Here is a 461373-nt window from a genome sequence, read left to right on the forward strand (position 1 = left end):
GTTACAGGAAGGCTACGATGTTTTTCTTTCGTTTTAAATATGCTGGGATGCAGGGATATTGATTTTTGCTATGCAGGTTGAGGAATGATTTGCCGCGTAGCGGCTTTCTTGAACAATTGGCTTATGGCCGACCCCAAAAAGCTGGCCACGTCTTTCATAACTTCAGCGCCCGTTACTATTAGCTTTTTAGGTCGGCATGGCCATGTGTTAAGTCCAAAATATTAGGTATTAGCGATGAAAACTGAAAAAGATAAAATGTTGAAGGGGGAATTATATGATGCTTCTGATACTATTCTTTTAGATGAGCGAAAGAAAGCTCGTGAATTGATTCACAGGCTCAACTACACTGAATATGGAAATGATTCTACATATCGAAGTATTCTAAACACTCTTTTACCAAACTCAGCGACAGACATAATTATTGAGCCTCCATTTTATTGTGACTACGGGTACAATATTTATTCTGGTAGCAAAGTCTTTTTCAATTTTAATTGTGTTTTACTGGATGTAATGCCAATTGAGATAGGATCAAATGTTCTATTTGGTCCAAATGTGCAAGTTTATACAGCAACCCATCCTGTTGATGCTATTAGGCGACGTGAAGGATTTGAATCTGCAAAACCAGTTACAATTGGTGATGATTGCTGGATTGGAGGTAACGCCGTAATATTGCCAGGAGTTACGATTGGCAAACGATGCGTAATTGGCTCGGGGGCCGTTGTTACCAAAAGTATTCCGTCGGATGTTACTGTGGCAGGGAATCCTGCCAAGCAAATTCATAACAACAATGCTTAATATGGCCCTGAACTCGGACATTTATCGTGTCGCCTCGCGCCACGATAAATACCGGTTAGCTTGGCGTTCTGTGCCAATAACACATAATAATCAATAAATGGAAACCGGTAATATATGAGCAGAAGTATTCATAAAACGGTAAAGGGTGTGTTTCGTAACAAATCGAAAGCTCAGGTTAACAAAATGATCTCTGAAGACGATCCCGATGTTTTGGAATTGGCCCAAAAATACTCTTACAAGAGTACTGAGCGGTCAAAAAGGCAAATTGATAAGTTTCTTCGTGATCATCTCGAAGACTAAAATGGAAACAGGGGACAGGTTCTCTATACTCTCTTTGTTTCCGACGCCCATGCACCTTCCATGGGCGACGTCGTTTCCAACCCCTTACCCCCACCTTTTTATCTTTTGAGTCGTTTTTTCAATCCCCCTTCGAAACCAAAAAGTGACAGGCAGATCCGTTGATCGGTTGTCGCCAGTTTTTGGCCCGGGCCTTTGGTCGGTTCGCGGTCTTCAGAAGCTGTTCTCGTTACGTTTGTCCGGCTTTTTTTCAAGTCAGGCTTTTCTTTGATAGATAGAGCGTTGTGCGAATACATAAAAAATCAAGTGGTTTACCAGTTGGTTTTGACGAAAATGATTTTGACCCACGGGTCAGTTTTGTGGTAAACATCGTTAATCAAATGTATCGATGTTTGGCTCCGGTGGGAACGCCGTCCGGGGCGGAAAACCGGCCGGTCAATGGCAACACGCTAACGACGTCGCCGGGATTCACCGCACGGCGGTGCCGGATCATTTGGCCCGGATATTCCGTGAGAAAACGATCAGTCTATAGGACGGTATTACAGCTGGTTACGCTGAAAAAACAGGCATGTCAAAAAGGCAACATGGAATGTACTGTTTTTTGATCGATTTTCTCTCCATTGATGACATATCCGGCTTGGGTATCGAAGATGCCACCCTTGCATCGGTGGCCACGGACAGACTGTTTATCCATATCAGGGAGGTATGATGAAAAAACATGCATGGTTCATGGCCTTTTTACTTTTCGCCGCAGCGGTCCTTGCAGGATGCCGCGAAGACACTGCCGTTATCTCCACCACCAACCTGCCCCTGGGGGGCACCCAGGGCAAGACCCTTCTTCTCAACACCAACGACCCCGACAACGTTGAGCCGGTTGTCCTGGATACCCCGGGGTGTGCCATGGTTTCGGTGCGCTCTGCCGATGGGAAAAAAGTCTTTATCGCCCAGCGTCGCACAGGAAACGCTGTGATCAGCGTGGTGGACGCTGACACCAAAATCGCAACGGAGCTGGCCATTGAGACACACACCCTTCAGGTGCGCCACATCTGGGACATGGTCCTTTCCGGCGACGGCGCCAAGCTTCTGGTGGGCACGCGCAACTCTGCCTTTACCAGCTGTGAGGTGGAAATCTACGACGCAGCATCTCTGTCCCGTCTGGCAAGTTTTTCCCTGAAGCGGTTCTGGGCCGACTATTACCGCATCGGCTTGAAACTGGCGGTAAACCCCGTGAGAGACGAGCTCTATGCCATGGTCAAAGGCGATGAGATCCAGGATGTCCGCATCCGGGCCCTGGGGTTTGACGGCGCATTTCTCGGCCAAGACCTGACCATGAACGCAGACCACTGGGATTACAACTACGGCTTCGGCGTCTCTTCAAACGGCAGGCTGCTCATCGGGGTGTCCGACAAGATCTATCCCTTTGAGGCAACCGACGAAGGCCTCGTTCCTCTTCCGCCCATCGCCGGAGACGAAGATGAAGATTTCTCTTACCACGGCAAGGTCAAGGTCCTCTTTGCAGAGGATTTCAGCGTGGTTTACATCACCTCCTCCGGGGTCTATCTTCCCGGGACAACCAACCTGGGCGGTGTCTGCTCCGTGCTCAACGTCGGCAAGATCCTGGCCGGTGATCCCGATCCCTTTATCCACAGCACCGTGGACTTTATCTACGACGATTTCATCACCTGGGTGGCCGGCAACCTCAGCAGCACCGTGGGAGATATCCTGGATCCCCTCCAGCTCTACGGAATCGCCGACGCCTGCATGGTGGGCAACACCTGCTACATGGTCATCGCTTCCGTGGCCGGTCTCGGCACGGACATGGCCGACATCACCGACGGCAAGTACATCCTCTCCGCCTTTGAAACCATGCCCCTGGGGAGCCAGGTATGGCTCGGGGGCAAGGTGCTGACCCGTTACCCTTCAAGCCTTTCCGTCAACGGCGCAGGTGACACCCTGGTTATCACCTATCCCTGGAACAAAGCCGCGGATATCCTGAAAAAGAAGGGCTCCTGGCTTACTCCCGAGTCTACCCCCGTGGATCTGGACGCCCTGGAAGCCCTCGGCAATGAAACCTACCCGAAAACCGTGGACATGACGGCTGTGGAGCGGGATTAGGTAAATAAAGCCAACAAGAAACGCCTTCGATGGCCAACGTGGAGCAAAAAGCAAGCCTTCGGCGGGCAGGGGAGAGGGCACTCTCTGATATCAGGATACCTTTCGTTCCCAGGCTCAGTCTGGGAACGAGAAAAAGAATAAAAGCGATGCCTCCATCGGCAAGGTGCTCTACCTTGACATCAGATTACCGTTGGGGTTTGGCCCTCGCTCCTCAGGGCCAACCCCAGCGTTTTCTTCCTCCAACCGAACCGGATTCGTTTCGCACACGAGGGTGGGAAAGCCATCCTTTACAACACACTTCGGAAGCCGTGTGCGCCATCGATTTTCGGTGAATAACGATGCGCATGTCCGCCTTTCCTTTCCCCTTTTATTCCATCACAATACCCACCGGAGAAGCAATGCTGCGACCCCCCTTGTCCATGACATGGGGGGCATTTTCGTGGTTTTGACGTCGCTGTGACCCATGAGCTCCTGAACAACACGGATAATCACGCTGTTTTCAAGACGGTGGGCTGCAAAGGAGTGCCTGAACGTATGCGGTTAGCCTTGTTGAAATAGTCGGTTTTTATGGCAGAACAACAAGTTGTGTCTCAGGGAATATTTTTTTGTGTGCTCCAAGCTGATTTTGAGGAGTCCACATAGAAAGACAGTTCCAAGTGGACACCAATCGGCGAACCGCCCGATGGTCGATAGGGGGGCATGGGCTATTCGATCACTTCGATCCTGACGTTGATCACACCCGAAGCGGTGTTGCCGATATTGCTGAATGCAGAACGGGACAAGTCAATGATGCGCCCTTTGACAAAAGGCCCTCTGTCGTTGATTTTGACGATAACGCTTTTGCCGTTTTTTACGTTTGTCACTTTGACCTTTGAGCCGAATGGAAGCCTTTTATGGGCGGCTGTCTTGGATAACTGGTTGAACCGTTCACCACTTGCTGTTTTTCTGAATTGGTACTTCATGGCATAAAAGGACGCCTTGCCGCGTTCGGTATAGCCAATCCAGTTCGAAGGGCTTTTTCTGGGAAGGCTCGTGCAACCTACGGTGAAAGCCACGATCATACAAAAAACGAATTTATTACCTGCTTTCAAAAAAACTCTCCTTTCAGGCTGTGTCGTTTATATCTCCAATAATATCAAGCGATGCGCTTGCGGTAGATCACAATAGGAGTTCCCTTATCTATCACACTGTCCATCTCTCCACCATGAAAAGGTGTGTGTGCTCACTCAGGTGATCAGCCCGTCTTTCGCCTGGTCGTCTCGAAAAGGGACGGGCTGGAAAGGCTCTTTTTATCCCATAAATCTTATCCATATCCCCCAAATGGGTGATGCTTTAGCGTCGTGGGTTGAACTATAATCTGCCTTGTCAAAATGAATCTAAAAATGATGAGGAGAACCAATTAATGGATTACTTTCAGATGACAGCACCCTGTGGCCTTGATTGTTTTAATTGCCATTTCTATTTAGCCCGCGAAAACGAGGAGGTAAGAGCCGCTGTAGAAAAAATGTCCGAAGAATACAATGTGCCTGTTGAGATCATGCTGTGCAAAGGGTGCCGACATCACGATGGCAAGATACCATTGCAAAAGCATCTCTTCGGCGATTCGCATCGCTGTGCCGCATATGAATGCTCTAAAATCAAGGAAGTTGATTTTTGTGGAGATTGTGACGAATTTCCATGCGATAACCTGCACCCTTATGCTGACAGGGCTGCTGAGTTACCGCACAATATGAAAGTCTTTAATTTGTGCCTGATAAACAGGATGGGGTTGGAAAACTGGGCTAAATCAAAGGCTCTTAACGTTCGTGAAACCTACTTTACTAAACCGTGGACTCTCTCTGAAAGATAATCATATATTCGGCAATATGACCTGCTGTTGTGTCCTTAAGGTTACGTTGTGCCTTAATGATACGAGGAGATCTCATGATGGAGAACCCCGGATTGAAAGAGGCTTACAGGAACACGTTTAATGCTATTTCTGCTGGGTATGGGCATTCGGCAATGCGGTTTTTTTCTGAGGCCCCTGATGAAGTCTCCTCTTTATTGAATATGAGGGGAGATGAGCATGTCATTGATGTGGCCACGGGCACTGGGTATGTGGCGTTTGCCCTTGCCAGGGATTTGCCGGATGGACATGTGACGGGCATAGATTTTTCAGAAGGTATGCTCGCACAGGCCATAGAAAACAAAAATAAACTGGGGATACCGAATGTTACATTTGTTGAAATGGATATGCAGGCGATTGATTACAAGGATAATCATTTCGATGTTGCGGTGAGTTCTTTCAGTATTTTTTTTGTTGAGGATATGGCAAAACAGCTGATCCATGTAGCCAGTAAAGTTAAACCCGGAGGTGCGGTGCTTATAACAACATTTTCGGATAATGCCTTTACACCTCTTGTAAATGTGTTTCTCAATCGTCTTGCAAAGTACGGTATTGAAGTGTCAAGCATGGCCTGGAAAGGCGTTTCAACTGAAAAACAATGCACCACTCTTTTTAAGACCGCAGGATTGCAAAATATACACTGTGAGCAGAAAGAGTGCGGGTATTATTTAAGAGATGCCTCGGATTGGTGGTACATCATATGGAACGGGGGATTTCGCGGGTTGGTAAGTCAACTTTCCGAAAAAGATTTTTTACAATTTAAAAAAGAGCACATGGCTGAAGCAGCAGATCTTGCTTCAGATAAAGGGATCTGGCTCGACATGGGCGTGTTATACACCTCGGGTGAAAAAGGGCACAGCAACACAAGGTAACCCGGGTGCATAGTTCCCTGTGTTTCTTTAGCACCGATTGTCTGCGAGGTTCGCTCCTTCATGGTCATGAAAGCGCTGTCCACGTAAGGATCTATCGTTTTTCTTGCGTTCTATTCTTGATGGTATGCGTGTGGTGGAAGAAACAGAACCCCTTGGAGTGTTTTGCAAGCGTTTTGGTGTTCCTTTCATTGATGGGGCAACAGCTAAGGACATACGAAATGACAACAATCATCAAAAGCCTGTGGCCCACCCTCTGACCAAATCCCCCGACGAACAAACGATTCCGCAACATCCGTCCTATCCGGTTCTTTTAATCCCTTGACACGTTCTGTGGTGTTCGCAGCTTTCTCAAGTCGACCTGCTGCTTTTTCCCAGGCCTGGAATATGGTTCAAAAAATAATTTGACATCTAACTATCAGTCGTCTAATTAAGTTCTCCGTGATGTTTAAGCGACCCTGAAGGCAATGCTTGAACACTGATCTAATGGCCCTTTATCATACATTATGTCTTCGGGATTGGTTGGTGAAGGGCCTGGTTGAAGAGCACAACACAGATCGATTACAGGTGGTTCAACACAAGGGGGCAACTCTTTGGCTGCAACCGTCATTTAGGTGCCGCCCATTGATTTCGAAAGGCCCGAACACCCTTTCGGAGGATAAATCTCCAGCTCAAGCAGGAAGGGCATTGTCAATGCCCTTCCTGCTTTGAACTACAGGGGCAGGTTATGCTTCTTTTTCGAGGTGTTAGAATGAAAACCCAGTGCCTTGCAAGGCACCTGAACCCATATGAGGAGTTTAAACCATGCCAGTTCCATTTATGGAGATCCCCTTTTGCGGCCTTTACTTTCCCCCGCTTCTTCCCATTGTCACCGGTGGTCTTGCCGGGGCGATGGTAACACGCCGTGTCTTAGAGGCATGCAACCTGATGCAGCGATTCTGCCATCCGATGCTTGTGGTAACGGCCCTGGCAGCAGGATACAGCGCTTTGTTGACCCTTATCACCACAACACCGTAAGGAAAGAGTGCATGAAGTTACAAAAAAACAGCGTTCATCGGCTGCTCGCAACCGGTGGATTGATTCTTGTGTCAGGGTTTCTCATGCTGACGGCGTATCGCAGATATGAGCTTCGACCATGGACCCGCCATGGTCTTGTGGAAGCAGATATCGTAGCCTTGGCGCCCCAGGTCAACGGCAAGATTTCTGAAGTAAAGGTTACCGACAACGCAAAGGTCCGTAATGGCGACGTACTCTTTCGAATTGACGCAAGGCCATATGTCCTGGCCCGGGACAGTGCTGCATCCGCCCTTCGGAAGGCACGGCAGGAGGTGGCAACCCTGAGGGCCACAGTGGACATTGCCACGGCCCGGGTTAAATCGGCCGAGGCAACATACGTTAATACCAAACGGAACAAGGAGCGGTACGAGTTTCTCTTGAAGCATAACAGCATCAGTCAGAAGAGCCTGGATGATGCGGTGATGGCCTTTGACGAATCTTCCTCTGCACTTGATGCCTCACGGGCCGCACTGAAGGAAGCAAAAATGCGGCTTGGGGCCACAGGGGAGGACAACGTGCTCATCGAAAGCGCTCGCCTTCGCCTTGAGAGGGCTGAATTAGACCTCTCTTATACAGAAGTCCGCTCTCCGGTGAACGGGCATGTTGTCAACGTAAGGATCAACCCCGGGGACTACGCGGTGACAGGTCAGCCTGTGATGGCGGTTGTGGATGACCAGAGTATCCATGTGATGGCAGCATTTAAAGAAACCCAGCTGGAATCCATCCGCATGGGGAGTCCTGCTACGGTGTCTCTTATGACCATGCCCGATACCCCGTTACAGGGCCAGGTCAAGAGCATTGGCTGTGCCATCTCACCAAGTGAGTTTTCTGCCTCAGCAGGACTCGTTCCCAGCCTTCCTGCTGTATTTGACTGGGTCCGCCTGGCCCAGAGGGTGCCCGTGGAGATAACTTTTTCATCAACAATCAAGGACCTGAGGGTTATTCCCGGTACCACGGCATCTGTGGCCATCAGCAGCGGATCCTGATACAGGGCAAGGAGAGCAACATGCAGATAAGGCAGGCGGGGTATGCGTTCCGTACGGGGCTTGCTGTGGCGGGGGCTCTGTATGCCTCGCTGTGGCTCGGACTGGAAAACCCCTATTGGGCTCCCACAACAATTCTTGTGGTTGAGGGGATGAATTATGGTGCCGTCTCAGACAAACTTTTTAAGCGCCTCGCAGGAAATATCGCGGGAACACTTGCAGGGCTTTTTCTCGTTGGTCTTCTCTCTCAGACTGGCCTGGTGTACGCTCTGGCCTGCGGCTCTCTGGCCATGTTGGGGACCTACGCCATGCTCGAAACACGGCACCCTCAGTTTTGGCGATGGGCCGTTGTGGCCGCCGGGTTGGTAACCCTCACCCATGTCAACGCACCGATCCTTGCGTTTTATCTGGCCGTGGACCGTGTCTGCGGTGTGTCCATCGGCCTTGTGGCCGCAGCTCTCTCCCACCAGCTTGTTCTTCCGAGATATGCCGGCGAGGACTACCGGAACAACCTTTGTCGTCTCATTGAAAAGCTCTCCGCGTTGTCCGGTCAACGGGCCGACCAGGTTGTCCAGGGTAGCGTTTCGCCTTTGCTTCAACCGGGAGAGCTTTGCGGCGGGGTTGCCCTGCTGCGGGATGAGTTGCGCCATGCCTGCCGTGACACGAATGCTTTCCGTAGAAAACGTCTGAGTCATGAACGCGTTCTTGCCATTTTGGACGACCTGGCCGCTCATCTTACCCTGATTTGCACCGAGCCTCCCTCAGCCTCCTTTGACGTGACGTCCCGAAGCCTTTCCGCATGCTACCTTCGCTCCCTTGCAAACAGGCTGCATACCCTCCGATCGGAATTTCCCTGTCGTGGTGACGCATCATGCCAGCGTCATGACGACAACGATGCCGGGCCTGTTCCATCTAAACCCTTCCAAGGGCCCTGGTGTGAACTCATTTCATTGGCCCATGAGTGCATGGACCGCCTTGAATATGAAACCAGGCGATGCTTCCTTACTGAGGACACCACAGCCGACTGCATGCAGAAGGCTTATCACCCCATGCGGGAGGATCCTTACGGCGGCCCCTTTCACAGTGCATGGAAAGCACTCCTTGCAGGAGGAGCAACAACCCTTGGTATGGTTTTGTGGCGGTTTACAGGCTGGCCCGGAGGGTCGGCCATTCCTCTTCTTGCCACGCTTCAGATTATTTTCTGTACAGCAGGGCCGGCTCTGACACTGCCCTTTGTTGTTGTTATCCAATTCGCTGCAATGGTTTTAAGCGCATTGCTTCTTTTTTTTGTTCTCCCGGTCATCCACAGTACCGAGTTCTTCTTTCTCGTGATCGCATCGATTTTTACGTTCTGGGGTTGGCTCATGCACGCTCCCAATCCACGCGTTCGGGGTTTGGGGATGCTGGTGGGGGTGCTGATGAACAGTTGTGCCTACAGTTATGCCGCGACCATGGCTTCATTCGCAGTCGTCACAAGTTATGCCTGGTGTATGGCTGGAGGTACCTTGGTTTCCGGTCTTCTCATTGCCCTTTTTTATCCCTCGTCCCCCAAGCGGCGGTTTCAGCGGCACGCGTCCTGTTGCTTTGAGCAGATCAGGCTGGCCCTTGCTACGCCATTGCCCCATGAATCCATGGAAAAACTTGGCATCGCCCGGCAACATGCTCAACTCATGTCGGCATGGGCCGGGCCTGCCAGCCGTGGGGTGTGTCCCACCCTGGCAAACCATGCTGCCATGGCGGCGTTGGCTGCGGAGTGCCTTTCAAGGTCTTTGGCCCATGGATTGGCTTTTGACAAAGGGGCACTCAATCGCGACGGAGCCATGGATGGTGCGTCTATGCAGGCCTCAACCGAACTGCACAGGATTTATCGTGATCATGCAGGTCAGCTTGCCTTGACGCATATGCCGTCATAACCTCCGTAATCTGAATCGCTGTACGCCTGTACCCAGGGACCGGCAGGGAGGCCGGGACATCTTTCGTTGACACCGCTCGTTAAGATTTTTACATATAGACGCCCCAAGGCGAAGCTTCAAAAAACTGTAAAAGGCGGACGGCAACATGAAAAAAAAAGAGATGCTCCAAGCACAACTTTCTTATGTGCGTGAACAGCAAGACATTGATGACTCCCTTTTTGAAACGACCATGAATTGGTTTTTGGAAGTGGAGAAACTTCATGAGATGCTGAGGCTGCTGACGGAAACCATCAGCGGTCAACCCAAGGGGCGTTTTGATATGCTCAGGGGGCTTTATCTTCATCCGGAAGGAATCATGAGGCCCGCTGACCTTGCAATCGTGGCCGAGATGACCCGGGCGTCCTCTTCCCACAATCTTGATGTGTTGGAACGGGACGGCCTTGTTCATCGAAAAACCGACCCCAACGATCGACGCTCTGCCATGGTCAGTCTGACGCCAAAAGGGCACAAGCTCATGTCCGAAATCCTGCCCAGTTACCTGAAAACCATCCAGGCCGTTGCTCAAACGACGTCTTCTCCCCTGACCGACGCTTCAATTTTAAGGATAAAAGGTTATAACGCCCATATTGAGGCCCTGGTCCAGTCCATTAAGGATTCCCAAAATAAATAGTCACATCGGACGTTGGCATTACCGGGAACATGTGATCTTAGATATGAATCAGGCATAGCCCGGATATTTCACGAGTCGCGCGTACCCATATTCAATGTACCAGAGCCGTAGATGTAGTGATTTACCTCAACGTTCTGGCAACGCAGGAGATGGGTATACTCGACTCGCCCGAGGGGTGAGAAACTCGATCAGAAAACGGTGAATTACAATTTGCAGTTTTGAAGCATGGCGATTTTTTCTCCATAGCCAGGCGTAATGACATTTATCTTTTTTAAGATCGTCTTTTCTCATGAAATGAAAGTGATAGGCTCTTTTTTGAGTATTCACTCAGGATATGAAGAGCCTGTCCCTTTTATTTTTTCCTTTGATAAATCTGATTTCCTGTGAGTTCAATTCTTGTTTGATAGTGCAAAGGCGTAATAGAAAGAAACAACATAGACTTGACCTCTCTTTCTCCTTGTGAAATGCTTCTCTTTCGCAAAGAAGAATAAATAGCTAGCATGAAGTCAAAATCTTTAGAGTCCCCCCCTTTTTCAACCTGCTTACGCCACGCGGAACAGAAATAGTTTCGCTACTGGCCGATTACAAAGACCGCTGAGACGCTGAATGTCTCTGAATGTAGCGTCAAGATACATCTGAAAATATATGTAAAAAGTCGAGACTGACAGCCGCATCGATGCGTTGAACAGAGAGCGGGCGTTGAGCCTGCGTATCGTAACCTGAAGGGCCTTGATTTATCAGTGGCCGCTGCGGCTTTCCTCGTTCATATGACCAGAAAATGTTTTTCCCAGAAATGTGACGGCTTCCCCGAAATGGGGGCAGGGCGTTTCGCAAAATACCCCATTCGGGGAATTTTCATGGCAGTTCAATGCTGTCTCTGTTGGCTGCAATTATCTGCTGCACATAGCCGTTGAGCATATCCATGGAGTGGCGATGCAAAGGCGTTTCATTGCATTGGTTTTGGTGGGTGTCGGCCGTGAAGCAGGTGTGGGCAGTCACTGGTGCCGGTGGCCGTACCGGCGATAATAAAAATCCATAATACGGGAGATCGATTCATGTTCGGACGTAAGTTGACAGGTTGGCTGACAGGTACCCTGCTGCTGTTCTTGTTTTGCTTTGCCTCTGCTGAGGCATGCACCGGGGTACGATTGGTGGCGGAAGACGGATCGTGCGTCTATGGGCGCTCCATGGAGTGGGGTGCCTTTGATTTGAACTCAAGGGTCGCCATTGTTCCCCGCGGGTATGCATTCAGGGGACTGACTCCGGATGGTAACAACGGCAAGGCCTGGGAATCGGTATACGGGGTTGTTGCCCTGGATATGCTCAAAAAGGATACGCTCTCAGACGGCATGAATGAAAAGGGGCTCACGGCAGGGCTGTTCTATCACCCCGGCACTGCCGAGTACATGGCTTACGACCCCGTCAATGCAAAGGATACAATCACCGCAGTGGATGTGGTCGCCTATATCCTTACGCAATACGCCACTGTGGACGAGGTCAAAAAAGGGATGGACGGGGTGCGCCTTGTGGCAGTGGTGGAAGAGGCCCTGGAAATGCCGGTGGATGCCCATTGGATTGTCACCGAACCCTCGGGTAAGTCCGTTGTTATCGAGTGCTTGAAAGGGAAGATCCGCTTTTTCGACAACCCCCTGGGCGTGATTACCAACTCGCCTTCCTATGACTGGCACATGACCAACCTGAGGAATTATGTGAAGCTTACTTCCGAAGAGGCCCCGAGCAAGGATATTGAAGGGGTCGCATTGAACCCCACAGGTGGAGCAAGCGGAATGGTCGGGCTGCCCGGTGATTTTACGCCGCCCTCCCGTTTTGTCCGGGCCGTTGCCTGGACCCAGACCGCTCGCCCGACCAAGCATTCGAGCGAAACCGTCTACGAAGTGTTTCGGATTCTCGATAACTTTAACCTCCCCCTGGGAACTGGCGAAGGTTCCGATGGTATAAAGGGCGACCTGAAAGGGATGAGGAGTACAACACTCTGGACCACGGCCTGGGATCAGCATGAGCACAAGCTGTATTTCCATACGCAGCACAACCGGCGGGTGAGAAAAGTTGATTTGGACCGCATCGACTTTACCAAGAATATGATCTGGCACATCACCCTGGATTCGAAAAAAGAGCAGGATGTCTGGGATATAACCCCCTCTGTATAGAGGCTGCCCGCTTTATGCGTAAAACGCCCCGGTCCATCACCCGTGATGGCCTGGGGCGTTTTTTTGAAAAAAAGGTAACTATTCAGCTTATGCCTCCGGCGGCCCTGCCGGGGGCAAAACGTTTAAAAAGTTTAATAAACAGGTTTTAAGAAATCTTTTTGAGTGAATTTTTACTTTAAAGGCGGATGTGATTTGACCCGAGGAACGAGGGGCAAAACACATCTGCTATCTGCTTTCAAGGTGGCACACCTTGCCGCCGGAGGCTGGTTTTTTTGAGCTGAATAGTAACAAAAAAAGCTTCTCAAAAAATTGTCATGGAATAAAAAGTAAAAAGGGACAGTCTCTTTATCCATCAAGCTGCTTTCTTATTTTTTGCAGCAGGTTCCCCATCATGATCGGCTTTTGGATGTAATCTGCGATACCGGATTCCTGCAAATATTCAACAGACAGTGGCTCGATGTCACCGGAACACAAAATGACAGGGAGCTTCGGTCGACAGCGGAGGATTTCCCGGGTAAGCGCAGACCCCCTCATACCGGGCATGGTCATGTCTGTGAGGACCAGGTCCACAGTGTCCGGCTCTTCCTGAAAAAACGCCAATGCTTTTGCTGCATCGGTAAACGCCTTGACCGTATAGCCATGCCGCGACAAAATTTGCGACAGGCTGTCTGCGATTTTGCTCTCATCATCGACGACAAGTATCGTCTCGTTTCCGCCGATGATCTTCCCACGATGGGTCTCTCCCGAGACGGCGCTGGTGTTGTCCTTTAAAACCGGCAGATATACGTTAAAGGTGGTTCCTTCTCCTTGGATGCTTTGGGCATGGATATGGCCCATGTGCTCCTTTACGATCCCGTGGACAAGGGACAGCCCCAAGCCCGTTCCTTTTCCCCTCTGCTTTGTCGTGAAATAAGGATCGAAAATTTTTTCTATGATGTCCGGATCAATACCACTGCCGGTGTCGCTCACTTCAAGAAGGGTGTAGTCGCCTGGGGTTGAGGGACATTGTGCCAGATCCGTTTCGTCCTCTCGGATTCGTATATCCGTCAGGGCAACGCGCAGGGTGCCTCCGGTTTCCTCCATGGCATGGTACGCATTGGTGCAGAGATTCATGATGATCTGGTGAATCTGAGTGGGGTCTGCATGGATGGTGCTTTTTGATGTAAGGGTGCTTTCGATTTTAATGGTTGAAGGAAGGGCCGGCCTCAGCAGTGCGATGGTTTCCTTGACAATATGAAGGGGCTGGAGCGTCTGCTGTTTTGTTTCTGATTTCCGGCTGAACGTAAGGATCTGCCCTATTAGCTCTTTGGCCCTGAGTCCCCCTTGTGAGATTTGGTCCAAAGCGTTTTTTATCTTTTCGGGCTTGTCGATGTAAAGCCTTGCCAGATCGGTATATCCAAAGATGATGGTAAGGATGTTGTTGAAGTCGTGGGCAATCCCTCCAGCCAGGGTCCCGATGGCTTCAATTTTCTGGGAGTGGGAAAGGCTGGCTTCCAGTTGGCGGCGCTGGGTGATGTCCGTGCCGATGCATAAAATTTCATGGAAATGACCGTCATGGTCGTTTATGGCTCGATTGCTCCACTGAATGGCTACGGTTCTGCCGTCTTTGCAGATGTTTTCATTTTCCATGAATTCATAATTTTCCGGCAGCTTGAAGGTCTTCTTGTCCGCAGTGATGAAACGGTATGATTGAGCCGTTTCCGGGGAGAGAATCATGTCCAGTACGTTTCGCCCATAAATTTCGTCTCTGGTATATCCAAAGAGGTCCAGGCCGAACCGGTTGAGGAAAAGGACACGGCCGTTTTTATCCATTCTGAGGATAATGCTGTTGGCATTTTCTACCAGGTCTTTGTACTGTTTCTTTTGAGAACGTAGTTCCCGGGTCTTTTTTTTCACCTTGTTGTTAAGCGCCCGGCTGAGGGCCGCCAAAAGGGCTGAAATAATGACAATGGCCCCCACGGTATTGATGAGCCAGCGTGGGATGATGGTTTTTTCATATGCAGCATTTGCCCCCATCCAGTAGAAGAGCCGCTCGTGGTAGTAGGAGTTGTAAACTTGTTTCCACCGATGCAGGTATGAATCAATGACAGCGAGCTTGTCGCCATGGAGCCCTTTTTTTGAAGCAAAAAAGAGAGAAAAAGGGGAAAATTGAATTGAGCTTGCAATTAACTCGAAATCTCGAGCATGCCTGAGACCGAAGTGTTGCGAGGTCACTCCGGCTGCAACTGTACCTTTCTGGACCGCACGGAAGACATCTTCACGGGTGGGCATGATCACAATGTCGCAGTGGATTCCCATGGATTCGGTGGTTTTGACGAAGTTATGTCCATTGATGTCATTCTCTTCAACGGCGACACGCAACCCTTCCAGGTCCTGGATGCTTTCAATGGAATTGCCCGGTTTTAAGAAGATCTGCCCCCACTCATCAAAGATGGATTCATGGTTGAAATCCATGGTCCGCTGACGTTCCTCTGAAAAGCCGATATGAGCGATGAGATCTATCTCTTCCCGCTGCAACTGCTCTAACCCCTCGGACCAGCTGCTGGAAATAAATGTTGTTTTCCAGTGCTCCTTTGACGCAATTTTGTTTATCAGATCCGGATAGATACCCAGGGCCTTGCCGTCAGGTCCGGTAAAGCAGAAAGGGGGGGTGTAGCAAATTCCAACGCGGAGGGGGGGAGAGGGCTCGATGCCACTTACTGCCTGAAAACTGGCAACATAGAGGATCAAAATGGCGCAGATAATTGAGTATGTGTATTTCATGCTTTTTGCTTTGTGTTCATCTGTGATGGTCGCGGGGATGTCGGGTTTGTGGCTCTCTGCGTGAATGTATCGAATAAATATCGCTGACGTTCATTTCTGATTTCGACAGAGCGTTTTTTTCGGTAAGTTTGTTTCTATCACGATCGATCTTGCACCCCTATCAATCAAGGCGGATGACAATATACCCTGTGCGGTACCAAGTCAATGCCTGCCGGTGCAAAATGTGAGCCCCGTAAAACGGGCATGGCACGAAAACGGTGTGTCCAGTTATCCGTTTTTTTCACTGTCTTTTAACTGCATGGTTATAACGGCCAACGGGTAACACCAATGCATATCACGTAATCACCATGAAACAGGCTCTTTGGGGTGCCCCGGGTTGCCTTTTTTGATATGTTTTCTCGGATCAATTTCATTTCAACGCAGTGAACCATTTTCAGTGACGCATTACCCATGTGGCACAATCGGTACACCATGAAATTTCCGGGATAGAAGAGGGCGCCCGAACGGCTCCGTGTGCTGGCTTCCAAAAGAGCCTGTCCCCCTTAATTTTTTTCTTCTGATTTCAGAACCCGCTGGGTGGCGAACAGGGTTGTGAATGTCTGCAGGTCCTCGGGGATTGTCAGGCCGAGTGATTTCGCCCGTCCCAGGTTGATGCACCGTTCACCCCGGCGAGGGGTGGTGACGGCAAATTCATTTGGCGGCTGGCCCTCTAATATATAAGCGGCCAGTGTGCCTGCGTGGTAGCCCTGCTGAAACCCGGAGATTGCCTCGGAGAGCAACAGGCCGTCCTCAACGGCCCATTTCCAGAAGCCCACTTCCGGCAGGCGGTTGTTTTCCAATGTCCAGCGCAGAACCTTTTCCGGGGCGATTTCATTGCCTCTGTCGTCTTTCACCACATGGTAGGTGAGCACAACCAGCGCATCAGCGTTTTCCTGCATGTCTCGAACAAAGTGTTGCCATTCATGAAAGGTTGTTGCCGCCTTGATACCTGCTACGGTGACATGGGCCTCATTGGCCTGTGCCGTGATGCGCTCCAGGATAGGGCGCGAGGTGGGGCCGTTGTCGCTGATGACGGCAATGCGCGATGCGTCGGGGAGGACGCGTTTCAGAAGGCGCATGGAGCCCTTGAAGCGTTCCCGTTCCATGCACCCTGTGACGTTGTGCCCAGGATCCATAAGGCTGTCGATGCATTCATACTCTGTCGGGTCGGCGTTGATCCCTGTAAACACGATGGGCCAATGGGTGTCTGTGAGTTGAGTGACCACGTAGCGAAGGGCATTGTCGTCGCTTGCAATGATAACATCCGGTTCCAGCCTGTTGATGAGGGCCATGGCCTTCTGGCTTTGTTGCTGCTTCCAGTCATTGTCCGTATGGCGCTTGGTGTCCATGTAGAAGGTGGTGAGATCCATGTTGTGTCCTTGTATGAATCGCTCTTCTTCCAAGGCTTCCTGTATCCCTTGGCTTACGTCCCTTACCCAGGGGTATTCCGCATGGTAACTCTGGAGGATCAGCACTCGCTTCGAATGGGTAGAAGCCGTTGCCCAGGCAGTAAGACACAGTGTGGCAACCAGAGCATAAAACAGACTTTTTATTCTCATCATTGAGTCTCCGGAAAACCGGCGGGCAAGGCCCACCGGCTGGGTTCATGAGCGTTATGAGGGGCTGCTACCGGTTGTTTTTACTCCTCAGCCGCTTAATGGCCACACTGATACTGTCCCGCATGCGGCTGATGGCTTCGGCCAATTCCCCGATCTCATCGCGTGAGTCCACATGGACAGGAATTGTCAGGTCCCCCAGGCTGATACGATCGGCGACCTCGGAAAGGTGTATGATCCGTCGTGTGGTGCGGCGACCGTAAAAGATGAAGATAGACGCAGCCAAAAGGGCCCCGAGTCCCATGGCCAGAAGGGTTCCCTGCAGGGCTTCTGTGGTGATCTGCCGGGCCTGCTTTCGGAGCAGGCTGACGTTTTCTTCTATCTCTTCGGCCTTGAACGCAGTTCCCGTCACATAAGGGGTTCCGCGAACTTTGGTGACGATCAGGTACCATCTGCTGGTCTGCCCTTTGTCTTGCCACAGGTAAAATCCTTCTGCGGAGGGTTTCGTCTCGACTGCTGTGAGGATGCTCCAGAAGGCGTTGAAATCAGGCTGGTCTGCCTTCAGCTCAGACAGGTCTTTTCCTACGATGTTCGGGTTGATGTGGGCCCAGCTGCGCCAGATCCCGCCGGGGCGCGGCCGTTCGTAGAGAAAGGTGTAGCCGGAGGTCCCGATTTTTTTGATGGCGATTTTTTTAAAGTAGATGTCACGGTTAAAGTTGCGGTTGATAAGGTCCGGGTGTCTGAAGAGATATTGGCGGACCTGACGTGCGTTGGAACGGCTCTGTTCTCGGAGGTGCCTTTGTTCGATGTTCCATATCGCATCGGACATGGTTTCCGTGACCTGGGTGTCCATGCGTGGCATGACCAGCTGTGTGAAGTACCAGAGACTGCCTGCGCAGACGAGCAGAAAGGGAAGGATGGAGAACAGAATAAATTTGCCTGTGAGCCCAATGCCTTTTCCGGGAAGTTTATCCTCAGGGCTGGACTGAGAAATCCGGCCCTGCATGGGCGCCGGCGGCTCGGTGTCGAAAGACGGCGTCTCTGGCTCGGTGCCGGGAGACAGGTCCCCTGACAGCATTTGATTTTCTTCATGCGTGAGGGGTGCTGTTGCGGTGGCAAGCGGCTCCTTTTGTTTGTTGATGACGAACCAGTTGCCACAGGCCAGGCATCTGGCTTTGGAGCGGTCGGATTGCAGTGTTTGTGCTTTTATGCTGTACGTTTTGCCGCAGTGAGTGCATGAAATGATCATGGGGGCATTTCCTTTTTGATGGCAGCATTTGAATAAGCCGTGAACATTTTCTTAGGACCATGCCAAGTATAAATTACACATGACGGAATCACCCCATACGCCCTCAGCATGTTTTTTTGATCGTTGCGTCGAGACGTAACGTATTTGAGGTGAAATATCGTTATGTATTATTTTGGGGCATAGCCCTTAAGCGTGGCATGGGGCCAATGGCGTATCAGTCCGGCGGGGATGAGACAGGGGATCGAGCCGTCATGGCGGGAAACAGCTTGGCTGTTTTGGTCAGGTGGGCAGGAATCGCAAGGCCGAGTTCATCGGCGCGTGCCTGGTTGATGCAAGGTTGGCCGGTTCGGGGGGCGGATACGGGAAAGTCCCCGGGGGACTGACCGCCAAGGATATAAGAGGTGATGGTACCCACATAGTACCCCTGGTCATAGCCGGAGATGGCATCTGAGCAGAGGAGGCCCTGGGAGACGGCCCAGGGCCAGAATCCCATGTCGGGAAGTTTGCTGTGGGAGGTTGTCCAGGCCAGGACCTTGTCAGCAGGCACATGGGTACCGTTGTCATCCTTCACGGTGTGGTAGACGACGACAGCCAAGGCATCGGCCCGGGTTTGGATTTTGGTGACAAAGTCTTTCCAGGCGGTGAAGTCGTCGGTCTCCAGGGAATCGACAACCGTCACCCCGTGGGTGGGGGCCAGGGCTTTGATGCGTTGAACCACAGGGGCCCCTGTGGGGGATGCATCGGAGATAATGGCCAGGCGTTTGATGCCTGGAACGATGCGTCTCATAAAGGCCAGGCTTTCAGGGAACCGTTCCCTTTCCAGGGCCCCTGTGATGTTGCCCCCCGGGTTCTCCCGGTTGGTGATGATTCCGTATTCCTCCGGGTCCCGGTTGACCCCGGCAAAGACAAACGCACAACCTGACGTGTTCATCCGCCGAACAACGTATTCCTGGCAGTTGTCGTCCAGGGCGATGACCACTGCCGGTCGAAGGCGGCCGATGGCTTCACGGGCCATTTTACCAGCATCCTCTTTCCACTCACGGGAAGTGCGTCGCTTGGTGTCCATGTAGAAGGACTCAAAGGCGAGATTTTCGTCCGGGATATAGTACTCATCCGCCAGGGCGTCCAGGACTCCCTGTTCAACAGACATATCCCACGGGTTGGAGGTGTGGTAGCTGTGAAGGAGAAGGACTTTTGGGCGTGTTTCTGATGTTGTAGGGGGTGGCGAAAGTGCTAAACAACATAAAATCAGAGGAGTAAAGATGATGGTGATGCATGTGAAACGGTGCATTCGTGTCTCCCTGTGCGCGGTGAACCGGTGCCTGAGCGGATTCATATCAAAAAGGTGTTGTCTTTGTTGGTGGTGACGTTTTTTTGTTCTGAAAAATAGCAAGATTGATGCCATGGGAGTGCGGAAGGAGGAAGGGAGATTCCGAAGGCTTACCGATAGAGGCTATCCTTGAAAGTTTCAATGATAATAAGTTGTCTTCGTGTTGAAAAATAGATGATTTTTTCGTTCTCCGATTCCTAAAAATCGAACTTTTATCATTGTCTGCTTGGTTCGGCTGGTGGGTTAATGCGTCGTTTGGGGTTTTGGACGGGTCCGTTATACCGGATAGTAAAAAGTAGGGTGGAGAAAAGTGTGAGGTGGCTTATACAATGGTAGTGCATATACAGTGGGCTACCAATATTCCTCTGATTATTGTGAATGCTGGATAGATTATGACATGGTATCAGGTGTAGATAAAAACAATGCCCGCACGAAAGTGCGGACATTGTGCGATCTATTCCTGATATGCGCCAGCGGAGTAGGTCAGTTCGTAGCTGTGGGAATAGATTTCAATGAGATTGCCGAAGGGGTCTTCGCAGTACACCATGCGGTAGGGTTTGTCGCCCGGGTAGTATTCTCGCACGGGCATTCGCTGCTTTCCGCCATTTTCTACGATTTTGGCGGCCAACCCCTCGACGTCCGGGTCTTGTACACAAAAGTGGAAGACGCCCGTTTTCCAATATTCAAAGTTGTTTTCCCGCTGCTCAGAGTTTCGAAATTCGAAAATTTCGACGCCGATCTTGTCACCTGTGGCAAGGTGCGCAATACGAAAACTGCCCCAGCCTTGGCCAAAGACATCGTTACACATCACGCCTATGGCAGAATCATCAGCCTTGATTTCTGTGGGGGGCATGATCACATACCATCCAAGGACGTTCGTGTAGAAATCAACAGCCTGTTCCAGGTTTGTCACGGATAGCCCTATATGTGAAAAAGTTCTTGGGTATGTCATAATTGTACTCCTGTATATAATGGTTTGTGTTTGGTGGTGCCCTCTATAACAATATGTAAAATAAGGCGGTTGGAGTGGGTTCGCAAGAAGGCACTTTTCCGTTCGACACGAACCAAACGGTTCGGATTGCCGTCAGATGGGCGGATAACAGGCACATTTTTTTTGGGGGGCTCAGAAATGATTAAATGGAACGGCCGGGAATATCGTTGCCCGGTTGAAGTCACGATGGAGGTGCTCAGCGGCAAATGGAAATGCCTTATGTTGTGGCACCTTCATGATGGGGACAAGCGCTACAAGGAATTGGAACGAGTTGTTCCTGGGGTTAGCCAGAAGATGCTGACTCAGCAGCTGAAAGAATTGGAACGGGACGGATTGATAATACGAACCGTTCATCCGGAAGTCCCGCCTCGTGTGGAATACACTCTGACTGATCTGGGTAAAAGTGTGTTCCCGATCCTTGAAATGATGCACATATGGGGTGTCAACCAACTGGGGCTCGTGGAACGGGAAGAGTAAGTTCTCGATCAAAAATTAAAAAAACAGGCAGTTACAGGTAGAGGGACAGAGGGCAGGATCTTTATGATGGGCAAAAAGAGCCTGTCCCTCCTTACTATTCCTTTTGGATATCAGGCCCATACATAAGGCCGGGTGTGATGACGTGTGTTTTTAGCATGGTCGTTTCGGACGCCTGGTTGCAGATCAAGGGCTGAGCGTTTTACACATAAAACGGCCTTGGCCATCGATTTCATATATGAGCCAGGCCCTGAAATTCAAATATCTGTTTTGAGTTTTAATAATGGTGGCCATTAGGTTGCAGGACATGCCTTTGCTTGCAACCTAATGGCTTTAAGGACGCTATTCGTCGCAAGGAGTATCAACCTGGCCTTGTCGCCAGTTGGAATTTATGCCATCCAAAAAGGATATCGTCTTCTCATCTGTGGTGCAGAGGTGGTTGAACTCAAGCATGAGGTGTGAAAGGTTTTTAAGTTTTGTGATACTCGACGGAATAATGCCTTTAAGCTCATTGCTGTCTAACTGGAGAGAGTAAAGGTCCGTGAGCTCTCCGATGCTTTGGGGGATGGGTCCGGACAGTTGGTTTCCGCCAAGGAGGAGGTCTCTCAACTGGCTCATGTGGCCGATATTTTCAGGCAGAGTTCCCGTCAGCTGGTTCCATGAGAGGTCAAGGGACGTGAGGTTGCTGAGCTGGCTGAGGGAGGCCGGGAGCATGCCTTGGAGGTTGTTGTTCGACAAGTTGAGCGAAAAGGTCGACGTATACATGTCGTATTGGACGCCGTACCAATTGTAAAGATCGTCATCGGTTCCCCACCCACCGTTGTTTGTCCATTGCGCGCCATTGGTGGTTTGGTAGAGTTCCGTGAGAATATCACGAATGGGCAGGCAGGGGGTATCCATCTGGCCTTGTCGCCAGTTTGGATTTATGCCATCCAAAAAGGATATCGTCTCCTCATCTGTGGTGCAGAGGTGGTTGAACATAAGCATGAGGTGTGAAAGGTTTTTAAGTTTTGTGATACTTGAAGGGATAATGCCTTTAAGCTCATTGCTGTCTAACTGGAGAGAGTAAAGGTCAGTGAGCTCTCCGATGCTTTGGGGGATGGGTCCGGATAGTTGGTTTCCGCCAAGGTGGAGGTCTCTCAACTGGCTCATGTTGCCGATATTTTCAGGCAGAGTTCCCGTCAGCTGGTTCCATGATAGGTTAAGGGACGTGAGGTTGCTGAGCTGGCTTAGGGAGGCCGGGAGCATGCCTTGGAGGTTGTTATTCTGCAAGTTGAGGGAAAAGGTTGATGTATGCATGTCGTATTGGACGCCGTACCAATTACGAAGATCGTCATCGGTGCCCCAGCCGTCGTTGTTTGTCCATTGCGGGCCATTGGTGGTTTGATAGAGTTCCGTGAGAATATCACGAATGGGCAGGCAGGGGGTATCCATCTGGCCTTGTCGCCAGCTTGGATTTATGCCATCCAAAAAGGATATCGTCTCCTCATCTGTGGTGCAGAGGTGGTTGAACATAAGCATGAGGTGTGAAAGGTTTTTAAGTTTTGTGATACTTGAAGGGATAATGCCTTTAAGCTCATTGCTGTCTAACTGGAGAGAGTAAAGGTCAGTGAGCTCTCCGATGCTTTGGGGGATGGGTCCGGATAGTTGGTTTCCGCCAAGGTGGAGGTCTCTCAACTGGCTCATGTTGCCGATATTTTCAGGCAGAGTTCCCGTCAGCTGGTTCCATGATAGGTTAAGGGACGTGAGGTTGCTGAGCTGGCTTAGGGAGGCCGGGAGCATGCCTTGGAGGTTGTTATTCTGCAAGTTGAGGGAAAAGGTCGACGTATACATGTCGTATTGGACGCCGTACCAATTGTAAAGATCGTCATCGGTTCCCCACCCACCGTTGTTTGTCCATTGCGAGCCATTGGTTGCATCGTAAAGATCCATCAATGCATCTCTGATGGGGTGGCAGGGCGTGTCGATTTGTGCATGTCCCCAATCCGGATTGATTGAGTCGAGAAATGCTATAGTGTTAGCATTGTCTGAACAAAGATGGTTGTGGCTTAGGTTAATGCTGGAGAGTTTTTTTAGATTTACAATGGTTGAAGGTATTGTTCCTCTGAGTCGGTTGTAACTTAAATCAATGGATTCAAGACGTGTGATAGATCCGATGGAATCCGGAATGGCTCCCAATAAGTTGTTTTGGCTTAAATTAATGGATACCAATTCGGAAAAAGTTGAAATTGTTTGAGGTATGCTTCCTGTTAGTCCGTTGTTGGAAAGGTCTATTCCAATAAGGGGAGAACTTGAGGTTGTATCAAACTCTATTCCATACCAGTTTTCCTCAGATCCACGTTTTGAGAAACCGTCTGATTCGAGAGGAGGTTCTTTCCATCCCGCGTTATTGCTCCATGAATCACCATCTGTGCTGTTGTATAGATCAATAAGCGCAGGTCGAATATCAATTTTTGCTGAAAAGTTAATATTGCTTATCTCTTGTTCTGTTGTGAACTTTACTTGTTTTTTCTCTGGAGTGAAAATATATCCATCCAATTCAGGCGTTATTGTGAAATGTTGACCTGTGGCGTCCTCTTTTTTGAATTCAAAAGAATAATTCCCGTCCATGTTGGTAATCGTCTTGCGCGATAATCCATCAGATAATATAATCTTAACACCCTTGAGGGGCTCGTTGTTATGTGAAACTTTTCCTGATATTTTGCAACTTAATAGTAATAGGGCTGATAGCGTCAATACTATAAATCTGGTCTTCATTACATTCTCCTGTATGAGATAAATATCAATGTGATTTGACAGTGGTCTGTAATGGAATGTGCTCTAACAGGCTAAGATAACGAAGATGTATACCTGTGAGAAATGTTGAGTGCAAGTAAAAAATGAATGTTTAGGTGGCGTTCTGATAAGATAAAGCTTTTTTTTTGTTTTGGGGTTTTGTAGCGAACTTGGATTTTTTAGAACCGCGATATCGAGAGTAATCACTATTTGAAGGTGGGTGTAGTTTCGTTGAAGGAAATTAAAGATGAACCGATACGAGGATGCATTTATATTAGAGTAACAATGCTGCGAATCAGGTGGACCGGTAATAAAGTTACATAACAATTTTCATATGGACATAGATAATTAATAGTCCCGTCAGGACTTTGGTTCTGTGCTTTCGTTCAATTGGCATTATCGTTATCAAGAGGATCATCATATGTCGCCTGTAACCATCAAGGAATTTGTCCCCCAGGACCGCCCCGAAGAAAAAAGCAAGTTACTGCCGGTGTTCCTTGAGATCTGGAATGCCCCGGAAAACCTGATGTATTTATCCCCGACCCTGCTCCCGTTTGAGCCGGACGTCGTTGAGTCATGGCTTCAACACCACAAAGAGCATGGGGGGCGATATTTCTGCGCATTGGACGATCTGGGCGAGATCCTGGGCGTGTTGGTCGTTAAGGTGAATTCGCTGGATGGGTTTGAAATTTATGGTGTCGGCGTGCTGCCGCATCGAAAAGGAGAGGGGCTCGGGCGGCTTTTGGTGAAGCACGCCGTGGAGGTTGCGATCTTTCTCGGCTTTAAGGATGTTCGCGCCCTGGTGTTCGCGGACAACGCGGCCATGCTGTGCCTTTTGGTCAGGTTGGGCTTTATATCCACCGCCATGCAGTACCATATGCGATCCGACGGTGCCGATGCCGTTGTTCTTAAAACGTATCTTTAGTGGGGATGGTCCACGGGCAGAGTACGTTCAGCTGTTTATCCATTGCTTTTGGGGGGCGAGTCCTTCTTTAAAGCATGCCCCGGCATTATTCCCAAGGAGGCTTGACATGTCACAAGAACTGATCATTGTCGCCAGAATCGAGGCAAAAAGTGAACAAATCGGTTTGGTCAAAGGAGAGCTGCTAAAGCTTCTTGTCCCGACCCGGAAGGAGGAGGGCTGCCTTCAGTATGATCTCCACCAGGACAACGAAAACCCGGCGGTCTTCCTGTTCTACGAACGATGGGAGAGCCGCGAATTATGGCAGGTGCATATGAACAGCGCCCATCTTGCCGAGTACCTGAAGGCAACGGAAGATGCGGTTGCGCTGTTTGCCGTGAACGAAATGTCAAAGGTGTAGCCGGGGGCGATACACTTCAAGACATCAGAGCTGCAGTTGGTGAGGGGTGGCTGATCGCTTTGAAAAACGCAACCCCTCTGGCCTGGAAGGTGGCATCCATCGGCAGGCTTGGACCAGGAGCATCGATGTTGCCACCTGAAGGTGGCGTCATTTTTCCATCTGTCATGCTGGCCACCGGCCGGGATGGCATAAGAAGAAAGGACTTGTGTGCATGAAACGCGTGTATGTGCTTGTGTTTGACGGGTATGCGGATTGGGAGCTGGGCAACGTCCTTGCCGAAGTTCGGCGGTTGGGCAAGGCTGAGGTGGTAAGCGTGGGGTTTACCGAAGACATTGTCGTTTCCATGGGAGGGTTGCGCGTGATCCCGGATATGCCCCTCTCCCGGGTTGAGCCGGACGATATCTCCCTGTTTATCCTGCCCGGGGGCTACCTGTGGGAAAAGGGGTACCCAAGGGATGAGCTGGAGCCTTTCCTCAAAAGCCTGGAAGCGTCCGGTACTCCCATTGCCGCCATCTGCGCGGCCACCACGGTCCTGGCCCGGGCCGGGATCCTCAAGGGCAGGGAGCATACCAGCAACTCGCCCGTCTATCTGGAAAAAATGGCCTCCGGCCACACCGATCCGAAGCTCTATGTGGATGCCCTTGCCGTCAGGGACAGGCAGGTGATTACCGCAAGCGGGCTGGGCGCCGTGGATTTTACGGTGCAGGTGCTGGAAGAGCTGGCTTTGTCCACATCGGAGACGAGGCAGATCTGGTATGACGCATTCAAAAAGGGGGAGTACCCTGACGATTTTGATCATGAGGGCTAAGAGGCTGGCAAGGAATACAGAGCCGGTTGCCGTATTTTCAGCGCATATGTCTTGAATATGGGTGCTCTGGATGCGTGAACTATCCGGGGCAACCCTCGCAGGCCCGTTCAGGCCATGAAAACAGACGATTTTTTCTGGGGAAAGTGCGTGGCCTTAACCGGTGTGGCGGGATGCAACATCCTGCATTTTGTGATGAAAAAATGTTGACATTCCCAAAAGAGGAACTTATGGTGATCGGTAATAACTAGTTATTGCATGTGTGTGGAGCGACCCGACAGGATGTTGGCCCATCCTGCCAGGCCTAACCAGAACAACCTTATACGGAGGTCGTCATGGCTAAGCGGTTTTTTACACCACCCCCCAATCCATTTCAAGTCGTATTTTACTTACCCCATTCCACGTTAACCCCTTTCAACACACCGTGTTGCCGCGCTTTGTGGCCCGTGGGTGCGCCTGTGCCTGACTAACAGGCGGGAAGACGCATCTTCGGAATTCGGTGCCATGTCTCAAAGCCCTGTCGTCAGGGTTTTTCCTCTCCTGATCTCACCGAAGGTGCGTTTGCCTCTCGCCGATATGCCGGGGCTGTCTCATTTCCCTTGAGCCGTGTCATACGCACAGAAAAATCGCCGGATTTGCTTATGTGATTTTTTGGGCGATGGATCGTGGGCGCTACGCCACGGGTGTCCCCATGGCCACGGATCCGTAAAGACGGCGAAAGGATGCGCGTTGCCCGGGCATTTAGCAGAAAAACGGCACGGCGGTGGTGCGTTTGCTCCTGCAGGATGAGCGCCTTCAGCCGTTGTTGTGTGCCGCTTCCGTCACACCGCACTCACAAAAAAGGAGGGTCGCCATGACCTTGCCCGAGATCCAACCCATCCCCGGAATGTTTTCCGGTTCCGACGTATCCGAGCTTTGCGACGCCATCAAGGATGTCCACCGTCTGCTGGTCTCCGTGGGCGGGTTTTACTCCGAACTTGACGGGGCCGAAGATCCCGGCGGCAACGGCCTGCAGATCGATTTCAAGAAGTGGGGCATCCGGACCATCACCGAAGACCTTCTCTCCCGGCAGTTTGGGATGATCGACCGGATTGTCTCATTTTACAGGGAGGAACAGGAGAGGATGAAGACATCCGCCCGGCGGGCATAGTCCTCATGAATTGATTCCGTTGGAGGAGGTCCTACTCAATGCAGACGCTTGTGACCTCTGAAAGGGTGGTTCTACCGACCAGTACTTTTCGTATACCGTCCATTTTAAGGGTTCGCGTTCCCTCGGAAATGGCTTTCTCCTTTATTATCTCGGCACTGCTTTGGGTGTGGATCAATGCTTTGATGGCGGGTGTGGCAACAAGGAGTTCGTGGATACCCGTCCTGCCCCGGAATCCGTTGCCGTTGCATCGGGTGCAGCCCGTGGGTTTGTAGAGGGTTATCTCAGCGCCCTCTGCCAGGCCTGCCTCGTCTGCGTGTGCTTTGCCGTACGCTTCCCTGAGGGTTGCGACCTCCTCGGGACCCGCTGTGTAGGCCTCCTTGCAATCGTCGCAGAGAAGGCGTACGAGGCGTTGTGCCAAGACCCCGATGAGGCTGTCGGCCACATTCAGAGCGCCGATGCCCATTTCCGTCAGGCGGGTGATGGTTTCAGCCGCTGAGTTGGTGTGCAGAGTGCTCATGACCAGGTGACCGGTGAGGGAGGCTTCCACGGCTATTTTCGCGGTTTCCAGGTCCCGCATTTCTCCGATCATGATGATATCCGGGTCGGCGCGAAGCAGAGAGCGCATGGCCCGCGCAAAATCCAGGGGGTCTTGCTTTATGCTGCGGTTTACCTGCACCTGGCGCAGGCCCTTTTGGGTTATCTCCACGGGGTCTTCAACGGTCCAGATTTTCTTTTCCGGGGCATTTAAAAGATGGATCAGGGCGTGGAGGGTTGTGGTTTTCCCGGAGCCCGTAGGGCCCACGGCCAGAAAAATGCCGTAGGGCCTTGCAATGATTTTTTGCAACTCAGTCCGGTTGGCCTCCGAAAAATCGAGATCATCCAGGGACAAAAATCCACCGCCGGAGAGCAGCCGGAGGACGGCGTCTTCCTTACCCCCCACCGTGGGGGTAACCTCCACGCGCAATTCAATGGTTTCCTGCCCGCTTTTCAGGCGGATTTTTCCGGACTGGGGAAGCCGGTGTTCATCGAGCTTCAGGCCTGCCAGCAGCTTGATCCGGTTGAGAACGGACTGGGACAGGGTGGGGACAATATCGGTGTAGGGAAAGCATGCCCCATCGGCCCTGAACCGGATCAGGGTGTTCTCTTTGCCGATTCCCGGCTCAATGTGGATATCCGAGACCGATTTTTCGCAGGCATCCAGGATCATTTTGTTCACCACCTGGATGACCAGGGGGGCATTCTCGTTGAGGATATCCTCAAACTCATCTCCCGGCCCCTCGACCTGTGGCTCTTCGGAAGAGATTAACGGAGGGGAGGCCCCGTCTTCGCGAGGTTCCCACAGGCCCTGTAACCGGTCGATGAAGTGAAGGATATCCCGCCTGAACCCCACGTACAATTTGAGCTCTCTGGCCAGCATCGTTGTCTTGATCTCATTGATGACGTGGTAGTTCAGTGGATCGTCGATGAGGATGGAGAGGGTTTCTCCGTCCATGGAAATGGGGAGGGCAAAGTTGGTGCGAAAATAGACAGGGTTGAACCCTGTCAGAAGCTTGGGGGACAGAACCCGTGTGTCGGTATAGGGCAGGAAATCGGTGAGGTAATACCGTGAAAGGGCTGCGGCCATTTTATTTTCCGGCACGTTGAAGGACTCCAGGAGGACGCTCACTACATCTCCCTTCAGGGGATCGCCTTCCTGTTCTCGCGCTGCGCGGGTCGCCTGGTTCAGCTCATCCTTGCTGATCACATCTTTTTCAATGAGCAGATCGAATTTTCCGGTGGGGCGCTTCAGCGTGCCGTGATGAAAAAGGGCCGCAGCTACGATTTTTCCAAGATGGCTCAGGAAGTGCGCGACCTTGGTGGACCGGAAGGCTCCGTCCCTGGTGTTAATGAGCTGAATGATGCCGATGAGCTCCTTTTTTTTGAGTAAGAGAGGGACCGAGAGAATGGAGCGGACCTCAACCCCTGTTTTCTCCTCATAACGGGCATCGTAGGACATGCCGGGGTAGTGTGAAAGTTCAAGGGGATCCCTCACATCGCTGACGCTTACCACCTGTTTGCTCAGTGCCGTGTAACCGGCCAGGGTGTCTTTGGATACGGGAAATCTCAGCCCTGTGTAGACATCGTGGAACTTGAACTTTGTGTGGAGCTCGTTGGTTTTTGGGTTGTAAGCAAAGAGGCGAACCTTTTCGGCCTTGAACAGGGTGGTGATCTTTTCCGCCAGCTCGGTGAGGAGGTGGTCGATATCCGTGGCCTGGCTCAGTGAGAATGCCAGTTCCAGAATGTCATCGGCTTCCGGGTGGTTGATGGAGATCATGGGGGCCTGTCTTTTCCTGCTTGGCAAGCGGGTTTCGTGGGCATGTAAATAAAACGGGGTCGCCATGTGTACCGAAGATCGGGTATGCTGGTCCGACGAGCCCGCAGTATCCATGCAGAGCGTTAGTCCAGAAGAGCGCTTTTGAGAAAGGTGGCTTTGTCTTCCCCCTCCATGTAACGCAGGGTTTTTCCGTTGACGGTTATGGCAAGCGTATACAGGTTTCCTTCAGACCCGTATTCGATGAAGTCCTTTGAATCCATTGCGTTGGGCAGTTCCGGGGGGAGGCTCTCGCCCTGGTTGCGCAACGAGTCCAGATAATCGGCTGCGGAGATGATCTCCAGCCGGGTGGCGTGTTCGACCTGTCTGGCATCGGGGTGGTGGAAGGGTTGGAACATCTGGTCGTAATGCAGGACAAAGGACGCGATGAAGACGACGGCGGACACCGTCAGGGCCCACAGGGGCAGGCCCGTTCGTCTTGGGCCCTGTTCGTAAGCGGGCTTTATCTGGTGTGTCTTCATCACCTGCTCCTGGGCGGCTTCCACAAGGCTGTCAATGGAATTTTCTTCCATAGGCTTGGCCTTTTGGGTGTCTTTTTTCATGTCGGCCATGGTGTCTCCTCTTCGGTTACATAAGTTTTATCCGTGCCCAGCTGTGGCCCATGTAGAAGACAAATTTATCTTGCCCCACAATGTGCTGGAGAGCTATCAGGAGGTCGTCGGCCTTGCCCCATTCGTGGGACCCTATGATCAGGTAGGGCTCGTTTTTTTCGTACAGACCGCGTTGCCATCGCCAGACCGATGGGACAGCCGTTGAGAGCTCCAGTTGAATGGTTTCGGGGCCATTGAATATCTCGTCTGTCAGAAGGCTGTTGAGGGCGTTGGGGACCTTACCGGACACAGCCTTTTCAAAGTTCGGGTATGCGTCGTTTTCAGCATAGCTGACCGCAAGGGCTGTTTTGATCATTTCCATTTTTCCCACCAGCTCAACAGCCCGGGCCTTGAGTACGTACTGGCGGTAGTTCGGCATGGCGACTGTGGCCAGGATGCCGATGATGGCAACGACCGTCATCAGTTCAATGAGCGTGAATCCGCTCTGACCTGCTTTGTGGGGCGTCGTTTTCATGGTTCCTCCCGTGGGGTAACACTGGGTAAATGGTGTGTCCGGGATCGTATGGCGATGAGGGGGCTGCGTGGCTCTGTGGCTGTGGAGGGTCCCGTGACAAGGAGTTGGCTTCGAGGCGTTTAACGGCCTTGCGGCGTTGTTGATATATGGGGAAAAGTTTCGTTTTAGGATATGGTTTTTTGGCGTTTCAATGTCTTGAATTTATTTATTTTATAATGTTGCTACGGCAATCGCAATCATAATGTCCGACGCTGTGGGGTTCACCGGTAAACGGGAGGCCTTCTGGGGGCGGGCACACTGCCATACGCTTTGACCGGGAGATCGTGGATCTTCTGCTCAGGCTGGCGTGGTGGGACCTTGGCGAAGAGACCCTGAAGCCCATGATCCCCATACTCATGGGGGGAAACAGGGCAGCCCTTGAAAGGCTTGTGGCCCAGATGGCCTGTCCATGAGCGGCGGGGCGGGATGCAGGGTGGGAAAAAACTGAGACCAGGCGGAAACATTCATGACAGAAATCGTGCCCTATTCAGAGATGTACCTTTCCGGGATCGTGGAGATGATCCTGTCCATTCAACGCGAGGAATTCCAGATCGATATTACCCTTGCCGATCAACCCGATCTGCTGGAGATCCCGTCCTTTTATCAACAAGGAAACGGCAACTTCTGGGTGGCCGTAAGCGAAGAAGAGGTTGTGGGCACCGTGTCGCTGCTGGATATCGGCGGCGGGAAAGCGGCCTTGCGAAAAATGTTCGTCAGGAAAGCCTTCCGGGGGGCGACGCACGGGGTGGCGGAACGCCTGCTCACAACCCTTCTGGCATGGGGGGCCTCAACGGGAATCGACGGTATCTACCTTGGGACCACGTCGGCATTTAAGGCAGCCCATCGGTTTTACGAAAAAAACGGGTTTCTTGAAATCCCGGCATCTGCGCTGCCCCCTTCGTTCCCGAAGATGGCCGTGGACACGAAATTCTACACACAGACGATTGCTGCGGAAGCTGCCGTAACACCAATTGGGGGAGACCAAAGACAGTTATGGACGCACTGACCGATTTTTTGCTGGAACTCGATGCCCTGAAGCTCGTAAACCGAAGAACCTACATTGCCGGCGGCAAGCGCCTTGAAAATTCTGCGGAGCACTCCTGGCACCTGGCCATGGCCTGCTGGCTGATGGCCAATCATCTGAAGCGAGACGTCTCCATGGAAAAACTCATCAAGCTTGCCCTCGTCCATGACCTGGGGGAGATTGACCCCGGGGATACCTTTCTCTACGACAGCGCGCGAAATGCAGCGCCGGACCTGGAGAGGAAATGCGTGGCAAGGCTTGCGGCCCATGGCGGAAACACCATCAGCGATCTTGCCGAGCTGTGGGACGAGCAGGAACTCGGGAACTCCAGGGAAGCCGCCTTGTTGAAGGTGGTGGACCGGTTGCTCCCTTTTCTGCATAACCTGGCAAGCCATGGACAGGCATGGAAGGACCACGGGATCACAAAAAGCCAGGTTATGGAAGCCCATGCCTTCATAAAAGACGTAGAACCGGATATCTACGCCTGGTTTCTCCAGAATCTGGAAACCGCCGTCAATAATGGCTGGTTGCTGAAAAACTAACCTCGGATCCCGGTGGGGCGTTCAATGCGGTTGGATTTTGAACGCTGTTTTTTATTGCTTAAGTTTTTTGGATTGAGTAAAAAAGGCGATTCAATCATGCCCTTGTCTGGAAGGGTTGATCCTCCTTTATTACGTATGGAAACCTCAAAGGCGTTTTGGTTATGTCCTCTCCCCGGAATTCGAAACAGTTCACGGAGCCCTGGTACACCGCTTACTACTTTCTTCAACAGGATATCGACATCCGGTGCCCGGAATGCGACGGGCACGCCATCTCCAGAGGCAAATCCGAGTATTTGCTCCCCTGGTGCCCCACAGGCACGCGGGTGGTCTGCACCCGGTGTTCGTACACCAGGACGTGTGAGAATTTTTCCTGGTCGGGGCCCGTCAAAGGCTTCGGCCGTCGTCCCTGCAGCGCGTGCGGTCACAAGTGGGTGAACGCTCGGGTGAATTGTGAATCGACCCCGCAAAGGCCCTTCAACACGGTTGAGGCTCCCTGCCCGGAGTGTGGTGCCGTCAATGTTGTGGACATCTCGTGGTCCATTGATTTTTTCAGCGGCAGACCCCTTGACCCGTATAACGGGGAGCGGCTCTGGTATGTTGATGACGTCAGGGGCAATGAGATATGGGCATACAATACGGCGCATCTGACGTATCTCAGAGAGTATATCTCTTCTTCCCTGAGGGAACGGGGAGATCATGCCGGAAAATACTCCATCATCACGAATCTCCCCGCGTGGATGAAGAGTAAAAAGAACCGGGACGATGTGATAAAAACGCTGGACAGATTGATGAAGATGTAGAGACAGGCACTTATGCATCTCTTTAGCTCAAAATTGTCTCCGGCGGATCGTGGGTCAAACGGTATCCACTGGTAGTAAAATGACCCTTGCGTTGCCGGGACGAAATGGGTAGTATAGCGACGTTTTGTTGAACATTGTTTTGCGAGTGCGAACAGGGTATCTGTATTCGTCTTTCCAAGGAGCGTACGATGGAACCGGTTTTTCTCAATGAGTGCGGCACCCCATGATCGGCAGGTTTGCTGAAAGCAGGACCCGTGTCCTGCTCCTTGCGCTGATGGGGTACTCGCTGGCCATGCTCCCGCTCTCTCTTTGGTTCGGCCTGGGCACGGGGGATATCTACAAGGGCTACCTTCAAAAGCCCAACTGGTTTCTCTTTCCCCTGTTCTGGCTTCCTGTCGTGTACCTGTACCGGTCGACCTGGGATCAGTTCATCGCGTCATGGAAAGACCTGTTTGCCAACGGGTGTGTCGTGAACAGCGGCGATGGCGGGGCGCCCGCGTGCAGGGACGCCTTTGTAAATCATATCGACCGCTACCGGAAATATATCCTCATTCTCTCCTTCCTGCTGGCCGTGGTTATCATGGCCCTGGACACGGCAGAGCTGGCGGGGCTCTATCTTGATCCGCCAGACCATGTGTACCAGCTGAAAGGGAAAGAGGGCAGCGGCCAGTCCACAGACGCCTGGTTTCTGGCCGAACCACAGGGCTGGCGCGAGGTATCGGGCAGGACAATCCCCCTGCCGGAGGTAACCCGCAGGGTTGAGGACGCCTCCTGGACGGAGGCCTGGTTGTTCAGACGCCATCCGGGAGAAAAGGGCCCGGGCAAGTGGCGCAACCTGATTTTTGTGTGCCTGGCCTATGCCCAGCAATACATCATGATTGTCGTGGGGGTGGCGTCTCTGTTTCATATATGGGCCCATCTGGCCATGTTTGTGTGGTTCGACAACATGGCATTTGCCCGGCGGCACGGGGTCGTTCTCAGGCTCGATCCCTACTCATCCATCCGTGAGTTCGGTCTGGAACGCTGGAACCAGGCGTTGAACATGATCTACTGGGCCCTGTCCCCCGCCCTGGTCATTCCCATTGTCTCCAAGGCTTCCCAGAGTGCAAGCGGAGCCTCGGACATGGGTCAGAAGATGATCCAATGGCTTGTGCCGCTTTTGTTTCTTTCGCCCATGCTCTTTACCATCATCGCCAGGCAGAAAAAGGTCATGGCGCTCTGGTCTGTGATCCGTCAGGAAGAGGACAGGGACAAAATCGAGGCGTACCACAAGCAGCTGCTTTGGCCTTTGGACAGGAACTGGGCGTCCAAGCTCGGTATCATTATCGCGTTTTCCCTGCTGGTCTTTCTGGTGGGAGACATGTTGACGGAGATCGGTGTCGACAAACTCATCAAGTAGCCATAGCCCGGATCGACCCGCTCCCATCCGCTGAATTCGTGTTTTCATTTGAGTCTGTATCTTGTTACCGCTGAGCAAAGGAGATGGTATGGAAGAACTAGTCTATCCGCGCGAGCGCGTTCTGGGAACACTTACCCTTGTCCTGGGGATTACGGTGTGGGGTCTTTTGATCCTTGGTACTGTCGGGGTCGCGCTGGTCGTGTTGCTTGTGGGGTTTGTGTTTTATCTTTTTGCCCAATCCGCCCTCATCGCCCATATCAAGGGCAACGGCATCGAGCTGTCCCAGGAGCAGTTCCCCGACCTTTACGCCCAGTTTGTCTACTGCAGCAATCTTCTGAAATTCCAGGAGGCTCCGAAAGCCTACATTTTAAACGGCGACGGCGGTTTCAATGCCTTTGCCACCCGGTTTCTCGGAACCCATTTCGTGGTGCTTTTTTCCGATGTGGTGGATGCCATGGCAGCCCATGACGACGGGGTGAAATTTTACATCGGCCATGAACTCGGGCACATCAGGATGAAACACCTCACCGGGACCATGCTTCGCTGGCCGGTTCTCTGGCTTCCCCTCCTCGGGGCGGCCTATTCCCGGGCGCGGGAGACCACGTGTGATCGTCACGGCCTGGCCTGCTGCAAGACGCCGGAAGGGGCGGGACGGGCCCTGGCCGCTCTGTCCGCGGGGGCTGAGCGATGGAAAGACATGGACCTCAAGGCTTATCTGCTCCAGAGTCGGCAGACGTCGGGGTTCTGGATGTCTTTTCATGAGCTGATCTCCGGTTACCCCTGGGTCTCCAAGCGTGTGGCCCGGGTGGTGGCACCCGAAGCCAAGGAACCATCGCGCCATGGGCTCGCCTATGTATTTGCCGCCTTCCTGCCCTACGCCGGTCGTCTCGGGTCCGGGACCGGCCTGATTATCCTGATTTATATTGTGTTCGCGACTATTGCCGTGAGCGTCCCGCAATTTTCCACCTACAAGGTCAAGGCCCATACCACCGCGGTGATGCACGAGACCCGGCCGGTGCGCGAAGCCATGGCAGCCTATTACAAGATGACGGAAGAGATCCCCACCCTGGAGGACATCGGGGTACTGGATGCGTTGCCGGACGGCAGCCATCTGTCGGTGGACGCGTCCAACATGACCCTCACCGTGGACATGGAAGAGGGAGAGCTTCTGTTCGTTCCCTCCATGGACGACGAGGGGCATATCTTCTGGGAATGCAACGCGGGGGAGGGGTTGTTCCCCAGCCAGGTGCCTTCGTATTGCCCGTAACCGTGTATTCAAGGGGTAGGTTCTGCGTCATATAGCCTCCGGTATGTCGTTCGTGGAAGGCGTGATGATCCTTCAATGTCTGCGCGGTTTCTGTTGGATATAGGAGAACGTTCATGCGTATTTTTTTACGTCAGGCCAAAGAGGCCAAAGGGACGGTGGCGACCCATACCGGCGGCAGTGTGCCCCCGGCCCGGGGAGGAACATCTGCCCTCAGGGTGCAGCGGGCCGTGGGGAACCACGGGATGCAGCAATGGATGGCGCGGGGAGGCGAACACACTGCATCCGGCCCACGGGGCCTTTCCTCTTTGCCCTCGGTGACCGTCGGCGGCGCCGGTGGGGAGAGGGCCGAGGAAGAAGCCCACCGGGTGGCCCGGCAGGTGACGGCCATGCCGTCACCGGAGGGTGTTGAAACGGCCCTTGCCGGGCCGAGGGATGCCTGTTTTACAGGCCCGTTGGGGCTGAGGTCCTCCGGGGTTCCCCTGGACACCGGGACCCGGGCCTATATGGAACCACGCTTCGGTCGGGATTTTTCCGGCGTCCGGGTCCACAAGGGGGATGAGGCCGCCGAGCTGGCCGCGTCCCTTCATGCCCGGGCCTTTGCCATGGGGACTCATATCGTGCTGGGCAAGGGGTTGCCGCCGTCGGACTCGTCTGCAGGGCGGCAGGTGATGGCCCATGAACTGACCCACGTGGTTCAGCAGCGGGGCTCCGCTTCGATGGTGGCCCGGCTCAGTCCCAAAGACTGCTCTAAGGACTGTGCAAAGCCGGATCCTGTAAAGCATCCTGCCACGGGTAAGTTTTCCATCACCGTGTACGCGGACAAAGAGGGGACCTTTCTCCTGCTTCCGTTAACCCACAAGGTGGGCCACTCCTGGGTGAGGCTGGAGGACGACAAGGGGACCTCCTGGACCTACGGGTTCTGGCCCCAGTGGGGCTATGACGGCTCCAACATCACCAAAGATGTCAAAGGATGCGTGCATCACCCGGATACGCGCCATACGCCCACAGCCTCCCAGCGTTTTGTCCTCACCGCCGCTCAGTTTGCGGCGGCCATGAAGGAAGCGCGGAAAACCTGTCGGTCCAAACCCAACTACAATCTTTTTGGCTTGCAGTGCACCACCTTTGTCAAGCGTGTGCTGGCCGCCGCCGGACAGTCTTTCGGCGGCTTCGGCCTGGTCTGGGACAGCCCCAACGCCCTCGACTCCTGGATGCGGACCCACGCTCTGCAGCTCGGCACCAGCGTCACGGGCGGGACCTCGGCTCCGGGCAAGGCAGGGGCAGGGACCTTCGGTCTGGATCTCTCCTATCGGCATCAGTTTTATTCGCTCCTGGGTGCCAAGCTTCGACTTTACGGCCTGGGCCGGGCCGAGGTGAGCGATCCGGTGACCTCCCTTACGGCCGGTGCCGGCGTGGAGTTTAACCCGAAAAAAGTCTGGCTCCCGAAGCCCTTTCTGGAGGGTGGGGGCATCATCGGCGACCTCAACCCGGAGCCGGGGCTTTCCGAGTTTGGCGCGGGGGCCACGGGATCGGCCGGGCTGCGCTTCAACCTGGATGAGGTGGGGTACGTGGGCGTGGAGTACAATCTGGTCAAGGATTTTGCCCGGGACGATCCCGTCCTGCATCGGTTCATGATCACCGCCGGGTTCCGTCTTTTTTAACCCGTGTTTGCCTTTTGTGGCCCAAGGGTTTAAACCGTTTGAGGCAACTGAATTGTTACACGGTTTTTTTCTGCGAGGTCAGCATGGGATACTCCATCGAGCTTTACTTTGATCCGGACTTTGAGGCCGCCATCCGGCGAGTGTGGGATGTCCTCGCCGCATCCGGGGTGCCGTCCGTTCTCCAGCAGATCGGAGGGCGGCCCCACCTGAGCCTTGCGGTCCTTTCCTCCATTGATGAGGCGGTGATCCTTGGGCTGGCCAAGGCGTACGCGAAGGAGTGTTTTCGATTCCCCATTACCTTTCCCGCCATCTCCCTGATTCCCGGGGAGCAGCACACCGTGATCCTTTCTCCGGTTCCGAACCGGCCCCTTCTGGACATGCAGCAACGCCTATACAGCCTTCTGGATGGCTGCGCCCACCCTCCCTTCCATCGGTACATCCCCGGACGATGGCTTCCCCACTGCACCCTTTCCAAGGAACTCTCCGGCCCGGATGCCATGAAGACCATGGAGCTGTGCCGCCAAAGCGCCGTAACCGGGGCTGCTGAGGTCCGTGAGGTGGGGGTGATCGAGTTCAGGCCGCGGCGAGAACTTGGTCTCTTTTCTCTCCTGAATCCGTGACAGAATAGGTTTTTTTGCGTCACGGGTTGTGGGGGATGCCCGCGGGGCGTTTTACGGACTTGACAATATAAGGCATCACCCGGTATCAGCGGTTGACTTTTTTATGTCAAGACCTGTAAACCCAAGTGAGGAAATGGGCCGGGACGACGCGTATTTTTCTGCCTGCGTCGTCGCGGCATTCTCAAGATGGGGTGATGTGTGTATCGGCACGGGGCCTGTGGGGTCCGGTCGTGTGCTGGTGTGAGTGTTTTACGTAGGGGCTGTGGGCGCCTGTTATTTGGTTTTTGGAGTACACATGTTTCGTTTTTCAGATATGCGGATCCGGTTCAAGCTTATCCTGCTCTTTATTATTTCCGGTGCCGTTCCCCTGGTCGTCATCGGCTATTTCGGGGCCCGGCTGTCCACGGACTCCCTTCTGGACAAGTCCTTCGATCAGCTCAGCACGGTGCAGGTGATCCGAAAAGGGCAGATTGAGGAGTATTTCGCGGATCGTCATGCCGGCATCGCCTTTATGGCCGAGTCCAAGCGGACCCGTGAGCTGCTGGCGGTTCTCAAGTCCCAAAGGGCCCTGTCCCGTAAAGGCGCGGCCGTGGGGCTGGACAGCCGGTCCGCCGATTACTGGCGTCAGGTGGAACCCTACAGCAAGATGATGGACGTCTATGCCCGCAACTACGGGTACCACGATATCTTTGTGGTGGATGCCGACGAGGGGGACGTCCTCTTTTCCGTTGCTGGCGAAGACGACCTCGGCACCAACCTGCGCCACGGTGCCTACAAAGAGACCGGCCTGGCCTCGGTATGGCGGGAAGTTGTGGCCACCGGCAAGACCGCTGTGTCTGATTTTGCCGCCTTTAAGCCCAGCGGGGGCCTTCAGTCCCTGTTCATGGGGCACCCCATCCGATACGACAGCGACGCCGTCAAAGGGGTCTTGATTTTTCAGTTTTCACCGGAGCAGGTGACGCATATTGTGGATGCCCGCCAGGGGATGGGTAGTACCGGTGAATCCTATCTTCTCGGGATCAATGTGAAAACGGATCGTTTTGAGCTGCGGAGCAATGTGAAGACCATCGGTAGCGGGAAATTCGTGGTGGGGTCTACCCTCAAGGACCCGCCTGAGTATTGGGATGACGCAGTCCGGGGGGGGATAGAAGGCGGCCACGATACCTACATGGACAGCATCGGCCAGGCCGTTTTGGTTGCTTACCATCAGCTGGATATCCCCGGCCTTGACTGGTACCTCATCTCCAAAATCGACAGGCACGAGGTCACCGCACCGGTGAGGGGTATCTATCGGATGATCGGCCTGGTGGCCGGACTGCTCCTTGCCTGCATCGGTATCGGGGCGTTGTTTTTTTCCCGCGCCATCACCCGGCCCCTCATTGCGGACATCCGGTTTGCCGAGGCCATCGCCAACGGGGAACTCAATGCCTCCCTCAAGCTCAACCAGAGGGATGAGCTGGGGGCCCTGGCCAGGGCGCTGAACAACATGGCGCGGAAACTCCAGAACCTGGACTGGCTTAAATCAGGTAAAGAGGGGCTGGACGACAAGTTGCGCGGAGAACACGACAGCGGCCAGCTGGCCCGTCGCTTCACGTCTTTCATGGCCCGGCACATGGATGCCCAGCTCGGGGCCCTGTACCTCATGACCGACAAGGGCCTTGAACTCAAGGCGAGTTATGCCTTCACGGACCGCAGCGGCAATTTCAACTGCTTCGCCCTCGGGGAGGGCATGGTGGGCCAGGCAGCCATGGAAAACGAGATCCTGGCATTCAGCGACATGCAGAGCGGAGCCCCAGCCGTGAACTTCGGGGCGGGGGAGACCATCCCGTCCAACTTCATCGCGGCACCCGTCTCCTTTGAAGGCGCGGTGGTGGGTGTGCTGCTTCTGGGGTCGGTGAGCGGTTTTTCCGAACTCCAGCGCCGGTTCATCGAGCAGAATATGGAAAACGCGGCCATTTTGTTCAACGCCGCCAAGTCCCGCCAGACAATCCACGATCTCCTGGAAAAGGCCCAGGAGCAGCAGGAGGCCCTGCGGGTGTCCAACGAAGAGCTGGAGGAGCAGGCCAAGGCCCTGAAAGAGTCCGAGTCAGAGCTCCAGGCTCAGCAGGAGGAGCTGCGGGTCACCAACGAGGAGCTGGAAGAGCAGACCAAGGCCCTGAAGGAGTCCGAGTCCGAACTCCAGGCCCAGCAGGAGGAGCTGCGGGTCACCAACGAAGAGCTGGAGGAGCGGACCCGGGCCCTGGAGGAGCAGAAAGAGGCCATCTCATGCAAGAACACCGACCTGGAGGCTGCCCAGGAGGTGGTCAAGCAGAAGGCCCGGGACCTTGAGATCGCCAGCAAGTACAAGTCCGAGTTCCTGGCCAACATGTCCCATGAGCTTCGGACCCCCCTGAACAGCATTCTGATTCTTTCCCAGATGCTCTCCAAGAACAAGGACGGCAACCTCTCGGAGCGTCAGGTGGAGTCAGCCAAGGCTGTCCACGCTTCCGGTGCCGACCTTCTGGCCCTCATCAACGAGATCCTGGATCTCTCCAAGATCGAAGCGGGCAAGGTGGAGCTGGTTATCGAGGACGTGACCATGGACGGGCTCATGGGCGATACCCGGCGGCTGTTCAAGGATGTGGCCGAAGACAAACAGATTTCCCTGGATTTAAGCGTTGCCCCGGGCGTGCCGGAGATGGTCCGTACAGATTCCCAGAGGCTCCAGCAGATCCTGCGGAACCTTTTGACCAATGCCTTCAAGTTCACCGATCGGGGCTCGGTGGCCCTCACCGTGTCCCGCCCCGGCCCCGATCTCCTCGCCAGGGCGGAGATGGAGCCCGAAGGTGTTCTCGCCTTTGCCGTCACCGATGACGGCATCGGTATCGCCAAAGAGAAGCAGGTGGCTATCTTCCAGGCCTTTCAGCAGGCAGACGGCAGCACGAGCCGCAAGTACGGCGGCACCGGCCTGGGCCTGTCCATCTCCCGGGAGCTGGCCAAGCTGCTGGGCGGCACGATTTTGCTGGACAGCGAAGAGGGCAAGGGCAGCACCTTTACCGTGCTTCTCCCCGAGGCCTATCAGGGCACGACCCCGTCCGCCACGGCCGAAGCGTCTCCGACCCCGGAGCCCGCACCCGCCCGTCAGGAGAGCGCGCCGGTCTCTTCGCCTGCGCCGGTGCCTCCGTCAGTCGACTGCAGCGTTCCGGACTGCCCCCTGGCAGCCCCTGCCTCTCCTCCTTGCGAGAGCGATTACGTGGAGGATGACCGCAAATCACTGACCCCGGAGGCAAAGAGCCTTCTCATCATCGAGGATGATCTCAACTCCGCCAGGATCATGCGGGATTTTGCCCGGGAGCGGGGGTTCAAGTGCGTGGTGGCCGAAGACGGGGAGACCGGGCTGCATTTTGCCGATTACTACAAGCCCAGTGCCATCATCCTGGACATCGGCCTGCCGGGCATCGACGGCTGGACCGTCATGGAACGCCTCAAGGGAAACTCCGAACTCCGGCACATTCCGGTGCACTTCATGTCCGCCAACGACAGTTGCCTGGATGCCATGCGCATGGGGGCGGTGGGCTACCTCACCAAGCCGGTGAGCATGGAGAAGGTGGAAGACGCCCTGAGTAAACTGGAGGACATCGCCTCCAAGCCCGTGAGCCGGCTTCTGCTGGTGGAAGACGACAAGATCCACCGGGAGAGCATCGAGACCCTCATCGGCACCGGGGATGTGGAGACCACCGCGGTGAGCTCGGGCAGGGAAGCCCTGGCAGAGCTGGACAGGGGAGGGTACGACTGCATGGTCCTGGACCTCGGCCTGGAAGACATGACGGGCTTTGAACTGCTGGAGAAGATCCGCCTGAGCCCCACCTCCACCCGGGTGCCCATCATCATCTACACGGGACGGGACCTGACACGGGATGAGGAAAAAGAGCTCAACCGCTACGCCGAGAGCATCATCGTCAAGGGGGTCAAATCTCCGGAGCGGCTCCTGGACGAGTCCGCCCTGTTCCTCCATCGCGTGGAAGCCAACCTGCCGGAGGAGAAACGCAACATGCTCAAGATGGTCCACGACAAGGAGGCGGTGCTGAGCGGCAAGACCATCCTGCTGGTGGACGACGACATGCGCAACGTTTTTGCGCTCTCCAGTGTTTTAGAGGAACGTAACATGGACGTGGTCATTGCCAGGAACGGCATCGAATGCCTGGACAAGCTCAAGGCCATGGAAAAGGTGGACGCGGTCCTCATGGACATCATGATGCCGGTAATGGACGGCTACGAAGCCATGACGGAGATCCGCAAGAAAAAGGCCTTCTCCAGGCTGCCCATCATCGCCCTGACGGCCAAGGCCATGAAAGGGGACAGGAGCAAGTGCATCGAGGCCGGTGCCAGCGACTACCTGGCCAAACCCGTGAACGCGGAAAAACTTCTATCCATGCTGAGGGTCTGGTTGTACTGATATGAATGAATCCGAACGCATCGAAAACGAACGCCTTGAGATCCAGATGCTCCTTGAGGCCATCTACCGGAAATACGGCTACGATTTCCGAAGCTACGCCTTTACCCATACCAAGCGGCGCCTGGAGCACCGCCGGTCCCTGGAGGGCCTGGACACGTTCTCGGACATGCAGCACCGGGCCATCCATGACGAGGCCTTTTTCAACACCCTGCTCCTGGACCTCTCCATCAACGTCACGGAGATGTTTCGGGACCCGTGGTTCTACAAGCGGGTGAGGGAGGTGGTCTTTCCACATCTTCGCACCTACCCCTTTGCCAAGGTGTGGCATGCCGGGTGTTCGGCGGGCCAGGAGGTCTATTCCATGTGCATCCTTTTGGAAGAGGAGGGCATGGGCGACCGCGTGCAGGTGTACGCCACGGATTTCAACGAGCTGATCCTGCAAAAGGCCAAGGAGGGGATCTACCCCATGGACCTGGTGCGTGAGTACACGGCCAATTACCAGAAGGCTGGCGGAGACAGCTCTTTTTCGGATTACTACACCGCTGATTATGATAACGTGATCATGAAACGGTCCCTCAAGGAGCACGTGCTCTTTTCTTCCCACAACCTGGTCACCGACGGGGTGTTCGGGGAGATGAACCTGATCTTTTGCAGGAACGTTCTTATTTATTTTAACCGGGAGTTGCAGAACCGGGTGTTGAACCTTTTTTACGACAGCCTGTGTCCCGGCGGGTTTCTCTGCCTTGGCTCCAAGGAGAGTATCCGGTTTTCAAACGTGGCCGACCGGTTCGAGGTCGTGTCCGAGCGAGAAAAGATATACCGAAAAAAGCGTGGCCCGTCCGCCCTGTGAGAACCCGGCAGACAGGCCATGGCAAAGGATGAAACGCATGAAGTCATTTGAAGCTGTTGTCATCGGCGTTTCAGCCGGAGGCCTCGCCGCTCTGGAGGCGATCCTGCCGGTTTTGGACGAATCATTCGGGTTGCCGGTGCTTGTGGTTCAGCACCTCAGCCCGGACACGGAGAGCTATCTGCCGAAGCACCTGGACATCCGGTGTGCGCTGCACGCCAAGGAGGCCGAAGACAAAGAGCCCCTGAAGCCGGGGACTGTCTATGTGGCGCCTCCCAACTATCACCTTATGGTGGAGGCGGACAGGACCATTGCCCTGTCCACCGAGGAGCGGGTAAACTTCTCGCGGCCGTCGGTGGATGTGCTGTTTGAGACGGCGGCCGAGGTGTTCTGCCAGGGGCTGGTGGGGGTGGTCCTCACCGGCGCCAACTCCGACGGCGCGGCCGGTGTTGCGAGAGTCAAGGCACTGGGCGGCCTGGTGGTGGTGCAGGACCCCGAGACCGCCGCGGCAGATGCCATGCCCAGGGCCGCCATCAAGGCGGTGACCCCGGACCATGTGCTTCCCTTGGAGCGCATCGGTCCTTTTTTGAAAACACTGGCCTGACAGAAGATGAAGCATCCCGTCGTGGTGTGCGGGGGCTTTCTGAATAGGGCTGTTGATCGTTTATGTTCCATCAATACCACAAAGGTTTGTCATGGGAATTGCCAAGATACTGATCGTTGATGATCGTCCGGAGAACCTCCTGACCCTGGAAAGCCTTCTGGATGAGCCGGATATCGAGCTTGTCCGGGCCACCTCCGGCATGGAGGCCCTGGGGCTAACCCTGGACCACGATTTTGCTCTGGTTCTCCTCGACGTCCAGATGCCCGGCATGGACGGCTATGAAGTGGCGGAGCTGATGCGCGGAAACAAAAAGACAAAGCACATCCCCATCATCTTCATCACTGCGGCGTTTCGGGCGGATGCCCAGGTGTTCAAAGGGTACGAAAGCGGGGCCGTGGATTACCTGTTTAAACCCCTGGACGAGCGGGTCTTCAAGAGCAAGGTGGGGGTCTTCATCGAACTGTTCCGCCACAAGGATGCCCTGAGCAAAAAGACCCGGGAACTCGACCGAAAGCTGGTGGAGCTTGAAGAACTGCAACAGCAGCTTGAAGAGACCAACGAGCAGCTTCGCCTGCTCTCCACCACGGACGGCCTCACCGGGCTCCTCAACAAACGGGAGTTTGAGGTTATCTTCGAACGGGAGTGGATCCGGGGGATCAGGACCCAGGCGCCCCTCTCCCTGGTGATGCTGGATATCGATTTTTTTAAAGCCTACAACGACACCTGCGGGCATGCCCAGGGGGACGACTGCCTGAAAAAAGTGGCCATGGCCATCTCCGATGCGGCCAGGAGGCATACGGACAAGGTGGCGCGGGTCGGCGGTGAGGAGTTCGCCGTGCTTTTGCCCGAGACCGAGGCAGAAGGGGCCGTGCATGTGGCCGAGCGGCTTCTCGGGGCCGTGTCCGACCTTGCCATTCCCCACAAGCGCTCCTCTGTCGCAGGGTATGTCACCACAAGCATCGGCGTGGCCACCATGGTTCCCCATCAAAAGGGGATCCAGCGGGACCTTTTCGAGGCCGCCGACGACGGCCTGTACCGGGCCAAGGAGAAGGGCCGGAACCGCTGGTGCATGGGTTCGTCGGTCCTGAACGTGGCATGACCGTCCGCGGTCGTTGCTGATTCAATGCAATAAGGAAGCAAACATGAAAAATATCTGTGTGTTCTGCGGGGCAAGCCCCGGCTCCAATCCCGCCTACCTCGAAGGGGCGCGGGAACTTGGAAAAACCATGGCCGCCAACGACATCCGCCTGGTGTACGGAGGCGGCAGCCTGGGCATGATGGGGACCCTCGCAAAGACCGTCAAGGAGTACGGCGGCAAGGTCACCGGGGTCATCACCCGTCACCTGGTGGACATGGAAGTGGCCCTCACCGATCTGGATGACCTGCGGGTGGTGGATACCATGCATGAACGCAAGGGCCTCATGGCCGAGCTTTCCGACGGGTTCATCGCGCTTCCCGGCGGGTTCGGTACCATGGAGGAGATCTTCGAGATCATCACCTGGTCCCAGCTGGGCATCCACAAAAAGCCCTGCGGTTTTCTCAATGTGGATACCTACTACGACAAGCTCATGGCCTTTTTCAACCACATGGCCGACCAGTCGTTCATCGAAGCCGACTACAGCAACATCGTCCTCATGGATGAAAAGCCCGATGGCCTCATCTCACGGCTGAGGGCCTTTACCCCGGTTGAGTCGGACAAAGGCAAGTGGGCCAAGGAGCTCACCGCAAACAGCCACGCCTGATGCCTTGTCTGTGAGCCAACCCACGCCTTGCAAAGGAGCACCTTGCCATGGCCATGGTCTACAGACCGGAACGCATCCCGGGCCTCAAGGTGCTCTCCTGCACCGACCCCTTTGAGTTCCGGCCCCATATCCACGACCGGTATGTGGTGTGGCTGAACACGGCCGGGGGCGAGCACTACAGCCTGGGCGGCTCCACGGACATCCTGGCCCCGGGCAGCATAAGCGTTATTGAGCCCGGGGCGGTTCATGGCAACCGCCCCTGCTCGGAGACGGCCCGGCACCTGCGCAGCTTTTACGTGGAGGCCGGGGTGTTTCAGTCCATGGGTGAACAGCTCGGTCTCTCCGGTGCCGAGGGGCTTGGCCTGGCCCGGGGACCCATAACCGACAGGTCCCTCTGGACAGACCTGGCTCGGCTCCATGAGATGATGCTCGGCGATGTGCCCGGTTTGGAGCTCTCCACCCGTGTCACACGGGTTTTCGGCGACCTCTTAAGGCGCCACGGCCGGCTGGGGGCTTTGCCGAAGGCACCGGAGAAACGAGATGTCCGTATCGACCGGGTCCTGGACTGCCTCCGGGAGAATCTTGATACGCCCCTGACCTTGGAGACCCTTGCCGGGCATGCCGGGTGCACCCCCTACCATCTGATCCGTCTTTTCCGGAAAACCCTGGGCATGACGCCCCATGCCTACCTGACCCAGCTTCGCCTGGAAAACGCCCGCCGCATGCTGGAACAGGGAGAGTCCATCGCCAACAGCGCCCTGGCCTCCGGCTTTTCCGATCAGAGCCACCTCACCCGTGCCTTCCGGTCCCGGTACGGTCTCCCTCCCGGTGCCTACCAGCGCTCATCCTGATTCCCCCATCCCCCTGCCTTCGCCTTTAGCCCTTAGCCTTTAACCCTTCGCCCCCCTTATCTCATGTCAATTTTGTTCAAGATAGCCGCACCCCGTTGGGCTACCCTCGTCTCCCATGGATGATACCGGTTCGAACCGGTTCAGATGAAAACCTTTTAAAGGCGCGCACGCCGCGTCCGGGAGTGTGGTTGTGGTTCCTTATCTGTACGCCCTTGGGGCGATTTTATGCTGGGCGAGTCTTCCGGCTGCCGTGGGGGCGGGCCTTGACGGCCTGCCCACCGAGTCTCTTCTGTTCTACAGCTTTACGTCGGCGGCTCTCTATCTCTATGTTCAGGATGTGGTGAGGACCCGCTCTGTGCGGCTTTACCTGCCGGGGCTTACCGCCAGCCTCTGGGGCGTGGCCGGGATCTTCGGCTACCATTGGGTTTACTACATGGCCATGGACAACGCCCCGCTGGCCGAAGCCGCCATCCTGGCCACCACATGGTCCTTCTGGATCGTGGTCTTCTCCTCGGTACTGGTCTTTAAGAAACTCAAAGGGAGCATTTTTGCCACGGCACTCATGGGCATGGTGGGGGCAGGGCTTGTGATCTCTTCCAACGCGGCCCTTTCCTTTGATACCGCTTACATGAAAGGCTACCTCCAGGCCCTGCTCTGCGGGTTGATCTGGAGCAGTTTTTCCGTGGCCCTGCCCCGGCTGAATACCCGGGAGAATCCCATGACCGCCTTTACGGTGTATGCAGCCGTGATCTCTGCGGCTTTTTTTCTCGTTACCGGCCCTCATCCGTTTCCGGGTGGCCGTGCCCTGGCCTCCGCGGTTTACCTGGGCCTTGTGCCTTTAGGGCTCTCCTTTTTCCTGTGGAACCGGGCCGTGGCAACGGGGAATCTTTCCGTGATTGGGTTTTTAAGCTACCTTACGCCGCCCCTGGCTGTGTTTCTGGTGGCGTTTATCCACGGGCAGAGGGTGTCGGGGCAGGTGCTTCTGGGCATGGGGGTGATCATCGCGGCGTCCGTGCTTGGGAAGGCGGCTTTGGGGAAGGACTCGGGCAAGGCATAGGTGGCACGACAGAGCAGGGATGGTGACGTCAGGAAAAAAACAAAAGCCCGTCCATGGTTTCCAGAAACCACTGGGCGGGCTTTTCAGCTTCATTCTTCAGGGCCGTCTCATTTGCTGACGGGCTGTGCCCGTGAGCAACGGTGTGTTTTTAGCCAAATGCCTTCTGTATCGAAAGGATTTCATGGCTAAAAGCCAACCGTGAAAGCAGCGGAACAGATGCCGCTTTTCTTGGATTCGTTACGGCAACCAGCTCTTGACCCGATCCGGGTGGGCGGCGACCCATTTTTTTGCGTTTTCATAGACGTCGGAGCCGTCCACGGTGTTCATGGCCATCACCTCTCCGATCTCGGCGGCGGTCCAGGAGAAGGCGTCCAGCACGTGGTAGACCTTGGGGTGGTCGGCCTTGAGCCCCTTGCGGGCAAAGGTGTTGATGGTTTCGGCCTCGCCGTAGACCTTGTCCGGGTCTTCAAGGAACTTGAGGTCGAACTTGGCAAACTTCCAGTGGGGCACCCAGCCGGTGACGGCGATCCATTTTTTCTGGCGGTACCGGTTGGCCAGGGTGGCGGTCATGCCCGCGCCGCTGGAGGAGACCAGCTCGATCTTGTCCAGGCCGTAGTGGTCCATGGCCTCTTCGGTCTTGAGCATCACCCCGGCACCGGGGTCGATGCCGATGATCTCTCCGTCAAAGGCCTTGGCGTTGGTGTTGAGCTCGGCAACCGTGTCGATGGTCACGTAGGTGGGGACAATGAGGCCGATGCGGGCTCCGTGGAAGTTGGGGCCGAGGTCTTCGATTTTCCCTTGATAGCGTTTGACCATGTCACCGTGGGTTACGGGGAGCCACGAGGTGGTCAGGGCGTCCTGGTCTCCTGAGGCCAGGGCCGCGTACATGGCCGGGGCCGAGACGGGGGTGAGTTCCACGTCGTAGCCCAGGTTCTCTTCGATGACGGCTTTCATGACGTTGGAGCTGGCCGTGGCACAGGCCCACTCCACGTAAACGATTTTGATTTTTTCCTTGGCCGCGGCCGGGGTTGCGATGAGAGCGGCAACAGCCAGGGCGAGACAAAGGGACGCGATACGGCGAATCATGCATTTCCTCCTTCAGGTTTTCCATTCTTGGCTCCCAGCTGCTGAAGTATGCGGTCCAGGAGCATGGCAACGATGACAATTCCGATTCCGGCTTCAAAGCCCTTGCCGGGCTGGAGCCGCTGGATGGCTTTCCATACCTCGCCCCCCAAGCCCTTGGCCCCGATCATGGCGGCCACAACCACCATGGAGAGGGCCAGCATCACCGTCTGGTTCACCCCGGCCATGATGGTGGGGGTGGCCAGGGGGAGCTGGATCTTGAAGAGCTTCTGGCGCGGTGAGGAGCCAAAGGCGTCCGCTGCTTCGATGAGCTCTGCCGGTACCTGGCGGATGCCGAGGCAGGTGAGGCGGATGGCCGGTGGCACCGAGAAGATCACGGTGGAGAAGATGGCCGACACCTTGCCCAGCCCGAAAAAGGGGATGGCTGGGATCAGGTAGACGAAGGCCGGCATGGTCTGCATAAAGTCCAGAACGGGCATGACCATGCGATAGGCGGTGCGGTTCAAGGCCGCCAGGATGCCCGTTGGGATGGCGATGAGGATGGAGACCAGGGTGGCGATGAGCACCAGGGCCAGGGTGCTCACCGTGGCCTTCCACAGGCCCATATTCACGATGAGGAACAGCCCCAGGATGGCCAGGGCCGACACCGATGCCTTGCGTGTGATGGCAAAGGCCAGGGCCCCGATTCCCAGGATAAAGAGCCATGGGGGTAAAAAGAGCATGCCGTCCACCATGAAGTCGATGAACGCCTCCATGATATCCGAGAAAACGTTGGTGGCACCGGAGCAATGGGCCACGAGAAAATCGATGACAGCTTCGATGGCCTTTCCGATGGGGAGCCTCGGGATGTCCAGGTCAAGCACTTCGTCCTCCTTCGGCCAGGGCGGCCAGCAGGGTCCCGCGGACAATGACGCCCTCCAGTTTCCGGGTCTCCGTGACCACGGCCAGGGGGTAGGGGAGATCCTTGAGGATCTCGAACAGCTCGGAGGCCGGGGTCTCCGGGGGGACTGTGGTGACGTCCCGCTGCAAAATGGTCTCCAGGTTGTCGTCGCCTCGCTCTGCGGCTTCTTTGGCGTCGGCCGCCGAGATGATCCCCAGAAGGGAGTGGTCCCGCTTGGTGACGAAGAGGCTGGAAATCCCTTCGTTTTTCATCTTGCGCAGGGCTGCTCTGGGCCCGTCGTTGCGCACATGGCCTACGGCAAAGGGGCGCTTCATCACGGATTCGGCCGTGAGGACCTTGGAGATGTCCACGTCTTCCACGAATTTTTCCACGTAACGGGTGGCCGGTTCCATGAGGATTTCGTCCGGTGTGCCCACCTGGACCACCTTGCCGTCTTTCATGAGCACGATGCGATCGCCGATTTTCAAGGCTTCGTCCAAGTCGTGGCTGATGAAGACGATGGTCTTCTGGAGCCGGTCCTGAAGGTCCAGGAGCTCGTCCTGCATGTCCCTTCGGATGAGGGGGTCCAGAGCGCTGAAGGCTTCGTCCATGAGCAGGATATCCGGGTCCACGGCCAGGGCGCGGGCAAGGCCCACCCGCTGCTGCATGCCGCCGGAGAGCTGGTCCGGGTAGCTCTGCTCCCAGCCGGACAGGCCCACCTGGCCCAGGACTTCGTGGGCCTTCTCCAGTCTGGCCTCCCGTTCCACTCCCTGGATTTCAAGCCCGAAGGCGGCGTTTTCCGCCACGGTGCGGTGGGGAAACAGAGCAAAGTTCTGGAAGACCATGCCGAATTTTTTCTGCCGGATATCCAGGAGTTCCCCGTGGCTTACCATGGCGATGTCGACCCCGTCCACGAGGATGGACCCCGCCGTGGGCTCGATGAGCCGGTTCAGGCAGCGCACCAGGGTGGACTTTCCGCTCCCTGAAAGACCCATGATGACGATGATCTCTCCGGCCTTGACGTCGAAGGTCACCCCGCCCACGCCGACACCGTGGCCGGTTTTTTCCAATATCTCTTCTTTATCTGACCCGTCCCGGAGCATGGACAATGCCCGTCGCGGGGAGGGGCCGAAAATTTTGACCAGGTCCCTCACTTCAATTTTTGTCATGTGGTTCACCCTCGATTGTGTTCAAAACGATGCCTACCATAGAGGCGACAACTGCATGTGTCAAATTGCTTCAACGGTTTTTGTAAGAGCAATGGTGCGTGGCTCAGGTGTGATTAAAAGATATTTTGAGTTGTTATAATTTTTTCCGTATGTTCCCAAAAAAAGACAATGATCATCTTTTAAATCGATTTTTATTTCAATTTATTATTGATGGTTCCGGGGTTGGTCGGAATTGGAGAAGGTCTGGAAATTAGTTTGTGTCATGGGGTATTTTGGCAGATTTTTCCGATGCCGCAGCATAGTGTGTTGGGAGGTTCATGATGTCTAATGTTCGGGTGGTATGGCGTGTAAAATATTGCTGACAACCTGGTGGGGGCGGGGTGTTTCGCGGCAGGGAAAGGGCCCCGGGCTGCATGGAGAAGGGGCAACCCGGGGCAAGGGAGGCGGGGCTTTCTATCTGATTTTTTTCCCTTCCGCAAACACCTCGGAAGGAACCGCTCCTAAATGGAAGGGGTGCTTTTCCCAGACCAGGAGGCTGGCGAGTTTCCCCTCTTCGATGGTGCCGAGCTGGTCGTCGATGCCCAGAACGGCCGCGCTTTTTCCGGTGATAAGGCTGATGGCCTCGGCTTCGTCCATGCCGTGCATCAGGAAAAACTTCAGCCCGTCCCGGAGGGAGGCTGAAAGGGTCACCGGGTGGTCGCTCATGAGGGTGTAAAAGGCTTCGGAGGCCATGAGTTTGGCCGTGTTTTTGTAAACGGCGTGCTTGAGCTCCACCTTGTAGCCCACGGAGCCGATGGGGCCGTAAACCACGGGGATCTCCCGTTCGGCGAGCTTGTTGAAGATCTCGGTGTGGAAGACATCGCAGGCATGATCGCAGGTGACGGAGAGACCGTATTTTTCCACGAGCTTGATGAGGTAGAGAATGTCGTCTTCCTTGTGCACGTGGACTTTTGCGATTTTTTCGCCGCTGAGAAGCTCCAGCAGGGCGCTGTCTTCGGGATCGAAGGAGAGGAGGTATTCGCGTTCGATGACATCGGCCTCAAAGGCGTGGTCGGTCTCGTTGATCTCGCCCTTGGCCTGCTTGTCCGAGAGTTCGTTGAGTTTTTTCTCCTTTGCAAGGGCGGCCTTCTCCTTTTTAAGGAGCACCTCGTCAAAGCGCTTTTCGAGCATGGCGTAGATCCCCATGCGGGTGGTGGGGCGATCCCCTTTCCAGGCTGTGGTGGAGCGGGGGTTGTAGCCCAGGGCCATCTTGTAGCCGTAGTCTTTGATCACGGCCTCGTCCCGGTAGCGGGCAAAGTTTCGGATCACCCTGGCCTTGCCGCCGATGAGGTTGCCGCTTCCAGGCACCACGCAGCTGTAGAGGACCCCGAAGTCCACGGCATCGGAGAAAGCGCGGTCGTCGAAGTAGAGGCTGTCCACCGGGTCCACCAGGGGCAGGATCTGGCCGATCTCGTCGTTGGCCTCTCCCTCCCGGGAGGGTTCCCCTTCCCGCTCCATGCCGATGTGGGAGTGGGGATCGATGAAGGCCGGGGTCACGATGCCTTCGGAGTCCCAGCGGGGGGCGGTTTCAGAGATGCTTGCGATGCGGTCGTTTTCAATGGTGATGTACCGGTCGGTGGAGGCGCCTCCGTTGCCGTCAAAGAGGAGGGTGGCCTTGATGATATGCGTCATGGTCTCTTTTTTCCATTTGGTGTGTTGGGTTTTCTGCCAGGCCGAAGGCGGGCTGAACAGTGATGGCTGCCATGGCCCGTCCGGGCAGGTCGTGCCGAATTATACATCCGTTGAGGGACGATTGAAACGAATGAGCCCATTGCAACATGATTTTATCACCCGATTGTAATATAAACCTCACCATGGGAGCCCATGCTGATCCATGCAGATACCGGTCCGTTCATGCGGGCCTTGACCCCGAACAGAGGATACCTTCCCATGGAAAACGGAACACTTTTTTACGTTACCGGCGCGTCGGGCGCCGGAAAAGATACCCTGTGCACCGAGGCACGCTCTCAACTCAACGGCTCGGCACCGGTGCTGTTTGCCCACCGGTACATCACCCGCCCTGCGGATGCGGGGGGCGAGAATCATGTGGCCCTGTCCCGTGAAGAGTTCTGCCAGAGACAAGAGCTCGGGCTGTTTGCCATGTCCTGGGAGAGCCACGGCAACGGCTACGGTATCGGCGCTGAAATCGACGGCTGGCTTCATCGTGGCGTGAGTGTGGTGGTTAATGGCTCCCGGGGCTACCTTGGAGAGGCTGCCCGACGCTATCCCGAGATGGTGGTGATCCACATCGAGGCGGATCGCGAGATCCTCAAAAAAAGGCTCCTGCGCAGAAACCGGGAGACCGAAGCCCAGATCGAAGCCAGGCTCAGCCACTCGGACACCCTTGCCCCGGTGCGGCATCCCAACCTGTGCACCCTCTGCAACAACGACTCCTTAGAGACCTCGGTCTCACACTTCATCGATCTCCTCACCCACTTTGTGCCCGGATGCCGTCATCAGATAAGGGCATAGCCTTTTGTAACGCTTCAGCTTGCCTCCGGCAGGATCGCCGGAGGCAATGTTGAGCTGAACAGTGACAGCTTTTTTTCCGACCCCCACCTTGATAGATCCCCACGTCCCCACGGCGATATTCCGTTTAACACAGTGCTAACCGTTTCGCGGTCATTTCCCAACATTTCCCCTCTATCTTCCTTATGACAGTTGAAGACGAACGGCCGGATGCGGCGGGGCGCTGACCTCTTCCGCCCGTCCTGCCGGAAACGGAGATCACAACAGGAGCAGATTATGGACAGCACGATATGCCTCACCGGTGGTGCGGTGTTTGACGGAGAGCGCCTGCTGGAGCGTGGGTCGGTTCTTTTCAGCGAAAAAGGGGTGCTCGAGGTGACCGAAGGGGATCAGCCTCCCCGGGGGACCGTGACCCTGGACGCCGGAGGACGGCTGATCATGCCGGGCCTGGTGGACCTCCACTCCGACGCCCTGGAGCAGAGCATCGAGATGCGCCCCGGGGTCTATTTTGATTTTGAGTTTGCCCTGCGCAACCTGGACCGGCGCATCGCCTCCTGCGGCATCACCACCTACTGCCATGCCCTCAGCTTTGCAGACAACGAGCTGGGCTTAAGGTCCCCGGGGGAGGTTGAGCGCATCATTCGCCTGGTCAAAGCCTTTGACCGTTCCTCCGGGGCCATGGTCCGTCATCTGGTCCATGCCAGGTACGAGGTGGGGGCCGAAGAGGGATGCCGAGTCCTTACCCGGCTTCTGGACGAGGGCCTCATCGACATGGTCTCGGTCATGGACCACACCCCGGGCCAGGGACAGTTCACCACCCTGGGCGCCTTTGTGGATTACTACGCCGGAGCCGGTGGGGACGCCTATGAGGAGATCGTGGGCATGGCCCATCGCAAAACAGCGTGCCGGGAGGCCGGGTGGAATGCCCTCTCCTCCTTTGCCCGGCGGGTTGCGGCCGAAGGGCTTCCCTTTTTGAGCCACGACGACGACACCCCCGAGAAGGTCGGTCTGGTCAAGGCCCTGGGCGCAACGGCCAGTGAGTTTCCCCTCTCCGTGGATGCGGCAAAACGGGCCGTGAAAGAGGGAATGCGGGTGTTCATGGGGGCCCCAAACCTGGTGAGGGGTCGCTCCTCCGGCGGACACCTCAAGGCGGCGGAGACCGTCTCCCGAGGGCTCTGCCACGGCCTGCTCAGCGACTACTACCCCGAGTGCATGCTCCAGGCCCCCTTTACGGCCATGAAGACCCTGGACACCTCCCCGGACTATGCCCTCTCCCTTGTGACCTCCGGGCCGGGGCGCTTTATCCGTAAGGGGCTTGGAACCCTGGCCCCCGGGGAAAAGGCGGATCTGCTGGTTGTGGATCGCAGCGAACCCTGGGCGCGGATCACCCAGAGCTGGGTGGGGGGCCGCATGGTGCACTACGCAGCCCCGGGCACAGGGGACGGGCAGGGAACCCCCGCCTGCGTCACGGAAACCGCCAAAGGAGGGCAGCGCCATGAGCGACACCATCCGGCCGCTTGACCCAACCCTGGCCCACACCGTGCTGGAGACCCGGAACCTGGGCAAGGTGTACCCCAACGGCACCGAAGCGATACAGGGGATCTCCCTTGCCGTGCGAAAGGACGATTTTATCGTCATCATCGGCTCCTCTGGAGCAGGAAAGTCAACCCTTCTGAGGTGCCTCAACCGCCTGGTGAACCCCTCCTGCGGCGACATGTTCCTGAACGGGGAGGAGATCACCCGGGCCACCGGGCGCCAGCTTCGCCGGGTCCGCCAGCAGGTGGGCATGATCTTTCAGCAGTTCAACCTGGTCCGGCGGCTCACGGTCCTGGAAAACGTGTTGGTGGGGCGGCTCCGGTTCTGCACCACGCTGCTCTCCCACACAGGGTCACTGCTGAGGCTCTTCTCCGAGGCGGAGCAGGAGCTGGCCTTCAGCCTCCTCAATCAGGTGGGCATCGGAAATCTGGCCTACCAGCGCGCCGATTCCCTCTCCGGCGGCCAGCAGCAACGGGTGGCCATCGCCCGGACCCTGGCCCAGAACCCGGCCCTCTTCCTTGCCGACGAACCCATCGCCAGCCTCGACCCCAAAAGCTCGGAGGTCATCATGGGGCTGCTTCGGCGAATCCATGAGGAGCAGGGCATCCCCGTGGTGGTGAATCTTCATCACATCGACTTTGCCAGGCGCTACGCCAAACGCATCATCGGCATCTCCGCAGGGGGCGTGGTCTTTGACGGCCCGCCGGAGGCCCTCACCGAGGCGATCATCCGGGACGTCTACGGCCCGCGCTCCAATGATCCCACCCTGGCGGCCTGCGCCTGAATTGAAAAAGGCAGCCTCCGGCGGTCCTTTCCGGGGGCAATGGCATCGATACGATTTTTCCGTAACATAACGAACAGCACAAAGGAGATCCCATGTTTGACAACGCAAGACGATTGACCGCGGTGTGTGTGATGTGTATCGGCCTGATCCTTTCGGGGACGGCGTCGGCTTCCCAGGCCCAGTGGCCCCAAAAGATCCGTATCGGTTTTATCCCCACGGAAGGGGGCTCGGCCGTGGAGTCGCGGTTTCAGCCCCTGGCCGACCACGTGAAGAAGAGCCTGGGCGTGGAGGTGGAGATCATCAGCGCCAGCGATTACTCCGGCGTGATCACGGCCATGGCACACAAACACCTCGATTTTGCCTACTTCGGTCCCAAGAGTTACGTGGAGGCCGCCAAGAAGGCCGATGCCCAGGCCATTGCCCTGGAGCTCAACAAAGCGGGGGAACCCGGGTACTACGGGGTGATCATTACCCGCAAGGACTCGCCCATCAAGACCCTTTCCCAGATCAAGGGAAAGGTGTTTGCCTTTACCGACCCCAACTCCACCTCCGGCTACCTGGTGCCCAACATCCTCTTTGCCCGGGACCTGAAAGTGAAGCCCGAAGCCTACTTTCGCCAGGTGAAGTTCTCCGGGTCCCACGGGGCCTCGATTCTCTCGGTGAAAAACGGAACCGTGGAGGTGGCCGCCACCAACAACATCGACCTGGACCGGATGATCCAGAAGGGCCAGGCCACCCTGGATGATTTTCGGGTCCTCTGGACCTCGGAGCTGATCCCCGGGGCCCCTATGGCCGCCCGCAAGGACCTGCCTGAAAGCCTGAAAGCCGCCTTTGCCGGAGCCCTTCTCTCCTTCAACGGGGACACAGAGGGCATGGCCCATCTCCAGAACGGTGGGTACGGGTTTGCCGACGACAGCACCTACGACACCATTCGCTACCTGAAATACCTCAAAAAGAAGATGGCGGCCAAATGAGCGGAACCCAGGTCATCACACGACTCAGCCTGAAGCCGGTCAAGACGCCTTTTCAGCAGGTGACCCGGGGGCTTTTCGCCCTTGTGGCGGCGGTGGTGCTCATCAGCTCCTACCGGTTCGTGGGCATCGACCCCATGGCCTTCATCGAGAAACGGGAGAACGCCGCCACTTACCTTTTCGGCCGTGAACTCACCGAGTTCGACCGAAAGGACGCCAGGATTCAGGCGGAGAACCTGCTGAAGATCGTGGCCACGGAAGAGGCCGGAGAGGAACTGAAAAAACGGCTGGCCCGTTCAGGAAAGGAGATGCCCCTGGGCATGGCCATGCACAAGGAGACCGAGGCCCTGGCCGACGAACTTCTTTCCAGGAAACCCGAAGCCGAGCGAGAGGCCTTTGTGGAGCGGGAATACCGCCAGATCCTCCGGGACAAAAAGGGGGGCTTTTTCCCGCCGGAGACCTCCCCTTCGGCCCTTTCGGAGTACGGCCACGGCCTGGTGGAGACCATCGCCATGGCTGTGTGGGGAACCCTCCTTGCCGTGGTGCTGGCCATTCCGGCGGCCATGTGCGCCGCCGAAAACACCCTGGCCCTTCTGGTCCAGGGGGAGGGGCGGCGGCACCGGGTCCTTCGCTGGCTCTGTCACGTCGGTGTGCGGCGCTTCCTGGACTTCTGCCGGGGCTTTAACGAGTTTGTCATGGCCCTGATCTTTGTGGCGGTCATCGGCCTGGGCCCTTTTGCCGGGGTCCTGGCCCTTGCCGTGCACACCTTCGGTATCCTGGGCAAGGTGGTGAGCGAGGCCATTGAGGCCATCGAGCCCGGGCAGATGGAGGCCCTGGTGGCCAGTGGGGCCGGGAACATGCAGGTGATCTCCTTTGCCGTACTGCCCCAGGTGATGCCCCTGGTGGTGAGCTACAGCCTCCTGCGGTTCGAGTCCAACGTGCGCAGCGCAACCATCCTGGGGTTCTGCGGGGCAGGGGGTATCGGGTTTCTTATGTTCGATAAAATCAACGGGTTTGAGTACCGGGAGGTGGCCACCATGATGATTATGGTCATCGTCAGCGTCAGCCTCCTGGACTACGCCTGCGGCAAGCTGAGGAGCAGATTTATCTGATGACGCAGAACACACGCAAGCAGCAAGAACGGCAGCAGTGGATGGGGATCCTTGCCCGGGCTCCCCTGGCGTCCCTGGAGGCGGTCTGGCAGGAGGTGCCGGGCAAACCGGCATACACCTTCCTGCGTCCCCCGGAGACGGCCATGGTAATGGTCCGGGCCCGTACCGGGGGGCAGGGGCGCCCCTTCAACTTCGGCGAGGTGCCCGTCACCCGATGTGCGGTGCAGACCGAGACCGGGTTCAGCGGGTGTGCCTACGTCAGGGGCACCCGGGGTCGCCACGCCGAGCTCGCTGCGGTTTTCGACGCCCTGCTTCAGGACAGCAGGGCCCATGGCGAGGTGATGGCCAGGGTGGTGGAACCCCTGGCCTGTGAGCTGGCAGAGGAGAGGCGGCGCGCGTCGGAAAAGACGGACGCCACCCGTGTCGATTTTTTCACCATGGTAAGGGGAGAATAGATGCAGACAGCCATGAATTTGAACGAGATCGCCGAAGGGTTTGCCAACCCGGCCCTCGGCACCCAGAAGGTCTTCCGGCAGGTTTTGGATGCCATGGCCCATCCGGGCCGCATCATCGAGCTGGACGAGTGGGTTCCCGTGGAGGGGCTGGACGAAGCCACCACGGCCCTGGCCCTGACCCTGCTGGATTTTGAAACCTCGTTGTGGACGGATCTTCCCAGGGGGGCGTCGGCCCTTCAGTGGGTGACCTTTCACTGCGGGTCTCCCATGGGCAGCTCGGTCTCCGAGGCTGACTTTGCCCTTGTCACCCGGCCGGAGTCCATGCCCCGGCTGGAGAGCTTCTGCCTGGGCAGCGAGGGGAGCCCGCATCAGTCCACCACCCTGATCCTCCAGGTGGAGCACCTGGAAGCGCGCCTGGGCAGACGGCTCATGGGGCCGGGCATCGACGGGTCCTGCGATCTGGACGCCGGGGGGCTGCCCGACCATTTCTGGAGCAGTCGGAAAAACGCCCGGGCCCTGTTTCCCATGGGGGTGGATATTCTTTTTGCCTGCAACAACCGTATCGCGGCCATGCCGCGGACAACAGACTGGGAAGAGACGCCATGTATGTAGCGGTAAAAGGAGGGGAGAAGGCCATCGAACAAGCCCACGCCCTGTTGGCCGAGGAGCGCAGGGGCGATGTGTCGGTACCGGAGTTGACCGTCGAGCAGATCGAAGAACAGATGGGCCTTGCCGTGGACCGGGTGATGAACGAAGGATCGCTCTGCGACAGGCGCCTGGCAGCCATTGCCGTTAAACAGGCGCAAGGGGATCTGGCCGAGGCCGTGTTTCTGTTGAGAGCGTACCGGACCACCTTGCCGCGCATCGGCTTTACCCAGCCCCTGGACACATCGGCCATGCACATGAGGCGGCGGATCTCGGCCACCTTCAAGGACCTGCCCGGGGGCCAGATGCTGGGGCCCACCTACGATTACACCCACCGGCTGCTGGATTTTTCCCTGGAGCGGCCCCGCCAGGGAGCCAAGTCCCTCCGGGTGGCCCAGGCGCCCCCGGAGCCTGCCGTGGGGGACGCTTCATGCCCCCGGGTGGCAGACCTTCTGGCCGCCGAAGGGCTCATGGCCGGTGACGAGGACGGAGACGAAGAGCCCGGGGACATGACCCGCCAGCCCCTGGCGTTCCCTGCGGAACGGTCCGTGCGGCTCCAGGCCCTGAGTAGGGGAGACGAAGGCTTTCTGCTCTCCATGGCCTACTCAGCCCAGCGGGGCTTCGGCTCCTCGGACCACCCCTTTGCAGGGGAGATCCGCATGGGGGAGGTGGCCCTGGAGATGGTGCCCGAAGAGCTTGGGTTTCCCGTGGTGATCGGGGAGATCACCGTCACCGAGTGCGTGATGATCACCCCGCCCGGACCCTCGACGAAAGGGGAGGCCCCGGCCCTTACCCAGGGCTACGGCCTGGCCTTCGGAAGGTCTGAGCGCAAAGCCATGGCCATGGCCATTGTGGACAGGACCCTCTGCAGCCGGGAGCTGGGAGAGAAGGTGGCATACCCCGCCCAGGACGAGGAGTTTGTCCTCGGCCACTGCGACAGCCTGGAAGCCTCGGGGTTTGTGCAGCACCTCAAACTGCCCCATTACGTCGATTTTCAATCCGAGCTGGTGCTCTTGCGAGACCTCCGGAAAGACCACAGAGAAGGACACAGAATCCACGATGCAATCCCCAACTGAGACCACGGCAACGGAGCCGGACCGAAGCAGCCCCCTGGAGGGCTACAATTTTGCGTTTCTGGATGAGCAGACCAAGCGGATGATCCGCAGGAGCCTCCTGAAAGCGGTGGCTATCCCGGGCTTTCAGGTGCCCTTCGGGAGCCGCGAGATCCCCCTGCCTTACGGGTGGGGCACTGGCGGCATTCAGATTACCGCCTCCATCATCGGCCCGAACGACACCCTGAAGGTCATCGACCAGGGCGCAGACGACACCACCAACGCGGTGAGTATCCGCTCCTTTTTTTCCAAAACCGCCGGGGCGGCCACCACCACCCGGACCGACGAGGCCACGGTGATCCAGACGCGCCACCGCATCCCGGAGACGCCCCTTGCCGAAGGCCAGATCATGGTGTACCAGGTGCCCCTGCCCGAGCCCCTGGTCTTCATCGAGCCGAGCCGCACCGAAACCGAAAAGATGCACGCCCTTATGGAGTACGGCGCCATGCAGGTGAAGCTCTACGAGGACATCGCCAAGCACGACCGCATCATGACGGGCTTTGACTACCCCGTTCAGGTGGCGGGCCGGTATGTCATGAGCCCGTCCCCCATCCCCAAGTTCGACAACCCCAAGATGGACCGCATGCCCGCCCTCCAGCTCTTCGGAGCCGGGCGGGAGAAGCGGATCTACGCCGTGCCACCGTACACCGAGGTTCGGAGCCTGGACTTTGAGGACTATCCCTTTGAGGTGGAGTCCTGGGAGATGAGCTGCGCCCTGTGCGGGGCAACGGAAAGCTATCTGGATGAGATCATTACCGACGATAAGGGAGGGGCCATGCATGTCTGCTCGGACACCGATTACTGCCGGCAACGCAGGGAAGGGGGGCAAGATGGGCGATGAGGCACTGCTGACCGTCACGAACCTGTGCAAGACCTACGGGCCGCAGCTGGGGTGCGAGGGCGTCGGCTTTGCCATGCACCCCGGGGAGGTCCTGGGCATCGTGGGGGAGTCGGGCTCGGGCAAGTCGACCCTTTTGGGGTGCCTGTCCGGCCAGCTTCGGGCCACCTCCGGCACCGTGGTCTACCAGGCCGCCTGCGGGGCGGTGGACATGAACCGCTCCCCGGAGCAGCTGGTGCGCCGGGTAAGCCGTACGGAGATGGGCATCGTGCACCAGAACCCCCGGGACGGCCTGCGCATGCATGTCAGCGCCGGGGGCAACATCGGCGAGCGCCTCATGGCCAACGGCGAGCGTCACTACGGCGGGATCCGCCGCAAGGCCATGGCGTGGCTGGAGCGGGTGGAGATCGGCGCGGACCGCGTGGACGATATCCCCGCCCACTTTTCCGGGGGCATGCAGCAGCGCCTCCAGATCGCCCGGAACCTCATCACCAACCCGCGCCTCATCTTCATGGACGAGCCCACAAGCGGCCTGGACGTCTCGGTGCAGGCCAGGGTCCTGGACATCATGCGGCACCTCGTGACCCAGCTCTCGCTCTCCATGGTCATCGTGACCCACGACCTGGCCGTGGCAAGGCTCCTGGCCCATCGCCTCCTGGTGATGCGGGCCGGGCGCGTGGTGGAAGAGGGGCTCACGGACCAGATCCTGGACGACCCCCAGCACCCCTACACCCAGCTGCTGGTCTCTTCGGTTTTGGCCCATTGAGTTGCCTTTAAGACCTCTACCATTTTTCGGCGGTGCGCAAGCGCACCCTCGGTGCCTTTTATGGCTAAAATGGGTGAAAAGCGTGCCTCCGGCGGCGAGGTGAGCCACCTCGAAAGCTGATTGCCCTTGCGCTTTTCCCTTCGTTCCTCAGGGCAAAGCGCAAGGGCCTTTGCCTCCGGCGGGTCGCATTTTTGTAAAAAAGCTCATCAAAAAACGAAGTTTTGGTGCGAACGTGTCTGAATTGTTTCAGCGGAGCCTCGACATGATGTCTTAAAACCTGTTTGTCAAACCCAAAGCATCTAATTGGCAAAAGTTTGGCCCCCGGCAGGGCCGCCGGAGGCATCGTTGACCGGTCTGTGTCCGCTACCCATGGTGCGCAGGCGCACGCTGCAGGAAATATTACAGGGAGTTTATCTATGGAATGGGTTGTCAATATAGAGAAAATCAGGAAGACCTTTTGCCTGCACACCCAGGGGAACGTGACGATCCCGGTCCTCGATGAGGTGAGTCTTTCCCTTGCGGCCGGGGAATCCGTGGTCCTTGAGGGGCCCTCAGGGGCAGGCAAGAGCACGTTGTTGAAGCTGGTCTACGGAAACTATCGCATGGAGACCGGGCGGGTGTGGGTTCGTCACCAGGGGCAGGTCGTAGAGATGGGAGGGCTTACCCCCATGGAGGTGGTGGCGGTGCGCAACACCACCATCGGGTATGTAAGCCAGTTTCTTCGGGTGATTCCACGGGTCTCGGCCCTGGACGTGGTGATGGAGCCCATGCTGGGGCGGGGCATGCCGTCAGATCTTGCCGGGCAGAAGGCCCGGACTCTGCTGGAGCGGCTTAGGATCCCGGGGCGGCTCTGGGACCTGTCCCCCACCACCTTTTCCGGGGGCGAGCAGCAGCGCATCAACATCGCCCGCGGGTTTGCCGTGCCCTATCCGGTGATGCTTCTGGACGAGCCCACCGCCTCCCTGGACCCGGCCAACACACGCACCGTCTGTGACCTCATGGAAGAGGCCAGGAAGAGCGGCACCGCGTTTCTGGGTATTTTTCACGACCAGGGCGTCCGGCAGCAGGTGGCCACACGGAGCCTGTCCATGGCTCCGGGCAGCCAGGTTAAAGACGCCTCCGGCGGCCCTGCCGGGGGCCAAGTTTTTGAAAAGTTTGACAAACATAGTTCAAGGCGCTTGATGGGTCATCCCATGGAAGCCACTTAGGCCAAAAATCCCCTGGCCGCCGGAGGTAGGCTTTTCCATGCACTTTAACCATAGAAGGCAGTGCGGTTAAATCGGCAATGGGCAAGTAGCGACAACGTATCCTGTGACGTCGAAGCTTGTGAGGCAGCCCGCACAAACCACTAGCGTTCATGTCGGGCGAAGCCCGAGCCGAAGGCCATTGCGCTTTGCCCTGAGGAACGAAGGGCAAAGCGCAATGGCAATAAGCTTTCGAGGTGGCTCACCTCGCCGCCGGAGGCTGTTTTGACGCTACGCCGCCTTTTCCCGGTTCTGGATGCAGGAGTTGCCGTCCAGGGTGAAGCACTGGCCGCAGGAGGTGCAGCGGGGCTTGACGGTTTTGTCGGCCTGCCATTTGTTGATGAGGTCGGGCTCGCAGAGCAGGGGCCGGGAGAAGGAGAAGGCGGCGATGTCGGTGTCGGCCAGGAGCTGTTCCATGGTGGCTGTCGACCGGTTGCCGCCCACGAGGATCACCGGGGTGTCCACGGCCTCGGCAATGACCCGTGCGTAGTCGCTGAAATAGGAATCTTTTGCGGAAAGAGTCACCTCATAGGTGGTCTCTTTTTCTGTTTTGGGGGCACGGAAAACGGGGCCGCCGCTGATCTCGATGCCGTCGATTCCCATGGCGTCCAGCTTTTTGCACAGGGCCAGGCACTCTTCAAAGGTGAACCCTTTGGTGCCCATGAAGTCCGAGCAGTTGAGCTTGATGAGCACGGGGAAATCCGGGGTGGTTTTCTTGCGGATGTTTTCGAAGACATCGAAGATGACCCGAGCCCTTTTTTCGCTGCTTCCGCCGAAGACATCCTCCCGCTGGTTGAAGAAGGGGGAGAGGAACTGGTTGAGGAGGTAGCCGTGCCCGGCGTGGATCTCCACCCCGTCGAAGCCGCTGTCCATGGCGCGCCTGGCAGCGTCGCCAAAGGCTTCGATGAGGGTCTGGATGTCCAGGGGCGTCATCTCCTTGGGGGTGACACCGGAGATTTTGTTGGTCACGGCGGACGGTCCCCAGATCTCTCTGTTTTCCGTTTCGAACCAGGTGAAGGAGCCGCCGTAGACAAGCTGGAGGAAGATCTTGCTGCCGTTGTCGTGCACCATGTCGGTGAGGGGCTTGTAGGTGTCCACGAAGGTGTCGTCGTAGGCCCCGAACATCTTGGGGTTGGGCTGCTCGTCTTTCAGCACAAAGGCGTAGCCGGTGATGATGGCGGATGCGCCTCCCTTGGCGAGGTCTCGGTAGAGGTCCATGACCTTGTCGTTGATGTGCCCGGTTTCGTCGGCGATGCCCTCCCAGGTGGCGGCACGGATGCATCGGTTTTTCAGTTCAAGGTTGCCAAGGCGAATGGTGTCGAACAGTTCCTTCATGGTTCCTCCTGACATGCATTGGGTGGCCCCGCCGGTTTCACCTGAGGTGCTGCGAGGCACGTGGGATGATCCTTATTTATTATGGTATCGCTATGTTCCGGGTGTCTTCTCCCGGCGATTGGCTATATACTGGAATCCATGGTGGCTATAGCGCCTTGGAATAATTATTTCAAGGTTTACTGAATTTTTCCTTGGTGGGAGGCATGGTATGGGCGAGCCAATCCTTGAAGGGGATGCAGATGTGGAGGTCATCCTGAAGTGGGTCAGCGACGACGCCTGTCACACGGAGCGCCTGTTTATTCCGGCGGTGAATGTGTGGCGGGACATCATCCCGGCGGCTCTGCGTCGCGGCATGAAGGGCTGGCAGGTGGGGGAGACCCTTCGCCATGGCTTTGAACCCGGCGAGTTGCTTCCGTTGAGATCAGGGGAGCTGGTGAGGACCGTCCCACGCCGTCAGGTCTCGCCTCCTTCCCAGGGGCTGCCCTTCGGGCTTGTTCCGGGCTTTTTCCTGCCCCGGGGTGTGGCGTCCGGGGCCCTGGGCGTCTTTCCCCAGGACATACGCCCCATGCAGGTGCTGGAGGTTACCGAAACGCGGGTGACCCTGGATTTGAACCACCCCCTGGCAGGGCTTCCTCTGGACCTGGGCATTCGCCTTCACCGCGTCGAGGAGTCGAACCGGTCCATGGCCGGGCGTTGCCGTGAGATAGCAGAAGCCGCCACAGGTGACGGGCCCGGTATGCAGGCGCTGTTTCAAGCTCCCGACCTTTGCGTGGACGGAACCCCGCTGCAACGGCCGGAGGGGCCGGATGATGCAGTGTTTTATGCTTCGCCCCGTCTCGTTCAGCATCTGGACGCCGAGGCCGAAGGGCAGGTGCGGGCCCTTTACGGCTGTCTGCTCAGCGACGGTTCGGACGTTCTGGACCTCATGGCCTCCTGGGACTCGCATTTGCCGGACGCTTTAGGGGCCTGTCGGGTCACGGGGCTGGGGATGAACGGCGAAGAGCTTGACCGCAATGCCATGCTGGGGGTTCGTACCGTCCATGACCTCAATGCCCGTCCCGTGCTTCCCTATGATGATGCGTCCTTCGATGCCGTGGTGTGCACCGCTTCTGTGGAGTATGCGGTCCATCCCGTGGCGCTTTTCAAAGAGGTGGCGCGGGTGCTCCGGCCCGGCGGGCTATTTGCCCTGACGTTTTCCGATCGCTGGTTTCCCCCCAAGGCCACCCAGCCGTGGCCCGAGATTCATCCCTTTGAGCGCATGGGGCTCGTCCTTGAGTATTTTCGGGCCGCAGAGGCCTTCGCCGACTACCACACCGAAAGTCGCCGGGGCTGGCCAAGGCCGGTTTCGGATCCCTATTTTCCGCAAAAGCGGGAGGCAGATCCCCTGCAGGCTGTGTGGGGACGGCGACGGGCCGGGTAGCCCGGCTTGTCCGAAGGGTGAGAAAATCAAACAGCAAACCCTGATTTACATTTTGCATTTCCAAAATGCCTGACATGTTTGTTGTCGCATTTTGAAATCATATAGCTTTCATCTTGGCTGTTTGTTTTTTCATGAAATATCCGGGTAGGGGGCATGGCCCTTCACCTTGAGGTGGGCTGAACAAAAATTTGAAAAAGTAGTATTGTTGATGACATCTACATGGTGGTTCATTAAACCCAGGGGCGCGTGTAAAGTCGGCTCTGTTTATGCCTTGATGTGTTTCCGTATGAGGAATTGTGTCAATCTGCTTGCAGAAAGTAAATGGGGCGGTGTATAGTAGGAAAAACAGTGTTTTTTGGTGCCCTCAATGAGGAGACCCGGTCCCCCCCTTCAGTGGGATAGATGGAAAAAATCGTACAGTCGTAAAAAAATAGTGGGCCAGGACCCTTCGAACGGTGGCCCTGCATGTCATTGAATACACGTCATATCAGCAAACGCAGCATATGTTCTGCGAGTCATTAACCCGGATATTTCACGAGTCACGTGCATTCCTGTTCAAGGCGTCGGAACTGCAGGGGTGGTTGTTTACCGCAACGTTCCGATAGCGCAGAGGGTGAGGGCGCACGATTCGCCCGAAGGGTGAGAAAATCGAGCAGGAAACGATGAATTACATGTTGTATTTGAGAAATGTCTGAACGCTACTATGGTAACTACCTTTAATGACTGCTTATTGTCTTGATGTTTAAAGTCTGGGCTCTGCTTGAATGAGCCGTCGTATCCATATCATGAGCATGTTTTTTCGCCGGGGCAGATGCGCGAACTCCGGATATATAGCCCGGATATTTCATGAGAAAATCGAACAGCAAACGATGATTTACATTTTGCATTTTCAAAACAGCTGACATTTTTATTGCATCCGTCCGAAATCATATTGTTTTCCATTTTGAATGGTTGTTTTCTCATGAAATATTCGGGATAGTCGTATACACTTGAACACCATGTGCGAAAGGGAGCCATGAAGGAGTCCTCACTATTCAAGTCCGTTTTCAATGCCACCCCGATCATCATCGGAATCCTCTCCTGTGACGGTACCTTTCTCGAATACAACGAGTCTTTGAAAAAGGTCTCCGGCTACGCGGACGACGAACTCAGGAACCTTACCATCCGGGATATCATTGCCCCGGACGACTATGAGGAGGTGACGAAGAACTTTACTTCACTGGTTTGCGGCGAATTGACCTCCCTTCGGATGACCCGTCGATTCATCTGCAAGGATGGCGATGTGTTCTGGGCGGATGTCTCTTCGTCGCCCATCTGCGGGTCCGACGGCAAGGTGAGGGCGGTGACGTGCACCGCCTTTGACATGACCCGGCAGAACAACATGGGGGTCGCCTTGAGGCGGCGCACCGAGTCTCTGGAGGCACACTTTGAGAAGCAGGGCGAGGCGGTGGTGGTCCTGGATGAGGAGATGCGGATCCTCAGGGTCAACCGGATTTTCGAGGAGGCCTCCGGGTACAGCGAAGCCGAGGCGGCCGGAGCGGGTGGCCTTGCGCAGTTTATCCACCGGGAGGACATGGAAACCCTGAAGCGGTATCACAGGATGCGCCGTGAGCAGCAGGGCGGTGTGCCGGAGGCGTACCCGTGCCGTCTCATCGACAGCAAAGGGGCGGTTCGTGAGCGCACCGTCAAGGTCTCCATGATTCCCGGTACGGGCAGGAGCCTTGTGGCCATCAAGGGCTGCATGCCCGAGGCGCCCGCCACCCCTCCGGCACGGAACATGGGCGAAATTTTTCGCTTGATCGCCGAGAACTCCACGGATGTCGTCTTTATCACCGACCTGGACCTTGCCGTGACCTATGTGAGCCCTTCGGTGAAACGGGTCACGGGGTACACCCAGGAGGAGTTCAAGCTGTTGAAGCTGCAGGAGTTTTTCTCTGAGGAATCCTATCTCCGTGCAAAGCAGATGCTCAAGGACGGGCTCCTCGGCGAGTACAACGCCCACGTGCCCCTGACCACCGAGTACCAATGCCTGCACAAGGATGGCACCAGCCGGTGGATCGAAACCATCACCAAGCTGATCCTGACGGAATACGGGCATCCTGTGGGGATTACCGGCGCCTCCAGGGACATCACGGAGAGAAAACAGGCCGAGGAGGCCCTGCGTCGCAGCGAGATCAAATACCGCATGCTCACCGAGGAGATCAAGGATGTGGTCTTCGGCCTGACACCGGACCTGCGGATCGACTACATCAGTCCGGTGGTCTCGGAGTTCAGCGGGTATTCGCCGGAGGAGATGACCCATACCCATATCTCCCAATACCTGGACAGTTCCCAGGAGCTAGACACCGCCCTGGTGCTTCTGGAGCAGGCCTTCTGCGGCAACTCTACTTCAACCGTCTACGATTTTCGGTTCCGGGCCAAGGATCGACCCGATTTTTACGTGGAGGTCTCCTGCAACCCCATCTATGAGGGGGGAAAGGTCATTCTCCTTCAGTGTGTCGCCCGGGACGTCACCCAGCGAAAGCAGGCCGAGGCTGCCTTGAAGGAGAGGGAGCAGCAGCTGAGTGTGGAGAACATCTACCTGAAGCGGTCCATCCAGAAAAGCGAGCGGTTCGGCAACATCATCGGCAAGAGCGAAGCCATGCAGCGGGTCTACGAGTTGATCATCCAGGCGGCGTCGTCCCCTGCCAACGTGGTGATCTCAGGGGAGTCGGGCACGGGAAAGGAGCTGGCTGCCCGGGCGATCCACGACATGAGCCCCAGGGCGGACAAGCCCTTTGTGCCGGTGAACTGCGGGGCCATACCGGAGAGCATCATTGAAAGCGAGTTTTTCGGGTACAAGAAGGGGGCCTTTACCGGGGCCATGTGCGACAAGGCGGGGTTTTTGGACCTGGCCGACGGAGGGACCCTTTTTCTTGATGAGGTGGGGGAGATCGGGCTCAACATGCAGGTCAAGCTGTTGAGGGCCCTTGAAGGGGGCGGCTACACGCCCATCGGCAGCAACCGGGTGAAGCACGCCTCCTTTTCCATTGTGGCCGCCACCAACCGGGACCTGACAGAGCTGGTGCGCATCCGGAAAATGAGGGAAGATTTCTTTTTTCGCATCCATGTTATTCCCATCCGGCTGCCTCCGTTGCGCCACCGGGCCGAGGACATCCCCCTTCTCATCGACCATTTTTTCATGAAGGCGGGGACGGACAAGCCCCTGCCCCGGATCTCCTCCAAGGTCAGGCGGTCGTTCATGGCCTACACCTGGCCGGGGAACGTGCGGGAACTCCAGAATGTCCTCAATCGATTTCTTGCACTGAACAAGGTCGACTTTACCGGGATGCCCGGCGGCGAGACATCCATCCCCCCCGGAAGGGCCAGGATCGACACCGCGCCGGGGGGCGATTCCTGTACCCTGGCATCCCAGGTGGAGCGGTTTGAAAAAGAGATCATCCAGAGTCACCTGAACCGGTACCAGTGGAACCGGAGCCGGGTGGCCCAGGTTCTGAAGATCGATCGGAAAACCCTGGCGTCCAAGATCAAGAAATTCAAGATAGCTCCTGTGGATGAGGAATAGTTCCCCAATTTACGGAATATCTCCTCTTTTGGGTGTAAAATAAATAAATTTAAGTGGTTGCGAATTTGTTGAGGAAGGGTGGGGAATTTTTCCCCGCCCTTTTTTTTGTTTGAATGCGAACAATGTTTTCCCTCTTTCCTTGCTTGCCGCCGATTAAGTCTTCAGGTGTGATTGATGGCATACTATGTGCAGTAATCCAAGCAGTGTTCGGAATACGAAACCCGTCATGCGTATCGCCCGAGAAAGAGGGTGCCGAACCGATGTTTTTCTATCCCTTGATACAGCTTGACCAGAACAGCCGGGGCCCATGTGTTCAGTGTCAATGTCTCCGGTCTCTTCGTTACGAATCGTCTTTCTTTATAAGGAATATCAACCCAATACACCGTGAATCCCAAGGAGGAATGCATGAAGAAGAATGTCCTGTGGCACCTGGCGCTGGCTCTGTCCGTTTTTTTGGTATCGCCGGTTTTCGCCGACGATACCGGGACCGAGGCCGTTCAGGAGTGCCTGGAATCCCTGAGCAAGGTGGCCTCGCCCGCCAATGTGGTGGCCAGTGCCGGGCGGTTTGAAAACAGGGTGCGGATCCAGTGGGACCCCGTGGCTCGAGCCACCGGGTACAGCGTGTTCAGGGCCCGTAACGTGGCCGGGCCCTATTATCCCATCAGCCCTGTGTTGAAGGAAGCCACCTTTGACGACACAAAGGCCGACGTGGGGAAATACTACTGGTACAAAATCATCGCCTGGCGGTACATCTTCCACAGCCCGGCCAGTGAACCGGCCAACGGGTGGGCCGCCCTCTTCATGCCCAGCGGGGAGGAGACCACCGTGGAGCTGCTTACCCGGGTGATCATGGACATTCCTCACTTCATGCGCATCAAAAAAGCAGCCTCCAAGGTGGAGGAGACCCTGCCCGAGCCCATCGACACCGACGCCTACCTTCCCACAGGGGATGAGATTTTCTCCTATGTGGAGCAGGTGTGTGCCACCGAGCATCGCAGGATCGGCTCCCCGGAGGCCAGGATCGCCGAAGAGTACATCATCGGCGAAATGTCGGCGATTCTGGGGGCCGCCAATGTGGGGGTCGAAGAGGTTGAGTGCGATGTCTACAAGGCCGAGTCCTGGAATCTCCAGGTGGAAGACGACGGTGTGATGACGGAGTTCCCCGCCTTCTATACGGTGAACACGGGCATGGTCTACGGGGAGAAACCCAACGGCGGTTCCGTGACGGGATCCATGGTCTGGGCCGGGGAGGGCACCCGGGAAGAGTTCGACAAGCTGGGGAATATCCAGGGCAAGATCGTGGTGGCCCAGTGCCCCTTTCCCTCCTTTCCCGTGGGGCTCATCCAGATGCTCTACGACGACGGATACTACACCTCGGATCCCACCGGGTCCTTCAACCTGCTGACCACCCAGGACCTGACCTTTGTGCGAAGCAACTTTCCGGCGGAGTATACCGAGGAGAACAATTCCAATTCGGTCTACTGGCTCGCCAGCGACCGGGGGGCCGCAGGCCTCGTGCTGGTACTCAAGGACCATCCCTTTGACATCAATACCCATTGGGGGCCCTATGCAGGCAAGATGAAGGCCATGCCCTGCATGTACGTCTCCCATTACAAGAACGACCGCATCAAGGCCCTTGCCCAGGCCGGAGGGGACGCCACCCTGACCATCACCGGAACCCTGGAGCCGGGCCACGGCCGCAATATCTACGGGATCCTGCCGGGACAATCCGAGGAGACCATCATCATCAGCACCCACCACGACTCCGCCTTCAAAGGGGCCACCGAGGACGGCACCGGCGTGGGCATGGTCCTTGCCATGGCAGAGACCTGGGCCCAGGTCCCCTTGGAGCAGCGTGAAAAGACCCTGCTCTTTATCACCACCACAGGCCATTTTTACGGGGGCAAGGGCTCCCGGACCTTTGCCCATACCCATGCGGAGGATCTGCTGAAAAATGCTGTCCTGGACATCAACCTGGAGCACCTGGCGGCCCGGAACTACGTGGACGACGGGCAGGGCAACGGGATCTTTGACGGAGAGCAGGCCCTCTCCATCGTCTTTGTCAACGAGAACTACGAAGCCATTGCCACGGCATCACGGATGATGAAGCGCACCGAGCCGGAGCGGACCCTGCTGATTCCCTCCACCCTCCTGGGCCCCGTGCCCCCGGGCGAGGCCGGGCATTACCATATGTATACGGGGGTCGATTTTATTCACTGGATCGGCCAGCCCTATTACCTCCTCACCTCCGACGACACCCTGGACAAGGTTGATGTGTCCCAGCTCCGCCCCCTTGCCAAGGGGATTTCAGGCATGATCGGCACGTACATGAAGATGGATTGATGGGGGCAACGGGTCGCCGGAACCGTTTTCGGGGCGGCGGCCCTTTTGCCCGGAGAACCCTGGTGCGGGGCGCTGTCCCGCATCTTCAGCCATTCCCCTGCAGCACCCTTCGGTCCGGACAGCGGGGTGCTGCGCAGCCTTCATTCAAATCACAGGAGACCGATACCATGACAGAATCCGAAGAGTTTTCACTGTACCTGAAACCCACCTTTTTCATTGACTCTGACTGTGTCGAGATTGCGGACTACGCCCGGGAAGCATGCCGGGGGGCCTATACCGACCAAGAGAAGGCGATTCGTCTGTTTTACGCTGTCCGGGACGATATCAAGTACGACCTGTTTGGCTACGAGATCAATCCCTTGTACATGAAGGCCAGCAATATCCTGAAAAAAGCGAGCGGGTACTGCGTGTCCAAGGGACTGGTCCTGTGCGCTGCAGCCCGGTCCGTGGGGATTCCCGCCCGCATGGGGTTTGCCGACCTCATCAACCACCAGACCCCCGCGAAAATCACCGAACTGCTCCAGACCGACGTGTTTGCTTTTCACGGGTTTGCCGAGATCTTTCTGGAGGGCAAATGGGTCAAGGCCACGCCCTCCTTTGACTTAGGGCTTTGCGAAAAATCCGGGTACTACATTCCGGAGTTTGACGGCATCCATGACACGACCTACCCGGCTTACACCCTCTCCGGAGAGAAGCACATGGAGTACATCCATTATTACGGCAGCTTCCCCGATCTCCCCGTGTACGATCTTCTCGACTCCGTGAAAAAGCATTATCCCCATTTTTTCGACAACGGGATGGAGGTGACCGTGGACAGCCTGGTGGAGGGCCTGGGCCTTGATATCCGTGACGTGGCACCTGAAAAGAAGCTTCTCTGTATCCCGCCGAGGGCCGCATGACAGGCCTGGACGGACCGCGTGCCTGTGCGGGGCGGGGCTGAACAGCTCCACCCCGCACGGGCACACACCTGAAACGTTCTGTGATACCTGAATTCGAGGTCTTTATGCTTTTAACGGAAGAAGAGAGAAAGATGCTGGGGGGCGAGTTCGGCCCCGGAGTCCAGAAGGCCCTGGCGTTTCTGGTTGAATACGGGGAGGCCTTTGATGCCCAGCGACTGGTTCGGGTGGACAGCGCCCACATTCTGCCGGATCCCGTGCACATGCTTCAGGAGCTCATTGAAGGGGTGGAGGTTGTGCCGACCCTGTCCACCATTCACTCCCTGTCTCCCCTTGCCGCCCGGTGGGTGACGGAACTCGGGCTTCGGGAAGACTCGGCGGGCCCGGTGATCCAGGACACGGTAAAGGCCGTGGAGCTCTACAAAGGGCTGGGGTGCTTCAAGACCTTGAGCTGTGCGCCCTACCTCATGGGCAACATGCTGAAAAAGGACAATGTCTTTTCCTGGGCAGGGTCTTCGGGCATCATCATCAACAACTCCCTGTTCGGGGCCCGTGGAAACCGGGACTCGGGCATCGCCATGACCTGTTCGGCCATCACCGGCCGAACCCCCGAGTTCGGGCGCATCCGAAAGGACGAGCGGTACGCCGAGGTGGTGGTGAAGTTCCAGAAAGTGGATACGGCAAAGCTCTCGGAAGCCGAGCTCGGGGCCATCGGCTACCACGTCGGCGCACTGGCCGAGACAAGGAATGTGGTGGTGGACGGGCTGCCGCCCACCGTTCCCTTTGAAAAACTGAAATACCTGCTCTCTCCCATGCCTGTGTCCGGGGCGGTGAGCCTCTGTCATCTGACCGGGATCACGCCGGAGGCCCCGAGCCTTGAGGCGACCCTGGGCAACCGCAAGCCCGAGATGACCGTGAGTCTTTCCCCCTTTGAGCTGAAAGATGCGGCGGCCAAGCTGTGCCGTTACACGGCTTCGGATGTGGAGGTGGTGGCCCTGGGATGCCCCCATCTGACCATGCGCGAAATCAGGGGTATCGCTATGCGACTGGACGGGAAACGGGTGTCCGACGGGGTGCGGCTGGTCCTGGCCACCAACGAGGGGGTGCTGGAGCTGTGTCGCCGCATGGGGTATGTGGACACCATCGAAAAGGCCGGAGGCCTCATCATCACCGACTCGTGCATTGCTGTGTTTCCCTTTGCCCACATGAAGGAGCCCGTGTCCCGCGTGGCAACCAACTCAGCCCGTTGTGCCCATTATCTGCTTCGCGGGGGGGCCGGCGAGGTGGCCGGGGGAAAGGTGATGGATACGTACTACGGCAGCACCGGTCAATGCATCGATGCGGCCCTTACCGGAACATGGGAGGAACGATGAATATCAAAGGCCACACCATCAAAGAGGGATGCGTGGAAGGAGAGGCGCTGGTCCTGAGCATGCCCTTCTCCTTTCTGGGGGACTTCGACCTTACCACCGGCAGGCTCAACGACCTGCATGACCAGGCCGGAGCCAATATTTCCGGTAAGATCCTTGTGTTTCCATCGGGGAGGGGCTCCACCACAGGAGCCCTTATCGGGTTTTACGCCTGCCTGTTCAAAACAGGGCCCCTGGGGATGATCGTGCGGGAAGCAGAGCCCGTTGTGGCCATCAACGCCGTCATGAACAATATCCCCATGATGGATCGCCTGGACATCGACCCCATTGCCGTGATCCGCACCGGGGACTGGGTCTGTCTGGACGCCACCAACCGGGTGGTGAGGGTGGAGAAGAACATGGCGTTGAGGGAGGCGGGGTAAAGGGCAGGAAATAGTGAATAGTGAATAGGGGATAGGGGATAGGGAATAGGGGGTAGGTAATAGTGAATAGTGAATAGGGAATGGGGAATAGGGAATGGGGCATGGAGGGCCTTGGGCATCGTTTCGGTTATCAGGGTGTTCTTGATGACGCCGTTTCAAGGGTCGATAGCGCGGTAGGGTGCACTCTGTGCACCGTATTCGGGCTACCCAAGGTTTCGATTTTACCGAGGTATTCGGGGTATGGCGGTTTTTTTGCCTTGCCGCCGGGTGTCGTTTCTCATGGCTTCAGAAGGCGCCAGGCTATGGCCTGGGCCAGCACGGCTACGGCCAGGGAGAGGAGAAAGGCCTCAGCCATGGGAAGACCCGGGAGCGTTCGGTTCAGGGCCATGCAGAAGGCGGTAAAGGAGTAGAGACCGAACACCATGCCCCGAAGGAGTTTCACCACGTACCCCGTGCCCTGCTTTCGGTGAGAGAAGACGGCCAGGATGGAACCCATCACCGGAAAGGTGGCGGCAATGCCGCTTGCCCGGGGACCGATGGTGGCTGAGGCCCAGGTGACGGCCAGTACCAGGATCACGGCGGCCATCATCCTGTAGACGAGCTCATGGGGGTGGGAGACCGAGGACGGTGCCCCGGGGGATGTGGCCGGAAACAGCCTCGGGGAAAACCACAGAACAGCCAGGATAAGGGGCAGGCCCATGCCAAGGGGAGGGAACCAGGCCAGCAGGAGAAGGGCCGACAAGGTGTAGGCAAGAAGGGCCAGGCCCAGGGCGACCGGCCAGTTGAACCGCATGGCGCTCCAGGCGTAGGCCAGGTAAAAGGCGATAAAGGCCAGGACTCCGGACAGGGTTCCCGTGGCGGCGTTTCCTGCAAAGGCCGGGCCGTGCTCCAGGGCAAGAAAGAACAGGATGGGGCCGGAGATCACCGGGAAGGCGGAGAGCCAGCCGGCAACCAGGGCACCCCAGCGTTTTCCAGCATAGGTAACGGCTGCGATGATACCGGGGGTGAGGATAAGCTTGAGAGCGAGGGTGGGTTGCATGGGCAATACCTGCATGGGGAAAGGGAACATACCGGCCCGCACGGTACCATTGGCTGGTCCGGCCTGAAGGAGGACATGGCGATGCCCTCCTCCATGCGGGCGTTCATGACGAGGATTTACGACACTTCGACGGCTGGGTCAAGGGGCGTCGTGACGAAAAAATACGATGCTGTTCCGGGGGGATGGGCCAGGGAACATACCCGTCTGTTGTGCCTGGGCATGGAGAGGAGGGGGGGCTGTATCATGATGTGTTTGATAACGATGTTTTGTAAAGAGTACAATATCTCTTGACGCGATCGGATTTATCGGCTTACGTTAACGTGAAGTTTAGCTTTGGCCAACGGGTTGGGTTTTGAGTGAACAGACCGGATTTCCGAAAGGATAGAGACCATGAGCAAGGTGACGCGAGTCGGGATTGTGGGAGCTGGGATGATGGGGGCTGAGATCGCTTTGTGCTGTGCGCAAAGCGGCATGGATGTCATTTTAAAAGAGGTGAGCCAGGACCTGGCGGACAGGGGCAAGGGGACCGCAGACAAGGTCCTGGCCCGCAGGGTGGAGAAGGGCAGGATGGATGGGACGGAAAAAGAGAACATCCTTTCCCGCATCGAAGCCACGGATATGTATGATGGGTTTGACGAGGTGGATCTCGTCATCGAGGCGATCCTTGAAGTGACCAAGACCAAGCGGGCTCTCTTTGAAGAGCTGGACGTTCTGTGCAAGCCGGAATGCGTTTTTGCCTCCAACACCTCATCCATTTCCATTACAAAGCTGGCTGCCGCGGCCCGCCCCGATCGGTTCGTGGGGCTCCACTTCTTTTCTCCGGCATCGGTGATGAAGCTGGTGGAGGTGATCCCCGGCCTCCTCACCTCCACGGCCACCGCAGAATTTGCCATGGCGTTCTGCCGGGCCATCGGCAAGGAACCGGTGATGGTGAAAAATGTGGAGGGGTTTGTGGTGAACCGTATTCTCCTGGCCCTGATGAACGAGGCCTACCGGCTCCTGGATGAGGGGGTCGCCACCAAAGAGGATATCGACACCGCATGCCGTCTCGGCCTTGGCCACCCCGTGGGCCCTTTCCGCCTGAGCGACAACATCAGCCTGGACCTTCTCGACAAGGTCCATACCATTCTTACCGATGCCTACGGAGACCGGTTCAAGACCCCCGGGATTTTTCGCGAACACCTCGACGCAGGGCGCGTGGGGCGCAAGGCCGGCAAGGGGTGGTATGACTATTGACCCCCGGACCCGGACCCGCCGATGTTCCTGCCTCCGGTTTCCTTGCATGCGGTATTGACACGCTTTTTAAAATCAAGAAGAATACCGTGTGAAACCGTTACCAGTGTAGCCCGGATATTTCACGAGTCGAGTGCACCCATATTCAAGGCGTCAGAGCTGCAGATGTAGTGGTTTACCTCAAAGCTCTGATAACGCAGAAGATGGGTGCACTCGGCTCGCCCGAAGGGTGAGAAAATCAAACAGCAAACGTTGATTTACATTTTGCATTTTCAAAATAGCTGACATTTTTACTGTAGCTATCTGAAATCATATTGCTTTCCTTTCGAGTGGTTGTTTTCTCATGAAATATCCGGGGTAGGAGACACATGAATACATATACCATACGATTCCTCTCTCCGCCTCCTCCGCAGACAGCCTGAAGTATGTTGGCTTTCTCTGTAGAGTGAGTGGCGATGGCTCCTGATCGGCCCGGTATCCGGGTGCGATTAAGAGAACGGGGGGCGTGCGTGAAATCGCATCCCCCGGCCGTCCGTCCGCTCTGAGTGTGGATTTTCCGCTGATATGTCGGCGGATAAGGAGGATGGTATGGCTCGATTTCAATCGGCTGTTTCGTTGAATGTCTCTGTGTTTTTTCTGATGGTGGGCGTCGGGCTCACCGTATCATTGCTTCCCGCCAGAATGGCAGCCCTGTCCGGATCGTTTTCCGACGTGGGGTGCCTTGCCTCGTGTTTTGCCCTTCCCTTTGTACTGCTTCAGCTCCCCATGGGAACCCTTGCCGACCGTTATGGTTGCACATGGTTTCTGGCGGCAGGGTACGCGGTCTGCGGTCTTGCGGCCCTGGCCTACGGCCTGGCCGAAACCCCGAATTTTCTTTATCTGGGACGGTTTCTCCAGGGGGTGGGCGAGGTGCCTGTCTGGGCCCTGGCCCCGGCGCTGCTCTCCATGGACTGGTCCGAGGGCAGAGGAAAGATCCTGGGCCTGTACAACGCGTCCATGCACCTGGGGTTGACGGCAGGCGGGCTCCTGGGGCTTCTTTTTTGTGAACGCTGGGGGGGAAGCGGCCCCTTCTGGCTGCTTGCGGCAACCGGGTTTTCGGGAGGGCTCCTGGTGTTGTGGGGCGTGGGGGATAAGGCTGGGGCCCGGGCTCCCCGAAGCGGGGGCTGGCACCTGAGATCGGCGTGGGCCCTTGTGGTCACCCGGGAGACGCGGGCTGTTTTCTCCGGCGTTGTCCTCTACGGATGCGGTTACGGCGTGTTTCTCACGGTGATTCCCATGTCCCTTGTTGCGGGCCGTGGGGGAGGGGAGAATGCTGTGTCGCTTTTTTTCGTCCTGTTCTATGTTGCCGTGGGCCTTGCCCAGCTTATGGGCGGTGCCTTGTCCGACAAAGCCGGGCGTGTGGTCACCATGAGCCTGGGGCTCATTCTGGCGGGGGGCTGCCTGCCCCTTGCAGCCTGGGCAAGCGGTCCTGCCCTTTTGGGCTTTCTTGCCATGGCCGGGTTTGGGTTGGGGGTTTTCTGCGTATCGGCCATGGCCGCTTTGAGTGAGTCGGTTCCGGTTTCCCGCAGGGGCACCATCTCCGGTGCGTTTTACCTGGCCTGGGGAACGGGATTTTTTACGGGTCCGATGCTGCTGGGCACGGCTTCGGACCATGGCGGGTTTGGCCCCGGCCTGCTCGTTTTTTCCGCGCTGATCCTGTGCAATGCCGGTGTACTGGCTGCCTGTTTCGGACGGGGTCGGGTTGTGGCCTGACCTTTTTTTATAGGCAATCTGGCCCTTTGGCGCCGTGGTGACCCATCACCACGGCCCATGGATCTATACAGTGATAAAGGAGACAAGATGAAACCACAGGCATTATCTACCTGTTTCTGCACGCCGGATGTTGACGCATGCCGCGCGTTTTACCGAAAACACTTTGCCGCTTCCATCGCCTTTGATTGCGGCTGGTACCTGAGCCTTCGCTTTGGAACGGAGGGGCCCACGGTTCAGTTCATGGAACCCCGGGACGACAGGCCTGTCTTTGGCGGAGCCGGGGTGGTCCTGAACTTCATGGTGGAGGATGTGGACGCCGAGCATGCGCGATTGACAGGGGAGGGCCTTGCCGTCCTGAGCCCCCTGGAAGATCACCCCTGGGGCGACCGCGGGTTTTCCGTGGCCGACCCCATCGGAAACGTTCTTTACCTCTACAAGGAGATCGAGCCCACGGAAGAGTACAAGGCGTATTACAGGGAGTAGGTGCCGAACTCCGTTGAAATTATGGCCCCAGGCGGTAGAACCGGCCTGGGGTCATGGCTCCGGCCAGCTCGTCCAGGCGCCCTTTAAGGGCCTTGATCTCGTCGAAGTCCTGGGTGCGGAGGAAGGCGTAGGCCATGGCGGCCCGAAACCCGGAGACGCAGAAGGTGATGATGAACTTGTCCCGGGGGAGTTCGTCTACACGGTCCGGGAGTTCATGCAAGGGGATGTGCCGGGCAAAGGAGAAAGCCAGGTGGTCTTTCTCCTCCCGGGTTCGCACATCCAGAAATAGGAAGTGGTCGTTTCCGATGAAATTTGCGGCGTCGTCCACGGTGATGCCGTACTCTCCTGCAACGAGAAATTCAATGTCCATTTCCCGGAGTACATCGGCAAGGGTGGGGGCGGCGAACAGGTCGTCTGGAGCCATGGTCACCTCTTTGTGTGAAAATTAGCCCGGATATTTCATGAGAAAACAAATAGCCAAGATGAAAGCTGCATGATTTTAGAATGCTACAACGAAAATGTCAGCCATTTTGAAAATACAAAATGTAAATCAGGGGTTGCTGTTTGATTTTCTCACCCTTCGGGCGAGCCGGGTCAGGCTAAATTTTGTACCACTTGATGGAGTTGAGCATGATGGGGCTCTCCTCCAGGGCGTCGATGATATCGTAGGAGCGCTTGTCCACGTTTCCCCTGGATGAAAGCTGGAGCCCCAGGGTGAGGCGGGTTACGCCCGTGTCGTAGTCTTTCAGGAGTTCCGTGGAGATGATTCGGAGCCCGTTTTCCTTCATCACTTCAATGGCCCGCTCCGGTTTTTCCCCTTCGGGAAGGGAGAGGGTCAGGTTGCGGTAGACGTCCTTTTTATAGAACTGCTCCACGTAATTGAGTACCGACAGGGAGAAGAGGGCGATGATCGTGGTGGCCACGGAGAGGATATACAGCCCGGCCCCTGCGGCCATACCGATGGCGCAGGTGATCCAGAGGCAGGCCGCTGTGGTGAGCCCCCGCACGGAGAGACCGTCCTTGATGATGGCCCCGGCCCCCAGAAAGCCGATGCCCGTGACGATCTGCGCGGCGATGCGCCCGGGGTCTGTGACCCCTTGGAAGGCCTCGGGCTTGAGGACGCCGAAGGTGGAGACCGCCGTGGAGAGTGTCATGAACACCGCGGACCCGGCGCAGACCAGCAGGTGGGTCCGAAGGCCCGCCTCCCGTCCGTGGATGTCCCGTTCCAGCCCGAGCAGCCCGCCCAGGGCGGCGGCCGTCAGGATGCGAATGATATACGGCAATGATTCGTTCCACATGTCCAGCATCGATGTTCCTCGTTGTCTATGTCTGTTTTTAGTGCGAAAACTTTTATTGTATTCCATTTTTCTAATTGAGGGTATGCCTTTTTTGCATGTGTCAGTAAAATAGGCCGTGAGCGTGCCTGGGAGGCGGCCATGCCAAGGGCAAGGCGGGGCGTTGCATGGAGGTGCTGCTTCGGGTGCCCGTGGGGCTGAAATCGTGAATAAGCGTAAGGTTGCCTGTTGTTAAGCCCTCGGGGCAGGGCCAGGTGCCGGTCTGTTCAGCAAGGAAGGAACCTTGGCTAAGGCTTGATTTGGCGAGGGATTTCCATCGTTTTTACGTGATTGCAATTTAGGGTGAATCGTACTATATTCCGGGCCGAAATTATGAACGTATGAATGAGCGGGAACGGCATTACCCACACACATACACGCACGAACGGGGCGGCTTGGACGTCAAGGCCCGGGCTCGTGCGTTTTTTTTGTTTGTCCATGCCATCGACGGGAAGCCGGTCCCTGTTAAACTCACAAGGAGCAACGCGTGTTAAACACTATCATCAACAACCTGAACGGCTTGATCTGGGGCTCTGTCCTCATTTATCTTCTGATCGGCGTGGGGATTTACTTCACCCTTCGCCTGGGATTCATCCAGTTTCGCCACTTCGGGCACATGTTCTCCGTGCTGAAAAAGAGCCGTCAGGCGGACAGCGCCGGGATTTCATCTTTTCAGGCCCTGTGTACCAGTCTGGCCGCCCGTGTCGGCACCGGCAACCTGGCCGGCGTGGCCGTGGCCCTGACCCTTGGGGGACCCGGCGCCATCTTCTGGATGTGGCTGGTGGCCCTGGTGGGCATGTCCAGCGCCTTTGCCGAGAGCACCCTGGCACAGCTTTACAAGACCCGTGACGACGCCGGCAACTACCGCGGCGGCCCCGCCTACTACATGGAGAAAGGCCTGGGCATGCGCTGGATGGGTGTGCTCTTCTCCATTTTTCTCATCATCTCCTTCGGTCTGGTGTTCAACGCGGTGCAGGCCAACTCCATTGCCCAGGCCATGGACGTGGCCTTCGGGGTCTCTCCTGCGGTCATGGGGGGAATCCTCGTGGTCCTCTCCGGCATAGTGATCTTCGGCGGCCTTCGCACCATCGCGCGGGTGGCTGAGCTCATCGTGCCCTTCATGGCCCTTGCCTATTTGATCCTCGCCCTGTATGTGGTGGGCTCCCAGATCGAAAAGCTTCCCGAAGTGATCTCGCTTATCATCAACAGCGCCTTTGGATGGGACAAGGCCGTTTCCGGGGCCCTGGGGTACACCGTGGCCCAGGCCATGATGAACGGCATCAAGCGGGGCCTGTTTTCCAACGAAGCGGGCCTGGGGTCCGCCCCCAACGCCGCGGCCTCGGCCACGCCTTATCCTCCCCACCCCGCTTCCCAGGGGTATGTTCAGATGCTGGGCGTGTTTGCCGACACCCTGGTGATCTGTACTGCCACGGCCGCCGTGATCCTCGTCTCCGGCGCCCTGGAGGCCAACTCCGGCATGAGCGGCATCGAACTGACCCAGAAAGCCCTCTCTTCGGGAGTGGGCAGCTGGGGCAACGCCTTTGTGGCCGTGGCAATCTTTTTCTTTGCCTTTACCTCGGTCATCGCCAACTATTCCTATGCTGAGACCAACCTCATCTTCCTTGAACGAAACCATCCCGGTGGCCTGACGGTGTTCCGTTTCCTCGTTCTGGGTATGGTGATGTTCGGCGCCGTGGCCGAGCTGCCCATCGTCTGGTCCATGGCGGATCTTTCCATGGGCTTCATGGCCCTGACCAACCTGGTGGCCATCGTGCTTCTCTCCGGTGTGGTGGTGAAGCTGGCCAGGGATTACAACAAGCAGCTCAAAGAGGGCAAGCTGCCCACCTTTGACGCCAACGACTACCCCGAGCTTCGTGATCAGCTGGAGCCGGGGATCTGGGACAGCCGCAGCGACAAGTAATTGAGTCACCGGTCCTTCCGTTGCGACATGGGAAGGGCCGTGGCTGATACATCCGGCGATACCCGGGCTTCCGCCAGGCAAGGGGCCGCGGGTTTCGCAGGGTGTGCGTTTCCGATTTTTTTCTTCCCTTCTTGTTCTTTTCCTCCCCCTGATGTGCATATGTTTTTCCATGGCCGCGTGAATCCACCGTGAAATGAAGGTTGCATTTTTACCTTTGAGTAGGTAGAAATTAATATGATATACTTCTTTCCTATGTAAGCAAAGCCTGTCCATTGTTCGCTGAAATCCTGAATCGATGATACCCCGACATGAGCTGCGGGACCTGTTCCATCTCATGTCACGTGCTTCTTCGCGTTACCCGAGAGATTACCTGCTGAACGCATAAAACCAGTACGCAATTTCTTTTCCGGGGATACATTGTTCTGTGGAATCTGCGGCGGCTGCACGGCGGGTTTCGACTTTATCGGGTGACATGACAGGCCGTTGCCACACCACCCCAACCCCCTGAGCGGAGGCCCATGGAAACCGAGAAGCCTGAGAATTTATCCGATCGCATCGCCACCTACCTTACGGAGAAGATCGTGCGCCTGGATCTGCCGCCGGGGGAGTGGGTCCGTGAACAGGCCATCGCAGGTGAATTTGGGGTGAGCCGTTCCCCCATCCGGGAGGCCATTCGTATTCTGGAAAAAAGGGGGCTGGTGGAGATCGTGCCCCGGTGCGGGGCGCGGGTGACCCGGGTGACCGAGGCGGTGATCGAAGGGCACGCCGATGTCCTTCAGGTCCTCTACGGCCTGGTGGTGCGCCGCTGAATCGAGCGGTGCGGTGAGTCTCACCGCATGCGATTGATCCATGCCTACGAACAGATGGCGGCCGCGGCTGAAAAAGGGGACGCCGGCGGCGTCTATGATGCGATCTTCAGTTTTGCCGACGTCGGTCTGGAGACCGTTGAAAATCCCGTTCTTGCAGGCATCCTCCAGGGTTTGATGCCCAACGCCCAGCGCTTGCAATACCTTTCCCTCGTGGTGAACCGCAAAAGATACCTTGCAAAGCTGTCCTATTTCAAAACCATTGTCGAGAGCCTTGAAGCGCGGGATGTGGAGAGGGGCGTCCAGGCCATGGAGGCCTATGTGGCGTCGGAAAAGATCTACGCCCTGGCATCCTTCGGGCGTCACCGGCTGCACGGTTGAGATGATGTGAAAAGTTCGCGCCTTCCCGGCAGGCGGAGGGGAGGGCGGGCATGGCATTGGGGAGGGGCCTGGCGGTTCTCGGTGGCCCCGGATCCCTTAAATATGACCATAAAATGAACATAGTTGATGCGTGTTGACAGGTGTCCTGTCGCTATGTATCAATGACGGTTGTGGATTGTCGACAATTTTAACAGGGAGGCGTTATGGAAACCATGAAGACACAGGCCGATGTGATTGTCGTGGGAACCGGGCCGGGTGGGGCCACCGTCGCCAGGGAACTGACAGCACAGGGAAAGGATGTGCTGATTCTGGAATGGGGTGATTACAAACCCGTCAAGGGGACCTTTTCTCAACTGGTGAAAAATGCGGGGATTCCCGGCAGGAATATTCTGTTCAGCAACAAATCCCTCCTCGGCATGGTCCGGGGCATCTGCACCGGCGGGAGTTCCATGTTTTACTGCGCCACCGCCTTTGATCCGCCCTTTGAGATGCTTGACTCCTACGGGATTGATATCCGCGGGGAAGTGGACGCGCTGAAGCGGGAGCTCCCCATCGCTCCACTAAAAGACGAGCTCATGGGACCCGGTGCCCTGCGATTGATGGAGAGCGCCCGCAACCTGGGCTATGAGTGGAACAAATTCAATAAGCTCATCGATCAGGATCTCTGTCGCCCCGACTGCCTCAAGTGCACCTACGGCTGCCCCCACGGCGCCAAATGGACTGCCCGGGATTACGTGGAAGAGGCCGTGGATCAGGGTGCAACCCTGGTCAACGGGGCCAAGGTGGAGAAGGTCATTTTTGAAGGGGACGCCGCCATCGGGGTGATCTACAAAAAGGGCTTTCAAACCCTTTCAGCTTACGCCGACAAGGTGGTCCTCTCCGCAGGGGGCATCGGATCTGCGCATATCCTTCGCCACAGCGGTCTCTACAGCGCCGGGTACGACTTTTTCTTTGATCCGCTGGTGATGGTTTTCGGCTCCGTGGACGGCCTGGGAAGCAAAGGCGAGACCCAGATGTCTGCAGGGATCCATATGGAAGACGAGGGGTACCTCATGGTGGACCTTCATTTTCCGACCCCGGTCTTTGCCGCCCAGATTGCGCCGAAATTGAAATTCCACCGCATGCTTTCCCGTCCCGACACCCTCATGGTGATGATCAAGATCAAAGATGAGCTTGGAGGGCGGCTCACATGGAAAGGGGGACTCCGGAAGAGCATAGGCCCCGGTGACCGCCTGAAGATGAAGACGGGGGTGTCCCGGGCAAAGGCCATTTTAAGGCAGGCCGGAGCCAAGGGGGTCTATACCGGCTGGAAAGTGGCCGCCCACCCCGGAGGGACCGTCAAGATCAATCACATGGTGGACTCCGACCTGAAGACGGAGAAGGAAAACCTCTACGTTTGTGACTGCTCCGTGGTGCCGGAGGCCTGGGGACTCCCCCCGACCCTCACCCTCCTTGGCCTGGGAAGACGCCTGGCAGCTCACCTGGCCTGATTGTCACCTTCCCCCCCCCTCTGCCTTCCTGTATCCCAAACGGCGCTGACCGGAACGCTAATCGCCTCCGTGCTGCCGTCGCATCCCGGTTTTTTCACGGGTTCTCCCCCCCCCTCTCTTGAACAGTGGCTGTCACGGCCCCGGTGATCTGCCTCCCAGGAAGATATTGACAGGCACGGAAGCTTCATAGTAGGTGAGGTTGAACGTTTAACCTATCGGGGAAATCACCATGGCAGCAACCATCAAAGAGATCGCCAAACGGGTCGGGGTGTCCATTGCCTCGGTCTCCCTTTACCTGAACAACAAAGAGACGACGCGGGTCAGTGCCTCCACCAAGGAGCGTATCGACAAGGTGGTCGATGAGCTCAATTACCGCAAAAACATCTTTGCCAGCAGCCTGGGACGACACGAATCCAAGATCACCGGCGTGATTATCCCCACTTCGCTTCCCCTGTTCGTCAATGAGTTTACCAACGCCATCCTGGCGGGCATTCAGCAGGTCCTCTCGGAAAGGGGATACAGCATGCTCTTTTTGCCCGTCAACGGAGCCTCCTCTGAAGAGATCGTCAAGGACCAGCTGCAAAACAGCGCGGGGTGCGACGGGTATTTTCTTTTCAGCACGGGCTTTTGCTCCACCGAGCAGGTGCACCGTAACATCGCTACCCTCCAAAGCAGCGGCAAGCCCTTTGTGACCATCAACATCCCGGAGCTGGACCTGCCCGTTCACCAGGTCATCCTCCAGGATCTGGACAAAGCCTCGGGGGCTTCTTTTCTCATAGATCAGGGGCACCGGGAGATCGTTCTGCTCCTGGGCCGCGAGAACGACGTCAACGCCTTGGGAGTCATCGACGCCTACAACGCGTGCTGCCGCGAGGCGGACATCGAGGTGCGCGGGGAGAATATCTGCTACGGGGATTACCAGGCCGAATCAGCCTACCTGGCGATAAAAGAGCGATTGGCCACCGGGCCCGAGCCCACGGCCATCTGCTGCATGTCGGACCAGATGGCCCTGGGAGCCTATGCCGCCATCCAGGAGGCCGGGCTCCGCATCCCCGAGGATATCTCTGTCATCGGGCGCAACAACGTCACCTTCTCACCTTTTCTCTACCCGGCCCTGACCACCGTGGACCTGCACATGGCCGACGCCGGAAAGAGCGCCGCCGAGCTCCTGCTCAACGTGGCCGCAGGGGAGGTGACCTCCACCTGCCACAAGGTGATGATCCGCAGTACCCTGGCAGAGCGGGCGTCTGTGCGGGCTTTGGTTTAGGTATCCGTCAAGTTGCAGTACGCTTAACCCGGATATTTCATGAGAAAACGATTGGGCCAAATCAATAAGCTATTATTACGTCTGATTACTTGGAAATATTTAGATATTTCGTAACTGTTCAGTTGCCTCCGGCGGGTTGCTTTTTTGAAATAAAGCTCCGCAAAAAACGTTTCTAATGCATCCGTGCTTCGTTTTGATCGCCCCGAAGGGCCATCAAAACGAAGCACGGGTGCGAAAATGTTGGAATTGTTTCGGCGAAGCCTGACCTGTTTATCAAACTTTTTAAAAGTTTGGCCCCCGGCAGGGCCGCCGGAGGCTTTTTTGCTCGAATTTCTAACCCTTCGGGCGAGCCGAGTGCGCCCATCTTCTACGTTATCAGAGCTTTTATAAAACCACGACTTCTGCAGCTCTGATGCCTTGAATATAGGTGCACTCGACTCGTGAAATATCCGGGTTAAATCGATAATGGACAAGCGGCGGCATCGTATCCTGTCACTTCGAAGCTTGTGAGCCAGCCTGCATAAGCCATCAGAGTTAATGTCGGGCGGAGCCCGAGTCGAAGGCCCTTGCGCTTTGCCCTGAGGAACGAAGGGCAAAGCGCAAGGGCAATAAGCTTACGAGGTGGCTCACCTCGCCGCCGGAGGCTTGTTTTTTTGAAAAACCATATGAGGTGTATCCAGAGCGGCCCTGCCGAGAGGGATTCGGCGCCAAGGGGCCGTTTTTTGATTTGTTTTACGTGACAGTTTTTTTGTTTGAAAAGGGGACAGTGAGGATGGATGGACAAGGAGTAGGCCAAGGGCGGCTCAGCGCCTTTTTTAAGTGTTCCGACTTCGGGACTGATCTGAAAACAGAACTCATCGCAGGGTTTACCACCTTTGCGACCATGGCGTACATCATCGCGGTGGTGCCCGGCATGCTCAGCTCGGGCGGGGTGCCCAAGGGGGAGGCCTTTACAGTCACCGTGGTGATGACGGTGCTGGCGTCCCTTGTCATGGGGCTCTATACGAACCGGCCCTTTATGCTGGGGCCGGGGCTGGGCAGCGTGGCCATTTTCTCTTTTACCCTGCTCAAAGGGGGCGTCCCTTTGAGCATCGCATCGGGCATCGTCTTTATCAGCGGGGTGATCTTTATCCTGGTCTCGGTGTTCGGGGTCCGGGAGTTTATCGTGACGGTGATTCCCCCAAGCGTGAAGGTAGCTGTGGGGGCAGGGATCGGCTTGTTCATCGCGCTTCTTGGGTTCAAGCACGCGGGGATTATCGTTGCCAATCCGGGCAAGAACGTGCTGGTTTTCGGGGACCTCACCTCGGCCAAGGCCCTCCTGTCCATTTTGGGCTTTTTCCTGGTGCTTTTCTTTACTGCCCGCAAGGTCAAGGGGGGCATCATCTTTGCCGTGCTCCTCACCACGCTGGCGGGCATTCCCTTTGGGGTGACCCGGCTTCCTGGGAGCCTGGTGTCCATGCCGTCGGGCATCGATTCCATGATGTTCAACCTCGACATCACAGGAGCCCTGAGCCCGAAGTACCTTCCCTATCTCCTGGCGTTCTTCATTCCCGATTTCTTCTCCACCCTGGGGACCCTCCTTGCCGTGGGGGCACAGGCCGGGTACCTGGATGAGAAGGGTGATATGCCGGGCATCGACAAGTGCTTTTATGTGGACTCCGGCGCCACCGCCTTCGGGTCCTTTTTCTCCTGCCCGGTTCTCACCACCTACCTGGAGTCCTCCGCCGGGGTAGAGGCCGGGGGCCGAACCGGCCTGACCACCGTGGTCGCCTCCTTCTTTTTCCTGCTGACCCTCTTTTTCTCGCCCATTGCCCTGATGATTCCGTCCTGCGCCACCTCGCCGGTGCTGATGTACATCGGTATCTCCATGCTGGGCTCCATGCGCAAAATCGACTACAGCGACATGACGGAATACATCCCCGCCTTTGTCTGCGTGACGGTGACCATCTTCTCCTTTAACGCGGGCAACGGCATTGCAGCGGCCCTGGTGGTGTATGCCTTTTTGAAGCTTGTCACAGGAGCGGCCCGGGATGCCCACTGGTCGGTTTACGCCATCGCCCTTCTCATGATCTACTATTTCAGGATCATCGCAACTCACTGATATGAAAATGATGTAACCCTTCAGCGCGCCTCCGGCGGATCCTTGAAATGATGGCCTAAGGACTGTTTGTTCAACTTTTCAAAAGGTTGGCCCCCGGCAGGACCGCCGGAGGCATGTGGGGCTGAATAGTTACAAAATGATACGAAAAAGGAGGCGGACACCATGGTTGTGGATGCCCTGTTAAAAGATGCCCTGGTGTTCAACGTCTTTCTCAAGCGGTGGGACCGCTGCGACGTGGTGATTCACCGGGGGCGTTTTTTGTATGTCGGCAAGGTGGAGGGCATGGGCTTTGAGCCCGAAGAGACCCGGGACTGCGGGGGAAAACCTCTGATTCCGGGGCTCATCGATATCCACCTGCACATAGAAAGCACCTTGTGCACCCCGGTGCCCTTTGCCCGGGCCGTTGCAGAGCGAGGGGTGACCACTGTGGTCTCCGAACCCCATGAGATCGCCAACGTCTTCGGGCTCCGGGGCATTCAGGAGATGATCCGGGCCTCTGAAGGGGCGGCGGCGGATGTCTACTACGGTGTTCCCAGCTCCGTGCCCGCCACCTCATCTGACCTGGAGACCTCAGGGGGCGCGGTGGGCCTGGAGGAGCTGAATCGGCTCTTTCGGGAAGAACCGAAGGTTATCTGCCTGGGGGAGGTGATGAACTGCCCGGAACTCATTGACATGGGCCTGTCCCGTGCCGCCGGGTTCATCGACTACATGCGAAACGAACAGCCCTTTGCTGCCGTGGAGGGGCATTGTCCTTCCTACAAGGGGCTGGACCTTGCCAAGGTGCTCTTCATGGGCGTGGATTCGGACCACTGCCTCCAGGACCCCGAAGGGCTGGAGCAGCGCCTGGCAAACGGCATGTTCGTGGAACTCCAGGAAAAAGCCGTGACCCCGGAGATCGTCGACTGCCTTCTGGCCCACGATACCGACGGTCTCTTCTGCTTTGTCACCGATGATGTGCCACCCAACGTTCTGGTGGCGAAGGGGCACCTCGACCATGTGGTGAGAAAGGCCCTTGAGGCGGGTATGCCCTTGGAGAAAGCTGTCATCGCCGCCACCTGGTCACCGGCTCGCCGCATGGGATTTCGGGACAGGGGGGCCATTGCACCGGGCAAGGTCGCCGATGCCGTGCTCCTGGCCGACCGGTCAGCAGATTTTACCGTGGAGGAGGTCTTTAAAGGCGGGATCCCCGTATCCCGGTGCCAAACGGCGGAGGAAGGCTTTGGCGCATCCTTTCCCGAGGATTTCTACCAAAGCATTCGCCTGCCCGGGGAACTCCCGGACACCCTGTTTGAGCTGGAGGCCCCGGAGGGCGCCGGGGTGGTCTGCTGCCGCACCATGGAGAAGAACAATCTCACCACCTACACCCGTGAAGGGCGACTCACCCTGCCGGTGGAAGAGGGCAGGGTGTCCTGGGAGGAGGCGCCCTGCAACCTGGCCCTTGTCATCGAGCGCCACACCGGAAAGGCCGGGGCAGGCAAGGGGATCATGACCGGGTGCATCTTTCAAGGGGGCGCCGTGGCCACCTCCTATGCCCACGACAGCCACAACCTGCTGGTGGCAGGGGGCCGGGCCTCGGACATGAAGATGGCTGCAGGCTGGGTGGTCCGCAACCAGGGCGGGATCTGCGTGGTGCGAAAAGGGGAGGTGGTGGCCTCACTGGCTTTGCCCGTGGCTGGCCTCCTCTCCGAAGACCCCATGCCCGAGATTGCCGCACAGGTCGCCCGGATCCAGCAGGCCATGGAAGAACTCGGCTTTGTCCACCCCAACCCGCTCATGTCCTTTGCCACCCTTACCCTACCGGTGAGCCCGGCCCTGAAGCTCACGGACAAGGGCCTCGTGGATGTCCGGAGCAGCACCCTGGTGGAACTGTTTGCGTAACGCACTCAAAACAACAGCCTTCTATGGTTAAAGTGAGCGGAAAAAGCAGGCCTCCGGCGGCGAGGTGAGCCACCTCGAAAGCTTATTGCCATTGCACTTTGCCCTTCGTTCCTCAGGGCAAAGTGCAATGGCCTTCGGCTCGGGCTTCGCCCGACAGAAACGCTAATAGTTTGTGCGGGCAGGCTCACACGCTACGAAGTCACAGGATACGTTGTTGCCACGTGTCCATTATCGATGTAAGCGCACTGTCTCCGACGGCCAGGTGGGGGCACCTGGAAACCCTAATGCGAATGCGCTTTCCCCCTCGTTCCTCGGGGAAAATCACATTCGCCTTTCATTGGCCTGATTTTGTTTTTTAAATGTTTAGCTCTCGGTCGTGCAGCCGGAGGCAATTGAATCGTTATCCAAAAAAAAGGCGGTATCCGAATCATCGGATACCGCCTTTTTTATGTCGTATGGGTGGCGTCTGCCTCAGCCGTGCGAGGGACTTAGGCCACGGGAACGATCCAGTTCAGGGGGTCTTCGGAACGACCGAACTGGATGTCCATGAGGTCGTTGAAGATGCCGGAGGAGATGGGGCCTGCGCCGCCGTCGCCCACGGTGATCTCGCGGTCGCCGTACTTGATCTTGTTGACCGGGGAGATGACCGCTGCGGTACCGGAGCCGAAGACCTCCTGAAGGCGGCCTTCTTCGTGGGCCTTGAACACCTCGTCAATGGAGATGCGTTTTTCCGCGACTTTTTTGCCCTGGTGGCGGGCCAGCTTGAGAACGGAGTCCCGGGTGATACCTGCCAGGATGCTGCCGTTGAGCTCGGGGGTGACGATCTCGTCGTCGATGACAAAGAAGATGTTCATGGAGCCCACTTCTTCAACATACTTGCGCTCCACGCCGTCAAGCCAGAGAACCTGGGTGTAGCCTTCGGCCTGGGCGATCTCGGTGGCGTAGAGGCTGGCCGCGTAGTTGGCGGCGGTTTTGGCTGCGCCGAGGCCGCCGCGGACGGCACGGACGTGTTCCGGGGAGACCCAGATCTTCACCGGATTGAACCCTTCGGGGTAGTAGGCGCCCACCGGGGAGAGGATGATCATGAACCGGTGGGTGGGGGAGGACTTCAGGCCGATGTAGGGGTCCATGGCGATGATGAAGGGCCGGACATACAGCGAGGTGCCGGGGGCAGAAGGGATCCAGCCCTTTTCCATGCAGAGGAGGGCCTGGAGGGCCTCCAGGCAGTCGTCCACGTTGATCTCGGGGATGCAGAGGGCGTGGGCGGAGCGGTTGAGGCGCTCGAAGTTGTCGCGGGGGCGGAAGAGCTGGGCGGATCCGTCTTCCTTCTTGTAGACCTTCAGGCCCTCGAAGATGGTCTGTCCGTAGTGGAGGACCATGGTGGCGGGGCTCACCTCAAAGGGACCGTAGGGAACAATGCGGGCGTCGTGCCACCCGATGCCTTCGGTGTAGTCCATGCAGAACATGTGGTCGGTGAAGATGGTCCCGAATCCCAGATTGGATTCATCGGGGTGTGCCTTGGGCGTGTCGATTCTGTTGATGGTGATATCCATGGAAGACCTCAAAAAGTCGTGGCAATGGCTGTGACATGCGCGGCCATTGAAGGTTGATATATCAGTATGGCGAAACGCCATGCAGAGTGAACCGTGTGTCGGGGGCAGGGCAAGGGTTGCAGTGACAGGTAAGCCGTATCGGCTTTTGGATTATGTCCTTGAAAATTGATGATTTTCAGGGGCGGCTCGTCACGCAATGTCTTTGCCGGGTGCCTCAATATGTTTCGGATGCGCAGAACGGACAGGCTCTGGCCATGGGCCGGGGTAGAGGACCAAACGGCTGGGTGTCGAATCGGTCTCGGCATGGTGACGCCTTGAGCGGCAAGTGCGCACAGGTTTTAAAATTTAGATAGCGGTATCCGAGGGGTAAATCAAGAAGAATGTGGCCAATGTCCTTGAAAAACGCATATTAACAAAGTTTTCCGTCTGTGACGGAGCAACTTGTGCAAAGGGGCTTGACAAGGGAATTTGGTTTGCGATATTGCTTCTTGATTGATCTTGACGTTAACGTCAAGTGAAAGGCAGCCCAAGCAATGTGAAAGGATACGGCAGCTCCCTGATTCGGCACGTTTTTCCGAGGGTAGACGGAAGGACGGCGCAGGTGGTATCGTATCCCCCTGGCCCGGAATGATTCCGGGTCGGATATCTTTGGATATTCTGCACCTTCCCGGGCGCTATTCGGGCAGGTGCCAGGCATGATCAAGGCACATCAACGTGCTGAAAGTGGTGAAACATGAGACAGGACATCATTGAAATCCGTTGGCACGGCCGGGGAGGTCAGGGTGCCATCACAGCCGCCAAGGTTGTGGCCAACGCCGTGTTCAAGGCTGGCTACAAAGGTGTGGTTATGGCCCCCACCTTCGGAACGGAGCGTAGGGGAGCCCCCGTTTTCACGTCCCTGAAGATCTCCCGGGAGAAAATCTACGATCTCTCTCCCATTGAAACCCCGGATATGGTTGTGGTTCTGGACCACACCCTCCTTGAGGAAGTGGACGTCACCCATGGCCTGAAGGACGGGGGGCAGATTATCCTCAACACCCCGAAAGCCATAGACACCTACGACTTCGGCGCCCACAAACTCTCCATCTCCGATGTGACGTCCCATGCCCTGGAGGCCGGCCTGGCCCCCGGCATCGTCAACACCGGGATCATCGGTGCCTTTGCCAAGGCCACCGGTCTGGTGAGCCGTGACCTTTTGAGGGAAGCCATCCTCAACGAGTTTTCCGTCATGAAGCCCGAGGAGAACGCCCGGGCGGCCGCCCTTACTTATGATCGCACAGTCATCGGAGGTGCCTGATGTCCAAAGACGCATTCTGCAACATGATCTCTGTCAGTGAACCGGGCCCCGGGGACGGGGGCAACACCGGATCCTGGCGGGTGGTTCGTCCCGTCATCGATACGGAGAAGTGTATTCCCGCCAAAACCGGGAAGCCGTCGTGTTTCAACTGCTGGCTCTACTGCCCCGACGCGGTGGTCACCAAGACCATTCCGCCCACCATTGATTATACCTATTGCAAGGGGTGCGGCATCTGCGCCGAGGAGTGTCCCGCCGGGGCCATCTCCATGGTGCCCGAGGCGAGCTTTACCAAGGAGGAGAAATAGACCATGCATGTGATTGAATCAGGCAACGTGGCTGCCGCAACTGGGGTCAAACTGGCGAGGACCCAGGTAATCGCCGCCTACCCCATCACGCCGCAGACCCCTCTGACGGAAAAATTGTCCGAGTTCGTCGAGTCCGGTGACCTCCCTGCCGAATACATCCCCGTGGAGAGCGAGCACAGCGCCATGGCCGTGTGCATCGCCTCCTCCACCGCCGGGGCCCGCTCCTTTACCGCCACCAGCGCCAACGGCCTGCTCTACATGAACGAGCAGCTCCACTGGGCGGCAGGGGCCCGTCTTCCCATCGTCATGTGTGTGGCCAACCGCGGCGTGGGCGCGCCCTGGACCGTCTGGAACGACCATCAGGATACGGTGAGCCAGCGGGACCTGGGGTGGATTCAGCTTTACTGTGCCGACCATCAGCAGATTCACGACACGGTGCTCAAGGCCTTCAAACTTGCCGAAACCGTGAGCATCCCCGTTATGGTGTGCTACGACGGCTACCTTCTGTCCCACACCTACATGCCCTTTGACGTGCCCGAGCAGGAGAAGGTGGACGCCTTTCTGCCCGGCTTTGAGCCCACCCATTTCCTGAACCCGGAAAAGCCTCGGAATTTCAACACCGTGACCCTGCCGGACGTGCGACCCGACCTTCACGGCAACACGGCCCCCGGTTACATGGAGATCCGCAAGACCCTGCACACGGACCTGCGCGCGGCCCTTTCCGAGATTGAAAAGATCGACGGGGAGTTCGGCGAAATTTTCGGCCGTGGCGGAGAGCCCTTCCTGGAGCCCTACTGCTGTGACGACGCCGACTACGTGGCTTTCTGCATGGGCTCTCTCTCCTACCAGCTCCGCGACGTGGTGGATGCCATGCGGGAAGAGGGGATCAAGGTGGGTGTCATGGGCCTGAAGGTCTACCGGCCCTTTCCCGACGCCGCCGTGCGCGAGGCCCTTTCCGCGTTCAAGGGCGTCATCGTGCTTGAAAAGGCGCTCTCTTACGGCAACCAGGGGGCTCTCTATGCAGACGTCAAGTCCGCGCTCTACAGCGCCGAGACCCGGCCGTTCGTGCACAACTACATCGTGGGCCTTGGGGGCCGGGAGATCAAGACCCAGCACCTGTACGACGCCCTGACCGAATCCATCAACAAAGAAGCCGCCGTCGGGGATGAACCCCGGTGGATCGGCCTGAAGCTGTAGAGGGTGGCTGCCATGGATAACGAGAAAAAAACAACGATTTTGAGCCTGACGGATGAAGAGATCATGAATCCGGGCAACCGCGCCTGCTCCGGCTGCGGCCTGGGCATCGTGTACCGCACCGCCCTGAAAGCCCTGGGCAAGGATACGGTTCTGGCCGTTCCCCCCAGCTGCCTGACTGTTCTCCAGGGGCTCTACCCCGTGGCCTCCACCAAGCTCCCTTGCGTGAACGTCACCTTTGCCTCCACGGCCGCGGCCGCCACCGGCGTACGGGCCGCCCTGCGCGCCACCGGGCGGGATCACTTGAATGTCGTGGCCTTTGCCGGCGACGGCGGCACCGGGGACATCGGCATCCAGGCCCTCTCCGGCGCCTGCGAGCGCGGTGAGGACATCATCTACATCTGCTACGACAACGAAGCCTACATGAACACCGGTGTGCAGCGTTCCGGCACCACCCCCAAGGGCGTCATGACCACCACCACCCCCATCAAGGGCAAGCTCCAGCACAAAAAGGACGTGCCGAGCATCATCGCCGCCCATGGGATCGATTACGTGGCAACGGCTTCAGCAGCCTACCCCCTGGATCTCTACGACAAGGTGAAGAAGGCCGCCTCCATGAAGGGCGGGACGCGCTACATCCACGTCCACACCCCGTGCCCCTCGGGCTGGGGTTTTCCCACCCGCAACACCGTGAAGATCGGCAAGCTGGGGGTCACCACCGGCCTGTTCGACCTCTACGAGATCGTCAAGGGCGAGTTCTCCCTTACCGGTGAGTCTGCCAAGCGCGTGGGCAAAGAGCGCACCCCCGTCACCGAGTACTTCCAGACCCAGCGTCGCTTCAGTTCCCTCTCCGATGCGGTGATCGAAGAGATGCAGGGCATGATCGATTCGAAGTGGGCCAATTATACGGCATAGAACCACTCGAACGACTGTGAAACAAATAAACGGGTACCCTTCGGGGTGCCCGTTTTTTATTTGGGGGAGAGGGTGCCGGGGATTTGCGCGGCGTGGGCGGTGCGGGGGCCGCACGGATCGGGTGCCCGGGTTGCTGCAGGGGAATGGTTGGGGGCGCCGTGCGTATCGATTGACGAAAACGCAGCCTCCGGCGGCCAGGTGGGGGCACCTGGAAACCCTATGGCGAATGCATGGAGGCAGCCATTATGCCCTCGTTCTCGGGGCATTCGCGTGATGTATGACATGGGGCAGCCGTCTTTGCAGGCGAAGGCGGATTAAACGTTTGGCCTCCGGCAGGGCCGCCGGAGGCCAAATTTTTATACCACTCCTTAGTTTTTCAGGCTGTGGATGGGCGCCGGAATGCGACCCCCGTGGAGGACGAAGTCGTTGCGGCCCTGGCAGTTTTTCACGTCGATGATGGTGGCGTGGCCCAGGAGGCCCCCGTAGTGGGCGCTCTCTCCGGCCACTTTGCCGGGCACGGGGATGAGGCGGCAGGCGGTGGTCTTGTTGTTGATCATGCCGATGGCCATCTCGTCGGCGATGATCCCTGCGATGGTCTCCTCGGAGGTGGCACCGGGGATGGCCACCATGTCCAGGCCCACGGAGCAGACGCAGGTCATGGCTTCCAGCTTTTCGATGTTGAGGAAGCCCTTCTGGCAGGCCTCTTCAATGTTCAGGTCCTCGCTCACAGGGATAAAGGCGCCGGAGAGGCCGCCCACGTGGGAGCTTGCAAAGGCGCCGCCTTTTTTCACGGCGTCGTTGAGCATGGCAAGGGCTGCGGTGCTGCCCGGTGCGCCGATGCTGATGAGGCCCAGGCTCTGGAAAATTTCGCCCACGCTGTCGCCCACGGTGGGGGTGGGGGCCAGGGAGAGGTCCACCACGCCGAAGGGGATGTCGAGGGTCTGGGCCACTTCGCGGCCGATGAGCTCGCCCACCCGGGTGACCTTGCAGGCCGTGCGTTTGATGATTTCGGCGATGTCGCCGAGGCCCAGGTTGGGCTTGGCTTCCACGGCGCGGTCAATGGCACGCTTCACCACGCCGGGGCCGCTGACCCCCACGTTGATGACGGCGTCGGCTTCGCCGGTGCCGAGGTAGGCCCCGGCCATGAAGGGCACGTCCTGGGGGATGTTGCAGAAGACGCAGAGTTTGGCCACGGCAAGGCCGTCCTTGTCGGCGGTGAGGGCAGCCCCGCGCTTGATGGCCTGGGCCATGAGGAGCACCGCGTCCATGTTGATACCTGCCCGGGTGGAGCCCACGTTCACCGAGGCGCAGATGCGCTCGGTCTGGGTGAGGGCTTCGGGGATGGCTTCGATGAGGGCCCGGTCTCCGTTGGCCATGCCTTTTTCCACCAGGGCGGAGAAGCCGCCGATGAAGTCCACGCCCACTTCCACGGCAATGTCGTTCAAGGTTTTGGCGATCTCAACCATCTGGTCGGCGTTGAAGGGGGCGGCCACCACGGCGATGGGGCTGATGGAGATACGTTTGTTCACCACCTCGATGCCGTATTTGTCTCCGATGGCGTTGCAGGTGGCCACAAGGGGACCTGCAAGGCGGGTGATTTTTTTGCGCAGGTTGGACTTGAAGGTCTCCAGGTCGTGGCTGGCGCAGTCAAAGAGGTTGATCCCGAGGGTCACGGTACGGACGTCGAGGTGCTCGTATTTGAGCATCTCCACGGTGGATATCAGTTCGTTATCGCTAAGCATGGTCTGTTCCTGACATGTTTTTTTGCTTCATTGGTAAAGACGGCGGTGGCGCACATCAAATGCGGTTCACCGTGTCGAAGATGTTCTTGTGCTGGAAGGTGAGGGCCAGGTTGAGGCTGGCTGCCTTCTCTTTGAGGGTGGCAGAGAGAATGTGCCGGTCCACGGTATCAGGGACCAGGATCTCGTAGACCATGATGTTTCGCTCCGGGTTGTCTCCGCCTTCGAACACGGCCGTCAGGTTGATGATGTTGACGCCCGCTTCGGCGATGACATTGGAGATGTCGTACACCAGTCCCTTGCTGTCCGGCCCGATGGTGGTGATGATAAAGTGCTCGCCTTCACACTCGACCTGGGGTGCGTTAACGTCCAGAGGGCTGATGTGGATCTGGAGGCCATCTTCCTGAAAGGCGCCGTTGAATGCCTCGGTGACCGTTTCCAGATCAGTACCCGCCGGCATGGAGACAATGTAAAGACCCGCAAATTCGGACTGAAGGATGGTCTGGCTGACATTTTCTATGTTGCAGTCCAGCTGCAGAAGAACCCGGGCCACCGATGAGACGATGCCGGGCCGGTCTTTTCCGATTACCGTGATGATGATCTTGCTCATGTGTACAACCTGACTCTGTGATGTTGGTGTGGCCGCCCGAAGGGTCGGTCACCGTAATAAAATGGGCTGTCGGGAACGTCTCGTTCCGTGCCTTTCGGCAAGATATGGGTTTGTGATTGCGTAAATCAGAAGCCCGATCCGTGATTTCAGCCTTGAAATATCAATCGCGTCGTTCCCTTCGGGTTGACACGATGTGTGTTATGTACCATGAACGCATCGGCATGAACACCATTATTATTACCAAATAGCGGCTTTCGGGGGTGGGGGGGAGGGGTGGCGCAGAGGGGCTGGCCTGTGGCGTTGCGGAAAACCTCAATGGGTGGGTTGTGATTCGATGCTACCTGCTGTTTCAAGGGGCAAATACCGCTTTAAACGGAGACCGTACCCTTGGCTGGAGTGCTACATAAAAAGTAGGCTGCGTATTTGCGCAGTGGAAATCGGGCGGATGCCGGGTCGGGCGGAATCCACGATTCTTATGGCAGAGCTGTTTCCACGGGCTTTCCTTTTTTGTGGGGGAAATGTTGGGGAAGGGGTTGAAAAATCCGTGATCCTTTTTACAATATGCTTGATACAGTGGGTATAACTTTCATGGATCCATGGGGGAGGCCGGATGCACAGCAAGGCCTTAAGGGAGATTCATAAAGGGCTCTGCTGTCGGTACGATATGGACGAAACCTAAAGGAAACCATTCAATCCGACCTCTAAAGACTGGAGAGTTGTGGCACAGGAGATACCATGCAGATCGTGACGACCCACAAGGGGACCGACTTTGACGGGTTGGCCTCCCTTATTGCCGCCACCATGATTTACCCGGATGCGGTTCCGGTTCTTCCCAAAAGCGTCAACGCCAATGTTCGGGCCTTCATGGCCATTCACAAGGATCTGTTCGAGATCCTCCACCCGCGAGAGATCAATCTGGATGAGGTGACCCAGCTCATTGTGGTGGACACCAACAGCTGGAAGCGCCTGGACGGGTTTGCCCCGTTGCAGGAGCGGGACGATCTCACCATTCATATCTGGGACCATCACCACGGCGGTGACATCAAGGCAGACATGGTTCGAAACGAGGGTTATGGCTCTGCCGTCACCCACCTCATTCTCGAACTGGAAGCCCGGCGCATGGTCCTTACCCCCATTTTGGCGACCCTGTTTCTTATCGGCATTTATGAGGACACCGGAAGCCTCACCTACCCTTCCACCACCCCCGAAGACGCCCGGGCCGTTGCCTGGCTTCTGGATCGAAAGGCCGATCTCTCCGTTTTAAGCGGGTTTCTCAAGCAGGTGTACGGTGAAAAACAGAAGTCCGTGCTCTTTGAGATGATGAAGAACCCGGAGAGGCGCAAGGTCAACGGTTACACCCTCTCCTTTGCGGCGGTGCCCATCGAGGGCCATGTGGCCAACCTCTCCGTGGTTGTGAACATGTTCCTTGACCTGGAAAACAGCGACGCGGCCTTCGGCGTCTTCTACGACGGGGAGGGCAGCAAGTGTATGATCATCGGCCGCAGCACGGCCGAAAATCTGGACATGGGAAAACTTATGCGCACCCTGGGGGGCGGCGGCCATCCCGGGGCAGGGGCAGCCCAGTTCAAGTCCGATTTCCACAATCCCGATGCCGTCTTTACGATGCTTTGCAACCTCGTGGAGAACGACCAGGTGGCTTCGGTTCAGCTGGGGGATATCATGAGCTTTCCCGTGGTCTCCGTGGAGGCCACCACCCCCATGGAAACCCTGGGCGAGCTCCTTCGGGAGCGGGGCTGCACCGGAGTGCCGGTCACCGACAACGGCAAGGTGGTGGGAGTGATTTCCCGGCGCGACTTCAAAAAAATCCGCAAGGAGAAGCAGCTTAAATCCCCGGTCAAAGCCTACATGACCCCGTCCGTGGTGGAGATCGAAGCCGAAAAGAGCCCTCTGGAGGCGGCACGTCTCATGATCAAACATGATATCGGCCGGGTGCCCGTGGTGGAGGATGGCAGGATGATCGGTATTGTTACCCGCACCGACGTGATGCGCTACTACTACGACCTCATCCCCGATTAAAAAAATTTTCATGAAAAATATTGGCCCACAGATTAAGGTGTTTCCCTGAATTCTATCCATTTTGATGTGGGCCAATATTTTCCACCCTCCCGGCGTGAAAATTCGTCGCGGGGTTGGTGAGCTTTTACCTTTTCTTTTTATAATGTGTTGTTACCTGTTTTTTCATATCTATGCCCTATATCGGCCTTTTCCTCCATCGTATGAACCCCAATCCCCCTGTATCTGCGAAGCGTAGGGTGCGGCCCCCGCACCGCAAAACGGTACGCGAGGCCATCGGCTTTGGCTACAGCCAACGCCATTTTACGACGCCGTAACCCATCCGTTTTCTTCGGTAATTGACGGTGCGCACGGCGCACCCTACGGGACACCGGCCTTTTGCCGCCATGGTGAAAACGATTCCCTGTCCCCACGGAACTCCCGGTCCCGCCGGGGCTGCGAAGCGTAGGGTGCGGCCCCTGCACCACAAACGTAACGCGAGACCATCGGCTTTGGCCACAGCCAACGCCATTTTACGACGCCGTAACCCATCCGTTTTCTCCGGTAATTGACGGTGCGCACGGCGCACCCTACGGGACGCCGGCCTTTTGCCGCCATGGCGAAAACGATTCCCTGTCCCCACGGAACTCCCGGTCCCGCTTGGGCTGCGAAGCGTAGGGTGCGGCCCCCGCACCGCAAACGTAACGTGAGGCCAGAAGCTTTAGAAATCAACCCCCGGCTGGGGCTCGATGCCTTTTCTGTAGGCGTGCTTGATTTCGCGGACTTCGCTTGCGGTGTCGGCTCTGTCGATGATTTCGGGGTGGGCGTCCCTGCCGGTGAGGACCAGGTGGAGGGGGGCCGGGCGTTTGTGCAGGAGGGCATGGACCTGATCAAGGTCCACGAGGTTGAGGTGAAGGGCGTTGTTGATTTCATCGAGGATAAGGAGGTCAAAGCGGCCCGAGGCTATTTTGTCGTGGGCCAGGGCCACGGCATCCTGGGCGTTTTTCCGGTGTTCGGCGTGGGAGTATGGGTTGCCTTCGATGCCGCAGAAGCCTTTGCCGGTGGCGGTGAGCTCCACCAGGCCGCCGAGCTTTTTAACTCCGTCCCACTCCCCGGAGTAGAGATCCCCTTTCATAAACTGGATAATGCAGGTCTTCATGCCGTGGCCTGCGGCCCGCAGGGCCATGCCCATGGCGCTGGTGGTCTTGCCTTTGCCGTAGCCGGTGATGACCACCACAAGGCCGCATCTCTCCTTGGGTTCGAATGTTCTGATCTCCATGGCAGTGTCCTGATGGCATGCATGACATCCAAGGGGGGGCGTATTTTGTGCTTCCCCAGCGGAGATACCCCGGGCAATGCCGTTAACACGATGTCGGCTTGCCCGGGGAATCCGTTTTTGTGGCGATGGCCTTACAGCAGAAGTCGTTTGACGCCTGCAACGATCTCTTCGGTGGAATCGGGACCCTTGGGAATGTAGTCATCGGCCTCCATGGCCCGCCCGTCGTAATGGGAGTAGCGGGTTGAGCCCACGTGGTCGGCCACGGCGGTGAGCATGAGGATGGGAATTCCCTCGTACTTTTCGTCGTTTTTCAGCTGGTCGCAGACCGCGTAGCCATCCATCTCCGGCATCATGACGTCAAGGACAATGGCGTCCGGGGGGTTGGCCTCCACCTTGGCGATGGCCTCGCTGCCGTTGTAGGCCACCTCGGTGAGGAACCCCTCTCTTTCGAGCCTTTTTTTGATGACGAGGGTCATATCAGGTTCGTCATCCACCACAAGAACACGCTTTTTTTCTGTCATGGCAACCTCCTTGATCGGCATGGGTTGATGGCTCAGGTGCGGTCCGGCATCCGTGGTGTCCAACCGGGTCCGGTCGCGCCTTTCCGGGCGGTTTCCCGCCCGGCCAGGGTGTGGGGTATGGGGGGCAAGGGCAGGTCCTTGCGGTCATGCTCCGGGGGTGTTTCAGTAGTGATGTCAAAGGTTCAGGGGGCCGCTGCTGAAGCGGGCATCGGCGTGGCTTCTTCCAGCTCCGGCCTGGGGTAGAGCCCGGCCCGCTTAACGATTTCGGGGACCTTCTCCTCCCACTCGATGGCCATAACGTGGAATCCGCAGACCCCCTCCACCTCCTTGAGGCGTTCGATGGTCTCCAGGCAGATGGCGATGCCTTCGTCTGCCTGTTTCTCTTTGGGGGTGTCGCTCATGCGTTTGACCAGCTCTTCGGGAACATCGATGCCCGGGACGCGGCTGCGCATGTATTTGGCCATGCCCGCGGTCTTGAAGGGGGTGACCCCTGCAAGGATGTAGGTCTGCTCGTGGAGGCCCCGGTCCCGGACTCCTTGCATCCACGCCTCGAATTTATCAACGTTGTAGATGCACTGGGTCTGGATGAACTCGGCCCCGGCGGCGATCTTCTTGGCCAGGCGTGGGACCCGGATCTCAAAGGGATCGGCAAAGGGGTTGGCCGCCGCTCCGATGAACATCTCCGGCGGGCGGCTGATGGCGTCTCCACCGATGAAGGTGCCGTCGTCACGCATCTGCCGAACCACCTGGAGGAGCTGCATGGAGTCCAGGTCGTGGACGTTCTGACCGGTCTTGCAGTCCCCGAAGCTCTGGTGGTCGCCGGTGAGGCAGAGGATGTTGTTGATGTCAAAGGAGGCTGCCCCCAGGATATCGCTTTGCAGGGCGATGCGGTTTTTGTCCCGGGTGACCATCTGGAGAACAGGCTCCAGCCCTGCCTGTTTCAGCCGGATGGAGGCGGCCAGGCTGCAGAGCCGGGTCATGGAGGTCTGATTGTCCGTGACGTTCACCACGTCGACGTAACCTTTGAGCATGGCGCCCTTGGTCTCCAGTACGTTGCCGTCTGTTCCCCTGGGGGGGCCGCATTCGGAGGTGACGGCCAGATGACCCTGGGCCAGGACGTGTTCCAGGCGGCTTGCGGTGCGCGGGGTACGTTTGGGTCTCATTGTTTCAAATCCTCCTGTTCCAGGGTTCTCGGACCGCCGGCCCGGTCCGTGGACCAGTCCTGGATGGGGGAGAGCTCTTCGTAGCGGTCCATCTGGTTGAGCTCCCTGAGGCGGTCCACGATGAGCTGCCAGGCACACGGGGTGTTTTTGTTGATCTCGCAGCGTCCGTCCACCGAGCCGCCGCAGGGGCCGTTTAAGACCCGCTTGGCGCAGCGCGAAATGGGGCAGATGCCGCCGGTGCGTCCGAGGACACAGCTTCCGCAGGCCTGACATCGTTCGGAGAAGACCCCTTCGGTCTCCACTCCCCCTAAAAAGGTGGTGTTCAGGGCCGGAAAGACCGGCTTGTCCTTCCAGAAGGCGGCGATGAACTGCACGCCGATGCCGCAGGCCGTGGAGAGCACCGCGTCGGCCCCGGCAATGGCCCCATGCACAGGGGCAAAAAACTCCTCTTCGCATTGCCGCTCCACGCCACCTTCGGTGATCTCCATGGTGACGCCTTCCTTGCTTGCCTTCATGCGGAGCAGGGAGGCGATGATCCCGGCCTCTTTGCTTCCCCCCTCATGGCAGACCGCCACACAGGTGTTGCAGCCCAGCACGAGCAGGCGTTTCTGGTCTTTGACCATCTCCCAGATCTCTTCCAACGGTTTCTGCTGTCCGACGATCATCGCTTGTCTCCTTGATGGGGTTCTCCGAAGGGCGATGGCCCGAGTTCTCGCACGGTTTCCGTAAATTCACGGCAGATCTCCGCCCACCTCGGTCCCATGGCGGCGGAGAGGTTGAACATTTCAAGGCGCTCCGGCTCCAGGCCCACCTGGGCGATGAGTTGCTTAAGACGGGTGACGCGCTTGGCTGCGTTTGTATTTCCTTCCAGGAAATGACATTGGCCCTGGAGTCAACCCGCCACGAAGATGCCGTCAAATCCCCGTTCAAAGGCCTTGAGCACATAGCCGTGGTCCAGCTTGCCCGTGCAGGGCAGCCGGATGGTTTTGACGTTGGTGGGGTAGGAAAGACGCATCACCCCGGCCAGATCGGCCGCTGCAAAGGCACAGTAGTGACAGGCAAAGGCAAGGATCTTGGGCTGCCATGCCGGTGCCGCGCCATGCGCTTCGGTCTCCATTTTTGTTACCAAATCAGCCATGGGTCCTCCATGTGTTTGGATATCCGTTGGAAACGGGTTGTGACGGATTACTGCTCGCCATTGGCTACTTTCCCCGGCGCCGCGGCCTCGATCATGGCCGCGATCTGATCGTCTTTAAAGCTGTTGACCTGGAAGGCCTTGGCCGGGCAGACCCCGGCGCAGATGCCGCAGCCCACGCACTTGACCTCGTTGTGGCTCACCTTGCCGTCGGTGTCGATGAAGGGGGCGCCGTAGGGGCAGTTGCGGACACAGGCCAGGCAGCTCATGCAGAGGTCCCGGTTGTGCTTGGCCACGGCCCCGGAGACGGCCAGCTCTTTTTTGGAGAGGAGCACCCCGGCCCGGCCTGCGGCGGAGAGGGCCTGACTGATGGTTTCGTCGATGTTTTTCGGGGCGTGGGCCAGGCCTGCCACGTAGTAGCCTTCGCTGGGAAAGTCCACGGGCCTGAGCTTGACGTGGGCTTCCAGGAGAAAGCCGTCGCTGTTGGTGGTGAGTTTGTACCTTTCGGCCATCTCCCCGGTGGCGGGGTGAGGGTTCAGCCCTGCGGCCAGCACAAGGCGTTGAACCACGAAGCGGATGGGAAATCCGGCCATCTCGTCGTTGAGGCGGACCTCAATGCCGTCGGTTGACGGGGTGAGTTCCGGCATGTTGTCCAGGCTGTAGCGCACGAAAAGGACTCCTAAGTCCCGGGCCTCGGCGTAGAGCATTTCCCGCATGCCGTAGGTGCGCATTTCGCGGTAGAGGATGGTGACGTTGGCCTTGGGGTTGGCTTTTTTGATGGCCACGGCGTGTTTGACGGACTCCTGGCAGCAGATGCGGGAACAGTAGTTGCGGGGCTCGCACCGGGACTCTGCGCACTGGATAAACAGAACGTGCTCCCGGTCCTTCGGGGGGGCCTGCTCAAGGGAGGCCTCAAGGTCTCGAAGGATCATGACCCGGCGGTCTTCTCCGTAGAGAAAGGAGGTAGGCTCGTGCCAGGTGCCGCCGGTGGCCATGATCACGGCGCCGTGCTCTACGGTGGCCCCGTCGGTGAGGGTGGTGGTGAAGTTGCCCACGTAGCCTTCGCTGGTCTCCACTTCGGCTGCGGCGTGAACGGTAATCCGTTCATGGGTTGCCACGCGCTCCAGGCTTTGCCTGAGGCACTGGGCCACATCGCCTCCGTCCCAGCTTGTGGAGACTCCGGCCAGGAGTCCGCCGGGCTGGGTCTCTTTTTCCACCAGGTCCACCCCGTACCCCTGATCGGCAAGGGAGAGGGCGCAGGTGAGCCCTGCGATGCCCCCGCCCACCACCAGGGCCCGGGGGGTGACGGGCACGGTGGCGGTGGCCACGGGCATGAGGCGCAGGGCCTTTTCAATGCTCATGGAGACGAGTTCTTTGGCTTTTTGGGTGGCTTCTTCCCCTTGCCCCATGTGGCACCAGGAGCACTGCTCCCGGATGTCGGCCAGTTCAAAGAGGTAGGGGTTGAGGCCTGCGGCCCGGATGGTCTCCCGGAAGAGGGGCTCGTGGGTCCGGGGGGTGCAGGAGGCCACCACCACACGGTTGAGGCCTTTGTCGGTGATGCGTTGCCGGATGATCTCCTGGCTGTCCTGGGCACAGGCGTAGACCAGGTCTTCGGCGTGGACCACTCCCTTGATGCCCGAAGCGATCTCGGCCACGGACTTGACGTCCACGGTCTGGGCGATGTTGACCCCGCAGTGGCAGACAAAGACCCCGGCGCGGGGCTCGTCCTCTGCGGTTACGGTTTCCGGAGGGAGGGTTCGCGTGGTGATCTCCGTGCCCCTGGCCTCGCTGAGAAGGGCCATGGCAGCCCCTGCCACGGCGCTGCCCTGGGCCACGGTTTCCGGGATGTCCTTGGGACTCTGATAGCAGCCGGTGACGTACACCCCGGGCCGTGAAGAGGCAACGGGAGAAAAGGCACCGGTTGTGGGGAACAGGTGGGCGTCGGTGTCGATGCCAAAGGTTTCGGCAAAGGCAGCGGCGTCTTTTCTGGGCTCCAGGCCCACGGAGAGGACCACCATGTCAAAGGACTCGGAGATAAGGGTTCCGTCGGGACGCTCGTAGCGAAGGGTGAGGTTGCCGTCTTCGGCTGTCTCCCGGACATCGGAGATCATGGCACGGATGTAGCGCACTCCGTAATCGGTTTTGGCCCGTTCGATGTAGCGGTCGAAATCTTTGCCGTGGGCCCGCATGTCCATGTAGAAGATGGTGGGCTCCACGGCGCTGTCGTGTTCTTTGGCGATGACGGCCTGCTTGGTGGTGTACATGCAGCAGACCGATGAGCACCATGGGTTGCCGTTGTGGGGATCCCGGGACCCCACACAGTGGAGCCAGGCGATTTTTTTCGGATGGGTGCCGTCGGCGGGCCGGGTGATGTGGCCCTGGAAGGGGCCGGAGGCCGAGAGAATGCGTTCAAACTGCAGGGAGGTGACCACATTGGGCCACCTGCCGTAGCCCAGTTCCTGGTGGATGGTGGGGTCGTGGCGGGTAAGGCCCGGGGCAAGGATCACGGCACCTGCTCTCAGGGTGAACTCCTTGTCCGTGTCGTCAAAGCGGATGGCCCCGGCCGTGCAGACCTTTTCACAGGCCCGGCACTTGCCCTTGGTGAGGTAGATGCACTGGGAGGCGTCAATGACCCGGGTGGAGGGAACGGCCTGGGAGAAGAGGGCGTGGATGGCCTTGCGGGGGGCCAGGCCCTGCTCAAATTCCGAGGGCACTTTTTTGGGGCACTTCTCTTCACAGCTTCCGCAGCCTGTGCACTTGGCGGGATCTACGTACAGGGCCTTCTGGTGGATGACGGCGGTGAAGTCCCCCGGGGCGCCGTCCAGCCGGGCCACCTCGGAAAGGGGGTGGATCTCGATGTTGGGGTGGCGGCCCACCTCCACCATTTTGGGGGAGATCATGCACATGGAGCAGTCCCCGGTGGGGAAGGTTTTGTCCAGCATGACCATGGTGCCGCCGATGGAGGATTCCCGCTGGATCATGTGGACCTTGAAACCGCTGTCGGCCAGGTCAAGGGCCGCCTGCATGCCGCCGATGCCCCCGCCCACCACCAGTACGGAGCCGCTTGTGTTCGTCATGGATGCCTCCCTGTCATGGGGAACCCGGTGTGTGTGAGGTCAGGTGCCGGGTCCGTGCGAAGTCTGAAGGTGTTGTTGTCGAAGTCCTTCGAGTGGTCGTGATCCGGAGCCGCGTAGAAGGCGTGTGTGCCTGTGTCTGCTTCGGATGTCGAGGTGTCAGGCTGTTCGGGTCTCTTCCAGGATGCCGGTTTCCTTGATCAGGCCGGTGACGTCGATGAAGTGCTGTTTCATGTTGAGGGAGTCCATGGGGAGCCCCAGTGCCAGCCCGGCGAGTTCGGTGATGAAGTAGACGGGCAGCCTTTCGTAGATGCCGTGGGCATTGCAGAACCGTTCTTGATAGGCGTCCAGGTTGAGCTGGCACATGGGGCAGGTGGTGACGATGCAGTTGGCCTTGCGGGCCAGGGCGTCACGCATGATCTTTGCCATGAGGGTCATGGCCGTGTCCGGGTCGTTGATGGCGGCGGACGCGCCGCAGCAGGCGGTTTTGTAGCTCCAGTCCATGGTCTCCCCGCCAAAGAACTCCACCAGGGTTTCCATCCCCCTGGGATTTTCCACATCATCGGAGACGGGCACGTCGTAGGCAAACCGGGTCATGCAGCCGTAGTAGCAGGCTGCCTTGATGCCGTTTAAGGGGTGGATCACCTGTTCTTTGACCCCGGGCTTTGCCGTGGCCTTGAGCAGGACATCCAGAATGGTGAGCAGCTTGAGGGAGCCGTCCACCTTGCTGGTGAGCTCCCGGTTGATCTCCGAGAGCAGGGCGGGGTTCTCCTTTAACCGGACCTGGCTCATGAGCAGGCTGGAGTAACAGCCTGAACAGGGGACCACCATCTCGTCGAAGCCCGAGGCTTCGGCAATGCCCAGGTTCCGGGCGGGAAGGGCCACGGCGAGGAAATCATCGAACTTGCCTGCGGAGGTTGCCCCGCAGCAGCTCCAGTCGGAGATCTCGGTGAGTTCGATGCCCAGGGTGGAGAAGACAAGGCGCGTCTGGTGGTCGTAGAACTGCGACGACTGGTGCAGGGAACATCCGGGGTAGTAAGCCAGCTCCATGGGGTCCTCCGATTGAAGGTTGTTGGATATCCGTGTCGGGTGGGTATCCCGGGCCGCCCGAAATGGCTCCTGCCATTACCGGGGCTGCGGGGCGCTTTTGCTCTTCTTTTTCTTTTCCATGGCTTGTTTATAAAAGGAACGGACTTCGTTGCGGCCTTTTGCCGTCTGGAGCTTGAGATGGAGACGGCGTTGCTTCAGCATGGCACCCATGAGGAGGGTCTGCTGGCGAATCTCTTTCCAGACGGCGCCGAACTTGAAGCTGACGAGGTTTTTGGCCATGTGTTTCATCTCGTAGGATCCCATGAACTGCACTTCATTGACCCGTCCCCACCGGGTGCATCCGGTGACGAAGGAGTCGTGGAAGTAGGCGATGGTGGGGCTCATGGGAACGAGGTTGTCTTCGCGGCTCATTTTCTTCAGGGTTTCGGTGACCCGGCCGGCCTGGATGTCGTTGGGGCAGCGGGTGCCGCAGGTGTAGCAGGAGACGCACTGCCAGACCAGGGCGTTTTCCAGGGCGGCTTTGCGGTTTCCCGTGATTACCATGCGGATAAGCCGGTCCGGGGTGAAGCCGATCTCTTCACCCACGGTGCACCCGGATGCGCAGCGTCGGCACTGATAGCAGGCGAAGATATTCTGGTTGGAGCGTTCCATCACCTCAACGGCGAAGTTCCGTGCCTCTTCCGGGTCGTAGGTCCAGACATCCATGAATGCCTCCTTGGATGGGCGGCCAGCGTGGGTTGGTATTCCTGAAATCAGGTGAAGGAACCACCTGGGTCATGTGCCGTGTGCGTCGGTGCGGTGTGGGTGTGTCGTCATTGCCCGTGGCGTCGCGCGGCAGCTTGAAGAAGAGGTGCGTCAGACTCTGCTCAGGAGGCGTTGGAGGTGAGGTGCATCAGAAGGCTGTGAATCGTGTTCTTTGCTACAAACAGTAATGTAATAACCTGAGGAAGTCAAATATTTTTTGAATGATTATTCCTTGAGAGGTAAAACTATATTGATGAGTTCACCCAGGCCCGCTGCGATCGTCCCGAGTGGATCGGGGCATCGACAACTTGGGATTTCGGGCTCATTTTCTTGAAATCACACAGTCCTTGGGGTAGAGTGACCCCATGAGTGCAACCACGGATCACGACGAGAGACGGTGTGCCCGCCACCCTGAGCGGGAAGGGCGCTATTACTGCAGCAAGTACGGTCGCTATCTTTGCGATGAGTGTGCTACCTGTGCGGACCCGAAGCTTTATTGCAAGTTCCGGACCCAGTGCATCATCTGGGAACTGGAGCGTTACGGAGGATCGGGGAGCGTTGCCCGGTAATTTCCGGCGGCTTTAAAAACGGCCTTCGTTGCGCTTTGGACCGTTCGTCTCGGCCCTGCCCATTGAACATACCTGAAAGGAGCAATACCATGTGCGAATCCAATGTGTACCTGAAGCACGGCGACCAGGAAGAGCTGGTCATGGAGAACGTGGCCGCCATCACGCCGGCCGATAACGGGGTGTACGTGCTCCGCGGCCTCCTGGGTGAGGTCAAAGAGGTCAAGGGGGTCCTTGCGGACATCAACCTCATGGCCCATCGCATCGTCTTTACGCATGCTTCCTGATCAGGTTGCGTGCTTGCTCCCGTGCCGTTACCTTAAAAAAATGGCCGAGGCCAACGGCCTGGGGCGGGTGCGGTTCGCCGCCCATGAAGCAATGCTTTTCGGCACGCAAAAGAGCTGGTGGGGCACCGGCAAGCAGCGTCCGCTGCCCCATGAGGGGGTGGACCTTTGCCGGTACTATACCGAAGGGGGGGAGCCTCGAACCCTGAGCCCGGGAACGTCTGTCCCCGCAGCATTTGACGGAGAGGTCTGGGAGGTCTCCGACGACGATTTCATCGGGACCTCCCTTTTTCTTCGCCATGGGGGGCCCAAGGGGCCTTTTTTTACTGCCTATGCCCATGTGACCCCGAGAAAGGGCCTGGCCCGGGGCGATGTGATTGGTCGGGGAGAGCCCCTCGCCGTGCTGGCAGATCCTTTACGGCGGCATCTTCGCATTGCCAGCCATCTTCATTTTTCACTGATGACTTTTCCGGACGACCTTTCCCGCAAGGCCCTTCGCTGGGCCACCATGGGAGCAGAAGGGGCGGTGTGTTTCCACGACCCGGCGCCTCTGCTGGGGGAGGAACTCCTCCTGTGCGGGGAGGCCGGGGACGCCTCCTTTTGGGCGTCGGGATAAGTCTTTCTGCTTTATGACGACGTTGATTCACCACACCGATGAGAGACGTCCCATGGGGACGAAAACCATTTAACCGGGGTTGACCAGATGACACGACACGACCATGGGTTGGGGTGGGTGAGGCCGGTTCGACTTTCCATGCCTTCCCTTTCAGATAACAGCGCGGATATGGACCGGTTGCTTCGGGCGCTCTCCGGCACGGGCACCCGCCCGGCTGTGGACTATTCTCTTTTTCAGCGGGTGAGTCGCCTGTTAAGGCAGTGGGATTTTTCCGCGAGGTGCGTTCTGTTTCAGGGGGGCGGGCAGCTTGAGCTCCTGGATATCCTCGATCCCCGGGGAGAGTCCAGGGCCCTGGGGGTGGCCGTGGACCTGGGCACCACCCGCATCGTCATGCGCCTTGTGGATCTGGAGAGCCGGGAGACCCTCTCCGAGACGGTGATGGATAACCCCCAGATCAGCCTGGGCAGCGATATCCTGACCCGGATTCACCATGCGGCCACGGACGAAGGGGCCGAAGAGTTGAAAACCCTGGTATGCAGGGGGGTGGATGACGGTTTGGAGACCCTCTGCCTCCAGGCCGGGGTCTCGGTTCAGGAGGTTTACATCGTGGCGATTTCGGGGAACACCGCCATGACCCATCTGTTCATGGGGCTCCCTGCGGAGCATATCATCCGTGAGCCTTACATTCCGGTGACCAACACCCCGGGGACCCACAGAGCGTCCCTGTTCCTGGAACACACCAACCCGGAGGGGCGCGTCTTTTTCTTTCCCAACATCGGCAGTTACTTTGGGGGGGATTTGATCTCCGGGATTCTTTTTTCCGGTATTCACAGGCAAAAGGAGACGTCGCTCCTTGTGGATGTGGGGACCAACGCGGAGGTGGTCCTGGGCAACCGGGACTGGCTGGTGGGATGTGCCGGGGCCGCTGGCCCTGCTTTGGAGGGGGGCGTCTCTTCCATGGGCATGACCGCCGGGGACGGGGTCATTGACCGGGTGCGCAGGGACGGTGACGATTTTACCGTGGGCACCATCGGTCATTTGCCGCCGCTGGGGGTCTGCGGGTCGGGATTTATCGACCTGGCGGCTGTCCTTTTTTTAACGGGCATGATCGATGCCAAGGGAAAACTCGTGGAGTCGGCCTGCAAGGGGCGCTACACCATGGAGCACGGCCTGCCGGCCCTCATTGTTGTGCCGGAGGAGACATCGGGTACCGGCGGCGCCATCACCGTCTCCCAGGCCAGCCTGGACAGCCTGATCCGTTCCAAGGCGGCCATGTACACCATTTTGGAGACCATTGTCATGAAGGTGGGGGTGGGGTTCGGAGACCTGGAAAAAATCCATGTGGCCGGGACCTTCGGGGCCTACATCGATCCCGAATCCGCCATCTCCATCGGCATGATTCCGGACCTTGACCGCAACCGGTATGAAAAGATCGGGAACAGCTCCCTGGAAGGGGCAACCCTGATGCTTTACGGGGATCGCTACATGGACGAGGCCGACGCCATCAGGGACCGGATCACTTATGTGGAACTCAACGTCGATCAGGATTTCATGATCCGCTTCAGCGGGGCCAAGTTCATCCCCCACACCGACCCCGATCTTTTTCCCACGGTGACGAAGAAATAAGGGGGGAATCGTCCAAAAGCATGCCTCTGGCGGCCAGCTGGGCGCAACGTCACGCTATGGAAAACACCTCGAATGTTGGTTGCCGCCGGGCCTTAACCCTTGTGGTTAAAGCCCAGCGGTATTTTTTTGTTCGAGCCCTGAAAACACTGTGCATTTCGTGCCTGTAAGGGTACGCGCCCTTAGCCCTTAGCCCTTAGCCCTTAGCCCTTAGCCCTTAGCCCTTAGCCCTTAGCCCTTAGCCCTTAGCCCTTAGCCCTCAGCCCCTTCAATATCTCAACCCAAACCGATCCAACGCTCCTGAAAGCTCTTGCCTGAAGGTGTCGGAACGGACAATGCGGCGCAGTTCAATGCTCTCCACCTCAAGGACCCTGTGCAGGTCTTCCTGGGAGAGATTCAGGAGCTTTTTCACGCCAAAGAGGGTCTCGGCCGGTACCTCGGCAATGGACCGTGCCATGTTCACCGTCTCCTGTTCCAGGCGATCGGGGGGGACGATACGATCCACGATCTTGATGCCCAGGGCCTCCTTGGCGGTGATGTCGTCTTTTCTCAAGAGAAACTTCGAGGCCGCGGCGGAGCCGATCATGCGGGGGAGGAAATAGGCGAGGCCTCCCTTGGGAACCAGGCCGATGTTGTGGTAGGGGTTCTGGTAGACGCTTCCCGTGGCCAGGATGCGGTAGTCGCATGCCAGGGCCATGCTGAGAAAGATGGTGTCGATCTGGCCGCGATCGGCGTGGATGACGTATTTGTTGACGGTGGCAAGCTTGAGGATAAATTGATTCAGGGCACAGTAGAGGCGTTCCAGCTTGTCGTAACTCATGCTGCCGCAGGCCACCTTTCGGTAGAAATCGATGTACTCATCTCTTCCTTTTTTCCCCTTGGCCCCCATGAGTATAATCACTTTGACCGACGCGTCGGATGTAAAGCGTTTGAAGTAGTCGAACATCAGCTCCTTGATGTCAATCTCGCTGATGGTGTTCACCAGGTCGTTCTTCAGTTGCAACAGGACAATGGCGCCTGATCGGTAACATGAAAAAATCGGTGTGTCGCCGCTGCGGTTTTCAAACATGGCTGCCTCCGATGGTTGACCAGGGGTTGTTAGGACTGGAATCATTTTTTGCACCTCATCATCGTCAATCATTGCAGAAGGTGTCTACATACTCTCGGGCCTCGCGTATGGCCTCTTCTGCGGCCTCTCCCCTCATGCTCTCCATTTTTCCCGTTTCCGGGTTGTAAGTCATGACGCCCTGTTTCAGGTAATCGTCGATCATTTTTTTGTACCGCGCGCATGTGGGGTTGTCGTCGGTTGTGGCCGAAATCGGTACTGAGGCGTTAGGGTCGTCGGCGTTTTTCTTGAAGGCGTTGATTTTCTCCAGCAGGGTGACGGGGTCGGTCTGCAGGGCGCTTTGGGAAACACAGACACCTTCAAGGAGAACATAGGTGTCGTCACAGGTGCCTTCCACCGGCATCTTCATGGCGGCTCCGTCCGAGGCCATGGCCGGGCAGGGAGCGAACACCAGAACCGCCAGGAGGAAGCATGCAAGTCCGGGTAGATTGAGTCGTGATGTCATGGGGGGGGTCTCATCTGTTTTGTCCCCGGGTAAAAAACGGGGATGCGGTTGGGGTATGTATGGTGATGACCTGTTTGTCCGATACAATCAGTATGTTGCCGAGGTTCAGCGGGGTGCTGATGTATCGTTTTAAATGCGGCCGGTACCCATCCTATGGACGAGTATTGCTTGATAAGATCATAGTTTATGTAGTAAATCAAGTTTATTCGATGGCTTGGCTTATATTTCGAACGATACCGGATCCGGACAGGCGCGAGGCCATCATAACCCCGAGACTGGAGTTGCACCATGCTGAACGAGTACACCCGATACGATGGCCTGGGCCTTGCGGAGCTTGTACGCAAAGGAGAGGTTCATCCCCGTGAATTACTGGAGAGTGCCATTTCAAGGGCGGAGCGGATGAACCCGGAGTTGAACGCCATCGTTCACACCTTTTCTGAGCGGGCCAGGGCCCAGGCGGCGGGGCCCCTGCCCGACGGCCCCTTTACGGGCGTGCCCTTCCTTTTAAAGGACCTCATGGACAATTACGAGGGAGAGCCTTTGTGCAAGGGGAGCCGGGGAATCCGAGCGGTCCCTGGGGAGAACAGTGAGCTGGTCAACCGGTTCATGGCCGCTGGCGTGGTGCCCTTCGGAAAGACCAATACCCCTGAGTTCGGCCTCACCATCACCACGGAACCCAAATCGTCGGGGCCTGCCCACAACCCATGGAAGCGGGGTGTCAGCACCGGGGGCTCTTCGGGCGGGTCGGCCGCTGCGGTGGCAGCAGGCATTGTGCCCATGGCGTCGGCCAACGACGGTGGGGGATCCATCCGGTTTCCCTCGGCCTGTTGCGGTGTCTTTGGTCTGAAGCCCTCCCGGGGCCTGAATCCCCTGGGGCCGGAATCGGGCGAGGCCTGGGACGGTGCCGTGGCCGGGCATGTCATCACCCGGAGTGTTCGGGACAGCGCCGCCATGCTTGATGCCACGGCCGGACCGGAGGTGGGAGCGCCCTACCGGGTTGCCCGGGGACATGGAACCTACCTTGACGCCTGCCAAGCCGATCCGGGCCAGTTGACCATTGCTTTTTCCAGTCGCCCCCTGACCGATGCCACCCTGCACCCGGAGGCGTTGCGGGGCCTGGAAGCCACCGTCAAGCATCTGGAAGGCCTCGGCTACCGGGTGGAAGAGGCCGATCCCCCCATCAACACCGACGCGTTGTGGCGTGACTTTTTTATGGTGGTCTGTGCCCATGTGGCAGCGGAAGTTGCGTTTACCGGAAAAGAGTACGGAAAAAAGGCTGTCGCCGCCCTGGAGCCTTCCACCCTCAACATGGCCATGATCGGCCGGTCTTTTTCCGCCTGCGATCTGGTGATGGCAAAAAAAGGATGGCATGAGGTGCAACTTGCCATGGGGCGGTTCCTCACCCGGCACGACCTGTTTCTTACTCCCACCCTTATCGGCCCTCCCGATCCCCTCGGGGTGCTGCCTCCCTCAAAGTTCGAGGACCTTCTGCTGAAAATGGGCAGCCCCGTTAAAACAGGGCGCCTCCTTATGAAGCTGGGGCTTGTGAAGCATTTTGCCGGACCCACGTTGAGCCGCATGGCCTTTACGGTCCTCGGCAACGTCTCCGGCCTTCCCAGTGTCTCGATTCCCCTGCATTGGACCGAGGACGGGCTGCCACTGGGCATGCTCTTTACCGGGCGGATGTGCGATGAAATGACCTTGTTCAAGCTGTCCGGTCAATTGGAGCGGGCGTTTCCCTGGGCTGGTCGATACCACGCACTGGATTGAAGAACAGGCGTTGCCGGCATGCGTGGTGAAAGAAAAACGCCTGCCCGTGCGTAACGGGCTTTCCATGGGGCGCGGACCGGTGTATGGTCTTTTTCGTTTTTTATTGTTTGTGTCTTTCCAAGGAACGCCGGGTCCCATGGGTCTTGTCTGTGTTCCGGTAAAAAAATGGAGATGGATGTATCATGTACACGTACGAGCCTTCGGGTGTCTGCGCCAAAAAAATAGATTTTGATATTAAGAACAACACCATAAAAAATCTCGTGTTTACCGGGGGATGCCCTGGAAACCTCCTGGGGATCGGGCGCCTTGTGGAAGGCATGTCCGTGGATGAGGTGATTGCCCGCCTCAAGGGGGTTACCTGCGGAAAAAAGGCCACTTCGTGCCCGGACCAGCTTGCCCTGGCCCTTGAAGAGTGGAAAGCGGGGAGGCTTGAGGCGGATAGTCTGTCGGCCTTCCTGAAGATCGTGGCGAGCTGACGGTCGCCTTCATAAGGTCTTTGGATACGAAACAACAGGTGTTTTACGAACAGGCCATGATCTGGTGAGATCATGGCCTGTTTTTGTTTATGGCGATAGGAATTTGGTATTGTCGAACAGCTTTCGATTGCTGCGACCTGTGTTCTAGAGCTTTTTGTCGCATGAGCCATTGATAAGGGCGATACAGTCAGCGTTTTGAGTGTTTTTTGTCTATGGCGTAAGGTGTGGTGGCAAAATGTAAAATACTTTTCAGGGGGGCGCTGTGTGATGGGTGGATTGGCGTTTAAAAGTCCCCTGTGTATGGTTGCTCATGTGTGTAACTCGCCGGAATATCGAAGATTGAAACGGGTGATTTCAGGGGCGCGTCCGGGGCAATATATGCACGTATTTTATTTTATTCTACTTTGAGAGTAATTATTTGTTGAATAATGACGTAAAGTGTCATATGAAAATTATTCACGCACGATGAAGAGTTAATTGCGATGCGATATGATCATTAAAAAATAGTAAAATTATAACGGTTTTTACTTAAAAATATAACTGAAGTAACGGCTGGGCATGATGAAATAGACATGCACCGAAATGATGGGGCAGAAGCACCCATTATGACGACAGGCGGGTGTCGCCATCGCCAAAAGGCGGCGATCGGCAGTGTTGTAAAATACGAAAGTCCTGTCGTCTGCTTTGTGCGGCCCGGCAAAGGGGGCAGCGAGGACGCCGCCCATTGCCCTTGACCGGGCTGATGCCTTTCATGCCGCTTTCTTCCTTCACACTCCCGGTGATGTACCTCCGGATGACGAGCGGAGCCCACGGTGATGGGCTCCGACGGGCAACCATGGTGCCACCGGACGACCCATGACCATTCGTACCCTCCAGTCATGCACTTCAAGGCCACGTAGCGTATTACCCCGATCTTTAAATAAAGGGGCCTGGCCTGAAAAGATAAACAGACAATCGAATGTTTCGGCCGACCCGACCGGTTCCCGGGCCTGGTCTCCGTCGTGTCCCTGGCAGGCTCGCCACACGAGAGACGAGGCTGCGATGAACCGCGACAGGCCGAGTTGCGATACCCTGGGATATCCCTGCCTTTTTTTGATGTGTGAACCCTATCTGGTTAAGGAGTTAGGAAGTGAAAAAGACTTTTTTTGTCGTGCTGTCCCTTTTGGCCTGGTCCGTATGCGGGTGCGGATTTTCTCCCGTATCACCACCGGAGTGGAAACTTGAACAAGAAGGCATCGTCCTTCACTTCGAAGCAGACAACCAGCTCAACCAACGGCATGGGAAAGCCTACACCCTGTACGTTGTCCTCTACCAGCTCAACGACCCCAACTCCTTCAACCAGCTCTGCCAGGATGAAGACGGGCTCGCCAAGTTGTTGGAGTGCAAGGTGTACGACGAGAGCGTGACTTCCGTAAAGAGTATCTATATCTACCCGGGGAGTGACGTGACCCATCGAATGGAGCGCGCGGAAGGAACGCGATACCTGGGAATTGTGGCGGGATACGGCATGTTGACCCAGGAGCGCATGGTTCGGTTGCTTGAGATCCCCGTGTTTATTGAGCGAGAGAGTGCGCTCAGCTTCAACAAGAAACTGGTTCCCGGGAAGTTGCAGGCGGATTTCGTGCTGGGCCCCGATCAGATTGTCGACGTCGGCGCAGAGGCAGAGGAAGAATAGGCATGGAAAAACCACTTTTCTGGCACCAGGGGCTTTTTCTCCAGCCGCAGCACCTGCAATTGAACCACAGCTATCACGAATCCGCGTTGACACCCTACAACCGGCATATCCAACCCCATCTCACAGGGGTGGGCAACGTCTCCATCCGGAGCTCCGCCGTGTCCGGCTCGTCCATCCACATCGACGCCGGATCATTCTGGTTCCGGGACGGCACCTATGCCGTCATCGGGGAAAACGCCCTCATGGAGCCGAGGCGGTTCCAGAAGTCCTGGGTGGACGGCGGCAAGCCCCTGACGGTGTATGTCGGCGTTCGCAAGATGAACCGGTACCAGGGCAACGTCACCACCCTGGGGCCCGGCGTGCTTCCCGCGGAGGTCACCACCCGCTACCTGGCCCGTGAGGAGCCCGAAAATGTGAGGGACCTGCACCAGGACGGCCCGCCTGCTCAGCTGAAAACCCTGACCCTGTTGCTCAAGGTTTTTTTCCACTCCGAGCTGGACCAGCTGGGGGGCTATGAGTTGATTCCCATCGCCATGCTGGAGAGAAACAGTGACGACATCGCCCTGTCCACCCGGTTTATTCCCCCTGTGTACGCCTTGAGCGGGTCCAGGGTGCTCTGGGGCCTGGTTCAGGATATCTACGACCAGTTGTCCTACAAAGGGCACGAGCTGGAGAGCTACAAGAAAAAACGGGGCGTCCACAACGCGGAGTTCGGCTCCAGGGACATGGTGTTCCTCCTGGCCCTGAGGACCCTTAACCGCTATATCCCCAAAATAGCCCACCTTATTGAGCATAAAGAGGCGCACCCGTGGGACCTGTACGTGGTGTTGCGACAGGTCATCGGAGAGCTCTCCTCCTTTTCTGAGCGCATCAATGTCCTGGGCCAGAGCGAAGAGGGAGGAGCGGGGCTTCCGACTTACGACCACGACAACCTGTGGCACTGCTATTCCCAGGCAGGGGTGATCCTTTCCGCCCTGCTGGATGAGATCACCTCCGGGCCCGAGTACATCATCGAGTTCCAGCGGGAAGACCCCTACCTCAACGCCGTGCTGCTGCCTCCCCACCTGGAGGCCAACAGCCAGTACTACCTCGTGGTGACGGGGCCCGAGGAGGCGGATCATATCCTCGAAGCGGTCAAGATCGGGGTCAAGCTGGGGTCCAAGGCATCGGTACCCGCGTTTGTGGAGCGCTCCCTGCCGGGCATTGGCCTGGAGCACCTGGCTTCTCCCCCACAGGAACTCCCGCGACGCGGCAATTCGTCCTACTTTCGCATCGACAGCCAGGACGATCGCTGGCATCGCGTGGAACGTGAAAAGCACATCTCCCTTTACTGGGAAGGGCTTGCTCCGGATATGAAGGTGGAGATCATGATTGTCAGGAGGAAATAGCATGCATTTGAGCGACTGTTTTATCCCGTTGATGGCCTGTGTGGCTTACGCCCTGCCCGAGGCCGAGCGTAACCAGACGCCTTACGAAGAGCTTCGCGCATCCATCATGGTTCATGTGGATGCGTGTGGGCGCCACCCGGCACGCAGTGAGTTTTCCGAAGAGGATTTCGAGGGGGCCCGGTTTGCCGTGTTCTGCTGGGTCGATGACCGGGTCATGCAGTCGGGCTGGAACGGGAAGGCCCAGTGGCAGAAGGAGTCCCTGCAGCGGATTCACTTCAAGACCTCCCAGGGCGGAGCCGAGTTTTTCACCCGGCTCAAGGAGACGGACCCGTCCCGGCGGGAGGTGTTTGAGGTGTTCTATCTCTGCCTCATGGCCGGATTTCGGGGACGATACGGCATGGAAGAGGACGAGCAGACCTTAGAGGACCTGAAGGCGGGCCTCTGCAGGCGGCTGGTGAACGATGACGAGCGGTTGACGTCCGACGGGCGGGAGAAATGGTTTCCTGCGCCGTACAAGGGGGAGATGCCCGTGGGGATGGAGCCCCGGGTCAAAAGCGGCTCGTCGCTGGTGAGCTTCCTGCTTGTGCTGTCCCCTGCGGTGCTGTGCGGCATCTTGTTCGTGATCTATGGGTTTATTTTAAACAGCGAAGTTCTGACAGGACTGGTGCGATAAATGCGAACATTTCTGAAAGCGGTTCTGATTCTCTGCCTGTTGATGACACTTATCCTGGTGCCCCCCGTGGTGGCCATGTTGCTTGGGTATTCGGTCTGGTCGGGGGCGATGGTGTCTGCAGGAGCCCTGGGGCTGCTCCTGTTTTTTTTCCTGATGCGGTTTCTCTGGAGTCGGTACCGTGAGCGTAAATTCGTCAACGGGCTGGTGTCCAAGGGCGCATCTGCCGAGGACAAGGCCATCGCAAGCGAGCAGCGTAAGCAGTGGAAGATGTCCGTTGCCGAACTCAAGAAATCCCATCTCCGTGTGAAGGGGGACCCCTTGTATGTCCTGCCCTGGTACATGGTCATGGGGGAGTCGGGCACGGGCAAGTCCACGGCCATCGAAAACTCGGGCCTTGTGACCAACCTCGCTCAGCCGCCCCGTGTTTCCGGGGTTTCCGGGACGCGCAATTGCGAATGGTGGTTTTTCAACGAGGCCATTGTGCTGGATACGGCAGGGCGCTACGCAACCCATCAGGACGAGTCCCAGGACAAGCGGGAGTGGCACTCTTTTCTCAAGCAGCTGGCCAGGTATCGGAAGAAAGAGCCCCTGAACGGGCTTGTGGTTACGGTCTCGGCCAAAACACTCCTGACGGGAACCCGGGATGAGATCGAAGAAGAAGGGCGCAAGATCCGGGATCGCATCAATGAGCTGATGAAAGTAATCGGGGCGCGGTTCCCCATCTATCTTCTGGTGACCAAGTGCGACCTGATTCAGGGCATGACCGAGTTCTGCGAGCAGCTTCCCGACGCCGTGTACGAGCAGGTTTTCGGGTCCATCAACGGCGACATGCAGTGCGATGCGTCGTTTTATCTCTCCTCTTCGTTTGCCCAGGTAACGAAAAAACTCCGAAACTACCGCCTGCAGGTGGCACGTTCGCTGGGGGCTGAGAGCGCCCAGGCCCGGGTCCTTTTTTTCCCTGAGGAGTTCCAGGGCATCGAAAGCCGGCTCAAAACCTTTGCAGACGCCGCCTTCAGCAGCAACGTTTATCAGGAACCGCCGTTTTTGAGGGGTCTCTTTTTTTCCAGTGCCCGGCAGTCCGGCCATCCTTTTTCCAAGTTTCCCGAGGCGGCGCGTTTGCTTAAGGGGAAGGGGGGAGACGGGGAGCAGGATGCCGCGGACACCAGCTATTTCCTCCACGACCTCTTTTCCAAAATCCTTCCGACGGATCGGAATATCCATGTGCCCACACGGCGCCTCATTGAAGGCAAAAGGCGTCTCAAGGTCATGGCCTTCTCCAGTCTGGCCCTGGCCAGCCTTACCCTGGGCGTGCTTCTGAGCTACTCGTTTTCCCAGAACCTTTCCATGGTCCGGGAGGTGCAGCGGGAGTACGCCATGGTTCCCTCCCTGCGGGGTGAGCTGGCTGAGGATGTCGACACCCTGGAGCGGCTTCGGTTGCTTATTCGAAACGTGGAAGAGAAAAACGAGAGCCGCCTGCTCCCCGATTTCGGGCTGGACCATTGCAGCGCCCTGGAGCGGGACCTCAAGGTTCGGTACTGCGACCGGTTCCAGGGGGTTTTCCTGGCGTTTTACGACACCAAGATGGGCGATGCCGTGGTGAACTTTTCCGGGGAAACCTCCGAGGGGGAATTGGCAGGCGTGTTTCCCCATTATATCCGCCGCATCAACCTCATTGCCGCCAGGAACCAGGGGGCGGATCCGGAAGCGTTGAACGCCTTGCCCCAGCCAGATTTCAAGAGCCTCTTGATTCCCGATGGGCACTGGGACAACCCCTCCGTCCTGGAATCGGTGTCTGCCCAGTACCTGGACTACCTTGCCTGGGCAAGCCCGAAGATGCTGGCCGGGGAAAAGGCCATGCTGGCCTCCTGGCTCTCCTACGGCATGAAAAACGAGGAGCTCTCCCTTTCGTGGGTCGTGACATGGTGCAACGGCTTGGGAGGGATCCCTTCGTTGACCCTGGCGGAATTCTGGGAGGGGAGTCACCACCTTTCCGATGAGCCTTTTGTGGGGCCTGCCTTTACCCTCAAGGGGCGGGAGCAGGTGTTCGGGATGCTCACGGAGCTGGAGCAGGCCCTGGAGAGCCCCCTGGAGATCGCCCAGAAAAAATCGACCTTCCTCGCATGGTATCACGAGGCCTATGCCCAGTCCTGGCACCGTTTTGCCACCTATTTCCCCAAGGGGCAGGAGACGGTGACAGGAAAAGAGGAGAGCATCTCCACCCTGGTGAGGATGGGCACCCAGGACAACCCCTACTTTGCCTTGTTGAGCGAGATGGCCCTGGAGCTTTCCTTTTTCCCGTCCGAGGTTGAGGAATCCCCCCTGTGGATGGAGCCGATCTTTGAGTTCGAGGCCATTCGGCAGCATGCTCTTTTGTCCACTCAGAAGAAAAAGGGGGTGCCCAACGTGAGGGTCCCCGGCAAGGGGGCGAAGTTTCTCTACAGGATCAAGAAGGTCGCCGGTCCGGTGGGCAAGGAGGACCAGGTGCCCGAGGCCGTTGCTGCCGGGGCCGATGCCTTCAACCGCTATGCCGAGGGGCTTTCCGGTATGTCCACGGCGGCCCTGTCTCCGGCCGGTGCCTTTGCCCTGGCCGGGACCGCCTTTACCGAAGACCCGGTCTCCGGCGGTTCGGCCGTGCGCACGGCCATGCACGGCGAAGAGTCCCTGAAGATCGTCATGGAGACCCACCGGACGCCCCGGGCCCTGTTCCGTACCCTTCTTCGCGGGCCCTTTGACTACCTCTGGGCCGATACCTGCAACACCGCCGGCCGATACCTTCAGGACGTGTGGGATGAGACGGTGCTCTCAGAGATCCAGGGGGTCTACAACAAGAAGAGCATCAGTGGGTTGCTCTTCGGAAAAGGCGGGGCCGTCAAGCGCTTTGTCGCAGGGCCCGCCAAACCGTTCATCGGGAAGAAGAGCAAAAAAGGGTACTACGCCAAAGAGGTGGCGGGCCGGAGCATTCCCTTCACCGACTCTCTGTTTACCTATGTGACCCGCGGCACCTATTCGGTGAAGTCCGAGAAGGCCGTTTTTAAAGTCACCATTGAAGGGCTTCCCACGGACATCAACCCGGAGGCCACCATTCAGCCCCACATCACCACCCTGGAACTTGAGAGCGTGGACAAAACCCAGGTGCTGACCAACCGGAATTACCGGGCCCAGGAGGTGTTTGACTGGTCGCCCAAGGAGGGCGGGGCCGTGACCCTTACCATCGGGGTCGGTGACCTGGTCCTTGAGAAAAAATACATCGGCGGCTGGGCCTTTGCAAAGTTCATCAAGGATTTCTCCAACGGCCGCCACGAGTTTCGGATCCGGGATTTTCCCGAAGAGCGCGCATCCCTGAAACGAAAAGGCGTCCGTTATATCCGGGTCAAATACAAGATGACCGGGACCAAGCCCATTCTCCGGATGATGAACAATGTGGCGGGAAAGCCTCCGGAGGTGATTGTCGCGTGGCTGGACTGATCTGGAGACAGAAGTGGAGCTGGTATCTTGCCGGCAAACACCCCAGCGCCGGCGACTACCTGTGCCTGGGCAAGGCGACGCCCCTGCTCAAAGGGTTCTCCGGGTGGATGGAAAAGGGCTACGGGGGCGTGGATCCCAAGCCCGCCCCCGGCCTTTCCGTGGCATGGCGGTTCTGGGCCTTGGGGCCCAACGGGGAGCTTGTCTGCGGCACGATCAAGGATAGCCGGGACAACCACGGGCGGCGCTACCCCCTGATGATTGTGGGGGCCGGGGCCGTGGCCGAGAGGAATCGCCACTGGGACCTTTTGCCCTATGCCTGTCGGGAGTCGTGGGAAGCACTGGAGGCCCTGGGGGGACGGACCATCACCCGCATTCACGAACTCAAGCGCAGGGTGGCGGGGATCAGGTTTCCTGAGCCGCGCTGGGACAAGCTCTATCGAAGGCGGGAAACGGAAAAGGATACGTTGATATTGCATGAGGGACACCAGAAAACGTCGGGATTCATGGACAAGATGAACAACATCGAGGGGCTGGCGCGGAAGGACCATTTTCTTGTGCCCCTGGATGTCTGTGAGATGAAAGAGGCCCTGGCGCCTGCCGCCAAACTGCTTCGGCTCCTTAAAAAACGCTCGCCCCTGGAACCGGCCATGGTCTTCATCGGGGGCACGGAGGCGGATCGTTACCTGATGTGCCTGAAGCGACCCCTTGTGCTGGAAGATTTTTATACGCTGTGGGGCTCTTCCATGGAGCCGTCGTGATGGAACAGGTTGCCCTGCTCGGCAAAGAGCCCATCAGCGAGGCCGCCCCCGCCGGAGAAGACGTTCGGTATGAGGAACGGTTCGAAGCGCTCCAGGAAGAGATCGACAAGCTCAGCTCTCCCACCTCCCGGGACAGCTTCTCCTGGGAGACCGTGTCAAAGCTGGCCACCGGGATCCTTGCCGAGGACTCCAAGGATCTTCTGGTGGCAAGTTATCTGTGCGCGGCCCTTGTCCACCTTGAGGGTTGGCCGGGCCTTGGGGTCGCAACAGGGGTGTTCGCGGACCTTTTGGAGACCTTCTGGGAGTCCATGTATCCCCCGATGCGGCGTATGGGCGGCAGGCTTTCGGCTGTTCAATGGTGGATGGAAAAGACCGACGAGGCCCTTGCCGGTCCCATGAAGGGGACAGCGGACGCCGAAGCCGTGGGGCGGGTCCGGGGGAACCTGGACAGGATCGATGGCTTTTTGGACGACCACACGGATTTTGACCTGACCTTCGGCCCCCTGGCGGCAACCGTGGAGCGCGTGGCTCCTGCCCAGGAAGCCCCCGCGGAGACCGCGGCGGCGCCTCCCGAAGTAACCAAACCCGTGGTTGAAGCGTCACTTCCCACCGAAGAGGTGACCCTGGACGCGGGAAACCTCCTGCGGAGCATGGCCCCCCTGTTCAAGACGGTCAAGCAGGCCTCCAAAATGGTTCGTGAAGGGGAGATGCAGAGTCCGCAGTCCTATCGCTGGTTGCGGTTTGCCCTCTGGGAGCCCATCAAGGATTTGCCCCTTGCCGACGGAGGCGTTACGAGGATTCCGCCCCCCAAGCGGCAGGTGACGGAGTACCTGGAAAAGCTCAAGGATGAGGAGGCGTGGGAGGAGCTGGTTTCCAGGTCGGAGAGCCAGCTTTACAACCCCCAGCACACCTTTTTGCTGACCTTGAACTACTTTTCCGCCGACGCCCTGTCGCACCTTGGGAAGCGGTATGAGCGGGCCCATGACATGGTGTGTCGCGAGACCCTGCTGCTGCTCCGGCGCCTGGACGGCATCGAGGGGCTCCGGTTTTCCGACGGCACGCCCTTTGCCTCGGACGAGGCCCTGGCCTGGATGGTCGGGCTCCAGGGCTTTCTGGACGGGCAGGCGGAGGGCGACAATGAAAGCCGGAAAGAGGGGGGCGACGGCGGGGATACGGTGGCGGATGAAATCCAGCGCGCCCGGGTCCTGGCGCGGGAGGATGGCAAGCTCCAGGAGGCTGTGGAGGGGCTGGATCGGCACCTTCGGTCGTGCGGATCGGGCAGGGACGCCCTGGCGTTTCGCCTTGGCCTGATCCGCCTTCTGGCAGAGCACCGCCAGGAAAAGATGGCCGTGGCACACCTGGAGCGGGCCTGTGCGGACATCACGGGCTCCGGGCTGATGCAGTGGGACCCGTTACACGCCCTGGCCGGGCTGAAGGTGATCTACACCGTCATGAAAAAACTTCCCGGAAAAGAACACGCGGCGCGGGCCGCTGAGATCCTGTCCATGATCGCGGAGATCAGCACGGTGGACGCGATGAACCTGCAGAGCAAGCGAAAATAACTTCAAACAATACCTTATTAAACATGAAATGGGGGTAGGACATGGCAAAAGACGCATCCGTTGCACCCAAAGAGCGCGTGAACATCGTGTACAAGACCTCGGTGGGCGACGCAGAAGAAGCGGTGGAGCTGCCCATGAAGCAGCTGGTGCTGGGGCATTTTTCCGAATCGGGCCGGGAAAAACGCATCGAAGACCGGGATTCCATCGCCATCGACAAGGATAATTTCAACGAGGTGCTGGGTGCCCAGAACGTGTCGGTGGACCTGAGCGTTCCCAACAAGCTCTCGGAGGACCCGGACGCGGAGATGAGCGTCAGCCTCGATTTTAAGAACATGAAGGACTTCGGCCCGGAAGCCGTGGCCGAGAAGGTGCCGGAGCTTCAGAAACTCATGAAGCTGCGGGAAGCGCTCCAGGCCCTTAAAGGGCCCTTGAGCAACATTCCGGAGTTTCGCAACACCATCCAGGAACTCATCAGCGATGAGACCCAGCGCGAGAAGCTCCTGAAAGAACTCGGACTCAATGAAGAGTAAGTTTTGCACGCATGTTTAAAGGAGGATCATCATGAGTGAGGTACGGGAATCTGTAGAAACCCCTGAGGCGGAGGCCACCCTGGAGGGAGCGTCCCTTCTGGACGATATCATCGAGTCCACCCATATCAAGCCCGAGGACGATGCCTACGCCCTGACCATGCAGGGGCTCCATGCGCTTATCGCGAAAATTGCCTCCCCCGACGCAGGCATCGAGAAGGTGACCAAATCGGTGGTGGACGACATGATCGCGGAGCTGGATCGCCAGATCAGCCTCCAACTCGATGAGATCATTCATCACGAGGCGTTCCAGAAGGTGGAGTCCCTCTGGCGGTCCCTGAAGTTCCTCGTGGACCGGACGGACTTCCGGGAGAACAACAAGCTTGAGATCCTCAACGTGACCAAAGAAGAGCTCCTCGACGATTTCGAGGACTCGCCGGAGGTGATTAAGTCCGGGCTGTACAAAAGGGTCTACACCGAGGAGTACGGGCAGTTCGGTGGTGAGCCTTACGCCACCATGATCGGCAACTACGAGTTCGGGTCCTCGGCCCGGGACATCAAGCTGCTGGGCTACCTGGGCAGCGTGGCCGCCATGGCCCATGCTCCCTTTATCGGAGCTGTGGCGCCGTCCATGTTCGGTTTGGATTCCTTTGCAGGACTCTCCCAGATCAAGGACCTCCGGTCCCTGTTCGAAGGCCCCCAGTACGCACGGTGGAAGTCTCTGAGGGAGTCCGAGGACGCCCGTTACATCGGACTGGTGATGCCCCGGTTCCTTCTGAGGCTTCCCTACGGCAAGGATACCGAGCCGGTGAAATCCTTCGACTACGAAGAGGATGTCTCCCTGGACAACGAAAGTTATCTCTGGGGAAACGTCGCCTTTGCCTTTGCCACCAAGTTTTCCGAAAGCTTTGCCCGGTACCGGTGGTGCACCAACATCATCGGCCCCAAGGGGGGCGGCGCCGTAGAAGATCTTCCCCTTCACTACTTCGAAGACATGGGGGCCATCCAGAACAAGATTCCCACCGAGGTGCTGCTCTCCGAACGACGGGAGTTCGAGCTGGCAGAAGAGGGCTTTATCGGCCTCTCCATGAGAAAAGGCAGCGACAACGCCGCATTTTTCTCTGCCAACTCCATCCAGAAGGCCAAGAAATTTCCCAACACCGCTGAAGGCAAAGCCTCCGAGACCAATTTCCGCCTGGGGACCCAGCTGCCCTACATGCTGGTGATCAACCGGCTGGCCCATTACCTGAAGGTGATCCAGCGGGAGAACATCGGGGTCTGGAAGGAGCGCGTGGACCTGCAGCGTGAGCTCAACGACTGGATCCGGCAGTACGTGGTGGACATGGACAACCCCCTTCCCGGCGTTCGGAGCAGGCGCCCCTTGCGCAAGGCCGAGATCACCGTTGATGACGTTCCGGGTGAGCCCGGATGGTACAAAGTCGGTTTGAAGGTGTGCCCTCATTTCAAGTACATGGGCGCATCATTTACTTTGTCCCTGGTTGGCAAACTGGACAAAGAATAATCCTTAAACAACGGAGGAAATGCTTATGCCAATGACATCGCACATGGAAGTGACCGGAAATACGCAAGGGAAGATTGACGGCTCTTGCGATATGGAAGGTCGCGAGAACACGATGCTGGTTTATGCCTTTGATCACAAAGTGCATATTCCAAGGGATCCCCAGTCCGGGCTCCCGAGCGGAAAACGTATCCATGGTCCCCTGACCGTGGTCAAGGAGATCGACAAGTCCTCTCCCAAGCTGTATCAGGCCCTTTGCACCGGAGAGCAGTTGTCCAACGTTGTCCTCAAGAAGTTTCGCATCGATCCCACCGGGGCCGAGGAGCATTACTTCTCCATCGTCCTGGAAGACGCCATCATCGTAGAGATGAAGCCCTACATGCCCATGGCCTTCCTTGCGGAGAACGAGCCCTTCCGTCACATGGAGGAACTCAAGTTCACCTACTCCAAGATCAAGTGGACCTGGGAAGTGGACGGGATCGAGTCCGAAGATTCATGGAAGATTCCGGTCTAACGTGAGGGGGCGATGTGAGTGATTTGAGACTTCTTGAACGCCTTCGGCAATGGCAGAACGCTCCCGGAGAGCGTGCGAGGGACCATGTCGGAACACGGGTAAAATCCGTGGTGAAGCATCTCCAGCTTTTGCTTAACTCAAGGGTTGGCACGACGCTCATGGACGGCCAGTTCGGTTTGCCCGACCTGTCGGATTTGAAGGTCACCTATCCCGACTCCGTCCAGGACATGGAAAAGACCATCTCACGAACCATCGAAACCTATGAACCACGGCTTTCCCAGGTGGACGTCAACTTTGTGTTCCAGGATGACCGGACACTTCGCCTTTTTTTTCGGATCGACGCTCGGTTGAATATGGGAGAAGGGGATCAGGATATTATCCTGGAAAGTTCGGTGGATACCTACGGAAAGATGACCGTTCGGACGTGAGGTCTGCCTCCCGGGCCTGTCGACGCCGCGGGTGCGCCAAGGGGCGGGGTGACCGCAATCACCCGGCTCTATGCGGCGCATCCGAACGAAGCGGCGAACACAGTCCCGGGGACAGACTGAACCGAGCCTGCCGCCGATGTCGGTGGCAGGCTCTCCACCAAGAGTAATTACCCTGAAACAGGGGAGGAAATCAAGGGTGAACCATCACATGGTTCCGTTGATAGATGGTTTACGCAACGAGTGAACGCTTGACGACCTGCCTTTCCGGGTACATTTGAAAAACAGGGCAGGCAGGGAGAACGGGAACGTGCCGCAGATTGGCCTTTATCTTGTTTGGTTGGGTATTGGCGGGCGGCATCAGTGAAAAGAGTATTCAAGGGATATTGAGACACGTGAATGGTGAGGATGTGCCTTAGGTTATTTTTATGAGATGAGGAATTTTTTTGTTTAATTACTATTTTCAAAATGAGCTGAGCCACCTGAAGGAGATCGGGACGGCCTTTGCCCGGGAAAACCCGGCCATTGCCCCCATGCTGGGCGAGCCGTCGGCGGATCCTGATGTGGATCGCCTCCTGGAGGGGGTCGCCTTTCTCACCGGGTCCATTCGGCAGAAGATCGACGATGAGTTCCCGGAGATCATCCACAACGTCATCCGTCAGGTATGGCCCCATTACCTTCGACCCATTCCGGCCACCACCATGATGGTCTTTTCACCCGGGGAAGGGACGGATGCGGTGGCCTCGGTTTCCTCCGGTGCGGAGGTGGACTCCGTGGCCGTGGACGGTACCGCCTGCCGTTTTCGCACCTGCACCGATGTGGTGTTGCCTCCGGTGAGCGTGGTTCGGGCGGGGTATGAGGAGACGGCGGACGGCACGGCAGGTATCCGGGTGACCCTTTCCGCCACGGGCCGCGATGACTGGAAAGCCGACAGCCTGCGGTTTTATATCGGCGGAGGGTACGCCGAGGCGTCGGATCTTTACTGCCTGCTGCTCACTGGTTTGCGTCGGGTGGTGGTGGGTGACGGTTCCCTCCCTGATGGCGTTGTCCTTGGGCCCGAGAGCCTGAGGCCAAAGGGCTTTTCCGAGGAGGAGTCCCTGATTCCCTGGCCGTCCACCTCCTTTGACGGGTACCGCCTTCTTCAAGAGTTCTTTGTGCTTCCTGAAAAATTTCTTTTTGTTGAGTTGACGGGGCTCTCGGATTGGAGGGCGCCCAAGGACGACGGAGAGGTGGATATCTGGTTCGAGTTGGAGGCGGCCCCGGAGGTTCCCCTGCGGGTGGACGCCTCCCGGTTTATGCTCTCGGTGGCCCCGGCGGTCAATGTGTTCTCCCACGATGCGGACCCGGTGCTGCTCAGGGCTGAAAAAAACGAATACCGCGTAAGGCCCACAGCCCCGGATCTTTCCCACTACCAAGTGTACTCCCTTGTGGGGGTGTCCGCGTACATGGCGGGCAGTGGCGAGGTGCGTCCCATGAAGCCCTTTCACAGCCTGGCCATCGACGAGACGGACGTGGTGTACAGCGAAATTCTCACCACCTCTCCGGTGAGGCAGGCCATGGACGTGAGCATCTCCATCGCCACCCCCGGGGGCAGGGAGATGCCGGAGTTCAAGTCCCTCTCCTTTGACGTGCTCTGCACCAACGGTTTTCTCCCGGAGCAACTCCTGGCAGGGGACATCAGTGTGGCAACCACCAGGTCGCCCGAAGGGGTTGCGTTTCGCAACCTTCGAAAGCCCACCTCTGCTGTGCTGCCTCCCCTGGGGACCAACGCTCTGTGGCCGCTCATCTCCATGATGAATCTCAACCAGTTCTGCCTGAGCCGCCTTGAGAACTTCAAAGCCATGCTGGGCCTGTTTTTGCTGGACGGCCACGGCGGAAGGCGGGTGTTTGCGGCAAGTGAAAAACGCATCGACGGCATCGTGGGGCTGGAGACCGAGAACACCCGTCGCCTGTTTCGGGGGGTGATGGTCAGCGGGGTTCTGTATCGGGTGGCCATGCGAAGGGATCATTTTGCCGGCATGGGGGACCTGTACCTGTTTTCTACGGTTCTGGACCGGTTTCTGGGGCTCTCTGCGGCCTTGAATACATTCACACAGCTCGTGGTCACCGAAGTCGGGACCGGGGAGGTCTTTACATGGCAGGAACGAATGGGGGAGGAGGCCCTGGGATAAGGGCGGCGCTCCTCTCCCGGGGGCGCTCGTTCTCATTTTTCCAGGCCGTGCGACACTTAAAGAACCTCACCGCCGAAGAGGGGGGCGACCGCATCAACGGGTCAAGGCCCGTGGATGTCTTTCGGGTCAGGCCCAGTCTCTCCCTCTCCTTTGCCGGGCCGGGAATTGAGCGAATTGAAGAGACCTCCGCAGGTCAGTGGCTTCTGACGGCCAATATTTTAGGTCTTTACGGCACCGGATCGCCCCTGCCGGTTTTTTACACCGAAGACCTCCTTGAGGGACGGGAGTGGGACCACGACGCTGCGCGGGATTTTCTGGACATCATCAACCAGCGCCTCTACGAGCTGCTCTACGACGGGTGGGCCAGGTCCCAGGCCATGATGAAGGTGATGGAAGAGGACGATGTCCCTTACGCAGACCGGTTTTTCAGTCTCTCCGGCCTGGGACGCAAAGCCCTGAGGGCCGGGTTGGATACGCCCTGGGGCCTGGTGCGCTACAGCGGGCTCCTTTCCCAGAAGAACAGGTCGGCTTCAGGATTGAAGACCCTCCTCACCGATGCCCTGGGCGGGCTTCCGGTGAAGGTGGTCCAGGCCCTGAAACAGAAGGTGCCCATCGGTGCGGACCAGCAATGTGTACTGGGGCTCTCCGGCAATATCCTGGGGGAGACGAGCTACCTGGGGACGGAGTTTGACGACGGCACGGGCGCCATCCTCATTCGTATCGGACCCATTTCGGAAGCGGCATACCGAGGATTTCTCCCTGGAACGGACGGCTACCGGTTGGTAGTGGACCTCACCCGGTTTTACCTCTCTTCCCCGGTGACCTTTGTCCTGGATGTGGTGATGAAAGACGACGCAAAAAAAGAGACCGCCCGGCCCGGTCATACGCGGTGGGCAAGCCTGGGGCTGGATACCTGGCTGTTTTCAGGGGAGAGCGCCGGGGAGCTTGTCACCCGGTTTTACCCGTAACGATTCAATGGCAACCATGGGAATAGATAATGATCACCGTTGACATGAAGTCCTTGTTGAACCGGCTGAACCCATGCTGCAGGAAGGCCCTTGAGGCTGCTGCGGGCGTGTGTGTGTCCCGAACCCATTACGAGGTGACGGTGGAGCACCTTTTGTGGCAGCTTCTGGACGAGCCTTTGTCCGATATCTCCCGGATTCTGACACAAAGCGGGGTAGGGGTGGATGAATTGCGAAGGAACCTGGATCAAACCCTGGAGGAATTTTCCACGGGAAACGGAGCCAAACCGGTGTTTTCTCCCCGGTTGATGGACTGGTTCCAGGAGGCCCAGCTCATCGGTTCGGTGGAGATGGGCGAGTCCCGGATTCGTTCAGGGGTGCTCCTGCTCGCCTTTTTGAACCGGCCCACGCAGTTTTCCACCGTGGAGATTGGGGATTTGCTGCTTAAGGTCAACCGAGAAGAGCTTGCCAAGGGGTTTGCCTCATTGACCAAAGGCTCGGTGGAGGCTGGGAAGGGCGCGCCTTCCGATGCCGCCGACACCCCCAAGGGCGGTGCCCTGTCCAAGTACTGCGAGGATTTTACCGCCAAGGCCCGGGCCGGAAAGATCGATCCGGTGTTCGGCCGTGATGTGGAGATTCGCCAGGTGGTGGACATCTTTGCCCGAAGGCGGAAAAACAACCCCATCGTGGTGGGGGAGGCCGGTGTGGGCAAGACCGCCATTGTCGAAGGACTGGCCCTGCGCATCGTGGAAGGGGATGTGCCTGATTTTCTGAAAAACGTCACCCTCATGGGCCTTGATATGGGGCTCCTCCAGGCCGGGGCCGGTGTTAAAGGGGAGTTTGAAAATCGCCTCAAGCAGGTGATCGAGGAGGTCAAGGCTTCTGAAACCCCCATCATCCTCTTCATCGACGAGGCCCACACCATGATCGGGGCCGGGGGCTCCGCCGGGGGAAGCGATGCCGCCAACCTGTTGAAACCTGCACTGGCAAGGGGGGAGCTGCGGACCGTGGCCGCCACCACCTGGTCCGAGTACAAGAAATACTTTGAAAAAGACGCGGCCCTGGCCCGGCGGTTTCAGTTGGTGTATCTGGACGAGCCGTCGGAGGAGACCGCCACCCTGATCTTAAGGGGCCTCAAGGCCAACTATGAAAAGAGCCACGGGGTGGTGATCCGGGATGATGCGGTCAAGGCCGCTGCCGAGCTTTCCGCCCGGTACATTTCAGGGCGCTATCTTCCGGACAAGGCCATTGATCTCCTCGACACAAGCGCAGCCCGGGTCAAGGTACTGCTCACGGCAAAGCCGGGGGCCGTGGAGGATATCGAACGAACGCTCCAGGCCGCGCAGCGCGAAAAAGAGGCCCTGGGTCGGGACGGAGTCTACGGGTCTGACCCGGATACCGAACGGCTTGCGGCCGTGGAGATTGAGATCGAAGCCCTGGAGACCCGGCTCACCGAGGTGACGGCCCGCTGGGCCATGGAGCAGGCCCTGGCCGCGGAGCTCATCGACCTGAGGACGCAATACTGGGAGAGGGTAACGGCACTGGATGCGCAAGTGGCCCAGGGAACACCGGTACTCGAAACGGAAGTGCTTGAGACAGAAGGGGCTGAGCCGGAAGGGACTGTCACAGACCAGACCGATGCAGCCATGGACGCCTCGCCTTTACCCGTCGAGCCAGCCCAGGGAGAAACTTCAGGCGATGAGCCCGAGGTCGCCCTGTCCGTGGAGGCGCTGCAGGCGCTCTTGGACACGAAGGCATCTGAGCTTGCCGCCATCCAGGGCACCGATCCCCTGGTGCGCACCGAGGTGGATCCCGGCATCGTCTCCGAGGTCGTCTCGGACTGGACCGGTATTCCCGCGGGCAAGGTGATGCACGACGAGGCCAGGACCATCATTCACATGGAAGAGGACTTAAAGGCCCGCATCAAGGGCCAGGATGAGGCCATCAAGGCCATCTCCCGGGTAATCAAGGCCTCCAAGGCCGGTCTGGGAGACCCGGAGCAGCCCCTGGGCGTGTTTCTCCTCACCGGGCCCAGTGGCGTGGGCAAAACCGAGACGGGCCTGGCCGTGGCCGACCTTCTGTTTGGGGGCGAGCGCTCCACCATCTCCGTCAACATGAGCGAGTTCCAGGAAAAACACACGGTGAGCCGTCTCATCGGCTCGCCTCCGGGCTACGTGGGCTACGGAGAGGGGGGAATTCTCACCGAAGCTGTCCGCCAGAGACCCTATTCCGTGGTGCTTTTAGACGAAGCGGAAAAAGCCAATGACGAGGTGATGAACCTCTTCTACCAGGTCTTTGACAAAGGGGCTCTCTCCGACGGCGAGGGGCGCCTCATCAACTTCAGCAACACCGTGATTTTCCTCACCAGCAACCTGGCTTCAGAGCTCATCTCCGGCGCCGCAGAGTCCGGGGCTCTTCCTGAGGCCGAGGAGCTGATCACCGCCATTCGGCCGACCCTGAGCCAGCATTTCAAACCGGCCCTTCTGGCCCGCATGAGCATCGTCCCGTTCTTGCCCCTGCCCGCGGATGTGATGCAGGAGGTGGTGGGCATCAAGCTCAACAAGGTCGCGGACCGCCTGCGGGAGACCCACGACATCGCCCTGACCGTGGCGCCCTCTGTCATCGACCAGATCGCGGCCCGGTGCGTGGAGGTGGAGACCGGTGCCCGCAATATCGACCACATCATGAACGGCACGGTGCTGCCCCTGATTTCCCGGGAACTCCTGGAGCGTATGAGCGAAGGAGAGCTGCCCGCAGAGATGATCCTGGACACGGACGCGGATGGCACTTTTGTGTGTCTGCCTTCTTTGGTTAAAGCGGATGGAAAAAGGAAGTCTCCGGCGGCCAGGGGTTGAGTCCCTGGACCCCAGGTTGCGGATGCTTTCCCCTCGTTCCTCGGGGAAAAACATCCGTGAAGAGGTTCATAAAATCACCCCAAACCTGTTTGTCAAATGTTCTTGTCGCGCCGTAGCCCTTGGGCGAAGGCGGATCAAAAGGTTGGCCCCCGGCAGGGCCGCCGGAGGCATTCACCATGCACGGGAGGAAAACGATGATCTCACCGGTAGAGATATTCGAAACCATGCGGCAGTTCGACTGCACACTGAACGGGACGAAGCTGGACGTGTACACGCTCTCTGCGGCTGAGGCCGTTTCCGATCATTTCTCGGTGCAGGCCACGGTGGTCTCGGAAAAACGTCGGCTCAGCTCTGATTTTACAGGGCATGAGGGGCTTGTTACCCTCATCGGTCGAAAGCAGGAGCGGTATGTCCACGGGGTGGTCAGCCGTTTTGAAGAGCTGGAGAAAAGGGGGCGCTTCTATCTCTACGGGGTAACCCTTGTTCCCCGGGCCTGGGAGCAGACCCTTATCTCGGATATCCGGATTTTTCAGGAAAAAACCGTGCCCGAGATTGTTGCGGAGGTCCTCCAGACAGGCGGCATGCAGGCCAACACCTTTGAGTTCAGGACCCACCGCACCTATTCTCCCAGGGAGTACTGCGTTCAGTACCGGGAGACCAACTGGGATTTTGTGGCAAGGCTCCTGGCCGAGGAGGGGATTTTCTTTTACTACGAATTCACCGAGGCCGACCATGTGCTGGTGTTCGGAGATACCCCGGCGTGCCACAAGCCCATCGCCGGAAAGGCCGAGGTGCTCTTTACCCCGCCGGGACAGCTGGTGGACCAGATGGAGTACGTCAACGAGTTTCTTGTGGCCGAAAACGTGGTTTCGGGAAAACACGTGCTCAAGGATTATGCGTTTAAGACCCCCTCTTACAGGCCGTCTGCGGAGAAACCGGCAGAGAGCTATGAGAATCTGGAACTCTACGATTACCCCGGTCTTCTTACCGACGAAGCCACAGGGACCCGCCTGGCCGCCGTGGGCCTTGAAAGGGCGCGGCTGAACAAAAACGAATACACGGGCAAGAGCCTTTGCAGAGGCTTTGCCGTGGGCCACCTCTTTTCCCTGGCTCATTACCCCTACGATGAGAGCAACCGGGAGTACCTTCTCACCCGCATCACCCATCGTGGCACCCAGCCCCAGTCCCTTCAGGAGCTGGCCCCCAACGGCAAGGGCAACACCTACGCCAATACCTTTTCCTGCATCCCCTCCGAGATCCCCTTTCGACCGGCCCCCATCACCAAGCCCACGGTGAGCGGGGTCCAGACCGCCGTGGTCACCGGCCCCGAAGGCAAGGAGATCTATACCGACTCCTACGGTCGCATCAAGGTGCAGTACCACTGGGATCGCCTTGGCAACCGGGACGCCCGGAGCAGCTGCTGGATGCGCGTGGCCCAGTCCCTGAGCGGCCCGGGTTGGGGAGCGGTGTTCATCCCCCGCATCGGCCAGGAGGTCATCGTCAGCTTCATCGATGGCGACCCGGACCGTCCCATCGTCACCGGTGCCGTCTACAACGGGGCCAACATGCCCCCGTATCCCCTCCCTGCCGAGAAGACCAAAAGCACCATCAAGACCCGCTCCACCCCCAACGGTGACGGGTTCAACGAGCTGCGGTTTGAGGACTTAAAGGGCGAGGAGGAGATCTACATCCACGGCGAAAAAGACTGGAACATCGAGATCAAAAACGACAAAGGCCAGCACATCGGCCACGATGAGACCCTTGCCGTAGACAACGACCGCCGCAAAACCGTGGGCAACGACCAGCAGGAATCCATCGGCAACAACAAGGACATCAGCGTTGCCAAGAACCACACGGAATCCGTGGGGGAGAACATGGCGGTGTCCGTGGGCAAGAACCTGGATGAGAGCACGGTGGAGAACAAAACCGTATCCGTCGGGAAAAACAGCCAGGAAAGCGTGGGAGAAAACGAAACGGTTAACATTGGAGCAGACAGGACCCTGAGCATAGGGAGCAACGGCGTTACGGACGTCGGGAAGAATATGACGGAAACCATCGGACAGAAATTGACCCTTGATGTGGGGGACAAAACCGGTGTGAGTGTCGGCGCGGATCTCTCCGTGATGGTGGGGAAAAAGACCGTGTTGACCACGGAAGACCAGATCACCTTTGTCTGCGGAAGTTCGAGTATCACCATGAAAAAAGACGGCACCGTATTGATCAGCGGCGGGGATATCAAGATCAATGCAAGCGGAAAACTGGTGACCAAAGGCCAGAACATCACCGGGAATTAATGCATGACAACGGATTTAAACCTTAGCCTGTATGCGGAGCATCTCGAGGAGTCGTCCATGCTCTATGAGCAGTGGCATCGCCTTGTGTCTCGCCAGTGGGGGGCCTGGAGACGCGTTGTTGCGTTTGAGCGGCGCTTGGAGGCGCATCTGGATGCTTTGGTTATCGGAGGGGAGAGTGCCCTGGCGTTATGTCGTGAGAAGGCCCGGCAAGGCGATGCAGGGGAATGTTACGCTGCTTCAAGGGTTTTGGTTCGGCATGGGCTTCACGGAGATGTCTGTGAACTGGTCGGTGATGTGGACGAATCGGACCTATCCCGTCTTCAAGCCATTTCCGACGCCTTGTGCGTTGATCTTGGAAAAAGCGACGAAGAGGATTGTCTCGAGCGGCTGTTGAAAAGTGGTCCCGTTAACGCTTCCCGAGCACGGGTTGCATCGCGACTTGCGGGTTATCGCAGGTGCGAGGGGTGGGCAGGCGAACTTTGCGGATTGCTGGGCAGCGAAAGCCTTGATGAGGAAACCAAGGCAATTATTCTCAAGGAGTTTGTGCCCCTTAAGCCCCCACGGCATCTTTTGAACGCGGACTGCTTTGGACAGGGTGGAGAAGGGGCATACCGATTCCCTGTGTCCCTTATCCGAGCTCGTTCCGGGCAGGAAGTTGATGAAGCGATGCTGTCTGGAGTGCCCATGTGTTGTGGGCTTTGCGGGGACAAGCAGGCCCTGGACCTGCTGAAGACAATGCCGGTTGACCAAGATGTTCTTTTTGCCATGGGCCTGTTGGGTGATGTCACAGCGATTCCACTTCTGATCCGAGCCCTTGAGCATGAAGACCATGCCGAGGCGGCATCCCTTTCTCTTTATCTTGTGACAGGGGCCCCGTTGTACGAAACGGTCTTTGTCCCGGAAGCCGTTGATGAAGATCTTCTGTTTGACGATGAAAAAGAGAAACTTGCACGGGGGGAGGTGCTCTGGCCTCCCGGCAAAGAGCCGGGGGAGACGGTGACGAGGCTGTCCAGGCAGGCCACAGATTGGCGTTCCTGGGTGCAGGAACACGGGGAGCGGTTTGATTCGTCCAGACGGTATCGAAACGGCAGGCTGTTCTCCCCTGAATGCCTGATCGAAAACCTTGGCTCTGAGTCGGTTCCTGCAAGGGTTCGCGAGGCAGCCTATGAAGAGCTCGCTATTCGTTACGCGGTGGACTTTTCCTTTGATCTCCGCATGCCTGTCGAAGCCCAGTTGAATGCACTGGAAAAATACGAAGCGTGGAACCAGGCAGTCACCGACAGGTTCGAACCGGGTGAATGGTATGCCGGGGGAAACATCATGGAACCATGCCATGCGCGATAAAGAGGGCTGTCATGACTAAGACATCCGGGCAGAACAAGAACATAGCGGACGAGGGGACCCTTGCTCTGCTCCATCCCAGGACGGGGCGGATTGAATCCTCGAAAAACCCGGGTGAGATTCTTGTAACCTATGACGGGGAGGGGCCGTATCCGGCGAGGTTGCTTTCAGGGATCAGTCGCTTGGAGCTTTCGTCGGACTCCTTCGTGGGGCGAGAAGTGCTTCTGGTGTTTGACGGTGGCAGGGCAGACAAGCCCATTGTGGTCGGCGTCCTTGAAAACGTCTTGGAAACCCTTGTCTGCCTGGATGGGGAGGCGGATAGCCGGCCCTCCTCCATGGAAGATCGCTCCTGCAATGGGCGTAAGGTGGTCGAAGCCGACAAGGAGATGGTGCTGAGATGCGGAGAGGGCAGCATTTCCATAAAAAAAGAGGGCCGCATCGTGATTCGCGGCAGGGAGATTGTTTCCAGGGCCTCGGGTACCAATAAAATCAAAGGTGGCAGTGTTGAGTTGAACTAAAGGTTCAGGAGTAACGATTCAGCTTGCCTTCTATGGTTAAAGTGCAAGGAAAAGCCTGCCTCCGGCGGCGAGGGTGGCGAATCCACATTATCGAAAACACCTCGAAAGCTGACTGCCGTTGCAATGTGTCCCTCGTTCCTCGGGCCACATTGCAACGGCCTTTCGGCTCGGGCTTCGACCGAAACATATGCTGGTGTTTTTTACGAGCGATGCGACAAGCCTTCAAGGGCTAAGATTCGTTATCGTAACTCCTTGACTATTTAGCTTAAACCGGACTGTCTCCAAAGGTGTTGGGAAATTTTAAAACCTGTTTGTCAAGCTTTTCAAAAGCTTGGCCCCCGGCGGGGCCGCCGGAGGCAATGTTGAACACTCCGTTTTGAGACCTGACGTTGACCATAAAAGGCTTGTTTTTCCATGCATCTCTTACACAACAAAACGCCCTATGCTGCAGAAACCTTTGTCCTTCGTGATCAGCACGGAACCCGCCAGGCGGTTGCCATCATCAAGGGGACTTTTCTGTATGACGAACAGGGCTTTGTGCAGGATGCTCCCGACCAGCTTCCCTTGTGCTATGCCGATGAGTATTACGGAAAACCGGGGCTCAGCAGCCTTCGGTACGCCTCAGATCTTGTCCCGGAAAAAAAAGGTACGGATATTGTGCTGAACGGGCATGCCTATGCACCCGGGAAAAAAGCGGTCCGCAAGCTTGATACCGCTTTGATGGTTGGACCGCATCAAAAACGTGTGCGCGTGTACGGAGATCGTGCCTGGCGATATCGGCTCGGAGTCGTCACCAAAACCTCCCCTTTGCCTTTCATTAAAATGCCCCTTGTCTATGAGAGAGCCTTCGGTGGTGCCGACACGTCGCACAAGAAGACAAAAAAGCAGGGGCATTGCCTGGAAAATCCCGTTGGGACGGGGTTTCGAATGGCAAGGACAAAAAAAACACTGGACGGTCATCCGTTGCCGAACCTTGAGTGGGCGAATCGTTCGATACAGGCATGGAAAGACAAACCGTCCCCTGCAGGATACGGGTTTGTGTCACCCCACTGGGAGCCCAGGGGATCCCGGTGCGGAACCTATGACGATGAATGGGAACGGCGGCGTATGCCCCTTTTGCCTGAGGACTTTGACCCCGGGTTTTACAACACAGGCTCCTCCGATCTCGCACTTGACGAGTGGATCGCCGGGGATGAGGTCGTGACCCTTGTTAATCTTCACCCGGATAACGAAAAAATTCAGTTTAACCTTCCTGGAATCAATCTCACATCGGCATTTATCCTCCGTGACCAGACATACAAACCCGATGTGCGGCTCGATACCCTTTTGATCGAGCCGGACGCAAACAGGTTTTCCATTGTATGGCGATCTGTTTATCCCAAGCCGGATCGCCTTGACGAGTTGAAACAGGTGACAGTCAGCCATGACGGATAGCAGCTCCAATTCCATAGCCATTACGGGGCTTGGCATGGTCACCTCGGTGGGCCATGACGTCAAGACCGCCTGCGCGTCCATCCGAGCGGGCCTGAAACGCCCTGTAAAACTTCAGAATTTTTATGCTGATTCACCCGGAGGTTATGACGACTGGGAAGACGGACTGGTGACGGGGCACCCGGTCTTTGATGGGGATGTGGATGAGACCGAAGGCCGAATTTGCAGGCTGCTGGGTGATGCATTGGAAGATATCGCGGATAACACAGGGCTTTTCGAATCAGATGCCGTTCCTTTGTTCCTCGCCCTTCCCGGAAAAGAGAGGGATCTGTTCCCCGACGAGACCATGGACGATTTTTTCGCGAGAAACAAAGAACGCTTTCCCTATGTGGGAGAGGTTACTTTATTCCCATTTGGCAACGCCGCGGGCCTGATGGCGTTGGAGCGTGCAGCAGAAATAATTGAGACTGGCCAGTGTGAACAGGCCCTTGTGGCCGGAGCAGATTCTCTTCTTGGTTTTCCCAACCTGTCCAGGTTGAACCGGATGAAGCGGCTGAAGACCGAGGTCAATTCGGATGGATTGATCCCTGGAGAGGCCTCAGCGGTCGTACTTCTGGAAGGGCTTAGCCGGGCCGAGAATCGACAGGCGGCGATCCAGGGGATTTTAGACGGTGTGGGCGTCGGGTTTGAGTCAGACCATTGCCTTGAAGGGAGACACGCTGGTTCTGGACTGTCAGATACCGTTTTCACTCTGTTGCCGCAGGATGATGACGGGCCCGTGGATGTCAGGGCGATCATTACCGATTTGAACGGAGAACCTTACCGTTTTGATGAAATGTCCATGATGCATGCACGGGTTTTCAGCCGGATGGCCGGGGAGAAAGAGATCCTCTGCCCCGCTCGGAATATCGGAGACACAGGAGCCGCTTCAGCCCTGGTTTCCATGTGCCTTGCTTCACGCACCATGGCCCGGGGCGGGTTTGGCAACACCGATTGCCGGTGTCTGGTTCTCTCTTCATCGGATTCCGGTGAGAGGGGGGCTCTTTTCATGACATTCAACATGGGGGATTGACGATGGGCGTTACGGTAGGTGCAAATGGTCGAACGGTGGTTCATAAGGGCAGCGGCGGCACATCGGTTGCTTCGCCGGACATATGCCGCACACAGATCGGTCCGGTGGTGGTGCCCATTCCATACGTAAACACAGCCATGTCGTCTGATCTTGACGGCGGTGCTCAAACTGTCAAAGCAGACGGCAACCCCTTGGGACACGCTAAGTCAAATTTCAAAAAAAGCATCGGCGACGAAGCTGGAGACAAGAAAGGAACGGCATCCGGCACCATCCAGAAGCAGGCGGAGTTCACCAGCTCTTCATTCGATGTCCAGGTGGAAGGAAACGGTGTGGCACGAGCCTTTGACACCATGATTCACAACAACAAAAACACCCCTCCTGCCCCGTTGATGCAGGCTCCCCTTGTGCAGGAGATTATGGATGAGACACCGGTGATACCGGAACAGGGGAAGGTGGAAATGCGTTTTCTCGACCCCTTTGGGGAACCCATGGAAGGACTTGAGCTTGATGTGGAGATTGACGGCGAAAAAGGTGTTTTGGTGACTCAGTCTATAGGGCAGATAGTTCACCTTTCAGAAAAGGAAACCGTGAAGCTGTTTGTAAAAAATCCCAACATGGATTTGAAAGAAAAAGAATAATAGGTCACATGTTGTAGGGGGACTAAGGAATGGCTATAGAAAAAAATGTAAATATTAAAAATAATCAGAAGTATATAGTTTCTCATGAGCCCTGTGATGCAAAAATATTATATCCGTCCTTGGGGTGTCCTTCCTTAGTTAAGATTGAAGGAGATAATGCATGGGTTGAGATGGTCGTAGCATGTAAAAATAATGGGTTATGTTTGGCTGAAGTAGCATTTCATCTTCGATATGTGGAATGGGGAATGCTTCATGGGGATAAGAAGCAAAATTCAACTATTGGAGATAGGTCGAGGTATAAAATGCTCGATCTATACAAAAAATATTTTTTGAGTCTGCAAGATTCAAAGAACAGTACCAGTTTAATACGAATATCCGAAGCATATTTTAATGCTGATAATCGAATTAATGTAGAAAATATTGAAAGTGATAACTTTCAAATTCAATTAGCGCACATGAATGCCTTCCCCTGGGTCCTGGAAATGTACAAAAAGGAAGGGTATACGTATCTTTATAAAATAGCAGTTAATCTAAAGTATGAACCGGGTTGCTGCACGGTGGGGAACACCGGAAAACTTTTGAATTTCATTTGGCTCGAAAAAGAACTTTATGAAAAGTCTAAGGGTAAACCCAGTTTGATGGAAATTGAAACTGGATGGTATAAAGACCTTCTTAAAAAAGAAAAAAAAGAAGTTAAAACCAGACTTTCAGAATTTGGAGGTGATGTGGCGGAAGCACAGGATGTACTAGTTAAGCTATATCACCCAGTATATATTTCAAAGAAAAATCGACTTTCTATAGGCCACATTACCGATATTCATCTCGATACTCGAATGGAACTCTATAGCAAGTCTGTCGCAAGTGTTATTGAGGTCAAAGAGAACTGCCAGGTTAGAATTAAAGATGATAAGCGGGTTGTGGAAAATGATGAACTTTATCAGCCAATAAAAAATCTTGTGGCGAATTTTAACCAGTCGTTTACGAGTATCAGTGGCAAGCTACTAAGCAAGGCTGATGCCTTAGTCGTAACAGGCGACTTGATTGATTTTAATAAGGGCATCCACACAGATCAAACTTTCTCAGATAAGGATAAAACACCATCTAAAGTTTGGGAAGAACTGAAGGCTGAATGGTTTTCCTTAGATAACGAGAATCATTTGGAAGATCGGAATTGGTTTCTTTTTTACAAGCTTCTTGTTGAACTTTATACCAAACATGGAAAACCGATATTTACAATGTTGGGTAACCATGACTACGTGAAGCATGCGATGGCTCCATGGCCGGTTTTCGGTCTTACTTGGAATGGGGTGTATGATATGAACCTAACCCGATATGAAAATGCCCTTTGCTTCGGGAAAGGATATAATGGCAATAAAGAATTTGTATTTAATAGTAAAACATCATCAAAATGTGTTGAGTGGTATACGTTCTTTATTAACCCATTCCCAGACTATGTAATCGACTACGGAGATCAAAGCATGTTTATGGTTGACTGGGGGGAGGGAGCAAATATTTCACGTATTGGGGGTATTGACGATGTGACTAAAAATTTGGTCGGTAAAAAAGTCCCTTTAAGGCATCCAGGCTCACTTCATCACGCAGCCAATTTGTTTCGAGAAAAAAATGAGTATGAAAAGCCCCTACAATATAAAGACAAACAGGGTAATGTCATAACGGTAAAAATCGAGGATGAAGATGGAAATGAAGTTGAACTGACAGACCCTTATAGAAAAAAGAAAATGCCTTTTCTTGTTAAGAATTTTACTATTTACAAATCATGGATTAATCGTCCCGCAGCGGTAAGGATGTTATTTACTCATGCTACAGTAATATGTCCTAAAGACAATGTGACGGTAGGAGAGATCAATAATGATTATTCGTGGAAAGAACCTGAACTGTGCTACGGAACGTTCGATTACCGTCGAGATGAAGTGATAAAAGATGTTGAAAATGGCAAGCTTCATATCGCTGTAGGAGGGCATAGTCACAGAAATTTAGTGATGAAAGTTGGTGAAAAGAAAAAGGACCATGCAACTGTACTTGCTGCAGGAGAAAGGATCAGAACAGAGTTTATCGAACCGGAACATATTGCTATGGTGACCTCCAGCGGTGGTCCGTTTCCTAAATACCTACCGGGTGCCCCCATGATTTGTGCTTGCTTTAAGGAAAATAAGTACAACACAGGGTTCTACTGTGAACGGGATTTTTCTCTAAAAGAGTTACACACAAAGCAGCTTTATTCTGGGCAAGATGATTCTAAAAAAGAAGCAATAAACTCAAATGAGTGTCCTCATTGTCATATGCAAGCAGGTGATATGGTCAGAAAACCTGCCAAGAGACATAGGCCTGGTGGAAACCTACTAATTTTTGATGATACTGGAAAACTGAAAATCCAATCTGTTGTGACTGATGATAAAAAAAACAAACCCAGAAAAGCAGTGATGTGTGAGGAACAGAAGATATTTATCGATGATATGAAACTGGAAGATATCAATAGCTATGAAGAATTTAGTGATTGGGATGAGACAGAAAAACCCATTCAGATTATTAGTACAGAACCCTTTACTTATTATGGATATATGGAATTTCCATCAAGGGTAAAGTATATCACCTTCAAAACAGGTGTTTTGCCCGGTGATAGTGCGGTTCAACTTGTTTCAAAAGAATATTCAAATAAGTTTTTTAAATTCGTTCAGGAAAGTGTTTTTGATAATATTTATGAAAAAAGGGTTGTTCAGGAAATTGGAAAGAAATGTTTTAGAAAATTGAAAAATGCTGCAACACATGAAAGCGATTTTGCATTTGTAAGATATTCATTCAATGAGTTAGATTTTTGGGATCGTGAGATCAATATTGGGAAACAGAGATTTGAAGATGTCAAAGAATATGCAAAAATAAAAACAAATAATGCTTTTGAAGCATCGAAAGAATGGTTGGCAGAAAAGTTTGAGAAAACCTATAATCCGCAATATCAGGAGTATATAAAAGATGATTTTAGGGGCATGCTATTGGAATTTAGGATCATTCCTGATTTTGAGAAAAGGAAGGATAACGATGTCTGTGGATATTAAAAAAGAACTAATTCTTATAGTTTTAATGCTTTTTTTGACCGTTTCGTGCACCCGAGGAGAGAATATGGATAACGATGCTTTAAAAATATTAAGGGTAAGTGAGAAAAAATTCAATGAGACCTATAAAGGTGAAGAGGTTGATCTTTCTTATTCAGATTTAAGAGGAATGATAATAAAAGAAGCAATCTTGACAGGAGCTAATCTTAAAGGTTCAAATTTAACGAAAACTGTTTTTAAAAAATGCAATTTGGAGAAAGCGGACCTTTCCGGCGCGACATTGGACCATACTTTTTTTAATGCCTGTCAAATGAGCGAGGTTAAGATTATAAAATCTCGATTTAGTACCGTTTTTTTTGAGGATTGTAAGATGAAGCACGCTGATCTTCATGAATCAATATTCAATAAAATTCAATTTGAAAAAACCACACTGGGTAGATCGAATTTAATCGGAATAATGATTGACGATGGTGTTTTTATTAAATCGGAAGTTCAGGATTGTAAAATCATGAACAGTAAAATTCTGAATATTGTAATCAACGACACCAATTTTATCGGATCAGATTTAACGGATTCAATTGTCCAGGGTTCTATAGTCGAGAGTTCATCTTTTAGTGATTCAACTCTTATCCGAACAAATTTTTCAGGCTCAAAATTTAAGGGGAGGCTTTTCAGCGATCCTGATTTTTTGGATGCGAAAGCAAAAGATATAAATTTCAGTAATTGTAATATGTACGGAGTTTCTATGCTTGATGCTGACTTGGAAAACGCTGATTTTTCAAATTCGAATATTGAACTTCTTGATGCACAGAGTGCTTATTTAAAAGGTGCTAATTTTTCTAATTCCAATTTGAGTGGATTGAATTTAGGTCATTGTGATTTGACAGAAGCAGATTTCTCAAATTCCGTAATTATACGGAAGATAATTTTGAAAGATACAAAATTAGATGGCACATCATTCAAGAAGCTAACGTTTATGGATAATCCTACAATAATACTTGATGATACAATATACGAGGGTAAATCTCTCCCAATTGAGTAAGTAATTATGGAGTGCTTTTGTTTTGGAATGCTTTTTGCCTTGTGAAAAAAGTGACATTTACATTTCTGTGTCAGGGTAATTGTCGTCTCATAAGAATAGTGCAGGCTGAAGTGCTTTGGCAACTAATGCTCAATATGCCCCGCCTGGCAGCCGGGGCATTGCATTTTACTGCTTGAGACGTCTTACCACATCCAGGACAAACTCCTGGCAGTAGATGCCTGCTTTGGGATCGAACCCTTCGTCGTGGAGTTCGGAGTTGGAGAGGATTCGGATGCCAAGGAAGGGGACGCCGTAGGCTTCGGCGACCTGGGCTGCGGAAGCGGTTTCCATCTCTTCCGCGGAGGTGTTGTAGGTGGCATGGATCCAGGCGATGCGGTCGAGCTCGCGGTTCCACTGGTCGGCGGAGCCGATAACGCCTGTGACGACCTTGCCGTGTTTATAGGCTGCAGAGGTTTTTTCGGCGACCTCCAACAGGTGGGCATCCCCCTTGAAATCGGTGAACTCTTTTGCTTCTCCCTTCACATTGACGGTGATGGTCATGGGGAGCCATTTTTCGGGCTTCACGCCCTTTCCGGCGTCCCCGTGTTCCGTCCTGAAGTTTCCGAAGTTCACGGCTGTTTTTCCTAAGACAATGTCGTAGCGGTGTAACCCAGGGGCGTGGCCGCCGGAGGTGCCCTGGTTGATGATGGCAGACGGGTTGAATCGCTCAATGGCGAGCACAGTGGATGCCGCAGCGTTGGTCATGCCGACCTCGGTCTTGGCAACGACCACAGGGCGGCCTTCGAGGGCTCCCTTGAAAAACCGCCATCCGCCGATGGTGATCTCCTCAACATCGGTGAGCTTCTCGATCATAAACTGTGTTTCAACATCCATGGCGCCCTGGATGACAATGGGGCGCATCTCGGAGGCGGCACATGGGTGATTGCCCCCGATGACAAAAATGGCCAGCAGGATGGCGGCCAGCAGCGCGGATACTCGTTTGGTCATGACGTACTTCTTTCGTGTTTTAGCCCGGATATTTCACGAGTCGAGTGCACCCATATTCAAGGCATCAGAGCTGCAGATGTCGTGGTTTTATAAAGGCTTTGATGACGCAGAAGGTGGGCGCACTCATCTCGCCCAAAGGGTGAGAGAGTTGAGCAGAAAATCTTGAATGATATGTTGCGGTTTTGAAGTGTCTTAGTTTTTTGCGATACCTCCCACCTCATAATGATAGTCTATTTCTTCGCTTTGGCCGTTTTCTCATGAAATATCCGGGTTAGCGTTCTTGTGGCGAGTGCCGTGGGAGGCGTTGCTTCCGTTTGGAACGGGTTGGTTCAAAGCGTATAGCAGTCATACTCCTTTCGGCACCTGAAGAAAACAGTCCGCAGCGGGTTTTTCCCTATGGCACATGACGCGTGCTACGTCCAGTGGAAATCATCTTAACGGGTAAACTCAGTTCTTTGTTTGATCAGGTCGCGTGGCTGGAGGCGAGGTGTTGGTGTTACTTATTTCAACCCATGGGAGACCGAGGGGGTGTCAATGACGGCGTATGACCATGTCGGCTATGGACTGCTTCTGTTTGGTATGCACGTTGGTTTATCGTGGGTCCTCTTTTATCTCTACGGCATGTGCCTGGCCAGGTGGGTCGGCTACTGGTTCCCGTCATGGTGCAAGAGGCTTCTCTTTGTCGTGTTTGGGGCCTTTGTCCTGCAGGCCGTGGCTCTGAAATCAGGAACAGCCTGCTGGGAATCTGTGACTGTGGTTTCTGCGACAAGCTATTGCTCGACGTGGGCATATATATTTCTGAAGACAGAGGTCGCGTACAGGTTCAAAGGCGGGACGTACAAATACGCAGGCATCAAAAGGGCCATGCTGAAGAATCTTCTTGAGTATGTGTGTGCCGTGGGGCTGGGAGTGGGGACAGCCCTGTGGGTGAGGGGTGAGAACCCGCTGGACGGGGTTACGCATTTTGCAGGGGCCAACCCTGTATCCTCGTTTTTTCTGGTGAGTGCCTATGGGGTGTCAGCCATCTACGTTTTTTGCGGTGCGTTTTACATTGTTGTGTCAAGCAGGTCCGATCTTCTCCTGGCAGGTGTCGGGGTTCTCATGGGGATATGTGCCATCGTGTATGGGCTTGCTTTGGGGGCGGTTCTGATGTTTTGTTCTCCTCCAGTTGCCGGGCTCCTTGTCTGCCTCAGCGGGCTTTTGCTTTTTATGTTGCTGGAAAACAGCAAGGGCACGAATTCATCGCTTCCCATGGTCATCCCCGTGTTTGTGATCCTGTCCGTTTTTTCCGGCCTCGGGCTGATGGTGGCGGGGTAGATGCCACCTTTCTTCTTCAGGTCGTGAGCTGGCTTTGGCTTATCCCTGGCAGGTGAGCACAGCAACCAGGGTTGCACTATAGGTCTTGTGGGGATGATTGAGGCAAGCCGGTCTCAGAGGCCCATGCCGACTTGCCCGTTATTTGAAGATTCCCTTTATTTGTATCCGATGTCCCGGTTATAGGTGTTCATGCACCGGTTGCACCAGGCGTCACTTTTTTCTACCGGGCTTTTCAGAAGGGAAAATTCACCGCCTCCCCGGCCGAAAAATTCGGCGACAACGTCTTCTGTCCCTGTGCGGGTGACGGCCCCGGAAAACATGGGGAACATGGTGGTTATCTGGTAGGCACCGGTTACCCAGGTGACGTTGGAAAGAAGGCTCGCAAAATTGTCCCCAATGTCCACATAGGCCGTTACAGTGTACTCCTCGTTGATCCCGATAATCGTGGAGTCAAGGGGCCTGCACTGAAACACCTCAGGGCTCCAGGCCCAGGATGCATGGTGCCAGCCGAGCTCCCCGAGGTCTGCCCGGAATCTTACGCTTTTAGGCGTTCCGTTATCCAGAAAGTCCACATCCAGGTAATCGAGGTCCTCGGTGCCGTGGTGATAGGTCTGGAAGCCGAACTGGACCTTGTTTTTCAGGTCAGACATGAAGAAGAAGTCCCAGCCGCCCAGGGCAAAGGCCCACCTGCCGAATGAATTTTCCCGATAGCCGTGTCCGTCTATTTCCATGCGCTCGCCGGTGGTCAGGTCCCTGATCCAGCCGTCGACTTTGGTGGATGGCCAGTTCATGTTGACGGTCCAGTGCTCCGTTCGCTCAAGTGCAAGGTGGAGGTCATTTCCCACTTCCCAGGTTTTGTCCTTGAGCGCGTGGTAATCGGGATAGGAGAATCCTTCCGGCGCCTTTTCCCCTGCCCAGATCTGGCTGACTTCAAGTTCCCACTCAAAGTGTTCGGTTTTGCCCGAAAGGATCAACCTGTCCGGCTTGCCGTCTCCCTTTCGCATGGGAACCATTTTTCCGAATATCTCTTCCCCAGGCTTTTCCGCGAAAAATGATCGCTCCGAGGTGCCCGCTTCGAAATTAAGACCGAAGTTGACATAATCGGCATACCGGGCACCGGTTTTTCCCACTTTGCCGAAGCATGCCATGTTTGCCCCCGAAGGCATGAGGTTGGGCTCAAAGACATAGTCCGGATCGCCCAGGTGGCCTTCCGGGTCGGCCACAAGATAGGCCACGACACCGGTAAATTTCCCGTCTTTATCGTGGATGCTGAAATAGTCCCATTCAAGGGAGAGCCCGTCCAGCACATGGGGTTGCCGGTAATCTTCGGATAGCACGTTCCAGCCGCAGAGCCCGTCCTCTAATGTCGCGGCGTTTTTTTGGGCGTATCGGTCCTGCCATGTGGTGAGCGAACCCATGGAAAAGGCGCTTTGAGCCATAAACAAACACATACAAAACACAACAATTACGTGACGCATACACTTACTCTCCTTTGGTTGATGGTGTCAGACCTGTCCTTGATTCGGGTATTTCTACGGTTTACGGGCGAAAACACCCGGGGTATGCTGCTGGGGCTATGGCAAAACCAATAAAGCCCGTCTCTTCAGCTTGACGCAAAAGTCGGTATTGCATGTTGATCCAAAGACGTGTTGGGGGGCTTATCAAGGGGGGGCATACATGGCCAAGGTCCTGGCCCACGATACAAAAGCAGTGCCTTGGTCAATTTTTACTCGGTTGGGGGGGGGAGAGGGGGGGGCTTTGCGTTTACACGTTTTGTGTAGCAATTAATTGTTTGTCAGTTTTTTCGTGTTTGTTGTGATGTTTTAAATTACTTAATATTGCTGTCTTGATAGGCCTTTATAGATACAGCAACAGCAATTTGTCAAGGCAGTAAGTTTTGTCCTGCGGTGGTAACGTAAGGTATTCATGGTGTGGTGTGTTTTGTACTGACATTTTATGAGATAATGGGCGATTAGGGGGGCGAGACGCTTTTATGATCGGTTACTTCGAAAATGCAAAAGCCATTCATCATTATTCATATAAAACACCCGCTCTAAGTAAGGACTTGACGCCGGTGTGTAAAGGGAATACCTCCTCTTTATGCAGATTGGATGAGAACCTGCCGGTTTTTTCAAAGGCCAACCACTATCAGGAGACACAGTGAATTACGGCGAAACAACGTGCGAGCTTTTTCAGGCAGATGAGGCGACAACGTTGCTCTCTCGTGCATGGCTTCCCGACTCAGAGGTGACGGCGATTTTTATCGGGATCCACGGCGGTATGGCCCATGGAGGAGACTGGGTCACGCCGGCGGAGTACTTCAAAGCGAAAGGGGTTGCCACCTACGCCCCGGACCTGAGGTTTCACGGAACCTACCCGAAGCACAATCCCGGGGGCAGAAACTTTTTTCATATTGATTCATACGATACCTATGCGCGGGATATCCATGGTTACATCGGCTGGGTGAAAGAGCGCCATCCCGGTGTGCCTGTGTTTATCCTCTCCCATTCAAACGGGGCCCTTATCGCATTGTATTACGGGCTGACCCTGGGGAAAGAAGCGGACATCAAGGGATATATCCTCTCGTCACCGTGGTTGAAGAACAAGGTGGCCGTGCCGAAAGTGCTGTACCATGCCTCCAGGCTTGTCGCCAGGGTGCATCCGACGTTTTCGGTTACGCCCCCTGCATTGACGCATCTTCTGACCCACGATGAAAAGATCACAAAGCGCCATGTTGACGACGAGAAACGTGGTTTAAGGAGCACAAAGGTTTCGGCCAGCCTGGGCGTGGAATCAGAGAAGACCCAGCAGTGGGTGGTGGCCCGCATGAAAACCTGGGAGAGGGTTCCCATTTTTTGCGTGATTGCAGGAGACGACAGGCTGGCGGATCCGGCGGTGAGTCAACAGGCCATGGCCGATGTTCCGCCAGGACTTGCCGACGTCACCACATACGAGACGAATTACCATGAGAACTTCAATGAGATGAATCGAGACGAACTATTCGGCCGTATTCTGGATTGGGCGGTCAGGCACATTTTCTAAGGGAAGGCATAAAAACAATCATGGGTAAAAAAAGAAAACTGTTGGTGATCAGTGTTTCCATAGGGTCTGGCCATGTTCGTGCGGCCGAAGCGATTCGTAAGACCGCTTTGCTCCATTGTCCGGAGCTGGAGGTCGTTCATCTGGATGCCATGGAGTATGTGTCGGGAGCATTCAGGAAGGCGTACAAGGAGAGCTATTTAAAAATCATCGAACGTCACCCCTCCCTGTGGGGATACATGTTTTCCAAAAGCGATCGCGCCGAGAATGACGACTCAAAGATGAAAAATGTACGGCTTGCCTTTGAGCGGCTCAGTGCACGGGCATTGATGGATGAAATCGAGCGGATCAATCCCGACGGGATCCTCTGCACCCATTTTCTTCCCGCCGGACTGATCTCACGAAAAATCAGAAAAGGCCGGATGAAGGTTCCGTGCTGGATTCAAGTGACGGATTTCGATGTTCACGGGCTTTGGTTCCAGAACCGGATGGATGGTTATTTCGTGGCCTGTGAGGAAGCGTCGTGGAAACTTGCGGCGTTTGGTATTCAGCCGTCGAACATACACATGACGGGTATTCCCATCGTCCCTTCGTTTACCATGGCCCATGACACAGAGGCCTGGGCGGCTGAGTTGGGTGTGGACCTCGACAAACCAACCGTTCTCATGATGTCCGGTGGTGAGGGGTTAGGGGATATGCTCACCTTGACCGAGCGCATGTTAGAGACGGACCCCTTGTGCCAGGTCATCGCCCTTGCAGGTAAAAATGAAGACCTTTTCCTCTCCCTTACCCGGCTATCTGAATCCCATGGGGGACGACTGATCCCCATGGGCTTTACCAACACCATAGAGCGGGTGATGGCCGTGAGCGATATTGCCGTGACCAAACCCGGAGGCTTGACCAGTGCCGAATGCCTGGCCATGGGGCTGCCCATGATCATCATCTCTCCGATCCCGGGCCAGGAAGAGCGAAATGCCGATTATCTTCTTGAGCACGGCGCCGCACTCAAAGCGCTGGATGCGACGTCCTTGGAACATAAAATCAAGCGGCTTATGGCTCGTCCTGACAAAATAGGTGAGATGAAGGAAAAAGCCGCACAGATTGCACGGCCCGATGCGGCAGCACACGTTCTGGATATCATATGCGAGGCATTGGAACGGAACGCGGTCCATTCCTGAAAACCCGGACGATATGGGGGCTCATCTCTCGTACGCAGAATGTTTGTAAGGTCTCCGAGCCCCCTTTGCCAACGTCCTGACCCGTCTTTTCATCACTCCTGGCAAAAGTTGATCAGGTACTCCCTGGCCTCTTCAATGGAGGTCCCTTCGGCCTGGCTCATGGCCTTTTCCATTTCGGCAGTTTCGGGGTTGTATGTCGCGACCTTGGATTTCGAGTGCTCTTCGATCATTTTTCTGTACCTGGCGCACAAGGGGTCTTCATTGACAGACTCGGTGGCCGCTTCCGGTTCGGGCTCTGCGGGTTCATTGGCATGGGCCAGTTTAAAGGCCTTGATCTGTTCCATGATGGTGGCGGGCTGGCCCTGCATGAAAGCCGGGATGGCGCAGACCCCTTCAAAGAGGATATAAGGCTCTTCGCAGGCACCGTCCACGGGCATTTTCATCATGGGTTGCTCTTCGTTTGCTGCGGCAAGGCCGGGGGTGAATACAAGGATCGCCAGGACAAGGGCGAGACGTCGCGGCATGGACAGGAGTGCTCTCATGTGGGGCCTCTCTCGTGTGTGTGATGTTGGAAAAAAGAACGGGTGCATGGGGCGATGAACCTCATGCACCCGTTTGTTTTTAATCGTCATTGAGATGTGACGATAACATCACGGTTTCGGCAGGAAATCAAGGGCAACTGTTCAATGGCTTTTCAAGACCGGAGTGCGGCCTGGCTGCTCATTGGTTACTCATGGGCCTGGCTCAGCTCGGCCTGGGGTGTTTCTTCAAGGGCCTGCACCGCGCCCAGGATGTCAGCCCCTTTTGCCTCGGAGAGGGTAAACCCGAGTCTCTGGTCGGTGGCGGTGCCGTGCATGGGGGCGTCTCCGAACAGCTTAAGGGTGTAGGGGCGGTCCGTTGTCAGGACAACGGAAAGGGCAGGGGTCTCATCTTTTTTCTCTTCCATCAGCCAGGTGTCGCATGAAAGGCGGCACAGGGAGGCGATGAGTTTGTCCACTTTTTCGGCTGACAGGGTGTTGCCGTTTTGGTCTTTCCAGATGGTTTTGGGGGCCGCGCCTTCCTCGCCCGGCTCCGTGGCCCTGGTGAGGGCAAGGTCGGTCTCTCCCATGGTGACGGCAAGGGCGTTCACCTCGGAGGCAACGAGATTAAAGACCGTCTTGTCGATGAATCGGTTCGAATCCGTTGTGAACTGGGAGGCAAAGTTGCCCTTGGCGTGGTAGACTTTTTTGTCGCCTTCAATGGTTACAAAGGTGTGGCCCATGGAGGGGGCGGCCTTGCCCACGGTGACGTCCCGCAGCACGGTCTCCCCTTTGTAGAGGCGGACGTTTTTTGCGGTCCCCGGGTCCAGGTCGTAGCGGTTGTAGCTTTCGGCCTCGGAGACCATGGCCGTGAGGGTCATCTCCCCTGCGGTCTCCACAAGCTTTGTGACCTGCTCCTGTTTGGCGGGAAACCCCTCTAAATCAACGGTCCACTCATCTCCCTCTTTTTCAAAGAGCAGGGTCTCTGCTTGTGTCTTAATCTCCATGCGGTCCACATCCCCTGCGGACACGGTGTCGAGAACCGGCAGCTCATAGCTGGTGCCGTCGGTGTCCCGAAGGAAGAGGTAGGCGCTCAGGGCCACGATGAGGGCAAGGAGAATGATGGTTTCTTTTTTCACGTCAGGTGTCCTCCTGTGGTGGTGGTGTTATTGAAACATGGCCCGGATGGTTTTTCGTCGGGACTGGCGTTTGAAGTAAACCGCCATGCCGAAGAGGGCGACGATCAGGGGCAGGCCCACGATGTTGAAGGCCTTCACTGGCGTCTTGACGCTGTCCGGCACCTTGTCGATGGGGTTGAACCGCTGTTTTTTGCTTCGCATGACAGCAATGCCTTCGCGGCCGTTGAGCCCGTCCATGAGGTTCATGACAAAGGTGGCGTTGGCGCTTTCTCCCTGCTCGTCAAAGAGGCTGTTGGTGAGCATGTCCAGGGAGCCCACCACGATGAGGCGGGCCGGTTTGCCGTGCTCGATCACGGCGCCTGCCTGGGAGATGGCCGCGGCCTTGTTTTCAGGCTGTTTGGCCTCTTCTCCCTCGGGGGTGGCGGGGGCCGGTTTTTCCGGGATGGGCTTTCCCTTGAAGTAGCTGGTAAAGGATCCCTCCACCATGGCGGCCACGGGACGGCTGGCAAAGGAGGCCGCGTCTGTGGGCGGCTTGAGGAACATGGGGTTCAGGGAGATGTTTCTCTCCTTGAGCCAGGAGCGCTCGGAGGTGGAAAAGAGGGTGGCGGCCGAAAGGTTCTGTTCGGTGACGGTCTTCTCGTCCACGATGACCGGTGCGGCCTTTAAGGTGACGAGCCCCTTGATGTTGTTCATGAAGGGGATGTCGTGGTTGATGGTGTCGTTTTCGATGATGGGGGCAAAGTAGACGTTCTGCTGACCGCCCCCCATGCGCCTGGGCAGGTTTTGCTTGTAGCAGTTCTCGTCCATGATGTAGGCGCTTTGAACGCGAACCCCGTAGTGGGCCAGGAGTTTGTCGAGGCCCGTGCGAACCGGGGTGTAGGTGGAGGGCTGCATGAAGGCCATCTGGGGGTTGGGATTCTGCATCTCTTTGAAGGCGTCCACGAACACGGCCACGTTTTTCCCCGCCATGAGGGCCTGATCAATGCGGAAGAGGTCGTAGTCCGTGAAGGTCTCCTTGGCCCCGGCGATGATGAGGCTGTTGATGTCCTCGGGGATACCGTCTGCCTTGAGGTCCACATCGGACACCGCGTAATTGCGGGAGAGGGTGGCGCTGAAGTTGTTCAGGGCGCTCGTGCCGGGGGCCATGGGGTTCGCGGGGTTGCGATCGAAGCGCGGCGCCGTGCCGTTGCTTGTGAGGTACCCCACCTTTTCATTGATGTCGATGAGGGACTCCACGGCTCCGCCCACGGCCTCTTCCATCTCCTGATCGGTCATGAGCTTGTACTGGGTACCGAACAGGGGAATGCGGTTCACCTCAAGGATGGGGATGGTGACGGATTTGTCTCCGTATCGCATCACCATGCCGATGATGCCGGAGCCCGCCTTGATCTTGCCGCCCGAGAGATCCGGCCAGCCAAGCTGGAGCACCCCGTAGCGCTCGGCCAGGGTCTGCTTTTCTTCGGTGGTTTGCGGATCAAAGCGGTTGAAGGTGAGGCGGTCGTAGCTGCGTCGGCTGATTTTGGTGACGGCAGCCTCCACGCGGTTTGGCAGGTCATGGAGGTCCTTCAGGCCCATGAGGGGGGCCACCTCCGCCATGGAGCGGGAGAGGTAGAGGTCGGCTTCGATTTTTCCGTCAAGGGAAAGCAGGGTGCTGATCTTGTTGCCCAGCTTCATCATGGCCATGGTGAGCTTGTACTCCAGCCCTTCGGTGGAGGTGATGGCCGGAATGCGCTCGATGAGGTCCCCGTGGATCACCACAAGCCCCATGTACGCGGTCTTGACCTTTACCTCATCGCTCTCCACCATTTGGATGCTCACCGGTCGGATGCCGTAGCTGCCCGCCAGCTCCGCGTTGCGCTTGCTCGTGGGGTTGGTCTCTATGTCGCCGCCGATGGGGTAGAACCGGAAGTTGAAGTAGCGGTTGGCGTTTAATGCATACTCCTCCAGCAGGTCGGCGAGGTACTTTTCGGTGGTGTTGTGGGGGGCCGGAAGGTCCTCGGAGAAGAAAACATTGATGGTCAGCGGCTCCGAAAGGTTCTTCACCGCCTCGATGCTGGCGTCGGAAAGGGAGTAGACCTTGTTTTTCGTGAGGTCCGCCCGAAAGAAAAGGGTGGCGCCCGCCACATTCAAAAGCACCACCACCACAATGTAGATCAGTCCTTTGAGATATTTTTCTTTTTTCATGGTTGCCTTATCTATGGTTATGCCTCCGGCGGCCCTGCCGGGGGCCAAACTTTTGAAAAGTTTGATAAACAGTTTTTTTGAATCGTGTGCCCCACGGGCAAAGCCCGTCAGCGAATGTGAAGGGGTGAGGAACGAACCCCGGAGCATTCGCGAACCTGGGGTCCAGGGGAGCATCCCCTGGCCGCCGGAGGCGCTTTTAGTTTTTCTCCGTCACGGAGATGGAGGCCCCGTAGAGGAAGAGAAAAATCACCCCGCCGAAGTAGAGGAGGTCCCTGGAGTCCACCACGCCTCGGGCGATGTTCCGGAAGTGGTAGTCGGCTCCGATCTGGCTGAAAAAGCCAAGGATAGCCGTGGGAAAAAAGACCAGGAGCTTGTCCACCAGGGTGAGGGCAAAGCAGATGAGGGTCCCCAGGATAAAGGCGATGATCTGGTTGCGGGTCAGGGACGAGGCAAAGAGCCCGATGGCGGCAAAGGCCCCGCCCAGAAGGATGGCCCCTGCGTACCCGCCGATGACCGGTCCCCAGTCCAGATCGCCGAAGAGGGCCACGGTGACGGCATAGGCAAAGGTGGGAGTGAGCATGGCGCAGACAAAGACCAGGGCTGAGAGGAATTTGCCCACCACGATGTCCCGGGGGGTGACCGGCAGGGTCATGACCACCTCAAAGGAGCCCATGGCCAGCTCTTCGGCAAAAAGGCGCATGGTCACCGCCGGGATCACAAAGGAGAAGATCAGGGGCAAGAGCGCGAAAAAGTCCCGCAGGCTTGCCTGGCCGTTTAAGAAAAAGGTGAGGAAGAAGAACCAGCCCGTCACCAGGAGAAAGATGGCGATGACGATGTAGGCGATGGGCGAGGTGAAGAAATCTTTCAGCTCTTTTTTCATGATGTGAAGGGTCTGCATGGGCTTTTAGTTCTCCTTCGTCAGGGTTCGGAAGATGGACTCAAGGGTGTTGGCTTCCATGGCGAAGTTCATGAGCACCCAGTCGGTCCCCTTGACGGCGTTGTACACGGCTTCCCGGCCGTCCTGCCCCTTTTTAAAGGTAACGGCAAGCTCGCAGCGGTTCTCTTTGCTCTGGGATGCCTCCACCTTTGCCACGCTGCCGATGCCCTGGAACAGGACCCTGGCCTCGTCGGCCGGGGCCCCTTTTACGTCCATCTTCAGGCGGGGGCCGCTGCCGTTGCCGCCGGTGCGGATCTCATCGGTGGTGCCGTCGGCCACGATTTTCCCCTTGTGGACAATGGCGATGCGATCGCAGGTGGCCTCGGCTTCGCTCAGGATATGGGTGGAGAAGATGATGGTGCGGGTTTCCCCGATGTCCCGGATGATTTTTCGGATTTCTACGATCTGGTTGGGGTCAAGGCCCGAGGTGGGTTCGTCCAGTACGAGGATCTCCGGGTCGCTGATCATGGCATAGGCCAGGCCCACCCGCTGCTTGAGGCCCTTGGAGAGAGCCCCGATGGGCTTGTCCATGATATCCGTGAGGCTGCACAGGGCGGACATCTCCTTGATGCGGGCAAGGCGGCTTGCCTTGGGGATGCCTCGCACATCCGCCGTGTAGCAAAGGAAGTCATACACCAGCATGTTGGGGTAGAGGGGAGCCGACTCCGGCAGGTAGCCGATGCGTTTTTTGAGCTCCAGGGGCTGGTTGGATACGGGCGTATCGTTGTAGTAGATCTCTCCGCTGGTGGGGCGGAAGTAGCCGGTGAGCATTTTAAGGGTGGTGGTCTTTCCTGCGCCGTTGGGGCCCAGAAGTCCTAAGATTTCCCCTTTGCGAATCTCCAGGCTGATGCCGTCCACCGCGCGAAACGCGCCGTAGTCTTTGGTGACATCGTCAACCCTGATCATGCGTTCCTCCTTGGGCAAAGATGGTTTGTATGTGAAAGAGATCTTTGTTTTTCATTTTCATGGATTGCGTTGAAAATGGGTTGAAACCGGGCGCTTGCCCTGTCTGTGTGGTGATTCAGCTCTGCCTCCCGGTGGGTCCGGGGCGTGAACCGGAGCATGGGCCGGAATCGTCGGTGTGAAGAAGGATACCGAGGGCCGCCGGCAGAAGATGGTGCGTCCGATAAGACCGGTTGGCGGGGGTGTGAATCAATTCAACCACAGGATTTTTTGCACAGGAATGAGGAAAATGCAAGGGGGAAAGTGAGTGCTTGGGAGAGTATTACAGGGTTTTAATGGAAAGGAGGGAATGGCCAAAGAAGAAAGGCAAAGGGCGAAAGAGAAAATGCGAAGCCCGGGCCTGGTGATTCAGGTTGCCTACGGCGGGTCGTTTTTTTGAAAAAAAGGGTTCGGACTGACTCGTTACGGCGGAAGCCAAAAACCCCGTCCCCATTTCATGGGGGCGGGGTTTATCGTGTCAGACGATGGATTTGTTTACTGGTGGTTTTATGCCTTTTCCACGGTCACTGCGCACACCTTGAACTCGGGGATCTTGGAGTCCGGGTCCAGGGCGGCGTTGGTGAGCCGGTTGGCGGCTGCTTCGGCAAAGTGGAAGGGCAGAAAGACCGTCCCTTTTTCCATGCGGTCGGAGAGGTTCACTCGGGCCTTGATCTTTCCGCGTCGGGAGAAGATCAAAGCCATCTCACCGTGGGCAAGGTTTCTCTCCTGGGCGTCTTCCCGGCTCATTTCCACAAAGCATTCACTCACCTGATCGTTGAGGCCTTCTGATTTTCGGGTCATGGTGCCGGTGTGGTAGTGATAGAGCACCCGTCCGGTGGTGAGGACAAGGGGGTAGTCGGCATCCGGGGTCTCGGCTGCCGGGGTAAAGGTCACGGGAAAGAAGATGCCTTTGCCCCTGGCAAAGCGCTCCACGTGGAGGCGTGGGGTGCCGGGGTGATCTGCCGTGGGGCAGGGCCAGGGGATACCTGCGCCGTCAAGGCGGCCGTAGTTCAGTCCGGCAAAGGCGGGGGTGACCGAGGCGAGCTCGTCAAAGATGGCTTCGGCCGATGGGTAGCTCATATCGGCCCCCATGCGCCGTGCGATCTCGCAGGTGATCTCCCAGTCCGAGGGCACGCCCTCGGGGCCGTCCACGGCTTTGCGCACGCGCTGCACGCGGCGTTCGGTGTTGGTGAAGGTGCCGTCTTTTTCCGCAAAGCAGAGGGCGGGAAGCACCACGTCTGCGGCCTGGGCGGTTTCTGTGAGGAAGATATCCTGGACCACGAGAAACTCCAGGTTACCGAAGCCTTTTTCCGTGTGGTTGAGGTCCGCCTCGGAGACCAGGGGGTTTTCCCCGATCACATAAAGGGCCTTTAAGCTTCCATTGATGGCCGCGTCCACCATTTCTGTTGCGGTGAGGCCCGGCGTGCGGGAGAGGCCGGTGACGCCCCAGGCTTTTTCCATGGCAAGGGCGTGGGCTTCGTCGTGGACCTTTCGGTAGCCGGGGTAGACGTCGGGCAGGCCTCCCATGTCGCAGGCGCCCTGGACGTTGTTCTGTCCGCGCAGGGGGTTGACCCCGCCGCCTTCGATGCCGACGTTGCCGCATACCATGGCCAGGTTGGCCAGGGCCTTTACGTTGTCCGTGCCCGTGGTGTGCTGGGTGATGCCCATGCAGTAGAGGATGCTCCCCTTTTCAAGCCCGGCGTAGACCAGGGCCGCCTGGACAAGCTGCTCTGCGGGGATCCCGGTGAGTTCTTCGACGTGTTCCGGGGTATAGGGGGCCACGGCCTCCCGTAAGGCGTCGATGCCTTCGGTACGCTTTTCGATGTAAGCCGCGTCTTCGAGCCCCTCTTCAAGGATCACGCGGATCATGCCGTTGATCCAGGCCAGGTCACTGCCCGGGGCAGGGGCCAGGGAGAGGTGGGCGTGCTTTTTAAGCTCGATCCTCCTGGGATCTGCAACAATGAGCTTGGTTCCCCCGAATTTCACCGCGCGTTTTACGGCCGCAGCGATGACGGGGTGGGTCTCCGTGGTGTTGGAGCCCGCAACAAGGATGACATCCGCCTTCTCGATATCCGAGATGGGGTTTGTCATGGCACCGCTTCCGAATGCGGCGGCCAGACCGGCCACCGTAGAGGAATGTCATAATCGTGCGCAGTGATCTAAGTTGTTTGTTTTCAACACGGTGCGGGCAAATTTCTGTGCCACGTAGTTCTCTTCGTTGGTGATACGGGCCGAGGTGAGGACCCCTGCGGCATCGCCGTGGGCCTCGGAGATCTCTTTGAGGCGCCTGGCCGTGAGATCCAGGGCTTCGGTCCAGGTGGCTTCCCGGAATGTTCCGTTTTCTTTAATGAGGGGCGTGGTGAGGCGCTCATCCGAGCCGATGAAGTCAAAGCCGTAGCGGCCCTTGACGCAGAGGCTCCCATAGTTGGGCGCGCTCTCTTCGGCCCCGGTGATGCGGGTGATTTTTCCGGCTTTGGCGTGGACGTCGATCTGGCATCCCACCCCGCAGTAACCGCAGGTTGTTCGCGTTTTTGCTTCGTCCCAGGGTTTTCCTCTGTAGACCACATTCTTTTCGGTCAAGGCGCCCACGGGGCAGGCCTGGACGCAGGACCCGCAGAAGACGCAGGACGAGTCCTTCAGGGGCTGGTCGATGCCCGCCACGATTTTGGCCTCAATGCCCCTGAAGCCCAGGTCGATGGCTTCGTTGACCTGGACGTCGTTGCAGGCCTGGACGCAGGAGCCGCAGAGAATGCACTTGTTGAAGTCCCGAATGATGAAGGGGTTGACTTCCTCAATGCCGTGGGGGGATTTGTGGGCCGAAAAAGTTTCTTTTAGGGGCTCTTTGGGCATGAATCGTGTCTTGTCGGCTTCCATGTCCGTGGCGTAGCGCCTCAGGTCGCATCCCGACACATCCTGGCAGCCGCATTCGAGGCAGCGTCCGGTTTCGGCCAGGAGGTTCTCTTCGGTGAAGCCCAGCTCCACCTCGGTGAAGCTCTCCGCCCGGGTCTCGGGGTCGGCCTTTTCGATGTGGCGGCGGGGAAGGAGAGGTTTTCCCTTCAGGTCGTCGGCGGAAAGGGCACCGAAGTCTTCCTTTTTTACGTGAAAGCCCAGGCGGTCTTCGGCCTTGGCTACTCGCCCGGAGAGGAGGCGGTCCATGGCAAAGGCGGCTTTGCGGCCGTGGGCCACCGCCTCGATGATGACGCTGGGCCCGGTGACGGCATCGCCCCCGGCGTAGACCCCTTCCATGTTCGTGGAGAAGAGGGCACCGTCCGCGTCGATGGAGTTCCAGCGGGTGAGGCCGATGCCGCCAAGGAAGTCCGTGACCACCTTCTGGCCGATGGCTTCGATGACATGGTCGGCGTGTTCGGTGTACTCGCTGTCTTCCATGACAACGGGGCGTCGCCTGCCGCTGGCGTCGGGTTCGCCGAGTTCCATCTTCACGAAGGTGACCCCGGTAAGGCGTCCGTGTTCCCCTTTGTACGCCACGGGGTTGGTGAGGATGCGGATTTCGATTTTTTCTTCTTTGGCGTCCTCGATCTCCTCGATGGCTGCGGGCATCTCTTTTTCGGTTCTGCGGTAGATGATGGTCACCTTGTCCGCGCCGTAGCGCAGGGCGGTTCTGGCCGCGTCGATGGCGGTGTTGCCGCCGCCTACCACAAAGACGCTTCCGCTGAGCTTTTTGGCCGTGCCCAGGTTGACCTCCCGGAGAAAGTCCACACCCTGCATGACTCCGGAAAGGTCGCCGCCGGTGGTTCCCATGGACGAGCCCACCTGGGCCCCGTGGCCGATGAAGACGGCGTCGAAATCTTCCCGCAGCTCGGCAAGGGTGAAGTCGCGGCCCAGGGCCACGTTGTAGCGCACCTCCACGCCCATGGCGAAGATGGCGTCGATTTCCGCTCGAAGGTCTTTTTTGGGGAGGCGGTACTCGGGGATGCCGTAGCGCATCATGCCGCCGGGTTCGGGCATGGCTTCGAACATGACCACCCGGTGTCCGGCAAGGCGCAGGAAGTAGGCAGCGGAGAGCCCGGCAGGGCCGGAGCCGATGATGGCCACGGAGCGGCCCGTGGCCTTGCCCGGTTCGGGGACGTAGATGTCGCCTAAGGCCAGCTCACGGTCGGCCACAAACCGTTTGATGTTTTTGATGTCCACGGGCTCGTCCATGAGGTTCCGGCGGCAGGCGCTTTCGCAGGGCTTGGCGCACACCCTGCCGCAGACGATGGGCAGGGGGTTGGTCTCCTTCATGAGCTTGACCGCCTCTTTGTAGAGGCCGCGCTTGGCAAGGGCCACATAGCCCTGGATGTCCACGTTGGCCGGGCAGGCCAGGCGGCAGGGGGCGTAGCAGTCGGCCGTGTGGCGACCGAGGAGGAGCTCCAGGTTGGTCTTCCGGGATCGTTTGACCGCATCGGTTTCGGTGCGGACCACCATGCCGTCGGCAACGGGGGTGGCGCAGGTGCGTCGAAGGGCGGGGGCGCCTTCCACTTCGGCCACGCAGAGGGAGCAGGCCCCGAAGGGAGCAGTCTTCTCCACATGGCAAAGGGTTGGGATATCGGCAATGCGGTGCTCTCGGATTACATCGAGCAGGGTCTTGGACTCATCGGCTTCTACGTGGACGCCGTTGATGGTTAACTTGGCCATACATCACTCCGTGCCGGAAGGTCTCGGACCGGCGGAAACATTCAGATAACAAATGGGTATATAAACAAATGGGCGTCATCCGCAAGGGGTGACGCCCCGGTCTGTCGTTTGGTGCGATGGGCTTCCACAAGGGGCACGCAGCCCCGGGCACGGAATCATCTGTTGAATCCCTGAACCGGGGTTTCGGGGCCGAACAGCGGCCACCTGTGAACACCAGATCGCTTCTATTTTCTGTGTTGAAGACCCACAGCCTACATGAAACCGCCTCCTGCGGCAAGGCGCAGGAGGTCGGATTATGAAGGTCATGGGTTGAGGGGCATGGGTCTTCGGTTTTTTCTGCCTATTGCCTGCAAGGTCTCAGGCTTCTCCCGGGCCTCCGGGAGCCGGGGCGATGCGCACTGCGCACACCTTGAACTCCGGGATCTTGGAAACCGGATCCAGCTTGGCGTTGGTCAGCCGGTTGGCGGCAGCCTCGGCAAAGTGGAAGGGGATAAAGACCGTCCCTTTGCCCATGCGGCGGCTGACCTTGACCTTGGCGGTGATCTCTCCCCGTCGGGAAGTGATGGTGGCCATGGTGCCGTCGGCAAGGCCGAGGGACTTGGCGTCGGTGCCCTCCATCTCCACGAAGCACTCTGGTGAGCGTTCGTTGAGCCCCTTGGATTTTCGGGTCATGGTGCCGGTGTGGTAGTGGTAGAGGACCCGGCCGGTGGTCAGGGCCAGGGGATACTCCTCGTCCGTGACCTCGGCAGGCGGTGTCCACGCGATGGGGTGGAAGGTGCCTTTGCCCTTGGCAAAGGTCCCGACGTGGAGGCGGGGCGTGCCCGGATGGTCTGCCGTGGGGCAAGGCCAGGGGATGCCCTCCTTTTCGATGCGGGGGTAGGAGAGGCCGGAGAAGATCGGGGTCACGGCGGCCAGCTCGCTGAAAATGGCTTCGGCGGACCCAAATCCCATCTCCTCTCCCATGCGCCGGGCGATGTTGCAGATGATCTGCCAGTCTGTGGGGACCCCTTTGGGGCCGTCCACGGCTTTGCGCACCCGCTGGACACGGCGCTCCGTGTTGGTGAAGGTCCCCTCCTTTTCGGCAAAGCACAGGGCGGGCAGGACCACGTCGGCGGCCCGGGCGGTTTCGGACATGAAGATGTCCTGAACCACGAGGAACTCCAGGTTGCCGAATCCTTTTTCCGTGTGGGTGAGGTCGGCCTCGGAGACCAGGGGGTTTTCACCGATGACGTACAGGGCCTTGAGGTCGCCCTTGATGGCCGCGTCCACCATCTCCGTGGCGGTGAGGCCGGGGGTGCGGGAGAGGCCGGTGACGCCCCAGGCTTTCTCCATGGTCTGGGCGTGGGGCTCTTCATGGACTTTTCTGTAGCCGGGGTAGACGTCGGGCAGGCCTCCCATGTCACAGGCTCCCTGGACGTTGTTCTGGCCGCGCAACGGGTTGACCCCGCCGCCTTCAATGCCCACGTTGCCGCAGAGCATGGCCAGGTTGGCCAGGGCTTTTACGGCATCGGTGCCGTTGACGTGCTGGGTGATGCCCATGCAATAGAGGATGGAGCCCTTTTCCGCGCCGGCGTAGAGACGTGCCGCGGCAACCAGGGTCTCTTTGGGGATGCCGGTGATGGTTTCCACGTAGTCGGGGGTGAAGGGGGCCACGGATTTGGCCATGGCGTCGAAGCCCTCGGTGCGCTCCAGGATATAGCGCTTGTCCTGAAGTCCTTCCTCAAGGATCACGTGGATCATGCCGTTGATCCAGGCAATATCACCGCCGGGCCTGGGGGCCATGGAGAGGTGGGCGTGTTGTTTCAGGGTGATCTCGCGGGGGTCTGCCACGATGAGCTTTTTCCCGCCGAATTTGGCGGCCCGTTTGACGGCCGCCGCGATGACGGGGTGGGTCTCCGTGGTGTTGGACCCCGTCACGAGGATCACATCGGCCTTCTCGATGTCCGAGATGGGGTTTGTCATGGCACCGCTGCCTAAGGAGGCGGCCAGACCGGCCACCGTGGAGCTGTGTCATAATCGTGCGCAGTGATCGATGTTGTTCGTTTTCAGCACCGTGCGGGTGAACTTCTGTGCCACGTAGTTCTCTTCATTGGTGATGCGGGCGGATGTGAGGACCCCCACGGCATCGGCGTGGGCACCGGCGATCTCTTTGAGGCGCCTGGCCGTAAGGTCCAAAGCCTCGTCCCAGGAGGCCTCCCGGAACGCTCCGTCCTCTTTGATAAGGGGGGCGGTGAGGCGACGATCCGAGGCGATGAAGTCAAATCCGTAACGACCCTTGACGCAGAGGCTCCCGAAGTTGGGAGCGGCCTCTTCGCAGCCGGAGACGTGCCAGACCCGGTTGTTTTTCACATGCAGGTTCACCTGGCAGCCCACCCCGCAGTAGGAGCAGGTGGTCCGGACGGCATCGGTCTCGGAGAGGCGCGGCACCATGCGGGCGTCCCTGGGCACCAGGGCCGCCACCGGGCAGGCCTGGACGCACTCCCCGCAGAAAACGCAGTCCGAATCCTTCAGGGGCAGGTCACCCTTGGTGATGATTTTGGTGCGGGCACCCCGGTAGCCGAAGTCGATGGCCTCGTTGACCTGGACCTCGTTGCAGGCCTGGACGCAGCGCCCGCAGAGGATGCATTTGGAAAAATCCCTCAGGATAAAGGGGTTCACCGCTTCCATGGGGTAGGTGACCCCGGTGTCTTTAAAAGCGGTCCCCTTGACCTTGTAACGGAAGGCGAGCTCCTGGAGGCGGCAGGCGCCGGATGAGGGGCATACCAGGCAGTCGTCATGGCGGCCCGAGGAGAGCATCAGCTCAATGGTCATGCGCCGTGAGCGGATGATCTCGGGGGTCTCGGTGCGCACCGTCATGCCGTCTTCCACCGGAACGGTGCAGGCGGTCAGGAGGGTGCGGGCGCCTTTGACCTCCACCATGCAGATGCGGCAGGCCCCGGTGGGTGTGCTCCCCTTGAGGTGGCAGAGGGTGGGGATATCAATGTGGTTGCGTCGGGCAACGTCAAGGATGGTCTCTCCCTCGGAAAAGGGAAGGGGTGTGTCGTCAATGACGACTCTCTTCTCTTTGTGTTCCATCTCCAAAAATCTCACCTTCTGTTATGCATTAGTCGATGGCGTCAAAGGGGCATTTGTCGTAGCAGCTCATGCACTGCACGCATTTGTCCGTGTCGATGACGGCCACCTCTTTTTTCTGCCAGGCAATGGCATCTGCCGGGCAGGCCTTGTAACAGAGACCGCATTTCTTGCATTTGTCGGGGTCCACGGTGAACTTGAGGAGAGCCTGGCAGGTTTTTGCCGGGCAGCGCTTTTCGAAGATGTGGGCCTTGTACTCGTCCATGAAGAAACGCATGGTGGAGAGCACGGGGTTGGCGGCGGTCTGGCCGAGACCGCAGAGGGCAGAATTGCTGGCCACTTCGCTGAGTTCTTCCAGGGCTTTGAGGTCGCTCTCCTCTCCCTTACCTTCGCAGATTTTTTCCAGTATCTCAAGGATCCTGCGGGTGCCCTCACGGCAGGGGGTGCATTTGCCGCAGGACTCCTCCTGGATGAAATCCATGAAGAAGCGGGCCATGTCCACCATGCAGGTGCGGTCGTCCATGACGATGGCGCCGCCCGAGCCCATGATGGCTCCCACCTTGGCGATCTCTTCATAGTCGATGGGGGTGTCCAGGTGCTGCTCCGGAACGCAGCCGCCGGAGGGGCCGCCCAGCTGGACCGCCTTGAATTTGCGCTTGTTGGGGATGCCGCCGCCGATGTCGTAGACCAGGGTGCGGATGGGAAGGCCCATGGGCACTTCCACGAGGCCGATGTTGTTGACATCGCCGGAGAGGGCGAACACCTTGGTGCCCTTGCTTTTTTCCGTGCCCACCGAGGCATACCATTCGCCCCCTTTCAGGATGATCTGGGGCACGTTGGCAAAGGTCTCCACGTTGTTCAAAATGGTGGGTTTGTCCCAGAGACCCTTTTGGGCGGGGAAGGGGGGACGGGGGCGGGGCATGCCGCGCTTGCCCTCGATGGAGCGCATCAGGGCGGTCTCTTCGCCGCAGACAAAGGCGCCTGCACCCTGGTAAATCTCGATGTCGAAGTTGAAGCCGGATCCCAGGATGTCCTCGCCAAGCAGGCCGTATTCTTTGGCCTGGGCAATGGCGATCTCCAGGCGGTGGATGGCAAGCTGGTACTCGGTACGGCAGTAGATGTAGCCCTTGGTAGCGCCGATGGCCTTGGCCGCGATGGTCATCCCCTCCAGGACCACGTGGGGGTCGGATTCCAGGATACTTCGGTCCATGAAGGCACCCGGGTCCCCTTCGTCGGCGTTGCAGAGGACGTATTTTTCATCCCCGATGCTGGAATGGGCGAATTTCCACTTGAGGCCTGTGGGGAAACCCGCGCCTCCGCGGCCCCTGAGGCCGGAGGTGAGCATCTCCTCGATGATCTCCTCGGATTTCATTTCGTTCAGGGCCTTGGCCGAGCCGAAGTAGCCCTCCCGTGCGATGTATTCGTCGATGACCTCCGGGTCGATGGCCCCTTTGTTTTTCATGGCCCGGTAGACCTGATTGGAGAAGAAGGGGATGTCGTCGATATGGGGAATCTTCTCCTTGCTCATGTGCTCTTTGAAGAAGAGACGGGGGACGGGGCGGCCTTTGAGGAAATGCTCCTCCACCAACTCGGGGACGTCGTCCACGGACAGTTTCTGGTAGAAAATCCCTTCGGGTTGAACCAGCATCACGGGACCCACGGCGCAGAAGCCGTTGCAGCCGGTCTCCACTACTTTTATTTCGTCTGCGAGCCCGCGGTTGATCAGCTCGGCGTTGAGCGCTTCCTGGAAAGGCTTGCTGCCGGTGGCGTGGCATCCCGTGCCGCCGCACAGCATCAGCTGCATTCTTGTTTTACTCATCTCTTTCTCCTGGGTTGGAATCGCTTGTGAAGGCCCTGGGGCCCTTGCGGCCATATGCCTTCACGGTATGGATGACATGGGCGTCATGCAGTTTGTGTTCACTGGCCTGTCCGCGGCAGGGGCTGCCCGGCCAGGCCGTCCGACGCGATACGGTTACTTGTATTCCTCCAAGATTCCCGTGACATCTTTGGGGTCAACGTTGCCGTGAATGTCCTCATTGACGATCATGACAGGGGCCAGGCCGCAGGCACCCAGGCAGCGGACACCCTCCAGGGTGAAACGGCGGTCTTCCATGGTCTCTCCTTCGGAGACGCCGTATTTGTTGCCGATATGGTTCATGACCTCCTTGATGCCTTTGACATAACATGCTGTGCCGGTGCAGGCTTTGATGATGTTTCGCCCTTTGGGTTTCAGGGAGAAAAGAGAGTAAAACGTGGCCACACCGAAAACCTGGCTTGATGCCAGGCCCAGGCCCTGGGCAATGTAATCAAGAAGGATGGGTGGAAGGTAGCCTACGGTGTCCTGGCAGAGGCGCAGGACGGTGATAAGCGAACCGGGAACGGGGCTGTTCTCATCAAGGATGGTGTCGATGCGGGTCCACATCTCAGCGGTGATATCCGGATGCTCGGGATGGTGATCCATAGCCATGGGCAAGTCTCCAAGCCGAAGAACCGTGCTCTTCGATTACGTGTGATTTAGTAAGGTTGTCGTATGGTGACTGTGGTTTACGGCATGAACGCTGTTTAGGGCGTCCAATGTCATTTATTATGTATCATTAAAGATGAATAATTGCTTGTCGAGGAGAATGCAAGGGAAAATTGGAATTGGCATTAGAAATTGAATACCTTCCGGGGAATTACTTTCCATTGACAGTGGTAGGTCAATGAAATATAGGATGAAAGGTCATTCTTCCGGACCTCTTGCGCCTGACCGTCCTTCTTTTTTGTTCTGTTTGTGAATGATCCGATTGAGATGCCGGGGGGCCTCTTGTCTTCCCTCTGCCTGCCTGGACTTGACTGCTGTTTCAAGATGAAACGGCGTTTAACATGGACATCCCGGTTTATCGGGGTGTCGCCCAAGACAGATCAACCGGGGTCGAACAATGAAACTTGCCGATATCGTCGATGTGCTGGATGCGACACTGCTTTCGGGCGAGCAGCATCTGGACAGGGAGTTTGAGATTTGCCGGGGCAGTGACCTCATGAGCGACATCCTGGCCTATTTTGCGGACGGGGGCGTCGTGCTGACGGGCCTGCCCACGAAGCAGGCCGTGCGCACCGCCGCCGTGTCCGGCGTGGGGGGACTCGTGTTCGTGCGGGGAAAGCAGCCCGCAGGAGATGTGGTGGCCCTGGCGCGCAAAGAGGAGATCCCTTTGATGATCACCCGGCTTTCCATGTTTGTGGCCTGCGGCAGGCTCTACTCAAGCGGCATGGCGGGGCACAACGGGGAACGATAGGTCTGCGCCGGATATTTCAAACGCCTGAATTTTTCCGGGTAACAGCTTGTAATGATCTCGTATTGACTTGATAGGGTCGTGTTCTCATGAAATATTCGGGCTACAGTGTTTGCAACAGGGGCCGGGCCTGCCTGGGAAAGGCGGGATGGGCCGTCCCCGCATGTGTTTTCGAGGGTGTGTCATAGATGAAGGCTTTTTTGGAGTTATGCAACTATGAATCGACTCAGACGGACCTATGCGGTGCGGTACGGGGATTTCAACCACGCCGGTGAAGCGTCCATCCATGTGAAGAACACGTTGAAGTCTCTGAATTTCCGCCCGGAGCTGGTCAGGCGGGTCTCCATCTGCGGGTATGAGGCGGAGATGAACCTGGTGATGCACGGGGGAGACGGGGTGCTGAAGGTTGTGATTTCGCCCCAGGAGATCCGGCTGGATGTGGAAGACTCGGGGCCGGGGATCGAAAATACCGAGCTGGCCATGCAGGAGGGATACTCCACGGCCAGCGACGCCTTTCGCGAAATGGGATTTGGCGCCGGCATGGGGTTGCCCAACATGAAGCGAAACTCCGACGACATTGTGGTGGACTCCGTGCCCGGCCGGGGGACGGCCGTGACCATGCGGTTCACCGTCGGCGGAGGAGAACCATGAGCACCGAACATGCCGGGGCCGCGGGTTGCTACGTCAGCTTTGATGCGACGTTGTGCGACGGGTGCACGCGGTGCGTCAGGGGCTGCCCCACCAAGGCCCTGCGCGTCCGGAACGGCAAGGTCGTGCACAAGCAGGAGGCGTGCATCGGGTGCGGCAACTGCCTGAGGATCTGCCCCATGGGCGCCGTCCGTGCCGCCACCACCGAGCTGGCGAGACTGAAAAAGAGCCACATCTCCGTGGCCCTTGTGACACCCATCCTCTACGCCCAGTTTCCCGGCGTCCTCCCCAAAGATATCTTAAAGGGCCTCAAGCGCCTCGGGTTTCACCACACCGTGGACATGTCCTATTTTTTCGAGATGTTCCAGTTCGCCACCGAAGAGTTTGTCCGCCAGAACCGGCGCACCGGCGAGGCTCCCTGGCCCCTGATTTCGCCTGTCTGCCCCGTGGTGCTGCGCCTGATCCACGCCCGCTTTCCGAGCCTGATCCCCCACATCCATCCCATCAAGCGCCCCGTGGCCATCATGGCCAAAAAGGTGACCCGCATCCTGAGCAAGCACTACGGGGTCAACGAGGGATTCATCAACATGGTCTACATCAACCCCTGCCCCACGAAAAAGGGGGACGACCCCGCGTTGCCGGATCAGAGCTTTACCAATGACGGCCCATACGCTATGGGTATCTGTGATATCTATTCCCGACTGGCAAAAGAGGTGGAACATGTGCGAAACATCGAGGCCATCCCCATGGCCTTTGCCAGTTACGAATTCGAGCAGTGCACCTCCGGCGACGGCCTTCTCTGGGGCATGAGCGGGGGGGAGACCGTGGCCTCGGATATCGAAAAATCCCTGTCTGTCTCCGGGCTGGAAGAGACTGTGAGCATGCTTGAGAAAATTGAGATGGGCCTGTTTCGCGACACGGAGTACATCGAGCTTCGCGCCTGCACCGAAGGGTGCATCGGCGGTGCACTGACAGCCATCGACAAATACCTGGCCAAGAGCGCCAGCCTCCGGATGATTAACCTTCTGGGTACGGGCAAGCGCCTCAACCGGGATCGCATCAACAGGCTCTACGAAAAAGAGTGGTTTTTTTCCAAGCGTTCGGAGCAGAAGGGGAGCGAAGGGGACGGGTTTACCGGTACCCCCTTTACCATTGAGGAGATGCGAAAGATCGACGGGTTGATCCAGCTGATCAACGGCCGGGACTGCGCTGCCTGCGGCGCCCCGGACTGCCGCACCTTTGCCGAGGACGTGGTGCGTGGTGAAGTGCCCGTGGATGCCTGCCTGCTGCTTCGGGCCAGGGGCATGACAGGCGAGCAGGTGATGACATTTATCAACAGCAAGGAGTGCGGGCATGCGTGTCAGGGACTTGGTTGAACGATACGGCCTGGAAGTTGCAGCCGGAGAAAAAGGGTTGGACCGGGAGGTTCGGTTCGGATATTGCGGCGACCTGTTAAGTGAAGTGATCGCCCACGCTGGCCAGGCTTCGGTCTGGATCACCGTGCAGGGGCACCAGAACATCGTGGCCGTGGCTGTTCTCCGTGAGTTTGCGGCGGTGGTCATCGCCTCGGGAAATGCTCCCGACAAAGAGACCTGTGCCAAGGCCGAAGCCGAAGGCATCCCGCTTCTCACCTGGAAGGGCAATGCCTACGAGCTTGCCGGACAACTTTACAGCGAAGGGCTCGGCTGCCCATGAGGCGCGTAACCGCCGACCTGCATATCCACACCTGCCTGTCGCCCTGCGGCGATCTCTCCATGGATCCCAAGCGGGTGGTGGACAGGGCATTACGGGCGGGGCTCGACCTCATCGCCATCTGCGATCACAACAGCACGGGCAATTGCGCCGCCGTGATGGAGGCTGCCCGGGGAAAAAAACTCTGCGTGCTTCCCGGCTGCGAGATCTGCACGGCCGAAGAGGTTCATGTGGTGGCTTTGTTTGAAGGCCTTGAAGAGGCCTGCGGGTTCCAGGGGTATCTGGATGCCCACCTGTCGGGGACCAACACCCCGGAGGTGTTCGGGTATCAGATCGAAGCCGACGCCGAGGGCCGGTTTATCGGCGAGTGCACCGATTTACTCATGGGCGCCCTGGACCAGGGGGTAAGCGAGGTGGCGGAAGCGGTAAGACATTCAGGCGGCCTGGTGATCTGTGCCCACATCGATCGGCCCAGTTTTTCTGTTATTTCCCAGTTGGGGTTCATGCCCCCCGACCTTGCCCCGGACGCCGTGGAGGTGACCCTGCCCGGCATTCACGGGGGCTTTGACCTTGCCCAGGCCGCCGGGTTTCCTGTGGTGACGGCCTCAGATGCCCACTACCCCGAGGATGTGGGACGCTGGACCACCCTGCTGGACGTGGAAGCACCGGCCTTTGCCGAGCTTTCCATGGCCCTTCGCGGGGAGGCCGGGCGGGCCGTGCAGGGCTTTGAAGGGCTGCAAGGTGTGGCGTCATCGTGGAGGTCTGCGTGAGAGAGATCTCCCTGCACATCCTGGACGTTGTGGAAAACGGCATCGCCGCAGGGGGCAGCCTGATGACCCTTGTGGTGGATGAGGACGTTGAAAACAACTGGCTGTCCATCACCATCTCGGACAACGGCAAAGGTCTTTCGCCCGAGCAGCAGGCAAAGGTGGCGGATCCCTTTTTTACCTCCCGCACCACCCGGCGCGTGGGCATGGGGCTCTCCCTGCTCCAGGCCGCGGCCGAACGGTGTGACGGGCGTTTTTCCTTTGCCTCCGAGGAGGGAAAAGGCTCCCGTGTTTTCTGCTCCTTTGTGTATGATCATATCGACCGGGCCCCCCTGGGGGATATGGCCATGACCATGGAAGTTCTCATGGCCGGGTACCCGGAGGTGGATTTTCTCTATCGTCACCTGTACAATGGGCGCGAATTTCTGTTTGACACGCGAACCATTCGGCAGGAGCTGGAAGGGATCCCCTTAAATGAACCCGCCGTGCTCAGGCACTTGAAAGCAGGTATCGAAGAGGAACTTGAAATCCTCAGAACTGAACGGGCAGATGATAGATGACGGGCCATGGCCAGGACGCATGGTTCCCTGGCCCCAATGATCTATGACCTGAACCCTATGACCTACATTACCTACGATTATCCTATTGGGAAGGAGACGTTGATATGGCAAAGCTCTCTGTTGCAGACCTCAAAGCACTCAAAGAAAAAGTATCCAAGGATATTTCACTTCGTGAAGGAAAGGCCAGGGTGCTTGTGACGGTGCACATGGGGACCTGCGGCATCGCTTCCGGTGCCCGGGCCGTCATGGATGCCCTGATGGAAGAGATGGACGCGTGCGATCGAAGCGACATCCGCGTGATGGCCGCAGGCTGCCTGGGCATGTGCAGCAGCGAGCCCAACGTCACGGTGGAGATCGACGGGGAACAGCCCGTGGCGTATCAGTTCATGGACGCCAACAAGATGAGGCAGGTGTTTAAGCGCCACGTGATCCTGGGAGAGGTGCAGTCCGATTTTGCCATGGCGACAATGTAGCCGCCGGCAAGGGCTTTTCAACGAGAGTTTGCCTCCGGCGGCCCTGCCGGAGACAAACGGACTCGTGACAAGTGACAAGAGAATCCGTCGATGAGGCGGCATGGCTTCAGTGTGGCCGTGCCGCCTTTTTTGTGGGATGAAGCGACGCAAAGGGCCATTGCCCTTAACACGCCTTCTCCATCATGACCTTACCCACCGGGAGGTTGCCCTGGCGGCCATGCCGTGCCCGTGGTCGAAGATGATCCCTTCCACGGCTGCCTTGCCCTGTTTCCCGAGATCGGTCACACGGCCTTCTCCTTTGAGGGTGCCTGTGTTGAAGAGGGGAGAGGGAAAGACAACGCGCATGTTGCTCATGGTAAAGCCCGGCCCGAGATACACCCGGGCCGTCCGGTTCATCAATTCGTCCAGTACGGCTACAAGGAGACCGCTTGTGATCAGTTTGCCGTGGCCGCACATGGCTTCCGGTATCTGGGCGACTGCGACCACGACCGACTCTCCTGCGCAGGAGAGCAGGCGGAACCCGCATGGGCCGTGGGCCATGTGGGGCCGATGATTTACCTCGCCGCTGGACGTGTCAAAGGGTTGCATCGTTTTGACTCCCCTTATTAATAAGGCATGTGAGGCGCATGGTTGCGTCCGCTTTTTTTTGACGGGGTGCAGCAATCAGCTTATGCCTCCGGCGGCCCTGCCGGGGGGCAAACTTTTGAAAAGTTTGACAAACAGGTCTTGATAGCTTTGGCATGAATTCCAGCGATTTTGACCGTTCTAATTTTTCTGCTCACTCTCTTCGTTTTTTGCGGAGCTTTTTTTCAAAAAAGCGACCCGCCGGAGGCAAGCTGAATGGTTACCACCTGTTTTTATTTCATCCTGTAGGTGTAAGCGATCATCATCTGGTTCCTGTCCTCCATCTGCAGGGCGGCCTCCAGCCCGGCGCAGTCAAGGTTGGCATTGATGGCCTCCTTGGTCATGCGGACCCCCATGGGGTTTTTTTCAGTCATGGCAACGGCCAGCTCCATGGCGGTGTCGATCATCTCCCCTTTGGGGACCACACGGGAGGCAAAGCCCAGGGAGAGGGCGGTGGGGGCATCCATCCAGTTTCCGGTCAAAAGGTACTCGTAGGCCCTTCCCGACCCGATGAGCCGGGGTAAAAAGTAGCTGGAAGCCATATCTGCTCCACCCAGGCCGATATTGATGTAGGCGGCGGAAAACCGTGCGTTTTCCGCAAGGATTCGGATGTCTGAGGCCATGGCCAGGGAAAACCCGATGCCAGCGGCTGCTCCGTGGACACAGGCGATAACGGGCTGGGGAATACGGCGCATGGCAAGGAACAAACGGCTCATGCGGGCCTGGGCGTCGTAGGCCTTCACCGGGGTCATTTTGAAGATCTCCGGGGCATAGGCTTCGGTGTCCAGGCCCGCGCAAAAACCCTTGGATTCGCCTCCGTCCAGAACAAGGACTGTGGTCTCTTCGTCGTGCCGTCGCTCGGCAAGGAAGGCCTCAAAGGCCTCCACTGTCTCTAAGTCAAAGGCGTTGTATTTTTCAGGCCGGTTAAAGGTCAGGCGGCCGATTTTTCCTTCTTTTTGATAAACAAACGGTTCCATGTGGTTCTCCTTCGATTGTTGCGATACGGGGTGGGGACCCTTTATCAGTCTGTAAAGCAGGCCGTCTCTGTTTCGAGGGAGACGGGTGGCCGGGTGAGGGTGACGGACAACGGCCCTGTTTTCGGCAGTTCGTGGGTGAAGTAGTAGCGGCCCACCGCCAGTTTGCCCTGGTAAAAGAGGCGGTCCGACGTGCGGATTTTCTGTTCAGAGAGTTTTTGGGAAGCCACGGTCATCTGGGCCAGCCACTGCCATGCCACGGCGACGTACCCGAAGAGTTCGAGGTAGACGGTGGCGTTGGCAAGGAAGGCCTCGGGCCCCTTTTCCATGGCCACGCTGCCCAGGCCCATGGTGGTGGTGGCCAGGGCCTTTTTGGCGTCGGAGAGGGCCTGGACATGGTCGAGGAGTTCCGGGCAGGCCTTGGCCTGTTCCATGGTGGCTTCCATCTCCCGATCCAGCAGTTGAAGGGCTTTTCCGTTTTTCATCATCACCTTCCTGCCCAAAAGGTCCATGCCCTGGATGCCGGTGGTGCCTTCGTGGATGGCGTGGATGCGCATGTCTCGAAAGTGCTGCTCCACGGGAAAGTCTTCGCAGTACCCGTACCCTCCGAAGCACTGAATGCTGGCACTGGTGGAGTGGATCCCCAGTTCAGAGGGGAAGGTCTTGGCCACCGGGGTGAGCAGCTCCAAAAGCAGCTTGTGGTCTGCTCTCTCTTCTTCAGGCCCGGTGTGCATGCGTTCCTCGTATCTGCTGCACTGAAGGATGAGGCAGAGGGCACCTTCGGAGATGGCCCGCTGGAACAAGAGCATGCGCTTGACATCCTGATGCTCGATGATGGGGACCGGCGCCCCACCGGGGCCGTCGGTGATTCGGCGGCCCTGTTTTCGATTTTTGGCGTAGTCCAGGGCTGCGTGGTAGGCTGCCGTGGCAATGGCTGTGGCCCCCATGCCCACCTCCAGGCGGGCGCCGTTCATCATCTGGAACATATAGGAGAGGCCCCGGTTGGGCTCGCCCACCAGGTAGCCCGTGCAGTCGTCCCGGTCGCCCAAGGCAAGGGCGGTGATGGGAGCCCCCCGGTACCCCATTTTGTGGAAGACCTGGGTGACGGTGACGTCGTTGGACGTGAGTTCCCCGTCCCTGTTTTGTCTCAGCTTGGGCACGGCAAACAGGGAGATCCCTTTGACCCCTGCCGGAGCCCCGTCCATGCGGGCCAGCATGAGGTGCACCACATTGTCCACCGCGTCGTGGTCCCCTGCGGAGATAAAGATTTTCTCCCCCTTGATTCGATAGGTGCCGTCGGACATGGGAGTGGCGCTGGTGGTGAGGTCCCCCAGGGAAGAGCCGGCTTCAGGCTCGGTGAGGGCCATGGTGCCCTGCCATTTTCCCTCCAGCATGGGGGGAAGAAACTGGTTGCGCAGCTCATCCGAGCCAAAGGTGAGGATCAGGTTGGCGGCCCCCATGGTGAGCCCGGAGTAGACGGATGCCGAGTAGTTTGCAGACGCAAAGATGAAGTACACGGCGTGCAAAAGGCTTGCTGGCATGTCCTCTCCGCCCCACTTCTGGGGAAAGGTCGCTGAAATCCAGCCGTCTTTCCCAAGGGTCTCCAATATGGCGCGGACATCCCGGTGCACGGCCACGGTGCCGTCCACAAGCTCCGGCGGGTTCCTGTCCATCTCCTCGAAGATGGGGTGCAGGGCCTTCTTGGCAAAGTCAAAGGCCGCATCCAGGACCATGTCCATGGATTTTCGGGTGTGACCGTTTGCTGAGGTCCCCGTGGCCGGGGCGTCGGTGCCCACAACCTCGTGGAGGGTGAATTTCAGGTTGCGCATACTCACGAATTTGTTCGCCATGATCATCCTTTCAGCTCATAAAAAACAGCCTTCTATGGTCAACGTAGCAAGAAGATGGTGCTTTTGTGATCAGCAACTTGCATGCCATTTCAGCGAGGCCCTCTTTCCGGGCCCCTTGCGATTGTTTCTGGTGAATATCCGCGATATGTAGTAGTTCTTTTCGGTGGTATTTAGACTATCCACTGTATTTCGCGGGAGAGCCCATGACACAGGACGAGAGCAGGCTGGTACGGGACATCACCCAGTGCCTCTACAGCAGCCTTGAGATCGACAAGTCGCTCCATGAAACCCTTCTTTTACTCAAAGAGTTTTTGCCCCTGGATCTGGTCCATGTCTTTGTACTGGACACCTCGGCCCAGACCATGCGGTACCTCGCCGAAGCCACGGTGAAGCGCGGCAGGCTCATCGACGAGCACATCCAGCTCTCCTGGGATCACTTCAAGGAGATCAGGGACCAGGCCCACGGGGTGGTTCGGATCTTGGAGAGTGCGGACAGCCCTATGCTCAGGAGCATCCACGCCCATTTCCTCAGTCATGTGGAAAAGCCTCTCTATTCGCGTAAGAATGATTTTTCCGTGGTGACCATGGGGTTTGATATCGTGCCGCCCCTGGTGGGTGGGTTTGGTATGGTGGTGGGTGGTGACCATGCCTACGGGGCAAGGGACGTCGCCCTGATGAAGCTTATCCGGCGTCCCCTTATCGGTGCGGTGCTGAACCTTCTGCACCACAGGGACCTGGTGTGCGAGAACGAGCGTCTCTCATCGGAAAAAAAGCAGCTGGAGCATCGCCTGGGGCATAACGGGGACGGCCAGGTGATCGGGGTGGACTCCGGGCTCCGGGAGGTTTCGGCCATGGTGAACCAGGTGGCGGCCCTGGACAGCCCGGTGCTGATCCTGGGGGAGACCGGTACCGGAAAAGAGGTGGTGGCCAACGCCATCCACCGGGCCTCCGGGCGCAGCAGGGGCCCCATGGTCCGGGTGAACTGCGGGGCCATTGCCGAAGGCCTTCTGGACAGCGAACTCTTTGGCCATGAAAAAGGGGCCTTTACCGGTGCCACCCGCCTGAAGCGGGGCTATTTTGAGCAGGCCGACGGCGGCACCATTTTTTTAGATGAGATCGGCGAGCTTCCTCCCGCCGCCCAGGTCAAGCTCCTGAGGGTGCTCCAGACCCTGGAGTTCAACCGGGTGGGGGGCAGCTGGCCCGTCTCCGTGGATGTGCGCGTGGTGGTGGCCACCAATCGGGACCTTTTTGCCATGGTCAAGGAGAAGAGATTCCGTGAGGACCTCTGGTTCCGCCTCAACGTCTTTCCCATCCGGGTGCCGCCATTGAGGGCCAGGAAACAGGATATCCCCGAGCTGGCCACCTGCTTTGTTGCCCGCAAGTCCCGGGAGCTGAACATGGAACCAGCGCCCGGGCTTACCGAATCGGCGGTTCGCCAGCTCACCGCCTACGACTGGCCCGGCAATATTCGTGAGCTCCAGAACGTCATCGAGAGGGCCCTCATCGTCGGCAGGGGCCGCCATCTCTCCTTTGACAACCTTGTCTGGGAGCCAAGGGCTTCCTTGTCCGAGACCCGTCTGCCGGACAACGCCGTGGAAGGGTTTCCGTCCATGGATGAGGCCGTGAGAAATCACATCCACGCGGCCCTGTCCCTTTCCCGGTGCAAGGTGGAAGGACCGGGGGGCGCCGCCGAGCTTTTGGGGATGAACCCGTCCACCCTGAGGAGTCGCATGAAGAAACTGGGGGTGGGGGTGAGGAAGAAGATTGATAAGGCAGGGGAAACAGGGAAAACAGGTGATAGGGGAAATAGGGGAAATAGGGGAAAAAGGTGATAGGGAACAAAAGGTCATGGGGGAGAGGGATCAGGTGGTAGAGGAAATGATGGACGTGGAAGCCGGGAAGGTGCCTGCACCGGTGTGGCAGAGTCAGCGTGTGTTTATCCTGGGGTATGTGGGGGTGGTTTTGATCCCCCTTTTTTTTCTTGTGGTGTATGCCTGCTACGACAAAGGCCGTTGCCGGGGTGAAGGGCCGGTGACCATCACCTTGACCATGTCGCTGTATGAACCGGGAAGGCCCGGGGGAAGCGGGGGGACCCGGTTTTCCACCATGGCGTCTCCCTCCCGGCAGTCGTATACCGTGTGGGGGACCACCGAGACCGGCCAGCTGTGCTTTATCGATGTGGATTCGTATCTGGATTATACGGGGTATACCCGGGGGAAAAGGGTTGAAACCTCCTATACTGTTCACAAGGACCGCGGGGACTGGCGATGGACCGTGGAGGCTGATTTCTGGGTGACGGTCTGGTGCCTGGCCCTTGGGCTCATGGGGCTGCGCGTGGCCGTTACCGCCCGTGGTAAGGGGGCCGGATGATCGTTTTGAAAAAATATGTGCTGTTCAGCATGGTGATGCTGTGGGCCGCGGGCGTGGCCCACGCAAACGGGATCGAGGAGAAATTTATCCGTGCAGGTCTTGTGGACGTGCATCAAATGGATGAGACCATCCAGGTGGACCTGGTGAACTCGGACCCCCGCAAAAACTATTTAAACGTTTAGCCCCCGGCAGGGCCGCCGGAGGCATAAGCTGAATAGTTACTCTCGGTCTTGATCCTCGTTTTACCCTCAGCCCAGCCGTACGCCCCCTCCTGAGGTGGCTCATCTCATGCCCCGTTTTACCCAATCTTTTTTTTAAGGGCTTTTGCGGCCTTTTGTGGATCGTCTGCGGCCACGATGGCAGAGACCACGGCGATGCCGTCGGCCCCTGCCATCATCACCTCGGCTGCGTTGGCAAGGCCGATGCCCCCGATGCCGACAACGGGGATGCCCACCGCAGAACGGATTTTCCTCACCCCGTCAAGGCCCAGGGGCAGGGCGGTGTCGGTTTTCGTAGGGGTGGCAAACACAGGGCTGACGCCAATGTAGTCTGCTCCCCCGCGCTCTGCGGCCAGGGCATCCTCCAGGGATTCCGCGGAGATCCCGATGAGGGCCTCCGGGGGCAGAAGTCGCCTGGCATCGCGGATGTGCATGTCGCTCTGTCCCAGGTGGACACCGGCGGCGCCCACGGCCAGGGCCACATCCACCCTGTCGTTGATGATCAGGGGGATCCCTTTATCATCCAGCAATACCTTGATGGCGCGGGCCTCCTCAATGAAGGTTCGGGTGGAGGCCTCTTTTTCCCGCAGCTGGACGCAGGTGACGCCCCCGGAGACAGCACTGCGTACGACCTCCAGGGTGCTGCGTCCTCTGGAGAGGCTTCGGTCCGTCACCAGGTACAGGGTGTAGTCCACGGTTGAAGGGCGGCTCATGGGCGCTGTTCCTTTGGGCCAGAGCCAATGACATCCATGGCGCATCCGGTGTGCAGCTCCTCGGGGGTGAGGGTGTAGAGGGCGTCCAGAAGGGCGATCATAAAGCTTCCCGGTGCCGAGGTGTTTTCGGCGGCTTTTTGCCCGGCCATTCCGAAGAAGGCCAGGGCAGAGCAGGCCGCGGTAAAGGGGTCGGGGTCCACGGCCGCAAAGGCCCCGGTAATGGCCGTAGCCGTGCAGCCCGTTCCCGTGACCCGTGCCATGAGGGGGTGGCCGCCCCGGATCTTTGCCGTGCGTGCGCCGTCGGTGACGATGTCCTCCGGACCGGTGATGGCGATGGTGGCACCCAGCTCCGTTGCCAGGGCCGAGGCCATGGCTGCGGCCTCTTCAACGGTGTCCACGGCATCCACGCCGCGGGTCCGGGAGCCTGCCTGCTGCAGGGAGAGGATCTCCGAGGCGTTGCCACGGATAAGGGTGACCCCCGCTTCCCAGATGAGGCGGGTGGCGGTGCGGGTCCTCAAGGCGGTGGCTCCGGAGCCCACGGGGTCTAAAATCACCGGCGTGCCCAGGGATCGGGCCCTGGCACCGGCAGAGACCATCGCCCGGATCCACGGGTCACTCAAGGTGCCGATGTTGAGGACCAGGGCTCCGGCAAAGGAGGCCATCTCCTCCACCTCGTTTTCCGCATGGGCCATCACCGGCGAGGCACCCAGGGAAAGGAGGGCGTTGGCCGTGTAGTTCATCACCACGTAGTTGGTGATGTTGTGGACAAGGGGGTTGGATTCCCTGATTTTTGATAGGTTCTCAGCTGCTTTTAGGGCAAGGTCGTTCACAATCCTAAATCCTTATGCATTGGTTGAAAAACGGCTGAGGAGGGCTTGAAAGGGGGGCGATTGCCCCCAAAAAAAAGATCGATGCGCTTCGCAATTCCCTTCGCCGGCATGATCCGGATCAGGTTCAACGGGTATGATCTCAGGCCTTAAGCCACCCCTGCGTGTACGGCTTGTGGAAAGCCGCATCGTGTGATGCAGTTTGTATAGGGTGGTCAGGCAAGGTTGTCAACACATTCGCCCTTATCTCACAGGGTCAACGCATTTAAAAAATCAGTTGCCTCCGGCGGGGCGCTTTTTGAAAAAAGCTCTGCAAAAACGTTGCGGTAATTAAATAAAGAAGGGGGGCTGTGCTCTGTTGTGACGCATCTTCAAAAAACAAAACCTGTTTGTCAAACCTTTCAAACGTTTTGCCCCCGGCAGGGCCGCCGGAGGCAAAAATCTAAATGCGTTCACCCTGCCTTATCTCATGGCAGGCAGTGCGGTGCGGCTTGCCGTGACCCAGTTTTCAGCGGGGGCATTCTCTTTCAGCACCTCTGCCAGGGGAATCCCTTCAGCGCCCGAGGGGGCCTTGATTTCAAGGATACTCGCAAGGGTCGGGGCGATATCGTACGGGGTGACGGGCCGCGTGATGCGTTGTGCGGGGATGCCCCAGCCTGCGAAAAAGAGGGGAACATAGGTGTCGTCCCCCTGGGGCAAAGCGGAGGGCGTTTTGCCGGTAACGTAAGTGGATGGCGCAGCGATGACGTGGATGTTGCCGGAGCGACCGGCATGGAAACTGTCGAGGATCGCCATGTTGGTCGGGGTAGGGGCCACGGTCCCTTTAAGAAGGTCTGTGCGGGTCAGAGCTCCGGCAATGCCCGGGATGCTCACGATCTCTTCGGCGGCCGTTGCCTCCACCCGGGCAAGGCTGACTCCGGTTTTTGCGATCTCCTTTTCGTTGAGATAGACGTACGGGTGGTCGTAGAGCCGGACGACTGATTCGGGGACATCCAACCGCCTGTTCAGGGCCTTGGCCAGGGTATCCCGGAGCACGGAACCGGAGGGCAGACATCCCACGTCAAAGCCGAGGCTTGCCAGGTGCTGGGGTGTCTCGCACATGCCGTGGTTGGATGAGAGGACAACGAGTGTCCGGTCCAGGCCGATTTCCTTGTCAACGTATCGGAACAGGTCGGCCAGCAGCTTGTCGACCCGGAGGATGGTGTCTTCCACCTCAAGGCTGGAGGCGCCGAAGAGGCGCCCGATGCTATCGGTGGCTGAAAAGCCCACGGCCAGAAAGTCGGTGCGGGGCCCTTTTCCCAGTTTTTCTTCCCTGATCAGGGCTTTGGCAAACTCCGCTGTCAGCTCGTCCCCGAAGGGGGTGGCGGCCAGGGTGGCGTAGAAAAGCGTGGGATCTGCGTTGACCGGGTGCGGAAAGGTCGTGCCCAGGCCGAACATGTCCACTTCAAAGGGGCGCCTGTCATTTGCACCGAAGAGGTAGGTGGATGGGGCGTGAAGAAGCTGCCACGATCTGCTTTTGTAGGTGTCGGCGTGTTTTTTCGCGTTCCATTGCGCAACCCAGTCAGGGTACTGCGTGAAGTAGTAGCTGCTACTCACAAAGGAACCGTCGGTTGTGGAATACCAGAACGCCTTGCCGGTGTGGCCCCCCGGGAGGATGGCGCCCTGATCCTTGAGGGAGACGCTGAACATTCTGGTTCCGCCGTTTGTGGCCATTGACAGCTCATCACCGACGGTGGCCGCGAGCATCTGCGTGGGGGCCCGGCCTTCGCCTTCAACCGGCGCCTTTCCGATGAGGGGATACCTGTCATCCTCGCAACTGGTGATGACGCGGTCTTTGTCCCGGTCGAACCAGCTTCCGGCCACAATGCCGTTGCGGGAAGGGGAGGTGCCTGTGAACAGGGCTGCATGGCCCACGGTGGGCTCGGTTCCGGCATGGGGAAAGCTGGCGTTCGTGTAATGGGTCCCCTGCTGCATCAGGTAGCGCAGCCCCCCTTTGCCCAGGCGTTCCTTGTATCGCATGGGAAAATCGCCGCGCATGTCATGGACGGTGATTTGAAGCACCAGGGCTGGCTTTTCCCGGAGCGGCTTTGCATGGGTCCAGGTGGCTGCGGCAAGCATCAGGAGCGGCAACATCCAATAGACTGGTCGGTATGCTTTCATGGGTGTGTCCTCTTTTCGGTTGGCAGGGGCCGGTGATGGGTTAAAAGAGCCGTGGTGTCGGGTTTTTGCACGGTCTGCAATGATTTATTGATTTGTATAGAGAACAATGTTGTGGTTTGCGATGGGTGTATTCGTATCAGGGCCGTCGGCTTCTGTCAACGGATGGGCTTCGGCTTCCATGGACGGGTCGAGGACCGCAACTTGATTCTCCAATTGGCATCGGGTAAGATGTAAGTCTGTTCAACCAAAGGGGTTATGGTTGCGCCTGCACGGTGCGCTTCCCCGACATCGCGTGCCCTCTGTTCGTTTCTCTCCATCATTCTGCCTGCGTTTGTCCCCGGCAGGGCACGCTCCCATATCCACCGGGGCATCATGCTCCATCACCGACGCCTCATTGCGGCGCTTTTTCCAATACATGTGCCGCCCTTCCCGGGCGAGTTCCATGGCCTTAAGGGACGGGACGGCTCCTGTTCGATCACCACCAAATCTAAGGAGATGACGCATGGATACGTCCACCTCGTACCTGGGAATGTCGATCAAGAACCCTATTGTCGTGGGAAGCTCCGGATTGTCCGGAACGGTGGAAGGGGTCAGGCGCCTTGCGGAGAACGGGGCAGGGGCCGTGGTGTTGAAATCCCTTTTCCAGGAGGAGATCAACCTTGAAAGCGACAAGGTGATCCGGGACACCAAGGCAGCGGACGCCTCGGTAAAGTATTTTGACTATGACGGCAGGAAAAACCCCATTGAGTTCTACGGGTACAAGGTCCGGGAAGACAACCTCAACCGCTACACCACCCTGATACGCGAGTCCAAGGCCTCGGTGGACATACCCGTCATCGCCAGCATCAACTGTTATTCCGATTCACTGGAGTGGATCGCCTTTGCCCGGGAGCTGGAAAGGGCAGGGGCCGACGCCCTGGAGCTCAACATGTTCTTTTCCCCGACCCAGTTCAGCCAGGGCCGCAAGGACAAGGAGGAGCTCTATTTTAAGATCATCGAAAAGATTCTGGGGGTCGTCTCCATCCCTGTGGTGCTGAAGATCTCCCACTACTTCACAGACCTCGGGCCCATGATTCAGAAGCTTTCACAGACCGGCATCCACGGGCTTGTGCTTTTTAACCGGTTCTTCAGCCCCGATGTCGATATCAAGAAAATCGAGGTGGTGCCTTCGTACCTCTTCAGCACGCCTGCGGAGATGGCCCTGTCCCTTCGCTGGGTCGCCATCATGGCTGAAAAGGTGGACTGCGCCCTGGTGGCCTCCACCGGCGTCCATGACGGTGCCGGGGTGGTCAAGCAGATCCTGGCCGGTGCGGACGTGGTGCAGGTGGTCTCGACCCTCTACAAGAACGGGGTCAAGCACCTGGGGGTGATGATCGAGGAGCTGGAGACGTGGATGGGCAGCAAGGGGATCCAGACCATTGCCGACTTCAGGGGCCGCCTCTCCCAGGAGAAGAGCAGCGATCCGTCGGTTTACGAGCGGGCTCAGTTTATGAAGTACTATGCGGACAAAAAAAGACTGACCGTGAAATAAAAGGGCTGAACGTCACGAAAAAACAAGGAAAGGGTGTCCGGCAGGCTCCCATTTGGTTTGGCACGATTTTAGATTTCTACATATTCCCCGTGGTTGCGGCAACCTGCTCCCATCAGAGGCCTTTTTCCTTGACCCCTTTGCGCTGTTTGGCATACGCCATTTCTAAGATCAGAATTTTCGTATTGAAAAAATACGCAATACGAAATTCTGACGCATAGTTTTGATGCGTTCGTTTATTCATCAAGCAGGAAGATGCGATATGCCAGACATTTTAGAGGTCGTAAAGAGCAGAGATCCCCACGAACCCGAGTTCCACCAGGCCGTCACCGAGGTGGTGGAGTCGGTGGCCCCCGTTCTGGAGCAGAATCCCGAATACCGCAGGCACAATGTCCTGGAGCGGATCGTGGAGCCCGAACGGGTCATCATGTTCCGTGTACCCTGGGTGGACGACGACGGGCAGGTCCAGGTCAACCGTGCCTTTCGTGTTCAGATGAACAGCGCCATCGGGCCGTACAAGGGCGGGTGCCGGTTTCATCCCTCGGTGAACCTCGGGATACTGAAGTTCCTGGCCTTTGAGCAGGTGTTTAAAAATGCCCTGACCACCCTGCCCATGGGCGGAGGCAAGGCCGGATCCGACTTTGACCCCAAAGGAAAATCGGACAACGAGGTGATGCGGTTCTGCCAGAGCTTCATGGCCGAGCTTTTTCGCCACATCGGCCCCAACACCGACGTGCCGGCAGGGGATGTCGGCGTGGGCGCCCGGGAGGTCGGCTACCTGTTCGGCATGTACAAGAAGCTGACCAATGAATTTACCGGCGTGCTCACCGGCAAGGCCCTCAACTGGGGCGGCAGCCTGGTCCGGCCCGAGGCCACGGGATACGGCGCCGTCTATTTCCTTGAAGAGATGCTCAAGCTCACAAACGAGACCATGGAAGGCAAGACCGTTGCCATCTCAGGATACGGTAACGTCGGGACCTATGCCATCGAGAAGGTCAATGAACTGGGCGGTAAGGTGGTGACAATCGCTGACGAGGACGGCTACGTCCATGATCCCGAGGGGATCAAGGGTGAAAAACTCGCCTACATGGCCGACCTGTGGACCGTTTATAGGCGGCCCGCCAAGGATTACGCCGACAGGTTCGGCTGTGAGTGGGTCCCGGATAGGCGCCCCTGGGAGGTTCCCTGTGACGTGGCCATGCCCACGGCCCTGGAAAACGAGCTGGACCGCGCGGACGCCGAAACCCTGGTGAAAAACGGGTGTCGTGCCGTGGTGGAGGTGGCCAACATGCCCTGCACCCTGGAGGCGGTCCACTATTTCAAAGACAACAACATCCTCTTTGCCCCTGCCAAGGCGGCCAACGCGGGCGGGGTGGCCACCTCGGGCCTTGAGATGAGCCAGAACAGCATGCGTCTCTCCTGGAGCCGTGAGGAGGTGGACCGGCGACTCAAGGGGATCATGCAGAACATCCATGCCACTTGCCTGAATGCGGCCGAACAGTACGGCATGCCCGGTAACTATGTGGCCGGGGCCAACATCGCCGGTTTTATCAAGGTGGTGGATGCCATGATAGACCAGGGGGTTGTGTAGCCCCTTGCCAAGCGGACGCCCGTTGGGCCGCGGCCTGCGGCCGAGGGCGGGCATCCGTTTCATCGATACACCTCTGACATGATGGCGGATGGTGCGGACGTCGGCGACCAAGGGAAGCCTGCCGGTTTTTTCGCACCATGCGCTACCCCCTGTCCTGTCTTCCTGTTGTTCGTTTCACCGCACCCCGCCCGTTGACCGTGTCTGTCTCTTCGGCGGTCCGTACCCCCGTTCATCCCCCCTTGTGTTGCCAGGTGGCCGCAGGGGGACCGCGCATCCCGTGGCCGGGATGCTTCTTCACATGCCGTGGGACCCCGGTTCCCAACAGAGGTGTGTATGCCCTTTCACCGCATCAAGACCATCTCGCGTCGCCTTAAAGGTTCCCTGGCTGCAAAGCAGCTGTTTTACATCCTTGTCTTCAGCTTCCTGATTACCTTTATAGGGACCAGTTTCAACCTGTTCCTGGAGTACAGAAAAGACCTGAGCGCCGTGGACGACCAGTTCACGCAGGTGAGGGAAGGGCACCTGGAGAGCCTCTCGGGGAGCCTGTGGCAGCTCGATGACCTCCAGATTACCACCCATCTCAATGACATGCTCACCATGCGGGACCTCATCTACCTGGAGATTCGCGAGAATGGGGAGGCGCTCTTTACGGCGGGCCGGTTGAAGGAGGGCGAGCAGTGGGTGCGCAGGGGGTTCGACATGTTTTTCACCCACGGCAGCGGGCAGCGTCATATCGGTGTTCTGGACGTCTATGCATCCCTTGAAGGGGTTCATCGGCGCCTTTACGAGCGCCTCTTTGTTATTCTGGTGACCCAGGCCCTGAAAACGCTGCTGGTCTCCATGGCGATCCTGGCGGTGCTTCACCGCCTGGTGACGCGGCATATCACGGCCATTGCAGGGTATGCCACGTCCATACGGCCCCAGGAGCTGGGCACGCGCCTGGAGCTGCTCAACAGGAAGGCGGACCCCGAGTGCCCGGACGAGATCGACGAGCTGGTATCGTCGTTGAACCAGATGCGACAGCGCCTGTATCACGACATGGAGCGCCGCAAGGCAGTGGAACATCAGCTGGCACGGAACCGGGCCCTTCTGGACGAAACCCAGAGACTGAGCAACATCGGGGGCTGGGAATTCCATGTGGACGATGAGCTGTTTCTCTGGACCAACCAGCTTTATGAAATCCACGGGTTGGAGGTGGACCCGACGCTGGACCATTTCACGGAGTCCATGTCCTGTTACTGCAAAGCAGACGGTGAGGCGGTGTCCAAGGCGTTTTCCCAGTGTGTCGAGCTGGGCCGCCCCTATGACCTGGATTGTGAGATCACCACCCACAAAGGGGAGAAGAAGTGGATCCGAACCACGGGACGCCCGGTTTTCGACGGGGAGAAGGTGGTCCGCGTGGTGGGCAACATGATGGATATCACCGAGTCCGTCAAGGCAGAGGAGGCCCAGAGACGGTCCCTCAAGACCTTGAAGACCGTTTTGGACAGCGTGGACGCCATCATCTGCGTATCGGATACGAAGACCTTTAAGATTTTGTTCATGAACAAGGCCATGATTGAGAGCTTCGGAGAGGGGCTCACCGGGCAGGAGTACCATGCCCTCTTTATGGCCGGACGGGAAAGGGAAGGCCCTCCGGGGAGCTCCCCCCGGGGAGGGATCCCGGACAGCGCCGGGGCGCTGGTGTGGGAGAGCCGCAACCAGGCCGGGGCGTTTTACATCAACTACGAGCGGAGCATCCAGTGGGTGGACGGACGACAGGTTCGGTTCCATCACGGGGTGGACATCACCCAGATTAAAAAGATGGAGGAGGAGCTTCGCCAGACCCACAAGATGGAAGCCATCGGAGGGCTCGCAGGGGGGATCGCTCATGATTTCAACAATATTCTTTCGTCGGTCCTGGGCTATACCGAGCTTGCCCTGGACGATGTGACCCCGGACACGCGGCTGGAAGGCTATCTGCAGGAGATTTACCTGGCCGGGACCCGGGCCGTAACGCTGGTTCGGCAGATCCTCACCTTTGCCCGCCAGGGTGACGAGGCCACCGTGCCCATTCGGGTGAAGCCCGTTGTGGAAGAGGCCCTTAAGCTCATCCGCTCCTCCATCCCGAGCACGGTGGAGATTACCCGTGATATTGAAAGCGAATCCAATATTCTGGGCAACGAGACCCAGGTGCACCAGATCCTCATGAACCTGTGCACCAACGCGGCCAGTGCCATGGAGGAAGAGGGCGGGGTCCTGGATGTGAAGCTCTTTGATACGGCCCTGGGGTACGGGGGGACACCGGTGCCGGTTTCGCTCCTTCCGGGCAACTACCTGACCCTGAGGGTTGCCGACACCGGGTGCGGCATCCCGGCTGAGGTGAAGTCCTCTATTTTCGAGCCTTTTTTTACCACCAAGGGCCCCGGGGAAGGCACGGGCATGGGCCTTGCCATGGTCCATGGCATTGTCAAGAAGTGGGGGGGAGAGATCAAGGTGGAGGACAACATCCCGCGCGGTGCGGTGTTTACCGTTTACCTGCCCGTCACCGAGGAACATCGTGAGGAGCCTGAACCACCACCGGACGACGGCATTCTGCCCACGGGCGGTGAGCGGATCCTGGTGGTGGACGACGAACCGCCCATCGCCAGGATGATCGGCAAGATCCTGGGGCGCCTTGGGTACACCGCGGTCATCAGGACGGACAGTGTCGAGGCCCTGGAGCTGTTTCAGTCCGGGCCGGAACACTTTGACCTGGTGATGACGGACATGACCATGCCGGGCATGACAGGGGAGCTCCTGGCCGAGGAGCTGCTCCGTATCCGCCCGGACCTTCCGGTTATTCTCTGCACCGGGTACAGCACCAGGCTGAGCGAAGAGGCCCTCGAGGAGATGGGTGTCAAGGCCTTTATGATCAAGCCCATTGTCAAAAAAGAGTTGGCACGGGTTGTCCGAAGGCTTCTGGATGAGACGGGAAAGGGGATCGAAAAGGGATGACAGGTGCTGTATGCCCTCTTTTTTTTACATGCAAAATTATCGGTGACCGAATGGGGCGTCTGAACTTGATGCTGGTGCTGGTCGTGGGCTTGATTCTTTCGGACGGGCTGGCACAGGCTGCGGAGCCTGCCAAGGCGGTTCCTGTTCACCAGGTGCTGGTCCTGAACTCATACCATCCCGGGTATGTGTGGGCGGATTCTGTCACCGAGGGGCTTCGGTCGGTGTTCGACACCCGGGGGAGTTCCCTGCGGGTCAGTTTTGAATACATGGATACCAAGCGGTATCGCCCGGAGGAGATTTTCGGCACCTTAAAAGAGGTGTATCGCCTGAAATACGGGGCGGTGCGCTTTGATGTGATCGTGGCCGCCGACAACAACGCCCTCAACTTCCTCCTGCTTCACCGCAATGAACTGTTTCCCGGGACCCCGGTTGTCTTCTGCGGTATCAACGGGTTTGACGAGGCCATGATCGCCGGGCACGCGGGGTACACAGGCGTGGCCGAAGATTACGACCTGGCGGGCACCCTGGACCTGGCCCTTGCCATGCACCCGGAGGCGCGCTACGTCGCCTATGTCAGCGGGGCTTCCACCTCCAGCCGCATCAATCGGGAGCGGCTCCTTAAGCTCATCCCGGCCTATGAAGAGCGCGTGACCTTCCTGGACCTGTCCATGAAGCCCATCGATGACCTGAAGGCATCCCTTTCCTCCCTTCCCGACAAGACCCTGGTCCTTTACCTCTCCTATTACCTGACCCCCGACGGAGTGAGGCTCACCGTGCAGGAGAGCACGTCCCTTGTCTTTACCCACTCCGGGTGCCCGGTCTATTCCCCCTGGGAGTATACCCTGGGCAGCGGGGTGCTGGGCGGGCTGATGCTCAGCGGCCGCAGGCAGGCCGAAGAGGCCGCGCGCATTGCCCTGCGTATCCTGAACGGAGAAGCCCCCGGAAAGATTCCCGTCCTGCGCCACACCGCCATCGAGCCCATCTTCGATTACCGGATCCTTCGGCATTTTTCCATTCCCCACAACCGGCTTCCCAGGGGAAGCGTGATCCGATACGAGCCGGTGACGGTCTATTATCAGTACAAATACATCATCTGGGCCACCCTTGGCTTTCTGGCCTATCAGTCGGTGACCATTGTGGTGCTCATGCGGATCATTGCGCGGCGCAAGCGGGCCGAGGCCCGGGAGAAAAAACTGGAAGCACAGCTCCGCCAGTCCCATAAGATGGAGGCCATCGGCACCTTTGCCGGGGGCATTGCCCATGATTTTAATAATATCCTGGGGGGAATCACCACCTGCACCGAACTGGCCTTGGAGGAGGTGGGGGAAGAGGGGACCGCCCGGGAGGACCTTTCCCATGTGCTCAAGGCCGCCCGTCGGGGCAAGAGCCTGGTTCGGCAGATCCTTGCCTTCAGCCGGGACAAGCAGCAGGAGAAGCAGCCGGTGCAGATGACCCGGCTGCTGACGGAGTGCCGCCAGCTTTTGAAGAGTTCCATCCCGGCCACCATCGATGTCCGCCTGGACCTTAAGGCCCGGTCCGGCCTTGTGCTTGCCGACCCCACCCAGATCCACCAGGTGATCATGAACCTGTGCACCAACGCCGCCCATGCCGTGGAAAACCAGAAGGGGTTCATCGAGATCACCCTGGACGCCGTGGACCTGGACAACAAGGCAGCCCTGGTCCATCCGGACCTGAGCCCGGGGCGCTACTCCCGCCTCAGGGTGAGGGACAACGGAAAGGGGATCCCCCCCGAAGACATGGAGCGGATCTTCGATCCCTTTTTCAGTACCAGAAAAGAGCAGGGCGGTACGGGCCTCGGGCTTTCCATGTCCCACGGCATCGTCAAGCGACACCAGGGCGCCATTACCGTGGCCAGCCACCCGGGGCGGGGGACCATTTTTACCGTGTACCTGCCCTGTGCCCACGCCGCAGAGCCCGCCAGGGACGGGGGGGAGGCACCGCCGATTCCAAAGGGCAAGGAGCGGGTTCTCCTGGTGGATGACGACGAGCAGATGATTTACGGCACCGAGAAGATGCTGTGTCGCATGGGGTACGAGGTGGTGGCCCATACCGAGAGCCTGGCGGCCTTAAAAGCGGTCCGCACGGATCCCCGCGGGTTTGATCTGGTGATGACCGATCACATGATGCCCTACCTTAACGGCATGGAGCTGGCCAACGAGATCAGGGCCCTGTGCCCTGAGATGCCCATCATCCTGTACAGCGGCTATCAGGACGGCACCGGGAGCCCCCCGGCAGGAGACCTTGAAGATCACGGCATCCGCGCTTTTATGAAAAAGCCCTTTAATCGGGCAGAGCTCGCCAGGACCCTCCGAAAGGTCTTGAATCCGGAGGAAACGAAGAAACGGTAACGTGAAGGGACGTGGGGGATCAGCTTCCTGTCCCCCGGGAAAGATTCCTGTCCGGCAAGAAAAAACCCCGCTTTGGAGAAAGCGGGGTTTTTGCGTTTTTGTGTGCAATACCTTGGAACGGCAGGGGATATGAAAAAATATACTTTTTGGTACGGGGGCTGCAATACATCCGATCACACGAACCATTCGCACCATGACGGTGCGGGATGAACCGAAGGGGAAGGATACAGGATGGATTACAATGCTGAGAGTTTAGCGCTTCACGCCAAAAGCGTGGGCAAAATCGAAGTGGTCTCCAAGGTCGCCATCGGGACCCGGGATGACCTGAGCCTTGCGTACACCCCGGGGGTGGCCCAGCCGTGCCGGGAGATCAGCGATGAGCGGGACGAGGTGTACCGGTACACGGCCAAGGGCAACCTTGTGGCTGTGGTCACCGACGGAACCGCGGTCCTGGGCCTGGGGGACATCGGGCCCGAAGCGGCCATGCCCGTGATGGAGGGCAAGGCCATTTTATTTAAAGAGTTTGCCGATGTGGATGCCTTCCCCATCTGCCTTGCCACCTGCGATGTGGATGAGATCGTTCAGTCGGTCAAGATGATCGCCCCCACCTTCGGGGGGATCAATCTGGAGGACATCTCGGCCCCACGCTGCGTGGAGATCGAAGAGCGGCTCAAGGCGGAGCTGGATATTCCGGTTTTTCATGACGACCAGCACGGCACGGCCATTGTGGTGGCCGCGGCCCTGATCAACGCCTTGAAGGTTGTGGGCAAAGAGCTCTCCGATGTCCGGGTGGTGGTCAACGGGGCCGGAGCCGCCGGAGGGGCCATCATCAAGATGCTCCTGGACCTGGGCGTGACAGACATTCTCGCCTGCGACAAAAGTGGCCTTCTCCGGGAAGGGGATCCCCAGAACCCGCCCCACCTTGAGGCCCTGGCCCGCAGGACCAACCGGGACAAACGCACGGGCGACCTTGCCGATGCCATGGTGGGCTCCGACGTCTTCATCGGGGTTTCTGCCGGGAACGTGGTGAGCCGCGAGATGGTTGCTTCCATGAACGAAGGGGCCGTGGTGTTTGCCATGGCCAACCCCACCCCGGAGATCATGCCCGACGACGCGCGCGCCGCAGGGGCTGCCGTGGTGGGCTCCGGGCGATCCGACTTTCCCAACCAGGTGAACAACGTCCTGGCCTTTCCCGGGATTTTCCGGGGCGCCCTGGACGCCCGCGCAGGGGAGATCAACCCCTCCATGGCCCTGGCCGCGGCCTACGCCATCGCCGGGATCATCACAGACGATGAACTCACCGCCGAGTATGTGATCCCCGATGCCCTGGACCGGCGCGTGGGCAGGCAGGTGGCCGATGCCGTCAAGCAGGCGGCGTATGAATCCGGTGCAGCCATCAGGAAATAACGTTTTATTTTAGGAGAGATGAAGATGTCTACAGCAACGACCGCCGTCATGCCCGCACAGGGCCTTCGCGACTACAAGATCATGGGGATTCCCCTTCCGTTTTTTCTCGTGTTAACCGGCGTGGTGTTTCTCACCACCTACCTCCAGGTCCTGCCCAAGGGCATGGTGGGGGCCTTGCCCCTGATGATGGCCCTGGGCGCCATTTTCAATGAAATCGGTGACCGCACCCCCGGCATCAAGGATTACTTGGGGGGCGGGCCCATCCTGATTATCTTCGGCTCAGCGGCCCTGGTCACCTACGGGGTCCTTCCCCAGCCCTCGGTGAAGATCATGACCAGCTTCATGAAGAGCGAGAGCTTTCTGAGCTTCTACATCGCGGCCCTTATCACGGGCAGTATCCTGGGCATGGATCGCAAGCTCCTGATCCGCGCCTCGGTGAGGTACCTGCCGGTGATCCTGGGGGGCGTGCTCGTCTCCATTCTCATGACCGGTACCGTGGGCATGCTCATGGGCTACGGGTTTAAAGAGGCCATTCTCTACATCGCCATTCCCATCATGGGCGGCGGCATGGGCGCAGGGGCGGTTCCCCTGTCCCAGATCTTCGGCAGCACCCTGAACCTCGACCCTGCGGCCATGATGTCCCGCATGGTTCCTGCCCTGGCCCTGGGCAACGCCTTTGCCATCGTGGCCGCCGGTATCCTGGACAGGATCGGCAAATCTTCTCCCTCCCTCACGGGCAACGGCACCCTCATGAAAAATCAGGACGCCGTGGCCGAGGAGACCGAGGAAGAGACCTCCATCGACTATCAGCTCATGGGCATCGGCCTGCTTATGGCCACCACCTTCTTCGTCTTCGGCAAACTCCTCGGCAGCTTTATTCCCCTGCACTCCTATGCCCTGATGATTATCAGCGTGGCCGTGGTCAAGGCCCTGGGGATTCTTCCCCGTAAATACGAACTGGGAGCCTTCCAGTGGTTCCGTTTTGTCATGGTCAGCATGACTCCGGCCCTTCTGGTGGGCATCGGTGTGGCCTACACCAACCTGAACCAGGTCATCGACGCCTTCTCCATCCAGTATGTGGTCCTGGTGGCCGTCACCGTGGTGGGCTCCATCATCGGATCCGGCTTTGTGGGCCGTCTCTTCGGGTTCTACCCCATCGAAGCCGCCATCACCGGCGGGCTCTGCATGGCCAACATGGGCGGCACCGGCGACGTGGCGGTTCTTTCCGCCTCCAAGCGCATGGATCTCATGCCCTTTGCCCAGATCTCCTCACGAATCGGCGGGGCCTTTATGCTGATCCTGGCAACCGCCCTGCTGAAGATGATTATGTAAGGTAACCTCCCGGGCTATCCCCCCGACCAAAACACCCTCCGGCAATGATGCCGGGGGGTGTTTTGTCGTTGGGGGTATTTCGCTTAAAGTCAAGCGAGTTCAACGTGCCTTGAATCGTGTTTCCAGACGAATGAAACGGGCCTCTCCGGCAAAAGCGGTTGCCTTATGTCACACATCACGCGAATGCCCCGAAAACGATCGCATAATGGCAGTCTCCAGGCATTCTCCACAGGGTTTCAAGGTGCCCCCACCTTGCCGCCGGAGGCAAGCTGAATCGTTACACGTTTTTTTTATGGCGGCGGGCTGTGCCGGGGAGTGACAAAAAACGCTGTGATCTCACAGGTCTCTTTCATGGATGGCCTGCGGGGTTATGGTAACACCCCGGGCCGGATCAAATAAGGGCGGGACATGGCACCCACCTTGAGGTAAAGAGAGACCCGAATCCATGGATTCGGACAGTTTGTTCTATCAATGATCGCAATGACTCCGGTCCCATGATGAGCACTTCGGAGCGGAACCGACCGGAGGGGAAGGAAACTGAAAATGGATTACAACGCGGCGAGCTTAGCGCTTCACGAGAAGAGTGTGGGTAAAATCGAGGTGGTCTCCAAGGTGGCCGTCGAGAACCGGGATGACTTGAGTCTGGCGTACACCCCCGGGGTGGCCCAGCCATGCCGGGAGATCAGCGGCACCAAAGACGAGGTGTACCGCTACACGGCCAAGGGGAATCTTGTGGCTGTTGTTACCGACGGCACCGCTGTCCTGGGCCTGGGGGACATCGGGCCCGAGGCCGCCATGCCGGTGATGGAGGGCAAGGCCATTCTCTTCAAGGAGTTTGCCGATGTGGATGCCTTTCCCATCTGCCTTGCCAGCACCGACGTGGAAGAGATCGTCCAGTCCGTAAAGATGATCGCCCCAACCTTCGGCGGCATCAACCTTGAGGACATCTCCGCACCCCGCTGTATGGAGATCGAAGAGCGGCTCAAAGCCGAACTGGAGATTCCGGTTTTCCATGACGACCAGCACGGCACGGCCATTGTGGTGGCCGCCGCCCTCATCAACGCCTTGAAGGTGGTGAAGAAAAACCTTTCCGAGGTGCGTGTGGTGGTCAACGGGGCCGGTGCCGCCGGGGGAGCCATCATCAAGCTTCTCCTGGAGCTGGGCGTCACAGACATCCTGGCCTGTGACAAGAGCGGGATCCTCTGCCGGGAGTGCGGGGACAACCCGCCCCACCTGGAGGCCCTGGCGTGCCTGACCAACAAGGCCAAATGCACGGGTGACCTTGCCGACGCCATGGCAGGCGCCGATGTGTTCATCGGTGTCTCTGCAGGCAACGTGGTGAGCAAGGAGATGGTCTCCTCCATGAACGAAGGCGCCGTAGTCTTTGCCATGGCCAACCCCACCCCCGAGATCATGCCCGACGACGCCCGGGCCGCAGGGGCCGCCGTGGTGGGATCCGGTCGTTCCGATTTTCCCAACCAGGTGAACAACGTCCTGGCCTTTCCCGGTATTTTCCGCGGCGCCCTGGACGCCCGGGCCCGGGAGATCAACAGCGCCATGACCCTTGCCACCGCCTACGCCATCGCAGGCATCATCGGCGACGACGAACTCACCGCCGAGTATGTGATCCCCGATGCCCTGGACCGGCGCGTGGGCAAATGCGTGGCCGAAGCCGTGAAACAGGCGGCATTTGAGTCGGGCGCCGCCACGCAGAAATCATAAAAAAAAGCCTCCGGCAGTGCTGTCGGGGGCCAAACTTTTGAAACGTTTGATAAACAGTTTTCTTGATTGGTGCCGACCTGAATCACCGGGCCTGATCGAAGCAAGCCCCATACCCAGGCAATTGAATTGCCTGGGTATGTTTGTTTCGGCTTTCATGCACCGTGCCTGCCACGTTTTATCTCCACGAACTTCACTCGAATGCCATTGCGATTTGCCCTGAGGAACGAAGGGCGAAGCGCAATGGCAACCAGCTTTCGAGGTGACACACCTCGCCGCCGGAGGCAGCCAGGTTAAAGACGCCTCCGGCGGCCCTGCCGGGGGCCAAACTTTTGAAAAGTTTGACAAACAGGTTTTGCTCAATATTCACGAAAATCTTCGCGGAAGCTCTTCCCCTGAGGAACGAAGGGGGAGGGCTTTCGCAATCTGGGGTCCAGGGGATCATCCCCTGGCCGCCGGAGGCACGCTTTTTGAGCCGACTTTAACCATAGAAGGCATGGTTTACGCAAAGGGCTCACCTGAGCCGATGGTTACCTTTTTCAGATTCCCCATGGCTTTGAGCATAAACAGGAGAAAGGCCCCGGATCCGATGATGATCATGACATCGGGCACCATGCGGGTGTTGCCGAGGAGCTGGATGATGTCCCTGGACCAGAAGGCGTTGGAGCGGGCGTGCCAGAAACCGTGGTTGATGTTGTCCAGCACCTGGAGGATTCCCGTGGGCAGGAGGGTGGCGGTGAACATGACAAAGAGCCCGATGTTGATGCTCCAGAAGCTGAGCTTGAGCAGGGTGGGGCTCCATCCCTTGTCTTCCACCAGGCCGCGCATGGAAAACAGGGCGAGACCGATACCCAGGATTCCGTAGGTCCCGAACAGGGCGGTGTGGCCGTGATTGACGGTGAGGTAGGTGGCGTGCTCGTAGTAGTTGACCACCGGGGTGGTGATGGAAAGTCCCATGACTCCGGCCCCCACAAACTCCCAGCAGATGGCGGCCATGAGGAACATCAGGGGGTATTTGTAAGGGAAGTCGCTGCCCCCCTTTACCAGGGCGCTCTGGCCGTGCCACACCTCGGAGAGGAGAAGGAGGATGGGCACCGGCTCCAGGGCGGAGATGGTGGATCCCAGGGCGAGCCAGAGGGAGGGTTCACCGAACCAGTAGTAGTGGTGCCCCACCCCGATGATGCCCGCAAAAAGGGCAAGGCCCACGGTGAAGTAGACGGCCCGGAGACCGGCCTCCAGGCGTACCAGCCCGAGGTTGACCATGACAAAGGCAACGGCCGCGGCCGCAAAGAACTCAAAGGCTCCCTCCACCCAGGTGTGGACCACCCACCAGCGCCAGAAGTCGGCGATGGTGATGTGGGTCTGGGGATCGTAGGTGAGGCCGAAGCTGAAAAAAACCACCACAGCCACCCCGGAGTAAGCCAGGAAATTGGGAAGCCCCCACTTGTCTTGGCCTGCCTTGAAGTGATCCTTCAGTGCCCTTACCACCAGAAAGAGCCAGAGGATGAGGCCGATGAAGAGAAGGATCTGCCAGAGTCGTCCCAGCTCCAGGTATTCCCACCCCTGGTGTCCCAGCCAGAACCAGTAGTCTGCCAGTTTTCCCTTGATGCCCAGGACTTCCCCTGTGAGGCTGCCAACGGCAACGATCAGAACCGCAATAAAGAGAAAATCCACGAGGAATCCTTGCCCTTTGGGCTCCCGGTTGCCCACCATGGGAGCCACGAACAGGGTCATGCCGATCCATGAGACGGCAATCCAGAAGATCGCCAGTTGCAGGTGCCAGGATTTGACCCAGTTGTAGGGGATAAAGGCGGCGATGGCCTTGAGGCCGTAAAAGGAGTCCGGGCTCACCGTGTAGTGGGCCATGAGCCCCCCGACGTTGACCTGCACAAAGAAGAGGGCCGCCACCACCAGGAAGAACTTGGCGGCCTTTTTCTGGCTGGCCGAGATGGGGGCACCGGCCAGGGCCATGGCAGGCTCCGGCTTATAGCCCTGGGCGCCTTTGTTGAACCCGTATTTGTGGTAAATATAGATCATGCCTCCCAGGCAGAGCCCGAAGGCAACCAGGGAGATGGCCGACCAGACAAGGGACTTGCCCGAGACCATGTTGCCCACGCTGGGGTCGTGGGGCCAGTTGTTGGTGTAGGTGTGGGTGTCTCCCGGGCGGGTTGTCCCTGCGCACCAGGCCGTCCAGAAGAAGAAGTCGGCCAGGTTTCGGAGCTGGGTGGGGTCGGTGATGGTTCCGGGGTTGATGGGGCCGTTTTCGTCTCCTTCGGTGAAGAGCCTGTGGTAGAAATCGCGGTTTTTGAACAGGGCCGCCACCTGAAGGGACGTAAGGGTCAGGATGTCGCTCTCCTTGTCGTAGCGGTTGGTCTTGATCTGGCTGATAACCACTGCGTCCACCGCCCCTTTTTCTTCTGTCAGGAGGCCGTCATAGCTGGTTCGAAAGCGCTGAAGGGCCATGACCTCCCGCATGGTGACGCCCATGTTGTGCAGGGCCTGGGCCGTGAAGTCCGGTCCCCGGTAGGTGCCGTGGCCCCAGACGCTGCCCAGGTCCATGAGACCGAACCGTTGCCATACCTGCTGGCCCGCCATGATGGCGCTTTTGCTTGAAAGGGTCTGGCCGTACATGGATTTGACGGCGCCGGGGTAGGGGGGGAGGTCTTTTTTTGTGTACACGAAGCCGACCAATGCGATGGCGATGGAGCTGACAATGGCCAGGAGAAAATAGAGTTTCATCCGTTGGCTGAGCATGGCACACCTCTTGTGTAAGTGGAAACCTGCGTTGTTGGAAGGGCGATCGACCTTGGGGCATCTGTCGGCAGGGGGAGGGGCTCCGGGGTGGTTGCCGACGGTTCAATGCGTAGGAATGTTGAAAGGATCGTACTCTTTCTGGATGGACGCGTCAACGATTGACCTGGACGCAGGAGGGAGCAAAGGGAGGAGAAAACCCAAAAAAAAAGCCCCGCGGCCAGGGGGCCCGGGGCATCGGCTTGCTATACGGACGGGCCCCAAAGGGTCAGGGGCCCGGTTCGGATCAGTGGCAACCGCCTCCGCATCCGCTGCAATCGCTGGGAGAACATCCTCCCGCGGGCTGCTGGGTGGCCTCTTTGCTGATACCCACCACTTCAATCTCAAAGGTGAGGGTCTTGCCGGCCAGGGGGTGGTTCAGGTCCACGGTGACCTTCTCATCGTCCACGTGGGTGATGACCGCCGGTACCTGCTGGCCCTGGGGGGTGGACAGGGCGATGGCCTGGCCCACCTGGGGGTTCATTTCCGGGGGAACGTCGGAAGCGGGAAAGTCCATGGTGTGATCATCGGAACGTTCGCCGTATGCATCTTCAGGCCCTAAGGTGAAGGTTTTTTTATCACCCACCGAAAGGTCCATCAGGGCCGCTTCAAACCCGGGGATCAACTGGCCGGTTCCCATCTGTACTTCAAGGGGATCGCGTCCTTCACTGCTGTCAAAGACTTCGCCGTCGGCAAGGGTTCCTTTATATGCGACCTGAACGAACAATCCGTTTTCTACTTTTTCCATGGGGTCTCCTTTTTGGAAGACTTGCGATGGCCCGGGAACAACCAGACCGGGTGACGGCGGGGGTCCGGGGCATCCATAGGTATCCAACCCTTGCACCGCGACCCCTGGATAAGGGGCTCGTCGGCAGAAGAATTGATGAGTCCCGGGACGGCAATGTTCCGCAGGACATGAACTTCAGTTAAAGATAGGGGTGATTGGTCAATTGTCAAGGCCGGGTTGTGAAGAGGTGCTCCTCCCTACATATCTCCGAACAGGTACTGCACGATGGAAAGGGCAGCCAGGGGGGCTGTCTCTGCCCGGAGGATGCGCGTGCCGAGTCCGGCAATGAGGCAGCCGGCTCCCTTGGCCAGCTCGGCTTCTTCCGGGGTAAAGCCTCCCTCGGGGCCGATGATCAGGGTGATGTCGGTGATGCCGGTCGTGTCCATGGCGCCCAGCTCTTTAAAGGAGACCTGGGCCTCTTCCCAGAAGAAGAGCTTCAGGGTGTGGGGACCGGAGGGCAGCCCTTCAAGCAGGGTTTTCAGTTCGGTGGTGCGGCAGATGGAAGGGGCCGTGGTGCGGCCGCATTGCTTGACGGCCTCCCCGGCGATCTTTTCCCAGCGGGCTTCGCGCTTCTCCAGTTTGTCCCCTTTGGGCCGGGCCACCACGCGGCTGGAGAAGAAGGGCTGAAAGGCGGCCATGCCGAGTTCGGTCAGGTGGCGTACCAGGTCGTCCATCTTTTTCTCTTTTAAAAAGGCCTGGCAAAGGGTGATGGACGGCATTGAGGAGGGGGTCTCCTGCCGGGAGGCGGAGAGGGTAACGGAGACGCTTTGTTCCTGAATTTCGTCGATGACGGCATCGTACTCTCCTCCCTGGCCGTCAAGGAGGATGACGGTGTTCCCGGGCTTCAGCCGGAGTACCCGCGTCATGTGACGCGCTTCGTCTCCTGTGATGGTGCCGTGGGTGTCCGTGATGTCCTCTTTGTTGATGAAAAAGCGTCTCATGGGCTCGTTATGTTCCTTTTTTCTCGGGAAAATGATGGGCGCGATCCGCAGGGGTCAGCGGCCGGATATGCGCATTGTTACTGTCTGTAGTAACTGTTCGCCGGGGCCGGGAAGCACCCCCGGCCGGTATCTTTCGGTAAATAACATCTTGACAACCTCATTTCCATAGATTAATTCTTCACGAAGTTTTATCGCTAAAAGTGACGGAAGGCGACACCCGCCTTTCGCATGTGAAACGTACAGATAATCGGCAAAGAGAAAAAAAATGATTCGATTTTTCAGCGCATTTTATTATTTTTATTACTGGTATCACATCGGTGTACCCAGGCATGCGCTGAACCACACACACTTGTAAGCGTAAAACAGCCGTGGGTAGACCAACACAAGGTCCCACGGCACTCCAGATCAGCAAAAAAGAAGCATCCAGGCCGTGGAAGATACCTTTCACGGCCTTTTTTTATGCTTCAAACCCTCGGGCGCCTCTGATGAGAGGGCCCATTCTCTGGAGGAGAACATCATGAGCAGCATCGGCAAGATGATTCGTTTTGAACGGATTTTCAACAGAACCACCGGCCGCACCATCATCGTCCCCATGGATCATGGGACCACCGTGGGCCCCATTAAAGGGGTCATCGACATGAAATCCACCATTCAAAAGGTCGCCAACGGAGGCGCCAACGCCATTGTGGAGCACAAGGGCCTTGTGGCCGAAGGGCTCCGGGGTACCGGTCCCGACATCGGCCTGATTATCCACCTCTCCGCCTCCACCTGTCTTTCCCCCTTTCCCAACGCAAAAACCCTGGTCTGCAGTGTTGAAGAAGCCATCAAGCTCGGAGCCGACGCCGTGTCTCTTCACCTGAACCTGGGGGACGCCGACGAAAAGGAGATGCTCCACGACTTCGGCCGGGTCAGCGCGGATTGCCGCACCTGGGGATTGCCCCTCCTGGCCATGTGCTACGCACGCGGCGAAAAGATCACCAACAGCTACGATGTCAATTTCGTCAAGCATGCGGCCCGGGTGGGCGGCGAGCTGGGGGCGGACATCGTCAAGGTAAACTACACGGGAAGCCCGGAGAGTTTCCGTGAGGTTACCGAGGGGTGCAACGTGCCCGTGGTCATCGCCGGGGGCGAAACCATGGATTCCGACCGGGAGATCCTGGAGATGGTCAAGGGCTCCATTGATGCAGGCGGTGCCGGTATCTCCATCGGCCGCAACGTGTTCCAGCATCGCGACCCGGAAAACCTCGTTAAGGCCATGCACATGATCATCCATCAGGATCTCTCCGTGGATGAGGCCCTGGATCACCTGGAGTCCATGGCTTAAGGGCGGTGGCTGCGGGAGGTCCCGTTGCCCACGCGCATTTCGCAGGGTTTTCCTGCAAGGGTATTGATATTTTTATCTTCCTGAAACGGAATGTATGCATTTAAACATGAAGGACGGTTTGATGATGAGAAAAATATGGGTAAAAGCAGACCCCTGGGACAAAGAACTGGTGCTCACGGCCCTGGAGTCCGGGGCCGACGGGATCATGGTCCCCGACGGCTGCTCGGAAAAGATCAAGGAGCTGGGGCGCGTCACCACCATCTGTGCCGACGGCGACCTGGTACCGGGCAAGGACGTGGAGATCTTCACCATCACCAGCGGCGACGACGAGGAGGCCATCTGCCGCCTTGCCGCCCAGAAATTGGTGATTCTGGAATGCACGGACTGGACCATCATTCCTTTGGAGAACCTCATCGCCAAGGGCGCGGACGTGGCGGCCCTGGTGCACTCCTTTGACGAAGCCCAGCTGGCCTTCGGTATCCTGGAAAAAGGGGTAAAGCAGGTGATGCTCGACACCCGGGACCCAGGGGAACTGAAAAAGACCCTGGAGCTTCTCAAGGGTGAGGCCGGGAGCCTTTCCCTGGTGGAGGCCGAGGTCATCGACGTGAAGAACATCGGCATGGGCGATCGCGTCTGTGTGGATACCTGCCGGAACATGGAGAAAGGCCAGGGCATGCTGGTGGGCAACTCAAGCAGCGCCCTGTTTCTGGTCCATGCAGAGACTGTCTCCAATCCCTACGTGGCGCCGAGGCCCTTCAGGATTAACGCGGGCGCCGTTCACGCCTACACCCGGGTCCCCGGCGGGCGTACCCGGTACCTGAGCGAGCTGGAGGCCGGCGACGAGGTGGAGATCGTCAACCACGACGGCTCCGTTTCAAGCGCTGTGGTGGGACGCCTGAAAATCGAGAAACGTCCCATGCTCCTCATCAAGGCGCGCATCGGGGACAAGGGTGTTGCCACCATCGTCCAGAACGCCGAGACCATTCGCCTGACCTCACCCGAGGGCGAGCCTGTATCCGTTGTGTCCCTTGCACCGGGGGATCGCGTGTTGGCCTACCACGAAGAGGGCGGTCGCCATTTCGGTCACAAGGTCGACGAAACCATTACGGAGAAGTAACCACCATGGAAAAGCCTCACCCCGATGGGGACTCCTTTGAAAAAGAGCTGGCCGGTCTGCGGGAGAAAATCGACGGCATCGACACCCAGATCGTGGCCCTCATCAACCAGCGGCTGGGCGTGAGCGCGGCCGTGGGGGAGCTGAAGCGCCGTTACGACAGCAAGGTCCTGGACCGATCCCGGGAATCCCTGATCATGGACCGTATCTGCCGCCTCAACGAGGGGCCGGTGGACGACACCGTGCTTCAATACATTTTCAGCGTCATCATGGCGGCGTCCAGGGAGCTCCAGAAACCCCTGACCATCGCGTACCTGGGGCCGGAGGCCACCCACAGCCACCTGGCAGCCCTCAACCACTTTCGCCACTCGGGGCGCTTTGCCCCCTACCGCAACATCGCCGAAATCTTTGCGGAGGTGGAGCGCGGCGGCTGCCAGTACGGGGTGGTGCCCGTTGAAAACTCCATCGAAGGGGCGGTGACTCACACCCTGGATCTTCTCTTTGAGTCGGAGGTCACCATCACGGCGGAGTACTACCAGACCATCAGCCACGACCTTCTTTCTCTCTGGGGCAACCTTGACGAAGTAGAGGTGATCTACTCCCATCCCCAGCCCTTTGCCCAGTGTCGGAGCTGGCTTCAGCGGAACCTGCCCGACGTGGTGCTGGAGGAGTGCAGCAGCACGGCCCAGGCCGCCTTAAAGGCCGCGGCCAACCCCAAATCCGCTGCCATCGCCAGCTCCAAGGCCGCACAGGTCTACGGCCTGAGGGTGGTGGAGTCCAAGATCGAGGACTCTTCCAGGAACGAAACCCGGTTCCTCGTCCTGGGCAAGGAGGAGCAGGCCCCCACAGGGGACGACAAAACCTCGGTGATGTTCGTGACCTCCCACATCCCCGGCGCCCTGTTTACCACCCTGGAGCCGGTGGCCGACGCCGGGCTCAACATGGTGAAGCTGGAGTCCAGGCCCACCAAGCGGGAAAACTGGAGCTACTTTTTTATCATGGACATCGAAGGCCACAAAGACGATGCCCGGGTGAAGCGGGTGCTGGCCACCATGAAGGGGCTTTGCCTCTACCTCAAGGTCCTTGGCTCCTATCCCAAGGGGTTCCACGGCGGGTACCGCAGCGCCGATGAAAGCTCCCGGGAGGTGTGACGGCCATGGGAATCGATGCAAAAACACAGCTTTTCGGGGTGTTCGGGAACCCTGTTACCCACAGCCTGGGCCCGGCCATGCACAACGCCGCGTTTCGCGCCCTGGGGGTGAACGCCGTCTACCTTGCCTTTGGTCTGGATGAGGCCAAAGGGGCGGCTTTAGCCATGCGTCACCTGAACATGGGCGGGGCAAGCGTCACCATTCCGCATAAGACCGAGGTGATGGCCCATCTGGACGAGGTGAACGACACCGCCCGGAAGATCGGCGCGGTGAACACCCTCGTCAATCGCGACGGCAGGCTTGTGGGGTACAACACGGACGCGGAAGGGGCCATGCGGGCCCTGGAGACCAGGGGGACCATTGCCGGTAAAAAGGTGGCCCTCATCGGCGCCGGAGGCGCTGCCCGTGCCGTGGGATACGGCATCGTGCAGAGGGGCGGTTCCCTTGTGATCGCCAACCGCAGTGAAGAAAAAGGCAGGGCCCTGGCCCGGGACCTGAGCGCCGGGTTTACCTCCCTTGACGACCTGGACCTGGGCGGAGTGGATATCCTGATCAACGCCACCTCCGTGGGCATGGTGCCCCGCATTGATGCAATGCCCGTGTCCGTGGAGGGGCTGACCTCCCGGACCCTGGTCATGGACATCGTGTACAACCCCCTGGAGACAGCCCTTCTGGCTGCGGCCCGGGCCAAAGGGTGCCCTACGGTGGACGGTACGGCCATGTTTGTCTTCCAGGCCGTGGCCCAGTGTGAACTCTGGACAGGCCAAACAGCCCCGGTGGAGCTGATGCGGCGGACTGTGCTGGAGGCATTGAATGGTGAATAGTGAGTAGTGAATGGCAACGCCGTGGCATGAGCGCCCTTCGGATTTTCTGAGGGATGTTGTAAAAAATATCAGCGCAGCCCGTCAGCGAATGTGACAACCCGAGGCCTAAGGGTTGGAGCATTCGCGAACCTGGGGTCCAGGGGATTATCCCCTGGTCGCCGGAGGCATTTTTATAATCGATTTTCTCAGATTGCAGATGAGGCAGACCATGAGAGAGATTACGCCCGGCATGGGCAGAGATAAGGTTGAGGTGACCCTTCCGGGGTCCAAGAGTTACTCCCACCGGCTGCTCATTGCAGCGGCCCTGGCTGAAGGGGAAAGCCGGATCACAGGTCTTTTGCGAAGCGAAGACACCCTGTTGACCCGTGACGCCTTAAGGGCCTTCGGCGCGGTGATCGAAGACGACGGGGAGGCCATGGTGGTGACGGGCACCGGCGGCAGGTTGAAGGCCTGTGCCGAGCCCATTTACCTGGCCAACTCCGGCACCTCCATGCGGCTGCTCACAGGCATTGCCGCCCTGGGTGAGGGGGAGACGGTGCTCACCGGCACCAAGCGCATGGGGGAACGGCCCATTGAGGATCTTTTGGTGGCCATGCGTCAGGCCGGGGTCCCGGCCCGGTGCGTAAACCCCACCGACTGCCCGCCCGTCAAGGTGACGGGGGGACACTTTGAGGGCGGCAAGGTGACCCTGGACTGCCGCATCAGCAGCCAGTTCCTCTCCTCTTTGCTCCTGGCCGGGCCCTATGCCCCGAAGGGGATCGAGGTGACGGTGGCAGGCGAGCTGGTCTCCAGGCCCTATGTGGAGATCACCTTGGACATCATGGGCCGTTTTGGCGTCGAGGTGACCCACGACGACTTCAAGGTGTTCAAGGTGGCGCCCAACCAGAGCTACCGTCCCGGTGCCTACCACTGCGAGCCCGACGGATCCAACGCCAGCTACTTCTGGGCGGCTGCGGCCGTGACCGGCAAGAGCGTCAAGGTGATGAACGTCACCAAGAAGTCCCGCCAGGGGGACGTGGCCCTTGTGGACGTCCTGGAGAAGATGGGCTGCACCGTCACCCACGAGGAGGACGGCACCACGGTCACCGGGGGCGAGCTCTCCGCCGTGACCGTGGACATGGCCCTGATGCCCGACGTGGTACCCACCCTGGCTGTGGTGGCGGCCCACGCCAAAGGCACCACCGTCATCGAGAACGTGGCCCACCTGCGTGAGAAAGAGTGCGACCGCCTGGGCTGTGTGGCCACCGAACTCCGTAAAATGGGCATCGACGCCGTGGCAAAGGAGAGCAGTCTGGAGATTACCGGCGGCACCCTGACAGGCTCCGACGTGGAGACCTACGACGACCACCGCATGGCCATGAGCTTTTCCGTGGCAGGGCTTACCACCCCGGGGGTTCGTGTCCTGGATCCCGGTTGCGTAAAGAAGTCGTTTCCCACCTATTGGGATGTGTTCGAGACCTTGCAGTAAACATTGGTGCCAAGAGACAGCGGGGCAATACGCCATGGGAAACAACATCTACCTGACAGGGTATCGCTGCACGGGAAAGACCACCGTGGGCAGGATTCTGGCCGAGCGCATGCACCGGCATGTCGTGGATACCGACGGGTTTATCGTCGGCTATGCCGGGGCCAGCGTGGATGAGATTGTCAAACGGGACGGCTGGGAGGGCTTTCGAAAGCTGGAACGGTTTGCCTTACGGCAGGTGGCGGGCGGGGACAAGGCGGTGGTGGCCACCGGGGGCGGGATTGTTTTAAGCCCTGAAAACCGGCGCCTCATGCGCGAGTCCGGTGTGGTGATCTGGCTCAAAGCCCGGGTCCGCACCCTGGCCCGGCGCATCACCGCCGATGAGGCCACGGCCTCGCAGCGGCCCTCCCTCACCGGAGGGCAGGTGGCAGATGAGGTCGCCTCGGTCCTTGCGGAACGGGAACCCCTGTACCGGGAGGCCGCCCACATCATCATCGATACCGACGGCATGTCCCCGGACGAGGTGGCCGAAGAGATCCTGCGGCAGGTGAAAGACGCTTAAGGCAAGCATCCGGCGGCGAGGTGTGCCACCTCGAAAGCCGTTCGTATCTATTTTGATCTGTAACTGTTCAGTTGCCTCCGGCGGGTCGCTTTTTCGAAAAAAAGCTCCGCAAAAAACGTTTCTAAGAAAATGTCGGAATTGTTTCGGCGGAGCCTATGAATGATCACTTGAGACCTGTTTATCAAACTTTTTAAACGTTTGGCCCCCGGCAGGGCCGCCGGAGGCTTTTTTGATTTGAATAGCTACTTTGATTTTTGACCCGGGCGATGCCCGACGCGAGTGGGAATCCATTCGCATACAAGGGAGAGAGATATATGGCAGGCAACACCCTTGGCGGTTTGTTTCGCATAACCACATGGGGAGAATCCCATGGAGAGGCCGTGGGCGTGGTCATCGACGGCGCCCCGGCAGGCATTCCCTTTACCGAGGAGCATGTCCAGGCGTGGCTCGATCGGCGAAAGCCCGGAGGGGCCAAGACCAGCACCTCCCGAAAGGAGCCGGACAGGGCGAGGATCCTTTCCGGTGTCTTCGAAGGCAAAACCACGGGCACCCCGGTCTCCATCATGGTGGCCAACAAGGATGCACGGTCAAGTTCTTACGCCGACATCATGGATCTCTACCGACCCGGCCACGGGGACATCACCTACGACGCAAAATACGGAATCCGGGATTACCGGGGCGGTGGACGGGCCTCGGCCCGGGAGACCGTGGGCCGGGTTGCAGCAGCTGCCCTGGCAGGTGAGATCCTGGCCGCCGCAGGGATATCCGTACGTGCCGCCACCATTGAACTGGGCGGGGTGCGGGCCCTGAAGCGCGACTACGGGACCATGGCGGAAAACCCTTACCTCTGTCCCGATGCCGAGGCTGCCGAGGCCATGGACGCCCGGGTGGACGAGGTGAGGCGGAAGGGCGATTCCCTGGGAGGGGTGGTGGAGATCATCGCCGACGGGGTTCCGGCAGGCCTGGGAGAACCGGTGTTTGAAAAACTCGATGCGGCCCTGGCCGGGGCCCTCATGGGCATCGGCGCCGTCAAGGGGGTGGAGATCGGAGACGGTTTTGAGGCGGCCCGGCTTACGGGCTCTGAGAACAACGATCCCATCACCCCGGACGGGTTTGCCTCCAACCACGCCGGGGGCATTCTTGCAGGGATTTCCAGCGGGGCGCCTTTGGTGATGCGCGTGGCGGTGAAGCCCATTCCGTCCATTACGCGGGAGCAGGAGACCATCAACACCCGTGGGGAGGCCACCACCATCCGCACACGCGGTCGCCACGATGTGGCAGCCGTTCCCCGGGTGAACGTGGTGTGCGAAGCCATGGTGGCCCTGGTTCTGGTGGATCATTTTTTAAGGCAGAGGGCGGTGTCATGGAACAGGTAACCCTTGGGATTGTCGGCGGCAAGGGAGGCATGGGACGGCTCTTTGACGCCTGGTTTGTGAGGCGGGGTCACCGGGTGCTCCTGGCCGATGTGGACACGACCACCACGGCCGAAGAGCTGGCGAGGCGATGTGATCTCATCATGATCGCCACCCCCATGGACGTGGCCCCTGCCGTGGCCGAATCGCTGGGACCACGCATGTCCAGGGAGCAGGGCCTTTTCGACATCTGTTCCCTCAAAGAAGAGATCACCGGTGCCATGCTTTCGGCCACCTCCTGCGAGGTGGTGGGGACCCACCCCATGTTCGGTCCCCATACAGACGGGGTCGTCGGGCAGAATATCATCCTTACACCGGGGCGAGGGGAGCGGTGGCTCGCGTTTCTTGAACGTGAGTTTTCAGCGGGCGGGGCCCAGGTGTCGCGTATGGCCGCCGAAGACCATGATCGGGCTATGGCCCTGGCCCAGGGGCTGACCCACGTGGTGACCATTGCCATGGGACGGACCCTTCAGAAGCTGGGGGTTACCCCGGATGACGCCCAGCCCTATGCCACGCCCATTTTTAAGCTGAAAAACGACCTCATCGGGCGTCTTTTTGCCCAGGACCCGGATCTGTATGCGGCCATGGTGGGAGACAATCCTTACGTGGGCGAGATGGTGGAGACCTTCGGGGGCGCCCTGGCCGAGACCGCACGGGAGATGGTGGGAGCCGAGCGGGGCGGTGCCCTGGACTATATGGCGGAGATCCGGTCCTTTTTAGGACCCTGTTGCGAGGCGGGCCTTGAGGAATCCAATAAAATCCTGAAATCCATGGTCTGATCCGTTCACCTCCTTTGCGGGTACACATGAGACAGCTGCATTTTTCCTCGTTGTTTTGGGGTGATGCAGCTGTTTTGCGATGGGGGTGCAGGGCTTATAAATGGAAGGCAATTGAGGAATTGGGTTGATAATGTTCCCATGAGAGGCTAACATAAGTTTGCTTCTATAAACCGCGTTTCGACCTGCTCAACCCACTTTCCATGGAGGACCCATGACCGAGACCACCTATCAGGATAAACCGTGGCTCAGCAGTTACGGGGAGGGTGTCCCCTTCCAGGTGAACTATGAAGAGATCTTCCTTACCGATTTTCTGGAGCGCTCCGTAAAGGAGTTTCCGGACAATCCGGCCCTCAATTTCCAAGGATTCAGGCTCTCTTACCGGGAGACGGATCGGATGGTCAAATCCGTGGCCGCGTGGTTGAAGTCCATCGGCGTTGAGAAGGGTGATCGCGTTGCGATTCTGCTCCCCAACGTTATTCCCTGTCTGGTTGCCTACTACGCCATTATGCGGGTGGGGGCCATCTGTGTGATGAACAATCCCCTGTACACCGACCGGGAGCTGCTCCACCAGTTCAATGATTCCGGGGCGCGGGTCCTCTTTACCCTGGATCTCCTGGCCGATCGCATGACGGCCTTGCGCAGCAAGACCTCCATCAAGGAGATCGTCTACACCTCCATCGGCGATTACCTTCCCTTCCCCAAGAACCTTCTCTTTCCCCTGGTGGGAAAACGCAAAAAACTGGCTGCGGACGTGGCGCCGGCCCCGGACGTGATAAAGTGGAAAGAGATGGTGGCGGCCAACGCCCCCACGGAATTTCGCGAGGCGTTGGACCTGGACGATGTGGCCATGTTTCAGTACACGGGGGGGACCACCGGCGCGGCCAAGGGGGTCATGCTCACCCACCGAAACCTCTCGTTTCAGATCCAGCAGGCCAGCGTCTGGTTCTCCGAGTTTGAAAGGGGAGGGGAGTGCTGCATCGCCGCCCTGCCGTGGTTTCATATCTTCGGGCTTACCTGTGCCATGAACTACCCTGTCTCCATGGGATGGGAGATGGTGATGGTACCCAAGCCCCAGGGGCCACAGCTTCTGGAGACCATACGTAAATTCAGGCCCACCTATGCGCCCCTTGTTCCCACCATGTACATCGGCATGCTCAACGATCCGGCCATTGATCGCACCGATTTAAGCTCCATCAAGGGCTGCTTTTCCGGCAGCGCGCCCCTTCCTTTGGAGGTGACCAAGGAGTTCGAGAGGCGTTCCGGTTCGGTGATCGTGGAGGGCTTCGGCATGACCGAATCCAGCCCGGTGACCCACATGAACCCCTTCAGCGGCGGCAAGCGGAAGGTGGGCAGTGTCGGCATTCCCGCGCCGGACACCGAAGCCCGGGTGGTGGACCTTGCCGATGGAGAGACCGACATGCCCGTTGGCGAGATCGGTGAGCTGTTCGTGCGGGGACCCCAGGTGATGAAGGGCTACCACAACCGGCCCGACGCCACGGCCGAGTCCCTCACCGACGGCTGGCTGCACACCGGCGACATCGCCCGCATGGACGAGGAGGGGTATTTTTATATTGTGGACCGCAAAAAAGACATGATCCTCTCTGGCGGCTACAACGTCTACCCCAGGGACATCGACGAGGTCCTCTACGAACATCCCAAGGTGCAGGAAGCCTGTTCCATCGGGATTCCCCACAATCATCGGGGGGAGGCCGTGAAAGCCTTTGTGGTGCTCAAGGCAGGGGAGACCGCCACCGAGCAGGAGATGATCGAATTTTGCAGCGACAAGCTGGCCAAGTACAAATGGCCGGTGTCCGTGGAGTTCCGGGACTCCCTTCCCAAGTCCACGGTGGGCAAGATTTTGAGAAAGGATCTCCGGGAGGAAGAAGTGGCAAAAAGTGCTGAGGCAAAGGGAGCTTGATCCATTTTTCTCGCTGGTAACGCCGGTGATCCTGAAAGGGATCCATCAGGTTTCATGGGGCGTTAGGGGTCGTGAAAAATGTTTAATAAAAATAACTTGATAATGTGAATCTACAGATCGAATCCTGTTGACAGCGCTTCGCCACTCCCTTAATTCATACGCCTTGCGATGATGATTTTAACCCCAAGTGAGAAGAGTGGAGGACAGGGCGTGACCAGCAAGGTGACTTACCAGGGCAAACCGTGGTTGAGCAGCTACGAGACAGGCGTTCCCGAATTCATTGATTTTGAAGATATCTTTATTGCTGACTTTCTGGAACGCTCGGTGCGAAGGTTTCCGGACAACACCGCGTTGATTTTCCAGGGATTCAAGGTCTCGTACCGTGAACTCGACACCATGGTGCGGTCCATGGTGGCCTGCCTCCGGGGCATGGGGGTTAAAAAAGGGGACAGCGTGGCGATTCTTCTGCCCAACGTGATCCCCTGTGTGGTGGCCTATTATGCCATCATGCGCCTGGGGGCCGTGGCCGTCATGAACAACCCGTTGTACACGGATCGGGAGCTGACCCATCAGTTCAACGATTCCGGGGCCGTGCTCCTCATCACCCTGGACCTGCTGGCCGACCGCATGGTCTCCCTGCGGGAGCACACCGGCATCAAAAAGATCATCTACACCTCCATTGGCGACTACCTGCCGTTTCCCAAAAATATTCTTTTTCCCCTGGTGGGCAAGCGAAAGAAGATGGCTGCCTCCGTTGCCCCGGCCCCGGATGTGTACCGATGGAAAGAGGTGCTGGCCACCCATGCACCGTCTGATTTCCGTGAAGAGCTCCACCTGGACGACGTGGCCATGTATCAGTACACCGGAGGCACCACCGGTGTTTCCAAGGGGGTCATGCTGACCCACCGAAACCTGAGTTACCAGGTACAGCAGCTCACGTCATGGTTCTGCGGGCTGACCCACGGGGAAGAGCTCTTTATCGGCGGACTTCCCCTCTTCCATATCTTCGGGTTGACCACCGCCCTGAACTTTCCCGTGACCATGGGGGCGGGTATTGTTCTGGTTCCCAAACCCCAGGGTGCTCAGCTCCTCGAAGCCATTCGAAAGTTTCGTCCCACTTTTTCTCCCCTGGTTCCCACCATGTACATCAGCATGATGCATGATCCAGCCATTGAGAAGACCGACCTTTCCTGCATCAAGGGCCTTTTCTCCGGCAGCGCCCCCCTTCCCGTGGAGGTGATCCGTGAGTTTGAAACGCGGTCCGGGGCCGTCATTGCCGAAGGCTTCGGCATGACCGAGTCCAGCCCGGTGACCCATATCAACCCCTTTGACGGCGGACCCCGGAAAGCCGGCAGCATCGGGATTCCCATCAGCAACACCGACGCCCGTATCGTGGATCTTGCCGACGGGGTGACCGAGGTGCCGGTGGGGCAGGTGGGTGAGCTTGTGGTCCGGGGGCCCCAGGTGATGAAAGGGTACCTGAACAACCCAGAGGCCACTGCCGAGGCGCTGGCAGAAGAGTGGCTCCACACAGGGGATATTGCCAGGATGGACGAGGACGGCTACTTTTCCATCGTGGACCGCAAGAAGGACATGATCATCTCCGGCGGCTACAATGTCTACCCCCGGGATATCGACGAGGTACTCTACGAACACCCCAAGGTTCAGGACGCCTGCTCCATCGGGGTTCCCCATGCGCACCGGGGTGAGGCCGTGAAGGCCTTTGTGGTGCTCAAAGAGGGGGAGACCGCCACCGAACAGGAGCTGATTGATTTTTGCAGCGGCAAGCTGGCCAAGTACAAGTGGCCCGTGGCCGTGGAATTTCGTGACGAACTCCCGCGGTCCACGGTGGGGAAAATCCTGCGAAAAGACCTTCGCCAGGAGGTTATGGGCCAGACTCCTTCAGCCGGGGGGAATTGATCTTTGCCGAGGGCGAACCCATGGTCGCGACGATGAAAATGCCCTGTTTAATCGGTTGTTAATGCGCGTAAAAAATGTTTAATAAAAATAACTTGATAATGTGAACCGTCAGGTTCGAATCCTGTTGACAGCGCATCGTCACTCCCTTAATTCATACACTCTGAGAAATGAGTTTCAACGCCAGTATGAAAATCAGATGGAGGACAGACGCGTGACCGACAAAGTGACTTACCAGAGCAAGCCGTGGCTGAGCAGCTACGAAGCAGGGGTTCCGGAGTTTCTTGATTTTGAAAAGCTTTTTATTTCGGACTTCCTGGACCGTTCGGTGGGTCGATTCCCTGAAAACACCGCATTGAACTTTCAGGGGTACAAGGTCTCGTACCGGGAGCTGGACCGCATGGTGCGCTCCATGGTGGCCTGCTTTCAGGCCATGGGGGTCAAGAAAGGGGACAGCGTTGCCATCCTCCTGCCCAACATGATTCCCTGTGTGGTGGCCTATTACGCCATCATGCGCATGGGGGCCGTGGCCGTCATGAACAACCCTCTGTATACCGATCGGGAGCTGAGCCATCAGTTTAACGATTCAGGTGCCGTGCTGCTCATCACCCTGGATCTGCTCGCGGACCGCATGGTGGCCCTGCGAAGCAAGACAGGCATCAAAAAAATCATTTACACCTCCATCGGCGATTACCTCCCCTTCCCGAAAAACCTGCTTTTTCCCCTGGTGGGCAAGCGCAAAAAAATGGCCGCTTCCGTTGCCCCGGCCCCTGATCTCTACAAATGGAAGGAGATGGTCGCCTCCCACGCGCCGTCCGACTTCCGCGCGGAGCTGGACTGGGATGATGTGGCCATGTACCAGTACACCGGGGGGACCACCGGTGTCTCCAAAGGGGTGATGCTTACCCACCGGAACCTGAGCTGCCAGGCCCAGCAGGCCACGGCATGGTTTCCGGGCCTGAAAGAGGGGGAAGAGAGCTTTGTGGGGGCCCTTCCGTTTTTCCATATCTTCGGCCTCACCACGGCCATGAACCTGCCGATCTCCATGGGGTGGGGCATTGTTCTGGTGCCCAAGCCCCAGGGCCCGCAGCTTCTGGAGGCGATTCAGAAGTACCGCCCCACCTTTGCGCCTCTGGTACCCACCATGTACATCAGCATGGTCCATGACCCCGCCATTGAGAAGACCGACCTCTCCTGCCTCAAAGGCTGCTTTTCCGGCAGCGCGCCCCTGCCCGTGGAGGTGATCCGCGAGTTTGAGAAGCGGTCCGGCTCGGTGATCGCCGAAGGCTTCGGCATGACCGAATCCTCGCCGGTGACCCACGTCAACCCCTTCCACGGCGGCCCCCGGAAAGTGGGCAGCATCGGGGTGCCCATCAGCAACACCGAAGCCCGTATCGTGGACATTGCCGATGGGGTGACCGAGGTGCCCCAGGGAGAGATCGGAGAGCTCGTTGTCCGTGGGCCCCAGGTGATGAAGGGCTACCTGAACCGTCCGGATGCCACCGCCGAGACCCTGTGTGACGGCTGGCTCCATACCGGAGACATCGCCAGGATGGACGAAGACGGCTATTTCTACATTGTGGACCGGAAAAAGGACATGATCATCTCCGGGGGCTACAATGTCTACCCCAGGGACATCGACGAGGTGCTCTACGAGAACCCCAAGGTCCAGGAGGCGTGCACCATCGGCATTCCCCATGCCCATCGGGGCGAGGCGGCCAAGGCTTTTGTTGTCCTTAAGGAGGGGGAGACCGCAACGGAAAAGGAACTCATCGACTACTGCGCGGGCAAGCTTGCCAAGTACAAATGGCCCGTGGCCGTTGCTTTTCGAGCGGACCTGCCCAAGTCCACGGTGGGAAAAATCCTGCGCAAGGACCTGAGGGACGAAGAGATGTCCAGGAAAACGGATTCTGAACGTTAACGGGTGCCCCTCAAGGGTCCTGTCTGTGCGGATGGGGCGTGAAACCGGTCTGTTGCGTACGGTGTCATGTCTGCGGAGGCGGTTGGCTGGCTGCGCGCCTTTGGCGGAGCGCAGTGGTCGCCCGGTGAAATGGTAGGTAAGGGGGGCGTGAAAACGCCTCCCTTTTTTGTTCTTTTAAGGCTTTCAACGCATCTGAATACAGGGTGTAAAATGACTTTTTTGTTTTGAAAATTAAGGGATTCGAGAAGGCCCGAAAACGAAAATACCTTGCAAAATAAGGCCTGATCGTATATTTCCCATACGTTTCAGATTAAACCACTACACCTTAAGGAGAATGTTATGAAGAGAGCGGTTGTTTTCCTGATTTGTCTGTTTGCCATGTCGACCATGGCCTTTGCAGGAGACGGGTCCCTGGATCGCGTCAAGAAAGAAGGCAAGCTTGTGCTCGGCCTGGATGACTCGTTCCCTCCCATGGGATACAAAATTGCCGACGGCACCATTGTCGGGTTTGACATCGACGCCGCCAACGAGGTCTGCAAGCGCCTCGGCATCGAGCTGGCCCTGCAGCCCACAGCATGGAAAGGTGTGATCAACTCCCTGTATGCAGGCAAGTTCGACTGCATCTGGAACGGCATGACCATCACCAAGGAGCGTGTCGCCCGCGTCAACTTCACCAAGCCTTACATCCTCGACGGCCAGGTTGTGGTGGTTCGTTTCACTGAAAAACGCTTTACCGATTACAAAGACCTCGGTGGCATGGTCGTCGGCTGCCAGGAAGGCTCCCCTGCCGTTACCGCAGCCAAGAAGCTTCCCAACGCCCCCAAGGCCATCAACGAGTACGAAGACAACCCCAAGGCCCTGCTGGACCTCAAAGCCGGTCGTCTTGACGCTGTTGTCATCGACAACGTCACCGGCCGCGACGCCATCGCCAAGCAGGTGGGTTCCTTCAAGACCCTTCCCGGTTTTATCAGCAAAGAGCCCTTTGGCGTAGCCTTCCGTAAAGAGGACAATGCCCTTCGCGCTGCTGTCCAGAAAACCCTCGATGAAATGGTTGCCGACGGCACCATGGCCAAGATTTCCGAAAAATGGTTCGGCGAGGACATCACCGACCCCACCAAGTGGTAGTGGATACCCGACCATAGTCAGATCCCGGGGAGAGGGCGGCGATGCCGTCCTCTCCTGTTTGGTGGGAACGGCACCACCATGGGGACCTGTGTTGTTTGATGCCGTTTTTCCACGTTACAGCCGTCCAACGAAGGCGAGACATATCCATGAAACCCACGATACGCAGAGGCTTTCTGCTTTTCATATGGCTGGTTCTGCTGGCCCTGCCGACTGCGGCCCTTGCCGCAGGCGACATCAACCCGGACAAGGTGTTCAGGGAGGCAAGCAACCTCATTGCCTCCGGTGACTACCAGACTGCCCTGGAGGTGCTGGATCGAATCCCCGCACCGGAGGGCCCCGACAACGCCGGGGATTTTGTCAAGAGCCGCATCCAGAAGGCTCAACTCTACCATGCCCTCGGCATGGCGGATGATGCGGAGGCATCCTGCAAGGAGGTGCTGGCCCTTTTCCCTGATCACGTGGAAGCCACCAACATGCTGGCCTCCCTTGCCAAGGCCAAAAAGCCCAAGTGGGTTCTTTTCATCGACGACATGAGGATGTTTCTGCCGTCCCTGATCCAGGGGGCGGGCATCACCCTGTTCCTTGTGCTCATCACCATGGTCATCTCGCCCCTGGGGGGGCTTCTCATCGCCCTCGGGCGTATCAGCGGGGTGCCGCCCATTCGGTGGGTCTGCTGGTTTATCATCTGGTTTTTCCGGGGAACACCGCTTCTTCTTCAGCTCTTTTTCATCTACTACGGGCTGCCGTCCCTGGGGATAACGCTCTCCCCGACCACCTCAGCCATCATCGGCCTGGGGGTCAACTACTCGGCCTATCTGGCGGAGATTATCCGCGCCGGCATCGAAAGCATCGACGGCGGCCAGATGGAGGCGGCCAAGGCCATCGGCATGACCTATACCCAGGCCATGCGGCGGGTCATCGTCCCCCAGACCTACAAGCGCCTCATGCCCCCTGTGGGCAACGAATTCATCGCCCTGATCAAGGACACCGCCCTGGTCTCCACCATCGCCATGGTGGAGCTGATGCGCTCTGCAAACCAGATGTTCAATACCTATTTCAACGTGAACGTGCTGATTATTGCGGCGATGATCTACCTGCTTTTTACCACCGTGTTTACGGTGACCTTCGAGAAAATTGAAAAACGAGTCGGAGCCTATGAAAACAGATAACCAATCAAACCCGACCCCGGGGGATGCGCCCATCATCCGCCTGTCGAAGATCACCAAGCGATTTGGAAAGACAACGGCCGTGGACGCCGTGAACCTGGCCGTCATGCCCGGGGAGAAGGTGGTGATCATCGGGCCCTCCGGCTCCGGAAAATCCACCCTGCTTCGGTCGGTGAATATTCTGGAGGAGATCGACGACGGGGATATTGTCTTTGAGGGCCGCTCCGTGGGCTACGTGGAGAAGAAGGGCAAGCGGGTCCTGGACACCCAGAAGAACATCTGCGCCTTACGGGCCGAGATCGGCATGGTGTTTCAGCACTTTCACCTGTTTCCCCACATGACCGTCCTTGAAAACATCATGGAGGGACCCGTAACGGTCCAGGGCAAGAGCCGTGAAGAGGCTCACATCCTGGCCGAGGACATGCTGGAGAAGGTGGGCCTGTCCGAGAAGTCCGGGGTCTACCCGGCGACCCTCTCCGGCGGGCAGAAGCAGCGTGTGGCCATTGCCCGCGCCCTTGCCATGAAGCCCAAGATCATGCTCTTTGACGAACCCACCAGCGCCCTGGACCCCGAGCTTGTGGGGGAGGTGTTCAACACCATCAAGGGCCTGGCCGATGAAGGCATGACCATGATCATCGTTACCCACCAGATGGGCTTTGCCCGTGAGATCGCCGATCGCGTGATCTTCATGGAAAAAGGACAGTTTGTCACCGAGGCACCTCCCGATGAGTTTTTCGGGGCCTGCATGACCCACTCCCGTGTGGCGAGCTTTGTGGACTCCATTCTATAAAGCATTCCCAGAGATATTTCGTTTACTGAAAACCCCGTCGCTTTTTTTAAAGCGGCGGGGTTTTTTTGTGGCCGCCGAAGAAGCCCGGGAAAAACAGGCAGGGCGTTTTCAGGCGGGGTTCCGGGTCTGATTCCGGATAGTTGATGACGGATTGCGAAGTTCACAGATGACAGGGTTTGTGCAATAATGACTCATCGGGTTGAAATGAAGAGAAGGTGCCTTACTTTTTATCAAGCGGTGATCGATACCGGGGCAGGGCACCCCTTAAGGAAAGCCCGACTCCCGTCAATCCATTTTACGGTCCCGCTGAATCGTTGCATCATTTCCTTACGCAGACAACCGATGCTTATTCGTGAAAGGAGCCTGACCATGGAAAAGGATGAGCCTATTACTCCTGAAGTCGTATCCGAGAACGAGGATGACCAGATCTCCAGCCTTGCCATTCCTCACCAGATCATGCCCGACAACCTGGTGGTCCTGCCGGTGACCGGACGGCCCTTCCTGCCGTTTCAGGCCCAGCCCCTTATCATCAACCAGGAGAAGTGGCAGCCCACCATTGAAAAAGCCATCAACGACAGCAACGGGCTGGTCGGGCTTGTGCTGGTAAGGCCCGATGCCGGAGAGGTCTTGGGCCCCGACAGTTTTTTCCGCATGGGGTGCGTGGCGCAGATTCACAACGTCATGGCCGACGGAGAAAAACTCCAGGTGGTGGCCCAGGGCGTCCGGCGATTTGCCATTGAAGACTTTTTATCCAAGGAGGCCCCGTTCCATGTCCGGGTGACGTATCCCGTGGAGATCAAGGGGGACACGGAAAAGCTCCGGGCCTACTCGGTTGCGGTGATCAAGGGCATCCGGGAGATCATTCCCCTGAACCCCCTGTATGGTGAGGAAGTCAAGAACTTCGTCACCCGCTTCAGCCCCAACGATGCCTCTCCCCTGGCCGATTTCGGGGCGTCCATCACCACGGCTCCGGGAAAGGAGATCCAGGATATCCTGGAGACCACGTCCCTGATGGATCGCATGAAAAAGGTGCTGGTCCTCCTGAAAAAAGAGCATGAGGCGTTAAAGCTCCAGAGCGAGATCAGCCAGGAGGTCAACAAGAGCCTCAACGAGAATCAGCGCAAATTTTTTCTGCGGGAGCAGCTGAAGGTGATTCAGGAAGAGCTGGGCATCGCCAAGGACGATCGCACGGCCGACATCGACCAGTTCCGCGAGCGTCTGGAAAAGCTGGACCCGCCGGAACACGTCCTGGAGCGAGTGGAGAGCGAGATCGACAAGATGCAGGTCCTTGAAAAAGGGTCGCCGGAGTATGCGGTATGCCGCAACTACCTTGACTGGATCACCTCCGTGCCCTGGGGGGTCTCTTCCGAAGACAAGCTGGACATCAAGGCCGCGCGGAAAATCCTCGACCGCGATCACTCCGGGCTTGGCGATGTCAAGGATCGCATCATCGAGTTTCTGGCCGTGGGGGTCTACAAAAAGCAGGTTTCGGGCTCCATCATGCTCCTGGTGGGCCCCCCGGGGGTGGGCAAAACCTCCATCGGCAAGTCCATTGCAGAGGCCCTGGGACGGAAATTTTACCGCTTCAGCGTCGGTGGCATGCGCGATGAGGCTGAGATCAAGGGCCACCGGCGGACCTACATCGGCGCCCTGCCGGGTAAATTCGTGCATGCGCTCAAAGAGACCGGTGTCTCCAACCCGGTGATCATGCTCGATGAGATCGACAAGGTGGGCGCCTCTTACCAGGGGGACCCGGCCTCGGCCCTTCTGGAGGCCCTGGACCCTGAGCAGAACAGCGAGTTCCTCGACCACTACTTCGACCTGAGGCTGGATCTGTCCAAGGTGCTGTTCATCTGCACGGCCAACCAGCTGGACACCATTCCCCAGCCCCTTTTGGACCGCATGGACATGACAAGGCTCTCGGGTTACATCACCGCAGAAAAGGTGGAGATTGCACGCAAGCACCTCTGGCCGCGGCTCATGGAGCGAAGCGGGATTCCCAAAAAGCAGCTGAAAATAACCGATGCGGCCATTCGGACCATTGCCGACGGATACGCCCGGGAGGCAGGGGTCAGGAACCTGGAAAAGCAGATGAACCGTATTGTCCGCAAGGCGGTGGTGGGGTTTCTGTCAAACGGGGACAAGCCGATATCCGTGGGGGTCAAGGACATCCCCGAGTATCTGGGGCCACCCATTTTCAGGAAGGAGCGCCCCATGGATGGGGTGGGCATTGTCACGGGCCTTGCCTGGACAGCCATGGGGGGGGCCACCTTGTCGGTGGAGGCCACCAAGATCCACGATCTCGCCAAGGGGTTCAAACAGACCGGACAGCTTGGGGACGTCATGAGGGAGTCGGCGGAGCTCGCCTACAGCTTTGTCTCCTCCCGCACCGAGAAGTTCGGTGTGGACAAGGCGTATTTTGATACGGCCTTTGTGCACCTCCATGTGCCGGAAGGGGCCACGCCCAAGGACGGCCCCAGCGCCGGAGTCACCATGACCACGGCACTGATCTCCCTTGCCACGGGGCGTAAGATCGACCGCCCCCTGGCCATGACGGGGGAGATCACCCTTACGGGAAAAGTCCTTCCCGTGGGGGGCATCCGTGAAAAGGTCATCGCTGCGCGTCGTATCGGGATCCGGGAGCTGATCCTTCCCGACGAGAACCAACGGGACGTGGATGAGCTGCCCGATTATATCAGCTCGGGCATGACCTTTCATTTTGCCAAGGCTTACAAGGATGTCTACAAGGTGGTGTTCGGCCGGACAACGTAAGATAGTGTGCCCTGGGGCCCGGGGCGAAGCGCTTTACCCCGGGCTCCGGCGGCATGTCTTTCCCTAACGACGAGAATGGAGGGTGGACCGGTGAACGAGGCGGCGACGCAATTTGCTTCTGCAGAGAGGCTGGGGCCTTTGGAGATCAGAGCCCAGAGCGAGCTTTTCACCAGTTTTGAGATGCGTGAATTGTCCGAAGCCCTTCCCGTGGTCTTTCTGGTGCTCAACCGCTGTCGGCAGATTGTTTGTGCCAATCAGCGGTTTGCCGAGGTTGTTGGGCTCGCGGAGCCGGAGCAGGTGTACGGAAAGCGGCCCGGGGAGGCCCTGGGTTGCGTCAACGCCCTCTCCTCGGGCGCTGGCTGCGGCACCACCGAGTTTTGCAGTGTCTGCGGTGCCGTCAAGTCGATCCTTGCGTCCCAGAACGAACAGCCGTCGGTAATGGAGTGCGTCATCACGGCCCAGGGGGGCGAGGTGCTGGAGCTGCGGGTCCGGACCTCACCCATCTGGCGGGACGGGGAGTTGTTTACCGTTTTCTCTGCCGTGGATATCTCCGACGAGAACCGGAGGAAAAGCCTGGAGCGTACCTTTTTCCATGATATCTCCAATACGGCGGCGGCCATCTCCGGTACGGCCGAGTTGCTCATGGAGAGTTCCGGCCCCGGAGGGGAGACCGAGGAAATGGAGACGGTGTTTTACGCCTCCCAGTGGCTCCTGGATGAGATCCGTTCCCACAAAAAACTCCTGGAGGCCGAAGCCGGAGATCTCCAGCCCCAGCTCATGCCAGTCTCCGCCCTGGAGACCCTCAGCCAGTGCCTGGGCCTCTACACCCGCAACAAATCCACCCACTCCCGCAGGCTGCTCCTCTCTCCCCTGGCAGAGGATGCCGTGGTTGAGACCGACCCGGTCCTTCTGCGGCGCATCCTCATCAACATGTTCAAAAACGCCCTTGAAGCCACCCCCGAAGGGGGACGGGTGGATGCCGGCTGCACGCCATGCGGCGACGCCGTGCATTTTTCCGTGTCCAACCCCGGCTATATTCCCCGCGAGGTGCAGCTTGGGATTTTCCAGCGCTCCTTTTCCACCAAGGGCAGCGGCCGCGGGGTGGGGACCTACTCCATGAAACTCTTTGCCGAACGATACCTCGGGGGCACAGTCAGTTTCACCACTTCGCCGGATTCCGGCACCACCTTTTCCCTTTTTCTCCCCTGTCGCGACGCGTCGTGACGAATGCCTTGATTCCTCAGGTGCATGGTGTATGATTCCTTTAGCCTTTAGCCTTTAGCCTTTAGCCTTTAGCCTTTAGCCTTTAGCCTATGGATGGCTGGGCCGGTGTGGCTTGTCCGGGTAGTGATCGTTTTTTTGATGTAGTATTTCTCTCGATTTTCCAATGGGTTGTTTTTAATATAAATCGCACGGTAAAGGAGCGGAGATGTCTCAGAAGAAGCGAATCGTGATCACCGGAGGAGGCTCCGGGCTGGGAAGGGCGCTGGCCCTGGTCTATGCGCGAAAAGGATGGCGGGTCTGCATCGCGGATATGGATCCGCGAACCCTGGAAGAGACGGGACGACTGATTGACGAAAGGGGCGGCGAAGCGCTGACCCGGCAGTGCGATGTCACCGCCCAAGGGGCTTTCAAAGAGCTGGCCCAAACGGTTGAGGAGTGCTGGGGAGGCCTGGATGTCCTGGTCAACAATGCCGGGGTGGGAGCCGCCGGGACCCTGGATGCCATCCCCGAAGACCGGTGGGAGTGGATCATGGATGTGAACCTCAAGGCGGTGATTCGGGGCTGTCGTCGTTTTACTCCCCTCATGGAGGCCCAGGGAAGCGGGCACATCGTCAATGTTGCCTCCAGCGCCGGTATTGTCTCCTTTCCCGAAATGAGCAGTTACAACGTCACCAAGGCCGGTGTGATCTCCCTGTCCGAGACCCTCTATTCCGAGCTTGCGTCCAAGGGCATCGGGGTGACCGTTGCGGCTCCCACCTTCTTCAAGACAAATCTCATGGAGAGGTTTCACTCAACGGACGACCAGCAGCGCAAGGTGGCCGAGGGCTTTTTTGCCAAGACCCGGTATACCGCAGAGGATGTGGCCCGGGATATCGAAAAGGCCGTGCGGAGAAAAAGGCTTTATGTTATCCCCCAATGGGACGGAAAGGTCATGTGGTGGATGAAACGGCTCAGTCCCGAGCTTTTCCACCGGGGCATGGCCGTGTTTACGAAAAAACGGGGCTTTGAGCGGATGTTCTGCTGAAGCCCGGACGGGCCGAGGGGTCCGGGGCCGTGTTGTCGGCCTTGGGTCCCCGGAACCTTTGACTCGAAGGTGGGTATGGATCTGATCAGTTCCCGGTTGCTCTTTCGCCCCATGGAGGAGCGGGACCGGCGGTTTATGCGGCGTTTTTTAAGCGATGGGGAGCTGACGCGCTGGCTTCCCGTGGATTACCCCTGTCCCATGGAGCAGGTTCATCTCCATGTGGACCGGCGGCTCGAGCACTGGGACAAGCACGGTTTCGGGACCTTTGTGCTGGAGGAGAGGGAAGGGGAGGGGCCCGTGGGATACTGCGGCCTTGAGCATGTGACGGAGACCCCCTTTATCGACCTGCGCTACGGCCTGGTTCAGTCGGCCCAGGGGCGAGGGCTTGCCTTTGAGGCGGCAATGCGGGTTGTGACTTACGGTTTTCACGGGTTGCAGCTGCCCCGGATTTTCGGTGCAGCCATGCCGGATAACAAGGCCTCGGTGGCCGTACTCACCAAGGTGGGCATGCGCCCGGATAAACGGTTTGATTGTTACGGCTCCAACCTGTTTACCGCCTCCGTGGATCGGGTCGCCTTTGACCTGAAGGCGCAACCGGTGACCCATACGGGCATCTACGGTGCCCATGGGTGAGGGCTTCTGCCATAAGAACGTTTGAAAAAACCGCTTCGATAGCATCGAAGCGGTTTTTTTGTGCCATGACTTTGGGACTCAGCCGCGGCGGGCCGCTTCGGCCATCTCCCGCTGCTCTTCGGCAAGATGCTTGAGCAGGGTACCCAAGGGCCAGGTTTCGCTGGTCTCCGTAAGGGTGGCCCACAGCGTGCGCGGGAACGCGTGTTCCCGCCAGCTTTTCATCAGCTGCTGAAGCTGGTTGCCTGTGATGCCGGCCATGATCACGGCCACTCCGCCCAGGTCCTCCCGATTGTTCGGGTGGTCTTCAAAAAGGGAGCCAACAGACGTCTTCAAGTCCTTTCGTCCTGCAAAGGAAACGGGGACATCGCTCCACCCAAGGGTACCGACAAGGACCACAAGGGCGTCAGCCGCTTTGGTATCAAGGCCGCAGACCAGCAGGCCCTTGGGACCGTAAATCGGGGTGTCGTCGATATCCATGGGTCGCATGGTGCCGTCTGTCATGGGGTTCTCCTTTCAAGGGTCAGTTAAAATAGGCGACGATTTTTTTTGACAGGGCCCCGGCGAGGCTGCGGGTGGCCTTGACGCCGGCTTCCTGATAGGTGAGGTGGCCTTCACGCTTGTTCTCGTTGAAGTTGCCCACCATGGTGCCCGTCACGGGATCGATGATGGCCACATCCGCCGTGGCCCGCATGAATTTGAAGTTGGGGTTGTTAAGCTCCACCCGGGACAGGGACAGGGCGATGCGCAGGGTGACATCCCCGCCGTGCCCGTTGGCAGACACCAGGTACCCGGCCTCGGTGAGCTTTCTGGCCAGCCTGGAGGTGAGGTCCTGACCGCTCGGGGCATTGATCTCCAGGTTGATCCGGAAGTCTGTCTTGACCTCCTGGAGCCGGGAGACAAGGGCTTCAAACTCTTTGTGCCCGGCCCCATGTGCAGGCCTGTTGATGACCCGGAGGCGGCTGACCAGGGCTTCCCGCTGGATGAACAGGTCCATGGCCTCGTTGAGGTGTTTCAGCTGCATCAGCTTTCCGGGGCTTGCTGCGGCGGCTTTTTCTTCCACCGCGATGCGGGCGTTGAGCCGGTTGATGTCACGCTGCCATTTTTCTGCGGCACGGGCCCTGTCCAGGCCCGCCACGGCCACATATTCCCGCCCCTCTTTGGTGACGGGGCCTACCTCCACCCCTTCCAGCTCAACCGACGAGGCCACACGGATTTTGGACTGCACGTTTTTGTACAGGGTGTCCCCCGCGCCGGAGTCGGTGACAGACCGGGTCACAGAGGAGATGTCGCTTTCAATGCGGGATTCAAAGATGTTGGAGAGCTCTGCCTTGGCCCGCCTTACGGCTTCGGGGCGGGACTGGCCGTAGCCTGTGGCCATGAGGTGGGTTGCCTCGGAGACCTGGGGGGCAGGAGCTGTTGCGGGGGCGGCTTCCACCGGTTTCGTCTCGGGCCGGGGTGCAGGGGCCGGTGCGGACGTCGCGGTCTGGGCCGGAGGCCGTCCGTCGAGTTCGTCGAAGGCTTGCCGGGCCCGTTCGCGCTGGGCATCGGCGCTGCTGCCGCTGCGAGCCTTGGTGGGCGAGGAAGCCACGCAACCGGAAAGGGCCAGAGAGGCGGCGAGTATCAGGGGTATCAGTTGTTTCATGGGTTCATGTATCTCCCTTGCCCGGATATTTCATGAGAAAACCACCAGGCTATAATTAAGTAAGATGTCATTGCCGCTGGGTAGTGAGAAGAAAGAAGACATGTCAAAAATACAACTCAGCGTTTTCGACCCGTGAAATCTCCGGGCATGGTTAACGGCATCAAGGCTCGCCCGGAACCCCGGAGTCGGGGCCCGGGCGAAGCCGCGGTTAGTGCATGGTGTGGTTGAAGACAAAAACGGTTTGCCCTGCCTTGACGTTGATGGTCTCAAGGTAGGTGTCGACCACGGAACAGTTGCCGGCAAAGGCCTTGTATTCGCCGGGCTCCACAAACCGGCTGGTCAGGAAGATCTGACCGGGCAGCGTGCGCCAGGATCGGGTGTCGGCCTTTTCCGTTGCGCTGGCAGCCACCTGACCGGCGAGCTGGGCCAGCATACCGGCAAACTCGCCCTGCTCCTTTTCGATCTCTTTGGCCGCGGCATGGACCGCCACCTGTTTGGCCACGGCGCGGGCAATGGTCTTGGTCCAGATACGGGTTTTCCTGTCGTCCAGGTTCTTGACGGCGATGGCGGTGATGTCTTCGGCCACGGTGGCCGGCGACGTCAGGGTGTTGCCCTTGTCGTCTTTCAGGGTCAGGCTGCTGTCCGTGCAGCCCCTAGGAAAGGTGACATACCGGGGAAAGGCAATGGAGATGGGTCCCGTGGGAGCCATGTGGGTGATCTTGTCCTCCACCTTCTTCGGGGCCTTTCCGTTGAGTTGGACATAGATGACACGCCCTTTTTTCCGCGCGGACCGGTAGGAGGGGGTGGTGCCGGTGAAGCCCTTTGTCAGCTTTTTGGCCTCACTGAGCCGGTCTGCGGGAACCGCCACGCGAAGCAGGTCTGCGTACAGAGAGGGCGGGGTGGGGGTGCCGTAGGCTGTGTTGTAGTCTTTGTAGGCCCTGAGGGCTTCGTAGTAGTAGATGTAGGCTTCACTGTATTCGCCGTCTATCTCGCTCAGGATACCGCTGATGTAGCGGCCCAGGGCGTCCTCCTTGTAGACGTTTTTCTTTTCGTACTGGTCGTTGTACTCCGTCAAAAGGGTGTTGAGTTTTCGGCACTCCACAAGGGCGCTTTCATAGTTGCCGTCCCGGATGTAGGTGAAGGCGGCCATCAGGTTGATGAGGGCCCGCTCAAAATCTTCGCCGGGGTAGTCGATGACCAGGTCGTTGACCAGGTAGGAGGCGGCCCCTGCGCTGAGGCTTTTGGTCCAGAGGGCCTGGGCCATCTCATCGGCCTCACTGAACTCAGCGGCGGCATTTTTCAGGTCGCCGCACTCATAGTAGATCATGGCGCAGTCGAGGTGGTAGAGCAGCTGGGCGTGGCTGCCGTAGTCGGATTGTCTGGTTTTGATCATCTCTTTGGAGGCGACGCAGTCACCTGCCTTGAGAAGGCTGTCAAGGTTGGCGTAGTCAAATTTCGGGGCACAGCCGGTTGTGGCGATGAGCAGCGCCACAAGGAGAACAAGTCGTTTCATGGGGGTCACACCTTCCTCATGAGAGCATTACACGGAGCGTCTGAACGGGCAGCCGGTACGGCCGTAGACCGACCAGGCGAAGTGCCGCCCGATCTCCACTGGAGGGTCGGGCGGCGTGTCGTCAATGGAATGTCGGAGCAGCAGGCAGATCAGAACTTGAAACGGCTCTGCTTGATCACTTTTTTGATCTGCTTTTCCCCGATCCACACTTTTTTGTTCTTCTCCAGGTCGATGAGGGTCATGTCCACCTGGTAGAAACGAACTGATTTTCCCCCGTCCTTGTTGACGATGCTGTTGAGCTCCCCCTTGAGCATGAAATCCGCCCCGATCTCCTGGCCGGCCGACTTGGCGGTCTCTTCCGAGGCGTGGGAGGCCTGGTCCAGGCGCTCGTCGCGGATTTCATCGCGCTCGCCGCGGCTTGCGACAAACTCCACCTGGCCGGAGTTGAGCAGGGCCCGCTCCAGGTTGCGGACAAAGGTTTTGACGTTGATGTGCTCATGGCTCTTGTTTTTAACCGAGCCGATGATGACCACGGGGTTCTCGCCGTTGTTTTCTTTGTAGAAGCGGTTGAGCCAGGGTCGGGAGAGTACGTCGTCGATCATCTCATCGGCAACGAGGCGGGAGTCTGTGTCGTTCCATTTGTCCCCCACATCCGTGACGCTGTCGGTCTCGACCCGCTGGGTGGACATGGTCTGGCATGCCGTCGTAAGGGCAAGCAGGGCAAAGGCAACAAGAAGGGCGCTCTTTTTCATAATCTTTAAGGTTCCTTGGGTTTTGGTCTGGATGTTGGGGCGCGGAAAATGAGGGAGACGACACCAAACCCATGGCTTGTTCTGAGGGGCAGGAGGCAAGGTGCCTGCCGTTGCGGTGTTCATGGGTCTCTCCTTTTCTGTGCCGGACATGACGGCTTCGCAAAAAATCACTCGATCAGGTCGCCTGAACTCCGGTTGCGCAGGGTATGGCAGTCTTGAATCACGGGCACCCCGGGGACCTGACCGGGGTACGATTTTTTACGGTTGCATGAAAACAAGTCGCCGGGGACGTCCCGGGACGCATGGTGCAGGCCGAAGGGAAGATGACGACGTGTGTCGGATAACCATCGGTTTTCACTCTGTACCGAAGGGGACTTCCCATTGCAATCTTGCGGTTTCTCCGCCTGCAAACTTAGAAATTATAGGAAGCGGAATCAAGTGATGTCAACATGAAAAATGGTTTCCTGGAAAGTCGTCTGCATGACGTGAATGTTGTGTGAATTTCGAGTGATATAGATCACACGATGTTTTATCGCGTGGGGGGATTTCCCCTTGGGAAGGGCGTGGTCGATATATGCTTTGAAAGCGACAGGATGGAGGGGGAAGATTGACCCTTTGCTTGGTGTGTTGAGCAAAGGGTGTGCGAATTGTCCGATTGTAAAATTTTTGGAGACGTCTATAATGGGGCGGCGTTTCGCACCGGGCCTTAAGGGCGTTGGCCGGTGTGGCGTGGGATCCACGGCCCGGGACCACGACTGGAACGGGAGGCGTGCAAAGGGGTCGTGAAGACAAATGTTTAGCTATTGGTCCAGGTGTTCCTTACGTGGTGTTTCTGTTATGAATATGAAATTCTTTCTTGTTTTGAAGGCATTTCCGAATTGGCTACGAAGAAATCAAAAGTTGAGTTTTATAGTTACTTGACATCAGAAGTCAATTTGCGTATTGAAAGTATCACGTGTCTGATAGGTGTGCTTGAGGCTGAACGGTGTACGCGAATGGCGGGCCCGGCGTCGCTCGTTGCGATTCAGGACACGATCCGTGCATTTTCTCTCTCTCTATGTTTTTCCCTTTGACGACACCTGGTTGTGATGGCTGGAAGGGGTGCTTCCTCCCATCATCTTATGATCATCCATATCTGCGAGGAGTGTGACAATCCCATGGATAAAATGAGAACACGATCTTGCGTACCGTCGCTTTTCATTCTCGCCGTGCTGGCCCTGTTTACCGTGGCGTCGTCTGCCGGGGCCCAGGAGGCGGCAACCAAGCAGAGGCCCGCGGTCTCCTTTCCCCATGAGATGCATTTCGATGTGGCCGATGACTGCCTCTCCTGCCATCACGATTATCAGGACGGGGAGAATGTCCTTGACGAGGACCTGCTCATGGAGACGGAGCCCGAGGAGACCATGGAACTCAACAGCATGGACCGGGAAGAGCTCAGCGCTGTCTCTTGCATCGCCTGCCACAACGACGATGCGAAAACAGGGCCCATGGACGCCTATCACAACCAGTGCATCTCCTGCCATGAGGCGGAAAAAGCCGGGCCGGTCATGTGCGGCGAGTGCCATGTGAGGCCAAAAGGGCTTGAATAACGGACGATGCCGACGGGAAGGATCTTTCGTCGGTATGTGGATCACGCCAGATGACAGCCCCATCCCAAGGTGGGGTTGAGACAACTTATAATTGGGAGGGAACCGTGGTTAAAGCCAAGAGAAAACCGTTGGAAGAGATCGCAGATGCCATATCCCCGTACGGCAAGGTGTTGACCGTGGGGTGCGGCGGTTGCGTATCGGTGTGTCTGGCCGGAGGGCAGCGGGAAGTTTACGAACTCAATGCCGAGCTTGAGCTGACGCTCAAGGAGAGCGGCACCTCCAAACAGTTGGGCAACTACACGGTGGAACGTCAGTGCAACATGGATCTGATGCAGGAACTCGACGACATTGCCGACGGCTACGACTGCATACTCTCCATGGCCTGCGGGGCCGGGGTGCAGCTCATGGCCGAGCGCTACCCGGACAAGCCGGTTTTCCCGGCGGTCAACACCATGTTCATCGGGGTGGACCGGAGCCTGGGCATGTACGAAGAGAAGTGCCGGGCCTGCGGTGAGTGCGTGCTGGCCTACACCGGCGGTATCTGCCCGGTGACCCGATGCGCCAAGGGGCTGTTCAACGGGCCCTGCGGGGGCACCAACAACGGCATGTGCGAGGTGAGCCAGGAGATTCCCTGTGCATGGCTGGACATCTATGAGCGGCTCAAGGCCCAGGACCGTCTGGACGATATCCTGAAGCTCCAGCAGGTGATGCAGTGGCAGAACCAGATGCAGCGCACCGTGGTCCAGCCCAAATACGAGAAACGTTATTACAAGTGATGCCTTGTTGCACGGGGCCTTTACCCGATGCGTGTCATCGGCTCCGGGCACCGGTGAAAAGGGCGTCCCTTTTCACGCAGACGTCAACCCATTGAAAAGGAAAGTGGGGCTCTCATGTATGATTTTATAAGGGGTCCGATGGTCTGGATTTCCATTGCGATCTTCTTCGCTGGCATCATCTGGCAGGTGGTTCGGTTTCTCTCCCTCTCCCGCTCGGTCGAGGACCCGAAGCTGAAGCGTCCGGCCGGCCTGGCGGCCGAGGTGCCGCCTGCCGGGGCAGGGGGATTTTTCCATGCCCTGAAGCTCTCCATTTTTAAGACGAGCCCGGGAATGATCATCGTCACCACGGTGTTTCACTTCTGTCTTGTGGCTGTGCCGCTGACCCTTCTGGGGCACAATATCCTCATCGAGCGGGCCATCGGGTTCTCCCTGTTCTCCCTCAGCGAGAGAACATCGGATATTCTCACTGTGGTCTTCCTGCTCTGCGGCGTCTTTTTTCTTTACCGCAGGCTCTTTCTTCCCCGGGTGCGGATCATCACCAGCGGCACCGATTACCTGATGCTGCTTCTGGCCACGGCGCCCTTTATTACGGGGTTTCTCGCCTACCACCAGGTACTTGATTACAAGCTGATGATCATTTTGCATATCCTGGCCGGTGAGGCCATGCTGATCCTGGCGCCCTTTACGAAATTTGTCCACATGGTCTACTTCTTTGCGGTGCGCTTCACCGTCAGGAGTGAGTGGGCACTGGGCAGCGGCAACAGAAACTGGTAGCCCCCACAGGGCTCCCTTCCATACGGAGAGTCGACATGTTCAAAAAAAACACAGCCGGGGTCGATACCGACCTGATCAAGAAACGGCTCGACAGCAGAAAGGCGAAGATGAAGCTTTCCCTGGCCGCTTGTGCCCATTGCACCCTCTGCGCCGAGAGCTGCTTTCTCTTCAACGCCAGGGACAAGGATCCCACCTACATGCCCTCCTACAAGTTCATCAACTCCATCGGGCTGCTGTACAAGAAAAAGGGGATGGTGGACCGGGCTACCCTGCAGGATATCCGCGATGTGGTGTGGGAACGGTGTGTGCTCTGCACGCGCTGCTACTGTCCCTTCGGCATCGACATCCCGGAAATGCTCGCCTTTGCCCGCACCATCTGTCGCGAGCAGGGCGTCTTTCCAGATTTTGAGAAAGAGCAGAAACACGCGGGTTAACAGACACGTCGATATGGCTTGATCTATTCTTGTGCGAGGCCATGGAAACGTAACACACAGCGAAGGAATGTGCCGATATGAAATCAGGAAGCAATCTTGAAAAAATTCTCGCAGCAGGACACTTTGCATTCACCGGCGAGCTGGGTCCCCCACGCGGTTCCAATGTCGAGCATGTCAAGGAGAAAGCCCAGCACCTGGTCGGCCATGTGGATTCCGTGAACATCACCGACAACCAGACCGCCATGGTGCGTATGTCCAGCTGGGCCGCCGCGCTGCTGGTCAACGAGATGGGTCTGGAGCCCAACTACCAGATGGTCTGTCGCGACCGTAACCGCCTGGCCATCCAGGCCGATGTCTTAGGGGCGTCGGCCATGGGAATCCGCAACATGCTCTGCCTCACCGGCGACCACCAGATGTTCGGGGACCACCCCAACGCCAAGGGGGTCTTTGATATCGATTCCATCCAGCTCATCAACACGGTGAAGACCATGCGCGATGAAGGCACCTTCCTCTCCGGCGAGGAGATCGACGTGCCCCCGAAGATGTTCATCGGCGCCGCGGCCAACCCCTTTGCCGACCCCTTTGAGTGGCGGGTCCACCGCCTGGCCAAGAAGGTGGAGGCCGGGGTCGACTTTGTCCAGACCCAGTGCGTCTACAACATGGACAAGATGCGGGAGTGGGTGAAGCAGGCCGTGGACATGGGCCTCACCGAAAAGGTGCACATCCTGGCCGGTATTACCCCCATGAAGAGCGTGGGTATGGCCAAATACATGAAGAACAAGGTGCCCGGCATCGAAGTCCCCGACGAGCTGATCAAACGGCTTCAGGGGGCGGGCAAGGGCAAGGTGGCCGAAGAGGGCATCAAGATTGCCTGCGAACAGATCGAGGAGTTCAAGGAGATGAAGGGCGTGGATGGCGTGCATCTCATGGCCATCGAGTGGGAACACAGGGTGCCGGAGATTGCCGAGCGCGCCGGTGTGCTTCCCAGGCCTGTCGTCGAATAGCGGGTGTGTGCATGATGTGAGTGTTCAGATAACCACCGGAATAAATGATAAGGCCGCGATGCAATAGGAAGACCGTTGTACGCGGCCTTTTTTTTGATGGAGCCGACTCACTGTGTATCCGGACAAACGAGATGGAACCATACGGGCCATTGAGGAGAAGAAGCGAAACCTCATGCTGGTTTCGCAGGATCTTCGGGTGATCGCCACCAACTTCAGGCCGGGCCTCCGCCGCATGGGGCGCCAGTGCCTGGGCCGCACCTGCCATGAGCTTCTCTACCGGCGGGACCTGCCCTGCAGTCCCTGCCTTGCCGTGGAGGTGTTCCGCACGGGCATGCGCGCGGTTCGGAAGGTGGATGCGGTGGACGGCAAGGCGGTCCATGAGGCCTGCCACTATGCCTACCCCCTCTACAGCGGGGATGAAGTGGCCTATGTGGTGCTCCTGGACTACGACGTCTCCTCCTTTGAGGAGATGGAAGAGGACCTCATGCGTTCCAACGCGTTCTTGAAGAACCTCATCAACAGCGCCGTGGACGGGGTCATCGCCGCCGACATGCAGGGACACATCGTGATCTTCAATGATGCGGCTTCGGACATCTGCGGGTTTCCCGTTTCCGAAGCCCTGGGCGGCATGAACATCCGCAAGGTCTACCCGCCGGGTGTGGCCGAGGAGATCATGAAGAAGATGCGCGGCACGGAATACGGCGGGCCGGGCATGGTCAAGGCCCTTCCGGTGGACGGGATGAACAAGGACGGTGCGCGCGTGCCCATTAACCTGGACGCGGCCATAGTCTACGAAGAGGGCAGGGAGGTGGCCACCATCGGGTTTTTCCGGGACATGCGCGAGGTGTTGCGCATGGAGGCCGAACTCAAGGGGACCCAGCTCCAGCTGCTCCAGGCCGAAAAGATGGCCTCCCTGGGGAAGCTGGCCGCAGGGGTCGCCCACCAGATCAACAATCCTTTGGGTGGGATCCTGCTCTTTGCCCGGCTTCTCCTGGAAGAGTATGATCTTCCCGAGGAAGCCCGGCAGGATGTGAACCGGATCCTGCGCGACGCAGGCCGGTGTCGGGACACCGTGCGGGAACTCCTCGAATTTGCCCGGCAGACCCGGCGGGAGATGTCCTCCCTGGATATCAACCGGGCCATCAGGCGGACCCTCTACCTCCTGGAGAGCCAGACCATTTTCCAGAACATCGAGATCGTTTCGGAGCTGGACCCCTCCCTTCCCCAGGTGCTGGCCGACGGCCAGCAGATGAATCACCTGTTCATGAACATTATTTTAAATGCCGCCGATGCCATGGACAACGAAGGCACCTTGACGGTGAAAAGCGGTGTCACTGAAGGCGGCCGCGTGTTTGCCGAGGTGTCCGACACGGGTTCCGGCATTCCCGGGGATCTCCTCGAACGGATTTTTGAGCCCTTTTTCACCACCAAAGCGGCCGGAGAGGGCACGGGCCTGGGGTTGAGCCTGGCATACGGGATCGTGGAGAGCCATGGGGGGACCATCACCGCGTCCAACAACGAAGGGAACGGGGCAACCTTCCATGTGGAGATTCCCTGCAGCCCGCCACAAGGGGAGCCATGAAGCCCATGGATGAGGATGCCGTCAAGGTCTTGATCATCGACGATGAGGAGGACATCCGGGAAGGGTGTCGGCGTTCGCTTGCCAAGGTGGGGTGCGAGGTGCTCACGGCGGCGGACGGTGGTAAAGGCCTTGAGGTCCTGAGCGCGGAGGCCCCCCGGGTGGTCTTCCTGGACCTGAAGATGCCGGGCATGGACGGCATGGAGGTGCTGGCCATGATCCGGGAGACGGCTCCGGCCTGCCTGGTGATCATCATGACCGGGTTTGCCACGGTGGAGTCTGCCATCATGGCCATGAAGAGCGGGGCCTACGACTTTATCGCCAAGCCCTTCGAGCCCGAACAGCTGCGCCTGGTGGCCGGTCGTGCCCTGGCCCATATCCGGGTGGTACGGCGGGCCGAAGAGCTTAAACGGCAGCGGGAACGCACCCTGGCGGACCTGGGGACGGAGCAGAGCAGGGTGGCGGCGATTCTGGAGTCTCTGCCCAACGGCGTGGTGGTGACCAATGCCTACGGCATGGTGGTGTTGATGAATTCGGTGTTCCAGCGTCTCTTTGCCGGAGGGGCGCCCTTGAGGTCCCCGGATCACATCTCACGCTATATCGAGGAGGCTGATTTCTGCCTCTGGATCAACAGCATCTCCACCGGGGTGTTCATGACCGACGGCAAGATTCCCTCCTGCGAACTCCAGGTGGTGGACAAAGGGTTCTTTCTTGCCCGGGGCCAGCATGTGCTCTCGGCCGAGGGGGAGTGCCTGGGGGCCGTGGTGACCCTCACAGACATCACCGACCTCAAGACCTTTGACCAGATGAAGTCCGAGTTTGTCTCCAAGGTATCCCATGAGCTGCGTTCTCCCCTGACGGCCATCTGCGAGCAGCTCAGCATGGTGGACGAGGAAGCCGGGGCAGACCTAAACGAGGAAAACCGGGGCATGGTGCGCAGGGCACGGGACAAGGCCGGGGCCTTGATCTCCCTCATCGGTGACCTCCTGGACCTTCAGCGCATCGAAGGGGGGGCGGAGTTCACCCACCCCCGTGAGGTGGAACCCGCGGGTCTTCTCACCGCCATGGTGGACTTTTTAAGGGCCCGCGCCCGGGCGCAGGGGGTGTCCCTTTCCCTTGACCTCCCCGAAGGCGAGCTGCCCGTGCTTTTTGCCGACCCCACGGCCCTTGAGAGTATTTACGGCAACCTCATCACCAACGCCATCAAGTACACGGGCAGCGGGGGCCACGTGACGGTGTCCGTGTCCGTGCCGGAGGGCGGAGGGGTTCGCGTGGCCGTCACCGACGATGGCTTCGGTATCGAAGAAAAGCACCTGGAAAAGATTTTTGACAAGTTTTACCGCATCAAAGATGATAAAAGGCGGTTTATCGTGGGGACGGGGCTCGGGCTCTCCATTGTCCGCCAGCTGGTGGACGGACTTGCCGGGGCCGTTGAGGTGACGAGCCGGCCGGGAGTGGGCAGCACCTTTACCGTCACACTTCCAGACAAAAACCAGGTTGCTGCCGAGGATGCATGAACCCTAAAAATCCCTTTAGAAACGAAAACGTCGAGGGCTATGTCACCGAGTTGGGGCGGGCCGCCACCCGCATGGAGCGACTCATGCGAGAGCTTCCCACCACAGACCCCGTGGTACTCGGGGAGCTGCACAGCCTCTCCATGAAAATTGAGCGGATGGTGGTGGAGGAGCCCGGCAGGGAACGCCGCTCCATGTTTTTGGACCAGGTCAGGCGAAAAGCGATGTATCAGAGGCAGCGTTACATGAAAATGGCCCATGCGGGCTCTCTCCGGAATCCCTGAGACGTCCGTCTCACGGCCAGCGCTTTCCGAAATGCGGGATGGACTTTTCAGGGCAAGTCGGGTATATCCATTTTTTGCCGCCTGTAAAAAAAGACAGGCGGTCGGTGAACAAAGTTCTGTGTATTTATGTAAGTATTTTGTGACCATTGGTCGTTTCGGAGGGAATTATGATTAAGGAAAGAGTCGAAGACGGAATTGTCATTATCACCCTGTCCCATGGTGCCACCAACTCCATTACCCTTGACACCCTGCGCCAGATGGATGCCATCGTAAAAAAGGTGAACGAAGATGACGCCCTGAAGGGCATTGTCCTTACCGGGGATGGCCGCTTTTTCTCCAGCGGCTTTCACCTCCCCGATTTCATCGGGTTCCAGTCCCACGAAGAGGCCGTGGCCTGGTTCGAGGAGGAGGAAGAGCTCCTCACCAACTTTTTTACCTGCGAAAAACCCGTGGTCTCCGCCATCAACGGTCACTGCGCCGCCGCCGGCCTTATCTGGTCCTTTGCCGCCGACTACCGCCTGGTCAAGAACCATCCCAAGATCCGCATGGGCATGAGCGAGATCAAGATCGGCCTGCCCCTGTCCATTGCCCAGTACCACGTGGTCCGCTTTGGTCTCAACGACGACCGCACCTACCGCAACGTCATGTTCTTCGGTGAGATGGTGGGCGTGGAGAAGGCCCTTGAGATCGGCATGGTGGACGAGATCGTGGAAGAGGATCAGCTGGTGGAACGCGCCAAGCAGATCGTTACCTCCTGGATTGACACCCCCAACCGGCCCTTCCTCGTCATGAAGAAGATGATGCGCCAGGACACCGCCGACAGCATCCGCAGCCGCCTGGCCAGCGAACCCTGGCGAGCCGGTTTCGACATCTTCACCAAGCCGGAAGTGCGCGGCACCCTTGAATTTGTTCAGTCCATGATGGACGGCAAGAATTGATGCATGGGGACGGCGGGGAAAACATGGGCACCCCTTGGGGGCGCCGTGATTTTTCCGCTGCCCTCTGCCACACGGATTGGAATAGACAAGATTGACTCAAGGCGAGGGCTTCGAAGCCCTCGCCATGCCGGGCAACGGGTCGCTGTCACCTGCCTTTGGCATGGCGCCATGGCCTTCACAGAGGCTGGCCGCCCATTGCCTGACCGACCGGTTTTTCCCGGGGCCGACATCAAGGTGCGAGATGCGTGAGGTTGAACCCGGAAAGGCGTTTGTGCTGCGTGACCACGCAAGGCTCATAGCGCGTAAGTATGTGTCGGCTGTGCTCACGGTGACCGTCATCGTGATGCTCAGCACCATGATGGGGTTTGGTGAGGGGTTTGCCACCAATTTCATCATCGGGCAGTGCGTGGGGACCTGTGCCTTCGCCTTTACCTTCACCGCCCTGGTGTGCCTCCGGTGGAAGGGCCCCCTGGCCCAGATGACCGGGGCTGCCCTTGCCATGGCGGCCGGTGCCTGCACCGGCATCATCCTGGGGGCGTTTTTTTCGGGAAAGGATCTGTTTTTCTATCTCCCGGAGAGGAGCGAACTCATCGTCCAGGTGGTGATCTTAACCGTCATGGGCGGCTCCCTGTTCCGGTTTATCCTCAACTCCCAGGAGAAAATCAGGCAGGCAGGAGAGCGGATCCAGCGGGAGAAGATCAAGCGCCTCACCATCGAGAAAAAGGTGGTGGAGACCAACCTGCGCATGCTCCAGGCCCAGATCGAACCCCACTTTCTCTTCAACACCCTCTCCAATATATTGAGTCTTCTGGACACCGATGTGGACCGGGGCAAGGTGATGATCAGCGATCTCATTGCCTACCTGCGCATCTCCCTGTGCACGAGCCGGGAGGAGATGGCCACCATCGGCCAGGAGATGGAGATGATCCGGGCGTACCTGGATATCTTCAAGATCAGGATGGGGGAACGGCTCTCCTACGAGATTGACGTCCCCGATTCCCTGAGGTGCATCCCCTTTCCCCCCATGCTGATTCAGCCCCTTGTGGAAAACGCCGTCCGGCACGGGCTGGAGCCACGCATCGAAGGGGGGGATATCCGTGTCACCGCCTCGCATCGCCCGGGGTCCCTGCGCATCGACGTGGCCGATTCCGGCCTGGGGTTCCACGAAGGCAGCCACTGGGGAGTGGGGCTTACCAATATCAAGGAACGGCTCGACACCCTCTACGACGGCAAGGCCAGCCTTCGCCTGGGGGGAAACAGGCCCAACGGATTTCTGGCCACCATTGAGGTGCCCCATGGGACAGGTTAAAGCCATCATCGCAGACGACGAGGAGCAGCTCGTCATCTATCTGGAATCCATGCTTTCCCGGATCTGGCCGGAGCTGAAGATCTGCGGCAGAGCCGGAAACGGTCGGGATGCCCTTGCGCTCATCGAAGCCCACGCCCCGGATGTTGCCTTTCTCGACATCAAGATGCCCGGCCTCACCGGCATGGAGGTGGCGGCGCGGTGCGGTGGCTCCACCCGGGTGGTGTTCATCACGGCCTTCAATCAGTATGCGGTGGATGCCTTTGAAAACGGGGCCATGGATTACCTGTTAAAGCCCGTCACCAATGCCCGCCTGGAAAAAACCGTTACCCGCCTGAAAAAACGGGTGGCCAAGACGCCGCCCCCTGCCGAACTCACGGCGGCCATCGAAGAGGTGATCCGGGCCGTGGGCCGGTCGGCCCCCGCCCCCTGCCTGAAGTGGATCAAGGCCCAGCACCGGGACAGCATCCGCCTGATTTATGTCAATGACGTGATCTACTTCAAGTCCAGCGCCAAATACACCTCCGTGCTCACCGCCGAAGGGGAGTCCCTTATCAAAAAGCCCATCAAGGAGCTGAGCGAGGAGCTGGACCCCGAGACCTTCTGGCGCATTCATCGCGGCACGATCATCAATGCGGGGTGCATCGACAAGATCAGCCACTCCCTCACCGGCCGCCTCGCCGTTAAGCTGAAGGGTTCCTCAGAAATTCTCACCGTCAGCCGCAGCTATTCCCATTTATTCAAGCAGATGTAGATGAACGTCGCCTGATCCGGCGGAGCTTCTGAAAAGGTGCTGTGTCTCTGGATCAGGGCCCATTTATTTCCTCCCCGAGACACAGCCGAAACTGTTTCGTTTTCTCGGGTGAATATTGGTGAATATAAATTCATTTTGATCGCATAAAAAACATCGTTTGTCATAATATACAGTCGGTCGTCAGAGCATACGTCCATTCGTCGCTTTCCATTTCCCAGCCCCTTCCTTCCCTCCGTAGGATCCAAAAACCGTGTGAACTGTTTTTACGCGCCTATCATGATTGTCAACACAATATACACGTAGGAGGGATTTATGGTTAGAAAGATCAGTAAAGCTGCGGTTATCGGTTCTGGTATCATGGGCGGCGGAATTGCCGCGCTCCTCGCCGGTGCCGGGGTGAAGGTCCTGCTCCTGGACATCGTTCCCTTTGACCTCTCGGATGAAGAGAAAAACGATCCCGCGGCGCGTAACCGCATTGTCAAGGCGGGTATGGACGGTGCCCTGGCGGCTCAGCCCCCGCTTTTTTACAACAAGAAAGACGCAGGGCTCATCGAGATCGGCAACCTTACCGACGACTTTGACAAGCTGGCTGATTGCGACTGGATCTGTGAAGTGGTTGTGGAGAACCTGAAGATCAAGCAGGAGCTTTTCAAGCGTATCGAGGGCATCCGAAAGCCCTCCTGCATCGTGAGTTCCAACACCTCGGGCATTCCCTTAAAGGCCATGAGCGAGGGCCTGAGCCCCGAGTTCAAGACCCACTTCCTCGGAACCCACTTTTTCAACCCCGTTCGCTGGATGCATCTCCTGGAGCTGATCCCCGGGGAAGAGACCGCCCCCGAGGTGCTCCGCTTCATGGAGCGTTTCGGTGAGATCAACCTCGGCAAAGGCATTGTCTGGGCCAAGGATACCCCCAATTTCATCGGCAACCGCATCGGCATCCAGGGCATGGGCAAGATCATGCAGGAGGTGGTGAAGCAGGGGCTGACCCTTGCCGAGGTGGACGCCCTGTTCGGCCCGGCCATGGGCCGTCCGTCCAGCGCCATCTTCGGCACCGCCGATCTGGTGGGCCTGGATACCATGGCCCATGTTATGGAAAACTCCTATGACCTCTGCCCCGACGATGAGGAGCGTGAGACCCACGTGCTCCCCGAGTTCGTCACCACCATGGTGGAGAAGGGCTGGCTGGGGAACAAGACCAGGGGCGGCTTCTTTAAGAAAGAGAAGAACGCCGACGGCAAAAAGGTCAAGCTGATGCTCGACCCCGCCACCTGCGAGTACGTAGAATTCGTCAAGGCGGATTTTCCCTGCCTCACCGCGGCCAAGGCAGCGTCCACACCCGCAGAAAAGATCAAGGCCGTTGTTTACGGCGACGACAAGGGCGCCAAGTTTGCCTGGGACTGCTCGGCCAACGGCTTGATTTACGCCGCCAACCGGATCCCGGAGATTGCCGCCTCCGTGGTGGAGATCGACAACGCCATGAAGTGGGGCTACGCCGTTGAAACCGGCCCCTTTGAGACCTGGGACCTGGTGGGTGTCAAAGAGTCCGTGGCCCGCATGGAAGCTGACGGCCTGTCTGTTCCCGAGAAAGTCAAGGCCATGCTGGCCGCCGGAAACGACTCCTTCTACAAGGTGGAAAACGGGCGTCAGTATTTCTACGATTTTGCCACCGAGAGCTACCAGCCCGTGAAGCTCAGCGAAACGGCCCTTTCCCTTGCCACCTGCAAGGCCGACGGCAAGGTGGTCAAGAGCTGTCCGTCCGTCTCCCTGGTGGACATCGGCGACGACGTCTTCTGTGTGGAGTTCACCACCAAGATGAACGCCCTGAACCGCGAGATTATTGAGTTCATGGGCGAAATCAAGGAGTTTGCCCTGGAGAACGCGGCGGGCATCGTCATCGGAAACCAGGCAGGGGGCATGCCCGGGGCTTTTTCCGCCGGTGCCGACCTCGACTATGTTCTGGGGCTGTGCAAAGGCAGGAAATTCGCAGAAATGGACGAGTTTCTCTCCCTGGCCCAGAACGGCATCAAGGAGATCCGGTACGCCAACGTTCCGGTGGTGGCCGCTCCCTACGGCATGACCCTGGGCGGCGGGTGCGAGGTGTGCATCGGCGCGGCCGACAAGATCGTAGGGGCCGCCGACCTCATGATGGGCCTCGTGGAGATGGGGGTCGGGCTCCTGCCTGCAGGTGGCGGATGCACCAACCTCTGGAAGAAGTTTGTCTTTGCCTTGCCCGATCCCGTTCAGAAAGACACGGATCTGTCCAAGCTCTTCGTGCCGGTCTTCATGGCCATCGGCATGGCCAAGTACTCCATGAGCGCCAAGCAGTCCTTCAGCCTCGGCCATATGCATCCCTGGGCAGACCGCATCGTCATGAACCGTGACCTGCTCATCGGCGAGGCCAAAAAAGAGGTCCTGGCCATGGTGGATGCCGGGTACGCACCGCCCGTCAAGAAACCCGTGCCCGTCATGGGTGAGGCCGGTACCGGCATGATCCACGCCCAGATCTACAACATGCTCAAGGGCGGATTCCTGAGCGAGCACGACGCCCTCATCGCCACCCGTATCGCAACGGTCATCTCCGGCGGCTCCGTCAAGGAGGGCACGGCCATCGACGAAGACGTCATGTACAAACTCGAGCGGGAAGCCTTTATCGATTTTGCCCAGGAAGAAAAAACCATCGCCCGTATCGAGCACATGCTTAAGAAAGGCGCTCCCCTGCGTAACTAAGGGGACCCTTGGCGTGCGCGTTAAGCGCAGTCTGCGTGAAGCGACCACGTTGATGAAATAAAACGACACCAGGTAAGGAGTGACATATGCGCGAAGTTTATATCGTAGAATCCGTACGAACCCCCGGATGCAAGAACAAGAGAGGGCAGTTCAAGGAGACCCGTCCCGAAGACCTCCTCTCCTTTATCATGAAGGCCTGTGTGGAGAGGGCCGGCGTCGACCCCAAGGAGATCGACGACGTCATGTGCGGGTGCGCCTTCCCGGAAGCGGAGCAGGGGCTCAATATCGGCCGGGTGGCCAACCAGATGGCCGGGTTCCCTGAGTCGGTCTCCGGGGCCACCGTGAACCGATTCTGTTCCTCGGGCATCGAGGCCATCGCCCTGGCCCATTTACGCATCGCCGCCGGGTGGTCCGAGGTGACCCTGGGCGCCGGTATCGAGTCCATGACCTACGTCCCCATGGGGGGCAACAAACCGCGCCCCCACGCTGAGTTTGCTGCCACCAACCCCGAGATGTACATCTCCATGGGCGTGACGGCCGAGAACGTGGCCGATCGCTATGGCATCACCCGGCAGGAGTGCGACGAGTTTGCCGTCCGGTCCGTGGCCAAGGCTGCCAAGGCCCAGGAGGAAGGGTGGTTCACTGAGATCGTCCCCACCCCGGCCTACAACTTTGTGGTGGGCGAAAACGGGACCTATGAGAAGAAAGAGTTCATTGTGGACAAGGACGACGGCATCCGCGCAGGCACCACCGTGGAGGGCATCGCCCGTTTGAACAGCCCCTTCAAGGCCGGTGGCGTGGCCACGGCCGCCAACTCCTCCCAGACCACCGACGGCGCTGCCGCCACCCTCCTTGCCAGCAAGGAGGCCTGCGAAAAGTTCGGCCTGAAACCCCTGGCCAGGCTCGTGGGCTACGCCGTTGCCGGGTGCAAGTCCGATGAGATGGGGGTCGGTCCCAAGTACGCCATTCCCAAGGTCCTGGAGCAGACCGGCTTTACCCTGGACGACATCGACGTCATTGAGCTTAACGAGGCCTTTGCCACCCAGTCCCTTCACTGCATCAAGGAGCTGGGCCTCGACGAGTCCAAGATCAACCTCAACGGCGGCGCCATCGCCCTGGGCCACCCCCTGGGCTGCACCGGCGCCAAGCTCACCGCCACCCTGCTGGCCAACATGAAGCGGGTGGGGGCCAAGCGCGGCATCGTCTCCATGTGCATCGGAGGCGGCATGGGCGCTGCCGGTGTGTTTGAACTTGTCTAGACCGCTGTGCCTGCCTTGCCCGGATATTTCACACATGTCCGGGCTCGGCGGTCATGAAAGGGCTTCTTCGAAGATGCGGAAAGGGGCCGGACACCTCTTTCCGCATTTTTCGGTGTATTAAGACAGGAGTCTGGTCTGGCAAGGGGCCGCAACGCCATGGACGGGAAACATCACGGATTCCTTCCACGCATATATCCAAAAGCCTGATTCCCTTCTGTGTGTATGTGGATTTTTCCTGTCCGGCGTTTCGGTCCGTTTTGTGCCCAAGGGTCTACCCTGCCTCGGGTTTGGAGAGGGCTTCAGCTTATGCCAACGCATGCGCTTTACTCGTAAACCAATGCGATTGAGGTGATGAGGCGTTGTTTTTACTTGTCGAATGCTCTTTTTTTTGATTGTATATTACGCATGTGTAATAAAATGGGCTAAGGGCTTAAGGAGAGAGAGATGGGCGAGTGGAAGAAGACGGGGTGTGTGTTGTGTGCGCAAAACTGCGGGCTTGAGGTGCAGACCGAGGGGCATCGCATCGTGAAGGTCCGGGCCGACAAGGAGAACGTGAGGAGTCGGGGGTACATGTGCCGGAAGGGTGCCAACGTGGCCTTTCACCAGAACCACGAGGGGCGGTTGACCCAGCCTCTGAAGCGCACAGAAAACGGGTTTCAGGAGATCTCCTGGGAGCAGGCGTTTTCCGAGATCGGCTCCAGGCTCCGGGGGATCGTGGACGAGCATGGGCCGAAGTCTTACGCGTACATGGGGGGAGGGGGGCAGGGCTGCCACTTTGAGGCGGCCTTCGGCATGACCCTCATGAAGGCCGTGGGCTCCAAGTTTTCCTACAACGCCCTGGGCCAGGAACTCACCGGGTACTTCTGGGCCTGCGGGCGCATGATGGGGCGCCAGAATCGGTTTGCCATTCCCGACGAGCATCATGCCGAGATGATCCTGGGCATTGGCTGGAACGGCATGGAGAGCCATCAGATGCCCAGGGCCCCTCTGGTCCTGAAGGAATTTTCTAAGAACCCGGACAAGTTTTTAGCCATTATCGACCCCCGGAAATCCGAGACAGCCCGGGTGGCCAACCTGCACATCCCGGTTCGGCCCGGCACCGATGCCCTGCTGGCCCGGGCTATGATCGCCGTGATCCTGGAGAAGGGGTGGGAAAAACGGGATTATCTCCATGCGCACTGCACCGGGTTTGCCGACATCGAGCCCTGGTTCCGCGGATTCGATATCAAAGGGGCCCTTGCCGTGTGTGAGGTCTCCTATGAAGATGTCCTTGCCCTGTGCGAAAAACTGGTGACCCTGAAGTGGTGCATGCACTTTGACCTGGGCATCTACATGAACCGCCACAGCACCCTCACCAGCTACCTCTACATGCTCCTGGCGGCGGTGTGCGGGCGATGCGGGGTGGCGGGGGGCAACGTCATTCCGGGCACCATCGTGCCCTTGGGCAGCCACACCGACGAACGGGACGAGAAGAACTGGCGCACCGTGGAGACAGGGTTCCCCGCCTTGAACGGGGCCTATCCTCCCAACGTCATGCCCGAAGAGATCCTCTCGGATCATCCCGAGCGCCTCCGGGCGGTGCTCTGCTCCGGGTCTAATCCCCTGCGGAGTTACGCGGACACCACGGCCTACGAGGAGGCCTTTAAAAAGCTCGACCTGCTGGTGGTCTCGGAGCTTGCCATGACGGAGACGGCCGAGCTAGCCCATTACGTGCTTCCGGCCAAGAGCGGGTATGAGTCCTACGACGGCACCTTCTTTCCCTGGAACTACCCCGAGGTCTACTTCCAGATGCGCCATCCCGTTACCACGGTCAAGGGAGACCCCAAGGAGGTGGGGGAAATCTACACCGGCATTGCCGAGGCCGCCGGGTACATCCCCGAGATCCCTGCCTATGTGTACAAGGCGGCCAAAAAAGACCGGAAAACCTTTGCCGCGGCCCTGTTCAGTTTTGCTTCCAAAAACAAGAAAGCCATGAAGGTGCTCCCATTTGTGCTGGCCAAAACCTTGGGAAAAGAGCTTGGTTCGGCCAACCTGGCCGCCCTCTGGGGTATCACCCTGGCCATGCCCAAGGCCAACCGGAAAAACGCGGCCCGGGCCGGGTTTGCCCTTCCCAAAGCGTGGCAGACCGCCTTGAACCCTGTCAATTTCGCAAAGGCCCTGACAGGCATGGTGCGGTATCGTGCCCTTGCCCCTGTGGCTCTTCTGACCCCGCAGATTGCCCAGAGCGAGGCCGTGTTCCAGGCCATTGTCGATCAGCCCGGTGGCCTGTGGGTGGGCAAAATGGCGTTGGACGGGAACCTGGCCGAGATCCGGCACCCCGACGGAAAGATGCATCTCCATGTGCCTGAAATGGATTCGTGGGTGAAAACCGTCACCCCCGAAGCCGAGGCCGCAGCCCTTGAAAGGACAAAGGAGGCCCCCCTTGTCCTCATGGCCGGGCGGCACACCTCGAACAACAGCAACACCCTCATGCGTGATCCCGCCTGGAACGAGGGGAGGCGTCCCTGCACGCTGGCCATGCACCCGGCGGATGCCGAGCGGTTCAACCTGACGGACGGCCAGATGGTGAAGATCACCACCGAGGCGGCCTCTGAAGTTATCGAACTGGAGGTTACCGACCACATGCGTGAAGGCCAGGTGGCCATTCCCCATGGGTTCGGCCTGGTGCACAACGGGGAGGCCTTTGGCGTGAACGTCAACCGCCTCACCAAAAACACCCACAGGGATTCCTTTGCTGCAACGCCCCTGCACCGCTACGTGCCTTGCAGGGTGGAGGCGGTGTAGGAAAAAATCCGGCCTTGACCCGGATATTTCATGAGAAAACAGCCGTTCAAGAGGAAAATTGCATGATTTTAGATGGCTATAGTGAAAATGCCGGTTATTTAGAAAATGCAAAATGTAAATCACTGTTTGCTGTTTGATTTTCTCATCCTTCGGGCGAGCCGGGTGCGCTCAACTGCTGCGTTATCAGGGTCTTGAGGTAAAAAACTACATCTGCAGTTCTGATGCCTTGCATATGAGAGCACCCGACTCGTAAAATATCCGGGTTGAGTCTGCACGAGGTAGGTAGTATACAAAAGATGCTTTTTTTGTGTCTCTGTCCTCCCTTGGTGACTCTGTGGATGAGTCTAATTCCTGTTCTGATGAGAGGTTTTTTATGACAATTCGTGGGTATTCGTTTGACGGGTATGTGGATGAGGTGAAAGCATTTCACGGTCATGTGGCCCCGGGGATGGTGGCCGGCGGCTTTATGGTGGAGCTGGCCCTGTCCAGCCTGCCGCAAGGGGGGCTCTACGATGCGGTGAGCGAGACCCGGGCCTGTATTCCGGACGCGGTTCAGCTCCTCACCCCCTGCACCATCGGCAACGGATGGCTCAAGATTGTCCCCACCGGGCGTTTCGCCCTTTCGCTTTACGACAAGCATACCGGCAAGGGGGTGCGGGTGGCTCCTGATTACGATATCCTGGATCAATGGCCCCAGTTCAAGGCCTGGCTGCTGAAGCTGGTGCCCAAAAAAGAGCAGGACACCCCTGCGCTGATGAATGAGATCAGGGATGGGGGCGTTTCCCTGTTTACCTGTGAGCCTGTTGCCCTGGATCCGTCGTTTCTGGGCGGCAAGAAAAAGCATGTCAGCCATATCCATCGCTGCTCCCTTTGCGGGGAGGGGTTCCGCTCCGTTGACCGGGCCGAGATCTGTCCGGCCTGCTCCGGGGAAGCGACCCTTTACGTCCGCGGTTCCGAAGACGAGGTGACACTGACCTCCACCCCCCTGGAAGAGGCCGTGGGCGGCCACGCCCTCCACGACATGACCCTCATCGTGCCCCGCAGGCAAAAAGGGCCTGCCATCGTCAAGGGGCAGCGCATCACCGATGCCGACGTGGAGGTGTTAAAGCGTATGGGAAAAAACAGGGTCTACCTGGAAGAGCAGAACCACCGGGAGAGCCTGGTCCACGAAGACGATGTGGCCATTGCCTTCGGCGACACCCTGGGCGGGGAGGGCGCGGTGGTTGCCGGGCCGCCCAAAGAGGGAAAAGTGGAGTTCCGGGCAGCCCATGACGGCCTGTTCTATGTGGATACTCAGCGGGTCAACAGGCTCAACACCATGGCCAACGTGATTTTGTCCACACTCCCTTCATGCACGCCGGTTGCCGGGGGGCAGCTCCTTGCCGGGACCCGGGCCGTGCCCCTGTTTTTGTCTCGCCCTGAGTTTGCCCGGTGCATGGCTCTTGCCCATACGCCGCTATTTCATGTGGCCCCCTACATCATCCGTGAGGCAGGGGTCATCGTTACAGGCACCGAGGTCTACGAAGGCCGCATAACGGACGGGTTCCTTCCCTACGTGGAATCCATCCTCGGAACCTACGGGGCCGGTGTCGCCACGTCCGCCTTTGTGCCCGATGAGCCTGCCCGGCTCGCCGCCGAGGTGACCCGCATGGCGGGGGAGGGGATCAAGCTCATCATCACCACCGGCGGTCTTTCCGTTGACCCCGACGATGTCACCCAGCGTGGCCTTGAGAAGGCGGGTGTTACCGTCACCTCGTCACGGTCTCCTGTCCTCCCCGGGGCCATGACACTCCTTGGGGAACTGGGGGACACCGCCGTGGTGGGAGTCCCCGCAGGGGCGCTGGCCTCGGAAAAAACCGCATTTGACCTGCTGCTGCCGCGGCTCCTGGCCGGGATGGAGGTCACGCCCGAGGATGTTTACGCCATGGGGGTCGGTGGGCTGCTTGTGGGGGCATAAACTCTCACCGGTAAAGCTTATCCCGAATCGGCCTCAAACCGACCCGTGCCATGGGCCGTCTCCATGTATGGAAGACGCAAGGGATGAACGCCTTCTTTATTTGATGCCCTGAGCTTATTGACATGAACATGACCTGGACCCATCACCCCATGCCCGGCGACGTCACCATAGAGGCCGCATGGAGTCCCTGCAGCACCCCGCAGCCCAAAGGATGTGTGGTGCTCTGGCCCTGCATGGGAGGCGATTGCCGCATGTATGCCATGCCCGTGGAGACCTTTACATCGGCGGGCTGGCATGTGCTCTTCTATAACCCGCGAGGCCATGGCGGGTCCACGGGGTACCTTTCCGTTGAAACGGCAGGGGAGGACTTGAAGCGCCTTTTGGACCGCTTTGACCTTTCCGGGCTGCCCCTCACCGCCATTGGGCACTCCGGAGCCTGTGCCGCCTGGCTCAAGGCCTCGGCTGCCGGGCTTTCGGTGACGGACTTTTTTTTTATCGCTCCGGTCCTCAATTCCCGCAGGTCGCTGTTCTATATGTATGAGACCGGGACCATCGGGGAGTTTGTTTTTGTGACCTCCCGCCTTGCTGCCGACCCTGCCCACTTCAAGCGCACCCTTGCCGACACTGCCTGGCTGGACCCGGCGTATTGGCATGCACACAACCTGGAGCATGTCTTAAACGGGGGCAACGGCTCTTTTCCCATGGGCAGTTTCCTCCGTGAGCTTTTTATCCCCGGGGTCGATGCCATGCCGGAGCTGGGCTTCCGGGAAGCTGACGTGACGATTTTTTTCCCGACCCGGGACAACTGGTATCCTCACAGTGAAACCCTCGGTGAGTGTTCGGAGAAGCTGACAACGCTGGAGGTCCCTGACGCCGGGGATCATTACTTCTCCGGTGCGTGGCCGGCCGTGTGGTCACAAACAGCTCACCGGATGGCTATTGCGGCGTCCGGTTGCCGGTAAACAGACATAAGGGATTTAGATTTGTAACTATTCAGCTTATGCCTCCGGCGGCCCTTCCGGGGGCCAAATTTTTGAAAAATTTGACAAACAGGTCTTGATAGCCTTTGCATGAATTCCAGCGATTTTGACTGGTTTAATTTTTCTGCTCACTCTCTTCGTTTTCTGTCCCCCAGGGGCAGAAAACGAAGAGAGTGAGCAACCGGAACGTTTTTTGCGGAGCTTTTTTTCAAAAAAGCGACCCGCCGGAGGCAACGGAATTTTTAAATGCGTTGGCCCTGGGTAAACAGGTTTTATTGCTTGAATAATGGCGACGTATTGCGTATATTTACAGAGTATTAGTAATGGTTGGATTAATCCGTTTTGCCCCTGTTATTGCCCGCGGGGTTCCGTGTATTATATCCGCGGGCAGGTTTCCATCAAGCCGCCATGGATTTCCTCACCATCTGGTGGGATGACCGGCAACGCCTTTCAGGCCCTGTCCATTCCATTGTCCGATTCCTCTTTCTGTAGCCATTTCCATGGCTGGGTCGTATCCCTGCGATCAGCACGAATGTATTCCCGATAAATCACCGACAATGCGTTGGGCCCCATTTGTTTTGAGGGTGCCGGTTCAGGCGGACCGTGTCCGATTGCATGGCAATACCGATTGGTCGGTGTGCTTGAGATGCTGCTCATGGGATGCTCTGCTCCTCGGCCAATACGCGAGATTATTTTATTGAATCCATCATTTCCTCAGAGGTGACGCTATGAAAATTATGGGATGGCTTTGGGTGAGTATTGGGTTGTTGTTTCTTTCGGCACAGGCAGCCTTTGGCGGTGGAGTCTGGCTTTATGAGGCCGGGACACCGGATATGGGCACGGCCCAGGCAGGTCGCGCGGCCCTGGCAAATGATGCCTCCACGGCTAGTTTCAACCCGGCCGGTATGTCTCGCCTCGATCGGTCCCAGCTCATGCTCGCCCTGGTGGGACTTGAGGTTAAAGCCAAGTTCTCCTCGTATGAGTCGAGCAAGGGCGGGGGGGACGGCGGCGATGCCGGGGGCTTTGTTCCGATTTTTGGTTTTCATTACGTTCACAAGCTCAACGACGATGTCAGCCTGGGCATTTCCACCGGGTCCTACTTCGGCCTGGGGCTGGATTACGGTGCCAATTGGGCCGGGCGCTACTTTATCCAGGAAGCTGAGCTCATCACTTACTCGGTTAACCCGGGAATCTCCTACCGAATCAGTGATATGCTCTCCGTGGGGTTTGGCGTCAGTCTGGTCTACGGAGAACTGGACCAGAAGGTGGCCCTGGCCAATCTGGAGCCAGGAGCGGATGGCCAGCTCAGCATTGAGGAGGACGATACCGAATTTGGCTTTAACCTGGGTGTTCTCGTGGAGCCCATGGAAAGGCTTCGCCTCGGCCTGACCTACCGTTCGGAGGTGGAGATGGAGTTCAAGGACTCTGCGTCCTTGACCAATGTGGGACCGGGGTTGCAGGCGCTTCTGAACAGCCTGGGGCTCACCGGGAGCACCGTGGACCTGGGGTTGAATATTCCCCAGGCGATCATGGCCAGCGGTGTGTTTGAGCTTACGGACCAGTGGTCAATTCTGGCCAATGTCGGCTGGCAGGACTGGAGCGCCTTCGGACAGCAGACCCTGACATTTCGTTCGAACACCGCCACAAGCCTGACCCAGGACCATGATTATGACGACACCTGGCACTTTGCCCTGGGCGCCCAGTATCGCTTCGACGATCCCTGGCTCTGGTCCTTTGGCATGGCCTACGACACCTCACCCATGGACAGGAGCACACGAACACCGGATGCCCCGCTGGATCGCCAGGTACGGATCGGTACCGGGATTCAGTATGATATCAACGCAGACATGACCGTGGGGGCGGCCTATGAGTTCATTGATGCGGGGGCGGCCAATATGGACCTTGAGAGCGAGCCCCTGCGCGGCACCCTTCGGGGTGATTATTCCACCAATGAGATCCATGCCTTTGCCGTGAATTTTAATTACAAGTTTTAAAAAGAGACCGGTCCTCGACAGAGGCGTCGGGGACCGGTTGGTTTGGGCAGCCCAGAGGCGGGAAGAGGGGCGGGAAAAGAGGCGGGATCAGAGCCGCGCTTCGGATGGCATCTGGGGGGCGTTGCCATGGGCCGAAAAGGTGTCCATGGCAAACAGGGCCCTTTCCGATGGTGTTCGCTGGGTGTGGCGTTCGCCATCAATGCAGGTGATCCTGGGCTGGATGCCGGTGCCGTTGGCAATCTGAATGGCAAGGCCGGGTCTGGCGTTCAATTCCAGGATCATGGGGCCCTTGGTGCTGTCCAGGACGATGTCCACACCGAGGTACCCCAGGTCGGTGATGTCGTAACACCGCGCTGCCAGCTCTGCAAACTTGGGCCAGTCCGGCACGACAAAGGTGGCGAGGTTCTTGCCCGTGTCCGGGTGGTGGGTGAGGGGGCGGCCGAATTGAACCGCTTTCAGGGCCTTGCCTGTTCCGATATCAATGCCCACCCCCACGGCCCCTTGGTGGAGGTTGGCCTTGCCGTCCGAGGCTGTGGTGGAGAGGCGGGTCATGGCCATCACCGGGTATCCTTTGTACACAATGACACGAATGTCGGGGACCCCCTGGTAGGAGAACCCGTCAAAGGCCGTGGAGAACTCCACCATCTCTTCGATCATGGCCACATCATTGCTGCCGCCCAGGCTGAAAAGGCCGCTCAAGGTGTTGGATGCATGACGTTTGACCTCGCCAATGGAGACGAGACCGCCGCCGGGTTTGAGAAAATCCCGCCCCTGGCGTCCGCTGATGACGAGGATTCCTTTCCCGCCGCTTCCCCTGGCCGGTTTGATCACAAAGGCCGGGCATCCTTCCAGAAAATCTTCCAGTTCCCTCACATTACCCTGAGTTTTGATGACGCCAAGGAGCTTCGGGGCGGAAATACCCGCCTTTTCCAGGATGATCTTGGTTCGGAGCTTGTCGTCCACAAGGGGGTAGAGCCGCCTGGGGTTGTTCCGGGCGATCATCACCACGTTGCGGCGATTCATGCCCACGACGCCTGCCTTTTTCAGCTTTGAAGGAGAGGTGAAGAACATGGTCATTTCCCTCCGGCAAGGGGTTCAAACCGGCGCAGTTCGGTGAGCCGGTACCCTGAGTAGCTCCCGATCATGATGATCACGGCCAGAACCACCAGCAGCAGCTCCGGAAAGGAGTAGGCCAGGTGGCCGACGAATTTGCTCTGCATGGCAAGGAAGATAAGGGAGGCGGAAAAGAGACTGCCCCCACCCTGGACCAGGACATCCCGCGGGCCTTCTTCCTCCCACAGCACCGACATGCGCTCGATGGTCCATGAGATGATGATCATGGGGAAAAAGGTGACCCTGAGCCCCGCTTCGAATCCCATTTTGATACTGATGACGCTGATGGCCACATAGATGATGATGACAAAGACCAGCACCGCTGAAATCCTGGGCACAAGCAGGAGGTTGAGGCTGCTGAGGTAGGAGCGGAGAAACAGGCCGACCCCGACGATGAGCAGAAACAGGGCCAGTCCTGCCAGGAGGTTGACTTCGAGAAAGACCATGGCAATGAGGATGGGCATGAAGGTGCCTGATGTCTGGATTCCCACGAGGTTGCGAAGGATCACCACGATGAGCGCCCCGATGGGGATGAGCAGCAGGAGCTTGAAGGTGTTCTGTTGTGAGACGGGGAGGCTGTAGATGGAAAAATCGATGAGCATGTGCTTGTTGAATTTGCCGTGCGTGACCGCGGCTCTTTGTGCGGAGACGGTCCTTTCCAGGGTGGAAAAGGTGATCTTTCCGCCCGTGCCCCCGGTGATATCGAGGATGGCGTCGTTTCCGTACCGCCAGAGGAGAAATTCGTTGCGTTTTTCAACCTTGACGGTTCTCGGGTCGATGAGCTTCAACCTGTCACCGTCAAGAAACTCGATGTAACTTTTGAGGGTCTGTTTTTTCCTGCTTTCCGAGAGCTTGAGCCCTTTGACTTTCCTTGCCTTGACGCCCGCCATGTTGATAAGGCCGCTGGCAAGGATGTATTTCCCGCCGTGCTCCTCCGCATGGGAGAGGAGCAATGCGGCGTCGTCGTTGAGGGGATCATTGAGGGCATTGAGGATGGTATCGGCGAGATCCACCGGCTGGTCCTCTGTTTTTTTTGCTTCCGAGACGATGTTGGTGGCAGCGGCCTGCTGCGGGCCGGTAAAGGAAAGGGGCGGTGTTGTCTCCATGGCGGCGGGCTTCAGCCTGACGTCCTTTGCATGGCGGTATGCCGTGGTGCGGAAAAAGATCTTCTGCTCACCGTCTGCCCTGTCGGTGGTCCAGACGCCATGGCCTTTCATCCGTTCGAATGTATAGCCCCTGGTCACGGATTGCCTGCCCGTGATGGAAAGCGAGTCCGTTTTGGGCATGTTCACCGAGACCTCTGCTGGGCCTCCGAGGGCCGTGAACGTGATGGTCGCCTCAATGGTCCAGACCGTTTCTTTCTGTTCCGGAAAAAAAGGAAAGCCGAGCTTGATGTGTTTGTATGCGGCAGCCCCTGCACCGAGGGCAATGAGTATGACGATGATGACGATGATCTGGATACGTTGTTTCATGTGTTACTCCTCACCCATGGGGGTCGTGACGTTTTTGAGGGTCACATCGACAATGAATTCACCCTCCAGGAAATTGCGGCCGATGAGCACCTGGTAGGTAAATTCCGAACGATCCGTGAGGGTAAACTCCTTGTAGAGGGAAACGCCCCCGAGCATGGCCTTCATTTTGACCACAGGCCGCCTCTGGCTCTCCTCGCCGTGTCTGGTGATTTTTACGGTTCGGGACAGCTTTTTTTCAAGCTCATGCGTGTCGCCGGTTTTTTTGTCGGTGAGGGTAAAACGGACCCATTTTTTGCCGTCGCGCTCGAAGCGCTCGATGTTCGTGGCGTCCAGGGAGCAGCTGGTGGCACCCGTGTCGATACGGGCTGGCAGGGTGATACCCGCATCGACAAGGGTCACGGGCTCCACCTCACCGATGACCCGTCTGTCTGCCGGGATGTCCGGGTGCGAACGTGACCCTGCGCAGGAGACGCACATAATGGCAACGGATGAGGCGACGAAGAGACGGGTGAACACAAGGGCTGTCTTTTTCATGGGGGCACGCTGTCCTTTTTTTGGGTGAAGAGACTTCTCTCATGGACAAATGGGCCAAACATGCTGGGTGGTGCGTTGTGGCGTCAGGCCCGGAAGGCGCAGAAAAAGGGGGGATGCCTGGAGGCAGGGGCAGCGGCCGGGCCGAGCGGTGGGCTTGGATGTTTTTTATTCGTCGGAGTCACACCGTGAGGCGATTCTGTTGACACGGCGCGGAATGGCTGGCTTGTTTCAACTGCTCTGTTTGATTAAGAAAAAGATACGCGATATGGCCCGCCTGTTCAATGAAAAAACGATGGACCCATCGCACTGAAAGCGGGTGGGGGAACAGGAACCGGGCGGCATCGGAGCAACGGTTGATATGGGTATCGCCACGCTACGGAGCGGGTGGGGCCTCTTCTATCGGGGCCTGGTCAGGGGGCTGGAGGGCCGGCGCCTCAGGCTGATCGTCGGTGATCAATTCGTCATCATCTTTCATGGCCATCTCGGCGATGGTGTCCAGAACAGCTTCCCAGGACCTGCCGCTTCCGGTGGACAGGAGAAAGGAACGCACTTTTTTTACCCCCGGGGTGTGGCGGGCGTGATACTCGGCGGCCTGCACGGCCTTGTCCGAGCCGACCACCCCCAGGAGCACGGCATGACACTGCACGGATTTGACGTACACGTTGGTGGAGAAGACCGCGCTGTCAGAAACCAGCCTGGCGTTGAGCTCCGTGGTGATGCGCAGGTCGTCGGTGATGGTGCAGAACCGCTCGTCTCCTTTTTTCAGGATGTAGGGCACCGGGGGCTTGCCCGTGACCTGTCGGGCGATGGTCACAAGGCGCTCAGCCTCTTCCAGGGTGTCGCACTGTCCCACGATAAAGGGGTAGCCGTAGTAGCACTTGGCCGAGGCATCCAGGACCATGGTGATATCATCGGCCAGGATTTTTTCCATGAGCAGGGCGGTGAGTTTTTTGTCGTTTAAGATGTGCTTGAGGCTTCGCTCGTCCACGGCGGTTTTGTAGACGGTCCGGGCCCCGCTCCGTATGGCCGACCCCACGCTGCAGGAGGTCATCAGCAAAAGAATCAGGACCGTGGCTGTTATATATTGTTTCATGCATCCACCGCAAAAATGGGGTCGCTGTCGGGTCATCATTCAGCTTGTCTCCGGCGGGGGGCTTTTTTTAAGAAACCCCGTAAAAAAATGTAGCGCAGGTGCAAACATGTCGACACTGCGTCAAAGGCGTATGAAACGGCTTGCTCAGCTTTGTAAATGGTTGTCCGCCGGAGGCAACCCTGGGTTGAACAGCTAAGGTAAGGACCTGCTCAAAACCCTCAAGCCGAGTTTTTCCGTGGCAACGCCCCTTCGTCATCAGACAAGAGACCCACGGCCTCATCAAGGGCCTGGCGGGCTTCTTCGATCATTCGCCGGATGAGTTCATCAACGCCGGGAATGTCCTCAATGAGTCCTACGGACTGACCGATGGTGAGCATGGCCTCTTCTGCGTTGCCCTCTTTCCAGACAGCCTTGGCGCGTTCGCCGGAGATGAGGGGGAGAAGGTCGGTGAGGTCCCCGCCTTTCTGTTCCACCTCCGCCACCTGGCGCATGACGGTGTTGGACAGGGCCCGAACCTGTAGGCCGAAGGCGCTCAGAAGGGACTGGAGGTTCAGGGAGGTGTCGTTCTCTTTTTTTTCCATGAGCACCTTGTGGATGTTGGCGTGTACACCGCTCTCCCGGGTGGCAAGGAAGCGGGTGGCCATCATGATGCCGTCGGCACCTAACGACAGGGCCGCGGCCAGGCTGCGGCCATTGGCCATGCCCCCTGCGGCCAGGACGGGGATGTCCACCTCGGAGACCACCCGGGGGACCAGCACCAGAGTGGAGACATTGTCCATATGGGGGAAGCCCCCCTCCTCGAACCCAGCGATGGTGACGGCGTCGTAGCCCACCTTCTGGGCATGCACCGCGTGTTTGACCGTGCCCACCTTGTGCAGCACCTTGACCCCTGCCTCTTTGGCCATGGGGATGAACTCGGGCCCCAGGAACCGGTCCACGGGGGCCCCGGCAATTTCCAGGGCGGTGACCTTTTTTTCACAGCAGACCCGGAAAAAGTCCTGGAGCAGCTCCACGGGAAGGCGGATGGAGGGCATGGTGGTGATGTTCACGATAAAGGGCTTGTCCGTGAGGCGCCTGGTGTCATCGATGGCGGCCCGCAGGTCGTCTGCGCTGTTGTAGTTTCCCGAAGTGAGGTTCCCCAGGGCGCCTGCGTTGCTGATGGCCGCAGCCAGGGAAGGTTCGGCGATCCAGAGCATACCGCCGCATTGAATGGGGTACCTGCATCCGAAGAGATCCGTCATGCGTGTCTTCATGGGGTGTCCTTTGCGGGTTGAGCGGGTTTGGGATGTGGGGACGTGCTGCGTAAGATCTGTTGAGATGACTATACGTTAGCACAGGCTTGGAAATGGGGTCAACGGCAGGTCATATCCCGTGGACCACGGCGTGGTGCCGGGGCCGCATGGCCTGGAAATATTCATTTTTCCGGTGGGGAAGGCCTGTGGCTCCCTTCATTCAGGGGGCGTCATCGGCCCTTTACAGAGCCGGTGTTTCCTTGCTTCGGGGGCCCGGGTGTCCCTTGCATTTTTTCCCCGTTGCAGGCTCAAACCCCGGACACCCCGTCATTGGGCTTTCTACAGGATTTTGACAGCAACGCACCTCGGACGGGGGCAAAGAATCTTCTTTGCAGTTGCCTCCCACCTATGGTAATCCCGAAACGTTGTGGCAATAGATAACCCGTTCACCACCCCTTAACCCGGTTCCGGGCTGAGTTTAGATGTCGTCTTGTAAAGTCGATGAGACGACCGCACCGTCCAGGCAGTGCCTTGTGGCGGGGCGGCCATCATGCAGTGTTCCGTTGCGGCGGGGTCCTGCGTTTTTTGGGACCATCGTGCCAACCCCCTGAAAGAGTCGTTTGAATGATACATGCCGGTATTGCGGCACGGCTTTGCTGTGTCTAAAGAATTCCTGCGTGCTCGTCACGGCTTGTGAACCGATCCCTTGAGGTTTTGATTATGAGTGCAAATCAGATTTTTGATAATGAGAAGTACCTGCGGGAGCAGGCCGGTGAGATCCGGAAGCGTATTGAACGATTCGACAACAAGCTCTACCTGGAGTTCGGCGGCAAGCTGATGTTCGACTACCATGCCGCCCGCGTGCTTCCGGGCTATGATCCAAACATTAAAATACGCCTCCTGCAGAAGCTCAAAGACCAGGCCGAGGTACTGATCTGCATTTACGCCGGGGACATCGAACGTAAGAAGGTCCGCGCCGACTTCGGGATCACCTACGAGACCGACATCCTCAAGATCATCGACGACCTTTCCGAGTGGGGCATCGAGGTGAGGGGCGTCATCATCACCCGTTTTGAAAACCAGCCTGCGGCGGTCCTCTTTAAAACCAAGCTGGAGAGGCGCGGGATCAACGTCTACACCCACTACTTCACCAAGGGCTACCCCACGGACGTGGATACCATCGTCAGCGACGAGGGCTACGGGGTCAACGACTACGTAAAGACCGAAAAACCCCTGGTTATCGTCACCGGCCCGGGTCCCGGCAGCGGCAAGATGGCCACCTGTCTCTCCCAGCTCTACCACGATCACCAGCACGGCATCCAGGCAGGCTACGCCAAGTTCGAGACCTTTCCCGTCTGGAACCTGCCCCTGAAACACCCGGTGAACATCGCCTATGAAGCGGCCACGGCTGATCTGGCCGACGTTAACATGATCGACCCCTTTCACCTGGAAGCCTACGACACCAAGTCCGTGAACTACAACCGCGACGTCGATGTCTTCCCCGTGCTCAAGAGGATCCTCCAGAAGATCACCGGGGATGAGTCCTTCTACCTCTCTCCCACGGACATGGGCGTAAACCGCGTGGGCTTTGCCATCGCCGACGACGAAGGGGCCCAGGAGGCCTCCAGGCAGGAGCTGATCCGTCGCTACCTGCGCTATCGCTGCGAGTATGTTCTGGGCATGGTGGACAAAGACACGGTCCAGCGCGCAGAGCTCCTGATGAAGGAGTTCGACCTCACTGAAGAGGATCGCTCCGTGGTGGGTCCTGCACGCAGGGCCGCGGAAGAGGCCAAGGCCGACCCCCGTCTGGGCAACGAAGGGCTCCATTGCGGGGCCGCCATCAAGCTGAAAGACGGCACCATCATCACCGGCTCCAACTCTCCCCGCATGCACGCCGCAGCCAGCGCCATTGTCCGCGCCCTGAAATACCTGGCGGAGATTCCCGGCAAGATCCAGCTTCTCCCCCAGGCCACCGTGGACTCGGTGAACAACCTCAAGACCGATGTGCTGGGAGAAAAGAACCTCTCACTGGACCTTCAGGAGACCCTCATCACCCTGGCCATCAGCGCCACCAGCAACCATGCGGTTCAGCTGGCCATGGAAGGGCTCAAGGAGTTCAAAGGCTGTGAGATGCACATGACCCACATGCCCACCCCCGGCGACGAGGCGGGCCTGAGGCGGCTGGGAGTTTACCTCACCACCGATCCCCTCTTTTCCTCCAACAACCTGTATACGGCATAAGACACAGATTTACAGGGAACAGGGCAGGGGAGAAACAGGATTTCCCGGGCGGCAGGCTCGGGTGATGCGCTGCCTTGAACCTTCGAAAAGAATACCACAAAGAAACGCACCGGAGCACCTTATGTTCCTGTGCGTTTTTTTGTGGCCGCGAGACGGGCTCCATGGCCAGTGCAGCCACCCTTTTCATAACGACTGGAACAAAGAACACCTTTTGTCTTTTTTGTTAGCTGTGATACGAGTGTGTTCTGGCATGCCGTGTTATCTGGACGGATTGCCAAAGGGCCAGGATGGTTCAGGAAGGCACAACCCTTCAGCGTTCGTAACCCACGTCGGCCGAGGCATTGCTTTTATTCTTATATTAAGGAGACCCTGTAATGAACAGTTCGAGTTCTCGGCACGTGTCCGCCGGTCTGTTTATCCGGTTTTTACTGGACCGGCCCCGCGCCCTTGGGGTGGGGCTTATGCTGGCGGTTTGTCCCATCCTTATCCTTGGTATGCTCAGCTGGCTCATCACCTCCATGGACGGCAAGGGGCCGGACTTTGATTCTATTCTTAAAACGGGCAGTCCGGTCACCGCCACGGTGGTGGATGTCAAGCCCGTGACACGCATCACCATCGAGAATCGCAACCCGGTGCGCATCACCTACAGCTATCAGAATAACGGTGTTTCCATCATGGATGCTGTCCAGACCATGGCCGAAGCAGGTTACGCCCTCAAGCCCGGCCAGGCCGTGACAGCCCTCGCTTCCGGCAGCGACTCCATTCTTCCCGATTTTCCTCCGGTGCTCTTTCCCCGGTGGGCCATTGCTGTCATCGGCGGAATCTTTGCCATGATGGGCCTCCCGTTTCTGGCTTTCACCTGGGCGGGCGCGGCTGCCAAAGGACGGCTCTACCGTCGGGGTGATTTGATTAACGGCACCGTGGACTCCTTTTCTTCCGCCTACTGTGTGCCCTTTACCGCCACCCGGATACAGGTGGCCTTTACCGGCATCACTGAAGAGGGCAGGGCCGTAAAGGGATCCACCGTGGTGGTGGCAGACGAAAGCTGGCGCGGGAAGAAAAGGGGCAGCGCGGTACGGGTGCTTGTGGACCCCTTGTTGCCTGAACGGGCCTGTGTGGTGGAAGACGCGGTGATGGGGCGTTGTTTGGGAGGGAAGGCTAAAGGCTAAAGGCGAAGGGCGAGGGTGTAAGGCGAAGGGCGGCATCGCTATGTTGCGTTGTTGTGCCTGCGTTAACACGGGAACATTCTTTTGGAGGTCAAGTGATGAAACATGGCGTGGCCTGTCTTGTCAGTGTCTTTATTATCCTTTCCACGGCATCCGTTCTTCTGGCGGATACAGCCCCGACCAGACCCAGCGGCGTGGTCCTGCTCCACGGCCTGGCGCGGTCCGCATCATCCATGAAAAAGATGGAAAAAGCTCTTCAGGCCGCAGGCTATCCGACTCTCAACATCGATTATCCTTCCACGGATTACCCGGTGGAGGTCCTCTGCCGGGACCACGTGGCGCCTATGGTGAATACCTTTTCCCAAACCACCGGCGGTTCCATCGCCTTTGTCACCCATTCCATGGGCGGGATTGTCCTTCGGTACCTGGTAAAAGAGGGGCTTATCAAGCCCCCCCATCGTGCCGTCATGCTCAGTCCTCCCAACCAGGGCAGCGAAGTGGTGGACAAACTTGGGCGGCTCCGCCTCTTTAAACTTATAAACGGCCCCGCAGGCAACCAGCTCGGCACGGGCCTTGATCAACTCCCTGCCACCCTCGGCCCCGTGACCTTCCCCGTGGGCGTCCTCACCGGCACCCGCACCATCAATTTTATCCTCTCCGCCCTGATCCCCGGTCCCGATGATGGCAAAGTGGCCGTGGACAAGGCCCCTGTATCCGGCATGGCCGATTTCCTCGCCATTCCCGCCACTCATCCCTTTATCATGAAAAACAAAACAGCCATCCACGAGACGTTGAGGTTTCTGGAAACCGGTCATTTTGGTGAATAGGGGGTAAGTCCCCAGGCTCGCAAATCTGACGTCCCTTCGGTTTCAAACCAGGTGTTGTCGTTCACCGGAATCATGCGTGTTGTTTGTTTTGATTGGTGTATTGGTATGTTAATTAAATGGTTTGGGGTTTTGTGGCGATGTGGTACGTTAGTCGATAAATGCAAGGTTCGTTTTTGCGAGCCACTCAACCCTTGGAACCACCTCCACCCTTCTACGTGCAGTTTCGCATCTGTTGAATCGTGAAATCTTCATCATTCCTTGCTCCGTTCTTCTTGCCCCGGTTTTTGCCGGGCTGTCTTTTTGGCGTATTGAAATTTCAATATGGTATTGGCTTGTTTGGCTGAAGCGCGGGTTCTCCGTGCCACTCTTTTTGCTTCCCTTCGCGGTGCCACACTTCACGGTTGCTCAATAAAAAAGGTAACTATTCAGCTTACCTCCGGCGGGTCGCTTTTTTGAAAAAAAGCTCCGCAAAAAACTTTTGTAATGCACCCGCGCTTCGTTTCGATCGCCCTGAGGGGCCATCGAAACGAAACAGTGGAAATTATTTCGGCGGAGCCTGGAAAGGCTTGCTTAAGACCTGTTTGTCAAACCCGACTCATAAAATCGGGCAAAAGTTTGGCCCCCGGCAGGGCCGCCGGAGGCAAAGATGGGCTGAACAGTTGCTAAAAAAGGAACATTCACATGAAGAAGACAACAGTCATGGTGGTTGCGCTGCTTATGGTGACGGTGGTTGGATCGATTTCGTGGGCAGAAACGTTACCGCCGGAGAAAACATTTGACCAGACTGACGGGGTACTGGCTAGAGCGCGTGCGGTAGAGGATATTGAATACAAGATCATGGTCCAACGCGCCACTCAAGGGGCAATCTACTACATGCCTGCCGTTGTGATGGTGGACTTTGTGAGGGCAATCCGACGTGATTTGGGTGGAGATCTCAACGATGTGGCGTATCTGAATGCACCGCTGGGATCTGACGATGGCTTCCTGACGGCAAACGACGTTACGGCCTATGCCTGGGCATCCCTGTCTTCCAAGCGTGGCCCCATTATCGTCGAAGTGCCTCCGGCAACGGACAAGGTGAGTTATTTTGGCTCGATTCTGAATGCATGGTCGCAGCCCATTGAAGATGTCGGGCCTGCTGGCAGAGATAAAGGCAAAGGAGGGAAATATTTGCTGCTGCCTCCCGGGTATGATGGTGAGAAATCAAAAGCCGATCTCGAGAAGGATGGCTATTTTGTCTATGCAACAGACACGTATGAGTATGGTTTTTCCTTTAGACCGCGCCTTTATAACAAGGCGACGGACAAAGATGCCGGGGACTACGCGAAGAGGGTTAAAATCTACTACCTGTCTGAAGCAGCCAATCCGCCACCGACTGTTATGGATTTATATTCCCGACAAATTGTCGGTTGGAATATTGGAGCAAGAATGACAAAGCGCCTGGTGCTTGATGCCCTTGATATGGCTTGGTGGAGACGGCAGCCTGCTCCTGGCTTGCTCCACCACTCAGACAGAGGATCACAATATGCCTGCAAAAAATATCAAGAAAGGCTCGATAAATATCAAATGACATGCAGCATGAGCCGAAAGGGTAATTGTTGGGATAACGCCCCTGTAGAGCGCTTCTTCCGAAGCCTCAAGTCAGAAAGGCTCAGCTTTTGCCGTTTTGAAACACGGGACCAGGCAAGATTGGAAGTACTCGACTACATAGCTTGGTATAATTCAAGCCGTTTACATTCAACATTGGGTTACGTAAGCCCAATGGAGTTTGAAGCAGAGCCCTTAAAAATTGCAGCTTAACCTGAGTGTCCGTTTTTTGTTGACCACAATACTTGCATTGTAAGGCCCACGGAACCCCTATCCTGGAAAGCTTGGCGTGATTGAAAAAGGGGCATTGGCCGATATTCTTCTGATAAACGGGAATTCCTTGGAAAATATAAGCATTTTGACAAATCCCGAAGAACACCTCGCCTTGATCATGAAAGACGGAAAGATCTACAAGAATACAATCGACTAAGCTCTCAGGCTCAGAAGGACACTCCGGCTATGGAACTCACTAAGAGAAATAAGCTGACATTGCGCACACTGCTTGCCCTGCAAGTTATCTACGGGGTGGCGGCACTTTTTTTGAGAGTGTATGACCCTCGGCACAGCATGTGTCAGGGGTAAATGGAGATAGGCAAAGGCATATCTCTGGTTGTTGACTTAATCATCTGGGCAGTGTAACGGTATATGACTATACCCCTGTCGTGCTAATGTTGTTGGAATCTGTTTGTCAAACTCCATACTTAACTGAAGTTTCGGGAAATCGCGATAAAGAGGATTTTGCGAATTTTTCGTTTCGTCGTACTTCTAAAATCTGTAGCGTCGAATTGCGTTGGACCACCGTTTATGGTGAAAATGACGAAGTCCCCAGGGAGAGATTATCATGAGAAGACGTGTTGCCTGGATGTTCTGTTTGCTACTGGTTGGAATGACGGTCGGGTGTGTTAACCCACAAGGTGCCAAAATGAAGCCGATGTCGGCCGATACCGACTTTGATATCGTTATACTCAATGGCCGGGTGATGGACCCGGAAACCAAGTTTGACGCCATACGCAATGTGGGGGTCAAAGATGGGGTTATCGGATTGATCACGCCCAGAGAGATCAAGGGAAAGGAGACAATCGATGCCACAGGGCTGGTTGTGGCCCCAGGGTTTATCGATGGCCACCAGCACTGTCTGGAACCCTATGCCTATCGCCTGATGGTGCGCGACGGCCGTACGACCATCATGGATCTCGAAGTGGGGGCGCCAGGTAATCAGGTGGCTGATTTTTACAGTAGAATCGAGGGAAACACACCGTTGAACCTTGGTGTTTCCGTTGCCCATGAATTTGCGCGTGCAGAGGTCCTGGACGGATTTAAGGACTGGAAATACCTGCACACACCCGATGCCGTCGCGTCCCGCGTGAAACAGGGGTGGTCAGAAACACGTCCCACCCTGGCACAGGGGAACGAAATCCTGGCCATTATCGATGAAGGACTGCGTCAGGGGGGAATCGGTATCGGCTCTACCGTAGGCTACATGCGGGATGGCGTCTCCTCGCGCGAGATCTTCGAGTTGCAGCGGCTCGGGGGCTATTATGGGCGTCAGATCGGGATGCATTTCAGGTTCACGCCGGGAAATGATGTTGAAGAAGTGCTCGGCATTCAGGAGATGCTTGCCAACTCAGCAGCTCTGGGGTCACCGGGCATTGCCTTTCACTTTAACAACCCCGGTTACGCCATGGTTCACGAACTGATGCTCCGTATGCGTGAAAAAGGGTACAATGTCTGGGGTGAGGTTTATCCCTATCACGCAGGCTCCACGGCCTTGAATGCCGTCTTTCTTGAACCGGAGGTGTGGGTTGAAACGCTTGGCAACACATATGAAGAAACCCTGATGGATGTGGCGACCGGTGAGTTTTACACCCGGGAAAGCCGCGAAGAGATGTTGAAGAAAGAGCCTACCCGCCTTGTGGTGATATTCAAGATGCCCGAAAAAGCCATCCTGGACTGGATCAAGATGCCGGGTGTTGCCATCGGCAGCGACGGCATGCCCATGATTCCCGATGAGGGCCTGACATGGGAGACACCTTACGAAGAGCTGCCCAATGTCCACCCACGATTTTCAGGTTCTTTTGCCAAGGTTTTTCGCATGGTCCGGGAAAACAACATTCCCCTGATGCAGGCCGTGTCCATGTCCAGCTACAACTATGCCAAACCCCTCGGCGACATGGGGCTGAAAGCCATGCAGCTCAGGGGTCGTATGCAGGAGGGCATGGTTGCCGACATCACCATGTTCAATCCCGAAACCATCACCGACAATGCCACCTACGAGACGGGAACGCTCCCCTCGTCGGGGATTCCGCATGTCATTGTCAACGGCATCCTTGTTATGAAAGATGAGGTGCCGCTGAAGCGTTTTGACGCCGGGCAGGCAATTCGCTTTGAGCCGCTGGAACAAGGCAAGTTTCAGCCGCTCGATGCCGACCACTGGACCAGGGCGTTTTACGTACTGCCCAAGGATATCGGCGGCTCAAGCAACCTGGGATGCTGTGATTTTGAAAAGCCGCGTGAACAGAAGCATTAAGAAAACCCATTCGTGCTTTTTAGCCCATGTCGGTTCAGCGTTCATTCATTGGGGGCAGAGTTTTTTTGCGTTTACTTTCGACGAGGTGTCACAGATAGGGCGGTCAAGTCTGTGCATAATTAGTCTACCCCATGAAAAGATGATATCTCCATAGAGTATGGTTGTTATGAAATGTCAGGAGAAAGAAATGGAGCCCACCTCGTGATCACGAGGTGGGCTTTTTTCAAGAGGCGAGGGCATCAAGCATGCGTTCAAGAAGCTTTCCTTACAGGGAGGTGCAGGGAATGGTGATGGATATCGTCTCAGACCATGATGACCATGTGAAACCTTCGTCCCTGTATCTCACGCGCGCGCCGTAGGTGCCGGGTGAAAGGTCTGTTATCCGATAAGCCGTTATGTCTACCCCTTCCTGACTGTTTTCTCCCATCCAGATATTTTCCGCGCGGGTGCGGTTGCCCCACATGTCGATGATTTTATCTCCTGATTCTGCAAGAAGCTGCCAGTGGGACTCCAGGTGAGAATCCCCATCCGGGTCGTTAAAGGCTGTCCCGTTAAGGAGAAGGTCGCCCGCATGTTCGGTTGCCGTGATCACCGGCGTCTCAGGAGCCTGGTTGTCGCGGCGGATCGTGAAGGCATCGCTGATGGTGTCATCGGTGTAGTGAAACCACTGGATTCCGTTTCCTCCGGACCTGCGCACCACCTGCACGGAGGGGCGGTACCCGGCCTGGATGGTGATGAGGCAGTAACCGAATTCATCCACCGATTTTTGGATCTCATCGTAATCGCTCATGTCGTATTCGCCCCAATAGTCGATATCACCTGCCGTGGGGGCCACATTGAGCCAGACATGGGGCATGTCCCGACTCTGGCCCCGTGAGTAAGCGTGGGTGTGGCCGAAAAGATGAACGCTCGGCTTGCCGGTGTCTGCGGTGAATCGTTCGAGCATGGCAACGAAGCGGCATGACCTTTCGGCTTCACCCGGAGGCCAGAGTTCGGATTTGCAGGGGTGGTGGAACTGGGCGAGGACAAAGTCCGTTGCCGGGTCATCCTGGGCATCGTACAGGTGGTCCAGGAGCCATTCTCGCTGGAGGAGTCCCCCTGCATCCGGGAGTCCCTCGATCTGGATCAGGTCATTGCTGTTGAGGGTGAGTACCATGGTGTTCAGCAGGTTGTAGCGGGACAGCTTCAGACAGCTTTCAAGGCTGCCGTCGGGAAGCATGTCAAAGTAACAGGCATAGAAAAAGGGTGTCATATCGTGGTTGCCCAGGGCCGGGATCAGGGGAACCCTGGAGGCAAGGGGCTGGAGGTTCGCGAAAAATTCATCGGTCCACTGGCTTTTGCGGTCGCCGTTTGTCACCAGGTCTCCGGTTATGAGAAGGGCGGAGAGGGTTTCAGCACAGGCGTCTGCGCTGCCATTTCCTTCCACGGCGATGATGCCGTTGGTGACAACATCGGCAAGGCGTTCCGGGTGATCACCCTGGCTGTCGCTGATGGCGACGAGTTTGGCAACGGTGGTGTCCCCTGCGGCCTCAGGCCACGTATGGAAGCGGTAAACAGGGCTTCTGCGAAAGATTGTTTCCACACGGTAGAGATAGGTTGTGTCCGGTTTGAGTCCGGTGAGCCGTGCCTTATAAAGGGTGGGCAGGACCGGCGTGATTCTGGTGTCCACGCGGTCCCATGAGAAGGTACCCGCCTCCTGAACAAGGAGGGTGGGCGAGAGGCAGAACGCTTCAAACATGACCGTCATGGTCTCGGGACCGGGTTTGATCAGGTATGGAGCCACAATGAAATCCAGATTGGCTTTTCGGCCGAAGTCAGCAAATGCCGGGGGCCGTGTTGTCAGTACCAGAATCGTTGAAAAAATGAGAATCGCCCATGCGGCACGTGGTGTAAGGTGGTTTTGCATCGTAACCTCCTGTGGGGGTAGGGGCCGTTTCATGATGGGGGAGCACACTGTCGATTGCCGTTGCCGGGGGGGCTGTCCGGGGAAATATGGTCAGCGCCTTGTGAGGTGATGATGTGTGCGGGGATAGGATTTAATGAGGTGACACCAGAAATGACACCATTTTCTTGGGATGCGGGGCGTATGTTGCCGAGTTTTAATACGTTTTTAGGTTTTCTGTCTTCGTTGTTGTGTGGTAAAGGGGTAGGGAATGCCGTCGCGTGTTGTCTCTGTATTGAACCGGCACAGGTGTTTTGCCCATGGGATGACCATAACGACTTGTTATGAAAGGGTTCGGGTTTGGTGTTATGCATGTTGAACAAAGACTTCCTACGGTTGAAGAGTACAAAGGGCTGAGACTGTCCGTGGGCTGGGACATCCCGGATGATAAGGCTCTAGGCCGCACCCTGGCAAACTCTCTGTATTCTGTTGTCGCCGAGCACAACGGCTCCCTGGTGGGCCTTGGCCGCGTTGTGGGGGGCGGAGGCTCCTTCCCGTTCTTTTGTCGGGCTCATGGCGGCAAAGGGCCTGGAGGCCTTTTATGCTGCATTTGGCTTTGTGGCTCGGGAGGCGCACGCACCAGGAATGTTTCAGATCATGCCTTGACCATATCGATATCACCCAACAGGGGTGGGGAAGGCTCATTGGCATAGCCCGGATATTTCATGAGAAAACAAATAGCCAAGATGAAAGCTCCATGATTTCAAAATACTACAGCGAAAATGTCAGCTTTTTTGTAAGTGCAAAATGTAAATCAGGGTTTGCTGTTTGTTTTTCTCACCCTTCGGGCGAGCCGGGATAGGGAACTTAAATTTCTGAAACACGTGTGGTGAGTATTAAGGCATGTTTGCTTCCTTCATGCCAGTATTAAAACACAGCACGGGCTGGGCTGCAACGCAACGACTCGCCCTCAGGGGGGAAGGAGTGTTTCTTGCTTGATAGTACTTGTCCGTTGCAAAATCCGTATGGATTTTCCATAATGGTTCGGCATTGCACGTCTCATATGTTCAGCGGTGCTGAGCAAATCCAGTTTATACTCGCCCGGCACGTTGTCTGTTTGAATTGGTGAGGTCACCCATCGTTGAGGTAGACTGAGGGAAGCATTTTGTTTACATGCCTGTTTCTTGCAGGGTAACCCTGGCTTTGGTTTCAGGGTGGTTTCGTCCTTCAACTCCATATATTTTTTACAGATAGGGATACGGTATGAGTAACTCTTTGCTGTATAAAAAAACCATAAAAAATGGTTTTTCTCCGTCACACGTCGCAGAAGTCGGTGTATGGCATCCGGATACGTCAAATATTCTTCGTTATATAGAAAGCGGCATCAAAGCAACCCTTGTTGAACCCGATCCTGATTCGATTAATCTGATCAAAAAGACATTCACCCTGGGAAACGTTACGTTACACGAGGTTGCTGTCTGTGATTTTGATGGTGAAGTAGAGCTTTGCAAACGGGAAAGCTCCACCTTTGTGAGTTTTCTTCCTGACAGCCCGGCAATTACGAACGATAACTGCATTGTTCAGGAAACGGAAAAGTTTACCGTAAAGGCCGTAAGATTCAACAGTATTGATGACGGCTCCATAGATCTGTTGTCGGTGGACACAGAAGGCAGTGAGTGGTTTATCATAAAAAACTTAATCAGCAGGCCTGCCATCGTCTCTATAGAAACCCATGGTGGAATTTATACGAACCCTTATATCGACCAATTAACACACTGGTTCAAAACCAATAATTATAGCTTGTGGTACCTGGACGATTGCGATTCTGTTTATGTAAATAATGGGAAAGTAACCGTTACACTCTTGGATAGAATGAAGCTGGTGTGTTCCAAGGTTCGGTTGAAAATGAAATTCACTAGAAAAGTTGTAAGTAAAAAAATTAAACGATCGGTATTCGCAAACGGAGGGTGCCAGCCCGGTGCGACCATTGACTCAGATTCTAACCCCAGTGAAGGGTAACTTGTTAATTTACCGCCATAACAAACCCGATTGCTAAATTTATAAGGCGCGCAACACGCGTCGTCATCCGTCCTTGATCCTGTTACGAGTATTTTCCAGTTTGATTCCCATGGTCCCGTCATGCTTTGGCTTTACCACAGGCTCTCTCCGGCAGCCGGTTTTCGGATGCCGGTCCATACCCACTCGAAGGAGGGTCCCATGAAGGTTCTGGCAGTCAACGGCAGTCCGAGGAAAAAATGGAACACGGCGACTTTGCTTGAAAAAGCCCTGGAAGGGGCCGCTTCGAAAGGGGCGGAAACGGAGCTGGTGCATCTTTACGATCTGGATTACAAGGGGTGCCGAAGCTGTTTTGCCTGCAAGCAGAAAGACAGCAAAAGCTACGGTGCCTGTGCGGTGAAAGACGGACTGGCGCCTGTGCTGAAAGGTATCCGGGATATTGATGCCCTGGTCCTCGGGTCACCCATCTACTTCGGGCGGGTCACCGGAGAGATGAGGTCCTTTATGGAGCGGCTTCTGTTTCCCTACCTGGAGTATGGGGATCCCTGGCGGGCACTTTTTCCCCGCACCATTGCCACCGGCTTCATCTACACCATGAACATCACGGAAGAAGAGATGACCGAGATGCGCCTGCGATATGCCCTTGAATCCACCGAGATGACCCTGTCCATGATATTCGGTGCCTCGGAGGCTCTGTACTGTTACGATACCCTCCAGTTTGAAGACCATGACAACGTTGTGTGCGACAGGGTGGATGTGGACGCCAAGATGCGGCGAAGGCGGGATGTGTTTCCCGTAGATTGCGAAAAAGCGTATGCCCTGGGAGTCAGGATGACCCGGGACGTTGCCGGAGACTGACCCGTATCACCCGCCCCCCCCATTTTCAGCGGAGACACCCAATTGAATGGAGCGCAAGATGAAAAAAGAACGGGATATTGAAAAGGCTTACAGCACCTCCGAGTTTGTGGCCAAGCTCAGGCGGCTTGCCGATGCGTTGGAAACCGGGAAAAAATTTGAGATTCAGATCGCCGGAGAGAGGATTTACGTTCCGGTGCGGGCCACATTTACGGTGGAGCATGAACGGGAAGGTGCCGAGGAAGAGATCGAGTTTCAAGTCCGGTGGCGAAACGATTAGCAAACGTGGGCACGGCTCAGTTCCTTTTACCTGGTGCGGTGAGGCCATATTTCCCATGCGCCCGCGGTTGTCTGTGATGCGAACGCTCGGCGATTTTTTTCGCGCCCGAATCGCCTGTTTTTGAGAAATCCTTTCGCGGGATGACGCCGCTATGATCATGGAGCGTGACAAGGTGCTTATATCTTTGGTAGAATTCAAGTGATGCTTGACGCCTGTCAAGGTGTCAGGTTTTCCCTCTTTTCGCAGAGCGTTCCTTTATTCGTGGGTGACGACGCACCGTGATGCGCCTTATCTACGGGTCCTTTCATTTCAAGGTGAACGATGAGCCCCCCATACGTAACCTCTTGCCATGGCTGTGATTTGCTTGTGGAGGCAGGGGAGGTCCTGCCGGGCAGTACCGCCTTTTGCCCGAGGTGCGGTTCAAAAGTCCATACCCCCAAAACGGATTCGCTCAACCGCACGCTTGCCTTTACGTTTATCGTCCTTCTCGTGTACGTCCCTGCTGTCTTTACGCCGCTCATGACCCTGAACGCCCTGGGTATGGAGACCAGTGGGAGTATTCTGGACAACAGCATCTTCATGTACCGGCAGGGCTATATTGCCGTGGCTTCCATGGTCTTTCTCACGGCGATTCTGCTCCCATTTTTAAACCCGGCCCTGCTTTTTCTGCTTGCCGCTCTGGCCAAGACAAAACGCCTGCCCCGTTTTCAGGCCTGGCTCCTGAGAACCTTTCAGTCCCTCGAGGAGTGGGGGATGGGCGAGGTGTACCTCATCGGCGTCCTGGTGACCATCATCAAGGTGTACTCCATGGCAAGTATCACCTTTAATATTGGATTTTTCTGTTTTCTGGTGATGGTTGTCATGAACCTCTGCGCATTGTCCGTCCTGGATAAATCCAGCCTCTGGATTCAGATAGACGAACAGCTGGGGTTTGAAGACCATGGAGGCATTTCCGGTCCCATAGCTGAGATGCAGACCGCCATGGAGGCGGGGCTGATGTGCTGCCATGAGTGCGGAAAATTGACAAAGGGCGATGATGTCGCCACAGAGGATGAGCCTGAGTGCCCGCGCTGCGGAGCAGCCCTGCACTATCGCAAGCCCGACAGCCTCAGCAGGACCTGGGCCCTGGTGGCGGCTTCCGCCATATTGTTTGTGCCTGCCAATGTGTTGCCCATCATGCGGGTGGATTTTCTCGGGGCCTCTCAATACTCCACCATCATGGACGGGATAATCTATTTTATGCACTCCGGGGAATACGGGATAGCCGTTGTTATTTTTACCGCTTCTGTGCTCGTGCCCGTCTATAAGATCATCGGCCTTGCCCTGGCGCTTTTATCCGTGCAGCTGGGGTGGCAGGGAAGGCGGCGTCAGAAAACATTGATGTTTCGATTTATCGAGTTTATCGGGCGCTGGTCCATGCTCGATATCTTTGTCATTGCGCTGATGGCTGTGCTCGTGAATTTCGGGGAGTTCTCCTCCACCCATGCAGCCATCGGAGCCCCGTTTTTTGCCGGGGTGGTGACCTTCACCATGCTTGCGGCCCTGACCTTTGACGCACGTCTCCTTTGGGACGGGCGTTGTGACAAGTCATGAACTAAAGGTGCGGGCAGGGCGTTTTTGTGGGGCGCATCTCTACAGACATCTTTCAGTCAAGGAATGGACACCATGAACAAAGCCGTCGTGAAGACCAGGAAAAGTATCTCTCCCGTGTGGATCCTTCCCATCATCGCGTTGATGATCGGAGGCTGGCTGGTGCTCAAGAGTGTTCGTGAGGCCGGGTACGAGATTGTTGTGCGCATGGAAGACGCCGTGGGAATCACCCCGGGGAAAACCCAGGTGCTTTTCAAGGGCCTTCCCGTGGGCATGGTCAAGAGGTTGACTGTCTCCCGGGACCTTCTTTACGTGGATGCCATCATTGAAATGAGAAAGGCGTCCAGGGAGCATATTGTTGAGGATACCTTGTTCTGGGTGGTTCGCCCGGAGGTGTCCGTCAATCAGATTTCGGGCCTCGATACCCTGGTGTCCGGCAGCTACATCGGGGTGTTGCCGGGGGAAGAGACGGCTCTTTCATCCTTCTTTGTTGTGGAAAAGGAGCCGCCGGCCCTGATGGAAAGCGCGCCGGGGCTTCGCTTGATCCTCCAGACCAAAGCGTCCAGTATGCATGACCAGGGGGCCCCGGTTCTTTTTAAGAAAATCCAGGTGGGTGAGGTCCTTAAGTCATGGCTCTCAGAGGACGCGACGATCCTTGTGGAGATCCTTGTGTACGAGCAATACTCACACCTTGTGACCACCACGTCGTATTTCTGGGATGTCAGTGGCATCAAGTTGAAAGCCAGTCTGCCCAACATCAACCTGAAGATCGGAACCTTCAAGTCAATTTTTGCAGGAGGAATCGAGTTTGAAACCCCTGCAGGCGGCAAAGCGGTGACCCCCGATCAATCGTTCCCGCTCTATGAGGATATTGACGATGCCCGACATGCGGACAACATCGAGGTGACCCTCTACATGCCTCAGCACCATGGCGTCAACCCGGGCGCGAAGATCACCTATCGCAATGTCACCATCGGAACGGTCACCGATGTGTTCCTGGCCAAAGACATGCAGGGGTTGGTGGCCACTGCCAGTATTACAAAAAAATCAGCAGCCCTTTTGCGCAAAGGCTCTTACATCTGGGTGGTGACCCCGGAGATATCCGTATCGGGAATCCGCAATGTCGGCAGTATCATCAAAGGGGCTTACCTGAAGATGGAGCCGGGGCGTGGAAAACCCGCGCGTAAGTTCAGGGTGTATGAGCAGCCCCCCGTCCGCATGCATGAGCCGGCCGGATTGAATCTCGTTCTGGAGAGCGAGACTTTAGGCTCTTTGAAAAAAAATCGCCCGGTGACCTACAGGCAGGTCAAGGTGGGGCATGTCACCGGGTCGGAGCTGTCGGAAAAAAGAGATAAGGTTTACGTGTACATCAACATTTACGAACAGTTCGCCGATCTTGTAAGCGCCGATACGCGGTTCTGGAATGTCAGCGGCATCCGTATCCAGGGCGGCCTGATGACGAAGATGAAGATCTCCTCGGAATCCTTCGAGACCTTGATTGCAGGCGGCATCGCCTTTGCCACCCCCGAAACGGAGGCACAGGGAAAGCGGGTGAAAAAGGACCATCACTTTGTCCTGCACAGGGAGATGGACGAGAAGTGGCGGGACTGGCTGGCCTGGGATTCCGATGTTGTAGTCACCCTTGAAGAAAAGAATGCCGCACCATGAGCTTATGATTTTGTAACTATTCAGCTTGCCTCCGGCGGGTCGTTTTTTTGAAAAAAAGCTCCGCAAAAAATTTTTCTAATGTGAAAAAGTGGAAATTATTTCGGCGGAGCCTGGAAAGGCTTGCTTAAGACCTGTTTGTCAAACCCGGTTTTATAAATCAGGCTAAAAGGTTGGCCCCCGGCAGGGCCACCGGAGGCTTGTTTGAGCTGAATAGTTACATGATTTTTTCATAGCGCTCGAATCCTGCAACGTACGAAACAAAGGGGGCCTTTATGGCCCCCTTTGTTCTTGTGGGGTTTTGACCCGGATGTTTTGCGGAATTCAGGGGTGTCAGGGGCGGGGGATGGTGGCGGTCATGTAAACGGCATCCGCGCCGTAACCTGCCAGGGAATTTTCAAGGGGTGTGGGGGCAAACCCATGGCGTTCCCAAAAAGGGTCGCTGCCCTGGACCGAGGTGAGGGCCATGCGGGTCATGCCTGCCTCGGCAGCACAGGAAGCAAGGGCGCGAACCAGAATGGAGGCGGCTCCGGAGCCCCTGGCGGATTTGGCAACGGCAAGGTCATGGATGTAGAGAAGCTCCGGGCAGATGCCCTCATCAAGGGGCCTATCCAGGGCCGGAGCGTGGCCCTGTGCCCAGGGATGGGACAAGGCGTACCCAAGGATGCCCGAAGGGCCTTCGGCCACAAGACATGTGGTCGGGGAGGCGACCCATCGGCTTTTGAGGGCTTCCAGGCTCTCGATGAACGATGGAGAGTAATTTTCTCGTTGAATGTCGAGGATACGGGGCCAGTCGGCTGCCGAGATGGGTCTGTACGTGAGCATGGGGGGACATTCCGTATGTGGGGCCGTGGTTCTGGTACCCGCCCCTTATCAAGGGGCGGGGCAGGCAGTGGGGCCTGAAAAATGCGTGGTGGCTGGCATCCTGCGGCAGGGGGCCGCGAGGTGTTCGGGCGGCATCGGTCATGGCCTGATGGCAAACCGTCCGCGCTGGCTATTTGCCGCTTTTTTAAGGCCCTGAACTCTTAGATGTCTGAATGAGCGTTTTTTTTGAGCTTTTTCTCGTGCTTTGCCTGTCTCTTTTCTTTAAGGGTTTTTTGGGGCTTCTTTTTGACGTTTCGTTTTGAATCAACTGATTTCGACATATGTCCTCGGCGTATTGATGGAAGTCTTCCTCTTTCAATCGGCTCCGGCGGTGGCGGTCTGCGTCATCGTTGGTGTCCCCGTTTTGGGTGTCGTCCTTGCAAGAGGTGGAGGCGACAAGCTCACCTTGCTCCCGGAACCCGGGGCTTGTCAAGCCCTGGGGCTTTTTTTCAAGGGATGTGACTCCTGGGCTGTCCATGGCGCGGCCAGGGGGGAGGCGTGGGGACGGCAGGTAAAAACGGGCCCAACGCCGGTAACGTCTTCTCTCCGGATCTTGCCTGTGTTACTGTGCCGGACTCGTGCGTGACGCTGGCGGGGCTCATGGACGGGCATGGAAGTGGATTTGAAATAAGGCAGGTCGACGTGTGGGGTGCATGGCTGGATCGGTGGCGAAGCTACCGATTTGAAGAAGAGTGGGGCGTTGAAGCGCCTGTGAAAACCGTCTGGGACGAGATGCTTCACGTGGAGGCGTGGCCCGGATGGTGGCAGGGATTGGAGTCTTCCGAGTCCTCTGATACGCTTCCTCCCGACATGGCGGGCAAGCAGTACACCACACGCTGGAGAGGTTCCTTGCCCTATGGACTGGATATCCGGGCTGTGCTTCGGGAAGTCACCGACCAGGCATTTATCTCTGCCGATATCCATGGTGATATCGAAGGGTATTGCTCCTGCTGTATTGAGAAGAGCCGCCGGGGCACCCGGGGGCAGTTCTCGCTTCAGGTGCGGACAGCCCGGCCCTGGATGAGCCTTTTGTCTCCCTTTTTAAAAGACTATTTCACGAAAAATCACAAGTGCCTCATGGTCGAGGGCATGCGCGGGTTTTCCCGGTATGTGAGCGAAGGAGTCGCCCCATGATCCGACGCGTCACATCCTTTTTGTTGCTTCTGGCCTGTCTGGCCGTGGTGCCGCCCGTGTGGGGGGAAGAGCGGCCTCTCCTGGACCGGATGCTGGAGCGCTTCGATGCCCTGGACCACTACACAACCCTGTTGGACTCGGAAGGGGAAGACGACCGCAATCGCATCATCTATACCTACAAGAAACCGGGTTTTATCCGCATGGACTTTATCCACCCCCACAAGGGCGCCCGCCTGATCTACAATCCCCATGAGGAGCAGGTGTCCCTTCGCCCCTTTGCCACCCGCCTGCCGGCCTTTACCCTGTCACCGGACAACCCGTTGATTACCGATCCCAAGGGGCACACCGTGGACCGCTCCGATATCGGGGCCCTCATCCGTTCGGTGCGGCGATATGCCCGGGAAGGGACGGTGACGCGTCTTGCGCCCGAATCGGTGCAGTCTCATCTGTGTCCCCGGCTTTTGGTGGAGGGCAGCGAGGTCACCTATCTGCTGTGGGTTCACCCGGAGCTTCTGCTCCCCGTCAAGGTGGTCAAGCTTTACGCAGACAGCTCCCAGGAGACCGTGTTTCTCCGGGACCTGAAGGTGGACGGACCCCTGGATGACGCCGTGTTCGAACCATAAGATTCGAACGGTCGGTTTTTTTAAATCCGCGGGACGTCCGCGCCCGATTTTCCTTGTCCGGCCAAAACCCCCAGTATATCCTGCCCTTAGCCCTTAGCCCTTAGCCCTTAGCCCTTAGCCCTTAGCCCTTAGCCCTTAGCCCTTAGCCCTTAGCCCTTAGCCCTTAGCCTCTGCCTCCCATCTACCCATTCACAATCTCACCCACGGCCTGTGTCAGCTTTTGTACGGCCTTTTCATTGGATTCCAGAATGGGAAAAAGTTCCATGAGTTCCCTGGTGGCATGGTGTTTCAATGAGGTCAGGTAATCTTCAATCTGTACGTCGAGTCCCTTTGCCAAAATCCCTTCATCGGCCTCAAGACCCTGAACGGCTTCAATGATCTGGTTCAATGCCGTTTCAAGCTCTGAGTGCTCATGGGTCAACTCAGCAATGAGGCCGTGAAATTTTGCGGGAAGGTGGATAAGTCCGGTTTTGAAGAGCAGTTTTTCCTCAATATAAAAATGGGTGGACAGCTCTTTCTGCATCAGGTCAAGGACGGTTTCGAGCTCCATGGAGCTGGATCCGGTCTTGGCATCGGCCAGGATGCCCTGGATGACCATCACGTACTGGGTGATGATTTTGTGCTCGGAGGCGATGCGCTGGACAACGTTGTCCATGGCGGAGCGGTTGGTCTGCTGCTGTGCCTCCAGGTTATCGATGAAAGAGAGGAAGGGGACCATGCCGGCCGTGCTGATCTTCAGCACCAGAACACCGGAGAGGGCGGGGCCGGCATCTGGTTGTACGCTGTGGATGCACCGGCCTTTGAAGTGGACGGGGGTGTCGTCAATCCGTATGGACAGGTCCAGGGATTCCCCCTCGGGGATGGTTTCATCGGATTCAAGGAGAAAACCGGTTTTGCTCAGATTGCGGGTTGTTCCCTTTTTGTACTCGGTGCTTGATGTCAAGCGGTAGGAAATGGTCTGGCGCGCCTCGTAGCGCTCATGGTCTCGTTTTTCCGGGTGATTCGTCATGTGAGCCAACCTTGGTTTCGGGTGAGTTTTTCTCTTATCATATGCGAGCCTCGTGTGGATGAAAAGCCATAAGGGGCCCGTAGCAAATAATTATTCAATTCAGTAGTCCCCGGAATTCAGAGCGCAGGCACAGGCGCCCTTGCAAAGGTGTGCGGCGATTCGGGTCGACGAAGGCCGGGGGACCCGCATGGGAAAAGAGGAGGGGCCAGAGGCCGGAAGAGGATAGGGCAGCACGTTTTTTTTGCATGAAATGCGCTCCGAAATCCACGGTTGGGAAGGGGTTCCCCTATAGGGGAAGGGCTAAAGCAATAAACGGACCAACTATGAACATTGTTTGTAAAATAAAATTATTCACTAAGGTCTCTTGTCAATGTGAGTTTATCTGTGTTAAAGATTCTCAAAAATTGGAGTAGGGCGGCACAATGGCGTGCTGCTGAAGAGAGTCGATGAAGCTTGCTACCGGGAGAGGAATACCCAGTTGCAAGTTTTTTTTTGGCCAAAATTATCGGGTGATTGCACAACAAGAGGATAATTTTTGGTCGCACCTTTGATATCCGTCCAGACGCTATTGGGCGGAGCAGGCAGGCGATCCACCACAGACTTTTGTAGAATTTAGGAGTTTTGTCATGGGCAATATTGGTCAGTTTATTATTTACATTATTATGATCTGCGCTGTGCTGGGCGCATTTTCATACATCAAGGACGATGAGAGCCCCCTCGGTCAGGAGTTCCTCGAAGGCCTCCACAGCATCGGACCCATCTTCATCCCCACCGCCGGTATCCTTGCCGCCAGCCCCTACCTGTCTGCTTTTGTAAAAAGCGTATGCGGTCCCATGTTCGGTGCCATCGGTGCTGACCCTGCCATCGCGGCAACCACCATCATCGCTGTTGATATGGGCGGCTACCAGCTTGCCGATGTTCTGGCCCTCTCCCGTGAAGGCTGGATCATGGCCATGGTTGTTGGTTACATGTCCGGTGCCACCATCGTCTTCTCTATCCCCGTGGGTCTGACCATGCTGGATAAAAAAGACCACAAATACATGGCACTTGGTGTTATGGCCGGTCTCCTGAGTATTCCCATCGGCGTATTCATCTCCTGCAGCATGCTCTCCATCTCCGACATGATGGTTCGTGGCATGATCTCTGTAAACGCAGAGTCTGCCTTCGCACTGGGTCTGACGTTCAAGATGATCTTCCTGAACCTCATGCCCCTGACCATCTTCTGTGTGACCCTGGCCATCGGCCTGAAGATGGTTCCCAACACCATGATCAAAGGCTTCCTCTTCTTCGGTCGCAGCATGAACATTGCCCTGACCCTGGTGCTTGTCTTCTCCATCGTTGAATACTTCACCGGCTTCTTCGCAAGTGTCTTCGGCTCCTGGGGTTTTGATCCCATCATCGCAGACGAGGCGGACAACTTCCGTGCCCTGGAGGTTGCCGGTTTCATCGGTATCATGCTCTGCGGTGCCTTCCCCATGGTTTACCTGATCAAGAAGTACGCTGCCGGTCCCATGGACAAGATTGGTCGCATGGTGGGTCTCGAGAGCGAAGGCGCTGCGGGTATCCTCGCTGCTGCCGCCAACATTCTGGCCATGTTCCGCCTCATCGCCGACATGCGTCCCAAGGACAAGGTTCTTTGTGTGGCCTTCTCCGTATGCGCCGCCTTCACCTTTGGCGACCACCTCTCCTTCACCGCCAACTTCCAGCCCAACCTGATCCTTCCCGTTATGGCAGGCAAACTCCTCGGTGGGGCTTCCGGTTTTGGTCTGGCTTACCTCCTCTCTGTTCCCGCGGCCCTGGCCCTGGAGAAAGAGGAGCAGGAAAATGGCGTTGCTTCCGAAGAGGTTTGCGCTGCAGCCTGATCCCGGCTTAAAGCACGGCATGTGTCCTGAAAAAGTGGCGAGAGTCTCGCCATGGCGTAACATCTGTTCGCAAACCATGGACACTGCATTGTAAGGTCAAGAAAGGCCGCGCACGAAGAACGTGCGCGGCCTTTTTTTGTGGTGTGGGGCTGCGTTGGTGTTCAGCCATCGGGAACATGTCTGGCCCGTATGGCGAAAAAGAAAATATAGTGAATTGTTGGCATGTGAATTGCTTATGCTTATTGTCAGCTAACTCCCTGATGTCACATCGGATGATCTCGGCAGCCCGCGGGTTGCCCCATGGGGGGTGTGGCTGATTTTTTTTGCTGAAATACATACGGTCCTGTTACGGGTTAGTTAATGACTGTGGCGGGAAAATAATTCGTAAATTCAGGTGGGTACGCCCATGGTTTTTGGCCCGTATCACGGGTTGGACATCAGGGCGAGACGTCTGTGTTGAAAAAAAGGCTTGTCAATATTTATGTGGTTATGGTACGCACTAAGCAACTTATTTTGTTACACAACGGCGTGTAATGTCAGCGATGATGCTTGTATCGGGGTTGGAAGTTCCAGATTCCCGTTACAGGCTTTTTTTGTTTTTGGGGGATGAAGTGATAGTTGACGCAAGCGAACAGAAGCAACGGGTCATTCAAGAATATGTGCCGGGTAAACAGGTTACCCTGGCCCATGTAATTGCCAGCCCCCACAAAAGCATTTACATGAAGCTCGGGCTGGACGACGAGGCGGGCGACGCCATCGGGATCCTGACCATTACACCGAGCGAAGGGGTGATCATTGCCGCAGACATCGCCACCAAGGCTGCCGGGGTCGAGATCGGCTTTCTCGATCGGTTCGGCGGGTCCTTGGTTCTGGTGGGAGATGTGGCCAGCGTGGAGTCGGCCCTTAAGGGGGTCCTTGACTACTTTGACGAGGTGCTGCATTACGCATCCGTGGAAATGACAAGGTCCTGATCCATGGCAGATGAAACGAAACAGAAAAAGATGATGCTCATCGGGGAGTCCGGGGTGGGGAAGACCACCTTGATTCAAGTGCTCTCCGGCGAAGGCTTTTCATCGAAGAAGACCCAGGCCGTGGAGTTTTGCGGCCGGTTCATCGACACCCCCGGTGAGTTCCTTGAAAACAGGCGTTTTTATCCCGCCCTGATCACTTCGTCGGCAGATTGCGACGTGGTGGCCATGGTGCAGGACGCCACGCGGATCAGCAGCCTGTTTCCGCCGCAGTTTTCTTCCATCTTCACCCGAAAGGTCATCGGTATCGTGACCAAGGTGGATGTCGAGGGATGCAACGTGGAGAGGGCAGAGCGATTCCTGGCAAACGCCGGGGTAAAAGAGATTATCCGGTCCAGTTCAAAGACGAACGTCGGCCTTGATATTTTGCACGAGCTGCTGGCCTGATTTCAGGGCATCTCTCCTTTTTTTGAGTTTACGGCAGCACACGAGACACGCAGGAGTTAGAACGCATGGGGTACAGAATTGTCATAGCGGATGACGAGCCCATTACACGCATGGACATTCGGGAAATTCTCGAAGGGGCCGGCTACGAAGTACTGGGTGAAGCGTCCGACGGCTTCGACGCCGTGGAAATGTGCCGCAAGCACAAGCCGGATCTTGTGTTGATGGACATCAAGATGCCGCTTTTGGACGGCCTCAAGGCGTCCCGGATGATCCGGGATGAAAGCACCGCAGGGGGAATCCTCCTGCTGACGGCCTACAGCGGCAAAGAGTTTGTGGAGCAGGCCAAGGATGTCGGCGTCATGGGGTATGTGGTAAAGCCCGTGAAAGAAGAGTCCCTGTTGCCCATGGTGGAAATTGCCGTGGCCAAGGGCGCCGAGATCGCCAAGATGGAAAGCGACATGCAGAAGGCCCAGGGCCAGCTGGAAGGCCGCAAGATGGTGGAACGGGCCAAGGGCATCCTGATGAAGACGTATAACATCAGTGAGGACGTCGCCTATAACCGAATTCGTAAGCTGAGCATGGACAAGCGGTGCTCCATGAAGGAGATCGCCAAGGTCATCGTTCTGAACGGTTGACCGGTGGACGGGAGTCGATGGGGATTCACATGATCGAAGAACTTTGCTGCAAACACAACGACCTGACCGCCAAGGACATCGCCAAGCTGAAGTCCGTGGCGGAAAACCTCGGTATGATAGCCGATTGCACGGGTGCCGATATTTTTATCGACTGCATCACGCGTGATCCGGACGAGGCCGTTGTGGTGGCCCAGGCCAAACCCAACAGCCAGGAGTCCCTGTACAAGGGATCGGTTGTGGGGGAGCTTGCCTATCGCAGCAAGGAACCGGCGGTCTTAAGGACCCTGGACGTGGGCATGCCCACCTCCGACATGTGGGCCGTGACCCAGGAGAACAAGAACGTCCGCCAGAACGTCTCCCCCATCAAGAACGATGAGGGGCGCGTCATCGGGGTGCTTATTGCGGAGAAGGACATCACCGACCATGTGAAGACCAAGAACAACCTCTCGGTCCTCTCCCGCACCACGGAACAGCTCATGGAAGCCCTGATGACCTCGCGCCACCGGGACCACAACCTGCCGTATCACGACAGCGACGGCATTGTGATGTTCAACGAAACAGGGATCTCCACCTATGTGAACCCCGTTGCCGAGACCATCTATCGCAAGCTGGGGTATCTGGACAAGCTGGAAGGGATCCATTTTTCCAACATGGCCCTGGACCAGGTTGTGTTTCAGGATGTCCTTGAAAAGAGGCAACTGAGCCACAACGAAGTGAAGGTGGGCAGCCTGGTGTTGAACCTGAAGTATGCCGTGATGAAGAACAGGGATTTCAAAGTCTCCGGAGTGGTGATGCTGATGAGGGATGAGACGGACGCTAAGGCCAAAGAGAAGGAACTGATTCTCAAGTCCGTGGCCATCAGGGAGATTCACCATCGGGTGAAGAACAACCTGCAGACCATTGCCAGCCTGCTTCGGCTCCAGTCCCGCAGGGTGGACAATGTCTCGGCAAAGACCGCCTTCAGCGAGAGCATCAGTCGCGTGCTGAGCATCGCAGCCACCCACGAGATCCTTGCCCAGAACGGCGTGGACGACGTGGACCTTCTTACCATGCTCCAGCGCATCAAGAGCAGCATCGTGGACTACTCGGTGGTGGGCGGCAAGGAGGTGAGGATTCTCATTCAGGGGGACACCTTCATGTGCAACTCCGATACGGCCACCTCCATAGCCCTGGTCACCAACGAGGTGATCCAGAACAGTTTAAAGCACGCCTTCAAGGGGCGGGAAAAGGGCAACATCTGCGTGGAGATCTGCAAGGCGTCCACCTACGGCAACATCGTCATCACCGACGACGGGGTGGGCTTTGACGTGGGGCAGGTCCGGGAAGGCGCCCTTGGCACACGGATCGTCAACAGCATTGTAAAAGACAAGCTCCACGGGACCCTCACCACGGAATCGGGTGAGGGGGGCACCAAGGTGCTCTTTGATTTTCCCCTGGACGAGGCCACCAGCCAGGAACGGCCGGAGTACCCCTCGATTCCGCAAACCAGCTGAACACAATCGGGGCCGGCAAGACCGGCACAACCCGACGAGCATACAAGTTGAAGCTTCCACAATGGGGTGGGGGCGCCTGAAAGGCGATGAAGCCTGGAGAACCCGCGGATGTGGTGCGGAGATCTTCAGGCTTTTTTTGTTTTAGGACCGCAGGAACGGGTCAGGATCGTAGAAAAGGACGGAGTTTATTCATGAAAGAGAGCATCTTAAGCGTCGGTATCGACATCGGTACCTCCACCACACAGCTGGTTTTCAGCCGGATTACCATTGAAAACACAGCCTCCATGATATCCGTCCCCCGTATCACCATTGCCGACAAAGAGGTGGTCTACAGAAGCGACATCCACTTTACCCCCCTGAAGTCAAATACCGAAATCGATGGGGAGAAAGTACGCCTCATCGTCAAGCACGAGTATGAAAAGGCCGGGGTCGTCCCCGAGCAGGTCCAGACCGGGGCCGTGATCATCACCGGTGAAACCGCCCGGAAAGAGAACGCCGCCGAGGTGCAAAAAGCCCTCTCCCATTTTGCCGGGGAGTTTGTGGTGGCCACGGCAGGGCCTGCCCTTGAGGGCATCATCGCGGGCAAGGGGGCCAACGCCTCGGGTGAGTCCAAGAAACGGGGGGCCGTGGTGGCCAACCTCGATATCGGCGGGGGCACCACCAACATCGCCGTCTTCGACAACGGGGAGGTCATCGACACCAGCTGCCTGGACATCGGCGGCCGACTCATCAAGGTGGACGGCGGTAAGATCGCCTACATCTCCGACAAGATGCAGAAACTTGCCGAGGCCAACCATGTGCCCATTGCCGTGGGGCAGCCCGTGGACCGGGGTTTTCTCACCAAAATCGTCATCCGCATGAGCGAGCTCCTGGAAGAGGTGGTGGGCATCCGGCCCCCCACGGACGATCTGGCCCTCATCTGCACGGACAAGGACCTGCGCCGGGACTACACCATCGATTACGTGACCATCTCAGGGGGCGTGGCCGACTGCCTGAAAGACGAAATCACCTGCGACTCCTTTTTGTACGGGGACATCGGCCTTCTGCTGGGCCAGGCCATCGCACACTCTCTCATCGGCAAAAAGATCCCCGTGCTTATCCCGGCCGAGACCATCGGCGCCACGGTGGTGGGGGCCGGTTCCCATACCACGGATATCAGCGGAAGCACCATCTCCGTGAGCTGCGAGAGCCTTCCCATCCAGAACATTCCGGTGCTCAAGCTTTCACGTGAGGACGAGGCCCTTCCCTTCGAGTCCTGGGGCGCGATCATCCGGGACAAGGTGGCCTGGTTCAGGCTCCAGGAAGGGGAGAAGCAGATGCCCGCCCTGGCCTTCAAAGGCCCCAGGGACATCGGGTTTCAGCAGATCCACTGCCTGGCCGAGAGCATTCTGGAGGGCATGGACGCGGTGCTGCAGGAGGAGGCTCCCCTCACCGTGGTGGTGGAAAACGACCTGGCCAAGGCCCTGGGGCAGACCCTTCAGGTCAAGCTGGGGGACCGCAAGGAAGTGATCTGTATCGATACGGTGAAGGTGGAAAACGGAGACTACATCGACATCGGTCGCAAGCTTGCCGGGGGCAACGTGGTCCCCGTCATCGTCAAGACACTGTTGTTCAGCTATTAACACGGCGATGCAACCACACAGGAACCACCCGGAGGCGGCGAGGCCCTTAGGCAGGGTACGCCGCCCCGTCAAACGAGACAAGGAGGGCGATAGAAGAGACGAGACAGAGCGGACGGTTTTATTGATGAAGTCGACGAGATGATTTTTTCAAGAATACTGTTTTTCAAGGAGGCGTTATGTCAGGCAAGAGTGCTGTAAAAGTTCAAGACGATTATTACGCGCAGAGGGAATTGAAAAAAGGAGCGGCCGGTTGGGTCCTTCTCTCCTTTCTGGGCGTCGCGTACGTAATTTCCGGCGACTTCGCCGGGTGGAACTTTGGTATCGAAAAAGCAGGGTGGGGCGGTCTTCTCATCGCCACGGTCCTCATGGCGGTCATGTACACCAGCATGGTTCTCTCCGAGGCCGAGCTGGCAACCATCATGCCCTCTGCGGGCGGTGGGTCTGAGTTTGCCAAGCGGGCCTTCGGTCCCCTGGGCGGCTACATCACAGGCACGGCCATTCTTCTGGAATACGCCATCGCACCTGCGGCCATTGCATGTTTCATTGCCGGGTACTGCGGCTCGCTCTTCGGAGCCGGAGGCTCTCTTCTCGGGATGGTCCCCGAGGCCATGCAGGGAGGGGTCTCCATGCTGCTGGGCGGCACCTGGATGACCAAGGCCCTTTTTTACGGCATTTTTGTAGGGGTGCACCTTTACGGTGTGGGCGAGGCCCTGACCCTGATCATGGTGGTCACCGTCATCGCCGTGGCAGCCCTTGTGGCCTTCATCGTTTCGATGATCCCCCATTTCAACATGGCCAACCTCTTTGACATGAAGCCCGCTGCCGATGTGGCAGGTGCCACCACCTTTCTGCCCAACGGCTGGCTCGGTGTGTGGGCGGCGCTTCCCTTCGGGATGTGGTTCTTCCTCGGCGTGGAAGGGGTGCCCCTGGCAGCTGAAGAGTGCGAGGATCCCACCAAGGATATGCCGAAAGCCATTATCGTCTCCATGACCACGCTTCTGATCTTTGCCGCCCTGATTCTCTTTTTCGGGCCCGGCGGCTCCTCGGCTTTCCTGATCCGCGATGCTGCAGACCCCCTCATCGGGGCCATCCAGTCTCCCAACGCGTACGGCGGGCCGACCTTTGTCAGCCGCATGATCAACGTGGTGGGCCTTGCAGGCCTCGTGGCCAGTTTCTTCTCGCTCATCTACGGTGCGTCCCGGCAGTTTTTCGCCATGAGCCGTGCGGGCATGCTGCCCACGTTTTTGTCCCTCACCGGGACGCGCAAGACCCCGTATGTCTCGCTCATCGTCATCGGGTCCATCGGGTTTGCCCTCTCCCTTGTGGTGGACGGCGACAGCCTGCTGGTGGTGGCGGTATTCGGTGCCTCCATCTCCTACATCATGATGACGGCATCCCACTATGTGCTGCGCGTCAAGGAACCCGATCTCTACCGTCCCTACAGAACCCCGGGCGGCAGGATCACCTCCGGCGTGAGCACGGTCCTCGGCTGTTTCGCTTTTGTGGCCTGCTACCTGGCCAACGCCAAGATGACCATGATCGCAGCCCTCGTCTTCGTGCTGCTGATCGTCTACTACCTGGTCTACAGTCGGCACCACCTCATCGACTACGACCCGTCCGAAGACGACTTGAATTAGGTTTTACATCATCGGCCGGCCCCGGATTGTCACAACCGGGGCCGACCGGTGAAGCAACATATGATGACATGGCGGCCCCGCCTCTGGCGGGGACGCCCAAAGCGGATTCCCTTACAAAGGCGTTCGGGAGAAGTGCACCACGGTGGAAGGACGGGCCCATGTCCGCGCCCCCGCCGAGCTCGGAAGGAGCGCACGCGTTCGACTCAATGGCGACTCGACACGCAGGCGACCCGCAGCATCGCAAGATGCGCCGGGCTGATGAAGCGCCATGCAGCGCAGGTGTTTTGCCGTTTCTGCGTCATGTAAGGGAACAGGCCGACCTTGAACGGGTGGGGCCTGCAAACTCCAATTTGCCCGATGACTTTGGCCGCATTACCGGAAGAGGTGTGTGCCTTGTTTCCTTACTCCAACGAAACACCCTGCTCATGGGAGACTTCCATGTCCGTCAGGCATGATCCCGCACTCTGTGCACTCGTCATTGGTTGAGGCGTGCGCAGGAAATAAAGACGCAGCGTTTTACTCTACTTAAGATAAGGACGTACACATGAGATTGAAAACAACCCTTTTCGGGGCCGTCTATGAGTTCAAGGATCTCTATGATGTCATGGCCAAGGCCAATGAGGAGAAGTCCGGTGACCGCCTTGCCGGCCTTGCCGCTGCTTCCGTCACGGAGATGGTCGCCGCCAAAGAGGTCCTGAGCAATATCACCCTGGCCGATATCCGAAACAATCCCGCAGTGCCCTACGAAGAGGACGAAGTTACCCGGATCATCCAGGACGACCTCAACGAGAAGATCTACGGCGCCATGAAAAATTGGACCGTGGCCGAGCTTCGCGAGTGGATCCTTGCAAGCGAGACCACCGGTGCCGATCTGCTCCGTGCCTCCCGCGGCCTGACCTCTGAGATGATCTCGGCCGTCACCAAGCTCATGAGCAACATGGACCTGGTATACGGCGCCAAGAAGATCACCGTCACCGCCAAGTGCAACACCACCATCGGTATGCCCGGCACCCTGGCCTGGCGCCTTCAGCCCAACCACACCACCGACGATCCCGACGGAATCCGCATCTCCACCCTGGAGGGCCTCTCCTACGGTTCCGGTGACGCGGTGATCGGCCTGAACCCGGTGAACGACACCACGGATTCCTGCCTGAACATTCTCACCATGTTCCGCGAGATCATGGATGAGTATGAGATCCCCACCCAGAACTGCGTGCTGGCCCACGTCACCACCCAGATGGACGCCATCCGTAAAGGCGCCCCCTGCGACATGATCTTCCAGTCCATCGCAGGCTCCCAGAAGGGCAACGAAGACTTCGGCGTCTCCGCCGCGCTTCTCTCCGAAGCCCATGACCTGATGCTGAAAGAGGGTACCTCCGTAGGCCCCAACGTCATGTACTTTGAAACCGGCCAGGGCTCCGAGCTCTCCTCCGACGCCCACCACGGCGTGGATCAGCTCACCATGGAAGCCCGTTGCTACGGGTTTGCCCGTCACTACAACCCCTTCATGGTCAACACCGTGGTCGGGTTCATCGGTCCCGAGTACCTCTACGACGCCAAGCAGGTGACCCGTGCAGGCCTTGAAGACCACTTCATGGGCAAGCTCTCCGGCATCTCCATGGGTGTGGACGCCTGCTACACCAACCACATGAAGGCCGACCAGAACGACATCGAAAACCTCGGCATGCTCCTCTGCGCAGCGGGCGTGAACTACCTCATCTCCGTACCCCAGGGCGACGACATCATGCTGATGTATCAGTGCCCCGGCTACCACGAGACCCCCGCCCTGCGTGAGATTATGGGCCTGCGTCCTGTTCCCGAGTTCGAAGCCTGGCTCGAGAAGATGGGCCTCATGGAAAACGGTAAAATGACCCGCCGCGCAGGCGACGCGTCCCTTTTCATTCGATAGCAGGGAGGATCGACGTGATTTCAGAAAACACACTTAAAAATATCATCGCCGAGGTGCTGACCACCATGGACAGCGCTGATGCGGCTCCGGCTGCTTCAGACGAGCCTCGTGCCGCAGCCTCCTGCGAAGTGGGCGAGGACCTGGCTGCTGTCGACCTTCGCAAGCAGCTTCTGGTTCCCGAGCCCAACAACCGTGAGGCCTACCTCAAGATGAAGGCCACCACCCCGGCCCGTATCGGGATCTGGCGCACAGGGGCCCGGTACTTGACCGGAAGCTCCCTTCGTTTCCGCGCCGACCACGCTGTGGCCCAGGACGCGGTCTTCAACAACGTCTGCTCTGAGTTCATCAAGGACTGGGGCCTGCTGGAGCTGAAAACCCAGTGCGCCGACAAGGACGAGTACCTCACCCGTCCCGACCTGGGCCGCAAGCTCGATGCCGACAGCATCGCCAAGGCCAAGGCCGAGTGCAAGATGAACCCCACGGTTCAGTTTGTGGTCATCGACGGCCTGAGCTCCACCGCCATCGAGACCAACGCCAAGGACACCATGGCAGCAGCCCTCCAGGGCCTGAAGAACCTCGGCATCGAGTGCGGTACGCCCTTTTTTGTCCGCTACGCCCGCGTGCCCTCCATGGACAGCGCCTCTGAAGTGACCCAGCCCCAGGTAACCGTCGCCCTCGTGGGCGAGCGCCCGGGCCTGGCCACCGGCGAGTCCATGAGCGCCTACATGGTGTACCAGTGCCGCGAAGGGATCTCCGAATCCAAGCGCACCATTATCTCCAACATCCACAAGGGCGGGACCCCCGCCGTTGAGGCCGGTGCACAGATTGCGGATATCGTTAAAAAGATGCTCGAGCAGAAAGCAAGCGGCATCGATCTTCAAATTTAGGAAGACCAAGGAGACACGAACACATGAAAGGTGATGCACTTCGCACGACCGTTTTGAGCGTCAAGATGATCCCCAACGTGGATTCGGATATGATCAAGCGCCTGGAGCTCCCCGAGGGGCACCGAAGCATCGGCATGATCACCACCGACTGCGACGACGTGGGATACACCGCCATTGACGAAGCCACCAAGAAGGCCGACGTCAAGGTGGCTTACGCCAAGAGTTTTTACGGTGGGGCCGACAACGCCAGCACCAAGCTCGCCGGTGAATTCATCGGTATCCTCTCCGGGCCCAACCCGGCCGAGGTCAAGAGCGGGGTCAACGCGGCCATCGAGTTCATCGAAAACGACGCCTGTTTCTACAGCGCCAACGATGACGACTCCATCCCCTATTACGCCCACTGCGTCTCCCGTACCGGCTCTTTTCTGTCCGACCTGGGCGGCATCCCCGAAGGCGAGGCCATGGCGTATCTCATCGCCCCTCCCATCGAGGCGATCTACGCCCTGGATGCGGCCCTGAAAGCCGCCGACGTGGAGATGGTGGAATTTTTCGGTCCCCCTTCAGAGACCAACTTCGGCGGGGGCCTGCTCACCGGGAGCCAGTCCGCCTGCAAGGCAGCCTGTGACGCCTTTGCCGACGCCGTGATCCATGTGGCCGACAATCCCCTGAAATACTAATCACGGGAGGTCCTTATGAACGGCAAGGCATTAGGAATCATTGAGACCGTGGGACTTGTTCCCGCCGTGGAGGCCGGTGACGTGGCGGTGAAGACCGCCGATGTCACCATCATGGGCTCTCAGGCGGTGGGCGGGGGCCTGGTCTCCATCCTGATGAAAGGCGATGTGTCCGCCGTCAAGGCATCTGTTGATGCCGGCAGCACGGCGGCCGCCCGCCTGGGTGAGGTTCTCTCCGTGACCGTCATCGCCCGGACCGCCGAAGGCCTTGAAGGCATCTTGATCGAAGAGGGAAAACGCCCCAAGTGTGTTCCCGAGCCCAAGGCCCCCTGCAATGCCCCGTCTGAACCCACCGCCCGCCCTGGGGCGGAGCCAGGCGACGGCCCTGTCCAGGTTGCCGAGCCTGTCCGGGAAGCTTCCGAGGCGAAGGAAGCGGCACCGGCTCCCGATGCGGACGATGCACCGGGATTCGACATGGCGGACCTGAAAAAAATGAAAGTGACCAAACTGAGGCGCCTCGCCCGGCAGCTTCCCTCCTTTTCCATTGCGAGGGGGGAGATCAAGTATGCCAAGAAGAAAGATCTTCTTGAGGCGTTTGTGCAATACATGAAGACATTAGAGAAGTAAGAGAGGACGTGAAGATGGTAGATAAGGATTTGCTCTCAATTCAGGAAACTCGAGCCCTGGTCCGTGCGGCACGCGCTGCACAGCCCACGCTCCCCCAGGCTGGTCAGGAGCGTGTGGACGCTCTGATTGAGGCCATTGCCAAGGTGGGCTCCGAGATGGCTGAAGAGCTGGCCAAGATGGCCAGCGAAGAGACCGGCTACGGCAAGTGGCAGGACAAGAAACAGAAGAACATCCTCGCTTCCGAAAAACTGGTCAGCTACTACCGAGGCACCAAAACCATCGGTATCATCAACGAGGACAAGGAGAAGAAGATCGTCGAGATTGCCGCTCCCATGGGCGTCATCGCCGGCCTCATTCCCTCCACCAACCCCACGAGCACCACGCTCTACAAGTCCATCATCGCCCTGATGAGCGGGAACGGCATCGTGTTTTCCCCTCACCCCACCGCGGTGAAGTGCATCTCGGCCACCGTGAACATGATCCGCGGCGTCCTCAAGGCCATGGACTTCCCCGAGGACCTCGTGGGCGTCATCAGCGTTCCCACCATGCAGGGCACCGATGAGCTCATGAAGATCACCGACATGATCCTGGCCACCGGCGGCAACGCCATGGTCAAGGCGGCTTACAGCTCCGGTACCCCCGCCCTGGGCGTGGGCTCCGGCAACGTGCCCGCCTTCATCGAGCGCAGCGCCGATGTGGACGTGGCCGTGCAGAAGATCCTCTCCTCCAAGACCTTTGACAACGGCACCGTGTGCGCCTCCGAGCAGTCCATCGTCACCGAAGCCTGCATCGCCGACAAGGTCAAGGCCAGCGTCATCGCCCAGGGCGGCTTCTTCCTGGAAGGGGAGAATCTTGTCAAGGTCAAGGCCGTCATGGAGCGTGCCAACGGTTCCATGAACCCCGCCATCGTAGGTCGCTGCGCAGCGGACATCGCAAAGGTTGCCGGTATCGACATCCCCGCAGGCACCACCATGCTGCTCTGCGACGAGCCCGGTGTGGGACCCAAATTCCCCTTCTCCAAGGAGAAGCTCACCGCTCTGCTCGGTTTCTACGTGGTCAACGACTGGCAGGAAGCTTGCGAGCTCTGCTTTAAACTCCTCCAGAACGGCGGCATGGGGCACTCCATCGGCATCCACTCCAACAACGAGACCGTGATCCGTGAATTTGCCCTGAAAAAGCCCGTTTCCCGTTGCCTGGTCAACACCCCCACCACCCAGGGCGCCGTGGGCATCTCCACCAACATGGCTCCTTCCCTTACCCTCGGGTGCGGGACCGTGGGCGGCAGCGCCACCTCCGAGAACGTTGGGCCCCAGCAGCTCTTCAACATCCGTCGCATGGCCTACGGCCTGGACGACGCAGCCACCACCAGCTGCTCTGCCCCTGCTGAGAGCATCGACGTGCAGGCGGTGACCAACATGATCATGGAGCAGCTCAAGAAGATGAGCGGCACCGTTTAATCACGGCATGACACACCCCTTGCGGGGTTTTTGAAACCTGCCGCTTCAGGCCGGTTTCCCAAGGACGCTGGCAAGCAAATTGCTTTGCTCAGTGGCAGGTTTTTAAAACGAACGATTTTCATACGATAACACGAGGAGAAAACAACATGAGTTCACAGAACGCTCTTGGAATGATCGAAACCCGAGGTCTTGTAGGCGCAGTAGAAGCAGCAGATGCCATGGTAAAGGCTGCCAACGTTACCCTCATCGGCCGCAGCCAGGTGGGTGCCGGTCTCGTCACCGTCATGGTTCGTGGTGACGTGGGCGCCGTCAAGGCAGCCACCGACGCCGGAGCCGCAGCCGCCGACCGCGTGGGCGAGCTCATCAGCGTACACGTCATTCCCCGTCCCCACGGCGAGGTTGAACTGATCCTTCCCAAGATCGAAGGATAATAAGCCATGAAAGTCATATCGGAATCCTATCTGAGAGATCTCTTCAGAAAGGACGTTCCTGAGACTTTCAGGCTGGAGGAGGGTCAGATCCTGACCCCCTCCGCATCCCAGCTTCTCGGTGAGAAGGGGGTCAAGGTCGTCAGGGGCGCTGAAGAGCCAAGCCCTTCACAGCCCGGGGCCGCCCCGAAGAAAACAGAGGCGGAAGGGAAGACAGAAGAACCCAAAGCGGCCGGTCCCCGATACGTATCGGCCGTGGACGGCGGTCAGTTTGAGACAAAGCCCGAGCACATGACCCAGCTCACGGGCAACCGGCTGGTCCCCAAGGACCACCCCCGGATTGTCTTCAGGGGCCGCCTCGACACCTGCCAGGGGGAGATCCTCCTTCTGCAGGCCAAAGCCCATGATGCCGGGAAAAAGGCATTGGTGGAGGATCTCGCAGAGCTCCTCGAGTGGACCCGCGACATCATGCGTCGCGATGTCCTGGACACCCCCATCCCGGACAAGCCCATCATCGGCCTGACCGATGCGGAACTCCGGGCCCACTCCCACAACCCGAAAAAATACTTCGGGGTAGGGCACCTGCTCCCTTCATACGACATGGGGGAGATGATTCTGAGGCTCAACCGCCTGCGAGCCCAGATTCGGGAAATGGAAGTATCGGCCGTCAGTGCGCTGAAAGAGACCTTTCACCTGGACAAGCCCGATGTGGTCCAGGCACTGAACCGAATGAGCAGCGCCGTTTACATCATGATGCTCAAAGACAAAGGCGGCATGTACACGTAGGAGATCAGATGGAACAGACAATCGTAGAAGATATTATCAAGAAGGTCATGGCCCAGGTGGGCAGCACCGGTACCCAGGGGGCCCCCGCAGCCGGGGATTCCATTCCGGTGGAGCTCTCCGGCCGCCATGTCCATCTGTGTGAAGAGGACGTCAAAGAGCTGTTCGGCGGATCCCTGACCCATGTCAAGGAGCTTTCACAGCCGGGACAGTACCTCTGCAAGGAGCGGGTTCGTCTCATCGGGCCCAGCGGTGTCATCGACAACGTGGCCGTCCTGGGACCCGCCCGCTCCAAGAGTCAGGTGGAGCTTTCCCTCACCGACGCTCGTATCCTCGGGATCAAGGCCCCGGTTCGTCAGTCCGGCGACGTGGCCGGTACCCCGGGTATTGTCCTCACCTCCGGCACTGGCCTTGCCGGGTTGGACGAGGGCGTGATCGTGGCTGCCCGTCATATCCACATGTCCCCTGCGGACGCGGCCCGTTTCGGCGTGTCCGACAACCAGAAGGTGGATGTCCATATGGACGGAAGCCGTCCGGCCGTGTTCAAGGATGTCATCGTTCGGGTGAACAAGGATTTTCGCCTGGCCATGCACATCGACTTTGATGAAGCCAACAGCTGCGGCCTGGGCAAAAATGCCACCGGCCGTATCGTGGGCGTAACCCAGGAGGCGTAACCTTGGACTTTTCATCCGTTGATCGGACCATTGCCGATCTTGAAACGTGTCTCAAAACCACTCGGGAGGTGTCTCCCACCGAAGAGCTCCTGGTGGGGGTGGACTTAGGTACCGCCTTCATCGTGCTGGTCGTCATGAACAGCAAAAAAGAGCCCGTGGCCTGTGCCATGGAGTTTGCCCAGGTCATCAAAGACGGCCTGGTGGTGGACTACATCGGCGCCATGACGGTGGTGAAACGCCTGAAAGCCCAGCTGGAGGAACGCCTCGGACGGGAACTGGAGAGGGCGGCCATTGCCGTGCCCCCCGGTACCGGTGAGTCCGATTGCAAGACCCACGGCTATGTGGTGGAAGGCGCGGGGATGGAAGTGACCAACCTGCTGGACGAGCCCACGGCGGCCAACGCCGTCCTGGGGGTCGAAGACGGTGTCATCGTGGACATCGGCGGCGGAACCACCGGCCTCTCCATTCTGGAGAAGGGCAAGGTAGTCTACGTAGCCGACGAAGCCACGGGCGGAACCCATCTCTCCCTGGTCCTTTCCGGTGCTTACAAAGTGAGCTTCGAAGAGGCCGAGGAGATCAAACGGGATTACGGACGGCACAAGGAGATCTTTGCCGCGGTCCGTCCCGTGATTCAGAAGATGGCCACCATCGTGAAGGGGCACATCAAGGGGCGGAACATAAAATCCGTCTATCTTGTGGGCGGCACCTGCTGCCTCACCGGCATGGAGACCGTGTTCGAAAAAGAACTCGGGATCCCGGTGCACAAACCGGCCAACCCCTTTCTCGTGACCCCCATGGGCATTGCCCTGAGCTCCGTGAGCACGGGCGAACAGGAGACAGACCATGGATGTTGAAGCACTGGTGAAAGCCATTACCGTCGAAGTTCTCAAGCAGATCGGCGGGGGGGACGAAGCCTCCAGGGTGCTCATCATCGGGGACAGAAGCTGCCCCAAATGCCAGGCCGCTGAAAAGCGTCTGGGCAAGGGGAACACCTTTCTCTACCCGGATGAGGATCCCGGGCCCAACGAGCCCGTCAGGCGCATCGTGCCCTACCTCTCCATCCGCCACATGGCGGACATGGCCGCAGGACGGGCCGAAGGACCGCTCATGGAGCTGGCCTTCCGCGCTCTTCTGGCCGGTCAGACCGTGGAGGTGGTGGAGTTTGAATACAAACGCCATGCCGACACCGCCCCGGAAGGCCTCATGCGGCTCTTTGAGGGCCAGGAAGCGGCCCTTGCCGGATACGGCCTTGTGGCCATGGATGTGACAAAGCGCGACACCGTCCGGATCAGGAAACCCCTGGTGACGGACGCGGATGTGGCTGAGGCAGGGCAGCGGGGTGCCAAGGAACTTAGGCTCCCCGCCGACGCCCAGGTCACTCCCCTGGCAGTGGAGAGCGCCAAAGAACTCGGCATCACCCTTTCCCGGGGATAACAACGGAGAGGCCATGACCACCCGGCCTTTCCATCAGCATACGAGGCGACCAGGATGATAATTGGCAAAGTGATCGGCAATGTGTGGGCCACAAGAAAGGAAGAGGGCCTGAGCGGCATGAAACTCATGGTGGTCAGGCGGCTGGACGCCTGCACCAACGAAGAACTCGACACCCTAGTGGCCGTCGACTTCATCGGTGCGGGCATCGGCGAGAGGGTTCTCGTGGCCACGGGCAGCTCGGCGCGTAACGCCGGGGCCATTACCGATGCACCTGTGGACGCCACCATCGTCGGGATCATCGATGAGGTCGAGGTCCAGGAAGGACTGTAGGACATGGATTCCCTGGGACTCATAGAAAGCCGGAGTATCGCCGCAGGCGCTGTCCTTGCCGACATCATGGTCAAGGCCGCCGAGGTGACCCTCCTCAAGGCCGGGACCATCTGCTCCGGCCGGTACCTGATCCATGTGGGCGGTGACCGTCAGGCTGTGGACACCTCGGTGAAAGCAGCCAAAGCAGCCGGTTACTCCCTTGCGGGGAGCTACACCATCGGAGGCGTCTCCCGGGAGGTCCTCGATGCCCTGAAGCACAGCCCCGTCGTTACCCACTGCGGCGCCATCGGCGTGGTGGAGTGCCGCACCGCCTCTTCGGGGGTGGTGGCTGCCGATCAGGCCGTCAAGCGGTCCACGGCCTGTCTGGCGCGGATCGTCACGGGCAACGGCATCAACGGCAAGTCGTATTTTGTGATGACAGGTGATGTGGCCTCCGTGGAAGAGTCGGTTGCGGCGGCAAGAGAGACCCTTGGAAAAGACCTTGTGGAGGCGGTGGTGATGCCGTCGCCCGACTCCTCGGTCGTCAATGCGTTGGTGAGGCGCCCGTAGCCCGTTTGCGGGGGCCTTGCACAAATAACGAGGTGAATTATGGCAAAGAAACTTGTGAGTGAAAAGGGTGTGGAGGAGATCATCGTGGACGGTACCGTCTACATGGACGGCTCCATGATCCTGACTCCCGGCGCCAAAGATGTTTTACGCAACAAAGGCGTCACCATCGTCTACGGCCCCAGGCCCGAGACGTGTGAAGAAGACCGGCTTGCAGCCATGGTCGCCGACCTGCTGAAAAAAGAGTACGGCATCACCGACGATGCCCAGGTCAAGGCGGTGTGCTGCAAAGTGGTCGAGGCAATCAAGAACAACGCTTAGGTGTTGAGGGCGTGATGCCCGAGACAGGGCGCCTTGGGCACGTGGGTGCACAGGGTGCGGAAACGCCTTCGGGCAGACAACCCAATCTTTACATAAGAGGAGAGAATAATGAAAGCACTTGGAATGGTTGAAACCAAAGGTCTTGTGGGAGCCATCGAAGCAGCGGACGCCATGGTCAAAGCAGCCAACGTCGAGCTGGTGGGGCGTGAGCAGGTAGGCTCCGGCCTTGTTACTGCCATGGTCCGCGGGGACGTAGGCGCCGTCAAGGCCGCCACCGACGCCGGTGCCGCAGCTGCCGATCGTGTGGGCGAGCTCGTGAGTGTTCACGTGATTCCCCGTCCCCACTCTGAGGTGGAGCTGATCCTCCCCCAGAAGCGCGAAGCATAGGGATGTGTGCCGGCGGCCCCTTTCGGGGTGCCGCCGGCAGCCCTCGCGTGCCTGGGCAAGGGGAGGACCTGCCGGTTATCCCTTTCCCCAGTCACGCGATGGCAGAGACGCCATGTACTGCCATCTTGAATGCATGCCAACCGAAAGTGGACGGATGTCCGCTTTGTATGAACCGACGCGGCGGGAGGCGGCATGACCCGTGACCTTGGCCATGAGCGCATGGAAGGTCACCGGCCGTTGTCATCACCCCGAACCATCGCACCGGAAAAGGAGTTTCACATGGGTATCAATGAAAAAGTCCTTGAAGAGCTGATTAGAAAAGTGGTTTCCGAGCAGCTGGGCGGCGCCAAGTCCCCGGCCTTTACCAAAGTCGTGGACGAGAAGAGCGGTGTCCTCTGCGTGAAGACCGATACCGTCAAGCCCGAGCCCTTTGACACGGGCAAGGCCGGAGACAAAGTCTTTCTCACCGACATCGTGACCCTGGACGAGAGCCCCCGCCTCGGCTGCGGCATCATGGAGATGGAGACCACCTCCTTTGACTGGACCCTTAAGTACGACGAGGTGGACTACATCATCGACGGTACCCTGGAGATCGTCATCGACGGCCGCAAGGTAGTGGGCAACAAAGGGGACATCATCTTCATCCCCAAAAACACCTCCATCGCCTTCAGCGTTCCCGAGTCCGCACGCTTCATGTACGTCACCTATCCCGCCGACTGGGAATCTCAGTAACCGGAGGGCGCAGCCTTGACTCAATTTAACGGACGCACCCAGATCTGCTACGGCGAAAACGCCATCAACGCCCTTGAAAAACTCGAGGGCAGGCACGCCTTTATCGTCACCGACGCCTTCATGGTGAAGATCGGCTTTGCCGACCGCATCATCAGTGGCCTGGAGCGTGCCAACATCACCAGCTGCGTGTACGACAAGGTGGAGCCCGATCCCTCCCTGGAGACCGTGCGTGAGGGCACGGTGAAACTCCTGGCCGACGGCGCGGATATGATCATCGCCTTAGGGGGCGGCTCCTCCATCGACGCGGCCAAGGCCATCATGTACTTCGCCTACAAGGCGGACCCGGCCAAGGGCAAGCCCCAGCTGGTAGTGATTCCCACCACCAGCGGCACCGGCTCCGAGGTAACGGCGGTCACCGTGGTCACCGATACCGAGCAGCAGATGAAGATTCCCCTCATGGATCCCCTGCTGGTCCCGGACATGGCCGTGCTGGACGCCCGGTTCACTCGGTCGGTTCCCCCGTCGGTGACGGCCACCACGGGCATGGACGTGCTCACCCACGCCCTGGAGGCCTTTGTCTCCACCCCGGCCAACGCCTTCACCGATCTGTACGCGGTGCACGCCATCAAGTACGTGTTCCGTTACCTGCTGCGCTGCTACCGCAACGGGGACGACATGGAGGCGCGGCAGAACATGCTCCTGGCCTCATGCATGGCGGGCATGGCCTTTAACAACAGCGGCCTGGGCGTGGCCCACAGCATCGCCCATACCTTAGGGGGCCTGTTCCACATCCCCCACGGCAAGGCCAACGCCGTGCTGCTCCCTTACGTCATCCGCTTCAACAGCTTTGACGTCCGGGACCGCTACCGCACCATCGCCAAGAAACTCGAACTCCCCTGCGAGACCGTGGAGCAGGGCAACGAGAGCCTCATCGAGGCGGTGCGCTGGCTCAACAGCCAGATGGGCATCCCCAACCGCATCCGGGACCTGGGCATCGACGAAAACGAGTTCCAGACCTCCCTTGAGACCATGGCCCGCCATGCCATGGAGGATGCCTGCACGCCCACCAACCCGAGGCGCCCCTCCCTGAGGGACATCCGGCAGTTGCTGCGCAAAGCGTACTAACAAAAATGGAATGTCATATGAGAGATCAGATTGTAGAGAAGGTAAAGAACGCCGGCGTGGTAGGCGCTGGTGGCGCCGGGTTCCCGACGCATGTGAAGATCAACGCGACGGTGGATACGGTCCTTGTGAACGGCGCCTCCTGCGAGCCCCTTCTGATGAGCGACCCCTACATCATGGAGCATGAGCTCGACATCATGATCGAGGGCTTGAACGCGGTGCTGGACGCCACGGGCGCCTCCCGCGGGGTCATCTGCATCAAGGGCAAGCACGCCAAGGCCCTTCAGACCATCAAGGATGCTGTGGCCAAGGACACCACCGGACGCCTGGAAGCCTTTGAGCTGAAGGATTTCTATCCGGCAGGCGACGAGCAGGTTCTGGTCCGTGAGGTCACCGGCCGCACCGTACCCGAAGCGGGGATTCCCCTTCAGGTGGGCGTGGTGGTGAGCAACACCGAGTCCCTGTACAACATCGCCAACGCCATGAAGGATATTCCGCTTACCGAGCGCTACGTCACCGTCACCGGTGAAGTGGGCCGCGACATGGTGGTGAAGGTGCCCGTGGGTACCATCGTCTCCGACCTCCTGGAGTTTGCGGGCGGTTCCAAAATTTCCGACTACCGCGTGGTGGACGGCGGGCCCATGATGGGTCGCGTCCTGCCCGACACGGATCAGCCCGTCACCAAGGTGACCAGCGGCCTCATCGTCCTGGACCCCGAGCACAACGTGGTCAAGGGCAAGGTCATGGATCCCGCGGCCATCAAGCGCATCACCGGGACAGTCTGCTGCCAGTGCACACACTGCACCGAGCTCTGCCCCCGAAACCTTCTGGGCCACTCCATCCATCCCCACAAGCTCATGCGCTCCCTGTCGGCCCTGGTTCAGGATCCCCAGGCCCGCATGGAAGCGCTCCTCTGCTGTGAGTGCGGCATCTGCGAGAAGTTTGCCTGCCCCATGGGCATCTCCCCCCGGGAGGTGAACATGCTCATCAAAAAAGAGCTGATGAAAGAGGGGATCCGCTGGCCCGCCACCGGAGAGGAGCCCGTGAACAACCCCATGCGCGACGTGCGCTACGTGCCCACCAAGCGGCTGATGCAGCGCCTGGACGTGCTGAAGTACGACACCCACCCCGGCATGCCCGAAGAGCGTTTCGTGCCTGAGCGCGTGGCCATTCCCCTTGCCCAGCACATCGGCGCTCCGGCGCAGTGCCTGGTCAAAGAGGGTGACCGCGTGGCCAAAGGCGACCTCATCGGTGAGATTCCGGAAGGGGCCCTTGGGGCACGGATCCATGCCAGCATCGACGGCGTGGTCACCTCCGTCGAGGGCGGTGTGGTGAGGATTTCCAGAGGGTAGGGTGCACCGTGTGCACTGCCATAGATCCGCAGCAAAAAAACGACACGTCACGCCCGAGCGCTCGGCGTCGTGAAGAACAATGAGGTAAATGTATGAACTACAGAACAATCGGTGTTGTCGAGCTGAACAGCATCGCCCTGGGCATTGAGACCGCAGACGAAATGAGCAAGGCCGCCACCGTGGACCTGGTGATGGCACGCCCCACCTGTCCCGGACGGTACCTGGTGATGGTGGCCGGGGACACCGGCTCCGTCAAGAGCTCCGTGGCTGCGGGCCGTGAGATGGGAGGGGACCTGGTCATCGACTGGTTCGTGATTCCCAGCGTCCACGCCATGGTGCTTCCCGCCCTGTCCGGTGCCACCATTGTGCCCCGCATCAACGCCCTTGGGGTCATCGAGACCTACACCGTGGCCGCCTGTATCCTGGCCGCCGACGCCGCAGCCAAGTCCGGCCAGGTGGATCTCATCGAGATCCGCTTTGCCGCAGGCCTTGCCGGCAAGTCCTTTGTCACCATGACCGGTGACGTGGGCTCAGTGAAGGCCTCTGTGGCCGCCGGTGTGGAAGGGGTGGGAGACTCCGGTCCCGTCTACAACCATGTGGTCATTCCTTCCCCCAGCGACGATTTGAAAGCCCAGCTGATGTAAGGCCCAAAGGATTGGTCTCTTCCCTGGACCGGTCCGCCTCACGGGGGGACCCATACGCCTCCCCCCGTGAACCTGAGCCCCGATGCCCGCAGTGGTATCGGGGCTCAGGTTCACTGCAATACCAAGACTCTTTGAAAAAACGAACGCTGATTCTGATGTGCATGCGGCCGTATTCGACGGGTGCATGCCTGCTGTTATATTCAATCGTAAAGGAGTTCGACGTATGATGTTCAAGAAACACATGGCATGGATGGTGGGGACACTGTTCGTGTGCGGATCACTGCTCACCGGTTGCGGCGTCAAGGCCGATGTGAAGACTGCCCCTGCAAAGCCCGTGGTCAAGCTGGATGAAGGTCACTGGAATCCGGCGGTCAAGGCAAAACTGGAAACCCTCATCGCCGAAGGGGCCTTCCAGGGAAAGAAAGCTGTTTTCGATTTTGACAACACCACCATCTGCCGGGACATCGGCGAGGCCACCTTTGCCGCCATGGTGGAGGCCGGTCAGCTGACCCTGGACGGGATCTCCCGGGACATCACCCCCTCCTTTGTCCTTGGGGACAAGAAGGTCTCCCTTGAGACCGTGAAAAACCTTCCCGAGTTCTACGAAGATTTTCTCTCCGCCACCAAGCACCAGAAAGGCGAAAAAACTCCGTATTCCAACAGCTACGCCTGGGTGGTCCAGATCCTGGCCGGCATGACCCCCGACCAGATCCTCCCTTACAGCGAAAAGGCCTTTGGCAACAACGTCGCCAAGCAGGATTCCGGCGCTGCCGACCTCAAAGAGACCAAGATCAACGGCTACCGCATGCCCTTCTTCTATCCCGAGATGGTGGACCTCTACGGCAACCTCCTGAAAAACGGGTACGAGGTTTACGTCTGCTCTGCGTCCAACGTCTGGACCGTGCGCTGGATGGTGGCCGCCAACTTGAACAAGCTTCTTGAAGCCAAGTTCGGTAAAGGGGTGGCCATTGCCCCGGACCATGTCATCGGCGTCAACGTTTTGCTCAAAGACAAGCGTGACGGCAAACTCTACAAGGATCGTCTCCTTGTGAAGAACAACCCGAAATACGCTGCCCTGGACCGTGAGGAGCTTTCCAACTACGAGCTCACCACCCAGGTGGTCTACCCCATCACCGGGTACTTCGGCAAGGTGGCCAACATCATCAAGTATGTCACCAAAGAGCGTCCCTATCTCATCGGCGGGGACAGCTCCAACGACCTGCCCATGCTGGACCGCGCAGAGAACCGCCTCTGGATCACCCGCCTTGAAAAAATGGGGTACCAGAAGGGGCTCGTTGAGCAGATGGGAGACTCCCTTCCCGGCAACTGGATGATCCAGCCCGTGCTCTACAAAAAATCCCCCGGCTTTGTCTCCACCCGCGGAGACCTGGACGCGCGCTTGGCCCCCAAACCCTCCGCCATTGAAAAGACGGCGAAGGTGGCAGGCTTCCTCGAAGAGAACGGCGCACTGAAGGCATTCTAAAGCGCGCTGAAAAAAAGAGATAAACATGGCCCGGGGTGCCTCCCGGGCCATGGGTGTTGGATGCAACCCGAAGGCCCGCTGTCACAGGCCGGGCCTTCGGCATCACATAAGGGCCCTTGCGTGCAGTGGGTCCGGTGAAGGGCGCGTCAACGGGGACGGGCCTGCCAATCAGTCACTTAATGGAGGAGTGCGTGTGAATTTACGAAGCCAGATCGGTGAGAAGGTGTTTACCTTCACATCGGTCCGAGATGTTCTGGCAAAAGCAAACAACGAGAAGTCCGGCGACGCCCTGGCCGGCATATCGGCAGAGTCCGCCACCGAGCGCGTGGCCGCCAAGCTCTGCCTGGCCAACCTGCAGCTCAAAGACATCTATGAAAACCCGGTGATCCCCTACGATGACGACGAGGTGACCCGGACCATCTACGACGGCCTCAACACCACCATCTACGAGAAGATCAAGAACTGGAGCGTGGCCGAGCTCCGGGAGACCATTCTCAAGACCCGCCGCCAGGGGGACCTGCTTCACATCAGCCGGGGCCTCACCAGCGAGATGATCGCTGCCGCGGCCAAGCTCATGTCCACCATGGACCTTGTGTACGCCAGCAAGAAGATCAAGGTCTCCGCCCACTGCCACACCACCATCGGCCTTCCCGGTACCCTGTCGTTCCGCTGCCAGCCCAACCACCCCACAGACGCCATTGAAGGGATTCTCGCCTCCCTGAAGGAGGGCCTCTCCTTCGGATGCGGCGACGCCTGCTTCGGCGTGAACCCCGTGGAAGACAACGTGGAAGGCTTTTCCCGGGTCATGCGCGCCATCACCGATTTCAGGGACCTCTACGAGGTGCCCACCCAGTGCGTTGTCCTGGCCCATGTGACCACCCAGATGCAGGCCATGGAGAAAGGCGTGCCCGTGGATCTCCTGTTCCAGAGCATCGCTGGGTCCCAGAGCGCCAACGACGCCTTCGGTATCTCCGTCTCCATGTTGGACGAGGCCCGGGATCTGGCCCTTCACAGGGGGGCCTCCACCGGGCCCAACGTGATGTATTTTGAAACCGGCCAGGGCTCGGAGATCTCCCTGGACTGCCACCACGGCGTGGACGAGATGACCCTGGAGGCCCGCACCTACGGCCTGGCAAGACGCTACGCTCCCTTTATGCTCAATAACGTCTCCGGCTTCATCGGCCCTGAGACCATCTACACGGGCAAAGAGGTGATCCGGGCCGACCTGGAGGATCTCTTCATGGGCAAGATGCACGGCCTGCCCATGGGCATTGCCCCCTGCTACACCAACCACATGAAAGCCGACCAGGACGATCAGGAGATCGGCACCATGCTCTGCGCCATGGCCGGGGCCAACTTTTTCATGGGGGTCTCCGGAGGAGACGACTGCATGCTCAACTATCAGGACACCAGCTTCCATGATGACGCGTCCGCCCGGGAGATTTTAGGGCTCAGGCCGGCGCCCGAGTTTGAAACCTGGCTGGAGAGCCGGGGCATCATGGAAGAGGGCTGCCTCACCGAGGCGGCCGGTGACCCGTCCATTTTCGATAAATAAGGAGAGCAGGCCCCATGAACGAGAAAGCACTGATTGAAGGCATCATCAAAAAGCTGGTGGAAGAGGGCGCCCTTGACTCATCCCGGGCACCGGCCGCCGAAGCGTCGCCCGTCACCCTGCCTCCCCTGGACGAGGTGACGGTGGACAATCCCCACAACATGGCAGCCCTTGAGGCCATGCGAAAGACCACCCCCGCCCGTATCCTCATGGGACGGTGCGGCGCGCGCCAGAAGACCCATTCCCTTCTCCATTTTCAGGCCGATCACGCCGCTGCCGTGGATGCCGTGTTTATGGACGTTTCAGAGGATTGCCTGGCCGAGAACCGCCTTTTTGGGGTCCAGACCGTGGTCAGGGACAAGGACGAGTTCCTCATGAAACCGGAGCTGGGCAAAAAGCTCAGTGAGGAGGGGAAAAAGACCATCCTTGACACATGCGAGAAGGGTTGTAATGTGCAGATTATCGTGGTGGACGGCTTAAGCTCCACGGCCATCGAGGCCAACATCGCCGACACCCTTCCTGCCATGGTCCAGGGCCTGAAAGCCGAAGGCCTCTCCGTGGGCACGCCCTTTTTTGTGAAGTACGGACGGGTGGGCGTCATGGACGAAGTGGGTTCCCTGCTGGGCTGCGATGTGGTGGTGGAACTCATTGGAGAGCGCCCGGGCCTTATCACCGCCGAGTCCATGAGCTCTTACATGGTGTACAAGGCCGGGAAAGAGACCGTGGAAGCCGACCGCACCATTGTCTCCAACATCCACAAAGGGGGCACGCCCCCGGCAGAGGCCGGGGCCCACATGGCCACCGTGGTCAAGCAGATGCTCGCCCACAAAGCCAGCGGCGTGGCCCTTTCCGAAGCCATGAAAGGCAAGGGCCTCTAAGGTTGCGGGTGTTTTGGGGAGACCCGGAAAGTTGCCTCCGGCGGGTGTGAAAACGTCGAAGTTATTTCGGCGGAGCCCGAAACGTCGTGTAGAAGACCTGTTTGTCTAACTTTTTAGCGGTTTGGCCCCGCCAGGGCCGCCGGAGGCTTTTTATAACAAAAACGATTCCATGGGAGGGAGCCGTTCATTTTATGCCCGACAGCCCCAAACTAGCGTCTTTGTATGCAGCCCATCTTGGCGGCGGGGAGGTGTCCGGTGCCGCCGAGGTGGTGACCAGCGTCGGCATCGACATCGGCACCACCACCACCCAGTGCGTCATCAGCCGCCTGACGGTGAAGAACACGGCGCCGGGGACCCTGGTGCCGCGCATGGAGATCACCGACAAGGAAGTGGTCTACCGCAGCGCCATTCACTTTACCCCCATCACCCACGGCAACCTGGTGGACACGGAGGAGGTGTTTCGCCTGGTGGAGGGCGAGTTTGCCCGTGCCGGGGTGTCGCCTTCGTCCATTGACACCGGTGCGGTGATCATCACCGGAGAGACCGCCAAAAAGGAGAACGCTCGCCGGATCTCCGGTGAGCTGGCCGGGTATGCCGGAGACTTTGTGGTGGCTACGGCCGGCGGAAACCTGGAGTCGGTCATCGCCGGGCGCGGGTCCGGGGCCTCGGATTACTCCCGCAACCGCTTTAAGACCGTGGCCAACATCGACATCGGCGGAGGCACGGCCAATATCGGCATCTACCGAAACGGAAAGGCCATCGACAGCTGCTGCATCAATGTGGGCGGCCGGTTGATGCGGGTGGACGCCGCAGAAGGACGAATCCTCCATGTGGCGGAGCCCATGGAGCGGATTCTGGAGGACCTGGGGGTAAGGGCACGTCCCGGCGATCCGGCAGAGCCCATGGTCATCGACATCATCTGCCGCCGCATGGCCGAGGTGGTGGCGTCGGTCCTCCGGGACCCCGAGCCCCGGGGGCTGGCGTCAGACCTTCTTATGACCGCTCCCCTCCGGCTCGACTACACGGTGGACTGCGTCATGATCTCAGGGGGCGTGGCCGACTCCGCCTACACCTCTTCCCCGTGCGACACCCTCTCCGAGATTGCCCGTTACGGGGACATCGGCCCCATGCTGGGGAGGCAGGTGCGCCGGGTCTTCGACGCCGCAGGGGTGGAACTCGTGCGGCCTGCCGAGACGATCCGGGCCACGGTCATCGGTGCCGGGTCCCGCACCGTGGATGTGAGCGGCAGTACCATTTCGGCAGACGACACCTTGCTGCCGCTAAGGAACATTCCGGTGGTGGTCCCGTTTGCAGAAGGGATCCCGGAACAGGCCGACGAGGTCGCCGAGGCGGTCTTTCAAAGCGCAAATCAGTACGAAGAAGAAGAGGCCCCGGAACAGATCGCCGTGGGGATCCGGGGACAAACCTATCTCAATTACCCGACGGTGCAGTTGCTCGCAAAGGGGATCCTGGGTGGCCTGGCACGGTCAGTGCGGGCCGGACTGCCCGTTATTGTTGTGCTGGAGCAGGACAGCGCCAAAGTACTTGGTCAAAGCCTGCGGGCCCTGAACCCGTCCGCCCGTGTGATCTGCGTGGATCAGCTGGAGGTGGGGGAGGGGGATTACATCGACATCGGCCGCCCCCTTGCCGGGGGCACGGTGGTCCCCGTGGTGATCAAGACTCTGGTGTTTGAAACGCGTCAGGCATAACCCGGGTACTTCATGGGAGCTGTCCATAATGAGGGCTTGTTGACTCTGGCGGCTTGTTTTCCTGTTACGTATCCGTGATAGAAATGTGGTTTGAGTTTATTTGAAGGAGACTGATGATGTTTGGAAAAATGGGTCTGCGCGGCAAAATGCTGCTTAGTATTTGTGGGGTGGTGTTGCTCTCCTACTCCGTGAGTATCTCGTACATTACTTACAATGCCTCGAAGATGGCCCGTGCTGAGGCGGAGGAGAAGACCCTTGAGATCGCCTCCAACCACGGCCAGATGATCAAGTCGGAGCTGGACCGGGCCATGGATGTGGTCCGAACCGTGGCCCACTCCCTTGAAGGCATCAAAAAAGGCGACACCGATCCGGATCGGGAGCAGATCAACGCCATGCTCAAGAACGTGCTTCGCCAGAATCCCGACTTCATCGCCATCGACACCTGCTGGGAGCCCAACGCCCTGGACGGACGCGACGCTGAGTTCATCGGTGTGCCGGGCCATGACGACACGGGCCGCTTCGTGCCCTACTGGAACCGCGGCAGCGGGAACATCGAGGTGGAACCCCTGGTGAACTTCGATACCGAGGCCTGGTACCAGGACCCCAAGAGGAGTGGAAGGGAGATTATTACCGAGCCTTATGTCTACCCCGTGGGAGGCAAGGATGTGCTCATGGCCACGGTGGTGGCCCCCATCATGGTGGAAGGGCGGTTTTTAGGCATTGTGGCCGTGGACATCGCCCTGGATACCTTCGGAAAGATGATGGAAAAAGTGAAACCCTTCGGCACGGGATACGGCTACCTGGTTTCCAGCGGTGGCTACATCGTGGCGCACCCCGCAGACGAGTTTGTTGGGAAAAACGTGAGAGAGCTCGTCACGGGCAAGGTCCAGACATCGTTGCTGAGTGCCCTGGAAGAGGGGCAGGTCTTTGCCGTGGAGCGTGAAACGGTCAAGGATGGCCAGATGACCTTCCAGGTGCTGGCGCCCATTACCGTGGGCAAGACCGATACTCCCTGGGCCATCGGCATCGTCGTTCCCCTCTCCAAAGTCATGGAAGGGGCCGTTAAACTCAGGAACACAAGCATCGTCATCGGCCTGGCCGGGTTTCTCATGCTGGTGGCCGTGGTGTGGTTTATCGCCATTGTGCTGGTGGTGAAACCCATCAACGGGGTTGTGGACGGTCTTCGCGATATCGCCGAAGGGGAGGGCGATCTCACCCTTCGCCTGCCCATCAACACCCAGGACGAAATCGGGGAACTGTCTACCTGGTTCAACAGCTTCATTGAAAAACTCCAGCGTATCGTGGGGGACCTGGCCGGTCAGGCAGGCGCCATGGAAGGGGCGTCCGGGGCCCTGCTGGATGTGGCGGGGGATCTTTCCACCCGTGCGGACAACACCTCCGAGCGCGCCACCTCCGTGTCCGGTGCCGCCGAAGAGATGACCTCCAATATCAACGGAGTGGCCGCCTCCATGGAGCAGGCCTCGGCCAACAGCGACATGGTGGCCACCGCCGCCGAGGAGATGACCGCCACCATCGGCGAAGTGGCGAAACAGTCGGAGACGGCGCGACATATCTCGGAGAAAGCCGTTCAACAGGCCGGGGGCGCCTCCACGAAAATGGCCCGTCTCGGCGAAGCGGCCGCCGCCATCGGAAGCGTCACCGAAGCCATCAGCGAGATCTCCGAGCAGACCAACCTGCTGGCCTTGAACGCCACCATCGAGGCGGCCAGGGCAGGGGAAGCGGGCAAGGGATTTGCCGTGGTGGCCGGGGAGATTAAAGCCCTGGCCAACCAGACTGCCGACGCCACCCGGGACATCAAGGCCCAGGTGGACGGTATCCAGGGTATCACCGGCGAGAGCGTCGCAGACATCGAAGAGGTGACCCGGGTGATATCCGAGGTAAATGATATCGTGGGGACCATCGCAACGGCCGTGGAAGAGCAGTCTGTTGCCACACGCGAAATCGCCGCGAATATCTCCCAGGCATCCCAGGGGATCCAGGAGGTCAACGGCATGGTGGCCCAGAGTTCCGGGGTCATCACCGAGATTACCCGGGAGATCTCCGAGGTGAACACCAACGCCGCAGACATCTCCGGGGGGAGCCGCAGCGTCCACGGGAACGCAGAAGAGTTGTCCCAGATGGCCCTTGCCCTGAAGCAGGTGGTGGAAACCTTTAAAATTTAAAACCGTGATGCGTTGCCGCGGCCGCGGCAAGGTATGTTGAAATGATCCGGGAATGCCCAGAGGTCTGGGCGTTCCCGGTTAATTGCGTGATACGTTGATCATGACTTCCGTGACGAACTTGGAGCTCTTTCGGGTGGTCCAGTAATCGGTCACATACCGTTCGTATGATTTTTTTCCCAGCACGTAATTGTGCATTCGGGCCCATTTGCAGATCTTTTCGTAGGTTTCGTTGATGTTTTTGTGGGACCCGATGTGGTAACAGGTGATCATCATCTGCCCGCCGAAGGACATTTTCTCGTGTTCTTTGCACTGCTTCAGTGTTTTCTGCATGATCCGCACGGGCTGGTGCCTGTTCTGGAGCCTGTCTTCAAGCGATGAAAAATTGATCATCACCGGTCCGGTGATTTCGTTGTTCACCTTTTCCACGTAATTGGTGAACTCGATGTTGATGATGGATGCCTCGATGTTGTTGGTGAAGATCTGCTCATGGAACAGATAGTCCGAGGCCTCCACATACTTGACGGCCACTTCCTGAATATTGTTGTCGATGACCATTTCGGCTTCTAAGATCAGGTCATGCCAGTCCTTGACAGACTCGTACTGCCTTCGGATTTCCTCCTGGGCTTTTTTCAACTCTTCGATCTTTGCGTTGAAGGAGCGCTTGATGGAGGCGTAGATCCTGCCGCGGGTGTCCACGGTTCCCTCGATGAAATCTTTCATTTCGTCGAGCTTGAACCCCATCTGCTTGTAGTATTTGATGACAGGGACCGCCAGTAAGGATTCGTTGGAATAATACCGGTAGTTGTTGTTGCAGGAGCGCTCGGACTTGATGAGTCCGATTTTGTCATAGTGCCTGAGCGCCTTTTTGGACACATTGCAGATCTGGCTGACTTCGCCAATGGAATATCTGTCTTTGTACTTCATGAACCATCCTTCTGGCTTGATGACGGCCCGGGGGATGAACCCTCCCATAAGCCCTGACCCGGATCAGCGTATCCTGTCATCGGAAACCGATCCTTCCCTTGCATACCCCGCCCAGCACGGCAGCCTACCCAAAAAAAACGGCGATGTTCCTTTTAAAGGCATACAATGCTGCTATAATCCTGTATACGTCTCCGATGGCACAGGTTACCTGTGTCGGACCGGCGCTGTCCTGAAGGTTCCGAACTCCAACAAAAAATCAGATACCTTCATATGACGGGGGACGCTTTTTGTAGAAAATGATGAAAAAGATGATACCCATGTATCCCTTTTCAGTCAACTGATTGCCGATTTTTAGTACAAAAAAGGTGGATGTTCCCCAGGGGAGGTCCGGCGTGCCCGGAATGGGTCCTTTTTCTTATCAAAAAAGCCTGTGTCCGGGGTTAAAGGCTGTGGAAACCCGTGCTTGTGGTGGGCCGCCGCACCCTTGACGCCGGGAACAACCGAGGGGGGCGTTGCATGCGAAGAGGTCCCAAGGAACTGGGGAAAGGCACCTGCATGCCGGGGCAATGAGCAATTTTTTGGGGAAACATCACAAAAAAAATGCGGTGACATGTCGGGCTGCAGTGCCTCTGTCATGGAGATTCTCTTTATTATACTAGGGTGTCCCGAAGAGATATTTGCCACTTTCGGACCCCATGGAACGGCTCAATTTTCTGGTAAAAAAGGTTTTGACATTCCCCTTAGGGGCACAGTTATAGTCCTTGAAAAGCTGAAATCCGTGTTGATCATGCAGCAGACGTATGTTTTGCGTGTCCGGGTTTATCCAAAAAAGTTTTGGTTTTTTAGGGAGGAAAGTTCATTCATGTTTGAAGCATCAGGTTCACAGAATTTGGCCGCGATGGAGGCCAAAAACAAGATGGCAGCCGATTTTAAGAGAAAGGGCGTGTTGATTGCTCTCTTCTCCGGCTTATGTTACGGATTTTATACTGCTTTTATGACTCTTGGCATGTCCAAGGGGCCCTGGATTGACTGGTACGGCGCAAACACAGCAGGCCTGTCCGCTTTCGCCATCACCTATCTTCTCGGTGCCCTTGGCGCAGCTGTGACAGACTCTTGCAGCGCCTGTTGGTCCATTTTGATCGCCATTATCAGAGGCAAGCTCGGCGACTTTTTCCGTTGCCTGAAAACCAAGCCCGGTGTGGTGATGATGGTAGGCGCCATTATCGGTGGCCCCTTTGCAAGTACCTGTTATGTTATCGGTCTTCAGAAGGCCGGTTCCATCGTGGTTCCCATCAGCGCCCTGTGCCCCGCCATCGGCGCCATTCTGGCCCGATTCTGGTTCAAGCAGGAGCTTAATGCCCGCATGATGCTGGGTATCGCCATCTGCTTCGGCGCCAGCGTCATGATCGCCTACCCCACCCTCGGTGGCGACGCCCCCGAAGGCATGGCCCTTGGTATCTTCTTCGGTTTCCTTGCCGCTTTCGGCTGGGGTTTTGAAGGGTGTGTCTGCGGTTACGGCACGGCCCTCATCGATTCCGAAGTGGGTATCACCATCCGTCAGGTCACCTCCGGCCTCTCCAACTTCATCATCCTCGTTCCCCTTTTCGGTATGATTTCCGGTGGCGGCAACACCGCCGCGCTGGTGACTGAAGCTGTCACCGACGGATCCATTGTCTGGTTTGCCTGCGCCGGTCTTGCTGCTTACGGCGCCTTCATGTTCTGGTACAAAGGCAACAGCATGTGCGGTGCCGCCCTCGGAATGTCCTGCAACGGCACCTTCTCCTTCTGGGGTCCCTTCTGCTGCTGGGTTGTCCTCGGCATGATCTTCGGTCTCGATGGCTGGGCCATGGCTCCCATCTCCTGGATCGCAGCTGTTGTTATGGTTGCCGGTATCTTTACCATTGCCCTGAACCCCCTGGACCTGCTCAAAGGCAAGGAGGATAAATAAGATGAAACCCCTTAACTACGCGATTCTTAAGTTTTTCACCACGGTTGAAGAGGCGTGTGCCGACGATGTCATGGCCGCTCTCAAGGGTGAATACAGCAACTTCAAGGCCTTCAATAAGCCCGACATGATCTCGGCCATCATGACCGCCGAGGCCAACGGCCTCCTTGAGGAGACCCGTTACGAGATGGACGCCAACAACGAGCTGCGCGTCTACTATCGTGCCCACCAGGAAGGGGCGGAGACCATCAACCACTACATCAAGGATTGATGACGCTCTGACGCGTCGGTGGCCTTGGTTCCATCGTCGCGTCGCCGATAGAAGGCTTGAGTTTTCAGCCGGCCCTTAAGGGCCCTGTTCCCATACCATGGGGGCAGGGCCCTTTTTTTATGGCGCCGCAGCCTGCTGCGCATGGCTTTTTTTACGCGGATTGAACAGGGGGCTGCGGCGGGTTTGATGTTACTGCCCCGGGGGGTGCAGGTTTGTTGTGGTGAGGCTGTCCCTTGAGGTAACGCTGGGGGCGACACAAGGGGGCTTTATTGAAATCAAAAAATCAGGCTTTCAGGCAAACATAGCAGCTTTTGTCTCACGAACCGTGAAATGTCTTCTGCGTTATGCTTCATAAAATCAGGGTGTTGTCTGCGCTGATGCGTGGGTTTGAAACTGGCCGGACCAATTTGCGTTTTAGCCTAAAAAACCATTGACTTTCCCCTATGGGGGAAGGGTTAAGGTACTGCCAGCATAGGGCTGAATCGTTCAAAATTAAGGACCAAATCAGGGAAGGGATTTTAATGCGATATTACGGAGAAGAGGCGTTAGGACTCATCGAAACCACGGGCATGGTTCCGGCCATCTACGGCGCCGATCAGATGCTCAAAGCTGCCAATGTTGAATTGATTTCATACGAGAACATCGGCTCCACGCTGGTGACGATTTTTGTGAAGGGCGACGTCGCCGCCGTGAAGGCCTCGGTGGAAGCCGGTGCAGCCGCGGCAAAGGAGATCGGACCCCTGACCGCGCACAACGTCATGCCGCGTCCCATCAGCGCTGTCGGCGACATTGTCTCCGTACACGATGTGGATGCCCAGATCGATGACGCCGAAGACCTTCCCCGGTCCAAGGCCCTGGGCATGGTGGAGACCTTCGGTATCGTGTTTGCCCTTGAAGCGGCGGATGCCATGGTAAAGGCCGCGGATGTGGACCTGCTCGGTTATGAGAACACCGCGTCGGGTTACATCTCCATTCTGGTTTCAGGTGATGTGGGTGCGGTTAAGGCTGCCGTTGAGGCAGGCGAGTCCGCCGTCAAAGAGATGGGCGTCGACCCCCACAGCTCCTGCGTGATCCCCACGCCCCATCCTGCGCTGACAAAAATTACCAGCCAGTACGCCCTCGACAAGCTGCTGCCCTGATTTTGACGGGCTCGGCAGAGGGGACTTTTACGAAAGACGACCATGAAGCAAAGGAGAGGGAGAGACAGCATGACGATCATCGACAATGATTTACTCTCCATCCAGGAAGCACGGATTCTTGCAGAGAATGCGTTTGAAGCACAGAAGAAACTCGCCACCTTTTCCCAGGAGAAGCTGGACGAGATCGTCGAGTGCATGGCGGACGCCGCCCAGGAGCACGCTGAAACGCTTGCCGTGTTGTCCCATGAAGAAACAGATTACGGTTCATGGCAGGACAAAGCCGTCAAGAACCGGTTTGTGTGCGGGTACGCACGCAAGCATTTGAGGGGCATGCGCTGCGTGGGCGTCATCGGTGAAGACCCTCAGAACCGCATGATGGACATCGGTGTTCCCGTCGGTGTCGTGGTGGCGCTGAGTCCTGCGACCAGCCCGGTTTCAACCACCATCTACACGGCGCTCATTGCCGTAAAGTCCGGCAACGCCGTTGTGTTTTCGCCCCATCCCAGGGCGCGCAAGACCATGGGCAAGGTCCTGGATATCCTCATTGAGGCCGCAGAGTCCAAGGGGTTGCCCGAAGGTTGCCTGACCTACCTGGGCACGGTGACAGCTTCCGGCACCCGGGAGCTCATGGGGCACAAGGGCACGTCCCTGATCATGAACACCGGGGTTCCGGCCATGCTCAAGACAGCCTACAAGGCCGGGAAACCCGTGATCTACGGGGGCACGGGCAACGGGCCTGCCTTTATCGAACGCACCGCCGACATCACCCGGGCCGTTGCCGACATCATCGCCAGCAAGACCTTTGACAACGGCATTGTGCCGTCTGCCGAACAGTCCATTGTGGTGGACAGCTGCATTGACCGGGACGTCAAGGCAGCCCTCCGGGCAAAGGGCGCTTATTTCATGACCGAAGAGGAGACCCGGACCTTTGCCGCTCTCTTTTTCCGTCCCGACGGCAAGCTTAACCCCGGGATGGTTGGGGTCTCAGCCAAAACCCTGGCCCATAGGGCAGGGTTTGAGGTACCGGACGATGTTTCCGTGCTCATGGCGGAGCGCAAATACGTCTCCGACACCGACCCCTTTGCCAGAGAGATGCTGTGTCCCGTGCTGGCCTACTACGTGGAAGACGACTGGATGCACGCCTGTGAAAAGTGCATCGAGCTCCTGGTGACCGAACGAAACGGCCACACCCTTGTCATCCACTCCAACGATCAGGATGTCATCTGCCAGTTTGCCCTGAAAAAACCCGTGGGCCGGCTGCTTGTGAATACACCGGCTGCCTTCGGCGGCCTGGGGGCCACCACGAACCTGGTCCCCTCCATGACCCTGGGCAGCGGCTCGGCAGGGGATGGCATTACCTCGGACAACGTCTCCCCCTTAAACCTGATCTACACCCGCAAGGTGGGCTACGGGGTCAGGCGCATGGAAGAGATCGACACCGACATGAAGCACGACGATCATCCCACCCCGGGCACCGTTGCTCATGGGGCAGAGGACAATTTAGTGAATATGCAGACCTTCCAGAAGCTACTGGACGAGGCCATCCGAACCATCGGTGGCGCAAAGTAGATACCATTGGAAGAGGATCAGTTATAAGGGAGGAATACTTTTGGATCTTCATGAATTTTCAAGCAAGCTTGCAGAAGCGACTAAGAACCTGACCCCTCAAGAGCGCGCATCGCTCAAAAAGATGTTTGAGGGCATCTCTTCTGAGATCACCAAGGCAGCCCCTGGCGTTGCAGGTATCGCTACAACCCACGGCCCCGGGATTCCCGACGGCCCCACCGAGCGTCACGCCCAGCTGAGGGAGAATTTCCTCAAGCAGGTGCCCTCCATTACCATTCACCGCGCCAAGGTGATGACCCAGATCGCCAAGGAGAACCCCGGTCTTCCCAAGGCCATCCTCCGTGGCATGAGCTTCAAGCGCTGCTGTGAGACCGCGCCCCTGGTCATCCAGGACAACGAACTCATCGTGGGCTCCCCTTGCGGCTCTCCCCGAAGCGGTGCCTTCTCTCCCGACATCGCCTGGCGCTGGGTCCGCGACGAGCTGGACACCATTGGTACCCGTGCCCAGGACCCCTTCTTTATTTCCGAAGAGGACAAAAAGGTTCTGAAAGATGAGATCTTCCCCTTCTGGGAAGGCCAGTCCGTGGACGAATATTGCGAACAGCAGTACCGCGAAGCCGGCATGTGGGAGATCTCCGGTGAGTCTTATGTCACCGACTGCTCCTACCACGCCGTGAACGGCGGGGGTGACTCCAACCCCGGCTACGACGTAATCCTCATGAAAAAGGGGATGCTCGACATCATCAAGGATGCCGAGGAGAAGCTGACCGAGCTGGACTACGAGAACCCCGAAGACTTTGACAAGATCTACTTCTACAAGTCACTGATCCTCACCGCCGAAGGCGTGATGATCTACGCCAAGCGTATCTCCGATTACGCCGCAGAGCTGGCCGCCAGGGAGACCAACCCCCAGCGCAAGGCCGAGCTGCTGAAGATCTCCGAGGTCAACGCCCGCGTCCCCGCCCACAAGCCCGAGACCTTCTGGGAAGCCATCCAGGCGGTCTGGACCATCGAGTCCCTCCTGGTGGTGGAAGAGAACCAGACCGGTATGTCCATCGGCCGTGTGGACCAGTACATGTACCCCTTCTTCAAGGCGGACATCGACGCCGGTCGCATGACCGAGTACGAAGCCTTTGACCTGGCCGGTTGTATGCTCATCAAGATGTCCGAGATGATGTGGCTCACCAGCGAAGACGCCTCCAAGTTCTTTGCCGGGTACCAGCCCTTCGTCAACATGTGTGTGGGCGGCGTGACCCGTGACGGCATCGACGCCACCAACGACCTTACCTACCTGCTCATGGATGCTGTGCGTCACGTGCGTGTGTACCAGCCCTCCCTGGCCACCCGTGTCCACAACAGGTCCCCCCACAAGTACCTGAAAAAGATTGTGGACGTTATCCGTTCCGGCATGGGTTTTCCCGCCATCCATTTCGACGACACCCACATCAAGATGATGCTGGCCAAGGGATGCTCCATCGAAGACTCCCGCGACTACTGCCTCATGGGTTGTGTTGAGCCCCAGAAAGCAGGGCGTCTCTACCAGTGGACCTCCACCGCGTACACCCAGTGGCCCATCTGCATTGAGATGGTCCTCAACCACGGTGTGCCCCTCTGGTATGAGAAGCAGGTGTGCCCCGACTACGGCCCCCTGAGCCAGTACGACACCTACGAGAAGTTCGACGCGGCCGTCAAAGAGATGATCAAGCACGTCACCAAGTGGTCCAGCGTGGGCACCGTTATCTCCCAGCGCATCCATCGTGACCTGGCACCCAAGCCCCTCATGTCCATGATGTACGAGGGTTGCATGGATTCCGGCAAGGACGTCTCCGCAGGCGGCGCCATGTACAACTTCGGCCCCGGCGTTATCTGGAGCGGCCTGGCCACCCACGCCGACTCCATGGCCGCCATCAAGAAGCTGGTCTTTGACGACAAGAAGTACACCCTGGAGCAGATGAACGAAGCCCTCAAGGCCGAGTTCAAGGGCTACGACCAGGTGAAGGCCGATTGTCTTGCCGCTCCCAAGTTCGGCAACGACGACGACTACGCCGACCTCATCGCCGCCGACCTCGTCAGCTTCACCGAGCAGGAGCACCGCAAGTACAAGACCCTGTACTCTGTATTGAGCCACGGGACCCTGTCTATCTCCAACAACACGCCCTTCGGCCAGCTCCTGGGAGCTTCCGCCAACGGCCGTGATGCGTGGATGCCCCTTTCAGACGGCATCAGCCCCACCCAGGGCGCCGACTTCAAGGGCCCCACCGCCATCATCAAGTCCGTGTCCAAGATGTCCAACGACAGCATGAACATCGGCATGGTGCACAACTTCAAGCTGATGAGCGGCCTGCTGGACACCCCCGAAGGGGAGAACGGCGTCATCACCCTGATCCGTACCGCCTGCATGCTGGGCAACGGGGAGATGCAGTTCAACTACCTCGACAACGAGACCCTGCTGGAAGCCCAGAAGACGCCTGAGAAGTACCGCGACCTCGTGGTTCGCGTGGCTGGCTACAGCGCCTTCTTCGTGGAACTCTGCAAGGATGTTCAGGACGAGATCATCAGCAGGACCATGTTGCACGAGATCTAAGGGGATCATACCGAGACAGACAGACGCATAGGGATTTAAAGCACCATGAGCAGCACAGGCGGAACCATGATTGAACGAAAAGCACTGATATTCAACATCCAGAAATACAACATGTATGACGGGCCCGGCGTAAGGACCATTGTGTTCTTCAAGGGGTGTCCCCTGCGCTGCAAGTGGTGCTCAAATCCTGAAAGTCAAAAGAAAAAGCACCAGGTTCTCTTCAAAGAGAGCCTGTGTGTGAACTGCGGGGCCTGCGTCTCGGTATGCCCCGCAGGCGTCCACAGGCTCTCCCCGGACACCGGTGCCCACGAGTTCGTCAAGGGCAGCGAGTGCATCGGGTGCCGCAAGTGTGAAGAGGCCTGCCTTCAGTCCGCCCTCTCCGTTGTCGGGGATGTGAAAACGATTTCGGAGCTGCTGGAGATCGTGGAGGAGGACCGCTCCTTTTACGAGATGTCCGGAGGCGGCCTGACCTTAGGGGGAGGCGAGGCCCTGATGCAGCCGGATGCCGCGGCCAACCTGATGATGGTCTGCAAGCAGGTGGGCATCAACACCGCCATTGAGACCTGCGGCTACGCCAAGCCCGAGGCCCTCATGAAGGTGGCCGAATTCACGGACCTTTTTCTCTTTGACATGAAGCACATGGACTCCGACCGCCACCATGAACTGACCGGGGTCCGCAACGAGATGATTTTAAGCAACCTGAAAACCCTGCTGGACAACCGGCACAACGTCCAGATCCGGATGCCGCTGCTTAAGGGCGTCAACGACAGCGAAGGGGAGATCCGTGCCCTCATCGATTTTCTGATGCCGTACCGGGATTACAAGAACTTCAAAGGCATCGACCTGCTCCCCTACCACAAGATGGGGGTCAACAAATACAAGCAGCTGGGTTGGGAGTATCCCATCCAGGGAGATCCGAGCCTCTCCGACGCAGATCTGGACCGTATTGAATCGTGGATTAAGAACTCAGATTTTCCGGTGACCGTGGTGAGACACTGAAAAACGGTCCCATGGATGGATATTTTATACAAGGTTGGTAACAGGAACGTGCGCAAATACATGAAAGGGTTGAAAAACACATGAAAAAATTGATTTGTGCGGATGATATCGAAAAGCTGGTGAAGCAGGGGGAGACCACCCTTTGCGTCGAACCGGGGATGATTTTGACCCCGTCGGCAAAAGACGCCGCAAAAGCCGCCAAGCTGACGCTGTGCGAGGGCAAGACCGAAGCCGAGTGCGTCGCGTGCAAGGCCCAGGCACCCGAGTGCTCCGCCGCAGGTGACGCCGCTGCTCCGGAAGAAGAGGGCGAGATCAGCTGTGAAACAATCTACGGGGCCCTTAAAGCCATGATGAACAAGGGGCTTTTGAACGGCATCATGACCGACGGCGCCGCCGCCTCCGAACCCTACTGCGCCGAAACCGGCGGCGGGGTCAAGCTGGTCCGCGGCAAGTCCGTGGCCATGGAAGTCCTCGACACCGGAACGCCCGATGCCAAGGCCTGCTTCCGCGAGGTCGTCGGCGGTGACGACGGCTCCCATATGGGTGCCGGGTTCCTTGAGATCGACTCATCCCGCTTTGAGTGGGTGATGGAAGGGTACGAAGAGATCGACTACGTCATCGAAGGGACCCTCACCGTGAGCATCGACAACCGGACCTTCACCGCCAAGGCCGGGGATGTGTTCTTTGTCCCCTCCGGCGCCAAGGTCGTCTGGGGCTCCCCCGACAAGGCCAAGGTCTTTTTTGCCACCTACGTCGTAGAGTAGAGGGGGTAAGCCATGAAGGCACACGGAGTCATGAAGCTAAACGGCAGGGCATTGGGGATCATCGAGACCGTGGGTCTTGTCCCCGCCATCGAGGCCGGTGACGTGGCGGTGAAGACCGCCGATGTCTCCATCCTCGGTTCCCAGGCCGTGGGTGGGGGCCTTGTCTCCATCCTGATGACCGGTGACGTCTCTGCCGTCAAGGCGTCGGTGGACGCCGGAAGCACGGCGGCCGCGCGTCTTGGGGAGGTTCTCTCCATTACCGTGATCGCCCGCACCGCAGAAGGCCTGGACGGTATTTTGATTGAAGAGGCCAAGCGGCCCACCTGCGTTCCCGAGCGCAAGGCCCCCGAGGCCGAGGAACCGGAGATCCTCCTTGAACCCGAGGTTGAACCGGAACCGGAGCCCGCGGCACTGCCCGATGCGGCGACACCCGACCTCACCGACAGCCCCAGCCCTGCAGATGAGGGCGGAGCCGAGGATGCCCTGACCGTTGACATGGCAGACCTGAAAAAACTGAAAGTGACCAAACTGCGGCGCCTCGCCCGGCAGATCCCCACCTTTTCCATCCCGAGGGGTGAGATCAAGTATGCCAAGAAGAAAGATCTTCTTGAGGCGTTTGTTCAATACATGAAGACATTAGAGAAGTAAGAGAGGACGTAAGATGGTAGATAAGGATTTGCTCTCAATTCAGGAGACCCGAGCCCTGGTCCGTGCGGCACGCGCTGCGCAGCCCGTTCTTGAACGGGCCGGTCAGGAACGCGTGGACGCCCTTGTGGAGGCCATTGCCAAAGTGGGTGCCGAGATGGCTGAAGAGCTGGGCAAGATGGCCAGCGAAGAGACCGGTTTCGGTAAGTGGCAGGACAAGAAGCAGAAGAACATCCTCGCCTCCGAAAAGCTGGTGAGCTACTACCGCGGCGTCAAGACCGTGGGGATCATCAACGAGGACACCGAGAACAAGATCGTTGAGATCGCTGCTCCCATGGGTGTGATCGCCGGCCTCATCCCCTCCACCAACCCCACGAGCACCACGCTCTACAAGGCCATCATCTCCCTTAAGAGCGCCAACGGCATCGTGTTCTCTCCCCACCCCAGCGCGGTGAAGTGCATCACGGCCACCGTCAACATGATCCGCGGCGTCCTCAAGGCCATGGATCTCCCCGAGGACCTCGTGGGCGTCATCAGCGTTCCCACCCTCCAGGGCACCGATGAGCTGATGAAGATCTCCGACATGATCCTGGCCACCGGCGGCAACGCCATGGTCAAGGCCGCTTACAGCTCCGGCACCCCCGCCCTGGGCGTGGGCTCCGGCAACGTGCCCGCCTTCATCGAGCGCAGCGCCGACGTGGACGTGGCCGTCCAGAAGATCTTTGCCTCCAAGACCTTTGACAACGGCACCGTATGCGCCTCCGAGCAGGCCATCGTCACCGAAGCCTGCATCGCAGACAAGGTAAAAGCCAGCGTCATCGCCCAGGGCGGCTACTTCCTGGAAGGGGAGAATCTGGCCAAGGTCAAGCGCGTCATGGAACGCCCCAACGGCTCCATGAACCCCGCCATCGTGGGCCGCTGCGCAGCCGACATCGCCAAGGTGGCCGGTATCGACGTGCCCGCCGGCACCACCATGCTGCTCTGCGACGAGCCCGGCGTGGGACCCAAATTCCCCTTCTCCAAGGAGAAGCTCACCGCCCTTCTCGGTTTCTACGTGGTCAACGACTGGCAGGAAGCCTGCGAGCTCTGCTACAAGCTCCTCCACAACGGCGGCCTGGGCCACTCCATGGGCATCCACTCTAACAACGAGACCGTGATTCGCGAGTTCGCGCTGAAAAAGCCCGTCTCCCGTTTCCTGGTGAACACCCCCACCACCCAGGGCGCCGTGGGCATCTCCACCAACATGGCTCCCTCCTTCACCCTCGGGTGCGGGACCGTGGGCGGCAGCGCCACCTCCGAGAACGTCGGTCCCCAGCAGCTCTTCAACATCCGTCGCATGGCCTACGGCCTGGACGACGCCGCTGCAACCACCTGCAACGCCTCCACCGAGAGCGTGGACGTTCAGGCCGTGACCAACATGATCATGGAGCAGCTCAAAAAGATGAGCGGCACTGTTTAATTGTAAGACAAGGCCGCCTTTTCTGGCGGCCTGAACCAAACACGATGTTGCACCGGGGCTCTTCAGGTTTTTTACGCGGGCCCCGGCGACAGATAGTCACAGATACTTTATTTTTAGGAGAAAAGAATCATGAGTTCACAGAATGCACTTGGAATGATCGAAACCCGAGGTCTCGTAGGCGCAGTAGAAGCAGCAGATGCCATGGTAAAAGCTGCCAACGTTACCCTCATCGGCCGCAGCCAGGTGGGTGCCGGTCTCGTGACCGTGATGGTCCGAGGTGACGTCGGTGCCGTCAAGGCCGCCACCGACGCCGGTGCAGCAGCCGCCGACCGCGTGGGCGAGCTCGTCAGCGTACACGTCATTCCCCGTCCCCACGGTGAAGTGGAGCTGATTCTCCCCAAAATTGAAGGATAATAAGCCATGAAAGTCATATCGGAAACCTATCTGAGGGAGATCTTCAGAAAGGACGTTCCTGAGACTTTCAAGCTGGAGGAGGGTCAGATCCTGACCCCCTCCGCATCCCAGCTTCTCGGTGAGAAGGGGGTCAAGGTCGTCAGGGGGGAAGAAGCGTCATGCGCCTCGCAGCCCGAGGCCGCCCCGGAGAAAACAGAGGCGGAAGGGAAAACCGGCCCGACATACGTGTCGGCCGTTGACGGCAGCTTCTACGACACAAAGCCCGAGCACATGACCCAGCTCACGGGCAACCGCCTGGTCCCCAAGGACCATCCGCGTATTGTGTTCAGGGGCCGTCTCGATACCTGCCAGGGGGAGATTCTCCTGCTGCAGGCCAAAGCCCACGATGCCGGTAAAAAGGCATTGGTGGCGGATCTTTCTGAGATCCTTGAGTGGACCCGCGACATCATGCGCCGCGATGTCCTGGACACCCCCATGCCGGACAAGCCCATCCTTGGGCTTACCGACGGGGAGCTCCGGGCCCACTCCCATAACCCCAAAAAATACTACGGGGTGGGTCACCTTCTCCCCACGTACGACATGGGGGAGATGATTCTGAAGCTCAACCGCCTGCGAGCCCTGGTTCGTGAGTTGGAGGTGTCGGCCGTCAGCGTGCTCAAAGAGTCCTTTCAGCTGGGCACACCCGACATGGTCCAGGCCCTGAACCGCATGAGCAGCGCCATTTACATCATGATGCTCAAAGACAAGGGCGGCATGTACACCTAGGAGATCCGATGCAACAGACTATCGTAGAAGACATTATCAAGAAGGTCATGGACCAGATGGGAGAGACCCCGGCGGAAAAGGCGGCGGCGTCCTGCGACGCAGCCATCCCCGTGGAGCTCTCCGGTCGCCATGTCCATCTGTGTGAAGAAGATATCAAAGAGCTGTTCGGCGGCCCCCTGACCCACGTCAAGGAGCTCTCCCAGCCGGGTCAGTATCTCTGCAAGGAGCGGGTCCGCCTTATCGGTCCCAGCGGCGTCATCGACAACGTGGCGGTCTTAGGGCCCGCCCGACCCAAGAGCCAGGTGGAGCTTTCCCTCACCGACGCTCGTATTCTCGGGATCAAGGCCCCGGTTCGCCAGTCCGGCGACGTGGCCGGTACCCCGGGCGTCGTCCTCACCTCCGGCAGCGGCCTTGCCGGGTTGGAAGAGGGGGTGATCGTTGCAGCCCGTCACATCCACATGTCCCCTGGGGACGCGGCCCGTTTCGGCGTGTCCGACAACCAGAAGGTGGATGTCCACATGGACGGCTCCCGCCCTGCGGTGTTCAAGGATGTCATCGTGCGGGTGAACAAGGACTTCCGACTGGCCATGCACATCGACTTTGACGAAGCCAACAGCTGCGGCCTGGGCAAAAACGCCCGGGGCAGGATCGTGGGCGTCACCCAGGAGGCGTAATGCTGGACTTTTCATCCGTGGATCGGCTCATCGCCGATCTGGAAACGTGCCTCGACACCACACGGGAGGTCTCTCCCACCGAAGAGCTCCTGGTGGGGGTGGACTTGGGTACCGCCTTCATCGTGCTGGTCGTCATGAACAGCAAGAGGGAGCCGGTGGCCTGTGCCATGGAGTTTGCCCAGGTCATCAAAGACGGCCTGGTGGTGGACTACATGGGCGCCATGACCGTGGTCAGGCGTCTCAAGGCCCAGCTTGAGGAACGCCTCGGACGGGAACTGGAGAAGGCGGCCATTGCCGTGCCTCCCGGGACCGGCGAGTCGGACTGCAAGACCCACGGCTATGTGGTGGAAGGCGCGGGGATGGAAGTGACCAACCTGCTGGACGAGCCCACGGCGGCCAACGCCGTGTTGGGGGTTGAAGACGGTGTCATCGTGGACATTGGCGGCGGCACCACCGGCCTCTCCATCCTGGAGAAGGGCAAGGTGGTCTACGTGGCCGACGAAGCCACGGGCGGAACCCATCTCTCCCTGGTCCTCTCCGGCGCTTACAAGGTGAGCTTCGAAGAGGCCGAGGAGATCAAACGGGACTACGGGCGGCACAAGGAGATCTTTGCTGCGGTCCGTCCCGTGATCCAGAAGATGGCCACCATCGTGAAAGGGCACATCGAGGGGCGGAACATAAAATCCGTTTACCTTGTGGGCGGCACCTGCTGCCTTACGGACATGGAGACCGTGTTTGAAAAAGAGCTTGGGATCCCTGTGTACAAACCTGCCAACCCCTTTCTCGTGACCCCCATGGGCATTGCCCTGAGCTCGGTACCACAGGGCGAATAGGAGAGACACCATGGATGTGGAAGCACTGGTAAAAGCCATCGCCGCCGAGGTCCTCAAGCAGATCGACGGCCGTGACGAGGCACCCAGGGTTCTCATCATCGGGGAGAAGACCTGTCCCAAGTGCCAGGCCGCTGAAAAGCAGCTGGGTGACGGGCACGCCTTTCTCTACCCGGATGAAGACCCGGGCCCCAAGGAGAGCCTGCGGCGTATCGTGCCGTATCTTTCCATCCGCCACATGGCGGACATGGCCGCGGGCAAGGCCGAGGGACCCCTGATGGAAAAGGTCCTCACCGCTCTTCTGGCCGGTCACCCGGTGGAGGTGATGGAGTTTGAATACAAGCGGTATGCCGATACCGCCCCCGAAGGCCTCATGCGGCTTTTCGAGGGACAGGAGGCGGCACTGGCCTCCTTCGGCCTGTCCGCCATGGATATGACGAAACGCGACACCGTCCGGATCAGGAAACCCCTGGTGACCGAATCGGACGTGGCAGAGGCTGGCCGCAGGGGTGCAACGGAGCTTTGGCTTCCCGCAGACGCCCAGGTCACCCCCCTTGCCGTGGAGAGCGCCAAGGAACTCGGCATCACCCTTACCCGGGGATAACAACCAACGGGCCATGGCCACTGGGCCGGACCCAACCTTTACGAGGCGACCAGGATGATCGTTGGAAAAGTGATCGGCAATGTGTGGGCCACACGAAAAGAAGACGGCTTAAGCGGCATGAAACTCATGGTGGTCAGGCGCCTGGACGCCTGCACCAACGAAGAGCTCGACTCCCTGGTGGCCGTTGACTTCATCGGCGCGGGCATCGGAGACCGGGTCCTCGTGACCACCGGCAGCTCCGCCCGTAACGCAGGCTCCATTTCTGATGCGCCCGTGGATGCCACCATCGTCGGCATCATCGACGAGGTCGAGGTTCAGGAGGGGATGTAAGGACCATGGATTCCCTGGGCATCATAGAGAGCCGAAGCATCGCCGCCGGTGCGGTCCTTGCCGATATCATGGTCAAGGCCGCGGAGGTGACCCTCCTCAAGGCGGGCACCATCTGCTCCGGCCGCTACATGATCCATGTGGGCGGAGACCGGGCGGCAGTGGCCGCCTCGGTGACGGCCGCCGAAGCCGCTGGCTATGCCCTGGCCGGAAGCTACACCATCGGGGGCGTTTCGCCCCAGGTGCTCCAGGCCCTCAAAAGGGGCCTGGCCGTGCAGGGACAGGGTGCCATCGGCGTGGTGGAATGCCGCACCGCTTCATCGGGCATCGCCGCAGCCGATGAGGCCGTAAAGCGATCTGCCGTGGAGCTGGCCCGCATCGTCACCGGGCAGGGCATCAACGGGAAGTCCTACTTTGTCCTGACGGGCGATGTGGCGTCGGTCCGGGAAGCCGTGGACGCGGCGCGGGAGTCCCTGGGCAAGGCCCTTGTGGAGACGGTGGTGATTCCGTCCCCCGACACCTCGGTGGTCAACGCCCTGGTGAAGCGCCCGTAACGGGCCAATCGTTTGATTTTTTAAAACCATGTAACCATCGCTCGGGGCGCGCTTGAAGCCCTCGGGCGGTACCAAGTGATCAACTTGAAACCACCGTCGCTGCTCTTTTGATTTCCGGTACGGCATCACAGGCAACGCTCAGCCAACGGCGGTATGTTGCAAGCGGATCTATATAATAAGGTAGAACGCAACATTTTTTAAAAGCAGGATACCTACTTTTTTAAAAAAGGAGATACGCACAATGAAAGCATTGGGAATGGTAGAAACCAAAGGTCTTGTGGGCGCCATCGAAGCAGCGGACGCCATGGTTAAAGCAGCCAACGTAGAGCTGGTAGGTCGTGAGCAGGTTGGTTCCGGTCTTGTCACCGCCCTGGTACGCGGAGACGTAGGCGCCGTCAAGGCAGCCACCGACGCCGGTGCAGCCGCCGCCGACCGTGTGGGCGAGCTCGTGAGTGTTCACGTGATTCCCCGTCCCCACTCAGAGGTGGAGCTCATCCTCCCCAAGAAGCAGGAAGCATAAATCGCCCGTGACCGGCGGTGTGGGGAACTCCCATGCCGCCGGCCGCAGGGTCCCGATTCGTGGCTTTTCGTTCCACAAGGGGCGCGTGCGCCTTTGATGGGACGACGAACCAGGCACCGGGACACCCACGACCTGAGTTATCCTATACACCACACCGAAGAAAAAGGAGTCCGAGCATGGATATCAATGAAAAAGTCCTTGAAGAGCTGATCCGAAAAGTGGTCACCGAGCAGATGGGTGGCGCCAAGGCACCGGCCTTTCAAAAAGTCGTGGACAAAGAAAGCGGTGTGCTCTGCGTGAAGACCGAAACCGTCAAGCCCGAGCCCTTTGACACGGGCAAGGCCGGAGACAAAGTCTTTCTCACCGACATCGTGACCCTGGATGAGAGCCCCCGCCTCGGCTGCGGCATCATGGAGATGGAGGCCACCTCCTTTGACTGGACCCTCAAGTACGATGAGGTGGACTACATCATCGACGGCACCCTGGAGATCGTCATCGACGGCCGCAAGGTAGTGGGCAACAAAGGGGACATCATTTTCATCCCCAAAAACACCTCCATCGCCTTCAGCGTTCCCGAGTCCGCACGCTTCATGTACGTTACCTATCCCGCCGACTGGGAATCGCAGTAACCGGAGGACGCAGCATTGACACAATTTAACGGACGCACCCAGATCTGCTACGGCGAAAACGCCATCAACACCCTGGAAAAGCTCAAGGGCAAACATGCCTTTATCGTCACCGACGCCTTCATGGTGAAGATCGGCTTTGCCGACCGCATCATCAGCGGGCTGGAGCGCGCCAACATCACCAGCAGCGTGTACGACAAGGTGGAGCCCGATCCCTCCCTGGAGACCGTGCGGGAGGGCACGGTGAAGCTGCTTGCCGACGGTGCGGACATGATCATCGCCCTGGGGGGCGGTTCCTCCATCGACGCGGCCAAGGCCATCATGTACTTCGCCCACAAGGCGGACCCGGCCAAGGGCAAGCCCCAGCTGGTGGTGATCCCCACCACCAGCGGCACCGGCTCCGAGGTGACGGCGGTCACCGTGGTCACCGACACCGAGCAGCAGATGAAGATCCCTTTGATCGACCCCCTGCTGGTCCCGGACATGGCCGTACTGGACGCCCGGTTTACCCGGTCCGTGCCCCCGTCGGTGACGGCCACCACGGGCATGGATGTTCTGACCCACGCCCTGGAGGCCTTTGTCTCCACCCCGGCCAACGCCTTCACCGACCTGTACGCGGTGCACGCCATCAAGTACGTGTTCCGTTACCTGCTGCGCTGCTACCGCAACGGCGACGACATGGAAGCACGCCAGAACATGCTCCTTGCCTCGTGCATGGCAGGCATGGCCTTCAACAACAGTGGCCTGGGCGTGGCCCACAGCATCGCCCATACCCTGGGGGGCCTGTTCCACATCCCCCACGGCAAGGCCAACGCCGTGCTGCTTCCTTACGTCATCCGCTTCAACAGCTTTGACGTCCGGGACCGCTACCGCACCATCGCCAAGAAGCTCGAACTCCCCTGCGAGACCGTGGAGCAGGGCAACGAGAGCCTCATTGAGGCGGTGCGCTGGCTCAACAGCCAGATGGGGATTCCCAACCGCATCCGGGATTTGGACATCGACGAAAACGAGTTCGAGACATCCCTTGAGACCATGGCCCGCCATGCCATGGAGGATGCCTGCACCTCCACCAACCCGAGGCGCCCCTCTTTGAGGGATCTCCGGCAGTTGCTGCGCAAAGCGTACTAAAAAAACACGCCTCCGGCAGGGCCGCCGGAGGCACCAGTGTACAATGGAATGTCATATGAGAGAGCAGATTGTAGAGAAGGTAAAGAACGCCGGCGTGGTAGGCGCCGGTGGCGCCGGGTTCCCGACGCATGTGAAGATCAACGCCACGGTGGACACGGTCCTTGTGAACGGTGCCTCCTGCGAGCCCCTTCTGATGAGCGACCCCTACATCATGGAGCATGAGCTCGACATCATGATCGAGGGATTGAACGCGGTGCTGGACGCCACAGGCGCCTCCCGCGGTGTCATCTGCATCAAGGGCAAGCACGCCAAGGCCCTCCAGACCATCAAGGACGCTGTGGCCAAGGACACCACCGGACGTCTGGAAGCCTTTGAACTGAAGGATTTCTACCCGGCAGGCGACGAGCAGGTCCTGGTCCGTGAGGTCACCGGCCGCACCGTGCCTGAAGCGGGGATTCCCCTGCAGGTGGGCGTGGTGGTGAGCAACACCGAGTCCCTGTACAACATCGCGGGCGCCATGAAGGATATTCCCCTTACCGAGCGCTACGTCACCGTCACCGGTGAGGTGGGCCGGGACATGGTGGTGAAGGTGCCCGTGGGCACCATTGTCTCCGACCTCCTGGCGTTTGCGGGCGGTTCCAGAATTTCCGATTACCGCGTGGTGGACGGCGGCCCCATGATGGGGCGCGTGCTCCCTGATACCGATCAGCCCGTGACCAAGACCACCAGCGGTCTTATTGTCCTTGACCCCGAGCACAACGTGGTCAAGGGCAAGATCAAGGACCCGGCATCCATCAAGCGCATCACCGGGACGATCTGCTGCCAGTGCACCCACTGCACCGACCTTTGTCCCCGGCATCTTCTTGGGCACGCCATCGCACCCCACAAGCTCATGCGCTCCCTGTCGGCCCTGGTGGCCGATCCCGAGGCCCGAAAGGCAGCCCTTCTCTGCTGCGAATGCGGTGCCTGCGAGAAATTTGCCTGCCCCATGGGTCTTTCGCCCCGTGAGGTAAACGCCATGATCCGCAAGGAGCTCATGAAAGAGGGGATCCGCTGGAACGGCACCGGCGAAGAGCCGGAAAACCACCCCCTGCGCGACGTGCGCTACATTCCCACCAAGCGCCTGATGCAGCGCCTGGACGTGCTGAAGTACGACACCCACCCCGGCATGCCCGAAGAGCGTTTCGTCCCTGAGCGCGTGGCCATTCCCCTTGCCCAGCACATCGGCGCTCCCGCCGCCTGCGTGGTGAAGGAGGGCGATCGCGTTGCCAAGGGCGACCTCATCGGCGAGATTCCCGAAGGGGCCCTGGGCGCACGTATCCACGCCAGCATCGACGGCGTGGTGACCTCCGTCGAGGGCGGTGTGGTGAGGATTTCCAGAGGGTAGGGTGCCCTGTGCGCTCCAGAATAGATATCCGCAGCAAAAAAACGACACGTCACGCCCGAGCGCTCGGCGTCGTGAAGATCAATGAGGTAAATGTATGAATTACAGAACAATCGGTGTTGTCGAAATGAACAGCATCGCCCTGGGGATCCAGACCGCAGACGAAATGAGCAAGGCCGCCACCGTGGACCTGGTGATGGCACGCCCCACCTGCCCCGGACGGTACCTGATCATGGTGGCCGGGGACACCGGCTCCGTCAAGAGCTCCGTCGAAGTCGGCCGTGAGATGGGAGGGGAGCTGGTCATCGACTGGTTCGTGATTCCCAGCGTTCACCCCATGGTGCTGCCCGCTCTCTCCGGGGCCACCATCGTGCCCCGCATCAACGCCCTGGGGGTCATCGAGACCTACACCGTGGCTTCCTGCATTCTGGCCGCCGATGCCGCAGCCAAGTCCGGCCAGGTGGATCTCATCGAGATTCGGTTCGCCGCCGGCCTTGCCGGTAAGTCCTTCGTCACCATGACCGGTGACGTGGGCTCTGTGAAGGCTTCCGTTGCCGCCGGTATCGAAGGGGTGGGCGAGTCCGGCCCCGTCTACAGCCATGTGGTCATTCCCTCACCCAGCGATGACCTCAAGGCACAGCTCGTGTAACGCAGCCGACCGGTTTATTTCCTTGGACCGGTTTCCGTCATGGGGGAGCCTTGCGGTTCCCCCATGATCCTGATCCGCGATGGGCGTCTCTTCGCATATCGCGGATCAGGATCATGCAGTACGGTATGTACCCCCCCCTATTTACGAGGAAGGTGATAATGAACCCCGCAACAGACCCCCGTCAAAAGAGAGCCCAGCTTCCGGCGCGCCTTGCCCGCTTGAAAGAGGCGTATCTCAGCGTCAAACCGAGCATGACCATCGGCCGTGCCCAGGCCTATACGGCAGTGGCCGGAGAGTACCCCGAGCTGCCCAACAACCTGCGCAGAGCCATGGGCTTTAAGAGGGCCTGTGAGACAGCACCCATGCTGATTCAGGACGACGAACTGATTGTGGGGCACCCCTGCGGCAGGGCAAGGGCAGGGGCCTTTTCACCGGACACAGCCTGGAAGTGGGTGCGTGATGAACTCGACACCATCGGCTCCCGTCCCCAGGACCCGTATGTGATCAGCGAGGAAGACAAAAAAATTCTGAGGGAAGAGATTTTTCCCTTCTGGGAAGGCAAGTCCCTTGAGGAAGCCTGCGAAGACTGGTTTCGCAAAGAGGGCTTGTGGGAGTTCGGTGCCGAGTCCTGCGTAAGCGATCTGACCTATCACATGTCAAGCGGCGGCGGAGACACCAGCCCCGGCTACGATATCATTCTCTTTACCAAAGGGATCGGCGGCATCAAGGCCGAAGCCGAGGCCCATCTGGCAGAGCTCTCCGGCGACGCCCCCGAAGACAAGGACAAAATATCCTTTTATCAGGCGGCCATTGAAACCTGCGAGGGGATCCTGATCTATGCTGAGCGCCTTTCGGCCCATGCTCGCGAGCTTGCAGGCAGGGAGCAGGATGAGAAGCGCAGGGCCGAACTTGATAAGATCGCCGAGGTCAACGCCCGGGTTCCGGCCCATCCGCCGGAGACGTTCCAGGAGGCGCTTCAGTCCATCTGGACCATCCAGTCCCTCTTTCTCATGGAAGAGAACCAGTGCAGCACCTCCCTGGGCCGTTTTGATCAGTACGTCTATCCCTGCTTTGAAGCAGATCTCAAGGCGGGGACCCTGGACGACGCCTTGGCCCTTGAGCTCATGGGCTGCTTCATCATCAAGTGCTCGGAGATGATCTGGTACACCCCGGAGGCCACCGCCACGTACTTTGCCGGGTACATGCCCTTTATCAACCTGTGCGTGGGCGGCCAGAAGCGCGAGGGCGGGGACGCCACCAATGACTTGACCTACCTTGTGATGGATGCCGTGGCCAGGGTGGGGGTCTATCAGCCCTCCTTGGCCTGCCGCATCCACAACCAGTCCCCCCAGGCGTATCTTCAAAAGGTGGTGGAGGTTATCAAGGCCGGGGGCGGCATGCCCGCCTGCCACTTCGACGACGCCCACATCAAGATGATGCTGAGGAAGGGCTTTGATTTTGAGGACGCCCGGGATTACAGCCTCATGGGCTGCGTGGAACCCCAGAAATCCGGCCGGATTCATCAGTGGACGGCCGGGGGCTTTACCCAGTGGCCCATTGCCATTGAGTTTGTCTTCAACCGCGGTGTGCTGGCATCCTACGGCCCCGACAGGCAGGGGCTCGATACCGGCGAGCTGGACCGGTTCACCACCTTCGAGCAGTTTGACGCGGCCGTGAAAAAGCAGCTGGACCACATCATGGCCCTCACGGCCAGGGGCACGGTGATCAATCAGACCCTGGTTCGGGACATGATGCCCACCCCCTATATGTCCCTGTTCGTGGACGGGTGTATGCAGAGCGGCAAAGACGTGACCGCAGGGGGCGCAGTGCTCTACGAAGGGCCCGGAACGATCTTTGCCGGGCTGGGCACTTACGTGGACAGCATGGCCGCCGTGAAAAAACTCGTTTTTGATGAGAAAAAGGTCACCCTTGCCGAGCTCAAAGCAGCCATGGATGCCGACTGGAAAGGGTATGAAGAGATTCGCCGGGCTTGCCTTTCGGCGCCCAAATACGGCAATGACGACGACGTTGCCGATTTTATCGCCCGGGACATCGTGGACTACACCGAGAAAACCATTAACGGGTTCACCACCCTTTACGCCCGCATGATCCACGGTACCCTGTCCCAGTCCTTCAACACCCCCCTGGGTGAGATGGTGGGGGCCACACCCAACGGCCGCTTAGCCGGCGCGCCCCTGTCGGACGGCATGAGTCCCTCCCAGGGGGCCGACACCAAGGGCCCCACGGCCGTCATCAAGTCCGTGGGAAAACTCAATGTGGAGTCCATGAGCCTGGGGATGGCTCACAACTTCAAGCTGATGGAAGGCTCCCTGGAGACACCCCAGGGCGAGGCCGGGCTCATCGCCTTGCTCCGCACGGCCTCTCTTTTCGGCAACGGGCAGATGCAGTTCAATTATATCGATAACGACACCCTGAAAAAGGCCCAGGAGTCACCCGAGGAGTACCGTGACCTCATGGTTCGGGTTGCAGGGTACAGCGCCTTTTTCGTGGAACTTTGCAAAGAGGTGCAGGACGAAATCATCAGCCGTACCATGTTGGATTGATTCTATCCCGGATATTTCATGAGAAAACGGCCAGACCGAGGTAATGGAGTGTTCATAGGGGTCGTTACTGTAAAAAAAAATAGATATTTCAAAAATACAAAATGAATTCATGGCTTTCTGCTCGATTTTCTCACCCTTCGGGCGAGCCGAGTGCACCCATCTTCTGCGTTATCAGAGCCTTGAGGTAAACCACTACATCTGCAGCTCTGATGCCTTGAATATGGGTGCACTCGACTCGTGAAATATCCGGGGTAAGGCCAACATTTTTGGAGATGATGTGAAGACAGAGGCAAACGAACACAAACAGCGGGTCATCCAGGAGTATGTGCCGGGTAAGCAGGTGACCCTGGCCCATGTGATCGCAAGCCCCCAGCAGGGGATCTACATGAAACTGGGCCTCGACGACGAGGCCGGGGACGCCATCGGCATCCTCACCATTACCCCGCCGGAAGGGGTGATCATCGCAGCGGACATCGCCACCAAGGCGGCCGCTGTGGAGATCGGCTTTCTGGACCGTTTTGGCGGTTCCCTGGTGCTGGTGGGGGATGTGGCCGGCGTGGAATCGGCCCTTGAAGGGGTGCTGGATTTCTTCGACGGGGTGCTTCGGTACGCCTCTGTTGAGATGACGCGCTCGTGACCGGGCGGTGAGAGCATGAACCCAAAAACAAAAACAGATTCCCCGGAGCCGGTGCGAGTACCGACGGCCCGTGGTGCATGACATAACACAAGGTGTTGAAACAGGCATGAAATACAGAATTGTCATAGTCGATGACGAGCCCTTGATTCGCAAGGGTATCCGGGAAATTCTCGAAGGCGCGGGCTACGATGTGGTGGCCGAAGCCTCCGACGGCCTGGATGCGGTGGTGGTCTGCCACAAGCACAGGCCCGATCTGGTGTTGATGGACATCAACATGCCCCTTCTGGACGGTTTGAAGGCGGCTCGCATGATCCGCTCGGAAAAGACAGCAGGGGGAATCCTCCTGGTGACGGCCAACACCGGCAAGGAGAGCGTGGACCTGGCCAAAGAAGCGGGTGTCATCGGGTACGTGGTGAAACCTGTGAAGGAGGAGGCCCTTCTTCCCATGGTGGAGATCGCCGTGGCCCGGGCTGCCGAGATCGCCGAGCTGGAGGGCGACGTTGAGGAAGCCCGTGGTCAGCTGGAAGCCCGAAAGCTGGTGGACAGGGCCAAGGGCCTGTTGATGAAGACCTTCGATATCAGCGAGGATACGGCCTACAAGAGGCTGCGCAAGCTCAGCATGGACAAGCGCTGTTCCATGAAGGAGATCGCAAAGGTCATTGTCATGAACGCCTGATGTGTTGAGGCGGGCCGTGGGGATACAGATCCTCAACGTGGTGATCGTGGACGGGAAATGGAAGGGTCGGCAGGTGAGGGCGATCAACCACCTCAACGGGCAGCTGGACATGGATGAGATCTATGCGCCGGGGGACCGTATCCTCCTTGCCGTGCAGGCGGTGGATGGAACCATCACCGATGCCAAGGCCATCAACATGTATCGCCAGAACTGGGAGCTGGCCCTCTTCGGTGTCTTTGCCGCGGCCCTGGTGATCTATTCCCGCCTGGTGGGCGTGAAGGCCCTGCTTTCTTTTGTGGGTGCCCTGGGCGTGCTGTGGTGTTTTTACATCCCCAACCTCCTCGATGGTGCCTCGCCTCTCCCCTTGAGCCTCGTGGTCCTGGTGCTTCTCTCCATGGTGATTATCTTTACCGTGTCCGGCATCACCCGTCAGGGAATTTCTGCCTTTTTGGGCACTGTCTGCGGCCTGGGGGTGACCCTGGGGCTGACCCTTTTTTTCGGAGCCCGTCTTCATTTAGGGGGCATGACCACGCCTTTTTCCACCCTGCTTCTGGTCCAGGGCGGTTACGGTCTGAACATGCAGCATATTTTTTATTCCGCGGTGCTGCTGGGGGCCTCGGGCGCGGCCATGGACATTGCCATGGACGTGAGCGTCTCCATGGGGGAGGTCAAATCCAAGCGGCCCGATATCGGGGTGCGTGAGCTCATCGCCTCCGGGTTCAATGTGGGCCGCATGGTCATCGGCACCATGGCAACAACCCTTCTTCTCGCCTATTCAGGGGGCTATCTCACCATGCTCATGGTGTTTGTCTCCCAGGGCACCAGCTTTTCCCGCATCGCCAATATGAAACTGGTGGCCGCCGAGGTCTTCCGGATTTTGATCGGCAGCATCGGCCTGGTCATGGTGGCCCCGGTGACAGCTGTCATCGCCGGGCTGCTCCTCACAGCCGGGGGGGAAGCATGGCAAACCCGTGGATGGCGACAGACAACCACCCGCCTGAGGCGAGGCCAGTAAATCGCAGGTTCCCCTATAGAACGATTTTTTCTGTAACTATTCAGCAAAATGCCTCCGCCGAAATAATTTCGACTTTATCGCACCCTTCTTTTTGTCACTTCCCCCCACATAAAAAAAAAGCCTCCGACTTTGTGTTGCCGGAGGCTTCAGACCAGGTTTGCCAGACGTTACAGGCCGCCTTCGGCGCTGTTGATGAAACAGCTCGATGAGGACGAGGAGGGGCTCTCCATGGGAGGGGCCGGTTCCTGGGGCGTGGTCTGGCTCAGTGCGGTCATCACCAGCCCATTGTACTTTTCGGCAAGGGCCCCGTGGACGGTGCCGTCTTTCACAAAGGCAGAGACCTGCTCAGCACTGCTTTTGGTGGTGTAGGAGGCCAGGGCCTCGGGGGCTTCGGGGTTGTTCAGGTCAAAGGTGAAGAGACCTCCCTCTCCTGCGGCGGCAAAGGCCACCTGGTTTTGGACGGCCAGGTGCTGATAGCTGCCGGTCGCCGGTGGCGGGATCAGGGCGACGGTTCCGGGAATGGCAAGGGGGTTGGTCACATCTTCCACGGCAATGCCCCGGCCCTGGTCGGCGATGAGGGCATAGGTGCGGCCCTCGTGGGCAAAGACCGCAACGGACACCGCGGTGCCGGGGGTGGCCTTTTCCGCAATCACGGCAGGGGCAGCCGGGTTGGTGATGTTCACGATTTTAAGCCCCAGTTCATCGGCAAAGTAGGCATGGGCGCCCAGGGTGGCCACATCCCGGGCGGTTCCCGGGGTAAAGCCTGCGAGGTTTGCGGCCCGGGGCGTGCCGGGAGATGCCGGGTCGGTGATCTCGACAACCACATAGGGTTGTGTGGCGCCGTTGGCCACACAGGTATAGGTTCTGGAGGCCGAGACAAAGGTTGCCACGCCTGTGGCGGTACCGGAGGTGTCTGTGGTGGAGAAGAGGACCGGGGCGGATTTGGTGGAGACGTCCACCAGGGTGAGCCCCTTGGCGCCGTCGGCGATGCAGGCGGTGTTTCCGGTGACGGCCACGTCGTGGGCAGGGCCGTCGTTTTCGTACATCCCCTCAAGGGACAGGTCCGAGGGCTCGGCAGCGTTGAAGATGAAGAGGCCGCTGTCACCGTCCAGAAGATAGACATGCCCGCCATGGTACCACACCGCATCCCCGCTCACCGGGGAGGTGACGGTCTGGATGTGTGCCGGGGCAGAAGGGGTGGCCACATCGATCTTCTGCAGGCCGTTTTCTGCTGCGGCCATGAAGGCGTCGTCGCCGATGAGGTCCACGCTGTAAGAGCCTCGGGTGTCGGCATCGTAGGCTCCGATAATGGGGTAATCCAGCACCACGCCGTCTACCGGAGGGGTCGAAAAGTCGATGACCTGAAGGCCCTTGTCTCCGTCGGCGAGAAATCCGGTGACATCTGCCACCACGATTCCTGTTGCATCCCCCGGGCTGAGGCTTCGCCCGGTGTTGACGATGGGGCTGGCTCCCAGGGCGGCGCCGGGAAGCAGGACCCTGAGTTTGGAGGCCACGGAATATTCGGCGTAGGCGTCCATGGCCGTGACGTAGGCGTAGAGGTTTCCGTCCGGTGCCTCGGTGGCAAAGAGCCCCGTGACCAGGGCGATGGATCCGTACAGGAGATTGCTTCGCATGTCCTTGGACACCGGGTCGGCAACCACCTTGGGATCGGTGACGTCAAACACCCGCAGGCCGTGATAATAGTCGAGGACCAGGGCGAAGGTCTTTCCGTCGAAGCGGCATGCCGTGGCGTTGGTATAGCCGCCGGTGGTTTTGTAGGTGCCGTTGATGTCGGGTTGCTTGTACCCGGAGATGCGGTCTGCGGTCTGGGTTGTCAGGGGCTCTTCCACGGGATTTTCCGGGTCGGCGACGTTGATGACCCGCAGGCCGAAGTTCATGTCCGCAAGGAAAACAAATCCGTCATGATACCCCAGGCCCCTGGCGTCGATCTGCGGCACGGCCTGGGTCTGGGTTTCTGAAATGAGCCGTGAGCCCGGGTTTCCCGGGGCCTGGCTCAAGCTGCCCTTGAGGACCGGCGCTGGGGTGGAGGGCGTTCCGCTGAGTCCCGATAGGTCGTAGATGAGCAGGCCGCTTTGTCCTGCTGCCACGTAAAGGGTCTCCGAGCCGGGGGAGGGGTTCACGTGGATGTCGTGGATAACGGTGCTGGTCTCCACGCGCATGGCGCTCACCGCTGCCATGGTGTCGCTTTGGAGGATGGAGACGGTGTCCCCCACGGACCAGACGATAAGGGGCTGGGCATAGTTCACATGGGCCCCCGAGGTCACGGCATTGGGGGACGGGTTTAAAAAGGAGGCCACCGGGGTGTAGGGCCATCGGGCCACGGCGCTCAGGGTTGCGGAGGCCAGGGCCTGGGTGGTGGCGGTGCAGAGGAGGAGCAGGGCAAATGTGCAGTGCTTGAGGTTCATGATGCGATCCACCGTGAAGGAGCGGGTTCTGGGTTCTCGGCCCGGAGGCCGACGGGTTGTATGACACATGGGACCGGCCATGGTCAGAAGGCAACAGCGGCGGAAACCCCAAGGGCCTCCTCGTCGCCGAGCCGTGATTCAACGGTCAGGGAAATTGCCCCGGGAAGCTGCACCGAGGCGCCGACGACAAACCCGACGTTTTTTGACCAGGTGATGTCGTCTTCGTAGTCGATATACCCGTGGGGGTACCAGTAGCTCTGGATGGTTTTGTTGATGTAGCGCTCGTTGCCCGTGATACTGGAGATCCGTGCTCCGGCATAAGGATGAATGCCCCAGAGTTCGGCGGCGAGCACCACGGCAAGCTGAATCTCATCCAGGGTGGCGGAGTAAAAGGTGCCGTTGTCGCTTAAGCTGTCGTCTTCGAAGTCAAACCTCCGGTAGGTGATGTCCATGCCGAGGGTAAAGGGCACGTCCTCACGAAAGGTTCCCTTGTGCAGGAGCACCGTGGTGCCGACGCCGAAGTAGAGATCCGACGACGACTCGAAATCGCTGCTGGTTTCAAAGCCGAAGTTGACGGTGGTGTCTGTGTGGTGGAAGGTGAGCTCGGTGTCGCAGGTGCCGGTAAGGGCGTAGAGGGTCCAGGCGTCGGACATCACCGCACCGATGCGCAGGCCCATGCAGGTGAAGGTACTGTCCGAGGAGCGGATCTGCTCATAGTGTCTTACCTCTTCGGTGGACGACCTGGGATCGTCCCATCGAACCCTTCGCTGCTGGTCGTCCAGGGTGTTGTCCTGGGCGTCGTACTCCACCGCCACAAACAGGGTCCGGGTGTCCGGATCCGTAAAAAGCCTGCCGTTCCACAGGGCAGGGTCTCCGATGTTTCCCACAGGTGCGCACCGTCCTGTGGCTGCGTGCAGCAACAGCAGCAGCATGGCGACGGTGAAGAGTGCTCGTGTGTGCCGAATGTCCATCATATATCCACGTTAGCCTTTCATTCTCAGCTTTGTCCGCTATCCTCAGCCCTCAGCCCTCAGCCCTCAGCCCTCAGCCCTCAGCCCTCAGCCCTCAGCCCTTAGCCCTTAGCCCTCAGTCTTTAGCCTTTCAGCCCTTTCTATCTCCACCTCAAGCCGGAAAAATTCGGCCTCGGGTTCCCTTTTCAGGGCGATGCCGTGGAGCCTGGTGTCGGATCCGAAGACGATGGGGATGGCCTTGAGAAAACCCGCGTACCGGTTGTCGGTGAGGGTGCCGTTGACGCAGATGCCCCACTGGTCGTCCACAAGGACCTTGTAGGCCAGGGTGGTGCCGTCGGGGCTGAAGCAGGGGGGGCCGATGTCGTCAAAGGGGAGCTGCTCTTTGCCGTCGACCACCATGACCCGGCGGTCGCCCAGGGTGGCCGTATAAGCAACGGATGAGGAGTCCGGGCTGAAGGTCGGTCGGCTCACCTCGTCGTACGGGGTGCCCCTGGTGCCGTCCAGCACCATGAACCACCGGTTGTTCTTCATGGCCCTGTAGGCAAGGTGTCTGCCGTCGGGACTGAAGACGGGCATGCCCACAGAGTCGTATTTTTTCCCTTTTTTGCCGTTGACCACCACAACGGGTTTGTTCTTTTTGATGCCCACGTAAGCAAGACCGGTTGAGTCGGCACTGGTGACGGTGGGGCCGAGCTGGTCAAATTTGGGGCCTGTTTTGCCGTCGGTGATCACCATCCATTTTTTCCCCTTTTGGGCAGAGTAAAAGAGGCGGGCCGAGTCGGGGGTAAAGAGCGGGGCGCTTACCGTCCGGTATGGTTCGTGCTCTTTCTTGTCTTCAACAATGAGGAGCATGTTGTCCGCCTGGGCCACACACGACAGGCGGCTGGAGTTCGGGCTCCAGGTGATGGCGCTGATGTTTTCGTAGGCCTTGCCCTCGGTGCCGTCGCAGACAAGGATCCATTTTCCTTCCTTTCTGGCCGCAAAGGCAAAACGCCGTGAATCCGGGCTGAAGGCAGGCTCCTTGACCCCTTCGTACGGGCCGTATTTTTTATCCCCCACCACGGCAAACCACGCCTTGTTGTTGGCGGCCAGGATGGCTGTTTTTTGAGAATCGGGGCTGAACAGGGGCATGCCGCTAACAAAATCGAAGCGCTCCCCGATGTTGCCGTTGACCATGGCTGCCTGCTTTTTTCCCTCCTGAATTCTGCAGGCCCAGGAGAGGCCGTCCGGGCTGAAGATGAGATCCGAAACCCCGTCAAGGGCGGGACCTTTTTTGCCGTCCACCACGGTGCGGGCTTTGTCGCCTTCATAAACGATATAGGCCACGCGGTCTGTGTAGGGGCTGAAGATGGGGGTGCCCTTGGCCACGGCCTTGACGTCGGGGCCCTTGATGCCGTCCACATAGACCGCCATGGTGTCGTTGACCCGGGTGGCGTAGGCCAGGTGATCGGCGTCGGGCAGGTTGACCCGGATGCCGAAGATTTTGGCATTGGCCGGGATTTTTCCTAAAGAGACGGGGGTCTCTTTCAGCCTGACCTCCGGACGCTGCGCATGGGAAGCCTTGTCTTCCGTGCCCAGGGCGATGTGCGCGCCAGGCAGGCTCAGGATAAGGCTCAGCGCAACGGCCCGTAACCCTGAGCGGCTGTCAGTGAATATCATGGGACGGTATTTCCACTTCTTCATGCGTCTCCTTTTTATCTTTTTTGAAGGGGTTGAGTTTGCCAACCAGGTGCTTGACGGTCTCCAGCTGGTGGTGGAGGAGTTCCATCTGGACCTCCAGGGGCATCTCGATGGAGAACCCGGCCATGTAGATGGCCGCCTCCTGCTCATAGTGGAGGCCCGCATAGTGGTTGCCTATTTTGGTGAAATCCGTTGAGTTGAGGTTGGTGCTCTCGTTGTTGGCCAGCTTGAGTTCGTCGGAGAGGAGCAGGCCCAGGGTGAGATTCAGCTTGATCCCCTTGTCGAGTTTCAAGCCCACGCCTGCACCGTACAGGGTGGCGTCCGGGAGAAAGTAGAGGGCGTCCATCTGGTCCTGGTTCAGGGAGGTGGGGCGCCGTTCGTAGCCCAGGCGGAAGGCGAGGTTGTCGGTGGCCTGGTATTCAATGGCGGCGCTCCAGTGCCAGGTGTCCTTCATGTCCCGTTCCACCACGTAGTCGTTGTCGCCGTGGGCGTAACCCAGGAGCTTGGCGATTCGTAAGATCTGGATTCGCTGGTCAAAGGTAAAGCGGTCCTCCTCCACCACGGACCAGTTGGCCCAGTGGAGGTCCGCCAGGATTTTCAGGCGGTCAAAGGGTTTGACCATGATGCCGGTCTGGACCCGCATGGGCAGGGTCTGGGTGGCGGTAACCGTGCCCGTTTGGGTCTCCACCGGGATGAAGGGAAGATCCAGCATGCCCGCGCTTTGCATGGTCATTTCGGTTTTTCCGTTCCACTCCACATGGCGCTGGAATTGGTCGCTGTAGGTCCATGTGTACTCCCCGGTGAGCTCGGCCACGGACTCGCTCTGGTAACAGATACCGAAGGAGAACCAATCCTTGGGACGCCAGAGGAGCCCCAGGTTGAACGAAGGGACGAAATCGTCCCGCAGCTCGTCGAGCTGCAGGCTCAGGACGTGCTCATAGGGGCCCAGGCCGCCCCCGAGCCAGGGCGGTGGAAGGGTCTGTTCCGAGACCACGGGGATCTCCAGGTCCTTGGTGGCGTCGCCGATGACGCGGGTCATGGCCACCAGCTCGTTGGGGGTCCTGAGGTCCACCTCAACACCCATGGCCCGCTGGGCAAACCCCACGGAGACCCCCACGGACAGGGTGTCCGAAAGTCTGAGAGAGGCGGCCGGGGCAGCATAGACCAGGTGCTGGGTGTAGACACTCTTGGCACTGTACCGGTAGGGGTCGTCTTCGTCTCCGTGGACAAAACCAGCCCCGTAGGGGACGTAGTTGGCAATGCCGAAGGTTAAGGGGCTGTTTTTTTTCCGAGAGGCGATGCCGAGGTTGGGGCTGGGCATGACCGGGACCTCCACGGGGCCTACAAAGGGGATGTACATCTGGTTGGCGGAGTTGGTGCCCTCGGTGCCGTCCAGGGGATCGGGACCGGCGTGGTCGCTGTTGGGGTCCGTCTCCTTGGAGTAGGTATCCGGCCATTTTTCGGGGTCCGGTCCCCACTGGCCGCTCATGAGCCCGGGCCAGTCGGGGTCGGCGTTGAACCGACCGGTACGTTCGATACGGGCCAGCACCAGGCTGTTGCCGAAGGTCTTGCCTTCGGGGAGCAGGGACAGCCCGGCAGGGTTGTAGTGGATGGACATGATGCCCGGGGGATCGGCGGTGACGGTGTTGGCCAGGGAGAGGGCCAGGGCGTCGGTGGCCACCTGTTCGTTGAACGCGGCGCGGGACAAGGGAGGGGAGCCCCAGAGAACCAGCAGGGCACAGGCCATCCATGCGGCGCATCGCCAAGCATGGTCCGGCCTGGAGTCCGTTCTGGGTGAGGGGCGTTTTTTGCTGTGACGGAACACGTCCATTATTCCTCCGCGCCTGTAGGAGATGCCTTGCATGGAAGCACATCCGACCCGGGACGATCCGGGCTAAAGTTCGAACTCAAAGGGAACTCGCACCAAAACGGAAAAATCAGGGTCGTTGTTGGTCAGGCCGAAATTGAGTTTGACGTTGACCGATCGCCTGGGAGACAAATTCCATCCGGTGCCGACGCTGAAGGTGGACGACATGGTGGCCTCGGACCGGGTGTCGTCGATGCCCACCCAGTCGTAATGTGTTTTCATGGAGTAGCTGTACTGGTAGCTCAAGTTCAGGGAGACCTTGTAGGAGAGGGAATAGCCGATGCCCATGCTCAGGGAGTAGGTGTCGCCGGGCTGGACTTCGCTTAAGTAGATTCCGGCCTCGCCCTGGGTGCCGGTTTTGTAGTTAAGGCCCGTGATGTCGAAGCCGTGCTGGTAGAGAATGCTACCAAAGGCCACCAGGGGGTCGATGGGCTTGCTCAGGCTCAACCCGGCAGAGACCGCGTATCCCCCCGAACCCGTGGAGATCTCCGTGGTGCTGTCGATTTTGTAGGGGCTTCTGCCCGTGGGGACGATGAGGGAGGCGCTGAGGATCTTGGAGGTGGTGCCGCCCCCGGCTTTCACCGGTTGCCACTGGGCGCTGAAGGAGACATCCCCCAGGTCGGTGACGTCCTTGGCGTCCGACCCGCTCGAACTGTTTTTTTTGTACACAAAGGGAACGTTCATGCTCAGGGTGATGTTGTCCTTGTGGGGGTATTCCACGAGGACGGCGTTTGTGATGCTGTGCATGGCGTTGTGCTCGACCTTTGAGGCCTCGACGATGGCGTCGTACGTGTAACCGGTGTAACGGAAGCTGTACTCCAGCCCCAGGGCTCCCTCCCGCATGAGGGTGTAGGCCCTGCCAGCGGCGGAGAGGACGTCCTCCGTGGACCCTTTTTTTTCTTCTTCCGTGCTTTGCAGCTCCTTTCGGACGTCGTTTTCTTTTTCCATCTGTGAGAGCCTCTCTTCGAGGAGCTGGAGCTTTTCCTTGAGTTGCTGCACCTCCTGCGACTCCTCGCACAGGGCAACGGAAGAGAAGAGAACCGCGAAAATCAGAAAGGGGAGTATGTGTAGGCGCCTCGTCAATAGAATCTCCTTGGTCTGTGGCAACAGTGGCGGACCCTCGGACAGGACCCCGCAATAGCAAAAATGGGCGTTACGGCTTGTAGCGCTGCGACGGCCCGACATAAAAATCCGTTTCAAGTTCTTTGGGGATATCAAAGGGGGGTTCCAGATCGAAGACGAGGCTCCGCTGCATGTCCTGATCGATGAATCGCATGTCTTCATCTTTCAGCCGCAGGCCGGAGGCCACGCACCCTTTGTCCGGGAAGATTTTAAAAAGAATGCTCTTGTACCACATCTTTTCAAACTGGCTGATGGTGTAGCTGCCGTTGCCGCGCCAGGGGTCTGCCACGATGACGTGGTCTTTGTGTACCCCTTTCAAAACGACAAAATGGCGGTAGCCGAAGAGCTCCAGGGGCACGATGCAGGGCCAGTTTTCAGCGTCTTTGATGTCTTCGAGTTCGGCGTTGAACCCGCCGGACTCATAACCCAGTGCCCCGACGAACTGCTGCATGTCCCAGAGGGAAAAGGCCCTGAGCCGCTTGATCTGTTCGATGTCTCCGAATTTCATGAGACCGTTGATGATCTGGGTTTCCGTGAGGTTTTCCCCCAGGCAATGGTTGAGGAGGGTGCCCAGGGAGGCGGACCCGCAGCTGTAATCGTGCTGCTGCTTGACGATGTTTTTGAAAAGGTCTTCGGAGAGGGGGGAGACCTCCTGGCGCACCCTGAATTGGTGCTCGTTTCCCACGGCAAGGTTGAGCTCACCTTGAGGGAGGTCCTTTTGGGGATGGAACCCGGCAAAAAAGCAGATGCAGAGGATGATACCCAGGGCAGCGTGCATGAAACCATTCCTTTGTGTGATGCGGTGAAACCCGTCTTATCGTGTGTGGTCGCGCGATCCGATTTTCGTGAGCGGGCGCGTTGTTTTTGAAACCAAGTTACCCGGTAGCGGTGGCATGAACCGTCAGGCGTTCTTTTTTCCCTTTGGCCCTTCGCCTTGGGCCTTTTATTTATGGCTTGTCCCACCACTGACCCGGCGTCAGGGACTGCTCGTCGAATCCGGCCACCACCTGGACGCCCTGCTGGGGGCCTTCCATGTTGATGATGAAGAAGAGCCCCATGTCTTTGTCTGCGTATCCGTCGGAGTTGAAGGCAAAGGTGGTGGACGGAACCGGGTCCCCTGGGGTGGCGGGCTCGGTCACCGGGGCCCGGGTGAGGTCGGCAGCCTCCCAGCTTCCGCCGGTGAGGGCGGTGTTGTAGGTCCCGGAGTAACTGTTGAAGGTGGCTGTCAGGTCTCCCTGGAGCCGGTTGCTCCCGATGACCACGCGTTGAAGTTCGTTGGTGGTGCCGTTGAAATCAGCCATGAACATGAGGCCGTCGATATCCATGTCATCGTTTACGGAGTTTCCTATGGAAACCTCTGACCATTGCTGGTCCCAGGCAGTGACGCCGTTTTTTTCATAGTAACCGGCGGAAAAGGCATTGACCGTGGTGTAGGTCTCCATGTGGATATCGAGGAACATCCGCGCGGTGTTGTTGTCCATGACGAACTGGGTAAATCCCTGCTGGGCCGTGGTCTCTTTCATCTCCGAAGGGGCAAGGGGTTTCAGCTTGGCCGGGGACGGGGCTGCAGCACAGAAAAACCAAAGGAGCACAAAGGCCGCCGCACGCCACCTGGCAGCTCGTCTGCCTGCTGGAAAAACGCCCGCCAAGGCTATGTGAAGAGTCTGTGTCAGCATGGGTGATCCCGTGAGCCTGTGTTTGTTATTGCCCTTCACCACTGTTTTTTTATTTCGTCCTATTCCCTATTCCCTATTCCCTATTCCCTATTCTCTATTCCCTATTCCCTATGACCTACGGTACCCCCAACCCCCGTCCCGGGATTTCAATGGTGAGTTTGTGGGCCTTGATGTTGTCCAGGGCCAGGGCCCCGAAATCATTGCCACCGAATGCCATGCTTTCTATGCGCAACGATCCCTCCATGGGCATGTTGATGGCGATGAACCCGCTTCCCAGTCGCGGGTTGGGGATGGGGTCTCCGTTGGCGTCGTCGGCCCAGGAGGCGGTGGTGTCCGTTGCCACGTCGATGGTGAACGGATTGCCTGAGGTGATGTCTCCCAGGACGAATTCGCCGTCAGCCTGCCAGGTGGACGGGTCGCCGGGAGTGTCGGTGGGGTTGTCCGTAAAGGAGCCGGCCAGGGTGATTCCGGAGAGGGCCAGTTCGTCGCCTGGGCCGGTGCCGTAAGAGAATCGGTCCATGGTGATGGTGGCCCCAATTTCCATATCCACCCCGCAGTCGTGGGCGCCGAGGTAGAGATGAAAGGAGGGCATGGAGAGGTTGTCGACGGCTGCTGAACCGATGTCGTTGCCGCAGACAAGGATGGACTCGACGGTAAGGTCTTTGTGGTAATCGATATCTTCCCCCGCCAGGTAGATCAGGGGCGTCCCGTTGATGGGGCTGTTTGCGTCGGAGACGGTGAACATGTCCAGGGTGATGCAGCCCATGGAATTGTCGCCGTTCACATCCGAGGTTCCCACATCAATGGTGGTCAGGGATTCGATGTTTTGGAATTCCATGGTGCCGGAAGGGTTGCCGGGATCGGTGAGACGGAAGGCGTCGGTGTGGTGGTAGATGACCACATCATCCATGGCGATGCTGATTCCCGCCTGGGCGGTGGCCCTTTTCATCTGCTCGTCGGAGAGGGCATGCAGCCCCAGGGCGGTGCAAGGCAGGGCAAAAAGTACGGCCAGGAGCGTGAAGAAGCCATGGCTTTTGCGGGCAAGGCTTCCCGCCATGCCGGATAAACAACGGCGCGGGGATGTGCCGGTTGGTACCAGGGGCTTTGTCATGGGCATGATATCCTCAGACACTGTGGCAACCCGACCATCCGCCCCACTCATTGCTCAGGTGGTTTCACCGCTTGCGGACTCGTTGGCTTTCCGTCCCCGGATTGCTCCGGGTTTGGCTTTGTCTGGCTCGGTGCGTGAAAAACGAGCCCCTTTCAGGTGAAAGGGGCCCGCGTCAAGCGTCATACGATGCGAAACGTGAGATGAGTCAGGCCCTTAGTGAGCAGCGATCTCAACGGTTCCGCCGAGGATAGCCATAACGGACTTGCCCTTGGAGATGTGGATGAACTTGGCGCCGTCATTGTGGGCGCCGGAGGCTGCGATGCCTACGTCGTAGGAATCAGCCGTGGTGCAGATTTCAACGGTGGGGAGGCCGATGACAACACCGGCGACCTGGGTGCCTGCGTAAGCAATGGCTGCGGTGTTTCCGCCGCCTGCGGCAAAGGTTGCGACAGAGGCATCGTAATTGGTGACGCCGGGTGATACTTCGGCAGCAGCCCAGGTATCGTAGTCATCAGCACCACCGCCAGTGACATAGGCGGTGTAGTCAGTCTGTACAGCAGCAGCAATGTCGGCGGTGGATGCGGTCACGGCAGCATCCTGATCAGCCACGGCAATGCCGGAGGCGTTGAACATCATGCCGGCGGAGAGCACCTGGGTGCGGGAGGCCACGTCAATGTTCAGGGGACGGATGTCGCCCTGGTCAATGCCGATGGCGCCGATGGCGTCACCGTTGTTGAGAAGGGAAGCCGAACCGTAAGACCTGGCAAGCTTGCCGCCGCGATCGGTGTCGTCCAAAATGGCGTAGATGGTGGTTACTTTCTCTTTGTTGCCGATAACAACTGAAGCCGCAGCGCCTTCAGCCACGCCGCCCTTGCCGCTGGCCGCGTCCATGTCGTAGTAGCCGTCGGTATCGGTGTAGGTGGTGGTTCCCACGGACTGATACAGCACGATGTTGTCAAGGGCGATGCTTACGCCCGCCTGACCGGTGGCGTCCTTGAGGCTGTCGGTGGACATGGGGGAGAGGGCAGAGGCCGTCATGGGGGCGATGGTGATGGCAGCACCAACGATGAGGGAAAGAACTGATTTCTTCATCTACAATTACCTCCAAAATAAATAAGTGAATAGATGGTGCCAGAGGCGGCCCGACGATCCGCACTTTTCAGGAATGCGGACTCGTGGCTTTCCGTCGCCGGATTGCTCCGGGTTTGGCTTTTTCGGTGGCTGTGGTGTGGTATGCCTGGGTACAACCTGTTATGAAACGTCAAAACACGAAAGTGTTTAAAACCAGCGTTGGAGACGGTATTGCGTATCAATTGCAGGGGAAGTCATACCCACAAGAAAACGTGGGGCAATGGAAAACAAGTTCACATCGTGGGGGTGTTTTGGTAACGCGGCCGTCACATGCACCTCATTGGTTTGGAATGCTTGAAAACGGCATGATGCGGGGCTGTTGCCGATCACATCATGGGGTGAACTCTGTTTTATTATTAGAACGTCGATAGAGTTTGTATGATTTGTTTTTCATATGCCATGCATGATATTTCGTGTCAAATTTTATTTTGGAATGGGGACAGGGTAGTTTCTTTAACTCGCTGAAAGTAAAGTGAAAAATAATTTTAGAACGGTGGAAGCGTTGTTTTGTCCACTATTCTGGATAGTTGGGCGTTTGTTTGGCCCGCCCCAGAAATGTTCAGACTTGTGTTTCTCTGTTTTAAGATATTGAAAGTAAATGAAATATACTTATTGCTTTCCGGGTTCGCTGGCGAGGGCGGTGGGGGCATCTGGGGCGTTTTTGTATGGGTGTAAAATAAAATTAAGTCAATTTTGTACGTATGGTAAACCCTTTGGCAAGAAAGTGAGTAAGTCAAAACGTGTCACGTTGTGCTTTGCGTTTTAGCCCGCATGGTTAACGAGCCGAGAGCATCCATATTCAAGGCGTCAGAGCTGCAGATCTTGATGTTGACCTCAACGCTCTGATAACGCGACAGAAGACAGGTGTGTCCGGCTCACCCTTCGGGCGAGCCGGGTTAAAGAGCAGCAACCGGAAGGGAAAGGGGAGGGCCTGCGGCTGAAAGCCGTGGAAGGGTTTTCTGAAATGACGCGGCGTACCCTGATGGGGGCAGCTGCTTTTTCTGTGGGTGCGGGCTGGAAAAATGGGTGCGCGGAAAGACCCGTCAGCGAGCCGCCACTTCCATGGTGCCTGTTTGGAGGGCCATGAGGGAGGTGTCCCGCGTGACGGTCAGGAAATCCTTGTCGTCATCCTCGTCATCGGAGCGGAACATGACGGTGTAGGATGTCCTGGGTGCGATGATGACCAGGCGGGGAATGTCCATGGTCACAAGGGGGATTCGATGGGTGGACGTCGATGCATTGAAGGTGCCCATGCGGTCGAACAGGGAAGGGGAACCGTCAGGGGCCGGGCTGAGCATGCGGTAGGCCCACCCCATGACGCCGAGTTCGCCGGTCTCTTCGCCGTTGGCAAAGGCCTCATCTTCTCCGTAGGTGGTTGCGGATAGGCTGTAATCCCACGTGTCGAAGAGATCGTAATAGGCCTGCAGCAACGTGTCTGCGCTGTTTTCCGCCGAGGGCGTGAGGGCCCTGCCGGTGGCTGCCTTGAGCGCGTCTGCGGACATGGGGGTGAAGGCCATGGTGCCAAGGGGCCAGAGGGTGACTGCAATAACAACGACACATGATCGAAGGGATCTCTTCAGCATGTAAGTCTCCCCGAAACAAATAGAAGGTAATGGGTGCACTCGACCCGTGACTTATCCGGGCTTCGGACAGGGTGTTTCATTCTTCAATTCTAAAAAAATCGGTGTTACTGGCTGGACGTGTTGGACAGGTAAGTATGGGTCATATTGACGTATACCCTACATATCCCATGTGGCAGGGTGTATGTCAAATTGAATTGCCTGCTGAATCAGTGGGTTCGTTGCGTTGGGGTGCGGCTCGGAACCCCGTCTGACGGGCACCTTCCTTTTACTTTGTTTCAAATTACTGAGGTTTTTTCGGTCTCTCCGTGGTGAGAAATTTGGGCCGGATGTTCTTCGATGCTGGCGGAATGTTCACAAATAGTGGATAGTGGTTCGTTCAAAGGGAACATTTTTAGTGCCGGTGTGGTGAGATAACTGCCCTAATGGAAGCGGTTTGGTGAATCGTGGCGGTTCGGCAGGTTTTTTGCTGTGACTCAGGCCAGGCGTTCGTGCTGCCGGGCCTGAGACCGCGGCAACCAGGCCGACCCGGGAGCCGCTCAAGACACGTTCGATACAGGGCAATCCCGGGGTATGGCGTTATCGGAGTGGACACATCGGGGCAACGGGGAATGGATGGTATGAATCTGAAGAGGTGTGTGGCAGCGGTGGGAGCCGTTTTGTGCCTTGTGATGTGTTGCGGCTCGGCGTTCGCCGGTCGGGATGGTGTGGAGCCCCCGGAGCAGATGACCCTGCGGCTTCTTATCTGGGACGGGTACGCCCCCAAGACGGTTCGGGACACCTTTGTGAGGCATGTCCGGGAAACTTACGGGGTGGATCTTGCCTTTTCCATCACATATGCCTCAAACCCCGATGATTTTTTTGATGCCCTGCGAAACGACAAAGTGGACCTGATCTCCCCCGCCCACAACCTGCCCAAGGATTTTCGGTACAACCTCACCACCAACGGCCTGACCCTGCCCATCCGGTTGGAAAATATCCCCAATTACACACATCTCGTCCCGGAACTCTACCGCCAGCCCTGGGCCATGGAAGGGGGCGAGGTGTATGCGGTGCCCGTTGTGCAGGGGCCTTACGCCCTGGCGTACAACACAGCCCTGGTGCGGGAAGAGCCCACCAGCTGGCAGGTGTTCTGGGATCCTTCCTGGAAACGAAAATTCATGGTCCACAAGGATTACTACGAGCTGAACGTCTATATTTCCGCTTTGGCCCTGGGCCACCGCAGCCCGGACATTTTCCGTTTTGATGCCATCAAGGGAAGGCCGCTGGAGGAGAAGATCGACTACCTTGCCGCCGAGTCCGCCTCGTTCTGGCAAGGGTTTGACAAACCTGAAAACTATCGGGGCCTGGCCCTCTCCACCACCTGGCGGTGCATGTTCCCGACGGCGGACGGCGCCTTTGACGGATGGCGCATTGCGGTTCCCCAAGAGGGCACACCCTGGTGGGTGGATGCCATGCTCGTCAGCCACACCTTGAAAGAGAAGCCCCTGTTGCGCCGCATTGCCGAAGCGTGGATCAATTACCTGCTCACCGATGAGGTGCAGACCCGGTCCATTGCCATGGAACTGGGGACCTATCCCGTGACCCGCAAAGGGCTTTCAGACTATGTGGCCTCTCTGCCGGACACGGCCTCCGGGGACACCTTGAGGCTCTTGCTGAAGAAGAGGATTCCCTGGCAGATCCTGGAGATCCGGGATCGCAACGCCTTTAAATTTTTATGGAGCGAGGCCATGAAGACAAGACCGTCCGAACGGGCCGGGGAGGGGCGATGAGACCGTTATACAGCGAGTCGGGCAAGCAGACTTCCCTGAGGTCCGATTTTATCTATGCGTTTTTCATGGTCTTAGGGGTTACCTGCATCATCGTGACCATCATCGACTGCTACATGGTCTATGTGCGGAACACCCGCATGCTGGAAAAAAACGCGGGAAGCACCATGGAGAGGGCGGTGAAGACCCTTGCGCAACCCCTCTGGCATTACGACGTGGATTTTATCCGGACCTTTGCCGATATCCTTGCCAACGACCGCAGCCTGGTCCACCTGGAGGTCTTTGACGAGCAGGGCAAGACCCTGGTGGTAAAAGACCGCACGGGAGACGCCCCGGCCACGGCGCGTATCCGCTGGGAGCTTGATCGCACGGTGAGTTACAACGGCAAGGGCATCGGCCGGGTGGTCATGACCTTTACCAACAGCGATGTGTGGCGGCTCACCCAGCAGATGATTTTTTCCGATCTTGCCATCATGTTTTCGGCCCTCTTTGCGGTGCTGGGCACCACGTGGATTCTCCTGAACCGACAGATCTTAAAGCCCTTGGGTGTAATGGAGAAAGCCTTTCACCGGATCTCTGCAGGGGATTATTCCAGGCGGGTGCGATTGAGGAAAAACAACGAGCTCTCGGTTATCGCCCATGAGTTCAACACCATGGTGGAGCAGGTGGCCCTGCGGGACAGCAGGATCCGGGAAAGCGAGACCAATTACCGGAACCTGGTGGAGGGGACAACGGATATCATTTTTCGAACTAATTTGGATGGTTGTCTGGTTTATATGAACCAGAACTTTGAGAAATGGACCGGCTTTCATGTGACCGACTTCCTGGGCGTACCCTTTTTCGAACTTCTGGCCTCGGGATACGGGTCGGATGACTTTGAGCAGCTGAAGCAGGGCGCCTTTGAGGGCAGGACCAACCTGCATGAGATCCAGCTGATCAAGGCAGACGGCTCCCTTATTCATATGGAGCTCAACATCACCATTCAGAAGGATTTCGACGGCAGCTCCATGGGGGCCATGGGCATTGCCCGGGACATCACCCGGCGAAAGCACTCGGAAGACGAGTTGCGGAAATACGAGCAGATGGTGGCCGCCTCCAGCGACTGCATGTGGCTGGTGGACAGGGCTCTTTCCATGCAGGCGGTGAACAAGGCCTACCTGCTTGCCACGCGTCGGGATCGCTACGAGCTCATCAACCGGCCCGTGGCAGAGGTGCTGGGTGAGCCCCTCTTTGCAGAGCACGTAAAACCCTATCTTGAGGCGTGCCTTTTGGGAAAGAACGTCCGGCACAGGGCCTGGGTAGGGTTTCCGAAGCGGGGGCTTCGTTTTGTGGATTTTACCTTCTACCCCAGCTTCGATGCGGCGGGAGCCGTGAGCGGGGTGGTGGTCAACGAGCGGGACCTTACCGAACAGAAGACCCTTGAGACCAAGCTTCAGCAATCCCAGAAGATGGAGGCCATCGGCACCCTGGCAGGGGGCATTGCCCATGATTTTAACAATATCTTAGGGGGGATTATCGGGTACGCCGAGATGATCGAGATGTTTGACGTGGAGGGCAACGACCGGGTGGCCGTGCGCATCGAGCACATCCTCAAAGGAGCGTACCGGGCCCGGGAGCTCGTGGACCAGATCCTCACCTTCAGCCGTCACGGCGAGCAGGAGAAGAGCCAGCTCTCCCTGTCCCCCATCGTCAAGGAGAGCCTGAAGTTTTTGAGGGCATCCATTCCGTCCACCATCCGTATCTGCGAGAAGATCGACTGCCCCGACGACGCCGTGGTTGCCAACGCCACCCAGGTGCATCAGGTGCTGATGAACCTGTGCACCAACGCATCCTACGCCATGCATGAGAGGGGCGGGACACTGACCGTCTCGTTGTGCAACGTGGACGTGGACTCGGATCAGGCCTGGGGCCTCTCCGGGGTGCTCCCAGGGCCCCATGTGCAGCTCTCGGTTGCGGACACTGGGCCTGGCATTGAACCCGAGGTGATCGATCGGATTTTCGACCCGTTTTTTACCACCAAGCAGACCGGGGACGGCACGGGCATGGGCCTTGCCGTGGTGCACGGTATCGTCAAGCATTTCAACGGGGCCGTCACGGTGACTTCTGTGCCTGGAGAGGGGGCCGCCTTTCACGTGTTGATCCCCGCCTGCCCTGATGCCGGAGAAACCGTGACGGAGGAAGCTCGCGTGACGATGTCCCGGGGGCGTGGGAAGATCCTTTTTGTGGATGACGAAGAGGAGCTGGTGAGCTTCAGCTCGGAGATCCTCTCCCATCTGGGATACGACGTGGCGGCAGAGACCTCCAGCATCCGGGCCCGCAGGCGGTTCATGCAGGATCCTGACGCCTTTGACCTGGTCATTACGGATCAGACCATGCCCGAGATGACGGGGTTCGATCTTGCCCTGGAGGTGATGGCCGTGAGGCCTGAACTGCCTGTGGTGCTCTGCACGGGATTCAGTTCATCCCGGCTGGAGGAGGAGGCCCGGGCCGCGGGCATACGATGTTTTATGAAAAAGCCCATCGGGGCGCGACAGCTGGCCGATCTGGTCTCCCGGGTGCTGCGCCGCGAGCCGGTGGCATGATGGATCAGGTCTCCGGGCAGGAGGCGAAGTGGGAACCGGATACCGGAGGAGTAAGAGATGTCCAACGTATTGATCATTGATGATGACCAGCAGATGTGCACCATGCTGTGCGACCTTGTCCACCATATGGACCACGAAGCGGCCTACGCCCAGACCCTGGCCGAGGGGCTGCGACTGGCCCTTTCCGGCGGGTTTGACGTGGTCTTCCTGGACGTGCGCATGCCAGACGGCAACGGCCTTGAGGCCATGAAAGAGATTCTGGAGATCGATTTCCCGCCGGAGATCATCGTCATGACGGGCATGGGCGACTCCGACGGTGCGGAGAGGGCCATCCGAAACGGGGCCTGGGACTACATCCAGAAGCCCCTGTCCCCCAAAAAGATCATCCAGCCCCTGGATCGGGTGCTCCAGTACCGGGACAACATCCGCACCGCGGCCCGGCCCGCCAGGACCCTCAAGCGGGCGGGGATCGTCGGAAACAGCCACCAGGTCCAGGAGTGCCTGGACACCGTGGCCAAGGCGTCCCAGAGCCTCTCCAACGTGCTGATCACCGGGGAGACCGGCACGGGCAAGGAGCTGTTTGCCCGGGCCATCCACGCCAACAGCGGACGTTCCCGGCATCGGTTTGTGGTGGTGGACTGCGCGGCCCTGCCCGAAACCCTGGTGGAGAGCGCCCTGTTCGGCCATGAGAAGGGCTCTTTTACCGGGGCGGACAAGGCCGCCGAAGGGCTGGTGGGCCTTGCCAACGGAGGCACCCTGTTTCTGGACGAGGTGGGGGAGATGAACCTTAACCTTCAGAAAGCCTTTTTGCGGGTGCTCCAGGAGCGGCGCTATCGTCCCGTGGGGAGCAAAAAGGAGGTGGAGAGCGATTTCAGGCTGGTGGCTGCCACCAACCGGAAGCTTTCGGACATGGTGAGGCAGGGCCTGTTTCGGGAAGACCTGCTCTATCGCCTCAACGCCGTCTCCCTGACCCTTCCCCCTTTGCGGGAGCGCCTCGAAGATTTGCCGGGCCTGGTGAAGCAGCTCAGCGCCAAAGTGTACGGCGCCCTGGGCATCAAGCCCAAGGGGGTCTCCCAGGATTTTATCGCCGCCCTTGGCAGCTACCACTGGCCGGGCAACGTGCGTGAACTGGTGAACACCCTGGAGTCCTCCATCAGCGACGCCTACTACGAGCCCGAGCTTTTCTCCAAGCACCTGCCCGAACAGATCCGCATCACCATGGCCCGGTCGTCGGTGGCTGAAACCTTCGGAGACCCTGGTGAGGAAAAAGAGGTTGTCTCCGTTGCCGCCCCGGCAGACCTGCCATCGGAGCCAAAGCCTGCTGCGGACGCCGAGGTCGTTTCGGACCTTCCGTTGCCCACTTACAAGGCATACCGTGAGTCGGTCCTTAACAAGGCAGAGAAAACATACCTCCAGGAACTCATGAAAGTCACCCGTGGCTCCATCAAAGATGCCTGCGCCATCTCCGGCCTCGGCCGCACCCGTCTTTATACCCTCCTTAAAAAGCACAGCGTGGACCGCATGGGGTGGGGCGTGAACGCGTAAAACGGTGTCTATGGTTAAAGTCGGGAGCAAAAGCAAGCCTCCGGCGGCGAGGTGAGCCACCTCGAAAGCATATTGCCATTGCGCTTTGCCCTTCGTTCCTCAGGGCAAAGCGCAATGGCCTTCGGATCGGGCTACGCCCGACATAAACGCTGCGGGTTGACTTACAAGTTTCGAAGTCACGGGATACGTTGTTACCACTTGTCCATTATCGTTGTAGGCGCAATGCCTCCGGCGGCACGGTGTGCTACCTTTGTCTCGCTCCCAGGCTCTGCCTGGGAGTGTGATTAGCAAGGCTCCGCCTTGCCGGTATGCAAAATCATTCCGTGGGTGGCGTTCGTCACAGGGCCGGGGGTATCGATGGTGGAGGCAGAGCCTCCGAGGGGCATTCCCAGGCAGAGCCAGGGAACGAAAGATAACGGTATCCCGGTAAGGGTTCGGTATTCCACACGGGCGAAGCCCGTCAGGGAATGTGATGAGCCTGAGGAATTCACCTACGCCCGTGTCTGTGCGTCACCACTCAACCAACGTCACCGGGCTACGGCGCGACAACGAAAGGCGAAAGAGCATTCCCGATCCTGGGGTCAAGGGGCTGTAGCCCTTGCCGCCGGAGGCTTATTTTCCCCCTATGACTTAAACCGTTTCCTTTCTCCCTTTCCCCTGTACAAGCGTTCATAAAAAGTGAATACATCCGTGTCCCTGCCGGACGGACAACGCGGCGGTATCTCATCAGTATTTCTTCTTTGAGTTTAATCTCCTGTAATTCTACTTAAAAAGTCATTTTCTTCGGGTTGGTATGCATTTTGATTGAGGAAGGGGTGTACCTGCAACGGGATGGATGCGTTGCGGGGACCTCAGGCATGGGTGGCGATCGTGTGCAGGGAAGGGGCACCTTCCGCTCGGCGTGACAGGCAAAGGGGCCGGTCGCACCGGGCCGTGCATGCACCGGGCCCGGAACGATACCGGGGAGCCGCTTAAAGCATGGAGGGAGCCGGGCACAAAGATTTTCCGACCACGGGATGGGAACCGCACCCTCGGTCGTTTTACCCCGGCCCTGACCAACCGTCATGATGAAGTGACACCACAGATCAGGAGAATTGCCTTATGGGAAGCATCGGTACGATTATCATTTACATTATCATGGGGTGTGCCGTCTTAGGCGCCTTTGCCTACATCAGGGACGATGAGAGCGGCCTGGGCCGGGAGTTCATCGAGGGCCTCAACAGCATCGGCCCCATCTTTGTTCCCGTGGCCGGGATCATGGCGGCCACGCCGTACATTTCTGCTTTTGTAAAAACCGTTTTCGGGCCTCTTTTTTCCGCCATCGGAGCGGACCCGGCCATTGCCGCCACCACCTTTATTGCCGTGGACATGGGCGGGTACCAGTTGGCCGAGGTCCTGGCCCAGACCAAGGAGAGCTGGATCATGGCCATGGTGGTGGGCTACATGTCCGGGGCCACCATCGTCTTTTCAATCCCCGTGGGGCTGACCATGCTGGAGAAGAAAGACCACAAGTACATGGCCCTGGGGGTGATGTCCGGGATCCTGAGCATCCCCGTGGGCGTTTTTGTGAGCAGCGCCATCCTCTCGGTCACGGATCTTGCCGTGCGAGGGGTGATCTCGGCCAACGCCGAGTCCGTTTACGTTCTCTCTTTAAGCTTCGGCACCATTTTTGCCAACCTGCTGCCCCTGACCATCTTCTGCGTGGCCCTTGCCGTGGGCCTGAAACTCGCTCCCAAGGCCATGATCAAGGGGTTTCTCGTCTTTGGCCGGGCCATGGGCATCGGCCTGACCCTGGTGCTGGTCTTCTCCGTGGTGGAGTACTTCACCGGCATCTTCTCCACGGTTCTGGGTGGCTGGGGATTTGATCCCATTATCGCCGACGAGGCCGATCAGTTCCGGGCCCTTGAGATCGCCGGTTACATCGGCATCATGCTCTGCGGCGCCTTTCCCATGGTTTACCTTATCAAACACTATCTGGCCGGGCCCATGGAGGCCGTGGGCGGAAAGCTCGGGCTGAAGAGCGAAGGGGCCGCAGGCATCCTGGCCGCCGCCGCCAACATCCTGGCCATGTTCCGTCTCATCGCCGACATGCGGGCCAAGGACAAGGTCCTGTGCATCGCCTTTTCCGTGTGTGCGGCCTTTATGTTCGGTGATCACCTCGCCTTTACCGCCAACTTCCAGCCCAACATGATCCTGCCCGTCATGAGCGGCAAGCTGGCGGGGGGCATTGCAGGCTTCTGCCTGGCCTACATTCTTTCGGTTCCCGCTGCCGTGAAGATCGAGCAGGAGCAGGGGGACGAGTAAAAGCGCGCCTCCGGCGGCAAGGGGGCGCCTTGAAATTCTGGGCGAGTGCTTTGATGACGTGGGTATGAAGGCGTTATCAAGGCATTTGCCATAATCAAGTAAGGAGATACACACGTGAATCTGAGAAGCAAGATCGGCGATAAGGTGTTTGCCTTTCAATCGGTCCGCGATGTCCTGGCCAAGGCCAACAACGAGAAATCCGGCGACGCCCTGGCCGGTATCGCGGCGGAGTCCGCTACGGAGCGTGTTGCGGCCAAGCTTTGCCTGGCCAACCTGCAGCTCAAGGATATCTATGAGAACCCGGTCATCCCCTACGATGATGACGAGGTGACCCGGGTGATCTACGACGACCTGAACACCACCATCTACGAGAGCATCAAGAACTGGACCGTGGCCGAGCTGCGGGAAACCATTCTCAAGAGCCGCCGCCAGGGGGACCTGCTGAACATCAGCCGGGGCCTCACCAGCGAGATGATTGCCGCCGCGGCCAAGCTCATGTCCACCATGGACCTTGTGTACGCCAGCAAGAAGATCAAGGTGTCGGCCCACTGCAACACCACCATCGGCCTGCCCGGGACCCTGTCGTTCCGGTGCCAGCCCAACCACCCCACGGACTCCATCGAAGGGATTCTGGCGTCCTTGAAAGAGGGGCTCTCCTTCGGTTCCGGGGATGCCTGCTTCGGGGTGAACCCGGTGGAAGACAACGTGGAAGGGTACTCGCGGGTGATGCGGGCCATCACTGATTTCAGGGACCTCTACGAGGTGCCCACACAGTGTGTTGTCCTGGCCCACATCACCACCCAGATGCAGGCCATGGAAAAGGGCGTGCCCGTGGACCTTCTGTTTCAGAGTATCGCAGGGTCCCAGACCGCCAACGACGCCTTCGGCATCTCCGCCGCCATGCTGGGCGAGGCCCGTGAGTTGGCCCTGCACAAAGCCCCTTCCACCGGTCCCAACGTGATGTATTTCGAGACCGGCCAGGGCTCGGAGATCTCCCTGGACTGCCATCACGGCGTGGACGAGATGACCCTGGAGGCCCGCACCTACGGCCTGGCAAGGCGCTATGCCCCCTTCATGCTCAACAACGTCTCCGGGTTTATCGGTCCTGAGACCATCTACACGGGCAAAGAGGTGCTTCGGGCCGACCTGGAGGACCTCTTCATGGGCAAGATGCACGGCCTGCCCATGGGCATCGCCCCCTGCTACACCAACCACATGAAGGCGGACCAGGACGACCAGGAGATCGGCACCATGCTCTGCGCCATGGCCGGGTCCAACTTTTTCATGGGGGTCCCGGGGGGAGACGACTGCATGCTCAACTACCAGGACACCAGTTATTATGACGACGCATCGGCCCGGGAGATTCTGGGCCTCAGGCCGGTTCCCGAGTTCGAAGCCTGGCTTGAGAAGATGGGTATCATGGAAGACGGCTGCCTCACCGACGCTGCCGGCGACGCGTCAATCTTTGACAAATAGCAAAGGAACCACAGAGCAATGAACGAACAGGAACTGATTCAAAGCGTCATCGGCAAGCTGGTGGAGCAGGGGGTAATTCAAGGGGGGGCTTCGTCAAGGGAAAGGGGCGCGGCGCCGGTGGTATCCAGCGATTCCAGGCTTTCTTCCGGAGACCCCGTGACCCTGTCTCCGCTGGATGAAGTGAAGGTGGATAACCCCAAAAACATGGCGGCCCTTGAGGCCATGCGCAAGACCACCCCGGCCCGTATCCTCATGGGCAGGTGTGGCGCGCGCCAGAAGACCCACTCGTTTCTCCATTTCCAGGCCGACCACGCAGCAGCCGTGGACGCCGTATTCCTGGATGTCTCCGATGCCTGCCTGGCCGAGAGCGGGTTGTTCGGCGTCCAGACCGTGGTGAAGGACAAGGACGAGTACCTCATGAAGCCGGAGCTGGGCAAGCGGCTCAGCGAAGATGCCAAAAAGATGATTTCCGAGCGCTGTGAAAAGGGCGCCCAGGTGCAGATCATCGTGGTGGACGGCCTGAGCTCCACGGCCATTGAAGCCAACATCGGCGACACAGTCCCCGCCTTGGTCCAGGGGCTCAAGGCCGAGGGCCTGAGTGTGGGCACGCCTTTTTTTGTGAAGTACGGCCGCGTGGGCGTCATGGACGAGGTAGGCGCCCTCCTGGGCTGCGATGTGGTGGTGGAGCTGGTGGGCGAGCGGCCCGGGCTGATCACTGCCGAGTCCATGAGCGCCTACATGGTCTACAAGGCCGGTGAGAAAACCGTGGAGGCCGATCGGACCATTATCTCCAACATTCACCGGGGCGGGACGCCCCCTGCCGAGGCCGGGGCCCACATGGCCACCGTGGTCAAGCAGATGCTCGCCCACAAGGCCAGTGGCGTGGCCCTGTCCGAGGCCATGAAAGCGTAAAGGCCATGTCTGAGAGTTCAACCATATCGTCCCTTTATGCGGCTCACCTGAGCGGTGCGGCGGAGTCCTCCGCCGCCGAGGTGGTCACCAGCGTGGGCATCGACATCGGCACCACCACCACCCAGTGCGTGGTGAGCCGGCTGACGGTGAAAAACACGGCGCCGGGGACCCTGGTGCCGCGCATGGAGATCACGGACAAGGAGGTGGTCTACCGCAGCGGCATCCATTTCACCCCCATCACCGGGGACAACCTCGTGGATACGGATGCGGTGTTTCGCCTGATCAACGCGGAGTTCACCAAGGCCGGGATCTCGCCCTCGGACATCGACACCGGGGCGGTGATTATCACCGGCGAGACCGCCAAAAAAGAGAACGCCCGCCGCATCTCCGGCGAGATGGCCAGCTACGCAGGCGATTTTGTGGTGGCCACGGCAGGGGGCAAGCTGGAGTCGGTGATTGCCGGGCGTGGGTCCGGTGCCTCGGATTACTCCCGCAGGCATTTTCTCACCGTGGCCAACATCGACATCGGCGGCGGCACGGCCAACATCGGGATTTACCGGAGCGGCAAAGCAATCGACAGCTGTTGCATCAACGTCGGCGGCCGCCTGCTCCGGGTGGATCCGGTTGAGGGGCGGGTGGTTCAGGTGAGCGAGCCCATGGCCCGCGTGCTGGATGACCTGGGTCTTTCCCTTGCACCCGGGGACCGTGTGGACCCGTCGATTCTGGAGATCCTTTGCCGTCGCATGGCCGAGGTGGTGGCAAACGCCCTGAAGCAAAACCACCTCACCGGCCTGGAGGATGCGCTGATGATGACCACGCCCCTGCGCCTCGATTACAAGGTGGATTGCGTGATGATCTCAGGTGGCGTGGCCGACCATGCCTACACAACAGCCCCATGTGACACCCTGGACGAGATTGCCCGCTATGGCGACATCGGGCCCCTGCTGGGGCGCCAGGTACGGCAGGTGTTCCGGGACGAGGGCATGGAGATGATCCGTCCGGCAGAGACCATTCGGGCCACGGTGATCGGCGCCGGTGCCCAGACCGTGGATGTGAGCGGGAGCACCATTGTGGTGAGCGACGAGCGCCTGCCCATGAAGAACGTTCCCGTGGTCATTCCCTTTGGAGAGGGCATTCCCGATACCCCGGAAGAGATGGCAGAGGCCGTGGGCCGGAGCGTCTCCAGCCTCTACGAGGCCATGGACCTGGAGCCTCTTGCCATCGGGATCCAGGGCGGCGGGTACCTCTCCTATAAAAAGGTGCAGGTGCTCGCTCGGGGGCTGCTCTCTGGCCTGGCCCCCCTGATCCGGGCTGGTCACCCCGTTGTGGTGGTGATGGAGCAGGACAGCGGCAAGGTCCTGGGGCAGAGCCTTCGGGCCCTGAACCCCGGGGTACAGGTCATCTGCGTGGACCAGATCGAGGTGAGCGAAGGGGACTACATCGACATCGGCCGCTCCATGGCCGGTGGCACGGTGGTGCCCGTGGTGATCAAGACCCTGGTGTTCGAGACCCGGCAGTCGTGAGTGGACATGAAGGCAACCTGTCTTTTTATGTGACGGGCGACGCGAAGCCGACGGTACCGGTGATGTGAGGTAGGGTGCGCTTGCGCACCGCCGAAGAGTCGTAACGATCATGTCTCCGGGTGATACTCAGAGAACCTCAAAATGGAAAAACGCGTTGTGCTTTCGGATACATGGTGCGCAAGGACGCCCTGCAGGATGTCGCATAACAAAAGGGTGAGACGAGCTGATTTAGCTCCTGCGACGCTTATACGACGACCGATTCGTTTCCGTGCAATGACGCATGGTGGTGAGATGTCGCTTCAACCGATGAATGATACCGGCACAGACCGGCAAGGAGGAGAGATATGAAAGGGGATGCTCTGAAGTCCAAGGTACTGAGCATAAAAATGATACCCAACGTGGATCGGGACATGGTTCGGGAGCTTTCGCTTCCCGACGGGCATCGCAGCGTGGGGATGCTCACCTGCGATATCGACGACGTGGGGTACACCGCCATTGACGAGGCCACCAAGAAGGCCGACGTGAAGGTGGCCTACGCCAAGAGTTTTTACGGCGGGGCTGTCAACGCCAACACCAAGCTTGCCGGAGAGTTCATCGCCATCCTTTCCGGGCCGAATCCGGCAGAGGTGAAAAGCGGCCTCAACGCGGCCGTGGATTTTCTGGAGAACGACGCCTGTTTCTACAGCTGCAACGACGATGATTCCATCTGTTACTACGCCCACTGCATCTCCCGCACCGGCTCGTTTCTCTCTGCCGAAGGGGGGATTCAGGAGGGGGAGGCAATGGCTTATCTTATCGCCCCTCCCATCGAGGCGGTGTATGCCGTGGACGCGGCCCTGAAAGCGGCGGACGTGAAGATGGCGGTTTTTTACGGGCCTCCTTCGGAGACCAACTTTGGCGGGGCGCTCCTCACAGGGAGTCAGTCCGCCTGCAAAGCGGCCTGCGATGCCTTTGCCGATGCTGTTCAGCACGTGGCGGACAACCCTTTGAAATATTAATGACGGGGGGGTGCCATGAAGGGTAAGGCCTTGGGCATGATCGAGACCGTGGGGCTTGTCCCTGCGGTGGAGGCAGGGGACGTGGCGGTGAAGACCGCCGACGTCTCCATCCTGGGTTCCGAGGCAGTGGGCGGCGGCCTCGTATCTGTTTTGATGACAGGGGACGTGGCCGCGGTGAAAGCCTCGGTGGATGCGGGGAGCACGGCGGCGGCACGTCTGGGAGAGGTACACTCGGTGACCGTCATCGCCCGTACCGCAGAGGGGTTGGAAGAGGTGTTGGTCCGGGAGGGAGCACGGCCCAAAAGCGCGCCTGGCGGCAACCCCGACGCAGGGCCCATGGGTGGGGCGGCGTGTGACACCGTTCAGGCCTCCTTGCCGGGGCCATTTTTAAAATCAGGTGACGGGAGAACCGATGGAGGGGAACCCGTTGCCCCGGACATGGACGATCTCAAGAAGAAGAAGGTCACCGCGCTGAGGCGGATTGCCCGGGGGATTTCCGGGTTCCCCATGGCACGAAGCGAGATCAAATACGCCAGGAAAAAAGACCTTCTCGAGGCATTTGTTCAGTACATAACGACATCGGAGTCGTAGGTAGGGAGATACACTATGATAGACAAGGATTTACTCTCCATTCAGGAAACACGGGCACTGGTTCGAGCGGCGCGGGCAGCGCAGCCTTCCCTTGAACAGGCCGGCCAGGAGCGTGTGGACGCCCTGGTGGACGCCATTGCCGGGGTGGGCGCGGAAATGGCCGAAGAACTTGGCAAGATGGCCGCCGAAGAGACCGGCTTCGGCAAGTGGAAAGACAAGACCCAGAAGAACATCCACGCCACTGAAAAACTGGCCGCCTATTTCAGGGGGATGAAGACCGTCGGGATCGTCAACGAGGACACCGAGAAGCGAATCGTCGAGATCGCCATGCCCATGGGGGTCATCGCAGGGCTCATTCCCTCCACCAACCCCACGAGCACCACGCTTTATAAGGCCATCATCGCCCTCAAGAGCGCCAACGCCATTGTCTTCAGTCCCCACCCCGGGGCTGTTTCATGCATCACCGCCACGGTGAACATGATCAGGCGCGTGCTCAAGGCCATGGATTTTCCCGAAGAGCTGGTGGGCGTTATCAGCGTGCCTACCATCGAAGGCACAGACGAGCTCATGAAGATCAGCGACATGATCCTGGCCACCGGGGGTGCCGCTATGGTGAAGGCCGCTTACAGCTCGGGTACTCCCGCCCTGGGCGTGGGGCCGGGCAACGTGCCGGTCTTTATCGAGCGCAGCGCGGATGTGGATGTGGCGGTCCAAAAGGTCCTGGCCTCGAAAACCTTTGATAACGGCACCATCTGCGCGTCCGAGCAGGCCATTGTCACCGAGGCGTGCATTGCCGACAGGGTTAAGGCAAGTCTCATTGCCCAGGGCGGCTATTTTCTCGAAGGTGACAAGCTGGAGCGGGTAAAGCGCGTCATGGAGCGACCCAACGGTGCCATGAACCCCGCCGTGGTGGGGCGCTCGGCCAAAGACATCGCCCGCATCGCAGGCATCGAGATCCCAGCGGGTACCACCATGCTCCTGTGTGAGGAAGAGGGCGTGGGGCCGAAGTTTCCTTTCTCCAAGGAGAAGCTCACCGCGCTCCTCGGCTTTTACACGGTCAACGACTGGCAGGAGGCCTGCGAGCTTTGCTACAAGCTCCTCAAAAACGGGGGCATGGGGCACTCCATGGGGATCCACTCCAACAACGAGACCGTGATCCGCGAGTTTGCCCTCAAAAAACCCGTCTCCCGCTTCCTGGTGAACACCCCCACCACCCAGGGTGCCGTGGGCATCACCACCAACCTCTCTCCCTCTTTCACCTTGGGGTGCGGCACGGTGGGGGGCAGCGCCACCTCGGAGAACGTCGGCCCCCAGCACCTCTTTAATATTCGGCGCATGGCTTACGGCATTGATGATGCGGCCACCGTTCCAGTCCGGTCCGGCGACACCGTCGACGTCCAGGCGGTGACCCATATGATCATGGAGCAGCTCAAGAAGATGAGCGCGGTGTCCTGAGGATGGCAGCCTTGGATTGCTCGTTTTATGGCGCTGCACAATGCTTCATGAAAGGAAAAAAATGAAAAAGAAACTGATCGGCGCCGAAACCGTCATGAACCACGTGACGGATGGCGTCTTCCACCTGAGCGAGGAGATCATCCTCACCCCGGCGGCCCGGGACCTGTTACGGGACAACCGGGTGTTGCTTATGGCGGGGACAAGCGCCCACAACCAAACCGCACCCCTGGCACCTTGCGGTGCCCCGGTGTGCATGAACTGCAGTGAGTGTGTCATGGAAAAACAAGAGGTCAATATCGAAGCCCTGATTCGCAAGATTATCGCCGAGCAGCTCACAGGCAAGACCGGCGAGTTTGAAAAAATCGTCGACAAAGAGAGCGGGGTGTTTTGCGTCAAAGCCGCAACCGTAACCCCCGAACCCTTTGACACCGGCAAAAAAGGAGACAAAGTCTTCATCACCGACGTGGCGACCCTGGAAGAGAGCCCCTGTCTCGGCTTCGGCATCATGGAGATACAGGAAGGCTCCGCCTTTGACTGGACCCTTCGCTACGACGAGGTGGACTACATCATCGACGGCACCCTGGAGATTATCCTGGACGACCGGAAAGTCACGGCCAGCAAAGGGGATATCCTCTTTATCCCCAAAGACTCCTCCATCACCTTCAGCACCCCGGACTCGGCCCGGTTTATGTTTGTGACGTATCCTGCGGACTGGGCGAATCAATAACGTCAGTTTACTGACCCGTTTGCATCCTCACCTCGCTGACTGTGAAAGTAGTCTTCGAACGTGGGGATGTATCTCTTGCTGATGCAGTTTTTTGCAACAGATATTCCCGAGAAATATGATTTCCTAATGCCTTTGCGAGTAATTATTTCTTTCTCATTTGCAGATGGTTTTTGCTGGAAAGGCTGGTTCCAACTTTTTTAAGGATTGAATTTTATTCTTATCTCTGGTCTGGTTTCCTTTTGGGGCCTGGCGATGAGTTTCTATGCTTGCTTTTCTTGTATTGCTTCTGTCGAGTGGTTTTAAAAAATCCATTTGAATGCGGTCTTTTATCGCTTTATTGACACTGAATGGATTTTTCTCTTGTTGTTTTTTTGCTGGTGTAGTAAACAAAGTTTTGCGCTGCTCGTATGGTTCTTGTTTGATTGTGATAAGTAAATTTAACAATAGTATTGTTTGGTGCTGTTTATTACTCAATCACACGGAAATATTCAAAGCCATATCCATCAGATTGATGATTGATGCGTTTTGTGAGTACCGTCCCCCCCTCTGAACACCATGAAATATAATTTTTAACGACGAATTGAGGACGAATAAAAACTTTTTGAATGACGTCGTTAAATCGTTGAGATCAACATTTACTCTATATAATAACCTCCCCCATAGCACTGTTTTGTTTCGGTTTTTGTTGGTTTAATTGTTGGGGATGCTGTTCGTTTTGTTTGAGCACATTGATGCCGAATTTTACTGCGTATAGATATTTGGAAAAAATAATATAACCTGAGGCTTCTTTCCGGAGGGAATGGTTTGAAACGGATAGTTGATGGATTACGACTAATCACGACTTTTGTTTTTTTACTGACTCTTTGCTGCGGCCTTCTTTTAGTCCCTTATGCTCATGCCAGGCCTGGATTAGATATCAGAAAATCCGATGCGATCTCCAGAAACAGTGAGTCTGAGGAATATATTTTATATGTGAAACAATGTGAAAATATTGTTTCCATCACTGTCGATAGCTGGAAAGGAAAAAACGTATACTCTCTTTCGGATGTAGCTTTTAAACGAATAGATCCCCTCAGCGCTTCGGGGGAACTTTATTTCTCATGTTCAGGGGAACGACGCTTAAACCCTCACGTTGAGTTGAATTTTGCTGACGGCACATCGGAGCCCTACTCGGAGCAGTTTGAACAGGAGACAAACAATCCCTCCATTTCTTTCAAAGAGACACATATCTCAAGAGGGGAAGAGGGCAATCAATACTTAACGACATCTGTCTCTTCACAGGATGATGTGGACGTGATGTATGTGGAGATGAGAATTGTCGGCCTTCTGGCATCTGACCTCCGTATGGTTTCTGGTGTGATTGATCAGGCCTTGCCCAAGGCTTTTGCAAATTCCGGCGAAACCCTTCGTGTTTATCCGGATTCTGATCTTCAGTCCGAGTATTCGTTGACACTTCCCATTGTTTCTTCCCTTACCGCAGAAGACATTGAGCACAACGGAATCGTAATGATTGATGCCAGTGTCGTGGATTCTTCCGGTAACCGAAATACAATGTCCAAAATTGCATTTACCGGAAGCGACGTTTCGGAGTCGTCCGAGGGACTTCAGGTTACGCCTCAGCGTATTGTTTTTACGAATATTCTTGAAACAGCCCGTCTTGCGCCTTCAGTGGAGTATCAGTTCCGGGGTAGGATCAACCTGTCCGGCTACGGGAAAGGGATTGCTTACACTTCATCCCGCCCCGATTTGGTGGGGGTCACGACGTCCGGCGTTGTTTACCCTCTGGTAGAAACCTTTCCTGCCTCAGTGGCAACGGTTGCGATTCATGTGGCCCATGCAGCTTCCGGAGAAGAGCTGACGGTGCCTGTTGTTGTTGATTCCCAGCGGACCCTTATGAGTATTAAGGCAGTCGGGGCGGATGCCCAGAATCCCTTTGTTATTGATCGTTTAAACCATGCTGTAACGCTTCCGTCAATTATGGGTGTTTTTGACGACGGAACGGAGGCAGAAATCGGTACCCAGTTTAGCATTCACTTTGAATTACCTGAATCTGCTCAAGGTATTTTAACGCTGGTGGAGGATCGCATCGCAGCAACGGCACCCGTTAGCGACACCGCGCCTTTTCAGGTGATGGTAACCTTGCAAAACGGCCCTGGGTCCTGGTCGACGCACATCCCTGTGGTTGCAATAGATGCATTGCCCGACGTGGAATTGCAGGTCACGGAAACTGCTTGCGTTGGAGAACGCATCACGGCCAAGGCCTTGGCAACGGATGATGTAGGTATTTCAGAGGTGACTTTTTTAATTAACGACGCACCGTCAGGTACCCTTAAAAATCCTCCTTATGAGTTGTTCCTTGAAGCAAGCGAGGCATTGGTGGGGAAGAAGCTTTGCTTTACTGCACGCGTTACCGACAGCGCCGGGCAAACAAATCTATCCGGTGACAAAGTGGTGACGGTTGTGAAACAGGACGTTGTCCCGGTTCCCACGCTTGCTGTGGACATGCCTTCACAGATGCAGCGCTTTGTTGAAGCAACGCCAGTTCGCTATCAACTTTCCCGTGCCGTGGACATAGAGACAGCCACACAATCCCGAGATATAGATCATGTTGACTTCTTTCTTGACGGCTCCCTGCTGGGCACCACCTATTTTCCTATGTATGAGAAGCGAGGCGAGGCTTTTTACGAGCTGTGGGCCTATGACGGAGTGGTGGATGAGATTTCTGTAGACGAGACAAGCCGGTCGTTTCATGCCGTTGTCCACGGGTCAAAGGGAAACCATGCCAAAAGTGATGCACGTTTGATCCGTATTGTCGGCAATACTCCCCCTGCCGTGCGCTGTCTCGAACCTGTTTCCGGTGCTGAGGTTTGTGCAGGGCAGACTTTGACATTCAAGGCGGAAGTTACCGATGACACCCTGGCTTCCGGAACCAGGATTGAGCTTTGGGTGAATGGAAAGCTTACGAATCAAGCCTTCTATGTGGACCATGATAAAAAACGCGATGATGCGTTTCAGGAACAGACGCATGTGGAGACGTTCCGCCTTGGTATTGGGGAGGAAATGCTGGGGAGCACCCTGGATTGCAAGGTCCAGGTCCGGGACTTTCATGGCGAAGAAGATACGACCGAAAAGATACGTGTGCATGTGAAGCAGGACCAGGCTCCCTTTGTCTCCATTTCAGCCCCTCTGGAGGGAGCCCATTTTATCGCAGGCGCTCCAATGCCCATTTCAGCAACAGCCTCGGATGATGTTGGGGTGACCAGGGTCGATTTTTACGTGAATGACAGGCTTGTGGGGGGGGATGCCACGGACCCTTACGGTGTGGCGTATCAAACGGCAAAAAACCTGGATGAAGACGTCCCCGTGAAACTTCATGCCGTGGCATATGATACCAGGGGCGTTTCGACTGTCAGTGCAGATGTCAGGGTGACGCTGGGCCGGGATCTCCAGGCTCCTGTGATTAATATTGTCTCCCCGGACGTGCAAGGTACCCAAACCGGCGATGAAACGGCATTTGTCACGGAGGGCAGTCCCTTTGTTTTTAAGGTGTCGGGATACGATAACGTCGAAGTGACGGGTCTGACCGTTAAAGGTATCACGTTTCAGGATGGCTACTTCCAGTTGGCCGGTAACCTGAAAGCGGGATTGGGTGGTGAGCACTTTAAACCCCAGCAGATTCCCGGTGTGCTCCATGCGTTTTCAGCAACAAAAATGATGACGGCCCCTGCTTTTACCGGCGGGGAAGGGGTTGTTGCAGACACATACCCGGTTCAGGTTGAAGCCGTTGATGCTTCGGGCAATGCCTCGACAGCGTCCCTTAAGATTGCGGTTGTTCCAGATGGGGCGCCTGAAGTTGTCGAGATAACATCAAATAAAAATACGTATTCTTGCCTCGATCGTGCCACCTTGTTTATCCGTACATTGGACGACCAGGGCGTGAAAGAGCTAAAGGTGAAGTGGGACAAGGTTGTGGGTGGCAGCAGTGAAACCCTCTTCGAGTCAACGGTTCCCATCACGCCGCCTCTTATCAATTCCCAAAAGACAGTCTCCCTTAATCTGCGAGATTACGGACTGGACAATACCGACCAGTCATTGAAGGTATGGGTCACGGCGGTCGATACCCAGGGGCAGTTATCAGAAACAAAAAGCCATGATATTCAGGTATCCAAAGATAGCACCCCACCCCTTGCGTCCATAGCGGAGCCTGTTGCAGGTACCTTGCTTTATGCCGGATCATCGGTTAATTTTGCGTGGAACGCCGTTGATGACACAGAGCTTTCATCTGTGGTTTTCATGCAGGGCGGTCAGATAATCAAGACGGCCTCATTGTCCAAACCCAAGGACAGTGGGGTCTTTACATTGACGGTTCCCACAGACGTTCAGACCTTTTCCTTCGCGCTTGTTGCGTCGGATTTTAACGGGAACAGCAACACATTTTACTACTCGTACGATGTTACCGCCGATCTCCCGCCCACCGTGTCTATTCGAAGTCCGGCAAACGGTATCCAGATGATGGAAGGCGACTCTTTTACCTTATCTGCAACCGCCTCTGACGATCGAGAGGTCGTTCAGTTGGAGATGTTTATCCGTGGTGATGACGGGACTCCCCATTTCTCCAAAGTCTTTAACAGCGCAGAGGTCTTCGCTGCAAATACCAAGGGAACCTACCTTTCTTCAAAGATGCGGGTGCCCCATCGTGGGGAGGACGCTGAAACAAAATGGGTGATCGGGGTTTCTGCCACGGATTCGGCCGGTCAGGTGAAAGAGTGTTTGTTGGATGTTGATACCCGGGACGATTTGGAATCTCCGTTGGCGGCTTTAGACATACCTGCCGGGGATACCTCGTGTTATCCGGGTACGGTCCTTTCCGTTGAGGGGCATGCCGAAGACAATGTCCATGTTCTTGATGTTACCCCCATCCTTCTGAACAAAGAGGGACAGGAGATCGAACTGGGTTGGGATCATTACTTACCTGTGGAGCGGGTTGAAACCATTGAAGTGCCCAACCCGGATTCCTTCGGTTCTTCCTTTGCCGGTCGACGATATTATCTTGACTTCAAAGGTGGCGTTACATTGCCCGACGAACCCGCTATTCATGTTGATGAAACATATGAGTTTTTCCTTCGAGTCAGGGATCACGGTTACAATACCCATGAAACAGGGCGTCGACATGTGAACATCAAAGGGGATGAGAATGCCCCGATGATAAACCTGGAATCTCCCTCGGATACCGCATTTGCCCATAGTCCTTTGAAGGTGAGTGTCACCATGACAGATGACTTTGGCATCGGGTCCTATGCTGTGTTCATCGGTGATGTGGACATAGAGGATGTGAGCACGTCCGTAGTGCATGAGGAGAATCTTGACAGTCCCAAGGTGACGCGGTCGTTTGAAGTGGATATCAGCGGGTACGACCCCCACGATCCTGAGAAGAACAGCGTAACGGTCGTTGTTGTTGCTGAAGATACCTCAGGTAACCGCACCCGTGAGGTCAGGCCTGTAACGATTGTGGAGGACCAGGCCCCTGTTGTTGCAATTTCCGATTCCTACCCCGATTCTCCTGTGGTCAGAGGGGCTCTTTCGTGTCAGACCTTTCGCGTGGATGACGATAACGTGTCTTCGGATTTACCGGTGTCTGTCTTCCCTGTCTATACTTCGCTGACCGGTGTGGGGGAGGGCGGTATCCGAGGTCCCACGGGCCAGGTGGCGAAAAACCCGGCCGACGAGACAGTTCCTTTTGTGGAACTGCTTTATCCGGAAGGAGAAGAGCTCCCCGGTGCCTTGTTGGTGGGAGAGCAGCCTTATGTAACGGCCGTTGACGGGAAGCTGGAAATCTGGCCCCTGCCAGAAAAGGACCTTGCAAGCAGCTATCTTTCATTGAACTTTGGTGAAGGGAAGACGGTTTCGTACCATGTGACGACACTGGAGGGCTCGGAGTGCTCGTCAGGATGGCAAGAGTTTGAGGTTGTCTCAGGAGAAGGGGTTTCCTTAAACGATCTGCTGGGCTCTTTGGATTCATCCGGGGTCCGGTATGCAGACGTTGTGCCCCAGGTTCGAGGCGAGGATGGCCAATTGCTGGCTTCTTTTATCAAGCGCATTCGTATTGATGCTCGAAACCTTAGGGCGGTTACCTCCTATTCAGCACGAACGAAACATGCGTTCAAAAAGGATCAGGTCGCCGTTGTTCTTTTTATTGAAGATCGGGGCCTGGATGAAAGCAAAGAAGCCTTTATCGCTTCACATGGGGTTAAGGAGATTACGTCGTCGCCCTCGGACATGAGCACGCGTATACCGGTGCCGGTGCTTCGGGATGCTCAGGAAATTTCGATTTTTGCCCATGGGGTGGATTGTCGTTCCCTCGACCGAACCCCCAAATCTCAATCCCTTGTCCCCTTGCTTACTAAGCAGCTTGTTGCCGATGAGGAACCTCCTTCCCTGGTCATCTCTTCACCCGGAACGGGCTCCTTCGTGCAGGCCGGAAAGCGGCTGGACATCGAGCTACTTGCCTCTGACAACACCCGGTGTGTCACATCTTTGAAAGTGATAGAAAACAACACACGAACTCTTATAGAGTATGGTGGTTTCTATGGCGTATCCGAATATTCGATTCCATACACCGTCCCAAAAGATTTTCTCGGGGGGGAAGTGGACCTGCTTGTTATCGCAGAAGATCCATCGGGCATCAAAACCACTCAGCGGGTCACGTTGCCTATTGGTGAAAACAGGGCTCCGGAGGTAGAGCTCAAAGGGTTTTACAGTTACCTGGTACCAGGTGGAACCTACAAGAAAGCGGTTACATCCAAAGAGGCCCTGGCATCCGGTGAGTTCTGGTTGAGACCGGATGAGACCTTTAAGTATGTTGCCCGCGTCTCGGACGACACTGAGCTGAAGGAATTCAGCATATGGCGCCTTGATGCTTCGGGCAACCGTGTGGACCGGGTCTATGATCATACCTTCCCTGTCGGCGATTGCCCGGCGTATCCGGTGGTGTCGCACGAGGAACATGCGGAAGTATCGTATGACCGGAACGAGGCCACCGAATACCTGGTGGAATTGACAGACGGATTGGATCAAACAACCAGCCAAACCTTTATCGTCCACCCTATCAGCAACGTTGCACCCGAAATCCGTATTACGTCACCTGCCGATAACCAGAACGTTGTGGCCGGGACCTTCCGCATCAAGGTGGACGTGGTCTTTTCCGATGATCGGGCGGTTTCCGTCGAGCAGTTGAAGGTGTCTGCCAACAATGTCCCTCTGACCATCAAAACACGAACCCCCATTGCCCTGTCGGGGTTGCGTTCGGACAGCCGGGTGAGCGATGCCGTTGACTCGATATACGACAGTCTCAGTGCCAAGTATTCCATGGCTGTTGCAGATGAGTACGGCCTGTGGACCAGCCCATATGCCGGAATGGTATCCTGTACGCTGGAAGTGCCTGCGAACCTGATTCGGTTTAAGGAGGATGTTGTTCTCCGAGCTGAAATCCTCGACACAGACGGTGAAATGGGGCGGGACAAGGTCAACATGATCGCTGCGCCCGATGACATTCGTCCGGAAGTGGCTGTCACAAAACCGGGGGCTGGGTTCTCTGTGGTGGAGGCCTCGGATTTTACGTTTGGGTTCAGGGGTTATGACAATGTAAAAGTGGACAGGCTTGAGCTTTATACCACCTTTGGGGGCCAATCTCCGGGTGGTGACTACGTGAAGAATGCCTACGGCACCTCGCCCTTCTTTTCCGTATCCGGTATTAAGGCGCGGGACTATGAGCCGGTAACCACCTTAAATATTGACACGCCGGAGTATCGGAAGATTATCCATGCACCGCGTCTGACAACAATGGACGATGCCGTTGAGGGGCTGAGTTTTCACCCCGACAATATCTATCATATCTGGATGAAGGTGGTTGCATACGATGCCGCAGGCAACGCAAGACAGCGGGAGATCGGTTACCTTATCCGGCCCGATGAACTGCCCGACATTGATATCGTTTCACCTGTCCCCAATGCGGGCCTGGTTGAGGGGAGCCGGCCCAATATAAACATCAACGCCTTTGACGATATCGGCATCGCAAAGGTTGACCTGAAGGTGATACGGGGGCCGAAATCGCCTTTGGAAATGACATCACAGGAAATTGAGGATGCAACTGAAGAGCATTTGGACTTAACTGCTCCTCCGTATCAGTTTACGTTTTCCGTCCCAGCCTTTGATCAGAAGACCGCAGAGAATAACAAGCTGTATCTTTTGGCCGAAGCCATCGATACCTTCGGGCACGCCTTTGAAGAGGCTGATGATCACAGGGTGCGTGAGGTTGTTCCCGTTCAGATCTTGAGGGATGTGCCTCCTTCCGTAAGCATCGGAGTGCCCAAAAACAACGATGAGATCATTGAAGGGAATCAGCTTCTCGTTCAGGTCAATGCCGTGGACGACATCGGCATCGATCAGGTGGTGCTCAATGTTGAGGGCTATCTGGGAGGCGATCGGACCTTTATCGATACCATCTATCCATTCGAATTCTTGGTCGCGATTCCCTATGGTCAGGCAGGTGTTGATCTCAAGCTGCGGGCATCGGCAAGGGAGAGAAGGTCCTCGGGTGAAGCCCGAACGGCTACCACGCCTTCTCCCGTTACAGTCATCGTGGAACAGGACAAGACAAAGCCTGACATTTCAATTGTCCAACCAACTGAGGGCAACGCATATGTGGTTGAGAAAAAACGCCTCTATTATGAAGCAACAGCCAAAGATAACGTTGAGGTTGCCTCGGTTCGGCTCTCGTTGTTTGCCGATAAAAATCGGGACCATGAATTTAAAGAAGCAGAAAAAGTAGCCCAGGCGTTTCTGATCTCTTCGCCGTATCGGGGGAACCTTCCCCTCGGAGCCTTCGAAGATTATCTGGAAGGCGATGCCTCCGACGTCACTGAGGTGGCGATGAAGCTTGTGATGACGGCTGTGGACGGCTCGGGCAACGACTTTTCAGATACCCGAGGGGTGACACTGAAAAGGAATCTGCCTCCGGAGGTGGTGCAACTTCAGATTCTGGATCAACGGGGGTACAACCTCGGAGATACCGTCTCAGGGGTTACCGAAGGGCGTGGCATTGTGGTCAATGTGCTGGCCCAGGACCCGGAGACCGGTGTGGCATCAGTGAGCCTCAAAAGGGCGTTGGGGGATGGGGCATTTGAGGCATCGGATTTTATATCCATGGGTAAGGACGATGCCGCACCGTTCCAGTTTCATCTGGAGGTTCCCCGTGGAGCGGTTGGGCAGACGCTCGAATTTTCGGCTACGGCCATTGACCTGGATGGGTTCGCCTCCGTTGGAGACAAGAGGCGGTCCATAACTATTCTTGCGGACCAGCCCCCTGAAGGCGTTATCGTGGAGCCGGATAACGATGAGTCCAAAGTGATCAAAGGGGAAGAGATCCAGGTCACCGTGGAGACCTGGGATGACCTGGGACCGGAGGGCATCGACAGGGTCGTTTTTTATGTAAATGATGTACCGGTTGAGACGGTGTATCACTCCATCAGTGATCAGTCGGGTTCTGCAGCCCAGGACAACCTTTACAGGACACGCGTGGCGCCCCCTGAGGGCGTTACAGGGGTAGTGATCTATGCCGACGTTTATGATGTGATGGGGCACTCGGTCAGGACAGCGCCCGTTCGTGTCGGCACGGTGGAGGATACGGTCAAGCCTGTGCTGTCAATTCTTTCTCCGGCTGATGGCGAAATTTTGACGGCCGGGGAGCAGATTAACATCACCGCCGAAGTGGTGGATATCGGTTCCATTGATGAACGCCAGGTCAACGTGCATTTTATCCGAGAGTACATGGCGGGTCGGTTTGTGTACCTGATGGACTTGAGCGGCGGTGGGGTCGGTGATGAGGTCTACGTGAACAGGGTCGCCTATACCATGGGGACCTCAACGTCACCGGAGACACGCTCTTTTGGCGATGCCGAAGGCCTCGTTACCTGCCTTGGCGATGAGACACAGGGCGCTGCGGGGGTTTCTGTGAGCCGGGAAGGCGATTTGGTCCGGCTGAGCAGTGCTTCTGCCCTTGAAGTCGTGATTGCAGATCAGAGCGATAACGGTCAATCGATCTCATTGATAGATGCAGGTCAGTGGGAAGCCCTGTACGAATCTCCGGAGCTTACCCTGGCGTTGAATCTGGACAAGAGTGATGTCGCTAACTTCGTGTATGTCTATGAACTGAAGGACTACGCGAACGGTCACCTTCTAAAGCGCGAAGGCAAGGACCATGAACGCGTTCGCAGTGTGGTGAGGGTCAATACCCGGAACCATGTGGTGAAAAGGGAGAGCACCCATGAGGTAGGGCTTCCGGTGAGCCGGCGGCTCTTCTTCAGCCCGGAGTGGCCTTCGTCAAGCGGGTCCGAGGCAGCTGCCAAGTCTGTTTATTATGGTGCGGTTGCCCAGTTCAAGGCCCCGGACAAGACCGGCGCACTGGTTGGGGCCTGGTCAACCAGGAATCCCTTTGACCTCGAAGCTGCAGACGGGCTTCTCAGTTGTGACCGGGGGGATTCGGAACTTAAGGGCTGCACCGGGCTGTTTATGGCCGATGCCGTGACAGACCCCAATGGCGGAACAGGGGGACGGGGAGATGCCTTTGCCGGTTCAGATCTTATAAACGGTGCCTCGGAGATCTTTGCCGGGACCATTACCTCTCTTCATGCTGACGCCAATTTTGTGTTGGCTGCCAAGTCCGGTGTGGAGTTCGATGGAACAGAAGGCGCAGATTTTGTAAAACAACTCAAGGCAAAGATAGCTGAAGATCCCGACTCGGGTAAGCTTTACTTCGAAAACAGCGGCGGTGAATTGCTGATTTTTACCACTGTGAACCGGGAAGCGAATTTCGGTTTGCCCTATGTACTCAAAGGGCGGATCGATATGCCGTACAAGGGCGTTTACGGGCTGGCAAGAAAAGATGACCTCGCCTTTGTGGCCAATGGCCACGGTGGTGTGCAGGTGGTGGATATCAGCAATCTGGCAGCCCCTTACCATGTGGGGTATATCAAGCCGGACGGTTACACGCGGGATGTGGTGGTCAAGGATCGCTATGGCTTTATCGCCGCTTCCCATCAGGGGGTGGTGGTGGCCGATGTGAGTGATCCCACCATGCCGGTGGTGGCGACGCTGGACACCCTGGGGGTTGCAAACCGTCTTTATCTGGAGGGCTCAACCCTCTATGTCGCGGACATGGCCGGACAGGGGACTGTCTCCCAGATCAATGTGGTGGATGTCACAGAACCTTGTCTCCCGGTGCTCTTGCGAACCGTGTCCCTTCATCCCAACCGTGCGGACTGGGTTGCCGACGGGGTGTATGACGTTACTGTGGCAGGGGGCAAAGCGTATGCCGTTGTGCACTATTCCGATCAGGAAGACAAGCCCGCCCAGGCCGTGGTGGAGGTGATTGACCTTTCTGAAGTGGGCAATCCATATACGGATCCCACGGTGCCGGCTGTAACGCATCACAGGGCATGCGCTACCGACATGGGCGGGCGAGGAATCGTCGTTGCAAGGGGCGGTGTGCAGGTGGCCGGTGGACGCCAGGGAATCCAACGGATAGAGATGCCGGAGCTTTCCGTCATTTCTCACTCTCCTGTTTCGGATGAATCGAACCTTAGCACGGACCTCGAAACCATTGAAATAGAGATCTCTGCTCCCCTGCCTGCGGATACGGTGCTTCAAGAAGCCATTACCGTGCAGGTTGAGGCTCTCCTCATGGGCGAAGATGTCTCCCATGATTTTACCCCGTCGTTTTTTCAGTGGGACGGGGAACCCGTTACATCAAGGATCCTCCTCACCCGTGTTTCCGAGGACGAGTTGTTGCCCGGTACCCGTTATCTCGTGACAATTAAGAAGGGGCTGGCTCCCCTTACAGGTGTTCCCCTTTCCAGTGATTACACCTTCGCCTTTACAACCTCTCCGGCAGGCGCTGCCGCGGCACCGGCCATTGAGAAGATCTCTCCGGCCACGGGCACAATCGAAGGGAACACGGAGATTGTGGTGGCAGGGACCGACTTTGGCGTGGCTCCCGAGTTGTACATCGGCGGGCGGCGTATTGTGGTGGAAGACGTCGGTACAACAGAGATCGAGGGGACAACCTATGATACCCTGCGCGGCAGAACCGTCCCCGGCTATGCCGGGCCGGCCTCCGTCAGGGTGGTGAATGACGTCGGCCTTGAAGATGAGGTAATGGGCGGGTTTACCTACGTGGACCTTCTCCATGTTTCCCATCTTTACCCTGCAGTGGTCCGTATCAATCAGGATAACCGCGACGACCGTGTTGAAATTACCGGGTACGGTTTTCATGACGGTATCGTGATCCGTGCCTGGCGAAGTGGGGTGGAAGGCCCGTCGGATGCAGTCTCCTTTACCGTGAACAACGACAAGCTTTCCCTCTACAGCTCAGAAAAAATGGTCTGGTTTGTTCCTGACTACGGTTTTAACTATCGCGGATTTTTGGATATCGAACTGTGCGATGACACCGGGCGCCGTCACTACATGCCCAAAGCCCTTTTCTACGGGAAGATGGGGGTGTCTTGCGAAATTCAAGCCCATCCTCCCCTTGGACGTGAACAAATCACCGCGTGGCTTGATGGGCAGAAGGATCAGCCGGACACCGACACCTCCAAGCTTCCTCCGGGTGCCATCGTGGCCTTGGAGAGTGATGCCGACCTGAACCTGGTCTATGTTCTCGGCAGGGGGATCCTTGCAGGGGAGGTAGGTCCCAAAAAAGTTGATAGCCTGGATGAATTTCATCATTACTTTGCCCCGGGGTGGATCTCTTTGGTGGCCTATGACAGGGCGCATCTTTCCAAAGCAGCCCCCATGGTTGGGTTTGGGTACTACAACCTGCCCCAGGATCTGGTTCCCACTGAGATGGTGCTCTCAGAATCACACCTTTATGTCGCTGCAAAGGGATACCATTTCCCCTATATCCAGACCCCCTATGAGGACACGTCCTGTATTCTGGTGTACGACCGCGAGGACCGGGTTCCGGGTGAGGGATCGAGTGAATCAAAAGACCGCGATATTCTTTATTCACTGCCCCTGACCTTTGCCGAGGCGCCGGTTTCCCTTGCAGTGACCGATGATCTTCTTTTTGCCGCAGAGCAGGATGGCGGGGTGGCTGTGGTCAGCATTTCAACCCCTGAAAAGCCTTCGGTGATTAAGATAATGGACCGGGTCCTGGTGGGGGGCGAACGTGTCCGGCTGAACCCTGTCAAGGTTGAGGTCCAATCGGGGATTCTCCATGTCACTGACACGAGAAACCGCCATTTTACCTTTGATATCGGTGTTCCGGGGATGCCTCAACTGGGGATGAAACCCTTCCATGGGGCAACCTCCCTGGCACGCCATGCCGACATATTGCATTTCTCATCCGGCGGAGCACTGGACCATTCGGTGTACGACACCTCTCTGCCGCAGAGTATCCGCAAGACAGGGACCTTTGACAGAGGTGGGTTTACACTTCCCGGCGGAACGTGTGACGTGGTTTCGGGCTTGAGTGTCTCAGGCAACCTCGCATTGGCAGGCTTTCCAAGTATAGCCAAGGGACCTCTGTATCTCTCCATGTTTGACACAAGTCGTTCCGATGCTCTGGGGCTCATCGATTCTCTTCGTGTGGATTTCATGCGTGGTGAACGGCTACGGGATGCCATCTACAACGACGACGGTATTTTTCTGGTGGGGTCGCAGAATCGCCTTTTCCTGATTGACGGGTATGTCAGTGACCTCATCGGGAGTTGCCCTGAGAATGGTGCAACGGGCATCCCTGTAAACACAGCAATTTCCCTTCGGTTCAATGCCGTCTTTGATGCGCAATCCCTGGACGAATTAAGACAGTATCTGTCCCTTACCACGCATACCGAGGAAGGGGAGAAGGTCGCGTGCGAGTTTACATTGAGCCTGGATGAGAGCAACTCCGGTCGGCTTGTTCTGACCCCGGTCGGAAACCTGCAGCCGAATCAGCCCTATGAAGTGGCCCTGAAAGGTGTCATCGGAAGCCGAAGGACAGAAGGGTTGTTCGATCATGTTATCCGTTTTGAGACGGGCTCGGGGCTTTCAAAACTTCCGGAAATAGTATCCGTTGAAAACGGTGTCGTCGAAACGGCGGGCGGGGATGTCTTCGTTGTCCTGCGTCATGTCGATGATCAGGCGGCTGTCCTGATTGCCGGAGAGGTGGCAGGTGTTCTTTCCGTCGAGCCAGTGGAAGGGGATGCCACAGCGCGTCGATTCAAGCTCAGGGCTCCACCCAACACAGCCGGCCCCGCAGACATCGAAGTCATCACTTCCAGCCAGGGCCGTGCACGGCGTTACGGCGTCTTGCAATATGTCGAACCCTTGCACCTGGTTTCAATCGCTCCTTCCCAGGGACCCCTGGGCGGGGGGACACGCGTGATCCTCAAGGGCATGGGCTTTCGACCAGGCCTTGCCCGTGTGCGGGTCTTTTTTGACGATATCGAGGTGTCTGCCGAGCATGTGAAGGTTCTGGATACGGAAACCGTTGAAGTGCTTACGCCTGGTGGGCGGATCGGTTCTTCCGACGTGATGGTGAAGCTGGACACCACCCAGGAAGCTGTTCTGCCCAAGGCGTTCCGGTATCAACAGCCCGTACAGAGCCATATCGAATACGGTGGCGGCCATGTGTATTCCATGACGGATGAACCCACGGGAACCTGGGTTGTGGCGACCCACAGAAACGGCCTGACCATTTATGAAACCGATGCGTCCCGGTTTACCGGGAGCCAGGATACCCCGATGAACCCGGACGACCTGCGCGGCGTCATCGACCTTGACGGAGACGGCAGGGACGATCGTGTTGTGGCGGATGTCTCTTTGGGAAGCGGTTACCATGTGACCGGGGCAGATACCTTTTTTGAACGAGGCCTTGATCGTGTCATTGCCACCGCCGTAGACCCCGAAACCCCGGGTAGTGCAAAACTTATCGTGGTGGGCTTTGACTCCCTTGATACCTCCAATACCTCGGTTGTGTCTGAATTACCCTTGCTTACGGATTTTGCCGGCGGCCTATGTGCGGACAACAACAAAGCTGTGGTGGCCATGGGGCACATGGGCCTTGGCCTGGTGGACATCTATCTCCATTCAAAATTGTACCTGAAGAATCGGATTGCCCTGCCCGATGACCAGGCCGCCCTTGACGTGGTGCGCCTTGACCGTTCATCTGACGGCGCGGAACGATACGCAGTGGCGGCAGGGGGCTTTGATACAAAAACAAACCGTTTGCTCTCAGCCGAAGAGGGCGGATTGTATATCGTTTCCAACGATGCGACCCATGGAATGAGGCTTCGCGGTCACGTGGATATCCCTGCTTCGTCTGTGGTTTGTCAGGGAACCACGGTGTATGCGGCTGCCGGCAGCCGCGGCCTTGTTATTCTGGACGCTTCCGACCCTGATCTGCCCGTGGTTCTCTCGAGGGTTACACCAGGAGGCGTTGTGCATGATGTGGATGTCAACGGCAACACGGCATATCTTGCCATGGGGGCTGAAGGGGTGTTGACGGTTGATGTGACCAATCCAGGCAACCCGGTGATCCACGGTGGCATGGAAGCCTTTGAGGGGGCGTGCCTCGAATCGGTGGTTGCCGGCAATTACGCTGCCATCGCAGGTGGCACAGGGCACAACTTAAAGCGCATCATTCAGGTGATACCCGATGTGACGTTGAAGGTGTTCCGCATCGATCCGGAGAACAGAATTTTCGGCCAAAATGCCATGGGCCGGGTGACGGCATGGTTAAGGTTCAACAAAGCCATTGATCTGTATCCGGACAATATTCACCGATTTTCCCTGCTCGATGCGTCAGGGGCATCCCTTCCTGTAGATGTGGAGATCATCAACAACGATGCCCTCCTGACCTTGAGGCCGGGTCATGGCCTTGAGAACGGGGCCACACTGACGGCGGTGGCTGAAAAGGGCATTGTTTCCGGAAAACCCATGGACGGGGGGGGCTTTATTCCGCTGTATACGTTGACGGCGGATCAGTCCTTCACATTGACGTATCGTGCAGGACACGAGGTGTATCAGACAGACGAAGATGTACCTGAGAGTACCGTAAGCGTGATCTCGGTTCGTACGGGTAAATTTCACCTGAAAGAAAAAGAAGCCTTTGCCGTCTGGTACAGGTTCAACCATCAGGTTGAGGACTCTCTATACAACAGAGAACTCTGCAAGCTGCACCACCCGGAGCAGGGGAATCTTGTGGATGAGGTGGAGATCAAGGGTACCGACGTGTTTGTTTACCTTGACGAAGCCGCAGGAATTCCCCCCGGATCCCGTATCAGGGCAGAGGTTCTGGCCGGAATGACATCCGACAAAACCGGTGTCGAGCCCCTTGAGGACGACTTCAGCCTCTGGGTGACCTATGACATAGATGCTTATGATGCCTTGGCTCTGAATGCGGTTGTGCCGCGTCGCGTCCCGGTCAATAGCAAAGAAACGATAACCATCTCCGGGTTTTGTATCTCCACCGATACGGGCAAGGTGAAGGTGACCGTTGCCGATTGTCCTCTGGAGATTCTCGAAATCACCAGCAGCTCGTCGGACGAGCGGGTGGGCATGATCAGAGCCCTTACCCCGGCGTTTACCGAAGCTGGGCTTTATGATGTGACGGTCTCGGTGAAAAAGGACGGCATCTGGCGTTCGGCCACGCTTTATGGCGGACTGGCCGTGGATGAGCCCATTGTGTTTGATCATGTGACCCCGTCGTGGGGGCCGGTGAGGGGGGGGACACGCCTTACCCTGTTCGGCAAAGGGTTTGAACCGGGCAATACCGTGATGGATGGTCTGGCTGTGGAAATCGGAACCCTTCCGGTGGCGGACATTCGCGTGTTGTCTTCCGAGCGGATGGAGGTGATAACCCCCTCAGGTCGACCCGGCCAACTGGCCGTGGAAGGTCGCGACCGATACGGAAACATGGCGCTGCTTGAAGGGGACAAAGGGTTTGGGTTCGGGTTGAAGGCCTTGGGCGCGCAGTCCACGCCTTTTTACCCGACGGACATTGTTGTGGATCACGAGGCCGGTACGGCCCTGACCAGCGGCGGGTATCTCTATCGATATCTGAGCGGTCTGAAACGCGCTGACATGGGGTTGCCCATCCTTGAAGGCAGTTTTTTCAGAATGCTGGACGATCAACCCCTTCCCGATAACCTTCGTGCCGGTGTTTTTGACATACAGGATCCAATGAATCCGATTCTCGTGGGGGGCTCGTCAGCCTTGCCGGACAGTTCGGTGGAAAAGGGGAAACTCCGTCGTTATATCGAGATGACAAAGTTGGCCAATCGAGCTTTTCTGCATGAGGATCTGGGCATTGGCTCCGGCCTGTCCCAGGAAGAAGAACGCCGGCTCGAAGAACTCAGCGGTTCGGCATACCCCGTTGGGTTCGACTCCATTCGTATCGTACCGGTGGAAGAAGAGGAGATGGGAGTCAAGCGAAAGCGTCTCTACGTGGCGAGTGGTTCAGGAGGCGTGGCTCGCCTGAACCTCGATGACCAGAACGGCCTGCAGTTGATTTCTCAGGCCCTTTTCGAAGATTCCAGCCTTTTTACGGGGGATCTCAGCAAGTCCGGTGCGGCCCTTTTTGCTGCACGCGGGGTGCTGGCTGGGTTCCCCGAATGCGAAACTCCCTGCTGTCTGGACAAAGCCGATGGTTCAGATGAGCGTATTGACCAGGTGAACTACCTTTATCCTGCAGACCCTGTGCGTATGGCTCCTCTTACAGATGCCTTCGGCAACAGCGTGAAGGGCGCCCGTGCCGTGCACCTTAACAGGGGTTGGCTCTATGCCGGTGGCGGTTTGACGGGGCATTCCATCAAACAGGGCTTTCCGTGTGATTTCTGCTCCACCGTTGCGGCCAGTGATTCCGGCTCCGGGCAATCCGTGGTTCAGGCCGTGAATCTTTTCGACTCCGCCCTGACCCGGGAGTATCTCTTCAGCGCCGGTGTCATGGATCTTCTTTCCTATGGAGACTATCTCATTGCTGCAGTGGGCCATGCAGGGGTGGAACTGGTCCATAAGGAAAAGCCCGAAGAGATCTTCAGCCTTCAAGTTAACAAAGAGATCCAGCCCAACGAAGGGCGCATCATTAAGCTGGCAAGGTATGGGAATCTTCTCTTTCTTTCATCGGATCAGGGCAGCGTGGTGGTGGCGGACATTGCCGACCCCACCCGGCCGAAAATTGTCTCTGCGGGCAACGATGAGGTGGTCGACGCCTGCGATATTTATAAAGAGAGACTTCTGACGGTTTCGGAAAACCATGGGATAAAAACCCTTGAGCTCCCCGGGGCCATGGTCCTGTCGACGTCAGTGGACGAAGGCGGGGTCCTCGCGTCAGGTGAGGCGTTCGTTGTCCGATTCAATGAGCTCATGGCCGCGGATTCTCTTCTTGTTGAAGGTGCTGTTTCGGCGCATCGCTACGACAATGGCACGGCGGTGAGCTGCAACGTCACACCGTTGGAAGAGGAAGACGGCTCAGCCGAGGCGTTTGCGTTCACTTTTGAGCGGGAGCCCGGTGTTGGCTATGAAATTCATATCAACGACGCCAGGAACCTCAGGGGAGGGGCGCTTTGGGTTCCCTATTCAGGCCATGTGAAAGCGGCAGCAGCCTCCCACGCAGGCCCCAACGTGATTTCCGTTGAAAACGGGGCGCACCACCGAAACGATGGTGCGACGATTACCGTTCATGGGCGCCATTTCAGCACTTCCGATACCTTAAAGGTGTTTGTGGACCATTTCCCCGTGGCCTTCGATCGAGAGGATGAAGAGACCCTCACCCTTTCCCCAGGAGCCCTGGACCTTCTTGGCCTTGAAGACGGACAGCATCATCTGCGCGTGACAGATGGTGAATTTGCATCGGATCTTTTGGGTAGCATTGTCATCGGAGCGAGCCCGGATGAGACCCGCTTTACCCTGTCGCCCACGTCTGGCACCATCAAAGGCAACAGGTATGCCACCATCACGGCCGACAGGAAGGCGATCCTGCCCGGGGCAAAGGTCATTCTGCGTTCGCGGCGCGGAGATGAGATTCGTACCGAAGAAGTCGCCGATGGAATTTATCTGGTCAACCTCGAAGATGATGTCGTGGATATGTCGACCTTCCGTTTCCTTCTCCCCGGTGTCGTGACTCCGGATCTTTACGGTGTCTATCTCGACATGACGGGCGAAGAGGTTTACGTGGGGGACTTTTCCTACGCCCTGCCCGACGGGCGCGGCATGGACCTTCCCAACTATCCCCCTATGCGCATCGGTGCTTCCTGGACAGACGGCAACCTGATGTATGTGGGTGTCGACAAAGGGACAGAACCGACACAGGCGAATCGATTCCTGATGGAATCAGGCTTGGAGATCTATGATATCTCCATCTGGGAACGGCCTCTGCGCCTTGCGCAGGTGCGTACCGAGCAGCCGGTAAGCGGGCTTGAAGTATACGGGGGCCTGGCCTACCTTGCATCGGGCAGTGACGGGCTGTTGACCGTGAGCATCCATGACCCCGAGCACCCCCATGTAATCGGAAAGGCCAAGGTTCCAGGGTATACAGCTACAGATGTGGCATTGAATCGAAGCACCGGTGTTCTGGCCATGGCCGTTGCCGACGAGCTGGGCGGTGGGTTTATTCGCTTTTTTGATGTCAACGACCCCGAACTGGATTTCCCCGAGGGGTACAGCACGTTTTCTCTGTCCCGAGAGGGATTGGTCGGGCGTCCTCTGGATCTCCAGTGGCTGGATGACAGCCTTTATATTCTTTACGAGAGCAACGGGGTGCTGAACATTGCCATTGTCAACGGTCTGGGCGGCACGGTTTCCTGGACCACCCATGATTTGGACAGGCAGGTCGGCGAAGACGGCAGGGCTTCCCTTTTGGTGCAGTACGGCCAAGTCCTGGTGAGCACCGAAGCAGAGTACGCCATTTATCAACCCGATGAATCGCAGCAGCTCCAGGCCGTATACTGGAATGCCGTGGCTGATCAGGGCGGTGAACTCATTGCCCATGGGGGCGGGATTTTTGTGGCCGGTGGTCAGGGCATCAACGAGAGTTCGGTGCCGGATCTTGCCGTTACCGGTGTTTATCCTGCCGCCGGAGCCGTCCTCGTGCCCGGGGCCTCCCTCACCATTGAGTTGAATCAGCTGATCGATACGGATTCTGCCACCCTTGCGGCGGGTGTGCGCCTTGTGGGCAGCGAGGGTGAGAACCTTGATGCCCAGTACAGCCTGGAAGGGATCAACACCCTGAACGGCGGAATCATCACCCTTACTCTGAACGAGACTCCGGGGTGGACCGGCAGCGCCCGTCTTGAGATTACGCAGGCCCTCAAAGGGCTGAGCGGCAGGGCCCTTATTACCCCGGTGACCCTTGGTTATCACGTGTCAGCCGGCATGATGCCCCAAGTGGCTTCGGTGGCTCGCCTGGTGGGAGATGAGGAGAAAAACCATTACTTCCATGGTGACGGAACAGAAACAGCGGTTATTCATGGCAGGAATTTTGGCAATACCAAAAATGGCCTGACGGTTTACCTGGGGGAAACTCCGATTAGTGCCTCACAGATTTTGTCGGTTACAGACGACAAACTCGAAGTGAGCGTTCCTGAGCTGAGCCTGGCTGTACACACGGCAGCTCTCTCGGTTACCGTGGTCCGTGACGGCATGGGGCTTCCCTTGAACGGTGCCATGATCGTGCAACCGGCGGTTGTGCTTCAGGATATTTATCCTGCAACGGGTCCGCCCCAGGGTGGAGACATTATCAAGATCTACGGTGTCGGTTTTAACCACGACGTGGTGGTGAGATTCGGCGGGAGCGTGGCAGGCGACCTTGTGGTGCGGGACAGCAGCCTTGTGGAAGTTCGGGTGCCTGCCGGAGCCTTCGGTGCCGTGGATGTTTCCGTCGAGAGCACGCTTTTCCCCGAAGAAAAAAGTGTCCTGTCCGGGGCCTGGTTCTACGCCAATCAGGCCACCGGGTCAGTGGACCTTTCTGACAGCGGGCATCAGACCAGCCCCGTGACAGCCATGGTCATGAAAGATCAGCTGCTTTATGCCGTGACTGGTGGATCATACACGACTGTCAATACCAATGGCCAGGTCCTCTCCGAGCTTACCACGCCCAGAGGTCAGCTTGTCATCTCCGATATCTCCGATCCGGTGCACCCCGTTCTTCTTGAAAAGATGAGCGCTGATCAGACCTCACCCCATCACTGGAACGCCATGTTGCCCCCCGACGGGTTCAGGGACATTGCCCTGGAAGGGGATACGCTCTACCTGGTGGGCGGCAACAAGCTCTTTGTCTTTGATCTGACCCTTCCCGCCGATCCCAAGATGATACACGTGGAGCCCTTCCTGTATGATGACCAAGAGCAGGGCATCACGGCTGCTCCGGATGTGGTAAACAGCATTCGGGTACGAGACGGCATCCTTTATATCACCAGCCGTTCAGGCCTGCACATGTATCGCCTGGCCGATGACAACACCCTGCGACGGATTGATTTTCTTTCCCGGCGAGATCTCGGCGGGGAACCCCATAAGATGGCACTGGAGGGCTCAACCCTCTGGCTGGCCTTACCCCACGCCTTCAAAGTCGTCTCCATCGATTTGATGGAAGGGGGATACGAGCGGATTCATTCCATCACGACGCGAGACGCCAACGATAATTTTTTCCAACCCGACTCATTGATTGTTCGCGATGACCTCCTGATTGTCTCTTCGGGAAGCAAAGGCACGGTTGTTTCGTTTGCCGTCATGCCCAATGGTGAGGCCCGGGTGATCACCCAGTTTGCCCTTTCCTATCTTATCCCGGCCGGTGACCTGTACGCAGGGGAAATGAGCCTTTGCGGCCAGACCCTGTATGTGGCGGCCGGAGCCGGTGACCTGCAGGTGTTTGATATCAGTTCGTGGCTTAACGGTGTCTTCAGCCGTAAGGTCGGCTTAAAGAATTACTATGCGGTGACAGGGGATGTGGGGGCCATCGGCGTCGGTCGTGGTGCGCTCTATGCGGGGACAGCCTTTGTGTATATGGACGGGGAGCCTGCGGAGAATCCCGTTCCGGTGGGTGCCAATCCTCGGCAGCTGGGCGGTGGCCTGAATACCCTGGCGAACAGACAGCTCACCATTGTTGATCAGATACCCCGGCCCAGGGGCGTTCTCCATGTGGACGGATCCGTGGAGATTCAGTTTAACCGAATCATTGATCCTGAACTCCTTGAAACCTTCGGAAACAGCCTTGTCGAAGTAGAGTCCCACGGTGAGCTGGTTCAAGGGTATCTTTCCCATACCGTGAACAACACCGGTTCTCGGTTGTACTACACACCGGAGGCCCCCTTTGCCGCCGGTCGTGAATATCGAATTCGGGTGTCACGAGCCATGGCGGATGTCCATGGCAGCACCCTCTCAGGGGATTACAGTTTTGTCTTTACCGCGGAATCGGGGTACCTGCCGCACATCGATTCCCTTGAACCCGTCTATGGCTCCTGGCGTGGCAAGGATCAGGTGTTCATCCACGGTGAAAATTTGACCTCTGAAACCGTTATTACCATCGGTGGGGTAACGACAACCGGGACCGAGACCGATTCCGGGCTCTGGTTCGAACTTCCGGCCCTTGAAATCATGCCTGAGAAGAACCGACTCGTGGGCATATCTGTTGCCAATGGGTCCCGTTCCCATACCGTCTCCGGGGCTTTTACCTATGTGGTGGACCCTGTCATTGAGAAAATCGGTCGTTATACCCACGGAACACTTCATGAATCGGCTCGCGTGGCAACGTTCAACGCCAGGGAGACCTTTGCCATAGAGGGGCGGGGGTTTGGACCGCATACCCGTGTTCTTATCAACGGAAGGCCAGCAGAGGGCCTGGAGCTTCTCGACTACCAGCGAATGAGTTTTCGCATTCCCGACAACACCGTCGGTTGCCTGACCGTTGCGGTCAGCAATCTAAGTGATGCATCGGATCGAGCTGTCAATACAGACGTGTCTGTCTCTCTCATGGGTACCGAGGTGGACAACGCCACCCTCAGTGCACGCCACGGGGACCTGTTGATGCTTGCAACCGGGGAGAAGGCCCGGCTTTTCACAACGCGGGACGGGGTGGTACCGGTGGAACTTTCCACCATGAATCTTCCTGGGTCCATTAAGGCAATGGCCCTCTCCGGTTCCCATGCGTTGTTTGTGACAGGGGACCGGTATCGCATTCACCTGTACAACCTCTCCAATGTCTACGCCCCAAGGAAGGTGAACACCATTGAAAACCATGATGCCTATGCCGTAACGGACGTGCATCTTTCAGGCAATCGGTTTGTGGGGCGTTTCGGGACGCGACTCTTAAGGGGGAGCATCCATGGCTCCGGGCTGGAGCTCTACCCGGAAAACGACACCCTTCATGCTGTGGACATGGTGGGAGATGATCAGTGGCTCTATGTCCTGACCCCCGATACGCTTCGGGTCCTTTCCATGGACAACTGGTTGGAATCTCCCATTGCCGCACCCTATCTTCATGGGGTGATTGAGCCCACGGGCCTGAGGCTCGGCGCGCAGAGGATGGCCCTGATGGCCGAGGACCGGTTGCAGGTCTTTCTGACCGGTCGACTGAAGAGTGGCGGGATGCTGGAGTGCCTGGGTACCGGTTTGGTTTCGAGGGTGAAGGATGTGGCCGTGGAAGGGGAGCTTGTTGCCCTGGCCGCCGGTGAGTCAACCCGCCTTGAGCTGTTTGATGTGGCTGCTTCAGAGTCGGCGGCAACTTTGTCTCTGCGCCATGTGGTTACGGTGGATAAAGGAACATCTCTTCGTGGCTTGACGCAGCTCCGATTTCACCATGGACAGCTCGAGTGGATAGAGGGTTCCAGGCTACATCGTCTGGTGCATCCCCTTGCCAACACGACGGGACTTTTACCCGATTACTGGATTGCCGATGCAGACGCCCTGGTGTCTCTGGGCGTTGCCGGTTCCCTGGATGCCTGGACACAGGTGGCCGTGGATGTGTCGAATGCGTCGGGCTCTCTTCTCGAAGGGGATACCCGGCTTCTTGGCCGGGAAATCCAGTTCCGGGCCATCGGGGACAGGTATGAGACGGACTCGCTTTACACCCTTTCCCTGTTTAACGAACCCCAGCGAGTGATCGACGGAGGGAGCCTCGTCCATGACCTCCCCTGGTATCTGACGTCACGTCCGGTGTTCGGACTGGTTCCCATGGAGCTGCTGTCCCTTGAACCCTCCATGACCATCACCGGAAGGGAGACTTCCTTTGTGGTCAAGGGGACGGGGCTGGAGCAGGCAACGTCCATCCGCCTGAACGATACGGAGGTGGATACATGGGATGTAAGTGACGACGGGTTGACACTGACATTCTCAGCCGCCGTTTCCGTACCGGGATATTACACCCTTTCTGCAGCCCAGCCCGGATATGGGGCAACGTTACCGGTTGCGGTCTCTGTGGTGGAAGCCTTGAGCATCAACTCTGTGGAGTCAAGCAATCCGCGGGGCAGTGACCGGGTGAGCGATTCCGGTGGCGATACCGTTACGATAACAGGGGTCGGTTTCTCTGGGAAATTGCACCTTTACTGGATTGAGGTTGGAAGCGAAGTGAAGCCCGGGCCTTTGAACGAGGTTACGTCGTTCCAGGCTGTGGGAGGCAAGATTACGTTTGAGTCACCGGAAACCGACCATGACAAGAACTACCGGGTTGTCCTTATCAAACCGGAGACAGATGAAGAAAAAGAGTCGGCGCCGCTTGTGGGCCTCGACGATACCCGGCCTGTGCGGCAAAGTGCCCAGGCCCTTGGCTACGAGCGGCCGGTGGTGTTGGTATACAATGAGCCTGTTGTGCTGTCGACAGGTGCCTTTTACAAGGTCATGGCCAGGCACCGGGATTACAGCGGCGAGGATGACGAAGACATTTCTCAGCGTTTTGAACTTTCGGTTTCGGGAAACCGGGTGACCTTGAAAGCCAAAGGCGGGTTTGCCTTTGCAAACAACATGACATACGCCGTTTCCCTGAACGGGATCGAAGACCTTCACGGCAACGCCCCGGCCCATGGCACCGGTAGCTATGGGTGTGAGTTCACCACCCGTGACACCCTGGCCCCGAGGTCCCTGGGCCTGACCCGCAAAAGCGACGGCGCATCCGTCGACCAGGGGATGCTCCTGACGCGATGCCGCAGTTATGAATTTATCCCAGCCGCTCAAGACAACATGTCTCTGAAGGGCTGGAAGCCCTATACCGTCCGAATCTCCTATGACGACGGCCTCACGTTCGGAAATCCCTTCAGCCTGCAGAAGGGGGAAGCCTTTGAAGTTTATATCCGTGAGACGGATCCACATCTGGCCTTCAAGGTCCGTGCGGTGGATCGTGCCGGAAACGCTGCTGAAGAGGTTGTGCGTGTAGGATTGAGGGACCCTGAGATCATCATTTCTGGTCTTGAAGTGGTTTCCGAGAGCAAAGCGCATCCCGATAAAGCACAGGAAATGATGCGGGCGGATCTGATTTTCCATCTCACAGGTCGGGACTGCGATTTGGTGAACGAAGGAGACCTTCGGGTATTTAACAAGTTTTATAAAATGAGCCTCTCAAAATCAAAAGAGCCTCCAAGGGAACTCAAGCTCAATTACCTGAACCCGAAGCTGGTGGATATAACCGGAATGAATCCGCCCCCGGACAGTTACCCCGTGGATGTGGAGGTGACGGTAAGGTACGGGAAGGCGGGTAAAAAGTCTCGTCAGGACAGGTACGACCTGTACAAGGATATTACGGCACCGACCCTTACCATTGTGTCTCCTCAGCATGGAGCCGGTATTCCCATGGGTGAGACGACCACTGTTCTTATTCGTTCTTTCGACAAGTACGGAATTGCCAGTGTCGAGGCCAAAACCGATGTGTTGCTTAAAGAGAGCGATGGCGATGATACGCTCTGGACTACACTGGACAATCCTTCTGTGTATACCTTTAAGGCCTTGACACAAGATCAGGTGAAAGTCTCGGTTCGGGCCACGGACCACAACGGCAACACAGCCCATGAGCATGTTGTCCTGAGACCTTACGATATCACCAAGGGGGCACCGCAGCTTGCCATCTATTCCCCCGAAGACGGCAAGGTCTTCCATGAACGGGAAGAGGTGGCCGTTGAGGTGGGCCTTAAAAATATCACCGAAGCCAAGTTGTTCATGGACCTGGGCGGTGACGAAAACGATCCGGCCAACCCCTTACCGGTGCTCGTGAAACGGGGTGAAAACGATCCGGAACGATTTGAGGAAATGGTGACACTTCCTTCTGTGGGTGAAGATGTCGTGGTCGTCCTTCGCCTGGTGGAGGACGTTCCTGCAACGGGGGATTCTTCATCTGCTGATGATGAGGATGAGCCTTTCATTGCTGTGGTGACGCGTCGTTTTATCAATGTCCTTGATGATGACGCCCCCCCCGAAAACCCGGAATACACCGTGATACCCGAAGAACGTGTGCTCACCGGGACCACCCTCTGGGTGGAGGCTGTCAGGCCCCTGACCATGGAAGACTACTCCGATGCCTCCAACCTGACGGTTGAGGAGCCTGAAGGCAGCGGCAATACAACCACAATCCCATACGATACAGGCATGCAGGGCATCGCCATCGGAGCGTCCGGAGATGCCGTGAAGGTGACGGCGTCTCTGTTTGATCGGTCCGGCAACTCGAACGTTGTCGAAAGAAGCCTGACCAAGTTGCCGTACATCGGTTCAGGAACGGAGACCCTTTTTACACCGGAAAGTTCTGAATGGTTGACTGATGATCTTGTGGGATTGCCGGGGATGGGCGCAGACCACGATGCCGCGGCCTGGTCTGCGAACCACCTGGGCGGGGGATGTGAGCTCTATGCGGATGCCGTCCTGCTCTGGTCCTCCGGGGAAGGTCGTTTGGATAACCTGTCGTTTACCGGAACAGGCCTTGTGGCTCAGCACACCACAGGCGGGGATCGAAAACTTCTCTTCTGGCCGGTGGAAAAAGGGGAGTTCGGTGCGCTTAGAGAAAAGAGGCTCCTTGGCGACCTCCTTGGAGGCGGCGGTGATCTTCTTTTTACACGGCATGGAGACCTCTACGACGGGTACCTGATGGCAGGGGACGATTTTATTCCCCTTGCCGGTCTGGTTGTCACAGATGCGTTGGCAGCCATGGCTGTCAGTGGGGATCAGCTTTTCCTCCTGACAGAAAGAGGCGGGCTCTATGCCGTTGGGGCCACCCTTGATACCCTGCCACAACTGGAAACCCGATTTTATACACACGTTGGCCAGGCCGAAGGCATGGCTGTCTGCGGGCGAAATCTGGTGACCTGGGCCCGGGATTCAGTCAACCGGTATCGGTTCTCCAAAGCCGATGAAACCACCGGCACAACCGAGGGGACCCTGGAGTTTCTCGGTACATTGGCCGTCGGTGGAGACGTCCGGCAGGTGAGCTTTGACGGAGAGATGCTTTGGATTCAATCCAACGGCCCCGTTCTTGCCGGTACCTGGCAGGCATGGCTTGGAGATGAGCGTGTGGGGCTCATGAATTCAGGGTCAGACGCCCTTGTATTCATAGGAAATCACCTTTTTGATCGCCAGGGCCCCCTGGAAGAGGAACCAGGGCTGATTCGTCGCCGCGATATTATGGCCACCCCTGCCGCGGGATCCTTTGAGCCGACGTTCGTGGAGATGCCCATGGGGGTTGTGGTCACTGTTCCCGTGTCCGACGTGTTGGGAGGTGAGTCCGTATGGTTTGAAGACGCAACGGGTCGACGGCTTCCCGCAACGCCCCTGTGGGGGACAGAGGGTACCTGGAATGTCTCTCGAAAGGATGCGGGCGACGGACGAAAGGATACGGGCGATGAAGAACTGACGGTCATCCGCAAAGACCGATCCGGTAGGGAGGAGAAGAAGCTCCTCACGTACCCTGATGATATCTTCTGTACGGCTGAAGCCGTGGCCCCGGATTCGGATGCTGTCATCGCCCGGGGCGCCTATGTGCCTGTAGCAGTTACCCTGGATCATAACGCCCGTGTCAGGAACCTTGGGATTGGTCTTGGTGCGGATTTGGGTAAAGCCGCTTTTGCTGTGGGGCGGGTGACCGGCAGATGGAGCAGTGTGGCGGAAGAGGGCGATACCGCTGTGTTTACCCTAAGCCACGAGGGGTCGATCATGACCCACAGCGTTGCCCTTTGTGAGAACAGCATCGACCACGGCCGGTTGAAAGTGCGCAGCCCGGAGAACAATGCCGCGTATACCGAAGGAAACCTTCTTCGTGTCTCCTTTGATGCACCCGAGGCCATGGATGAGGGTGATGCCTTCCGTTATGCAGAAGTGCGACTTTACAACATCAACCCGGCGTCTGTGGGCGAAGAGCCTCCTCCCATCCCGCTGGATCGGCGCATTGTCCTTCGGCATAGCACGGATATCGAGCTGGTGTTGCCCGAGGTGGACACCTGGTCCTCGCTTTATGTGGTCGTGCGCGCCTACTATGGCGAAGCGCTGCGTTATATGGCCTCTGATGTGACGGCCATCAAGGTGTATCCCAGGTACACCATCGCCAAACCGGTGATTTCCGGCGTTGGAACACGTATCATGCCGGGGTCTTTGATGAGCGCATCGGTTTCCGTACCTGCCGACGCGGGCCTTGAAAGGCGCATCGAGATCCTGGATGCAGAGGGCCTGTTGCTTGCCGCTTCCGATGATACTGCCGAGCTTACCGTGCCTTATGGCACAGATCGCCTGACCATTGTTGCCAAGGCCGATGACGGCATGGGCAATAAAAGCAAGGCGGAAAAAACCATCGAGGTGGTGGATCTCCTCTCCTTTGAAACAGCGACGGAGACCCGGCCGTTCACCTGTGCCCGCCCCGATGCGGACGGCACTTTGTTTGCCGATGGAAGGACCCTTTACGTAGAGCGAAAGCAGGGTGATTCAAGCCATCAGGTAAAGCTTGATTCCCACGTTACGGCGTTTGATTTCCTCGCCGATCGCCTGATTATGGCCCTGGACGACATCGGTATCGTTGTTGTGGACCCAGCCGACTCGTATCGTGTCTTGAGCACGGAGGCCGTGGATGGTGACGTCACTCACATTGCGGTGGCGGGCAACGGTGCCTTGCTGACCATAGACGGCGTGGTGCATTCCGTAACCTTGTCCGGCAATACCGTCACCATAGGACCTTCCGTGGAGACCGCAGGAGAGGTGCGCCGAATCGTTACCTGGGGGAATCATTTCGTTATCCTCACCCGCTCCGAAGTACGGGTGCTCACCCATGATTTTAAGGAAGAAAAACAGCTTTCCGGACTTTTTACCGGGCTTACTGCGGAAGGCGAAGAACTCTATCTGGCAGATTCAAACGGGACCCTTTATATTCTGGATGCCTTCCTGAATGTGGGGCGCTATGCCGTGGGCATGGATGCCGATCACCTGCTTGCCCTCCAGGGGTATCTCATCGGGCTTTCATCTAAAGGAATGCTTCAGGTCGTGGATGTCAGAGACAGCAGGCAGCCCGAAGTGATTGGTGAGTTTGAGATGGATCTTGGGCATGATGTCTTCTCGGCCGTTGTGAGCGGTGGCAAGCTGTGGATAGGCGGCAGGCAAGGTACCGTCGTCATCCCTGTCCCAACAGATAGCACTCCTGTGAAAATCCATACGTCAACCAGGCCCAGGGGAGAGATCGTGGATGTCGCCTTTAACGGCAGACTTGGGGTGGCTGCCGCATCGACATACGGCGCGGTGATGGTGACTCCAGGGGGAGAGACCTTGTGGCAGGAGAATGTCTACCCGTCACCATACTCCCTTGCCGTAACGGAGGTGGAAGAGAAGGAGGGCACCGTTTACCTTCTGCACCATGACGCCGGCCGGGTCGTTTCTGTTGATGACGCGGGTAAAACCACGACGATATTCAGCGGCCGTCATTTCGAACACCTCCATGTCTCAAAACACATGATCGCAGTATCGGTCGGGTCCTTCCTGTACGTTGCAGACCGTAAAGACCCCACAAAAAAAGGAGAGCTTGAGGTCTCCGATTCGGAAAACATCGTGGCCCTTGCTTCTGCCGGTTCAAGCCTTCTGGTGAGCACCCAGGGAGGCAAGGTGTTCCGTGTGGATATTGAATCGCTGCCCGTGGACAAGTACACCTGGGTCCGGCAAACCCCGGTGGTGAACTCAAAAGATCCCGTGCGCATGATGGCTTGTGATGGGCAGTACCTGTTCTTTGCCATGGATACGGTGCTGTATAGGGCAGGACTGGACGGAAGCGGGGCCGCATCCGGCAAGACCGACGGAGTCATTGACTTCGGGGCTGTTATCCATGCCCTTGATGCCTCCCAGGGATGTGCATGGGTTGGGCTCAACAGGGAGATCCACAGGGTGCCCGCAACATTTGGCGAGGCGTATGCCCCGGCCCCTCTTTTCCCCACAGACAAGCCGGTTACAGGTATTGCCGTTCAAGACGACAGGCTCCTTATCGGCCACGGTGCCTTTGGTCTTACCATGCACCGAGTGTCTCCCCAGGTGCTTTCCGCCGTATCCTCAATGGGACTGCCACATGCCGACACCACATTTGGTCAGGCCGAGAGTATCCATATGAGTCTGGCTTCACCCGAGGGAGTCAACGCGGTGAGGTACATTATTAACCGCAAAGAGGTTCCCTATGAGGTTGACGGGGTAGAGATGACCCGCATCGAAGGGGACGTGGTTGCCCATGTGACAACGGCACCCTTTGACGCCCATGTTCAGGTCCCCGGGTATCTTCCCAACGGGCGGGCCTTTACCATCACGTGCGAGATGGAGACCGTCTGGGGCGAAACCCTGACATCGTTGGACCGTAGCGTTGTGCTCCAAGGTGAGGGGCTGCCCTCGAACCCCTTCAAGGTGACACTCGTGGCATCTAATCTCTGGTATCCCCAACTCTTGGAGTTGAGGGCCGAGGTGGAACATAGCAGCCAGGCAGTGTCTCAAGTTGAGTTCTATCAACACAAGACAAAGCCCGAACGTTTTGACATTGTGGGTAAACATTATGGGCCGGAGTACGTGATTTATCGCGACCTTCCTGCAGGTAGACGCTATTCGTTTATTGCAAGGGCCATCGATGAGTTTGGAAATATTTGTGAATCAGGGGAAGTATCATTTACCCGTTTAGAAGATTCTTTTCGGCCTTCCATATCCTCCGTAACGTTAAGTGGGATTTTACTTAACGGGAATCCGGTAAAGGGCCATGGCTTTACAGTAAATGTCGATCTTACGGATGATGAGAGCGGCATTGAGCTGGCTCTGTTGAAGCGAAATGATGTGATTGTTGCTGCGGCCTTCAAAAACGGAACCTTATCATATAACGAAAAAGCACCTGAGGTTGGTGATACGTTCCAGTACAAAGTCTATGCCAGGGATCGTGCGGGGAACGAACGGGAGTATCAGCCCTCCACGGTATGGGCCGCTGTTGAAGATACCTCTCCGAAGATTCTTGCGGCTAAAGTCGATGGGCCCGTGCTTGAGCAGGGGCGTTTTACTCTGCATGTGGAGGCTGAAGATGATCTTGGAATTGCATCGGTCTCTGCTCTTTGGAATGGAAAAACCGTCTGCGCTGACACCAGTGGGCTCAGTACATCCGTGAACCTCTCCATTGATGATAGCCGTACGCTACGGATCCCATCTACCATTGAAGAAAATCTGGAGGTGACTGTCGCAGACACCTTGAATCAACATTCTTCCACCATGGTTCCGGTTACGGTTCTCCCCGACACAGCCCCCGATGTTTCGCGTCTTGGTCTGCCGACCGGCTCCAATGCATTTTTTGGTCGAAACTGGCGATTTACACTTCAGAACATTGCCAGTGTGGATGATGCGGGGTTGGACGGATTGAATATTTTCATTATCGATCTCACCTCAGGTTCTCCAGTGGTTGTGGATTCCTTTGAGCCAAAAACCAATGTAAAAAAACTGGTTCTGGCCATGCCGAAAACGGATCGGTACGGCGATAAGTTTCTCTACAAGATTCGTGCAACCGATCGTCTCGGCCAGTCTCAGGATACCGAAGAAAAATGGGTCAACCTGACGCAGCTGCCCAACAACATCAGGCTTTATGCTCCAGGGGACGACGGATCAAATAAAGAGTATGTCATGGCAGGGGACGCTGCATCCATGCAGGTTCGGGTAACCGATGCCGCAGGCCGCCCGGTCCCTGAGCAGAAGGTGCGCTGGGAGGTGCTTAAAGGACCTCAAGGGACAGGTGGAATTCCCAACCTGGGTGAAACCGGGATGGGCGGAACCGCAATTCTGGATATCGATACCGTTCGCAAGGCTGGAAAGTACACATTTGGTGCCCGTCTCGTAGAATTTCCCGGGATCCAGGTTTGCTACGATCTGGAGGTGCTCTCAGGACACCTCCATCACATCGCCTTTGATTACCTGCCACCTGTGGAGGTGGACAGCGGAATCGTCATTCGCCTGAGGGCGGAGGACGAAGCCGGCAACTTTTTGAAAGCCATCAACGACGAGGTGGTCTCCATCACCACATCGTCTCCGAACCATACCTTTGCCTTTGAAGACAATGTTGTCATCACTACCCTGACGGGAGATGCATGCCAATGCGTTACGGGGGAAAGGGCCCGGGTCAGCCTCATCAATGGTCGTGCCGATGTGGCTATGTACGTTGGGGAATTGAGTGGAAACCATACCCTTGGCATTGAGGTGAACGATGCTCCCCAAGTCCTCTCACTCTATGACAACGATGGGAAGGACCAAACAGCAATGGTGGAAACATCAAAGCTACCCCTTGCCGTGAAACCGGGCGAAGCGGCAGCCCTTCGATTTGCCGCGATCGCTGAGACCAATGATGAACTGGGTGACCCGGATCGCTTAGAGGTGGGAGAAACAGCCACGGTCGAGATGCGGGTTGTGGACAGGTTCGGGAATACGGTTGATGAAGAGAAAAGTTCCTCAGGTTCCTATGTGGGAACGCATTACATAAGTACGGTGTCTCTCTCCGGCGATGCCGTGTCTCCCCGCGGGGATGCAGACCAGCAGCCCGACGCTGAGTCGGACAGCGATGAACATAGCGTGACCGTTTCCCTTAACGCGGGCATCGCGACTTTTAATGTGATGGATGAAACCATAGAAACAGTCCTTGTTTCCGTATCGGAAATTGAACCCCTGGGAGAGGACTTCGACAACACCGATACCCTGGTTCTGGATTTCCTTAAAAAGCGTCCGGCCATTTCAAATGCAGTTTTTGAGGTGGCGCACAACAGCACCAGGCCTTCTGTCATCCTGACCTACACCGAACCGGTCATGACGGATGATCTCAGCGAAGCCCTGGACGTGACAATAGACGGCACCCGTGCGCCCGGACGTTGCCGCATCGACGATCAGGCCGTGGCCTGGACTATCACCGGTGATTTGGAACTCAACAGGCCCTATGTCGTGGATACAACGTCCACCAGCCTTGTCGGTGCAGCTCAAAGCGATCCTGCCCTTGCTCAGCAGATTGTTGTCAACAGCCCCCATGTGGCCCTGCCGGTGCAGAGCGCGACCTATGCACTCGAAGGGTCGTTGAAATCTTTGGATCTTATGGTTGGAGCGGGCTTTAGCCTGGATTCCCTCTATGAAGCTACGATCACGGTTGACGACAAAGAAGTTCCCTATGATTGGACTCATTTCAATTTTACGGTGCCGGTTTTCTCAGGAGACAACTTTATTGATGGTACTTCCGTTACCATGGGTCTTTCCGGGATGTACGGAGATGGCGGTATCCTCCGTGTTGCCAATACCCTTTCCATGCAGGTTCTTCTGGTAGGTGAGGACTTCGACAAGGATGGCTTGAAAAACGAACTTGAGATAGCCCTGAACCTGAACCCCACCACAAGCGACACGGATAATAACGGCATCGCCGATGCCCAGGAGGACAACGATGGCGACAACCTCACCAATGCCGAAGAACTTGTTCTTGGCACGGCTTTGGATGTCGCGGACAGTGACGGAGATGGCCTTACCGATGGCGAGGAAGTGAACACCCACCTTTCAAATCCATTGGTGGCAGATTCGGATGGCGACGGCCTTTCAGATTACCTTGAGGTAGTGACCAACAACAACCCCAACAGTGTTGAGGGGATAGAGATTCTACCCTGGGTTACAGCCCTTTCTGTCAGCCCCCAAGATTATGAAGTTGAATGGTGCGCCGACCAGCCGCCCACATTGACCCTCAACGTGACCGCGACCCTTACTGTTAGCAGTACGGCGCACGATGTCCACATCGGGCCATATGACTATGGCATTCATTACGAGAGCTCAGATGAATCTGTGGCGCTTCATGATGCCAACGGTACCTTTGTGACACAATCAGACGGCACAGCAACACTGATGGCGGTACTTGGCAATCAGGAAGCAGGCTGCCTGCTTACCGTTACACCGGAATCCTTTGAAAAGAAGCTGGTACAGCTTATGCCAATGGAGCCTGGGCAAAAACTCCATGCGGGCGCCGATCATGGTGACATCTGGCTGGAAGTCAACAGCCCCATGGTGTGTGACGTGGTTTCCGTGTCCGTGGATGGAAAACAAATCCCTGTTTTTAAAGATGGGCGTGACGGAGAATTTACTCTGCGCCGGGCACCCGTTTATGCCGAGGTGATCAATGCGGCAACGTGGCGTATATTTGATATGCTTTTAAGAAATGGTGGCAAGACAACATTTCGAAATGATGCCAAAATTATTCGGATTAGGTACTTGGACGGCGTGCCGGAGGATGCTGAAGGGCATATTGAGGTACGTTTAGGGGAGTCCGGCAGAAAAGAGGAAGTATTTTCTGTAAGTGATGTTGGATACCCATCCGAGGCTAATGGGTACTATTATCCCGTCGATGAGTTCATTGGAGTGCCTGTATATCAGAACTCCTCTGGTTATTGGATATGGGGTATGAGACATAATATCGGTGACGGTGAAAATGATATGTTTATGAATGCTTGGTATTTAACCGATAAAGACTGCCCACCGACTTTTGATGAAGATATCTTTGAGGAAGGATTAATTTGTTATACCGAAGGATCTTCGTTTTGGATTTCTCCTCAAACTTATGATTTTCCGACTATTTATAAAACATATATTGATGGTGATACGGTTGAAACGGATGTCGTAATAAAGATTCCAGTTGTTACAGATATGGAACCAGCAATCGTTGATTTAGATAGCGCAGACGAAATACATGTGAGTGTCGGAGATCTTCTTGATATTCCCTTTTCTATTGTGGATCCAGGGTCAAACCACATAGGTGTACAATACCATATTGATGGCGAATGTGTGTCTGGCGGGATACCCCTTCAGTACAAAGAGATAAAATTGGACGAAGTAGAAACATGTAAATTACGAATAGTAAAAAGGAATGTAACCCTTGACGATGATAGTTACGACCTTGCTGAGTGGGAAACATTTCTTTTTAATGTGGAAAATCCCGGGATCTATAGGCTTGAAATGGGTGAAGGCAGTGACGCTGATATACTTGTTTTCTCGATGGATTCAAAAAACGAAATGGCCGGAATGCCATATGAGTCAGGTACATATAGTAGTGGGGTGTCAGACCATTTTCGCTTGGTAAGAGGACGATATCTTTTTAAAGTAGCATTCGGTGCGGACAATTATAACGTATTTTGGGAGGGTAATTATGCTGACTTGACATCAGAACCATACTGCATAAATCCCGGTTGGCCCAATGGAAAAGAGCATGAGATAAGAATTGTTAAAACTGATGATGATGAAATCAGCTTTATCAAACCGGATGAAGATTTTGTGACCCATTACACGGTGCTGAATACATATGAAGATGGTTACTCCGATGTTGAAACGGTGCGTTTTAATATACAGGTTGAGGATTTTGGACTGTATGAAATCATAGTAGAAGACGAAGTGACCAATTATTCAGGTGTGATTGGTACGGCTCCTGAATTTATAGAAGAAATGGAGTATGGCAATGCTATGCACTTTGGTCAAGGCAATGATGATGCTCCCGGGTACTTGCTGGACTCAGGTGTCAACAATCCTTTCGTTGTGCTGACTCCGGGGGTTTACAATGTGAGTTTGGATGTGGGTAAAGATTTTAACCGCAATGCATGCAAAGGCTGTTCAACTAGCACATCGGAAATAAAAATTCATGTTCGCAGTGTGTATGGCCGGTTGCCGGTTGATTCATCCTCGCTGAGGACACTTTTTTATCCGACCCTGACCTCACAGAAATCTACGTATTTAAAAAGGTATGATAAACCTTATATTGTCAGCCAGAAAGATATAGGTTCACACACCCTGGAAGTAAAAATACTCGAAAAGACGTCAAATGGCATTCGAGAAATGTCAGCGGGTACATGGGCCCTTACTGTTGATGAGGTCAATCCTGATGAGTGTTCTTCTCCGGTTGTTGAGGATTACTATCCCCGCGATTCAGAACTATATTACTTGTGGGACTTAGGTGAATACGCAGGCGGCGTTAGCTCAAATTTTAAACCGATTTGGATTACGATCAATTCAACTTCTGGCGTGAAAAGCATTGAGTGGTTCAATGTGCTTTCAAAGACTGATGGTTCACCCGTTGGTTATCGATTTGTAACAACGGACAGCAAGACATATGTATTGGAAGGATCAGCCGCATACCAGGCAATATCACAGTACGGTATCGATAAGATCCAGCTTAGAATTGAATCAAATTGTGGAAGCATCGCTGATTTTGAGTTTGATATCAAAATTGCCCAAGATCCAAAACCAGTTGTGACCATGAATGATGAACAAGCCTCTTTAGAAATCAACGCTTCTACCACTATCGGGGTCGGGTTGGTTGACTCCGGGTGTAACGTGAAAAAAATTATTGCGTTGCTTTACCCGCAAGGTTGGGTACTTCCTGATAATACATCTATGTCTCTACTTGAGCCAATGAGCCTCTATGGGGTCCTGACATCAGGTTCGGCAATTTTGGGTAGCCTCACCTTTACGGAATTGGTTGGATATAAGCCCTTGTTGCAATATATGGAGGTTCTACCTCTCAAAGAGAATTTATGGCAGCAGGCTCAAGCAAACCAAGTATTGAGAATGCCGGTTCACATCAATCCGGAAGTTGAATCGGGTGAGTATCAACTCAGGTTTCTTGCCGAGGAAACAAACGGCAGGGTGACTGTGTCTCAAGGATTCCCTGTGACGGTTATGGAATCAGTGGCAAACCCTCGTGTTCAACTTGAATTTCCGACGTTCCTGGCACCGGGTACGGAGCCAACACTGGAAATTAAAGCAACGAGCCCGAACAAACTATCAGAGATCGAAGTCGCAATTAGCGGCGCTTTGGATGGTGAAACCCACATTGACAAAATACTTTCATGTGAAAATGAATATTTTGTTCATAAGAGCATTTCTGTGCCGGTTTCGAACGTCCTTGGATCTGGATATGAAATTACTGCTGTTGTCTCAGTCGTCGATACGTCTGGCCGAAGGGTTGTTGATTCCATTACTTCTGAGATTAAACCGTGGGGTTGGTCAAATGTTGAAATAACGGGCAATGAGGTCCTTTCGGTGGATATGACAGGCACAGACATCGTTGTCGGTGAAGGCGCAAAACTGACAATTAACCAATGTGTCCCTTTAAAGTCACTGCTGATAAGATCCGGGGCAACCGTTCAGGTGGCCCCGGAATCGAGTGTTTTTGTCCATGAAGACATGATAATTGAGCAGGGAGCACTCCTTGTTGCTACGAGAAATTACTCTTTGACCAGGGATGGTGCCAAGGCGCTGGGAGGTTCACATGCAAGCAGCAGTTCCGCATTAAAAAGTCCATATTCAGAGAGAATTGAATCTATTAAAGGTTATGGGTTGTTTGACAATCCGAAGTTTCCAGGTGGCAGTGGTGGAGCTATAGATATTTCCTACCAATATCAGAGTATTAAATCTGTTCCGCGATGGGGAGGGGGCGGTGTTCTTGACATTACCACGGCGTCACTTGTCGTTGATGGAAGCATTTGTGTGGATGGTCAGAGTGTCTCGCATATTGAATCAGAATCATCGATGAATTTGGGGGCGGGTGCAGGGGGCAGTGTATGTATTCACGCAGATCAAATTCAGGGAAGAGGATCCATTCGAGCCTGCGGTGGAAGTGCCCATGAAGATGATGTTGAATTGGGAGGAGCAGGCTCGGGAGGCCGTATCTCTGTATATTGCAACGATTTGGATCGTATAGGTCATATCGATATCTCTGCTACTGGTGGCGAGTTTGAAACTGAGGATAAGCAATATACGGGGGCACCGGGTACGATTTATCTGAATGAGAATGGCAAGCCATTTGGTACCCTGATTATAAATGATGTTGATATCAAGTCTGCAGAAGATGGATATATTGATTATTCCACGCCTCTTCCGGCCATTTCTCGTCAGAAAATTTTAGGTGTTCAGTCTATCGGTGGTGATTTGTATAGGATAACAGTTGATGACAACCAGAAGTGGCGAAAGCCATTTTATGGAGCATGGGAATCCGGTCTTGTCGGACAAAAAGTCAGCCTGGACGCAGGCGATATCAACTCTCCTTTGTACAAGATCCTTGATAACGGGTTCAACTGGTTTCTTGTTGAATCACCGTCGGATATCACGCCCCTTGTAGGAAATGAGCTGATTGGTGTTGTGCGTCTGGAAAAAATAATTACCGGGAAAGGCGTTAGACTGAAATCACATGGTCGATTGCATGTCGATGCCTCTGATGTTGCTGAATATAAGACTGTTGTGGGGATAGCTGAAGTCTATGAGCCGTTCTCTCAGCAACTGACTGATATTGTGATAGATGGTGAAAACAAATGCTATCTTTCGGATGTGTCTGCGGATTCAGTCATTGTAAACGAGGGAACGTTGGGTGTCGCCGGGGCATTGCATGTTGATGAAACTATTATTGTCTCCGGGGAGCAGGGAAGTCTTAATTCAAAATCCATTGATGCAAATAGGATTGAAGTGAGAGGGCAGGGAGCGATTTTACAATCCTCAAATATTCACTGTGCGGGAAATATGGATGTGATGGATGGTGCGATTGTAAAAGCTCCTGATTCAGGAGAGAATGGTTGGTCTCCCTTAAATGTGGAAGTGGGGGGAAGGCTTCGAATGACAGGTGGGGCTTCTTTGGATGTCAGTTTCTGCGGTGGGGTCAACCCCAAAGACAGGTATTTGAGTCCGATGCCGGATTACCTTCACGCTGAATGGCCTGGAAAATACCATAGAGTTTATAATTACGTTGTTCCGGGCGGAGGTGTTTTATATCTCGAAGCGTCGGTATTCGAATTGTTCAATTCAAGCATACGATCAAATGGCGCTGGTTATTCATATCATGCCGCAAATGGAGGCTCCATTAATATTAATGTTCGTGATGAACTTCAGGTAGACGAACAGTCAAAAATTGAAGCCAATTCTGGTTATTCAGGGACAGGTAAGGGGAATGGGGGACGAATTATAGTTGAATATGGTGCATCCGACTCCGAAATCCTCGATTCGTGCACTGCTTATGGCTTTGTTTCCGGTACAATAACGACCCGGAAAACAGGCGAAAGTCCAACTCTGAAATCAGGGCCGACTGAGCCTTTTGATTTTTCTCTCATTGGTGAAAGAGAGATTACGTCCATTGAAAATGCTGGGGATAACACGTGGATGATTGCATGCCGCCGGCCAATGGATGATGTTGCGGTCGAAGGGGTATTCGCAGTAATAGGTGACTACTATGTTTCTGATGGCATAGATATCGTCATTCACAGGGAATGTGACGTGATTTTTAAATCGTCTTTTAAGGGTGTTGGGTGTCGGTGGTATGTCAGTAAAAAAGGGCCGTATGAAGAATCAACCTTTTCAGATTCCTTTACCTCTGTTCGAGAGGGAGATGAACTTACCTTGGAGAAAGGTGAATATACGGTATTTTTGAGGCATGATTCGGATTATGGGGATAGTGTAGACTACACAGCTGAAATTATGATGAGTATGTCCAGTCCTGGGGTGAATCATACAGACATTGATTATTCAGGTTACATGGTGGACGTGGAGGATGGGTATGGAAGTATATTGAGATGCCGTGTTGTCGCTCCATTCGGAGACACTGGCCTTGTTGTCGAATCGTTCGAAAGTTTGACCGGTTTCCAAGGTGCTATGCTTCGCGGTGCGCATCATTTTAAGGATTTAGTGATAGATACTGGTGAATTGGACTTTGGAACGGATACTGTTATTGTAGATGACCCAAGTATGTCCGGAATATCCAAGGGATGCACATTGACGTTGGGGCAACTGAAGAATGCTTTCGAAGAGAGTTTTATACCGGAGGCAGGGTTCAATGAATATGTCCACCTTGTGTTGCTACGTGACTTGACCATTGACTCATTATCAATTGAGGGGTGGAGCCTTTCTGTTAACGATGAATTAAATATTCTAGGTGATCTGAAAGTAAAGAACTCATACGGGGGCCCCCCCCTTTCCGCTAAAACAATTTATGTTAACGGAAACGCAGAATTTTCCAGTACGGATGATTATCGTTCGATATCTGTGAACACCGATCTGCTTTTTGTAGACAATAACTTGTCATTTAATGGGTCTAAGAAGAACACATGGCATTGCAATGGAGACATCTCAGCCGAAAATGTAACTGTTTCCGATTGTAGTTTGGTCGTTGACGGTGATCTTACCATCCAATCACTGCTTGAAGGTTCGAACAAACTTTCAGATAAACATTCAATTACTCTCATGGGCTCGGTTACTTCTAACCTTGTGAAGTTGAAGGATATGAGTTTGAAATGTGCCGGGAATGCAGAGATCTTGGACACATTATATGTGATTGCTCAGAAACAATCAGTGAATATTGAGTCCTATAAAGGGATACATGTGTATGACTCTATCCTGGAGGCACGGGATGATAATCAAATTGTGGTTTCTACGCCTGAATACAATGTGGATGGTTTGAATTCGCATTCCGGATCAGTTGAGATACCCCTTTCACCAGAAGTTATATTGATCGATGAGGATGTAAATTGGTATCCTCTTGTCGTTAGAAATGTTGAAGACTATCTTTTTGTCAAAGATCACAATAAAGTTAGAATGTTAAGGCGGGTTGATGGCGCGTGGGTTGATTGGCACGTTATAGACGGGAAATATGGGGCAATGGATGTTTCGTCGAAGTATGTGGCCCTGGGATCCAAGAATGACGGTAAAGTCGATTTGTACTCATATTCTGAAACAGGCGTTGAGTACTCATCTACACTTCAAAACGGAGTAGTAGAGACTAACTTTGGAGCTGAAGTGCTTATTACTGAGACGGATTTGTATGTTTCAGCACCAACTGGCGGTGAATCGGGAACTGGTGAAATTGTATCTTTCCGTCTCGATGGGGAACAGTGGATTGAAAATGGGAGAATTGTGCCGGACTCCAACCAAAAAAATCAATTTTTTGGCTCTGATTTAGATTTGTTTGGCGATTTCTTGGCAGTTGGCGCACCCTATGCTTCTGACGGGAGCGCCTATGATTCCGGAAGTGTGTATATTTTTGAAAATATTGAGGGAGAATGGAGGCAGAAACAACGGATAGTTCCTCCAGAGGAACTGCATTATATGCACTTTGGTGATGAAGTGGCTTTTGCGGGTGAGCATTTAATGGTCACAGCACCAGGAAATAGCCATGCGGCGATTTATGACTATACATTGGTAGATGGGCAATGGGCTCAGTCAGAAATACTTATGCCCCCGGGAGTGACAGATGTTGGATGTTTAGGGCGGTATATGATTGAAAATGATGGTGAAATCGTTATCGGAGATGATGGTGGACATGACAATGTATACGCGGTAAAGAAAAGGGATGGTGGTTGGGACATGGTTCGTTTGAAAAGGCCTTTGTACACAAGTGACTACTATGGACGTGGGGTGGCAATTTCGCCAAATTACTATATTGTTTGTGCGCCAGGACATTACGTGGGTGGGAAGAAATCTGTGGCCGTTTATCTTTGGCCTCGGTAATTTTTTGAATACGATGTTTGGACTTTAGACTATGGGAGATGTATTTGATGAAAAGAGTGGGAGTCGCTTTTATTTTGGCCTTTTTTCTTGTCGCATGTGGAGACAAGACTCAGGATTTAGCTGATATCAATGGGAAGAAGGTATCAAAACAGACATTTCAAACATTTCTTAAATTTAAACGTATTTCAATCTCTGACGAGAATAAAAAGAAACGATTGCTGGATGATTACCTCAATCGCGAGGCCTTGTCTTTGTCAATTGAGAAGTCGGAAGCCATGGACCCGAGCCTTATTGAGGTAGAGATCGACGAATTTCGCAAAGAGATGCTCATCAGTCGTTACTTCGAGAAATATCTGCGCGACACAGTGACCGATCAGGCCGTCAAAAATTATTACGACACGCATGTCACAGAGTATGAGGTCAGGAAGGCAAAGGTGGCTCACATCCTTCTTCGGACCAACCCGAAGATGGGCGAAATCGAGCGAAAAGCCAAGCTTACCACGGCCGGTGAAGCTTTTTCAAAGGCAAGGACGGGTGAGGATTTCGCCGAACTGGCAAAGGCGTATTCCGAAGACAAGATGTCGGCACGAAAAGGCGGGGAGATCGGCTGGCTGAAAGAGGGCAGTATCAGCCCCTCTTTTTCCGCCAGGGTGTTCAGCATGGAACAAGGAGAGATCTCCGAGCCCCTGGAGACGCCGTTTGGCTTTCATGTGATCAAGCTGATTGAGGCCCCGAGGACTGTTCGGAAACCTTTTGATGAGGTCAAGGGGAATATACGTTACCAACTTAGGAATGAAGCGAAAAAAGCCGAGATGGAGCGCCTCCTCGCCACCGTGACGATCAAGAAGTATTGATTGGGGAGGAAGAAATCCGCCCCGGGCATGAGTTAAACCGGCCGGGACAGATGCGGGCGATACCGTTGTGCCTTGATTGCGAAAGGCGTCCCCGGGTGGGTGGAACTTTTTTGATGAACGCGTGATACATGTGAGGATTCTGACGTGACATACCGATTGTGTTTGACCATATGCTGTTTTTTGTTGGCCTTCGGATGCCGGGGAGATGGGGAAACCGGGGGGGGAGCAAAGAAAGTAACCCTTGATGGCGACACCGTTGTGTTGGCGAAGGTCAACGGCGTTCCCGTAACGCAATATGAGCTTGAGCAGGCCATTTTAACGACGATTGGTCCGGAGCAGGGGGCGATGCTGGGTGATGAGGGGCGCCGGAAAGTACTGGAGAGCCTTGTGGCCAGCCGGGCCATTGCCATGGCATCTGAAAAAGAGCTTGGGGCCGAAGCCTTGGCCGAGCTTGAAAAAAAAGTTGTCGTTTACCGCGAGCAGCTTCTTGTGAAGTCGTACCTGGCATCCCATGCGAACCCACAGCCTGTCACCGCCGAGATGGTGAAGGCGTATTATGAAAGCAACCCCGAACGATTCGGGGCAAGGACCACGGTGGTTTATGAGATGGTTTCCACTGAGCATGCCTTGGAAGGTGATGGGCGGAACCGGGTGATGGAAGCCCTTGGGAAAATCGGCAACGAGGATGCCTGGGACGAATCGGTGGCCGAACTTCGTGAGCAGCGTTTGCCCGTGTTTTACAAAAAAGGACGCGTTGCCAAAGAGATGATGAACCCGAGGCTTTTTGCGTTGATTTCGTCGACACAGGAAGGCCAAACGTCGAACCTCACCTTTATCGAAGGGGTCCCTTACCTTATACGGGTCATCAAGCGGGAACACGTACCCCCGCGTCCCTTGCAGGAAGTAAGTGCAAGCATTCGAAAATCCCTTGTGCCCGTCCAGCTTAAAAAAGACGTGAAAAAAGTTGCCGGGAGCGCCATTGCGGCATCGGATGTTGAGTACCTGTGAAGGGTGTCGGTTTTTGAGTTCTGAGATTGTGTTTCGTCTTCTCTAAACATGATTTGATATCGTTCCATGGCGTTCATGACGTGATATCCATGTCGTGGAGATGCCGTTCTCTGCGCCTTTTTAGATAACTTATGTGAATATTGTTGACTGGAGCTTTTTCATGTTCTCGATTTCTTACAGTGTGATGAAACGATGGTGCATGGCCCTTTTTGTGGTAACAGCAGTGGTTTTTATGTCATCGGCTTTCGCCGAAGCATATGACTTTCCATTGTTCGAGAATTTTGAACAGTCAAGCTCTGTATTTGATGTCAAGTCCGACGGCGGTTGGGGTGTGGTCGGCCACCATGGGGAATGGGCCAATTTCGCCGGAGACAGGCATCTGGACAACAACATCCATGAAGAACCCCAGGAAAGAGAAAACGACGCCCCCGGTGCATATCGAGCGGCTCTTTCAGAATTTGTCACCATTCCTTCCGACGCATCGAATCCGGTTCTTTTTTTCTGGTATAAATCCAGGCTGTTTAAGTTTGGTGACCGTATCTATGTGGATATTCACGTAAAGAACGGAGAGACGGTGGATGTGGATACCGCGTTGATCTTAACCCGATGGGACAACACCCTGGAGTATTTCAAATGGAAGATGATTTCTCTTTCCGCTTACAAAGGAAAGGAGATCAAGATCGCCTTTCGTCAGGCGGTGTCCCTGTGGGGGAGAAGCCGTCTCTTTGTTGTGGATAACTTTTCCATTTGCAACGCGGAGACTACGGATGTTGATGAAGACGGTATCCCGGACAATCTGGATTACTCACCAAACGGAGAACTTCTTCCGCCTCCAGAAAATTTTGCTGCTGTTACTGGCGGGGAACTCAGCATGGATCTCTCATGGTCGTCCTTGGACCGCCAGGTTCATCCCATTGCAGGATACAAGATCTATCGGCGGTGTGAGGACAGTACCAGGGATTTCTTGTTGAACGTTCTGGAATTGCTTCCCCCGGAAACCGAGAGCTTCAGGGACGATTCCATTCGGAATGCAACAGGGTACGCCTATAAAATTGTTGCCGTCTCCAGTGACGGCCAGCGAGGTATCGCCGCAGAGTCAAATTCTGCCTATGTGGATTACAATCTCACACCTTTTCCCTTTGAAGAGAGCTTTGATTCTGTTTCCCCTGGGTTTGTCATTCCCGATGATTCCGGTTGGTCCATCTCAGAGGCACATGGAGAATGGGGTAATTTCAGCGGGAATTATCATTTGGACAGCAACCCGGATGAATCAGACCAGGTGCTCGAGTTGGGTTCGCGCCATATTGTCCGGGCCAGCATGATGAACAGGGTCCATATCCCTGTTGATGCAGAAAATCCCACCTTGTCGTTTTGGTACAAGATGGATTTGCGTACCTTGGATACCGACGATCTCGGATATGACGACTTTTGGGACTATCAGGACGATTTTAATTTTCTTGCAGGGCTTCTTTACGGAGATCGCATTTACATAGATATCCATTTTGTTTTGTACCGGATGTGTGGGGACCCCATTGAGATGGTTCATCGCTATGCCCGGACCTATACCCCGGAAGACAACAGCACGGACTATATTTGGGATTCTCTTCCCCTTGATCTTTATAAAGGGACAGAGATCTGGATTGATTTCAGGAAAAAGACCGGGTGCAGCGGTGAGGGAAGCACCTTTGCGCTGGATGATTTCAGGATCAGCGATGCCCCCCGGGTAGATGACAACGGCAATGGTATTCCCGATGCCTATGAGAGTCCCCTGGGTGCTGACAAACTTCCCTATGTGAAAAATTTCAAGGCCGAATCCACCGATATCGGTTCGGTTGAACTCTCCTGGGACCCGGTGGCAGGCAATCCCGGCCTCGAACCTGCTGGGTACCTTGTTTACAGGCAGATTGACGGGGAGGATGACTTTCAGCAACTCACCGATGCCCCCTTGCCCTACGATGCTGCCCAGTGGACCGACACCACCATGACGGTAGATGGAACGTATCGATACTATGTCGTTGGGGCCACCACAGATGGTGCCGAAGGGTACCCGACACAGGTGCACTCGGTGGATGTGGTGATTCCGGCACCGGTGATAACCACTCAGCCCCAGAACACCGAAGCCCTGGAGGGCGAAGAGGCCTCCTTTACCATTGATGCCAAAGGCCTGCATCTTGCGTATCAATGGCATCGAAACGGCGACCCCATATCCGGAGCCACAACGACGTCATACACCCTGTCCCAGGTGTCCCTTGCCGATCATGGGGCGAAATTTTCCTGCCAGGTCACCAACGGGAAGGGAAGCGTGGTCAGTGAACCCGCTGTCCTTACGGCCCATTTGGCACCGCCTGTGATCAGCGGGCAACCTCTCTCCCAGGCTGTCATGGAACGATCGAAGGCCACTTTTCATGTTACGGCCACGGGGTCAAATCTCACCTACCAGTGGCAAAAGGACGCTGTGCCTGTGCCTGGTGCCACGGAGTCTTCCTATGTTCTTGATCCGGTGCCGTATACCGGTTTTGATGGTTCAACGTACCGGTGCCTGGTCTCCAATGCCTGGAATGGTGAAAGCCATGTGGTGACCAGTCAGGGGGCGGTCCTTGATGTGATCCTGGCACCGCCTGTCATTACCGAGCAACCCCATGCAAAGCATGTGACCGAGCATGAACCGGTGACCTTTACTGTTACTGCCGTGGGTACCGGGCTGACGTATCAGTGGCTGAGGGATGGTGTCGAAATCCCAGGGGCTGAGGGCTTCTCTTATGCAATTGGCTCCACCGATCTTGCGGACCATGGACGTCGGTTCAGTTGTCGCATCGATAACACCTTGGATGTCGGGGCGACCCAGGAAGGCGGCGTCGCCACGAGCCACAGTGTAATGCTTTCTGTGGATTTGGCTCCACCGGTTATCACCACCCAGCCTGTGGCCCAGACCGTCACCGAACGCGGCTCTGTGACCTTCACCGCCATGGCATCCGGTTCCCATCTTGCCTATCAATGGCAGAAAAACGGAGCGGCTGTTGAGGCGGCAACCCAAAATACCCTGACCTTGGACCCGGCTTCTTATGATGACGACGGTGCTGTTTTCCGGTGCCTTATCTCCAACGCCTGGAACGGGCAGAGTCACAGCGTGATCTCAGCCGAAGCTGTCCTTGATGTGATCCTGGCTCCCCCTGTCATCACCTTGGACACCCCACACTCCGTCACACAGGAAGAGGGGAAACCCCTGGACCTTTCGGTGGAAACCATCGGTACTTTTGTGACCTATCAGTGGTTTAAAAACGGAATCCTTATCAACGGTGCCACCGACGCAGCTCTTCATATCGATGTGGTGGCTCTGGATGATCATGAGGCAACGTACCACTGTGTGGCTGAAAATACCCGGGAGATCAACGGCAAGATTGAAGGTGGCAAGGCCCAGAGCGTCATAACCCAACTGACCGTGAACCTTGCCCCGCCCGTGATTACTACCCAGCCTGTGACCCAGACTGTTACCGAACGGGGTTCCGTGAGCTTCACTGCCATGGCCTCCGGTTCCCACCTTGCCTATCAATGGCAGAAAAACGGAGCGGTCATTGAGGGCGCAACCCAAAATACCCTGACCTTGGACCCGGCTTCTTATAATGACGATGGCGCTGTTTTCCGTTGCCTTATCTCCAACGCCTGGAACGGGCAGAGTCACAGCGTAATCTCAGCCGAAGCTGCCCTTGATGTGATTCTGGCGCCCCCTGTCATCACCTTGGATACCCCGCCCACCGCCACACGGGAAGAGGGGCAGTCTTTGGCTCTTTCGGTGGAGACTCTCGGTTCTTTCGTGACCTACCAGTGGTTTAAAAACGGAATCCTTATCGACGGTGCCACCAATGCCAACCTTCATGTCGATGCAGTGGCTCTGGATGATCACGAGGCGACGTATCATTGTGTGGCTTCAAATACTCGGGAGATCAACGGCAAGATTGAAGGCGGCAAGGCTCAGAGCGCCTCAACCCAACTGACGGTGACCCTTGCCCCACCCGTGATTACAACCCAGCCTGTGGCCCAGACCGTTATGGAGCGTGGCTCCGTAACCTTTACCACCGTTGCCGCCGGCTCTCACCTTTCATACCAGTGGCAGAAAAATGGGGCTGCCATTGAAGGGCAAGTCGAGAATACCCTGACCCTGGACCCGGTCCTCTATGAAGATGACGGAGCTGTGTACCGCTGCATCGTCTCCAACGCCTGGAACGGTGAGAGTCACTTTGTTGAGTCTGCATCCGTGGCCATGGATGTTCTGCTTGCCCCTCCGGCCATTGAGCAGCAGCCCACGGATGTGACTGTGGTGGAGCGAGAGGCTTCAACCTTTTCTGTGAAGGCAATTGGCACCAACCTCACGTACCAGTGGATGCTAGGTGGAAAAGACGTGGCGGGAGCCACGGGAACTTCATGGACCCGTTCCTCCACGCCCCTTTCCGATGACGATGCCGTGGTTACCTGTCGCATCAGCAATGCCATGGATGGATCCACCGGCCCTGAAGGCGGCACCCTTGTAACAGACCCTGCAACCCTTGTCGTGACCCTTGCACCCCCGGTCATCACCGAACAGCCAAAGGCAGCAAAGGTGACGGAGCGTGAGCCAGTTACCTTTACTGTTAAGACGATCGGTTCGCATTTAAATTATCAATGGCTGAAAAACGGCAAGGCCATGGACGGGGACGTTACGGTCAGCGACAATGGTCTCGAATCCACCTGTACCCTTGCCAAAGCCGACTACGAGGATGATGGGGTTCTTATTTCCTGTGCGGTAACCAACAGCTGGGAGGGAGTGGACCACATCGTAACCAGCGCAGATGCACCTCTGGATGTGGTACTCGCCCCCCCACTCATTTTGACGCAGCCACCTGCCGCACGGGAGGTTACGGAACGCGATTCCTTTTCCCTTGAGGTGGAGACAGAAGGGACGTTCTGCTCCTGGCAATGGTATATCGGTGAGGAATCCATTGAAGGGGCCAACCAGCCTAAACTCGTTATCGACAGCACGCCCTTGAGCTATCATGGGGGCATAATTACCTGTCGTACCTCCAACGTCACAACCGTTGGGGGCGTGCAGGAGGGCGGTGTGGTGACGACCACCCCCACATCGTTGACCGTGCACCTGGCACCGCCCCTCATCGAAACGCAACCGGCAAGCCTTACCGTAGACGAGAAAGCCAGTGCCGAGTTTTCGGTGGGCGTAATCGGCTCACAACTTGACTATACATGGTTCAGGGATGGGGCTCCCATCGCCGGGGCCACATCAAGCACCCTCAAGCTGAAGAACGTTCTTCACGATCAAAGCGGGGAGTACCACTGCGTGGTGACAAACGGTGCGGGCAGTCAGACCAGCCGGACTGTTGATCTCATTGTGGTGGTCGATCCCGAGTCGGAACTTACCCTCGAAGGACCCGAGGAGCGGGTCACCAACGATTTCATGATCTCTTTGTCGGGCTACGCCCTGGCCCCGGGGACAACCGTCCAGAGCATTTCTGCCGTGAATGACCGATATACAGGCCAGAGCTTCGGCATTACGCTGGATGCCAGTGGGGCCATTGTCGGTGAGGTCCCTCTGGAACTGGGCCTCAATACCATTACCCTTACCATGGTGCTTTCAGACGGCACCATAGTGACAAAGGTGATCACGGTCACGGCTGGCACCGCCTCTCTGCCGGTTATCTCCATCACCTCGCCGGTGACCGGTACGGTGGTGACAACCGACCAGGTGACCTTTGCCGGGAAAATCCGGTCCAGCCTGCCCCCGGAGCAGATCCGTGTGATCCATGACGAGAATCTGACCTTCCCCACGGGGGCCGATGGAGAGTACGCCTTCTCCTTTGAACACTCCGGCCTCATCAAGGGGCACAACCTCCTGAAAGTGATCGCGGAGACGCCTTTGGGGAACGTTTCAGCGCAGGCTGCCGTGATTTATATCGACGAAGAGGACGTCGTACAGGCTAAGCCCACCATTGAAGTTTATTCCCCCCTTCCCGGGCGAATGGTCACGGAAAATGTGGTCGCGGTGAAGGGCATGGTAAGGGGAGAAGCCGCCATCACGGCGGTGGAGGTCAATGGAACGCCCGCGACCCTTACGGGCAGCGGGACACAGGTCTCCTTTAAAACGTTGGTCGATATAAACGCAGGTGAGCAGGCCACCATCCGTATCACCGCAACGGATGCCACAGGGGAAACCGGAGAACTGACCTATGAGGTGGGGCTGGACCAGGCAGAGCCGGTTATCCAGATTACCTCCCAGGCCCTGCTTGGCGACAGCGATCCATTGGTCATTGTGGAAAACCCCTTTGCCGTGACAGGGCGTATCATCGAAGCAAACCTGGCAGGTGCGGCCGTGGAGATGCGCGACCTTGCTGGGAAAGTGTTGATGCGTACCCAGCCAGCAATTACCCCGGCCCAGGGTGATGCCTATAATTTCACCTCCGATTTGATCCTTCCTGCCGGAAGTGATGTGGTGCTTTTTGTGGAAGCCTGGGATATGGCCGGAAAACGTACGGATCGTTCCTTTTCCCTCCGCTACGACGGCGGGGTGGCCATTGAGGTTATCTCCCCGATGGACGGCTCACGAAAAACCGTCTCCGGGCAAGCCATGGAGTTGCCCATCACCCTGCGTATACCCGGTATCCAGGAGTCCGACACGGTGACGACCCTTCTTGACGGCGTGCCTCTTACGGAGTTGACCCGCTCGGGGGCCACGGTCCATGGTTCTCCCACGGTTTCGTCCACAGAGGGGGCTCGTGAATTGAGCATTGACGTTCACAACGCCAAAGGCGAACTCCTGGCTCAAACCCGATCCCGTTTCATGGTGGTAAGCCTTGATAATGTTGCCTTTAAAGTAATCCGTCAGGAGCCGGCCAACAACGCTGAAGGGGTTGAACCCAACGCATTCATCGCTTTCTACTTCAATAAAGAGGCCGATCCCTCCAAGCTTTCCGTCGAGGTTTATGAGACCGTGCACGGCAAGGTGTGGACCCAGCCTGAAAAGGGCGCAGACATCACCGCAATCAGTGCCGTCTCCATGGAAGAGATCCATCGCAGCCATGAGCTGGTTCCCGGAGGTGTGTCCGTATTGCCCGGGAATACCATGGTGGCCTTTTACCCAGAAAGGGACTTGGGGTACACCGCAACGGTAACGGTGAAACTCCTCAACGGAGAAGAGGAACTGTCCCGAAGCGTCTTTACCGTGCGTCCACGACCCACCTTCATCAAAGGGATGCTCAGCACCCAGTTCACCGAGCCCCTGGACGGCTTGAAAATTACTGTCCCCGAGCTTGGCAGGACCACGGTTTCTTCGGATGGCGGCAATTTTGCCTTTGGATTTGGGGATAAGGCCGATGCAGTGATTCCCCCGGGCAAGTACCGTCTTATCGTGAACCCGGCCATGGAGAACCCGGAATTCGGTACCGTGGAGAGCTGGATCAACGTGCAGGAGGGGATGCTGAACCAGATGCCCGTCATTAAGGTTCCCGTCCTGAATCCCGAGGAGCCCTTCCGCCTTGTTGTGTCCCGAAAAGCCGATAACCTGCTGGCCGGTAACGAGCTGAATCTTAATTTGGAGAAGGCAATTCTTCATTTTCCCGACGGCAGGTCCCAAGGCTCCGTCCATACACAGTTTACCCCCCTGGATAAAATTGGTTGCGGCTTGAATCCTGTTGCCGTCCCCCACTGGGTGTTTGCCATTCAGCCTATTGGGATTGAGGTGAGGGGGACCATGGACCTCACCGTGAAAATGCCCAAGCTCTACGGGACCCATGAGTACGTGGAAAACCTGGGCGATCGTGTGGTCCTCGTGGGCTACGACCCCGACGCCATGCAGCTTGTTCCCGTAGGGGTCGGCCTCGTGGACAAGGAGCACCATAAAGTGAACAGCGAACGGCCCGTTTCTGTTCGCCGTCTGGACTACCTCGGTTACGCCGTTGTGGAAGAAGCCAGGCAGCCCCTGCTCAAAGAGTACGCTGACGGCACCATCTCCATGGCCCAGCTCACCTTTGAGTTGCAATAGGGCTAAGGACAAAAAGCGGCCTCCAGCGGTGAGGTGTGCCATCTTGATAGCGGAGTGCGAATGCTCTCGACCTTCCCTTGCCGCGCCGTAGCCCGGTGAAGTTGGACTAACGATGAAGCATGGCGATGGCGTAGGCGGGTACCTCAGGCCGATCACATTCGCTGACGGGCTGCGCCCGTGGGGTGCCATCACTCTTTTTGTCGTCTTCCCCGGCTGCTGGGGATATGGATGCCGTTGGGTTGCTTTATCATAAGATTCACCGGGCCCTTTGTTTGGCCGAATGACCGGGGATCCATGCTTGAATATGCCGCAGCATGGGGGAGCACACAACATCTGACTTTGGCCGGAACAACTCCGACTGCGCGGGCGAGACGAATACCGACGCTGTTCATGGAGCGCCGCACTCCCGTGCGGCACCCTTCGGGCTCCGCCCGGAGGCTAAAGCTAAGGGGAAACAAATTCTCCGTCACCCCGGCAGCCAGAGCGAAACAAAGCCCGTGCTGTCTTGAAATAAAAAAACCGCACAGAGCGCGACGCTCCAAAATAAGAGCTTGGTTTTTTAGACCTGCTTTTTGACCCGTTGCAAATGTTTGGCCCCCGGCAAGGTTGCCGGAGGCATACATATATCACCCAACTCCGAGACCTGGATACGCTGATGAACCTGAGACAGATGAAATCCTTTTCGAAAGCAACGATTCTGACCTCCATGATGGTTGTCCTTTTCCTTTTTAACCCGGTGTCTTCCCGCCATGCCGGTGCCAGTGGTGGGCCGGCGTTTAAGGGGGGCTTTATTGCGGGCAAGGGGATGGTACTATCCGATGCCGGAAATCCCATATGGGTGGAGTACACCGTCGATGGTGAGGTGCGCGTGCCGGATGAGTTGGGTGAGGCCGTGGGAGACCTCAATGGGGCCATTGTGATGTCCGCATATCGTTACAAGGCCGCGAACGATGCCTTCCGTTTATTGAAAGAGAGTTTCGCAGGTTCTTCGGATGCCTATGTTGTTATGGATCGTGACGAGTACTTGAGCACCCGGTTTATGCTGGCAGACGATGAAACCGTTTATACAAATAAGCCACCCTTGTCTTCTCCCGATACATTTTCGGTTGTGATCAGGGCACAGCACTATCTTTTTGACAGCAATATGGATCTCGTTCTGCTTGAGTCTCCCATCGATTTGAAGCGGGCTCAGCACCTCTCTTCGGAGACACAATCATTGCTGCTGAACAAAGATACCCGAGATGTGATTTATCAATCCCCTCACAACATAGGCTATAAGTCGGCCTTCTTTTCCAAGAATGGCGACTGGGAAGATGACTCTGGTCAGATGGGGCTCTACTCCTACGATCATATGACGGACACACTGTGGGCGCCCCTGGAAGGAGCCAGGGTTTACTCCAACCTGTTTCCCATGGGGCAGGACAGCGCCGATGAGAACGGTCGGTTTATGTTGAAATACGTTATTCCTCCCTGCCCCGGGTTTTCATATACCTATGAGCACGATGTTGTGGGGGAGTTGGCCTTTCAGACCTTCAACCCCAAATCAAGGCGGCAATTCCTCAGATACTTCGTATCCCGGCCGGTTTTTGATTTTTGCATGGGGTATTCTGAAGGCGTGATACCCTTTGGGATGATGGAGGTGGCAGCCATTTCGGGGTTGCAAACACAAGAGGCGCACTATTTGGGTATGAAAGCCGCCATGGATGCCCGTTCACTCGTGAAACTCACCGTGGATCTGGTTATGCTCACCGGTGAGGCGTCACTGAAAAATGAGAAACGGTTCGGGGTGGGGTGTGATGACGGCCTCTTAGGATCCATTGAATTGGGTGAGACCGCCTACGGGACAGGCATCATGCCTGAATATGCACCAACAAGCCCCGATCAATACGATATGGTTTTTGATTTCGACGGGGATGGGAAAGCAGATAAAACGCGTTTGAGAAAGGTGGAGACGCAGGAAGAGAGCGAAGAGGAACCCATTGTAAACTGGTATCTGGATGTGTGGTTCGATGAGCATGATCCCGATCATGACCCGGTTGATTTGACGCGTCTCGCAGACTACGTTCCAGATTCCGGTACGGCAGAGAAAACAAGCGCCGATTTCTACGACAGGGGTCTTTTGGAGACCATTTCCAAGAAAGACCTCGAAGATACGGATACCTTTGTATTTCGGGAGTCCAATGGCTCCCTCATCACATACAGGGAAGGGCTGAGTCCTGCGGAAACACCCCATGTGGGAATGGTAACCGACGAGCATAAAGCCCGAGTCAATTACCGCCTGAAAATGCGGGGCCCCATTCCCACGGCTCCCCATGCGGAATCCATTGCGGATTGGGGTGCTCGGTCAAATTTAAACGCTGATCTCTGCCGTCGTCATGCAGATCACCTTCGCCCGGGCGAATGGGTCAACGTGGTGATGATCAACCGGGCTAGCGGGTACATAGGCAGCGAGAGGGTCCAGGTGGGGCTCAGCTCTGGTGGGGCAGGGCTTGTCAACTTTACCCCGCCTGAAATCGAGATGCGCCCTCCCAACTTGAAGATCCGTGCAGAACGGACATACATGGTTGAATCAGGGGCCGAGCAGGGGGAACGTGAGAACCTCATCGGTTTTGAAGGCGCCGGTCTGGTGAACGATGTTGTGATTAAGATCACCACCGAGTGGGTCGGTTGGGATGGTATGCCTCTTCCGAAAGACCTGAGGGGATATACCGGTCGTGTCGCCAAGGTGGTGGCGGCGGATTGCCTTGAGGAGGCCAGCGACCCCTGGCTGGCTCAGTTTGAAATTCGTCCCGGTATCCATACTCAGATAGTGAAACTCCCCAGGGGAGACAATTCAGATGTGCAGAAAGCCCACTACTATATTCAGGTAAACGGTGAGCCCGTGGACCGGAACCCCAATTTTTCTTCGGCTGCGGATTTTCAAACGCTGGGGGCAGGGAATGGGGTGCTGCAGTACCGGCCCAGTCACTACGTGCCGGTAAAGGTTGCCGTTTATGATGAAAAGGCAACCCGACTTGCTGAATTTGCCAGAAATAAGCTGCTTGCAGAGGAAGAGCCAGTTCCCGAGGAGGTGCGCCCCGTGTACAAATGGGTCTACCGGCCCGAAATGCAGTTTAGTCTTTTTGACGGCAGGATTGTTTCGGAAGAAGAGTCCATGGAAACCGACACCTCTGAGACAGAGGCAAAAGAGCAGCCTCCCTATCTGGAATCCCAGGGGATGTGGACGAATTTTATCTATTCGATCCTTGAAGATGAGCTGGAGATGCTGGCGGGGTTTGGTGACGAGAGGCGTTTTGTGTTTGACATAGGCGGCCACGAGGTTGAAGCGGTCATCAACGAAGAGGGAAAAACCCTGGTGACCGGTAACCTCGATATCAACAAGCTGTTCAGCCCAGAGGATTACCTGACGGTTCGCCTGATCATGAATGGTGACGATGCCAACACTCTGTGGGAATACAACGCCGTAAAGCTCAAAATCTTGGCTGAAAACCCCAAGGGCACCCAGTGCCGCATGATGCCGGGTCAACCCCTCACCCTTTATGCAGAGACATGGCCGAAGGATACGGAGATTGTCTGGACTGTCATCAAGGAAAAAACCGATGACCGGGTGAGGCTGGAATCCCCTGAAAACCTGAGTGGCCGGGAGAGGCCAACCTGTATACTTCGTGCAAATGAAAACACGGCCCAGGGGTGGGCCGTTATCAGGGCGACGACAAAAAAAGACCCGTCCATTTTTACTGAAGTGGCGGTTCGGGTCGGCTGCCCGAGCTGTACCGATTGCGACAAGCCGGGCGCAGGTTTTTTCAGGCTTTCCAGCGTGGACGCCCGTATCAGCCTGGGGCTTTTTGACGGTGGAGCTCCCGCTGGGGACCTCCTGATAAAAACAGACGAATTGTCCCCGGAGTTGTTGACCCCAAAAACCTTGTCGGTTTCCACGCTCGTAAAGGGCGTGGATCAGCGTTTCGATGCCGAAGGGATGCTGCGACAGATTGTGGTGCCCCAAGCCCTGGTGGACATCGAGCCCCACGACGACCAAAAGGGGTATGATATACGGTATTATTACCCCAGCCAGTACAAATGGAATCAGGAAACCCAGCTTTTTGAACCCAGCGGCGAGCCGTTCACCCTGTGGCGTGTTGAAAATCCCCATGCCTCGGCAGAAAAAATGACGCGGCTGAAGGTAACCGAGATCCGTGGCGGTGTCGAAACCCCTTATGAATATGTCCAGGAGAAATTAGACGGAATCAATGAAAAGTGGTCCCTCATTGAAGCGCAGGGAGAGAAGGTCACCGAACGCCTGGAGGAGAAGCTGAGCGATATTGAAAGGTCCATCACAACCGTGGTTAAGGATAAAGAGAATCGCATTGCATCCACGCAAAAGAACCTCTGGAAAAAGTTTCCATGGGGCGAGGAGATCGTCGAGTCCATTACCGATCCCGGTGGTATGGCCCTTAAGCGCATTCAGCAGTACGAGACAAATTCCTCCAGCCCCGGGTACGGAAAGCTAAAGCAGGTGGAAAATCCCGAAGGCTCCTGGAGACGATACACTTACGATGGCAAGGGGCGGGTGATGCGGGTGGCCTCTTCTCTGCTGGATGCCGGAACGTCCTCGCGGGATACCAGAGGAAAAGAGGTGGTGAACTCCTATGACCCCGTTCTCGCCAGTGACACGCAATCCCCGGAAGATGACCGCAGGCCACGAACCGTTGAAGAGCGTGTGGAAGGGGCCCTCGTGTCCAGGACCCTCCATGCTTATATCGTAGATGAGAGTACCCGGGAACGTACCGAGATTACCGAACGTTGTCTTGACCCGGACGCTGCCTATGGTGCCCAGGGCAACCTGCGTACCGTGCGCGTGCTGAACCCGGTCAAGATTGGTGACATCACCTCGGGCCTCACAAAGAAAGTGGTCTTCCCGGATGGCCGCATGGAGACCTATGGGTATGAAGCCACCGAAGACGGTGGCCTCAAAACCATCGTGACCCACGGCACCGAGGCCTTTCCCCAGGGAATCGCCGGAAAGACAACCCGTGAAATAACCATAGAGAACCATCTTGGCAGGGTGACTCGGACGGAAACACAGATTCGTACCGATGACGGCTTCGCGCGTATTTCATGGACTGAAAACGAATACGATAACGAAGGGCATGTCATTGTAACCCGAAATTCCTCCGGAGGGCGCACCGAGTCGTCTTGGGGGTGTTGCCATCGGGATTCGTACACCGATGCCACCGGTACCAGCACAGATTATCTTTATGATGACCTGGGCCGCGTGATGTCCGCCTCCAGGGAGGGGCTCAAAGGGGAGATCACCACCACCTACACCTACGATGCCAAAGGCCGTCGCCTCACCGAAACCGTTTCAGCAGGGGGATTGACCCTTCAAACCGAAAACCATTACGACACCGCCGGTCGCCTGGACTACATCATCGGCCAAGACGGCCTGAAGACCTCCTATGCCTACAGCGAGGATGGCCTTACCACCACCGTGATCCGTCCCGGTGGCGGCACTGAGATCACCACGCGGTTCAAAGACGGGCGCATCAAGAGTGTTACGGGCACGGCTGTTCCTGCGCGGTACTACGCCTATGGCGTAGAGGAGGACGGCAGTCAGTGGACCAGAGTGAGCCATGGTGAGCAAGACGGCCCCATGTGGGAGACTACCTGGACCGACCGCCTGGGCCGCACCGTAAAAGCCGAAAAACCGGGTTTTGACGGCGTGGAAATCACCCGTCATTATTACGATGCCAAAGGTCGTCTTGTGCGCACCGAAACCCCCGGTATGGCCGATACCCTGTATGTCTATAACGACGCTGGAGAGGCGTTCCGTACAGGGTTGGACGTGGATGGCAACCGAGAACTGGTTCTTGGCTCGGCGGACCGCATTACCGATTCGGAAACCCTCACCAAAGAGGTGGACGGGGCCTGGTGGCAGGAGGCCACCCAGATCGTTTACGCCGAAGAGGGCAGCGATGACGCCACCGTGGTATCCACCAGCAGGAACCGACTCACCGGCCTTGGGGTAAACCTCGCATCGGAGTCTGTCACCATAGACATCCATGGTAATGAGACCGTCTCGAAAACCGTTGTGGACCGAGGCAGCGACACCGTCACCCAGACCGTGGGCAGCCCCTTCTCCGATACGGACCAGGTGAGCGAATCGCGTTACGGCCTCGTGGTCTCTTCCACCAGCGCCACGGGTCTTACCACAACCCTGGACTACGATGCTTTGGGCCGTCGAACACAGGTTACCGATCCGCGCACCGGCACGGCCGTTACCCACTACAACGCCAAGGGCCGGGTAGACTGGGTGGAGGACGCCGCTGGCTTTAGGCAGACATTTGCCTACGACCCGGCAACCGGCATGAAAGTTGCCGAAACCAATGCCCTGAAGAAAACCGTCCGCACCGCTTACAACACCCGAGGCCAGGTTACCCATACCTGGGGTGATGCCACCTATCCGGTGGCCTATACCTACGATGACCAAGGCCGCATGAAGACCATGACCACCTATCGCACCGAGCAGGGGTGGAGCGGCGAACAGTTTCCTGAGTCGGCAACGGGTGACCTCACCACCTGGCACTATCATGGCGCAACGGGCCTTCTCTCAGCCAAGGAAGACGCCCAGGGCAAATCCACCACATACACCTACACCGCAGGGGGCAAGCTCCATACCCGCACCTGGGCCAGGGAGAAGGCCGGTGCCCAGCTGACCACCACCTATGCCTACGATGACGCCACCGGTGAGCTCAAAACCATCGATTACAGCGATGATACCCCGGACATTACCTTTGACTACGACCGCCTGGGCCGCCAGGAAAGTATCCGGGATGCCGTTGGCCATCGCACTTTTGCCTACAACGAGTTCTTGTCGCTGGCATCGGAAACAACCTCAGGCCTCATCAACCAGACCGTAACGCGTACCTATGACGCCAAGGGGCGAAGCAACGGGTTTGCCTTAGGTTCTGGATACAACATCACCTACGGGTTTGCCGACAACGGACGGTTCCAGACCCTGGCCTGGAACGCAGGGGGCCACGAAGATACCGTAACCTACAGCCGTGTTGACAACTCCGAGCTCGTCGGAGGCTACACCACCGCAAACGGGTTTGCCGCCACCTATGCCTTTGAGCCCGAGCGAAACCTCAAAACCAGTGTGGAAAACACCTGGGATGTGGCTGTGATTTCCAGCTATACCTATGCCTACGATGAGATTGGTAGGCGTAATTCTGTGAAGAATTCAGGGGCTGCTTTTGCCGAGGCAGCTTTTACCAAGTGGGGGTACAACGACCGAAACGAAGTGACCGAGTCGCGTCGCTACAAAGGGGCTGATGCGGACGATCTGTCACTTCCGATAGATCCCGAAACCCGTCTGTTTGCCTATGATCCCATCGGCAACAGAAAAACCGCCACGGAAGGTGGGCCTGAGGCCCAGCAGGTCCTGAAAAGCTATGTTACGAATGAGTTGAATCAATACGCATCCATCACCGAAGGGTCTGTAGCGGAAAGCCTTGGCTACGATGCCGACGGCAACATGACGTCCTGGAATGGAAATGTCATGGAGTGGAACGGAGAGAACCGGCTGGTTGCCTTCTATCCGAGTGCGCCTGTTGAAGGCGATATGAAGTTTGTCTTTGCCTACGACTATATGGGCCGGCGGGTCAAGAAGGTGACGCAGGTTTATTCTGGTGGGGCCTGGGGGGATGAGAAGGCGACGCTGTTTGTTTACGATGGGTGGAACCTTGTTGCAGAAACCGATGGTGCAGGGGTTGTGCGGAAGTCGTATGTCTGGGGGCTGGATTTGAGTCAGAGTCTTCAGGGGGCCGGAGGCGTGGGCGGTCTGGTGGCCGAGGTGATGGAAGGGGAGGCTTACTATCTGGCCTATGATGCCAACGGGAATGTGGGGCAGTTGGTTGATGGGAGCGGGAATATTGCGGCGCGGTATGAGTATGATGCGTTTGGGAAAGAGATTTTGGTTGAAGGGGAGGTTGCAGATGAGAATGCTGTCAGGTTCAGTACCAAGTACCGGGATGAGATGGGGTTGGTGTATTATGGGTATCGGTATTATGTAAGTGAGTTGGGGCGGTGGGGGAGTAGGGATCCGATTGGGGAGGAAAAAAGCGATAATATCTATCAAGGTATGAAAAATTCGACAGTAAATAAAATTGATAGTAAGGGATTGTTTGATATACCATCAAATCTGTCAGGGTTGAAAAAAGTATATGATTCAGCATGGAATGATCCTCGTTCATTTGTTATAAATCCATACTATCCTAAATGTGGACCAACACCTCGTGATCCAACAAACTATAATCCTATGCCTGCAACATATGTTAGTATCGAAATGCATCGATATATTGGAGGTGGGCTTTTATATATCAAGTGTTGTGATGGGTGTGTTGAGCATAGACACACTTATATGAAAGTATGTAATGGTACTGCTAAAGAAGTTAGTATTTCAATAGGTATAGCTTCTAACACGACTGGAGAGGCTTGTAGGAAACCCCCACAAAAATTAGTGGGCCCTGAAAAAGGCGGTACGATTTATGGACCATTAGGCTTTGAGGCCGGAGCTACTTTTGGTACAAAGGGAGAAGGGGCAAGTTATAGTGGCGGGGTCGGACTAAGTTATTCGCCACTCCCAGTTAAGGCCACTTTTTGTTACTATCAACTTATAGAATCAAAAGGCTTAGGTTCATGTTTGAAGCGGCGTTAGTTCTTTTCAAATTGTCAATGTTATGCTTGTTAGTTGTTATATGTGTTGAAGTATTTGCCATGATATCATTGAAATGTGAATTCGGTGTATCATTTTATGAATTGATATTTGAAGGCTGGGATATCGGGGCAGTCAAAATGTATACTCAACTATTAGAGAAAAAATATGGAAGGCCTACAAAATTTTTACATATATACTATGTAGTACGTTTTTTTGGTGTGTTGGGGGCTGTTGTTAGTATTATTATTATGTTTTTTAAATGAATACGGGTGCTCGCTATTTTGAGAGAAGAAGGAGAAGGGGTAACCCATTTAATATCTTGTAAAGAGAAAAAACACCCTCTTCTCCGAAAAGTTGAACTTTTCAGTCTTTTTGTTTGAGTTAGCAATAACTAGTGAGAAGGGGTCAGACCTACACATTTGACAAAATACAAAAAAGTGCCTTGATTTAAGGGGTTTTGCTTTTTTTGTGAGATCCATAGCCCTCCATCCACTCTTCGGCAAAAAGGCACCCCCATGACACGACCCTTACGGATTCCGCCTTCTGGGGCGTTTTACCATGTGACATCGCGAGGCAACGAGCAAAAGAACATCTACCGGTATCGCTGATCAGCGATGGATACGAGCTCTACACAGGAGGGGAGAAGATGGAGAAGGGCATGTTTTGTCAGTTTTTGACGCAATCGTTTGTTGAAGGCATCAGCAGGAATATTTTGAGGATCGCCGTAGTGATCACGAGCTGCCTGCCCTGAAAGCTCTCTAAAGCATGCCCTCATTTATTTGATATATCGAGTTTTCATGAGATTAAAGAGAAGGGGTCAGACCTACACATCTGACAAAATGCAAAAAAGTGCCTTGATTTAAGGGGTTTTGCTTTTTTGTGAGATCTATAGCCCTCCATCCACTCTTCGGCAAAAAGGCACCCCCATGACACGACCCTTACGGATTCCGTCTTCTGGGGCGTTTTACCATGTGACATCTCGAGGCAACGAGCAAAAGAACATCTACCGGTATCGCTGATCAGCGATGGATACGAGCTCTACACGGGATGGGAGAAGATGGAGAAGGGGGCATGTTTTGTCAGTTTTTGCCGGAATCGTTTGTTGAAGGCATCAGCAGGAATATTCTGAGGATCGCCGTAGTGATCACGAGCTGCCTGCCCTGAAAGCTCTCTAAAGCATGCCCTCATTTATTTGAAATATCGAGTTTTCATGAGATTAACAACGAACCCAGCCTTACAAGAAGATTGAGAATGTTTCTTATGGAAAAACACGCCGGTGCGCCACTGAAAGCTATCGCTAAGCGCTTTGTCCTTGGAATTTCAAAATGACTGTTAAGTAAATAAAGAGAAGGGGTCAGACCTACACATTTGACAAAATACAAAAAAGTGCCTTGATTTAAGGGGCTTTGCTTTTTTTGTGAGATCTATAGCCCTCCATCCACTCTTCGGCAAAAAGGCACCCCCATGGGACGACCCTTACGGATTCCGCCTTCTGGGGCGTTTTACCATGTGACATCGCGAGGCAACGAGCAAAAGAACATCTACCGGTATCGCTGATCAGCGATGGATACGAGCTCTACACGGGAGGGGAGAAGATGGAGAAGGGGGCATGTTTTGTCAGTTTTTGCCGGAATCGTTTGTTGAAGGCATCAGCAGGAATATTTTGAGGATCGCCGTAGTGATCACGAGCTGCCTGCCCTGAAAGCTCTCTAAAGCATGCCCTTATTTATTTGAAATATCGAGTTTTCATGAGATTAACAACGAACCCAGCCTTACAAGAAGATTGAGAATGTTTCTTATGGAAAAACACGCCGGTGCGCCACTGAAAGCTATCGCTAAGCGCTTTGTCCTTGGAATTTCAAAATGACTGTTAAGTAAATAAGGTATTGATGGCGGTGAGGAAGCTTATCCAGTAAGGGATTGATTCGAACCCTTTTCACTCATCAGGATTCAATGGCAATGGTGGCAAAGTTGCAAAACTGTCATAAGCATTGTGGCCGTTATTAATTACAACAGCCGGTAAAGGGAGTCTATTTAATGAAAAGAAAAAAATCTGGGATCAAGTTGGTAATTTTGATGTTCCTACTTGCAAACATGATGTTAGTTGACCAATTTACAGCGCATGCTGCCCTGGTTGTGCCGAAAAGCAGGGTTTGGCCTGGCGGAATTATTCCTTATGTTATTGATGAAAATGTGCTGCCGTTAGGCAGACAGAAGATTCATAAAGCAATAGAGGAATATCATAACAATACTTCGCTACATTTTGTTGAGCGTAACAGTGAAAATGAACATTTATATCCAGATTACAAACGGTTTTACTATAACGAAAATGGCTATTGTAACGCAGGGGGAAATGGCTTTGTATCAGGCGAAACGATAATAAACCTTAATTCCATTATCGAATGTGCGGCACATCCAAACGGTGGCGATAATGGTTTACGCGTCATTGTACATGAGTTGGGGCATGTCGTGGGCCTATACCACGAAAACAGCCGTCCTGACTTATGGGACTATTTCACGATTGATTGGAGTCTTGTCGTTGATCCCGAATGTCCTGACAGAAGAGAGGTAAATCTTATTGGCACTGCTTTAGAAGGGTATGATTATTTTTCTATCATGTCGAATGTACCACCGCCTTGCAGCGTCAATGAGATGGGCGGTCCCGGCTGGGATTATGCGGATCCGATCGATCCGGATATCAGTATCTATGATGTCAGAATGCGGGGTGGATCGGCGAAAGATATTTATAAGTTAAGCGATGGTGATAAAGATGGTATTGCCTGGCTTTATGGCGTAGGTACAGATCTTAATCATGATGGTGAGGTAGATTTTGTTGATTATATGGTATGCATGAGTATTATTCTTGGCTATAGCAGCGATAATGGTGATGTAAATGGCGATGGGGAGACTAACTTGATAGACCTGAATAGTATTATCGTTGAGATATTTACTGAGTAGAAGAGAAGTAAGAGAATGTTTCGGGCCTGCACATTGACAAAATTCTTAATAATTGATTTTTAGGTCAATAATTCAGAGGGTAAACCCCACCTATGGTGGGGGACTCCCCAAGTTTGGCAGTTTCACCAGTAGAAGTAGATAATTTTTATAGATATTAACGGTCTATTACATGAGTGAAGCGCATGGAAACGGAGCGCCGCACTCAGGTGCGGCTTTTTAGTCCGTCGTTACCCATGCCGCACCGGAGTGCGGCGCTCCAGGGTTCACGGGTGACCAGGTGATGCTGTAACACGCTGATGGCCGAAACGATTATCAAGAACAAAAAGAAAACTAACCGTTAGTGGTGCATAGGTGACTTTAGGCGCAGAAATAGACCGATTTGAGCGGTTAACAATCAAGCCTCCCGTTCGACGGGAGGTTATGACTTAGTTTGTGGGCAGATCATGTTGCAGCCTATCCCATTATCCTTTAGCATTCAGCAAAGGTATCATGATGGCACGACCCTTACGGATTACGTTTCCCGGGGCGTTTTACCATGTGACATCCCGGGGCAACGAGCGAAAGAACATCTACAAAAGCAAGCGGGACCGGCAGAAATTTCTGGAGTATCTCGGCGAGGCCCATGAACGTTACGGGGCAATCATCCATGCTTATTGCCTCATGACCAATCACTATCATCTTCTTATTGAGACGCCCGATGCCAATCTTCCCCAGATCATGAAGCATGTGAACAGCTCTTAGAGAAGGGGGTCAGACCTACACATCTGACAAAATGCAAAAAAGTGACCTGATTTAAGGGGTTTTGCTTTTTTTTGTGAGTTCCGTAGCCCTCCATCCATTCTTCGGCAAAAAGGCACCCCCATGGCACGACCCTTACGGATTCCGTCTTCTGAATGGGAGAAGGGGTCAGACCTACACATTTGACAAAATACAAAAAAATGCCTTGATTTAAGGGGTTTTGCTTTTTTTGTGAGATCTATAGCCCTCCATCCACTCTTTGGCAAAAAGGCACTCCCATGACACGACCCTTACGGATTCCGTCTTCTGGGGCGTTTTACCATGTGACATCGCGAGGCAACGAGCAAAAGAACATCTACCGGTATCGCTGATCAGCTATGGATACGAGCTCTACACAGGAGGGGAGAAGATGGAGAAGGGGCATGTTTTGTCAGTTTTTGCCGGAATCGTTTGTTGAAGGCATCAGCAGGAATATTTTGAAGATCGCCGTAGTGATCACGAGCTGCCTGCCCTGAAAGCTCTCTAAAGAATGCCCTTATTTATTTGAAATATCGAGTTTTTATGAGATTAACAACGAACCCAGCCTTACAAGAAGATTGAGAATGTTTCTTATGGAAAAACACGCCGGTGCGCCACTGAAAGCTATCGCTAAGCGCTTTGTCCTTGGAATTTCAAAATGACTGTTAAGTAAATAAGGTATTGATGGCGGTGAGGAAGCTTATCCAGTAAGGGATTGATTCGAACCCTTTTCACTCATTAGGATTCAATGGCAATGGTGGCAAAGTTGCAAAACTGTCATAAGCATTGTGGCCGTTATTAATTACAACAGCCGGTAAAGGGAGTCTATTTAATGAAAAGAAAAAAATCTGGGATCAAGTTGGTAATTTTGATGTTCCTACTTGCAAACATGATGTTAGTTAATCAATTTACAGCGCATGCTGCCCTGGTTGTGCCGAAAAGCAGGGTTTGGCCTGGCGGAATTATTCCTTATGTTATTGATGAAAATGTACTACCGTTAGGCAGACAGAAAATTCATAAAGCAATAGAGGAATATCATAGCAATACTTCGCTACATTTTGTTGAACGTAACAGTGAAAATGAACATTTATATCCAGATTACAAACGGTTTTACTATAACGAAAATGGCTATTGTAACGCAGGGGGAAATGGCTTTGTATCGGGCGAAACGATAATAAACCTTAATTCCATTATCGAATGTGTAGCACATCCAAACGGTGGCGATAATGGCTTACGAGTCATTGTACACGAGTTGGGGCATGTCGTGGGCCTTTACCACGAAAACAGCCGTCCTGACTTATGGGACTATTTCACGATTGATTGGAGTCTTGTCGTTGATCCCGAATGTCCTGACAGAAGAGAGGTAAATCTTATTGGCACTGCTTTAGAAGGGTATGATTATTTTTCTATCATGTCGAATGTACCACCGCCTTGCAGTGTCAATGAGATGGGCGGTCCCGGCTGGGATTATGCGGATCCCATCGATCCGGATATCAGTATCTATGATGTCAGAATGCGGGGTGGATCGGCGAAAGATATTTATAAGTTAAGCGATGGTGATAAAGATGGTATTGCTTGGCTTTATGGCGTAGGTACAGATCTTAACCATGATGGTGAGGTAGATTTTGTTGATTATATGGTATGCATGAGTATTATTCTTGGCTATAGCAGCGATAATGGTGATGTAAATGGCGATGGGGAGACTAACTTGGCAGACCTGAATAGTATTATCGTTGAGGTATTTACTGAGTAGAGGAGAAGTAAGAGAATGTTTCGGGCCTGCACATTGACAAAATTCTTAATAATTGATTTTTAGGTCAATAATTCAGAGGGTAAACCCCACCTATGGTGGAGGACTCCCCAAGTTTGACAGTTTCACCAGTAGAAGTAGATAATTTTTTATAGATATTAACGGTCTATTACATGAGTGAAACGCATGGAAACGGAGCGCCGCACTCCGGTGCGGCTTTTTAGTCCGTCGTTACCCATGCCGCACCTGAGTGCGGCGCTCCAGGGTTCACGGGTGACCAGGTGATGCTGTAACACGCTGATGGCCGAAACGATTATCAAGAACAAAAAGAAAACTAACCGTTAGTGGTGCATAGGTGACTTTAGGCGCAGAAATAGACCGATTTGAGCGGTTAACAATCAAGCCTCCCGTTCGACGGGAGGTTATGACTTAGTTTGTGGGCAGATCATGTTGCAGCCTATCCCATTATCCTTTAGCATTCAGTAAAGGTATCATGATGGCACGACCCTTACGGATTACGTTTCCCGGGGCGTTTTACCATGTGACATCCCGGGGCAACGAGCGAAAGAACATCTACAAGAGCAAGCGGGATCGGCAGAAATTTCTGGAGTATCTCGGCGAGGCCCATGAACGTTATGGGGCTATCATCCATGCTTATTGCCTCATGACCAATCATTATCATCTTCTTATTGAGACGCCCGATGCCAATCTTCCCCAGATCATGAAGCATGTGAACAGCTCTTATACGACGTATTTCAACGTCAAACGGAAGCGTTTCGGGCACTTGTTCCAGGGGCGTTACAAGGCCTTTCTCGTCTATAAGGACGATTACGCCCTGGAGCTGTCGAGATATATTCATTTGAATCCTGTCCGGGCGGCCATGGTTGATTCGGTGATCGACTATCCCTGGTCGAGTTACAGGGCATTTGTCGGCAAAGAGGCGTCACCTGAATGGCTTGAGACGGATTACATTCATGGGTATTTCGGAAAACGGGTTTCACAGGCCAGAAGGGAATACGAGAGGTTCGTTGACGAGAAGGGCGCGCTTCATGCCCAGAACCCTCTTGAAAATGTATCGGCGGATACCATTCTGGGGCCGGAATCATTTATTCAGGGGATAAGCAAGAAGTACCTCGAAGGACGACGCAACGATCGCGAGCTGCCTGCTCTGCGTGCGTTGAACTGCAGGCCATCATTTTCGGTCATATCCAGTGTTGTAGATGATCATGTTGAGGATGTGAAGCTCGCCCGTAAAATGAAAATCTACCTGATGAAGAGATATTCGGGAGCGACGCTGAAAGCGATCGGAGAACCCTTTGGGTTGAGTGAATCGGCAGTCTCCCAGGTGTGCGGGCGGTTTGATGTCTTGTCCAATGAAGATAGGAGTGTTCAACAATGTCTGAACACATGCATAAAATTAATTTTGTCGATTGTGCAGGCCTGATCCCTAATTAGACTGCTTCCCCTCCGCCTCCTCCAAACTGTTGTATCCTTTTTCCTGAACCAGCGTTTTATAGATCTCCTCGGACATGCTTTTGCCGGAACCTTTCAATATTTCCGTGTGAAGGAAAAGCGATTTCAGTGTGCTTTCGGAGTAGGACTCCAGCTCGCAACGCAGGTAATTTTCAAAAGAGGCCCAGTCGATGCCCGCCTCTCCCCCGGTTAGAGAACGGCCTCCGGCCATGATGCGTGGGTACTTGGTCATGAACTCTTTTTGCCACTGAACCATGACCCCCGTGATTTTATCAACATAGGGGCTGCTGTTCTCGCTGGGGATCAGGTTGTCCATCCTGGCGTATTTATAGGTCATCAGGTTGCGATTGTTTTGTTTTGCCTCTTTGAGATCCTGCAGGTAACTGAGGAGGGTGGTCTCGGGCCAGGCCATGAACTTTGCCGTCCTGTGGAGTTTGAATTCGTCAGGGAAGTCTCGGCAGGTGGGTTGGCCCTGGTTCCGTGGGTCTGAAGCGGCCTTGTCGTTGACGGAGGAAAACATCTCCCATTCGATTTCCAGAATTTGTTTGATGATCCCTTTTTTGTCGGGCGTCTTTTTTTCCACGCCCCACAACGTGTTTTTGAATTCTTGGTTTTTGATGCGGGCGAGGATGGATGGCACGTGATCTGCTAAAAAGGGAATATCGTGGTCGGTGAGTCCCAGAGCCTGAAGCTCGGCGATGACTTTCCGGCAAATCATTTCCATGGTGTCCTGTTGATTCTTCCAGCCTTCACTTTGGGACTGTCCGGTGAGGACCTGTGCAATCAGGGGGGAGAGTTCTCCCCCAAGTATCGGCAAGTGGGCAACGCCTCTGAACAGCCACTTGTAAAAGGGCGCATAGGCTTTGTTCAGGAGGTAAACCAGATGCATGATTTCTGTGCAGAATTTTACCGTGGCGGTATGTGTTACATAGGGGTCGTTTCTTAAAATACCCCGTTGCCAGTTGTATTGACCGGCCTGGCCCGCGAGCATGCAGCAGTCCGCGATTTTTTTAAGCCGGAGGTCTTCAGGGTAAAACTCAAGAAGGGCTGTTCGCCATGAGGAGAATTCTCCCAAGGGGTCAGAAAAGATTTTGCCGTTGGTGCAAAGGGCCAAATTATCTGAAGGGATCTGCCAATCCTTCATGGAAACCGGTATGTGATTCAACCCTGTGTAGCGGGCGTAAAAGCTGCTGGTGGTCATAACGCCCACGCGGCCTTCCTCACCCGGACTTACGACCCGAGGGCCAAATCCCATGTATTCTTCGGGCAGGGCATTGTAGCAGGCCTGAAGCTCTTTGCCGTAGCGCTGGTAATCCTCTCGGGTAACCCACAGGCAAAAGGAAGGGCCCCAGTCGTGATCACGTGAGTATTCATCATCAAATCCAAAGCACTCGGAGCCGGGGCCAACAAGCCCTATGGCAACACGGTCCATGAGGGACTTGAACGTCTGCTCGAAAATTTCTTTTGCAAATGCATTGTAGTATGCCTCACTGAGTTCCAAGCCTTTCATAAACCATATTCCTTTGCACCGGTCATTCTCTCAAAATCAAGGGGCTGACTTCCAACTGGATCACGTTTTAGTGGTGTCAGAACGAAATCCGAAATTTAACACATGGATTGGAATTAGGTCAAACATGTACCTAAATTTATTGAAGGGGTGAAGTAGGCGGAGGCGGTTTGGGGAGTCGAGCAAGGCATGGAGGCTACCCGGTGTGAGTGTGTCTTTTGCAGCTTGCCTCCATGGTAACGGAGAGGGGGTCAAAGCTCCTCAATATCATCCAAACAGGCTGCTGCCCGTTCGAGTATCGCCTGCCGCTGGTCTTCGGATTTTTTGCCCCACACAGCATATACCATCTTATTTCTGGGGTTAGCGGCAAAAGCGGTTTGGTTGTCGTGCATAAAGTGCCAGTACAGGGCATTGAGGGGGCAGGCGTTTGGGGTCGTTGTCTCTGTAACGCGATAATGGCAGTCGCTGCAGTAGTCGCTCATCTTTTTGACGTAGTTACCGCTGGCCGCGTATGCTTTGGAGCCCACGATGCCGTTGTCGGCAAATTGGCTCATGCCCCTGGTGTTGGGCAGCTCCACCCATTGGATGGCATCGATGTAGATGCCCATATACCAATTGTCAACTTGGTCGGGGTCTACGCCTGCAAGAAGGCAGAAATTACCCGTAATCATCAGGCGCTGGATGTGGTGGGCATAAGCCATGTCAAGGGATTGGGTGATGGCCTGCCGAAGGCAATGCATCCGGGTCTCTCCGGTCCAGAACCAGGAGGGCAGTGGACGAGTCGCATCCAAGCCGTTGCAGGACTCGTATTCGGGCATGTTGGCCCAGTAGATACCCCGTATGAACTCCCGCCACCCAAGGATTTGTCGCACAAACCCTTCCACCTGTGCCAGGTCCATCCGGGGTTTTCTGGTGTGGTAGTGCTCAATGACCGTGCTGATCACGTGTTGCGGGCTGAGCATTTTGCTGTTCAAGGCAAAGGACAACCTTGAATGAAACAGTCCGAACTGCCTTTTCATGTCTGTCGCGCCAAGCTTGCCGGTCATTGCATCCTGGAATCGGCCGAAGTGCTTCAGGCCGTTATGACAAAAATAACTCAGCAATTCTGATGCCTGCTGGACATTGACCGGCCAGATCAGGTGGAGAGATTCTTTCCCGATGGTCTGGATGCCGTGCCGTTTGATTCGCGCCAGGATATCCCGGACATCGTTTGCGAACAGCAACGGTTCGGGTACCAGCTTCAGGTCATCGGCTTTGAGTTTGTTTCGGTTTTGTGCATCATAATTCCAGCGGCCCCCTTCCGGCTCCTCTCCATCCATGAGGATGTGAAATCGTACCCGCATTTTTCGGTAAAAAGCTTCCATACGATGCCGTTTGCCTCTGCTGAATGTGCGATGGATCTCCTCGTCTGAAAGATAAAAATGCTCGGTATCATAAACCGTGGTGCCCACGGCTTTCATCGCTGCGGATTGACAAAACTGAGCGAGTTGTTCTCGCAGGCGGTACTCATCCGGCAGTTGGTATTCAAATTGTGTTGCCTGGTGTTTTTCGAGCAAATGGCTGAGCAGCTCCGGCAGACTTGCAAAAGAGGCTGTATCGTCCAGTGTCAAGTACAGTACCTGATGACCGGCGTTGCGGAGCGTCTCGGCAAAGTTGGCCATTGCAGCAAAAAACGCACACAGCTTCTGGACATGGTGACATACATACGATGCTTCCTGGAGCAGCTCAGCAATGACATACAAAATGTTATCGTCTTTTTGTCTGTACCAGGAGTGGCTGGTATTAAGCTGGTCGCCGAGAATGAGCCTTAGGCGGGAGTGTTTTTTGGTCATAGCGTCGCCTTTTCTATGCTTTTACCGACTGGAATCTGGACGTTCGGTCGGAGGTGAACAGGTGGCGCATCGCGTAGTTTGGGGGAAACGTTTCGAGTAGAAGATGTTTTATTACTTTTTATGAATCACCGATGATTTTCGACCATTGATAAAACTGGGGGGCTGGAAAAAAGCTAAACATCAATAACGTAAAGATTATTCGTGATTGATTTTCCATTTAATCAATGGCCGAAACTCCTGTCATCCCTCCGGAGGGGAATTGTGGAAGGGTGGGGGCAGGAGGGAGTGTTGACTGATTCGTTTGTATGGGAATTTTGTCCGTCAGGGTCAAGGCCGGTGGTGCCGGTGAGTATACGCTGTAACACGAGATGGTAACTTGAGATCCCCCCGGTGCCAATGGTTTCGGGGGCATGATCCGGTATCTGGAAAGGTCTTGGTGCATGGGAAACAGGATGCTGGTAATGGACAGGTTGCTTGCGTTTTTACCGATGGTTGAGGCACTTACGTTGCTTTCAGAGCTGCCAGCAGAGATTCCCTGGGTTGCGATGAACGAAGCCAGTTGACTTTCAGATAGGGGCTCCATTTCTGCCGCGCTGAAACTGATCAATGAAAGGGCAATGATGACGGTGAACACAATAGCTTTAGAAGGGGTACCCATGATGGTTACAGTCCTTGGTTCGTATCACTATAAGGAAAAGAAATGACGATCGTGCATTCAAGGAGGTTGAGAGTAAAGACTATGACACAACGCATCCATTTGTGGGGATTACAAAGATATTCCGGTTTTCTGATATGTTGCGTTGTTAAAATCCTGTGCAGTGTATCAAAAGTACGAAGGATTTTCCAAAGAAAATATGCAATGGCATATGGCCAAATGCGACAGTTCAGCGCCATATTGTAATGAGCAAAACAGTTTCGAAATCTATTCAACACAGCCTTACATAGTAATGATTGGGAATACATCTTATGAAGAGAGATTTATCAGGTGATTATTAAAGTAACTTAGGCGAACCCATTTGCATGGGGTATGATGGCGGACATTTGGCGTGACGAGGTATCGGGTGGTGGTAAAAAAAGACGTTGGCAACCGATTTAAATTGTGTGACAAGTAGTTGTGATAAATCATGTCCCCCCATTTTATCTCTTCGAAAGATTATTGGCCGGAAAAGGTCATAGCGTATTTAATTTCGCTAATCTGGTAAGGATCAAATTCTCTGGTGTTTAAACCCTCAATCCCCAAAGGAGACCGGGAGATGAAGTTGAAAACATGGATATTGTTTTGCTTTTTCATTCTTTTTGTCGGTTGCAGGATATCAGGTCAAGTAACATACGAAGGCGTTGGTTTAGAAGGTGTTGCCGTCACACTGTCTGGCGAGACGCCTCAAACAGTTCTTACGGATAGCGAGGGACGGTATGCTTTTGAAGGCATCGGCAAGGGGTCGTACACCGTTACCCCATCGTCTGTCGGTTTTGTTTTTGACCAAACCGAATCGACGGTGATCATCACAAAGGGCGATGTGGATTCTGTTGACTTTACAGCCGAAAAGCGAGCTGTTGAGACAGGCAGAATCAGTGATATGTGCAGTGCCGCGACACCCGGTATTGTGTATGCCCTGGATCAGGACAATGGGGCCTTGCTGTTAATCAACACAACGGTTGAGCATGTTGTCGGGAAAATGGCTTTGAATAATCCAGAGCCCCTTGCGATGGGTTTTTCTTCTGCTGAGAATCGAATTTTTATCGTCAGCAGGGTTGGTGGTGCCATTTCTGTTTTTGATCTGAATACGTTGGAATTATCGGAAATTCAAGGTGTGCCAGGATTAGAAAATCGCGACGTTACCTTGTCTGAGTCATTGGGTCGAGTATACGTATTGTCCCAGCGTGACCATGAAACATTGATTTCCATTTTTGATATGGTTACGGGTCAGAAAGTTTCCGATACCATGAGTTCTTCTCATTCTTCGATAAGCAATCTGGTGTTTGACGAGAATAGCCAGAAACTTTTTGCATGCAACAGCGGTTTTTCACCCTCATCCATCTTCAGGTATTCCGTCCAGAACGATTTGATCGAGCTGGAACAAAGTCTGAGATCAGGGGGGAACGGTCAGTCTATTAACATCAGCCCGGATGGCAAGACACTGGTATTTCCATGTGGGGGTGGCAATGGCTCCGGGTATACGATTTATGACTATGACACTTCGAATTTTTCCAATGTCCATGGGGAGTGGGATGTTGGGACATATCCTGTTTCCGCCATGTTCAGTCCGGATGGACATGTTCTCTACGCAACCAATGGCGATTCATATGACAACCACCTGTATATCATGGATGCAGGGGACTATTCCGAAATCCGCAAACTTCCTTTTCCCCATGCGGATGACTACTCTGTCATTACTCCGAATGCGGATGGCTCAAAAGTTGTGGGTTTCAGTTACGATGATTATAAAGAAGAGGGTCATGGACTCTACTTTTTCACAGATGTGAAGGCGGATCCGACTCCTGTCCCCCATGGTTTGGGGCGTATTTCAGATATGGTCGCCGGGAGCGCAGCTGAGACAGTCTATGCCCTGGACCAGACGCATCAGTGCTTGTACGAAATCAATACCGATGAGGAAGGGATCGCAAAAGAGACGCTTTTGCCGTTCACCCAGCCGTTGGCTGTCTCTTTTTCGGAAATCGATAGAAAAGTTTATATTGTCAGTAAATTTTCAGGGAGTGTAGCGGTTCTGGATATGGAGTCCAGTGAAGTGACCGAGATGCCCTTTACCTATTGTGATGACGGTGTCGATATTTCTCTTGATCCTGTGCGTCGAAGGCTTTTTGTTCTTGCAAAAAGCGAAAACGGGATGAAACTTTACATGATGGACATGGAAACTGGCGAGGTCCTTTCAGAAACACCGTTGGACGACAGGTGGATCAGCACCATTTCATACGATGCGAACAGCCAGAATATTTTTGCCTCCCAGAGTGGTATTTCTCCTTCGTCAATATTCAGGTACTCGACTTCGGACGACTTGCTTACGCTTGAACAGAGGCTGCGCACCGGCGGAAATGGCAAAAAAATAGATATCAGTCCGGATGGCACCAGGCTTGTTTTTCCTTGCGGAGGAGGCAATGGGAATGGTTATACGATTTACGATTACGATACATCTGATTTTCACAATGTTCGAGGTGAGTGGGATATAGGGACGCATCCAAAATTCGCACGGTTTAGTCCGGATGGTTCTGTTTTATTTGGGGTAAACGGCAGCCCGTCTGATAATTGCCTGTACGTCATGGATGTGGCGACCTATTCAGAAATCAGACGCCTTTCGTTTCCAAATTCCGGGGACTACTCTGTCATTACCCCGACCTCAGATGGCTCAAAAGTGGTTGGTTTCAGCTACGATGATTACAAGGACCAGGAGCACCAATTCTACTTTTTTTCAGATGTAAAGCCAGATCCAAGTCCTGCTCCCCATGGCCTGGGTGTCATTTCGGATATGGTGTCAAGCGGTGCGCCAGACAGGGTGCTTGCCTTGGATAAAACCCACCAGGAACTATATGTGATCAACCCGCAACAGGAACGGATTGAAAACGCCATAGAACTTTTCTATACCCAGCCCGTGGGCATGGCATTTTCTGATGTGGATTCCAAAGTGTATGTTGTCAGTAAGTTTTCAGGAAGTGTTACTGTGGTGGATATGATTTCTTACCAAATAACCGATTTCCCATTCGCTTACAGTGAGGATGGTGTTGATATCGCTCTTTCTCCATTGCAAAGAAAAATATATGTTCTCGGAAAAAGAAAATACGAACGCTTTATTTATATCATGGACATGGATTCAGGCGAGGTACTTTCCAGAACGAAGCTTGCGGACTGGGATATAAGTTCGATACAATTTGACGACAATCGCAACAAATTATTTGCTTCGAACAGCGGGGTGTCTCCTTCTTCCATATTTCGCTATGGCATCGTGGGTAACAGCATAACCTTGGAGCAGAGCCTGCGATCCGGTGCAAACGGGCGAAAAATCAGTATCAGTCCGGATGGGTCAACGTTGGTGTTTCCTTGCGGGGGCGGGAACGGACCCGGTTATACCATCTACGATTACGATACGTCGGATTTTAATCATGTTCGCGGGGAGTGGGATGTGGGAACCTACCCGAAATCAGCGATATTCAGCCCCGACGGTAGTCTACTCTATGCAACGAACGGGTCATCGAGAGATAACTATCTCTATATCATGAGGGTTTCAGGTTATTCGAGTATCAGAAAACTTCCATTTCCCAATGCTGATGATTACAGTGTAACCGCTGTAAACTCGGATGGCTCGATTGTCGTCGGATTCAGCTATGATACAAACAGAGAGGATAACAAGTCGTTGTACTTTTTTAGGGACGTTAGGTAAAGGTTCATCGAACTACTGAAATGGCGGTTGAGGGGTAACTCTATCTATTTGTGAAACCCACCCGATAGCTAAGCAAAATGGCCGTGCTTATTCCTTATATTCTGGGTTGAGTACGGTTGTTTTTTTGTCAGGAAATTAAAGGGGATTTTTGAAGGTTGAGTGGAAGCATGATCCCAATATATTAGATGGTTATGCTGAAGCATGTCCTGTATTTCTGCATCTTGCGAACTATGCCCTTTTTGTCTCGGGCTTCGCAGTCCGGTGTTTTGTCAGGTTTAACATTTGATGGCCTGTTCATAGCGGGCATGTTACAAGGAAAGGGAACCGGGCTTCATGGCATTAAGATCATTCGATGGTTCCACATCAACCCTTTCACGCATATACCCTAAGAAATATATTCCAGTGAGTATCACCTCAGGCCGATATCGGGCATGTGGGATTGAATTTCATAAGGTCCCATAAAGTCAGCGCGTAGCGTTTTTTCAAGGAAAGCAGCTCAAATGTGGGCATCGCTTTTGCGTATTGTATCCAGCGTGATCATACCGTTTTGAATTTTCTTTTTGTGGGGCATTTTCGTTTGAGACTCGTGGGCCAGGTGCTCTGCTCTCTTTGTCTTTACATGGCATATTCAAAGGAAAACGTTGATATGCGTCATGCTCCCTTCATCCGTGGGTTGCTCCTTGTGCTGGCAACATTCATCATTGCTCCCGGCGAACTGCGTGGCGAGGAGCCCGAGGACAGGTACAATTTTGAATTTGTGACCGCTCCCATGGTCGTGTCCAACCCCAATTTTGGCAATGGGGGAGGGGCCACCTTTATGGGGCTCTTTGATTTAGCTCCCGGAAATGAGAATGTGCAGTCCTCTTCCCTTGGATTGACAGGTATCTATACGGATCGGGGGAGCCATTTGCTGGCCTTGGGGGGAAATGTGTTGCCGAGCGAGGCGTGGCGAATCAAGACCGCCGTGGCAGATATCGGTGTGAAAAGCGAATTGAATGTGGATGAGCTGCCCCAACGGGCGGATTTTACCACCGCCGTCCGTGTGATCCATTTGAACGTTCTGTATGGTTTTGGGGAGCATTTTTTTGCCGGGATGCGGGGGGTGGTCAAAGACATCGGCTATTCTCCGGACAACGAGGCTGGGAGGCAGTACCTCGAAGCCGTCAATGCCACCGATGATCTAAGTGCATCCCTGGGGCCGGTACTTTCTTTCGACACCAGGGATAATCGTTTTTTCCCCTACGAAGGGATTTATGCCGAGGCAACGTTGATGCTCAATCCCACCATTTTGGGCAGTGACGAATCCTACGGCGTTTTGGACGGATTTATTAACGGATACGATCAGTATCGACCCGGACATGTCATTGCATGGCGCCTTTACGGGCGCTTCACGCCGAGTGACACGCCCTATTCGGATCTGTCTACCCTCGGTCGGAAAGCAGACCTGCGGGGATATATAGCAGGTGAGAACATCGCACGGCACCTGATCAGTGCCCAGGTGGAGTATCGGTGGAAGTTCAGGCCTAAGTGGGCTGTGGTGGGGTTTGTGGGTGAAGCGGTACTTTTCGATCCGGGGGACCTGAGTCGGGACAGTTTTTATTCCAGTGCAGGCACTGGGCTGCGGTACCTGCTGAGCGAAGAGCGCAGGCTAAACTTTCGTATCGATTATGCGGTTGGCGAAGACTATTCCGACGGGCTGTACGTCGGAATCTCTGAAGCTTTTTGACCCACTCATGGGTGGCGTCCTAACCCGCATATTTCATGAGAAAACTACTAACCAAAATGAAAAAAGCATGATTTCAGATGGCTACAATCAAAATGTCAGCTATTTTGAAAATGCAAAATGTAAATCGACGTTTGCTGTTTGATTTTCTCACCCATCGGGCGAGCCGAGTGCAGCCATCTTCTGCGTTATCAGAGCTTTTATAAAACCACGACATCTGCAGCTCTGATGCCTTGAATATGGGTGCACTCGACTCGTGAAATATCCGGGCTAATAACGCTTTATTAAATGAAATATGGTATAATCGGTGCCTTGGGATGCGAGGCCTCAACAGGTGGTGACAAGACCTACCGCAGATTCTTGAGCCTCTCATTTCGTGTACGGAAGGGCGGGCGGCCCGATTCGGGACCGTTTACCGCATCATGGTCACACAAAGCACAGGAGTATCAGGACCATGTCACGATATTTCATTGATTGCCGCAACCATCCGAGCGACACGAAGTGCACCGTCGCCCTTGCGGCGGACACAAAGGAAGAGCTGCTTGAAGCCGTTGTGCAGCACGGAACACAGTGCCACGGCTATAAAGATACACCCGAGTTCAGGGAAATGATCTTGAAGGAGTTCCAAGAGGGGACCCCTCCCATCAAGGCATGAACCGTCCGATGCTTCGGTTTTTCCTGATGCCTCTATCTCCCTGTATTTTCATGGATTCGGTTCTTTAGGCAGGCTGAGGGGGCTGAGGTGAGGGCAGTCAGTACAAAGGGAGGATCCTCTTTGAGGGCAAAGAGCAGGGGGGCGTGGCCGAACAGGCCGCGGCCCCCGTTTGGTTTCAGGGCGTTGTGCTTCACCGGCGCTGCCTGATCAACAACAATCTCCCAAGACATGCATGAAGGAGGCTCGCAGATGAATCTTCTGGGTTGGATGTCCATGGTTGTGATGGCGCAAGCGGCAGGGGCGGGGGAGGTGATTCGGCTTCCACCACCGGACACCACGGGAGGGGCCACCCTTTCCCTGAGTCTTGCCGCCCGCCGTTCGGTTCGGTCTTTTGGCGAAGAGCCGCTTACTGTGGCTCAGATCGGCCAGTTGCTCTGGGCTGCCCAGGGCATGACGGATGCGGTTCGGGGGCTGCGAACGGCCCCGTCGTCCGGGGCGTTGTATCCTTTGGAGACCTTTGTGGTGCTGCCCGAAGGGGTGTATTGGTACAACCCGCGGCACCATGAGCTGGCCCTGAAGATACCGAGGGATCAACGAAAGGCCCTTCAAAAGGCCGCCCTGAACCAGGGGGCCGTGGGCGATGCCCCGGCCGTGTTTGTGTTTGCCGCCGTGTATGAGCGGGTGGCGGCCAAATACAAAGGAAGGGCCACCCGCTACGTGGACATGGAGGCCGGGCATGCCTGCCAGAACCTTTTGCTCCAGGCTGCGGCGTTTAACCTGGGGGCCGTTCCCGTGGGGGCTTTCCATGACGACCGCATCGCAGAGCTCCTCAAGCTTCCGAAGGAAGCAAGCCCCCTTTATCTCGTGCCCGTCGGGTATCCGAAGCGATAAACGAAACGACGTGGCTTGTGGGGGTGAAAAGCCTCCGGCGGCCCTGCCTGGGGCCAAGTTTTTGAAAAGTTTGACAAACAGGCCTTAAGCAGACCTTCCAGGCTCCGCCGAAGTAATTTTGCCTGTTTCGGTAGTAAGAAAGTCTTTTGCGGAGCTTTTTTTCAAAAAAGCGACCCGCCGGAGGCTTGTTTTTACCCTGGCCATGGAAGGCTATTTTTTAAGGCTCTTTCCGAAGGGAATGCCCAGTTTTTTCATTTTGTTTCTTAGGGTGCTCGGGTTGACCCCAAGAAGGGCTGCGGCACCGTTGTCTCCTTTGACCTTTCCGTCGGTTGCCTCAAGGGCTCTGCGGATCTGGTGGCGGATGGCATCGTCCAGGTTGAGGGTGGTCTCCTCGGGAAGGGGCGGGGGCGTTGCGGGAGACGTCGGCTCCGGTGAATCGAGGTCGGGAAATCGCAACGGGGTTCCGACAGGGGAGGTGATATGAAGGATCAGGGCCCGTTCGATGAGGTTTTCGAGTTCCCGGACGTTGCCGGGCCAGTCGTGGCGGGACAGGTCCGCCAGGGCCCCGGGGGCTGGTACCGGGACCGGATGGATGTTCATCTCCTTTGCCTTCCGCTCGATGAAGTAGTCCATGAGCTCGGGAAGGTCCACGGGCCTGTCCCGCAGGGCTGGGATATGGATGGGAAAGACATTGAGCCTGAACCAGAGGTCCTGCCGGAACTCCCCGCGGGCAACCATCTCTTCCAGATCCCTGTTGGTGGCTGCGATGATCCGGATGTCCAGGGCAATGGGTGCGGTGCCACCCACTCGTTCGATCTCGCGGGTTTGCAGGACACGGAGGAGGCGTACCTGGGCCCGGGGCGGCAGCTCGCCGATTTCATCCAGGAAGATGGTTCCCGTGTCAGCCCGCTCAAACCGTCCCCTTTTTTTCTGGAGCGCTCCGGTGAAGGCCCCGCGCTCATGGCCGAAGAGCTCACTGTCCATGAGTTCGTCCGGAATGGCCCCGCAGTTGACCTTGATAAAGGGCTTGTTCGCACGGGGCGAGGCGCGGTGAATGGCGTTTGCGATAACCTCTTTTCCCACTCCTGTTTCACCCAGCAGGAGCACCTGGGAGGAGAGGGGAGCCACCTGGCGGACCATCTCCGTGACCTCTTTGAGGCCGTGTCGGCTTCCGATGATCTGGTCTCCGGCCAGGTGGTGGAGCTCCCGGGCCAGGTACCGGTTGTCGTCAGCCAGCATTTCCGTGAGCCTGACCACTTCCCGGTGCTTGAGGGTGTTTGAAAAGGCCATGGCAAAGGGGTCGTGCAGGAGGGTCAGGAGCCGGGAGTGTTCAGGCTCGTAGCGGTCAAACCCTTCTGCAAAGATAAAGACCACCCCCAGCCTGACCTCATCCACAATGGGGTGAAGCAGCAGCAGGGAGATCTCCGGCTTGCCCATGGCTTTCCAGACGAGGTTGGCGACCACCTGTTGGTTGGGCACGTTGAGAATAAGTGCCGGGCCGGGAGTCGGTGGGTAATTTTCGATGAACGATATGGCCTCGGGGGTGAGCTTCACCGGGTCAAAGGAGAGGATTCGACCATTGTCGAGGTCGGAGACGACGGCAATGTTTCGGACCTCTTTTTTTCCGGGGTCGTAGGTGTTCATGGCGAGGCCGTTGATGGGCAGATAGTCCTTGAGGTAGTGAAAGCATCGCTCCAGGGCCGTGTGGATGTCGAGGCTTCCGCAGATCCTGTTGGTGGCCTCCCCAAAAAAGGTCATGTCATATAAATCCATGTGTCTCTCCCCTTAGTGCTCGTTTTTTCGATGAAGCACTACATCTCTTATACGATTCCGTTTCCTCGTTCAAATGCAATGTTGCAACGCGCTTCGTTGGAAGGAACCCACGGCTCTTTTCCACCCGTTTCCTTTGCGGTTCGAAGGTGCCGTATCAGGGCTTTTTTTGTCTAAGGTGGTATATCAGGCACCTTAAGGGCGTCGTATGCGACACACTATCCGAGGATTTTTTCCAATGGCCTGAATTCATGGCTGAATGAATGTTGGCATGCTCTGTGGAACATAATCGGTGTGAGGCCTCCATGAATCACGCCTCGCAACGGGTCGAAGCCCCGACAGAAAAATTGATCGGCAAAGGGGGCTTTTGTGGAGAAAATCGAAAAAGGAGCGATGCCAATGGATTCAGCATATCAAAACAGAAAAAGTGCAACAGCGGTGCCGACGGCCCGGGGTCAGGCCTCGGGGTGGGTCACCTTGAGCATTGTCTGTACGGTTCAGTTTTTGACGCCTTTTATGATGTCCGCGGTGGGGGTGGCCCTTCCGGTTCTCGGAGGGGAATTCGGTGCGAGCGGTGTGCAGTTGGGGCTGGTGGAGACGGTGTTCATCCTGGCTGTCTCGCTGTTTTTGCTGCCATGCGGGCGCCTGGGGGACATCTACGGCCGCAGGCGGGTGTTTGTTTTGGGCATCCTCCTGTTTACCTCTGCTACCCTGGCGGCGTCCCTGGCAGGTGACGTGGCGCTGTTTATCCTGTTTCGTTTTATCCAGGGCAGCGGTGCCGCCATGATTACGGGCACGAGCCTGGCCATTCTCTCCTCGGTGTTTCCGCCGGAGAAGAGGGCCAGGGCCATGGGGGCGGTGGTGGGCTGCGTCTACCTCGGGGTGTCGGCGGGGCCGGTGGTGGGGGGCTTTCTTATCACGCACCTGGGCTGGCGGTGGATCTTTTATGTGGGGGCAGGGGCCGGGAGTGTGGCATGGCTCCTCACCGTTTTAAAGCTTAAGGGAGAATGGGCGGAGGCCGCGGGGACGCGGTTCGATACCCTGGGCAGTTTTTTGTATATGGGGGCTTTGTTCCTGCTGATCGTGGGGGTGGTGAACCAGGCCGCCGGTCCCCGGTTTCAGGCCATGGCAGCCCTGGGCGTTGCCGGGTTGGCCCTGTTTTTTCTCTATGAATACAAAAAGGACGCCCCGCTTTTGGATGTCCGCCTGCTGCTCTCCCGGCGCGTGTTTGCCTTCAGCAACCTGGCGACCCTCATCAACTACGCCGCCTCCTTTGGTCTCACCTTTTTTTTCAGCCTCTACCTTCAGGTCGTGAAAGGCGTGGCTCCCCACACCGCAGGCCTGATCCTTGTGAGCCAGCCCCTTCTTCAGGCGGCCCTGTCTCCGGTGGCCGGGGCCCTGGCCACGCGGGTTCAGACAGCGACCCTTGCCACCATAGGCATGGCCATCTGCGTGGCGGGCCTGGTCCTTGCCTCCACCGTGGACGGCGGCACCGGGTTCGGGCGAATCGTTGTGGTCCTTGCAGTGATGGGAATCGGGTTTGCTCTGTTCTCCACCCCCAATATGCTCACGGTCATGGGGAGTGTGGAGCCCCTACATTACGGCCTGGCATCGAGTCTGGTCTCCACCATGCGCACCCTGGGCATGCTCGTGAGCATGACGATTGCCACCCTGGTTGTTTCAGGGCGCCTGGGAGATAAAGCCGTTGACCAGGCCACCCGGGAACCGTTTCTGCTTGCCATGCACGATGCGTTTCTGGTGTTCGCAGCCTTGAGCATCCTGGGGATCCTCCTTTCCATGGCACGAATGAACAGCCCTGCACACTGTGCTGTCGAAACCCCTTCGGCGTGATGGCGGCGGTTACATATCGATGGTGATGCCCGCATAAAAGGTGTTGCACGTGCCGCCGAAGCTGTAGTCGGGGTTGACGCCCGTGGGCTCGGTTTTCGTGACCTCCCGGTCGTCGAGGATCTGGTGCTGGTAGGCGGCGTAAAAATTGATGTCCCGTTTCATGCGGCCGAAGCTTGGAAGGCGGTAGCTTGTTCCCACGGAGAGGATGTGCTTGTCGTTGTCGAGGAAGTTGATGGTGTCGGTGAGGCCTTCGTCCGGGATAAAGCTGGGTTCGAAGCAGTAGCCCCCTTGAATCGCCAGCCGCCGGGTGAGGCGGTATTCGATGCCCAGTTTGGGAACGACAATGTCGTCCAGCTCGGGGAGCACGTCCCCGAAGTTCTCTTCGTGGTTGAGGGAGACTTCGAACCCGGACCACTTCTGGAATTCCGCCTCAAGGGAGACCATGAGCCTGTCGGTGAAGGCGTAGGAGGTGCCGAAGGTGTAGATGTCCGGTTGGAAGTAGTCCAGCAGGGCCAGCCTCAGGTTGAGAAGGACATTGCCCGTTTCGAGGACGGCCACGGTCTGCAGCGGGGAGATGTCGAGCTTTGACTTCTGCCTGTAAGAAAAACCGAACTCCAGCCCCTCAAGGGCGTCGAATTTTTTTCCGGGGCTGATGTAGAAACCGGCCACCACCGTGGGTTCCAGGGAGATGTCCATGATGGCGTTGTCCACGGGGATCTGTTCATCCTCGGTGATCTGGAGGTCGGACAGGTCGATGGTGCCGGAACCGCCAAAGGAGATTTTGAGCCCCAGGCCCAGTCCGAAGAGGTCCTCCATGAACCCGAATCCCGCGCCGGTCATGATCAACGCCCGCTGGGCTTCCCGCCCGTACCGCATGAAGTTGTGGGTGCGCGGGTCGATGTCGTTGATCTTGACCACGGTGAGATCATTGTTGATGCCCATGGAGAGGCCCATACGTGCCGACGAGATGCATTCCGGCATCTCATAGATGATGTTGAGGTCCATGGCCATGCCCAAGACATAGGTCCCGAAGTCGAGGTCGTCGGCACCGTGGGTGGGCAGGGGGCTTCCGGTGTCCGGGTCGAAGCGGTTGATGTTGAGGTCAAAGGAGGGCACCGTGTGGAGGTAGTTCACCGAGATCTGGTTGATGCCGCTTTTTTCACCGGTCTCGGCGGCTCGTTCGATGCGGGCGAGGGTTCGCCCCAAACCGGACATGTTGTAATAGACCGCGGACCAGTCGTCCACATGGGCGGTCATGGCGTTGCCCATGGCCATGCCCCGTGGGGAAAAACCGTACGTGGTGCCGAAGCTGCTCCCAAAGGCGGACCGGCTGAAGGTGATCATCAACAAAATCGTTCCCATGCATGCAAGCAGTTTTTTCATTGTCGCTCCAGAGTCGTTGTAAGGGTGGGGTGGAATTAAAAAGCAAGGGCATGCCTCCGGCGGCCCTGCCGGGGGCCAAACTTTTGCCAATTTAGATGCCTTGGGTTTGACAAACAGGTTTTGCTTGGGTTTCACGAAAACCTTCGCGGAAGCTCTTCCCCTGAGGAACGAAGGGGGAGGGCTTTCGCAACCTGGGGTCCAGGGGATCATCCCCTGGCCGCCGGAGGCAGACTTTTCCATGCACTTTAACCATAGAAGGCCGTTAAGGCAGCGTGCTCCTATTCGTTTACCTGAAGGCCGTACTTTTCATAGACATCCCACAGGAGCGTGACGTCCCGGGCCAGGTCCACGGCATGGGCAAGGTCGCCTAAAAGGGAGGCCAGGGTGGACCAGAGGGGGTCGTGTTCCGTGATGACGGGCTTGCCCAGGAAGGCGTTCAGGTCGGTGAGGATCTTGTCCCAGCCCGAGGGGATGGTGACATCGTCAACAAGGCACTCCACCAGCCCCTTTTCCTTGAGCAGGTCGGCAAGGATTACAAGAAAGGCGTGGTAGGTTATTCCGGTGTCGTCGTCCAAAACGGCGTGGATCTCGGGGAACCTGTGTTTGATGAGGTTGTAGAGATCGTCGAAGCCTTCGTCACCCTGGTGGATCCACTGATCCTTTTCGGCATCGTAGCGCGCAAACAGGCGCCCCAGGGCGTAGAGGGTCCCGGCGAGTTCGAAGCTGTCGCAGGGGGTGGGCTTTGCCATGACGGAGTCAAGGAGCCCCAGAAGGTTGGCGGTGATGCTGTGGGGGCTGCCGGGGTGGAGGATCCCTTCCAGCAGGTGGACGGTGTCGTAGAGTTCATCCCAGTCCGCATCGGTGAGTTTGTCGTCCGGGTAGTCGGCCAGGCCCCGGCCCTCCTCTTCCTCTGTTTCGTCTTCCCCCACAATGAGGTCGATGCCCCAGTCCAGGAGAAGGTCCTCTTCCCGCAGGTGGGTCGGGGCGTCCAGGTCCCCCTGGGCAAAGAGCCAGGGCGGAAAGACAATGGGAATGTTTTTGGCTTCGTTTAATGCCGTGGCCGGTGCTTTGGTCATGCGGACGGCGCTGACGATTTGCTCCAGGCCGAACAGGATGTCCCGCCTCGGGCCCCACCGCTCGCAGGCGGCGTTTGTTTCGTCGGCGCAGGCGGGAGAGGAGGCGTCGTCAAAGGCGGGATCGCCCAGGCGCTGGAGAAAGGCAAAAAGCCCGGTGAGGAGACGAGAGCGGGCAGGTCCGTTTTCCAGGTCGTACTCCGTCATCCTGGCAAGGAGCCCGTCGCACCGCAGGGGCGTGCCGTCCGGGTTTTTTTCTCCGTAAGGGTCGCTGTCCGTGAGCAGGGTGATGAGGGTTTGGACCTTTGCCGGGCGGTAGTACCCGCGCTCTTCTTCGCTTCCGTACCATGTGGCCATGGGTTGCTCGTCGTAAAAGTCCGCGCTGGGATAAAGAAAATCACGGCCGTCAATAAGCCGCGGTTTCCAGCATTCATGCGGCCACTGGCCGGCGTCTTTCTGGTAGTAGAACAGGGGTTTCAGCAGGTAGGCCATCATGTCGAAGAAGGAGAGCATCCCGCCCCGCGTGGACTCGTACCCCACCTCGGTGTGGCGGTGCAGGCTGCCCCACAGGGCCTGGAGGATCACCAGCACCGCGTTGCGGTTTTGCCAGATCTCGTCACCCACCTCGAACTCCCGGGAGCCCACCAGGGCGTCGGTAACGGGGTTGCCCTCCGCATCGGTACCGTGGCAGATCAGGGGCGCCCGGGGAAAGCCCATGCGGTAGATAACCGGTGAGTTGTGGGGAAAAATGGCGTTGAAAGCCACGCCGCAGTCGATGGTGTCGTTGTAGACCGACTCTTCGGTGACGGCGATGCTCCCGATGAGCCCCTCGCTGATCACCCGGATGCACATGCGGTAGTCCCCGGGCAGCTCGGATGGGCCGTGGGCTCGTTTTTTTGCCCACACCTGGTTGCCCAGGTATTTGCGGCCGTTCATGAACCCTGTGTACCCATTGGCCTCCATCACCTGAAAGATAAAGGCCGCTTCGGATCCCAGGACGGTGACGTGAATGGGCATGACCAGCACGAATTTTCGTTCGGCAAAAAAGAACTGGTAGTTTCGGAAGAGGGCCTCTTCATGGCTGGCGCACTCCCGCACGGGGTCGTTGTCGCCGATGAGCTCGTTTACGATGAGGGACCCCGCCTCCTCACCCGATTGCACCTCGGGCATGGCAAGGTTCCCCGAGGCGTCGTAGCCCACGGTGTAGTAGGTTCCGCCGAGTTTTCCCAGGTAGTAGTCGGAACGCCAAACGTCCTTGTAATGCTCCATGCGATGGAGGTAGCCGGTGATAGTGGATGAGGCGCCCCCGAAAAAATCGACCACGCCGCACCCCGATACATCGGTGACTTCAATTCGCCCGATGTCGGGGTCGGGGCTGACCCCGAGGATCTCGACGCCGGTTCCAAAGGGGCGGACCGTGAGCCCTTGGCCACGCAGCCGGTCCATGACCATGTTGGCGGTCCAGGTCCGGGAGGGGTTTTCAAAGGCAACGGGCACGGGCGGGCCGCTGTCCACGGCTATGGAGACGGTGGCGTCCCCGGAGACCCGAAACGCTTCCACGGCCACGTCGATGTCGTCTAAAAGCCCCGCACCATGTTTAAAGAACGCCCCCAGGGGGTTGTAGGCGGCGTTGTCCAGGTGGATGGGGCCGCAGTCGCTGACAATATGAAGGTATTCCCCGCCTCCCTCGTCGTGGGGAAAGCAGACAGCTTCGCCAAAGGCCTCGTTGATCATGGAGACGATGTCGTCCCGGAAGTATTTCTGGCTTTTATCAAAGTCTATGGTGGCCCTGCTGTCGGGTCCCAGCAGGATCTCAAGCTTTCTTCCTGTCCAGATGCTGTTGTCGATTCCGTCTTTCAGGTCGATGTCCGAGGTGAAGAGGGCGTGGGTGGGGACACCGTACTGCACGGCAAGGCTTGCCTGCTCTTCCATGGTCTGGCCTTCGAATTGGGCGGGGTAGAGGTACTCCCAGTTGGCCGGGTCTGCAGAGGGCTTGTGGATCCAGGCATACACGAGGCCCCCGGGGGTGTGGGTGACCTGCCAGATTCGGTTGTGGAAGGTGACGGTTTTCGGGGTCTTTGGGACATAGTAGTAGGGGCCTTCCGCATGCCATGCCGCGCGAACCGACGCGCTCATGGTGTTGAGGGCGATGTTGTCGTCTTCCACTCCGGTGGCTCCGTAGGGACGATAGCCGTTGAGAACCGGGGTGCCGTCTTCCTCCAGCCTGGGCCTGCCGCCTTGTGGAGAACCCATGTCCCCCGGGGTTCCCGCCACCATGAGGCCGATGGGATAGTTCTGGTCGTAGCGGAAGCGATAATCGTCCATCTCCGGTCCGTCCGCATAAAAGGGCGCACGCCCACGGAACATGTACTTGTAATCCTTGGATTGCAGGGCGATGTCGTACATGCCCATGCCCAGGGTTTTGTGGGTGGTCATGGCAAAGAGGGTGTCGTTGACCGTGAGGGTGCCGCACCCTTTCCCGTGGCCGTGGTCATAGTTGGGGTTGCCGCTGTCCGTGATTTCACCTGTCTTGCCCCCGTCGTCGTATCCTGTGTGGGCTCCCAGGGCCGCAAAGAACATCAGGTTTTCAAGGAACGAGGTGTGAAAGGCCTCGGGGTCGGTGAGGCGATCCCTGCCCCAGATGTCGTATCGCAGCATGTCGTAGAGGGATTCCTCAATGCGGGCGCCCGGGATGTCCCACTGCATGGCGTGGAGGTTTTGGGAGAGGATCCCAAGGGGGTAGGGGGTGTTGCCGAAGAGATCGGAAATCATGCCCATCTCCCTGTCGGCCCGCAGGAAATACTGCATGAGGTAGGGGAACACCTCCCGCAGGCCAAGGCCGAGTTCCGCATCGGAGTAGATCTCCCCGTCATGCCGGTGGTACATGGCGTCGGCCTCGTACACATCGCCCCCTGTGGTGAGGCGATCCTCCATGCCGCAGAGGAGGTCCCGGATCATCCGGGGGGTGTCGATGCCCGGATCAAAGATCTCCCCCAACCCGTTGATCATTTGGTGGATTGAAAGGCGCGCCTGCTCATCGCCCATGACTTCATCAAGGCCCATGAGCAGGGCGTGAACACCGGCCACGATATTGCCCAGCCCCATGTTTTCGTGAACCAGAGGGTCGATTTTCCGGCTGTTGAGGAGGGTGCCGTCGGCATCCTTCCACATGGGATAGTCGGACCGGATGAGGAGCTTTCCCATGATCTGCGAAAAATCATGGAAGTCCTCGTCGAAGTCCGGGTCGGTGATGGTGTCTACCATGTCCCGGAGGTCGTCGAGGAACTCTTCCGGGGTGTCGGTATCCCGCCAGTAGCCCAGGATGCTGGCGAATATCTGGTTGGTATACCCTTCGTCCCGGAGGGGGACGTCCGTGGCAAGATCGTCCAGATAAGCGTAGAAGGCCCGGGTGTAATCGGTGGCTTCCGCACCCGAATAAAAAGTCTCCAGCCCTTGGGCGGTCCTGTGGTCGGGGGAGGGGGCCATGAGGACGCCCAGGAGCCCCCGTGTGTCTTTGCCGCACATGTCGGGCATGAGGGTGGGGTTCACGGTCATGAGGTCGTCAACCCCTGAGGCAAAGGTGACGAAGGCCTCGGGGTTGTCGTTCACCGTGTCGGCAAAGAGGTCGTTGACCATCTCTCCGTCGATGGCATCCCATGCCTCTTCAAGGGCGCCTTCGCCTTCGAAAATGTCCATGAGGGTAAAGCCGGATGCCTCGTTCTTCTGGATGTTTACCCCTTCCATTTCATCTTCGGAGCCGCAGCCCGTGGCCCACAGGACAATCAGGGCCCCTGCCACGGCAAACCATCGGTTCGTTCGCATGGGGATGGTTCCTTATGGTTTTGTGTTTGTTTGTAAGAACGATGTTCTTTGTATGGATAGTTCGTTCGCGGAAGGCGGGAAGTTACAAATATTCAGGCGGGGTGGAACATTTTCGGGATGGGAGAGGCAGGGGAAAGGGTACGACTTAGCCAATGCCTCCGGCAGCACTGCCGGAGGATAAGCTTTTAAAAAAACATAAACAGGTCTTGATAGCCCCTATTGAATGGCGTTTGGACCTTGGTTTATCGGTTAGACCGCGATTTTCAAAAAAACCGAGAAAGATCGACCGAAACGGAGCTCCGCACTTCGGTGCGGCTTTTTTGTCCGTCGTTACCTGTGCCGCACAGGAGTGCGGCGCTCCAGGAGATAAGGGGGGGCGGGAGGTGGGATGTAAATACGCCGATGGCCCAAACGAATCCACAATCTGTTGTCAAGGTGGTTCATCTTGCCGGCCAGGGCCAACGCAGTTAGATTTTTGCCTCCGGCGGTCCTGCCGGGGGCAAAACTTTTGGAACGTTTGACAAAGAGGTTTCGTTTTTTTGGTGAGCACAGCGACCCGCTAGGGGCAACTGAATTGTTACATGCGTTGGCCCCGCCTTGCTGCCGGAGACATTGCGGTTACATCGATAATGGACTATCGGCAACAACGTATCCTGAAACTTCGAAACTTGTGAGTCAGTCCGCACAAACCATCAGCGTTTATGTCGGGCGTAGCCCGAGCCGAAAGCCATTGCGCTTTGGCCTGAGGAACCAAGGGCAAAGCGCAATGGCAATATGCTTTCGAGGTGGCTCACCTCGTCCTTTATTAGTGAAAGGCGTTGGGGTCGGCCACCACGTGGTACCTGGGGTCGTCGATTTTTTCCAGGATGATGGACCGGTATTTGTCGTCGGCTTTGTTGAGGAGCTTTTTGCAGTCCGTGCTCAGGTGCTTGAGTCGGACCTCTTTGCCCGCCTTGTGGTATTTTTCAACGATGCCGGAGATGGCCTCGATGCCGGAGTAGTCCGATACCCGGGATTCGACGAAATCGATCTCCACCTGGTCGGGGTCGTTTTTAACGTCGAACTTGGAGACGAACATTTTGGTGGAACCGAAGAAGAGGGGCCCCCAGATTTCATACACCTTGGTGCCGTCTTCTTTTATTCGCTTGCGGGCACGGATTCTCAGGGCGCTTTCCCAGGAGAAGACCAGGGCGGACATGATGATGCCAACAAAGACGGCCACGGCCAGGTCGAACACCACGGTGAGCACGGACACCGAGATGAGCACCAGGGCATCTGATTTGGGGATTTTGTGCATGATGCGAAGGCTTGACCAGGCAAAGGTGCCGATGACCACCATGAACATGATGCCGGTGAGGGCCGCAATGGGGACCTGCTCGATGTAGGCCGACCCGAAGAGGATGAAACAGAGCAGGGCAAGGGCCGCGGTGATGCCGGAGAGCCGTCCTCTGCCGCCTGCGTTGACGTTGATGATGGACTGGCCGATCATGGCGCATCCCCCCATGCCCCCGAACAGGGCGGTGACGATGTTTGCCGCGCCCTGGGCCACGCATTCGCGGTTGCTGTTGCCACGGCTTTCGGTGATTTCGTCCAGCAGGTTGAGGGTGAGAAGGGATTCGATGAGGCCGATGCCTGCCAGGATGACGGCATAGGGGAGAATAAACCTAAGGGTCTCCATGTTCCGGGGGATGAGGGTGAAGAGCTGGGCCTGGAAAACGGGAAGCCCTCCCTTGAGGCCTTCGCCTCCGCCGTCGCGGATAAAAGAGCCCACAGTGGGCACATCAAGGCCCATGGAGACGGTGACCGCGGTGATCACCAGAATGGCGGTGAGGGCCGCCGGGATCTTTCGGGTGAGCTTGGGCAGGAGGATCATGATGCCCATGGTGGCAAGCACCAGGGAGACCATGGTGATGAGGTCCTGGCCCTGCATCCACTGGGAGACACCTGCGTCAACGGTTTTGAACATGTTGAGCTGGGAGAGGAAAATCACGATGGCCAGGCCGTTGACAAAGCCCAGCATGACCGGATGGGGAATGAGGCGGATGAATTTTCCCAGTTTAAAGGTCCCGGCCGCTACCTGAATCAGGCCCATGAGGATGACCGTGGCAAAGAGGTAGTTCAGCCCCATGTTGGCCACGGGGTGTGCCATGGCAAGACCCAGGGCGTTGCCCTCCCTGACAAGGGAGACCATGACCACGGCCAGGGCGCCGGTGGCCCCTGAGATCATGCCCGGCCGACCGCCGAAAATGGAGGTGACAAGGCCCACCATAAAGGCGGCATAGAGCCCCACCAGGGGATCGACTCCGGCCACAAAGGAAAAAGCCACCGCCTCGGGCACCAGGGCCAGGGCCACGGTGAGTCCGGAGGTGACATCGTTTTTTACGCTGCTCGTGCTTCGTTTGATCAGGTCAACCATCAATCTCTCTTTCGCTTCTGCGCATCAGTGCCACAGGGGGTACAACAAAACGGGCATGGCCTTCGCAATGAGGACCATGCCCGTGGCGATCGTTCATTTTTGGGAAAAGAGCTTGGTTAAATAGGTGTTGTGGGGAGAAAAATCAAGGGAAAAGAGATTGTTGGACTATGAAATATCGACACATCTGCAACGTATTGAAATTGTGAGGGTTAAAACGATGAATTCAGTTGATGGGTCTCTTCAGTCTCCACGAATCATTCCCTTTCCGAGGCCGGGGCTTGCCCCGGAGACATCAATGCCTGCATCGGCCATTTTACCAAGCATACGCCGGACGTGGGGGCCGTGCCAGTAAAGCCGTTTGCAGGAGGGACAGGTGGAAAAGGCGGAGACGTAGCAGCGGGTTTCCGCCTTGAGGCGGTGGGAGACGGTTTCTTTTTCCACGGGCTTAAGGTCGCAATTGCAGAGAAAGCAGCGTGAGAAAAAATTGTAGGGTGGATTCAGGCCGAAGACGGTGAGAACTTCCTTGAGCTGCCGGTAGGGCTCAGTTGCCCGGATGAAGCGTCCAAAAAGGATGTTTTTGCGTTTCAGCAGCCCCAGGTCCCGGGTGAGGAGGATGAGGCGCTCGGTTTCGCAGCGGGCGGCAAGGTCGGAGTCCGTTGTTCCGCGGACATGCAGGGCATCCGCGCCCACGGCACGCAGGAGGCCTGCGAGCCGCCCCACGTTGTCGTCCACGAGAAAGCGGATTTTTCCCCATGCCTGGGGCCGCAACATGCTTGGCCGGGTGACGTCTAAAGGCGGTTCAACAGGATGGACGTCCACGCGGCAGTCATGCACCGGCACATGGTGGAACCCCACCTCCACTCCGTCCACGAGAAGACGGCCCACCTCGGTGTGGGGCAGGCCAAGGGCTTCCAGGGTGTCCTTGAGGGAGGCCCGCCTGTCCCGCACCAGGCGAAGGTCGGCCGTGTTGTTCCTGCGCGTGAGAAACCAGCCGATCTCTCCATGGACAATGAGGTGGATTTCAAAAGGGGTCATCATGGATGCTATGGCGTGAGTTTACGGATCACCGCCTCGTGTTCGGGCCACTGGGAAAGAAGATCGTCTCGCTCGGCCATTTCAAAGTCCTCGAACTCGAAACCTGGGTGGGTGGTGCAGCCCACCAGGGCGTGGCCTTCCCCCTCAAGGGATGCGCCGAACCAGCAGCCCGCCTTGACAAGGGCCTGGAATGTTTCGCCCCGTGCAATGTCGGCACCTAAGCGAATGTCTTCCAGGGTCCCTTCGGGGTGGATGACATGGACGGTGAGGGTCGTGCCTTCATAGAAGTGCCAGAGCTCATCTGCCTTAATGCGATGCATGCGGGAGATGTCATTTCCTTCCAGGAGAAAGTAGATGGCGGCCCCTGTGCTGCGCCGCCCCGGAAAGGAGGCGTCTTCGTCCATGGCGTCGAAGAAGAGGTCCGATTTGTAGGTCTCCCGGTAGTACCCGCCTTCGGGGTGAGGGACGAGATCCAGGGCGTCAATGAGTTCATGAACGCGTGATTCCATGCAGGGCTCCTTATACGGCAAGGTATGGCGAGGCGCCCGGGAAGACGGCGATTGGCAAGGGCGATGCGGGGGCCTCATGGTTTGCTACGCCCGTATGGTTATACTCTTTGGGCAGCCCGGGGTTCAACCGCAAAGTGCGGGTGAGGGAAATGCGCCATGGGCGCATATGCAGGGGCAACCCACTATATAAATAGAGGTTTATTGCCTCCGGCGGCCCTGCCGGGGGCCAACCTTTTAAAAAGGTTGCCAAACAGGTTTGGGTTGGCCATCGACGGTGTGGCGCATTCGGCCACGGAAAAATTTACAATGCTACGAAAAATGCCGCTGTGATTTGGCCCGAGGAACGAGGGCAAAATCACAGCGGCAATCTGCTTTCAAGGTGGCACACCTTGCCGCCGGAGGCGTTTTTTAGGCCCTTCATTCAAGGTTGATCTTTTGCATGGCATTGCCCGCAGGTGATGGGTCCGGATTGAACAGAGAGGTGGCAGCCCTTGCACCGGTTGTGAAAGGCCGCTTCTGTTTTGGGGACGCCTTTGGCCGCGTCATCATGGCATTCCCGGCAGGCCGTCTCTTCCGAGCTTTCGTCCGGGAGGAGCATTCCCTCGTCATCAAAGAGGTGGTGGCAGAGGGCGCAGGACTCTTCCAGGTCGGCGGCTTCATTGTGGGTGTCGTGATCGAACCGGGAGAGGGGACGGGTGCGGGGGGCGTCCATGCTCTCTTCCAGGACGGAGGAAAAGGCTGCGCCGGTAAAGGCAAGGAGCAGGGCGAGTGCCAGCAGACAGGGATTGAGAAATCGGGTCATCGTCAGATCTCCATGGTTTCGTAGATGATGTCGCTGAGGAACTTGATCTTCATGTCGATGCCGAAGTGGTGGATGATGTCCTCCAGGCCTCCGTGGCAGTTGTGGCAGGGGGTGATGACGGTGTCGGCCCCTTTGGCTTTGGCCTCCATAAGCTGTTCAGCCTTGGCCCGGTTGCCCAGGACCCGTTCGTTTTTGAAGTTGGGCCCGCAGTTGATGACCCCACCCCCTGCGCCGCAACAGAAGTTGTGCTCCCGGTTGGGTTCCATTTCGATGAGGGTGGTGCAGCACATGCGGGTGACCTCCCGGGCCAGCTCATGGAGCCCTCTGCCCCGCACGATGTTGCAGGGGTCGTGGAAGGTCACGGGAGTGTCGAGTTTCTTTTTGATGGTGATACGTTTTTCGGTGAGGATCTCGTGGTAGAACTCCACGGCGTGCACCACCGGGACCGGCGGGGTTTTCCAGCCGAGGTACCTGTTGCCGGTGTCGTAGACGCTGCGGAAGGCGTGGCCGCATTCGCCCATGACGATGCGGTTGACCTTGAGGCGCATGGCCGTGTCGAAATGGGCTTTTTTGAGCCTGCCCATCATCTCGTAATCTCCTGTGTACATGCACATGTCGCTGTTGTCCCAGCCCCGGGTGCCCGGATAGGTCCAGCTGATGCCCGCTCTGTCCATGATCACCGCGGCCTGGTAGATGAGCTGGGCACGGAATTTTGGCTCCGGGCCGATGACCGAGTACATGATCTCAGCCCCTTCCCGCTCCACGGGGATGGTGAGGTCCGGCAACTCTTCCCTTGCTTCCTCTTCCTGCCAGTAGAGGCTGTCCAGCCACTCGTCGTTTTTGATCCACATCTGGTTGAAGGTGGCGGAGTGGCTGTTGGCCGTGTCCTGAATGTAGTGGGGCACCACCCCGCAGAGAAAGCAGATGCGCCGGACCATGGCGATGAGGTAGGCGATGTCCACGCCTAAGGGGCAGTAGAGGGTGCATCTGCGGCAGAGGTTGCAGTGGGTGAAGGCCACGATGGCCGCTTCTTTCAGGATTTCGGGCGTGATCCGCCTGCTTCGGGTCAGGGCCAGCAGGCTTTTTTTGACTTTGCCCGCCGGTGAGTAGGCCGGGTCTTTGTCCCGGGAGAGGTAGTAGTGGCAGCTGTCGCTGCAGAGCCCGCAGTGAACGCAGGTGGAGAGATAGGCGTCCAGGCGCGGGCTTGCCTCCTTGTGGATGACGGTGCGGATGATCTCTTTGACTTTCTTTTCATCAAATCGGGCCAGACCGGCTTCGATGCCGTCGTCCATGATAGCCAGCAGGCGTTGGGTCGTCTCGGTCATGTTACCAGTCCTTTGCCATGCGCACCCCGCCAAACTCGGATCCGGCGTAGCCGCGGGTGATGAGCATGTAGAAGATGTGGCTCAGTCGGGTGAAGGGGATGGCGGCGATGATGAGGTTGCCTGCCGTCATGTGAATGAGGGAAGCCCAGAGGAATCCCGGCCATTGAAAGCGGGCCCAGAGGCCGGAGAGCACCAGGGCTATCAGTGAAGCCAGGAGCATGTGGTCCGCAGGTGTGGTGATGTAGCGCACCGCGCGCAGGAACAGGCGTCGGCCCAGGAAGAAGAGCAGGGCGCACAGGGCGATGACGGCCAACACGTCCGAGACCGCCTCCGGGTAGCGGGGCAGACGGAAAAAGCTGCTGTCCGACAGGAGCACCCCGTGGGCCGAGTAAAAAAAGGGGAGGGTGAGGATGGCCATGTGAAAGGCGGTGGTGGCCACGGTCATCACCGGGTGCGTGCGGGTGGTCCGGCTGACGTAGGGGATGAGGTGAAAGAGGATGGAACGCCCGGCGTATTTCCATGAGTAAAAAGCGAAAAACGCTCTGTCCTTTTGCGCGGCGCGCTTGAAAAAAAGGAAAAGTTTCAGGGCGGTGCCGCCCAGGCAGACCGTGAGCGCCGCCTGGAATCCGATGCCGGTCATGAAAGCGTACAGGGTGTAGTGCATGGCGATCACTCCGAATGTTATGTAAGGGCGATGAACTCCCGCGTGTAGCGATAGTCGGGGCCTTGTTTTTCTATGCCGCAGATCATCAGGTGCTTGCTGTCCGGGGTAAAGGCGGGGGGGGCCATCCAGATGTAGGGACGCTTGACCTCCATGCCGTCTAAGAGAACGGAATAGACCTCGCCTCGTTTGACCTTGGCGGCCACATGGTTTCCGTGGTGGCTGAAGATGGGGTCCCATGCCGTGTCGAACCCATTGCCCATGGGGTGGTCGTCCACCAGGATGACGGCTTTGCCCCGGTGGTGCCCGCAGCAGCCCAGGCGGGTTCCGCAGGGGCTGAACACGGGTTTGGCGAGGTACCCGTCCACTTTTGTTTTCCAGGGGGTGCCGTCCAGGACCACGGCCCATTTGCCGAAGTCCGGGGCGATAACGGCGGCGATGCGGTCCCCTGCCGGGGAGAGGGCCACCTCCCATAACTGAAAATAGGTCTCCGGCCATGCTTGCTCCCCGTCACAGGCCAGGATCCACCCTTCAGGGCTTTTCACCGGTGCCCACACCATGGTTCCTTCCGGGTGGACCACCGGTGCCCAGACCGAGGGCCAGGTTTCTCCCCAGCACTGGTCGTTGACGCAGATGGTGTAGTCGTACTGGTTGAGGCGTACATCTACGGCGCTCAGGGCGCCGTCCGCAGAGAGGACCGGGTTGAAGGCCCCAACGTAGCGACCGGTCCAGGCACCCTGGTCCGTTGCCAGGGTGAAGCACCCGGAGAGAAAGGTGTTCAGGTCGCCTTCGGCAATGGGGGCGGTCTGCACCACGGCGGCGGACCGTGAGCCTGTTTCGGCAAGGGTGAGGGAGAAGGTGTTTTCGTAGGATTCCGGCCAGGGGGTGTCGTCGACGACCGGGGTGTAGCGTCGTTGGTCCTGGGTTTCACAGGCCGTTGTGTCCTGGTCGGTGACCGAAAGGTTCCAGGCGATTTCCGCGGTGAGCTGCCAGGGGGTTGAAGCGGCAACGGCGGTCCAGCCCTCGTCGCCCTGGCAGAGGTAGGCAAAGTCGCGGTTTCCCATGGGCCTCAGGTCGGTGATGGAGACAAAGGGCTCTGAGATGTCGGGTTCGGTTTTGTCGATGCTTAAGGTGTAGAGGCAGCACTCCTCAGGTTCGGTGCGAATGGGAATGGCAAGTCGGGTGCCGTCTCTGGAAGCAACGGCTTTCCAGAAGGGAAACCGATCCGGCGGTGTGTCGGCGGGGCGGGGAATAAGGCAACTGAGGGAATCGGCGGGACTGTCGAAGGCGTCTGGTGTGACTCCACGGGGTGTTGACATCAACGTGCTCCTTTCCAAAGGGGTGGTCAGGAATCGCAGGAGAGCAGGGCTCGGGAAAACAGTGAAGGTTGCATGGTTTTTCCTTGGCCCCGACAAACACGGGTCGCAGTCATGGTGTTGTGGTACCGGTGGGCTCGTTGTTTTTAAATATCATACATTTTTAGATGAAAAATTCAACACTTGTTGCTTCAAAAAAGTAGAAAAAGAAGACTCACTTCTTCTGTGAAAACGGGCAAGACACAACAGGGTAGTGGGTTTTGACGTTTCTTTGTCATGTCCAACGGGCGGGGAACTTTATGAATGGCCAATGGTGCGGGTTTTCCTTGTGGAAGAGTACTGTTTCTTTTTGTCTTGTTTGCGAACATTGTTTGTGTAATAGATTTAGTGTTTGTTATATGGTTCCTCTGTTCTGAGTTGGCCCGTTACCTATTCACCATTTCCGGAGATAACCATGGCTTTCATCCTACGATTCGGAGTGTTGTTTTTGATGTCCCTGGCAGTGGGTGCCTGTGGAAGCAGCGGCGGGTCCTCGGGGACACCGGATCCCGTCGGGAGTTCTGACGAGGTGTCCCTGGAGTCACCGGTCCATGGTGCCACGCTTCTCAACAAAGAGTTTTCCCTTGCCTGGAGTCCCAGCAAAACCAAAGGGGAGTCCCGGTGGGGGGTTACGGTTTCTACGGAGGTGGACGGAATCAAACAGACTGTGATGACCCTGTCCACAACGGCCCAGTCTTATCGGCCGCTCCAGCTGTCCGACAACACGACCTACACGTGGAAGGTGGAAGCCCTCAACGACGAGGGGGAGAGTGTGGCCGCTTCCAAGGAGTGGTCATTTCATACCTTTCCTACCCGGATGCTTCCCTTTGACGGTGCCTTGGACCGCCACAGCTCCCCCGACGGGTTCACGGCCTTTGAAGGTGCCGTCTATTTTTCTGCCTACTCCCCGGAGTATGGCCGGGAGCTGTGGCGTAAACAGGGCAATGCTCCGGCTGAGCAGGTGGCGGACATCCATGCCGGGGACAAGGGCAGTTTGCCCATGGAACTCACGGTGTGTGGCCCGTGCCTCTATTTTTCCGCCGATGACGGCACACACGGCAGGGCGCTGTGGGTGATGAGGGCCGGTCAGGCTCCCCGGTTGGCTGGGCCGGAAGTGCCCGCCCCCGACGGTGAGGAAGAAGATGACGAGCCGGTTCCTGGCCGTGTTCCCACTTACCTTACGGCCGTCGGGGAGGCCCTCTATTTTGCTGCCAACGGCACCGTGGAAGAAGAGGTCACCCTGTGGCGGCAGGGAGATGATGCAAGTGCTGCCGAGGAAGTGACTCGGGCCGAAGGGGAGGGGGCGCTGCAGAACCCCGAGTTCGGTACGGCGTACAACGGTCGCCTCTATGTTTCCGCATTCACCTCCGATGCCGGGCGAGAGCTCTGGCGGGTGGAGGGCACCACCGCTGTTTTGCAGGACATCAACCCCGGAGACGCCTCCGGGAGCCCCAAGGAGATGGTGGTGTACGGGAGCTGTCTCTATTTTCGAGCCACCCTGGCCGGGCATGGATCGGAGTTGTGGGTGGTGGACGGGGACGCCGGGCCCGCCCTGCTCAAAGAGATCGCTCCGGGGGGAGCTTCCGGTGCGCCCGGCGGGTTTGCCGTGGCCGGTGACACTCTCTTTTTCGCCGCTGACACCATGGAACATGGCCGGGAACTCTGGCGGAGTGACGGCACCGGTGAAGGCACGGTCTGCGTGAAGGACATCTTGACGGAGCCGTCCCTGGGGAGCCAGCCCGCCCAACTTGCCGGGGCAAACGGTGTGCTCTATTTCAAGGCACAAACTCATGGAGAAGGATTTGAACTCTGGAAGAGCGACGGCACTGAAGAGGGAACCGTCCTTGTCCGGGATATCCGGCCCGGAGAGGCAGGCAGCGGCATCGGCCCCATGGTCCCCTTTGGTGGCGGGGTGATCTTTCCCGCCGAGGAGAGTGCGTTCGACAAGGAACTCTGGTTCAGCGAAGGCGAGTTTAACACCACCTTCAGGCTCCGGGATATCCGTGTCGGTGAAAAAGGGAGTTACCCCGAGATGTTGAAAAACCTGGACGGCACCCTGTGGTTCCGGGCCGATGACGGCGTCCGTGGGAGCGAACTCTGGCAGAGCGACGGCACAGAGGCGGGCACCCGATTGACGGATAACCTGAACCCTTATGTGGACCCCGATGTGGACCAGATGGTTCGCGTGGGGGGGCGGGCCGTCATGGTGGCCACCTCCGGAGAGTACGGACGCGAACTTTTTACCTTCAACGCCGAAGGTGGTGTGGAGGTGCTTGCGGATATCTTTCCCGGCTATGGGGGCAGCGACCCTGAAGGGCTGTTTGTCCATGACGATCGCCTTTATTTTTCGGCCCGGGACGAAGAGAACGACCGATCCCTGTGGGTCACCCGCGGGACCCTGGACTCCACCGAGCGGTTGACGGATCGCAACGGGGAGACGGTTGCCTTCCCCCGTTTTTTTGCGGCGGGCCCGGATGCGGTCTTTTTCCTTGCCGTTAAAAGCGACGAGTGGCAACTCTGGAAAACCTCCGGAACCAAGGACAACACCGAGGCCGTCACAGACGAGAACCATGACGTCGTGGTGGTGGGGCCGTATGTGGAAGGCTCCGATGCCGGTCTTGCCCTTGCCACAGCGGGAGACCGGGTTTTCTTCCGGGTTGGCGGCGACCTGCGGGTTCGGGAGAGCAGCGGTGAGGTGGTTCAGGTCCCCGGGGTCGAAAACCCTGAGGGGTTGTACCCTGTGGAGGGATCTTTGCTTTTTGCCGCCCAGGTCGCCGGAGGCTCGGGGCCTTCGCGCCTTTGGCTGCTGGCTGCTGGCCAAAGCGAGGCCGGTGACCCTCTGGAAAGCCCCCAAGGCGTCCTTCTGGCACCGGAGAACTATCATCGCACCGGGGATCTGATCTATTTTTCCGCCCTTCCTGAAGGGCAGGCCGAGCATCGCCTCATTCGATTCTCTGTTTCAGACAACACCGTGACCGTTCCCACAGATGCCGAAGGCGGGAGTTTGACCAACCCCGACGAATTCTGCGGTGTCGGGGGGCTATTGTGGATGATTGCCGATGTATCGGAGAGCCGGGGCATATGGCAGCTACCGGCCGGGGGCCTTCAGGCAACACCTCTTTCGTCTCTGGCACCCGGGGAGATCACAGGGCTCGCAGGTTCCCTGCGAACCGTTGGCGATGCCCTCTACTTTCTGGCGGATCACCCCCTGGAAGGGAAACGGTGCCTCTACAAAACCCGCGGGGCAACCCTGGGCCCGGTGCTGGACTATTACGGACGTCCTTTACTTAATGCGAAACAACCGTTTGTGCTGAACGACTATCTTTTCCTTACGGCCATGAATCAGGATGTGGGTTCAGGCAATGTTTTTCAGGGATTTTGGGTGACATCACCCTGATAGATTATGCAATAAAACAGACAAGTAAAAGGCTCTCGGAAAGGTTTTCCTTATCGAGGGCCTTTTTTTGTTCCCTGCGACTTAAAAAAAGTGTTGTCAAACGACTTATTACGAGATAGTGATAATTTTAGAAATGTAGAATTATGAACGTTGATTCGATGCAAAACCGGTTGTGCAGAGCCTTTGTCGCCGGCAGCGAATCAGTCTGGATACTGTGAGTCGCCTTGCGTGTGAATTTGTGTAATTAAGTCAAAAAAAGTCAATGATCCTCTCTGCTTCAAGTCGTTGGGGCCAACCGGCTGATAAGTAAATTTACTGTATAACGTTTCATCTTTTTGGTCGTCGGTTGTTCGGAATCTCAGGGTCGTTTCGGCCGAGGAAACACATATGAATAATAATAAGGGGTTTACCCTGCTGGAATTGATGGTGGTCGTGGGGCTAATCACGGTCCTTGCAGGTCTGGCCGCGCCGGAGGTCAAGCAGTGGGCTGCGTCCCAGCGACTCTCCGCATCGGTACGGAGCATCCATTCGGCTTTTCAGCTGGCACGGCTGGAGGCCATCAAAGTGGGCGGCGATGTGGTTGTTGCCTTTTCCGAG

The 461373-nt window shown here is 57.0% G+C and carries 327 protein-coding genes, 5 pseudogenes and 3 riboswitches (1 of these 335 only partly in view); of the genes and pseudogenes, 239 read left to right on the top strand and 93 right to left on the bottom strand.

Going from position 1 to position 461373, the window contains the following annotated elements:
• The first annotated feature begins 234 nt into the window (after nucleotides 1-234).
• Together MSL71_RS12225 and MSL71_RS12230 are read left to right on the top strand one after the other, a co-directional pair.
• Nucleotides 235-795: a sugar O-acetyltransferase gene (locus MSL71_RS12225; RefSeq protein ID WP_180140703.1), complete on the top strand. Its 561-nt coding sequence runs from the start codon at nucleotides 235-237 to the stop codon at nucleotides 793-795.
• A 1002-nt stretch (nucleotides 796-1797) separates the two neighbouring features.
• Nucleotides 1798-3207, top strand: coding sequence for a hypothetical protein (locus tag MSL71_RS12230; protein WP_180140705.1), 1410 nt, complete (start codon nucleotides 1798-1800; stop codon nucleotides 3205-3207).
• A gap of 375 nt (nucleotides 3208-3582) precedes the next feature.
• Here the strand turns inward: MSL71_RS12230 and MSL71_RS26690 are convergent, their stop codons facing one another.
• A complete protein-coding gene (locus tag MSL71_RS26690; RefSeq protein WP_425484419.1) occupies nucleotides 3583-3699 on the bottom strand; it encodes a hypothetical protein in 117 nt (38 codons plus the stop codon).
• A 212-nt stretch (nucleotides 3700-3911) separates the two neighbouring features.
• Nucleotides 3912-4298, bottom strand: coding sequence for a septal ring lytic transglycosylase RlpA family protein (locus tag MSL71_RS12240; RefSeq protein WP_246317781.1), 387 nt, complete (start codon nucleotides 4296-4298; stop codon nucleotides 3912-3914).
• Nucleotides 4299-4609: 311 nt separating this feature from the next.
• Here MSL71_RS12240 and MSL71_RS12245 point away from each other — a divergent pair, with 311 nt between their 5' ends.
• The 8 genes from MSL71_RS12245 to MSL71_RS12280 all read left to right on the top strand — a co-directional run bounded on the left by MSL71_RS12245 (nucleotide 4610) and on the right by MSL71_RS12280 (nucleotide 12751).
• Entirely contained in the window at nucleotides 4610-5056 is a 447-nt protein-coding gene (locus tag MSL71_RS12245; protein WP_180140707.1) for a DUF3795 domain-containing protein, read from the top strand.
• A gap of 74 nt (nucleotides 5057-5130) precedes the next feature.
• A complete protein-coding gene (locus MSL71_RS12250) occupies nucleotides 5131-5964 on the top strand; it encodes a class I SAM-dependent methyltransferase (RefSeq protein WP_246317782.1) in 834 nt (277 codons plus the stop codon).
• 103 nt (nucleotides 5965-6067) lie between these two features.
• Entirely contained in the window at nucleotides 6068-6286 is a 219-nt protein-coding gene (locus MSL71_RS12255; RefSeq protein WP_180140709.1) for a hypothetical protein, read from the top strand.
• Nucleotides 6287-6765: 479 nt separating this feature from the next.
• Entirely contained in the window at nucleotides 6766-6978 is a 213-nt protein-coding gene (locus MSL71_RS12260; RefSeq protein WP_180140712.1) for a DUF1656 domain-containing protein, read from the top strand.
• A gap of 11 nt (nucleotides 6979-6989) precedes the next feature.
• Complete coding sequence (locus tag MSL71_RS12265) at nucleotides 6990-8003, top strand: HlyD family secretion protein (RefSeq protein ID WP_180140713.1); 1014 nt, start codon at nucleotides 6990-6992, stop codon at nucleotides 8001-8003.
• A 20-nt stretch (nucleotides 8004-8023) separates the two neighbouring features.
• Entirely contained in the window at nucleotides 8024-9913 is a 1890-nt protein-coding gene (locus MSL71_RS12270; protein ID WP_180140715.1) for an FUSC family protein, read from the top strand.
• A 145-nt stretch (nucleotides 9914-10058) separates the two neighbouring features.
• A complete protein-coding gene (locus tag MSL71_RS12275; protein WP_180140717.1) occupies nucleotides 10059-10583 on the top strand; it encodes a MarR family winged helix-turn-helix transcriptional regulator in 525 nt (174 codons plus the stop codon).
• A 1055-nt stretch (nucleotides 10584-11638) separates the two neighbouring features.
• Nucleotides 11639-12751, top strand: coding sequence for a linear amide C-N hydrolase (locus MSL71_RS12280; RefSeq protein ID WP_180140719.1), 1113 nt, complete (start codon nucleotides 11639-11641; stop codon nucleotides 12749-12751).
• A gap of 345 nt (nucleotides 12752-13096) precedes the next feature.
• Here the strand turns inward: MSL71_RS12280 and MSL71_RS12285 are convergent, their stop codons facing one another.
• From MSL71_RS12285 to MSL71_RS12310, 6 genes and pseudogenes are all read right to left on the bottom strand, one after another.
• Nucleotides 13097-15514, bottom strand: coding sequence for an ATP-binding protein (locus tag MSL71_RS12285; protein ID WP_180140721.1), 2418 nt, complete (start codon nucleotides 15512-15514; stop codon nucleotides 13097-13099).
• 542 nt (nucleotides 15515-16056) lie between these two features.
• A complete protein-coding gene (locus tag MSL71_RS12290) occupies nucleotides 16057-17115 on the bottom strand; it encodes an ABC transporter substrate-binding protein (protein WP_180140723.1) in 1059 nt (352 codons plus the stop codon).
• Between the two features lie 64 nt (nucleotides 17116-17179).
• Nucleotides 17180-18187 carry a methyl-accepting chemotaxis protein gene (locus MSL71_RS12295; protein WP_180140701.1) on the bottom strand — a complete coding sequence of 336 codons (1008 nt, stop codon included), beginning with the start codon at nucleotides 18185-18187 and terminating at the stop codon, nucleotides 17180-17182.
• Between the two features lie 78 nt (nucleotides 18188-18265).
• Nucleotides 18266-18358 (bottom strand): annotated as a pseudogene (locus tag MSL71_RS26900) (zinc-ribbon domain-containing protein); the annotation flags it as partial.
• A 214-nt stretch (nucleotides 18359-18572) separates the two neighbouring features.
• Nucleotides 18573-19508, bottom strand: a complete 936-nt coding sequence (locus MSL71_RS12305; protein ID WP_180140725.1) for an ABC transporter substrate-binding protein — start codon at nucleotides 19506-19508, stop codon at nucleotides 18573-18575.
• A 634-nt stretch (nucleotides 19509-20142) separates the two neighbouring features.
• The gene (locus MSL71_RS12310) at nucleotides 20143-20640 is read right to left on the bottom strand and encodes a lactoylglutathione lyase family protein (RefSeq protein WP_180140727.1); all 498 of its coding nucleotides are present in this window, start codon (nucleotides 20638-20640) and stop codon (nucleotides 20143-20145) included.
• Nucleotides 20641-20817: 177 nt separating this feature from the next.
• On the opposite strand from MSL71_RS12310, the gene MSL71_RS12315 reads away from it, so the two are divergent.
• Nucleotides 20818-21156, top strand: a complete 339-nt coding sequence (locus MSL71_RS12315) for a winged helix-turn-helix transcriptional regulator (protein WP_180140729.1) — start codon at nucleotides 20818-20820, stop codon at nucleotides 21154-21156.
• A 339-nt stretch (nucleotides 21157-21495) separates the two neighbouring features.
• Here the strand turns inward: MSL71_RS12315 and MSL71_RS12320 are convergent, their stop codons facing one another.
• Nucleotides 21496-23910 carry a hypothetical protein gene (locus tag MSL71_RS12320; protein WP_180140732.1) on the bottom strand — a complete coding sequence of 805 codons (2415 nt, stop codon included), beginning with the start codon at nucleotides 23908-23910 and terminating at the stop codon, nucleotides 21496-21498.
• Nucleotides 23911-24349: 439 nt separating this feature from the next.
• On the opposite strand from MSL71_RS12320, the gene MSL71_RS12325 reads away from it, so the two are divergent.
• Entirely contained in the window at nucleotides 24350-24853 is a 504-nt protein-coding gene (locus MSL71_RS12325; RefSeq protein ID WP_180140734.1) for a GNAT family N-acetyltransferase, read from the top strand.
• Nucleotides 24854-24959: 106 nt separating this feature from the next.
• Complete coding sequence (locus MSL71_RS12330; RefSeq protein ID WP_180140736.1) at nucleotides 24960-25250, top strand: putative quinol monooxygenase; 291 nt, start codon at nucleotides 24960-24962, stop codon at nucleotides 25248-25250.
• Between the two features lie 16 nt (nucleotides 25251-25266).
• Here the strand turns inward: MSL71_RS12330 and MSL71_RS12335 are convergent, their stop codons facing one another.
• A complete protein-coding gene (locus MSL71_RS12335; RefSeq protein ID WP_180140738.1) occupies nucleotides 25267-25416 on the bottom strand; it encodes a hypothetical protein in 150 nt (49 codons plus the stop codon).
• Nucleotides 25417-25461: 45 nt separating this feature from the next.
• Here MSL71_RS12335 and MSL71_RS12340 point away from each other — a divergent pair, with 45 nt between their 5' ends.
• Both MSL71_RS12340 and MSL71_RS12345 read left to right on the top strand, forming a co-directional pair.
• Entirely contained in the window at nucleotides 25462-26058 is a 597-nt protein-coding gene (locus tag MSL71_RS12340; RefSeq protein WP_180140740.1) for a DJ-1/PfpI family protein, read from the top strand.
• 850 nt (nucleotides 26059-26908) lie between these two features.
• Nucleotides 26909-27205: a hypothetical protein gene (locus MSL71_RS12345; protein WP_180140742.1), complete on the top strand. Its 297-nt coding sequence runs from the start codon at nucleotides 26909-26911 to the stop codon at nucleotides 27203-27205.
• Nucleotides 27206-27236: 31 nt separating this feature from the next.
• Here MSL71_RS12345 and MSL71_RS12350 read toward each other — a convergent pair whose 3' ends face one another.
• The 3 genes from MSL71_RS12350 to MSL71_RS26695 all read right to left on the bottom strand — a co-directional run bounded on the left by MSL71_RS12350 (nucleotide 27237) and on the right by MSL71_RS26695 (nucleotide 30641).
• Entirely contained in the window at nucleotides 27237-29519 is a 2283-nt protein-coding gene (locus MSL71_RS12350) for a GspE/PulE family protein (protein WP_180140744.1), read from the bottom strand.
• Nucleotides 29520-29641: 122 nt separating this feature from the next.
• Nucleotides 29642-30127: a hypothetical protein gene (locus tag MSL71_RS12355; RefSeq protein WP_180140746.1), complete on the bottom strand. Its 486-nt coding sequence runs from the start codon at nucleotides 30125-30127 to the stop codon at nucleotides 29642-29644.
• A 16-nt stretch (nucleotides 30128-30143) separates the two neighbouring features.
• A complete protein-coding gene (locus MSL71_RS26695; protein WP_180140748.1) occupies nucleotides 30144-30641 on the bottom strand; it encodes a type IV pilin protein in 498 nt (165 codons plus the stop codon).
• 323 nt (nucleotides 30642-30964) lie between these two features.
• On the opposite strand from MSL71_RS26695, the gene MSL71_RS26700 reads away from it, so the two are divergent.
• Genes MSL71_RS26700 through MSL71_RS12370 form a run of 3 tightly spaced genes read left to right on the top strand, consistent with a single transcriptional unit; the run spans nucleotide 30965 to nucleotide 32246 of the window.
• Nucleotides 30965-31093 carry a hypothetical protein gene (locus MSL71_RS26700; protein WP_281374488.1) on the top strand — a complete coding sequence of 43 codons (129 nt, stop codon included), beginning with the start codon at nucleotides 30965-30967 and terminating at the stop codon, nucleotides 31091-31093.
• A 53-nt stretch (nucleotides 31094-31146) separates the two neighbouring features.
• Nucleotides 31147-31686 (top strand): GNAT family N-acetyltransferase, encoded by a 540-nt coding sequence (locus MSL71_RS12365; RefSeq protein ID WP_180140750.1) that lies wholly within the window; start codon nucleotides 31147-31149, stop codon nucleotides 31684-31686.
• Nucleotides 31674-32246 (top strand): HD domain-containing protein, encoded by a 573-nt coding sequence (locus MSL71_RS12370; RefSeq protein ID WP_180140752.1) that lies wholly within the window; start codon nucleotides 31674-31676, stop codon nucleotides 32244-32246. Before MSL71_RS12365 ends, MSL71_RS12370 begins: the two co-directional genes overlap by 13 nt.
• Here the strand turns inward: MSL71_RS12370 and MSL71_RS12375 are convergent.
• Entirely contained in the window at nucleotides 32243-32512 is a 270-nt protein-coding gene (locus MSL71_RS12375) for a hypothetical protein (RefSeq protein ID WP_180140754.1), read from the bottom strand. The genes MSL71_RS12370 and MSL71_RS12375 overlap by 4 nt on opposite strands.
• Before the next feature lie 177 nt (nucleotides 32513-32689).
• Between MSL71_RS12375 and MSL71_RS12380 the strand changes: the two genes are divergently transcribed.
• The 12 genes from MSL71_RS12380 (at nucleotide 32690) to MSL71_RS12435 (ending at nucleotide 47526) form a co-directional block, all read left to right on the top strand.
• Nucleotides 32690-33046 (top strand): hypothetical protein, encoded by a 357-nt coding sequence (locus MSL71_RS12380; RefSeq protein ID WP_180140756.1) that lies wholly within the window; start codon nucleotides 32690-32692, stop codon nucleotides 33044-33046.
• A 223-nt stretch (nucleotides 33047-33269) separates the two neighbouring features.
• A complete protein-coding gene (locus MSL71_RS12385) occupies nucleotides 33270-34445 on the top strand; it encodes a hypothetical protein (protein ID WP_180140758.1) in 1176 nt (391 codons plus the stop codon).
• An 88-nt stretch (nucleotides 34446-34533) separates the two neighbouring features.
• Entirely contained in the window at nucleotides 34534-35712 is a 1179-nt protein-coding gene (locus MSL71_RS12390) for a M48 family metallopeptidase (RefSeq protein ID WP_180140760.1), read from the top strand.
• 113 nt (nucleotides 35713-35825) lie between these two features.
• Nucleotides 35826-37370, top strand: a complete 1545-nt coding sequence (locus MSL71_RS12395; RefSeq protein WP_180140762.1) for an eCIS core domain-containing protein — start codon at nucleotides 35826-35828, stop codon at nucleotides 37368-37370.
• 83 nt (nucleotides 37371-37453) lie between these two features.
• Entirely contained in the window at nucleotides 37454-37990 is a 537-nt protein-coding gene (locus MSL71_RS12400; RefSeq protein WP_180140764.1) for a 2'-5' RNA ligase family protein, read from the top strand.
• Between the two features lie 295 nt (nucleotides 37991-38285).
• Nucleotides 38286-42425, top strand: a complete 4140-nt coding sequence (locus tag MSL71_RS12405) for a response regulator (RefSeq protein ID WP_180140766.1) — start codon at nucleotides 38286-38288, stop codon at nucleotides 42423-42425.
• A gap of 1 nt (nucleotide 42426) precedes the next feature.
• Nucleotides 42427-43275 (top strand): CheR family methyltransferase, encoded by an 849-nt coding sequence (locus tag MSL71_RS12410; RefSeq protein WP_180140768.1) that lies wholly within the window; start codon nucleotides 42427-42429, stop codon nucleotides 43273-43275.
• Between the two features lie 37 nt (nucleotides 43276-43312).
• The gene (locus tag MSL71_RS12415; RefSeq protein WP_218951018.1) at nucleotides 43313-43876 is read left to right on the top strand and encodes a chemotaxis protein CheB; all 564 of its coding nucleotides are present in this window, start codon (nucleotides 43313-43315) and stop codon (nucleotides 43874-43876) included.
• Between the two features lie 91 nt (nucleotides 43877-43967).
• Nucleotides 43968-44975, top strand: a complete 1008-nt coding sequence (locus MSL71_RS12420) for a diguanylate cyclase (protein WP_180140772.1) — start codon at nucleotides 43968-43970, stop codon at nucleotides 44973-44975.
• Between the two features lie 43 nt (nucleotides 44976-45018).
• Nucleotides 45019-45618: an LOG family protein gene (locus tag MSL71_RS12425; protein WP_180140774.1), complete on the top strand. Its 600-nt coding sequence runs from the start codon at nucleotides 45019-45021 to the stop codon at nucleotides 45616-45618.
• A 47-nt stretch (nucleotides 45619-45665) separates the two neighbouring features.
• A complete protein-coding gene (locus MSL71_RS12430; RefSeq protein WP_180140776.1) occupies nucleotides 45666-46469 on the top strand; it encodes a helix-turn-helix domain-containing protein in 804 nt (267 codons plus the stop codon).
• A 190-nt stretch (nucleotides 46470-46659) separates the two neighbouring features.
• A complete protein-coding gene (locus MSL71_RS12435) occupies nucleotides 46660-47526 on the top strand; it encodes a DMT family transporter (RefSeq protein WP_180140778.1) in 867 nt (288 codons plus the stop codon).
• Between the two features lie 237 nt (nucleotides 47527-47763).
• Here the strand turns inward: MSL71_RS12435 and MSL71_RS12440 are convergent, their stop codons facing one another.
• From MSL71_RS12440 to MSL71_RS12455, 4 genes are all read right to left on the bottom strand, one after another.
• Nucleotides 47764-48612: a glycine betaine ABC transporter substrate-binding protein gene (locus MSL71_RS12440; protein ID WP_180140781.1), complete on the bottom strand. Its 849-nt coding sequence runs from the start codon at nucleotides 48610-48612 to the stop codon at nucleotides 47764-47766.
• Nucleotides 48609-49472, bottom strand: coding sequence for an ABC transporter permease (locus tag MSL71_RS12445; RefSeq protein ID WP_246317784.1), 864 nt, complete (start codon nucleotides 49470-49472; stop codon nucleotides 48609-48611). Before MSL71_RS12445 ends, MSL71_RS12440 begins: the two co-directional genes overlap by 4 nt.
• Complete coding sequence (locus tag MSL71_RS12450) at nucleotides 49465-50658, bottom strand: quaternary amine ABC transporter ATP-binding protein (protein ID WP_180140783.1); 1194 nt, start codon at nucleotides 50656-50658, stop codon at nucleotides 49465-49467. The genes MSL71_RS12445 and MSL71_RS12450 overlap by 8 nt, the downstream gene beginning before the upstream one ends.
• Before the next feature lie 453 nt (nucleotides 50659-51111).
• Nucleotides 51112-52329 carry an amidohydrolase family protein gene (locus MSL71_RS12455; protein WP_180140785.1) on the bottom strand — a complete coding sequence of 406 codons (1218 nt, stop codon included), beginning with the start codon at nucleotides 52327-52329 and terminating at the stop codon, nucleotides 51112-51114.
• Between the two features lie 258 nt (nucleotides 52330-52587).
• Between MSL71_RS12455 and phnN the strand changes: the two genes are divergently transcribed.
• From phnN to phnL, 11 genes are all read left to right on the top strand, one after another.
• Nucleotides 52588-53169, top strand: a complete 582-nt coding sequence (gene phnN, locus MSL71_RS12460) for a phosphonate metabolism protein/1,5-bisphosphokinase (PRPP-forming) PhnN (RefSeq protein ID WP_180140787.1) — start codon at nucleotides 52588-52590, stop codon at nucleotides 53167-53169.
• Between the two features lie 273 nt (nucleotides 53170-53442).
• Nucleotides 53443-54687 carry an alpha-D-ribose 1-methylphosphonate 5-triphosphate diphosphatase gene (locus tag MSL71_RS12465; RefSeq protein ID WP_180140789.1) on the top strand — a complete coding sequence of 415 codons (1245 nt, stop codon included), beginning with the start codon at nucleotides 53443-53445 and terminating at the stop codon, nucleotides 54685-54687.
• Nucleotides 54662-55486: a phosphonate ABC transporter ATP-binding protein gene (gene phnC, locus MSL71_RS12470; RefSeq protein ID WP_180140791.1), complete on the top strand. Its 825-nt coding sequence runs from the start codon at nucleotides 54662-54664 to the stop codon at nucleotides 55484-55486. The genes MSL71_RS12465 and phnC overlap by 26 nt, the downstream gene beginning before the upstream one ends.
• Nucleotides 55487-55578: 92 nt before the next feature.
• A complete protein-coding gene (gene phnD / locus MSL71_RS12475; RefSeq protein ID WP_180140794.1) occupies nucleotides 55579-56460 on the top strand; it encodes a phosphonate ABC transporter substrate-binding protein in 882 nt (293 codons plus the stop codon).
• A complete protein-coding gene (gene phnE / locus MSL71_RS12480) occupies nucleotides 56457-57569 on the top strand; it encodes a phosphonate ABC transporter, permease protein PhnE (RefSeq protein ID WP_180140796.1) in 1113 nt (370 codons plus the stop codon). Before phnD ends, phnE begins: the two co-directional genes overlap by 4 nt.
• The gene (gene phnG / locus MSL71_RS12485; RefSeq protein WP_180140799.1) at nucleotides 57569-58024 is read left to right on the top strand and encodes a phosphonate C-P lyase system protein PhnG; all 456 of its coding nucleotides are present in this window, start codon (nucleotides 57569-57571) and stop codon (nucleotides 58022-58024) included. The genes phnE and phnG overlap by 1 nt, the downstream gene beginning before the upstream one ends.
• The gene (gene phnH / locus MSL71_RS12490) at nucleotides 58025-58636 is read left to right on the top strand and encodes a phosphonate C-P lyase system protein PhnH (protein ID WP_180140801.1); all 612 of its coding nucleotides are present in this window, start codon (nucleotides 58025-58027) and stop codon (nucleotides 58634-58636) included. It begins immediately after the preceding gene.
• Nucleotides 58627-59745 carry a carbon-phosphorus lyase complex subunit gene (locus tag MSL71_RS12495; protein ID WP_180140803.1) on the top strand — a complete coding sequence of 373 codons (1119 nt, stop codon included), beginning with the start codon at nucleotides 58627-58629 and terminating at the stop codon, nucleotides 59743-59745. Before phnH ends, MSL71_RS12495 begins: the two co-directional genes overlap by 10 nt.
• Complete coding sequence (locus tag MSL71_RS12500; protein ID WP_180140805.1) at nucleotides 59729-60622, top strand: alpha-D-ribose 1-methylphosphonate 5-phosphate C-P-lyase PhnJ; 894 nt, start codon at nucleotides 59729-59731, stop codon at nucleotides 60620-60622. Before MSL71_RS12495 ends, MSL71_RS12500 begins: the two co-directional genes overlap by 17 nt.
• The gene (gene phnK, locus MSL71_RS12505) at nucleotides 60612-61385 is read left to right on the top strand and encodes a phosphonate C-P lyase system protein PhnK (RefSeq protein WP_218951019.1); all 774 of its coding nucleotides are present in this window, start codon (nucleotides 60612-60614) and stop codon (nucleotides 61383-61385) included. The genes MSL71_RS12500 and phnK overlap by 11 nt, the downstream gene beginning before the upstream one ends.
• 416 nt (nucleotides 61386-61801) lie before the next feature.
• Nucleotides 61802-62593 (top strand): phosphonate C-P lyase system protein PhnL, encoded by a 792-nt coding sequence (gene phnL, locus MSL71_RS12510; protein WP_180140809.1) that lies wholly within the window; start codon nucleotides 61802-61804, stop codon nucleotides 62591-62593.
• 267 nt (nucleotides 62594-62860) lie between these two features.
• Here the strand turns inward: phnL and MSL71_RS12515 are convergent, their stop codons facing one another.
• Nucleotides 62861-63964, bottom strand: coding sequence for an NADH:flavin oxidoreductase (locus MSL71_RS12515; protein WP_180140811.1), 1104 nt, complete (start codon nucleotides 63962-63964; stop codon nucleotides 62861-62863).
• Nucleotides 63965-64172: 208 nt separating this feature from the next.
• Here MSL71_RS12515 and MSL71_RS12520 point away from each other — a divergent pair, with 208 nt between their 5' ends.
• From MSL71_RS12520 to MSL71_RS12545, 6 genes are all read left to right on the top strand, one after another.
• Nucleotides 64173-65384, top strand: a complete 1212-nt coding sequence (locus MSL71_RS12520) for a methyltransferase domain-containing protein (protein ID WP_180140813.1) — start codon at nucleotides 64173-64175, stop codon at nucleotides 65382-65384.
• Nucleotides 65385-66399: 1015 nt separating this feature from the next.
• The gene (locus MSL71_RS12525) at nucleotides 66400-68949 is read left to right on the top strand and encodes a PAS domain S-box protein (protein ID WP_180140814.1); all 2550 of its coding nucleotides are present in this window, start codon (nucleotides 66400-66402) and stop codon (nucleotides 68947-68949) included.
• 405 nt (nucleotides 68950-69354) lie between these two features.
• Nucleotides 69355-71292, top strand: a complete 1938-nt coding sequence (locus MSL71_RS12530; protein WP_180140816.1) for a M28 family peptidase — start codon at nucleotides 69355-69357, stop codon at nucleotides 71290-71292.
• Between the two features lie 167 nt (nucleotides 71293-71459).
• Nucleotides 71460-72191 carry a transglutaminase-like domain-containing protein gene (locus tag MSL71_RS12535; protein ID WP_180140818.1) on the top strand — a complete coding sequence of 244 codons (732 nt, stop codon included), beginning with the start codon at nucleotides 71460-71462 and terminating at the stop codon, nucleotides 72189-72191.
• 104 nt (nucleotides 72192-72295) lie between these two features.
• Complete coding sequence (locus MSL71_RS12540) at nucleotides 72296-73561, top strand: aconitase X (protein WP_180140820.1); 1266 nt, start codon at nucleotides 72296-72298, stop codon at nucleotides 73559-73561.
• On the top strand, nucleotides 73558-73980 hold the full coding sequence (locus MSL71_RS12545) for an aconitase X swivel domain-containing protein (RefSeq protein WP_180140822.1): 423 nt from the start codon (nucleotides 73558-73560) through the stop codon (nucleotides 73978-73980). Before MSL71_RS12540 ends, MSL71_RS12545 begins: the two co-directional genes overlap by 4 nt.
• 277 nt (nucleotides 73981-74257) lie before the next feature.
• Here MSL71_RS12545 and MSL71_RS12550 read toward each other — a convergent pair whose 3' ends face one another.
• Nucleotides 74258-75019, bottom strand: coding sequence for a hypothetical protein (locus MSL71_RS12550; protein WP_180140824.1), 762 nt, complete (start codon nucleotides 75017-75019; stop codon nucleotides 74258-74260).
• Between the two features lie 390 nt (nucleotides 75020-75409).
• On the opposite strand from MSL71_RS12550, the gene MSL71_RS12555 reads away from it, so the two are divergent.
• The 3 genes from MSL71_RS12555 to MSL71_RS12565 all read left to right on the top strand — a co-directional run bounded on the left by MSL71_RS12555 (nucleotide 75410) and on the right by MSL71_RS12565 (nucleotide 78487).
• On the top strand, nucleotides 75410-76255 hold the full coding sequence (locus MSL71_RS12555; protein WP_180140827.1) for a 3-hydroxyacyl-CoA dehydrogenase family protein: 846 nt from the start codon (nucleotides 75410-75412) through the stop codon (nucleotides 76253-76255).
• A gap of 585 nt (nucleotides 76256-76840) precedes the next feature.
• Nucleotides 76841-78004, top strand: a complete 1164-nt coding sequence (locus tag MSL71_RS12560; protein ID WP_180140829.1) for an MFS transporter — start codon at nucleotides 76841-76843, stop codon at nucleotides 78002-78004.
• Nucleotides 78005-78091: 87 nt separating this feature from the next.
• Nucleotides 78092-78487: a VOC family protein gene (locus MSL71_RS12565; protein WP_180140831.1), complete on the top strand. Its 396-nt coding sequence runs from the start codon at nucleotides 78092-78094 to the stop codon at nucleotides 78485-78487.
• Between the two features lie 19 nt (nucleotides 78488-78506).
• On the opposite strand, the gene MSL71_RS12570 is transcribed toward MSL71_RS12565, so the two are convergent.
• Together MSL71_RS12570 and MSL71_RS12575 are read right to left on the bottom strand one after the other, a co-directional pair.
• Nucleotides 78507-78911 (bottom strand): rhodanese-like domain-containing protein, encoded by a 405-nt coding sequence (locus MSL71_RS12570; protein ID WP_180140833.1) that lies wholly within the window; start codon nucleotides 78909-78911, stop codon nucleotides 78507-78509.
• Nucleotides 78912-79086: 175 nt separating this feature from the next.
• Nucleotides 79087-79794, bottom strand: a complete 708-nt coding sequence (locus tag MSL71_RS12575) for an MgtC/SapB family protein (RefSeq protein ID WP_180140835.1) — start codon at nucleotides 79792-79794, stop codon at nucleotides 79087-79089.
• Nucleotides 79795-80308: 514 nt separating this feature from the next.
• Here MSL71_RS12575 and MSL71_RS12580 point away from each other — a divergent pair.
• From MSL71_RS12580 to MSL71_RS12610, 7 genes are all read left to right on the top strand, one after another.
• Nucleotides 80309-81742: an alanine/glycine:cation symporter family protein gene (locus MSL71_RS12580; protein ID WP_180140837.1), complete on the top strand. Its 1434-nt coding sequence runs from the start codon at nucleotides 80309-80311 to the stop codon at nucleotides 81740-81742.
• A gap of 518 nt (nucleotides 81743-82260) precedes the next feature.
• Nucleotides 82261-82551 carry a GntR family transcriptional regulator gene (locus tag MSL71_RS12585; RefSeq protein ID WP_180140839.1) on the top strand — a complete coding sequence of 97 codons (291 nt, stop codon included), beginning with the start codon at nucleotides 82261-82263 and terminating at the stop codon, nucleotides 82549-82551.
• A complete protein-coding gene (locus MSL71_RS12590; protein ID WP_281374505.1) occupies nucleotides 82552-82929 on the top strand; it encodes an FCD domain-containing protein in 378 nt (125 codons plus the stop codon). It begins immediately after the preceding gene.
• Between the two features lie 203 nt (nucleotides 82930-83132).
• Complete coding sequence (locus MSL71_RS12595; RefSeq protein WP_246317785.1) at nucleotides 83133-84419, top strand: GMC family oxidoreductase N-terminal domain-containing protein; 1287 nt, start codon at nucleotides 83133-83135, stop codon at nucleotides 84417-84419.
• Nucleotides 84420-84648: 229 nt separating this feature from the next.
• Complete coding sequence (locus tag MSL71_RS12600; RefSeq protein ID WP_180140844.1) at nucleotides 84649-85686, top strand: LacI family DNA-binding transcriptional regulator; 1038 nt, start codon at nucleotides 84649-84651, stop codon at nucleotides 85684-85686.
• A 772-nt stretch (nucleotides 85687-86458) separates the two neighbouring features.
• Nucleotides 86459-87787: an NCS2 family permease gene (locus MSL71_RS12605; RefSeq protein ID WP_180140846.1), complete on the top strand. Its 1329-nt coding sequence runs from the start codon at nucleotides 86459-86461 to the stop codon at nucleotides 87785-87787.
• A 162-nt stretch (nucleotides 87788-87949) separates the two neighbouring features.
• The gene (locus tag MSL71_RS12610; RefSeq protein WP_180140848.1) at nucleotides 87950-89665 is read left to right on the top strand and encodes an adenine deaminase C-terminal domain-containing protein; all 1716 of its coding nucleotides are present in this window, start codon (nucleotides 87950-87952) and stop codon (nucleotides 89663-89665) included.
• Nucleotides 89666-90153: 488 nt separating this feature from the next.
• Here MSL71_RS12610 and MSL71_RS12615 read toward each other — a convergent pair whose 3' ends face one another.
• The gene (locus MSL71_RS12615) at nucleotides 90154-91218 is read right to left on the bottom strand and encodes a branched-chain amino acid aminotransferase (protein WP_180140850.1); all 1065 of its coding nucleotides are present in this window, start codon (nucleotides 91216-91218) and stop codon (nucleotides 90154-90156) included.
• A gap of 733 nt (nucleotides 91219-91951) precedes the next feature.
• On the opposite strand from MSL71_RS12615, the gene MSL71_RS12620 reads away from it, so the two are divergent.
• Genes MSL71_RS12620 through MSL71_RS12635 form a run of 4 tightly spaced genes read left to right on the top strand, consistent with a single transcriptional unit; the run spans nucleotide 91952 to nucleotide 94929 of the window.
• Complete coding sequence (locus MSL71_RS12620; RefSeq protein WP_218951020.1) at nucleotides 91952-92515, top strand: 2-oxoacid:acceptor oxidoreductase family protein; 564 nt, start codon at nucleotides 91952-91954, stop codon at nucleotides 92513-92515.
• Nucleotides 92515-92820 carry a 4Fe-4S binding protein gene (locus MSL71_RS12625; RefSeq protein ID WP_218951021.1) on the top strand — a complete coding sequence of 102 codons (306 nt, stop codon included), beginning with the start codon at nucleotides 92515-92517 and terminating at the stop codon, nucleotides 92818-92820. Before MSL71_RS12620 ends, MSL71_RS12625 begins: the two co-directional genes overlap by 1 nt.
• A gap of 3 nt (nucleotides 92821-92823) precedes the next feature.
• Nucleotides 92824-94017: a pyruvate ferredoxin oxidoreductase gene (locus tag MSL71_RS12630; RefSeq protein ID WP_180140852.1), complete on the top strand. Its 1194-nt coding sequence runs from the start codon at nucleotides 92824-92826 to the stop codon at nucleotides 94015-94017.
• Between the two features lie 12 nt (nucleotides 94018-94029).
• Complete coding sequence (locus MSL71_RS12635; RefSeq protein WP_218951022.1) at nucleotides 94030-94929, top strand: thiamine pyrophosphate-dependent enzyme; 900 nt, start codon at nucleotides 94030-94032, stop codon at nucleotides 94927-94929.
• Nucleotides 94930-95297: 368 nt separating this feature from the next.
• Here MSL71_RS12635 and MSL71_RS12640 read toward each other — a convergent pair whose 3' ends face one another.
• Together MSL71_RS12640 and MSL71_RS12645 are read right to left on the bottom strand one after the other, a co-directional pair.
• The gene (locus MSL71_RS12640; protein ID WP_180140854.1) at nucleotides 95298-96671 is read right to left on the bottom strand and encodes a PFL family protein; all 1374 of its coding nucleotides are present in this window, start codon (nucleotides 96669-96671) and stop codon (nucleotides 95298-95300) included.
• A gap of 55 nt (nucleotides 96672-96726) precedes the next feature.
• Nucleotides 96727-97278 carry a glycine cleavage system transcriptional repressor gene (locus tag MSL71_RS12645; protein WP_180140857.1) on the bottom strand — a complete coding sequence of 184 codons (552 nt, stop codon included), beginning with the start codon at nucleotides 97276-97278 and terminating at the stop codon, nucleotides 96727-96729.
• Nucleotides 97279-98013: 735 nt separating this feature from the next.
• On the opposite strand from MSL71_RS12645, the gene MSL71_RS12650 reads away from it, so the two are divergent.
• Nucleotides 98014-99315 carry a CBS domain-containing protein gene (locus MSL71_RS12650; RefSeq protein ID WP_180140859.1) on the top strand — a complete coding sequence of 434 codons (1302 nt, stop codon included), beginning with the start codon at nucleotides 98014-98016 and terminating at the stop codon, nucleotides 99313-99315.
• Between the two features lie 697 nt (nucleotides 99316-100012).
• On the opposite strand, the gene MSL71_RS12655 is transcribed toward MSL71_RS12650, so the two are convergent.
• From MSL71_RS12655 to MSL71_RS12695, 8 genes are all read right to left on the bottom strand, one after another.
• Complete coding sequence (locus MSL71_RS12655; RefSeq protein WP_180140861.1) at nucleotides 100013-100570, bottom strand: cob(I)yrinic acid a,c-diamide adenosyltransferase; 558 nt, start codon at nucleotides 100568-100570, stop codon at nucleotides 100013-100015.
• Nucleotides 100571-100701: 131 nt separating this feature from the next.
• Nucleotides 100702-101091 carry a response regulator transcription factor gene (locus MSL71_RS12660; protein ID WP_180140864.1) on the bottom strand — a complete coding sequence of 130 codons (390 nt, stop codon included), beginning with the start codon at nucleotides 101089-101091 and terminating at the stop codon, nucleotides 100702-100704.
• A 182-nt stretch (nucleotides 101092-101273) separates the two neighbouring features.
• On the bottom strand, nucleotides 101274-102254 hold the full coding sequence (locus MSL71_RS12665) for a methylenetetrahydrofolate reductase (RefSeq protein ID WP_218951023.1): 981 nt from the start codon (nucleotides 102252-102254) through the stop codon (nucleotides 101274-101276).
• Nucleotides 102251-102919 (bottom strand): methylenetetrahydrofolate reductase C-terminal domain-containing protein, encoded by a 669-nt coding sequence (locus MSL71_RS12670; RefSeq protein ID WP_218951024.1) that lies wholly within the window; start codon nucleotides 102917-102919, stop codon nucleotides 102251-102253. Before MSL71_RS12670 ends, MSL71_RS12665 begins: the two co-directional genes overlap by 4 nt.
• Nucleotides 102916-103392, bottom strand: coding sequence for a hydrogenase iron-sulfur subunit (locus MSL71_RS26450; protein ID WP_484482037.1), 477 nt, complete (start codon nucleotides 103390-103392; stop codon nucleotides 102916-102918). The genes MSL71_RS12670 and MSL71_RS26450 overlap by 4 nt, the downstream gene beginning before the upstream one ends.
• A gap of 47 nt (nucleotides 103393-103439) precedes the next feature.
• The gene (locus MSL71_RS12685) at nucleotides 103440-106466 is read right to left on the bottom strand and encodes an FAD-dependent oxidoreductase (RefSeq protein WP_180140868.1); all 3027 of its coding nucleotides are present in this window, start codon (nucleotides 106464-106466) and stop codon (nucleotides 103440-103442) included.
• A 156-nt stretch (nucleotides 106467-106622) separates the two neighbouring features.
• Entirely contained in the window at nucleotides 106623-107513 is an 891-nt protein-coding gene (locus tag MSL71_RS12690; protein WP_180140870.1) for a CoB--CoM heterodisulfide reductase iron-sulfur subunit B family protein, read from the bottom strand.
• A gap of 75 nt (nucleotides 107514-107588) precedes the next feature.
• Nucleotides 107589-108218 (bottom strand): 4Fe-4S dicluster domain-containing protein, encoded by a 630-nt coding sequence (locus MSL71_RS12695; RefSeq protein ID WP_180140872.1) that lies wholly within the window; start codon nucleotides 108216-108218, stop codon nucleotides 107589-107591.
• A gap of 404 nt (nucleotides 108219-108622) precedes the next feature.
• On the opposite strand from MSL71_RS12695, the gene MSL71_RS12700 reads away from it, so the two are divergent.
• From MSL71_RS12700 to MSL71_RS12715, 4 genes are all read left to right on the top strand, one after another.
• Complete coding sequence (locus tag MSL71_RS12700) at nucleotides 108623-108826, top strand: hypothetical protein (RefSeq protein WP_180140874.1); 204 nt, start codon at nucleotides 108623-108625, stop codon at nucleotides 108824-108826.
• A gap of 89 nt (nucleotides 108827-108915) precedes the next feature.
• A complete protein-coding gene (locus tag MSL71_RS12705) occupies nucleotides 108916-109110 on the top strand; it encodes a CooT family nickel-binding protein (RefSeq protein WP_180140876.1) in 195 nt (64 codons plus the stop codon).
• Between the two features lie 13 nt (nucleotides 109111-109123).
• Nucleotides 109124-109723, top strand: a complete 600-nt coding sequence (locus tag MSL71_RS12710; protein WP_180140878.1) for a M23 family metallopeptidase — start codon at nucleotides 109124-109126, stop codon at nucleotides 109721-109723.
• 87 nt (nucleotides 109724-109810) lie between these two features.
• Entirely contained in the window at nucleotides 109811-111349 is a 1539-nt protein-coding gene (locus tag MSL71_RS12715) for an ASKHA domain-containing protein (RefSeq protein WP_180140879.1), read from the top strand.
• Nucleotides 111350-111614: 265 nt separating this feature from the next.
• Here the strand turns inward: MSL71_RS12715 and MSL71_RS12720 are convergent, their stop codons facing one another.
• Both MSL71_RS12720 and MSL71_RS12725 read right to left on the bottom strand, forming a co-directional pair.
• Nucleotides 111615-112415, bottom strand: coding sequence for an enoyl-CoA hydratase/isomerase family protein (locus MSL71_RS12720; RefSeq protein WP_180140880.1), 801 nt, complete (start codon nucleotides 112413-112415; stop codon nucleotides 111615-111617).
• A gap of 64 nt (nucleotides 112416-112479) precedes the next feature.
• Complete coding sequence (locus MSL71_RS12725; protein ID WP_180140881.1) at nucleotides 112480-112917, bottom strand: hypothetical protein; 438 nt, start codon at nucleotides 112915-112917, stop codon at nucleotides 112480-112482.
• 288 nt (nucleotides 112918-113205) lie between these two features.
• Here MSL71_RS12725 and MSL71_RS12730 point away from each other — a divergent pair, with 288 nt between their 5' ends.
• From MSL71_RS12730 to MSL71_RS12840, 23 genes are all read left to right on the top strand, one after another.
• A complete protein-coding gene (locus MSL71_RS12730; protein ID WP_180140882.1) occupies nucleotides 113206-114687 on the top strand; it encodes an amidase in 1482 nt (493 codons plus the stop codon).
• 182 nt (nucleotides 114688-114869) lie between these two features.
• A complete protein-coding gene (locus tag MSL71_RS12735; protein WP_180140883.1) occupies nucleotides 114870-115163 on the top strand; it encodes a TIGR03905 family TSCPD domain-containing protein in 294 nt (97 codons plus the stop codon).
• A gap of 1129 nt (nucleotides 115164-116292) precedes the next feature.
• Complete coding sequence (gene tssJ, locus MSL71_RS12740; protein WP_180140884.1) at nucleotides 116293-116838, top strand: type VI secretion system lipoprotein TssJ; 546 nt, start codon at nucleotides 116293-116295, stop codon at nucleotides 116836-116838.
• Between the two features lie 2 nt (nucleotides 116839-116840).
• Nucleotides 116841-118226 carry a type VI secretion system baseplate subunit TssK gene (gene tssK / locus MSL71_RS12745; RefSeq protein WP_180140886.1) on the top strand — a complete coding sequence of 462 codons (1386 nt, stop codon included), beginning with the start codon at nucleotides 116841-116843 and terminating at the stop codon, nucleotides 118224-118226.
• A gap of 1 nt (nucleotide 118227) precedes the next feature.
• Nucleotides 118228-118899: a DotU family type IV/VI secretion system protein gene (locus MSL71_RS12750; protein ID WP_180140888.1), complete on the top strand. Its 672-nt coding sequence runs from the start codon at nucleotides 118228-118230 to the stop codon at nucleotides 118897-118899.
• The gene (locus MSL71_RS12755) at nucleotides 118900-122364 is read left to right on the top strand and encodes a type VI secretion protein IcmF/TssM N-terminal domain-containing protein (protein WP_180140889.1); all 3465 of its coding nucleotides are present in this window, start codon (nucleotides 118900-118902) and stop codon (nucleotides 122362-122364) included.
• Nucleotides 122352-123122: a TagF domain-containing protein gene (locus MSL71_RS12760; RefSeq protein WP_180140890.1), complete on the top strand. Its 771-nt coding sequence runs from the start codon at nucleotides 122352-122354 to the stop codon at nucleotides 123120-123122. The genes MSL71_RS12755 and MSL71_RS12760 overlap by 13 nt, the downstream gene beginning before the upstream one ends.
• A complete protein-coding gene (tssA, locus tag MSL71_RS12765; RefSeq protein ID WP_180140891.1) occupies nucleotides 123122-124684 on the top strand; it encodes a type VI secretion system protein TssA in 1563 nt (520 codons plus the stop codon). Before MSL71_RS12760 ends, tssA begins: the two co-directional genes overlap by 1 nt.
• A gap of 41 nt (nucleotides 124685-124725) precedes the next feature.
• Entirely contained in the window at nucleotides 124726-125214 is a 489-nt protein-coding gene (tssB, locus tag MSL71_RS12770; protein ID WP_180140892.1) for a type VI secretion system contractile sheath small subunit, read from the top strand.
• Nucleotides 125215-125245: 31 nt separating this feature from the next.
• Nucleotides 125246-126733 (top strand): type VI secretion system contractile sheath large subunit, encoded by a 1488-nt coding sequence (gene tssC / locus MSL71_RS12775; protein WP_180140893.1) that lies wholly within the window; start codon nucleotides 125246-125248, stop codon nucleotides 126731-126733.
• A 25-nt stretch (nucleotides 126734-126758) separates the two neighbouring features.
• Nucleotides 126759-127244, top strand: coding sequence for an Hcp family type VI secretion system effector (locus tag MSL71_RS12780; RefSeq protein ID WP_180140894.1), 486 nt, complete (start codon nucleotides 126759-126761; stop codon nucleotides 127242-127244).
• 14 nt (nucleotides 127245-127258) lie between these two features.
• The gene (tssE, locus tag MSL71_RS12785) at nucleotides 127259-127672 is read left to right on the top strand and encodes a type VI secretion system baseplate subunit TssE (protein WP_180140896.1); all 414 of its coding nucleotides are present in this window, start codon (nucleotides 127259-127261) and stop codon (nucleotides 127670-127672) included.
• A 443-nt stretch (nucleotides 127673-128115) separates the two neighbouring features.
• On the top strand, nucleotides 128116-129840 hold the full coding sequence (gene tssF, locus MSL71_RS12790; RefSeq protein WP_180140898.1) for a type VI secretion system baseplate subunit TssF: 1725 nt from the start codon (nucleotides 128116-128118) through the stop codon (nucleotides 129838-129840).
• Nucleotides 129804-130808 carry a type VI secretion system baseplate subunit TssG gene (gene tssG, locus MSL71_RS12795; protein WP_180140899.1) on the top strand — a complete coding sequence of 335 codons (1005 nt, stop codon included), beginning with the start codon at nucleotides 129804-129806 and terminating at the stop codon, nucleotides 130806-130808. Before tssF ends, tssG begins: the two co-directional genes overlap by 37 nt.
• Nucleotides 130809-130837: 29 nt before the next feature.
• Nucleotides 130838-133660 carry a type VI secretion system ATPase TssH gene (tssH, locus tag MSL71_RS12800; RefSeq protein ID WP_180140900.1) on the top strand — a complete coding sequence of 941 codons (2823 nt, stop codon included), beginning with the start codon at nucleotides 130838-130840 and terminating at the stop codon, nucleotides 133658-133660.
• 194 nt (nucleotides 133661-133854) lie between these two features.
• Complete coding sequence (locus tag MSL71_RS12805; RefSeq protein ID WP_180140901.1) at nucleotides 133855-135954, top strand: type VI secretion system Vgr family protein; 2100 nt, start codon at nucleotides 133855-133857, stop codon at nucleotides 135952-135954.
• A gap of 684 nt (nucleotides 135955-136638) precedes the next feature.
• Nucleotides 136639-137298 carry a hypothetical protein gene (locus tag MSL71_RS12810; protein WP_180140902.1) on the top strand — a complete coding sequence of 220 codons (660 nt, stop codon included), beginning with the start codon at nucleotides 136639-136641 and terminating at the stop codon, nucleotides 137296-137298.
• A gap of 11 nt (nucleotides 137299-137309) precedes the next feature.
• Complete coding sequence (locus MSL71_RS12815; RefSeq protein WP_180140903.1) at nucleotides 137310-137813, top strand: DUF6484 domain-containing protein; 504 nt, start codon at nucleotides 137310-137312, stop codon at nucleotides 137811-137813.
• Between the two features lie 414 nt (nucleotides 137814-138227).
• Entirely contained in the window at nucleotides 138228-139247 is a 1020-nt protein-coding gene (locus MSL71_RS12820) for a DUF2169 family type VI secretion system accessory protein (protein ID WP_180140904.1), read from the top strand.
• Nucleotides 139237-140316 (top strand): beta-ketoacyl synthase N-terminal-like domain-containing protein, encoded by a 1080-nt coding sequence (locus MSL71_RS12825; RefSeq protein ID WP_180140906.1) that lies wholly within the window; start codon nucleotides 139237-139239, stop codon nucleotides 140314-140316. Before MSL71_RS12820 ends, MSL71_RS12825 begins: the two co-directional genes overlap by 11 nt.
• A gap of 2 nt (nucleotides 140317-140318) precedes the next feature.
• Nucleotides 140319-140954 (top strand): DUF4150 domain-containing protein, encoded by a 636-nt coding sequence (locus tag MSL71_RS12830; protein ID WP_180140908.1) that lies wholly within the window; start codon nucleotides 140319-140321, stop codon nucleotides 140952-140954.
• A gap of 29 nt (nucleotides 140955-140983) precedes the next feature.
• Nucleotides 140984-144025: a metallophosphoesterase gene (locus MSL71_RS12835; RefSeq protein WP_180140910.1), complete on the top strand. Its 3042-nt coding sequence runs from the start codon at nucleotides 140984-140986 to the stop codon at nucleotides 144023-144025.
• A 64-nt stretch (nucleotides 144026-144089) separates the two neighbouring features.
• Entirely contained in the window at nucleotides 144090-145064 is a 975-nt protein-coding gene (locus MSL71_RS12840) for a pentapeptide repeat-containing protein (RefSeq protein WP_180140911.1), read from the top strand.
• A gap of 165 nt (nucleotides 145065-145229) precedes the next feature.
• On the opposite strand, the gene MSL71_RS12845 is transcribed toward MSL71_RS12840, so the two are convergent.
• Nucleotides 145230-146051, bottom strand: a complete 822-nt coding sequence (locus MSL71_RS12845) for a 5'-methylthioadenosine/S-adenosylhomocysteine nucleosidase (protein WP_180140913.1) — start codon at nucleotides 146049-146051, stop codon at nucleotides 145230-145232.
• Between the two features lie 579 nt (nucleotides 146052-146630).
• Between MSL71_RS12845 and MSL71_RS12850 the strand changes: the two genes are divergently transcribed.
• Nucleotides 146631-147368 carry a hypothetical protein gene (locus MSL71_RS12850; protein WP_180140916.1) on the top strand — a complete coding sequence of 246 codons (738 nt, stop codon included), beginning with the start codon at nucleotides 146631-146633 and terminating at the stop codon, nucleotides 147366-147368.
• Nucleotides 147369-147523: 155 nt separating this feature from the next.
• On the opposite strand, the gene MSL71_RS12855 is transcribed toward MSL71_RS12850, so the two are convergent.
• Nucleotides 147524-148807: a hypothetical protein gene (locus tag MSL71_RS12855; protein ID WP_180140918.1), complete on the bottom strand. Its 1284-nt coding sequence runs from the start codon at nucleotides 148805-148807 to the stop codon at nucleotides 147524-147526.
• 775 nt (nucleotides 148808-149582) lie between these two features.
• Between MSL71_RS12855 and MSL71_RS12860 the strand changes: the two genes are divergently transcribed.
• Both MSL71_RS12860 and MSL71_RS12865 read left to right on the top strand, forming a co-directional pair.
• Nucleotides 149583-150410: an alpha/beta fold hydrolase gene (locus MSL71_RS12860; RefSeq protein ID WP_180140920.1), complete on the top strand. Its 828-nt coding sequence runs from the start codon at nucleotides 149583-149585 to the stop codon at nucleotides 150408-150410.
• Nucleotides 150411-150430: 20 nt separating this feature from the next.
• Nucleotides 150431-151585: an MGDG synthase family glycosyltransferase gene (locus tag MSL71_RS12865; protein WP_180140923.1), complete on the top strand. Its 1155-nt coding sequence runs from the start codon at nucleotides 150431-150433 to the stop codon at nucleotides 151583-151585.
• Between the two features lie 92 nt (nucleotides 151586-151677).
• Here MSL71_RS12865 and MSL71_RS12870 read toward each other — a convergent pair whose 3' ends face one another.
• From MSL71_RS12870 to MSL71_RS12920, 10 genes and pseudogenes are all read right to left on the bottom strand, one after another.
• Entirely contained in the window at nucleotides 151678-152127 is a 450-nt protein-coding gene (locus MSL71_RS12870; protein WP_180140925.1) for a hypothetical protein, read from the bottom strand.
• Between the two features lie 185 nt (nucleotides 152128-152312).
• On the bottom strand, nucleotides 152313-153242 hold the full coding sequence (locus tag MSL71_RS12875; RefSeq protein ID WP_180140927.1) for a DUF4340 domain-containing protein: 930 nt from the start codon (nucleotides 153240-153242) through the stop codon (nucleotides 152313-152315).
• 27 nt (nucleotides 153243-153269) lie between these two features.
• Complete coding sequence (locus tag MSL71_RS12880; protein ID WP_180140929.1) at nucleotides 153270-155426, bottom strand: GldG family protein; 2157 nt, start codon at nucleotides 155424-155426, stop codon at nucleotides 153270-153272.
• A 196-nt stretch (nucleotides 155427-155622) separates the two neighbouring features.
• On the bottom strand, nucleotides 155623-156324 hold the full coding sequence (locus MSL71_RS12885; protein WP_180140931.1) for an ABC transporter permease subunit: 702 nt from the start codon (nucleotides 156322-156324) through the stop codon (nucleotides 155623-155625).
• A 6-nt stretch (nucleotides 156325-156330) separates the two neighbouring features.
• The gene (locus tag MSL71_RS12890) at nucleotides 156331-157269 is read right to left on the bottom strand and encodes an ABC transporter ATP-binding protein (protein ID WP_180140933.1); all 939 of its coding nucleotides are present in this window, start codon (nucleotides 157267-157269) and stop codon (nucleotides 156331-156333) included.
• Between the two features lie 543 nt (nucleotides 157270-157812).
• A pseudogene (gene fdhF, locus MSL71_RS26795) lies at nucleotides 157813-160101 on the bottom strand (formate dehydrogenase subunit alpha); the annotation flags it as partial.
• Nucleotides 160102-160491: 390 nt separating this feature from the next.
• Nucleotides 160492-161940 (bottom strand): annotated as a pseudogene (locus MSL71_RS26800) (FAD-dependent oxidoreductase); the annotation flags it as partial.
• 357 nt (nucleotides 161941-162297) lie between these two features.
• A complete protein-coding gene (fdhF, locus tag MSL71_RS12910) occupies nucleotides 162298-165015 on the bottom strand; it encodes a formate dehydrogenase subunit alpha (protein WP_180140935.1) in 2718 nt (905 codons plus the stop codon).
• 28 nt (nucleotides 165016-165043) lie between these two features.
• Nucleotides 165044-166831 carry an NADH-quinone oxidoreductase subunit NuoF gene (nuoF, locus tag MSL71_RS12915; RefSeq protein WP_180140937.1) on the bottom strand — a complete coding sequence of 596 codons (1788 nt, stop codon included), beginning with the start codon at nucleotides 166829-166831 and terminating at the stop codon, nucleotides 165044-165046.
• A 153-nt stretch (nucleotides 166832-166984) separates the two neighbouring features.
• Nucleotides 166985-167479 (bottom strand): NADH-quinone oxidoreductase subunit NuoE family protein, encoded by a 495-nt coding sequence (locus MSL71_RS12920; RefSeq protein ID WP_180140939.1) that lies wholly within the window; start codon nucleotides 167477-167479, stop codon nucleotides 166985-166987.
• Between the two features lie 454 nt (nucleotides 167480-167933).
• Between MSL71_RS12920 and MSL71_RS12925 the strand changes: the two genes are divergently transcribed.
• From MSL71_RS12925 to MSL71_RS12955, 7 genes are all read left to right on the top strand, one after another.
• On the top strand, nucleotides 167934-168287 hold the full coding sequence (locus MSL71_RS12925; protein ID WP_180140941.1) for a DRTGG domain-containing protein: 354 nt from the start codon (nucleotides 167934-167936) through the stop codon (nucleotides 168285-168287).
• Between the two features lie 213 nt (nucleotides 168288-168500).
• Nucleotides 168501-168935, top strand: a complete 435-nt coding sequence (locus tag MSL71_RS12930; protein WP_180140943.1) for an ATP-binding protein — start codon at nucleotides 168501-168503, stop codon at nucleotides 168933-168935.
• Nucleotides 168932-170308 (top strand): [Fe-Fe] hydrogenase large subunit C-terminal domain-containing protein, encoded by a 1377-nt coding sequence (locus tag MSL71_RS12935; protein WP_180140945.1) that lies wholly within the window; start codon nucleotides 168932-168934, stop codon nucleotides 170306-170308. The genes MSL71_RS12930 and MSL71_RS12935 overlap by 4 nt, the downstream gene beginning before the upstream one ends.
• Nucleotides 170286-170627, top strand: coding sequence for a DRTGG domain-containing protein (locus MSL71_RS12940; RefSeq protein WP_180140948.1), 342 nt, complete (start codon nucleotides 170286-170288; stop codon nucleotides 170625-170627). Before MSL71_RS12935 ends, MSL71_RS12940 begins: the two co-directional genes overlap by 23 nt.
• Entirely contained in the window at nucleotides 170624-171394 is a 771-nt protein-coding gene (locus MSL71_RS12945) for a PHP domain-containing protein (protein WP_180140950.1), read from the top strand. Before MSL71_RS12940 ends, MSL71_RS12945 begins: the two co-directional genes overlap by 4 nt.
• Entirely contained in the window at nucleotides 171391-171951 is a 561-nt protein-coding gene (locus MSL71_RS12950; RefSeq protein ID WP_180140952.1) for an ATP-binding protein, read from the top strand. The genes MSL71_RS12945 and MSL71_RS12950 overlap by 4 nt, the downstream gene beginning before the upstream one ends.
• A 104-nt stretch (nucleotides 171952-172055) precedes the next feature.
• Complete coding sequence (locus MSL71_RS12955; protein WP_180140954.1) at nucleotides 172056-172424, top strand: (2Fe-2S) ferredoxin domain-containing protein; 369 nt, start codon at nucleotides 172056-172058, stop codon at nucleotides 172422-172424.
• Between the two features lie 180 nt (nucleotides 172425-172604).
• On the opposite strand, the gene MSL71_RS12960 is transcribed toward MSL71_RS12955, so the two are convergent.
• From MSL71_RS12960 to MSL71_RS12970, 3 genes are all read right to left on the bottom strand, one after another.
• Nucleotides 172605-173012, bottom strand: a complete 408-nt coding sequence (locus MSL71_RS12960; RefSeq protein ID WP_180140956.1) for a hotdog fold domain-containing protein — start codon at nucleotides 173010-173012, stop codon at nucleotides 172605-172607.
• Between the two features lie 269 nt (nucleotides 173013-173281).
• A complete protein-coding gene (locus MSL71_RS12965; RefSeq protein WP_180140958.1) occupies nucleotides 173282-174025 on the bottom strand; it encodes an enoyl-CoA hydratase/isomerase family protein in 744 nt (247 codons plus the stop codon).
• Nucleotides 174026-174069: 44 nt separating this feature from the next.
• Nucleotides 174070-175872, bottom strand: a complete 1803-nt coding sequence (locus tag MSL71_RS12970) for an acyl-CoA dehydrogenase family protein (protein ID WP_180140960.1) — start codon at nucleotides 175870-175872, stop codon at nucleotides 174070-174072.
• A 203-nt stretch (nucleotides 175873-176075) separates the two neighbouring features.
• On the opposite strand from MSL71_RS12970, the gene MSL71_RS12975 reads away from it, so the two are divergent.
• Genes MSL71_RS12975 through MSL71_RS12985 form a run of 3 tightly spaced genes read left to right on the top strand, consistent with a single transcriptional unit; the run spans nucleotide 176076 to nucleotide 178424 of the window.
• Complete coding sequence (locus MSL71_RS12975) at nucleotides 176076-177704, top strand: sigma-54 interaction domain-containing protein (protein WP_180140962.1); 1629 nt, start codon at nucleotides 176076-176078, stop codon at nucleotides 177702-177704.
• A 34-nt stretch (nucleotides 177705-177738) separates the two neighbouring features.
• Nucleotides 177739-178242, top strand: a complete 504-nt coding sequence (locus MSL71_RS12980; RefSeq protein ID WP_180140963.1) for a hypothetical protein — start codon at nucleotides 177739-177741, stop codon at nucleotides 178240-178242.
• Entirely contained in the window at nucleotides 178239-178424 is a 186-nt protein-coding gene (locus MSL71_RS12985; protein WP_180140964.1) for a hypothetical protein, read from the top strand. The genes MSL71_RS12980 and MSL71_RS12985 overlap by 4 nt, the downstream gene beginning before the upstream one ends.
• A 116-nt stretch (nucleotides 178425-178540) precedes the next feature.
• Here the strand turns inward: MSL71_RS12985 and thiE are convergent, their stop codons facing one another.
• The 3 genes from thiE to MSL71_RS13000 form a co-directional block, all read right to left on the bottom strand.
• Nucleotides 178541-179173, bottom strand: a complete 633-nt coding sequence (gene thiE, locus MSL71_RS12990; RefSeq protein WP_180140965.1) for a thiamine phosphate synthase — start codon at nucleotides 179171-179173, stop codon at nucleotides 178541-178543.
• The gene (gene thiM, locus MSL71_RS12995) at nucleotides 179170-180003 is read right to left on the bottom strand and encodes a hydroxyethylthiazole kinase (protein WP_180140966.1); all 834 of its coding nucleotides are present in this window, start codon (nucleotides 180001-180003) and stop codon (nucleotides 179170-179172) included. Before thiM ends, thiE begins: the two co-directional genes overlap by 4 nt.
• A 77-nt stretch (nucleotides 180004-180080) precedes the next feature.
• Nucleotides 180081-180172, bottom strand: a riboswitch (TPP riboswitch).
• A gap of 290 nt (nucleotides 180173-180462) precedes the next feature.
• Nucleotides 180463-182160, bottom strand: a complete 1698-nt coding sequence (locus tag MSL71_RS13000; RefSeq protein ID WP_180140967.1) for an alkaline phosphatase family protein — start codon at nucleotides 182158-182160, stop codon at nucleotides 180463-180465.
• A 502-nt stretch (nucleotides 182161-182662) separates the two neighbouring features.
• Between MSL71_RS13000 and MSL71_RS13005 the strand changes: the two genes are divergently transcribed.
• From MSL71_RS13005 to MSL71_RS13035, 7 genes are all read left to right on the top strand, one after another.
• Nucleotides 182663-183691: a dihydroorotate dehydrogenase-like protein gene (locus MSL71_RS13005; protein WP_180140969.1), complete on the top strand. Its 1029-nt coding sequence runs from the start codon at nucleotides 182663-182665 to the stop codon at nucleotides 183689-183691.
• A 259-nt stretch (nucleotides 183692-183950) separates the two neighbouring features.
• Nucleotides 183951-185279, top strand: a complete 1329-nt coding sequence (gene gdhA / locus MSL71_RS13010; protein ID WP_180140971.1) for an NADP-specific glutamate dehydrogenase — start codon at nucleotides 183951-183953, stop codon at nucleotides 185277-185279.
• Nucleotides 185280-185612: 333 nt separating this feature from the next.
• Nucleotides 185613-188255, top strand: coding sequence for an ATP-binding protein (locus MSL71_RS13015; protein ID WP_180140973.1), 2643 nt, complete (start codon nucleotides 185613-185615; stop codon nucleotides 188253-188255).
• A gap of 50 nt (nucleotides 188256-188305) precedes the next feature.
• The gene (locus MSL71_RS13020) at nucleotides 188306-190624 is read left to right on the top strand and encodes an ATP-binding protein (protein ID WP_180140975.1); all 2319 of its coding nucleotides are present in this window, start codon (nucleotides 188306-188308) and stop codon (nucleotides 190622-190624) included.
• Nucleotides 190625-190855: 231 nt separating this feature from the next.
• Entirely contained in the window at nucleotides 190856-192031 is a 1176-nt protein-coding gene (locus MSL71_RS13025; protein WP_180140977.1) for an NAD(P)-dependent malic enzyme, read from the top strand.
• Nucleotides 192032-192055: 24 nt separating this feature from the next.
• Nucleotides 192056-193363: a 2-hydroxycarboxylate transporter family protein gene (locus MSL71_RS13030; RefSeq protein ID WP_180140979.1), complete on the top strand. Its 1308-nt coding sequence runs from the start codon at nucleotides 192056-192058 to the stop codon at nucleotides 193361-193363.
• A gap of 543 nt (nucleotides 193364-193906) precedes the next feature.
• A complete protein-coding gene (locus MSL71_RS13035; protein WP_180140981.1) occupies nucleotides 193907-195085 on the top strand; it encodes an NAD(P)-dependent malic enzyme in 1179 nt (392 codons plus the stop codon).
• A 498-nt stretch (nucleotides 195086-195583) separates the two neighbouring features.
• On the opposite strand, the gene MSL71_RS13040 is transcribed toward MSL71_RS13035, so the two are convergent.
• From MSL71_RS13040 to MSL71_RS13050, 3 genes are all read right to left on the bottom strand, one after another.
• On the bottom strand, nucleotides 195584-197836 hold the full coding sequence (locus tag MSL71_RS13040) for a nitric-oxide reductase large subunit (protein ID WP_180140983.1): 2253 nt from the start codon (nucleotides 197834-197836) through the stop codon (nucleotides 195584-195586).
• Nucleotides 197837-198119: 283 nt separating this feature from the next.
• Nucleotides 198120-198620, bottom strand: a complete 501-nt coding sequence (locus MSL71_RS13045; protein WP_180140985.1) for an FKBP-type peptidyl-prolyl cis-trans isomerase — start codon at nucleotides 198618-198620, stop codon at nucleotides 198120-198122.
• A 236-nt stretch (nucleotides 198621-198856) separates the two neighbouring features.
• On the bottom strand, nucleotides 198857-199600 hold the full coding sequence (locus MSL71_RS13050) for a 16S rRNA (uracil(1498)-N(3))-methyltransferase (RefSeq protein WP_180140987.1): 744 nt from the start codon (nucleotides 199598-199600) through the stop codon (nucleotides 198857-198859).
• Between the two features lie 517 nt (nucleotides 199601-200117).
• Here MSL71_RS13050 and MSL71_RS13055 point away from each other — a divergent pair.
• The 18 genes from MSL71_RS13055 (at nucleotide 200118) to MSL71_RS13140 (ending at nucleotide 222721) form a co-directional block, all read left to right on the top strand.
• The gene (locus MSL71_RS13055) at nucleotides 200118-200924 is read left to right on the top strand and encodes a 2-amino-3,7-dideoxy-D-threo-hept-6-ulosonate synthase (RefSeq protein WP_180140989.1); all 807 of its coding nucleotides are present in this window, start codon (nucleotides 200118-200120) and stop codon (nucleotides 200922-200924) included.
• A 121-nt stretch (nucleotides 200925-201045) separates the two neighbouring features.
• Nucleotides 201046-202041, top strand: a complete 996-nt coding sequence (locus MSL71_RS13060) for a 3-dehydroquinate synthase II (RefSeq protein ID WP_246317786.1) — start codon at nucleotides 201046-201048, stop codon at nucleotides 202039-202041.
• Between the two features lie 5 nt (nucleotides 202042-202046).
• Nucleotides 202047-203189, top strand: a complete 1143-nt coding sequence (pheA, locus tag MSL71_RS13065; RefSeq protein WP_180140991.1) for a prephenate dehydratase — start codon at nucleotides 202047-202049, stop codon at nucleotides 203187-203189.
• Nucleotides 203190-203194: 5 nt separating this feature from the next.
• Complete coding sequence (locus MSL71_RS13070; RefSeq protein WP_180140993.1) at nucleotides 203195-204013, top strand: shikimate dehydrogenase; 819 nt, start codon at nucleotides 203195-203197, stop codon at nucleotides 204011-204013.
• Between the two features lie 208 nt (nucleotides 204014-204221).
• Nucleotides 204222-205481, top strand: coding sequence for a 3-phosphoshikimate 1-carboxyvinyltransferase (gene aroA / locus MSL71_RS13075; protein WP_180140994.1), 1260 nt, complete (start codon nucleotides 204222-204224; stop codon nucleotides 205479-205481).
• A gap of 34 nt (nucleotides 205482-205515) precedes the next feature.
• Nucleotides 205516-206040 carry a shikimate kinase AroL gene (gene aroL, locus MSL71_RS13080; protein WP_180140996.1) on the top strand — a complete coding sequence of 175 codons (525 nt, stop codon included), beginning with the start codon at nucleotides 205516-205518 and terminating at the stop codon, nucleotides 206038-206040.
• A gap of 314 nt (nucleotides 206041-206354) precedes the next feature.
• Nucleotides 206355-207416, top strand: a complete 1062-nt coding sequence (gene aroC / locus MSL71_RS13085) for a chorismate synthase (protein WP_180140998.1) — start codon at nucleotides 206355-206357, stop codon at nucleotides 207414-207416.
• A complete protein-coding gene (locus MSL71_RS13090; protein ID WP_180141000.1) occupies nucleotides 207404-208231 on the top strand; it encodes a prephenate dehydrogenase/arogenate dehydrogenase family protein in 828 nt (275 codons plus the stop codon). The genes aroC and MSL71_RS13090 overlap by 13 nt, the downstream gene beginning before the upstream one ends.
• Nucleotides 208232-208442: 211 nt before the next feature.
• Nucleotides 208443-210149 carry a long-chain-fatty-acid--CoA ligase gene (locus MSL71_RS13095; protein WP_180141002.1) on the top strand — a complete coding sequence of 569 codons (1707 nt, stop codon included), beginning with the start codon at nucleotides 208443-208445 and terminating at the stop codon, nucleotides 210147-210149.
• A gap of 210 nt (nucleotides 210150-210359) precedes the next feature.
• Complete coding sequence (locus MSL71_RS13100) at nucleotides 210360-212069, top strand: long-chain-fatty-acid--CoA ligase (RefSeq protein ID WP_246317787.1); 1710 nt, start codon at nucleotides 210360-210362, stop codon at nucleotides 212067-212069.
• A 196-nt stretch (nucleotides 212070-212265) separates the two neighbouring features.
• Entirely contained in the window at nucleotides 212266-213987 is a 1722-nt protein-coding gene (locus MSL71_RS13105; RefSeq protein WP_180141004.1) for a long-chain-fatty-acid--CoA ligase, read from the top strand.
• A 339-nt stretch (nucleotides 213988-214326) separates the two neighbouring features.
• Nucleotides 214327-215112 (top strand): amino acid ABC transporter substrate-binding protein, encoded by a 786-nt coding sequence (locus MSL71_RS13110; RefSeq protein ID WP_180141006.1) that lies wholly within the window; start codon nucleotides 214327-214329, stop codon nucleotides 215110-215112.
• 146 nt (nucleotides 215113-215258) lie between these two features.
• A complete protein-coding gene (locus tag MSL71_RS13115; RefSeq protein ID WP_180141008.1) occupies nucleotides 215259-216281 on the top strand; it encodes an ABC transporter permease subunit in 1023 nt (340 codons plus the stop codon).
• Nucleotides 216268-217068, top strand: a complete 801-nt coding sequence (locus MSL71_RS13120; RefSeq protein WP_281374491.1) for an amino acid ABC transporter ATP-binding protein — start codon at nucleotides 216268-216270, stop codon at nucleotides 217066-217068. The genes MSL71_RS13115 and MSL71_RS13120 overlap by 14 nt, the downstream gene beginning before the upstream one ends.
• 369 nt (nucleotides 217069-217437) lie before the next feature.
• Nucleotides 217438-219840, top strand: coding sequence for an endopeptidase La (gene lon / locus MSL71_RS13125; protein WP_180141010.1), 2403 nt, complete (start codon nucleotides 217438-217440; stop codon nucleotides 219838-219840).
• Between the two features lie 138 nt (nucleotides 219841-219978).
• On the top strand, nucleotides 219979-221064 hold the full coding sequence (locus tag MSL71_RS13130) for a sensor histidine kinase (protein ID WP_180141012.1): 1086 nt from the start codon (nucleotides 219979-219981) through the stop codon (nucleotides 221062-221064).
• A gap of 205 nt (nucleotides 221065-221269) precedes the next feature.
• Nucleotides 221270-222088 carry an SDR family oxidoreductase gene (locus MSL71_RS13135; RefSeq protein ID WP_180141014.1) on the top strand — a complete coding sequence of 273 codons (819 nt, stop codon included), beginning with the start codon at nucleotides 221270-221272 and terminating at the stop codon, nucleotides 222086-222088.
• A gap of 75 nt (nucleotides 222089-222163) precedes the next feature.
• Entirely contained in the window at nucleotides 222164-222721 is a 558-nt protein-coding gene (locus MSL71_RS13140) for a GNAT family N-acetyltransferase (protein ID WP_180141016.1), read from the top strand.
• A 78-nt stretch (nucleotides 222722-222799) separates the two neighbouring features.
• Here MSL71_RS13140 and MSL71_RS13145 read toward each other — a convergent pair whose 3' ends face one another.
• The 4 genes from MSL71_RS13145 to MSL71_RS13160 all read right to left on the bottom strand — a co-directional run bounded on the left by MSL71_RS13145 (nucleotide 222800) and on the right by MSL71_RS13160 (nucleotide 226628).
• Entirely contained in the window at nucleotides 222800-223222 is a 423-nt protein-coding gene (locus MSL71_RS13145) for a DUF3783 domain-containing protein (RefSeq protein ID WP_180141018.1), read from the bottom strand.
• Nucleotides 223223-223241: 19 nt separating this feature from the next.
• Complete coding sequence (locus tag MSL71_RS13150) at nucleotides 223242-224363, bottom strand: hypothetical protein (protein ID WP_180141021.1); 1122 nt, start codon at nucleotides 224361-224363, stop codon at nucleotides 223242-223244.
• Nucleotides 224364-224571: 208 nt separating this feature from the next.
• Nucleotides 224572-225876 carry a COG3014 family protein gene (locus MSL71_RS13155; RefSeq protein WP_180141023.1) on the bottom strand — a complete coding sequence of 435 codons (1305 nt, stop codon included), beginning with the start codon at nucleotides 225874-225876 and terminating at the stop codon, nucleotides 224572-224574.
• A gap of 149 nt (nucleotides 225877-226025) precedes the next feature.
• Nucleotides 226026-226628: a penicillin-binding protein activator LpoB gene (locus MSL71_RS13160; protein WP_180141025.1), complete on the bottom strand. Its 603-nt coding sequence runs from the start codon at nucleotides 226626-226628 to the stop codon at nucleotides 226026-226028.
• 1166 nt (nucleotides 226629-227794) lie between these two features.
• Between MSL71_RS13160 and MSL71_RS13165 the strand changes: the two genes are divergently transcribed.
• From MSL71_RS13165 to MSL71_RS13245, 17 genes are all read left to right on the top strand, one after another.
• Nucleotides 227795-228217 carry a cytochrome c3 family protein gene (locus MSL71_RS13165; RefSeq protein WP_180141027.1) on the top strand — a complete coding sequence of 141 codons (423 nt, stop codon included), beginning with the start codon at nucleotides 227795-227797 and terminating at the stop codon, nucleotides 228215-228217.
• Between the two features lie 104 nt (nucleotides 228218-228321).
• Complete coding sequence (locus MSL71_RS13170; protein WP_180141029.1) at nucleotides 228322-228993, top strand: methylenetetrahydrofolate reductase C-terminal domain-containing protein; 672 nt, start codon at nucleotides 228322-228324, stop codon at nucleotides 228991-228993.
• A gap of 138 nt (nucleotides 228994-229131) precedes the next feature.
• Entirely contained in the window at nucleotides 229132-229767 is a 636-nt protein-coding gene (locus tag MSL71_RS13175) for a respiratory nitrate reductase subunit gamma (RefSeq protein WP_246317788.1), read from the top strand.
• A 35-nt stretch (nucleotides 229768-229802) separates the two neighbouring features.
• Entirely contained in the window at nucleotides 229803-230201 is a 399-nt protein-coding gene (locus MSL71_RS13180; protein WP_180141033.1) for a 4Fe-4S dicluster domain-containing protein, read from the top strand.
• Nucleotides 230202-230278: 77 nt separating this feature from the next.
• On the top strand, nucleotides 230279-231205 hold the full coding sequence (locus MSL71_RS13185) for a methylenetetrahydrofolate reductase (protein WP_180141035.1): 927 nt from the start codon (nucleotides 230279-230281) through the stop codon (nucleotides 231203-231205).
• 172 nt (nucleotides 231206-231377) lie between these two features.
• On the top strand, nucleotides 231378-232787 hold the full coding sequence (locus tag MSL71_RS13190; RefSeq protein ID WP_246317789.1) for an ATP-binding protein: 1410 nt from the start codon (nucleotides 231378-231380) through the stop codon (nucleotides 232785-232787).
• Nucleotides 232784-234301 carry an ATP-binding response regulator gene (locus tag MSL71_RS13195; RefSeq protein ID WP_246317790.1) on the top strand — a complete coding sequence of 506 codons (1518 nt, stop codon included), beginning with the start codon at nucleotides 232784-232786 and terminating at the stop codon, nucleotides 234299-234301. Before MSL71_RS13190 ends, MSL71_RS13195 begins: the two co-directional genes overlap by 4 nt.
• Nucleotides 234298-234582 (top strand): hypothetical protein, encoded by a 285-nt coding sequence (locus MSL71_RS13200; protein ID WP_180141039.1) that lies wholly within the window; start codon nucleotides 234298-234300, stop codon nucleotides 234580-234582. Before MSL71_RS13195 ends, MSL71_RS13200 begins: the two co-directional genes overlap by 4 nt.
• 167 nt (nucleotides 234583-234749) lie before the next feature.
• Nucleotides 234750-235520, top strand: coding sequence for an enoyl-CoA hydratase/isomerase family protein (locus MSL71_RS13205; protein ID WP_180141041.1), 771 nt, complete (start codon nucleotides 234750-234752; stop codon nucleotides 235518-235520).
• A 241-nt stretch (nucleotides 235521-235761) separates the two neighbouring features.
• Nucleotides 235762-236829: a sensor histidine kinase gene (locus MSL71_RS13210; protein ID WP_180141043.1), complete on the top strand. Its 1068-nt coding sequence runs from the start codon at nucleotides 235762-235764 to the stop codon at nucleotides 236827-236829.
• Nucleotides 236816-237580, top strand: coding sequence for a LytR/AlgR family response regulator transcription factor (locus MSL71_RS13215; RefSeq protein ID WP_180141044.1), 765 nt, complete (start codon nucleotides 236816-236818; stop codon nucleotides 237578-237580). Before MSL71_RS13210 ends, MSL71_RS13215 begins: the two co-directional genes overlap by 14 nt.
• Nucleotides 237581-237892: 312 nt before the next feature.
• Nucleotides 237893-240307 (top strand): 3-hydroxyacyl-CoA dehydrogenase/enoyl-CoA hydratase family protein, encoded by a 2415-nt coding sequence (locus tag MSL71_RS13220; protein ID WP_180141046.1) that lies wholly within the window; start codon nucleotides 237893-237895, stop codon nucleotides 240305-240307.
• An 86-nt stretch (nucleotides 240308-240393) separates the two neighbouring features.
• A complete protein-coding gene (locus MSL71_RS13225) occupies nucleotides 240394-241566 on the top strand; it encodes a thiolase family protein (protein ID WP_180141049.1) in 1173 nt (390 codons plus the stop codon).
• Between the two features lie 444 nt (nucleotides 241567-242010).
• Nucleotides 242011-244350, top strand: a complete 2340-nt coding sequence (locus MSL71_RS13230; RefSeq protein ID WP_180141051.1) for a molybdopterin-dependent oxidoreductase — start codon at nucleotides 242011-242013, stop codon at nucleotides 244348-244350.
• A 373-nt stretch (nucleotides 244351-244723) separates the two neighbouring features.
• Complete coding sequence (locus tag MSL71_RS13235; protein WP_180141053.1) at nucleotides 244724-246307, top strand: FmdE family protein; 1584 nt, start codon at nucleotides 244724-244726, stop codon at nucleotides 246305-246307.
• Nucleotides 246308-246429: 122 nt separating this feature from the next.
• The gene (locus MSL71_RS13240; protein WP_180141055.1) at nucleotides 246430-247269 is read left to right on the top strand and encodes an alpha/beta hydrolase; all 840 of its coding nucleotides are present in this window, start codon (nucleotides 246430-246432) and stop codon (nucleotides 247267-247269) included.
• A 746-nt stretch (nucleotides 247270-248015) separates the two neighbouring features.
• Nucleotides 248016-249281, top strand: a complete 1266-nt coding sequence (locus MSL71_RS13245; RefSeq protein WP_180141057.1) for an OmpP1/FadL family transporter — start codon at nucleotides 248016-248018, stop codon at nucleotides 249279-249281.
• An 87-nt stretch (nucleotides 249282-249368) separates the two neighbouring features.
• Here the strand turns inward: MSL71_RS13245 and MSL71_RS13250 are convergent, their stop codons facing one another.
• From MSL71_RS13250 to MSL71_RS13270, 5 genes are all read right to left on the bottom strand, one after another.
• Nucleotides 249369-250358, bottom strand: coding sequence for an alpha-L-glutamate ligase-like protein (locus MSL71_RS13250; RefSeq protein WP_180141059.1), 990 nt, complete (start codon nucleotides 250356-250358; stop codon nucleotides 249369-249371).
• On the bottom strand, nucleotides 250355-251866 hold the full coding sequence (locus MSL71_RS13255) for a UUP1 family membrane protein (RefSeq protein WP_180141061.1): 1512 nt from the start codon (nucleotides 251864-251866) through the stop codon (nucleotides 250355-250357). Before MSL71_RS13255 ends, MSL71_RS13250 begins: the two co-directional genes overlap by 4 nt.
• A gap of 3 nt (nucleotides 251867-251869) precedes the next feature.
• Nucleotides 251870-252400, bottom strand: a complete 531-nt coding sequence (locus MSL71_RS13260; protein ID WP_180141063.1) for an ATP-dependent zinc protease family protein — start codon at nucleotides 252398-252400, stop codon at nucleotides 251870-251872.
• Nucleotides 252401-252773: 373 nt separating this feature from the next.
• Complete coding sequence (locus MSL71_RS13265; RefSeq protein WP_180141065.1) at nucleotides 252774-253493, bottom strand: BON domain-containing protein; 720 nt, start codon at nucleotides 253491-253493, stop codon at nucleotides 252774-252776.
• 218 nt (nucleotides 253494-253711) lie between these two features.
• On the bottom strand, nucleotides 253712-254746 hold the full coding sequence (locus tag MSL71_RS13270; protein WP_180141068.1) for an NAD(P)H-dependent flavin oxidoreductase: 1035 nt from the start codon (nucleotides 254744-254746) through the stop codon (nucleotides 253712-253714).
• Between the two features lie 699 nt (nucleotides 254747-255445).
• Between MSL71_RS13270 and MSL71_RS13275 the strand changes: the two genes are divergently transcribed.
• From MSL71_RS13275 to MSL71_RS13295, 6 genes and pseudogenes are all read left to right on the top strand, one after another.
• On the top strand, nucleotides 255446-256966 hold the full coding sequence (locus tag MSL71_RS13275) for a DUF1846 domain-containing protein (RefSeq protein WP_180141071.1): 1521 nt from the start codon (nucleotides 255446-255448) through the stop codon (nucleotides 256964-256966).
• Between the two features lie 374 nt (nucleotides 256967-257340).
• Nucleotides 257341-258135: a DUF3592 domain-containing protein gene (locus tag MSL71_RS13280; RefSeq protein WP_180141073.1), complete on the top strand. Its 795-nt coding sequence runs from the start codon at nucleotides 257341-257343 to the stop codon at nucleotides 258133-258135.
• Nucleotides 258136-258230: 95 nt separating this feature from the next.
• Nucleotides 258231-258959, top strand: coding sequence for an esterase/lipase family protein (locus tag MSL71_RS13285; protein ID WP_180141075.1), 729 nt, complete (start codon nucleotides 258231-258233; stop codon nucleotides 258957-258959).
• Between the two features lie 888 nt (nucleotides 258960-259847).
• Nucleotides 259848-260282 (top strand): annotated as a pseudogene (locus MSL71_RS26905) (DUF1254 domain-containing protein); the annotation flags it as partial.
• Nucleotides 260283-260336: 54 nt separating this feature from the next.
• Nucleotides 260337-260759, top strand: a pseudogene (locus MSL71_RS26910) (IS3 family transposase); the annotation flags it as partial.
• Between the two features lie 628 nt (nucleotides 260760-261387).
• Nucleotides 261388-263073: an amidohydrolase family protein gene (locus tag MSL71_RS13295; RefSeq protein WP_180141079.1), complete on the top strand. Its 1686-nt coding sequence runs from the start codon at nucleotides 261388-261390 to the stop codon at nucleotides 263071-263073.
• Between the two features lie 265 nt (nucleotides 263074-263338).
• On the opposite strand, the gene MSL71_RS13300 is transcribed toward MSL71_RS13295, so the two are convergent.
• On the bottom strand, nucleotides 263339-264979 hold the full coding sequence (locus MSL71_RS13300; RefSeq protein ID WP_180141081.1) for a purple acid phosphatase family protein: 1641 nt from the start codon (nucleotides 264977-264979) through the stop codon (nucleotides 263339-263341).
• Between the two features lie 1239 nt (nucleotides 264980-266218).
• Between MSL71_RS13300 and MSL71_RS13305 the strand changes: the two genes are divergently transcribed.
• From MSL71_RS13305 to MSL71_RS13325, 5 genes are all read left to right on the top strand, one after another.
• Nucleotides 266219-266974 (top strand): FkbM family methyltransferase, encoded by a 756-nt coding sequence (locus MSL71_RS13305; protein WP_180141084.1) that lies wholly within the window; start codon nucleotides 266219-266221, stop codon nucleotides 266972-266974.
• Nucleotides 266975-267172: 198 nt separating this feature from the next.
• A complete protein-coding gene (locus MSL71_RS13310; protein ID WP_180141086.1) occupies nucleotides 267173-267829 on the top strand; it encodes a flavodoxin family protein in 657 nt (218 codons plus the stop codon).
• Between the two features lie 58 nt (nucleotides 267830-267887).
• A complete protein-coding gene (locus tag MSL71_RS13315) occupies nucleotides 267888-268106 on the top strand; it encodes an amphi-Trp domain-containing protein (RefSeq protein ID WP_180141088.1) in 219 nt (72 codons plus the stop codon).
• A gap of 321 nt (nucleotides 268107-268427) precedes the next feature.
• Nucleotides 268428-269699, top strand: coding sequence for a paraquat-inducible protein A (locus MSL71_RS13320; protein WP_180141089.1), 1272 nt, complete (start codon nucleotides 268428-268430; stop codon nucleotides 269697-269699).
• A 72-nt stretch (nucleotides 269700-269771) separates the two neighbouring features.
• Nucleotides 269772-271364 (top strand): PqiB family protein, encoded by a 1593-nt coding sequence (locus MSL71_RS13325; protein WP_180141092.1) that lies wholly within the window; start codon nucleotides 269772-269774, stop codon nucleotides 271362-271364.
• A gap of 330 nt (nucleotides 271365-271694) precedes the next feature.
• Here MSL71_RS13325 and MSL71_RS13330 read toward each other — a convergent pair whose 3' ends face one another.
• Nucleotides 271695-272186: a GNAT family N-acetyltransferase gene (locus tag MSL71_RS13330; RefSeq protein ID WP_180141094.1), complete on the bottom strand. Its 492-nt coding sequence runs from the start codon at nucleotides 272184-272186 to the stop codon at nucleotides 271695-271697.
• Nucleotides 272187-272723: 537 nt separating this feature from the next.
• Here MSL71_RS13330 and MSL71_RS13335 point away from each other — a divergent pair.
• Together MSL71_RS13335 and MSL71_RS13340 are read left to right on the top strand one after the other, a co-directional pair.
• On the top strand, nucleotides 272724-273359 hold the full coding sequence (locus MSL71_RS13335; protein ID WP_180141096.1) for an SRPBCC family protein: 636 nt from the start codon (nucleotides 272724-272726) through the stop codon (nucleotides 273357-273359).
• Nucleotides 273356-273982, top strand: a complete 627-nt coding sequence (locus tag MSL71_RS13340; protein ID WP_180141098.1) for a LolA family protein — start codon at nucleotides 273356-273358, stop codon at nucleotides 273980-273982. The genes MSL71_RS13335 and MSL71_RS13340 overlap by 4 nt, the downstream gene beginning before the upstream one ends.
• 181 nt (nucleotides 273983-274163) lie before the next feature.
• Here MSL71_RS13340 and MSL71_RS13345 read toward each other — a convergent pair whose 3' ends face one another.
• Complete coding sequence (locus MSL71_RS13345) at nucleotides 274164-274991, bottom strand: hemerythrin domain-containing protein (RefSeq protein WP_180141101.1); 828 nt, start codon at nucleotides 274989-274991, stop codon at nucleotides 274164-274166.
• A 626-nt stretch (nucleotides 274992-275617) separates the two neighbouring features.
• Between MSL71_RS13345 and eutH (MSL71_RS13350) the strand changes: the two genes are divergently transcribed.
• The 30 genes from eutH (MSL71_RS13350) (at nucleotide 275618) to MSL71_RS13495 (ending at nucleotide 305767) form a co-directional block, all read left to right on the top strand.
• Complete coding sequence (eutH, locus tag MSL71_RS13350; protein ID WP_180141103.1) at nucleotides 275618-276853, top strand: ethanolamine utilization protein EutH; 1236 nt, start codon at nucleotides 275618-275620, stop codon at nucleotides 276851-276853.
• A gap of 611 nt (nucleotides 276854-277464) precedes the next feature.
• A complete protein-coding gene (locus tag MSL71_RS13355; RefSeq protein ID WP_281374493.1) occupies nucleotides 277465-277824 on the top strand; it encodes a BMC domain-containing protein in 360 nt (119 codons plus the stop codon).
• A gap of 3 nt (nucleotides 277825-277827) precedes the next feature.
• The gene (locus MSL71_RS13360) at nucleotides 277828-278268 is read left to right on the top strand and encodes a EutP/PduV family microcompartment system protein (protein WP_180141105.1); all 441 of its coding nucleotides are present in this window, start codon (nucleotides 277828-277830) and stop codon (nucleotides 278266-278268) included.
• 65 nt (nucleotides 278269-278333) lie between these two features.
• Nucleotides 278334-278903 carry an ANTAR domain-containing response regulator gene (locus MSL71_RS13365; RefSeq protein ID WP_180141107.1) on the top strand — a complete coding sequence of 190 codons (570 nt, stop codon included), beginning with the start codon at nucleotides 278334-278336 and terminating at the stop codon, nucleotides 278901-278903.
• 29 nt (nucleotides 278904-278932) lie between these two features.
• On the top strand, nucleotides 278933-280396 hold the full coding sequence (locus MSL71_RS13370; protein WP_180141109.1) for a sensor histidine kinase: 1464 nt from the start codon (nucleotides 278933-278935) through the stop codon (nucleotides 280394-280396).
• A gap of 191 nt (nucleotides 280397-280587) precedes the next feature.
• A complete protein-coding gene (gene eutA / locus MSL71_RS13375) occupies nucleotides 280588-282018 on the top strand; it encodes an ethanolamine ammonia-lyase reactivating factor EutA (protein WP_180141111.1) in 1431 nt (476 codons plus the stop codon).
• A 176-nt stretch (nucleotides 282019-282194) separates the two neighbouring features.
• Nucleotides 282195-283655 carry an ethanolamine permease gene (gene eat / locus MSL71_RS13380; RefSeq protein WP_180141113.1) on the top strand — a complete coding sequence of 487 codons (1461 nt, stop codon included), beginning with the start codon at nucleotides 282195-282197 and terminating at the stop codon, nucleotides 283653-283655.
• A gap of 544 nt (nucleotides 283656-284199) precedes the next feature.
• Nucleotides 284200-285564, top strand: a complete 1365-nt coding sequence (locus MSL71_RS13385; RefSeq protein ID WP_180141115.1) for an ethanolamine ammonia-lyase subunit EutB — start codon at nucleotides 284200-284202, stop codon at nucleotides 285562-285564.
• Nucleotides 285565-285578: 14 nt separating this feature from the next.
• Nucleotides 285579-286451, top strand: coding sequence for an ethanolamine ammonia-lyase subunit EutC (eutC, locus tag MSL71_RS13390; RefSeq protein ID WP_180141117.1), 873 nt, complete (start codon nucleotides 285579-285581; stop codon nucleotides 286449-286451).
• Nucleotides 286452-286474: 23 nt separating this feature from the next.
• Nucleotides 286475-287128 carry an ethanolamine utilization microcompartment protein EutL gene (gene eutL, locus MSL71_RS13395; RefSeq protein ID WP_092210414.1) on the top strand — a complete coding sequence of 218 codons (654 nt, stop codon included), beginning with the start codon at nucleotides 286475-286477 and terminating at the stop codon, nucleotides 287126-287128.
• A 15-nt stretch (nucleotides 287129-287143) separates the two neighbouring features.
• The gene (locus MSL71_RS26915) at nucleotides 287144-287752 is read left to right on the top strand and encodes a BMC domain-containing protein (RefSeq protein ID WP_180141119.1); all 609 of its coding nucleotides are present in this window, start codon (nucleotides 287144-287146) and stop codon (nucleotides 287750-287752) included.
• A gap of 14 nt (nucleotides 287753-287766) precedes the next feature.
• Nucleotides 287767-289209 carry an acetaldehyde dehydrogenase (acetylating) gene (locus tag MSL71_RS13405; RefSeq protein WP_180141121.1) on the top strand — a complete coding sequence of 481 codons (1443 nt, stop codon included), beginning with the start codon at nucleotides 287767-287769 and terminating at the stop codon, nucleotides 289207-289209.
• Between the two features lie 146 nt (nucleotides 289210-289355).
• Nucleotides 289356-289640, top strand: a complete 285-nt coding sequence (gene eutM / locus MSL71_RS13410) for an ethanolamine utilization microcompartment protein EutM (RefSeq protein WP_092210417.1) — start codon at nucleotides 289356-289358, stop codon at nucleotides 289638-289640.
• 6 nt (nucleotides 289641-289646) lie between these two features.
• Nucleotides 289647-290423 (top strand): hypothetical protein, encoded by a 777-nt coding sequence (locus tag MSL71_RS13415; protein WP_180141123.1) that lies wholly within the window; start codon nucleotides 289647-289649, stop codon nucleotides 290421-290423.
• Nucleotides 290424-290431: 8 nt separating this feature from the next.
• Nucleotides 290432-291094: a phosphate propanoyltransferase gene (locus MSL71_RS13420; protein WP_180141126.1), complete on the top strand. Its 663-nt coding sequence runs from the start codon at nucleotides 290432-290434 to the stop codon at nucleotides 291092-291094.
• A gap of 2 nt (nucleotides 291095-291096) precedes the next feature.
• Complete coding sequence (gene eutJ / locus MSL71_RS13425; RefSeq protein WP_180141128.1) at nucleotides 291097-291948, top strand: ethanolamine utilization protein EutJ; 852 nt, start codon at nucleotides 291097-291099, stop codon at nucleotides 291946-291948.
• On the top strand, nucleotides 291938-292528 hold the full coding sequence (locus MSL71_RS13430) for a hypothetical protein (RefSeq protein ID WP_180141130.1): 591 nt from the start codon (nucleotides 291938-291940) through the stop codon (nucleotides 292526-292528). Before eutJ (MSL71_RS13425) ends, MSL71_RS13430 begins: the two co-directional genes overlap by 11 nt.
• 54 nt (nucleotides 292529-292582) lie before the next feature.
• Nucleotides 292583-292858, top strand: a complete 276-nt coding sequence (locus MSL71_RS13435) for a EutN/CcmL family microcompartment protein (protein ID WP_180141132.1) — start codon at nucleotides 292583-292585, stop codon at nucleotides 292856-292858.
• A gap of 3 nt (nucleotides 292859-292861) precedes the next feature.
• Nucleotides 292862-293407, top strand: a complete 546-nt coding sequence (locus MSL71_RS13440) for a BMC domain-containing protein (RefSeq protein WP_180141134.1) — start codon at nucleotides 292862-292864, stop codon at nucleotides 293405-293407.
• Between the two features lie 39 nt (nucleotides 293408-293446).
• Entirely contained in the window at nucleotides 293447-293725 is a 279-nt protein-coding gene (locus MSL71_RS13445; protein WP_180141136.1) for a hypothetical protein, read from the top strand.
• 108 nt (nucleotides 293726-293833) lie between these two features.
• Nucleotides 293834-294112 carry an ethanolamine utilization microcompartment protein EutM gene (gene eutM / locus MSL71_RS13450; protein ID WP_152004558.1) on the top strand — a complete coding sequence of 93 codons (279 nt, stop codon included), beginning with the start codon at nucleotides 293834-293836 and terminating at the stop codon, nucleotides 294110-294112.
• A gap of 192 nt (nucleotides 294113-294304) precedes the next feature.
• Nucleotides 294305-294844, top strand: a complete 540-nt coding sequence (locus MSL71_RS13455) for a cupin domain-containing protein (RefSeq protein WP_218951026.1) — start codon at nucleotides 294305-294307, stop codon at nucleotides 294842-294844.
• Nucleotides 294845-294859: 15 nt separating this feature from the next.
• Nucleotides 294860-295969: a 1-propanol dehydrogenase PduQ gene (locus MSL71_RS13460; protein ID WP_180141138.1), complete on the top strand. Its 1110-nt coding sequence runs from the start codon at nucleotides 294860-294862 to the stop codon at nucleotides 295967-295969.
• Nucleotides 295970-295986: 17 nt separating this feature from the next.
• On the top strand, nucleotides 295987-297318 hold the full coding sequence (locus MSL71_RS13465; protein ID WP_180141140.1) for a 4Fe-4S dicluster domain-containing protein: 1332 nt from the start codon (nucleotides 295987-295989) through the stop codon (nucleotides 297316-297318).
• 92 nt (nucleotides 297319-297410) lie between these two features.
• Nucleotides 297411-297962 carry a BMC domain-containing protein gene (locus tag MSL71_RS13470; RefSeq protein WP_180141142.1) on the top strand — a complete coding sequence of 184 codons (552 nt, stop codon included), beginning with the start codon at nucleotides 297411-297413 and terminating at the stop codon, nucleotides 297960-297962.
• A gap of 223 nt (nucleotides 297963-298185) precedes the next feature.
• Complete coding sequence (locus MSL71_RS13475) at nucleotides 298186-299445, top strand: HAD family hydrolase (RefSeq protein ID WP_180141144.1); 1260 nt, start codon at nucleotides 298186-298188, stop codon at nucleotides 299443-299445.
• Nucleotides 299446-299638: 193 nt separating this feature from the next.
• Nucleotides 299639-301000 (top strand): ethanolamine ammonia-lyase subunit EutB, encoded by a 1362-nt coding sequence (locus tag MSL71_RS13480; protein WP_180141146.1) that lies wholly within the window; start codon nucleotides 299639-299641, stop codon nucleotides 300998-301000.
• Nucleotides 301001-301014: 14 nt separating this feature from the next.
• Complete coding sequence (gene eutC, locus MSL71_RS13485; protein WP_180141148.1) at nucleotides 301015-301875, top strand: ethanolamine ammonia-lyase subunit EutC; 861 nt, start codon at nucleotides 301015-301017, stop codon at nucleotides 301873-301875.
• Between the two features lie 191 nt (nucleotides 301876-302066).
• On the top strand, nucleotides 302067-303584 hold the full coding sequence (locus tag MSL71_RS13490) for an ethanolamine ammonia-lyase reactivating factor EutA (protein WP_180141150.1): 1518 nt from the start codon (nucleotides 302067-302069) through the stop codon (nucleotides 303582-303584).
• A 113-nt stretch (nucleotides 303585-303697) separates the two neighbouring features.
• Nucleotides 303698-305767 carry a methyl-accepting chemotaxis protein gene (locus MSL71_RS13495; RefSeq protein ID WP_180141152.1) on the top strand — a complete coding sequence of 690 codons (2070 nt, stop codon included), beginning with the start codon at nucleotides 303698-303700 and terminating at the stop codon, nucleotides 305765-305767.
• Between the two features lie 78 nt (nucleotides 305768-305845).
• On the opposite strand, the gene MSL71_RS13500 is transcribed toward MSL71_RS13495, so the two are convergent.
• The gene (locus MSL71_RS13500; RefSeq protein ID WP_180141154.1) at nucleotides 305846-306691 is read right to left on the bottom strand and encodes a choline utilization transcriptional activator; all 846 of its coding nucleotides are present in this window, start codon (nucleotides 306689-306691) and stop codon (nucleotides 305846-305848) included.
• Between the two features lie 994 nt (nucleotides 306692-307685).
• On the opposite strand from MSL71_RS13500, the gene MSL71_RS13505 reads away from it, so the two are divergent.
• The 25 genes from MSL71_RS13505 (at nucleotide 307686) to MSL71_RS13625 (ending at nucleotide 331430) form a co-directional block, all read left to right on the top strand.
• A complete protein-coding gene (locus MSL71_RS13505; RefSeq protein ID WP_246317791.1) occupies nucleotides 307686-308639 on the top strand; it encodes a hypothetical protein in 954 nt (317 codons plus the stop codon).
• A 1-nt stretch (nucleotide 308640) separates the two neighbouring features.
• The gene (locus MSL71_RS13510) at nucleotides 308641-308907 is read left to right on the top strand and encodes a hypothetical protein (RefSeq protein ID WP_180141158.1); all 267 of its coding nucleotides are present in this window, start codon (nucleotides 308641-308643) and stop codon (nucleotides 308905-308907) included.
• 521 nt (nucleotides 308908-309428) lie between these two features.
• A complete protein-coding gene (locus MSL71_RS26920) occupies nucleotides 309429-310046 on the top strand; it encodes a BMC domain-containing protein (RefSeq protein WP_180141160.1) in 618 nt (205 codons plus the stop codon).
• Between the two features lie 69 nt (nucleotides 310047-310115).
• The gene (locus MSL71_RS13520; protein WP_180141162.1) at nucleotides 310116-311615 is read left to right on the top strand and encodes an aldehyde dehydrogenase family protein; all 1500 of its coding nucleotides are present in this window, start codon (nucleotides 310116-310118) and stop codon (nucleotides 311613-311615) included.
• A 40-nt stretch (nucleotides 311616-311655) separates the two neighbouring features.
• Entirely contained in the window at nucleotides 311656-314196 is a 2541-nt protein-coding gene (gene cutC / locus MSL71_RS13525; RefSeq protein WP_180141164.1) for a choline trimethylamine-lyase, read from the top strand.
• A gap of 66 nt (nucleotides 314197-314262) precedes the next feature.
• The gene (gene cutD, locus MSL71_RS13530) at nucleotides 314263-315195 is read left to right on the top strand and encodes a choline TMA-lyase-activating enzyme (protein WP_180141166.1); all 933 of its coding nucleotides are present in this window, start codon (nucleotides 314263-314265) and stop codon (nucleotides 315193-315195) included.
• 80 nt (nucleotides 315196-315275) lie between these two features.
• Nucleotides 315276-315959, top strand: a complete 684-nt coding sequence (locus MSL71_RS13535; protein ID WP_180141168.1) for a cupin domain-containing protein — start codon at nucleotides 315276-315278, stop codon at nucleotides 315957-315959.
• A 12-nt stretch (nucleotides 315960-315971) separates the two neighbouring features.
• Nucleotides 315972-316607 (top strand): BMC domain-containing protein, encoded by a 636-nt coding sequence (locus tag MSL71_RS26925; protein ID WP_281374496.1) that lies wholly within the window; start codon nucleotides 315972-315974, stop codon nucleotides 316605-316607.
• Between the two features lie 13 nt (nucleotides 316608-316620).
• Complete coding sequence (locus MSL71_RS13545) at nucleotides 316621-318063, top strand: acetaldehyde dehydrogenase (acetylating) (protein WP_180141170.1); 1443 nt, start codon at nucleotides 316621-316623, stop codon at nucleotides 318061-318063.
• Between the two features lie 129 nt (nucleotides 318064-318192).
• Complete coding sequence (eutM, locus tag MSL71_RS13550) at nucleotides 318193-318477, top strand: ethanolamine utilization microcompartment protein EutM (protein WP_092215742.1); 285 nt, start codon at nucleotides 318193-318195, stop codon at nucleotides 318475-318477.
• Nucleotides 318478-318483: 6 nt separating this feature from the next.
• Nucleotides 318484-319242, top strand: a complete 759-nt coding sequence (locus tag MSL71_RS13555; RefSeq protein WP_180141172.1) for a cobalamin adenosyltransferase — start codon at nucleotides 318484-318486, stop codon at nucleotides 319240-319242.
• Nucleotides 319243-319250: 8 nt separating this feature from the next.
• A complete protein-coding gene (locus tag MSL71_RS13560; protein ID WP_180141174.1) occupies nucleotides 319251-319916 on the top strand; it encodes a phosphate propanoyltransferase in 666 nt (221 codons plus the stop codon).
• Complete coding sequence (gene eutJ, locus MSL71_RS13565) at nucleotides 319916-320749, top strand: ethanolamine utilization protein EutJ (RefSeq protein ID WP_180141176.1); 834 nt, start codon at nucleotides 319916-319918, stop codon at nucleotides 320747-320749. Before MSL71_RS13560 ends, eutJ (MSL71_RS13565) begins: the two co-directional genes overlap by 1 nt.
• Nucleotides 320750-320759: 10 nt before the next feature.
• Complete coding sequence (locus MSL71_RS13570; RefSeq protein WP_180141178.1) at nucleotides 320760-321350, top strand: hypothetical protein; 591 nt, start codon at nucleotides 320760-320762, stop codon at nucleotides 321348-321350.
• 54 nt (nucleotides 321351-321404) lie between these two features.
• The gene (locus MSL71_RS13575) at nucleotides 321405-321680 is read left to right on the top strand and encodes a EutN/CcmL family microcompartment protein (protein WP_092215753.1); all 276 of its coding nucleotides are present in this window, start codon (nucleotides 321405-321407) and stop codon (nucleotides 321678-321680) included.
• Nucleotides 321681-321685: 5 nt separating this feature from the next.
• Nucleotides 321686-322231, top strand: a complete 546-nt coding sequence (locus tag MSL71_RS13580; protein WP_180141180.1) for a BMC domain-containing protein — start codon at nucleotides 321686-321688, stop codon at nucleotides 322229-322231.
• 241 nt (nucleotides 322232-322472) lie between these two features.
• Complete coding sequence (gene eutM / locus MSL71_RS13585) at nucleotides 322473-322751, top strand: ethanolamine utilization microcompartment protein EutM (RefSeq protein WP_180141182.1); 279 nt, start codon at nucleotides 322473-322475, stop codon at nucleotides 322749-322751.
• 176 nt (nucleotides 322752-322927) lie between these two features.
• The gene (locus MSL71_RS13590; RefSeq protein ID WP_180141184.1) at nucleotides 322928-323380 is read left to right on the top strand and encodes a cupin domain-containing protein; all 453 of its coding nucleotides are present in this window, start codon (nucleotides 322928-322930) and stop codon (nucleotides 323378-323380) included.
• Nucleotides 323381-323395: 15 nt separating this feature from the next.
• The gene (locus MSL71_RS13595) at nucleotides 323396-324505 is read left to right on the top strand and encodes a 1-propanol dehydrogenase PduQ (protein WP_180141186.1); all 1110 of its coding nucleotides are present in this window, start codon (nucleotides 323396-323398) and stop codon (nucleotides 324503-324505) included.
• Between the two features lie 55 nt (nucleotides 324506-324560).
• The gene (locus MSL71_RS13600; RefSeq protein ID WP_180141188.1) at nucleotides 324561-325892 is read left to right on the top strand and encodes a 4Fe-4S dicluster domain-containing protein; all 1332 of its coding nucleotides are present in this window, start codon (nucleotides 324561-324563) and stop codon (nucleotides 325890-325892) included.
• Between the two features lie 94 nt (nucleotides 325893-325986).
• Nucleotides 325987-326538, top strand: coding sequence for a BMC domain-containing protein (locus MSL71_RS13605; RefSeq protein ID WP_180141190.1), 552 nt, complete (start codon nucleotides 325987-325989; stop codon nucleotides 326536-326538).
• Nucleotides 326539-326696: 158 nt separating this feature from the next.
• Nucleotides 326697-329102 (top strand): choline trimethylamine-lyase, encoded by a 2406-nt coding sequence (cutC, locus tag MSL71_RS13610; RefSeq protein WP_218951027.1) that lies wholly within the window; start codon nucleotides 326697-326699, stop codon nucleotides 329100-329102.
• A gap of 277 nt (nucleotides 329103-329379) precedes the next feature.
• The gene (locus MSL71_RS13615; protein WP_246317792.1) at nucleotides 329380-329739 is read left to right on the top strand and encodes a BMC domain-containing protein; all 360 of its coding nucleotides are present in this window, start codon (nucleotides 329380-329382) and stop codon (nucleotides 329737-329739) included.
• A 106-nt stretch (nucleotides 329740-329845) separates the two neighbouring features.
• Nucleotides 329846-330415 carry an ANTAR domain-containing response regulator gene (locus tag MSL71_RS13620; RefSeq protein ID WP_180141195.1) on the top strand — a complete coding sequence of 190 codons (570 nt, stop codon included), beginning with the start codon at nucleotides 329846-329848 and terminating at the stop codon, nucleotides 330413-330415.
• Nucleotides 330416-330431: 16 nt separating this feature from the next.
• A complete protein-coding gene (locus tag MSL71_RS13625; RefSeq protein ID WP_180141197.1) occupies nucleotides 330432-331430 on the top strand; it encodes a YibE/F family protein in 999 nt (332 codons plus the stop codon).
• A gap of 167 nt (nucleotides 331431-331597) precedes the next feature.
• Here the strand turns inward: MSL71_RS13625 and MSL71_RS13630 are convergent, their stop codons facing one another.
• From MSL71_RS13630 to MSL71_RS13675, 10 genes are all read right to left on the bottom strand, one after another.
• A complete protein-coding gene (locus tag MSL71_RS13630) occupies nucleotides 331598-333856 on the bottom strand; it encodes an LVIVD repeat-containing protein (protein ID WP_180141199.1) in 2259 nt (752 codons plus the stop codon).
• Nucleotides 333857-333939: 83 nt separating this feature from the next.
• Nucleotides 333940-334830, bottom strand: coding sequence for a hypothetical protein (locus MSL71_RS13635; protein ID WP_180141201.1), 891 nt, complete (start codon nucleotides 334828-334830; stop codon nucleotides 333940-333942).
• A 105-nt stretch (nucleotides 334831-334935) separates the two neighbouring features.
• Complete coding sequence (locus tag MSL71_RS13640; protein ID WP_180141203.1) at nucleotides 334936-336510, bottom strand: TolB family protein; 1575 nt, start codon at nucleotides 336508-336510, stop codon at nucleotides 334936-334938.
• Complete coding sequence (locus tag MSL71_RS13645) at nucleotides 336473-338338, bottom strand: OmpP1/FadL family transporter (RefSeq protein ID WP_180141205.1); 1866 nt, start codon at nucleotides 338336-338338, stop codon at nucleotides 336473-336475. The genes MSL71_RS13640 and MSL71_RS13645 overlap by 38 nt, the downstream gene beginning before the upstream one ends.
• Nucleotides 338339-338401: 63 nt before the next feature.
• Nucleotides 338402-339457: a transporter gene (locus MSL71_RS13650; protein ID WP_180141207.1), complete on the bottom strand. Its 1056-nt coding sequence runs from the start codon at nucleotides 339455-339457 to the stop codon at nucleotides 338402-338404.
• A 70-nt stretch (nucleotides 339458-339527) separates the two neighbouring features.
• Complete coding sequence (locus MSL71_RS13655; protein WP_180141210.1) at nucleotides 339528-340274, bottom strand: C39 family peptidase; 747 nt, start codon at nucleotides 340272-340274, stop codon at nucleotides 339528-339530.
• A gap of 169 nt (nucleotides 340275-340443) precedes the next feature.
• On the bottom strand, nucleotides 340444-341088 hold the full coding sequence (locus MSL71_RS13660) for a hypothetical protein (protein ID WP_180141212.1): 645 nt from the start codon (nucleotides 341086-341088) through the stop codon (nucleotides 340444-340446).
• Between the two features lie 199 nt (nucleotides 341089-341287).
• Complete coding sequence (locus tag MSL71_RS13665; protein ID WP_180141214.1) at nucleotides 341288-342283, bottom strand: DUF6160 family protein; 996 nt, start codon at nucleotides 342281-342283, stop codon at nucleotides 341288-341290.
• Between the two features lie 21 nt (nucleotides 342284-342304).
• A riboswitch (cyclic di-GMP riboswitch) is annotated at nucleotides 342305-342410 on the bottom strand.
• Nucleotides 342411-342496: 86 nt separating this feature from the next.
• Nucleotides 342497-343375, bottom strand: a complete 879-nt coding sequence (locus tag MSL71_RS13670; RefSeq protein ID WP_180141216.1) for a DUF6160 family protein — start codon at nucleotides 343373-343375, stop codon at nucleotides 342497-342499.
• 41 nt (nucleotides 343376-343416) lie between these two features.
• Nucleotides 343417-343503: riboswitch (cyclic di-GMP riboswitch) on the bottom strand.
• A gap of 954 nt (nucleotides 343504-344457) precedes the next feature.
• Entirely contained in the window at nucleotides 344458-344997 is a 540-nt protein-coding gene (locus MSL71_RS13675) for a hypothetical protein (protein WP_180141218.1), read from the bottom strand.
• A gap of 617 nt (nucleotides 344998-345614) precedes the next feature.
• Here MSL71_RS13675 and MSL71_RS13680 point away from each other — a divergent pair.
• The 11 genes from MSL71_RS13680 to MSL71_RS13730 all read left to right on the top strand — a co-directional run bounded on the left by MSL71_RS13680 (nucleotide 345615) and on the right by MSL71_RS13730 (nucleotide 360876).
• Entirely contained in the window at nucleotides 345615-346766 is a 1152-nt protein-coding gene (locus MSL71_RS13680; RefSeq protein WP_180141220.1) for an ABC transporter substrate-binding protein, read from the top strand.
• Nucleotides 346763-349345: a PAS domain S-box protein gene (locus tag MSL71_RS13685; protein WP_180141222.1), complete on the top strand. Its 2583-nt coding sequence runs from the start codon at nucleotides 346763-346765 to the stop codon at nucleotides 349343-349345. Before MSL71_RS13680 ends, MSL71_RS13685 begins: the two co-directional genes overlap by 4 nt.
• Before the next feature lie 57 nt (nucleotides 349346-349402).
• Nucleotides 349403-350890, top strand: coding sequence for a sigma-54-dependent transcriptional regulator (locus MSL71_RS13690; RefSeq protein ID WP_180141224.1), 1488 nt, complete (start codon nucleotides 349403-349405; stop codon nucleotides 350888-350890).
• 1101 nt (nucleotides 350891-351991) lie between these two features.
• The gene (gene eutH, locus MSL71_RS13695) at nucleotides 351992-353194 is read left to right on the top strand and encodes an ethanolamine utilization protein EutH (protein ID WP_180141226.1); all 1203 of its coding nucleotides are present in this window, start codon (nucleotides 351992-351994) and stop codon (nucleotides 353192-353194) included.
• 114 nt (nucleotides 353195-353308) lie between these two features.
• Complete coding sequence (locus MSL71_RS13700; protein WP_180141228.1) at nucleotides 353309-354670, top strand: ethanolamine ammonia-lyase subunit EutB; 1362 nt, start codon at nucleotides 353309-353311, stop codon at nucleotides 354668-354670.
• A gap of 18 nt (nucleotides 354671-354688) precedes the next feature.
• The gene (eutC, locus tag MSL71_RS13705; RefSeq protein ID WP_180141230.1) at nucleotides 354689-355582 is read left to right on the top strand and encodes an ethanolamine ammonia-lyase subunit EutC; all 894 of its coding nucleotides are present in this window, start codon (nucleotides 354689-354691) and stop codon (nucleotides 355580-355582) included.
• A 5-nt stretch (nucleotides 355583-355587) separates the two neighbouring features.
• Nucleotides 355588-357105, top strand: coding sequence for an ethanolamine ammonia-lyase reactivating factor EutA (locus tag MSL71_RS13710; protein ID WP_180141232.1), 1518 nt, complete (start codon nucleotides 355588-355590; stop codon nucleotides 357103-357105).
• 344 nt (nucleotides 357106-357449) lie between these two features.
• Nucleotides 357450-358103: an ethanolamine utilization microcompartment protein EutL gene (gene eutL, locus MSL71_RS13715; protein ID WP_180141234.1), complete on the top strand. Its 654-nt coding sequence runs from the start codon at nucleotides 357450-357452 to the stop codon at nucleotides 358101-358103.
• A gap of 15 nt (nucleotides 358104-358118) precedes the next feature.
• Nucleotides 358119-358694 carry a BMC domain-containing protein gene (locus tag MSL71_RS26930; protein WP_180141236.1) on the top strand — a complete coding sequence of 192 codons (576 nt, stop codon included), beginning with the start codon at nucleotides 358119-358121 and terminating at the stop codon, nucleotides 358692-358694.
• 15 nt (nucleotides 358695-358709) lie between these two features.
• Nucleotides 358710-360149 carry an acetaldehyde dehydrogenase (acetylating) gene (locus tag MSL71_RS13725; protein WP_180141238.1) on the top strand — a complete coding sequence of 480 codons (1440 nt, stop codon included), beginning with the start codon at nucleotides 358710-358712 and terminating at the stop codon, nucleotides 360147-360149.
• Between the two features lie 61 nt (nucleotides 360150-360210).
• Nucleotides 360211-360876 (top strand): cupin domain-containing protein, encoded by a 666-nt coding sequence (locus tag MSL71_RS13730; RefSeq protein ID WP_218951028.1) that lies wholly within the window; start codon nucleotides 360211-360213, stop codon nucleotides 360874-360876.
• Between the two features lie 153 nt (nucleotides 360877-361029).
• On the opposite strand, the gene MSL71_RS13735 is transcribed toward MSL71_RS13730, so the two are convergent.
• Nucleotides 361030-361350, bottom strand: a complete 321-nt coding sequence (locus MSL71_RS13735; RefSeq protein WP_180141240.1) for a hypothetical protein — start codon at nucleotides 361348-361350, stop codon at nucleotides 361030-361032.
• Nucleotides 361351-361680: 330 nt separating this feature from the next.
• Between MSL71_RS13735 and MSL71_RS13740 the strand changes: the two genes are divergently transcribed.
• From MSL71_RS13740 to MSL71_RS13780, 9 genes are all read left to right on the top strand, one after another.
• A complete protein-coding gene (locus tag MSL71_RS13740) occupies nucleotides 361681-402840 on the top strand; it encodes an Ig-like domain-containing protein (RefSeq protein ID WP_180141242.1) in 41160 nt (13719 codons plus the stop codon).
• A 47-nt stretch (nucleotides 402841-402887) separates the two neighbouring features.
• Nucleotides 402888-403694 (top strand): peptidylprolyl isomerase, encoded by an 807-nt coding sequence (locus MSL71_RS13745; protein WP_180141245.1) that lies wholly within the window; start codon nucleotides 402888-402890, stop codon nucleotides 403692-403694.
• Between the two features lie 345 nt (nucleotides 403695-404039).
• The gene (locus tag MSL71_RS13750) at nucleotides 404040-404702 is read left to right on the top strand and encodes a peptidyl-prolyl cis-trans isomerase (protein WP_180141247.1); all 663 of its coding nucleotides are present in this window, start codon (nucleotides 404040-404042) and stop codon (nucleotides 404700-404702) included.
• 544 nt (nucleotides 404703-405246) lie between these two features.
• Complete coding sequence (locus MSL71_RS13755) at nucleotides 405247-412725, top strand: immunoglobulin domain-containing protein (protein WP_180141249.1); 7479 nt, start codon at nucleotides 405247-405249, stop codon at nucleotides 412723-412725.
• A 655-nt stretch (nucleotides 412726-413380) separates the two neighbouring features.
• Entirely contained in the window at nucleotides 413381-421441 is an 8061-nt protein-coding gene (locus tag MSL71_RS13760) for an RHS repeat domain-containing protein (RefSeq protein WP_180141251.1), read from the top strand.
• 2037 nt (nucleotides 421442-423478) lie between these two features.
• Nucleotides 423479-424399 (top strand): M12 family metallopeptidase, encoded by a 921-nt coding sequence (locus tag MSL71_RS13765; protein ID WP_180141253.1) that lies wholly within the window; start codon nucleotides 423479-423481, stop codon nucleotides 424397-424399.
• Between the two features lie 489 nt (nucleotides 424400-424888).
• Nucleotides 424889-425140 (top strand): transposase, encoded by a 252-nt coding sequence (locus MSL71_RS13770; RefSeq protein WP_218951029.1) that lies wholly within the window; start codon nucleotides 424889-424891, stop codon nucleotides 425138-425140.
• Nucleotides 425141-425987: 847 nt separating this feature from the next.
• Nucleotides 425988-426908: a M12 family metallopeptidase gene (locus MSL71_RS13775; RefSeq protein WP_180141255.1), complete on the top strand. Its 921-nt coding sequence runs from the start codon at nucleotides 425988-425990 to the stop codon at nucleotides 426906-426908.
• A gap of 490 nt (nucleotides 426909-427398) precedes the next feature.
• Nucleotides 427399-428349 (top strand): REP-associated tyrosine transposase, encoded by a 951-nt coding sequence (locus MSL71_RS13780; RefSeq protein ID WP_218951030.1) that lies wholly within the window; start codon nucleotides 427399-427401, stop codon nucleotides 428347-428349.
• A 3-nt stretch (nucleotides 428350-428352) separates the two neighbouring features.
• Here MSL71_RS13780 and MSL71_RS13785 read toward each other — a convergent pair whose 3' ends face one another.
• The 3 genes from MSL71_RS13785 to MSL71_RS13795 form a co-directional block, all read right to left on the bottom strand.
• On the bottom strand, nucleotides 428353-429888 hold the full coding sequence (locus MSL71_RS13785; RefSeq protein WP_180141258.1) for a DUF4125 family protein: 1536 nt from the start codon (nucleotides 429886-429888) through the stop codon (nucleotides 428353-428355).
• Between the two features lie 248 nt (nucleotides 429889-430136).
• Complete coding sequence (locus MSL71_RS13790; RefSeq protein ID WP_180141260.1) at nucleotides 430137-431717, bottom strand: cryptochrome/photolyase family protein; 1581 nt, start codon at nucleotides 431715-431717, stop codon at nucleotides 430137-430139.
• Between the two features lie 217 nt (nucleotides 431718-431934).
• The gene (locus tag MSL71_RS13795) at nucleotides 431935-432375 is read right to left on the bottom strand and encodes a hypothetical protein (protein ID WP_180141262.1); all 441 of its coding nucleotides are present in this window, start codon (nucleotides 432373-432375) and stop codon (nucleotides 431935-431937) included.
• Between the two features lie 595 nt (nucleotides 432376-432970).
• Here MSL71_RS13795 and MSL71_RS13800 point away from each other — a divergent pair.
• From MSL71_RS13800 to MSL71_RS13815, 4 genes are all read left to right on the top strand, one after another.
• Entirely contained in the window at nucleotides 432971-436108 is a 3138-nt protein-coding gene (locus tag MSL71_RS13800; RefSeq protein ID WP_180141264.1) for a carboxypeptidase regulatory-like domain-containing protein, read from the top strand.
• Between the two features lie 502 nt (nucleotides 436109-436610).
• Complete coding sequence (locus tag MSL71_RS13805; RefSeq protein WP_180141266.1) at nucleotides 436611-437834, top strand: BamA/TamA family outer membrane protein; 1224 nt, start codon at nucleotides 436611-436613, stop codon at nucleotides 437832-437834.
• A 451-nt stretch (nucleotides 437835-438285) separates the two neighbouring features.
• Nucleotides 438286-438486 (top strand): DUF1059 domain-containing protein, encoded by a 201-nt coding sequence (locus MSL71_RS13810; protein WP_180141268.1) that lies wholly within the window; start codon nucleotides 438286-438288, stop codon nucleotides 438484-438486.
• A 249-nt stretch (nucleotides 438487-438735) separates the two neighbouring features.
• On the top strand, nucleotides 438736-439377 hold the full coding sequence (locus MSL71_RS13815; RefSeq protein WP_218951031.1) for a SagB/ThcOx family dehydrogenase: 642 nt from the start codon (nucleotides 438736-438738) through the stop codon (nucleotides 439375-439377).
• A gap of 210 nt (nucleotides 439378-439587) precedes the next feature.
• On the opposite strand, the gene MSL71_RS13820 is transcribed toward MSL71_RS13815, so the two are convergent.
• Nucleotides 439588-441150 (bottom strand): sigma-54 interaction domain-containing protein, encoded by a 1563-nt coding sequence (locus tag MSL71_RS13820; protein ID WP_180141270.1) that lies wholly within the window; start codon nucleotides 441148-441150, stop codon nucleotides 439588-439590.
• Nucleotides 441151-441546: 396 nt separating this feature from the next.
• On the opposite strand from MSL71_RS13820, the gene MSL71_RS13825 reads away from it, so the two are divergent.
• On the top strand, nucleotides 441547-442998 hold the full coding sequence (locus tag MSL71_RS13825) for an MFS transporter (RefSeq protein ID WP_180141272.1): 1452 nt from the start codon (nucleotides 441547-441549) through the stop codon (nucleotides 442996-442998).
• 9 nt (nucleotides 442999-443007) lie between these two features.
• Here the strand turns inward: MSL71_RS13825 and MSL71_RS13830 are convergent, their stop codons facing one another.
• The 9 genes from MSL71_RS13830 to MSL71_RS13870 form a co-directional block, all read right to left on the bottom strand.
• Nucleotides 443008-444381 carry an OmpP1/FadL family transporter gene (locus MSL71_RS13830; RefSeq protein WP_180141274.1) on the bottom strand — a complete coding sequence of 458 codons (1374 nt, stop codon included), beginning with the start codon at nucleotides 444379-444381 and terminating at the stop codon, nucleotides 443008-443010.
• Between the two features lie 278 nt (nucleotides 444382-444659).
• Nucleotides 444660-449276, bottom strand: a complete 4617-nt coding sequence (locus MSL71_RS13835; RefSeq protein ID WP_180141275.1) for a hypothetical protein — start codon at nucleotides 449274-449276, stop codon at nucleotides 444660-444662.
• Nucleotides 449277-450081: 805 nt separating this feature from the next.
• Nucleotides 450082-451692 (bottom strand): SulP family inorganic anion transporter, encoded by a 1611-nt coding sequence (locus MSL71_RS13840; protein ID WP_180141277.1) that lies wholly within the window; start codon nucleotides 451690-451692, stop codon nucleotides 450082-450084.
• A 240-nt stretch (nucleotides 451693-451932) separates the two neighbouring features.
• Nucleotides 451933-452730: a Mut7-C RNAse domain-containing protein gene (locus MSL71_RS13845; protein ID WP_180141279.1), complete on the bottom strand. Its 798-nt coding sequence runs from the start codon at nucleotides 452728-452730 to the stop codon at nucleotides 451933-451935.
• 5 nt (nucleotides 452731-452735) lie between these two features.
• Nucleotides 452736-453236 (bottom strand): cupin domain-containing protein, encoded by a 501-nt coding sequence (locus tag MSL71_RS13850; protein ID WP_180141281.1) that lies wholly within the window; start codon nucleotides 453234-453236, stop codon nucleotides 452736-452738.
• Between the two features lie 421 nt (nucleotides 453237-453657).
• A complete protein-coding gene (locus MSL71_RS13855; protein ID WP_180141283.1) occupies nucleotides 453658-454038 on the bottom strand; it encodes a cytochrome c3 family protein in 381 nt (126 codons plus the stop codon).
• A gap of 2 nt (nucleotides 454039-454040) precedes the next feature.
• Nucleotides 454041-455363, bottom strand: a complete 1323-nt coding sequence (tmcB, locus tag MSL71_RS13860; protein ID WP_180141285.1) for an electron transfer complex ferredoxin TmcB — start codon at nucleotides 455361-455363, stop codon at nucleotides 454041-454043.
• 1 nt (nucleotide 455364) lies between these two features.
• Entirely contained in the window at nucleotides 455365-456027 is a 663-nt protein-coding gene (locus tag MSL71_RS13865; protein ID WP_180141287.1) for a nitrate reductase, read from the bottom strand.
• Between the two features lie 17 nt (nucleotides 456028-456044).
• Complete coding sequence (locus MSL71_RS13870) at nucleotides 456045-457343, bottom strand: hypothetical protein (protein WP_180141289.1); 1299 nt, start codon at nucleotides 457341-457343, stop codon at nucleotides 456045-456047.
• A 451-nt stretch (nucleotides 457344-457794) separates the two neighbouring features.
• Here MSL71_RS13870 and MSL71_RS13875 point away from each other — a divergent pair, with 451 nt between their 5' ends.
• Together MSL71_RS13875 and MSL71_RS13880 are read left to right on the top strand one after the other, a co-directional pair.
• Complete coding sequence (locus MSL71_RS13875; protein ID WP_180141291.1) at nucleotides 457795-460776, top strand: hypothetical protein; 2982 nt, start codon at nucleotides 457795-457797, stop codon at nucleotides 460774-460776.
• 387 nt (nucleotides 460777-461163) lie between these two features.
• Nucleotides 461164-461373, top strand: partial view of a GspH/FimT family pseudopilin gene (locus MSL71_RS13880; RefSeq protein ID WP_180141293.1) — the 5' portion only. 291 nt of this gene lie beyond the right edge of the window; only the first 210 of its 501 coding nucleotides appear in the window; the start codon lies at nucleotides 461164-461166; the stop codon falls past the right edge of the window.

It is taken from the genome of Desulfoluna butyratoxydans (assembly GCF_900699765.1).
Taxonomy (GTDB): Bacteria; Desulfobacterota; Desulfobacteria; order Desulfobacterales; family Desulfolunaceae; genus Desulfoluna; species Desulfoluna butyratoxydans.

What these genes read in the sequence shown, in the direction of transcription:
- MSL71_RS12225 (WP_180140703.1), top strand. Translation starts at nt 235, where the DNA reads ATGAAAACTGAAAAAGATAAAATGTTGAAGGGGGAATTATATGATGCT.
- MSL71_RS12230 (WP_180140705.1), top strand. Translation starts at nt 1,798, where the DNA reads ATGATGAAAAAACATGCATGGTTCATGGCCTTTTTACTTTTCGCCGCA.
- MSL71_RS12245 (WP_180140707.1), top strand. Translation starts at nt 4,610, where the DNA reads ATGGATTACTTTCAGATGACAGCACCCTGTGGCCTTGATTGTTTTAAT.
- MSL71_RS12250 (WP_246317782.1), top strand. Translation starts at nt 5,131, where the DNA reads ATGATGGAGAACCCCGGATTGAAAGAGGCTTACAGGAACACGTTTAAT.
- MSL71_RS12260 (WP_180140712.1), top strand. Translation starts at nt 6,766, where the DNA reads ATGCCAGTTCCATTTATGGAGATCCCCTTTTGCGGCCTTTACTTTCCC.
- MSL71_RS12265 (WP_180140713.1), top strand. Translation starts at nt 6,990, where the DNA reads ATGAAGTTACAAAAAAACAGCGTTCATCGGCTGCTCGCAACCGGTGGA.
- MSL71_RS12270 (WP_180140715.1), top strand. Translation starts at nt 8,024, where the DNA reads ATGCAGATAAGGCAGGCGGGGTATGCGTTCCGTACGGGGCTTGCTGTG.
- MSL71_RS12275 (WP_180140717.1), top strand. Translation starts at nt 10,059, where the DNA reads ATGAAAAAAAAAGAGATGCTCCAAGCACAACTTTCTTATGTGCGTGAA.
- MSL71_RS12280 (WP_180140719.1), top strand. Translation starts at nt 11,639, where the DNA reads ATGTTCGGACGTAAGTTGACAGGTTGGCTGACAGGTACCCTGCTGCTG.
- MSL71_RS12285 (WP_180140721.1), bottom strand. Translation starts at nt 15,514, where the DNA reads ATGAAATACACATACTCAATTATCTGCGCCATTTTGATCCTCTATGTT.
- MSL71_RS12290 (WP_180140723.1), bottom strand. Translation starts at nt 17,115, where the DNA reads ATGATGAGAATAAAAAGTCTGTTTTATGCTCTGGTTGCCACACTGTGT.
- MSL71_RS12295 (WP_180140701.1), bottom strand. Translation starts at nt 18,187, where the DNA reads ATGCTGTCAGGGGACCTGTCTCCCGGCACCGAGCCAGAGACGCCGTCT.
- MSL71_RS12305 (WP_180140725.1), bottom strand. Translation starts at nt 19,508, where the DNA reads ATGTCTGTTGAACAGGGAGTCCTGGACGCCCTGGCGGATGAGTACTAT.
- MSL71_RS12310 (WP_180140727.1), bottom strand. Translation starts at nt 20,640, where the DNA reads ATGACATACCCAAGAACTTTTTCACATATAGGGCTATCCGTGACAAAC.
- MSL71_RS12315 (WP_180140729.1), top strand. Translation starts at nt 20,818, where the DNA reads ATGATTAAATGGAACGGCCGGGAATATCGTTGCCCGGTTGAAGTCACG.
- MSL71_RS12320 (WP_180140732.1), bottom strand. Translation starts at nt 23,910, where the DNA reads ATGAAGACCAGATTTATAGTATTGACGCTATCAGCCCTATTACTATTA.
- MSL71_RS12325 (WP_180140734.1), top strand. Translation starts at nt 24,350, where the DNA reads ATGTCGCCTGTAACCATCAAGGAATTTGTCCCCCAGGACCGCCCCGAA.
- MSL71_RS12330 (WP_180140736.1), top strand. Translation starts at nt 24,960, where the DNA reads ATGTCACAAGAACTGATCATTGTCGCCAGAATCGAGGCAAAAAGTGAA.
- MSL71_RS12335 (WP_180140738.1), bottom strand. Translation starts at nt 25,416, where the DNA reads ATGACAGATGGAAAAATGACGCCACCTTCAGGTGGCAACATCGATGCT.
- MSL71_RS12340 (WP_180140740.1), top strand. Translation starts at nt 25,462, where the DNA reads ATGAAACGCGTGTATGTGCTTGTGTTTGACGGGTATGCGGATTGGGAG.
- MSL71_RS12345 (WP_180140742.1), top strand. Translation starts at nt 26,909, where the DNA reads ATGACCTTGCCCGAGATCCAACCCATCCCCGGAATGTTTTCCGGTTCC.
- MSL71_RS12350 (WP_180140744.1), bottom strand. Translation starts at nt 29,519, where the DNA reads ATGATCTCCATCAACCACCCGGAAGCCGATGACATTCTGGAACTGGCA.
- MSL71_RS12355 (WP_180140746.1), bottom strand. Translation starts at nt 30,127, where the DNA reads ATGGCCGACATGAAAAAAGACACCCAAAAGGCCAAGCCTATGGAAGAA.
- MSL71_RS26695 (WP_180140748.1), bottom strand. Translation starts at nt 30,641, where the DNA reads ATGAAAACGACGCCCCACAAAGCAGGTCAGAGCGGATTCACGCTCATT.
- MSL71_RS12365 (WP_180140750.1), top strand. Translation starts at nt 31,147, where the DNA reads ATGACAGAAATCGTGCCCTATTCAGAGATGTACCTTTCCGGGATCGTG.
- MSL71_RS12370 (WP_180140752.1), top strand. Translation starts at nt 31,674, where the DNA reads ATGGACGCACTGACCGATTTTTTGCTGGAACTCGATGCCCTGAAGCTC.
- MSL71_RS12385 (WP_180140758.1), top strand. Translation starts at nt 33,270, where the DNA reads ATGATCGGCAGGTTTGCTGAAAGCAGGACCCGTGTCCTGCTCCTTGCG.
- MSL71_RS12390 (WP_180140760.1), top strand. Translation starts at nt 34,534, where the DNA reads ATGGAAGAACTAGTCTATCCGCGCGAGCGCGTTCTGGGAACACTTACC.
- MSL71_RS12395 (WP_180140762.1), top strand. Translation starts at nt 35,826, where the DNA reads ATGCGTATTTTTTTACGTCAGGCCAAAGAGGCCAAAGGGACGGTGGCG.
- MSL71_RS12400 (WP_180140764.1), top strand. Translation starts at nt 37,454, where the DNA reads ATGGGATACTCCATCGAGCTTTACTTTGATCCGGACTTTGAGGCCGCC.
- MSL71_RS12405 (WP_180140766.1), top strand. Translation starts at nt 38,286, where the DNA reads ATGTTTCGTTTTTCAGATATGCGGATCCGGTTCAAGCTTATCCTGCTC.
- MSL71_RS12410 (WP_180140768.1), top strand. Translation starts at nt 42,427, where the DNA reads ATGAATGAATCCGAACGCATCGAAAACGAACGCCTTGAGATCCAGATG.
- MSL71_RS12415 (WP_218951018.1), top strand. Translation starts at nt 43,313, where the DNA reads ATGAAGTCATTTGAAGCTGTTGTCATCGGCGTTTCAGCCGGAGGCCTC.
- MSL71_RS12420 (WP_180140772.1), top strand. Translation starts at nt 43,968, where the DNA reads ATGGGAATTGCCAAGATACTGATCGTTGATGATCGTCCGGAGAACCTC.
- MSL71_RS12425 (WP_180140774.1), top strand. Translation starts at nt 45,019, where the DNA reads ATGAAAAATATCTGTGTGTTCTGCGGGGCAAGCCCCGGCTCCAATCCC.
- MSL71_RS12430 (WP_180140776.1), top strand. Translation starts at nt 45,666, where the DNA reads ATGGCCATGGTCTACAGACCGGAACGCATCCCGGGCCTCAAGGTGCTC.
- MSL71_RS12440 (WP_180140781.1), bottom strand. Translation starts at nt 48,612, where the DNA reads ATGATTCGCCGTATCGCGTCCCTTTGTCTCGCCCTGGCTGTTGCCGCT.
- MSL71_RS12450 (WP_180140783.1), bottom strand. Translation starts at nt 50,658, where the DNA reads ATGACAAAAATTGAAGTGAGGGACCTGGTCAAAATTTTCGGCCCCTCC.
- MSL71_RS12455 (WP_180140785.1), bottom strand. Translation starts at nt 52,329, where the DNA reads ATGACGCATATCATCAAGGCCACCCTCCTCTTTGACGGCAACGGAGGC.
- phnN (WP_180140787.1), top strand. Translation starts at nt 52,588, where the DNA reads ATGGAAAACGGAACACTTTTTTACGTTACCGGCGCGTCGGGCGCCGGA.
- MSL71_RS12465 (WP_180140789.1), top strand. Translation starts at nt 53,443, where the DNA reads ATGGACAGCACGATATGCCTCACCGGTGGTGCGGTGTTTGACGGAGAG.
- phnC (WP_180140791.1), top strand. Translation starts at nt 54,662, where the DNA reads ATGAGCGACACCATCCGGCCGCTTGACCCAACCCTGGCCCACACCGTG.
- phnD (WP_180140794.1), top strand. Translation starts at nt 55,579, where the DNA reads ATGTTTGACAACGCAAGACGATTGACCGCGGTGTGTGTGATGTGTATC.
- phnE (WP_180140796.1), top strand. Translation starts at nt 56,457, where the DNA reads ATGAGCGGAACCCAGGTCATCACACGACTCAGCCTGAAGCCGGTCAAG.
- phnG (WP_180140799.1), top strand. Translation starts at nt 57,569, where the DNA reads ATGACGCAGAACACACGCAAGCAGCAAGAACGGCAGCAGTGGATGGGG.
- phnH (WP_180140801.1), top strand. Translation starts at nt 58,025, where the DNA reads ATGCAGACAGCCATGAATTTGAACGAGATCGCCGAAGGGTTTGCCAAC.
- MSL71_RS12495 (WP_180140803.1), top strand. Translation starts at nt 58,627, where the DNA reads ATGTATGTAGCGGTAAAAGGAGGGGAGAAGGCCATCGAACAAGCCCAC.
- MSL71_RS12500 (WP_180140805.1), top strand. Translation starts at nt 59,729, where the DNA reads ATGCAATCCCCAACTGAGACCACGGCAACGGAGCCGGACCGAAGCAGC.
- phnK (WP_218951019.1), top strand. Translation starts at nt 60,612, where the DNA reads ATGGGCGATGAGGCACTGCTGACCGTCACGAACCTGTGCAAGACCTAC.
- phnL (WP_180140809.1), top strand. Translation starts at nt 61,802, where the DNA reads ATGGAATGGGTTGTCAATATAGAGAAAATCAGGAAGACCTTTTGCCTG.
- MSL71_RS12515 (WP_180140811.1), bottom strand. Translation starts at nt 63,964, where the DNA reads ATGAAGGAACTGTTCGACACCATTCGCCTTGGCAACCTTGAACTGAAA.
- MSL71_RS12520 (WP_180140813.1), top strand. Translation starts at nt 64,173, where the DNA reads ATGGGCGAGCCAATCCTTGAAGGGGATGCAGATGTGGAGGTCATCCTG.
- MSL71_RS12525 (WP_180140814.1), top strand. Translation starts at nt 66,400, where the DNA reads ATGAAGGAGTCCTCACTATTCAAGTCCGTTTTCAATGCCACCCCGATC.
- MSL71_RS12530 (WP_180140816.1), top strand. Translation starts at nt 69,355, where the DNA reads ATGAAGAAGAATGTCCTGTGGCACCTGGCGCTGGCTCTGTCCGTTTTT.
- MSL71_RS12535 (WP_180140818.1), top strand. Translation starts at nt 71,460, where the DNA reads ATGACAGAATCCGAAGAGTTTTCACTGTACCTGAAACCCACCTTTTTC.
- MSL71_RS12540 (WP_180140820.1), top strand. Translation starts at nt 72,296, where the DNA reads ATGCTTTTAACGGAAGAAGAGAGAAAGATGCTGGGGGGCGAGTTCGGC.
- MSL71_RS12545 (WP_180140822.1), top strand. Translation starts at nt 73,558, where the DNA reads ATGAATATCAAAGGCCACACCATCAAAGAGGGATGCGTGGAAGGAGAG.
- MSL71_RS12550 (WP_180140824.1), bottom strand. Translation starts at nt 75,019, where the DNA reads ATGCAACCCACCCTCGCTCTCAAGCTTATCCTCACCCCCGGTATCATC.
- MSL71_RS12555 (WP_180140827.1), top strand. Translation starts at nt 75,410, where the DNA reads ATGAGCAAGGTGACGCGAGTCGGGATTGTGGGAGCTGGGATGATGGGG.
- MSL71_RS12560 (WP_180140829.1), top strand. Translation starts at nt 76,841, where the DNA reads ATGGCTCGATTTCAATCGGCTGTTTCGTTGAATGTCTCTGTGTTTTTT.
- MSL71_RS12565 (WP_180140831.1), top strand. Translation starts at nt 78,092, where the DNA reads ATGAAACCACAGGCATTATCTACCTGTTTCTGCACGCCGGATGTTGAC.
- MSL71_RS12570 (WP_180140833.1), bottom strand. Translation starts at nt 78,911, where the DNA reads ATGGCTCCAGACGACCTGTTCGCCGCCCCCACCCTTGCCGATGTACTC.
- MSL71_RS12575 (WP_180140835.1), bottom strand. Translation starts at nt 79,794, where the DNA reads ATGCTGGACATGTGGAACGAATCATTGCCGTATATCATTCGCATCCTG.
- MSL71_RS12585 (WP_180140839.1), top strand. Translation starts at nt 82,261, where the DNA reads ATGGAAACCGAGAAGCCTGAGAATTTATCCGATCGCATCGCCACCTAC.
- MSL71_RS12595 (WP_246317785.1), top strand. Translation starts at nt 83,133, where the DNA reads ATGGAAACCATGAAGACACAGGCCGATGTGATTGTCGTGGGAACCGGG.
- MSL71_RS12600 (WP_180140844.1), top strand. Translation starts at nt 84,649, where the DNA reads ATGGCAGCAACCATCAAAGAGATCGCCAAACGGGTCGGGGTGTCCATT.
- MSL71_RS12605 (WP_180140846.1), top strand. Translation starts at nt 86,459, where the DNA reads ATGGATGGACAAGGAGTAGGCCAAGGGCGGCTCAGCGCCTTTTTTAAG.
- MSL71_RS12610 (WP_180140848.1), top strand. Translation starts at nt 87,950, where the DNA reads ATGGTTGTGGATGCCCTGTTAAAAGATGCCCTGGTGTTCAACGTCTTT.
- MSL71_RS12615 (WP_180140850.1), bottom strand. Translation starts at nt 91,218, where the DNA reads ATGGATATCACCATCAACAGAATCGACACGCCCAAGGCACACCCCGAT.
- MSL71_RS12620 (WP_218951020.1), top strand. Translation starts at nt 91,952, where the DNA reads ATGAGACAGGACATCATTGAAATCCGTTGGCACGGCCGGGGAGGTCAG.
- MSL71_RS12625 (WP_218951021.1), top strand. Translation starts at nt 92,515, where the DNA reads ATGTCCAAAGACGCATTCTGCAACATGATCTCTGTCAGTGAACCGGGC.
- MSL71_RS12630 (WP_180140852.1), top strand. Translation starts at nt 92,824, where the DNA reads ATGCATGTGATTGAATCAGGCAACGTGGCTGCCGCAACTGGGGTCAAA.
- MSL71_RS12635 (WP_218951022.1), top strand. Translation starts at nt 94,030, where the DNA reads ATGGATAACGAGAAAAAAACAACGATTTTGAGCCTGACGGATGAAGAG.
- MSL71_RS12640 (WP_180140854.1), bottom strand. Translation starts at nt 96,671, where the DNA reads ATGCTTAGCGATAACGAACTGATATCCACCGTGGAGATGCTCAAATAC.
- MSL71_RS12645 (WP_180140857.1), bottom strand. Translation starts at nt 97,278, where the DNA reads ATGAGCAAGATCATCATCACGGTAATCGGAAAAGACCGGCCCGGCATC.
- MSL71_RS12650 (WP_180140859.1), top strand. Translation starts at nt 98,014, where the DNA reads ATGCAGATCGTGACGACCCACAAGGGGACCGACTTTGACGGGTTGGCC.
- MSL71_RS12655 (WP_180140861.1), bottom strand. Translation starts at nt 100,570, where the DNA reads ATGGAGATCAGAACATTCGAACCCAAGGAGAGATGCGGCCTTGTGGTG.
- MSL71_RS12660 (WP_180140864.1), bottom strand. Translation starts at nt 101,091, where the DNA reads ATGACAGAAAAAAAGCGTGTTCTTGTGGTGGATGACGAACCTGATATG.
- MSL71_RS12665 (WP_218951023.1), bottom strand. Translation starts at nt 102,254, where the DNA reads ATGAGACCCAAACGTACCCCGCGCACCGCAAGCCGCCTGGAACACGTC.
- MSL71_RS12670 (WP_218951024.1), bottom strand. Translation starts at nt 102,919, where the DNA reads ATGATCGTCGGACAGCAGAAACCGTTGGAAGAGATCTGGGAGATGGTC.
- MSL71_RS12685 (WP_180140868.1), bottom strand. Translation starts at nt 106,466, where the DNA reads ATGACGAACACAAGCGGCTCCGTACTGGTGGTGGGCGGGGGCATCGGC.
- MSL71_RS12690 (WP_180140870.1), bottom strand. Translation starts at nt 107,513, where the DNA reads ATGGAGCTGGCTTACTACCCCGGATGTTCCCTGCACCAGTCGTCGCAG.
- MSL71_RS12695 (WP_180140872.1), bottom strand. Translation starts at nt 108,218, where the DNA reads ATGGATGTCTGGACCTACGACCCGGAAGAGGCACGGAACTTCGCCGTT.
- MSL71_RS12700 (WP_180140874.1), top strand. Translation starts at nt 108,623, where the DNA reads ATGAGTGCAACCACGGATCACGACGAGAGACGGTGTGCCCGCCACCCT.
- MSL71_RS12705 (WP_180140876.1), top strand. Translation starts at nt 108,916, where the DNA reads ATGTGCGAATCCAATGTGTACCTGAAGCACGGCGACCAGGAAGAGCTG.
- MSL71_RS12715 (WP_180140879.1), top strand. Translation starts at nt 109,811, where the DNA reads ATGACACGACACGACCATGGGTTGGGGTGGGTGAGGCCGGTTCGACTT.
- MSL71_RS12720 (WP_180140880.1), bottom strand. Translation starts at nt 112,415, where the DNA reads ATGTTTGAAAACCGCAGCGGCGACACACCGATTTTTTCATGTTACCGA.
- MSL71_RS12725 (WP_180140881.1), bottom strand. Translation starts at nt 112,917, where the DNA reads ATGACATCACGACTCAATCTACCCGGACTTGCATGCTTCCTCCTGGCG.
- MSL71_RS12730 (WP_180140882.1), top strand. Translation starts at nt 113,206, where the DNA reads ATGCTGAACGAGTACACCCGATACGATGGCCTGGGCCTTGCGGAGCTT.
- MSL71_RS12735 (WP_180140883.1), top strand. Translation starts at nt 114,870, where the DNA reads ATGTACACGTACGAGCCTTCGGGTGTCTGCGCCAAAAAAATAGATTTT.
- tssK (WP_180140886.1), top strand. Translation starts at nt 116,841, where the DNA reads ATGGAAAAACCACTTTTCTGGCACCAGGGGCTTTTTCTCCAGCCGCAG.
- MSL71_RS12750 (WP_180140888.1), top strand. Translation starts at nt 118,228, where the DNA reads ATGCATTTGAGCGACTGTTTTATCCCGTTGATGGCCTGTGTGGCTTAC.
- MSL71_RS12755 (WP_180140889.1), top strand. Translation starts at nt 118,900, where the DNA reads ATGCGAACATTTCTGAAAGCGGTTCTGATTCTCTGCCTGTTGATGACA.
- tssA (WP_180140891.1), top strand. Translation starts at nt 123,122, where the DNA reads ATGGAACAGGTTGCCCTGCTCGGCAAAGAGCCCATCAGCGAGGCCGCC.
- tssB (WP_180140892.1), top strand. Translation starts at nt 124,726, where the DNA reads ATGGCAAAAGACGCATCCGTTGCACCCAAAGAGCGCGTGAACATCGTG.
- tssC (WP_180140893.1), top strand. Translation starts at nt 125,246, where the DNA reads ATGAGTGAGGTACGGGAATCTGTAGAAACCCCTGAGGCGGAGGCCACC.
- MSL71_RS12780 (WP_180140894.1), top strand. Translation starts at nt 126,759, where the DNA reads ATGCCAATGACATCGCACATGGAAGTGACCGGAAATACGCAAGGGAAG.
- tssG (WP_180140899.1), top strand. Translation starts at nt 129,804, where the DNA reads ATGGCAGGAACGAATGGGGGAGGAGGCCCTGGGATAAGGGCGGCGCTC.
- tssH (WP_180140900.1), top strand. Translation starts at nt 130,838, where the DNA reads ATGATCACCGTTGACATGAAGTCCTTGTTGAACCGGCTGAACCCATGC.
- MSL71_RS12805 (WP_180140901.1), top strand. Translation starts at nt 133,855, where the DNA reads ATGATCTCACCGGTAGAGATATTCGAAACCATGCGGCAGTTCGACTGC.
- MSL71_RS12810 (WP_180140902.1), top strand. Translation starts at nt 136,639, where the DNA reads ATGTGTTGTGGGCTTTGCGGGGACAAGCAGGCCCTGGACCTGCTGAAG.
- MSL71_RS12815 (WP_180140903.1), top strand. Translation starts at nt 137,310, where the DNA reads ATGACTAAGACATCCGGGCAGAACAAGAACATAGCGGACGAGGGGACC.
- MSL71_RS12820 (WP_180140904.1), top strand. Translation starts at nt 138,228, where the DNA reads ATGCATCTCTTACACAACAAAACGCCCTATGCTGCAGAAACCTTTGTC.
- MSL71_RS12825 (WP_180140906.1), top strand. Translation starts at nt 139,237, where the DNA reads ATGACGGATAGCAGCTCCAATTCCATAGCCATTACGGGGCTTGGCATG.
- MSL71_RS12830 (WP_180140908.1), top strand. Translation starts at nt 140,319, where the DNA reads ATGGGCGTTACGGTAGGTGCAAATGGTCGAACGGTGGTTCATAAGGGC.
- MSL71_RS12835 (WP_180140910.1), top strand. Translation starts at nt 140,984, where the DNA reads ATGGCTATAGAAAAAAATGTAAATATTAAAAATAATCAGAAGTATATA.
- MSL71_RS12840 (WP_180140911.1), top strand. Translation starts at nt 144,090, where the DNA reads ATGGATAACGATGCTTTAAAAATATTAAGGGTAAGTGAGAAAAAATTC.
- MSL71_RS12845 (WP_180140913.1), bottom strand. Translation starts at nt 146,051, where the DNA reads ATGACCAAACGAGTATCCGCGCTGCTGGCCGCCATCCTGCTGGCCATT.
- MSL71_RS12850 (WP_180140916.1), top strand. Translation starts at nt 146,631, where the DNA reads ATGCACGTTGGTTTATCGTGGGTCCTCTTTTATCTCTACGGCATGTGC.
- MSL71_RS12855 (WP_180140918.1), bottom strand. Translation starts at nt 148,807, where the DNA reads ATGGCTCAAAGCGCCTTTTCCATGGGTTCGCTCACCACATGGCAGGAC.
- MSL71_RS12865 (WP_180140923.1), top strand. Translation starts at nt 150,431, where the DNA reads ATGGGTAAAAAAAGAAAACTGTTGGTGATCAGTGTTTCCATAGGGTCT.
- MSL71_RS12870 (WP_180140925.1), bottom strand. Translation starts at nt 152,127, where the DNA reads ATGAGAGCACTCCTGTCCATGCCGCGACGTCTCGCCCTTGTCCTGGCG.
- MSL71_RS12880 (WP_180140929.1), bottom strand. Translation starts at nt 155,426, where the DNA reads ATGAAAAAAGAAAAATATCTCAAAGGACTGATCTACATTGTGGTGGTG.
- MSL71_RS12885 (WP_180140931.1), bottom strand. Translation starts at nt 156,324, where the DNA reads ATGCAGACCCTTCACATCATGAAAAAAGAGCTGAAAGATTTCTTCACC.
- MSL71_RS12890 (WP_180140933.1), bottom strand. Translation starts at nt 157,269, where the DNA reads ATGATCAGGGTTGACGATGTCACCAAAGACTACGGCGCGTTTCGCGCG.
- nuoF (WP_180140937.1), bottom strand. Translation starts at nt 166,831, where the DNA reads ATGAGTAAAACAAGAATGCAGCTGATGCTGTGCGGCGGCACGGGATGC.
- MSL71_RS12920 (WP_180140939.1), bottom strand. Translation starts at nt 167,479, where the DNA reads ATGGCTATGGATCACCATCCCGAGCATCCGGATATCACCGCTGAGATG.
- MSL71_RS12925 (WP_180140941.1), top strand. Translation starts at nt 167,934, where the DNA reads ATGAAACTTGCCGATATCGTCGATGTGCTGGATGCGACACTGCTTTCG.
- MSL71_RS12930 (WP_180140943.1), top strand. Translation starts at nt 168,501, where the DNA reads ATGAATCGACTCAGACGGACCTATGCGGTGCGGTACGGGGATTTCAAC.
- MSL71_RS12935 (WP_180140945.1), top strand. Translation starts at nt 168,932, where the DNA reads ATGAGCACCGAACATGCCGGGGCCGCGGGTTGCTACGTCAGCTTTGAT.
- MSL71_RS12940 (WP_180140948.1), top strand. Translation starts at nt 170,286, where the DNA reads ATGCGTGTCAGGGACTTGGTTGAACGATACGGCCTGGAAGTTGCAGCC.
- MSL71_RS12945 (WP_180140950.1), top strand. Translation starts at nt 170,624, where the DNA reads ATGAGGCGCGTAACCGCCGACCTGCATATCCACACCTGCCTGTCGCCC.
- MSL71_RS12955 (WP_180140954.1), top strand. Translation starts at nt 172,056, where the DNA reads ATGGCAAAGCTCTCTGTTGCAGACCTCAAAGCACTCAAAGAAAAAGTA.
- MSL71_RS12960 (WP_180140956.1), bottom strand. Translation starts at nt 173,012, where the DNA reads ATGCAACCCTTTGACACGTCCAGCGGCGAGGTAAATCATCGGCCCCAC.
- MSL71_RS12965 (WP_180140958.1), bottom strand. Translation starts at nt 174,025, where the DNA reads ATGGAACCGTTTGTTTATCAAAAAGAAGGAAAAATCGGCCGCCTGACC.
- MSL71_RS12970 (WP_180140960.1), bottom strand. Translation starts at nt 175,872, where the DNA reads ATGGCGAACAAATTCGTGAGTATGCGCAACCTGAAATTCACCCTCCAC.
- MSL71_RS12975 (WP_180140962.1), top strand. Translation starts at nt 176,076, where the DNA reads ATGACACAGGACGAGAGCAGGCTGGTACGGGACATCACCCAGTGCCTC.
- MSL71_RS12985 (WP_180140964.1), top strand. Translation starts at nt 178,239, where the DNA reads ATGATCGTTTTGAAAAAATATGTGCTGTTCAGCATGGTGATGCTGTGG.
- thiE (WP_180140965.1), bottom strand. Translation starts at nt 179,173, where the DNA reads ATGAGCCGCCCTTCAACCGTGGACTACACCCTGTACCTGGTGACGGAC.
- MSL71_RS13000 (WP_180140967.1), bottom strand. Translation starts at nt 182,160, where the DNA reads ATGAAAGCATACCGACCAGTCTATTGGATGTTGCCGCTCCTGATGCTT.
- MSL71_RS13005 (WP_180140969.1), top strand. Translation starts at nt 182,663, where the DNA reads ATGGATACGTCCACCTCGTACCTGGGAATGTCGATCAAGAACCCTATT.
- gdhA (WP_180140971.1), top strand. Translation starts at nt 183,951, where the DNA reads ATGCCAGACATTTTAGAGGTCGTAAAGAGCAGAGATCCCCACGAACCC.
- MSL71_RS13015 (WP_180140973.1), top strand. Translation starts at nt 185,613, where the DNA reads ATGCCCTTTCACCGCATCAAGACCATCTCGCGTCGCCTTAAAGGTTCC.
- MSL71_RS13020 (WP_180140975.1), top strand. Translation starts at nt 188,306, where the DNA reads ATGGGGCGTCTGAACTTGATGCTGGTGCTGGTCGTGGGCTTGATTCTT.
- MSL71_RS13025 (WP_180140977.1), top strand. Translation starts at nt 190,856, where the DNA reads ATGGATTACAATGCTGAGAGTTTAGCGCTTCACGCCAAAAGCGTGGGC.
- MSL71_RS13030 (WP_180140979.1), top strand. Translation starts at nt 192,056, where the DNA reads ATGTCTACAGCAACGACCGCCGTCATGCCCGCACAGGGCCTTCGCGAC.
- MSL71_RS13035 (WP_180140981.1), top strand. Translation starts at nt 193,907, where the DNA reads ATGGATTACAACGCGGCGAGCTTAGCGCTTCACGAGAAGAGTGTGGGT.
- MSL71_RS13040 (WP_180140983.1), bottom strand. Translation starts at nt 197,836, where the DNA reads ATGCTCAGCCAACGGATGAAACTCTATTTTCTCCTGGCCATTGTCAGC.
- MSL71_RS13045 (WP_180140985.1), bottom strand. Translation starts at nt 198,620, where the DNA reads ATGGAAAAAGTAGAAAACGGATTGTTCGTTCAGGTCGCATATAAAGGA.
- MSL71_RS13050 (WP_180140987.1), bottom strand. Translation starts at nt 199,600, where the DNA reads ATGAGACGCTTTTTCATCAACAAAGAGGACATCACGGACACCCACGGC.
- MSL71_RS13055 (WP_180140989.1), top strand. Translation starts at nt 200,118, where the DNA reads ATGAGCAGCATCGGCAAGATGATTCGTTTTGAACGGATTTTCAACAGA.
- MSL71_RS13060 (WP_246317786.1), top strand. Translation starts at nt 201,046, where the DNA reads ATGATGAGAAAAATATGGGTAAAAGCAGACCCCTGGGACAAAGAACTG.
- pheA (WP_180140991.1), top strand. Translation starts at nt 202,047, where the DNA reads ATGGAAAAGCCTCACCCCGATGGGGACTCCTTTGAAAAAGAGCTGGCC.
- MSL71_RS13070 (WP_180140993.1), top strand. Translation starts at nt 203,195, where the DNA reads ATGGGAATCGATGCAAAAACACAGCTTTTCGGGGTGTTCGGGAACCCT.
- aroA (WP_180140994.1), top strand. Translation starts at nt 204,222, where the DNA reads ATGAGAGAGATTACGCCCGGCATGGGCAGAGATAAGGTTGAGGTGACC.
- aroL (WP_180140996.1), top strand. Translation starts at nt 205,516, where the DNA reads ATGGGAAACAACATCTACCTGACAGGGTATCGCTGCACGGGAAAGACC.
- aroC (WP_180140998.1), top strand. Translation starts at nt 206,355, where the DNA reads ATGGCAGGCAACACCCTTGGCGGTTTGTTTCGCATAACCACATGGGGA.
- MSL71_RS13090 (WP_180141000.1), top strand. Translation starts at nt 207,404, where the DNA reads ATGGAACAGGTAACCCTTGGGATTGTCGGCGGCAAGGGAGGCATGGGA.
- MSL71_RS13095 (WP_180141002.1), top strand. Translation starts at nt 208,443, where the DNA reads ATGACCGAGACCACCTATCAGGATAAACCGTGGCTCAGCAGTTACGGG.
- MSL71_RS13105 (WP_180141004.1), top strand. Translation starts at nt 212,266, where the DNA reads ATGGAGGACAGACGCGTGACCGACAAAGTGACTTACCAGAGCAAGCCG.
- MSL71_RS13110 (WP_180141006.1), top strand. Translation starts at nt 214,327, where the DNA reads ATGAAGAGAGCGGTTGTTTTCCTGATTTGTCTGTTTGCCATGTCGACC.
- MSL71_RS13115 (WP_180141008.1), top strand. Translation starts at nt 215,259, where the DNA reads ATGAAACCCACGATACGCAGAGGCTTTCTGCTTTTCATATGGCTGGTT.
- MSL71_RS13120 (WP_281374491.1), top strand. Translation starts at nt 216,268, where the DNA reads ATGAAAACAGATAACCAATCAAACCCGACCCCGGGGGATGCGCCCATC.
- lon (WP_180141010.1), top strand. Translation starts at nt 217,438, where the DNA reads ATGGAAAAGGATGAGCCTATTACTCCTGAAGTCGTATCCGAGAACGAG.
- MSL71_RS13135 (WP_180141014.1), top strand. Translation starts at nt 221,270, where the DNA reads ATGTCTCAGAAGAAGCGAATCGTGATCACCGGAGGAGGCTCCGGGCTG.
- MSL71_RS13140 (WP_180141016.1), top strand. Translation starts at nt 222,164, where the DNA reads ATGGATCTGATCAGTTCCCGGTTGCTCTTTCGCCCCATGGAGGAGCGG.
- MSL71_RS13145 (WP_180141018.1), bottom strand. Translation starts at nt 223,222, where the DNA reads ATGACAGACGGCACCATGCGACCCATGGATATCGACGACACCCCGATT.
- MSL71_RS13150 (WP_180141021.1), bottom strand. Translation starts at nt 224,363, where the DNA reads ATGAAACAACTGATACCCCTGATACTCGCCGCCTCTCTGGCCCTTTCC.
- MSL71_RS13155 (WP_180141023.1), bottom strand. Translation starts at nt 225,876, where the DNA reads ATGAAACGACTTGTTCTCCTTGTGGCGCTGCTCATCGCCACAACCGGC.
- MSL71_RS13160 (WP_180141025.1), bottom strand. Translation starts at nt 226,628, where the DNA reads ATGAAAAAGAGCGCCCTTCTTGTTGCCTTTGCCCTGCTTGCCCTTACG.
- MSL71_RS13165 (WP_180141027.1), top strand. Translation starts at nt 227,795, where the DNA reads ATGAGAACACGATCTTGCGTACCGTCGCTTTTCATTCTCGCCGTGCTG.
- MSL71_RS13175 (WP_246317788.1), top strand. Translation starts at nt 229,132, where the DNA reads ATGGTCTGGATTTCCATTGCGATCTTCTTCGCTGGCATCATCTGGCAG.
- MSL71_RS13180 (WP_180141033.1), top strand. Translation starts at nt 229,803, where the DNA reads ATGTTCAAAAAAAACACAGCCGGGGTCGATACCGACCTGATCAAGAAA.
- MSL71_RS13185 (WP_180141035.1), top strand. Translation starts at nt 230,279, where the DNA reads ATGAAATCAGGAAGCAATCTTGAAAAAATTCTCGCAGCAGGACACTTT.
- MSL71_RS13190 (WP_246317789.1), top strand. Translation starts at nt 231,378, where the DNA reads ATGCTGGTTTCGCAGGATCTTCGGGTGATCGCCACCAACTTCAGGCCG.
- MSL71_RS13195 (WP_246317790.1), top strand. Translation starts at nt 232,784, where the DNA reads ATGAAGCCCATGGATGAGGATGCCGTCAAGGTCTTGATCATCGACGAT.
- MSL71_RS13200 (WP_180141039.1), top strand. Translation starts at nt 234,298, where the DNA reads ATGAACCCTAAAAATCCCTTTAGAAACGAAAACGTCGAGGGCTATGTC.
- MSL71_RS13205 (WP_180141041.1), top strand. Translation starts at nt 234,750, where the DNA reads ATGATTAAGGAAAGAGTCGAAGACGGAATTGTCATTATCACCCTGTCC.
- MSL71_RS13210 (WP_180141043.1), top strand. Translation starts at nt 235,762, where the DNA reads ATGCGTGAGGTTGAACCCGGAAAGGCGTTTGTGCTGCGTGACCACGCA.
- MSL71_RS13215 (WP_180141044.1), top strand. Translation starts at nt 236,816, where the DNA reads ATGGGACAGGTTAAAGCCATCATCGCAGACGACGAGGAGCAGCTCGTC.
- MSL71_RS13220 (WP_180141046.1), top strand. Translation starts at nt 237,893, where the DNA reads ATGGTTAGAAAGATCAGTAAAGCTGCGGTTATCGGTTCTGGTATCATG.
- MSL71_RS13225 (WP_180141049.1), top strand. Translation starts at nt 240,394, where the DNA reads ATGCGCGAAGTTTATATCGTAGAATCCGTACGAACCCCCGGATGCAAG.
- MSL71_RS13230 (WP_180141051.1), top strand. Translation starts at nt 242,011, where the DNA reads ATGGGCGAGTGGAAGAAGACGGGGTGTGTGTTGTGTGCGCAAAACTGC.
- MSL71_RS13235 (WP_180141053.1), top strand. Translation starts at nt 244,724, where the DNA reads ATGACAATTCGTGGGTATTCGTTTGACGGGTATGTGGATGAGGTGAAA.
- MSL71_RS13240 (WP_180141055.1), top strand. Translation starts at nt 246,430, where the DNA reads ATGAACATGACCTGGACCCATCACCCCATGCCCGGCGACGTCACCATA.
- MSL71_RS13245 (WP_180141057.1), top strand. Translation starts at nt 248,016, where the DNA reads ATGAAAATTATGGGATGGCTTTGGGTGAGTATTGGGTTGTTGTTTCTT.
- MSL71_RS13250 (WP_180141059.1), bottom strand. Translation starts at nt 250,358, where the DNA reads ATGACCATGTTCTTCACCTCTCCTTCAAAGCTGAAAAAGGCAGGCGTC.
- MSL71_RS13255 (WP_180141061.1), bottom strand. Translation starts at nt 251,866, where the DNA reads ATGAAACAACGTATCCAGATCATCGTCATCATCGTCATACTCATTGCC.
- MSL71_RS13260 (WP_180141063.1), bottom strand. Translation starts at nt 252,400, where the DNA reads ATGAAAAAGACAGCCCTTGTGTTCACCCGTCTCTTCGTCGCCTCATCC.
- MSL71_RS13265 (WP_180141065.1), bottom strand. Translation starts at nt 253,493, where the DNA reads ATGAAACAATATATAACAGCCACGGTCCTGATTCTTTTGCTGATGACC.
- MSL71_RS13270 (WP_180141068.1), bottom strand. Translation starts at nt 254,746, where the DNA reads ATGAAGACACGCATGACGGATCTCTTCGGATGCAGGTACCCCATTCAA.
- MSL71_RS13275 (WP_180141071.1), top strand. Translation starts at nt 255,446, where the DNA reads ATGAGTGCAAATCAGATTTTTGATAATGAGAAGTACCTGCGGGAGCAG.
- MSL71_RS13280 (WP_180141073.1), top strand. Translation starts at nt 257,341, where the DNA reads ATGAACAGTTCGAGTTCTCGGCACGTGTCCGCCGGTCTGTTTATCCGG.
- MSL71_RS13285 (WP_180141075.1), top strand. Translation starts at nt 258,231, where the DNA reads ATGAAACATGGCGTGGCCTGTCTTGTCAGTGTCTTTATTATCCTTTCC.
- MSL71_RS13295 (WP_180141079.1), top strand. Translation starts at nt 261,388, where the DNA reads ATGAGAAGACGTGTTGCCTGGATGTTCTGTTTGCTACTGGTTGGAATG.
- MSL71_RS13300 (WP_180141081.1), bottom strand. Translation starts at nt 264,979, where the DNA reads ATGCAAAACCACCTTACACCACGTGCCGCATGGGCGATTCTCATTTTT.
- MSL71_RS13305 (WP_180141084.1), top strand. Translation starts at nt 266,219, where the DNA reads ATGAGTAACTCTTTGCTGTATAAAAAAACCATAAAAAATGGTTTTTCT.
- MSL71_RS13310 (WP_180141086.1), top strand. Translation starts at nt 267,173, where the DNA reads ATGAAGGTTCTGGCAGTCAACGGCAGTCCGAGGAAAAAATGGAACACG.
- MSL71_RS13315 (WP_180141088.1), top strand. Translation starts at nt 267,888, where the DNA reads ATGAAAAAAGAACGGGATATTGAAAAGGCTTACAGCACCTCCGAGTTT.
- MSL71_RS13320 (WP_180141089.1), top strand. Translation starts at nt 268,428, where the DNA reads ATGAGCCCCCCATACGTAACCTCTTGCCATGGCTGTGATTTGCTTGTG.
- MSL71_RS13325 (WP_180141092.1), top strand. Translation starts at nt 269,772, where the DNA reads ATGAACAAAGCCGTCGTGAAGACCAGGAAAAGTATCTCTCCCGTGTGG.
- MSL71_RS13330 (WP_180141094.1), bottom strand. Translation starts at nt 272,186, where the DNA reads ATGCTCACGTACAGACCCATCTCGGCAGCCGACTGGCCCCGTATCCTC.
- MSL71_RS13340 (WP_180141098.1), top strand. Translation starts at nt 273,356, where the DNA reads ATGATCCGACGCGTCACATCCTTTTTGTTGCTTCTGGCCTGTCTGGCC.
- MSL71_RS13345 (WP_180141101.1), bottom strand. Translation starts at nt 274,991, where the DNA reads ATGACGAATCACCCGGAAAAACGAGACCATGAGCGCTACGAGGCGCGC.
- eutH (WP_180141103.1), top strand. Translation starts at nt 275,618, where the DNA reads ATGGGCAATATTGGTCAGTTTATTATTTACATTATTATGATCTGCGCT.
- MSL71_RS13360 (WP_180141105.1), top strand. Translation starts at nt 277,828, where the DNA reads ATGGCAGATGAAACGAAACAGAAAAAGATGATGCTCATCGGGGAGTCC.
- MSL71_RS13365 (WP_180141107.1), top strand. Translation starts at nt 278,334, where the DNA reads ATGGGGTACAGAATTGTCATAGCGGATGACGAGCCCATTACACGCATG.
- MSL71_RS13370 (WP_180141109.1), top strand. Translation starts at nt 278,933, where the DNA reads ATGATCGAAGAACTTTGCTGCAAACACAACGACCTGACCGCCAAGGAC.
- eutA (WP_180141111.1), top strand. Translation starts at nt 280,588, where the DNA reads ATGAAAGAGAGCATCTTAAGCGTCGGTATCGACATCGGTACCTCCACC.
- eat (WP_180141113.1), top strand. Translation starts at nt 282,195, where the DNA reads ATGTCAGGCAAGAGTGCTGTAAAAGTTCAAGACGATTATTACGCGCAG.
- MSL71_RS13385 (WP_180141115.1), top strand. Translation starts at nt 284,200, where the DNA reads ATGAGATTGAAAACAACCCTTTTCGGGGCCGTCTATGAGTTCAAGGAT.
- eutL (WP_092210414.1), top strand. Translation starts at nt 286,475, where the DNA reads ATGAAAGGTGATGCACTTCGCACGACCGTTTTGAGCGTCAAGATGATC.
- MSL71_RS26915 (WP_180141119.1), top strand. Translation starts at nt 287,144, where the DNA reads ATGAACGGCAAGGCATTAGGAATCATTGAGACCGTGGGACTTGTTCCC.
- MSL71_RS13405 (WP_180141121.1), top strand. Translation starts at nt 287,767, where the DNA reads ATGGTAGATAAGGATTTGCTCTCAATTCAGGAAACTCGAGCCCTGGTC.
- eutM (WP_092210417.1), top strand. Translation starts at nt 289,356, where the DNA reads ATGAGTTCACAGAACGCTCTTGGAATGATCGAAACCCGAGGTCTTGTA.
- MSL71_RS13415 (WP_180141123.1), top strand. Translation starts at nt 289,647, where the DNA reads ATGAAAGTCATATCGGAATCCTATCTGAGAGATCTCTTCAGAAAGGAC.
- MSL71_RS13420 (WP_180141126.1), top strand. Translation starts at nt 290,432, where the DNA reads ATGGAACAGACAATCGTAGAAGATATTATCAAGAAGGTCATGGCCCAG.
- MSL71_RS13430 (WP_180141130.1), top strand. Translation starts at nt 291,938, where the DNA reads ATGGATGTTGAAGCACTGGTGAAAGCCATTACCGTCGAAGTTCTCAAG.
- MSL71_RS13435 (WP_180141132.1), top strand. Translation starts at nt 292,583, where the DNA reads ATGATAATTGGCAAAGTGATCGGCAATGTGTGGGCCACAAGAAAGGAA.
- MSL71_RS13440 (WP_180141134.1), top strand. Translation starts at nt 292,862, where the DNA reads ATGGATTCCCTGGGACTCATAGAAAGCCGGAGTATCGCCGCAGGCGCT.
- MSL71_RS13445 (WP_180141136.1), top strand. Translation starts at nt 293,447, where the DNA reads ATGGCAAAGAAACTTGTGAGTGAAAAGGGTGTGGAGGAGATCATCGTG.
- eutM (WP_152004558.1), top strand. Translation starts at nt 293,834, where the DNA reads ATGAAAGCACTTGGAATGGTTGAAACCAAAGGTCTTGTGGGAGCCATC.
- MSL71_RS13455 (WP_218951026.1), top strand. Translation starts at nt 294,305, where the DNA reads ATGACCCGTGACCTTGGCCATGAGCGCATGGAAGGTCACCGGCCGTTG.
- MSL71_RS13465 (WP_180141140.1), top strand. Translation starts at nt 295,987, where the DNA reads ATGAGAGATCAGATTGTAGAGAAGGTAAAGAACGCCGGCGTGGTAGGC.
- MSL71_RS13470 (WP_180141142.1), top strand. Translation starts at nt 297,411, where the DNA reads ATGAACTACAGAACAATCGGTGTTGTCGAGCTGAACAGCATCGCCCTG.
- MSL71_RS13475 (WP_180141144.1), top strand. Translation starts at nt 298,186, where the DNA reads ATGATGTTCAAGAAACACATGGCATGGATGGTGGGGACACTGTTCGTG.
- eutC (WP_180141148.1), top strand. Translation starts at nt 301,015, where the DNA reads ATGAACGAGAAAGCACTGATTGAAGGCATCATCAAAAAGCTGGTGGAA.
- MSL71_RS13490 (WP_180141150.1), top strand. Translation starts at nt 302,067, where the DNA reads ATGCCCGACAGCCCCAAACTAGCGTCTTTGTATGCAGCCCATCTTGGC.
- MSL71_RS13495 (WP_180141152.1), top strand. Translation starts at nt 303,698, where the DNA reads ATGATGTTTGGAAAAATGGGTCTGCGCGGCAAAATGCTGCTTAGTATT.
- MSL71_RS13500 (WP_180141154.1), bottom strand. Translation starts at nt 306,691, where the DNA reads ATGAAGTACAAAGACAGATATTCCATTGGCGAAGTCAGCCAGATCTGC.
- MSL71_RS13505 (WP_246317791.1), top strand. Translation starts at nt 307,686, where the DNA reads ATGACTCTTGGCATGTCCAAGGGGCCCTGGATTGACTGGTACGGCGCA.
- MSL71_RS13510 (WP_180141158.1), top strand. Translation starts at nt 308,641, where the DNA reads ATGAAACCCCTTAACTACGCGATTCTTAAGTTTTTCACCACGGTTGAA.
- MSL71_RS26920 (WP_180141160.1), top strand. Translation starts at nt 309,429, where the DNA reads ATGCGATATTACGGAGAAGAGGCGTTAGGACTCATCGAAACCACGGGC.
- MSL71_RS13520 (WP_180141162.1), top strand. Translation starts at nt 310,116, where the DNA reads ATGACGATCATCGACAATGATTTACTCTCCATCCAGGAAGCACGGATT.
- cutD (WP_180141166.1), top strand. Translation starts at nt 314,263, where the DNA reads ATGATTGAACGAAAAGCACTGATATTCAACATCCAGAAATACAACATG.
- MSL71_RS13535 (WP_180141168.1), top strand. Translation starts at nt 315,276, where the DNA reads ATGAAAAAATTGATTTGTGCGGATGATATCGAAAAGCTGGTGAAGCAG.
- MSL71_RS26925 (WP_281374496.1), top strand. Translation starts at nt 315,972, where the DNA reads ATGAAGGCACACGGAGTCATGAAGCTAAACGGCAGGGCATTGGGGATC.
- MSL71_RS13545 (WP_180141170.1), top strand. Translation starts at nt 316,621, where the DNA reads ATGGTAGATAAGGATTTGCTCTCAATTCAGGAGACCCGAGCCCTGGTC.
- eutM (WP_092215742.1), top strand. Translation starts at nt 318,193, where the DNA reads ATGAGTTCACAGAATGCACTTGGAATGATCGAAACCCGAGGTCTCGTA.
- MSL71_RS13555 (WP_180141172.1), top strand. Translation starts at nt 318,484, where the DNA reads ATGAAAGTCATATCGGAAACCTATCTGAGGGAGATCTTCAGAAAGGAC.
- MSL71_RS13560 (WP_180141174.1), top strand. Translation starts at nt 319,251, where the DNA reads ATGCAACAGACTATCGTAGAAGACATTATCAAGAAGGTCATGGACCAG.
- eutJ (WP_180141176.1), top strand. Translation starts at nt 319,916, where the DNA reads ATGCTGGACTTTTCATCCGTGGATCGGCTCATCGCCGATCTGGAAACG.
- MSL71_RS13570 (WP_180141178.1), top strand. Translation starts at nt 320,760, where the DNA reads ATGGATGTGGAAGCACTGGTAAAAGCCATCGCCGCCGAGGTCCTCAAG.
- MSL71_RS13575 (WP_092215753.1), top strand. Translation starts at nt 321,405, where the DNA reads ATGATCGTTGGAAAAGTGATCGGCAATGTGTGGGCCACACGAAAAGAA.
- MSL71_RS13580 (WP_180141180.1), top strand. Translation starts at nt 321,686, where the DNA reads ATGGATTCCCTGGGCATCATAGAGAGCCGAAGCATCGCCGCCGGTGCG.
- eutM (WP_180141182.1), top strand. Translation starts at nt 322,473, where the DNA reads ATGAAAGCATTGGGAATGGTAGAAACCAAAGGTCTTGTGGGCGCCATC.
- MSL71_RS13590 (WP_180141184.1), top strand. Translation starts at nt 322,928, where the DNA reads ATGGATATCAATGAAAAAGTCCTTGAAGAGCTGATCCGAAAAGTGGTC.
- MSL71_RS13600 (WP_180141188.1), top strand. Translation starts at nt 324,561, where the DNA reads ATGAGAGAGCAGATTGTAGAGAAGGTAAAGAACGCCGGCGTGGTAGGC.
- MSL71_RS13605 (WP_180141190.1), top strand. Translation starts at nt 325,987, where the DNA reads ATGAATTACAGAACAATCGGTGTTGTCGAAATGAACAGCATCGCCCTG.
- cutC (WP_218951027.1), top strand. Translation starts at nt 326,697, where the DNA reads ATGAACCCCGCAACAGACCCCCGTCAAAAGAGAGCCCAGCTTCCGGCG.
- MSL71_RS13620 (WP_180141195.1), top strand. Translation starts at nt 329,846, where the DNA reads ATGAAATACAGAATTGTCATAGTCGATGACGAGCCCTTGATTCGCAAG.
- MSL71_RS13630 (WP_180141199.1), bottom strand. Translation starts at nt 333,856, where the DNA reads ATGAACCTCAAGCACTGCACATTTGCCCTGCTCCTCCTCTGCACCGCC.
- MSL71_RS13635 (WP_180141201.1), bottom strand. Translation starts at nt 334,830, where the DNA reads ATGATGGACATTCGGCACACACGAGCACTCTTCACCGTCGCCATGCTG.
- MSL71_RS13640 (WP_180141203.1), bottom strand. Translation starts at nt 336,510, where the DNA reads ATGAAGAAGTGGAAATACCGTCCCATGATATTCACTGACAGCCGCTCA.
- MSL71_RS13645 (WP_180141205.1), bottom strand. Translation starts at nt 338,338, where the DNA reads ATGGACGTGTTCCGTCACAGCAAAAAACGCCCCTCACCCAGAACGGAC.
- MSL71_RS13655 (WP_180141210.1), bottom strand. Translation starts at nt 340,274, where the DNA reads ATGCACGCTGCCCTGGGTATCATCCTCTGCATCTGCTTTTTTGCCGGG.
- MSL71_RS13665 (WP_180141214.1), bottom strand. Translation starts at nt 342,283, where the DNA reads ATGACAAAGCCCCTGGTACCAACCGGCACATCCCCGCGCCGTTGTTTA.
- MSL71_RS13670 (WP_180141216.1), bottom strand. Translation starts at nt 343,375, where the DNA reads ATGAAGAAATCAGTTCTTTCCCTCATCGTTGGTGCTGCCATCACCATC.
- MSL71_RS13675 (WP_180141218.1), bottom strand. Translation starts at nt 344,997, where the DNA reads ATGCTGAAGAGATCCCTTCGATCATGTGTCGTTGTTATTGCAGTCACC.
- MSL71_RS13680 (WP_180141220.1), top strand. Translation starts at nt 345,615, where the DNA reads ATGAATCTGAAGAGGTGTGTGGCAGCGGTGGGAGCCGTTTTGTGCCTT.
- MSL71_RS13685 (WP_180141222.1), top strand. Translation starts at nt 346,763, where the DNA reads ATGAGACCGTTATACAGCGAGTCGGGCAAGCAGACTTCCCTGAGGTCC.
- MSL71_RS13690 (WP_180141224.1), top strand. Translation starts at nt 349,403, where the DNA reads ATGTCCAACGTATTGATCATTGATGATGACCAGCAGATGTGCACCATG.
- eutH (WP_180141226.1), top strand. Translation starts at nt 351,992, where the DNA reads ATGGGAAGCATCGGTACGATTATCATTTACATTATCATGGGGTGTGCC.
- eutC (WP_180141230.1), top strand. Translation starts at nt 354,689, where the DNA reads ATGAACGAACAGGAACTGATTCAAAGCGTCATCGGCAAGCTGGTGGAG.
- MSL71_RS13710 (WP_180141232.1), top strand. Translation starts at nt 355,588, where the DNA reads ATGTCTGAGAGTTCAACCATATCGTCCCTTTATGCGGCTCACCTGAGC.
- eutL (WP_180141234.1), top strand. Translation starts at nt 357,450, where the DNA reads ATGAAAGGGGATGCTCTGAAGTCCAAGGTACTGAGCATAAAAATGATA.
- MSL71_RS26930 (WP_180141236.1), top strand. Translation starts at nt 358,119, where the DNA reads ATGAAGGGTAAGGCCTTGGGCATGATCGAGACCGTGGGGCTTGTCCCT.
- MSL71_RS13725 (WP_180141238.1), top strand. Translation starts at nt 358,710, where the DNA reads ATGATAGACAAGGATTTACTCTCCATTCAGGAAACACGGGCACTGGTT.
- MSL71_RS13730 (WP_218951028.1), top strand. Translation starts at nt 360,211, where the DNA reads ATGAAAAAGAAACTGATCGGCGCCGAAACCGTCATGAACCACGTGACG.
- MSL71_RS13745 (WP_180141245.1), top strand. Translation starts at nt 402,888, where the DNA reads ATGAAAAGAGTGGGAGTCGCTTTTATTTTGGCCTTTTTTCTTGTCGCA.
- MSL71_RS13750 (WP_180141247.1), top strand. Translation starts at nt 404,040, where the DNA reads ATGCTGGGTGATGAGGGGCGCCGGAAAGTACTGGAGAGCCTTGTGGCC.
- MSL71_RS13760 (WP_180141251.1), top strand. Translation starts at nt 413,381, where the DNA reads ATGAACCTGAGACAGATGAAATCCTTTTCGAAAGCAACGATTCTGACC.
- MSL71_RS13765 (WP_180141253.1), top strand. Translation starts at nt 423,479, where the DNA reads ATGAAAAGAAAAAAATCTGGGATCAAGTTGGTAATTTTGATGTTCCTA.
- MSL71_RS13770 (WP_218951029.1), top strand. Translation starts at nt 424,889, where the DNA reads ATGATGGCACGACCCTTACGGATTACGTTTCCCGGGGCGTTTTACCAT.
- MSL71_RS13775 (WP_180141255.1), top strand. Translation starts at nt 425,988, where the DNA reads ATGAAAAGAAAAAAATCTGGGATCAAGTTGGTAATTTTGATGTTCCTA.
- MSL71_RS13780 (WP_218951030.1), top strand. Translation starts at nt 427,399, where the DNA reads ATGATGGCACGACCCTTACGGATTACGTTTCCCGGGGCGTTTTACCAT.
- MSL71_RS13785 (WP_180141258.1), bottom strand. Translation starts at nt 429,888, where the DNA reads ATGAAAGGCTTGGAACTCAGTGAGGCATACTACAATGCATTTGCAAAA.
- MSL71_RS13790 (WP_180141260.1), bottom strand. Translation starts at nt 431,717, where the DNA reads ATGACCAAAAAACACTCCCGCCTAAGGCTCATTCTCGGCGACCAGCTT.
- MSL71_RS13795 (WP_180141262.1), bottom strand. Translation starts at nt 432,375, where the DNA reads ATGGGTACCCCTTCTAAAGCTATTGTGTTCACCGTCATCATTGCCCTT.
- MSL71_RS13800 (WP_180141264.1), top strand. Translation starts at nt 432,971, where the DNA reads ATGAAGTTGAAAACATGGATATTGTTTTGCTTTTTCATTCTTTTTGTC.
- MSL71_RS13810 (WP_180141268.1), top strand. Translation starts at nt 438,286, where the DNA reads ATGTCACGATATTTCATTGATTGCCGCAACCATCCGAGCGACACGAAG.
- MSL71_RS13815 (WP_218951031.1), top strand. Translation starts at nt 438,736, where the DNA reads ATGAATCTTCTGGGTTGGATGTCCATGGTTGTGATGGCGCAAGCGGCA.
- MSL71_RS13820 (WP_180141270.1), bottom strand. Translation starts at nt 441,150, where the DNA reads ATGGATTTATATGACATGACCTTTTTTGGGGAGGCCACCAACAGGATC.
- MSL71_RS13825 (WP_180141272.1), top strand. Translation starts at nt 441,547, where the DNA reads ATGGATTCAGCATATCAAAACAGAAAAAGTGCAACAGCGGTGCCGACG.
- MSL71_RS13830 (WP_180141274.1), bottom strand. Translation starts at nt 444,381, where the DNA reads ATGAAAAAACTGCTTGCATGCATGGGAACGATTTTGTTGATGATCACC.
- MSL71_RS13835 (WP_180141275.1), bottom strand. Translation starts at nt 449,276, where the DNA reads ATGCGAACGAACCGATGGTTTGCCGTGGCAGGGGCCCTGATTGTCCTG.
- MSL71_RS13840 (WP_180141277.1), bottom strand. Translation starts at nt 451,692, where the DNA reads ATGGTTGACCTGATCAAACGAAGCACGAGCAGCGTAAAAAACGATGTC.
- MSL71_RS13845 (WP_180141279.1), bottom strand. Translation starts at nt 452,730, where the DNA reads ATGATGACCCCTTTTGAAATCCACCTCATTGTCCATGGAGAGATCGGC.
- MSL71_RS13850 (WP_180141281.1), bottom strand. Translation starts at nt 453,236, where the DNA reads ATGGAATCACGCGTTCATGAACTCATTGACGCCCTGGATCTCGTCCCT.
- MSL71_RS13855 (WP_180141283.1), bottom strand. Translation starts at nt 454,038, where the DNA reads ATGACCCGATTTCTCAATCCCTGTCTGCTGGCACTCGCCCTGCTCCTT.
- tmcB (WP_180141285.1), bottom strand. Translation starts at nt 455,363, where the DNA reads ATGACCGAGACGACCCAACGCCTGCTGGCTATCATGGACGACGGCATC.
- MSL71_RS13865 (WP_180141287.1), bottom strand. Translation starts at nt 456,027, where the DNA reads ATGCACTACACCCTGTACGCTTTCATGACCGGCATCGGATTCCAGGCG.
- MSL71_RS13870 (WP_180141289.1), bottom strand. Translation starts at nt 457,343, where the DNA reads ATGTCAACACCCCGTGGAGTCACACCAGACGCCTTCGACAGTCCCGCC.
- MSL71_RS13875 (WP_180141291.1), top strand. Translation starts at nt 457,795, where the DNA reads ATGGCTTTCATCCTACGATTCGGAGTGTTGTTTTTGATGTCCCTGGCA.